This window comes from Chitinophaga sp. SVR4-12A (genome assembly GCF_056754765.1).
Genome location: NZ_JBPGWP010000001.1, coordinates 519045 through 980417 on the forward strand (window position 1 = coordinate 519045; position 461373 = coordinate 980417).

General features: G+C 48.9%; 344 protein-coding genes, 1 other RNA gene and 1 pseudogene (2 of these 346 running past the window's edge). 103 read left to right on the forward strand and 243 right to left on the reverse strand.

Annotated features, from left to right (window positions below; all coding sequences use genetic code 11):
• Positions 1-989: the 5' portion of a pyruvate dehydrogenase (acetyl-transferring) E1 component subunit alpha gene (pdhA, locus tag ACR9Y8_RS02075; RefSeq protein ID WP_481211563.1), read on the reverse strand. It extends 22 nt beyond the left edge of the window; only the first 989 of its 1011 coding nucleotides appear in the window; it begins with the start codon at positions 987-989; the stop codon falls past the left edge of the window.
• A gap of 122 nt (positions 990-1111) precedes the next feature.
• Between pdhA and recF the strand changes: the two genes are divergently transcribed.
• Positions 1112-2200: a DNA replication/repair protein RecF gene (gene recF / locus ACR9Y8_RS02080; protein WP_481211564.1), complete on the forward strand. Its 1089-nt coding sequence runs from the start codon at positions 1112-1114 to the stop codon at positions 2198-2200.
• Positions 2201-2218: 18 nt separating this feature from the next.
• Positions 2219-2506, forward strand: coding sequence for a DciA family protein (locus ACR9Y8_RS02085; RefSeq protein ID WP_481211565.1), 288 nt, complete (start codon positions 2219-2221; stop codon positions 2504-2506).
• Here ACR9Y8_RS02085 and ACR9Y8_RS02090 read toward each other — a convergent pair whose 3' ends face one another.
• The 8 genes from ACR9Y8_RS02090 to ACR9Y8_RS02125 form a co-directional block, all read right to left on the reverse strand.
• On the reverse strand, positions 2507-3034 hold the full coding sequence (locus ACR9Y8_RS02090) for a DUF4252 domain-containing protein (RefSeq protein ID WP_481211566.1): 528 nt from the start codon (positions 3032-3034) through the stop codon (positions 2507-2509).
• Entirely contained in the window at positions 3031-3555 is a 525-nt protein-coding gene (locus ACR9Y8_RS02095; RefSeq protein WP_481211567.1) for a DUF4252 domain-containing protein, read from the reverse strand. Before ACR9Y8_RS02095 ends, ACR9Y8_RS02090 begins: the two co-directional genes overlap by 4 nt.
• A 107-nt stretch (positions 3556-3662) precedes the next feature.
• Positions 3663-4151 carry a hypothetical protein gene (locus ACR9Y8_RS02100; RefSeq protein ID WP_481211568.1) on the reverse strand — a complete coding sequence of 163 codons (489 nt, stop codon included), beginning with the start codon at positions 4149-4151 and terminating at the stop codon, positions 3663-3665.
• Positions 4138-4656, reverse strand: coding sequence for an RNA polymerase sigma factor (locus ACR9Y8_RS02105; protein ID WP_481211569.1), 519 nt, complete (start codon positions 4654-4656; stop codon positions 4138-4140). The genes ACR9Y8_RS02100 and ACR9Y8_RS02105 overlap by 14 nt, the downstream gene beginning before the upstream one ends.
• Before the next feature lie 148 nt (positions 4657-4804).
• On the reverse strand, positions 4805-5056 hold the full coding sequence (locus tag ACR9Y8_RS02110) for a hypothetical protein (protein WP_481211570.1): 252 nt from the start codon (positions 5054-5056) through the stop codon (positions 4805-4807).
• A gap of 280 nt (positions 5057-5336) precedes the next feature.
• The gene (locus tag ACR9Y8_RS02115) at positions 5337-6386 is read right to left on the reverse strand and encodes an ABC transporter permease (RefSeq protein ID WP_481211571.1); all 1050 of its coding nucleotides are present in this window, start codon (positions 6384-6386) and stop codon (positions 5337-5339) included.
• A 1-nt stretch (position 6387) separates the two neighbouring features.
• Positions 6388-7476, reverse strand: a complete 1089-nt coding sequence (locus tag ACR9Y8_RS02120; RefSeq protein WP_481211572.1) for a BT_3928 family protein — start codon at positions 7474-7476, stop codon at positions 6388-6390.
• Between the two features lie 127 nt (positions 7477-7603).
• Positions 7604-8152, reverse strand: a complete 549-nt coding sequence (locus ACR9Y8_RS02125; protein ID WP_481211573.1) for a DUF1599 domain-containing protein — start codon at positions 8150-8152, stop codon at positions 7604-7606.
• Positions 8153-8210: 58 nt separating this feature from the next.
• Here ACR9Y8_RS02125 and folP point away from each other — a divergent pair, with 58 nt between their 5' ends.
• Positions 8211-9053 carry a dihydropteroate synthase gene (folP, locus tag ACR9Y8_RS02130; RefSeq protein ID WP_481211574.1) on the forward strand — a complete coding sequence of 281 codons (843 nt, stop codon included), beginning with the start codon at positions 8211-8213 and terminating at the stop codon, positions 9051-9053.
• A gap of 52 nt (positions 9054-9105) precedes the next feature.
• Positions 9106-9915 (forward strand): diadenylate cyclase, encoded by an 810-nt coding sequence (locus ACR9Y8_RS02135; protein ID WP_481211575.1) that lies wholly within the window; start codon positions 9106-9108, stop codon positions 9913-9915.
• A 99-nt stretch (positions 9916-10014) separates the two neighbouring features.
• Here ACR9Y8_RS02135 and ACR9Y8_RS02140 read toward each other — a convergent pair whose 3' ends face one another.
• Together ACR9Y8_RS02140 and ACR9Y8_RS02145 are read right to left on the reverse strand one after the other, a co-directional pair.
• Positions 10015-10884, reverse strand: a complete 870-nt coding sequence (locus ACR9Y8_RS02140; protein ID WP_481211576.1) for an FKBP-type peptidyl-prolyl cis-trans isomerase — start codon at positions 10882-10884, stop codon at positions 10015-10017.
• A 33-nt stretch (positions 10885-10917) separates the two neighbouring features.
• Positions 10918-11922, reverse strand: coding sequence for a DHH family phosphoesterase (locus ACR9Y8_RS02145; RefSeq protein ID WP_481211577.1), 1005 nt, complete (start codon positions 11920-11922; stop codon positions 10918-10920).
• A 249-nt stretch (positions 11923-12171) separates the two neighbouring features.
• On the opposite strand from ACR9Y8_RS02145, the gene ACR9Y8_RS02150 reads away from it, so the two are divergent.
• On the forward strand, positions 12172-12588 hold the full coding sequence (locus tag ACR9Y8_RS02150; protein ID WP_481211578.1) for a nucleoside-diphosphate kinase: 417 nt from the start codon (positions 12172-12174) through the stop codon (positions 12586-12588).
• Between the two features lie 92 nt (positions 12589-12680).
• Here the strand turns inward: ACR9Y8_RS02150 and ACR9Y8_RS02155 are convergent, their stop codons facing one another.
• Complete coding sequence (locus tag ACR9Y8_RS02155; protein ID WP_481211579.1) at positions 12681-16136, reverse strand: pyruvate carboxylase; 3456 nt, start codon at positions 16134-16136, stop codon at positions 12681-12683.
• 239 nt (positions 16137-16375) lie between these two features.
• Between ACR9Y8_RS02155 and xerD the strand changes: the two genes are divergently transcribed.
• Positions 16376-17302 (forward strand): site-specific tyrosine recombinase XerD, encoded by a 927-nt coding sequence (gene xerD / locus ACR9Y8_RS02160; protein ID WP_481211580.1) that lies wholly within the window; start codon positions 16376-16378, stop codon positions 17300-17302.
• A 107-nt stretch (positions 17303-17409) separates the two neighbouring features.
• On the opposite strand, the gene ACR9Y8_RS02165 is transcribed toward xerD, so the two are convergent.
• From ACR9Y8_RS02165 to ACR9Y8_RS02215, 11 genes are all read right to left on the reverse strand, one after another.
• On the reverse strand, positions 17410-17955 hold the full coding sequence (locus ACR9Y8_RS02165) for a hypothetical protein (protein WP_481211581.1): 546 nt from the start codon (positions 17953-17955) through the stop codon (positions 17410-17412).
• Positions 17956-17966: 11 nt separating this feature from the next.
• Positions 17967-26462, reverse strand: a complete 8496-nt coding sequence (locus ACR9Y8_RS02170; RefSeq protein WP_481211582.1) for an RHS repeat-associated core domain-containing protein — start codon at positions 26460-26462, stop codon at positions 17967-17969.
• A gap of 28 nt (positions 26463-26490) precedes the next feature.
• Complete coding sequence (locus ACR9Y8_RS02175) at positions 26491-27141, reverse strand: hypothetical protein (RefSeq protein WP_481211583.1); 651 nt, start codon at positions 27139-27141, stop codon at positions 26491-26493.
• Positions 27125-27277 carry a hypothetical protein gene (locus ACR9Y8_RS02180; protein ID WP_481211584.1) on the reverse strand — a complete coding sequence of 51 codons (153 nt, stop codon included), beginning with the start codon at positions 27275-27277 and terminating at the stop codon, positions 27125-27127. Before ACR9Y8_RS02180 ends, ACR9Y8_RS02175 begins: the two co-directional genes overlap by 17 nt.
• Positions 27278-27295: 18 nt before the next feature.
• Entirely contained in the window at positions 27296-34678 is a 7383-nt protein-coding gene (locus tag ACR9Y8_RS02185; protein WP_481211585.1) for a carbohydrate-binding protein, read from the reverse strand.
• Positions 34675-35178: a hypothetical protein gene (locus tag ACR9Y8_RS02190; RefSeq protein WP_481211586.1), complete on the reverse strand. Its 504-nt coding sequence runs from the start codon at positions 35176-35178 to the stop codon at positions 34675-34677. The genes ACR9Y8_RS02185 and ACR9Y8_RS02190 overlap by 4 nt, the downstream gene beginning before the upstream one ends.
• Complete coding sequence (locus ACR9Y8_RS02195) at positions 35178-36275, reverse strand: hypothetical protein (protein WP_481211587.1); 1098 nt, start codon at positions 36273-36275, stop codon at positions 35178-35180. Before ACR9Y8_RS02195 ends, ACR9Y8_RS02190 begins: the two co-directional genes overlap by 1 nt.
• A 7-nt stretch (positions 36276-36282) precedes the next feature.
• A complete protein-coding gene (locus tag ACR9Y8_RS02200) occupies positions 36283-38685 on the reverse strand; it encodes a hypothetical protein (RefSeq protein WP_481211588.1) in 2403 nt (800 codons plus the stop codon).
• 42 nt (positions 38686-38727) lie between these two features.
• On the reverse strand, positions 38728-38940 hold the full coding sequence (locus tag ACR9Y8_RS02205) for a hypothetical protein (RefSeq protein WP_481211589.1): 213 nt from the start codon (positions 38938-38940) through the stop codon (positions 38728-38730).
• Between the two features lie 13 nt (positions 38941-38953).
• Positions 38954-39394, reverse strand: a complete 441-nt coding sequence (locus ACR9Y8_RS02210; protein ID WP_481211590.1) for a hypothetical protein — start codon at positions 39392-39394, stop codon at positions 38954-38956.
• Positions 39395-39456: 62 nt separating this feature from the next.
• Positions 39457-40173: a hypothetical protein gene (locus tag ACR9Y8_RS02215; RefSeq protein WP_481211591.1), complete on the reverse strand. Its 717-nt coding sequence runs from the start codon at positions 40171-40173 to the stop codon at positions 39457-39459.
• 342 nt (positions 40174-40515) lie between these two features.
• On the opposite strand from ACR9Y8_RS02215, the gene ACR9Y8_RS02220 reads away from it, so the two are divergent.
• Positions 40516-40644: a hypothetical protein gene (locus tag ACR9Y8_RS02220; RefSeq protein WP_481211592.1), complete on the forward strand. Its 129-nt coding sequence runs from the start codon at positions 40516-40518 to the stop codon at positions 40642-40644.
• A gap of 93 nt (positions 40645-40737) precedes the next feature.
• Here ACR9Y8_RS02220 and ACR9Y8_RS02225 read toward each other — a convergent pair whose 3' ends face one another.
• Complete coding sequence (locus tag ACR9Y8_RS02225) at positions 40738-41628, reverse strand: hypothetical protein (protein WP_481211593.1); 891 nt, start codon at positions 41626-41628, stop codon at positions 40738-40740.
• An 899-nt stretch (positions 41629-42527) separates the two neighbouring features.
• Here ACR9Y8_RS02225 and ACR9Y8_RS02230 point away from each other — a divergent pair.
• The 8 genes from ACR9Y8_RS02230 to ACR9Y8_RS02265 all read left to right on the forward strand — a co-directional run bounded on the left by ACR9Y8_RS02230 (position 42528) and on the right by ACR9Y8_RS02265 (position 49057).
• Positions 42528-42941, forward strand: a complete 414-nt coding sequence (locus ACR9Y8_RS02230; protein WP_481211594.1) for a hypothetical protein — start codon at positions 42528-42530, stop codon at positions 42939-42941.
• A 57-nt stretch (positions 42942-42998) separates the two neighbouring features.
• Positions 42999-43625, forward strand: a complete 627-nt coding sequence (locus ACR9Y8_RS02235) for a hypothetical protein (RefSeq protein WP_481211595.1) — start codon at positions 42999-43001, stop codon at positions 43623-43625.
• Positions 43622-44425 (forward strand): sensor histidine kinase, encoded by an 804-nt coding sequence (locus tag ACR9Y8_RS02240; RefSeq protein WP_481211596.1) that lies wholly within the window; start codon positions 43622-43624, stop codon positions 44423-44425. The genes ACR9Y8_RS02235 and ACR9Y8_RS02240 overlap by 4 nt, the downstream gene beginning before the upstream one ends.
• 101 nt (positions 44426-44526) lie before the next feature.
• A complete protein-coding gene (locus tag ACR9Y8_RS02245; RefSeq protein ID WP_481211597.1) occupies positions 44527-45204 on the forward strand; it encodes a response regulator in 678 nt (225 codons plus the stop codon).
• A 105-nt stretch (positions 45205-45309) separates the two neighbouring features.
• Positions 45310-46155: a DUF2911 domain-containing protein gene (locus tag ACR9Y8_RS02250; protein ID WP_481211598.1), complete on the forward strand. Its 846-nt coding sequence runs from the start codon at positions 45310-45312 to the stop codon at positions 46153-46155.
• Positions 46156-46383: 228 nt separating this feature from the next.
• Entirely contained in the window at positions 46384-48507 is a 2124-nt protein-coding gene (locus ACR9Y8_RS02255; protein WP_481211599.1) for a hypothetical protein, read from the forward strand.
• Positions 48508-48515: 8 nt separating this feature from the next.
• Positions 48516-48806 (forward strand): DUF1360 domain-containing protein, encoded by a 291-nt coding sequence (locus tag ACR9Y8_RS02260; RefSeq protein WP_481211600.1) that lies wholly within the window; start codon positions 48516-48518, stop codon positions 48804-48806.
• 59 nt (positions 48807-48865) lie between these two features.
• Positions 48866-49057 (forward strand): hypothetical protein, encoded by a 192-nt coding sequence (locus ACR9Y8_RS02265; protein WP_481211601.1) that lies wholly within the window; start codon positions 48866-48868, stop codon positions 49055-49057.
• Here ACR9Y8_RS02265 and ACR9Y8_RS02270 read toward each other — a convergent pair whose 3' ends face one another.
• From ACR9Y8_RS02270 to ACR9Y8_RS02280, 3 genes are all read right to left on the reverse strand, one after another.
• Positions 49058-50767 carry a sodium:solute symporter family transporter gene (locus ACR9Y8_RS02270; protein WP_481211602.1) on the reverse strand — a complete coding sequence of 570 codons (1710 nt, stop codon included), beginning with the start codon at positions 50765-50767 and terminating at the stop codon, positions 49058-49060. It abuts the gene before it with no gap.
• A gap of 243 nt (positions 50768-51010) precedes the next feature.
• The gene (locus ACR9Y8_RS02275; protein WP_481211603.1) at positions 51011-51172 is read right to left on the reverse strand and encodes a hypothetical protein; all 162 of its coding nucleotides are present in this window, start codon (positions 51170-51172) and stop codon (positions 51011-51013) included.
• Positions 51173-51187: 15 nt separating this feature from the next.
• A complete protein-coding gene (locus ACR9Y8_RS02280; RefSeq protein WP_481211604.1) occupies positions 51188-53671 on the reverse strand; it encodes a PIG-L family deacetylase in 2484 nt (827 codons plus the stop codon).
• Positions 53672-53822: 151 nt separating this feature from the next.
• On the opposite strand from ACR9Y8_RS02280, the gene ACR9Y8_RS02285 reads away from it, so the two are divergent.
• Positions 53823-55229 carry an outer membrane protein assembly factor BamB family protein gene (locus ACR9Y8_RS02285; protein ID WP_481211605.1) on the forward strand — a complete coding sequence of 469 codons (1407 nt, stop codon included), beginning with the start codon at positions 53823-53825 and terminating at the stop codon, positions 55227-55229.
• Between the two features lie 9 nt (positions 55230-55238).
• On the opposite strand, the gene ACR9Y8_RS02290 is transcribed toward ACR9Y8_RS02285, so the two are convergent.
• The 3 genes from ACR9Y8_RS02290 to pyrR form a co-directional block, all read right to left on the reverse strand.
• On the reverse strand, positions 55239-55568 hold the full coding sequence (locus tag ACR9Y8_RS02290; RefSeq protein ID WP_481211606.1) for a DMT family protein: 330 nt from the start codon (positions 55566-55568) through the stop codon (positions 55239-55241).
• Between the two features lie 104 nt (positions 55569-55672).
• Positions 55673-56605 (reverse strand): aspartate carbamoyltransferase catalytic subunit, encoded by a 933-nt coding sequence (locus ACR9Y8_RS02295; protein ID WP_481211607.1) that lies wholly within the window; start codon positions 56603-56605, stop codon positions 55673-55675.
• A gap of 50 nt (positions 56606-56655) precedes the next feature.
• On the reverse strand, positions 56656-57186 hold the full coding sequence (pyrR, locus tag ACR9Y8_RS02300; protein ID WP_481211608.1) for a bifunctional pyr operon transcriptional regulator/uracil phosphoribosyltransferase PyrR: 531 nt from the start codon (positions 57184-57186) through the stop codon (positions 56656-56658).
• Positions 57187-57343: 157 nt separating this feature from the next.
• On the opposite strand from pyrR, the gene ACR9Y8_RS02305 reads away from it, so the two are divergent.
• Positions 57344-57805, forward strand: a complete 462-nt coding sequence (locus tag ACR9Y8_RS02305; RefSeq protein ID WP_481211609.1) for a hypothetical protein — start codon at positions 57344-57346, stop codon at positions 57803-57805.
• Positions 57806-58003: 198 nt separating this feature from the next.
• Positions 58004-58522: a peroxiredoxin gene (locus ACR9Y8_RS02310; protein ID WP_481211610.1), complete on the forward strand. Its 519-nt coding sequence runs from the start codon at positions 58004-58006 to the stop codon at positions 58520-58522.
• A gap of 160 nt (positions 58523-58682) precedes the next feature.
• Here the strand turns inward: ACR9Y8_RS02310 and metK are convergent, their stop codons facing one another.
• From metK to ACR9Y8_RS02325, 3 genes are all read right to left on the reverse strand, one after another.
• On the reverse strand, positions 58683-59936 hold the full coding sequence (metK, locus tag ACR9Y8_RS02315) for a methionine adenosyltransferase (RefSeq protein WP_481211611.1): 1254 nt from the start codon (positions 59934-59936) through the stop codon (positions 58683-58685).
• A 15-nt stretch (positions 59937-59951) separates the two neighbouring features.
• The gene (locus ACR9Y8_RS02320; RefSeq protein ID WP_481211612.1) at positions 59952-61313 is read right to left on the reverse strand and encodes a DUF4270 family protein; all 1362 of its coding nucleotides are present in this window, start codon (positions 61311-61313) and stop codon (positions 59952-59954) included.
• Between the two features lie 125 nt (positions 61314-61438).
• Positions 61439-62257 carry a glycogen/starch synthase gene (locus ACR9Y8_RS02325; protein ID WP_481211613.1) on the reverse strand — a complete coding sequence of 273 codons (819 nt, stop codon included), beginning with the start codon at positions 62255-62257 and terminating at the stop codon, positions 61439-61441.
• A 278-nt stretch (positions 62258-62535) separates the two neighbouring features.
• Between ACR9Y8_RS02325 and panC the strand changes: the two genes are divergently transcribed.
• The 9 genes from panC to ACR9Y8_RS02370 all read left to right on the forward strand — a co-directional run bounded on the left by panC (position 62536) and on the right by ACR9Y8_RS02370 (position 74917).
• The gene (gene panC / locus ACR9Y8_RS02330; protein WP_481211614.1) at positions 62536-63402 is read left to right on the forward strand and encodes a pantoate--beta-alanine ligase; all 867 of its coding nucleotides are present in this window, start codon (positions 62536-62538) and stop codon (positions 63400-63402) included.
• A 37-nt stretch (positions 63403-63439) separates the two neighbouring features.
• A complete protein-coding gene (panD, locus tag ACR9Y8_RS02335) occupies positions 63440-63784 on the forward strand; it encodes an aspartate 1-decarboxylase (RefSeq protein WP_481211615.1) in 345 nt (114 codons plus the stop codon).
• A 23-nt stretch (positions 63785-63807) separates the two neighbouring features.
• On the forward strand, positions 63808-64809 hold the full coding sequence (locus tag ACR9Y8_RS02340) for a lysylphosphatidylglycerol synthase transmembrane domain-containing protein (RefSeq protein WP_481211616.1): 1002 nt from the start codon (positions 63808-63810) through the stop codon (positions 64807-64809).
• 95 nt (positions 64810-64904) lie between these two features.
• Positions 64905-67070, forward strand: coding sequence for a polyphosphate kinase 1 (gene ppk1, locus ACR9Y8_RS02345; RefSeq protein ID WP_481211617.1), 2166 nt, complete (start codon positions 64905-64907; stop codon positions 67068-67070).
• A gap of 103 nt (positions 67071-67173) precedes the next feature.
• Entirely contained in the window at positions 67174-68064 is an 891-nt protein-coding gene (locus tag ACR9Y8_RS02350; protein WP_481211618.1) for a Ppx/GppA phosphatase family protein, read from the forward strand.
• A gap of 90 nt (positions 68065-68154) precedes the next feature.
• Positions 68155-68970: a 3-methyl-2-oxobutanoate hydroxymethyltransferase gene (panB, locus tag ACR9Y8_RS02355; protein WP_481211619.1), complete on the forward strand. Its 816-nt coding sequence runs from the start codon at positions 68155-68157 to the stop codon at positions 68968-68970.
• Positions 68971-69127: 157 nt separating this feature from the next.
• Entirely contained in the window at positions 69128-70012 is an 885-nt protein-coding gene (locus tag ACR9Y8_RS02360) for a 2-oxoadipate dioxygenase/decarboxylase family protein (protein WP_481211620.1), read from the forward strand.
• 198 nt (positions 70013-70210) lie between these two features.
• Positions 70211-71668 carry an L-piperidine-6-carboxylate dehydrogenase gene (amaB, locus tag ACR9Y8_RS02365; protein WP_481211621.1) on the forward strand — a complete coding sequence of 486 codons (1458 nt, stop codon included), beginning with the start codon at positions 70211-70213 and terminating at the stop codon, positions 71666-71668.
• 1575 nt (positions 71669-73243) lie between these two features.
• Positions 73244-74917, forward strand: a complete 1674-nt coding sequence (locus ACR9Y8_RS02370; RefSeq protein ID WP_481211622.1) for a S8 family peptidase — start codon at positions 73244-73246, stop codon at positions 74915-74917.
• A 116-nt stretch (positions 74918-75033) separates the two neighbouring features.
• Here ACR9Y8_RS02370 and ACR9Y8_RS02375 read toward each other — a convergent pair whose 3' ends face one another.
• The 12 genes from ACR9Y8_RS02375 to ACR9Y8_RS02430 all read right to left on the reverse strand — a co-directional run bounded on the left by ACR9Y8_RS02375 (position 75034) and on the right by ACR9Y8_RS02430 (position 85757).
• Positions 75034-75444, reverse strand: a complete 411-nt coding sequence (locus tag ACR9Y8_RS02375; RefSeq protein WP_481211623.1) for a DUF4870 domain-containing protein — start codon at positions 75442-75444, stop codon at positions 75034-75036.
• 43 nt (positions 75445-75487) lie between these two features.
• Positions 75488-75864, reverse strand: an RNA gene (rnpB, locus tag ACR9Y8_RS02380) — RNase P RNA component class A.
• 21 nt (positions 75865-75885) lie between these two features.
• A complete protein-coding gene (locus ACR9Y8_RS02385; protein WP_481211624.1) occupies positions 75886-76911 on the reverse strand; it encodes a Smr/MutS family protein in 1026 nt (341 codons plus the stop codon).
• A gap of 118 nt (positions 76912-77029) precedes the next feature.
• Positions 77030-77467: a DoxX family membrane protein gene (locus ACR9Y8_RS02390; protein ID WP_481211625.1), complete on the reverse strand. Its 438-nt coding sequence runs from the start codon at positions 77465-77467 to the stop codon at positions 77030-77032.
• Between the two features lie 256 nt (positions 77468-77723).
• A complete protein-coding gene (locus ACR9Y8_RS02395) occupies positions 77724-79379 on the reverse strand; it encodes an amino acid permease (protein WP_481211626.1) in 1656 nt (551 codons plus the stop codon).
• Positions 79380-79424: 45 nt separating this feature from the next.
• Positions 79425-80396: a polyprenyl synthetase family protein gene (locus tag ACR9Y8_RS02400; protein WP_481211627.1), complete on the reverse strand. Its 972-nt coding sequence runs from the start codon at positions 80394-80396 to the stop codon at positions 79425-79427.
• A 214-nt stretch (positions 80397-80610) separates the two neighbouring features.
• Entirely contained in the window at positions 80611-82245 is a 1635-nt protein-coding gene (rnr, locus tag ACR9Y8_RS02405) for a ribonuclease R (RefSeq protein ID WP_481211628.1), read from the reverse strand.
• Positions 82191-82667 carry a hypothetical protein gene (locus ACR9Y8_RS02410; protein WP_481211629.1) on the reverse strand — a complete coding sequence of 159 codons (477 nt, stop codon included), beginning with the start codon at positions 82665-82667 and terminating at the stop codon, positions 82191-82193. The genes rnr and ACR9Y8_RS02410 overlap by 55 nt, the downstream gene beginning before the upstream one ends.
• 24 nt (positions 82668-82691) lie before the next feature.
• Positions 82692-83756 (reverse strand): tetraacyldisaccharide 4'-kinase, encoded by a 1065-nt coding sequence (gene lpxK / locus ACR9Y8_RS02415; RefSeq protein ID WP_481211630.1) that lies wholly within the window; start codon positions 83754-83756, stop codon positions 82692-82694.
• Positions 83753-84337: a 5-formyltetrahydrofolate cyclo-ligase gene (locus tag ACR9Y8_RS02420; RefSeq protein WP_481211631.1), complete on the reverse strand. Its 585-nt coding sequence runs from the start codon at positions 84335-84337 to the stop codon at positions 83753-83755. Before ACR9Y8_RS02420 ends, lpxK begins: the two co-directional genes overlap by 4 nt.
• A 149-nt stretch (positions 84338-84486) precedes the next feature.
• A complete protein-coding gene (gene bioD / locus ACR9Y8_RS02425) occupies positions 84487-85116 on the reverse strand; it encodes a dethiobiotin synthase (protein WP_481211632.1) in 630 nt (209 codons plus the stop codon).
• 89 nt (positions 85117-85205) lie between these two features.
• Positions 85206-85757, reverse strand: coding sequence for a Uma2 family endonuclease (locus tag ACR9Y8_RS02430; RefSeq protein ID WP_481211633.1), 552 nt, complete (start codon positions 85755-85757; stop codon positions 85206-85208).
• 132 nt (positions 85758-85889) lie between these two features.
• On the opposite strand from ACR9Y8_RS02430, the gene ACR9Y8_RS02435 reads away from it, so the two are divergent.
• The 18 genes from ACR9Y8_RS02435 to ACR9Y8_RS02520 all read left to right on the forward strand — a co-directional run bounded on the left by ACR9Y8_RS02435 (position 85890) and on the right by ACR9Y8_RS02520 (position 118976).
• Entirely contained in the window at positions 85890-87248 is a 1359-nt protein-coding gene (locus ACR9Y8_RS02435; protein WP_481211634.1) for a pyridoxal-phosphate dependent enzyme, read from the forward strand.
• Positions 87249-87256: 8 nt separating this feature from the next.
• On the forward strand, positions 87257-88069 hold the full coding sequence (locus ACR9Y8_RS02440; protein ID WP_481211635.1) for an ABC transporter substrate-binding protein: 813 nt from the start codon (positions 87257-87259) through the stop codon (positions 88067-88069).
• Between the two features lie 538 nt (positions 88070-88607).
• A complete protein-coding gene (locus ACR9Y8_RS02445; protein WP_481211636.1) occupies positions 88608-89036 on the forward strand; it encodes a QcrA and Rieske domain-containing protein in 429 nt (142 codons plus the stop codon).
• A gap of 142 nt (positions 89037-89178) precedes the next feature.
• Complete coding sequence (gene fbaA, locus ACR9Y8_RS02450; protein WP_481211637.1) at positions 89179-90246, forward strand: class II fructose-bisphosphate aldolase; 1068 nt, start codon at positions 89179-89181, stop codon at positions 90244-90246.
• A 317-nt stretch (positions 90247-90563) separates the two neighbouring features.
• Entirely contained in the window at positions 90564-91412 is an 849-nt protein-coding gene (gene accD / locus ACR9Y8_RS02455; protein WP_481211638.1) for an acetyl-CoA carboxylase, carboxyltransferase subunit beta, read from the forward strand.
• 166 nt (positions 91413-91578) lie between these two features.
• Positions 91579-92016 (forward strand): SsrA-binding protein SmpB, encoded by a 438-nt coding sequence (gene smpB / locus ACR9Y8_RS02460; RefSeq protein WP_481211639.1) that lies wholly within the window; start codon positions 91579-91581, stop codon positions 92014-92016.
• A gap of 35 nt (positions 92017-92051) precedes the next feature.
• Positions 92052-93191: a tetratricopeptide repeat protein gene (locus ACR9Y8_RS02465; RefSeq protein WP_481211640.1), complete on the forward strand. Its 1140-nt coding sequence runs from the start codon at positions 92052-92054 to the stop codon at positions 93189-93191.
• Between the two features lie 316 nt (positions 93192-93507).
• Positions 93508-98190 carry a hypothetical protein gene (locus ACR9Y8_RS02470; RefSeq protein WP_481211641.1) on the forward strand — a complete coding sequence of 1561 codons (4683 nt, stop codon included), beginning with the start codon at positions 93508-93510 and terminating at the stop codon, positions 98188-98190.
• An 8-nt stretch (positions 98191-98198) separates the two neighbouring features.
• The gene (locus ACR9Y8_RS02475) at positions 98199-100280 is read left to right on the forward strand and encodes a hypothetical protein (RefSeq protein ID WP_481211642.1); all 2082 of its coding nucleotides are present in this window, start codon (positions 98199-98201) and stop codon (positions 100278-100280) included.
• 21 nt (positions 100281-100301) lie between these two features.
• Positions 100302-104702: a hypothetical protein gene (locus ACR9Y8_RS02480; protein ID WP_481211643.1), complete on the forward strand. Its 4401-nt coding sequence runs from the start codon at positions 100302-100304 to the stop codon at positions 104700-104702.
• Positions 104703-104719: 17 nt separating this feature from the next.
• Positions 104720-107017, forward strand: coding sequence for a fibronectin type III domain-containing protein (locus ACR9Y8_RS02485; protein ID WP_481211644.1), 2298 nt, complete (start codon positions 104720-104722; stop codon positions 107015-107017).
• Between the two features lie 19 nt (positions 107018-107036).
• The gene (locus ACR9Y8_RS02490; protein ID WP_481211645.1) at positions 107037-109934 is read left to right on the forward strand and encodes a hypothetical protein; all 2898 of its coding nucleotides are present in this window, start codon (positions 107037-107039) and stop codon (positions 109932-109934) included.
• A 28-nt stretch (positions 109935-109962) separates the two neighbouring features.
• Positions 109963-110457 carry a hypothetical protein gene (locus ACR9Y8_RS02495; protein ID WP_481211646.1) on the forward strand — a complete coding sequence of 165 codons (495 nt, stop codon included), beginning with the start codon at positions 109963-109965 and terminating at the stop codon, positions 110455-110457.
• A 27-nt stretch (positions 110458-110484) separates the two neighbouring features.
• Complete coding sequence (locus tag ACR9Y8_RS02500) at positions 110485-111834, forward strand: PKD domain-containing protein (RefSeq protein WP_481211647.1); 1350 nt, start codon at positions 110485-110487, stop codon at positions 111832-111834.
• Entirely contained in the window at positions 111827-113551 is a 1725-nt protein-coding gene (locus ACR9Y8_RS02505; RefSeq protein WP_481211648.1) for a TonB-dependent receptor, read from the forward strand. Before ACR9Y8_RS02500 ends, ACR9Y8_RS02505 begins: the two co-directional genes overlap by 8 nt.
• 3 nt (positions 113552-113554) lie before the next feature.
• A complete protein-coding gene (locus ACR9Y8_RS02510; RefSeq protein WP_481211649.1) occupies positions 113555-115843 on the forward strand; it encodes a fibronectin type III domain-containing protein in 2289 nt (762 codons plus the stop codon).
• 12 nt (positions 115844-115855) lie between these two features.
• Positions 115856-118528 carry a hypothetical protein gene (locus tag ACR9Y8_RS02515; RefSeq protein WP_481211650.1) on the forward strand — a complete coding sequence of 891 codons (2673 nt, stop codon included), beginning with the start codon at positions 115856-115858 and terminating at the stop codon, positions 118526-118528.
• A 10-nt stretch (positions 118529-118538) separates the two neighbouring features.
• Positions 118539-118976, forward strand: coding sequence for an SMI1/KNR4 family protein (locus tag ACR9Y8_RS02520; RefSeq protein ID WP_481211651.1), 438 nt, complete (start codon positions 118539-118541; stop codon positions 118974-118976).
• A 37-nt stretch (positions 118977-119013) separates the two neighbouring features.
• On the opposite strand, the gene rnhA is transcribed toward ACR9Y8_RS02520, so the two are convergent.
• Positions 119014-119472, reverse strand: a complete 459-nt coding sequence (gene rnhA, locus ACR9Y8_RS02525; RefSeq protein ID WP_481211652.1) for a ribonuclease HI — start codon at positions 119470-119472, stop codon at positions 119014-119016.
• A 133-nt stretch (positions 119473-119605) separates the two neighbouring features.
• Entirely contained in the window at positions 119606-121243 is a 1638-nt protein-coding gene (locus tag ACR9Y8_RS02530; protein ID WP_481211653.1) for an acyl-CoA carboxylase subunit beta, read from the reverse strand.
• A gap of 103 nt (positions 121244-121346) precedes the next feature.
• On the opposite strand from ACR9Y8_RS02530, the gene ACR9Y8_RS02535 reads away from it, so the two are divergent.
• Complete coding sequence (locus ACR9Y8_RS02535; RefSeq protein WP_481211654.1) at positions 121347-121808, forward strand: DinB family protein; 462 nt, start codon at positions 121347-121349, stop codon at positions 121806-121808.
• 75 nt (positions 121809-121883) lie between these two features.
• Here the strand turns inward: ACR9Y8_RS02535 and ACR9Y8_RS02540 are convergent, their stop codons facing one another.
• The 6 genes from ACR9Y8_RS02540 to ACR9Y8_RS02565 all read right to left on the reverse strand — a co-directional run bounded on the left by ACR9Y8_RS02540 (position 121884) and on the right by ACR9Y8_RS02565 (position 131873).
• On the reverse strand, positions 121884-122795 hold the full coding sequence (locus tag ACR9Y8_RS02540; protein ID WP_481211655.1) for a bifunctional helix-turn-helix transcriptional regulator/GNAT family N-acetyltransferase: 912 nt from the start codon (positions 122793-122795) through the stop codon (positions 121884-121886).
• Positions 122796-122967: 172 nt separating this feature from the next.
• Entirely contained in the window at positions 122968-124284 is a 1317-nt protein-coding gene (locus tag ACR9Y8_RS02545; protein WP_481211656.1) for a PQQ-dependent sugar dehydrogenase, read from the reverse strand.
• A 193-nt stretch (positions 124285-124477) separates the two neighbouring features.
• Entirely contained in the window at positions 124478-126319 is a 1842-nt protein-coding gene (locus ACR9Y8_RS02550; RefSeq protein WP_481211657.1) for a RagB/SusD family nutrient uptake outer membrane protein, read from the reverse strand.
• 11 nt (positions 126320-126330) lie between these two features.
• A complete protein-coding gene (locus tag ACR9Y8_RS02555; protein WP_481211658.1) occupies positions 126331-129753 on the reverse strand; it encodes a TonB-dependent receptor in 3423 nt (1140 codons plus the stop codon).
• Between the two features lie 236 nt (positions 129754-129989).
• Complete coding sequence (locus tag ACR9Y8_RS02560) at positions 129990-131072, reverse strand: FecR family protein (protein WP_481211659.1); 1083 nt, start codon at positions 131070-131072, stop codon at positions 129990-129992.
• A gap of 237 nt (positions 131073-131309) precedes the next feature.
• Entirely contained in the window at positions 131310-131873 is a 564-nt protein-coding gene (locus ACR9Y8_RS02565; RefSeq protein WP_481211660.1) for an RNA polymerase sigma-70 factor, read from the reverse strand.
• A gap of 270 nt (positions 131874-132143) precedes the next feature.
• Here ACR9Y8_RS02565 and ACR9Y8_RS02570 point away from each other — a divergent pair, with 270 nt between their 5' ends.
• Complete coding sequence (locus ACR9Y8_RS02570; protein WP_481211661.1) at positions 132144-134000, forward strand: outer membrane protein assembly factor BamB family protein; 1857 nt, start codon at positions 132144-132146, stop codon at positions 133998-134000.
• 126 nt (positions 134001-134126) lie between these two features.
• Here the strand turns inward: ACR9Y8_RS02570 and ACR9Y8_RS02575 are convergent, their stop codons facing one another.
• From ACR9Y8_RS02575 to ACR9Y8_RS02605, 7 genes are all read right to left on the reverse strand, one after another.
• Positions 134127-135068, reverse strand: coding sequence for an ion channel (locus ACR9Y8_RS02575; protein WP_481211662.1), 942 nt, complete (start codon positions 135066-135068; stop codon positions 134127-134129).
• Positions 135069-135101: 33 nt separating this feature from the next.
• Positions 135102-135542, reverse strand: a complete 441-nt coding sequence (locus ACR9Y8_RS02580; RefSeq protein ID WP_481211663.1) for an HvfX family Cu-binding RiPP maturation protein — start codon at positions 135540-135542, stop codon at positions 135102-135104.
• On the reverse strand, positions 135539-136309 hold the full coding sequence (locus ACR9Y8_RS02585; protein ID WP_481211664.1) for an HvfC/BufC N-terminal domain-containing protein: 771 nt from the start codon (positions 136307-136309) through the stop codon (positions 135539-135541). The genes ACR9Y8_RS02580 and ACR9Y8_RS02585 overlap by 4 nt, the downstream gene beginning before the upstream one ends.
• Positions 136296-137126: an HvfB family MNIO-type RiPP peptide maturase gene (locus ACR9Y8_RS02590; protein WP_481211665.1), complete on the reverse strand. Its 831-nt coding sequence runs from the start codon at positions 137124-137126 to the stop codon at positions 136296-136298. Before ACR9Y8_RS02590 ends, ACR9Y8_RS02585 begins: the two co-directional genes overlap by 14 nt.
• Before the next feature lie 108 nt (positions 137127-137234).
• Positions 137235-137558, reverse strand: coding sequence for an HvfA family oxazolone/thioamide-modified RiPP metallophore (locus tag ACR9Y8_RS02595; RefSeq protein WP_481211666.1), 324 nt, complete (start codon positions 137556-137558; stop codon positions 137235-137237).
• A 225-nt stretch (positions 137559-137783) separates the two neighbouring features.
• Positions 137784-139739 carry an ATP-binding protein gene (locus tag ACR9Y8_RS02600; protein ID WP_481211667.1) on the reverse strand — a complete coding sequence of 652 codons (1956 nt, stop codon included), beginning with the start codon at positions 139737-139739 and terminating at the stop codon, positions 137784-137786.
• Positions 139740-139741: 2 nt separating this feature from the next.
• The gene (locus ACR9Y8_RS02605; protein ID WP_481211668.1) at positions 139742-140920 is read right to left on the reverse strand and encodes an ATP-binding protein; all 1179 of its coding nucleotides are present in this window, start codon (positions 140918-140920) and stop codon (positions 139742-139744) included.
• A gap of 117 nt (positions 140921-141037) precedes the next feature.
• Between ACR9Y8_RS02605 and ACR9Y8_RS02610 the strand changes: the two genes are divergently transcribed.
• Complete coding sequence (locus tag ACR9Y8_RS02610) at positions 141038-142744, forward strand: HAD hydrolase family protein (RefSeq protein ID WP_481211669.1); 1707 nt, start codon at positions 141038-141040, stop codon at positions 142742-142744.
• Here ACR9Y8_RS02610 and ACR9Y8_RS02615 read toward each other — a convergent pair whose 3' ends face one another.
• The 5 genes from ACR9Y8_RS02615 to ACR9Y8_RS02635 form a co-directional block, all read right to left on the reverse strand.
• Complete coding sequence (locus ACR9Y8_RS02615) at positions 142745-144247, reverse strand: PepSY domain-containing protein (protein WP_481211670.1); 1503 nt, start codon at positions 144245-144247, stop codon at positions 142745-142747.
• 10 nt (positions 144248-144257) lie between these two features.
• Positions 144258-146342, reverse strand: coding sequence for a TonB-dependent receptor (locus tag ACR9Y8_RS02620; protein ID WP_481211671.1), 2085 nt, complete (start codon positions 146340-146342; stop codon positions 144258-144260).
• Positions 146343-146493: 151 nt separating this feature from the next.
• Positions 146494-146862: a hypothetical protein gene (locus ACR9Y8_RS02625; RefSeq protein WP_481211672.1), complete on the reverse strand. Its 369-nt coding sequence runs from the start codon at positions 146860-146862 to the stop codon at positions 146494-146496.
• Positions 146863-146914: 52 nt separating this feature from the next.
• Positions 146915-147664 carry an ABC transporter permease gene (locus ACR9Y8_RS02630; RefSeq protein ID WP_481211673.1) on the reverse strand — a complete coding sequence of 250 codons (750 nt, stop codon included), beginning with the start codon at positions 147662-147664 and terminating at the stop codon, positions 146915-146917.
• Between the two features lie 24 nt (positions 147665-147688).
• A complete protein-coding gene (locus tag ACR9Y8_RS02635; protein WP_481211674.1) occupies positions 147689-148471 on the reverse strand; it encodes an ABC transporter ATP-binding protein in 783 nt (260 codons plus the stop codon).
• A 341-nt stretch (positions 148472-148812) separates the two neighbouring features.
• Between ACR9Y8_RS02635 and ACR9Y8_RS02640 the strand changes: the two genes are divergently transcribed.
• The gene (locus ACR9Y8_RS02640; protein WP_481211675.1) at positions 148813-150690 is read left to right on the forward strand and encodes a M1 family metallopeptidase; all 1878 of its coding nucleotides are present in this window, start codon (positions 148813-148815) and stop codon (positions 150688-150690) included.
• A 115-nt stretch (positions 150691-150805) separates the two neighbouring features.
• Here ACR9Y8_RS02640 and ACR9Y8_RS02645 read toward each other — a convergent pair whose 3' ends face one another.
• The 13 genes from ACR9Y8_RS02645 to ACR9Y8_RS02705 form a co-directional block, all read right to left on the reverse strand.
• Positions 150806-152326, reverse strand: coding sequence for an MBL fold metallo-hydrolase (locus tag ACR9Y8_RS02645; protein WP_481211676.1), 1521 nt, complete (start codon positions 152324-152326; stop codon positions 150806-150808).
• Positions 152327-152335: 9 nt separating this feature from the next.
• Entirely contained in the window at positions 152336-154450 is a 2115-nt protein-coding gene (locus tag ACR9Y8_RS02650; protein ID WP_481211677.1) for a hypothetical protein, read from the reverse strand.
• A gap of 190 nt (positions 154451-154640) precedes the next feature.
• Positions 154641-155741 carry an L-dopachrome tautomerase-related protein gene (locus ACR9Y8_RS02655; RefSeq protein WP_481211678.1) on the reverse strand — a complete coding sequence of 367 codons (1101 nt, stop codon included), beginning with the start codon at positions 155739-155741 and terminating at the stop codon, positions 154641-154643.
• A 155-nt stretch (positions 155742-155896) separates the two neighbouring features.
• Positions 155897-156343, reverse strand: a complete 447-nt coding sequence (locus tag ACR9Y8_RS02660; protein WP_481211679.1) for a carbohydrate-binding protein — start codon at positions 156341-156343, stop codon at positions 155897-155899.
• A gap of 323 nt (positions 156344-156666) precedes the next feature.
• Positions 156667-158625, reverse strand: a complete 1959-nt coding sequence (locus ACR9Y8_RS02665; protein ID WP_481211680.1) for an Ig-like domain-containing protein — start codon at positions 158623-158625, stop codon at positions 156667-156669.
• A 34-nt stretch (positions 158626-158659) separates the two neighbouring features.
• On the reverse strand, positions 158660-161119 hold the full coding sequence (locus tag ACR9Y8_RS02670) for a PKD domain-containing protein (RefSeq protein WP_481211681.1): 2460 nt from the start codon (positions 161117-161119) through the stop codon (positions 158660-158662).
• A 159-nt stretch (positions 161120-161278) separates the two neighbouring features.
• Positions 161279-162547, reverse strand: a complete 1269-nt coding sequence (locus tag ACR9Y8_RS02675) for a sensor histidine kinase (RefSeq protein WP_481211682.1) — start codon at positions 162545-162547, stop codon at positions 161279-161281.
• Positions 162531-163904 (reverse strand): sigma-54-dependent transcriptional regulator, encoded by a 1374-nt coding sequence (locus tag ACR9Y8_RS02680; RefSeq protein ID WP_481211683.1) that lies wholly within the window; start codon positions 163902-163904, stop codon positions 162531-162533. Before ACR9Y8_RS02680 ends, ACR9Y8_RS02675 begins: the two co-directional genes overlap by 17 nt.
• Positions 163905-163942: 38 nt before the next feature.
• Positions 163943-165118 (reverse strand): ABC transporter permease, encoded by a 1176-nt coding sequence (locus tag ACR9Y8_RS02685; RefSeq protein ID WP_481211684.1) that lies wholly within the window; start codon positions 165116-165118, stop codon positions 163943-163945.
• Positions 165119-165144: 26 nt separating this feature from the next.
• Positions 165145-166374, reverse strand: a complete 1230-nt coding sequence (locus ACR9Y8_RS02690; RefSeq protein WP_481211685.1) for an ABC transporter permease — start codon at positions 166372-166374, stop codon at positions 165145-165147.
• A 30-nt stretch (positions 166375-166404) separates the two neighbouring features.
• The gene (locus ACR9Y8_RS02695) at positions 166405-167070 is read right to left on the reverse strand and encodes an ABC transporter ATP-binding protein (protein WP_481211686.1); all 666 of its coding nucleotides are present in this window, start codon (positions 167068-167070) and stop codon (positions 166405-166407) included.
• Positions 167071-167080: 10 nt separating this feature from the next.
• Positions 167081-168568 (reverse strand): TolC family protein, encoded by a 1488-nt coding sequence (locus ACR9Y8_RS02700; RefSeq protein ID WP_481211687.1) that lies wholly within the window; start codon positions 168566-168568, stop codon positions 167081-167083.
• A gap of 5 nt (positions 168569-168573) precedes the next feature.
• On the reverse strand, positions 168574-169821 hold the full coding sequence (locus ACR9Y8_RS02705) for an efflux RND transporter periplasmic adaptor subunit (protein ID WP_481211688.1): 1248 nt from the start codon (positions 169819-169821) through the stop codon (positions 168574-168576).
• A gap of 226 nt (positions 169822-170047) precedes the next feature.
• Between ACR9Y8_RS02705 and ACR9Y8_RS02710 the strand changes: the two genes are divergently transcribed.
• Positions 170048-171709, forward strand: a complete 1662-nt coding sequence (locus ACR9Y8_RS02710; protein WP_481211689.1) for an ArnT family glycosyltransferase — start codon at positions 170048-170050, stop codon at positions 171707-171709.
• Positions 171710-171944: 235 nt separating this feature from the next.
• Here ACR9Y8_RS02710 and ACR9Y8_RS02715 read toward each other — a convergent pair whose 3' ends face one another.
• Positions 171945-172802: a 2OG-Fe(II) oxygenase gene (locus ACR9Y8_RS02715; RefSeq protein WP_481211690.1), complete on the reverse strand. Its 858-nt coding sequence runs from the start codon at positions 172800-172802 to the stop codon at positions 171945-171947.
• 295 nt (positions 172803-173097) lie between these two features.
• On the opposite strand from ACR9Y8_RS02715, the gene ACR9Y8_RS02720 reads away from it, so the two are divergent.
• Complete coding sequence (locus ACR9Y8_RS02720; RefSeq protein WP_481211691.1) at positions 173098-174075, forward strand: lipase family protein; 978 nt, start codon at positions 173098-173100, stop codon at positions 174073-174075.
• Positions 174076-174156: 81 nt separating this feature from the next.
• Here ACR9Y8_RS02720 and ACR9Y8_RS02725 read toward each other — a convergent pair whose 3' ends face one another.
• Together ACR9Y8_RS02725 and ACR9Y8_RS02730 are read right to left on the reverse strand one after the other, a co-directional pair.
• Complete coding sequence (locus ACR9Y8_RS02725) at positions 174157-174552, reverse strand: (R)-mandelonitrile lyase (protein WP_481211692.1); 396 nt, start codon at positions 174550-174552, stop codon at positions 174157-174159.
• Positions 174553-174588: 36 nt separating this feature from the next.
• Positions 174589-175332 (reverse strand): SDR family oxidoreductase, encoded by a 744-nt coding sequence (locus tag ACR9Y8_RS02730; protein WP_481211693.1) that lies wholly within the window; start codon positions 175330-175332, stop codon positions 174589-174591.
• A 141-nt stretch (positions 175333-175473) separates the two neighbouring features.
• On the opposite strand from ACR9Y8_RS02730, the gene ACR9Y8_RS02735 reads away from it, so the two are divergent.
• A complete protein-coding gene (locus ACR9Y8_RS02735; protein ID WP_481211694.1) occupies positions 175474-175620 on the forward strand; it encodes a hypothetical protein in 147 nt (48 codons plus the stop codon).
• A 73-nt stretch (positions 175621-175693) separates the two neighbouring features.
• Here the strand turns inward: ACR9Y8_RS02735 and ACR9Y8_RS02740 are convergent, their stop codons facing one another.
• The 4 genes from ACR9Y8_RS02740 to ACR9Y8_RS02755 all read right to left on the reverse strand — a co-directional run bounded on the left by ACR9Y8_RS02740 (position 175694) and on the right by ACR9Y8_RS02755 (position 181034).
• Positions 175694-179524, reverse strand: a complete 3831-nt coding sequence (locus ACR9Y8_RS02740) for a hypothetical protein (protein ID WP_481211695.1) — start codon at positions 179522-179524, stop codon at positions 175694-175696.
• A gap of 143 nt (positions 179525-179667) precedes the next feature.
• The gene (locus ACR9Y8_RS02745; RefSeq protein WP_481211696.1) at positions 179668-180093 is read right to left on the reverse strand and encodes a GNAT family N-acetyltransferase; all 426 of its coding nucleotides are present in this window, start codon (positions 180091-180093) and stop codon (positions 179668-179670) included.
• Positions 180094-180104: 11 nt separating this feature from the next.
• Positions 180105-180545 carry a carboxymuconolactone decarboxylase family protein gene (locus ACR9Y8_RS02750; RefSeq protein ID WP_481211697.1) on the reverse strand — a complete coding sequence of 147 codons (441 nt, stop codon included), beginning with the start codon at positions 180543-180545 and terminating at the stop codon, positions 180105-180107.
• Between the two features lie 18 nt (positions 180546-180563).
• Positions 180564-181034, reverse strand: a complete 471-nt coding sequence (locus tag ACR9Y8_RS02755) for a DoxX family protein (RefSeq protein WP_481211698.1) — start codon at positions 181032-181034, stop codon at positions 180564-180566.
• Positions 181035-181113: 79 nt separating this feature from the next.
• Between ACR9Y8_RS02755 and ACR9Y8_RS02760 the strand changes: the two genes are divergently transcribed.
• Entirely contained in the window at positions 181114-182580 is a 1467-nt protein-coding gene (locus ACR9Y8_RS02760) for an aminotransferase-like domain-containing protein (protein WP_481211699.1), read from the forward strand.
• A gap of 3 nt (positions 182581-182583) precedes the next feature.
• Here ACR9Y8_RS02760 and ACR9Y8_RS02765 read toward each other — a convergent pair whose 3' ends face one another.
• The 4 genes from ACR9Y8_RS02765 to ACR9Y8_RS02780 all read right to left on the reverse strand — a co-directional run bounded on the left by ACR9Y8_RS02765 (position 182584) and on the right by ACR9Y8_RS02780 (position 187277).
• A complete protein-coding gene (locus ACR9Y8_RS02765) occupies positions 182584-183696 on the reverse strand; it encodes a glycosyltransferase family 2 protein (protein ID WP_481211700.1) in 1113 nt (370 codons plus the stop codon).
• A 43-nt stretch (positions 183697-183739) separates the two neighbouring features.
• Positions 183740-184477, reverse strand: coding sequence for a glycosyltransferase family 2 protein (locus ACR9Y8_RS02770; RefSeq protein WP_481211701.1), 738 nt, complete (start codon positions 184475-184477; stop codon positions 183740-183742).
• 91 nt (positions 184478-184568) lie between these two features.
• A complete protein-coding gene (locus tag ACR9Y8_RS02775; protein WP_481216209.1) occupies positions 184569-185366 on the reverse strand; it encodes a glycosyltransferase family 2 protein in 798 nt (265 codons plus the stop codon).
• Positions 185367-185453: 87 nt separating this feature from the next.
• The gene (locus ACR9Y8_RS02780; RefSeq protein ID WP_481211702.1) at positions 185454-187277 is read right to left on the reverse strand and encodes an ABC transporter ATP-binding protein; all 1824 of its coding nucleotides are present in this window, start codon (positions 187275-187277) and stop codon (positions 185454-185456) included.
• 422 nt (positions 187278-187699) lie between these two features.
• Between ACR9Y8_RS02780 and ACR9Y8_RS02785 the strand changes: the two genes are divergently transcribed.
• Both ACR9Y8_RS02785 and ACR9Y8_RS02790 read left to right on the forward strand, forming a co-directional pair.
• Positions 187700-188755, forward strand: coding sequence for a DUF6340 family protein (locus tag ACR9Y8_RS02785; protein WP_481211703.1), 1056 nt, complete (start codon positions 187700-187702; stop codon positions 188753-188755).
• Positions 188756-188932: 177 nt separating this feature from the next.
• Complete coding sequence (locus tag ACR9Y8_RS02790; protein ID WP_481211704.1) at positions 188933-189391, forward strand: biliverdin-producing heme oxygenase; 459 nt, start codon at positions 188933-188935, stop codon at positions 189389-189391.
• On the opposite strand, the gene ACR9Y8_RS02795 is transcribed toward ACR9Y8_RS02790, so the two are convergent.
• From ACR9Y8_RS02795 to ACR9Y8_RS02820, 6 genes are all read right to left on the reverse strand, one after another.
• Positions 189352-189783, reverse strand: a complete 432-nt coding sequence (locus ACR9Y8_RS02795) for a response regulator (protein WP_481211705.1) — start codon at positions 189781-189783, stop codon at positions 189352-189354. The two genes, ACR9Y8_RS02790 and ACR9Y8_RS02795, sit on opposite strands and share 40 nt — an antisense overlap.
• A gap of 22 nt (positions 189784-189805) precedes the next feature.
• The gene (locus ACR9Y8_RS02800) at positions 189806-194374 is read right to left on the reverse strand and encodes a chemotaxis protein CheB (protein WP_481211706.1); all 4569 of its coding nucleotides are present in this window, start codon (positions 194372-194374) and stop codon (positions 189806-189808) included.
• 6 nt (positions 194375-194380) lie between these two features.
• The gene (locus ACR9Y8_RS02805; RefSeq protein ID WP_481211707.1) at positions 194381-195910 is read right to left on the reverse strand and encodes a GAF domain-containing protein; all 1530 of its coding nucleotides are present in this window, start codon (positions 195908-195910) and stop codon (positions 194381-194383) included.
• 204 nt (positions 195911-196114) lie between these two features.
• Positions 196115-196447, reverse strand: coding sequence for a hypothetical protein (locus ACR9Y8_RS02810; protein WP_481211708.1), 333 nt, complete (start codon positions 196445-196447; stop codon positions 196115-196117).
• A 2-nt stretch (positions 196448-196449) separates the two neighbouring features.
• The gene (locus tag ACR9Y8_RS02815; protein ID WP_481211709.1) at positions 196450-197349 is read right to left on the reverse strand and encodes a helix-turn-helix domain-containing protein; all 900 of its coding nucleotides are present in this window, start codon (positions 197347-197349) and stop codon (positions 196450-196452) included.
• Positions 197350-197435: 86 nt separating this feature from the next.
• Positions 197436-199715: a GAF domain-containing protein gene (locus ACR9Y8_RS02820; protein WP_481211710.1), complete on the reverse strand. Its 2280-nt coding sequence runs from the start codon at positions 199713-199715 to the stop codon at positions 197436-197438.
• Between the two features lie 87 nt (positions 199716-199802).
• Here ACR9Y8_RS02820 and ACR9Y8_RS02825 point away from each other — a divergent pair, with 87 nt between their 5' ends.
• Positions 199803-200240 (forward strand): RidA family protein, encoded by a 438-nt coding sequence (locus ACR9Y8_RS02825; RefSeq protein WP_481211711.1) that lies wholly within the window; start codon positions 199803-199805, stop codon positions 200238-200240.
• Here ACR9Y8_RS02825 and ACR9Y8_RS02830 read toward each other — a convergent pair.
• The 26 genes from ACR9Y8_RS02830 to ACR9Y8_RS02955 all read right to left on the reverse strand — a co-directional run bounded on the left by ACR9Y8_RS02830 (position 200224) and on the right by ACR9Y8_RS02955 (position 235600).
• Positions 200224-201645, reverse strand: coding sequence for a polysaccharide lyase 6 family protein (locus ACR9Y8_RS02830; RefSeq protein WP_481211712.1), 1422 nt, complete (start codon positions 201643-201645; stop codon positions 200224-200226). The two genes, ACR9Y8_RS02825 and ACR9Y8_RS02830, sit on opposite strands and share 17 nt — an antisense overlap.
• Before the next feature lie 262 nt (positions 201646-201907).
• Positions 201908-202669 (reverse strand): class I SAM-dependent methyltransferase, encoded by a 762-nt coding sequence (locus tag ACR9Y8_RS02835; protein ID WP_481211713.1) that lies wholly within the window; start codon positions 202667-202669, stop codon positions 201908-201910.
• A 26-nt stretch (positions 202670-202695) separates the two neighbouring features.
• Positions 202696-204732: an eCIS core domain-containing protein gene (locus tag ACR9Y8_RS02840; protein ID WP_481211714.1), complete on the reverse strand. Its 2037-nt coding sequence runs from the start codon at positions 204730-204732 to the stop codon at positions 202696-202698.
• 18 nt (positions 204733-204750) lie between these two features.
• Positions 204751-206349 (reverse strand): eCIS core domain-containing protein, encoded by a 1599-nt coding sequence (locus tag ACR9Y8_RS02845; RefSeq protein WP_481211715.1) that lies wholly within the window; start codon positions 206347-206349, stop codon positions 204751-204753.
• Between the two features lie 10 nt (positions 206350-206359).
• Positions 206360-207715, reverse strand: a complete 1356-nt coding sequence (locus ACR9Y8_RS02850; protein WP_481211716.1) for a hypothetical protein — start codon at positions 207713-207715, stop codon at positions 206360-206362.
• A gap of 10 nt (positions 207716-207725) precedes the next feature.
• Positions 207726-210080, reverse strand: a complete 2355-nt coding sequence (locus ACR9Y8_RS02855; RefSeq protein ID WP_481211717.1) for an eCIS core domain-containing protein — start codon at positions 210078-210080, stop codon at positions 207726-207728.
• Between the two features lie 20 nt (positions 210081-210100).
• Positions 210101-210865 (reverse strand): glycosyltransferase family 2 protein, encoded by a 765-nt coding sequence (locus tag ACR9Y8_RS02860; protein ID WP_481211718.1) that lies wholly within the window; start codon positions 210863-210865, stop codon positions 210101-210103.
• Between the two features lie 151 nt (positions 210866-211016).
• Entirely contained in the window at positions 211017-213233 is a 2217-nt protein-coding gene (locus tag ACR9Y8_RS02865) for a glycosyltransferase (RefSeq protein WP_481211719.1), read from the reverse strand.
• 227 nt (positions 213234-213460) lie between these two features.
• On the reverse strand, positions 213461-216373 hold the full coding sequence (locus ACR9Y8_RS02870) for a DUF6519 domain-containing protein (protein WP_481211720.1): 2913 nt from the start codon (positions 216371-216373) through the stop codon (positions 213461-213463).
• Positions 216374-216403: 30 nt separating this feature from the next.
• Positions 216404-218491 (reverse strand): hypothetical protein, encoded by a 2088-nt coding sequence (locus ACR9Y8_RS02875; RefSeq protein WP_481211721.1) that lies wholly within the window; start codon positions 218489-218491, stop codon positions 216404-216406.
• The gene (locus ACR9Y8_RS02880) at positions 218488-221268 is read right to left on the reverse strand and encodes a putative baseplate assembly protein (RefSeq protein WP_481211722.1); all 2781 of its coding nucleotides are present in this window, start codon (positions 221266-221268) and stop codon (positions 218488-218490) included. Before ACR9Y8_RS02880 ends, ACR9Y8_RS02875 begins: the two co-directional genes overlap by 4 nt.
• A 76-nt stretch (positions 221269-221344) precedes the next feature.
• The gene (locus ACR9Y8_RS02885) at positions 221345-223852 is read right to left on the reverse strand and encodes a putative baseplate assembly protein (protein WP_481211723.1); all 2508 of its coding nucleotides are present in this window, start codon (positions 223850-223852) and stop codon (positions 221345-221347) included.
• 62 nt (positions 223853-223914) lie between these two features.
• Complete coding sequence (locus ACR9Y8_RS02890; RefSeq protein ID WP_481211724.1) at positions 223915-224265, reverse strand: GPW/gp25 family protein; 351 nt, start codon at positions 224263-224265, stop codon at positions 223915-223917.
• 172 nt (positions 224266-224437) lie between these two features.
• Entirely contained in the window at positions 224438-224758 is a 321-nt protein-coding gene (locus ACR9Y8_RS02895; RefSeq protein ID WP_481211725.1) for a hypothetical protein, read from the reverse strand.
• Between the two features lie 6 nt (positions 224759-224764).
• Positions 224765-225286, reverse strand: coding sequence for a phage baseplate assembly protein V (locus ACR9Y8_RS02900; RefSeq protein ID WP_481211726.1), 522 nt, complete (start codon positions 225284-225286; stop codon positions 224765-224767).
• Positions 225287-225301: 15 nt separating this feature from the next.
• Positions 225302-226429 carry a hypothetical protein gene (locus ACR9Y8_RS02905; protein WP_481211727.1) on the reverse strand — a complete coding sequence of 376 codons (1128 nt, stop codon included), beginning with the start codon at positions 226427-226429 and terminating at the stop codon, positions 225302-225304.
• Between the two features lies 1 nt (position 226430).
• The gene (locus ACR9Y8_RS02910; protein ID WP_481211728.1) at positions 226431-226787 is read right to left on the reverse strand and encodes a hypothetical protein; all 357 of its coding nucleotides are present in this window, start codon (positions 226785-226787) and stop codon (positions 226431-226433) included.
• On the reverse strand, positions 226784-227437 hold the full coding sequence (locus tag ACR9Y8_RS02915) for a hypothetical protein (protein ID WP_481211729.1): 654 nt from the start codon (positions 227435-227437) through the stop codon (positions 226784-226786). The genes ACR9Y8_RS02910 and ACR9Y8_RS02915 overlap by 4 nt, the downstream gene beginning before the upstream one ends.
• Before the next feature lie 92 nt (positions 227438-227529).
• Complete coding sequence (locus ACR9Y8_RS02920; protein ID WP_481211730.1) at positions 227530-227820, reverse strand: hypothetical protein; 291 nt, start codon at positions 227818-227820, stop codon at positions 227530-227532.
• Positions 227814-229814: an ATP-binding protein gene (locus tag ACR9Y8_RS02925; RefSeq protein WP_481211731.1), complete on the reverse strand. Its 2001-nt coding sequence runs from the start codon at positions 229812-229814 to the stop codon at positions 227814-227816. Before ACR9Y8_RS02925 ends, ACR9Y8_RS02920 begins: the two co-directional genes overlap by 7 nt.
• Entirely contained in the window at positions 229811-231145 is a 1335-nt protein-coding gene (locus ACR9Y8_RS02930) for a Pvc16 family protein (RefSeq protein WP_481211732.1), read from the reverse strand. Before ACR9Y8_RS02930 ends, ACR9Y8_RS02925 begins: the two co-directional genes overlap by 4 nt.
• Positions 231142-231900: a hypothetical protein gene (locus tag ACR9Y8_RS02935; RefSeq protein WP_481211733.1), complete on the reverse strand. Its 759-nt coding sequence runs from the start codon at positions 231898-231900 to the stop codon at positions 231142-231144. Before ACR9Y8_RS02935 ends, ACR9Y8_RS02930 begins: the two co-directional genes overlap by 4 nt.
• 2 nt (positions 231901-231902) lie before the next feature.
• Positions 231903-232604: a T4 family baseplate hub assembly chaperone gene (locus ACR9Y8_RS02940; protein ID WP_481211734.1), complete on the reverse strand. Its 702-nt coding sequence runs from the start codon at positions 232602-232604 to the stop codon at positions 231903-231905.
• 211 nt (positions 232605-232815) lie between these two features.
• Entirely contained in the window at positions 232816-233337 is a 522-nt protein-coding gene (locus tag ACR9Y8_RS02945) for a phage tail protein (protein ID WP_481211735.1), read from the reverse strand.
• Positions 233338-233342: 5 nt separating this feature from the next.
• The gene (locus tag ACR9Y8_RS02950) at positions 233343-234923 is read right to left on the reverse strand and encodes a phage tail sheath family protein (protein ID WP_481211736.1); all 1581 of its coding nucleotides are present in this window, start codon (positions 234921-234923) and stop codon (positions 233343-233345) included.
• Positions 234924-235084: 161 nt separating this feature from the next.
• Positions 235085-235600, reverse strand: coding sequence for a UpxY family transcription antiterminator (locus ACR9Y8_RS02955; protein ID WP_481211737.1), 516 nt, complete (start codon positions 235598-235600; stop codon positions 235085-235087).
• A 480-nt stretch (positions 235601-236080) separates the two neighbouring features.
• Between ACR9Y8_RS02955 and ACR9Y8_RS02960 the strand changes: the two genes are divergently transcribed.
• Positions 236081-238105 (forward strand): LTA synthase family protein, encoded by a 2025-nt coding sequence (locus ACR9Y8_RS02960; protein ID WP_481211738.1) that lies wholly within the window; start codon positions 236081-236083, stop codon positions 238103-238105.
• 8 nt (positions 238106-238113) lie between these two features.
• Here ACR9Y8_RS02960 and ACR9Y8_RS02965 read toward each other — a convergent pair whose 3' ends face one another.
• Together ACR9Y8_RS02965 and ACR9Y8_RS02970 are read right to left on the reverse strand one after the other, a co-directional pair.
• On the reverse strand, positions 238114-238650 hold the full coding sequence (locus tag ACR9Y8_RS02965) for a hypothetical protein (RefSeq protein ID WP_481211739.1): 537 nt from the start codon (positions 238648-238650) through the stop codon (positions 238114-238116).
• A gap of 70 nt (positions 238651-238720) precedes the next feature.
• Positions 238721-239758 carry a zinc-dependent alcohol dehydrogenase family protein gene (locus ACR9Y8_RS02970; RefSeq protein WP_481211740.1) on the reverse strand — a complete coding sequence of 346 codons (1038 nt, stop codon included), beginning with the start codon at positions 239756-239758 and terminating at the stop codon, positions 238721-238723.
• A 114-nt stretch (positions 239759-239872) separates the two neighbouring features.
• Between ACR9Y8_RS02970 and ACR9Y8_RS02975 the strand changes: the two genes are divergently transcribed.
• The 6 genes from ACR9Y8_RS02975 to ACR9Y8_RS03000 all read left to right on the forward strand — a co-directional run bounded on the left by ACR9Y8_RS02975 (position 239873) and on the right by ACR9Y8_RS03000 (position 246864).
• Positions 239873-241360 (forward strand): sensor histidine kinase, encoded by a 1488-nt coding sequence (locus ACR9Y8_RS02975; protein WP_481211741.1) that lies wholly within the window; start codon positions 239873-239875, stop codon positions 241358-241360.
• Positions 241361-241479: 119 nt separating this feature from the next.
• A complete protein-coding gene (locus ACR9Y8_RS02980; protein ID WP_481211742.1) occupies positions 241480-241623 on the forward strand; it encodes a hypothetical protein in 144 nt (47 codons plus the stop codon).
• Between the two features lie 92 nt (positions 241624-241715).
• Positions 241716-242753 carry a proline iminopeptidase-family hydrolase gene (locus ACR9Y8_RS02985; RefSeq protein ID WP_481211743.1) on the forward strand — a complete coding sequence of 346 codons (1038 nt, stop codon included), beginning with the start codon at positions 241716-241718 and terminating at the stop codon, positions 242751-242753.
• Between the two features lie 140 nt (positions 242754-242893).
• Positions 242894-244219 (forward strand): TolC family protein, encoded by a 1326-nt coding sequence (locus tag ACR9Y8_RS02990; RefSeq protein WP_481211744.1) that lies wholly within the window; start codon positions 242894-242896, stop codon positions 244217-244219.
• Between the two features lie 28 nt (positions 244220-244247).
• Complete coding sequence (locus ACR9Y8_RS02995) at positions 244248-245288, forward strand: HlyD family secretion protein (protein WP_481211745.1); 1041 nt, start codon at positions 244248-244250, stop codon at positions 245286-245288.
• Between the two features lie 4 nt (positions 245289-245292).
• Positions 245293-246864 (forward strand): efflux MFS transporter permease, encoded by a 1572-nt coding sequence (locus ACR9Y8_RS03000; protein WP_481211746.1) that lies wholly within the window; start codon positions 245293-245295, stop codon positions 246862-246864.
• Here the strand turns inward: ACR9Y8_RS03000 and ACR9Y8_RS03005 are convergent.
• Positions 246859-248322, reverse strand: a complete 1464-nt coding sequence (locus tag ACR9Y8_RS03005; RefSeq protein ID WP_481211747.1) for a glycoside hydrolase family 30 protein — start codon at positions 248320-248322, stop codon at positions 246859-246861. The two genes, ACR9Y8_RS03000 and ACR9Y8_RS03005, sit on opposite strands and share 6 nt — an antisense overlap.
• A gap of 216 nt (positions 248323-248538) precedes the next feature.
• On the opposite strand from ACR9Y8_RS03005, the gene ACR9Y8_RS03010 reads away from it, so the two are divergent.
• Positions 248539-249318 (forward strand): hypothetical protein, encoded by a 780-nt coding sequence (locus ACR9Y8_RS03010; protein ID WP_481211748.1) that lies wholly within the window; start codon positions 248539-248541, stop codon positions 249316-249318.
• Between the two features lie 170 nt (positions 249319-249488).
• On the opposite strand, the gene ACR9Y8_RS03015 is transcribed toward ACR9Y8_RS03010, so the two are convergent.
• The 4 genes from ACR9Y8_RS03015 to ACR9Y8_RS03030 form a co-directional block, all read right to left on the reverse strand.
• The gene (locus ACR9Y8_RS03015) at positions 249489-250376 is read right to left on the reverse strand and encodes an N-acetylmuramoyl-L-alanine amidase (protein ID WP_481211749.1); all 888 of its coding nucleotides are present in this window, start codon (positions 250374-250376) and stop codon (positions 249489-249491) included.
• Positions 250377-250426: 50 nt separating this feature from the next.
• On the reverse strand, positions 250427-251821 hold the full coding sequence (locus tag ACR9Y8_RS03020) for a vWA domain-containing protein (protein ID WP_481211750.1): 1395 nt from the start codon (positions 251819-251821) through the stop codon (positions 250427-250429).
• Between the two features lie 263 nt (positions 251822-252084).
• The gene (locus ACR9Y8_RS03025) at positions 252085-252483 is read right to left on the reverse strand and encodes a response regulator (RefSeq protein ID WP_481211751.1); all 399 of its coding nucleotides are present in this window, start codon (positions 252481-252483) and stop codon (positions 252085-252087) included.
• Positions 252484-252640: 157 nt separating this feature from the next.
• On the reverse strand, positions 252641-252928 hold the full coding sequence (locus ACR9Y8_RS03030; protein WP_481211752.1) for a DUF5694 domain-containing protein: 288 nt from the start codon (positions 252926-252928) through the stop codon (positions 252641-252643).
• Positions 252929-253158: 230 nt separating this feature from the next.
• Here ACR9Y8_RS03030 and ACR9Y8_RS03035 point away from each other — a divergent pair, with 230 nt between their 5' ends.
• Together ACR9Y8_RS03035 and ACR9Y8_RS03040 are read left to right on the forward strand one after the other, a co-directional pair.
• On the forward strand, positions 253159-254184 hold the full coding sequence (locus ACR9Y8_RS03035; protein ID WP_481211753.1) for a sensor histidine kinase: 1026 nt from the start codon (positions 253159-253161) through the stop codon (positions 254182-254184).
• 157 nt (positions 254185-254341) lie between these two features.
• Positions 254342-255997, forward strand: a complete 1656-nt coding sequence (locus ACR9Y8_RS03040; RefSeq protein ID WP_481211754.1) for an FAD-binding dehydrogenase — start codon at positions 254342-254344, stop codon at positions 255995-255997.
• A 51-nt stretch (positions 255998-256048) separates the two neighbouring features.
• Here the strand turns inward: ACR9Y8_RS03040 and ACR9Y8_RS03045 are convergent, their stop codons facing one another.
• From ACR9Y8_RS03045 to ACR9Y8_RS03055, 3 genes are read right to left on the reverse strand one after another with little or no spacing between them, the layout of a single operon-like run.
• Positions 256049-260545 (reverse strand): toxin TcdB middle/N-terminal domain-containing protein, encoded by a 4497-nt coding sequence (locus ACR9Y8_RS03045; protein WP_481211755.1) that lies wholly within the window; start codon positions 260543-260545, stop codon positions 256049-256051.
• Positions 260485-261891: a SpvB/TcaC N-terminal domain-containing protein gene (locus ACR9Y8_RS03050; RefSeq protein ID WP_481211756.1), complete on the reverse strand. Its 1407-nt coding sequence runs from the start codon at positions 261889-261891 to the stop codon at positions 260485-260487. Before ACR9Y8_RS03050 ends, ACR9Y8_RS03045 begins: the two co-directional genes overlap by 61 nt.
• A gap of 1 nt (position 261892) precedes the next feature.
• Positions 261893-265567: a Tc toxin subunit A-related protein gene (locus ACR9Y8_RS03055; protein ID WP_481211757.1), complete on the reverse strand. Its 3675-nt coding sequence runs from the start codon at positions 265565-265567 to the stop codon at positions 261893-261895.
• Between the two features lie 545 nt (positions 265568-266112).
• Here ACR9Y8_RS03055 and ACR9Y8_RS03060 point away from each other — a divergent pair.
• Positions 266113-267255 carry a papain-like cysteine protease family protein gene (locus ACR9Y8_RS03060; protein WP_481211758.1) on the forward strand — a complete coding sequence of 381 codons (1143 nt, stop codon included), beginning with the start codon at positions 266113-266115 and terminating at the stop codon, positions 267253-267255.
• Between the two features lie 346 nt (positions 267256-267601).
• Positions 267602-268450, forward strand: coding sequence for a dienelactone hydrolase family protein (locus tag ACR9Y8_RS03065; protein ID WP_481211759.1), 849 nt, complete (start codon positions 267602-267604; stop codon positions 268448-268450).
• 69 nt (positions 268451-268519) lie between these two features.
• On the opposite strand, the gene ACR9Y8_RS03070 is transcribed toward ACR9Y8_RS03065, so the two are convergent.
• The 14 genes from ACR9Y8_RS03070 to ACR9Y8_RS03135 all read right to left on the reverse strand — a co-directional run bounded on the left by ACR9Y8_RS03070 (position 268520) and on the right by ACR9Y8_RS03135 (position 290208).
• Positions 268520-269818, reverse strand: a complete 1299-nt coding sequence (locus ACR9Y8_RS03070; RefSeq protein WP_481211760.1) for a sigma-70 family RNA polymerase sigma factor — start codon at positions 269816-269818, stop codon at positions 268520-268522.
• Positions 269819-270004: 186 nt separating this feature from the next.
• Positions 270005-271792 (reverse strand): RagB/SusD family nutrient uptake outer membrane protein, encoded by a 1788-nt coding sequence (locus ACR9Y8_RS03075; protein WP_481211761.1) that lies wholly within the window; start codon positions 271790-271792, stop codon positions 270005-270007.
• Between the two features lie 20 nt (positions 271793-271812).
• Positions 271813-275184 (reverse strand): SusC/RagA family TonB-linked outer membrane protein, encoded by a 3372-nt coding sequence (locus ACR9Y8_RS03080; protein ID WP_481211762.1) that lies wholly within the window; start codon positions 275182-275184, stop codon positions 271813-271815.
• Between the two features lie 39 nt (positions 275185-275223).
• The gene (locus ACR9Y8_RS03085) at positions 275224-276183 is read right to left on the reverse strand and encodes a FecR family protein (RefSeq protein ID WP_481211763.1); all 960 of its coding nucleotides are present in this window, start codon (positions 276181-276183) and stop codon (positions 275224-275226) included.
• Between the two features lie 210 nt (positions 276184-276393).
• Positions 276394-276972 (reverse strand): RNA polymerase sigma-70 factor, encoded by a 579-nt coding sequence (locus tag ACR9Y8_RS03090; RefSeq protein ID WP_481211764.1) that lies wholly within the window; start codon positions 276970-276972, stop codon positions 276394-276396.
• A 122-nt stretch (positions 276973-277094) separates the two neighbouring features.
• The gene (locus tag ACR9Y8_RS03095) at positions 277095-277955 is read right to left on the reverse strand and encodes a hypothetical protein (RefSeq protein ID WP_481211765.1); all 861 of its coding nucleotides are present in this window, start codon (positions 277953-277955) and stop codon (positions 277095-277097) included.
• A 14-nt stretch (positions 277956-277969) separates the two neighbouring features.
• Entirely contained in the window at positions 277970-278986 is a 1017-nt protein-coding gene (locus ACR9Y8_RS03100) for a polyprenyl synthetase family protein (RefSeq protein ID WP_481211766.1), read from the reverse strand.
• A 29-nt stretch (positions 278987-279015) separates the two neighbouring features.
• Positions 279016-283140 carry a hypothetical protein gene (locus ACR9Y8_RS03105; RefSeq protein WP_481211767.1) on the reverse strand — a complete coding sequence of 1375 codons (4125 nt, stop codon included), beginning with the start codon at positions 283138-283140 and terminating at the stop codon, positions 279016-279018.
• 26 nt (positions 283141-283166) lie between these two features.
• On the reverse strand, positions 283167-284198 hold the full coding sequence (locus ACR9Y8_RS03110) for a ComEC/Rec2 family competence protein (RefSeq protein ID WP_481211768.1): 1032 nt from the start codon (positions 284196-284198) through the stop codon (positions 283167-283169).
• A gap of 38 nt (positions 284199-284236) precedes the next feature.
• Complete coding sequence (locus ACR9Y8_RS03115) at positions 284237-285505, reverse strand: hypothetical protein (protein ID WP_481211769.1); 1269 nt, start codon at positions 285503-285505, stop codon at positions 284237-284239.
• Between the two features lie 42 nt (positions 285506-285547).
• Entirely contained in the window at positions 285548-286948 is a 1401-nt protein-coding gene (locus ACR9Y8_RS03120; protein ID WP_481211770.1) for a hypothetical protein, read from the reverse strand.
• 290 nt (positions 286949-287238) lie between these two features.
• Positions 287239-288156, reverse strand: a complete 918-nt coding sequence (locus tag ACR9Y8_RS03125; protein WP_481211771.1) for a helix-turn-helix domain-containing protein — start codon at positions 288154-288156, stop codon at positions 287239-287241.
• Between the two features lie 3 nt (positions 288157-288159).
• Positions 288160-289161, reverse strand: a complete 1002-nt coding sequence (locus ACR9Y8_RS03130) for an MBL fold metallo-hydrolase (RefSeq protein ID WP_481211772.1) — start codon at positions 289159-289161, stop codon at positions 288160-288162.
• Between the two features lie 48 nt (positions 289162-289209).
• Positions 289210-290208 carry a nitrilase-related carbon-nitrogen hydrolase gene (locus tag ACR9Y8_RS03135; protein ID WP_481211773.1) on the reverse strand — a complete coding sequence of 333 codons (999 nt, stop codon included), beginning with the start codon at positions 290206-290208 and terminating at the stop codon, positions 289210-289212.
• Positions 290209-290311: 103 nt separating this feature from the next.
• On the opposite strand from ACR9Y8_RS03135, the gene ACR9Y8_RS03140 reads away from it, so the two are divergent.
• On the forward strand, positions 290312-291718 hold the full coding sequence (locus ACR9Y8_RS03140) for an MmgE/PrpD family protein (RefSeq protein WP_481211774.1): 1407 nt from the start codon (positions 290312-290314) through the stop codon (positions 291716-291718).
• Between the two features lie 8 nt (positions 291719-291726).
• On the opposite strand, the gene ACR9Y8_RS03145 is transcribed toward ACR9Y8_RS03140, so the two are convergent.
• Positions 291727-293022, reverse strand: a complete 1296-nt coding sequence (locus tag ACR9Y8_RS03145; RefSeq protein ID WP_481211775.1) for an MFS transporter — start codon at positions 293020-293022, stop codon at positions 291727-291729.
• A 160-nt stretch (positions 293023-293182) separates the two neighbouring features.
• Here ACR9Y8_RS03145 and ACR9Y8_RS03150 point away from each other — a divergent pair, with 160 nt between their 5' ends.
• On the forward strand, positions 293183-294052 hold the full coding sequence (locus tag ACR9Y8_RS03150) for an MBL fold metallo-hydrolase (protein WP_481211776.1): 870 nt from the start codon (positions 293183-293185) through the stop codon (positions 294050-294052).
• Here the strand turns inward: ACR9Y8_RS03150 and ACR9Y8_RS03155 are convergent.
• Positions 294042-294881, reverse strand: coding sequence for an amidohydrolase family protein (locus ACR9Y8_RS03155; protein ID WP_481211777.1), 840 nt, complete (start codon positions 294879-294881; stop codon positions 294042-294044). The genes ACR9Y8_RS03150 and ACR9Y8_RS03155 overlap by 11 nt on opposite strands.
• A gap of 70 nt (positions 294882-294951) precedes the next feature.
• A complete protein-coding gene (locus tag ACR9Y8_RS03160; RefSeq protein ID WP_481211778.1) occupies positions 294952-296256 on the reverse strand; it encodes a hypothetical protein in 1305 nt (434 codons plus the stop codon).
• A gap of 286 nt (positions 296257-296542) precedes the next feature.
• Between ACR9Y8_RS03160 and mnmH the strand changes: the two genes are divergently transcribed.
• The 5 genes from mnmH to ACR9Y8_RS03185 all read left to right on the forward strand — a co-directional run bounded on the left by mnmH (position 296543) and on the right by ACR9Y8_RS03185 (position 300798).
• Positions 296543-297580, forward strand: a complete 1038-nt coding sequence (mnmH, locus tag ACR9Y8_RS03165) for a tRNA 2-selenouridine(34) synthase MnmH (RefSeq protein WP_481211779.1) — start codon at positions 296543-296545, stop codon at positions 297578-297580.
• Positions 297564-298601, forward strand: a complete 1038-nt coding sequence (gene selD, locus ACR9Y8_RS03170) for a selenide, water dikinase SelD (protein ID WP_481211780.1) — start codon at positions 297564-297566, stop codon at positions 298599-298601. The genes mnmH and selD overlap by 17 nt, the downstream gene beginning before the upstream one ends.
• A gap of 219 nt (positions 298602-298820) precedes the next feature.
• Complete coding sequence (locus tag ACR9Y8_RS03175; protein ID WP_481211781.1) at positions 298821-299618, forward strand: alpha/beta hydrolase; 798 nt, start codon at positions 298821-298823, stop codon at positions 299616-299618.
• A 108-nt stretch (positions 299619-299726) separates the two neighbouring features.
• Complete coding sequence (locus tag ACR9Y8_RS03180) at positions 299727-300173, forward strand: SRPBCC family protein (RefSeq protein WP_481211782.1); 447 nt, start codon at positions 299727-299729, stop codon at positions 300171-300173.
• Positions 300174-300180: 7 nt separating this feature from the next.
• Positions 300181-300798: a DUF998 domain-containing protein gene (locus tag ACR9Y8_RS03185; RefSeq protein WP_481211783.1), complete on the forward strand. Its 618-nt coding sequence runs from the start codon at positions 300181-300183 to the stop codon at positions 300796-300798.
• Positions 300799-300818: 20 nt separating this feature from the next.
• Here the strand turns inward: ACR9Y8_RS03185 and ACR9Y8_RS03190 are convergent, their stop codons facing one another.
• On the reverse strand, positions 300819-301400 hold the full coding sequence (locus ACR9Y8_RS03190) for an RNA polymerase sigma factor (RefSeq protein WP_481211784.1): 582 nt from the start codon (positions 301398-301400) through the stop codon (positions 300819-300821).
• A gap of 129 nt (positions 301401-301529) precedes the next feature.
• Here ACR9Y8_RS03190 and ACR9Y8_RS03195 point away from each other — a divergent pair, with 129 nt between their 5' ends.
• The 4 genes from ACR9Y8_RS03195 (at position 301530) to ACR9Y8_RS03210 (ending at position 309522) form a co-directional block, all read left to right on the forward strand.
• Positions 301530-302684: a FecR family protein gene (locus ACR9Y8_RS03195; protein WP_481211785.1), complete on the forward strand. Its 1155-nt coding sequence runs from the start codon at positions 301530-301532 to the stop codon at positions 302682-302684.
• A gap of 200 nt (positions 302685-302884) precedes the next feature.
• Positions 302885-306178, forward strand: a complete 3294-nt coding sequence (locus tag ACR9Y8_RS03200) for a TonB-dependent receptor (protein WP_481211786.1) — start codon at positions 302885-302887, stop codon at positions 306176-306178.
• 17 nt (positions 306179-306195) lie between these two features.
• The gene (locus tag ACR9Y8_RS03205; protein WP_481211787.1) at positions 306196-307680 is read left to right on the forward strand and encodes a RagB/SusD family nutrient uptake outer membrane protein; all 1485 of its coding nucleotides are present in this window, start codon (positions 306196-306198) and stop codon (positions 307678-307680) included.
• Between the two features lie 45 nt (positions 307681-307725).
• Complete coding sequence (locus ACR9Y8_RS03210; RefSeq protein WP_481211788.1) at positions 307726-309522, forward strand: right-handed parallel beta-helix repeat-containing protein; 1797 nt, start codon at positions 307726-307728, stop codon at positions 309520-309522.
• A gap of 322 nt (positions 309523-309844) precedes the next feature.
• Here ACR9Y8_RS03210 and ACR9Y8_RS03215 read toward each other — a convergent pair whose 3' ends face one another.
• From ACR9Y8_RS03215 to ACR9Y8_RS03225, 3 genes are all read right to left on the reverse strand, one after another.
• Positions 309845-311062, reverse strand: a complete 1218-nt coding sequence (locus ACR9Y8_RS03215; RefSeq protein WP_481211789.1) for an MFS transporter — start codon at positions 311060-311062, stop codon at positions 309845-309847.
• Positions 311063-311156: 94 nt separating this feature from the next.
• Complete coding sequence (locus tag ACR9Y8_RS03220; RefSeq protein ID WP_481211790.1) at positions 311157-311987, reverse strand: helix-turn-helix domain-containing protein; 831 nt, start codon at positions 311985-311987, stop codon at positions 311157-311159.
• An 85-nt stretch (positions 311988-312072) separates the two neighbouring features.
• A complete protein-coding gene (locus ACR9Y8_RS03225; RefSeq protein ID WP_481211791.1) occupies positions 312073-312906 on the reverse strand; it encodes a universal stress protein in 834 nt (277 codons plus the stop codon).
• A 155-nt stretch (positions 312907-313061) separates the two neighbouring features.
• Between ACR9Y8_RS03225 and ACR9Y8_RS03230 the strand changes: the two genes are divergently transcribed.
• The 4 genes from ACR9Y8_RS03230 to ACR9Y8_RS03245 all read left to right on the forward strand — a co-directional run bounded on the left by ACR9Y8_RS03230 (position 313062) and on the right by ACR9Y8_RS03245 (position 316377).
• Complete coding sequence (locus ACR9Y8_RS03230; protein ID WP_481211792.1) at positions 313062-313715, forward strand: BON domain-containing protein; 654 nt, start codon at positions 313062-313064, stop codon at positions 313713-313715.
• A gap of 38 nt (positions 313716-313753) precedes the next feature.
• Positions 313754-313909, forward strand: a complete 156-nt coding sequence (locus ACR9Y8_RS03235) for a hypothetical protein (RefSeq protein WP_481211793.1) — start codon at positions 313754-313756, stop codon at positions 313907-313909.
• A gap of 150 nt (positions 313910-314059) precedes the next feature.
• Entirely contained in the window at positions 314060-315322 is a 1263-nt protein-coding gene (locus tag ACR9Y8_RS03240; protein ID WP_481211794.1) for a PAS domain-containing sensor histidine kinase, read from the forward strand.
• Entirely contained in the window at positions 315319-316377 is a 1059-nt protein-coding gene (locus ACR9Y8_RS03245; RefSeq protein WP_481211795.1) for a response regulator, read from the forward strand. Before ACR9Y8_RS03240 ends, ACR9Y8_RS03245 begins: the two co-directional genes overlap by 4 nt.
• A 6-nt stretch (positions 316378-316383) precedes the next feature.
• Here ACR9Y8_RS03245 and ACR9Y8_RS03250 read toward each other — a convergent pair whose 3' ends face one another.
• From ACR9Y8_RS03250 to ACR9Y8_RS03280, 7 genes are all read right to left on the reverse strand, one after another.
• Complete coding sequence (locus tag ACR9Y8_RS03250) at positions 316384-317220, reverse strand: universal stress protein (RefSeq protein WP_481211796.1); 837 nt, start codon at positions 317218-317220, stop codon at positions 316384-316386.
• A 99-nt stretch (positions 317221-317319) separates the two neighbouring features.
• Positions 317320-318420 (reverse strand): AI-2E family transporter, encoded by a 1101-nt coding sequence (locus ACR9Y8_RS03255; protein WP_481211797.1) that lies wholly within the window; start codon positions 318418-318420, stop codon positions 317320-317322.
• A 40-nt stretch (positions 318421-318460) separates the two neighbouring features.
• On the reverse strand, positions 318461-320122 hold the full coding sequence (locus ACR9Y8_RS03260) for a pectate lyase family protein (RefSeq protein ID WP_481211798.1): 1662 nt from the start codon (positions 320120-320122) through the stop codon (positions 318461-318463).
• Between the two features lie 150 nt (positions 320123-320272).
• Entirely contained in the window at positions 320273-321040 is a 768-nt protein-coding gene (locus ACR9Y8_RS03265; protein ID WP_481211799.1) for a LytR/AlgR family response regulator transcription factor, read from the reverse strand.
• An 11-nt stretch (positions 321041-321051) separates the two neighbouring features.
• Complete coding sequence (locus ACR9Y8_RS03270) at positions 321052-321987, reverse strand: sensor histidine kinase (protein ID WP_481211800.1); 936 nt, start codon at positions 321985-321987, stop codon at positions 321052-321054.
• Positions 321988-321990: 3 nt separating this feature from the next.
• Positions 321991-323187, reverse strand: a complete 1197-nt coding sequence (locus tag ACR9Y8_RS03275; RefSeq protein WP_481211801.1) for a hypothetical protein — start codon at positions 323185-323187, stop codon at positions 321991-321993.
• A gap of 126 nt (positions 323188-323313) precedes the next feature.
• Entirely contained in the window at positions 323314-324066 is a 753-nt protein-coding gene (locus tag ACR9Y8_RS03280) for an ankyrin repeat domain-containing protein (protein WP_481211802.1), read from the reverse strand.
• A gap of 221 nt (positions 324067-324287) precedes the next feature.
• Here ACR9Y8_RS03280 and ACR9Y8_RS03285 point away from each other — a divergent pair, with 221 nt between their 5' ends.
• Positions 324288-325070 carry a phytanoyl-CoA dioxygenase family protein gene (locus tag ACR9Y8_RS03285; RefSeq protein WP_481211803.1) on the forward strand — a complete coding sequence of 261 codons (783 nt, stop codon included), beginning with the start codon at positions 324288-324290 and terminating at the stop codon, positions 325068-325070.
• A gap of 57 nt (positions 325071-325127) precedes the next feature.
• Here the strand turns inward: ACR9Y8_RS03285 and ACR9Y8_RS03290 are convergent, their stop codons facing one another.
• The 7 genes from ACR9Y8_RS03290 to xth form a co-directional block, all read right to left on the reverse strand.
• On the reverse strand, positions 325128-328760 hold the full coding sequence (locus tag ACR9Y8_RS03290) for an ABC transporter permease/M1 family aminopeptidase (protein ID WP_481211804.1): 3633 nt from the start codon (positions 328758-328760) through the stop codon (positions 325128-325130).
• A 10-nt stretch (positions 328761-328770) separates the two neighbouring features.
• Entirely contained in the window at positions 328771-329658 is an 888-nt protein-coding gene (locus tag ACR9Y8_RS03295; protein ID WP_481211805.1) for an ABC transporter ATP-binding protein, read from the reverse strand.
• 14 nt (positions 329659-329672) lie between these two features.
• Complete coding sequence (locus ACR9Y8_RS03300; protein WP_481211806.1) at positions 329673-330485, reverse strand: hypothetical protein; 813 nt, start codon at positions 330483-330485, stop codon at positions 329673-329675.
• 6 nt (positions 330486-330491) lie between these two features.
• Complete coding sequence (locus ACR9Y8_RS03305; protein WP_481211807.1) at positions 330492-330875, reverse strand: GntR family transcriptional regulator; 384 nt, start codon at positions 330873-330875, stop codon at positions 330492-330494.
• 4 nt (positions 330876-330879) lie between these two features.
• Positions 330880-331734, reverse strand: a complete 855-nt coding sequence (locus tag ACR9Y8_RS03310) for a hypothetical protein (protein WP_481211808.1) — start codon at positions 331732-331734, stop codon at positions 330880-330882.
• Positions 331731-332561, reverse strand: a complete 831-nt coding sequence (locus ACR9Y8_RS03315; protein ID WP_481211809.1) for an ABC transporter ATP-binding protein — start codon at positions 332559-332561, stop codon at positions 331731-331733. Before ACR9Y8_RS03315 ends, ACR9Y8_RS03310 begins: the two co-directional genes overlap by 4 nt.
• 81 nt (positions 332562-332642) lie before the next feature.
• Positions 332643-333416: an exodeoxyribonuclease III gene (gene xth, locus ACR9Y8_RS03320; protein ID WP_481211810.1), complete on the reverse strand. Its 774-nt coding sequence runs from the start codon at positions 333414-333416 to the stop codon at positions 332643-332645.
• Positions 333417-333507: 91 nt separating this feature from the next.
• Here xth and ACR9Y8_RS03325 point away from each other — a divergent pair, with 91 nt between their 5' ends.
• A complete protein-coding gene (locus ACR9Y8_RS03325; RefSeq protein ID WP_481211811.1) occupies positions 333508-333762 on the forward strand; it encodes a SemiSWEET family sugar transporter in 255 nt (84 codons plus the stop codon).
• Positions 333763-333795: 33 nt separating this feature from the next.
• Here the strand turns inward: ACR9Y8_RS03325 and ACR9Y8_RS03330 are convergent, their stop codons facing one another.
• Positions 333796-334158 (reverse strand): DUF2200 domain-containing protein, encoded by a 363-nt coding sequence (locus ACR9Y8_RS03330; RefSeq protein ID WP_481211812.1) that lies wholly within the window; start codon positions 334156-334158, stop codon positions 333796-333798.
• A gap of 95 nt (positions 334159-334253) precedes the next feature.
• Here ACR9Y8_RS03330 and ACR9Y8_RS03335 point away from each other — a divergent pair, with 95 nt between their 5' ends.
• Positions 334254-334730 carry a hypothetical protein gene (locus ACR9Y8_RS03335; RefSeq protein WP_481211813.1) on the forward strand — a complete coding sequence of 159 codons (477 nt, stop codon included), beginning with the start codon at positions 334254-334256 and terminating at the stop codon, positions 334728-334730.
• A gap of 106 nt (positions 334731-334836) precedes the next feature.
• Here the strand turns inward: ACR9Y8_RS03335 and ACR9Y8_RS03340 are convergent, their stop codons facing one another.
• The 22 genes from ACR9Y8_RS03340 to ACR9Y8_RS03445 form a co-directional block, all read right to left on the reverse strand.
• The gene (locus ACR9Y8_RS03340; RefSeq protein ID WP_481211814.1) at positions 334837-335589 is read right to left on the reverse strand and encodes an SDR family oxidoreductase; all 753 of its coding nucleotides are present in this window, start codon (positions 335587-335589) and stop codon (positions 334837-334839) included.
• An 84-nt stretch (positions 335590-335673) separates the two neighbouring features.
• On the reverse strand, positions 335674-336261 hold the full coding sequence (locus ACR9Y8_RS03345) for a Crp/Fnr family transcriptional regulator (RefSeq protein WP_481211815.1): 588 nt from the start codon (positions 336259-336261) through the stop codon (positions 335674-335676).
• 132 nt (positions 336262-336393) lie between these two features.
• The gene (locus ACR9Y8_RS03350) at positions 336394-339594 is read right to left on the reverse strand and encodes a reprolysin-like metallopeptidase (RefSeq protein WP_481211816.1); all 3201 of its coding nucleotides are present in this window, start codon (positions 339592-339594) and stop codon (positions 336394-336396) included.
• 139 nt (positions 339595-339733) lie between these two features.
• On the reverse strand, positions 339734-340978 hold the full coding sequence (locus tag ACR9Y8_RS03355; RefSeq protein ID WP_481211817.1) for a family 8 glycosyl hydrolase: 1245 nt from the start codon (positions 340976-340978) through the stop codon (positions 339734-339736).
• A gap of 122 nt (positions 340979-341100) precedes the next feature.
• Positions 341101-342885 carry a RagB/SusD family nutrient uptake outer membrane protein gene (locus tag ACR9Y8_RS03360; RefSeq protein ID WP_481211818.1) on the reverse strand — a complete coding sequence of 595 codons (1785 nt, stop codon included), beginning with the start codon at positions 342883-342885 and terminating at the stop codon, positions 341101-341103.
• Between the two features lie 18 nt (positions 342886-342903).
• Positions 342904-346005: a SusC/RagA family TonB-linked outer membrane protein gene (locus ACR9Y8_RS03365; RefSeq protein WP_481211819.1), complete on the reverse strand. Its 3102-nt coding sequence runs from the start codon at positions 346003-346005 to the stop codon at positions 342904-342906.
• Between the two features lie 205 nt (positions 346006-346210).
• Positions 346211-350278 carry a hybrid sensor histidine kinase/response regulator transcription factor gene (locus tag ACR9Y8_RS03370; RefSeq protein ID WP_481211820.1) on the reverse strand — a complete coding sequence of 1356 codons (4068 nt, stop codon included), beginning with the start codon at positions 350276-350278 and terminating at the stop codon, positions 346211-346213.
• Between the two features lie 117 nt (positions 350279-350395).
• Positions 350396-352333, reverse strand: coding sequence for a sialate O-acetylesterase (locus ACR9Y8_RS03375; RefSeq protein WP_481211821.1), 1938 nt, complete (start codon positions 352331-352333; stop codon positions 350396-350398).
• A gap of 45 nt (positions 352334-352378) precedes the next feature.
• Positions 352379-355216 carry a T9SS type A sorting domain-containing protein gene (locus ACR9Y8_RS03380; RefSeq protein WP_481211822.1) on the reverse strand — a complete coding sequence of 946 codons (2838 nt, stop codon included), beginning with the start codon at positions 355214-355216 and terminating at the stop codon, positions 352379-352381.
• A gap of 57 nt (positions 355217-355273) precedes the next feature.
• Positions 355274-357352, reverse strand: coding sequence for a discoidin domain-containing protein (locus ACR9Y8_RS03385; protein WP_481211823.1), 2079 nt, complete (start codon positions 357350-357352; stop codon positions 355274-355276).
• A 98-nt stretch (positions 357353-357450) separates the two neighbouring features.
• Positions 357451-359880, reverse strand: coding sequence for a GH39 family glycosyl hydrolase (locus ACR9Y8_RS03390; protein WP_481211824.1), 2430 nt, complete (start codon positions 359878-359880; stop codon positions 357451-357453).
• A gap of 23 nt (positions 359881-359903) precedes the next feature.
• Complete coding sequence (locus ACR9Y8_RS03395; RefSeq protein ID WP_481211825.1) at positions 359904-362006, reverse strand: beta-galactosidase; 2103 nt, start codon at positions 362004-362006, stop codon at positions 359904-359906.
• A 20-nt stretch (positions 362007-362026) separates the two neighbouring features.
• Complete coding sequence (locus tag ACR9Y8_RS03400; protein ID WP_481211826.1) at positions 362027-363970, reverse strand: glycoside hydrolase family 97 protein; 1944 nt, start codon at positions 363968-363970, stop codon at positions 362027-362029.
• 24 nt (positions 363971-363994) lie between these two features.
• A complete protein-coding gene (locus ACR9Y8_RS03405) occupies positions 363995-365449 on the reverse strand; it encodes a cellulase family glycosylhydrolase (RefSeq protein ID WP_481211827.1) in 1455 nt (484 codons plus the stop codon).
• Positions 365450-365477: 28 nt separating this feature from the next.
• On the reverse strand, positions 365478-366695 hold the full coding sequence (locus tag ACR9Y8_RS03410; RefSeq protein WP_481211828.1) for a glycan-binding surface protein: 1218 nt from the start codon (positions 366693-366695) through the stop codon (positions 365478-365480).
• Between the two features lie 21 nt (positions 366696-366716).
• On the reverse strand, positions 366717-368294 hold the full coding sequence (locus ACR9Y8_RS03415) for a RagB/SusD family nutrient uptake outer membrane protein (RefSeq protein WP_481211829.1): 1578 nt from the start codon (positions 368292-368294) through the stop codon (positions 366717-366719).
• A 28-nt stretch (positions 368295-368322) separates the two neighbouring features.
• A complete protein-coding gene (locus ACR9Y8_RS03420; RefSeq protein WP_481211830.1) occupies positions 368323-371463 on the reverse strand; it encodes a SusC/RagA family TonB-linked outer membrane protein in 3141 nt (1046 codons plus the stop codon).
• Positions 371464-371504: 41 nt separating this feature from the next.
• The gene (locus ACR9Y8_RS03425) at positions 371505-373097 is read right to left on the reverse strand and encodes a RagB/SusD family nutrient uptake outer membrane protein (protein ID WP_481211831.1); all 1593 of its coding nucleotides are present in this window, start codon (positions 373095-373097) and stop codon (positions 371505-371507) included.
• Positions 373098-373115: 18 nt separating this feature from the next.
• A complete protein-coding gene (locus ACR9Y8_RS03430; protein ID WP_481211832.1) occupies positions 373116-376184 on the reverse strand; it encodes a SusC/RagA family TonB-linked outer membrane protein in 3069 nt (1022 codons plus the stop codon).
• Positions 376185-376248: 64 nt separating this feature from the next.
• Complete coding sequence (locus ACR9Y8_RS03435; RefSeq protein WP_481211833.1) at positions 376249-379113, reverse strand: TIM-barrel domain-containing protein; 2865 nt, start codon at positions 379111-379113, stop codon at positions 376249-376251.
• Between the two features lie 129 nt (positions 379114-379242).
• A complete protein-coding gene (locus ACR9Y8_RS03440; RefSeq protein WP_481211834.1) occupies positions 379243-383340 on the reverse strand; it encodes a hybrid sensor histidine kinase/response regulator transcription factor in 4098 nt (1365 codons plus the stop codon).
• 57 nt (positions 383341-383397) lie between these two features.
• Positions 383398-385047, reverse strand: coding sequence for an alpha-L-fucosidase (locus tag ACR9Y8_RS03445; protein WP_481211835.1), 1650 nt, complete (start codon positions 385045-385047; stop codon positions 383398-383400).
• A gap of 104 nt (positions 385048-385151) precedes the next feature.
• Between ACR9Y8_RS03445 and ACR9Y8_RS03450 the strand changes: the two genes are divergently transcribed.
• Positions 385152-386021, forward strand: coding sequence for a helix-turn-helix domain-containing protein (locus tag ACR9Y8_RS03450; RefSeq protein ID WP_481211836.1), 870 nt, complete (start codon positions 385152-385154; stop codon positions 386019-386021).
• Positions 386022-386034: 13 nt separating this feature from the next.
• Here ACR9Y8_RS03450 and ACR9Y8_RS03455 read toward each other — a convergent pair whose 3' ends face one another.
• The gene (locus tag ACR9Y8_RS03455; RefSeq protein WP_481211837.1) at positions 386035-386748 is read right to left on the reverse strand and encodes an SGNH/GDSL hydrolase family protein; all 714 of its coding nucleotides are present in this window, start codon (positions 386746-386748) and stop codon (positions 386035-386037) included.
• An 11-nt stretch (positions 386749-386759) separates the two neighbouring features.
• Positions 386760-387668, reverse strand: a complete 909-nt coding sequence (locus tag ACR9Y8_RS03460) for an aldo/keto reductase (RefSeq protein ID WP_481211838.1) — start codon at positions 387666-387668, stop codon at positions 386760-386762.
• 244 nt (positions 387669-387912) lie between these two features.
• Between ACR9Y8_RS03460 and ACR9Y8_RS03465 the strand changes: the two genes are divergently transcribed.
• Complete coding sequence (locus ACR9Y8_RS03465) at positions 387913-388368, forward strand: ferritin-like domain-containing protein (RefSeq protein WP_481211839.1); 456 nt, start codon at positions 387913-387915, stop codon at positions 388366-388368.
• A 63-nt stretch (positions 388369-388431) separates the two neighbouring features.
• Here ACR9Y8_RS03465 and ACR9Y8_RS03470 read toward each other — a convergent pair whose 3' ends face one another.
• Entirely contained in the window at positions 388432-394788 is a 6357-nt protein-coding gene (locus ACR9Y8_RS03470) for a fibronectin type III domain-containing protein (protein WP_481211840.1), read from the reverse strand.
• 296 nt (positions 394789-395084) lie between these two features.
• Between ACR9Y8_RS03470 and ACR9Y8_RS03475 the strand changes: the two genes are divergently transcribed.
• Both ACR9Y8_RS03475 and ACR9Y8_RS03480 read left to right on the forward strand, forming a co-directional pair.
• Positions 395085-396269, forward strand: a complete 1185-nt coding sequence (locus ACR9Y8_RS03475; RefSeq protein WP_481211841.1) for a PQQ-dependent sugar dehydrogenase — start codon at positions 395085-395087, stop codon at positions 396267-396269.
• Between the two features lie 9 nt (positions 396270-396278).
• Positions 396279-397352: a serine hydrolase domain-containing protein gene (locus ACR9Y8_RS03480; protein WP_481211842.1), complete on the forward strand. Its 1074-nt coding sequence runs from the start codon at positions 396279-396281 to the stop codon at positions 397350-397352.
• A gap of 100 nt (positions 397353-397452) precedes the next feature.
• On the opposite strand, the gene ACR9Y8_RS03485 is transcribed toward ACR9Y8_RS03480, so the two are convergent.
• The 5 genes from ACR9Y8_RS03485 to ACR9Y8_RS03505 all read right to left on the reverse strand — a co-directional run bounded on the left by ACR9Y8_RS03485 (position 397453) and on the right by ACR9Y8_RS03505 (position 402201).
• A complete protein-coding gene (locus ACR9Y8_RS03485) occupies positions 397453-397809 on the reverse strand; it encodes a nuclear transport factor 2 family protein (protein WP_481211843.1) in 357 nt (118 codons plus the stop codon).
• A gap of 55 nt (positions 397810-397864) precedes the next feature.
• Positions 397865-398461: a helix-turn-helix domain-containing protein gene (locus tag ACR9Y8_RS03490; RefSeq protein ID WP_481211844.1), complete on the reverse strand. Its 597-nt coding sequence runs from the start codon at positions 398459-398461 to the stop codon at positions 397865-397867.
• A 61-nt stretch (positions 398462-398522) separates the two neighbouring features.
• On the reverse strand, positions 398523-400442 hold the full coding sequence (locus tag ACR9Y8_RS03495; RefSeq protein WP_481211845.1) for an alpha/beta hydrolase-fold protein: 1920 nt from the start codon (positions 400440-400442) through the stop codon (positions 398523-398525).
• 223 nt (positions 400443-400665) lie between these two features.
• Positions 400666-401958, reverse strand: a complete 1293-nt coding sequence (locus tag ACR9Y8_RS03500) for an acetyl-CoA hydrolase/transferase family protein (protein ID WP_481211846.1) — start codon at positions 401956-401958, stop codon at positions 400666-400668.
• 15 nt (positions 401959-401973) lie between these two features.
• Positions 401974-402201: a YgaP family membrane protein gene (locus tag ACR9Y8_RS03505; protein WP_481211847.1), complete on the reverse strand. Its 228-nt coding sequence runs from the start codon at positions 402199-402201 to the stop codon at positions 401974-401976.
• 334 nt (positions 402202-402535) lie between these two features.
• Between ACR9Y8_RS03505 and ACR9Y8_RS03510 the strand changes: the two genes are divergently transcribed.
• Entirely contained in the window at positions 402536-402733 is a 198-nt protein-coding gene (locus ACR9Y8_RS03510) for a hypothetical protein (RefSeq protein WP_481211848.1), read from the forward strand.
• A gap of 26 nt (positions 402734-402759) precedes the next feature.
• A complete protein-coding gene (locus ACR9Y8_RS03515; RefSeq protein WP_481211849.1) occupies positions 402760-403251 on the forward strand; it encodes an OsmC family protein in 492 nt (163 codons plus the stop codon).
• Positions 403252-403353: 102 nt separating this feature from the next.
• Here ACR9Y8_RS03515 and ACR9Y8_RS03520 read toward each other — a convergent pair whose 3' ends face one another.
• Complete coding sequence (locus tag ACR9Y8_RS03520) at positions 403354-403863, reverse strand: flavodoxin domain-containing protein (RefSeq protein WP_481211850.1); 510 nt, start codon at positions 403861-403863, stop codon at positions 403354-403356.
• Positions 403864-404049: 186 nt separating this feature from the next.
• Entirely contained in the window at positions 404050-404445 is a 396-nt protein-coding gene (locus ACR9Y8_RS03525; protein ID WP_481211851.1) for a hypothetical protein, read from the reverse strand.
• 139 nt (positions 404446-404584) lie between these two features.
• Here ACR9Y8_RS03525 and ACR9Y8_RS03530 point away from each other — a divergent pair, with 139 nt between their 5' ends.
• Positions 404585-405370, forward strand: coding sequence for an LOG family protein (locus tag ACR9Y8_RS03530; protein WP_481211852.1), 786 nt, complete (start codon positions 404585-404587; stop codon positions 405368-405370).
• Positions 405371-405884: 514 nt separating this feature from the next.
• Here the strand turns inward: ACR9Y8_RS03530 and ACR9Y8_RS03535 are convergent.
• Positions 405885-407066 carry a hypothetical protein gene (locus tag ACR9Y8_RS03535; RefSeq protein ID WP_481211853.1) on the reverse strand — a complete coding sequence of 394 codons (1182 nt, stop codon included), beginning with the start codon at positions 407064-407066 and terminating at the stop codon, positions 405885-405887.
• A gap of 389 nt (positions 407067-407455) precedes the next feature.
• The gene (locus ACR9Y8_RS03540; protein ID WP_481211854.1) at positions 407456-408283 is read right to left on the reverse strand and encodes an HNH endonuclease signature motif containing protein; all 828 of its coding nucleotides are present in this window, start codon (positions 408281-408283) and stop codon (positions 407456-407458) included.
• 405 nt (positions 408284-408688) lie between these two features.
• On the opposite strand from ACR9Y8_RS03540, the gene ACR9Y8_RS03545 reads away from it, so the two are divergent.
• Positions 408689-409138, forward strand: coding sequence for an ABC transporter permease (locus ACR9Y8_RS03545; RefSeq protein WP_481211855.1), 450 nt, complete (start codon positions 408689-408691; stop codon positions 409136-409138).
• A 96-nt stretch (positions 409139-409234) separates the two neighbouring features.
• Here the strand turns inward: ACR9Y8_RS03545 and ACR9Y8_RS03550 are convergent, their stop codons facing one another.
• From ACR9Y8_RS03550 to ACR9Y8_RS03570, 5 genes are all read right to left on the reverse strand, one after another.
• Complete coding sequence (locus ACR9Y8_RS03550) at positions 409235-409498, reverse strand: hypothetical protein (protein ID WP_481211856.1); 264 nt, start codon at positions 409496-409498, stop codon at positions 409235-409237.
• A gap of 19 nt (positions 409499-409517) precedes the next feature.
• Positions 409518-413009 (reverse strand): nSTAND3 domain-containing NTPase, encoded by a 3492-nt coding sequence (locus ACR9Y8_RS03555; RefSeq protein ID WP_481211857.1) that lies wholly within the window; start codon positions 413007-413009, stop codon positions 409518-409520.
• A 274-nt stretch (positions 413010-413283) separates the two neighbouring features.
• Positions 413284-415797 carry an AAA domain-containing protein gene (locus ACR9Y8_RS03560; protein ID WP_481216210.1) on the reverse strand — a complete coding sequence of 838 codons (2514 nt, stop codon included), beginning with the start codon at positions 415795-415797 and terminating at the stop codon, positions 413284-413286.
• The gene (locus tag ACR9Y8_RS03565) at positions 415733-417769 is read right to left on the reverse strand and encodes an AAA domain-containing protein (RefSeq protein WP_481211858.1); all 2037 of its coding nucleotides are present in this window, start codon (positions 417767-417769) and stop codon (positions 415733-415735) included. Before ACR9Y8_RS03565 ends, ACR9Y8_RS03560 begins: the two co-directional genes overlap by 65 nt.
• A gap of 343 nt (positions 417770-418112) precedes the next feature.
• Positions 418113-418826, reverse strand: a complete 714-nt coding sequence (locus ACR9Y8_RS03570; RefSeq protein ID WP_481211859.1) for a phage integrase SAM-like domain-containing protein — start codon at positions 418824-418826, stop codon at positions 418113-418115.
• 689 nt (positions 418827-419515) lie between these two features.
• On the opposite strand from ACR9Y8_RS03570, the gene ACR9Y8_RS03575 reads away from it, so the two are divergent.
• The gene (locus ACR9Y8_RS03575) at positions 419516-420874 is read left to right on the forward strand and encodes a tyrosine-type recombinase/integrase (RefSeq protein ID WP_481211860.1); all 1359 of its coding nucleotides are present in this window, start codon (positions 419516-419518) and stop codon (positions 420872-420874) included.
• 119 nt (positions 420875-420993) lie between these two features.
• Here the strand turns inward: ACR9Y8_RS03575 and ACR9Y8_RS03580 are convergent, their stop codons facing one another.
• The 28 genes from ACR9Y8_RS03580 to ACR9Y8_RS03715 form a co-directional block, all read right to left on the reverse strand.
• Positions 420994-421401 carry a hypothetical protein gene (locus ACR9Y8_RS03580; protein ID WP_481211861.1) on the reverse strand — a complete coding sequence of 136 codons (408 nt, stop codon included), beginning with the start codon at positions 421399-421401 and terminating at the stop codon, positions 420994-420996.
• A 77-nt stretch (positions 421402-421478) separates the two neighbouring features.
• On the reverse strand, positions 421479-422249 hold the full coding sequence (locus ACR9Y8_RS03585) for a class II glutamine amidotransferase (protein WP_481211862.1): 771 nt from the start codon (positions 422247-422249) through the stop codon (positions 421479-421481).
• Positions 422231-423469 (reverse strand): hypothetical protein, encoded by a 1239-nt coding sequence (locus ACR9Y8_RS03590; protein ID WP_481211863.1) that lies wholly within the window; start codon positions 423467-423469, stop codon positions 422231-422233. The genes ACR9Y8_RS03585 and ACR9Y8_RS03590 overlap by 19 nt, the downstream gene beginning before the upstream one ends.
• Positions 423470-424339: 870 nt before the next feature.
• Entirely contained in the window at positions 424340-424765 is a 426-nt protein-coding gene (locus tag ACR9Y8_RS03595) for a hypothetical protein (RefSeq protein WP_481211864.1), read from the reverse strand.
• A 35-nt stretch (positions 424766-424800) separates the two neighbouring features.
• On the reverse strand, positions 424801-425364 hold the full coding sequence (locus ACR9Y8_RS03600) for a hypothetical protein (RefSeq protein WP_481211865.1): 564 nt from the start codon (positions 425362-425364) through the stop codon (positions 424801-424803).
• Positions 425365-425601: 237 nt separating this feature from the next.
• Positions 425602-427443 (reverse strand): ParB/RepB/Spo0J family partition protein, encoded by a 1842-nt coding sequence (locus ACR9Y8_RS03605; RefSeq protein ID WP_481211866.1) that lies wholly within the window; start codon positions 427441-427443, stop codon positions 425602-425604.
• Positions 427444-427504: 61 nt separating this feature from the next.
• Positions 427505-427882, reverse strand: a complete 378-nt coding sequence (locus ACR9Y8_RS03610) for a hypothetical protein (protein WP_481211867.1) — start codon at positions 427880-427882, stop codon at positions 427505-427507.
• A 57-nt stretch (positions 427883-427939) separates the two neighbouring features.
• Entirely contained in the window at positions 427940-428476 is a 537-nt protein-coding gene (locus ACR9Y8_RS03615) for a hypothetical protein (protein WP_481211868.1), read from the reverse strand.
• A gap of 532 nt (positions 428477-429008) precedes the next feature.
• The gene (locus ACR9Y8_RS03620; RefSeq protein ID WP_481211869.1) at positions 429009-429674 is read right to left on the reverse strand and encodes a hypothetical protein; all 666 of its coding nucleotides are present in this window, start codon (positions 429672-429674) and stop codon (positions 429009-429011) included.
• 55 nt (positions 429675-429729) lie between these two features.
• Positions 429730-430641, reverse strand: a complete 912-nt coding sequence (locus ACR9Y8_RS03625) for a hypothetical protein (RefSeq protein WP_481211870.1) — start codon at positions 430639-430641, stop codon at positions 429730-429732.
• Positions 430642-430674: 33 nt separating this feature from the next.
• Positions 430675-431778: a hypothetical protein gene (locus ACR9Y8_RS03630; protein WP_481211871.1), complete on the reverse strand. Its 1104-nt coding sequence runs from the start codon at positions 431776-431778 to the stop codon at positions 430675-430677.
• 30 nt (positions 431779-431808) lie between these two features.
• Positions 431809-432672, reverse strand: coding sequence for a conjugative transposon protein TraN (gene traN / locus ACR9Y8_RS03635; protein WP_481211872.1), 864 nt, complete (start codon positions 432670-432672; stop codon positions 431809-431811).
• A gap of 27 nt (positions 432673-432699) precedes the next feature.
• Positions 432700-433989, reverse strand: coding sequence for a conjugative transposon protein TraM (gene traM / locus ACR9Y8_RS03640; RefSeq protein WP_481211873.1), 1290 nt, complete (start codon positions 433987-433989; stop codon positions 432700-432702).
• 125 nt (positions 433990-434114) lie between these two features.
• Entirely contained in the window at positions 434115-434591 is a 477-nt protein-coding gene (locus ACR9Y8_RS03645; RefSeq protein ID WP_481211874.1) for a hypothetical protein, read from the reverse strand.
• Between the two features lie 37 nt (positions 434592-434628).
• Positions 434629-435252: a conjugative transposon protein TraK gene (gene traK / locus ACR9Y8_RS03650; protein WP_481211875.1), complete on the reverse strand. Its 624-nt coding sequence runs from the start codon at positions 435250-435252 to the stop codon at positions 434629-434631.
• A gap of 19 nt (positions 435253-435271) precedes the next feature.
• On the reverse strand, positions 435272-436501 hold the full coding sequence (gene traJ, locus ACR9Y8_RS03655; protein ID WP_481211876.1) for a conjugative transposon protein TraJ: 1230 nt from the start codon (positions 436499-436501) through the stop codon (positions 435272-435274).
• Positions 436502-436512: 11 nt separating this feature from the next.
• Positions 436513-437154, reverse strand: a complete 642-nt coding sequence (locus ACR9Y8_RS03660) for a TerB family tellurite resistance protein (protein WP_481211877.1) — start codon at positions 437152-437154, stop codon at positions 436513-436515.
• A gap of 10 nt (positions 437155-437164) precedes the next feature.
• Positions 437165-437815 carry a hypothetical protein gene (locus tag ACR9Y8_RS03665; RefSeq protein ID WP_481211878.1) on the reverse strand — a complete coding sequence of 217 codons (651 nt, stop codon included), beginning with the start codon at positions 437813-437815 and terminating at the stop codon, positions 437165-437167.
• A gap of 10 nt (positions 437816-437825) precedes the next feature.
• Entirely contained in the window at positions 437826-438503 is a 678-nt protein-coding gene (locus tag ACR9Y8_RS03670) for a conjugal transfer protein TraI (protein WP_481211879.1), read from the reverse strand.
• Between the two features lie 22 nt (positions 438504-438525).
• Positions 438526-441048, reverse strand: coding sequence for a TraG family conjugative transposon ATPase (locus ACR9Y8_RS03675; protein WP_481211880.1), 2523 nt, complete (start codon positions 441046-441048; stop codon positions 438526-438528).
• The gene (locus ACR9Y8_RS03680) at positions 441045-441428 is read right to left on the reverse strand and encodes a DUF4133 domain-containing protein (protein WP_481211881.1); all 384 of its coding nucleotides are present in this window, start codon (positions 441426-441428) and stop codon (positions 441045-441047) included. The genes ACR9Y8_RS03675 and ACR9Y8_RS03680 overlap by 4 nt, the downstream gene beginning before the upstream one ends.
• Before the next feature lie 61 nt (positions 441429-441489).
• Positions 441490-441825 carry a DUF4134 domain-containing protein gene (locus ACR9Y8_RS03685; RefSeq protein ID WP_481211882.1) on the reverse strand — a complete coding sequence of 112 codons (336 nt, stop codon included), beginning with the start codon at positions 441823-441825 and terminating at the stop codon, positions 441490-441492.
• A 12-nt stretch (positions 441826-441837) separates the two neighbouring features.
• Entirely contained in the window at positions 441838-442419 is a 582-nt protein-coding gene (locus tag ACR9Y8_RS03690) for a hypothetical protein (RefSeq protein WP_481211883.1), read from the reverse strand.
• 186 nt (positions 442420-442605) lie between these two features.
• The gene (locus ACR9Y8_RS03695) at positions 442606-443214 is read right to left on the reverse strand and encodes an RteC domain-containing protein (RefSeq protein ID WP_481211884.1); all 609 of its coding nucleotides are present in this window, start codon (positions 443212-443214) and stop codon (positions 442606-442608) included.
• The gene (locus tag ACR9Y8_RS03700; RefSeq protein ID WP_481211885.1) at positions 443202-443408 is read right to left on the reverse strand and encodes a hypothetical protein; all 207 of its coding nucleotides are present in this window, start codon (positions 443406-443408) and stop codon (positions 443202-443204) included. The genes ACR9Y8_RS03695 and ACR9Y8_RS03700 overlap by 13 nt, the downstream gene beginning before the upstream one ends.
• A gap of 334 nt (positions 443409-443742) precedes the next feature.
• Positions 443743-444564, reverse strand: a complete 822-nt coding sequence (locus tag ACR9Y8_RS03705) for a polysaccharide deacetylase family protein (protein WP_481211886.1) — start codon at positions 444562-444564, stop codon at positions 443743-443745.
• Positions 444565-444573: 9 nt separating this feature from the next.
• Positions 444574-444792 (reverse strand): YgaP family membrane protein, encoded by a 219-nt coding sequence (locus tag ACR9Y8_RS03710; RefSeq protein WP_481211887.1) that lies wholly within the window; start codon positions 444790-444792, stop codon positions 444574-444576.
• Positions 444793-444829: 37 nt separating this feature from the next.
• Entirely contained in the window at positions 444830-445102 is a 273-nt protein-coding gene (locus ACR9Y8_RS03715) for a zinc ribbon domain-containing protein (RefSeq protein ID WP_481211888.1), read from the reverse strand.
• 477 nt (positions 445103-445579) lie between these two features.
• On the opposite strand from ACR9Y8_RS03715, the gene ACR9Y8_RS03720 reads away from it, so the two are divergent.
• Together ACR9Y8_RS03720 and mgtA are read left to right on the forward strand one after the other, a co-directional pair.
• A complete protein-coding gene (locus ACR9Y8_RS03720; RefSeq protein ID WP_481211889.1) occupies positions 445580-445753 on the forward strand; it encodes a hypothetical protein in 174 nt (57 codons plus the stop codon).
• Positions 445746-448280 carry a magnesium-translocating P-type ATPase gene (gene mgtA / locus ACR9Y8_RS03725; protein ID WP_481211890.1) on the forward strand — a complete coding sequence of 845 codons (2535 nt, stop codon included), beginning with the start codon at positions 445746-445748 and terminating at the stop codon, positions 448278-448280. The genes ACR9Y8_RS03720 and mgtA overlap by 8 nt, the downstream gene beginning before the upstream one ends.
• Here the strand turns inward: mgtA and ACR9Y8_RS03730 are convergent.
• Entirely contained in the window at positions 448245-449297 is a 1053-nt protein-coding gene (locus ACR9Y8_RS03730; protein WP_481211891.1) for a hypothetical protein, read from the reverse strand. The two genes, mgtA and ACR9Y8_RS03730, sit on opposite strands and share 36 nt — an antisense overlap.
• A 231-nt stretch (positions 449298-449528) precedes the next feature.
• Here ACR9Y8_RS03730 and ACR9Y8_RS03735 point away from each other — a divergent pair, with 231 nt between their 5' ends.
• The 3 genes and pseudogenes from ACR9Y8_RS03735 to ACR9Y8_RS03745 all read left to right on the forward strand — a co-directional run.
• The gene (locus ACR9Y8_RS03735; protein ID WP_481211892.1) at positions 449529-450398 is read left to right on the forward strand and encodes an ATP cone domain-containing protein; all 870 of its coding nucleotides are present in this window, start codon (positions 449529-449531) and stop codon (positions 450396-450398) included.
• A gap of 58 nt (positions 450399-450456) precedes the next feature.
• The gene (locus tag ACR9Y8_RS03740) at positions 450457-451515 is read left to right on the forward strand and encodes an SRPBCC family protein (RefSeq protein ID WP_481211893.1); all 1059 of its coding nucleotides are present in this window, start codon (positions 450457-450459) and stop codon (positions 451513-451515) included.
• A 117-nt stretch (positions 451516-451632) separates the two neighbouring features.
• Positions 451633-451908, forward strand: a pseudogene (locus ACR9Y8_RS03745) (hypothetical protein); the annotation flags it as partial.
• Positions 451909-452073: 165 nt separating this feature from the next.
• On the opposite strand, the gene ACR9Y8_RS03750 reads toward ACR9Y8_RS03745, so the two are convergent.
• Both ACR9Y8_RS03750 and ACR9Y8_RS03755 read right to left on the reverse strand, forming a co-directional pair.
• The gene (locus ACR9Y8_RS03750; protein ID WP_481211894.1) at positions 452074-452892 is read right to left on the reverse strand and encodes an adenine nucleotide alpha hydrolase family protein; all 819 of its coding nucleotides are present in this window, start codon (positions 452890-452892) and stop codon (positions 452074-452076) included.
• 28 nt (positions 452893-452920) lie between these two features.
• Positions 452921-453628 (reverse strand): hypothetical protein, encoded by a 708-nt coding sequence (locus ACR9Y8_RS03755; protein WP_481211895.1) that lies wholly within the window; start codon positions 453626-453628, stop codon positions 452921-452923.
• Positions 453629-453785: 157 nt separating this feature from the next.
• On the opposite strand from ACR9Y8_RS03755, the gene ACR9Y8_RS03760 reads away from it, so the two are divergent.
• Both ACR9Y8_RS03760 and ACR9Y8_RS03765 read left to right on the forward strand, forming a co-directional pair.
• Positions 453786-454598: a hypothetical protein gene (locus tag ACR9Y8_RS03760; protein WP_481211896.1), complete on the forward strand. Its 813-nt coding sequence runs from the start codon at positions 453786-453788 to the stop codon at positions 454596-454598.
• A 144-nt stretch (positions 454599-454742) separates the two neighbouring features.
• Complete coding sequence (locus tag ACR9Y8_RS03765; protein ID WP_481216211.1) at positions 454743-455102, forward strand: OsmC family protein; 360 nt, start codon at positions 454743-454745, stop codon at positions 455100-455102.
• A gap of 5 nt (positions 455103-455107) precedes the next feature.
• On the opposite strand, the gene ACR9Y8_RS03770 is transcribed toward ACR9Y8_RS03765, so the two are convergent.
• Genes ACR9Y8_RS03770 through ACR9Y8_RS03785 form a run of 4 tightly spaced genes read right to left on the reverse strand, consistent with a single transcriptional unit; the run spans position 455108 to position 458853 of the window.
• On the reverse strand, positions 455108-456568 hold the full coding sequence (locus tag ACR9Y8_RS03770; protein ID WP_481211897.1) for a L,D-transpeptidase family protein: 1461 nt from the start codon (positions 456566-456568) through the stop codon (positions 455108-455110).
• 5 nt (positions 456569-456573) lie between these two features.
• Positions 456574-457500, reverse strand: coding sequence for a 1-phosphofructokinase family hexose kinase (locus ACR9Y8_RS03775; protein ID WP_481211898.1), 927 nt, complete (start codon positions 457498-457500; stop codon positions 456574-456576).
• 3 nt (positions 457501-457503) lie between these two features.
• Positions 457504-458016 carry a flavodoxin domain-containing protein gene (locus tag ACR9Y8_RS03780; protein ID WP_481211899.1) on the reverse strand — a complete coding sequence of 171 codons (513 nt, stop codon included), beginning with the start codon at positions 458014-458016 and terminating at the stop codon, positions 457504-457506.
• Positions 458017-458028: 12 nt separating this feature from the next.
• Positions 458029-458853, reverse strand: a complete 825-nt coding sequence (locus ACR9Y8_RS03785) for a hypothetical protein (RefSeq protein WP_481211900.1) — start codon at positions 458851-458853, stop codon at positions 458029-458031.
• Positions 458854-459017: 164 nt separating this feature from the next.
• Between ACR9Y8_RS03785 and ACR9Y8_RS03790 the strand changes: the two genes are divergently transcribed.
• Positions 459018-459518, forward strand: a complete 501-nt coding sequence (locus tag ACR9Y8_RS03790; protein ID WP_481211901.1) for a hypothetical protein — start codon at positions 459018-459020, stop codon at positions 459516-459518.
• Here the strand turns inward: ACR9Y8_RS03790 and ACR9Y8_RS03795 are convergent.
• Both ACR9Y8_RS03795 and ACR9Y8_RS03800 read right to left on the reverse strand, forming a co-directional pair.
• On the reverse strand, positions 459510-460634 hold the full coding sequence (locus ACR9Y8_RS03795; protein WP_481211902.1) for a site-2 protease family protein: 1125 nt from the start codon (positions 460632-460634) through the stop codon (positions 459510-459512). The genes ACR9Y8_RS03790 and ACR9Y8_RS03795 overlap by 9 nt on opposite strands.
• A gap of 17 nt (positions 460635-460651) precedes the next feature.
• Positions 460652-461373, reverse strand: the 3' portion of a protein-coding gene (locus ACR9Y8_RS03800) for a hypothetical protein (RefSeq protein WP_481211903.1). It continues 463 nt past the right edge of the window; 722 of the gene's 1185 nt are visible here — the last part of the coding sequence; its start codon lies off the right edge, out of view; the stop codon is at positions 460652-460654.

The following is a 461373-nucleotide window of genomic DNA, read 5'->3' on the forward strand; positions in this document are numbered from 1 at the left end:
TCCTGCTGTACGTAAACGTCCTTCAACAGTTCATCATCGGCCGGCCAGGGAGATTCTTCTGCGAACTTCACACATTCTTCTACTTCATTCTTTACCTTCTCGTTGATCGCTTCGATTTCTGCGTCAGTAGCCCATTTATTCTTCTGGATGGTCTTCAGCACCTGGGTGATGGGATCCTTCTCCTTATAATCTTCTACTTCTTCTTTGGTGCGGTACTTGGCGGGATCGCTCATGGAGTGGCCGCGGTAACGGTAAGTCTTGATCTCTACCAGGGTAGGGCCATTGCCTTCACGGGCGCGTTTCACCGCCCTTTCAAGGCCTTCCGCCACTACTTCGCAGCTCATACCGTCGATAGAATCGCTCGGCATATCGTAAGCGTCTGCCAGTTTATATATATCCAATACGTTGGAAGTACGTTCTACGGAAGTACCCATGGCGTACATGTTGTTCTCGCAGATGAAGATCACCGGCAGTTTCCACAGCATCGCCATGTTGAAGGTTTCGTGCAGGATACCCTGACGGGCAGCGCCATCGCCGAAGAAACACAGTACTACGTTATCAGTGCCCTGGTATTGCTCGGCAAAAGCCAGGCCTGCACCGGTACCGATCTGGGCGCCCACAATGCCGTGACCACCGAAAAAGCCTTTCTCCTTGGAGAAGAAGTGCATACTGCCACCCTTACCTTTAGAACAACCGGTAGCCTTGCCATACAGTTCTGCCATACATTCATTGGCAGTCAGACCCTTTGCGATCGCCAGTGCGTGGTCGCGGTAAGCTGTGATGAATTTATCTTCAGGCTTGGTAGCAGTCATAGCGCCTGCTGCGATTGCTTCCTGCCCGATATACAGGTGGCAAAAACCGCGGATCTTCTGCATACCATAAAGCTGTCCGGCCTTTTCTTCAAAGCGGCGCAGCAAGAGCATCAATTCATACCAGTACAAGTACGTTTCCTTAGTGAATTTCGTCTTCGCTTCTGTTTTAGTAGCCACTATTTCTAAATTTGTCCGCAAATATAACAGGAAAATCCTAAAAACTAAATAACTGTAACAAATCCCTGTAAATTTGTGGTTTACAATTATAAATTACAATTTATCAATAATTAATTCCCTTTTTGTTATCTGTTACTGACATAGCGCTTACCCAGTTCAAGAACTACACGCACCGGGCCTACCGTTTCGGCAAGCGCATTATCGGCATTACCGGCCGCAACGGCAGCGGCAAGACCAACCTCCTGGACGCCATTTACTATCTGTGCTTCACCAAAAGCTATTTCAGTAGTAATGAGGGACAGAACACCCAGTACCATACCAATGGCTTCCGCCTGGAAGGGCAGCTGCAAAGGGATGGTCAGCTTAACCGGGTGGTCTGTACCCTGAAAGATGGGAAAAAGGAGATCTCCCTGAACGGGGAAGCCTACGAGCGCTTCTCCCAGCACATTGGCCGCTTCCCGGCCGTGATCATTGCCCCTGACGATGCCGAGATCATCCTCGGCGGCAGCGAAGAGCGCCGCAAATGGCTGGATGGCCTTCTCTCCCAGCTCTACCCCGGCTACCTGGAGCACCTTATCACCTATAATAAGGTATTGCAGCAACGGAACAGCCTGCTGAAGACCATTGCCGTTCAGGGCGCCGGCCAGGATGCCCTGCTCGATATTTTTGACCAGCAGCTGGTACAGCACGGCGTGCCCGTATTCGAGAAACGCCGGGAATTTTTACCTGCTTTCATACAACATGTACAGCAGCTGTACGATTACCTGGCCGGGAAACACGAGGTGGTGAACATCCAGTACCAGTGCGGACTGCTGGAACAACCGCTGGCACAGCTCCTTAGGGCTAACCGCCATAAGGATATGCTGCTGCAGCGTACCAGCGGAGGTATCCACCGCGATGATCTGCTTTTTCTGCTGGATGGTCATCCTATGAAGTCCAGCGCTTCCCAGGGGCAACGAAAGAGCTTTCTCTTTGCCCTTAAACTGGCGCAATATGAAGTGATCAGGCAACAGAAACAGTTCCCTCCCCTGCTCCTGCTCGACGACGTATTTGAGAAGCTGGACCAGGAAAGGGTATCGCGGTTGATCCAGCTGGTCAGCAGCCCTGATTACGGACAGGTATTTATTACGGATACGCATGCCTCCCGCTTACAGGAAGCGTTCAAAAATAACGCAGCAAATTTTCAATTGATCGAGATGGAGTTGCAGTAAATCTCCTACCTTTGGCCCATGCGCCATGGAATCAGTTCAATAGGAGATGCACTCCGGGAATATATGAATAAGAGCCGCCTGAAGCCGCGGATGATGGAAGTACGTATCCAGGAAAATTGGGAGCAGCTGATGGGAAAGACCATCGCCAGGTATACGGAAAGCATCCAGTTGATAGATGCAAAACTGATCATCACTACCAATGTGGCGCCACTGAAACAGGAGCTGAACTACGCTAAAGACAAGATCATAAAGCTGGTGAATGAAATGCTGGGAGAACCGGCAGTACGGGAAGTGATCATTAAGTAATTACTGCGCAGCTTTTTCATTCTTCGCGACGGAACGGTCTATAAGGTCCTGTATATCGCTCATCAGCATACTGGTATGGAAATGCAGCATCACCAGTTCCTTTTCTTCTTTGATCAACATCACTACATTGCCCAGTTCATCTCCCTTTCCTTTATTCAGCATATAAACAGAGCTGGTCTTATCACGCACTTCCAGCAAGGGCTCCAGGCCTGATTTGCGGATCAGTGTTTGCTGTAGCCGGCGCACATCCTTACTATCGATCGTCTCGCTATCTTCTGCGCTGATCACATATAATTTCATGCTGCTTACCTTGCGGAGCATACGTTTTATAATAGCGCCATCTTCATTGTCAAAAGCGCTGGCAGGGATAAAATTGCCGCCGATCTTTATCAGGAAACCCAGTCCCATCCTGAAAGTGGTGGCCTTATCATAGTATTCGCGCTGGAAGGACTTCAGGTATTTTTGCTGGCATAGTGCGGGTATGGCGCCTAAGAGCAGGAAGGAAGAGAGGAGGATACAACGTTTCATTGTTTGTCGTTTTTCTTGAGTTTTTTGAGATTATCCATTCCCTGGATGTTCATGTTGCTGGCGATCTGTGAGATCTCATTCAGATCGATATCGCCAACCAGGCTCATAGCTACAAATTCTTTGTTGCCACCAACCAGCATGATCAGCTCAGAGATATTACCTTTGGCATTTTCCTTTACCAGGAATTTGAGGTCATTCTCTTTATCTCTCACGGTCATCAGCTCCTCAAAATCTTTGGTCAGAAATGCAGCGGCTTCTTTATACAGTTTGCTGCCGTCTGTTGCATCTTCCTTGGCCAGGATACGCAGGCCTTTGAGCTTCTTTACAACAGACATGAACTGCTGCCCTTCACCGGTATTGATATCCAGCTTACTGAACATACTGAACATCTTGGGTGTAACGCTTACAAGGGTGAAAGAACGGTCGTCCTCATACTTTTCAAAGAAACGGTCTATTACGCTTTGTGCAGATAATTGCTGAGTGGCCATCGCCAGCATCAGCATGAATGTTAGCTTTTTCATCTTTCTGATTTTGAGCTGCTGGCTACAAGCCGTTGCAGCGTATGTTTATTTAGGTTTTAAAATGAGCCTTGTACAAAAAGAGCCAGCATACCACTTGAAGCTTGCAGCTAGTAGCTTACCGCTTTTACCTTATCGGTTGCCTCATTGAAGTAGCTGAGCTTTTCCATCTGTTCAGTGCCTTTGTTCAGGTTCCTGGCCAGCAGCTGCAATGCTTTCTGTGTTTCTTTGTAGGCCTGTTCAGGATCCTTATAGGTATCCTCTCCAAAATCCGCTACAATGAGCTGATCATGCTTGACCCGCTGCTGCTGTATGCTGTAGCCGATGCCTGCCATGATCAGCAGCACGGCGGCATATTTCATCCAATGCTGCCAGGGCCGGGCCTTACTGATGGGCACTACCCGTGCTTCCGGTGCTGCTGGCAGCTCACGGTCAATTTCCACCTGATAGTAGCGGAACAGCGGCGCCGCTTCACGCAGGTCTTCCGGCAGTGCATGCTGATGCGTTACAAAAAACTCACGCAGCTGCGCCTCTTCTTCCAGGGATGTTGCTGCTTCCCAATATTTCTCCAGCAGCGCTCTTATTTTATTGTAATCCATATACATGCAGATTTTGTAATTGCTCCCGCACTGATTTCCTGGCGCGGTGCAGGTTAATTTTTACTTCGCTCAGCGTCAGTTCCAGGATGTCGCAAATCTCCTGGTAGGAAAAGCCGTCCATATCCCGCAATTGGATAATGGTGCGGTACTTTTCGGGGAGGGCGTTGATAATGCCGTGCACCCGGCCCATGACATCCTGCTGCTCAGCCGCCAGGTGCGGACTTTGCTGGTGAACGGCGTGTACCTCCCCTGCCCTGTCAAGTCCCTCGGTATTCCGGTATTTCTTCGATTTCAGCCGGTCCAGCGCCAGGTTGCGCACAATGCGCATACACCAGGCCTCCATATTTTGCAGCTCCGGCATGCGCTCCTGCTGATTCCATACCTTCAGCAGCGCATCCTGGATGATGTCTTTGGCATCCTCTTCATTGTTCAACAGGCGGAAAGCAAAGCGAAAAAGCTTTGGCCTGATGGGAAGTACCTGGGAATGAAACAGTTCTAAAGACATAACAATGATGAGTGCCGTTTTATATAAGGAAGACGACCAGTGAAAACCTTTGTTACAAGAAAATTAAAAAAAATCCTGTCCCGGGACTAAACCGGAACAGGAACTCAACCATAGTTAATCAGGGGGAGACTAAAACAGTGTTTAGCAATTATCTCAGCCACAGTATTTTACCGCCCTTATACTCCTGATAAGTACCGGTAGATGCGTTATAGGTGTATGTGCAGGTGCTGAAATGCGCCCACTCGCATACGAAGTCATAATTTTCCACGCCCGCGGGATAGAAATTGCCATCGCTGGCCTTGTAGTACAACGTAGGGGTTGCCTGGGAGTTCGCAGCTACCGCGCCGCCAATACCTGCAGTAATGGCTACCGCCATCAGAAGGGTTCTCATTTTTTTCATGGGTGTTACTGTTTACGGGTTTTTATGAATAAAGGGTTTCAGATGCTGCTTGCTTTGTGTCGGCTTTAAATATGGTTCTTCGGATCGTTCTTTACGAATATAAGGGAAAGCGGCCAATAAAAAAAGCGGGCCCGCTTACACCCTATCAGCAGAGGGAAAGAATCAGCGGAGCCCGCACCGGTTCATAACATGTTATAAACGGTTCAAATTTAAAGGAACGGGAAGCGCTGTTTTGCTACTTTTTTATCTGATGTTGGTACTCATCGGATGATTCAGGGACTTACAACCTGATCCGGGGGTCTACAATGCTGTATAATATATCTGCCAGGAGGTTAATGATCACGAAGATGCCGGCCGTGAACAATACGGCGCCCATCAATACGGGGAAATCAAACTTTTCCAGTGCGTCTACCGTCACCTTGCCAATCCCCTTCCAGCCAAAGATATACTCCGTAAAAAATGCTCCTGCCAGCAGCTCTGCAAACCAACCGGTAATGGCGGTGATCACCGGGTTCAGCGCATTGCGCAGCGCATGTTTCCAGATCACTGCCCGCTGGCCCAGGCCTTTGGCGTAAGCGGTGCGGATATAGTCCTGGTTCAGTACATCCAGCATGGCGCTGCGGGTCAGCTGCACAATGATGGCCAGGGGGCGGATGCCCAGGGTGATAGCCGGCAGCACCAGGTTACGCAGGTTCAGTATACGGCCGGCAAAGGGATCTACATCAAACAGGCTGCCGGTCATATGCAGGCCCGTATAGCTGCTCAGCACAAAACCAAAGAGGTAGGCCAGCACAATGCCGGTAAAGAAAGAAGGCGCCGATATGCCCAGCACACTCGCAAATACCGCGCTGGTATCCATCCAGGTGTGCTGTTTTACGGCGGAGAGAACGCCCAGGGCGATGCCTGCGACCGTGGCGAACAGCATGGCCGCTACCGCCAGCAGTAAAGTGCCCGGCAGGGCCTCGGTGAGTATTTCCCACACGTCTTTTTTGCCCTGGTAGGAACGCCGCAGGTAAGGTGTTTTCAACACCAGTATTTTGGCATCTGACAGATGCATGACCTTCACATAGCGCAGCTTTTCGCGGGCTTCCTGTTCGGTATGCACCGCTATGGGAGAAAGATCATTCAGGTACAGCAGGAACTGCATGGGCAAAGGCTGATCCAGGTGCAGTTCCCGCCGCACATTTTCGAGGGAGGCTACGTCTGCCCGCTGTCCCAGTGTAAGGCGGGCAGGATCGCCGGGCAATACGTTGAACAACAGGAACACCAGCACTACTACGCCGAGCAGTACTAAGAATCCGTAGCCTGTTTTCCTCAGTAAAAAATGCATGTCAGGGTATATCGTTATAATGCCATTTTCCCTTGATGGTTCCCTGCTCCACCAGTATCAGGCAGGGATTGCTGCGGCCGGCCGTTTTAATAGCAGTGCCGTCCATCTGCACAAAAGGGAACTGCAGGCCGTGTTGCGCCTTGAAAGCATCCACCGCTTCTTTGCCGGAGGCGGTAACGCCATAGATGTATATCTCACCTTTCTGCTCCCGCTGCTGCAGCGCCTTCATCTTATCATCCCACCCCTTGCCTGCTTTGGTGGTGTTCAGCACCAGGAAGAGGTATACGGGCTTGGTTTCCGTCAGGATGGACTGCGTGAGATTGGCCCCGTCAAAATCAGTCAGGATGAAATCCTTAATAGCTGGCTCCGCGTTGCCTTTCTTCACCAGTTTATCCTTACGGTCTACAAACACCCAGGTGCTGTCAGACCAGGGATAGTTCTCCATGGTAAACTCTTTGCGCTCGCCGTTCTTCTCATATACCAGCATGGTCTCATACACATCCGGCTGTGCGCCGGGCGGCAGCTTCATTTTCTCCGGGATATTGTTGCCTACCTTGTAAGCCAGGCAATCCACAAAAGGCAGGTGATTTAACGTATACCACTGTACGCCGGCTGCAAACACCAGGGCAATCACCATGATGATGTTGTTAGCCATATTACGGAACAGCGGCTGTATACGGTTACGGTAAAAGAAGATCACCAGGATCATCACCAGCAGCACTACGTCTTTATAGAAAGTGCCTTCCGCGCTTAGCTTGATACAGTCGCCAAAGCAACCGCATTCCTTGATGGTGCCGCTGAACAGCGCATACGCAGTCAGGAAGGTGAAGAAACAGATCAGCAGCAGCAGCAGGAATGAGAAGACCCGCATTCGGTAGCCGATCAGCACTGCCACACCGGCTACGATCTCGAATATATTCATGATCACGGAGAACGCGAGTGAATAGGGCGAAAGGAAAGTAAGGTGAAGCACCTCAAAGAACTCATCCATCTTGTAACTGAGCCCTAAAGGATCATTGGCCTTGATAAGGCCGGAAAAGATGAAGAGAACGCCTACCAGTATTCTAAATAGGTTCAGGATAATTTTCATGGTCCAATAATGATAATAGGGTTGAAATTAATTAATAATGAATAATTAATAGTGAATAATCGTAGGAATGGTATCAGGCTTGATAACTGTATTGCCGTATTATTAATTATTCACTATTAATTATTAATTAACAGCCTTCCTCAATTTTGATGAGCGCAAACAAGGCATAATTAATGATATCTACATAGTTGGCGTCAATGCCTTCAGAGATCAGGGTCTTACCGTCGTTGCGCAGGATCTGCTTGATGCGCAGCAGCTTGGTGAGGATAAGATCAACGAATGATTCCTGGCTCATATCCCGCCAGGCTTCTCCGTAGTCATGATTTTTATCTTCCATGACCTGCTGTACAAATTTGATCTGCTCATCATAACGGCGGGATACTTCTTCTACGGGCAGGTCCTGGTAAGGGTTGCTGTTATCTTTCTGGCCCAGCTGTATCAGGCCGATCACGCCATAGTTCACAATACCGCGGAACTCTCCGTCTATATGATCGTCCACTTTTTGCGTGCCCAGCTCCTGGATGGTGCGGATCCGCTGCGCCTTAATAAAGATCTGGTCTGTAACCGACATCGGCCTTAGCACACGCCAGGAAGTGCCATAATCCCTGGTCTTTTTGATAAAGATATCCTTACATGCTGCTATGGCCCGCTGGTACTGCTCGTTGGTTTTATTCATGATCGTTATTAAGGCAATAAATTTTAATTTGCAGGGCAAAATAAAGAAAAATGTGGGAATGAAATTAACGCCATATACCATTAACTGCCGCGGCAAACTGCTGGACCTTTCCACACCCGTGATCATGGGCATCATCAATATCACGGATGATTCTTTCTACGCGGCCAGCCGCAGCAAGCACCTGCATCATGTACTGGAGCAGGCGGAACGCCACCTGGCCGAAGGAGCCGGCATCCTGGACCTGGGCGCGCAAAGTACCAGGCCCGGCGCTGCCACGGTAGGTGAACAGGAAGAGACCGACCGTTTGCTGCCCGCCATACATGCAATTATTAACCAGTTTCCCGGAGCGGTGATCTCTGTTGATACCTGGTATGCCGGCGTGGCAGAAAGGGCCGTACAGGCAGGCGCAGCCATCATTAACGACATCAGTGCCGGCGAAATGGATCCCGGCATGCTGGCTACCGCCGGCCGCCTGCAGGTACCCTACATTGCCATGCACATGAAAGGCACGCCCCTTACCATGCAAAAAGACCCGCAATATGATAACGTCGTGCAGGAAGTGCTTGATTATTTCATTAAAAAGCTTGGACAATGCCGGGCCGCCGGTATTGATGACGTGATCATAGACCCCGGTTTCGGTTTTGGCAAAACCATGGCCCACAACTATACCCTGCTGCGGCACCTGCAACTGTTCGAGGTGCTGGAATGTCCCCTGCTGACAGGCGTATCCCGTAAATCCATGATCTACCGCCTCCTGGGCACCACACCGGAAGAAGCGCTTAACGGTACCACGGTGATCCATACACTGGCCTTACAGCAAGGCGTTCACCTGCTCCGCGTACATGACGTGAAACCCGCCGCAGAGGCGGTCAGGATATGGCAGTATATCAGCAACAGCTGAGGAATAAACGGATTTTCGGTTCATATAGCAATCATTTCCTATTTTTACGGCTATGGATATGTTTCAATTTTACGGTAATAGGTTTAACTGGCTGAATATACTGGACCTGCTCATTGTTGTTTTCCTGGTCATACAATTATACAGGCTCCTGAAGGGCAGCCTGGCCTTCAACATCTTTGTGGGACTGCTCATGGTATGGCTGGCCTACTTTATTGTACAGGCCCTGGGTATGCCCATACTGACCAATATTCTGCAGAACTTCATTAATGTAGGCATCATTGCCATCATCATCATATTCCAGCCGGAGATACGCAAATTCCTGCTGGTGCTGGGTAAAAAAACACCGCTTAGCAAAGACAGCTTTTTCACCAAGCTGTTTATGCCGGATAAGTTTAAAAGCTATCGCGAAGAGGAAAATATCATCAACGAAGTAGTTACCGCCGTGGCACACCTTTCTGCCAGGCACACCGGGGCCCTCATTGTGCTGGCTACTACGCACAGGGTGAAATTTGATACCGCCAGCAGCATCTCGCTGGACTGTAACATCAGCGCTAAATTAATTGAGAGCATTTTTGCGAAAGGCAGTCCGCTGCACGACGGAGCCCTCATCATTGTAGGTAACCGGATCCTGGCCGCCAAAGTGATCCTGCCGGTTTCCGATAATCCTAACCTGCCTACCCGCATTGGCCTGCGCCACCGCTCTGCTGTGGGTATTACAGAGCATAGCGATAACCTGGCCATCGTAGTATCTGAAGAAAGGGCCGCTATTTCTTACGCGCAGGATGGTAAGCTGGTGCAGGATGTTTCGCTGGAAGAGCTGAAGATCAAGATGTACGAAGTGCTGGTGGATGGTGAAGTGTAGGAAGAAATTCCAAAAAGAAAATCCCAAATTCCAGAAGATCTTCGCGGATGTCTCCGCTCTTTGGAATTTGGGATTTGTTATTTGAAACTGCGTCAGCTATTACTTAGCGGGAGCAGGTGCAGGTGCAGCAGGAGCTTTACCTGGTTTAACATCTACCAGTTGTACGTCGAATACCAGTACAGAGTTGCCGGGGATAGCCGGGGGACTGCCCTGTAAGCCGTAAGCCAGTGCAGAAGGAATTACCAGTGTAGCTTTGGAACCTTTGTTCAGCGCGCTGATACCGGCGTCCCATCCTTTGATCACAAAACCCTGGCCGATAGGGAACTTAATGGGTTCCAGCGGCATGCCGGGCCTCATGGTAGAATCCAGGCTGGAATCGAAGGTTTTGCCGTTCAGCAGTTTGCCGGTGTAGTGTACAAATACAGTATCACCTGCATGCGGCTTGTCGCCTGAACCGCTCTGGCTTACTGCAACATATACGCCTTCCGCTGTTTTATTTGCATTCAGCTTGTTCTTATCCAGGTATTCTTTGATTTCTTTTTCGTCTTTGGCAGTCTGCTGGCTCGCAGAATATTTGCTTTCAACGGCAAAGGTTACCTTGATCTTGTCGCCTTTTTTACCAAACGGCGGACGAGGCTCAGGCAATGAATCCCAGGGAATAACGAAAGTAGCGCTGTCACCCTCTTTCAGCAGGGCCAGGCCTTCCATCAGATCGTACTTGTTCACTGATTTCTGGATCAGCACCGGTACGGGAGCGCCCACCAGTTTGCGGGACTCTGCCAGAACGGAATCGTTCAAACGCTGAGTAATGTTCATCAGCACCGTATCGCCCAGCTTAAGCTGCGCACCGCTGCCCGATTTGTGTACGGTGTATTCCACACCATTGGGTGTTTTCTTGACACCGCCGGTACCGCAGCTGGCCATGAACACGCCTAAAGCTGCTACAAGTAACTGATTGTTTCTTTTCATCTCTGAGTATTATACGTATTAATAGGTAAAAAGCTATTGTAACAAATCCTCGTTCTCTTCTACTGCTTTTATAAAACGCTGTACGGTCTTTTCAAGCGTGTCCGAGCTTCTGCCGCCGGCGGCGTTGAAATGGCCTCCGCCTTCAAAATATTTACGGGCAAAGGTATTCACGTCAAAATCGCCTTTGGAGCGGAAAGATAGTTTTATTTCTTCTCTTCTGTCTATGATCAGGGCAGCCATCTTGATACCCTGTATTGACAGCAGAAAGTTCACGAGGCCCTCTGTATCTCCGGTCTGCAGGTCAAAGCGCTTAAGGTCGGCATAGGGTATCGCCATCATGGCGGTATTGTATTCATAGAATACTTCCATGCGGTGCAACAGGCTGTGGCCAATAAAACGGAGGCGGTTTTCCAGGAAATTATCGTAAATGGCCTGGTGGATCAGCTCATGTTTCAAACCACGGTCGAGCAGGTCTGCTACCATACGGTGTACCCTGGCCGAAGTAGAAGCGAACCGGAAAGATCCGGTGTCTGTCATGGTACCCGCATAAATACATTGTGCTATCTCGGTAGTAATATACTGCTCTTCTCCCAATTTATAAAGCGTTTCGTAAACCAGCTGGGCGGTAGAGGATGCCGCCGTATCGCTGACGCCGTAATCGAATGCCGGCTGAGGCTCTAAATGATGGTCTATCAGTATTTTAGTGCATTTCAGCTGCTCGAGGTAAGGCGCCATGGTCTTGGTGCGGTACAATGCATTGAAATCCAGGCAAAACAGCAAGTCAATGCCTTCCAGGGCGCTCATGGCTTTGTCTTGCATGGACTCAAAGTCCAGGACCCCCTCGGCCCCGGGCATCCATTTCAGGAAATCCGGGAAATTAGTAGGAGATATAACGGTTACTTCGTGTCCCTTCTGGCGCAGGTAATGGTACATCGCCAATGAAGAGCCCATAGCATCTGCATCTGGTTTCTGATGCATTGTGACCACCACCTTCTTAGGGCTTTCCAGCAAAGGCTTGATTTCTTCGATCGGCTTCATACCAAGATTAAGCGGATGTTAAAATATTGTTATGTGTCAACTAAAAACGAAGTGCGAAGTTCTTTATAAAATTCCAAATTCCAAATTCCAAGTTCCAAAAAACCGGCTTGGAGGCTGCCGACAGGAAATTAGAACCCAGGATTTGGAATTTAGGATTTGGAATTTGAACTTTGGGCCCCAATAAGGATTCAGGATATTCATCCTTGCCGTTTGGAATTTGGAATTTAAACTTTGGAACTTAAAAAATATATGGGCAACAGAACTTTTACGATGATCAAGCCTGATGCAGTAGCAAACGGGCATATTGGCGCAATACTGGAAAAAATAAACGCCGCCGGCTTCCGTATTGTAGCACTCAAAATGACCAGGTTATCTGCTGAGAAAGCAGGCGAATTTTATGCGGTGCATAAAGAAAGGCCTTTCTACGGCGAACTGGTTGAATTCATGAGCAGCGGTCATATTGTTGCTGCCATCCTGGAAAAAGCCAATGCAGTGGAAGATTTCCGCAAGCTCATCGGTGCTACCAACCCGGCTAACGCCGAAGCAGGCACTATCCGTAAGCTCTATGCAGAATCAGTAGGCCGTAACGCCGTTCACGGTTCCGATTCTGACGAGAATGCTGAGATCGAAGGCAGCTTCTTCTTCAGCGGCCTGGAGAAATTCTAAGGAACGAATAGACTGTTATTTATAAGCGAACGAGGCCGTCTCAACAGTGAGACGGCCTCGTTCTTTTTGATGGACTTATATTATTATCAAGCTTAGTCGCCGAATTCCACCACCACGTCGTCTTGCTGTACCATGGTGCCTTCTGGCAGATGTATCGCTTTGATCCTTGTGTTGCGTGTGGCTGTTACCGTGGTTTCCATTTTCATGGCCTCGATAATGAACAAGGGTGTATTGCTGGCCACTGCATCTCCTGCCCTTACCAGCAGTTTGGACAGCTTGCCCTGCAGGGGCGCTCCGATCTCCAGTTCAGGATTATTCACCTTCCTGTTCACCGGCACCAGGCTGGCCACAGAATGATCTCTTACCTGTACGCGGCGGGTGTAACCGTTCAGCTCAAATACCACGGTGCGCATGCCGTTTTCGTCTGCCGGCTGCACATACAGCAGCTTCACGATAATGGTCTTGCCTTTACCCAGGGTTACCAGGATCTCCTCTCCCAGCCTCAGTCCGTAAAAGAATGCAGGTGTGGGAATGGCTTCTACGTTGCCGTATACCATCGCATGATGATAATACTCATCAAACACCTTCGGGAACATATGATAGCTGAGATAATCCAGGAATTCTGCCATCGGGTATTTCAGCTGGAAGGTGGCAAAATCGCTGTCAAAATCTACCGGCGGCAAATGCTCATTAGGCTTGCCGTTCAGCGGTTTTTCTCCTTTAAGCACAATGCGCTGCAGCTTTTCCGGGAAACCGCCGTAAGGGATCCCCAGATCACCGCGGAAGAAACCGGCTACTGAAGCAGGGAAAGCCAGGTTACGGCTTTCATCCAGCACATCTTCAGCTGTAAGGCTATTAGCGGTCATAAACAGCGCCATATCACCCACCACCTTGGAGCTGGGCGTTACTTTCACAATATCGCCAAACAACTGGTTCACTACTGCATAGTTCTTCTTGATGGTCTCCAGCTGTGTGCCAAGTCCCAGTGATTCTGCCTGCTGGCGCAGGTTAGAATACTGGCCGCCGGGGATCTCGTTCTCATAGATCTGGGCGGTACCGGCTTTCATATCAGATTCAAAGGGATAATAAAACTCCCTTACATCCTCCCAGTAATTGCTGTATTCATTGAGTGACGCCAGGTTCATGGCCTGTCCTCTTTCATGGCCCTGCATAATAGCCACCATGGCATTCAGGTTGGGCTGGGAGGTTAGCCCACTCAGGGAAGCAATGGCGCAATCCACCACGTTCACACCGGCTTCTATGGCTTTCAGGTAAGTGGCCGCCTGTACAGACGAAGTATCATGCGTATGCAGCACTACCGGTAGCTGTACTGCCTCGCGCAGGGCGCTGATCAATACGGAAGCAGCCTGCGGTTTCAGCAAGCCCGCCATATCTTTTAACGCCAGCATATGGGCGCCCGCATCTTCCAGGCGTTTGGCCAGGTCAATATAATATTGCAGCGTGTACTTTCTGTTATCCTTGTTCAGTATATCGCCGGTATAGCTGATGGCCGCCTGCGCCAGGGCTGGCGTATATTCCCGCACAAAGCGGATACTGGGTGACATAGCATCTACCCAGTTGAGGGAATCGAAAATGCGGAACACATCTATACCGTTCTCCCAGCTCTTTTCGATAAACTTGGCAATGAGGTTCTCCGGGTACGCCGAGTAGCCAACCGCGTTAGAGCCGCGGAACAACATCTGCAGCAGCAGGTTGGGCATCGCTGCGCGGATCTGCTGCAGGCGTTTCCAGGGACATTCATGCAGGAAGCGCATAGATACGTCGAAGGTAGCGCCGCCCCATACTTCCATAGAGAACAGCTGCGGATTATTACGCGCATATCCTTCCGCCACGGCCATAATATCCTTGGTGCGCACACGGGTGGCCAGCAGGCTTTGATGTGCGTCGCGATACGTGGTATCTGTAAAATACACCGGCTTTTCGTTCCTGAGCCAGCGGGCAAATTCATCACGGCCCATTTTCCCGAGGCGGTCCTTACTGCCTTCAGGGAATGGCTGCAGACGATTAGCACCCGGCACCTGTGGAATGCGGAAGCGTTTGTTCGGATCTTTCACTTTCACGTCGGGATGCCCGTTCACCGTTACATCTGCCAGGTATAGCAGGGTTTTGGTGCCACGATCCCGAATCTGCGAGAGCTTGAACAGCTCCGGGTGTTTATCAATGAAGCTTACCGTACAGTTGCCTTTACGGAAGGTATCGTGCGTGATCACATTCTCCAGGAAGCGGATATTGGTCTTCACCCCACGGATCCTGAACTCGCGCAGGGTCCTGTGCAGGCGGCTGGCGGCCCCGGATAGCGTACGGCCCCAGGCGGTCACCTTTACCAGCATGGAATCGAAGAAGGGCGAGATCTTCACGCCGGAGTAGGTGCTGCCTTCATCCAGGCGGATCCCGAAACCGCCGGCATTGCGGTAGGCGATCACAGTGCCGTAATCAGGCGTAAAATTATTCTCCGGGTCTTCTGTGGTGATGCGACACTGTACGGCAAAACCATTCAGCTTTACGTCCTCCTGCCCTTTCAGGAAGATCTCCGGATCGCTCAGCTGGTGGCCCTGGGCGATCAGTATCTGCGAACGAACAATATCGATGCCCGTTACCTCCTCCGTAACGGTATGCTCAACCTGGATACGGGGGTTCACTTCTATAAAGTAGATATTATTGTTGCGGTCTACCAGGAACTCAACGGTGCCTACGTTGTTATAGTTCACCTTGCGGGCCAGGCGCAGCGCATATTCGTATATAGCTTCCCGTGTTTCCTCCGGCAGGTTGGGACTGGGCGCTATTTCCACCACTTTCTGGAAACGGCGCTGCACGGAGCAGTCGCGTTCATAGAGATGGACAATATTGCCGTGGTTATCCCCCATCAGCTGCACTTCTATATGTTTGGGCTCTTCAATGAACTTCTCAATGAAGATGGTATCATCACCAAAAGCTTTGGCAGCCTCGCTGCGCGCTTCTGTAAATGATTTCTCCAGCGAGCTGGCATCATGCACTACGCGCATACCGCGGCCTCCGCCGCCGGCGGCCGCTTTCAGCATAACGGGAAACCCTATACGGATAGCTTCCTGCAGGGCAATGGCTACGCTGTCCAGCTTTACCTGGCTGTCTTCTATCAGGGGAACCTCGGCGGCACGGGCAAGGGTCTTGGCGGCCACTTTATCGCCCAGTTGCGCCATCACTTCAGGAGTGGGCCCTACGAAGATGATGCCTTCCTCCCGGCAGCGCCTGGCAAACTGTACGTTCTCGCTCAGGAAGCCGTAACCCGGGTGAATAGCGTCTACCTGGTTCTCTTTGGCCAGGTGAATAATGCCTTCAATATCGAGGTAAGGTTTAAGGGGCTCGTCATCCTTGCCTATCTGGTAGGCCTCATCCGCCTTATAGCGGTGCAGGGAATAACGGTCTTCGTAAGTAAAGATGGCGACTGTCCGTATACGCAGTTCTGCTGCTGCCCGCAGTACCCTGACTGCAATCTCGCCCCGGTTGGCTACCAATAATTTCTGTATCTTCTGAAGTGGAATGTCCGGCATGGTATGTTAAATAAGTATGCGTTTGAGTTAAAATTGTATGCGAAAATAAGGGAAAACCCCTTTTCTGGGCGGCGATAAAAATAGTAAAAGAATGGTTGATTTTCTTCGACTTTTTCTAATTAATAGCCATAAAGCATAAATGGAATTCAAAATTATGGGGCCATACGATTAATACATCTAATTAATTAAAGTAAAAATTATATATAATTGCTCACTGGTCTGGAAATTTACGTTATAATTTGCTTATAAACATCATCTTTGCTGTCGCCATGTGGAACGTATACCTGAAAGGCTTTACTGCTTACCTGCAATTGGAGCGCTCGCTGTCCGCCAATTCTGTACTGGCTTATATACGGGATGTAGAGAAACTGGAGCAGTATCTTTTGGCCCACGACCGTAAAATACCACCTGAACAGGTAACGCTGGATGAGCTCCAGGGCTGTGCGCAATGGATTGCACAACTGGGCATGACGGCTACTTCCCAGGCCCGCATCATTTCCGGCATCAAAGCGTTTTACCGCTACCTCATGATGGAAGACCTGCTGAAACATGATCCCACGCAACTGCTGGAAGCACCTAAGATCCGCCGCAAACTGCCCGATGTACTGAGCTTTGAGGAAATAGAAAGTATTATCGGCCAGATCAAAGCCGGCACGCCGGAGGGTCAGCGCAACCGGGCTATATTAGAAACCATGTACAGCTGTGGGCTTCGTGTAAGCGAGGTGGTGAACCTGAATATTTCCAGGCTTCATTTTGATGCAGGGTTTATACGGGTAATCGGCAAAGGAGATAAGGAAAGGCTGGTGCCTATTGGAAGGGATGCTATTAAGTATATTAATATTTATATGGAAGAGATCCGGGTACATGTGCCGGTGAAGAAAGGGTTTGAGGATACACTTTTCCTGAACCGCAGAGGCAGTGCCCTTAGCCGGGTGATGATCTTTTTGGTGATCAAGGAGCTAACGGCAGCCGCGGGGATTACTAAACAGGTGTCGCCGCATACCTTCCGGCATTCTTTTGCTACCCATTTGGTGGAGGGTGGGGCGGATTTAAGGGCGGTACAGGAAATGCTGGGGCATGAGAGTATTACTACCACGGAGATTTATACTCATCTGGATAGGGAGTTTTTAAGGGATACGCTGCAAAGGTTCCATCCGAGGTTCTGACTAGTTATTTAATCATCTTACTGAGGGAAGATAACGATATTAACGTCCTCATATTGATAAAATATAAATAAACAGCACCGATCAATCAAAACCAGTGCTGTTTATTATTAGCCTAATTCTATGCTTTGCATTAATGTATTTATCCACTTCTTTGAGAATCCACCTGTCACAATTTGCTTTATTCTCTCTTTAAAATCCTCCCTTAAACCAATCTTATAACTCCAGTCCCACTCATATTCTTGATAAAGAATCAGAAATTCAAGAAATTGATCTAAAGACGAAGCAACTACTTCTACCTTTATCGAATCAGTATAACTTTCTTTAGCTACTATTTGCAATGTCACTGTATCAATGTACAAATGATAGTGATCGTAGTATGCCCCGAAATTCTTATATCTATTATTCTCTATCACAGTTTCCGTATAAAAATTAATGCTGCCAATACTAAGAATAGCAATATTTGTGTTATAAATTAATTCATCTACTTTATCTGCATATTGACCATTATCCGAGTACTCCAAGGATAGTCTTTGCTTTATTTCTAAAGCATCTTTTTCCGATAAACTTCTTCCTTTCTCTAAATTCCTCCTTATAATCAAATCTGTGGAAGGTAATAATCTATTAACCTCAAATACAAATGTTTTAATATCCATAATTTTTATACTTATAAGGTATAGTTCTCTTTTTTAGCTCCTCTTATATCAGCAGATTTCATTTTTCCATTATTATCGTAAATGTAAGTTTCCGAATAACCTCCTGATTGTTGATAACTCGTTCCATAACCTATCTTATTTGCACCTACATACTTTCCTAGCTTGTCATCATAGCGGTATGATGAATAAATATCAAATGATGAACTGGCTTCATTTTCTGTACGTGTCAACGAAGTCAGCGTGAAATAATTATCGGATGATCTGCTTTTATAAACAACGCCAACCTCTATCTGATTTCCGAACTGGTTGACTAATGCATCAGGATTACCGGTCCTTAACGCTGCTATTTCAGCTATGAAACTTAAAAATGTTGAACCGATTCCCAATTTACTCTTAAGTATTGACTTAGCAGTTTGCCTGGGTATTTTAGCATGTTCAGATCGTGTCAGCGGTACGGCTGTTCGTTGTTGGTTGACATGATGATGTTCCAATACTTCATTGGGCTTTAGGCCTTCAACATCCTCACCCATGGCTTCCCAATGAGCTATTTGGTCTTTAGTAGCAATTGGCGAATATCCATACTCCGACACCCGCTGCGTGTTCCACGCATTAAGATATTCGGGAGTATTTTTAATCAATTTATCCCAAAAATATAAATAATTTCTTGGCCACCCGTGCAGAGTATATGTTGTTTTAACAACTTTTCCACTTACTGATGTATATGTCGCGGGAGCTCCTGCCATATCTTGTGCATACTTTAAAGTGCGGTTTACAACATCTTTTTCTTGTAAACCATCTAAATCAATTGCTCGTATTGGAGTATTTCCAGCAAATTGATACGGTGTGAACCAAGGATATCCCCTCGTCACCGGATCTACACTCAAAAACTTCCCCAACCTCGGATCATACACTCTCATTCCATAATCCTGCTGGTTCCCCTCTCCCTTCACCTCATTATCATTTTCCTTCCCATTGAACCCATAACGATACGTTCCCAAACTCCACTGCCTATCCGGCTGCAACATTCCAAAAGGATAATAATCCTGGGCACTCAACACCTCCGCCTCGTAGTGATCTACCTTATCTCCTGCCACCTCATCCACGACCTTATCTGAAATAGTCGCCAGCACATTACCCAAATGGTTAGTCAGCTCATAACGTTTAAGCCCCTTTTTTAACCAGGTAGCATCATTAGCAGCCGTAGCCATATCTATATCAGCTGTCCAGATACCTAAGCGACTACTACCATACAAATGTTGTTCTTTCCAGTATAGCTTGTTGTCACCATCTTTAGTCCCATATACAGCCAGTACATTATCTTGCGCATCACGTACATACCAGGTCTTCTCTACAATACCTCCCTTCGTATACTCCTTATATACACGATTACCGGCCGCGTCATATCTATATATCAAAGACCTGTTATCGGACTTGACAATCTTGTTGATCTTCCCATACAGAGTCCAATTAACCGAGTTTATAGCACCTTGCCTATCATATATTAAGTTACCAATCCTATCGTAAGTATAGTTATTTGCAGCCTGAGTCTTCAAATCCTCTGTATACAAACCGTCATTAGCATTGTCAACTACCTGCGTCAACCTGTTATTCACCAAATTACCATTTGCATCACGGGAATAGGTATAAGTCAGCTGATCCATATCCAGCCCCTTGCTACTACCATTACGCAAATAGCTCAGGATATTACCATTCCCATCATAGGTAACTGCTTCCTTGTACGGATCACCCGCTGTTGCAGCCGCCCACTCAGTTGCCCCGACTGTTAACGGATGCTGACGCATCCCTTTCAGGCGGTTTAACTGGTCATACCGGTAAGTGTATCCCACTGGCGCCTGTTCAGCTACTTTTTTCAATGCCAGCGTACTACGCCCTATGTTACCGTTGAACAGGTCCCGGCCTACCTCTGTAGGCTGGTCGGCAGTCCAGCTCAGCGGGAAGGCCTTTGCAGCACCTCCAATCTGTTTATAGTCATCTTTAAAGTACTCCAGTGAATACGCATAAGCATCGCGGGCAATATTGCTACGCGCGGTATTCTGTACCCCATCTCCCCCAATCTCATTCTCCGGTGTTAAGTAGTTGCCATTTACCCCCTTCAGCCAACCCTGTAAAGTATAGGCATAGTCAAGCCCCTGTACAAGCTGCTCGTTACCGAGCTCCATTCTTGCCAATGGCCCATGCAGGTAGTAACGATAGCTGGCATCAGTGCGAGGCGTCTCAATCTCCCATCCATTTGAAGAAACTGTGTTAACACCCGTAACTGCCTTGATCAGACGGTTTTCCGCGTCATATTCATAACCATAAAGGAACTGGTCCGTTTTGCCTGCCTGGTATCTTACCTTATTCACCTTTCCGCTCACAAGATCATACTGGTAGTCAATTTGCTTTGTATCCAGGTCTGCTATCTGTTGCCACAAGGTCTTCACATTTCCCAACTGGTCATAACTGTAATACGTCGCCTGCTGAGCATTTCCATCACTATCTTCTCCATAGGTAACGGCTGTCACCCTTTTCCTCAGATTTGTCTGCGCATTGGCAATCGCGGCAACTGTTCCTGGCTTAGGAGCATCGTAATAAGTCCTGGTAATCTGGCCCCTTGGCTTCGTTCCAATATCAGTCACCGCTCCTGCAGACAGGAATGGTATTGCGTCCAAAGAGAATCCCATGGTCTCCCCGACTTCCTTAATGCGTCCCTGTACATCATAGTTTGTATAGCTGAAACGGAGATTCGAACCTCCTCCAAGTGGGCTAAGTTGTTCTGCATTCTGGGAAACCACCATTCTGCCTAACATATCATACCAGAAACGGCTGGTTCCTCCGTCAGGCGTATTTTGAGTTTCGACGCCATTTAACGACTGATATGCATATGAAGTCGCTAATGTATGCTGCGGGTAAATAGCCGTGTACTGTGTTTGGGTGCTGGCGTCAAAACGTACCCATTCAATTTTGGCGCTCTCCAGTGAAGCGGCATAAGCAGGACTAAAGTTCATACAGGCATCTCCTGCATTGGCAGCTATTTCAGCGGCGCTCAGCTTCCGGCTGAAAAAGCGCACCTGCTTCAGCAGCGACAGGTTCTCAGGGTAAACAATGCCGGTGCCACTTGCTCTTACTTCCCATAAACAGGCGCCGGTAGGTTCTATTCCTACCCGTGGGCAGGCTTTACCATTTACATATATTTCCAGGTTATTTTTGTTAAGCTTATCTCCCTGGATCACTACATGCGTCCATGGCGTTAGTGGTAAAATACCTGACAGATCTGCGGTTGTATGTGCCGATAATACAATATCTGTTTCCTTATCCGGAAGTGGCGTAATGGTGTATACATCGAAATTCAGATATTTACCATTGATACACAGGTTGAATAAATATTTACTTCCACTGGTCGTTGCCAGGACCTGACCACCAGCTGCATTCTGATTGTAGGTCCACATTTCAATTGCTCCGGCGGCGGAACGGTCAAAAGCATTTGTAAACTGTAATAATGCAGTTGCCTTGGATGTGCTTACCTGCGGATTTGTACAAGCATAATCCGTACTTCTTTGCCTGCGAACCGCATCAATCTGTGCAAACTGGGATTCATCCAGCAGATGTACTCCTTCCGGGGGCACCGTTCTAACTAAATTCCCTGCCTGATCGTAGTAATAAAGTGTATAATGATAGATCTGTTGCTGGGCTTTCAGCGACACCTTAGGCTTATTAGCACCGCAGTAAGCGATATAATCAGCCCGGAAAAGCCGTTTTACTTCCTCAATATATTCTTCATACGCTACATGCCCTGCTACTGCCGCATCGTCAATAGTCTGCATCAGGCATTCGTAATTGTCCTGCTTAACGTTGGTATATGCAGGGTGATTACATAACAAGGCTGTAAGGGATGGATTCGCTGATATCGCATCTGCATACTCCTTATATTCCGCATAAGACAGCGTAAAACCGAAACGGCCGTTCAGGTAATTCGCAAACATTACCTCGTAATTCGGGTGATCCGTATTCAGGCTGCTGCCCATAATGACATCAAAAGCCGTTTTTGCCTGCTTATATTCTGTTGCTGAGATGCAACCTTTCGCGCCCTTTTCCATGAAAACCGGTAGCTGCACCGGCTTTTCAAGCAGGTAACGACAGTTGCTACAACCCTTTACCAGCAACTGCAGCTCAGCTTCGGTGATCTTCATGGCCTGGCCATATTGCTGCACCAGGTAGGCATAAAAGGTTCCTCCTGTTTGCGCTGCATTATATGCTGCGGTCAATTCAGCAAGACGGTCACATACAGCAGCATTGGTAGCTTCAAGGACCTTCTCCACCGGTTGAGGCTTGACATCATACGGATAAGGAGCGTCGATTAAATATGGATTATAATCCATATTGTAGGGGATTTTCAGGATTCCCTTCAGTGCATCTCCAAAAGACGTATACCCCTCTGCAGTAGCTTTACCGGCAGGCAACGTGCTGGCGCCGTTAATGTGGTCTGCGTCACCACCCAGCTTGCAGATCTCTATCAGTTTTTTTCTCACTGTACTCTTCAGGCCCAGGTATTCCAGCTTATCCAGCTGCCCTGACAATGCTCCCATCCATACATCAGCCTGCGCCTCGCAATTCTGGTTGATCAATGCCGCAAGCGCGTCATTCACCATTCCGTTCAGTACTGTTGTATCTGTAGTAATAGCTGGGGTAGCGTAGTTGACATTAGTTATACGTGAAGTCTTGTATGCGTATGCCTGGTTACATCCAGATCCAGATCCGGATCCCGGTCCCGAACCGGCAGACGCCTCGTAACAGGTATCAATTTCAAGTATCCAATTGTCAATCCTTCCATGTTGTTCAAATTCCCAGTAATCGTGTTTATCATGTGTTACAGAGAAGCGAGTAGCTATATCGGGATCATCGAGCTGCCATCTTACAATACATGATATAGACGCGCCTACGGGAGGGGTATGTCCTGTATATGTATATTGCACTTTAGATGTCTGCCTCACATCATCATAACCGTAAGTAACCCTGGAAAATTTATCTTCCCTGGCATCAACAGCACAACTAAAAACAGTATCTGCCGTAGCTGTACCACAGTTCGCAGCGGCAATACGCAGTACGCTAAGCGGTATCTCGTTCCTTACGCAAAAACCAACCAGGGTTTGTCCTGCCGGTATTGTTATCCGGGAGCTTCCGATGATCAGGTTTTTGTATTCATCCGGGTAATAAATATCGACAGTTATTGATTTTGTTAATGCTGCGCCCAGATAGGTAACCCTGGCTATATAGCCATTGGAACAGGGATTCGCATCCTTGTCCAGTATGAATTGCGAGATATCCGGACAGCCAGTTACAGGGTATGCAGCCGGCGCTCCTATTGAGCACTTTCCACCACAATACGCCGGCGTATTTCTCAGTAACTGATAATATTTATCCTTCAGCTCCAGGTATTTATCCCTATACATATTCCATTCCCTGTCTGGGATACGGCAATTATCATCAGGTGCACAATTTGACCAATTGTCGGCCTCTTTAATCGGAATATTGTTAACATTTGTTGAGCCCGTGTAATCCGCACAATAAAGCATGTAATCAACAAACGCCACAAGGTCTCTTACCGGCGCACCGGCTGTTTTGACACCGGCTACATTTCTGGAATAATTTGTGAGATCATCAATAAAAGCTGATTTGAAACCAGATCCTTTTCCTAAGAAGAACGGGTCATGATCTACCAGCCAACTTATATTACTTTTACTATAAACAGCCCCACTTGCATTGGCCGGTATATCAGCGATCGTTTTTGCTGATGTACGTAGCTGTTCATCCCACTGTAGCAAACCGGTATTGTCACGGCAGAATTGCAACGCACAGTACTCAGGATGATATTGAACAAAATAGGCGGCCCAATCGCTCTTCCAATACCTGATCAATAACTGTACTGTAAATGCGCTGTCATGTGGAGAGGTAATACTTCCATCTTCTAATTCAAACTGTTCCTGGATGTAGCGTGCCGAATCCTTGGGTAGTGGTTTAAAAACCTGTCTCCAGTAAAGATTTAATACATTGATGGTGGGTTCTGCTGCATTTCCCGCATTATCAAAGATTGCGTATTGTCCACCCGGGCTTACATCTCTCTTCATCACATTTTCAAGGTCTGTACAGGGACTGGCAGAAGTGCCACAGGATGCCCTCAGTGTTGCGCACTGAGCAGCCAGGGATGCGTACAGGCTGTTGATCCATTCTGTGATATTAGCATCATTCCCCGCAACATCTACATGATCTGCCAGCAAGCGTTCCTTGATACGTTGACTAAATACGCTTAATTCACCTAATGACTCCTTACAGGTAGCGCAATCATTGAAACAGGAAAAGAAATCCTTGCCCAACAATGCATCATTGACAAATGACCACTCTTTCTTCAGATTGGTATTCTTACGCACAAAATCCCTCGTATAGGACCTTACTGCCTCCTCGGGGATGCTTAATTCATACGTGATGAAGTATTCCCCGATCTCCATGTTGGTCTCGATCGTTGTTGAGGTAAATAATTCCTCTCCGCAGCTTCCGGTTAGGCTTCCGCTTGGCAACCCGGTAGTCCTGAGTATTTCTTTTCCACAATTATCAGTGATAAGGATACTCCCTTCATAGAAACAATTGCTGCAAATATTTACGCCATTTTCAGTATACTTCTCTATCAGCTGCTGTATATCAAAAGACAGCTTTACCGTACCGGACACCGTATTCACATAGGTGGAAGTAGCCGAAATTTTCATTCTCGACGGGTCAAAAGAAAATTCACGGTTCATTACCACGATCGTTTTCTCCACCGCAGCAGGCTTAGATGGCAGCGAATCAACGTTATCAGGTGTTTTACCTGTTAAGGCCGTTGCAATTGTTTTGCCGGAAGCATCCTGGTAGCTGATACTGATTTGGCCGTTCCCGTCAATAGTCATATTCTTCAGGTAATGACTGGCAAAGCCAACATCATTCCCAAACAACCTGTCCAGCTCCCATTGCTCCGGTTTACCGTAAAAAAGCCGCGTGGCCTTGCTCACTGTCGTAGGCCCGGGCTGGAATAATTTACCTACTCCTCCCTGTACGCTTACACGCCCGGTATTATCGGCGGTATATCTCGTTACTGCAAAAGGATATCCCTCTGCGTCGGGTATGTATTTATTTTCTGGCCTGCTTGCATCATCCTTGAAATCGTTCAGTGGGGAATAGTACCTGGCCGCACCCGACAGGTTATTTAAAGGAGCGGGCGTATTAATACAATCACTACCACTACCATAAACATCATTGAAATTATATTTTCCGGTCTCCGAAGGATGCATTCCGGCATAGAACCTCAGCGTTGATGCGGCAACAGGAGCCGGAAGAATATTCACCAACGGACGCCCAAACTCGTCATATATGGTCTCCTGCACCACCGCTGTTTTGTCACTGTTATTGACAGTAACCGTTTGCCTGCTTCGTAAGGTCCCATCGAAATAGCTGACTACTTCCTTCTTTTTACCGTCTTCCGCATACACCGCATTATATTGCCAATTGAGGTTATTTTGATGCCAGGGATTATCGGCCAGATCTACAACACCCGGTTTGGTCACTTCCCCTTCCTGGATCTGGTATTTCCAGGGGCCTTCCTGGCGGGAACCATCTTCCTGGTATTGCACCAGGCGAATGCGGACCAATAAAAACCGGGAATTATGCACCAGGGAAATATCAAATTGTTCCTTCTGCACAGTAGCGCGACTGGCATTGTTTCTGAACATTTTCTTCAGGTCATCTTCCGTGATGCCTGTTGACTGGTTCCCCAGCTTCCGTCCGTTATCTGATTCATCATCAATAAACGTCCATTCCACATCGTACTCCTCCGCCCCGGTGATCTTGTTCCAGGAAAGCGATACGGTAGATGGCACTGCAGGTCCACCCGGGTCTGTTGGCTGCTGCAGCATTACACGGGGAACTAACGCAGCATCCTGATCCAATTCATAGGAACGTTCCACTACCACCTGGCTCGTAAGCCTGAAAGCGGCAGGAAGCGGAGACCCTAACTCGGCGCTTGTGATATCATTTACCGTGATCCTTACCCTGTGCCCGCTCGTAAAACGGTACGAAGCCGCATCCTGGTAAGCAACACCGGCTGCCGGATCAAAGTTGATGGTCAGCTTTGCGTGTTCATCTGCGACAAGCGGGTCTACCTGGTCTGGTTGAGCCCAGTATTCTACTTTCAGATCTATTTCACACTTAAAAGCTTTAGACAAAACCACCGCCTGATCACGATACAATCCGAAGGTGATAATATTGCTTACTGTCTTGTTATGGATCTTCTGCCAGTCAAACGCACTGTTAAGGAACTTTTCATCCTTCAGCATCAGTACATCTCCTTTCTTTATCGTGCCCTGCAACTGATTTTGGTAAGCCTCAATAGCATTGAAAGCCTTTGCCTGCAGCACTCCGCAAATCAGCCAGGCAAACATCATCACCTTTATCATTGATATTTTAGCGTAAACAGAACGCATATACATGTTCAACATTAAGCGGTTAACACTAGTCTTTAATTATTTCATAACCCTTCAATCGCCCGGAAGGCGTCAGCTGTCCGTCATTCAGTATCACATACCGGTCCATCCGCAAAAGGTCCTGCCGTACAACACCCGGCTCGAAACTGCGCACCGTCGCTTTTATTATTTTGTCTTTCGACATATCCTCCAACTCCATGGGATTGGGCATCCGCATCACTGCACGGCGGATCACACCCGCACTATCAAAAGAGACGCGGTATTCGCGGCAGCTGGCATGTTTATCATTAACCAGCGAGATCTGTGTAAGAGGGCCATCCGGCATGCGTGTCACCTTGTATGTTTCCCTGGAGAGGAAGGTGGCTTCCATTGCTGCAGACATTCTCACCGGGTTCACCACCTCTTTCGGTTCAGACACGAATATTTTCTTCACATCATGTGCGACTACAATGTAGGCATCCTTCAATGAGATCATTTCATTACCGCCAAACTGGTAATATCCCTGGTTCCCCTCCCTGGTATAACAGAAATCGCCCTGAATGTTATTGCTCATCTCCCCCAGGTCCTGCGCATCCATCGTTCCTGCAATGGTGATGTAAGTAACCGTATCCATCGCATGCAACAGCTTTGTCAGCTCATCTATGATAGCTTTCTCCTGCTTATCATTTTCCCTGATCACAATTCTTTTCTCCTTTTTCGGGCGGTTTGGCGCCCAGCCATTCCCGAAAACCAGGGATCATTGCAAAGGCGCCTGAGGTGATCAGTAACACACCGGCAGGTATAAGGATCTTTATATATTTAGCACTTAATTTCATGGTATAGCAATATTTTCACTAGTTAGCTTTACGATAAGCAGAACGGTTCTCTTTAATTGTCATGATCCCCCTTTCGGTTTCTTTCTTCACACGGATCAATGTGCCTTCGTCATCATACTCATAGAAGGTGGCATAGTTATTCTCGTCCATCTCTGCCATCACCCGCTGGGTCTTGTCATCATAGGTGAAGGTCTTCAGCTGTCCGTCATAAGGGAATATCCTGATATCATCTATCTTCACGTTATTACCAGCCAATGTAACCGATACTTCTTCCAATTGACTGCCCGAGGTCCACGCCGGGAGATCCAATACACCTTCTACCAGTTTCCAGCCCTCTACAGTAGCTTTCTTTTCCAGCGTAACCTCATGCGCAACCTCATGGCCTTTCACCGTCAATGTAATACCGGGCCCACCGCCTGCTGCACCATTGTCTTTCACCCAGGCAGAGAAGATGTACTTATTGCCTGTTACCGGGTTGAACCCTCGCAGTCCCAGCCAGCCATCCGGTCTCACGTAATATTCACCTTTTGCGTTATTCGCAATGTAAATGCCGGGGGAATGTTCATATCTGAAAACGTAGGTCTTCAATTCGATCTGTCCATCCAGCTTTAAGCTGTAGTTGCCGCTATGCGCATCCTGGTCGTCCAGTTTATCCGCATAGCCATCTCCCAGCACTTTCCTGATGTTAAACTGGTCTGGTTCGCATGGTCTTATGCCTACACATTGATCGTTGAACTTATAATCATCAAAACCGTCGTAAAATATTTCCCGCTGACGCATGTTTGCACCCACAGCAACCGGCAGGCCGGATTTGTATCCATAACGCGCCGCACTGTAACGATTCAAAGCATCTTTGTTCTCAAGCTCCTGGGAATACTTGTCATACATCGTCATGGTGTTGGTTGTTACCCACTCAACGTTCGTTGCCATACGCCAGCCATTATTCCGTACCCAGAATGCATAGAATTTCTCATAGTAACCATTCCTGCGGAGATTTGCGCCACCGGTGGGCTTGGTAACCAGGTCCTGGCCTGAACGACTGGTAAGCCATGCCATTTGCTTATATGGCAGCCAGTTCCCCAGGTATCCATAGAGATATGGGTTAATAGCAATACTGTCAGGAATACCCGGACACCCTAAATTGCCGGAACAGATATCTATCGCACCGGAAGGACAGGAGAAACGGCGTTTAACGATCACTCCGGAGGCATTCCTCACATAGGTATCTCTTGGCTTGCCATCAAGCAAATCGCCGGTGGAGAATATTTTTGTAACATCAGATTCCGCATCAGCATTAACAAGCTGGCTAAGTGTGTTATTATACACTTCCACCCCCACCGCACGGTCGCTTCCCGCCAGATCATTCATTGCTTCAATTGTCAGGATATGTTGTCCCGCTGTTAGATAAACCGGGTATACTTTCCAGTCATAAAAAGGTTCGCCGTCCGAATTCCATCTCATCAAAACCTGTTTGAAAAGCACCCCGTCAATGAACACCTTCACCTGGTTGTCTGCTCCCATACCGAGATAGTAAGTTTTGCTTTCAGGCACCTTCAGACAGTTATTGATCCCTATCCATTGCCCCTCATAAGATGACTTCAGCCATATACCGGTTCTGTTCAGGCGGCCGCAATATCCTGAGCCCACAGTAACAGTAGGTTCGCTCGTACTGTCATTTTCACCGGTTCTTCCGCAAGCTCCTATAAGGCCCCAGAAGGAATTCGCCACCCTGCTGCCCTCATTTCCGTTTGCATCATAAAACAGAGCGCCCTGCGCCGAATAAACCATCAGCTCACTACCTTTTGCCAGGGTCAGTCCCTCATCTGTATCCTCTGTTGTAGTACTCGGTATACAGGATTGTCCGTCCGGGCTTCTTGTATATCCTTCCGGGCATGCCCCCTTCACCTTTGAACCACAATCGGGGTAATCATTCATGATGCTGATGTCTTCACCATCCGGGCATATAAAGTTACCGTTTACCCGTTTGCCGTTATCGTCCAGTTCATATAGGTATACTTTCGGATCATCCTTCAACCTGGTGGTTGAAAATATAATTGTAGGATCAATAGCCTCGGCAGTACCCTGCTGCAAGGTGTTCATATCAGCTGTATATATTTCAGCGCCAACTGTTTTACCGGTATAATCTGCCCAGGCCTCCACACGAATACTGTGTTTACCGGCTGGTAAATAGTACTTTACCATAGCCCATATTTCAAAGGTCTCCGGGCGAACTACATCAGATCCGGCCACATTCACCCCATCAATAACAACTCTTATTTTCCTGGTACCCGAGACACCAACAAATACATTCATTCCGGTTTGCAGGGTCAGCAGCTTCTCTGCGCCCCACCAACGGTAATCCGGCAATCCCTCGAGCCAGATACCGACATTATCCAGCTTCGCGTGCCAGTAATCAACAGAGCTTGTACCTATGTTGATCGGATCATTAAAATTGTAGAAATGCGCGCCCTGTTTACCATAGTCTCTCGACCATCCTCCCGGCCGGATAGTGTACGTAAAGTTTTTATTGACCAGGCCAGGCTTATAACATATGCCGTCTGCACGCTCTTCGTAGCCATCCGGACAGCTTTTGTAATTACAATCTGTTGGCTGCCCCCAGGCCTCATCATATAAAACGGCCGTCGCATTCAAGACCTTATATCCTGACAGATCTTCATTGCTTAAAAGCATCAGCTTATTATTGACTATCGGGTTCTCAAGGCTTGTAATGGCAGTAGCAGGCGCTGATAGGATATTGCGATATCCTGAGCGGCAGATTTTTACCAGCCCGTTTTGAGCCCGGGCCAGTCTACCTGTTCTCTCAATCAGGCGAAGCGATTTCACGCCACCTCCTGCGGGAGAATTAACCACCCAGGTATGATATCCCGTGCTGGTATTGATCAACTCATCCCCGGCGGTAAGGTATGGCCTGAATGCGGCCTTGGGTATACCATCGTCGTCAGTACCGAAATTTGTGAATACAGTCCCAAGGGTTTTATACGCCATCCCCATCTGGCTGTACATCCAGTAAGCCGGGATATTCAGGGTATAGACAGGATCTTCAAACTCATTCTCCGACTGCGTTAAAACAGGTTCCCCGGAATATTTATCAAAAAGCAGGTAGGAAGCCGTACTGGTAGACCCGTTTATCCTTTTCACTACCTTGCTGACCATACCATAATACTGCACTGTTTTCATTACAGCCGATGAGCGGAATAAACGGTAATCATCATTCTGAGACCAGGGGAAATGCGGTAAGGGCAAGGGGAATCCATAAAAAGGGATCACATCCACACCCAGGTTAATACTCTTTCCTTTATTCTTCATTTCCGACTGGCGCATATCAGTGATCATCTCAATGTCCCTTCCAATGATCTGATCCCTTGTGATAAGGCCCGTGCTGTCCACTACATCTACCACGTTTTTTAGCCGCTGTGAGCCTCCGGATTCGGCCGCATTGTAATAATATTCAGAGGACGATATTTCCTGTCCTGTTTGATTAAATACTCTTTCGGCTTTCGTCTTTCCATGCATATCGTTCAGGAACACCACATATCCCTGGGACATGCTCTGCTCGTAAACAGCATTACCACCAAAGAATGAAGACCAGGCGCTGGGTTTATGCAAATTCTTTTGCAGCCCCGTTTGCTGAACAAAGACCGGGAACTCCTTTGCCGTATAAAATTCATAGCTTAGCCATCCCGTTTTGTTTTGTGGATCACTTGCTCCTCCCGCTCCTAAATTGCGAACCTTTACCTCGCGGTAGCCAACCACCGGGGCAGGATATAAAGATTCTGCCAAAGGTTCTTCCAGGTAGAAAAAATTGTCCAGGGCCCATTTCACTTTCTGGGTATACTTAACTGGCTGGCGCATCGGGTTTTCATCCCCTCCCACTGCCGGTTCATAAGAAGCTACCCCACTGCTGATCTCATCATCGCCTCTCTTTATCGTATAATCATACTCCTGGCCGTAGGATGAGCCATTTTCACCGCTTACCATGCTGTCCCAGGCATCTGACATTGTTATTTTCCTGACACGCAGACCGCCACCCAATTTCTTTCCATCCATTTTCACCACACGCGCAAAGCTTCTGTTCAGCTTAACGTGGCTTGCAAATTTCTTCCGCAGCGCTTTCTTATTAAAGTTCTCACGCAGCTCCGACAGGTTAGAAGTTGCATTTGCAATGGCAGTAACGATAGCTGTAACCGGCTTGTCCTCAGTTATGCGGCTTTTGTACCCCGGATAGGCATATCGCGGATATTCCAGCCTCATTCTTTGCCACGCTGCGCTGGCAAACGGATTAACCTGCACGCCGCCTTCTGTATCATCTTCAAATGTTACTTTAGCTATTCCATTGCTTACATCAACTTTTTTGATCTTTCCATAACAGGGTATAAAGTCGTACTTCGAATCCGCTGTTGAGGAAACCTCATCTGTGACATTTATAAACAGCTTACAATACAGGTAATCTTCCCCATTGAGGTACTTATCCTGGAACTCCTGCTTATCGGTTGTATTAAATGCTCCATCCCGGATCTTTATGCCAAAGGTCTTTGCTTCCAGCAGGTTATCAGTGGCATTGCCTTCATCATCATATATTTCAGTGATCGTGCTCATATCCATGGCCTTCTTGTCCTGCACATAAGCATAGTCATCCGATTCATACTCAACGTTAATAACGCCTCCCGTAGGAAGTGTGATCTCCTTCAGTTGCCACATACCTGCGTTCACTGCAGCATCCGCCTTATCATGAACCGAATAAGGAAATTCATCGTTCTTCAATGCGGCGTCAAAACCATCTTTGCCATTGGCAGTGAATGGTTTAAAAGTGCCCCAGCGATCAGTTGACAGGTAGCCATAGCCCTCACCCTCATTGTACTTAAATACGTATTGATGATGAGCGCCTTTATTCGAACTGGCATATTTGAAATACACGCGCTCCAGGGTCAGCTTTCCGCCCTTTCCTGAATTAGGTACACCCGGGCACAGGTTATAATTATACTCAAACACCACTGTCTTAACCGGGGTGCTCAGGTCAGTCTTTGAGTATAGCCTGATCTCTTTCAGTAACTGTTGTTTAACATCCGTCTCCTTTACTCCCAACCAGTTACAGCCAAGTGCATCCTCACGATCTTCCGTGATGAAATAGGCGATCATCGTTTTAGATTCAATGGAATGCAGATACCACAATTCCTTTTCACCATATATGAATGATGCCTTGTCATCGTCCGGGTCGGCATTTAAGCTACGGTTAAATTGTGCCTGGTTAGGCTCCTTTCCATATGGGGTACGCCAATGGAAATCCTTTTCCAGTTTAGAGTAGTTAAATTTAAACGCTGTTCCCCGGTCATCCTCCGTGATACCATCATCTGTCATATCTACATAATCTGGCGAAAGTATACCGGTAAGCAGGTAGGAGCTTGCATAAGCGGGTTGAGATTCCTTATGATAATATTGATCCGTGGCGTTTGATGAACGGTAATCAATCTCATTGTTTGCAGTCAGGCCAAACCGCACCAGGTTAGAGGAAGGATCAACGGCAGCTCCCGGCGCTGATGCAAATGTGTACTCATCCTGCCGTTTATTATAAACCGGTATGCCATATACCATCCTCTTTCCATCATCGCCCGTAACAGACATTTCTGAAATATGATGTGCTTTACGGACCCTATCTACCCGCTCTATGGGTTTGTATGACATAGCATTACAAGGCTTCGGAGTAAATACCTCACCCTCTTTTCTATTCAGGTCATAATTCCTGATCTCCTTATCAAGCGCTGCAACAGTTGCCTCTCTGGCTGTCAGATATGTAACGGCGGCGCGGCGCAGCTGCCTGCCATCTTTTTTATACATAGAATCTGAGCTTACCGTTCCCCGTATGGTTGAAGTGAGCAGGCCTTCCGCCTTCTTTCCCGATAAAGGCACGCTCACGGGGTCTTCGCCAAGTATCCTGGCTACAAAAGCAGGATCGTCCACGTGTTTCTCACCTACCTGCTGGAAATATGCCGGCTCTTCTTCCAGCGTGCGTTTTGGGGCAAAATCACCCTTTTCAAGAAAGCCGTTATCCTCTCTCCACTTACCGTTTGTATTGGTTATATCCTGCTGGTACACGGTCGTTCCGCCGTGAAAATAAGCTCCTGCGCCATATTCCAGGCTGAAGGACTTATTGTCGGAGACATCTTTTGTTTCGCTATCAAAAACAACCCCGCTGCTATGCCTGTACAAACGCAGCTGCCCTCCCCCAAACTGGTTGCTGTAAGAAAAAAGATCGGGCGTTGTAATGGGTAATGCCAGGTTATTCATGTCAGGGATCACCGGGTTATCCTTCTCCCGCATAAAGTCCATCATGGCATCAGGAATGTTTGAACCTTTCTCTGCATAAAGAAGGCCATAGGCCCTGTTTTGCTTCGTCCGGTCCAGCACCTCACGTTTTGTTTTATATCCCGTTACACCGGCGCCGGTAAAAATGCCGACGGCTGTACCACCAATATCTCCGCTATATGTTGAGTTGGTAGATTTAAAAGTAATATTGCTTTTGGGATAAAAAGCCGGCGTATTAAAGCTGACGGACGAACTGAAAAGCTCGCCTGATGCGGCGCCATGCTCCTGATGTACCGATATATGGCGGTTGTGCGTCTCCAGCCAATACCTGCTTCCGGTAACGGAAAAAGACGAGCTCATTGTTAAGCCTTTCAGTCCTTCCCTCGTATTATAACCAAGGCTCAATGATCTTGAAGCAGAGACAGTATTGCCTGCAACCATGTTATATCTGAGCGAGGCAGAAATATTCGGGGTAACTGAAACCCCATCTGCTGTGCTGGATGTTAGTCCCACACCGGCGCCAATACCGGGCGTTAACGGGCCACAGTTGGCTAATGATAGCGATACACCCGCATTGGCCCCTATTTCAGCGCCATACCCGGTATAGTTGTCGCAAAATACGCCCAACGATAATGAGCCCTGGATGCCTGCACCAAAGATCTCTCCCCGCACAGTCAGCCGTCCGCCCCCTGTGATCTTCGGTTTCATAAAGCTCTCTGTTGTCACCGTATCTCCATTGGCGTCATCAGCAATGCCTCTTATACTACGGTTCATTGCCCCTGCATTCAGGTTCCAGCCAAGTCCCACCCAGCTGGCCTCGTCATCCATTCCTGCACCTGACTGATAGTTCAGGTTCACAGGATATCCTCCCACGTCCAGCAGGGGGATATTATACTTAAAATCACCGGTGAAAAGATCTACCATATCACTGGTTCCCGCAGCCTGAAACTGTTTAGTTTCCGGTTGCGCCGGGCCAGAGGTCAATGCCCAGGCAACAGCAGGCATCAGCCCCTGCACTAATAATAAAGCAAGAAAAAAACAAGCGATCCGTACACGGGCACGCGCATTTCTGATCATCATATCTTCAGACTTAAAGAATCAATGTGGGCAATAGCACTTCCCTTAACCGGGAAGGAAATGAATTGGTGTGTAAACAGCCAATCCCTGAATAATAATTTACAATCCTCCCGGGCATACACTTTTGCACGGTCAAACACCAGCATATATTCCACTCCGTTAATGGCCCCATTTGCAACACGGATAATATCGACAGGGGGAATCGTATCTGCAGCATCCACAAAAGCGAACAGGGTATCCAGCCCGTAGCTGTATCCCACATCATTGGTACTCTTCATAGGAGTACCGGCAGCGTTTAACACATTCAACCGGAAGTATACAAGGGAGGTATCTCCCCCCGCGCCTGGTTCAGCAGGCATATACTGCAATCTGAACACATAATCACTGACCGTTTTTTCCTGCAACAGCTGAAGGTCCTTTACAGACTGCATCAACTCCTTTTTTCCGGCGCCACATGCACAAACTAACAGCATGAAGCACCCCGCTATAAAATATCTTGTCATCACTCCTCAGGTTGTTTATAAATGAATCTCAACTGTTTCAGTTCTCCTGACGGCAGTTTTACATCCATGATGTAGAAATAGCCATCTACAAAACCGCTTTTACCAGACAAGTCGATCACCACCTGGTTCTGTCCTCTGCTGATCTTCACTACCGGTAATTTCTTGATCTGCAGATCCGGCTTTGTCACGCATTGAATACTATATTGCAGTTTCGTTTCAGCGTAAGTATTGTTGAAGGCAAATAACAGTTGCCCCCGGGCCAGGTAGAAATTACCTTTCGTCAGGTCTTCCAGGTTCCTGAAGGCTTCCGGAAGCGGGTCGGCAGGAGATTGCTCACACTCCACCGTGAAGTCCCATATCTCTGATTCTGCCAGCAGCAGCTCATTTTTATAGGCAGCTACCTGCCAGGCATATTTCTTACCTTCCACCAACTGGTTAGCTAAGGAAGGATATAACAATACCGGTAAAGGGATCTGGCGTTGGTTAATGATTGCCAGGTTCATTCTCAAAGCTTCTGCACGTTGCTGACCTTCTTTTACCTCCACAAGCAACAAGCGGTACATTACCCCATTGACAGCAGGGATTAATGGCTGCCAGGAAAAAGAAGGGCGTTTGTCACACAACTTATCTCCATCATAGGGCTGTATCAGCTGCATCGCGCTGAAAGGCTGGAGGTTGTAACTGAAACATTGTTCATCAAGCAATGCACTATTGTGACCATTCCCTTCATATAGCTGGAAACAATAGTCATAATCCCCCTCAGGAAAAAAGCCGCTTTGCCTTACTACCGTGGCGATCCTGCTTCCCCCAAACGACACGGCGGCGTTATATACCGCTCCCGGTGGAACCGTATTCATACCGGGTAGCAGATCAAAGGTGCTGGTCCGTATTGTCACCACCGCCCCCGATCTCGCTTCGGTAACATTGATCACAAGACTGGCAGCCTGGCGGCCACCGGGGTTATTCATTCTCACTTTATAAATGTTCTCCAGTGTGCGTCCCTGTATTTCAGGCATAAAGGAAAATGTGACCTGCGCTTTCAGTGGCGATAACACACACCATAACAGCCCTGTCAATAATATGCTATATCCTTTCATATTGCTGTTAGTTTATCTGGTAATGCAAAGAGATGGCGGTATTGAATTTGCCATAGTAATAATTGGCGGCTGTATTCTTCAGGTTCTGCCGGCCGTCTGCAGAAATACTCAGGCTCCAGCGCTTAAAAAGCTGCGCTGCTGCCTGCTGACGGAGGCCCACCTGTGTTACAACATCTTTATTATCGAGGTAGATGAGTGAACTGCTACAGGATAATTTCCACAGGAAATACTGGTAACCGGCTTCTGTATTCAGCAGGTTATTATAGACAGCCGCATTATTGATATCACGGCTGTACAAAGCGCTGATCATCACCATACCAGGCCCTGCCATCCAGGTCTGCATGGATGTTGCATTGATAAAAAGGCTTTTCACAGGGGCATCGGGCTGCATATAATTCAGCTGTTGTACGCCCAGGCTACTGTTATTGCTAAAAGATTTACCGGCCAGCGTTCCATTCGCCTGGCTGGTAAAAGACATCTTCCGGTTGAGGAAGGCAGTATATTTCCCGGCGTCCGTGGTTTCATTTAAGGTATTCTGCAACACATTCATGCTAAGCGTAAACCGCCGGGTAAAACGGTAACGGGCATCGAATGCATATTGCAGGCTTTTGCGTTTATTGTCTGTCAGCGGCGAAACGGCCAGATCACGGATGTCCGTACGTAAGCTGACAACAGCCCTGTTACGCAGCCAGCTGCGTTTTACAAGAAAACCGTACTGCAACGTTCCCCTGCCGGCGAATGGAGCGCCTGGATTCACGTAACCCAACCCGGCATAGTTGAAGTACACTTTGTGGGTGAGCCCTATCTTCTTCACATCACCGTTATAAGCCATGCCAATGGAGGCAGTAGCCCATATATCGTCCAGGAAATGACCTGCGGCAGATTTAGACACTGCAGCAGCATCCTGGCTGCTGTTACCAAACTGGCCGGAGGATTTGGAAAGTTCAAAATCGATGGTTCCTGATTCTCCCAGCCTTACTTGTTGGGAAACAGCCCCTACAAAGACATTCCTGCTGATCGCTGCCGTGTTGAACCCATACTGTTGTTGTGGTTTGGCATTTGCATTTAACACGGAAACATGGCTTTGTTTACGCCCGATATCTCCACGGCCGATACGCAAAAACTGCATACTGTAATTGCCCCGTCCTGTGGCAGATTGTAAACCGGCATCCTGGACGCCCAGTTCATTACTTTTACCGGCTGCCAGCATCATAAATTTATTTCCCTTCAAAAAGGAACCACTGGCCCCGGTCATAAACAGGTCTGACAAAGATCCTTTGCTGGCATTTGCGCCAATACTACCCAGCTTCAATTCCTTCATATTCATCATCAGCCGCTGCAAAGGGCTCATGTGCAATAAATTTCCGGCTATCCGGGATGTATTCTCCGGTTTTTGCAGCCATCCTTCAATATCCCCCCTCACCTGTTGCCCGCTGCCAAGCATTTTGTTCATTTCCTTTACGCTCCCCATCTGCTTTTTCAACGCCATCACTTTATCATAGTATGCGGCTGAAGTATCCCTGTTCCGGATCAGCACATTGCTTAACTGTGCACTGTCCAGGTACATGAGCTGATCCGCAGACAGGCCGGCTCCCAAACTGTCTTTTCCTCCTTTAATGGCCATCAGTTGATCAGCAGCATACTTTTTCATACTACCTTTCACGTCCAGGTCTTCCAGGAAATATTTCTTAAGATCATATTTTCGCTGCAGTTGCTGGTTGATCTTATCCAGGTAAGCCTCACGATCAAAAGAGATCTTCATAAAATGAGCATCCTGTAAGCTTGTATTCGTATAGTCGTACCCAGATAAAGTGGAGTAATTGAGCTGAAAGGGAATACTGCCAACAGAAAACACATCCTGTACGGTTCCCTCGTTCCACCAGCCAGACATCATGGCTGTAGAATCGCTATAGGTAGACGTCCAGGACACTCCTTTCAGCTGGTTCTCCGGCTTGCCCGGCAAGGTAAAACCTCCCGGAAGCTGTTGATTCCTCAAAGCATAGAATCCCCGCAGCTTATTATCTATATAAAGCGTTTGCCTGGCGCTATCTTTCATACCATCAAAAGCGCGCTGCATCCTGGCAATACCAGCTGTGGTATTACCTGCGCTCATGTACTGTACAAACTGCATCCTGGCGCCCGGATGAAGCCCGCTTAACCCCAGCTTGTCAAAAGGAAGTGTAGGTGATAAAGTATCCTCCGGGCGAAGAGCGGCCACCCTGTTATTAATAGCAGTCACTACGGCCGATTTCAACACAGGTTGATGGGTCAGGCTTCGCTCAGCCAGGTTGTTGGGTAAACTATCCTGTAAAATAGGGGGCCATATGAATGAGCTGGCAAAAGCAGCTGGCATCATCCATACCATCAGGCACACCATTACCGGGAGTACCTTGCTGTATATTTTATACATAATAATAGATATAGGGTCTTCCTAAATAACGTTATCACGCTTTTATTCGTTCTCGACTGCTGCCTCCAGTGCTGCCAGGCGTCTCTCGCGGTCATCCAGCAACAGCTGCCGTTTGTTTATCTGCTGCTCACGTGCAGACAGCTTTTTTTCCTGTGTTATCAGGTATAGGGCCGTTTCCTCGATTTGCTGCAAAAGCTTTGCCTGTTGCTGGCCCAGATCGAGGTCATTTTCACTTACTTCTTTTGCCGAAGGCATACCAGGAAGATGCTTATACGCTGCTATGAAGCTTTCTACTTCCGTCAGGGGGGAGATCGTACGAAGGATCAAAGACAAAATCCGCCCAGTTATTGGGTGTTACTCTTACCTTTTTGGCCAGTATTTCCCCGTTAACAGCCAGCTTAACTTTAGGATTAATGGTGCCTATTCCTATAAAGCCCGGATTTTGCCTGATATACATCAGCGACTTGCTTTTATCTGAATCGTAAAATTCCCAGCCCGAAGCCACGGTATTAGATGTACAGTCAAAACGCAATACACCGGGATCAGCCGGAGACGGCCTCAGGTAATGTGTCCATATATTTCCATTGACAGGATCTGCGCTAAAACCCAATCCATCTTTATTTTTAATAGAGATGCTGTTGGTGCTTGTATTACCCGCCGTAGTAACCGCCTGAAGATTGGGAGTTTGAGAACTGGCTATCAAAGCCATTCCCAAAAAAGTAAGTATTAAAAAGAATAATTTATTATTCATAGGTATTATCGCAGCTGGTCTTATTTATTATTACTCCTTTTCTCCAATTTTCTCAGGCGCATGTCTTGTTCCGTAAATATGCTGTCCTGCGCTTTCATCCGCTGCTCCTGCTCCATCAATTGCTTATGCTGCGCTATCAGGTGTAAGGTCATCTCCTCGATCTTTTGCAACAACTTCGCCTGGTTTTGACCAAGGTCAAGTCCTTGCTGGCTAACCTCTTTTGCTGAAGGGATTTCGGGAAGATGTTTATGTTCCGCAATGAAGCTTTCCAGCTCCTGTAAAGAAGGCAATTTATAAGAAGGCTCAAATACGAAGTCTGGCCAGTCGTCCGGTGTTACCCTTACTTTTTTAGCATAGATATCTCCGTTAACTGCCAGCATTGCCTTGGGATCTGTAGTGCCTATTCCTACAAAGCCCGAAGACTGCTTAATGAACATGACGGTTCTGCTAAGATTTGAGTTATAAAACTCCCAGCCCCCGGTTGCGCTTGAAGAATTGCAGTCGAAACGTAATGTTCTCGGCTCTGCCGGCGAGGGTTTCAGGTAATGAGAAGACGTGCTGTAATTGGTGCTTGCATCCACTCCTACATTCAGGCCATCTTTGTTCCAGATAACGATGCTCTTGTTGGTGAAACTACCCTGATCAGTGACCGCCTGGAGATTGGGTGTCTGGGCGCGGGCCGTCACAGTTAATATACCCAATATAAAAAAAGCAAAACCCGGTTTACTGTTCATCATTTATTGAAATAGTTATTAAGTTCAGATGATGATCTTTTTTTGAACAAGCACCAGGGATACGCATAGGTATACCGGAAGAGCATTATCTCCCGGGTATCGATATAGGGTCCTCCTGTTAAATGAACATAGATCAGCTTAGACAAAGGCACAGGTGCCGTTATACAACACCGTTTCCGTTTTTTTCGGAACAGCTGCTGTCTCCAGGCACATGCTGGCTGCTAAATTAGAGCAGCGCTTCGGGGGAAGCTAAAAAGGTTCAGGAACGGTAGTGTATTGTTTACGAACGGCAGAGAATGATCGGGGCAGGCGGCGCTGGCACTGGTGAACGGTTATGAAAAAGGAATGCCGGGTTATACTTCCAATGCGGGCGATAACATCTTCAGCGACGATACTGCAGGAGTACAGCTGACTACCGTTAGTGGTAATCTCACGGATGGATTTGCGCTGGCTATTAAACAGAATGTGCCATAAAATAAAAAAAACAGCTACCTGGGAACTGGCTGAAAGGTAGCTGTTTGTATGAACATTGGGGCTCTCAAACAAGATGACTCCTAACTAAAACTCCTAGAATGGCGCTAATGACAAAAATTCGTCCTGATACTTTTTCCTTTGCTTTGACATCACCGACCAGTTGCCGAGCCATTGTGCCAGGTGGCTGGTCGCCCTCTTCATGGCGGAAGGTTGAATGATGATATTAAGTAAGGTACAGGGAGCGATCGCTCTTCGCTCAGGACTTTGTGCCGATTGTATGTCCTCTTCCCAAAGCAGCTGGTTCTTACGGTATACTTTGAAGTATACATCCGGTCCTTTGTGGTATTGACCCTGGCGGACCGGCAGTAAAACGCCGGCTGACATATCCTGGATGCCGAACTGCACTTTATAACGGCCTAAGCCATTGGTTTGGGCAACGCCCAGTAAGCGCTTGTTCAGGGCATTATATACTTCTACTTTTAATTGCGCCTGGCCGCTCATGGCGCCATGATGTTTAACCGTACCACTGATCACCCAGGTGCCGTAACTGCCCCTGATCTGGTTCCAGTGTTCTGATGGTATTACATACGCAAAGGCCGCCAGGTACTTGTCTCTTGTCCGTTTCCAGTGAGGTACCAGCCTGCTCAGATGATACTGGGTCACGCTTCGCTTGCCTGAAGCGCGCCCGGGCATCTGTTCCAGGCACAGGTCCAGTTCCAGGGGTTCAGTAAACAAATGTATCTCTTCCCAACTGAGGCGGAAGTCGCCTCTTTCATCCAGCACCGTTTCAGCTAACAAACGATCTGCTTTCCGGACCACCTCAGTGGGAGAAAGCTGTTTAAGAGGATTGAAATTACCTTTACCGGTCATATCTGACGGGTAACGGCCTTCCGGCAGGTAGATGCGTAAGCGCCCTTTAGCCATCGGCTCAATACATTCATCACAGATTAGCGCAGAGATGTTTCCAATTAACAGGTAACTCATAGTCTGAAAGGTTTAAAAAAAAGGGGTTAACGAGTAAACCCTGGACCAGCTATCCTCTCTCCTGGATAACCGACTTTTTTCTTCTTCTCTTTTTCTCTGCATACCGGAAGAAACAAACATGGGTAGAAAGGCCCAATTCAAATATTAACCCAAGTATTGCCCCTCTCCAAAATATAACGTGATTCTTTCGTACTCAGGTTGATGATACAAAGGTTGGGAATAATGCAAGAGCAGTCAAGCGTTAATCACGCAGAAAATGAAAAATGCGTACTTCTACGCATTTTCTGCGGGAAATACGGTAGCGCCTGATGAAAATGAAAATAAAGAAGGGATTGCCGGCTGACAAGTCCTTTAAAATGAATGATTTAACATTTAGCCTTAGCGACGGTCCTTAACATATAGATCCTCAGGTCTCTGCTGTCCGGGCTACCAGCCAGGTGAGGCAGCCCCTCATCCACCCGGCGGAGCTTTTATTATCATACTCCGTTAGCCCGACTTACCTTAATAAAAAAGACTGGATACTAATTGAACATAATAAGGGCACGCGGGTTATTAATTGCTAGAATGTTGATATGACTAAATAGTAATTATAAATTAAGAATATAATAAAAAACGGAGATAATTCTTTACAAATAAGCACTTTTAATTGCCTGCAAACCCCTGCATATAAGGGTCATGCGTAGAACTACGCATTTTTACGGGAATGTACTGAAACTTAGCTGTTCACCTGACACTAAAAATCCCGCCAAACATAATACTGTAGCAGGTTTGCAGCGGCGTCAACTTATACTTAACACAAAAGTGTCATATATATGTAAACTGCGAAAAGTGGGATTTTGTAATAACTTTACCGCCACTGGCTATTATCTAACATCCTAATTAACTAAAACTGATGTCACATGAGTACAACTGAAAAAAAACACTACCCCCGTGATGCCGGAGAATTTATCTCCCTGAAAGACGCTGACAAAATGATCGGCAAGTTTAAAGATCATGAAAAGAAAAGGGTCGGCAGGGAAGACTATACACAAGCATACTTCTTCGGTAAAGACAAGATCCAGGAACTGCTGAATTGCCATGAGGACATTGTAGGTATCCGTATTTATTATGGTATGGACGTGGACGGCGACGGTATAGACGACAAGAAAATGGTGATCTATGCAGTAAACAAGGAAGGTAAAAATGTTCCTTACAAACGACCCAGACCTAAAATTGCCGGATTAAGCTTCACTGCGCCCACAGACGACCCACCGAGTGATGATGATGGAGGTGCACTTGATGGCGGCTTAAAATGCCCTACATATTGTCCCTGAGTTGATTAGTTAAAAAAGCCATTTTAAGTGCGAATAGACAATATCATTTTTTACATCATGATGGGGATCGAATGTTTACTTTTGATCCCCTTCACTTTAAACTATAGATCACTGGATAAATCTGGCAAATGGGCTTATTACTATCTTCTATCCAGTGTTGTTTACGCCGTTGGTGCGGCTACGTTAGCGAGAGTGTTCGGCAATAACCTATGGTTTTCTTCTTCGATGGACCTTGCACAGTTTGTTATACTCTCTGTGTTCTATTACCTGGTAATCAAAAAACCTATTATAAAAACCCTGATCAAATTCCTCCCAATACCTGCAATCGCACTTTTTTTCATTGACCTTTTCAAACTGGAAGGCCTTTCCGCCTATAACTCTATTTTTGCTACTGTAAGAACATTCCTGCTGCTTTGTTATGGCATCGTCTTTTTCTGGCAGCTGCTGTTTGACGAAGAGCTGGTAAAAGAAGCCGTATTTATTAATACCCTGGCTAATTTCTGGTTCAACGCAGGCTTGTTTATCTATCTGTCCTGCTCATTCATGGATAGTCTTACCTATAGCGTCTTTCTCAAGTTCTCTATTGCTGAGGCAACAATTCCTGCGCTTGTTTTCATTAGTGGTATTTTGGAATCGATTCTTTTTTATATTGGTCTTCTGAAAGCAAAAAAACAGCGTATATGAATATTGTTGAAATAGTTATTATGGGAACGGCAGCTATGCTCTTGCTGGGCATACTGGTCGTAGTGCTCGTAATATTTCAGCAAAAACAAGTCATCCAGCATAAACTCGCCCTTCGGGATAAAGACCTGGAGCTCCAGCGGGAACGCCTCGTAGCCGTTCTCCAGGGCCAGGAACAGGAGCGCAAACGCATCTCCGAAGACCTGCACGATGAAGTAGGCGCCCAGCTGTCTGTCCTGAAACTGAACCTCGGCCAGCTCTCACAACACCTCAAAACCGGTAACGGCGAAGCCGAACGCCTCAAAGAGACCAAAGAGTTCACCGACACCATCATCCAACACCTGCGCTTCATCTCCCAAAGCCTGCATCCCCAGGCCCTGGATAACCTCGGCCTTTCTCATGCACTGGACTCCTTTTGCAGCCTGATGAACAAGAACAAACAGGTGGAGATCTCCTTTAAGACCTCCGGCAACGGCCACCCGGTAGACCGCGAAAAGGCCCTTAACGTATACCGGGTAGTACAGGAGCTGATGAACAACATCCTGAAACACGCCCAGGCCACCGAAGTACTGATCACCTACCATAGCACCCCCTCCCTGCTGAGCATCGACGTGGAGGATAACGGCAACGGCCGCCTCCTGGACTCGCTGGACCAGTCCCGCAAGAAAACCGGTAGCCTCGGCCTCAAAAATATCGAGAGCCGCTTGAATATTATCGGCGGAAGTATCAACTTTGCAAAAAGAACGCCAACAGGAACGGTCGCGCAGATCCGGGTAGAGAACTACCAGCCCGCGATCGGATAGCCGGAAACTTGCTAGATATTAAATTGTTGACAGTTAAACGTTAAGAAAAAAAATCACTTAACTTTACGGGCTATTATACTGTTATCACAATTCATCTCCCTATGGCTGACAAGATAAAAGTGGCGATTGCTGACGATCACAAGATCTTTCGAAGCGGCGTTATTAATACGCTTACCCCATATGATAATATCAATGTGGTGTTTGAAGCAGAAGATGGGGAGCATCTGTTAAAGATCATGGAGGAAGAGCAAGTGCCGGACGTCATACTGATGGACCTTAAAATGCCTAACATGGACGGCATCCAGGCCACCGTGCAGGTAAAGGAAAGGTTTCCCGAAATAAAGATCATCATTCTTACCATGTACGAAGACGACAACTTCATCGTGCACCTGGTAGAGAATGGCGCCAACGCCTACCTGCTCAAGAACGCAGAGCCAGAAGAGATCTACGAAGCCATCTGTACCACCTATGAAAAAGGATTCTACTTCAGCGAGAATGTCAACCTCGCCCTGCTTAAGAAAGTGCTGCACAAGAACCGGCAGCAGTTCAAACCAACCTTCAGGAACAACAACGCCAACACAGAACTGCAGCTGAATGAACGGGAAAAGGAAGTACTGCAGCTTATCTGTAATGAGTTCACTACCCAGGAGATCTCCGAAAAGATCTTCCTCAGTCCCCGCACCGTAGAAGGCATCCGCCAAAAGCTGCTGGAGAAAACCAGCGCCAAAAATACCGTGGGCCTGGTAGTGTACGCCTTCCGCAACGGACTGATAGAATAAACAGCTGCAAGCTACTAGCCGCTGGCTGCTAGCTAAAAACTAAAACGGCAAACAGCTAAAAGCTAAAAGCCAACAGCTAACCGCTAAATTTAAACCACCAATTATATGAGAACACTACGTTATCACATGGCCGCAGCCGCCTGCGCGCTCTTGTGTTTTGCCCAGGGCGCTTTTGCCCAGAACTTTAAAATGCCGGCTCCCAGCCCCACTCAAACGGTAAAGCAGGATTTTGCACTCTCCTACGTGGAAGTGAACTACTCCCGCCCCGCTATGAAAGGCAGGACCATCATGGGCGACCTGGTGCCTTACGGTAAAGTATGGAGAACCGGCGCCAACAGCGCTACCACCATCACTTTTGGCGACGACGTAAACTTCGGCGGCAAACCCGTTAAAGCTGGTAAATACGGCCTGCTCACCATCCCCGGCCAGTCTGAATGGACCGTGATCCTCACCAAAGACCTGAACGTAACCAGCCCCTCCGCCTACAAACAGGAGAACGACGTGGTACGCATCCAGGCACAACCCATGGAACTGCCTTTCTCCGTTGAAAGCTTCCTGATCTCTTTCGACGAGGTATTGCCAACTTCCATGAACATGCTGCTGCTGTGGGATAAAACCGCCGTACCGGTAAACATCACCGCTGATATCGATACCAAGGTAACCGCCCAGCTGGATGAAGCCATGAAAGGCGAAAAGAAACCCTATTTCCAGGCAGCCTCCTACTACTTTGAAAACGGAAAGGATCTGAAGAAAGCCCTGGAATGGGCCGACGCCGCCGCCAAAGAAAATCCGAAAGCATTCTGGATTTATCACCTGAAAGCCAAAATACAGGCTAAAGCAGGTGATAAAGCCGGCGCAAAGGCAAGCGCCCTTCAGTCTATAGAACTGGCTAAAGAAGCCAAGAATGATGATTATGTGGCATTGAATAATAAGCTGATCGCAAGCCTGTAATCATTAGCCCTTAGCTATTATTAGCTCTTAGCTTTTAGTGCAACCTTGGGTTAAACACTAAAAGCTAAGAGCTAACTGCTAATAGCTCCCAATTCAGGTATTTCTACGCTTTTCTCCCATTCCCCCTTCCCCTACATTTGCATCGTAATACACCGCAAACCCCAATCAGATCTGCAGATTTTTAAAGCGGAGCGTTTGTTTTTCTAAAACCCCAAAAATGTAATTATCATGCCATCCCGCACCAAAGAGCTCAGCGCCAACGAAAATGTTGAGCTGAGAAGCAAGCAACATTTCCTGCTCCTTAAAAACCCGAACTATTTCGGTATACAGGATAAGGAGAGCCCCCTGAACGAACAGTTCAAACCAGCACTTGAACTGTTGTATAACACATTTTATGAAGAACTTACCTGCGTAAGCTACAAGCCCGACACCCAGCGCCTGAGCGCCATCGTGAAGGTAAAACAGGGCGCCGGCTACAGCGGCGGCCCCTGTACACCGGGCAGCAAAGAGTATGTGCGCTTTTATGTAAGCTATGACAACGGCGCCTCCTGGGAAGATGAAGGCGTTGTGAATTTTGACATCCACGATTTCGGCAGCACAGAAGACCTCTGCTACGAAGTATACAAAACCTTCGTACCCAAAAAGAGAGCCTGTTGCGATAAACAACCGGTGCTGCCCCTGGTACGCGCTATCCTTTCCTGGAACCAGCTGCCGCCGCCCGCTTCGCCCTTCTGGCCACCCATCTGGGGCAATGTGCTGGATGCACGCATCCAGGCGGCCCCGCGTACCGGCATTATCTGCCTGCTGGATGATATCTTCGTGAGCGCAGGCGTAAAGCTCGACCCTAAGCAGTTTGAGTTCATAGAACAGGCGCTGCCCCCGTTGGATTATACGCCTGAAGTGAAAGAGAATTACACCCTGGAAGAAATCACCAGGATCTATGGTAAGGATATTGAGCCCTCCCGGAAAGGTTTTGGCTTTGTAAGCACCACCCTTTTTACCAAAGCAGCCGTAAGCGCAGAGCAATACAGCCTCCTAAAGAAATATGACCTGGATATCAGCGCTATCATCGATGCCCTGCAGCAACAGCAATTCAATACCACCTACGAAGAAGTCACCTGCGTAGGCCTGAACCGCGACTTTGATACACTGAATGCAGCGATCCATATCAAACGCTCCGCTGGTTACTCCGGTAACCTTTGTTCCAAAGGCTCCCGGGAATACCTGGCCTATTACATGGATTTCGGCGCCGGCTGGGTATACATGGGCACTTCCTCCGTAACCGTGCATGACATTGCACTGCCCGATGGTGGCCTCTGGTACAATGCCCCGCTCAAAATCGCACTGGATCCCTACCAGAAAGAATGGTGCCAGACGGGCAGGGCTAAAGTAAAAGTGATCCTTTCCTGGAACTGGGTACCGCCCGTTAATCCCAACTGGGTAGCGCCATGGGGCGATTGGGAAGAATGCAACGTAGAGATAAAACCCCTGCCCAACGGCGTGAACCCCGGCCAGCTGAAACCCTTCATCGAATTGCTGGGCGGCATGCCGGTTGACCTGATCAGCAGCGTTACCGGCGAAGCCAATGGCCTGCATACTCTCGGCTTTACGGCCGTTGAAAGCCCCTTTGGCGGTAATACCACCTTACGCGGCCGCTTCTTTAACCAGAACAACCACAACTTCCGCTACAGGATTAGGGTAATAGAGCCCAGCACCGCCATCCATTCCGTAATGACGCCGGTGAAGATCAAGACAGATACCTTCGGTACCATCTCGCCGCAGATCACCCTCACCCCGGATGTAAACGGCTGGATGCCTTACATGGCTGATCCCGGCACCAACACCTTCATTGTAGACGACCTGTTTGGCAGCTTCGTACCGGTGGAAAATGGTGTCCACTATATCAAGGTGGAATTCGAAGACACCACCCTGGGCGGCGTATTCTACAACAGCCAGTGGGTAGCATTCCGGGCAGACGTGCATGCACCGGATGTTGACGTGACCATTACCAGCGGAGGCGGCGACTGTGGCGACTTCCCGCCGGGTAGCACTATCTCGGGTACTTACCATATATTTGACAACGATAGTGCGGGCATGAGTTTGTATATTACCCCTGCAGCCGCAGGCACTACCATACAAATAGACGGCCTGGCCACTGCATCCCTGTCTTATGGCAGCGTAATGTTCCCCTTGCCTAACGCAGGCAAATCCGGTACCTGGACATTGCAGACCACCGGCGCTACGCCGCCCTGCGGTTACAATATCTGGATACAGGGTCACGACCGTACCATTGTGGGCAGCAGCCAGTACGGGTACTATGCATATATGCCCAAAGGCTTCTGTCTCGGATAAATAAAACGATGCATACTTATTATCTCATACTAGCTATTCTGGCAGCCTGGAGGATCACACATCTCTTCCAGGCGGAAGATGGGCCTTTCGACATCATCTTCCTGCTCAGGAAAAAAGCAGGAGCAGGTTTCTTCGGAAACCTGCTCGACTGCTTTTACTGCCTGAGCATATGGGTGGCCCTCCCCTTTGCGATCTGGCTCGGCATATCCTGGCAGGAAAAGCTCCTGCTCTGGCCCGCCATCTCAGGGGCAGCCATCCTGCTCGAAAAACTGACATCCAAACAAACAATAGACCACTAAAAAACATTACTATGTGTTGCGGAAAGAAAAGGGCCGCATTAGCGACCCAGTCAAGAGGAATGGCACAGCCCCCAAGAGGGCCCGAGCCGGAGATGCTCGCCTTTCAATACGTAGGCGATACCTCGCTTACAGCCACCGGCAGCATTACCGGTAAAACATACCGCTTTGCGGCTAAAGGCGCCATACAGCTGGTGCACCGCCAGGATGCCTCCCGGCTGAGAGATGTGCCCAACCTGGTGCAGTTAGACTGATCACGGCGCCGTGACGGCGCTGCTGCCTTTCTTTTTAGTGAAAAGATGAATGATGAAGGCCAGCAGCACCACCAGCACACAGCCGATCACATTCAGCCAGAGGAAGGAAACGATCTCCATCTTGTAGATGGTGATCACCAGCACTTCAGAAACAATGGCCGACCAGAAAGTGGCGTTACCATCCAGTTTTTTGATGTAAAAAGCTACCATGAAAATGCCCAGTATCACGCCGTAAAAAAGTGATCCCAGCACGTTCACCGCTTCTATCAGGCTTCCCAGCTCGCTGGCGAACTGCGCTACCATGATACAGAAAATGCCCCATATCAAGGTCCACCATCGCGAGACCTTCAGGTAATGGGCCTCCGAATCGTCTTTGTTGATCATCCGCTTATAAACATCCACGATCGTCGTAGAGGCGAGAGAGTTAAGCGCCGCGGCTATACTGCCCCAGGACGCCAGGAAGATAATAGCGATCAGCAGCCCTACCAGGCCTTTCGGAAGATTATTCACCACAAAGTGCAGGAAGATATAATTAGTGTCATTATCGTCGGCAGCCGGGTCGGCCTGTTTGATCAGCTTCTTCGCCTGCGTGCGGAGGTCTTCTGCAGCGGTTTCTGTCTGGTGAAGCGCATCCTGCGCCTGGCGGATGCTTCCTGCATCTTTTCCTTCCAGCGCGCCGGCCAGGATCTTTACCTGCTGCTGTTTGGCGCTGGAAAGCTGGTCATAGCGCTGTTCCAGGTCCTTCAGCGCCGTGCCGTATTCAGTACGATATACCTTATTCAGCTGTCCCTGGTTAAAGAAGATAGGAGAACGGAAGTACATATAGAACACAAATACCAGCGCGCCGATCAGCAGGATCAGGAACTGCATAGGTACTTTTACCAGGCCGTTCATCAGCAGCCCCAGCCTGCTTTCTGTCACTGATTTGGCAGTGAGATAACGCCCTACCTGCGACTGGTCCGTACCAAAATACGAAAGCGCCAGGAAGAAGCCGCCTATCAGCCCGCTCCAGATATTGTATTTATCCTGCCAGTCAAAGCTTGTAACGATCACATTCAGCCGGTCCATCTTACCGGATACATGCAGCGCTTCATTAAAGCTGATATTATCGGGCAGTAAATGCACCACCATCCACCCCGCCAGGAACATCCCCGTAAAGATCACGGCCAGCTGCAGCGTTTGCGTATAGCTCACGGCCTTGGTGCCGCCAGACATAGTATAGATGATGAGCAGACCGCCCATCACCACATTGGTCCAGTAAATATTCCAGCCCAGTAAGCTGCTCAGGATAATAGAAGGCGCATAAATGCTGATACCCGTTGATAATGCCCGCTGTACCAGGAAAAGCACCGCCGTTAGCGTACGTGTTTTAAGGTCAAAGCGCTGTTCCAGGAACTCATACGCCGTATAAACCTTCAGCCGGTGAAAAATAGGCACAAAGGTGATGCAGAGCACCACCATTGCCAGCGGCAATCCAAAGTAATATTGAACAAAACGCATCCCGTCAGTATAGGCCTGACCGGGAGCCGAAAGAAAAGTGACCGCGCTGGCCTGCGTGCCGATAATAGACAGCAGGACAATATACCAGGGCATGGATTGGTTGCCCAGGAAATACCCGTCAATATTCTTATGCCCGCGGCTTTTCCAGACACCGTATAGAATGATCCCAGCCAGTGTGACGATCAGTATGATCCAATCCAGTATGCTCATGAGAATGTTTTGGTGAACAGATAGAACAATATGATCAACACGACCAGGAAGCCGGTCACTAACAGGTACCACATCCACCAGGCGGGGAATAGCGGTGGCTTCTCATTTTGCATGAGTTCTTGGAATTACAGGATTTTAAATCAATTAATAATTAAAAATGAATAATTAATCATCTGAGGACATGTAACAGCGCTTGATACATGTATCACGGTATTATTAATTCTTAATTATTCATTATTAATTTCATCTTCTGTTGATCAGGGAGCCGCCTAAGAGCCCTAATCCAATGCCGATTAGCAGCCCTATATGCACCCGTTTGATCATAATACCGATGATCAGCCCGAGTGCGATACACAAACCGGCTGCAACATTCAACCGGGAGCGGTCTGGCGCTTGTTTTCCCATTGGCTCGCTGTATTGTTATTTTTTATCTGAAATAAGGTTCACGAATAAACGATAAGCGCCCGGTACACCTGCGGGCAGCTGTCTGAAAAATGCCAGCGACGTATACACGTAACGTCCTTTTCCATAACGTGCGATCAGCGTGCCGCCATCCAGCGGCTGCTCTCCTTTATCGTTCATTACAAACAGCTTTTCGTATGCTTTGTCCGCATTAGCCGTAAAGTACAGGCCACGCTCCTGCACCCATCCGTCAAAGTCCTGCTGCGTCAGCTCATTGGGATAATGCATCACGGCATGGTCAGGCAGCAGCCAGGTCACCTTGGCGGTTTCGTCTGTCACCCGGTCGCCACGGGAAAGCGTAAACGGAAACGGTCCCAGCTGGCTGGTCACCAGCGGCGCATTGGTATTATACTGTACCAGCAGCGTGCCGCCGTTCTTCACATAGTCCATCAGCCCGGGCTGCCAGTACTTCATACGCTCGTTGATGTTATAGGCCCTTACACCGGTAATGATCGCGTCGTATTGCGAGAGGTTGCCGCCCATGATATCCTTTTCATCCAGGGCCGTTACCTGGTATCCTACCTGGCGCAATGCGGCGGCCACCATATCGCCTGCCCCAGCAATGTATCCCAGCCGGTTGCCGTTATGCTCCAGGTGCACCCTTACCAGCCGCGCTGCTGCGGGCGGGAACAGGGTGATCGGCGGTATATGATCGTAATTGATGGTTTGCAGGCTTTGCGTATATACCTGTCCGTTGGTGCTGACCGCTACATTAAAAGTATCAACGCGGTTGGTGCCGTTCACCGCTGCAGGGGCAATGCTGAACCGCATTTCTGTTTCATCGCCTTTGCGTTCCAGCTGGAATGGCTGCTGCTGCGGACTGGCCTTAAACCCTGCAGGGAGCTGCAGCTGAACGTTGCCATCCGTATGATCCGCCATGGCTTTCAGCTTCACGGTCACCGGTTGTGGTTTGGGCTCGGTGAAGATAAACACCTGATTACTCAGGTTGGCCACTACGCGGGGCGCGATGACCAGCGGCTCATATAATTCTCCTTTAACAGGATCGGTATGCTTGTATTGAAGCGGTCTTACCACTTCAAATGGCTGTCCCTCGATTTCCAGCTGAATAGTAGCCTGTAAGGCCGGGATGTTCTCCGGGCGGCCTACCAGCTGCTGGTCTTTGATGGTATAAGTACCCAGCGGATGCCTGTAATCTTCCAGCCAGTAGGGTTGTGATACAGGTGTATTGGCCGGTACGGTAATTTGCTGCGGGATGGTCAGCAGCTGATCAAATACCAGCGGCTGTTTGCTGAAGGAAGTATCCTTTCCTGCCACACTGATGGTTTGCAGCTGCACCGGTACCTGGCTGTTATTGATCAGCTGTACGCTGGTTTGCAGCGGCTCACCAGGCACGATCACCGGCGTAGTGCTGTAGGCTTCTACCCAGAGCCCCGCGCAGGCCAGGATCAGCTGTTCGGTTTCCTTCAGTTTCTGGGTTTTCCAGTAACCGTCGGGCAGTGCGCTAATGGCTTTTCGTATAGCCAGCAACGCGGGCACAGATGCGGAAGGGTTGTCGATATTATAAGCTGCCAGCGCCTTGTCTATCTGCGCGCCGATCGCTTTACCGCCGGGCACGCGGTCCCAGCTGGTGTTCACGCCATCCAGCAGGTTGTGTACCGGGGCTTCGCCCTTAATAGTGGTAAAGTATTCCAGCGCGCTGCCGCGGGTGGCTGCTACGCCGAAGCCCTGGCTTTTATGCTGCGAACGGCTTTCAGCAGCGATCTCTCCGTAGCCCCTGCCTAAGAGCACATTAAAGGCGCCCACATCGATCTTATACTGATCCGGTGCAGTGGTATTGATGTTGCCGAAGCTGAAGGTATTCCACAGCAGGCGTTTGGCCTGCCAGGGTTTTACGTATTTAAGTTGTTCGGGATAGCGTGCAGGATCAGCGGCTGCTTCAAAGGCCTCTGCCGCCAGCATGGCGGATGCAGTGTGATGGCCGTGGCCTGCGCGGCTGTCTGCCGGGAAGCGGCAGATGATCACATCCGGTTGAAAGTTCCGGATCACCCATACGGCGTCTCCCAATATCTTGTCCTTATCCCAGATCGTGAAGGTTTCCTGCGGGTTCTTGGAAAAGCCGAAGTCCTGCGCGCGGGAAAAAAATTGCTCTGCACCGTCTATACGGCGGGCGGCCAGCAGCTCCTGGGTGCGGATCAGCCCCAGTAACTCCCCCTGTTCGTTGCCTACCAGGTTTTGTCCGCCGTCGCCACGGGTAAGCGACAGGTAACCGGTACGGTATAATTTCTCCTTGGCAAGGTAGCTCAGCAAACGGGTATTCTCATCATCCGGGTGAGCGGCCATGTAAAGCACGCTGCCCAGCGTGTCCAGTTTCTTCATTTGCAGTTTAATGGCGGCGGCATTCAATTGCGGTGAAGGCTGCGCCCACAAAGGCAGGGAGACGATGCTGGCTGTGATTCCTGTTAATATGGTCCTTAAAAACATTTCGCTGCTGCTGTTTACAGATCATCAAAAATAAGCATTTAATATCCGTATGTTCATTACTATGAGATGAAAATTAGGGAGTGGACACATAGGCTGATGAATGGACGAATAGTAATAATTCATATATTTGGAGCCATAAAATAATATCTCTATGCCTGTAAAATTTGTTAAACCCATTTGTTGGCTCCTTATTGTCATGATGGGCCTTTCATCCTGTACAACGGGAGATGAACCCAAACCTCCAACCGACAAAGACATTACTGCTTTCATTTTAAAAAAAGCAGATCAGCTTCCCTTCGATCCTGCCGACGTTAGCATTAGCCTCGGTAAAGACAGTATTGAAGTAGTGCTGCCAGCAGGTACTGACCTGACCCACCTGATCCCCGACATCGTGATCTCCGGTGTGTCTGTCAGTCCGGCCAGCGGCGTGCCGCAGGATTTTTCAAACGGAATAAAGTATACCGTCACTGCCGGGGATAGCAGCACGCATGTATATACTGTGCTGGTGAAGAAAAGAAAAACGGTGTTTATCGGTACCAGCGGCGCCTTTTATGCGCTGGATGAAGCCAATGGCCGCCAGGTCTGGAAGTTTACCGATGGCCGCAGTTTTTCCTATTCCGATGCGGTGTTATACAAAGGCCTGGTATATGTTGGCGGCATCAGCGGGTACATGTATGCGTTCAACGCTAACACAGGGGCTGTAGTATGGAAAAAGAAACTTGGCGAAACCGGTATAGAATGCGGCCCGGCTATTACAGGCAACACCGTCTACATCGGCGATAATGACGATTATTTCTATGCGCTGGATGCAACCACGGGACAGCAAAAATGGCGGTTCTCTACTTATGCCAACAACAGCTCCAACCCGGTGCTTTTCGGCAATAAGGTGATCTTTGGCAGCTCAGACAGCAGGTTAATCGCCCTGGACACTTCTACCGGCAGCCTGGCCTGGCAATATACCACAGGCGATATGATCAATGCATCTGCCCCTGCTCTTTCCAATGGCGTTGTATTTGTTGGCAGCAGGGATGGATATCTGTATGCCATTAACGCTGCAACAGGCCAGTTAAAATGGAAATATTCCACTATGGGGATCTCTCTGGAAATGTCAAGTCCTGCGGTCTATAACGGGATCGTTTACATAGGCGGCTGGGCCAATGTCCCGGATTTTTCCCTTCATGGCAGCCTATACGCCGTAAATGAACAGACCGGACAGCTGGTATGGCATGCGTTGGACAGCATGGGCGTTTCAACCAGTCCTTGTGTAGATAATGGAAAAGTGTACATTAGTCCAAATGGCGGAACGCTGTATGCGCTTAATGCAGCTACCGGAACAATACTGTGGGATAAGACAATACTTCCAAACGGGGCCAGTCCTGCCATTTCAGGTAACACGCTCTATGTTGGCGGCAGCGGCACAAGGTATATTTACGCGTTGGACAAAAACACAGGCGCCGAGAAATGGAAATTCAACATTCAGAGCGAGTTTGGTGGTTCCACTCCTGTAATTGGCAGAACTGCAAAGCCAATACGGGGTTTCTCTATTGGCAGACAGTAACCAGTGGTATTACTTCTTAAACATAAAATATACCGCACCCAGTATAAAAGCAAAAGAGATCAGGTAGTTCCAGCGAAAAGGCTCCTTCAGGTAAAAAACGGCAAAGAGCGCAAATACGGTCAATGTCACTATTTCCTGGATCGTCTTTAGCTGGAACCCGCTAAAACCTTCCTGTGCGCCATAGCGGTTGGCAGGCACCATAAAGCAGTATTCAAAGAAGGCAATGCCCCAGCTGATCAGGATCACCTTCCAGAGCGCAGTGCCCTGGTGCTTTAAATGCCCGTACCAGGCAAAGGTCATGAAGGTGTTGGAGATTAAAAGAAGGATAACGGTGCGCATTTCCGCAAATAAATTAATAATTAAGAATTAACAATTAATAATCATAGAACTTGTAACAGGCGTGCAACTTGTATCGCACATTATTAATTATTCATTGTTAATTATTAATTGTTAGCGGTTTTACCCGCCAGCAGATACAGCACCGCCATACGCACAGCTACGCCATTCTCTACCTGGTTCAGGATAATGGACTGGCCGGAATCAGCCACATCTGAGCTTAATTCTACTCCCCTGTTGATGGGACCAGGATGCATGATCACAATATCTTTCTGCAGGCTGTCCAGCAGGCGGCGGTTTACGCCGTACGCCAGCGAATATTCCCGCAGGGAGGAGAACAGCGGTGTATTCTGTCTTTCCAGCTGTATGCGCAGCACATTGGCCACATCGCACCAGGCCAGCGCTTCACGGATGCTGTAGGTTACGTTTACGCCCAGCGCAGCCGCCATGTGCTTCGGGATCAGTGTGGGAGGGCCCACTACCGTTACTTCGGCGCCCAGCTTTTTAAGACAGTAAATATTGGACAGCGCCACCCTGGAGTGCATAATATCACCGCAGATGGCCACTTTTTTACCCTCAACGCTGCCGAGCTTTTCGCGGATGGAAAAGGCGTCCAGCAATGCCTGGGTAGGATGCTCATTGATACCGTCACCGGCATTTACAATAGGCACATTGATGTGTTGCGACAGGAAGTGGGGGGCGCCGCTGGCAGAGTGCCGCATTACCACCATATCCACTTTCATGGAGAGGATATTGTTCACCGTATCGATCAGCGTTTCCCCCTTAGAAACAGAGGAGCCGGATGCGGAGAAATTCACCACATCTGCGCTCAGCCGCTTTTCCGCCAGCTCAAACGAGATCCGTGTACGGGTTGAGTTCTCAAAAAATAAATTAACGATGGTAGTGTCCCGCAAGGTTGGAACTTTCTTGATTGGCCTTTGCAAAACCTCCTTAAACTGGTCAGCTGTTTGAAAAACAAGCTCTATATCCTGACGTTCCAGATCGCGAATTCCGAGAAGATGTTTTACTGAGAGTGACATTCTAAGGTGCAAATATACAGGTGAAAATTTGATTCCCTACGCCGAATTTTCTATTCCAGTATGATAACTTCATCTTTACCATCCCGCTCATTCCATAAAACCCGCACCTTTTCACTGATGATAGCATCGATGGTACGGCCGGTATAATCAGCCTGGATAGGCAGCTGGCGCGTAAAACGGCGGTCTATCAATACCAGCAGCTCTACCGAGGCCGGACGGCCAAAATCCAGCATGGCGTCCAGGGCAGAACGTGTGGTACGCCCGGTATACAGTACATCATCGATCAGCACTACGCGTTTATTCTCAATGGAAAAATTGATATCCGTTTCATTGGGCACATGCAGGGCATTGCCCTTATTAAAATCATCCCTGTAAAAAGTAATATCCAGCTTGCCATAAGAGATAGGCGTACCAGGCAACAACTTCTGCAGGGTATGATAGATCCTGTCAGACAGGTAGATACCACGCGGTTGAAGGCCGATCAGCACAGAATGCTCAAAGTCGAGATGATTCTCTATCAGCTGGTGACAAAGCCTGTCTATTGTAATGGCCAACTGTGTCCCATTCAGTATGGTTTTCAAAGCACATTAAATTTTTGATGTCCAAAAATAGTAATTAAAAGCCATAGAACTATTTAACATTCCCTTAGAAAACAAATAACACTGTTTAACAATATATCTCCATTTTACTGTTTAGATTGCTATCGTTAACAATCTATATCACTAAACCCAGTTGTCTATGCAGAGAATTTTATTGTCCCTTTGCACGGGAACCCTTTTGTTGTTTGTTCAGCCCAAAGTACAGGCCCAGGAACAACCTCCTCCATTTAAAAAGAACCTTATCGGCGGCAATTTTGGATTTTCGTATTCGAAAAGTACAAACGCAGTGACCGGGCTCGAAGAAAAAAACACCAATATAAGCTTCGCCCCCGTGTATGCCCATTACATTAAACCCACAGTTGCAATTGGAGCCAGCCTCGCCTATTCTCGCTATACAAACGAAAATATCAACGGTATAGATAAGGTGAAGACAAATTACTACTCGTTCAGGCCTTTCATCCGGTTTGAGATCCCCTTATGGCAAAGCAGGTTTGCTATTTACAATGACCTGGGCATTTATGGCATGTACGCAAAAAATGACCGGGAAGGCAGTTACAAATACAGCTGGGATGCCTGGGGAAGCAGGGGATTACTCCCATAATTTTGGTATCAGGTCTACCCGCAACGGTACTAACGACTTCAAGATTGGAATTAATTTCCTATTCTGACTGAAGACCCTCAAAATGAGTTGTCCTGCCAGGAGGCAGGACAACTGCCTCGCTCCTTCCGCCCCAAATAATTTTACCCCATCTTAGGCCCCGATCCCCGAACTTTGTAGTAGCATAAATCAACACTTTTTATGAAACAGTTCATGCATACCGCCCTGCTGGCGGGCGCACTGTTCTTATGGACCTACAGCGCCCATGCACAGCTGAAGAACGGCGATAAAGTACCCGGCTTCCGCTTAAAAGACCAGAACGGCCAGCTCTTTGATCTTTCTTCCGTATTAGGCAAGCAGCCACTAGTGATCTACTTCTACCCGAAGGATGAAACCAGCGTCTGCACCAGGGAAGCCTGCTCCTTCCGCGACTCCTACGAAAAGTTTCGCGAGCAGGGCGCTAAAGTGATCGGCATCAGCAGCGACGGCGTAGCATCGCACAAGGAATTTGCTGAACATCACAAACTGCCCTTCACCCTGCTGGCCGATACCGCCAACCAGGTAAGGAAACTGTTCGGAGTGCCTAAAAACTTTGTATTACCGGGGAGAGTCACTTATGTAGTGGATAAGAATGGGGTGGTCATCCATCAGTTCAATTCCATGCGCAATGCAGAACAGCATGTAACGGAATCATTGGCAGCGCTGCAGAAGATAAAATAAAAAAGTTTGAGGTTTGAAGTTTGAGGTTTGAAGTTTAAGGTTTGAAGTTCGTTAAACGTTAAAGGTTCAGGACAACTGTCTTTCTTAAGACTATTTATCTGAACATCTAACTTCCAACGAACCTCAAACTTCAAACCTCAAACCTCAAACCACTAATAACTTATAAGCTAAACGCCTTCTTCACAGCATCCACATAATCCAGCTTCTCCCACGTAAACAGTTCCACTTCCACTTTCTTCTCATTCTTCTTGCCTTTGTTGAACACTTTCGTGATCACCTCGTGGTCGCGGCCCATATGTCCGTAAGCAGCGGTTTCGCTGTAGATAGGATTGCGTAGTTTCAGCCTTTGTTCGATGGAATAAGGGCGCATATCGAAGATCTCTTCTACTTTGCGGGCAATTTCACCATCGTTCATATTTACCTTGGCAGTACCGTAGGTATTGATGTACAAGCCACAGGGCTTGGCTACACCAATAGCGTAAGATACCTGTACCAGCACTTCATCACACAAACCTGCAGCTACCAGGTTCTTGGCGATATGACGGGTAGCGTAAGCAGCAGAACGGTCTACCTTGGAAGGATCTTTACCGGAGAATGCACCACCACCGTGAGCGCCTTTACCACCGTAAGTGTCTACGATGATCTTACGGCCGGTCAGGCCGGTATCGCCGTGAGGGCCACCGATCACAAACTTACCGGTAGGGTTGATATGATAAGTGATCTTGTCGTCGAACAGCTCGCGCAGCTCAGGCTTCAGTTGCGCCTTTACGCGGGGCACCACGATGTTGATCATATCAGACTTGATCTTGTCCAGCATCTGCTGATCCTTGTCAAAATCATCGTGCTGGGTAGATATAACGATGGTATCAATGCGAACAGGCTTGTTATCATCAGAGTACTCGATCGTTACCTGTGATTTGGCATCCGGGCGCAGGTAAGTAATGTCCTTATTCTCGCGGCGGATCGCAGCCAGCTCTATCAGCAGCTTGTGAGCCAGGTCAAGGGCCAGGGGCATGTAGTTCTCTGTTTCTTTGGTAGCGTAACCAAACATCATACCCTGGTCGCCGGCGCCCTGCTCTTCAGGGTTCTTACGGTCAACACCCTGGTTGATATCAGGTGATTGTTCATGGATAGCCGACAGGATACCACAGCTGTTGGCCTCGAACATATATTCACTTTTGGTATACCCTATCTTACGGATCACCTCGCGGGCAATATCCTGTACATCCAGGTATGCATCTGATTTTACTTCACCTGCCAGCACCACCTGACCGGTAGTTACCAATGTTTCGCAGGCTACTTTAGACTTTGCATCATACGCAAGGAAATGGTCAATCAATGCATCGGAGATCTGATCCGCTACTTTATCGGGATGCCCTTCTGATACCGACTCTGACGTAAATAAATAAGGCATAACTCTCTTTCGCTTTTAAAGTTTAGTGTAAATAATTCGCAGTTTTAAATTGTACTGGGAATGAATCCCTCCGCCTGCTTTCACACGATGTACGTCAATATTCCGCGGAGATAAAGCCTCCAGCTTGAAACCGGTATTGGTTTCCTGTTTACGCAGCAGGAACTGCATAAACCGTGCAATATTGAACTTGTACTGTGATACTTTCACTCCTCCAACGTTCACCTCTGTTTTATCGCCACCAAAATATGGTTGGTTGGGATTCTGAGGGTTACCGTAGTCTATCACGGGTCTGGTGGTGTCCCCGTTGGTATATTGCATCAAAAATAGGAAATCTGGTTCAGAATATATATTATCCAGGTCGCCCGCACCGGTAGTTATTTCTGTTACTACCAGTTCTGCCTTGTTGATCACTGAGTTCGGGAAGTTCTCCAGGTTAGGGATCGTGATCTTCGTAAAGAAGCCCGGAGCGTCTGTCAGATAGAGCAAACTATCGCCGGTAGCGCTGTTGGTATTCAGGTACTGAGCCGACTGTGAGCCCATCGGGTTACGCACAAAGTAGTTGGCATGCGCTGCGCTGCTGCCAAAAGCGAAATGCGTTTGCAGGGAGTCCTTCTCTGAGTTCTGGTAATATACGGTCAGGTAATTTTCCGCCTCTGTCATGTCCAGGTACAGCATGGTACGGTTGGTAGACAGGGTGGTATCCGGTATAATAGCGAATCCTTTGAGGAAAGCGCGGAAAGTAGAGTCATTCGTAAAGCCGGTGGTAGATGTCTGCTGCAGCAGCTGGTTACCAAAGGCGGTGCTCAGCTTGATACGCAGCTGAGGCCCTTCTTTTACGCCGTATACAGATACGGAATCTTTCAGGTTCCGGGGTATCACGGTGGCAGTACCCAGCAGTTCGCCTGCGTTGTACTTCAATGCCTGGTAATAACGATAATTGGAATCTACCTTGAAATCAGGCTCGTTCATGCGGTATACCCGGAAGGTTTGCGGCGCCAGTGAATCGCCATAATAGCCTCTTACGGCAAGGCTCAGCACCACAGAGTCCAGTTTCTGGTTAGTGCCCTGCCAGCTGTAGGCATTGCTGGGAAGGCTCATCTGCGTATATACAAAGCCGTGGCTTCTGCCAAACAGCGGGTCATCCACGATGGAGCCCAGCACTTTGTTATAGTTGCCCCGCCCGGTGAACACGGCGGAATCCACTTTCCAGATATTGTGGGTAATGATGTTAATGATGGTGGTATCCTCTCCGTTTACAAAGTCTTTTCCGGGTATCAGCTCCTTCCCTAGGATGGTAGCTTCATTACAACCGGACGAAATATAGAGCACAGTAAAGAAAGCGGCGACTAGTCCCAGGTTCCTGAAAATAATTCTCACGCGTATTGATTTTGTTTTTAAGTCGATGGTCCATAGTCCATGGTCCATGGTTGTTATGTTGCTAAAAAGTCTGCTTAAGTACCGGATATGCCATGGACCATGGACTATGGTCTATGGGCTTCCCGCTATTTTCCAAGCAACTGGTTATACAGCTGCAGGTAGTCGGCCAGGTCCTCATTCTCTTTTTTATATGGAAGAACGATCTTGCCCTTTTCCCCCTTTATTTCCTCTACCAGCTTTTTATCAACTTTATCCCCCGCCACTATCACTGCATCGGCATACTTGGCCGCGCCTTTGTTCAGCGCTGCATTGCTGCCTTCTTTGTACAGCTCTATATCTTTTTCCTTGATCTGGTTACTGATAGTAGCCTTCTTGACGAAAGTAGCCCCCAGCTTCTCCTTAAAAGAATTGGGTTCCAGCGAATATACGATCTTTGAATGTGCAAAAACAGGCTCCTTCTTGTAAGCCGTTTTCAGGTACATAGGTATCAGTGATGTCATCCAGCCGCTGCAATGGATAATATCCGGCGGCCAGCCAAATTTCTTCACCGTTTCAAGCGCTCCTTTACAGAAAAACACGGCACGGGCCGCGTTATCATCGTAGAACTGCTCGTTCTCGTCTGCAAATACCGCTTTACGCTTAAAATAATCCTCATTGTCCAGGAAATATACCTGCAGGCGGGCGCTCGGCAAAGAAGCCACCTTAATGATCAGCGGGTAATCGTCGTTGTCTATGACAATATTGATCCCCGACAGCCGCACAACTTCATGCAAACGATGTCTTCTCTCATTAATAATGCCAAACCTGGGCATGATCACCCGAACCTCCAATCCCGCCTCGTTGGACTTAATTGCCATTTTATTGACCATGGCCGCATATTCAGTCAAATCCAAATATGGCGACATTTCCTGGGCAATAAAAAGAATTCTTTTCTTTGTGGACATTTAATGCTGATTATTAATGCAGTAATTTTTAATTTGGCTTGCAAAATTACGGATTTTTTAAAGAAAAAAGGACAAATTGGCACTTTTAACATCGCTTTAAGCGTTTTTCACGTGTCAAAGTGGAAAAATGTCTGCATATTTGAGGGTTTGATGTCTGAGGTTTGAAGTTTGAAGTTCGTTAAATGTTAGAAGTCCCGGTTAGTAGCCGGCCTGTCTGTTATGAACTTGTAACCTGCAACCAACTTCAAACCTCAAACATCAAACATCAAACCTGAAACATGTTCATTTTCAAACAAAAGAAAGATCTTCAGGACTTTCTTGAAACAGCCCGGCAGAAAGGATCAAAGATCGGATTTGTACCAACCATGGGCGCCCTCCACCAGGGACACCTGTCATTAATACACGAGGCCCGGCAACACACCAGCCTGGTAGTGTGCAGTATCTTTGTAAATCCTACACAATTCAATGATCCTTCGGACTTTGAGAAGTATCCCATCACAATAGAAAAAGATATCGAGCTGCTCACCGGGGCAGGTACGGATGTCCTTTTCCTACCCTCAGTACCTGAAATGTATCCGGAAGGCCTGGATGCCCCCGCGCCGCATTACGACTTCGGCGAACTGGAATCCGTGCTCGAAGGAGCTCACCGCCCAGGCCATTTCCAGGGCGTAGGCCGCATCGTACATAAGCTGCTGGATATCGTACAGCCACACCAGCTGTTCATGGGACAGAAAGACCTGCAGCAATGCCTGGTTGTGAAACATTTGTTAAAATTGATCAAGTCCCCGGCGGAAATGATCATCTGCCCCACCCTCCGCGAACCCGACGGCCTGGCCATGAGCAGCCGTAACGTACGCCTGAGCCCTGCAGAAAGGACAAACGCCGTGGCCCTCTATAAGGCCCTTTCCTATATCCGCGATCATATCCGTGAGGGTGAGCCGCTCCCTGATGTGCTGACTGCCGCCCGCTTGCAGTTACAGTCCAGTAAATTTGAAGCGGATTACCTGGACGTGATCGCCGTAAAAGACGGTAATGCCATTACATACCCGGGTTCCCCCGCAGAAGCTTCCGGCCCTATGTACGCCGTGGTGGCTGCTAAAATGCAGGGCAGCCCCGTGAGGCTCATCGATAATATGCAGATTTAGGATTTATCCGTAGCTTTGCGGATTCTGAACCAGAACTATGCAGATCGAAGTACTTAAAGGTAAGATACACCGCGCTGTCATTACAGAAGCCAACCTGAACTATGTCGGCAGCATCACCATTGACGAAGACCTGATGGATGCCGCCAACCTCATTGAATATGAAAAAGTACAGGTGGTGAACGTAAACAACGGCGAACGCCTGGAGACCTATGTGCTGAAAGGCAAACGCGGCTCCGGAGTGGTCTGTATGAACGGCCCTGCGGCCCGTTTATGCGCCGTGGGCGATGTGGTGATCATTATCTCCTATGCCATCATGGACTTTGAAGAAGCTAAAAAGCACACTCCGGTGGCCATCTTCCCAAAAGAAGGCAATAAGTTATAAATTCAGCCCACAATCCCGGTGATATGCCCAAAAAACTCAAGAACGTATTACAGATAGCTATTTTCCTGGGCATAGGTCTGGTATTGATATGGCTCATCACAAAAGACCTTACTGCAGAACAGAAAGAGCAGATCAAAACTGCCCTTCGCAATGCCCATTACTGGCTGGTAGTCCCCGCCATCATCATCGGCATTGCCAGTCACTGGGCAAGGGCGGTACGCTGGAAACTGCTGATAAAGCCCCTGGGCTACGAACCAGGCACCCTTAATACATTCTTTGCCGTAATGGTTGGCTACCTGGCCAACCTGGCCGTTCCCCGCCTGGGAGAAGTAAGCCGCTGCGGTATCCTCGCCCGTTACGAAAAAATCCCGGCCGATAAGCTCATCGGCACCATGATCGCAGAACGCGCCATAGACCTCATCTGCCTGATGCTCCTGTTGATAGCCACCGTATTGGTACAGATGGACCTCATCGGGCAGTTCTTTCAAACCGAAGTATGGCATCCGCTGCAGCAGAAGATCGCTAACGCGGGCAGCGCACAAATGCTGCTCTATATCGGTATACTGATCGTCTTCATCATCATCCTGTTTATTTTCTTCCGGCTTTTTGCCCGTTCCAAAGCAGCCATCACCTTACGCACCCTGGCAAGAGGCGTGCTCGAAGGCATCCTGTCTGTAGGTAAAATGGAACGCAAAGGCTGGTTCATCTTTTATACCCTGCTCATTTGGGCCCTGTACTTTTCCATGCTGTACTGTGGCTTCTATACGCTGGATGAGACCAAACACCTTGGCTTTAACGCCGCCCTGGCCATTCTCGGCGTTGGCAGTATAGGCATGATCGTTACCCAGGGCGGTATCGGCGCTTACCATGCGCTGGTAACCAAAACCCTCGTGCTATACAATATCCATGAATCCACCGGCTACGCCTTCAGCTGGATCCTCTGGCTGGCTCAAACCCTCCTGGTAATGGTGGTAGGCTTACTCTCCCTTGTGCTGCTCCCCGTCTTCAATAATAATAAGCGATAGATCGGTACAAATAGTGTAAATTTAACATACAGGTTCGCGGAAAATATGTATGTTGGGATCAGTGTGAACAACCTCCAGATTGCAAATTTCAATTTATGCGTTTGACGAAAAGTGAACCAGCTGATATGGTAACCGCAACAGAATTAATACCGGATAAAAAGGGGAGTAAAAAAAAGAGTGAAGTGCCGCAAAAGAAGAAGATGATTGCCAGGGATGTGAGCTGGCTCTCCTTCAATGCAAGGGTATTACAGGAAGCTGCAGACCCCAGCGTACCCCTGCGGGAAAGGATCCGTTTCCTCGGCATCTTCTCCAATAACCTCGATGAGTTCTACCGTGTAAGGGTGGCTACCCTGAAACGCATGATGTCCTTCGGCCGTTCCGCCAAAGTGCACCTCGAAGAAAACCCCGATCAGATCCTCGACGATATTCAGCAGATCGGTATACAACAGCAACGTGAATTTGACCGTATATGGAAAGATATTGAGGAAGAGCTGCGTGCAGAAAAGATCTTCATCCGCACAGAAAAACAGCTCAGCAAAGAGCAGCAGAAATTTGTACTGAACTATTTTGATGAGGAGGTGCGCACCAATATCATCCCCCTGATGATAGAAAGTATCCAGCACCTGCCCTACCTGCGCGATAAATCCATCTACCTGGCCGTAGGGCTGGCCCGCCAGGATAACTCCGTGAGAACAAAGTTTGCGCTCATAGAGATCCCTACCGCCATCCTGCCCCGCTTTATCATCCTGCCTTCCAAAGAAGGTGAACGCGATATTATACTCCTGGAAGATGTGGTGCGCTTTTGCCTGCCCCATATCTTCTCCTACTTTGGCTACGATAAGTTCAACGCCCATATCATCAAAGTGACCCGCGATGCAGAGCTGGATATCGATAACGATATCTCCACCAGCCTGATCCACCAGCTGGAAAAAGGACTGAAAGAACGCCGCAAAGGCAAGCCGGTACGCTTTGTATACGACAAGGATATTGATCCGCTGCTGCTGGAATACCTGATGCGCCGCATGGGCCTTTCCGGGAAAGATAACCTCGTTCCCGGCGCCAGGATCCATAACTTCAAGGACTTTATGGATTTCCCGGATTCGGTGTTCTCCAACAAGCAGCAGCAACACCGTAAAACGTTTATACATCCGCTGTTCCAGAACGCGCCCAGCGTAATGCACGTGATCCAGCAGCAGGATGTCATGCTCCACCTGCCTTACCATTCTTTTGATACAGTGATCGACCTGCTGCGCGAAGCAGCCATCGATCCGAACGTGATCTCCATTAAGATCACCGCCTACCGCCTGGCCCGTAATTCCAAGATCATGAATGCACTGGTGAACGCGGTACGCAACGGCAAACAGGTGACCGTAGCCCTGGAGCTGCGTGCCCGCTTCAATGAGGCCGATAACCTGGAATGGAAAACCCGCCTGGAAGATGAAGGCGTAAAAGTACTGATCGGCATCCCCGGTATGAAGGTGCACGCCAAACTCTGCGTGATCAAAAAGAAGATAGGCACCAAAGTAGTACAATGCGGCTTTGTCAGCACCGGTAATCTCAACGAGAAAACCGCCCGCGTATACGGTGATCATTGCCTGCTTACCGCCAACCGCTCCATCATGGCTGATGTCAACCGCATCTTCGCTTACCTCGAAAGCCCGCGGCATGATGTCAAAACCACATTGGAAGCCTGTACTACCCTGCCGGTAAGCCCCTATAACATGCGCAACTTCTTCATCAGGATGATAGACAAGGAGATCAAGAACGCAAAGCATAAGAAGAAGGCCGGTATGATCCTGAAAATGAACTCCCTCTCCGATCCGATACTGATCGCTAAACTGTATGAAGCCGCCAAAGAAGGCGTAGACATCCAGATGGTGATCAGGGGTATCTGTTGCGCCTATACTGAGAACAAGAAATGGGAGAAGCCCATTCATGCTGTCAGCATCGTAGACGAATACCTGGAGCATGCCCGCGTGTTTATCTTCCATAACGGCGGACAGGAACGCATGTTCATCGCCTCCTGCGACTGGATGCTGCGTAACCTTGATCACCGCGTAGAAGCCGCCGTACCCATCCTTGACCCCGCCATTGCACAGGAACTGAAAGATATTATGCAGATCCAGCTCAGCGGTAATGTCAAGGCCCGCATCCTCGATAATGAGCAGAAGAACGAATACAAACGCGATCATTCGGGTAAAAAGATCCGCTCGCAGGTAGAGATCTACCGCTACCTGCATGAGAAGCAATACCCGATGTAAAGGTGTAAATGCCAAATCCCAAATTCCAAATTCCAAAACGCGGAGATTTTCCCTGGTTTACTTTAGATTTGGAATTTGGGATTTGTATTTTGAACTTTGAATTATGAAATTAGCTGCAATTGATATCGGTTCCAACGCTGCCAGGCTGCTCATATCAGAGGCATCCCCCAAAACCAATGGGGAAATGGATTTTACCAAGGTGAACCTGATCCGTGTGCCGCTGCGTTTAGGCTTTGACGTATTCACCACCGGGGTCATCTCTGATAACAAGGCCGAAGATCTGCTGAACACGATCAAGGCGTTTCAATTGCTGCTGGACGTATATCATGTAAAATACCTGAAAGCCTGCGCCACCTCCGCCATGCGCGACGCCAGCAACGCTGCCGGGATCCTGAAGACCGTAAAGCAAACAACCGGCATCGACATCCGCGTGATCACCGGCGAAGAAGAAGCTTCTTTCATATTTGAGAACCACGTGGCCGAGCACATGGCCGCCACCAGCTCTTATCTCTACATAGATGTGGGCGGCGGCAGCACCGAGCTGACCTTCTTCAGCCGCAACCGGCTCATCTTCAAAACCTCTTTTAATATCGGCACCATACGCCTGCTACAGCAACAGGTAACAGATACGCACTGGCAGCTGATGAAGGATACCCTCAAACAGATGCTCAGGGGCTACGGACCTGTAACCGCCATTGGTTCCGGCGGTAATATCAACAAGATCTTCTCCCTCTCCAAACGCAAGGAAGGCAAACCGCTCTCCCTTGAAACACTGAAAGACTACTATAAGGAATTCGCCAGCTTTACCGTAGAAGAAAGGATCCACCTGTACAACCTCCGGGAAGATCGTGCAGACGTGATCGTACCTGCCCTCCAGATCTATGTGAACGTAATGCGCTGGGCAGATGCCAACGAGATCTATGTGCCCAAGATCGGCCTGGCCGATGGCCTTATACAAGCCCTCTACGCGGAGATCAGCAACCAACCCGTCTAAAATAATTTGACGCTTTAGGAATATATTCCCCAAATTTGTGATCCGCCGGCTGGCGGATAATCCGTTATTATTCATTTTATTAATTAGCAAATGTCTGTACACAAGGAAGTTAAGCGTGTTACCACCCATGTACTACAGAAAATGAAAGTCGATGGGGAAAAGATATCCATGATCACCGCCTATGATTACTCCATGGCCCGCATTTTTGATGATGCAGGCATGGATGTGATACTGGTGGGCGACTCCGCCTCCAACGTAATGGCGGGGCATGAAACAACGCTCCCCATCACACTGGACCAGATGATCTATCATGCCTCCTCTGTGGTAAGGGCCATTAAGCGTTGCTTCGTGGTGGTAGACCTGCCCTTCGGCTCCTACCAGGGCAACTCCAAGGAAGCGCTCAGCTCTGCCATCCGTATCATGAAAGAGACCGGCGCACATGGTATCAAGATCGAGGGCGGCGAAGAGATCATTGAATCCGTAAAACGGATCATCTCTTCCGGCGTACCGGTAATGGGCCACCTGGGCCTTACACCCCAGTCCATCTACAAGTTCGGCACCTATGCCGTACGCGCTACCGAAGATGCGGAGGCCAACAAGCTCCTGCAGGATGCCGTACTTTTACAGGAAGCCGGCTGCTTCGCCATCGTCCTCGAAAAGATCCCCGCCCAGCTGGCCAAAAAAGTGGCTGAAACAGTACAGATCCCCTGCATCGGCATCGGCGCCGGCAGGTATGTAGACGGACAGGTGCTCGTGATGCACGACATGCTGGGTATTAACAAAGAGTTCAAGCCCCGCTTCCTGCGCCGCTACCTCAACCTCTACGAAGAGATCTACAATGCTTCACAGCAATATATCCATGATGTGAAAGCAAAGGATTTCCCGAACGAGAACGAGCAATATTAAATAGTTTGAGGTTTGAAGTTTGAAGTTTGAGGTTCGTTAAAAGTTAGAGGTTTAGATTGGCAGTCCGGCTACCATTTATGAACTTGTAACCTTCAACTAACCTCAAACTTCAAAGCCTCAAACCTCAAACCTTAAACACCAAAACCATCTTGTTTTTATGCTTGAAAACATCCTTAACGGCCTGATGCAACGCTACATGGAGCGTGTACCAGATGTAAAGGCCATTATTGAGACCATGATCAGGGAAGGGATCATTCAACGTCCGGAGGATGTTGAAAATGACCATATCGCGTTCCGTACAATGGGCGTTCCCCCTTTAGGGATCCAGTCGCTGGAAAAGATCTTTTTACATTACGGCTACACGAAAAGGGATGCCTATTTCTTTAAAGAGAAAAAGCTGGATGCATTTTGGTATGCCCCGCCCTCCCCGCAGTTTCCCCGTATCTTCATCAGCGAGCTGCGGGTGCAGGACCTCAGCCCCCGCGCCCAGGAGCTGATCACCAGCTACACCAGCGAAGTGAAAACAGACCCGGTAGATGCCCTCAACCTCGACGACGCAGCAGCCGTAGACGCGTTCCTGCACAGCGGCTTGTGGCGCCTTCCCACCCTGGAAGATTACAAAGCGCTCGCCGAAGAAAGCGAATACGCCGCCTGGGTGATCTACAACCGTTATTACCTCAACCACTTTACCATCAGCGTGCATAATCTTCCCCCGGGATATAACACCGTAGCAGATTTCAACGCTTTCCTGGAACGCAATGGCTTTGTGCTCAACAACGCCGGCGGAAAAATAAAGGTAAGTCCCGACGGAGGCCTCCTCCAAAGCGCCACCGTCGCCAACATGATCACAGCCAGTTTCGCCAACAACGAAACCTACCGCATCGCCGGCTCTTACGTAGAATTTGCGGAACGAAAGGTCTTACCGCAATTCGCTCAGCTGCCTGCCGACCAGGTCAAACGGGAACACCGCCGCGATGGCTTCGAAGCCGGCAATGCAGATAAGATCTTTGAAAGCACCTACAGTTCACAGACAGGGAAATAGTTAACAGTCGTTAGTCGTCAGTGGTCAGTCGTCAGTGGTCAGTGGTCAGTTAACAGTTGTCAGTTAACAGTTGTCAGTTGTTAGTGGACAGTTGACTGATACCGACGACTTATGACTAATGACTAACGACTAACGACTGACGACTTACGACTGACAACTGACAACTATCAACTGCCAACTTATTAATAACTTGCAATCATGATAGCAGATACTTTAAAGCAATTCACCATACAGTCCAGGAACAGCGGTGTAAGCACCGGTGCAAACTGGCTCCCCGGGAAAGGAGCATTATTGGCTTCCTACTCACCTGTAGACGGCGAGCTGATCGCCGAAGTACAGGGCGCTTCCAGGGAAGAATACGATACCGTAGTAGCCGCCGCCCATGAAGCGTTCAAAGAATGGCGCCTCTGGCCTGCTCCCAAACGCGGCGAAGTGGTAAGGCAGATCGGCGATGCCCTGCGTACCCACAAAACAGCCCTGGGCAAGCTGGTGTCCTGGGAAATGGGTAAAAGCCTGCAGGAAGGCTATGGAGAAGTACAGGAGATGATCGACATCTGCGATTTCGCCGTAGGCCTCTCCCGCCAGCTGTACGGCCTCACCATGCACTCTGAAAGGCCCGGCCACCGTATGTACGAACAGTGGCACCCCCTGGGCATTACCGGTATTATCTCCGCTTTTAACTTCCCCGTAGCTGTTTGGAGCTGGAACTCTATGCTGGCCTGGGTTTGTGGCGATGTATGCATCTGGAAGCCCTCTGAGAAAACACCCGTTACCGCCCTGGTGTGCCAGCGTATTGTGCAGCAGGTGTTTGCGGCGAATAAAGTGCCCGAAGGAGTATGCTGCCTGGTAGCAGGCGGCCGTGAAGTCGGCGAATGGATCGCCAACGATACGCGCATTCCGCTGGTATCCGCCACCGGATCCACCCGTATGGGCAAGGCCGTAGGAGCCGCTGTAGGAGCCCGGCTGGGCAGGGCTTTGCTGGAGCTGGGAGGCAATAACGCAATCATCATCTCCGCTTCTGCCGACCTGGATATGGCATTGATCGGCTGCGTATTCGGCGCCGTAGGCACCGCCGGACAACGCTGTACCTCTACCCGCCGCCTCATCATCGAAGAGAGCGTATATGATGCATTCACAGAGAAGCTGGCTAATGCTTACAAGCAGCTCCGTATAGGCAATCCACTGGACGAAGGCAACCACGTAGGCCCGCTCATCGATAAAGACGCGGTAAAGTCCTACCAGCAGGCCCTGGAACAGGTGAAGCAACAAGGCGGCCGCTTCCTGGTAGAAGGCGGCATCCTGGAAGGAAAAGGCTTCGAATCCGGCTGCTATGTACGTCCCTGCATTGCCGAAGTAGAGAACTTTTACGACATCGTACAGCATGAGACCTTTGCGCCCATCCTGTACGTGATGAAATACAAAACCATCCAGGAGGCTATAGACATGCAGAACGGTGTACCACAGGGCCTTTCCTCCGCCATTATGACACTCAACCTGCGCGAGGCCGAGCAGTTCCTCAGCAGCGCCGGCTCTGATTGTGGCATCGCCAACGTCAACATCGGCACCTCCGGCGCCGAGATAGGCGGCGCATTTGGCGGGAAAAAGAAACCGGTGGCGGCCGCGAAAGCGGCTCCGACGCCTGGAAGAATTATATGAGGCGGCAGACGAATACAATGAATTATTCTAATACGCTACCCCTGGCGCAAGGGATTAAGTTTACGGTGTAGGTGCTCTTCCGGGGAATGCGTCTCCCAAGGAAAGAATGCCTGAATGACCCGTCATTGCGGAATGCTCTCCCAAGGAAAGAACGCCTGAATGACCCGTCATTGCGGAATGCTCTCCAAAAGAAAGAACGCCTGAATGACCCGTCATTGCGGAATGCTCTCCCAAGGAAAGAACGCCTGAATGACCCGTCATTGCGGAATGCTCTCCCAAAGAAAGAACGCCTGAATGACCCGTCATTGCGGAATGCTCTCCAAAGGAAAGAACGCCTGAATGACCCGTCATTGCGGAATGCTCTCCAAAGGAAAGAACGCCTGAATGACTCGTCATTGCGGAATGCTCTCCAAAGGAAAGAACGCCTGAATGACCCGTCATTGCGAGACGCAGCAAAGCCTTTGTGCGCGGGGCGCGACGAAGCAATCTTTTCTCACAACCACCATCATCTTCACTTAAATTGCGTCAAAAGATTGCTTCGTCGCCCTTCCCACTAACCCTCGCATCTCCTCGCAATGACGGCACTATCAAGTTTCCTACCTTGTGGCTCCTTCCCAACCCTCGCATCTCCTCGCAATGACGGCACTATCAAGTTTCCCGCCGTGTGGCTCCTCCCACTAACCCTCGCATCTCCGCAATAACGGCACTATCAAGTTCCTGGCTTGTAGCTCCTTTCAACAACGGTTCACGCCAACTATCCTCCGATACTCCCCCGCCAAACCTGTAGACTTCCTCCACACTCCTGCCTGCTCCCTTCACCCCTTCCTACTGCAACCACCCTGCAATTGCACTGAAACCTCGGCTCATATTCATTTCGTCCATATTCGTATTCATCTAAAAATCGTCCCCTTCTTCCCTCCGTCTCAACAATAATCAGCGTATCCATTACGTTTTATCTAATCGCAATCGGTTCCAATAACCACCAATAAAAAAATAAGCGAGGTTAGAGAACCTCGCTTTTTCGTTAAACGGAAACCATGCTTATGAGAAAAACATCTGATAGGCCGAAGATGGCCTCCAAATATTCTTCCAGTGATAAATATTATACTTTTTTTCGAGAATTCATATTCTACTTTTGTGCTATAATGTGCTTTTCTGAACCCTTTTTTTGCAAAACCATACTTCACATTTAATCTTAAACCTACCCCATTCATTACACTCTACTGGTACACACTGATTATCAATTGCTTCATCCCCTCTGCTTCACAGCCCTATTTAAACCACCTGCCTCCGCCCACCCAAAAATTGCTGCAATCCAACTGTCCTGTTGCAATCTCCGCTCCTTGTAATTTCGTATTTGGAATTTAGAATTTTTCACCAATCATGTTTTTTGAACGCTCGTCAGATTCTTGTCTTGTCATAATATCATTTTACATATCTTTAACCAATTCTGGTACCTAACTTGCTCTACATGGCAATGTTATTACCAATATTTATTTTTAATATTTTAGACCTGGTACCGGGCGTTTAGTAAAAAATGCAAGGTCCATCTGACTAAAAAAGAACCACTTACAAATGAACTTACGCAGAGCAGTTGCTGTCCTGTCAGGTAGTGCTATGTTATTGACGGCCTCCCTCGGCTCATTCGCACAGGGAACATCCGTACCGAGGAACTGGCACTTATTAAGCTATGAGAAGGACAGCGTGTATGGAATCGGTGCAGACAAGGCTTACAAAGAGCTTCTTAAAGGCAAGAAAAGCACGCCCGTAGTGGTAGCCGTGATAGACTCCGGCATCGATACCACCCACGAAGATCTCCGTTCAGTACTCTGGACAAATCCTAAAGAAATACCCGGCAACGGCATAGACGATGACGGGAACGGCTATGTGGACGATATCCATGGCTGGAACTTCCTCGGCGGTAAAGACGGCCGCAGCATCAAAGAGGATTCTGACGAAGCCACCCGCGAGTATTTCCGTTACAAAAAGATCTACGGCAATCCTGACTCCACCATGGACCCAGATTCGAAAGAATATGCCTACTGGAAAAGACTGGTGGAAAAAGTTGTAAAACCCTCCAGCCAGTACAAGGTGTCTTATAAGACCATGTCAAAGCTGCAGGATAACCTGAAGAAATGTGCGTACATCCTGACCAATTTCCTGAAACAGGATGACTTCACCATCAATAAGCTGGACAGCATCGAAACAACCGACCAGGACGTGATGCTGGCCAAGAATTTCATGATCCGCCTGCTGCAGAGCACCGGCGAAGAGAACATCGCCTACCTCGACTTCAAATCCGAATTCGAGGAATACCTGGCCGACCTGAAAAAGAAAGCCGAAAGAGTAGATGAAGGCCTGGTAGATAAACGCGCCGAGATCGTGGGCGACAAGGTGGACGATATCAATGATAAATACTACGGCAACAACGACGTAATGGGCCAGTTCTCCTTCCATGGCACCCACGTTTCCGGTATCATTGCCGCTGCCCGTAATAACGACATCGGCATCGACGGTATAGCCGACAACGTTCGTATCATGGCCGTAAAAGTAGTACCGGATGGCGACGAACGCGATAAAGACGTTGCCCTGGGCATCCGCTACGCGGTAGACAACGGCGCCCGTATCATCAATATGAGCTTTGGTAAAGGCTTCAGCCCGAACAAAGTATGGGTAGACGACGCCATCCAATATGCCCAGTCAAAAGGCGTATTGCTTGTACACGCCGCCGGTAACGACGCCAGCGATAATGATGTAGTGGATAATTTCCCTACTCCTCACATGAACGACCATACGCGCGCTACCAACTTTATCACAGTAGGCGCCAGCGGTTCCGGCCGTCAGTCTTCCAAAGTGGCTAATTTCTCCAACTACGGCAGAACGGAAGTAGACCTCTTCGCCCCCGGCGTACAGATCTATTCTACCGTGCCTGGCGGTAACAAATACGGCAGCGCCAGCGGTACCAGTATGGCCGCTCCCGTAGTAACCGGTGTAGCAGCATTGGTGCTCTCCTACTACCCTGACCTCACTGCACAGCAGCTGAAAATGGTACTGGAAAAAACAGCAGTTCCGATGCAGGACAGCATGGTGAACAAACCCGGCACAGACGATAAAGTGCCTTTCTCTGAACTGTCTGTTACAGGCGGTATTGTAAATGCCTACAAAGCATTGAAGATGGCCGACAGCATCAGCGCCTACGGAGACAAAAAGAAGCCTAAGTCGAAAATGCAGCCCGTGAAGAAAGGTTAAGGCTTCCGGGTTCCAAATAGAAAATCCCAAATTCCAAAGCGCGGAGATGTCCGCAACCACTCTTGGAATTTGGGATTTTTATTTGAATTAAACTGTGAACTTTGGAATTTGGAATTTTACTTAACGATTCTCCAACTGATCGGATACCTGTACGGCACTCCCTTACTGGCCCTCACCGCCCCTATGATCGAAAAAACGATATTGAGCACCCATATGATACCATAAAGGCTCACAAATGACATACTGAAAAGGTCAAAATCCCAATCATCCCGCCAGAGCCTCCGGAATGCCCAAACCCCATGACGGATACTGACCAGCAGGCCAATGGCCACGTTGATAAGACTAAGGGTAATCTGGAAATTAAGGGCTTCTTTTCCCTGGTTGTCGATAAAAGACGATTCATTACGTTTGATCAGCCACATTACCAGCGCCCCGATGATATTGCCTACATACGAGAGTACGGCCATACCTATCAGTCCGCCCAGGTGTACCAGGGCCCCCCAGGTTTTTTCTTCTTTTTGTTCCATAAAGTATAAGCGTTTAGTGTGGTTGCGGGGCATAGGAATAACATAAAACTACAAACCTGTAAGCCGGATTCTGTATCCGCTGCCTTGCAGCAGCGGCTGCTATCATTTATCTGCGATGACGCTCACGCGCCAACTGTATCTGCCTACCCTCGGTCATCGGACGGGCAGCCCTCAAACGACCGTATACATGGCATTTCAGCACACAAGGTTTACCCTCCCGGCATGTTACCACACCGCGACGTGGGCTCTTACCCCACATTTTCACCCTTACCCCAACCGTGGTCGGGACGGTTATTTTCTGTGGCACTATCTGTCTCGCAGCCTTGCACCGCGATCCCACCCGTTAGGTGGTGTGTTGCCCTATGCTGTCCGGACTTTCCTTCCCTTCATTACTGAAAAGACGATAGCTCGGTTTGTAGTTTACGTTATTACTTTACAAAGTTACACATATTTGAAAAATATCTCCGTAGCCCCATACCCGTACCGGGGATGATATTCATTCACGAAGTTATCTACCTCAGGGGTTTGCCGCAGTATATGATGCAGCTCGTCCCGCAGCTTCCCTTTGCCAAGGCCATGGATCACGATCATGCTGGGTTGCCGGTGGGAAATGGCCAGATCCAGGTAACGCTGAAACTCATTGAGTTGTATAGCCAGGATGGCAATATTGGTTAAACCCTTCCAGTTGTCGTCCAGCTTTTCAATGTGCAGGTCCAGCTCATATTTAGGCTCCAGCGGCGTATCTGCCGACACCTGGATCGTACCGGGCGACATCTTAGCAATGTCTGCCATGTCAAAACCGGCTGCCGTAGCCGCCTGTTTATCCGGGTATTTCTCAAACAGCGGAAAGCTCAGCATCGCATCCCGCCGAACCCGGAGGTCATGCAGCTGGTGGAACACCTGTTTAGGCTTGATCTTCCAGCTTTTCTTAAAAGAAGGGGCCAGCTTGGGGTCCGGATCTTTCAGGGAGAAGCTGAACTCAAAACGCGGACTGTCATTCAGTGATTCAAACAGCAGGTCTGCCAGGTAAAAATTGTTAAAGGGCAGCAGCTCGTTCTTGATCTCTAAATCCAGCTGGTTCTTCAGCCAGATCTGGAAATGAAAGCGATAGGTGCGCTGCGTTTCATTCAGCAGGTGGAACTTCAGCAGCTGGATCTGCTCTTCCATACCATCCTGCTGGTAAACAGGCAGCATAGACAGGAACACGCCCTTGTCTGTGCGGAAAGTCTCATGTTTCTTTTTCTCAACGGGGATCTCGTCTCCGGGTATCATCTTACGCGGAGCCGCAGCAGGGGTCTTTTTTTCCGTAAAGCGGTAAAAATAAGGGAAGTCTATCTGGTCAAGATACACGGGGAAAGTGATGTTACTTACTTCCACCATTACCATTTCGTGGTTGACAATGTCAACTACAGTGCCCTCCTCTTTGGAATGCAGCAGTATTATCTTATCTCCTATTTCATATTTCATGATGGCATTCTCTCCCCTGACAATTTAAATTTACGATCCAGCTGTTAACCGGTTAAACATCCCAAAGCTAAAGTCTAAAATCGTAAATCTAAAATCAGATTGTCCTTCCCGCCATACCTTAATTAGGATGCCTGCGCATATATGCGTCGATGGAAACGGGGCCGCTGCCTTCTATGAGGAAGAAGATCAGCAGGAACAGGACAATGATAGAAAGGCTGAGCTGCGTGTACACCGTGAACAGTCCCGTGGGGGAATGCACGAATAACACCGCGCCCAGTAAAACCGGTATGTTTGCAATTACAGCCACTCTCGTTAGCAATCCCAGTGTGATCAACAATCCGCCTGCCAGGTGGGCAAATACAATGTAATGCGCCAGCCAGAAGGACATTACCGTTAGAACGGGGCTTTCATCGATCAGGGCGGTCAAAGCATCCCTGTTCTGAACGAAGATCACGCCCAGGTAGAACAGGAACATGCCCAATCCTATCCGAACAAAATCTATCCATTTAGGATGATGCCGGTCGCCCCAGCTTTCAATTCGCTGTAGCAGATTCATAACATTAGGTTTTAAGATCAATCAAAGAGCTTATCCTAATATACGAAAAATGTCTGAGGTTTGAGGTTTGGGGTTTGGGGTTTGAGGTTTGAGGTTTGAAGTTTGAGGTTCGTTAAAGGTTACAGGTTCAGTACCTGTATGCTGTCCTGCGGGAGACAAGCCGGTCAGGCAGAAGGCTCGTCCTTAACTTCTAACTTCTAACGAACTTCAAACTTCAAACCTCAAACCTCAAACCTCAGACCTTAACCCTCAAACCTCAAACTTTCACAGCTTGCGTTGCCTGCACTTTTTCTTTTGAAAGCTTACTATTCCTGTAGCTATACCCAAAATAAATAACTAAGCCGATAAGCAGCCAGACAGCAAACACGATCCAGTTCTTTAGTCCCATTTCCGTCATCAGGTAAAAACAGCTGAGCAGTCCCAGAACCGGGATGAGTGAGAGTTTACGCGTAAAAGAGAGTACGGTGATCACCACCGCTACGACCGTAAACAAATCGAAGGGAATATTATGTTTCCACACCTCCCATCCACCGGCAAAAGACCATTTCTCTGCCAGGGGAGCGCGGAAGATCAATATAAAAAGAACGATCAGCCCGGGCACAATCCACTGCCCGTTAATATACGGCAGCTTGAAACGGCCGCCGCTGCTTTCCTCCCTGGGCAGCATCAGCACGCCGCCGCATACCAGGATAAAGGCAAACAGGGTACCGATACTGGTAAGGTCCGTTACAATGGTCAGGTTCAGGAACAGTGCTGGTACACCTACGATAATGCCTGTAACGATCGTGGCAAAGGAAGGCGTTCTGAAGCGCGGGTGGATCTTGCTGAAGCGCTTCGGCAGCAGCCCGTCGCGGCTCATGCTCATCCAGATACGGGGCTGCCCGATCTGGAATACCAGCAGCACGCTGGTAGTGGCGATCACCGCGCTCACGGAAATAATATAACCGATCCATTTCAGGTTCACCGCATCAAAGACATAGGCCAGGGGATCCGCCACCTTCAGCTGGGTAAAGGGCACCATCCCCGTTAATACCAGCGCGATCAGCACATACAGGACGGTACAGATGATCAGAGAATAGAACATGCCCCTGGGCAGGTCCCGCTGGGGATGCGTACATTCTTCCGCCGTGGTGCTCACCGCATCAAAGCCGATATAAGCAAAGAATACGGCCGATACGCCCCTTAACACCCCCGAAAAGCCGTTAGGCATGAAAGGGTTCCAGTTGTCCGTATTTACATAGAAGGCGCCGAGCACGATCACGAAAACGATCACCAGGATCTTGAACGCCACCATCATATTGGCGCTGCGTTTACTTTCCTGGATCCCTACATAGGCCAGCCAGGTGATAAACACCACGATCAAAAAGGCAGGCAGGTTCAGGATGACAGGCACTCCCGCAATACGGGGCGCCGCCGCCAGCGTTTCCGCCGTGGCATTGTCATAGTTGCTGGTGAGCCAGGCAGGAAAGCCAAGGCCCAGGCCCCGCAGCAGATTATTAAAATAGCCGCTCCAGGAGATGGATACGGCTATATTACCAATGGCATATTCCAGGATGAGCGACCAGCCTATGACCCAGGCGGCCAGCTCGCCGAATGTTACATATGAATAAGTGTAGGCGCTGCCCGATACCGGTACCCGGGAAGCAAATTCCGCATAGCACAAGGCCGAAAACCCGCAGGTAACAGCCGTGATGATAAAGAGGATGGATACACCCGGACCACCGTGAAAGGAGGCTTCCCCTATGGTGGAGAAGATCCCGGCCCCTATCACAGCCGCAATCCCCATGGCGGTCAGGTCTTTTACCTTTAATACCTTACGGAGTTCACCAGTTCCGTGACCATCAGCCAGCCCCTCTTGGGCGTCTTTAAGTATAGTGGATAACGACTTCCTGCGGAATAACGACTTAGACAAAGCAAGTTTTATTTTGGTGAATGTGCGAATATAAGGATTTCCCTATCATTGCTGACGGCTCAGTAAAAAATCGGCCAGCTCCCTCAGCGGCTTCTTACGGGTAGAGATCACCGCAATATCTTCCAGGTTGTTAAAAGCCTGCTGCTGGAAACGCTCCTTCTCTTTTTCTGCCCAGCTATCCACCTTACAATCATGGAACAGCTGCAGCATCTGGTCTACCTTATCATCCGGCGATGTGCCCAGCAGCTCCTTCAAACGGGTTCGCTGCGCCGGGTTGCACAGCTCCAGGGCTTTCAGCAACAAAAAGGTCTTCTTATTGGCCAGGATATCGCCGCCCTGCTTTTTCCCGAACTTCTCCGGGTCGCCGAAAGCGTCCAGGTAATCGTCCTGTATCTGGAAAGCGATCCCGATGTTCCTGCCAAAATTGTAAAGGTGCGCCTGGTTCCCCTCGCTGCCGCCCCCGATAATGGCGCCCATTTGCAGGGAAGCCGCCAGCAGTACGGAGGTTTTCAGCGCGATCATGTTTACGTAGTCGTCATATTTTACCTGGCCCAGTTCCATCCCCTCCAGGTCCATATCCAGTTGCTGTCCTTCGCAAACCTGGATGGCCGCCCGGTTAAAAACGCTGAGGAGCTTATGCTTGTAACGGGCCTGTACCTTGTTCAAATGCTCATATACATATACCAGCATAACATCCCCCGCCAGGATGGCGGCCGGGTCTCCGTAAATGGTGTGCACGGTAGGATTGTTCCTGCGCAAAGGCGCCTTGTCCATAATATCATCATGTATCAGCGTGAAGTTATGGAACAGCTCTACCGCATTGCCCGCATGCCAGGCATCTGCATGAATGTCATCGAACAGCTCATTGCCCATCAGCGCCAATACCGGCCGTATACGCTTCCCTCCTATCCTCAGGATATGGGTGGCGGCATCATACAGGGATGCGGGCTGCTGTGGAAATTGCTGTTCATCAAACTGTTTTACGAATTGTGCAATGAGTTCTTGAAAGGAATGCATGGTGTAATATGAAATGTCGTCTTATGTTGAAGTTATATATTAGTCGTAAGTCGTTAGTCGTCAGTCGTTAGTCGTTAGTCGTGAGTTGTCAGTCGTCAGTTGTTAGTTGTCAGTTGTCAGTCACTACCCTCATTAATCCGCTTCAATCACTTACGACTAATGACTTACGACTAACGACTAACAACTGACAACTGACAACTAACAACTGACAACTCTACTTACTTTTCGTCTTCTGCGCCCTGCCCTTACCCGGCTGCTTCGCCTTACCGGCTTTCTCTTTTTTCCCTTTCACCGGCTTGCCGGGCCTACCCGCCGGCGCCAGTTCTTCGGCAAGATCGTAATCCAGCTGCCGTTTAGCCATGTTGGCCGCCAGCACGCGGATCATCACTTTATCGCCTATACGGAACTTGCGGCCTGTGTGCAGGCCGATCAGCGCATACTCGCTTTCATCATGTTTGAATTCGTCTTTGGTCATCAGGTTGTGGATGCTCACCAGGCCTTCGCATTTGGTGGCCACAGTCTCTACCCAGAACCCGAAATGCGCAACACCGCTCACTACACCCTCAAAGGTCTCCCCGATGTATTGCTGCATGTATTCTACCTGCTTGTATTTGTTGGCAGCTCTTTCTGCATCCATGGCCTTGCGTTCCATCTCAGAGCTGTGCTTGCACTTCTTTTCCATGTGCTTGTCCGGCTTGATATCATTGGCCAGGCATTGGGCCAGCACACGGTGTACCAGCACATCCGGGTAACGGCGTATAGGCGAGGTGAAATGGCAGTAATGCTCAAAGCCCAGACCGTAGTGCCCGATGTTATCCGTGGTATAGATGGCCTTGGCCATGGTACGGATCCCGATCGTTTCCAGTACATGCTGTTCCGGCCTGCCTTTTACCAGCTGCAGCATTTTGTTGAAAGAGCGCGCAATAGTATCCGGGTTATCCAAATCAAACTTGTGCCCGAACTTATGGGCAAATATGGAGAACACCTTCAGCTTTTCCTCGTCCGGCGTATCGTGCACGCGGTAAGGAAAAGGCACCGGCTGTTTATTGAACTTTATTTTGGATACGTATTCTGCCACCGTACGATTCGCCAGCAGCATAAACTCTTCTATCAGCTGATGCGCTTCCTTGCTTTCTTTGATCACGATGCCAACCGGCCGCCCGATTTCATCCAGCTGAAAGCGCACTTCCTGTGAAGAGAAATTGATCGCCCCTTTATCAAACCGCTCCTTGCGAAGCAGCTGGGCTATTTTGTTCAGCAGCAGCACTTCTTCCTGGTAAGGTCCTTCCCCGCTTTCGATGATGTCCTGCACCTCTTCATACGTGAAACGATGTTTGGAATGGATCACGGTACGGCCCAGCCAGTGCTCCTTGATCTCGCCTTTTTCATTCATCTTGAATACGGCAGAGAAGGTGAGCTTATCTTCATGCGGGCGCAGGGAGCACAGCTCGTTGGAGATCTTTTCCGGCAGCATCGGCAGCACACGGTCCGGCAGGTATACTGAAGTAGCCCGTTTATCAGACTCTTTATCCAGCGCAGTATCGGGCAGCACATAATGGCTCACATCTGCGATATGGACGCCTATTTCGTAATAGCCGCCTCTTAGCTTTTTGATGGAGATGGCGTCGTCAAAATCTTTCGCATCAACGGGGTCGATGGTAAAGGTCAGCTGTTTGCGGAAGTCTTTTCTTTTTCGTACCTCCGTGGAAGTGATCTTCTTTTCGATCGCCGCCAGCTCGGTCATTACCTCTTCGGGGAAATTGAGCGGAAAACCGCTTTCCACCAGGATCTCCTTCATGGCCAGGTCATTGGTATCGCTGGCGTCCAGGATCTCCACGATCTCTCCCACCGGCTTGCGGGTCTTCTCCCCCAGGCCACAATGCGTACCACGGCTTTATCGCCCGTCTTGGCCTCGCCAACAGCATTGGCCGGGATGTATATATCAGGCACGAAGGCGCCTTTTTCAGGCACCAGGAATGCGAATCCCTTGTTCACTTCCAGGGTGCCCGTAAATTCTGTCTTTTTTCGTTTAAGGATGTCGGTTACCACGCCTTCCATGCGGCCCATGGTTTTGCCCTGCTGCTTGACCACGTTCACGAGGACTTCATCCCCGTCCAGCGCGGTATTCAGGTTTTTCTGTTTCACCATGATGTCTTTGGTGAGGCCCTCCACGATCACGAAGGCCATTCCCGAACGGGTTACCTCCACAAGGCCCCGGAAACTTTGCTGCGGGCTTCCACCGCCTTTCTTAGGTCTTTTCTTTTTTGTCATCTCATGTCCCATTAAATGAACGCCTTACGTAGCTGCCCCTTCTATATAGTCAAAAATATAATTATTAAACGAATTCCCTTCCCCGAAAAGAAAAGATATTTCCACCGGTATCACGGCGATCTGTAAGCCAAGCTGCTCCAGGCGGGCCTGCAGCAAATGCAGCCGAACCGCATCTTTTTCTGTGGTAACCACCAGTTTTTCCTTACCCGGCAGGCCCTTCAGTTCCCGTTCTATCTTTTCCAGGTCGCTGTTACTGTAGTAGTAATGGTCCGGAAAAGGCAGCAGGAACACTTCCGGGTACTGCTCCTTCAAATGCTGTACCAGGGGAGCCGGCCTTGCAATACCGCATACCAGCAGGATAGATGCATCCGGTCCGGGCTTTACGGGCTGACCGCTCAGCATATCATACAGCATACCGTACTGCAGGCAGGTGAAGAACAATCCCTGGTGCGGCAACGGCGCTATTTCGCGTTCCAGGGCCTGTTTTTCGGATTCCGGCATATTAACCGGGCATTTGGATACGATAATGATATCAGCCCGTTCATAACCTTTACGGCCCTCCCGCAGGCGGCCAAAGGGCACTACATGATCGCGGGTAAAAGGCCGGTTATATTCGGTAACGAGGATGTTTTTGCCCGGTTTGATGGAACGGTGCTGAAAGGCATCATCCAGCAATATCACCTGGGTTTCCTGCCTTTCCCGCAGCAATTCCGGTACCGCCAGCATACGCTCCTCTCCCACGCAAACGCTGATATCGGGGAACTTCTGGTGAAACTGCATCGGTTCATCGCCCAGCTGAGCGGCGGTGCTCTCTTCATTGGCCAGGAAAAAGCCCCTGGTCTTGCGGTTATAGCCACGGCTCAGGGTGGCTACGGAAAATCTTTCTTTCAGCAGGCGTATGAGGTATTCCACATGCGGCGTTTTACCGGTGCCGCCAACAGACAGGTTGCCTACGGCGATCATGGGAATGTCAAAGCTCACGGCGGTGAGCGTACCGCTATCGTATAGCCGGTTCCGTATCCACATCACCAGTCCGTACAACAGGGAAAAAGGATATAGTAAAATTTTCAGGTATTGCAGTGCTTTCATGGTATGTTCGAAAAGTGATAGATGTTTTCAGGTGTAACAACGGTATGCAGCGGCACATCCCGTGGGTCAGTATCCGTGATCAGGTCAACCGGTTCAAATAAAGACAGGCCGATGGTTCTTACGCCGGGACGGCATTGTTTCAGGAAACGGTCATACATGCCTTTGCCATACCCTACGCGCTGCCCCGTTTTGTCAAAGGCCAGCAGCGGCACAAATACCAGGTCCAGTGTTTCCGGCGCTATCAGCGTGCCGCCCACCGGCTCCGGGATGCCGTATTTGCTTTTCACCAGGATGGTATGCTGGTCCCACAAATAATGCTCCATCTCGCCGGTAGCTAAAAAGGCCCTGCCCAACACCCACCGTAAAGCAGGATAGGCTGTCCGCAGCCATTCTATGATGGGCCAGGTGTTCACTTCTTTCTTCTCGGTAATGGGCAGAAAGACATGCACCCAATGCACATGGTCGAAGCACAGCTGGCGGCAGTGGTGCAGCAAGCCTTCGTTCAGCGCGGCTGCTTCTTTTTCATGAAGATTTAAGCGGCGCTCAAGGAATTGTTTTCGTATGTGCGTTTTAGTATACAACCAACAAATAGTATTGTTTGAAGTTTGAGGTTTGAGGTTTGAAGTTCGTTAGAAGTTAGATGTTTTGATTAGTGGTCCGTCTATCAGTTATGAACCTTTAACCTTCAACGAACCTCAAACCTCAAACCTCAAACCTCAAACTTTAAACCTCAAACCTCAAACCTCAAACCTTTTGCTTGTACTTTCACAAAGTCTTTATCTATCTTCTCCCCCTTCTCAATCCTTCCCAGCTTCCTATACCCACTCCACTTCACCACCTCATCCTCATTTGTATGATACTCCCCGCTGAAGATCCACCCCAGCACCGGCACTTCACTTTGCTGCAATACCTTTGCCGTCAGCAATGCATGATTAATGCTCCCCAGGTAGTTCTGCGCCACGATGATCACCGCTGCTTCCAGGTCCCTGATCAGATCCAGCGTGAACACCTCTTCATTCAGCGGCACCATCAAACCGCCCGCACCTTCTATGACCAGCGGCCTGTCGGCCGGCTGTATGATCTTCGCCTGCTGCAGGATAGGCGCGGTTTCAATACGCACCTGTTCCAGCCGGGCCGCCAGGTGAGGCGAAGCGGGCTCGTACAGGCAATATACTTCTTTATGGCATACCGACACCGCATTGGAAAGCAGCGCTTTCACGGTTTCCGTATCCGTACCATCCTCCAGCCCTGTTTGCACGGGCTTCCAGTAATCCGCCTGCAATGCCTCCGTCACACAGGCAGCTGTGAGGGTTTTTCCCACGCCGGTGCCTATACCGGTAATGAATATCCTTTTACTCATAACCCGGCAAAGATAGCGGATGATAAATTGTTAAGAGAGAAAGTTTGCTTAAGATGCGAACAGATCGCTGATGGCAGGAAGGAGCAGGCTCAGAACCGGAATGACGTGTGCAGAAGGGCTGATGGGATAGCACCGTAGGCTAAAGCAAGCTCGCGATAGGCATTATCAGCCAGCTCATAACCCCGTACGGCTTTATCTTTGGGGTTCACGATCCAGTATTCCTTCACGCCGCAACGCTCGTACACCCGCTTCTTTTCGTGCTCATCATACTTGCCGGTGGCCGGCGACAGCACCTCAATGATCAAATCCGGCACGCCATGGATGCCATCCTGTTTGATAATGTGCATCCGCTCAGTGCTTACGAATACAATGTCCGGCTGAAATACATTGTGCTCATCCAGGTAAACGTCGTACGGCGCAATACGGACTTTCCCAAGCCGGTGCCGTTTTACATAGGTCGCCATCGACAGGAAGATCTCGCCGATCGCCACCTGGTGCACATCCAGTAGTGAAGGTGACATAACCAAATGATTGTCGATTAATTGAACTAAAGTGCCCTCCGGAAGTCGTTTGAAAATATCCATCATGTCTTTTTGGGGCGACGTAGAACGGGAGGGCTTAGGCACTCTCAAAGCTCGCATGGTTAGTTTTTTTAAATGTTACTTATTGCTAAAATACAAATTTTTATTTAGCAAAAAAACGGCCACTGCAGCATTTGCTTATCTGCCCGCTCCGATTTTTTCCCTTAAATTCGCCGGAGTTAACACTGATATATGAAGTTTTGTAACAACATTCTGGAAACGATAGGAAACACCCCGTTAGTAAAACTGAACCGAGTAACCGCAGCTTTGCCCTGCCCTGTTTTTGCCAAGGTGGAATTCTTTAACCCCGGCAACTCCATTAAAGACCGCATGGCGGTAAAAATGGTAGAGGTGGCCGAACAACAGGGATTGCTGAAACCCGGCGGCACCATCATTGAAGGCACCTCCGGCAATACCGGTATGGGCCTTGCACTGGCCGCCGTGATCAAGGGCTATAAATGTATCTTCACTACCACGGATAAACAGTCCAAAGAGAAAGTGGACATCCTGAAAGCAGTAGGCGCAGAAGTGATCGTTTGTCCCACCAACGTGGAGCCCGATGATCCCCGTTCCTACTACTCCGTAGCACGGCGCCTGTCCAAAGAGATCCCGAACTCTTTTTACATCAACCAATATGATAACCTCGCCAACCGCGAAGCGCATTATGAGCAAACCGGCCCTGAAATATGGGAACAGACAGACGGCAAGGTAACCCATCTTGTAGTGGCCACGGGCACCGGCGGCACCATCACCGGCGCTGCACAGTTCCTGAAAGAAAAGAACCCGGCCATCCAGGCATGGGCGATCGACAGCTACGGCTCGCTGCTGAAAAAATACCACGAAACCGGCGAACTGGATATGAGCGAAGTATATCCTTACATCACCGAAGGCATCGGGGAAGATTTTGTGCCGCAGAACTATGACATGCGCTTAATAGACCGCTTCGAAAAAGTGACAGATAAAGACGGCGCCATCATGGCCCGCCGTATCGCCAAAGAAGAAGGGATCTTTGTAGGATATTCCGCCGGCTCTGCCATTTCCGGCCTGCTGCAGCTGAAACAGCACCTGAAGCCAACAGACCTGGTAGTAGTGGTCTTCCACGACCATGGCAGCCGTTACGTTGGAAAGGTATATAATGATCAGTGGATGATGGAGCGTGGCTTCCTGGATGTGAAGACCGTAAAAGACGTAGTGAACGCCCGCCGCAACCTGCCGCTGGTAACCATCGGCGCAGAAGAAAAAGTAAGCGACGCCATTGCCAAAATGAAGAAATTCGAGATCGAGCACATCCCCGTGCTGGCTAATAACGAGATCATTGGCGCCGTATCAGAGGGCGGGCTCTTTAACAAGCTGATAGATGACGCCCACCTGAAAGACGCCCAGGTTAAACAGGTGATGCAACCCGCCTTCCCGCAGGTAGGCATGGAAACGCCCATTGAAAAGCTGGCTGCTTACATCAACAAGGAGAACGGCGCTGTGCTCACCAAAGATGAAAGCGGCAGCTATCATATCGTTACCAAATACGACATTATCCAGGCGCTGGGAAGCTAAAGCATGTGATGGAAGTGCGCACTTACATAGACCAGCTGCAGAATACCGTTCATATTCCCCATCCGCCGCGGCGGATCGTGTCCCTGGTGCCTTCGCAGACAGAACTGCTGTACCACCTGGGCCTCGACGCCGAGGTGGTGGGCATTACGAAATTCTGCATCCACCCGGAGCATTGGTTCAGGCAGAAAACCCGTATCGGCGGCACCAAAAGCCTGCACCTGGACCAGATCAAAGCCCTGCAGCCGGACCTGGTCATCGCTAATAAAGAGGAGAACGAACGGAAACAGGTAAATGCCCTCATGGCAGACTTCCCGGTCTGGACCAGCGACATTCACTCCCTGCCCGATGCCCTCAGCATGATCCAGGAGCTGGGCGAGATCACCGGCCGTCCCGAACAGGCCCTGCAGATAAGCGCCCAGATCAGCCAGCAGTTTAGCCTGCTTAACGAAAGCCTGGCATTGAGCACCCGCCCGCGGCAGGCCGCCTACTTCATCTGGCGCGATCCCTGGATGGTAGCCGGCGGCGATACCTTCATTAATACCATGCTGGAGGCAACCGGGCTGCAAAATATCTTCTCCGGTATGCGCCGTTACCCGGAAATTGCCCTCTCCCAGCTACCCGAAGCCTTTAGTACTACACCGCCCGCCCATCAGTTTGTGCTCTTGTCTTCAGAACCCTACCCCTTTAAGGAACGCCATATCGATGAGATCCGGGCTGTTCTTCCTGAAGCGCAAATACTGCTGGTAGACGGTGAAATGTTTTCCTGGTACGGCAGCCGCCTCCTGCAAGCCCCGGGCTATTTCAGGCAATTGTTCCTTTAGTGTTTTCCGCATCTTTCCTTAGTTATTCCCTGGTCTTTTCCGCGACTTAGCTTAGTGTTCCTTTAGTCCTTCCTTAGTGTTTCTAAAGACTTAGCTTCGTGTTACTTTAGTGATACCCGTACTAAAAGCGCATACAAGCTTGGGTAAAAGCGCATGCCTTCCTGGGTAAAAGCGTATGAGCATTGCCTGGAACCTGGATAAATACACCCGGATTACGTATCTGTATCATAAAAAAACAGTAACGATATAGTATCTCTTATAAGAGTTACTATATCGTTACTATATCGTTACTTTATCGTTACTATATCCGGGGAGGCAAGTGCTATTGTCTGGTCCTGAAATCACTATACTGGTGAAGAAATAATCCTGCTACCGGCTATACCGCCGGGCAGTTCTAAAGGCGAAACTAACAATTAACAACGCTCAGATCAAAACTGTTTAAACGGGCAACCCTTCCGCTGTTGTGCCCGTAAACATAATGGAGTACAAAATACTATTTATTCCGCTAACGCATATTTCACACTAAACCTACAACAACATGGAAAGAAGGGAGTTCGTCAACAATCTGGGAATGGTACTGGCCTTAGCGTGCGCCGGTGGATTAGCAGCCTGCAGTAAGAACAGCGCAGATGCGCCGAACCCGGGCGGCGGTGGCGGAGGCTTCTCCGCCAACCTGGGTTCGGAACTAACGAACGTAGGCGACTACAAGATCGGCAGCGGTGTGATCGTGATCCGGGTAGCAGCGGGCAACACGCCTGCTTCTTTCGCTGCGCTCTCCAGCACCTGTACCCACGAAGGTTGCACAGTAGCCAAATTTAACAGCTCCACCAACCTCATAGAGTGCAATGCTCCCTGCGGGCACGGCAGCCGTTACACCACCAGCGGATCTGTAAATACAGGTCCGGCAACCAGGGCACTGGCCCAAAAAACAGTGACAATCGATGGCACTACGCTGACCGTCAGCTAAAGTAAAAGCTAAACAAAACAAAACGTAACAAAGCAAAACCTGCCTGCGCCCGGCCGGGTTTTGCTTTTTATTTTTACGCTTTGCTTTTTTACTTTTACTTTTATCTTTGCCCTCCGTAAACTAGTAAACAACCAAAAAGAATATGGGAAAATACAGAGCCGGCGTGTTATTCGGCGAAGAGCTGGAAGCGCTGTATAATGATGCTAAAGCGAATGCATTTGCTATGCCTGCCGTGAACGTGGTGGGAACTAACTCAGTGAACGCAGTATTAGAGACCGCTGCAAAAGTGAACTCCCCGGTTATTATACAGTTCTCCAACGGTGGAGCACAGTTCTTTGCCGGGAAGGGAATGCCGAATGATAAGCTGCAGGCAAACATCGCCGGCGGTATCTCCGGCGCCAAACACGTGCACGAAGTGGCCAAATATTACGGTGTACCCGTAGTATTGCATACAGACCACGCTGCCAAAAAATGGCTTCCCTGGATCGACGGCTTACTGGACGCGGGCGAAGCGTTCATGAAACAGACCGGCCAGCCCCTTTACAGCTCCCATATGCTCGACCTGTCTGAAGAACCGCTGCACGAAAATATTGAGATCTCTCATAAATATTTCCAACGCATGAACAAGCTGGGTATGTCCATCGAGATCGAACTGGGCGTAACCGGTGGTGAAGAAGATGGTGTAGACAACTCCGGCGTAGAGAACTCCGCTTTGTATACCCAGCCGGAAGATGTGGACTATGCTTACGAAACACTGAGCCAGGTAGGTTCCCGCTTTACAGTGGCAGCCGCCTTCGGTAACGTGCACGGCGTTTACTCTCCCGGTAACGTGGAGCTGCGCCCTGAGATCCTGAAGAACAGCCAGGATTTTATCCAGCAGAAGCATAAAACAGCCGCTAAACCCGTATACTACGTGTTCCATGGCGGTTCAGGCTCTCCCAAGCACCAGATCAGCGAAGCGCTGGGCTACGGCGTGATCAAAATGAACCTTGATACCGACATGCAGTGGGCTTTCTGGGAAGGCGTTCACGACTACTACGAAGCTAAAAAAGGTTATCTGCAGGCACAGCTGGGCAACCCGGAAGGCGCAGATAAACCCAACAAAAAATACTATGATCCCCGCGTATGGCTGCGCAAAGGCGAAGAAACCTTTGTAAAGCGTCTCGAGGAAGCGTTCAACGACCTGAACTGTATCAATAGGAATGCTTAAAATTAGTTGACAGTTGTCAGTTATCAGTCGTTAGTCGTTAGTCGTTAGTCGTTAGTCGTAAGTACCAACCGGGCTGACAACTGTCAACTGACAACTGACAACTAGCGACTAATGACTAACGACTAACGACTAACAACTGACGACTTAAAGCCCCGGTGTTTAAACCGGGGCTTTATTATTCAGCAAACAACATATATAAAAATACCATCCTATCTATTGGTTGTCAATTTCTTTTCCCGTAATATTGCGAAACAGGAAAAGTGCGTGTGAATTTAATTCGTATCTTGCACCACTATTTTTTAACCTAACGAAAAAATATGTCTAGCTGGTTTAAGCGCATTAAACAGGGCATTTCAACGTCTACTAGTGAAAAGAAGGAAGCACCGGACGGATTATGGCACAAATGTCCTAATTGTAAGAAAACCACCACTGTAAAAGACCTGCGGGAGCATTTCTACGTTTGCGATAAATGTAATTACCACAACCGTATCAACTCCGCAGAATATTTTGAGATCATATTTGATGAAAACCAGTACGAGGAGCTTTTCCCGAACATCTACCCGAAAGATCAGCTGGGATTCCAGGACCTGAAGCCCTATGCCGACCGTTTAAAGGATGCCCAGAAACGCTCAGGCCTGAAAGACGCCATGCGGGTAGGCGCAGGTAAAGTACTGGGGAACGACCTGGTGGTAGCCTGCATGGATTTCGCCTTCATCGGCGGCTCCATGGGCTCAGTAGTAGGAGAAAAGATCGCAAGGGCCATCGACCATTGCATAGCACATAAAATGCCCTTAATGATCATCTCCAAATCAGGAGGCGCCCGTATGATGGAAAGCGCCTTTTCCCTGATGCAGATGGCCAAAACATCCGCCAAGCTCACGCAGCTGGCGCATGCAAGGTTGCCTTACATTTCCCTGATGACAGATCCCACCACAGGCGGCGTTACGGCTTCCTACGCCATGCTGGGTGACCTTAACATCGCGGAACCCGGGGCACTCATCGGTTTTGCCGGTCCGCGTGTGATCAAGGAAACGATCAAAAAAGACCTCCCCGAAGGGTTCCAGAGCGCGGAATTCCTCCTGGAACACGGCTTCCTCGATTTCATCATTGACCGTAAAGAACTGAAACAAAGGCTGGCAAATGTATTGCAGCTTTTTAAACACTAATAAATATGTTTGAGGTCTGAAGTTTGAGGTTTGAAGTTCGTTAGACGTTAGAGGTTTAAATTAGCAGTCCGGCTACAATTTATGAACCTGTAACCTTCAACGAACTTCAAACCTCAAACTTCAAACCTCAAACCTTAAACTTGTTTTCTCCCATCACAATTTTTAAATGGCAGAATTAAAGAACAGATCGGCTTATTTCGAATACGCAATAGAAGATAAATATATTGCTGGGATGGTATTGACCGGAACCGAGATCAAATCCATCCGGGCCGGGAAAGTGAGTTTTAATGATGCCTTCTGCTATTTTTCAAAAGGTGAGCTGTGGCTGAAAAGCCTGCATATCGCCATCTATTCTCATGGTACCTATGCCAACCATGACCCGCTGCGCGAACGCAAGCTCCTCCTCACAAAAAGGGAGCTGCGCAAAATGGAGAATAAACTGAAGGAACGGGGCTATACCATCGTGCCCCTGCGCATCTTTATCACAGAAAAGGGACTTGCCAAAATGGAAATTGGCCTGGGTAAAGGTAAGAAGCTGCATGACAAACGCGAAAGCATCAAGCAAAGGGAAACCGAAAGGGAGATCCGGCGATTTGTGAAATAAGCGCCGGGAATGCAAACTATAAACCACAACCGTTCATGCGTAACTATGCATGGCTGGCAACAGCCGCTATCCTATTCCTCTTTACCTCCTGCAAGTCAGGTGAAAAACTCTTCAACCAGGGCCGTTATGACGAGGCCGTAGCCGCCTTCGTTAAAAAACTGCAACGCAAACCACAGGACGCCGTCGCCCTGCAATTACTGCCCAAAGCTTACGAACAGTCCATGCGGCTGCATGAAGACAAAGTAAACGGCTACCTCCGTTCAGACAACCCGCTCAAATGGGAATCTGTCAGACGCGAATACCGCTCCCTGCAGCACCTGTATGATATCATATACGCCTCCCCCGCTGCGCAGAAAGTAGTACAGCCGAAGGATTATCGCGACGCCATTACCGGCGCACAGGAAAGCGCCGCCCAGGTACGGTACGAACGCGGGATGGAACTGCTGGACCGGGGCGATAAACCCAGCGCCCGCGACGCCTACGAAGAATTTGCGGCCGCCCTTAAAATGGTGAACAACTACCGCGACTCCCGCCAGCGGATGGACGAAGCCTTCGCCCTGGGCACCGTGAACGTGCTGATAAGCCGCATCGACGTACGCAGCCCTTACTACCAGTTCAGTGCAGACCAGTTCCGCGATGCCCTGGTACGTAACCTCCAGCAGCGCAGCATTAACCGCTTTGTGAAATTCACAGACGAACGCTTTGCCCGGAACCAGGACATCCGCCCGGACGAATCCCTGGAAATGCAGTTCTATGATTTCGAAGTAGGCCAGACCTATGTAGACCGCCTCCAGCGTGAAGTATCGAAAGAGATTGAAACCGGCTCCGTAAAAGATACCAGCGGTAAATTCATCAAAAAGTATGAAACCGTAAAAGCCACCATCTATATCGTTAAAAAGACGGTCGTTTCCCGCGGCCTGCTGGACTACCGCATCGTTGACGTGACCAACAACCGCGTGCTGCGGCAAGACCGGATCCCCGGCAGCTATACCTGGCTGAACCAGGTAGGCACTTTCCGTGGCGATGAACGCGCCCTCAGCGATGAAGATAAACGCCAGATGGGCGGCGTAGACGCCCCTCCGCCCCCGCCACAAGAGCTGTTTATGCTGTTTACCAGGCCTATTTATGACCAGCTGGCGAGGGATTTACAAGGATTTTACAGTCAAGTCAACTAACGTAGGTTTGAGGTCTGAGGTTTGAGGTCTGACGTTCGTTAAAGGTTCCAGGTTCATAAATAGTAGCCCAGCTGCTAATCAGGACTTCTAACCTCTAACGAACTTCAGACCTCAAACCTCAGACCTCAAACGTTAAACTTGCTTTCTTGTCCCCTTAACAATTAAATATTTTCTTTAAATTGTTAAAAACTGTAATATTGCACCCAAAATAACCGGAAAGAGCGAGGGAGATATTACGACCTTTACGAGCAGTGCACACCGATCATGTAGTATAGCCCCCACCTGCTAACCGCCTATACCCATACCCTATTTGCCTATGGTCAACTGTTACCCGAGCAAGTACCATTACTGCTATGCCTATGTCCTTGCCACAATACTGGCTTGCTGGTCATTGATCGCCCATGCAAATGAGCGCGATTCCCTGCAACGCCCGCAGCCGGTGATACCAGCCATCACTGCCTACACCGCTACGGAAACACGCAGCTTCCCGGAAATAGACCGGCAGCTGGCCACACAGCTCATACCCGCTCCTGCAAACGGCCTCTTTACCGCCGAATCCCTGCAAAGCATGTATGCACCTGATTCCGTTACCAATGGTTACCGGGAACAGGCCAAGGCAGAATTCCTGAAAATAAACAAGGAAAACCGCTACGTAGATGCGCTCACACCAGACGACCTGAATGAGCTGCCCATTGGTCTCTCTAAAAGGATCAACAATACGAAGGTGGAGATCGCGATCAGCAACGCCATCTTCCATCCTACCTATGCAGAGCTTACGGTGTATGCAAAAGTGGAGATCCCCCAGAACCCAAAGGAGATCTTCTTTGGCCTCAAAGGGCTCAAGCTTTCCTATAGCGGCGGTATTGTAGGCGATGCCAAACTGGTATTGCTGGGCAATGTGCCCATCCCTATCAACGGAGGCACTGCCGCCGTAACGCTGAAAGGCGCTATGGACATGCAAACCGGGCAAGGCACTGATCTTACCTACGTTACCATGGATTGTAACGGCTTCAAAGAGCTGGGCATCACGGCGGAAATAAAGTTCCCCCGCACCATGCTGGTGCCATTGAAGTCGGACGGTGAAAGGAACATGGATAGCACTGCCTATGTAAAAGCAGATTTCCACACCATTGCAAGTGACTGGAACGATATACTGGTGGAGCTTAACCTTCCCGCCTTTGAGATCGCCCCGCTGAAAGGCGTCGGCTTTCATATTAAAAATGCCGTATTTGATTTCAGCGATATTCGCAACTCACCAAACGTCGTATATCCGAAGGGGTATGAAGACAAATACATGCCTGCAGAAGATCCTAATCTCTGGCGCGGCGTATATGCAGACGAGATAGAGGTCACACTGCCCAAACAGTTTATGCGGCGGCAGGAATCCGGTAAGCGGGTCTCCTTTGGCGCTCATAATATGATCATTGACAGCCACGGATTTACCGGCTCCTTCTTCGGCAATAATATCCTCCCGGATGGTACTGCTGCCGGATGGCGTTTCTCAGTAGATCGCTTCAATATAGACCTGGAAGCCAATCACCTGGTAGGCGCAGGTTTCCAGGGCATGGTAGGCCTTCCGATCGCAGAAGCTCCGCTGGGCTATACGGCTATTGTTACCGCGGATAATGAATACATCCTGAAGCTCAATACCATTGATACGATGCGTTTCAATGTGTGGAAAGCCCGCGCAGAACTGGAACCCAATTCCTGGGTACAGCTGAAGCTGGCCAGCGGCCGCTTCGAGCCGGAAGCCATGCTGCATGGCCGCCTGATCATCTCCGCCTCCACCAAGCAGGACGACAAAGGCAAGCCGGTGGCTGTCTTTAAAGGCATCATCTTCAAAGACCTGCATCTGCTCACCAAAGCGCCCTATCTCACTACCAGCTATTTTGGATATAAAGAGGAGAACACCGTGTCCAATTTCCCGGTGTCCATCACCGAGATCTCACTAAAGGCGATGAACGGGGAAGCCTCGCTCACCTTTGGTGTTCGCGTGAACCTCATGGAACAGAACTTCGCCGGTGATACGAAGATCGCCATCATCGGAAAGTTCGATGAAAAAGAAGGCATCCAAACCTGGAAATACGATAAGCTGAAGCTGGAAGAGATCCACATCAATGCAAAAGTTTCCAAGGCCCTCACTATTGCGGGTACACTGAAAATATATGAGGATGACGAAGTGTATGGCGATGCCATCAGCGGCGAAGTGAAAGCCAACTTCATGGAAGATAAAGTGAAGGTGGAAGCCCGCGCTATGTTTGGCAGCAAAGACTTCCGCTATTGGTATGTAGATGCGAAGGCCAGCTTTAAACCGGGCATTCCCATCGTACCGCCGGTTAACCTCACGGGCTTTGGCGGCGGTGCTTATTACCGCATGAAGAAACTTGCACCGGATGTGCTGGCGTCTCCTTCTCCCACCGGTATCAATTATGTGCCGGATGAGAAGACTGGCCTCGGTATCAAGGCAGCAGTGCTGTTCAATATCTCTGAGGACAAGGTAGTTAACGGAGAAGCCTCCTTCGAAGTGGCCTTTAACAGGAGTGGCGGCATCAACTTCATAGGCTATTATGGCTATGCCTCCATTCTTAATGTGCTGCCCAACCTGGAAGGAGATATCAACGGTTACCTGGGCAAACAATTCGGCAAACTGGCAGCGCAGGAACAAAAGCTGGCGACCGAAATGGGCGATGCCGGTGAAAAGCTGATGGCCATGAAAGTGTCCAATCCATCTCAGGCAGCAGAAAAAGTTGCCGGAGATGATTATAAAGCAGGTGAAAGCGGGCTCTCTGCCTATGTAGGCATGCAGTACGATTTCACCACCTCTACCTTCCATGCCAATTTTGATCTGTATGTAAATATAGCCGGCGGTATCATGACCGGCAACGCCAGCGGTAACCGCGCAGGCTGGGCCGTAATACACGTTGCTCCTGATGAGTGGTACTTCCACATGGGTACACCCACCAACCGCCTGGGCATCAAGTTGGCAGTAGCTGGTATTTCCGTTAAAACAACGTCCTACCTGATGGTAGGCGATAAAATACCCGGCTCTCCCCCACCTCCGCAGGAAGTGGCAGACATCCTGGGCATGGATCTGAGTGAGCTGGATTACATGCGTGATCTCAATGCGCTGGGCGATGGCCGCGGCTTTGCATTCGGCTCCAGCCTCAGCGTAGAAACAGGCGATATCACCTTCCTGATACTTTATGCCAATCTGAAAGCCGGCTTAGGTTTCGACATCATGCTGAAAGACTATGGCGATGCACATTGTGCAGGCAAATCAGAAAAGATCGGTATGGATGGATGGTATGCTAACGGTCAGGCCTATGCGTATTTACAGGGTGAGGTGGGCGTAAAGGTGAACCTGAGGTTCATCAAGGCGCGCATCCCGATCATATCCGGTTCAGCAGCCATGCTGATGCAGGCTAAACTGCCTAATCCCACCTGGATGAAAGGTTATATGGCCGTTAAATTCAGTGTGCTGGGCGGCCTCGTAAGCGGCAATATGCGCATGAAGGTTAGCATAGGAGATGAATGTGAGATCGTTACCGGCGCCTTAAGCCCGGTGGATGTAAAGATCATCTCCAGCGTTACGCCTGCCAAGAATGCAACGGATGTAGATGTATTCAGCGCTCCGCAGGCAGCATTTAATATGAAGATAGGTCAGCCTTTCGATGTAGACGATGACAATGGTACAAAAACCTACCGTGCCAAGCTGCTGACCTTTGTTGTAAGGGATAACGGGGCCATCATACCTGGTAAGCTGGTATGGAACAGCAATAACGATGCGGTGTCTTTCTACTCACAGGAGGTGCTGCCTCCCAAGAAGACGCTCGAAGCGACGGTGAAGGTAACGTTTGAAGAGCTGGTGATGGGTAGCTGGCAGACCGTGTATATGGACGGGCAGCAGAGTGAAGAAGTGGAAACTGTGAGCTTCACTACCAGCACGGCTCCGGATTATATTCCGCTGACCAATATCGCTTATTCATACCCGGTAGTGGACCAACGGAATCTCTACAAAGAGGAATACGGCAAAGGGATGATCAACCTGAACAGGGGCCAGGCTTACCTGTTCGATAAGCGCTGGCGGTACGAGATCCGCCTTACTGATGCGGGCGGCGGCATTATCAAAACGGGCATGCAATACGACAGTGTTGCGCAACTGCTGAGCTATGAGCTTCCTGCACTGAATACCAGCAGCCAGTACAAGTTTGATGTAGTGGCCATTCCGCCGGGAGCAAGCAGCACTGATACGGTAGTGGCTTACCAGAAGACTGATGCCGGTGAGGATGGCAGCTATACCGTTGCCAATAACCAGGCACAAAGCGTAACCCGCGGCGATGTGATGAAATCCCTGATGAACTATGGATTCCGTACCAGCAAATTCCGCACCTTCTCTGAAAAGATCAACGCATTGCACCGCGTAGATGCTTTGGCAGAAGACGTCATTACAGATGCGGTACGCCTGATAGCGGATGTTGGGCAGTATGAAGGTTTTGAAGTGGCAGAGCTCACGGGCACCGGCTACAGCGGCTACAACCCGCTGGTGAATGTGGAAGCAGTGATGGAAGACGCCTATTACAACGCTGATATCAATCCCTTGCTGTATAGCCGCTATCCTATTGATCAGGATATACATATTGTGAACCGTAACCCGGATGAGCTGGGACTGGTACCTTCCAAAGCATTCATCGTAATGCCGAGCTACCTGGCCGAAGCCAGCACCGGGGACGTGAAGAGCTGGGTGAAGACCAGGTTGCCCTATCAATACAACCTGCCACTGATCTACAAACAGGACTTCATCGATCTGCAATACCAGGTGGTGAACAAATACCTGTATTCACCAAACAGGCAGCAGTTCGACTACCTGATCAGCGGGCATTTCCCCTTCATCCGTTACGGAACGTACAAGGTAAAATACCAGTACGTGCTGCCAGATGGCACCCGCACCAGCAATGCGGTATTTGATTACCAAAATCCGCTTAAAACAAGAGCTTACTGATAGACACTATGCGCACGCGACTCTTCATCATACTGTTACCGCTGTATTTTGCCGTGATCACTACGGCAGGCGCCCAGCGTAAAGACTCTTCAAAGATTTTCGTCAGGGCCAGCGCACAGGAACATGGCATCAAGCTACGCTGGGCGGTGAACACCTCCCGCGCCTGGAAGCTCAGCAACCAGTACGGTTTTGAGATCACCCGCTTCACAGTGCTCCGCAACGGCAAAATGCTGGCTACTCCTGAAGCAAAGGTGCTGAATAGCATTCCCCTGAAACCCAGGCCGCTGAATGATTGGGAGGCTATTGCACAGCATGACCAGTATGCCGCGGTAATAGCACAGGCCTTATATGGAAAAGACTTTGAAGTGAGCGGCGGAGGCAATAACGGGATCGCACGTATCATGGCACAGTCGGCAGAGCAGGAACAACGTTTCGCCTTATCCTTATACGCAGCAGATAATAGTTTTGACGCAGCTGTTATGGCTGGCTGGGGCTGGGAAGACCGCAGCGCCAGGCCCGGTGAGAAATACCTGTACCGTATCCGGTCCCTGGTGCCGCCAGCCCGTTTGATGATCGACTCTTCCGGCGCATTTATCGGCATGGATGATCATGAGACCCTGCCAGTGCCTGGTGACGTGGGCGTTGTCTTTGGTGATAAGCATGTCATCCTCAGTTGGGACTACAGCATACTGCAGCGTTATTATAACTCCTGGATAGTGGAACGCTCAAAAGATGGTGGACAGCATTTTGAGCGCGCTACCGCTATGCCCGTTACCAATTTAAATAAGAAGGAGAAGAAAGCCTCCCCACGCATGTATTACATCGATTCTCTGTCAGACAACAATACCGTTTATCAATACAGGATCAGGGGCGTTTCCTCTTTCGGCGAAACAGGCCCTCCCTCCCCGGTTTCAACAGGTAAGGGCAAAAATATGCTGCTCTATACGCCCAACATCCGCAGCAATGAGATCAGTGAGCATGGAAAGATGGTGCTTAACTGGGAGTTTGAAGAGGCTGGCAATGCATACATTACAGGCTTTGCCCTTAACCAGGCCAGCCGCGAGAATGGTCCTTATAAAACAGTGCTTACCAATATTGCGCCTAACCAGCGCAGCCTGGAATATAGCCAGCTGATGCCGACCAATTACTTTACCATTACGGCCATCGCCAAAGAAGGGGAATCAAGTACTTCCTTCCCGGTGCTGGTACAACCGGTGGATTCTATTCCGCCTGCACCGCCGGCAGGCCTTGCAGCGACGATCGACAGCAGTGGTGTAGTATCCTTGTCCTGGAAAGCCAATACTGAAATGGACATACTGGGCTATAAGATCTTCCGTGCTTCCAGCATTGGAGAAGAGCTTTCTCCGCTGGTGGATACCGTTTTCTTTAAAAACAGCTTCCGGGATTCAGTTACTGTGAAATCACTCAACAGCAGAGTATACTATGCAGTAACGGCGCTGGATAAACGATATAACCAGTCCGGCTATTCTGCTGTGATCGAAGTAAAGAAGCCTGACCTGATCCCGCCTTCCTCACCCATATTCAGCGGGTATAAAGTGGAAAAGGGCAAGGTAATGCTTAGCTGGGTGAACAGCCATGATGAAGATGTAGCAGCGCATCTGCTGTATCGGGAGAACCATACAGACAGCACTGGCAAATGGGTGCTGATACAAAGCTTCCGCAATGGCGCGCAAATGTACACAGACCCTACCGCTGCCGATGGCCTCACCTACAGTTATCTCATACTGGCTAAAGACAGCAGCGGCCTTGAATCGGTTCCTGCACAACCGCTTACGGTAACCATCCCGGCAGACCCGCGCAGTATTGCAGTAAAGACGCTCAACGCCAGCGCCAACAGAATGGACCGCTACATCGAGCTGTCCTGGAAGGACGATAGCGACGGCGTTACAGAGTACCAGCTCTACAAAGGGATGGAAGGCCAGCCGCTCACCCTTTGGAAGATCGTTCCAGCGGGCGCCAGGAGAGTAACGGATGAATCACTGAAAGTAAATACCACTTACGAATACGGTATACGGGCTGTTAATAACGGGCTGAATGGCCCCTTGAAAAAAGTAAAAATAACTTACTAAATGTATAGCACCCCTCCCACTATGCACACGATGATAAAAAAAATGCTGTTGCTGTGCGTTATAAGCATACTGGCTATTGCAGGCCGGTTGCAGGCACAGATCACCTATCAAATGACCGTTAATTACAGTATACACGGTACTTTGAACAAATCGGAATGTAGCAGCCGCTATGAGATATGGGCAGAGATGGAGAGTGGCGACGAATGGAAAGTTACCTCTGAGATGATAGATTATCTTGAGCCCTGGGATCAATGGGGATTTGAGCCCAAAACCCTCACTTTCCAATCTAATAACAAGATCAAAAGACTTAGGATCTACTCTCTGCGGAGGAGGGACGAAACCTTTGGTTGCGATACGAAAGATCAGGGCAACTCTTATACGGACTATTTTACCTATCCTTGTTTTCATGCGATTTACACTGGTGGAACCAGTAAGTTCATAGGGTATGGTTCCGAGTCAACCCTTGAGGTGACCGTTAAACCTGTTTCCAATGCATATGATCTGAGAATACAAGCCGGATGGGTAAACAAGTCGTCCTTCATTTCCGGTTTTACTTACACGATAACGGCTATTTATACCGATGGCTCATTTGATGAAATTTCGCAGCTTTATTTCCCGGGGAATTTGCCGACAAACAGCAACGATTACGACATCATGGACGCCATACATATTCGCAGCCGCAAACCAATACAAACACTGCGGGTATATAGTAGCGGCTTAGTCCTATCAGGTGGTTTTAGCTTCAAATTCCAGGAACGCACCTATGACATTCCTATCAATGACAATCCTGCCAACTATAATGGCAGGATGTATCCCAATCCGTTTATACCCGCTACGGACCCCGCCAGCTTCGTACGCATCAGCTATGACCAGGTCATGAACCCTATCTACTACGATCGCACGCCTCCCTCCAACATATTACCTGTATCAGATTATGTTTCACTGAGAGGCCCTTTCGAACTACCAGCCTCCGAATACATCTGGCAATACCAAGTGGACGGGGTGGACGGTCCTGATGACTGGCACAATTTCCCCGGGCAATTCCAGTACCAGAACCCGGTTTCCTTTACAGGACAGCTCCTTTTTGGTGGTAACTATATAAATTTCCTCAACCGCAATATCCGTGTTAAAATGCTTCCTGCTTGTGCACAGGACCGGGAGTCTGGCATACTCACGCTGGATTATCGCTTGTCTGCGCCACATATCCAATATGTCACCCCTAAAGATGTTTCCTGTAATGGTGCGGCAGATGGAGGCATGATGATAATGTTCGACCGCCTGCCATTAGCTGGTGAATCTGTCAATATAAATATCATAGACCGGAACACCGGGGCTTTACGATACCAGGACATAGACGCCACCATTAACCCGGACCAAACGTATAACTGGCCCACCACTAAGCCGCCCTTAACGCCTGGCAATTACACGGCCAAGATAACAAGCGGCTACTCCGGAAGCGATACCTATAGCCAGGATGCCGCGCATTCTTTTGACTTCCAGATAAATGAGCCAACACTCGTCACCTTTACCAGTCCTGTACCTGCTAACGTAAAATGCTTTGGCGGTAGCGACGGTAGCATCAACCTGAGCGCCGGTGGCGGCGTAGGCGGTTACAACCTGCTGTACAAAGGCCCTTCCGACGCAGGCTATAATACCCTGCCCTTTGCAGGTAATACTGCTACCCTCTCAGGCTTAGGCATAGGCGACTATCTGATCCAGGTGAAAGACCAGCACAACTGTCCGGGCGTAGCGCCTTCAGGTGCAACAGAGGTCAGCGTTCCTATCCGTCAGCCAGATGCTCCGCTGGCCATAGACGGCATCTCCACAATAGATCCTAAAGCATTCGCATCTTCCGACGGCAGCATTACCGTGATCCTGAAAGGTGGTACGCCCAATGCTGACGGCTCTTATAACATTGAATGGAGAAGTGCGGATGGCACCCTGCTCAGCGCCAATGGCACAGCAGGCAGCGGCAGCTATACTACCAATGTCAGCAACCTGCCTGATGGCATCTATACCATCAGCGTTACAGACGCTAACTCCGGTGCAGCCACAGGTAACAAGGGCGGATGTATGCTCACCGATACCTTTACGCTTACACAACCGCCGCTATTAACAGCCGTCATACAGATCACAGACAGCATCAGCTGTAATGGCGACAGCAACGGTAAGTTGACTGCTATAGCAGGCGGTGGTAAGCCCTTTGGCGGCTCGCCCGCATATACCTATGCATGGTACCAGGTGATCAGCGGCGTGGCCACGCCTATTGGCCAGACCACTGCCGTAGCAGATAACCTGGGTACAGGCAGATACGTAGTAAAGGTTACAGACGCGAATGGCATAGAAAGATGGTCTGATACAACAGATCTTACAGAACCTGCTCCGCTGCAGATCCTGCTGACTGCCACACCGGCCACTTGTCATGCAGGCGCTAATGGTGTGATCAGCGCAGCAGTAAGCGGCGGTACATTAGCGTACCAGTATAGCTGGAGCAACGGTAGCCAGTCGGCCACCAATACCGGGCTTGCTGCAGGCACTTATACTGTAAACGTAACAGATTATCACGGTTGCCAGATCTCAGACCTGGCTATTGTGGGGGAACCTGCAGCAGCGCTGCAGATCGATCAACCCGTGCTTACACTGCCGCTCGCCAACGGGTATACCGATGGTAAGATCAAAGTACGCTTAAGCGGCGGCACGCCCTTAACAGGCGGCGCCTATAATATCACCTGGCAGCGTGCAGACGGCACCGTGCTAAGCACCCATACGGAGCAGGCTGTAAGCGGCGGCTATCAAAGCGAGCTGACAGATATCGGCGCAGGCAATTACACCATTACTGTTACAGACGCCAATTATACCGGTCCGGATCCCAATATGAAGGGTTGTACCGTGACGGCTCTCTTCCCATTAAGTGAGCCGCCTGCATTGGAGGTAACGATCGCCCGCACCCGCTATATCTCCTGCAAAGGCGATGCGGACGGCACACTGACAGCTACGGCCAGCGGTGGTGTACCCATCGTAACAGGCCCGCTCCCCTATCGTTTTCAATGGTTCAGGAAGGTTGCAGGCGGGTATACCGCTATCGGGCAAACGACCAATGTAGCCAGTGGTTTGATAGCCGGCACCTATAAAGTAGTGATCACCGACTGGAATAATATCGATAAAGAGTCTGATACCTTTAACTTAGCCGAACCGGGACAATTGCAGGTGCAACTGGCCACTGAACCGGTAAGCTGCGCCAGCGGTGCAGACGGTGCAGTGAGCGCCACCGTTAGCGGCGGCACTACCCCCTTCGAATACCAATGGACCACCGGCGCTATTACCAGCGCGATCCGCAACCTTACAGAAGGCAGCTATATGGTGTTCGTAAAAGATGCGCATGGTTGCGAAACACAGGAGCAGGCAGATGTATTTATTCCCAATGGCATTGTAATAGATGCAGACATCACATCGCCCACCTGTACCGGTGACTGCGACGGCGCTATTAATACGCTGATCAGCGGCGGTACGCCCCCTTACAGCTATGCATGGAGCACAGGCGCAGGCAATGCCTCCATCAATCAACTCTGCGCAGGAAAATATACGCTCACGATACAGGATGCCAACAACTGTAAACGCATACAAAGCTTTAACCTCCCGGATCCTCCGCGGTTGACCATCAACCTGGGCGCTGATAAAACACTTTGTAACGCACAGGTATGGCAGCTGAATGCAGCTATTGCAGACCCGGCGGCAAGCTACGCCTGGGGCGGCAACCCGGCCTTCCAGGCAGCTACTGCGCAGGTAACGCTCAACCGCAGCGGCCAGTACTGGGTAAAAGTGACTGACAGCAAAGGCTGTACGGCGGCTGACACCATCAGCATTACGCAAAAGAACGCTGCTATCTCCGCAGAATTTGTGGTGTCTACACAGGTGTTCCGGAACGAGGATGTTACGTTCATTAACATCAGCAATCCCAGCCCGGAAAAAGTGGAATGGGTCATCCCGGAGAACAGCGGCATTACAGTGGTACAAAAAACAGCGGCACTGGCTACACTCCGTTTTGCTAATACCGGAGCTTACCAATTGGGATTACGGGCCTTTGTGGGCGATTGCCAGCAGCTGTTCACCAAGAGCGTCACCGTACTGGAACAACAGAATTTCCCGCAACCCGGAGGCGCACAGGATCCGTTCATCAAACAGTTTGATGTGTTGCCCAACCCGAACGGCGGCCAGTTCAATGTACGTGTAGGCCTTGACAAACAATCAGCAATCCGCCTGCGGATGATCAATATCATCAGCAACGAGCTGGTAAGCGACCGCCAGGAAAGCCCGGCCACCCAATTCAACATCGGGTACCAGCTGAACGTACCGGCGGGCACTTATGTGCTGCTGCTGGAAACGCCGCTGGGCAATGCGATCAGGAAAATTGTGATCAATTAAAGGAGATCCCTGTATCTATGAAATTAAAGCACTGCTTCCCTATACACCTGCTGCGCATATGCATGCTGCTGATCGTACTGGCTGGCGCCCTGTATTCACCTGCCAGCGCCCAGCAGTTCCCTGTGCGCCTACAGGTGCAGTGCATTCCGCCCTTCTCTCCACAGCTGGCGGGTTTCTATTCCGGTACACAGGCAAAACTGATCGTCACACTGATCAATACTGACCTGCAAAAGCCAACCCTGAATGTAAGGTTACGGTTTACCATCAAAGGATCTACCGTCTCCCTGCGTAACAGGGATTATGGCTATTATCCGCCTATCTCCCTGGATGCGGGCCTTCCGGTGCAATTGTCGCTGAATGATCTTGCACCTTATTTCAACCCTGACAACCTCGAAGTATCAGGTATGTCAAAAGGAGCGCTGCAGCAGAACGGACAATTGCCTGACGGATACTATACCATTTGCGCAGAAGCAGTGGAGATCAACAGCGGGCAGCTTGTGAGCAATGAAAAGCAGGGTTGTTCTCCGCCCGCATGGTTGTCTGTCAGCGAACCGCCTTTGTTAAACCTTCCCCGTAAAGGAGAAGCTGTCGCCTTCCGCGAGCCCCTCAACATTATCTTTAACTGGACGCCCAGGCATATGAGCAGTCCCAATGCCGCCTTCCAGACCGAATATGAATTCACCCTCGTAGAAGTGTGGGACAATGCCATTCTGCCCGAAGCTGCTTTCGGCACTATGCCGCCATTGTATCAGGCCACTACCAGCAACACTACTTTACTGTATGGTCCCACGGAACCGCCCCTGCTGCCAGGAAAACAATACGCCTGGCGCATCCAGGCAAAGGCTAAACAGGGACTGGATGAATACGCTGTATTCCGTAACAACGGCTATAGCGAGATCTTTTATTTCCGCCTGCAGGAAGATTGTCAGCCGCCTGAACAGGTGGCCGCTACGCAGGAGAACGGACGGATTAATATCACCTGGGCGCCGCAACCTAAGATGTTTGAATACATCGTGGAATACCGTGAACAGGGTAAGGACAATGCCGAATGGTTCAATGTAAAAAGCACTTCCAGCAGCGCTACTATCAATGACGCTATACCGGGTCATAAATATGAATACCGGGTAGGTGGCTATTGCAGCCAGGGTAATAAAACGCTGGGTGATACACATGCCTTTGAAGTGCCGAAGAAAGACACAGCTAATAAGAATTGCGGAATTCTGCCGGATATCAGCATTAGCAATCAAACACCTATACAGCAATTGCAGGTGGATGACCAGATCATGGCAGGAGATTTTCCTGTGAGATTACTAAGGGTACAGGGCAGCGGTTCGTTTTCGGGTAACGGTTATATCACGATTCCTTTCATCGGTTATAACCGCGTGAAGGTGAAGTTTGAGAACATCAAGGTAAACACAGACAGGCAGCTGATCAGCGGAGAGATCGTAACAACGTTTGACTCGTTGAAGACACAGGTGGCAGACGTGGACAGTGTGATCAATGTGATCACAGACCTCGCCAGTGTGATCAATGATCTCGCACATCTGGCCATAGATGCTGATTACCTGACCATAAAAGAAATGGCTGAAGCCATCAAGAAGATCGCGGAGCAGGAACTGCCTGAAGAGCTCAAAGGCCGTATGATAGAGGCCGCCAACAATCTGGAACAAGCCAAGCAGGAATACGACGAAGCCAAAAAGGAATATGACGCAGCCAAGACTCCTGAGGAGAAGGAAGCGGCGAAGAAAAAAATGGATGCTGCAGAACAGCAATTCAACGATGCCAAGAAAGAAGTGGAAGCTGTGACGAAGGAAAAAGAAGCGCTGGTTGAAAAAGTATCGGAGATCATTCTGCAGGCAATTAAAAACCTGGGCAAGGAAGCGGAAGAGAAGATCGACGCATCTAAACAGCAATATGAACAGCAGGGTAAGGAGCTGGATGACAAAGCCCTCGTGCTGAGCTCCGGGCAGGATACCAGCGCACTGGCAAATGTGCTGATCATTGCCGACGATGAAGAGGAGCTCGAGATGGAGCAGGAAACCAATGCATCCGTAAAAACCTTTGCAGCGCAGCACAAGGCGCTGGTAGCGTCCAGGTTGGCATATGGCAAACTGCAGTTCTCCCTTGCCCTATACAAGCAGTTCACCTCGCGCCAACGCCTTGAGCTGGTCGGAAAGGTCCTGCAGGCCAACGGCAAAACCTTGATCGTGAATATCAATAGCAAGCTGGCTGAAGGACAAACAACAGACCAGGTGGTGGCATATACGCAGGCACAGCTGCTCGAATTCATAACACAGTTAATTGTATCAGAGTGATTGGAATAAAATAAACCCTATGCTGAAAAAAAACTGGATCGCAACTATACCTATGCTGCTGCTTTACTTGCTGGCAACGGCGGCAGGCAGGCTTCCTGCAGATACTTTGTCACATGCATTAGAGGCATCCCTTTCCACCTCAGCAAACAGGTTAATGCAGGAGGTATTCAACCCTCATGGAAAAGGCCTGGTTGAATACAATGGCTTCGATGCGGCAGATGATCTTCAGCAACAATACGTTAATGGCGCAGTTCCCTTATACGATAATGCAGTTAAGGAGCAACTGATTGCCAGCATCAAAAGCTTCAACACTACCAATAGCAGCAAGAAAACAAAGCTGTACGCCTTCACAGGCCGCTACTTCCTGGGCTACACAGATTTCATGAGGAATGCAGCCCTCCCCGCCTATGAGCAGAAAATAATGGACGCTCTTTCCGCGGGGATACAAAAAGAGAATGCGGGTAAAGGCAGCACAGCGGTCTTTCGTAAAGCTTTTCTCAACGTACTGGACGATAAATACCAGGAGTTCGTAAAGAAATCTGAGCGCCTGCAAATGGAGAAGACGATTGTCTTCTTCTATGTGGAAGCAGTACTGGGAATGGACAATTTCCATGACACCGATCTGAAAACAACTTATAAGAAAAGGCGTTATTGCTTTGTCTGGACAAAAGGGCTGGATGTATTTGAAACCCAGAAACTGAATAAAGCCTTTCCTGAATTCCGGCAGCTGTTAACCTTCACTAAAGAAGGTATTGCTAATCCCAGCGGACTGGTAGCCTGTACAGACAAGATAAACAGCATTTACAAAAGCGTAACCGACTACGATTCGCCCAAGGAAGCCATAAACCTGGTATGGACGCTTAGCGCAGAGGAAGTGTCGGCCCTCACCGTTCCGGAGCGGATGCGGCTGCTCAAGGCCATGGACAAAGCTTCGAGCCTCACGGATGTGAACAATGTGTTTTCTCTTGGCACAGACAACTTCGGCGGCGAACAGGCGGCTATAAAAGTGATCACCACGGTAGGCGACAACATCAGCAAAGAATGGATGGATAGTTTGCAGGCCAACAACAAGCTGGTGGTGAGCCTCCTGGATAAGCTGAACGACGCGGGCATGGGTGGAAGCAATTATACGAAAGCTGTCTTCAGCGTGCTGGGACATTTTTATAAAAATGTCGCCATCGAAGCTAACAAAGATAAGTTCAAAGACAATTTCAGAACATTTGCCTTCAATGGTTTTGGCTTGTGGGATGGCTCCAACTACACCGTGTCTGAATACCCGGCCAGCGGCACGATCGGTGGTGTGATTCATACCAATAGTGGCCTGGGGTATAAAGACTATGCGTATGGCCCCTTTGACCAGGTAGCGATCATATCATCAACAGAATTACCCGGACTTAAATACAGCCAGAAAGTTAACGGTAAGCATTACCTGCTGGTTGTTCCCTCCTTTTACCTAAGCTGGGTGCATCATATAAAACAGAATGCTAACAGCTGGCAAATGGGCGGCCTTGCAGTGCTCATACCTTTTAACGCCGTTATGTTCGGCACCGGCATGGTGCTGGTTGAATCCGCCAGCTGGATCGTACAAACGCTTGGCTACATGGATATTGTGGCATCAACAGGAAGTACGGTATTAAGCACCACCCCAATAAAAGACAGGATAAAGGAAAGGTACGGGGAGAACAGCACCCAGTACAAAATGATCAACGGGGTAGATAAGGCTTTCCTCATATACGGCGGCAGCCGTCTGATCATTGATCTTGCAGGCATTCCACAGTACCTCGATGAGGCGGCGGTGATATGGAAACAGGAACGTGCCGCCATGCAGCAGCAGGGCGCTGTAACCCAGAAAGAAGCTGAAGCGCTCGATAACCTCTTAGCCGCCCGGCTCACCGCAGCAGATATTGTTCAGAATGGCATGAAGGAGGGCTGGACAATAGAACGGGTGCTTAGCTATCCAAAAGGCAAAAGGCCCCCTCCTACTGAATATCTTAAGCCTGAGTACATTGCAGCACACCTCAAGGAATTTGAGGATGGTGTATCGTTCATCTGCCCCCAGGCCATTATAGATGATTACGGAAGTATGCTTGGCCGCAGAGACGGCGTTTATGTGATCAGCACAAAAAGAATGGAGGAGCTGATGGCGGCGACGCAAGGAGACATGGCGCTGATCGAAAAAGAACTGGCCATTCCTGCAGGCGACTGGCAAAGCCGGGTCATGTGCCGGGTGGATGTAAAAGTTCCTAAAGACTTCGACTTACGGATGCCGAGCGGTAATGAGGAGGGAGCAAATGAATTCTTTAAACCGGGCGGCTTTACTGCCAACGGCGTACCTGAAGCTGTCATAAACCCTATCCCCGAAGCTAAATACGTCTTTAAAGCGATCAACCCGCAAGCCGCAGTCAAGGAAGCCACAGGTATTGTACAGAAAGGCATGAAAGACGGCTGGACCATTGAGCGGGTGCTTGCGAAGCCACATGGAGAACGGGAGCTCGCAACGGTGTATATGACAGAGGTGTATAATGCCGCGCACCTGAAGAAGTTTGAAGAGGGAGCCGCCTTTATTTGTCCGCGCAAGATCATAAAAGAGTATGGCGACAAGCTGGGCTACTCCGACGGCGTATATGTTACTACTATCAAAAAGATGGATGAAATGCTGGCCAGAACACAGGGAGATATGACCAAGATCGAAATGGAACTGGCAGTACCCGAGGGCAGATGGTCAACACAGGACATGTGTGTTGTGTACGTGCCAAAACCCAAAGAATTAGGCCTGCGGATGCCCAGCGGCAATGAATATGGAGCAAATGAATTTTTCAAACCTGGCGGTTATACGGCGAACGGTACCATTGAGGCCGTAATAGATCCTATTCCAAAAGGACAGTATTCATTTAAACCGATAAATTACAAGGAATAAATAAATTTAAGGTAGTAAAACATCGGTTATGGATAATCAAAGAGATAACAAAGCTTATACGAAACTGCTTACGGCCTTAGAGAAAAATGAGCTGCATAAGTATATGATAGGCGAAGGCGACTATCAGTTCGTCAACCCCTTTGTGGAAGAGCCGACCGATATTGCATCTGTATTCATTTCGGGCTTTAATCAATATGTATTGAACCATGGTGCAGCTACGCTAAACGCGCAGATAAAGGCAGCTATGCTCACCCTTATGAACAGCCCTGAAGGATGCTGGTGGACCATCAGGCTGATTAAAGCATACCTTTTTCAGTTTCATGTGGGCGCATTGAAGTTTGAAATACCTGTACCGGAATTGCTGCCTGCCATCCAGGCATGCCTGAACAATAATAAAGCCGCACTGCAAAATAACAAAGCATTCACGGGCTGGAGATTCGGGGGCGGTTTATGGGAACAGATCGGGATGGATATAAATGAGATCAATGCAACATTAACAGACGAAAATAAGATTGTACTATAACACAGGGAATACAATCCCTAAACACCTATGACGAAACTTATACCCTATACCCTATTGGCAGCCCTGCTGCTGTTACTTGCTGCCTGCTACAAGGAAGTGGATCGCCCGGTGGCCGCAGACTTTACCTATGCCCTGGAAGACACCTCACTGACCGTACCAGCAAAGGTGAACTTCACCAACCGCAGTACCGGTGGCACCACTTTCAAATGGACCTTTGAAGGAGGAGAACCCGCTACATCGGACTATGAGAACCCCGGTACCGTGATCTTTAAAGACGCCGGCGCACATAAGATCACCCTGGAAGCCTGGAATGAGGATACCCGCAATATAAAAACACTCACCATACAACTGGACAGCGCTGTACAGGTGGCCTTTGATGCCATCGTGCAGGTCAATGATTTTTCACCAGTACAGGTACAGTTCATCAATCATACCAAAGGCGCCAGCAAATACAGCTGGACATTTGAAGGAGGAACACCCGCTACCTTTGCCGAAGCAACACCGCCGAATGTTACCTTTACCACTCCCGGTGATCACCAGGTAAGGCTGGAAGTAAGCAACGGCGGAGAGAATTTCTCGCTGAGCAAGACCATTACCGTAAAACCGGCGCTCAGCAGCGACTTTACATTGGCGCCTTCTGCTTTTGACGACGATTACGAAGCGCCACTCACCGCTATACTGGAAGGCAAAAGCAGCAGCTACCTCACACAATCCTGGACCGCACCGGGAGGAACCGTGGCAGATGATACTGCTTCCAAAACAAGTGTTTACTTTAAAGACCCGGGCACCTATACCATCACGCTTACCAATGGTAATGGAAAAGATAGTCGTACGGTGAGCAAAAGCATTACAGTAAAACCTAACTCGGGCCTGCGTACCATCCGCGATGTAAAACTGGGCATCAGCAGCGCTCATGCCACCATTGGCTGCTTCTATTCTACCCGCTTGCGGAAAGTATACCACAAGAACGATGACCTCAGTGCCGAAGGCAAAGAAATAGACCTGGTATTCTTCGGACTGAACCGAAACTTCACTTATAACAAGTTCATATCACCTGATTCTGCTGCATCCTATACGTTTGCGGCTATCCCGGGCGCAACGGTAACAAGCTATATCAACAAACAGGAACAGTGCAACTGCGCTGTTTCTTTTACAGCCGCTGCCTTTGACAATATGGTGAACGATGCGCCCTTGCGTAGCCTGCAATGGCCTGCGGCCGCAACCGGCGGAATACAGTTCGATTATAACCTGCTACCACGTATTGTGCTGTTCCGCACCCAGGATGGCAGAAAAGGAGCCATCAAAATAAAGGATTATGTACTGGAAGGAAGTTCCGGCTACATATTAGTTGACATTAAAGTGCAGAAGTATGAATAGACGCCATGGCCTATACCTGTTTGCTTTTCTATTACTCCCGGTGTTGGCAAACGCCCAGCAGATAGACCTTGACAATATGGGCGGCATGTTTAAAAGCAAACCGTTCAGATTGAATGGCGGCCTGAATGCCAGTTCTGTATTCAGCAGCGGAAGCAATGGCGGCCGTCAGCCCTTTACCTGGTTCATTAATGGTAACCTGAACGCTACCATTCTCGGACAGGTAAGCCTGCCTTTTTCATTCAACCTGACCAATGCAGGCGCAGGATACTCCTATCCTACCATGCCTAACCGACTGAGCCTGCACCCTACGTATAAAGGTGTCACCGCGCATATCGGCGATGTGTCCATGTCATTTTCTCCCTATACGCTCAATGGTCACCAGTTCACCGGTGTAGGCCTTGACGTGGCCACTTCAAAAGACTGGACCGTGAGTGTGATGTATGGCCGCCTGCTGCGCGCCGTAGATTATGACAGCACCAACCACAGCATACTGCCCACTTACCGCCGTATGGGATATGGCGCTAAACTGGGATTGAACAAACAGTATTATTCTGTCGGGATCAACTTCTTCAGGGCAAAAGATTACAGGGATCCGCTGCTATTCATCCCCGACTCGCTCGGCATCTACCCTAAAGAAAACTTTACCGTCAGCTTAACAGCCAGCGCCCGCCCTAAAGAAGGACTGGAGCTGACCGCTGAATATGCTAACAGTGCACTTAAACTCGACAAACGGGATTATAATAATACCGCTGTGAAATCTTCCGGGGGCAACCTGCTGGAAAGCGTATTCATGTACGAAGCAAGGAACACACATTATTTTAAGGCCTTTAAAGCGGGCATGAACTATACGTTCTATAAAAGCACGATCGGCCTGGGATATGAGCGCATAGACCCTGGTTACCAAACACTGGGCGCCTATTACATGAACAACGACCTGGAGAACATCACCGTTAACTTCTCGCAGCCTTTCCTGCATGATAAAGCAAATGTATCTGCGAATGTGGGCTACCAGCGTGATGATCTCAATCATACCAAAGCAGGTGCTACCTCCCGCATGGTAAGCTCACTGAACCTGAACTATATGCCCAGTGAGAAATGGAATGCGAACTTCTCCTATTCCAATTTCCAGACCTATACGCATATCAAGCCGCAGTTTGATTATATCAATGCAACGAATCCCTATGAGAATATGGACACGCTCAACTTTAAACAGATCTCACAGAGCGCTTCACTGAACCTGAACCATATTATCAAGGCAAACAAACAACGCAGCCAGAATATCAATCTCAACCTCAGCGTACAGGATGCCGCAGATATACAGAACGGAACATTGTGGAAAGGGAACGGATCCCGCTTCTACAATAGCAACATGGCCTACACGCTGTTACTCATACCGCGGCAGATCAGCTTTTCCGGTGCATTTAACCTAAGCTATAATACAATAGGACGTAACGATTTCCTGACCCTGGGGCCCACCCTCGGACTGAATGCCAAACTGTTCGACAAGAAAGCCACCGCAGGATTTACGACCTCCTATAATACCAGCGCCAGCGATGGACAACAACAGGGACAGGTATTGAACCTGCGTGCGAACGCTGGTTACCTGTTCCTGAAAAAGCACAACCTGAACCTGAACGCCATACACCAGACGCGCTGGACGCCCAGGGGCAATACCAGCAACCTGACCGCCACCCTGGGGTATAACTACAGCTTTTAGACAATGACAGTAAAACGCAATATCCTGAGATACCTGTTCCGCCTGCTGGTTATCCTATTGGGCGGCGCCTTGTATTCACCTGCCAGCGCGCAGCAGTTCCCCGTGCGCGTGCAGGTGCAGTGCATTCCGCCCTTCTCTCCGCAGCTGGCTGGTTTCTATTCCGGTACACAGGCCAAACTGATCGTCACACTGATCAATACTGACCTGCAAAAGCCAACCCTGAATGTGAGGTTACGGTTTACCATCAAAGGATCTACCGTCTCCCTGCGTAACAGGGATTATGGCTATTATCCGCCTATCTCCCTGGATGCGGGTCTGCCGGTGCAATTGTCGCTGAGTGATCTTGCACCTTATTTCAACCCTGACAACCTCGAAGTATCAGGTATGTCAAAAGGAGCGCTGCAGCAGAACGGACAATTGCCCGACGGATACTATACCATTTGCGCAGAAGCAGTGGAGATCAACAGCGGGCAGCTTGTGAGCAATGAAAAGCAGGGCTGTTCTCCGCCTGCATGGTTGTCTGTCAGCGAACCACCTTTGCTGAATCTTCCCCGTAAAGGAGAAGCTGTCGCCTTCCGCGAGCCCCTCAACATTATCTTTAACTGGACGCCCAGGCATATGAGCAGTCCCAATGCCGCCTTCCAGACCGAATATGAATTTACCCTCGTAGAAGTGTGGGACAATGGCATTCTGCCCGAAGCTGCTTTCGGCACCATGCCGCCATTGTACCAGGCCACTACCAGCAACACTACTTTATTGTACGGTCCTACGGAACCGCCCCTGCTGCCAGGAAAACAATATGCCTGGCGCATCCAGGCAAAGGCTAAACAGGGACTGGATGAATACGCTGTATTCCGTAACAACGGCTATAGCGAGATCTTTTATTTCCGCCTGCAGGAAGATTGTCAGCCGCCCGAACAGGTGGCCGCTACGCAGGAGAACGGACGGATTAATATCACCTGGGCGCCGCAACCTAAGATGTTTGAATACATCGTGGAATACCATGAACAGGGTAAGAACAATGCCGAATGGTTCAATGTAAAAAGCACTTCCAGCAGCGCTACTATCAATGATGCTATACCGGGTCATAAATATGAATACCGGGTGGGTGGTTATTGCAGCCAGGGTAATAAAACGCTGGGTGATACACATGCCTTTGAAGTACCGAAGAAAGACACGGCTAATAAGAACTGCGGTATTCTGCCGGATATCAGCATTAGCAATCAAACGCCTATACAGCAATTGCAGATGGATGACCAGATCATGGCGGGAGATTTCCCTGTGAGATTATTAAGGGTACAGGGCAGCGGTTCGTTTTCGGGCAGTGGTTATATCACGATTCCTTTTATCGGTTACAACCGTGTAAAGGTGAAGTTTGACAATATCAAGGTGAATACGGACAGGCAGCTGATCAGCGGAGAGATCGTGACGACGTTTGACTCGTTGAAGACACAGGTGGTAGACGTGGATAGTGTGATCAATGTGATCACAGACCTTGCGGGTGTGATCAATGATCTCATCCACATCTCAATTGATGCAGATTACCTCGCCATCAAGGAACTGGCGGAGCAACTCAAGGAGCTGGCAGAAGAGGAGTTACCGGAAGAACTGAAGGACCGGATCATAAAAGCAGCAGATGACCTCGTGCAGGCAAAGCAGGAATATGATGATGCGAAAAAAGCCGTTGACGACGCCAAAACACCGGAAGAAAAAGCTACAGCCGAAAAGAAAGCAGATGCCGCTAAAGACAAGTTTGAAAAGGCGCAGGCTGAAGTAGAAGCTGTACAGAAAGAGAAGGAAAAGCTGGTAACAGAAGTAGCGGATGTCATTGTTTCAGCCATTAAAGAACTGAAAAAGGATAGTGAAGCATGGGCCAAAGACGATGACCTGCAAAACTATGCTGCAGCGCTGCATAAAAAGATATATGAGGACCAGGGATTAACTGAAAGTGATGAAGAGGCTTCTTTGATATCCATTGACACCGTGTTCTCAACAACATTCGCCGAAGACGAAATGACAGATGAGATCAAACAATACAACCAGGTATCACAAAGCTATTGGCTGGCGCGTGGCAACGTAAGAGCGGCGAAGACCGTTAGCGCTATACAGGAATTTTACACTGATCCTGCATCCATTGGCAGCTTCTTCTCAAAAGATGCAGCATTGAACGGAAGTTCGCTGCTCAAAGAGGTGATGGATGAATACCTGAAAGGTACGGAGAAGGAAAAATTGATCAAGCAGGCAAAATCGTCGTTGCTGGAGCGTATCACCATCATTATTAATGCAGAGTAAAAAAGCCGGAATATGAACAACGGTTATATCAGGTTTATTATTCAACTGCTGGCGGTGCTCACCTTTACGGTGTCAGTAAAAGCCAGTGGCCCTATTGACAGTATCATTGACCGGAGGGCGCAAGCCATCAGCGAACAACTTGCCCGGCAAATCAGGGAAAACGAGCGGTTGATTAAAGAAGGCAAGGGCGAAGCGGCTAATTATATAGTATATGACAACTATCCATCCGGCAATTATCTATTCACTGCGTTCACCAGCGACAATGCGAGGAGGATGTGGTTACAGCGGCCCTTGCTCAAGAGGATCTCTCCCCTGGACAACATCCAGACACAGACTTTCCAACTGAACTCCTGGATCAGTGACCTACATAAAACATACCTCGAAAATACGCCTTACAAGGATTATAAGATCTACTTTGTCTTGTCAGGCATATACAATTATGACTACATTGAGGATAAAGAACCGGATGTTAAATGGCAGGACCAGCGGCTTATCTCTTTTCACAATGAAATAAAGACGAATCCTACCACCTCTACATATACGGATAAGGAATCTAAAATACTTTTCAGTGTATTCAATAAGGTAGCCGAAACATCTCAAAACTCCGGGCTGGGCGAGTTAATAAAGAAAGATAAAAACATCGTATGCTTTGTATACTGCTTCTATCAGTATCGCAAGGGGCCCCAGACAACATTTACATGGCGGGATGATCTGGGCAAATGGGATATCAATAAAACCCAGGTAATCGCCCCCAATGCCTTTGTGGTAACGGGGACTTACCGCAGTCCACAGGTGCCTGCTGATCTGATACGAGGCTTCACCAGCTACCATAATAATCACCTCGACGACATGGTCGGTGATGCGCCACAGGACCTTGCTACCCGCGGCGATTATCTGACCCAGCGGATACGAAACGCCTTTACCTTCTTCTCTACACTTGGCAACGGTATGCAAACGGGCGCTGATTGTGCAAACGATCAGGCTCTCCGCGAACGGATGGAGGCGCTGTATAAAAACCCGCTGCCAAATTCAACAACTTCGGCGGCCTTATCACTGAAGGACCTTACGCTGGATACACGTAAATGCCTCCTGCAACTGCTTTCCGGATCCGGTATATGTGGCGACAAGACCAACTGGGTAGTAGAGATGAACGCCTGCGAGAACATGATCGTGGATATCATTGCATCAACTCCACAAGAGCAACGCAGGCCGCTGCTTGATTACCTCAATGAGCCAAACAACAACGTGCTTTGGGGAATCATCAGCAAAGTGCACGATGAAGGGCCTGGGAAGTACAACTACTCTGCAGTGGTCAACCTGCTTTGCCAGTATGCCTATGATGTATACAGCAAAGATATTTCCGTGATACAGGCCAGTGATGAGTATTGTTCATGGTCCTCTTACAATCCTGAAACCAAATTCAACGATTACTCCTTTAACCTACTTGCTGAATACACGGAAGCCAACAAAATGACTTTCACGTTCAGGAATTATGACGGAAACTGCTATACGAAAGTGATCGATGGAAACGGGCAGGAGCATTACACAACAAGAGTACTGACTGGCAGGCCCTTTGACTTTGTAGGCATTATTCCGGAGGTAGATTTATCTGTCAAATTCACACTCCAGAACAGGCAACAGAACACTTTACACCAGCGGATCCTTGTACCCGCCCTGATGCTGCACTGGAATGTCAAGCGATCGAATACAATCACTATAAAAAGGAACCTGGAGATCGCCGTGCAGGGAGCAACGTTTTTCTGGGGTGGCGGAACTGTGCTCATGACTGGTACTAAACTGGCCAGAGCGCTGATGGCGGCTGAGGGCGTTGCCACCTTTGCCAATGTTGTTGCAAATACTGCCAGCGTTAAGGACTATATAATACGACAGGAAGGAGGACAGGAGTTCCTCACTACCATCAATGAGGTTAATGGATGGGCCAGTCTTTCCAATGTAAGCTATCTAGCTTTAGCCAGGCTTGGAAGAGCTATAAAGACCTGGAAAGCCATTAGGGCAAGCAGGGAGGTATCGTCTGCAGCTGATTTTGCCCAAATGGACGACCGGATGACGCAGCTGGAAAATGCGATGGCGGAGGACGGGCTGATCACTAAAAAGATTACGCATGCCAACAGCTCCCCGTTTGAGGTATTATTTGCTTCAGTTTGGAACGACCCCTGGATAGACGAGCTGAAGAAGCTAGCTAAAAATCCCAAGGTGACCATTTCGATGTGGGACGAACTGTGGGTTTCACAACTAAACGGCTGGAGAGGCGAGTTCAGTATTAGCAAGAAAAGGAACGTTGCAAGAATGATGTGGAAAGACAAAGGAACGGATGCTGAATACGATCTTTTACTGGCAAGCGGATCGGGATATAATGGTCAAATGGGAAAAAGCGGCCTGTTTGTACCTGAATCTTTCGTTCAGGAATTGGATGCTGCCAAAAAGGATATTTTTACACCACTCTGGGCCACTAAACATATCGACAGCGAATCATTGGGTCTGAATTGGTTTGCACGGCTCAAAAAGGCTAAGCCAGGAAATATATACCCGGATGTTATTGATGAAATAACCATCTACTCTGACTTGTGTCCTTGTCCATCGTGTCAAAAAATGTTTAGTGACTTCCTTACGATGTTCCCTAACGTTAAAATTCATATTATTACAAGTACAAAATTCACCTATTAACATGCAATACATGGACTTCCTGATTCCCTACCTCCCAGCCCTGGGCGATGTAGAAGGTTGTACGGAAGAAGAAATAAAAGAGCTGGAACGATCACGTCAGGTACAGCTGCCAGCAGCATATAAAGAGTATTTGCTGCTCTTTGGCAGAAAATCCGGGTACCTGCTGCGGGGTTATGATACTACTGTTGACCAGATCGATTCTAATATAGAATGTATTGAATTTGACCTGAAAACTACAAATCACAATCAAAGTTTTACGCTACGGCCAGAGATATTTGTATTTGCCCAATGGCAGGGAACTTATTTTTATTTTAACTGTGACGGCAAAGCTGATCCTGAAGTATTTATAATTACTCATTTTGACCGGATCAAAGTGCATTCAGATCGATTTTCCGATTTTGTAAGATCAGAAGGACTTGACCAGACACTACTTTATTTAAAGCTGTAAAACAAAAAGTCCTGCATCGTAAAATGCAGGACTTTTTTTATACTCCCTGTTCAAACCCTTCATCCACCAGCCACGGGCCCATATCCGCAGCCTGCGTAGCCAATTCATCACAGCGGTTATTATACGGATTACTGGCATGGCCTTTTACCCATACCATCTTTACCTTTTGTCTTTTATACGAAGGAATAAAACGCATCCAGAGGTCTTTATTCTTCTTATCCTTGAACCCGATCTTTACCCAGTTCCACAGCCATCCTTTCTCAATGCTGTTCACCAGGTATTCACTATCGGTAAAGATCGTCACATCCAGCCCGTCCTTTTTCAGGGCTTCCAGGCCAGTGATCACTCCCATCAGCTCCATACGGTTATTGGTGGTACGGCGGTATCCCTGTGAAAGCTCCTTGCGAAGCTTGCCCCACATTAATATAACTCCGTAACCTCCCGGACCGGGATTTCCCCTCGATGCGCCGTCTGTATAAATGGTGATCTCTGACATGAGCTGTTAGCTGAATGAAAAGGCGCAATAATAATTAATAATTAAGAATTAATAATGAATAATTTCAAGACCTATTGTCTGTCCTGATACTTGTTCTCCGATTATTAATTCTTCATTTTTAATTATTAATTAACTAGACCTGGATGACGCCCGTCATGAAAGTGTCCGTCACCGGGGCATGATTAGCCGCAGCAATCCCTTCTGAGATCACCCTGCGGGTATCTATGGGGTCTATGATATCATCCACCCATAAACGGGCCGCGGCATAATAAGGAGTGGTCTGGCTGTTATATCGTTCGGTAATGGTAGCCAGGAGTTTACTTTCCTCTTCCGGGCTGATCTCCTGCCCTTTTGCTTTCAGGGAGGCCACCTGTATCTGTAATAAGGTTTTCGCAGCCTGTTCTCCGCCCATTACGGCTATTTTGGCGCTGGGCCATGCATAGATGAAGCGCGGCCCATAGGCTTTACCGCACATGGCATAATTGCCGGCGCCATATGAATTCCCTACGATGATGGTGATCTTCGGCACAACGGAATTGGCTACTGCATTCACCAGCTTGGCTCCGTCCTTGATAATGCCGGCGTGCTCACTGCGGCTGCCTACCATGAAGCCGGTCACATCCTGGAGGAAGACGAGGGGGATCTTTTTCTGGTTGCAGTTCATGATAAAACGGGCCGCTTTGTCGGCGCTGTCGTTATAGATCACGCCGCCCATCTGCATCTCTCCCTTCCTGCTTTTAACGATCTTGCGCTGGTTGGCTACAATGCCCACGGCCCAGCCGTCTATACGGGCATAGCCGCATAAAATGCTTTTGCCGTAATCCTCTTTGTATTGATCAAATTCCGAATTGTCTACCAGGTGAGAGATCAGCTCCACCATATCATAAGGCCGGGTGCTGTCTGCAGGCAGTATGCTGTACAGGCCTGCCGGATCTTTGGCAGGCGCAACAGGCGTGATGCGATCAAATCCTGCCTTGTCGGGGCTTCCCAACTTGTCCATGATCTTGCGGACCTGGTCCAGGCATTCCTGGTCTGTCTGGAACTTGTAATCGGCAATGCCGGATATTTCGGTATGGGTTACAGCGCCGCCTAACGTTTCTGCGTCTACGCTTTCGCCGATAGCCGCTTTTACCAGGTAAGGCCCCGCCAGGAAGATAGAGCCATTGCCTTCCACCATCAGCACTTCGTCGCTCATAATAGGAAGATAGGCCCCTCCTGCCACGCAGCTGCCCATCACCGCAGCGATCTGGGTAATGCCCATAGCGCTCATCCGGGCATTGTTATAGAAGATCCTGCCAAAATGCTCTTTGTCGGGAAAGATCTCATCCTGCATGGGCAGATAAACGCCTGCACTATCTACGAGGTAAATGACCGGCAAGCGGTTTTCCATGGCTATTTCCTGCAGGCGCAGGTTCTTTTTCCCTGTGAGCGGGAACCAGGCTCCTGCCTTCACGGTCATATCATTGGCCACGATCACGCATTGCCGCCCGCTTACATAGCCAACGCCGGCTACTGTACCGGCGGCCGGACAGCCACCATGTTCTGCGTACATATCATAAGCGGCAAAAGCGCCTATTTCAGTAAAAGGAGTGTCTTTGTCTACCAGGTAAGCGATCCGCTCCCTGGGGGTTAACTTACCTTTCTGCCTGACCTTTTCCATGTTCTTTTTACCGCCTCCCTGCTCTATCACCGCCAGGCGTTGTTTCAGCGTACTTACCGCCATCCGCATGGCATCTTCATTCCGGTTGATCTCCAGTTGTTGTTGATCCATAGCTGTAGTATTTATTTCTAAAAATAACGAAGAATGAAGACATGGTAAAAAAGGGTTTTTCGTAAATTTAGAGGAACAGTAACCATATAAACCTGCAATCACCATGTCTCATCTGCAATACATTGCGCAATCATTGCAAGACCTGTATGACGGCAATCCCTGGATAGAGGTCACCTTCACGGAGCATCTGAAGCGGGTAAATGCACAGCAGGCGGCAAAGCGGATCAATGGCTCCAACTGCATCTGGCAGATCGTGAACCATATTATCTACTGGCATCAACGTGCATTGCGGTATATGAACAATGAACAACCCGAACAGGATGGCGACCTGCCCGATTTTTACCTGCCGGAAAATCATGGAGAGGAGAACTGGCAGGCTACCCAGCACCGATTGGAACATTCAATACAGCATCTGACGGATGGGATCCGGTCTTTCCCGGAAGACAAGCTGTATGAGGTATTCCCGGGAACAGAACACCAGGCGGTGTATTATTTTCATGGCCTGGTTGAGCACGCCGCCTATCACCTGGGGCAGATCGTGCTGCTCGCCAAGTACAGCACTTAATTAATAATGAATCATCCAGGGACAAGTACCAGGGCCAGACACCTGCATTCGCCATTATTAATTATTAATTATTAATTATTCATTATTAATTAACTCCAGGTCGTACCGTTCCTCATTCAACTGATGGCCCCACATCTGCTGAGCATGCGCATCCGTTTTTCTGAATCCTGCTTTTATATAAATATCAGCCGCAGTGATCTGCTGGTTGGTAGTTAAGAGGTACACCTGTTTATACTCCTTCTCCCGGCAAAAGGCGAGTGCGTCTGCGACCAGCTTCTTGCCCAGCCCTATCCCGCGCATATCCGGATGCACCAGGAGCCAGCGCAGCTGTGCCAGGTAGCTGGAATGCCCCAGGATAGCCACTGCCCCTACAATACGTTGCTGGTAGCTGGCTATAAATACCCGGTCTTTGGCAGGGTCATAGTTCTGCAGAAAGTCGTAAAAGGTCTTGCACACATAGGTCTCAAACTCGAGATTATAGCCGGTTTCCTTTGCATAAATATCGCCGTGCAGGTAAATAAGATAGCCCACATCACCGGGTTGAAGTTCACTCCGGAAGGTAATATCCTCCAGGCTGATATCTTTCTTCCCGGATAGGAGCTGTTCTATGGTACGCATGGAACTGGTCACCTCTTCCTGCTGATGCACCGGCAGCGGGTCCAGTACCTGCCGGATCTGTTCATTGGAACGCTGATCCAGGGTTTGCATCAGGCGTTTCCCTTTGGCGGTGAGCTGCAGGAACCAGGTACGCCCGTCTGCAGGCGATTGTTTGCGGCTGACGATATTATTCTGCTCAAACGTCTTTAACATGCGGCTCAGGTAACCGCCGTCCAGCTGCAGGCTTTCTATCAGCTTGCCCGCTGTACACTGCTCCGTGTGCCAGATCTCATATAATACGCGTACTTCAGACAGGGAGAAATTACTGTCCAGTATATGCTGGTCCAGCAATCCTATTACGCCTGTATAAAAGCGGTTAAATTTTCTCATGGAGTTGATTGTTGCTGCCGTAGTTGACATGTTTCCTGCTGGTATTTATGACACTAAGGTATTGCATATAGTTGACAAAGTCAAGTATATTATTTGACTATGGCAAGTATTATAAACAAAAAAGGCCGCACAGATGTGCAGCCCTTTTCTTGTGCTTGTTATAATTAAACTGTTAAGCCTTTTTATACACGATCCGGTAGATAGTGCCTTTTGCGTCGTCAGACACATACAGGGAGCCGTCGGGGCCCTGTGCCAGTCCGCAGGGACGGTGTTTGGCATCGCCGGGAGATACGATGTTATCAGTACCGGCAAAACCGTCTGCAAACACTTCCCATTTGCCGGAAGGTTTGCCATCCTGGAACGGTACAAACACTACAAAATAGCCTTCCTGTTTTTCAGGCGCCCTGTTCCAGGAACCATGGAAGGCGATGAATGCGCCATTCTTATATCTTTCAGGGAACATATTGCCGGTGTAGAACAACAGCCCGTTAGGCGCCATGTGCGCAGGGAAAGCAGCAACAGGATCTTCTGCATTTTCGCCGCCGGTCTTCTTGCCATCGCCGCCAAACTCAGGGGACAGCATTTTCTTCTGCTGCTCATGGTCATAGTAGATGTAAGGCCAGCCGCAATCGGAACCTTTTTTCAGGCGGTACATGCATTCAGCAGGCAGGTTCACCGACTGTTCCTGTGTGAACAGCTTGGGGAACATGTCATGCAGCTGATCGCGTCCGTGCTGCATTACATACAGCGCGTTCACCTGCTGGTTCCAATCCAGTCCTACCACATTGCGCAGACCGGTAGCGTAACGAACGCCGGTGCCGTAGGTCTGGTTCTGCTGATCGGCTTTGAATTGCCAGATGCCCCCTGCAGAGTCCAGTATCGGGCAGGGTTTCATACCCTTAGAGCCTGCAGTACGGTCTTTCTCCTGGCAGGCATTGGAATAGGCGCCTATGTTCACATAGATATTGCCATCATTATCCAGCACCAGTGATTTGCTTTCGTGCTGGTTACGGTCAATCAGGCCGGTCACTATTTTCTCCGGCTGTGCAGGATTGGTTACCTGGTCTTTGTCATCCAGCTTGTAACGGAACACTTCCGTATTGGAGGAAGCATACAGGTAGCCGTTTTTGATTGTGATACCGGTGCCGCCGTAGTCCCCAAAGCCGGTGTTCTCATCCGCTTTGCCGTCGCCATTGGCGTCGTGGAGCCTGATGATGCCTTTTCCATCTTTCGGGCTGGCCAGCTTAATATAGATATCGCCTTCTTTTGTTACCACCAGGTGGCGGGCTTTACCTACGCTGTCGGCCACTTTGATGGCGCCGAAGCCGGCGGGCAGTTTCAGACCGGCAGTGTCGGCGTCGGGAGCAGGCGCCGGGGCCAACTGAGCGGTGGAGTCGGTACCGGCTTCCTTCTTACCCCCTTGCCCACACGAAGCAAAGATAGCGGCGCCACTCATCACCAGCAGCAGCCTAAAGCATGTTCTCTTCATAACTTATAAATTATGGGAATAATTGAGGTGTTAAATTAAGTTGATTTTTTGATTAATCTAGGGGCTATTTTACGGGTGGTATTACTCATAAATAAGATAGCGGCCGCTGCCCTTCTACACAAAAAATGCCGGCGCGAGGCCGGCATTTAATGAGTATAACAACTGATGGATGGACGATAAGATAATTGTCCACTCAATAGCCTGGGTTCTGTACCAGTTTGTTGTTACGGTTTATTTCATCGCGTTGCAAAGGCATAAAATACATCTTGTCCAGCCACAGCCGTTTTTCAGCTTCCAGTGTAACAGGCGTATAAGTATAATTGTAATTGACAGGATCGTACTTGTAGATGGTCACCTTGCTGCCCGGCTTTAAGGTTGCCGTGATGTTGATACCGCGCAATGGTCTGCCCACCGTATTCTGCGGGATCATCCAGCGCCTTACGTCATAGAAGCGTTGCTCTTCCAGTGCCATTTCAATTTCACGCTCATGACGGTAGCGGTCTCTCAGCTCAGTGCCGGCAGCAGTAATGGCGGGCATGAATGCGCGTTTGCGGATCATGTTCAGGTAAGTACGTGCTTCTGCATCTTCACCCAGGCCAATACAGGCTTCTATATAGTTCAGCACCACCTCTGTATAACGGAGGAAGGGATAAGGCACCTGCTGGTTGTAGAACTGTGCATCTATCGTAGTGTCAATGAACTTCTTGAAGTAGTAGCCGGTAAAGGAACCGTTCCAGTTCTCGATCGGGCTTGAACGGGTATCCAGTCCAACAACAGGCACATTCTTCGTACCATCGAACACTTCATACCTGCCGGTCTGCACCTGGTTAGCGGGATCCTTCAACTGTACGTCGGCTGGGCGCTTACGCCATCCTGCGCCATCATAAAGGATGGTCGCATAGAAACGCGGATCACGGTTCTGGTAAGGATTAGCCTTATGCGCCGGGTTGTTCCAGTCAAAGGGAGTACCGTCAATCATTTCATAATCATCCACGAACTGCTGCGTAGGCGTGTTGCCTGCCCAGTTGTGATAACCATTTAAACCGTTATAGAGGCCGATGTTGCCACCCGGTTCGTCCTTATCATTCAGAAAATAACGGGAAAAGATGCTTTCACTGTTATCTACCAGGAACATGCCCTGGATATTGTTGGTAGCCTCCTTGGCGCTTGCCGGGCTAGGGCTCTGCAGGTCAAAGGCGCCCATATCTATCACTGCTTTAGCGGCTGCCTTGGCTTTCTGCCAGCGTTCGGTACGGTTACCGCTTGTATATCCCAGCAGCTCAGGATTACTGAAGCCTGCAATGATGGCTGATTTGCTTTTAGCAGTTGGTATATCATGCAGATCGCTGGCTGCATAGATCAATATACGGGATTTCAGTGCCAGTGCAGCTGCTTCTGTGGCCCGGCCCTTAACGGTAATGCCTCCCTTGCCTTTCAGGTAATAAGCTGCAGAGTCGCAGTCCTTAACGATAAAGTTTACGCACTCTTCAAAAGTGCCGCGGGCAATAGTATAATCAGATTCGCCAAGGGCGTAGATCTTGTCAACCAGTGGTACGCCACCATAGCCACGCACCAGCTGGTGGTAGAAAAAGGCGCGTAAAAAGAATGTTTCCCCCTTCAGTCTGTCCCGTACATTACTATCGTCAAAAGGTACCCCTCCTATTTTGGAAAAGAGCTTATTACAGGCCCTGATCCTGGTATACAGCTCATTCCAGCGCATGGTGCTGCGGTTGGTCACATATTCTGCATCCGTTGGGTTGATGGTGGCTTCCACCATGTTCTTCATACCATAACCATGGGTGAACATGGTCTCGTCTGTAGCAGAAGAAAGCATGGTTTCCAGGAAACCGCCGCTGCTAAGGCCATTGTAGATATCGTTCACAAAAGCTTCTGTGAGGCCCGGATCGGAGAACACCTGGTCTTCCGCTGCCTCGTCCCTGGGCACCGTGTTCAGGAAATCCTTGTTACACGCTGTTGTCAATACGCCTGCCAACAGGGCCACCCCAATGTATATACGTTTTATTTTGTTCTGCATACTGTTAATCTTTAAAATGTTAATGAAAAGCCTGCATTGATCACTCTTGCCTGCGGATAGTACTGCCCGTTGCCGCTAACAGACTCGGGGTCCAGTATTCCCAGTTTATCAAAAGTGACCAGGTTAAGGCCGTTCACATACACCCTCAGTGAATTGATGCCAACCCTCTTCTTCAGCAGATCAGAAAGGTTATAGCCGATCTCCACGTTCTTCAACCGTATATAGTTGGTGCTGCGGAACCAGTAGGTATTACCGGTAGCCCAGTAGGTATCATTACGGTCGCTGGTGCGGGGATCTACACTGCTGGGATTATCGGGGCTCCAGCGGTGGTCATAGTAATCTTTCGTGAAGTTGCCGATCTCACCGGATTCAGTATTGATATGCAGTGCACCGCCGGTAGCGCCCTGTACCAGGATGGAAGCATCAAAGCCTTTGTATTGCAGGTTGATGTTCAAACCGCCGGTAAAGGTGGGCTGGTTGTTCTTTGTCATACGGATCTTGTCGTCTCCATTGATCTTGCCATCACCGTTGATATCCTTGAACTTCATATCGCCGGGACGCAGGTCATTGGTCAGCGCGCTATAGTCAATGGTGTTGTTCTTGATGTCATCAAAGTCGCGGAACACGCCATCGTACTCATAGTAGATCTGGGTATTCATCGTCTTGCCGGTTGATTTCTGCCATGCGGGCGCGCCAGGCGGCTCATCCCAGAATTTGATGCTGTTCTTGGCATAGCCACCGTTTACGCTTACATCATAATGCAGCTCTCCTATCTTGTTGGTATAACCTATATGGAACTCCCATCCTTTGTTATCTACTTTACCCAGGTTCTCTGCGGGCAGTATCATACCGGTGGTTTGGGGGATAGATGCGTTCCTGCGTACCAGGATGCCGGAGCGTTTGTTCATGAACGCGTCCAGTTCGAAGTAGATCCTGCCATCCAGCAACTGACCGTCCAAACCTACGTTATAGTTATTGGCCACTTCCCAGGTAATGTTGGGATTAGCCAGGCGGGCTTCATTGATGGATTTCTGCAGTACGCCGCCCAGTACGTAGTTATTAAACCCGTAGGTGCCGTAGTATTGGTATTCCTGCAGGTCCATGGTGCCGTCGCCGTCATCATCGAAATAGATCTGGTCGTTACCCAGGCGGCCCCAGGATCCACGCAGCTTCAGGTAATTGATGAAGCGCACATTGTCTTTCCAGAAGTTCTCTTCAGAGATACGCCATCCGGCCAGTATACCGGGGAAGAAACCAAAGCGTTTGTTGGAAGGGAACATATAAGAACCGTCTACACGCCATACAAATTCTGCCAGGTATTTCTCCTTGTAGTTGTAGGCGGCACGGCCAAAGTAGTTTAGACGGGCACGGTCCCATGCGCCGCCGTCGTTGTTCTTCTCCCTGTCGCCGCCGGCTATCAGCTGGTCGATGGAGCTGGAGATAAAGTATTTACGGGAAGCGGAGAAGTGGTCCTGGTTCACCGTTTCCCTTTCCACACCAAATACGAGGTTCACGGTATGGCCGCCTTTGAAGGAACGGTCATAGCTCATCAAACCGCGCAGCAGCTGGTTGGTCTGATCTTCATCGCCCTGGTCCAGGGTGGATTGATCGGTACCGCGTTTACTGCGTGTAAGCTTGGGCGTTTTACCATCTGCTTCGTAGCTGCTGCCGTCCCAGGTATACAGGTACCAGGGCGTTTGCCATTTCTTGGTGCGTTTCAGGTATTTATCAAAGGCGATGTTACCGCTCAGCTTCAGGCCTTCTACCCATGGAATGGTGATATCCAGGCGGGCGTTGGTCTGTACGTAGTAGCGTTTATCGCGGTCATAACCGGTTTGGCTGGTGGTGATCACCACCGGGTTGTTACCATACTCGATATCAGGACCGGGCAGTCCGTTGGGCCAGAAAGCCGGCTCATTGGGCTTGCCGCGCATAAGCATACGGAAGATATCGCCGGCGCTGCGGGTAGGAAAGTTCCTGTCTTCCTGGCGGCCCAACATGTCCACGCTTACGCTCATATATTTATTGATCTTACCATCCAGGTTGATACGGAGGCTGTACTGATCAAATTTGGTAGCTGATTTCTTATAGTATCCTGCCTGGCTCTGGTAGCCGAAGGAGGTCATATAACGCAGGTTCTCTGATCCGCCGGAGAGCTGCAGGGTATGATTGGATGTAGGCGCCCAGGTTCTGAGGGTAGCTTTGTACCAGTCTGTATTCGGGTGACCCCAGGGATCTGATCCATCGCTGAATTTCTGCAGGTCGTCTGCGCTGAAAGGCGGCGTCCAGGTATTACCGGTTACCGGGGAAGTATAGCTGCCATTCTGTTTATAAGCGCTCCAGGCGTTGTTCCACTCAGTGGCTGCTACATTTTTGTACAGGCTCAGCTCATTCCTGATCTGTGCGTACTCGGTGGCATTGGCCATTTCCGGCGTACGGGTGGGTTGAGACCATCCCTGGTTGAAGTTATAGGTGAGCACCGGTTTGCCGGATTTACCGCGTTTGGTGGTCACCAGTATTACACCGTTAGCCGCCCTGGCGCCGTAGATGGCGGCAGAAGCGTCTTTCAGTACAGACATATTTTCTATATCTGCAGGGTTCAGGCGTTCCAGGCCGCCAGCTCTTGCGGCAACCCCATCTATCACCACCAGCGGGTCGTTGTTACCCAATGTATTGGAACCGCGTATACGGATGGTGGAACCATCATATCCGGGTTCACCGGTGTTCTGCATGGCTACCACGCCGGGCATGCGGCCTGCAATGGAGTTACTCAGGTTAGTGGCGGGTGATTTTATCAGGTCGGCTCCTTTGATGGTGGCAACAGAACCTGTTACAGATTCACGTTTCTGTGAGCCGTAACCCACCACCACTACTTCGCTCAGGCCTTTGGTATCTTCCTGCAGCGTAATGTTCAGGGGGCCGCTGCCGTTTACCGTAATGGTCTGCGGCATGAAGCCGATAGCGCTGATAGTGATCCTTGCTGCTTCGGGGACTGATAAGGAGAATGTGCCATCGGCATCGGTAGTGGTGCCTTTGCTGGTGCCTTCTATTTTGATAGTAGCGCCGGGCACGGGCTGTTTATTCTTGTCAATGATCCTGCCTTTCAGCACAATATCCTGTGTAGCGCTGCCTTTGGGCGAGATCACGATCAGGTCTTCATTCATCATCCGGAAACTAAAGCCGGTGTTATTGAGCGCCATTTCCAGCACTTCAGATACAGGCTTTTGCTGTACGTCAAGAGTGACCAGCTTATCCAGCGAAGCGGCATCCTCCTGGTAAATGAACCGGTAGTTGGTTTGCTGGGTGATCTTCTTAAAAAGCTGTTTGATGCTTTTGTTCTCCTGTTTGAGCGTTACCCTCGCCTCCTGCGAGTAGCCGATGTTTGCAGAGGCCTGTAGTACAGTAACGAGTAGTAAGGTGACAGTTAATTTCATACACAACATTGACTTACAGACATAGCGATGCCTGTCCTCCAACAAGTCAAAAATTTTCATACTTTTGGTTTGAAAGGTTAATAAAATGGCATGTCTGGTAACTCCCAATTACCAGCATGAGATTTTGGCTTTTACGGGAAATGCGGTCACATTTCCCGTTTTTTATACGCTATTAGTTCGGTTGATAATCATAACGTGGTTTTAATCAGTTAGAGAATATTTGTTTGTCAGCTATATCAGTTCGCGTCATACAGTACTGCAGTATGGTCTTTTATACGGTATCTGCAGCCGGTGATAATGCTGATGGCTTTCAGCGCCTCTTCCGGCGAGTCGTCTTTAAATGCGCCTGTCATACGGAAAGATTGCAGGCGTGCCCCTGTTACCGTTATCCGCATGCCGAACCATCTTTCCATCCTGATGACCAGTTCAGATAAGAGTTCCCCGTTAAATACCAGTTCATTGTCCAGCCAGGCCGTTTCCGCGATAATGCTGTCTTTACCCGCAGGCGCTACGCTCGAAATACTCAGTTCTTTATGCGGATGAATATCCGGGTTGGATGCGATGCTTAGCTTTTCATAGGAACTAAGCAGGTAACGTTCCTGCGGACGGCGTTTTACCTGCACTTCTATTTTCCCCCTGATCAGCACTGCTTCTGCTTTCTTTTCGCCCGGGTAGGACTTTACATTGAGCGAGGTGCCGAGCACCCTTACGTCCATTACGGCGGTATTGATAATAAAGGGTTTCCCTTCATTCTTCACTACTTCGAAAAATGCTTCGCCATCCAGCTGTACCCGGCGTTCTTTCTGCAGGAAATCGTCGCCGTATGTCAGCTTGCTGCTGGCGTTGAGCCAAACGGTGGTGCCATCCGGCAGGATCAGCTTTGTCCTGGAGCCGGGCCGGGTGATGACCATGTTTGGAAACCTTTTCTCCACGGTTTCCTTCACCTGTGGCTGTTGCAGGAACACCAGCGCAATACAGGCAATGGCCAGCGACAGGATGCCTGCCCCTAAAAGATAATAGCGTCGTGCATTGTTTTTCCTGGCGGGAGCGTTGGCGATAGGTTCCACCTGTTCTGATAAGTGCCCTTGCTGTTCCAGCTGCAGCAGATTGCGTTCCAGGAGGCGCTTGGATCTTTCGGGAGACCTTGGCTGTGAGCTCACCGCTGATTCGTTCCAAAGCCATTGCACTGTTTCATATGCTTCGGAGAATTCCGGATATGCTTTCAGCAGATCTGCCAACAGCAGCTTTTCTTCTTCTGTTAGCGCTCCGCTGATCTTTTTCAACAACAATTTGTAAAAGATAGATTCCGGTCCGTTCATTTATCATCAATTACCTATATAGACGATAATATGGCGGGCTTACCATTAAAGGGAAGTAAAAAAAAGTTTGAGGTTTGAAGTTTGAGGTTTGAAGTTTGAAGTTTGAGGTTTGAGGTTTGAAGTTCGTTGAAGGTTAAATGTTTAGGACAAGTATCCCAGGTAGGCACACTGGTCCTGAACCCCAAACATCTAACGAACCTCAAACCTCAAACCTCAAACTTCAAATCTCAAACATGCTTATGCAAGTGTCCTGTACTTAACTGACGCCGCCACTTTCTTGAGGGCGATGGCCATCTGTACTTCCACGGTATTCACGGAAATGCCCAGCAGCTCGGCTACCTCCCGGTACTTGAAGCCGTCTTCCTTGACCATTTTAAAGATCAGGCGGCAGCGGGCTGGCAGCACATTGATGGCCCCTTCTATCTTGCGGACCATCTCCTTGGAGATCACCTGCTCTTCCGGGGTGGGCGCCAGGTCCTGCACCTGCAGGGGATCGATCTCATTGAATTCAATGCTGTGTAAATGACGTTCTTTTTTCAGGAAGTCCAGGGCCAGGTTGCGGGCCATAGTATATATATAGTTCCTCGGATGGGCAGTATCCGGCAGGGAATGCCGCCGCGCCCATATCTTTAAGAAAAGATCGGAGTATAATTCTTCTGCTACCTCCTCCACTCCTACCAGGGCTTTGATAAAAGTGATCAAAGGGTTTTCCAGGGCCAGGAACAACTGCTGATAGGCAGTCATATCATCTTGGCGGCACACCCGGTCATACAATTCCTTTATACCTTGCAGGTTATACATAGATAGCACCTGATTAAAGCAGTTTCCAATATTGATACAGTATAACGCATAAAGGGATCATCTCACACGTGGTCATTTATAAAATGTTTCCATAACGTTCTCCCTGTCAATGCTACAATTACGGTTTCTCAATTCCAAAGTAAAAGGAAAAATCCTAAAATCCAAATGGTAAAACTCCAAATCCCAAATTCCAAATCCCAAATGATCTCCGCGAATGGTTTGAAATTTGGGATTTGGAGTTTGGCTTTTTTATTATTTATCTTGGCAGCCATGAAACACCTTATATTACTGTACTGGCTCACAGGGCTGGTGATGCCTGTATTTGCCCAGGACACCCTCTTTCGCTTTGCCATGATCTCGGACACGCACATTGGCAGCTCAACGGCGCAGGAAGACCTGGAAAGGACCGTTCAGGATATTAATGCGCAACAAGACATCGCGTTTGTGATGATCTCAGGGGACATTACAGAATTTGGCTCAGACGAAGAGCTACACCTGGCCAAACAGGTGCTGGATCGCCTGCAAAAGCCCTGGCATGTTATACCGGGCAACCACGACACCAAATGGTCTGAAAGCGGCTGTAATACCTTCCGCACCGTTTTTGGCGGAGAAACCTTCAGCTTTCAATATAAAGGATACTGGTTCCTGGGCACCAACTGCGGCCCTAATATGCGCATGGGCCCCGGACAGGTTCCCCGGGAGAACATTGTATGGCTGGAGCAGCAGCTGCAACAGCAGCCGGACAAAGACCTTCCCATTATTTACGTGAATCATTATCCGCAGGATGATGGCCTTAATAACTGGTACGAGGTGCTGGACCGCTTCAAGGGCCGCAATCTGAAGGCCATTCTCTGCGGACATGGACATAATAACCACCAACTTAACTTTGAAGGCATACCCGGTATTATGTGCCGGTCCAACCTGCGCGCAAAAAAGCCGATAGGCGGATATAATATTGTGTCATTAGTGCATGATTCACTGGTGTTCAATGAACGTCGCCCCGGGGAGGAAACCTTACCCGCCTGGCATGCGGTAGCGCTGCATACAAAAGAAGCGCCCCGGTGGGTGGCCAACCCACCCCGCCCAAGCTATACTGATAACCTGTCGTTCCCGCAGGTGCGCATCAAATGGACCAAGCAGGAACAGGGAGATATTGGCAGCGGCGTAGCTATCAGCGGTAAGCGGGTGATCTATACCAATACCAACGGCGATATAAAAGCAGTAGACCTGAGATCAGGCAAGCTACTATGGCAATTTACCGCCAAAGGGAAAATATATGCTACGCCGTTACTGTCCGGCAACCGGGTGATCGTGCCCTGCACGGATGCTAACGTATATTGCCTGGATGCCCGTAACGGCCATGTACTATGGCAACAGGCTACCGGCAAAGCCATCGTAAGTTCTGCGGCACTGTACCGGGATATAGCGATCATAGCAGGTTCAGATGGACATTGCCGGGCATGGGACATCGCCACTGGTAAACAGCAGTGGGATTTTGACAGCGTACGCAATTTCGTAGAAACCAGGCCGCTTGTATATAAAGACAAGGTGTATTTCGGGTCCTGGGGCAATGATTTCTATGCGCTGGATGCCGCCAGCGGCAAACGCATCTGGACCTGGAACAACGGCGCTTCCAACCGCATGTTCTCTCCTGCTGCCTGCTGGCCCGTAGCCAGCGGTAATAAAATATACATCGTAGCGCCGGATCAATATATGACGGCCCTGGATGCCGCTAACGGACAGGTGCTTTGGAGGCACCGTGATACTGCCAACCGGGTACGGGAATCCATGGGACTTTCGCTGGATAGCGGACGGGTATACGCCAAAACCATGCAGGGATATGTGCTGGCATTCAATGCAAGGTCAGCTGAACAGGAACTGCTTTGGAAATCGCCGGTAGCGCTGGGCTACGAGATTTGTCCCTCTCCTATCGTGGAATATCAGCAAACCGTATATGTGCCTACTCAATCGGGCGCGATATACGCCTTATCTGCAGCAGACGGCGCCCTGCAATGGCGGCACAAGTTCTCCAATTGCCTGATCAACACCATTCAACCGGTAAACGAACATACGGTGATCGCATCTGCAGCAGATGGAAGGCTGATCTGTCTGGAGGTAAGTCGTTAGTCGTTAGTCGTAAGTTGTAAGTTGTAAGTCGTTAGTCGTTAGTCGTTAGTTGTTAGCCGTAAGTGATTAGAGCGGCTATTCGCTTCGATCACTGACAACTAACAACTGACGACTGACGACTTCTTATCACACCTCCGCCGACTCATTCAGCTTATCCAGCTCCAGGATGGTGGTGGTGCCGGTTTCCCGGTACATCGGTACAAACTTGCGGTTGAACCTGATTTCATGATAGGTATAGGAGGTGCGTTTGAGCACTACGTTGGAAAATACGTCGTCAAACCCTTTGACCAGCACGTACAGCTCAACGTCGGCATCCTTCATATCTGATTCGTTCAGTCCGAGCAAGGGGCTGTCCTCATTGATGGGATGCACCACGGTCCAGTTCATGGGCAGGTTCTGGACTTTACTGCGCTCCAGCGGCAGATCGAAGAATTTGTACGCTGTTTTGCCATCTTCCTGTACCAGCAGGGCGCAGGTCAGTTTTACCTCTACATCTGTCAGCGTGTGATTTTGTTTGTAAGAAGCGAAGCGGAACATTAGTCCCGTCTTATCCTGGTAAGGGGCAATGGTAGCGTAATCGCTGAAGGCCAGGTATGCTTTTGGCTTGGAAAAGCGGCCGTAGATCAGACCTGTAAAAACGGCCAGGTACAGGAAACCGTTCAGTGCTTCCAGTGAAGCTACGAGGTTGGCCCCGTCCCCTACCGGGTTCACACGGCCATACCCTACGGTGGTGAATGTTTCTGTGCTGAAGTAAAAGATCTCTTTAAAGATCTGCCACTCTGTAGTGCCTATCACGCCTACAAATTGGTGTACTCCTAACAATAAATAAACACTGGTATAAACGAGATTGATACCAAAGAAGAAGATAATAATGGCCAGGAAGAATTTCCACCCCGGAAGGTTTAACATGGTATGGTAAAGGCTCAGGCGCTGCCATACCGGCCAACCTTCCTTGCGCAGGTTGAATGATCCGTCGCGGTTAACAAAACGCCCCACAGAGCCACTGGAACTGGCGCCAAAACCGGTGTCGTTGTTGATCTTGGAGAAAGGGTTGATACGTAATGCCATATAAATACTTCCGTTTATATGGCAAAGCTACTATTACTTTCTGCTTTTTTTACCAAGCATGGAGTGATCAACGCTGATAATGCCGGGCCCCATGATAAACAAGGTAAACAACATGATCAGGTAATACAAGGGTATTTCGAAACCGTTATTACCGGCTTCGAACCCGTTAGGCCAGTGCACTGCAAAAATTGCCACCAGCATAATAACCATCAGCGGGATTGTAATAAGACGGGTAAACAGGCCCAGGATCAGCAACAGTGTGCCCAGGGCCTCAAAGCTGGCTACCAGGTAGGCGCTCACAGGCGGCACGGGAAATTTCGCCTGCTGGAACCAGGCTATAATAGCGTTGATGTCTGTCCACTTCATTTTGGCCGCGTGATAGAATCCATAGGCCAGCACCAGCCTCATGATCAGTAAGGGAAGCGACCATCCTTTTTCCATGGAAGCGCCCCACCTGCTTAACGATTGTATCATAGCTTCTGCGATTTGATGTCGTAGCCAAGAATCAGCCGGTTCTCCAGCGCCTGGGCAAAGAATGCGCGGGCGGCATCCCTGATCTCTTCATTCAACGGCAGCCGCCAGGCAGCGCAGGCCTGTTCTACCAGGGGGCCTATACTTTGCGGGCCTTCCTGTAATAATTCGAGTAGGGTTACCAGCACGGGCGACAGGTGCATGAAGGCCACTTCGCCATTGTCTGGCTTGCGGAACAGCGCCAGGAAATAATCCCCCTTGTCTTCAGCCCTGATCTGCTTAGCCGGCTTTAAATGTACCGGGTAATGGAAATGCTGCAGCTGGTGTTCAGGGTTCAGCACAAAAGCGGCGGTGTTGATATCGCCGGAGCTTGTGTAAGCCGCGGGCCTGTCTTCCATCATGAACAGCTCCACTTCCAGCCATTCAAACCACAGCAGTTCAGAAAGGAAAGGATATTTTTCCAGCAAGGGATGCTGCACCTGTAAGAGGTATTCGTAGAGTTCCCGCGGCATGTACCAGACCTGGGGCGACTGGCAGGGATGATTGGAGAAGAAGTCCTGCACCATGCCCTTCCACTGTTTAGCCGTTAACAGATGATGGGTAAGCGGGTAGGCGGATTGCAGCATATCATCCACCACATTGTACACCAGCCGCCTGTAATGCGTAACATGCCCGTTATGCACCCCGGGGATCTCCGTATACCGCCCTGTACGGCAGTATACTGCCAGTGCCGACTGATGTTGGCGGGAAGTGACTTCAGGCTGTTGCATACTGCTGTTTTTTCAGGTTCACGGTTTTGATGGCCTGCAGGCGGTCTATTTCCACCTGCAGCTCTTCTAGTTCGGGAATATTGAAGTCCCTTTCCAGCAGCACGGGCACATCCCTGCCCAGGCGCTGCATGGTGTAAGCAAAAAGGTCGTATACCGGGTCGATGATCGCTTCACCGTGTGTGTCAATGATAAGGTCTTCAGCTACTTTTTCATGACCGGCCATATGAATGTAACGGACTCTATCCATTGGCAGCTGGTCAATAAATGCCTTTGCGTTATACTGGTGGTTAAACCCGTTCACATATACGTTGTTTACATCCAGCAGGAGGTCGCAATCCGCCTCCTGCAGGACGGCATTGATAAACGCTATTTCAGTCATCTCGGGCGCAACAGGCGTGTAGTAACTGACTATTTCAATGGCGATCCGTCTTTCCAGGAAATCCTGCACCTGCCTGATACGGCTGCTTACGTGCTTCACTGCGTCCTGGGTAAAAGGGATGGGCAGCAGGTCGTACAGGTGGGCATTATCACATTTGGAGTAGCTGAGGTGCTCAGAGTAGATCTGTGCATTTGTTTCCTGCAGGAAATCTTTTACTTTCCGGAGAAAGTCAAGGTCCAGTTCATCAGGACTGCCCACGGAAAGCGAGAGCCCATGGGTGAATAAAGGATATTTCTCCAGCGCCTGGCGGAATAACTTTTTCCAGTATCCCCCCACTCCTATCCAGTTCTCCGGCGCTACTTCAATGAATGCCGGATGAAAGGACGGGCTTTGCAGCAAGGTGGCTGCGAAGTCTTTTCGGAAGCCTATTCCTACCATGATAGTTAAGTTTTAAGTTGACAGTTATCAGTTGCCAGTTGACAGTACATAACGCGGATAAATCCACGTCAATAACTGACGACTGACGACTGACAACTAAGAACTGTTTTAAGCTTTAGGTTTAGCATTCGCGCTATCCTTCTTTGCTTTGTTTTTCTTTTTATCTCCGCATTTGCCTTCTCCGCATTTCCCTTCGCCACATTTGCCGTCTTTACCTTTTTTAACGCCGGCAGAATCTTTCTTGGCGCCGCAGTTCAGCTCCAGGCTGCGGGCATCGGAGTTGCCGTCCATTAAGCGGGCCCTTACAGATTCGCCGGTACCCAGATCTTTAAAACGGAAAAGGTCTGCTGCATTTGCATTGAGGTTAGCAGTGGCTAATAAGGCGCCGGCCAGCAGTGAGCCGGTAAGCAGTACTTTTTTCTTGTTCTCCATTGTCGTCAGATTTTTATGTGTGAAAAATTATCTTGTACGTATATCCGGTAGGTATACCCACCCGACACGAATTAACGGTGCTATATTTGATTTCGACCAGCCGTCAGCTCATCATTCTGTTTATTGTAGTTTCATCCTCTGCTGACCAGGTATTGGGAAGATTACACGGCGATTATTTGTTACAACATCATTATCCGGGCTCATAAGCGTGTTATGTAAATATATTTATTTTTTTGGTTTAATCGAGTTTAAGTAATTAACTAATCTGGTTATTGGTTCTCTGAATTCTGATCCGAGTTTCTTTAAAACCTCTTCATTGTCCTCGTTACCGGAAGCCATTAACAATGCGGTATGATAGCAAAAGCTGATCTTTTCAGAAAATGGTTTTCCATGTACTTTAGCAACCTTGTCAATTACGGACAAGGCAAGTTGTGGATACCCATATAGCAATAAACTGTTTATAAACGTGGAGAACAACGTTACTGTATTTTCGTCTATAACTGCCGGGGCCAATCTATTGAAGCATTGAGCAAAAAACTTCGCACTGCTATTGGTGTCTTGAATGTTGTTATCCTCCATCGCCAATAACACTCCAAGCCGACAGTGGGCCAATGTGATTAAATTATAGGCTTCTGTCTGCATATTTTCTGCAAGCTCGTCCCTGTGAGTAGATAAGTAGTCGATAAACGAGCGGATTAAAGACGCAACCGCTGACGGATCGTCTATAATCTCATAAACTGCTTTCCGCTGAGCGGCATTTAATACTGGCGTATTGAACGCTACCTTAAAGAAGTTGCTCCAATCCTTCTTTTTCAGATGCAAGTCAAACAGCTCATCAAACTTAACGTCATTAAAATATGCTTCCCCATATGCTTCAGCACTTTCCTTTACCATGTTTGCTGATGTTACATCTTCGAAAAACGAATACACCTGCCCGTAAAACTCAATCGACTTAGTGTCTAATTTCCCTTCCTTCACCTTTTCAACATAACCTACAATACGCCTTTCAATCTCCTTCTTATCACACCATAACTCCAGGAACTTCACCAGCCATATCACTCGCTGACGGTCTTCCTTACGCCCATACCGCATCAGGTACCATATATTAAAAAACCTTTCACGCAGTAGATAAAGATGGTTTTTGGTCTTTGTTGTTCGTTTCTCGATAATATCAATTCTCTCCAGCTGTCTTAGCTGGGCAGAGATCACCTTACTTTCCAGCCTGAGCTTTTGTGTCAGCTCTTTCACGCTTATCGCCTCCCAGTTGCGGGCCACGGCATCTACAATCTTCTGCTGCTGGGCAGGCAGGTCATCCATCCTGTGCTTATACAAAGGAGTAACAGCATCCAGGATCTTTTCAAGATCATTTACCGCACTCCCATGTTCATCATCCACAAACACCTGGAACAATAATGCCATCGTACGGGGCAACCCGCCGGATAAAGTTCTTAAGGTTTCTATGCGGGAGGGAGTTTCCTTAATGATCTTCTCTATCTTCTCTGTTTCCCCGCGCATCTCTGCCAGTTTCTTCAACAGCGCAGTACTCTCGTCATAACTGAGCCCCATTAATGGAACCATCTTAAAAAATTCGAAGAACGGCTGCTGGTAATCGAGTATGCCATCCAGTACAGCAGACGAAGCTGCAATAAGGCGCAGATGAGGCCTGGTTTGTAATATTTCCCTCAGCCTGAATATTTCCAAGCGGTCTAACTTATCCAGCAGATCCCCCACATTATCAATAAGCAGTACTACTTTCTTCTTATACCGGTCTAAATATTTGATCAGTATATCTAATGCGATCTCCTCAAAATCCTCTTTATCCGCATAACGCTGCATCTCGGCCGATAGACCTGAAAAATTGTGTGTATCCTCCAAATATTCAGCGATATACTCCCAGATATTTACCACCTGGCTGATAAAGTACTGCTCTTCACTGAACATGATCGGTATAACCCACTTATTGAGGTATTCATTATCTTCAATGGCATACTTCAAACGCCACAGCAGTGTTGTTTTACCAGAACCTCTTTGTCCCAGCAGCATGTAATGCTGCCCGGGATACTTCATATCATCTGTGCTGACATCATTAAACACTTCGTCAAACTGCCAGTGGCGCACCACAAACTCATCCAGGAATTCCTGTTTATTCTTTCTGTCTGGATTATATAATAATATCGCCATAATTAACAGATAAATTTGATCCACCAACGTTTTACCACCGGAGACGCAAACTGGTATTGTTCTAAACTACCGATATAATGGATATAGCCATCATACATCAATGATTCAATGATACTTCTGTAACTGTCTTGCAAACTATATTTAACAGCCATATCAAATACACCTACCCTGGTCATCACATCCTTTTTTGCAATTTCTTTCAGCAACTCGTCTACATATTTAAACACCTGTTCTTTAAACTGCTCTTTCAACCTTGAAAAATAATGATCAAAATGATTCTGGTTTCTTAGTACGATCATATTATCCATACCCTGCTCCATGGCAGCCGCTGTTATTTCACCACCTTCCGGGATTAAACGTACCACCTCCTGTACCAGCAATTGAATGTGAAATGGAATATGATATTGTATCATCTCCAGGAGCTTTTCTTTGCCCGCTTCTTTTACTATCCGTTTGTAGGGCGTTAGCAACTTCTCAAAAAGATCAAGCGCTTCTTCATCTGTAAGCGAACCTATCTCTATTGAATTAAGATCATTGATAGTAGCAGTAGCACCCAGGCGGGAAACCGTATGATTTAAGCCTATAGAACCGGTGTAAATGAACTTTACCTTTTGGTTGATCTCAGGGTCTAAGCGCAGGGCTCTTTTTCTTTGCAGAAAGGCAATAGCGCCCTCCTCTCCCTTCTTGCTCATGTTCTCGATAACCTGCGGAAACTCATCGATTAAAAGAACCAATTCAATATCTTCTACCTGCGTATAGCCCATTAAAAAATCAAAAAACTCGTCGTAATAATCCCGTGCGGCTGTAGGCTGGTTAAACTCAACGCTTGCCCCCAGTACCGTTACACTGTTTATTCTTCTGAAAAAGCGGTTTACGCCGTTTGCGAAGCCGCCTAACAATTTAGAGGACGTGGAAACACTTTCATTTTTTAATACGGCTCCCAACAGCCGCTTATAAAACGACTGCTCGTCTGAAATGCTTTCCGTGTCTACATAGATATAATGCCGGTTGGGAAAATCATTATCCAGTAAATACCATAGAATGGAGGTTTTTCCTACTCTTCGGGGCGCGGTGATCTGGAGATTGTTTCCGTTGGATAAACTGCTGATGATCTTTTCGACTTCCCTTTTGCGCTGGTAAAAGTCTTTTCCTCTTGCGGGTGAACCGATAATGTTCTTCATTTAACAATGGATTTATAGCCAAATCTATTCACAATTTTTTTATTGTCAAAACTTTTAACAACTTTTCTATTGTCAACGTTCTATTTTCTATGGTATAATTCCTGTACTACCCTCCACATGAGATATCGCGTACTGGCCACCGACTACGATGGCACTATTGCTCACCACGGCGGTGTACCCGCCGAAGTAGTGGAATCATTAAAAGCCTTGAAAGCCAGCGGCCGCGCCATCCTGCTGGTAACCGGGCGTGAGCTGGACGAGCTGAAGGCCATCTTCCCCGACCATACCATATTTGACCTGATCGTAGCAGAGAACGGGGCGCTGCTCTATAACCCTGCTACCCTGGAAGAAACCAAGCTGGGAGATCCGCCTCCACCCGCCTTCGTTCAAACACTACAGGCAAGGGGCGTGCAACCGCTTTCCGCCGGGCGGGTGATAGTCGCCACCTGGGAACCGCACCAGGGCACCGTGCTGGAAGTGATCAAAGAATTTGGCCTGGAACGGCAGATCATCTTTAACAAAGGAGCCGTAATGATCCTGCCTCCTGGCATCAATAAAGCAAAGGGACTGGAAACAGCGCTGGATCATATGGGTTATTCGCTGCATAATGTGGTAGGCGTTGGCGATGCAGAAAATGATACCGCCATGCTGCAGGCGGCTGAATGCGCAGTGAGTGTAGCCAATGCCATACCGGCATTGCAAAATATCAGCGACTGGATCACCCCGGCCGATCATGGCGCCGGTGTGATGCAACTGGCAGACCGCATGCGTGAAAACGACCTGCAATCCTTTGACCCGCTGCTGCAAAGGCATTACCTGCCGCTGGGAGAACGCTATGACAACTCGCCTTTTGAACTGAGCCCCTACGGCAGCAGCATTATCATAGCCGGCAGCAGTGGTGGCGGAAAGACCACATTGACCGCTGCATTTATGGAAATATTGCTACAACGTGGTTACCAGTTCTGCATGGTAGACCCGGAGGGAGATTACCTGGAACTACAGGGCCCCGTTGTCATCGGCGATGTGAACCAGCCGCCGGCTATAGACGCTATCATGCAATTACTACAACAGCCCCGCCAGAGCGTTATCGCATGCACACTGGCCCTTTCCATGGAAGAAAAGCCCATATTCCTGCAGCAATTATTGGTGGCCATCCAGGAGCTGCAACAACATAAAAGCCATCCGCACTGGCTGTTACTGGATGAAGCGCATCACCTGGCGCCCGAAGTGGCAGATCCGAGCTCTTTCAGTACTTTAACAGCTATTCGTAATTTCATGGCCATTACCACCAAGCCGGAGCTGGTGCACAAACCATTGATAGAACGCGCTACCACTATTATTGCGGTGGGCGACGAACCACATAAGACCCTTCAAAGCTTTGCCAATATAACGGGAGAGGATATACCGGAAGTGCCGGATACGCCACTGCAGAAAGGAGAAGCATTGGTATGGCACCGGCCCTCAGGCGAGGCGCCCTTCCTGGTAAGAACACAGGTGCCGCAACAGGTATTGCAGCGGCATAAAAGAAAATACTCCACCGGCGATATGGGGCCCGACAGCTTTATCTTTACCGGGCCTGAAAACAAACTAAAACTCCGTGCCAATAACCTGCACACCTTTATTGAGCTTGCGCAAGGCATAGATGACGAAACCTGGATGTATCACCTGCAACAGCATGACTATTCCCAATGGATCAGGCATGCTGTAAATGATGATATGCTGGGTGAACAAGTGGAAAGAGTGGAAACCGCAGAAAAGGATCCTGCCAGTTCCCGCTCTTCCATTGCAAAGCTGATACAATTACATTACACCGGGCCTGCCTGATCAGCGGCTACGCCACCTGAAATAAAGTACCAGGCCTACAGTTACCATCAACACCTGCACCAGGGCCCATAGCATGGTGCTGAAATCGCGCAGCCCTTTGCCTCCCCAGTCCATAAAATGATGCTTATGGAACAAGGCAAATGAATAGCCCTCCCTTAGGTCGGCATCATCTACGCGTACAGACAGTCTGCCTGTTTTTGTTTCTACATAATATCGTTCATGCTGCCTGCCGTCATAAGCCACTCTCCAGACAGGCAAACGCTTGTCTGTAAAATTGTATTCGTCCGTGAACTTTGTTACAGGCGCAACAGCGCGAACAGATAGTTCAGGGTTGGCGCTAAAGCACCCTGCCAGGAATACAGCGTACTTTGCATCACCTTCGGGTAATAGCGTATGATCCTGCGTGCTTACATATTGGATTCCTTCCTTCGTATATACCTGCCAGTAAATGGCTGTGTCCATCTTCACAATACTGATATTGGTGACTGGCGCTTTTACGATCTGCATCAGGCTGTCAAGCGGCAAATGCAATGCGGCAGCCGCAAAGCGATTGCTTACAAAGTAGCGGTCCCTGGTATCATCCTGGAACTTTGACAGGGCATGATAAGCGCCGCTAAAGGTCCACATTAATGTGAACAGGGCTGCAAGAATAGCCGTGTAACGATGCCAGCGCCGCGTCTTTACCAGCCCATTGCCGTTTACCTTCTTGCTTTTGGTGGCAAAGAACAGGTAGATGCCCATCACACTGGTTACAAAAGCCGTTGCTGCCAGCAGGAATAAAATAGCCTGCTTCCCTTTTCCAAAAACATCCAGCCAGTCCCAGGTATGGAGCAGCCGGAATACCGTATCGAACGCTGCACGTTTGTTATCCATCGCAAAGGCAAAGCGGTCCTGGGTGGTTTCTACATAGATGCGGATACCATCGGGCCTTTCAAAGCCTACTTTATAGACTGGCAACAGGCGGTTGATACTTTTGTATTCCTTATCAAATGCAGTAAGCATGGAAGCATCTGTTACCTTGCTGCCTTTACTGCCATTGAGCACACAGCTGGTGGCCGCATCACAGCAATCGTGCAATGTACCGGGATCAGCTGCAGCAGTAGGCGCCGCATTACTGTCGGGTGACAGCGGCCCTTCCAGGAACTGCCTGGCCAGGTATTGGGCATACAGCCAGTTACCGGCGGTGAGCTCTTTTCCGTTTACAGCGCTCAGGTAAACAGGCTCCGGCTTTTGCGGCAGCTGCACCTGGTAAAACCAGGTGGTATCTATATGCACCAGGCGGAAGCTATTGATGCTGTCAATACGGTTCTTTTGCAAAGCAGTGGCCAGGTCTGTTTTGATATGCGTGCTGTCGATCACCATGGGTGATAATGACTGCGTAGCCACTTGCGGACGGATATTCGTCATCAGCGGGTGCATAAAGCCGCTCAATGCCCATAGCAGTACCGGTATAGCAATGATGACCGATAAGGTGCGATGCACCTTGTATATTTTCTTTCGCATGGTTCCTTTCTTAATGTCCAAAACGGCAGGCAAGGCCTACATTCCATTCTCTCGGATCACCGAGGTTATAACTGTACCCGTAGGCAGAACGGCTGGCAAAGGTGGCGTAATACTTATTCAGCACGTTCAGGGCATTCACCCACACTTCAAAGCGGCCCCAGTGATAGCCGCTGCGAACGTTCAGCACATCAAAGCCCTTATACCGCTGTGTATTGGCGTTATCCAGCCAGTATTTCCCCAGGTGCTGCCATTCCAGCCCTATGCGGAAACCTCTGAGGAAAACGGGCTTGTACATTACTTCTGCATTGGCAATAAAACGGGGAGCGCCGCTCATTTCATTCTTGCTTACATCGGCGCCTTTCTCCACATACTCAGTGAATGTATGTTTGGCATTCGTGCCGCTTACACGGATCATCCATTGCTGGTCGGGCCGGTAAGTGATCCCATATTCAACACCTCGGTGCCTGGTCTTGCCTGCATTCTGGTTCATGGAAGTACCATCATCCTGCCGTACGGAAATTATTTCATTACTGCCATTCATGAGGTACACACTCCAATCTGCATATATTTTTTGCTGCAGCAATGAAAACCATCCGCCTGCTTCATAGTTGAAGAAAGTTTGCGGTTGCAGATACGGCACTTTTACGCTGTTAAACAGCTCTGATACCTGCGGCGGCACATAACCCTGGCTGTAATTGGCGTATACGCCAATGCCCTTGTAATTGTAAGTAAACCCGGCTTTAGGAGTTACCCGGTTGAAATCAGTGTTAGTGGATGGCGCTCCTGTACTCGCGGAAGCGCTGAGGTGATTATTGAAATCGAAATGGTAAAAATCATAGCGCAGCGCAGCTACTACTTTCAGGCCTTTTAAAGGGCTCATTTCATAATGCACATAAGATGCCAGGTTACTGATCGCCGTGGCATAATCACTCAACGTAGAGTCAGTAGGTGTATAGCTTACATAATTACCCTTTGCATCGCGGCTGATGCGGATATAGCGGGCGTTATAAGTACTTGGGCTAATATCTGCGCTGATGCCGCCGATCACTTTACTATTCAGCCAGTTGAACTGTTGCTGATGCTGGGCCACCAGGAGATAGCTGTTAAAAGAACTGTTATTCAACTGACCATTGGCCAGCAGCGGATTGCTCCTGTTGTTGGTGATATAGTAAGAAGGATTCTGCTTTACGGAATTGTCGCGGAAGAGCACAGACAATTGCGACTGACTCCGGTCATTCCATTGCTGAATGAGTTGTGAGCGGATCCGCAGTGCATTGGTTTTACGATAGGTGAAAGAATACGGCGTAGTATAATCTTTCTTTGCAAACTGTGCGCTGTCCAGCGATCCGGTCATATCGCTGTAGTAGTCAATATAGCTGATGCTGTTGCTCCAGGTGGTACGCTCGCCGGCTTTATAGTCTGCACGGAACGTCAGCGCGGTTTTATGAAAATCGCTGTAATCTATAGGACCATCGTGGCGGTTAGCATAATAGCCGCTTACAATAAAGCCCCATTTACCGCTGGTGGTTCCAGCCTGGAAGTCTGCGCGCTTATAGCCATTATTATTGGCCTGCAGGCTGATCATACCGCTGCTGCCAGGGGGTGGCGCCAGCGTGATGATGTTAACGGCGCCGCCAATGGCCTCTGCGCCATATAAGGACGATGCAGGCCCGCGGATGATCTCTATCTGCCGGGCGGCAGCCATATTCATTTCCAGCAGGGCATTATGGTTATACAAACCGGTGGTGCGGATGGGAATACCGTCTTCCAGGTAAAGGAAAAGGCTCTTGGTAGTCATCGGCTGGCGGATGCTCATCTCATGCTGCTCATTGGCAAGACTTACCATGAACACGCCGCTTACTTTATTTAATACCTGGTCTAAACGGTTGGGTTTTGCATCCTGTAGTGTTTGTGTAGTGATCGTGCTGATGGCGATAGGCGCCTCGCTGCGTTTTTGTGCAGAACGGCTGGCGCTGACGATCACCTGCTGCAATTCAGTGATGGTATCACGTGTCTGCGCTTTATCCTTATGCTGGGCATGCGCGCCAAGCAGCAGGACCGAACAGATCACTGACAGTACAATATGTAGCTTCATATATGGCAAATAAAAGGTGCTTCACCTCAATACCGATGGTATAGAGGCAACAGGAAAGTTCAATAGTTAACGCATATACTGATGTTGAGCCGAAGCTAGCATAGCTCATCATCAATAGTTCAATAGCAATTAAAACAGTGAGTGGATTCGATTACGCCTGCGGCGGATGGAAGAAGGAAGGGGTATAATCTGTGCAGGTGTTTTCCTGGAAAACAGGATATTGAACGACGGAAAAAGAGCGAAGGGGTACGATGGCTTCAGTATGAAAAGCGGCGCAGATGATCTCAAACTTGTTCTCGGCGCGGCGTTCAGGGTTGTCCTGGTCCTGCTTTTCTTCCTGCTTCATCTTTTTCATCATGTGACAGCGGCCATTACAATGCATCTTAGGACGGCTCTTGTTCACGCAAAGGTTTTTGGCAATATATTCCCTGTTCAGCTGGTATTCAGCTACGATCAAGGCTTTGCTGAAAGTTTGCATCAGCACGCCCAGGAGTAATAATATTGCGGCAACCTGTTTCAAGTTGCCGCAAAGATAGGAGTGAATGTTGACTTTTCAAGGCGAGTGAGCAATATTATTTGGTATTCCACTTAAACCATTTAATGCCCAGTACAGAGAACACTATTGCATAGCCTACCGTCGCCATTAAAGCCATCCCGCTGTCGCCCGTCCAGTGCGCAGGCTGCAGGCTATCAGAGACGATCTTCTTCACGGTACCAAAAGGCGACCATATTACCGCCTGCTGTACCTCTTTTCCCAGTGCACCCAGCTCTCCAAGCATGCCCACCATGATGAAGAGGAAATATACCAGGCGGGTGATCGCGCTCACTGTTTCAGGATGTTTGATCAGGCCGACGAGCATCTGTCCCAAACCCAGGTATACCGTGCCGCCAGCCAGCGCCATCACAAAGCCGAATAAATAACCTGTGGGCGAAAGCGAGATCTTATCTACATAAAAGCCTACCACGAAAACAAGGATGGTCAGCAGCACGATCATAAATAACTGTACCGTTAAACGGCTGGCCATGATGGTCCAGGAAGGAATAGGCCCTACGCGCAGGCGTTGAAAGATGCCCTTATCCCGGTCTCTTGCAACGGCATTGGTATAGCCCATCAGCCCGATAGCAGTTAAGCCGATGGTAATGCAGATAGAAATGACGAAGGCGCCGCCCATCTTATCCACCAATCCTTTCCAGGAGATGAGGATGATAACGGGCACCAGCAGTACCAGCACTACAGAACGGCGGTTACGCCATTGCGTCGTAAAATCTGCCCGTAATAAAGCGCTTAACGCGGAAGAAGTGCGGGGAATATCTCTTTGCATGATGATCTGTTGTGGTGGTTTAGATTATGAACGGACTTCGCGGCCGGTGAGGCCAATGAATACATCCTCCAAAGTGATCCTGCCTTTACGTGAAACGCTGATCACTTCAGGGTCGTGGCGGTGACGTTCTATCAGCTCGCCGGGTGTGTCGATGGCTACTACACTGCCATGATCGATGATGGCGATACGATCACATACCGCTTCGGCTTCTTCCATGGAATGGGTGGTGAGCAATACGCCATGCCCTTTTTCCCGGATGGCTTCTATACGTTCCCACAGCTGGCGGCGTGATTGCGGATCAAGGCCGGTAGTAGGCTCATCCAGCAGCACCAGCCTGGGATCGTGGATGGTAGAGATCAGCAGCGAAACACGCTGTTGTTGTCCGCCGGAAAGCTGGCCAAAGCGTTTGGCACCTGACTCCTGCAGGTTAATATCCTGCAGCAGGGCTGCGATCCTGTCGTTGCTCATCTCCACGCCATAGATCCCGGCGTATAAACGGATAATCTCGGTAATGGTCAGCTCCGGCTGGAAGCTGGTGGCCTGTAACTGGATTCCCATGTTGGCGCGGGCATAGAGGGGCTGTTGCCGTACATCATAACCGGCTACGGTAATGGTGCCGGATTTAGGTTTCAGTAAGCCTTCAACGGCGCTTAAAGTGCTGGTTTTCCCGGCGCCGTTGGGCCCCAGGAAGCCGAAGATCTCCCCGGGCTTTACCTCGAAGGAAACGTCCCGCACGGCATGGAAATTTCCATAGTAAACGTGCAGTCCTTCCACCCGTAATACCGGGGCAGTTTGCAGGTCATTCATGTAAAAAAGATTTTATGTGCTCGTAACTTCGTAAACATACGCTTTCAGTGCGCCAGCTCAATAGGTAAAAAGGCGAAAACAGTGCATTAACCGGTAAAGGGCTCAATATTGGCGGTGAAGTTTCCAAGCCTGTTTTATTATCCCAAGCTAAAATAAAATATTTCTATCTTCAATAATAATAGCAAAATGATACTATTTTAACAAAATCGGCCGGAGCAAGGATAAAGCATGGAGAGAGCAAGGAGAAAGCAAGGAGAAAGCAAGGAGAAGACAGGTAAAATAGTACAAGCGTAACAAAACAGGCAAATCACAGACCAATACATATAATAAAGACTACCATTATGTTCCGCTATGCCCTTTTACTGGCCATCCTGATGGCCGGCGTTCTCAATGCTGCCGCCCAATCCTTATACATGCCCCGCGACGTGTCGCAGGCCTTTAAGAAGGGTACCCGTTCACTTGATGGGAACCCCGGAAAAAATTACTGGCAGAATCGCGGCCGTTACGATATTACGGTCACCGCCGCGCCGCCCGACAGAACCATCAAAGGTACCGAGGAGATCACCTACTTGAACAACAGCCCCGATACCCTGGGGAACCTGGTGATCAAACTGTTCCTGAACATTCATAAACCGGGCGCGCCCCGCCTGGTGCCCGTGCTGCAGGATTACCTGACAGATGGCGTACAGGTCACTTCCTTCAAGGTGAACGGACAAGCCCAACGCTGGCGTAAGATCAATTTCACCAACCAGCCGGTAGAACTGCCCATGCCGCTGTTGCCGCATGACTCCGTAAAGCTCTCCTTTGAATGGCAATATGAGATCTCCCTGCAAAGCAACCGCGAAGGAATGATAGACTCAACCACCTACTTCCTCGCCTACTTCTATCCGCGTGTGGCCGTGTATGACGACTACAACGGCTGGGATATGATGACCTTTACCGATGTACATGAGTTTTACAGCGACTTCAATGACTATACCGTTACGGTAAATGTGCCCGCCAACTATATCGTAGTAGGCACCGGTACCCTGCAGCAGCCGGAGAAACTGCTGCAACCAACATTTGCGGAGCGCTTAAAAGCTTCCGCTACTACGGACCAGGTGATCCGTATCGTTACTGCAGAAGACCTGGCCGCTAAAAATGTAACCACGCAAAATGCCGTGAACAGCTGGCAGTTTAAAGCCAGCAATATACCAGACATGGCCTTCGGCCTCAGCGATCATTTTGTATGGGACGCCTCCAGTGTGATCGTAGACAATGCGACACAACGCCGCGCCGGTGTACAGGCGTTCTATAACGATACCGCCAGAGACTTTCACAGCATGGCGAACTTTGGCCGTCACTCACTGGATTGGCTCTCGCACCACTGGCCGGGCATCCCCTACCCTTACGAAAAAACCACCATCTTCCAGGGCTATGCAGATATGGAATACCCGATGATGGCCAATGATGGCTCTACGCCAGATACCGCCTTTTCCCGCTTTGTAGCAGAACACGAAATTGCCCATACCTACATGCCTTTTTACATGGGCATTAACGAAACCCGCTACGGCTTTATGGATGAAGGCTGGGCCACTACCTTCGAACTGCTCATCGGCCGGGAAGATCTCGGCACAGAAAAGGCGGAAGCACTGTTCAAACAATTCAGGGTAGATGGCTGGATCACGGATGGCAGCCCCGATGAAGACATTCCCATCATCACCCCGGGAGATGCCCAGGGCACCAGAGGCCTGGGCAATAATCAATACGGCAAACCAGCACTGGGATACCTGGCCGTAAAAGACCTGCTGGGCGATGCACTGTTTAAGAAATGCCTGCATGCCTATATGCAACGCTGGAATGGTAAGCACCCAATTCCCTGGGACTTCTTTCATTCATTCAACACCGCAGCAGGCAAGAACCTGAACTGGTTCTGGAACAACTGGTTCTTCTCCAATTACTATATAGATCTCTCGGTGAAACAGCTCGCCCCCGGCGCACAGGGTTATACGCTGCAGATTGAAAATCCCGGCGGAATGGCGGCGCCATTTGATGTGCAGATCACTTATACGGATGACAGCAGCGAAACGCTGCACCAGACACCACAGGTATGGCAGGCTAATCAAAAACAGGCTACTGTGAAGATCAGCACTAAGAAGAAGATCAAATCATTACTGCTGGATGGCGGCATCTACATGGACGCCGATCCATCCAACAATAAGTGGGAATTTAGTCGTTAGTCATTAGTGGTCAGTCGTTAGTGATTGGCGCGGATGGATGACCGCTTACAAACTAACGACTAACGACTAACGACTAACGACTAACGACTAATGACTAATGACTAATGACTAATGACTAAAGCGTCGGAATAACATATTGCTTATAGAGCAGGATCTTACCATCTCTTGTCCGCCCTTCCTCATAGATCTTTTCTCCCAGTGAGAGCGGGTCCAGCTGGAGGGAAGGACGGTTGGCGATCTGGAACTCATTCATCACAAATACTCTTCCCTGGCAACGTTTGATCAGTTCTTTCAGCAGGAGCTTGTTGGGCATGGTGCTCTTCCACTTCTCTGCAATGTTCTTACGGTCAAGCGTTGCCATGGCTGCCAGTTCATCGCTTTCCATCATCAGGATCCCTTTCTCCAGCGCGGTGCCATTATAGCTAAGGTGATGGCCCACTTTGTAAAAGATGGTGCGGTTCAGCAGGTCTTCCGTAAGGTGCTTTCCGTTCTTTCCTTTCTTCTCCCATTTCTTGATCTGGTGCCAGCTTTCCCAGCTGCCGTATTCAGCATCTCCCGGGAACAAGAGCACTTTACCCGTAGCCACTGATTCAATGGCCAGGGCCAGGCTGGTGTTGTTGATATGACTGTTAAGGCGAAGGGCTAAGGAGCCGGCGGCAGAAAGCCAGTCGTCATTGATCTTGCGCCACTGGTTCTTCGGATGGTAGTATACGCTTTCCATATCATCCCCATCAACAATAAAATCTGAAGCAAAGGGCACATCATTGCGCACTTCCTCCTTTAATGAAAGGAAAGCATTCATGGCAAGGGAGCATTGGTTCAGCGCGATGTTCTTTTCATACACATCACGGCCTTCCTTACCGTCTTTGAACATCAGATCTTTTCGCTGCGGTGGCCCCAGCACATAGAATTTAATACCTGCAGCCTGGTTGATGGTCACGATATCGCCGGGGCTGAGATAACGTATCTTCACTTTCTTCTTTTCCAGGATCTCTTTGATGATGCGCATACCGGGCAGCGGCTTGCCTTCTGTTTCATCCTCACCCGCCAGGTTGATGCTGGCCAGGGTGTTGAGGCCATTTAAGAAAGCGCTGCTGTTGTCCAGCATGATGCGGTCGTAAGCTGTCTTTCCTTCTTTTCCGTCTGCATCAATGCGCATGTTCTCATGACGATCTTTATAGGCATGGATAGCGTTCTGTAATGCCATGCGCATATTGGTCCTTTTCTTCAGCAGCTCCTGTGCAGTGCCATCAGGATCATCAGGGTTTTCTGTCCATGCAAACCAGGCCTCCCTGATCTCCATGGCTTTGAAGATCTCGGGATGTTTGGCGAAACCGTTCACATGGTCATTGTGCTCATGGGTGATCACCAGCAGGTCAACGGAGTTGTTCACGTATTGCACCAGGTCCTGCATAAAAGGCTTGAATTCGGCCGGGCCGCCTTTGCAGCAGCCACAGTCTATCATCATGGTATACCGCCGTGTTTTACCGCTGAAGAACTTCACTACAAAGCAATCACCTGTTCCCAGGCAATACATGCGGATGGCCACGCGGTCTATTTTTGCGCCAACGCGCACGGTATGATTAATGGGGCGGGCCACTACTTTCTTAGGCGCTTTTTTTATTTGTGTAGGCATATCTGTCAATTAATGCTGGTGAAGAAAAGCAAAGGGCTCTGTCATATGATGAAAACCGTTGCCGAAATACTGGAAGTACTCATTAAGACCGCATTCACTCTCTCCGTACTGGTAGTTGTACTGCGCTTTGATCCGTTTCAGGTTGAGGGCAGGCGTACGGGCTTTGTCCAGGCTGTCTATATCCAGGATCGGTTTGGAGATCACATATTTCAGCAGCTGTGAGTCGAGGTCAAAGATGAGCGTGCAGGCGCCCCTGAATTCGAATCCTCCTTCGGGGATGGGGTTTTCCTCTTCCGTTTGCCGCGACAGTGAACTTTTATTCGGGATGTAATAGCCCTCGATCTTCCCGTCCCTGAATACAACACCGGCGCGCTGGGTGATGGAGAACACCACATTGTTGACCTGCGTGCCGTTAGGGCCCACGCGGGACACGTGCCGCAGCTTCAGGATCTGGAAGGAGGCGCCGTTATAGCGGCTGGACTTACGCATGCCCAGCGCTTTGAAGTTTTCTACAAAAGCCAGCCCGGTGAGCTTTGCAAATTCTGCAGACTGTGCGATCTTGGAGTTAAGACGGGTATGCAGGCCAGGTATACGTGGCTGGCCCTTTTCATACAGGCCGGTAATGTATTCCCTTGTTTTGTAGTAGATCTTTCGGCGATCGTTCACATACTTGATCTCATCACCATAATCCCTTAAAAAGCCGTTGACAATGGCCAGCAGTTCCTGGGTAGGATCGGCGTGAGTCTCTTCCTTTTCTTCCTTCTTATCGTCTTTACCGTTGTCTTTGCATTCGTTCTCTACCTGCATGTAACCAATGTTGCGCAGGGGAAAGCGCAGGCTTTCCACGCTCAGTGTTTTTACGCCATCAGGGTAAATACCTCTTCTTCTGAAAGCGTCAATGAATGCCAGGCGGTAATCACGGTTATCATCCGCCACTATGTCTGCATCAGCCGTGATAACTGCGCGGAGATAATCGCCAAAGGTGAGGTCTATAGGCGGACAATAATCCAGGGCGCGGATGCACATGTTCAGCACATGTCCGGCGGCTTTCGCGGCTTCATTGGCCAGGCGGTCAATCAAGTCGCGCTGGATCTCTCCCTGGTTCAGGATGCCGGAACCATTGGAGGCAATACGCAGCAGGTCTGCCACCCGGCTTTTATAGATATTCAGGAAGGCCTCGAACACGGCAGCCACCAGTATACTGCCCCTTGCATGCGGTTCCATTTCTGTACGGTAGTCTTCGGGGTCCGGATCATGCGGCCTCCATTGATGTGTTTCCGGGTCGATCTCGCCGATGGCATCGCGCAGGCTGCCGTAATCGCCAACGGCGCTGCCAAACTCCTGCGCCAGTTGTCCCAGCAGGTTCTGTGCGCCCAGGTCGCCCCGGGTCTTGCTGATCTGGTGCTTCAGCACTTCGGGGAAGGTAAAGTGCTGGAACAGGGCCACGATATCGGCAAAGGCCTCATGAAAGGCCAGTACATCGGGGTTGGTAGGCTCGTTGTAATAATTGTGCACGCCATCCAGTATAGCATGGGTGATCTCGTGGGCGATAATATCATGGCTCAGACAGGTGAACACAATGGAGTTGGGCATGTGCAAGGTTTCATCTGCCGGAGTGGAAGCGAAATACCCGAACAGCAGGGCCTTCTTTATGGGGCTGTAATAGGCATTGGGCTCGCGCATGGCGTGGGGATAGATGCGCAGGCGCTGGATGTATTCATCCTTTACATCCACATCGTCGCCCCTGCGCGACTCCCATAAGATCTTACGGCCCAGGGCGCGTTCGAAGTTCTTGATGGTGGTCATGGCCACGGCATATACAAACTGCTGGTGGAACTGGGGATCGCTTTCGCTGGGGTCCATACCGTCCTGGGCAAGGATATAATCATCGTCCAGGTTCACGGCTTTGTAGAATTTGCCCACGGTGGGATCAAAGTCTACTACTTCTATGTACTCGCCAACAGGGCCGGGTGTAAGGTTTTCCCAGGCCACTTTGTATACGATGTCGTTAATAGCGGCGGTGTCTATTTTCAGCGACAGGCTGGGATCAAAAGCATAACCACGTAGTTTCCGGAATGGGGGCTTTTTCCCGTAGAAGTTGGGAGGATTGTTAATGATAGCCATTATCACTTTTTTAGTGAAACAGGATTTGGGGCTGTAGGATATATCCTTGCTGGTGCGTTGGGGTCGTTTATTTAGCTCCTGGCCATTAGCAATTAGCATTTAGCGCTAATAGCTTAATTCCGTTATCCAGTTGCAAGGTGACACTTTTTCCTGAATAAATGACCCGTATAAATACCTTTTTTTGAAATAGTTAGGGCAGCTTATAGCGGTAAATAGTATACGGAGAGGTCCTTTTGTTGATGCCGTTATTGTACTCCGGCTGCTTCTGGATCTGCGAGCAGCTGATATACAGGTAACCGTCTTTTGAGATCTGGTAGCTGTCAGGCCATATTAAGAGGCTGTCTTCCACCAGCGTTGTCATCTCCATCGTAGGATCGATCCGTACGATACGATAATGCTGCATGTCGCCCAGGTAAAGATTGCCCTGCTTATCAAAGATCATCCCGTCAGTAGCTGTAAAATGCCCGAGGTCTTCCACCTTCATGCCCAATGCGGCGGGGCTCAGTGTATCGCTGCGAAGGTACTCGGTTCGTATACGATAGAGTTTATCATCCGTAAGCGGCTTGTAATAAAGCCATTCACCGTCTGGTGTAAGTGCAATGCCATCAGAGTTGATCTTAACAGGCTGGCCGTTTTTCTGAAGCTCCTTCCCATCTATTACAAACGTATAGTTCGGGTCTGACTTAACAGAATAATGGTCCTGCAACACCTGCTTTATTTTACCGCTGCGCAGGTTTACCACGAAGATGCCGCCTTCATTGGAATTGGTGAGATAGGCAAACTGGCGGGCGGTATCAACCCGCACATCATTCACATAACTTTTGCTGCTGGCCACACCGTCAAAGGGATAATTACGAACCACTTCGCCGGTGTGGATATTTATTTTCACCAGCTTATAGCTGTTCTGGTAAACGCTTTGCATCTTGGGTGCTGCAGGGTCTACTACCCACATCCAGTCTCCTTCGTCAATATATACCGCCTGTACGCATACCCAATTATTATCTCCGTTCTGACCGGGTTGCCAGCTGTTCATTTCCATGTTTGGGTAAGGCATCACCTGGTTGCCCGGCTTTGTCTCTACCAGTGCATAGCGGTAAATGTCTGACCATCGTGGATAGTTGGTAAACAGGCGGCCACTGGACGACACAGCAACGCCTGTCAGCTGGTAAACGCTGTCAGAGAAAACAAGTTCAAGCTTCTGATGGGGATGGGGCGGGTTACCATGATCCCAGTTACAGGAAAGGGCAGTGCTGGTCAGCACGGCAAGCAGCAGGGGGAATAACTTTTTCATACGCCGTTTTAAAAGGGCGCAACAAAATATATACCCATGCCAGGGCCGTTGAGGCTTTCTCCTCCGCAAAAGGAAAAGAACCCGCCGCACAGCCGGCTTGCCGGGTGCACACAGATTGTCCCCTGTTATCTACAGTTATGAACACAGGTATCCCGCTAATACACGGGAACAAAGGTAAACGATGAAATAATGAACTGGCCGCTTCCTTTGGCTACCAGGTAAAGGTCATGGGTACCGTGGTTCTTCCCCATCCTGGCCGGGACCTTTAACGCATAGGTAGTATCACCCGTGTAGGGTATTTTGAGGGTGCCTATTACTTTGCCTTTGGGCTTATCTATCCTGAATTCTAGTACTGGCTCGCTTTTTTGGGAATTGGTCACTTCTACCTGGAAGCCGATCTCCCCCATGCCCAAATATACCTGCCCGAAACCGAGGTAAGAACCTGATTTCATCTGGAATTCTGTCTCATGTTTGACTTTAGGTGCAGCCGGCGTAGCAGGGTTGGTGGCGGGAGGGGTTGACGGCGCAGCTTCCTGACCCTGTACCAACAATGGTATCAAGAAGATCAGTAAACATTGCAACAACATCAGCGTCAACCTCATAGGCATCATAGGATAGGCTTCACGTCCGTTCCAATTTGGGTGTCAGGGGCCAGTACCCGACATTTATCCAGCTGGAAAAATAATAATAATTTTTCTAATATTTGGAGTTAATATAAAAATAATAAAGTTGTTAGTCATTCGTTGTCAGTTGTTAGTTGTCAGTTGTCAGTTGTCAGTTGACAGTAGTTGAAGCGAGGTAATCGCAACCACATTGCAACTCAGAACTAACCACCAACAGCTAATAACTAACAACTGACAACTAACAACTGACAACTGACGACTGACAACTGACGACTGATGACTGATGACTGACGACTAACTGCCTACCTGATCAGGTTTACAGCTCCTTTTCTGATCACCTCAGTACCGTCGGCCAGTTTTAGCCTGATGGCATAAATGTACACGCCCACGGGTTGCGCCTTGCCCTTATGGGTGCCGTCCCAGCCGACGCCTGTGGCGCTGGTCTCGAAGATCAACTCTCCCCACTGGTTGAAGATTTTCATGTTTTGCCCGCTGATGATATTGCCTTCTGCCTTGAACTGGTCGTTCAGGCCGTCGTTATTGGGTGTGAACGCATTGGGAATGAACAGGTCCTGGCTGAGCAGCTTGGCACTGGCATCGCCCGGGGCGCTGTTCTGGCAGGCCTGACCGCCAAGGGCCACTACTTGTATTCGGACTCCCTGGGACAGTGGCAGGCCTGATACCAGGTGGCTGGTGCCCATTAATCCCGAGCTGGGGGCGACAAAAGGCCCTCCGTTCACAGATACCCGGTAGCCTGTGGCGTCGGGAACCGCTTGCCATACAAATGTGACGCTGTTGGGCATCACCTGAGAAGCGCTTACTACGGGTTTAGCCACCTCGCTCAGGCGGTTGACTATAACGGGCACACGGCTGCTGTTGCAGCTGCCATTGGCAGCTTCCACGTAATAGGTAACCCCGGTGGCAGACGGTGGTACCGTATAGGTGACCCCGTTAGCCAGGGGATCTCCGCCGGAAGCGGCGGCGTACCAGCGATAGGTCTCGAGGATGGAAGGCCGTTGCACTTTCAGGGTGGCGGTGCTGTCTGCACAAGCCGTTACTGCATCTGCCGTTGGAGCGGAGGGTACAGCCGTTACCGTTACCTTCACAGTATCCGTTACCTGGCAACCCAGCGTATCGGTAGCGCTGACGATATAACTGGTAGTGGCAGCAGGGCTTACGCTAAAGCTGCTACCGCTGCCATTGCCCGGTTGCCAGCTGTAATTGGTAACAGGGCCGCTGGCGCTTACACTTAGCGTAGCAGCACTACCCGTACAGATAGGGTCTTTATCTGCTGTGGCAGTGAGCACTGCCGCTGTTTTCTTCGGCACCATACCATTGTACGTAGTGGCGCAACCGTTAGCATCCAGGATGGTGCAGGCATAATTTCCCGCCTTGAGGTTGGCGGCGGAATCCTGTAGTTGTACCGGTGAGCTGGTCCAGGTATAATTTAAAGGCGGGGTACCGCCGCTGGCTGTTAATGCTATGCTGCCGTCGGCATTGTCGCAAGTGGCGGCCCTGATACTGGCTGTTACAGTCACCGGCGTATATACGATCCCCGACAGGGCCAGGATGACGGCCCTGGAACTGCTGCCGCTGCCAGACATATAACGGATAGAAATGGAATCCAGCAGCTTGGGCTGATCGCGGCAGGCCATGGAAATATCATAGCGATAAAAGCGGGGATTGTTGCCGGAAAGGCCATCTACCAGGTAAGGAGGAGCCGCCTGGCGGGCAATACGGCCAACACCGCTGTACACAGCATTGGCGCCGTTAAACCAATCCAGCACGGTTACCGAACCACCCGGGGCGCTCGTACCGTCTGCAAAATGCAGGGTAAAGCCGATGGTGCTGTTACCTTCCGTAGAGAATAACAGCAGGCTTAATTTGCTGTAAGCCGCAGGTGTGCTTAACGCCAGTGTACCTGATGCCGCCGTATGGACGATAGTTCCGTTAGCAGAAAGATACAGGCCATTGTTACCATTATAAGGCGCCAGCTGGTAGGTACGATTGCCGTTCACCACCGTGCCGTTATCTACCATACCACCGGACAATCCGTTGGTAATGGCAAATGCCTCGGTATACAACAGGTAGAAGCTCAGGTCCAGCTCTGTGGTGGTCACTGCGGTGGCGCTGGTGCCGCTTTCCGCCACTACATCATTATTGAATCCTGTTATGGGAACAGGCGAATAAGTTTGTGCAGATAATTGCCCCTGGCCCGCACAAAGGGCCAGCAAAAGAACGATCGTAAAAACGTGTTTCATCCGTTAGTTTATTATGGTTGATGATAAATGGTGATCAGCGGAGTATTGCTACCCAGCCTGTGTATGGTTTATCTTTAGGCTTTGCCCTGATAACGTAATAGTAAGTGCCGCTGGGCGACTGTTTGCCATGCCAGGTACCATCCCAGGGCCGTTCATAGCCAATGCTCTCATACACCGGCTGTCCCCAACGGTTAAAGATCTCTACCTGGCAACCCGGTATGCCGCGCAGGCCATCTATCTCCCAGCGGTCGTTAATACCATCTCCATTAGGACTAAAGGCATTGGGTATACGTAATACTTTATCAGGCACCACGATGAGCCAGGCCAGGCTGGTACTATCCACACAACCAATCTCGTTCATGATGGTAAGCGTAACGCGATAGCTGCCCGGTAAGGCATAGCGATGCTGTGGATCACGCGAAACATCCGTATTGCCATCGCCAAAATCCCAGGCGTAACTAAGGGCGTTCTGCGACTGGTTACTGAAACTGAAATGGGCCTCGCTGTATTCCAGCGGTATATTGGCGCCTGGTTGTGTGGTAAAGGCAGCAACCGGTGAGGCTTGTACCTTGATGAGCGCCGTTTGTTCCAGCGTGTCAAAACATTGTTGCTGTGCGCCGGCAATTAATGTAACGGTATACGTACCTGCCGTGGTGTATGTATGTGTTGGGGTGTCTGCCGATGAAAGACCGCCATCCCCGAAGCGCCAGCGCCAGGCATCTGCCTGCTGCGATTGGTTCAAGAATGTGACTGGGAAATCAGGACAGCCGTTAGTGGTATCTACGCTGAATGCCGCTACAGGTAATGGAATGACCCTCACCGGCTGCTGAGGCACATTTACGGTGCATACACCATCTGTCACCGTCAGTGAAACTGCACCGTTCCGAAGATATTGTACCGTAAAGGGACCAAAACCGCTGCCGCTTTGCACTACTCCCCCACCCCAGTTCCAGGCGGCGGTAGCATTATTGCTCACATTGCCGGTGCTGCTTACACTAATAAAGTCTCCGGCGCAGGGCGTTGGATCACTGAGGGTAAAGCCAACAACAGGCGGCGCGCTAACAGTAACAGGCTGCGTAACAACAGCAGAAACACAGCCGCTGTCTGTTACCTGTAATTGCAAATTGTAAGCGCCTGCCGTATTGAACAGAATATTATAAGGCCCTGCCCCACTGCCGCTTTGCACAGCAGCGCCAGAGAAGTTATTCCAATTATACGTGGCTGTATTGGCGGCGCTGCCCGTAAACGTCACAGTTTGCGGGCTGCCCAGGCAAACAGCAGTTGGCGTAACGGTAAAAGTGCCTACAGGTAATGGTTTTACAGCAATATCCACGCTGTCTTTCAATACACAGCCAAATTCGTCCTGCGCACTCACTACATAGCGGGTACTAAGGACGGGGGCTACTACCACGCTCGAACCCGTGGCATTATTGGGTTGCCAGTTATACCCGGCGACAGCGCCTCCACTGACGCTGGCAGTGAGCGTAGCAGACTGTCCTTCACATATCATCGTATCACTGGTGCTCACCGATAGCGTAACGGGCGATTGCTGTAGTACCGTTCCAGTGTAAGTAGTGTTACAGCCATTCGCATCTGTAATGATGCAGGTATAATCGCCTCCTGGCAGGTTGGTAGCCGTTGGCTGCGTTTGTATTGGCAGGGTGTTCCAGCTGTAAAATAAAGGCGGTGTACCGCCGCTTACGGTTAAAGCAATGCTGCCGCTGCCACCACCGCACATTGCATTCGTAATAACAGGCGTGATGGAGAGCGGCGTATAGGCGACACCGGAAAGCGCCAATACACAAGCCCTTGTGGGGAATTGCGTACCGCTGCCAGACAGATAAGTGATCGTAACCGACTGCAACAACTTAGACTGATGGGCGCAGGCAACCGGTATATCAAAACGGTAAAAGCGGGGATTGTTGCTGCTGGCCCCGTCTACTATATAAGGTGGGACCGCCTTTCGGGTAATGCGTCCAAAGCCGGAGATCACGGCATTGCCGCCGTTAAACCAGTCCTGCACTGTCATATTGCCTCCGGCTGCGCTGGTGCCATCTGTAAAGTTCAGTGTTGCGCTCACCGTAGCAGCGCCTTCTGTAGAGAACAGCAGCACGCTGACACGGCTATAATTAGCCGGAGTAGCCAGTGTCAATGTACCTGCGGCTGCAGTATTCGCTACAGCGCCGTTGGCAGAAAGGAACAGGCCATTATTGGCGTTATAGGCTGCCAGCTGATAAGTGCGTGCACCGTTAGCAATGATACCGTTGTCCGGCAATCCGCCGGTAATACCATTGGCAGTAGCAAAAGCCGCTGTGTAAAGGATATTGAAGCTGAGATCCAGGTCGGTGGAGGTCACTGCAATTGTGCTGGTGCCTGACTCCGCAACAACATCATTGTTAAACCCTGTAACGGCCACAGGGGTGTACGTTTGTGCGCATAGCTCATGCAGGCCAGTGGATAACACCAGCAATAGGGCAATAAAAAAGGTTTTCATCGGTTTACATCATCGTTTTCTGTCTGTGGGCGCCATGAAACACAAAGGAACGGGCATAGGGCACCGCATACTTTAATGGAACTATTTTGAATGCAGGGTCCAGTTTTTTTAAATACACCGGCAGCGTTTATTCGGGGGGGTATGGAAAAACTTTTTTTATTACAGTACGAATTGTATCAGAAATTCCGTTCTTCCCGGGGCAAGGGTGGTAAGCGATAGTTCATACCCGTGGTGATGCAGTACTTCTTTTATGAGCGTAAGGCCAATTCCCTGGCCGTTCTTTTTGGTACTGAAAAAAGGGCTGAACAACTGCGCGGCGGCTTCACTGCTGATGCCTTTTCCTGAATCTGCGATGATCAGCTGCTTTTCGCGGATACGGGTGATAAATTCAATGCGGCCTTTGTACTCAATTGCTTCCATGGCATTCTTCACGATGTTGATCAGCACTTGCTCCATTTGCTCCAGGTCTGCGTAGATGTGGAAAGGACCTTCTTCCAGGCGGTATTCAAAGCTGATCTCCTTTTCTCCTGCTTTCATTTCCATGAGGCGGGCAACATTACTGATCAGCTGATGCAGGTCAATTTCTTTCCTGGCAGGCTCGGGCAGGCGCACCACATCGGCAAAGTTCCGCATGAAATGATTGAGGTTGTGATTACGGTCGACGGCTACACGCAGCGCGTGTTGTAGCATGCCACCGCTTTGCCCGTTCTGCAGGCTTTCAGCACCAAGCGCAGATTGCAAAATGGAATTCACCGGCCCGATGGTATTGTTCACCTCGTGGGCCATCATCCGGATCACTTTACCGTAGGCTTTTTTCTCGGCAGCCAGTATTTCGGCGGTGAGCTCTTCTATCAATATAAACTCGCGGGGAAAACCACGGTCGATAAAATGTGATTTCTGCAGGCGATAAGTGAGCGCATTGTTATAAGTAACCGTTACAGAGCCGCCTTGCGGTAAGGCCCTTGCATGGGCCAGCATATCGGCGCCTTTCATCTCCATCAGCTGCCTGGCTTTGGGGTTTACCTGCGCAATGTTCCCATCGTGGTTGAGAATGATGATACCCGTAGGCGATGTATTTACCAGCTTTTCCAGGAACAGGTGCTGTTCCTGCTGCAGGGTCCTTTCATGCCGCAGCTCGTCAATCATACGGTTATATACGTTGATCAGCGCATCCATCTCGTATTTACCAGTAGGCACCAGCTTCACGTTAAAATCCCGGTCTTTGATGGCCTCAGTTCCGAGCACCAGTAGTTTTAAGGGGCCTATCAGCTGCTGATACAGGCGCCAGGATATGGCTACCGACAGCAGGATGATCAGCTCTGCCACAATGAACAGTATTTTATTCTCCTTAAACACAAACCAGGAAAGCACCAGCGCAAGCAGGTGCAAAACTGATAAGAAGAGGATATACTTAGTCCGAAGTTTCATCGTAGGGAATATTATATTTCTCCAGGCGGCGGTATAATGAGCTGCGGGTGAGGCCAAGGGCGCTGGCTGCTTTCGAGATCCTGTTCTTATGAAAATCCATGGCCTTACGGATCATCATGGCTTCTATCTCATCCAGCGTAATGGCCCCTACATCAGGAAGCTGTATGCTGCCTTTCCTTGCGGTGGAGAGCTCCAGCTGTGAACGGAAATCATCTACATCCAGGTTATCTTTCCGGGTGATCAGTACGGCACGCTCTACCAGGTTCTTTAACTGGCGAATGTTACCGGGCCAGCGCAATTCCTGCAGCCAGCGAAGGGCTTTGGGAGATACGGAGAGCGCAGCCCTGTTATAGATCTCTTTCAGGTTGCCGATGAAAAAGTTCACCAGCAATGGAATATCACCGGGCCTTTCTCTTAATGCAGGGAGATGTATAGTGATCAGGTTGATCCTGTAAAACAGGTCTTCCCGGAAAGTGCCCTCTCCTACCATCCGGCCCAGGTCTTTATTGGTGCCGCAGATCACGCGTGTATCCACTACCCGGGTGCGGCTGCTGCCCAGTACTTCGTAGGTGCGGTCCTGTAATACGCGCAGCAGCTTCACCTGGCTGCTGAGATCCAGGTCGCCGATCTCGTCCAGGAAAATGGTGCCTTTATGGGCCATCTCAAAACGGCCTACCCGGTCAGTACGCGCATCTGTGAAGGCGCCACGCACATGGCCGAACATCTCGCTTTCGAACAATGAAGTGGAAATACCGCCCAGGTTCACTTTGATAAAGGCCTTGGTGCGTCGCAGGCTGTTCTGGTGAATGGCTTCCGCCACCAGCTCTTTACCGGTACCGCTTTCGCCGGTGATCAGCACTGGCGCGTCGGTGGCTGCTACACGACCGATCGTTTCCAGCAGCTGCAGCATGCGCTGGTCTGCGGTAATAATGGAACGGAAATCATACAGGCTGTCCAGCTCTTTGCGGGTCTGGTGCTTTTCCGTTTTCTCGCGCAGCTGCAATAAGGTTTGCACGGACTGTAAGAGGTAGCTGTTATCCCAGGGCTTGTTGATAAAATCGTTAGCGCCCAGCTTCATACCTTGTACGGCCAGGGCAATGGTGCCCCAGCCGGTAATGAGGATAACGGGCACTTCGTTATTAATGGCCCTGATCTGCTTCAGCAACGCGATCCCTTCTTCACCGCTTGTTTCAATGGAGAAGTTGAGGTCCAGCATGATCAGGGATACCTTTTGCGCGTTGATAATATCCAGGGCCTCCTGTTGGGTAGCGGCTGCCAGGGTCTTATAGCCCGCATTCTCAAACAGCAGCATCAGCGAGGCCCTAACGGCAATATCATCATCAATTACCAATATCATAAGTAAAAGCAAGTTACATTTTTTCCGCTACAGCGTATTTAGTCTTCATGCAGCGCCACTGCGGGGTATACTGCCGCGGCCTGCCGCCCGGGATAGAAAGCGCAGATCAACACCAGCAGGTATACAAATAACACCGACAATACGATAGCCGCAACATAAACAGCCACAGGCAGGTCAAACACATTCAGCAAGGGAAACTGTACGGCGAAGAAAACACCCACAATAATAGAGAAGGTAGACAGGATAAGCGCCTCCGCTACCAGCTGCATGGATACCGAACTGCCTGTTGCGCCTACGGCCCTGCGCAGGCCAATCTCTCCACGGCGTTTATTGATATTGTACCATAGCACGCCAAACAAGCCCAGGGCCACGTTGATGATGAGGAAACCGGCAACAATGGATAAGATGATCATAGGCATCAGGGACATGCTATTCATGTTCTTCCGTTTGTCTGTAAGATGTTCTATCTCCACATTAGCCGTTTTCATAGCGGTGGATATGGTTTTATATAGGCGGCCTTCAAAGTTGATATCTGCATCCGGTGTTACACGCACCAGCATTTTCTCCATACCTCCCAGGCTGCCTGTATCAATACGATTAAAGACTGCTTTACCGGCTACCGTGTAATCTCCTTTCATTTTGGTATCCTGTACCACGCCGATGACCCGTGACTGCTTATCGTCTCCATACTGTTTGCCCACTGCAGGCTCGTTGCCGAACAGCTCTTCCCGCAGGGTGGCATTGATCACTACCGGCTTTACCCTGGCCACTGCGTCCTGTTTGTTAAACCAGCGTCCTTCCAGCAGCTTTAGCTTCAATAAGTTTTGATAGTTGTCGTCAACATTATACCAATTGATGCTGCTGATATTTTTGCCTTTATTATCAACCCCGTTCATAATAGTGGAGGAAGAAAAGGGCACATTGTTAGAGGTAAAACTGATCTCCCTTACCTGAGGCAAAGCCTTTACTGTCTTCTGCAGCGCATCGTAGAACAGCCAGATGGAATCTTTATTATCAGTCTTGAGCGGGTTACTATAGTTAACGATCCATACATTCTCATAGTCTAAGCCGATAGGTTTCCTGTAGTTGCCATAATAATAAACACAGATCGTCAGCACAGCAAACACCACCAGGAAGGAAACGAACATCTCGGTCATTAGCAGGAAGTTCTGCTTCTTTTTATTCCACATCAGTATAAATAAATGCCTGAACATAGTTTTTTGAATTAGTTGATGAATGATCATGATGCCTTCAATGCATCTACCACATGCATACGCGACATGCGCCAGGCGGGGTATACGCCGGACAAAAGGCCGAATACCAGGCAGGCCAGCAGGGCAACCAGCAATACATTGAAGTTCAGGGAGAGATGCAGATTATTGAACAGATGTGCATTATTGATCAGTTGAATGACTATAAGGGACAACACTACACTGATCGCACCGCTCAGCAGGGTAAGGATCAGGTTCTCAATAATGAACTGTCCGGCCAGTACCTTAGAGGATGCACCAAACGCTTTACGAACGCCAATTTCAGAAGAGCGCTCCATAATGCGGGTCACGTTGATGTTCACCAGGTTCATAGCAGGGAGCAGCATTACGAGCAGCACAAAGATGCTGATGATCATCAACACGATCTGCATGCCCGACTTCTTTTCATTACCGGTTCGCAGGTAGGCATTCAGGTAATTATCCGCATGCGTATAGATATTGGTATACATTTTATTGGACATCGGCAAGCGCACGGCCATCTGTTCATACTCTGCTTTCATCGCAGGCACATCAGCACTTGATGCGGCTTCCAATATGCCTATGAAATTGCCCCGATAATCTTTATTGGCCCGGAGGTCCATTTTTGAAAGTGTATAAGGCAGAAAGAGATCACCGGAGAACAGGTAATTGGTGGACGGCACTGTCTTCATAACGCCAGCCACCCGGTAGCGTACATCATCGGCCTCAATATATTGTCCCACCACAGACGGCATATTGCCAAAGTATTCCTTTTTCAGATCCTCTGATATGACGGCTACGCGCTCGCCGTTAGCCAGCTGTTGTGCTGTAAAGGGCTTCCCTTCCAGGAAATCGTGGTCCAGCACTTCCCAGTAGATAGCGTCAGTATAACGATAGCTCACCGTGATCTTTTTATTATTGACATAGGTATTGGTACTCTCCGGCCGTGAGGAAATAGCAATTTTAGCGGGCCTTTTCAGGCGCTTTACATAGCGGTCCAGGTAGTAGAAAGACAAAGCGCCGCTGTTCATGGAGCCGGGGCCGCTCTCTTCAAATGTGGTGATATACAGCATGCGGCTCCTGTTCCTGTCGGGATAGGTTTCACTCACCACTTTATCTACAAAAGCAGCAAGCACCATCAGGATGGTAATGGTAAAGCTGATGACGAAGATGCTGATAAAGGTGAAGAACTTCCTTCTTTTCAGCACCGCAATGGCGATCTTAAAATAATTGACGAGCATAGTCGGTATATGTTATAATGGATGAAAGGATCACTGCACCTGGCTGCCGTCGAACAGTCGAACAAGGCGGTGCGTTTTCTTAGCCATCTGCTCGTCATGCGTTACCATGACGATGGTAGTACCTTCTGTTTTATTCAGGTGCAGGAGGATCTCCATCACTTCATTGCCCATGGCGCTATCCAGGTTACCTGTCGGTTCATCGGCCAGGATGATCTCCGGACGGCCGGCGATGGCACGTGCGATGGCTACTCTTTGTTTTTGTCCGCCGGAGAGCTGTTTAGGAAAATGTTTCAGGCGGTTGCTCAGCCCTACTTTTTGCAGCGCCTCGGTTGCCAGCTGCTTTCTTTCCTTAGCAGCGCCTTTCCGGTAGATCAGCGGCAGCTCTACATTGTCTACTACCCGCAGGTCGTTGATAAGATGATAGCTCTGGAAGATGAAGCCGATCTTTCTGTTCCTGAACTCCGCCAGTTTCGCGTCCGGCAGGTTTTCCAGCTTCTTGCCGTCTATCTTCACTTCTCCTTTGGTAGGTGCGTCCAGCAGTCCCATGAGGTTCAGCATGGTGCTTTTACCGCAGCCGGAGGGACCCATTATGGAAAGGAACTCCCCTTTTTCTACCTGCAGGGAGATGTTGTGCAGCGCGAGTGTTTCAACCGTATCTGTACGGTATACTTTCTCTATGTTCTGTAGATGGATCATTATGATGGGTTTAGTTGTTAAACGATGTATAGGCTTGCTGATAGCTGATCTTTTCATCCTTTTCGAAATCGTACAGCGACAGGTAGCGCAGCTGGTAATAAGCGCTCCAGGAATCGCGCAGCGCGGCGATATAATCCCGCTTGGCCTGGTCTTTTTCCTGGAAGGCGATGCTCAGGTCTGTGATGCCGAAATTACCCAAGATATATCTTTCCTCAGCGATGCGGTACTTTTCGCTGGCTATGCTGTCTGCATTCGCAGTCAGTTGCAGCTGGTCTTCCATCATATCAAACAAGGTGACCTGGGTAACGATCTGCTGGGCAAAGATCTGTTTGTCCTGCTCCACCGCATATGCTGTAAATTCCAGGTTGGCCTGCGCGGTTTTGGTGCGCGACCTTGATCGCCCCCAATCCAGGATGGGGATGGCGAAGGTGATCTGTACTTCCTGCTGATCCTGTGGCGACTGGTAAGATTTACCGATGGTAGTAGCGCTTTTGGAAAAGCCCAGCTGCGCCGTTAAGGTGGCATTGAGGCCGTTATCGCCTTTGGCTTTGGCAACATCCCTGTTGGCTTCTGCCATACGCCGTGCAAAGGCAATCGCATCGCTACGGTTCTGATAAGCCTCTGCCAGCACCTTGTCTGCCGGAACATGCACATTTGATTTTGAACCGGGTGGAATGAGCGCTATTTCTTCCTTATGCTGCAGCCCGATATAAGACCGCAGGTTGAGGCCTGCTATTTCCATATCGCGGCGTGCAATACCGGCAGCCTTTTCAGACTTCAGCTGTTCCAGCTGCAGCTGCAGGATCTCGTTGCGTGAGATCTTGCCCAGCGCATATTTCTCATTGGCAATGCGCAGAATGTTTTTAGTGTTGCGGAGGTTGGTCTCTGCTATCTGCAAATTTACCTGTGCCAGCAGCAGGTCAAAGAAATAGCCGCAGGCAGTGATGGCCACGTTTTCCATGGCTTCAATGTAGGCCTGTGTGCTTTCCTTATATTTCAGGGGCTCAATCCGCCTGTCCCATTTCAGCTGGTTGAACTGGAACAAGGGCTGGCTGAAACCTATGCCGAAGGGCACGTTGTTATACAAAGTGTTCTTGCGGTCAAAATCATCAAAGCGTTGCAGCTGGGTAGTACCAAACACCGTTCCGCCCGTGGCGGCGATGCTCTGGCTGAAAGACAGGTTGAGCGAGGAATTGTTATTATGAATAGATTGAAAGAGGATCGTTCCATCCGGCTGCTGTACCTCGGTAAATGTTTTATTATAGCCTGGCAAGATCCCGTTCAGTGCCAGCTGCGGTTGATAATTGGAGCGATAGGTACGGAACTCCCAATATTTGGTTTTACGGGTGGTCAAAGCCTGTTTAGCAGCAATAGAGGAGGCCTTGGCCATGTCTACCACCTGTTCGAGGCCGAGCCTCAGCGTATCAGGAACCGTTTGTGCCTGTACCGCGCAACAGGATGACAAGCAAAAAATAATATAGCGCAATATGCGGTTCATACGGTTTAGTTGTTGATGGTGAGCCCGCGGGCATTTTTGTAGGCACTCATGTCAGAAATGATCACACGCTCTCCGGGCTGCACGTTATCCATGATCTCTACGTAGTCGAAATTGCTGAGGCCAATGTGCACTTTCCTTCTCTCGGCCTTACCCGCGTGCACCACGAAGATGTCTTGCTGGGCGGCTCCTTTAAAAGCAGCGCCGTTTGTTATGCGCAGTGCGTTCTTCTTAAAGGCGGTTACCAGGTAAACATCTACTTTCATATTAGGACGCAAGAGTTTATTATCGCCGGCATCCAGCTGAACAGCGAAGGTGATGATACCATTCTGAACGGCGGGCTGTATGTTCACGACCGTTCCTCTTATTGTGGCCTCATTGATACGGATGATGGCCGGCATCCCGTTGCGCAGCTGGTCCAGGTACTGGTCTGCAATACTGCCCTGCACCTTGAAGCTGCGCAGGTCTGCTATCCTGGCCAACGGGTCGCCTTCGTGTATGCTTTCCCCGATGTTCCTGTTCACCCAGGTGATCACGCCGCCCCGGCTGGCGGAGATATTGGCCAGTTGCAGCTTACGGCCCAGCTCATGCAGGTTACTTTCTTCTATGGCGGCAGCAATCTCCGCTTCTTTCATCTCGATCTGCATGGTCTGCTGTTTGCTTTTGATCTCGTTCTCCAGCTGCTGCTTTTCCAGGCGGGCCACTTTCAGCTCCAGCTCTGCCTGTTCAATATCTTCGCGGGTACCACCCCCGGCGCGGAATAAACGTTTTGCATTCTCCACTTCCGCTTCCATGCTGTTAATGCGTAGTTGTTTTACATCATTGTTGGATTTGATATCATAAAAACTCTTTTCCAGTTCCAGCCGCAGCTTTTTGATGGAATTACGTTTTGATTCCAGCTGGAACTGCAGCTTTTCGAATTCATTCTGTGATGCGGTTTTATCCAGCAGCAGAATAGATTGGCCCGCCTTGATGCTGCTGCCACTCTCCATCATCACCTGTTGAATAGAGGCATTGATAGGGCTGGTGATCACTTCCTCGAATTCAGGCAGCACTTCGCCGGAGGCATTGATGGTATTTTCGATATCGCCCCTTTCTACCACGGCGGTGATGATCTCAGATCTGCTGAGCGAAGGGGAAAGCACGGAGCGAAGGAAGATTACCACGGCAATGATGGCTAACAGGGAAAGGGATAAGGTCCATACCAGTTTTTTCTTTCTTTGCAACCGAACTTCTGTTTCAATTACTTTGTCCATGAAGAGATTTTAGCACCCAATACTTTCCAAGCCGGATGCCAAACAGAATATGTTCAAAATGAGATGCTTAGACGATTTCCATTTCACAAAAATGTCCGGTTCCGGACAATTTGTTTGAAAATGGGCAGACTAACAATATGATGATATCTTTATCTTTTTACTGGCTCATTTGTAAAAGCAGGTGTACGCCCCTATCTTTGCCAACCATCTATAATTACATAGAGATATGCATGGTAATAAAACAACAACTATAGTGCTGCTGGCCGCAATCGGCGCTTTTTTGTTCATTCCGTTCCTGGGGCGTGTGCACCTGTTCGACTGGGATGAGATCAATTTTGCCGAATGCTCCAGGGAGATGATCAAGCTGGACGATTATTCCCGTGTATATGTAAATTTCAAGCCTTTCTGGGAGAAGCCCCCGATGTTCTTCTGGATGCAGACGGTGGCGATGAAGCTATTTGGCTATACGGAATTTGCTGCGCGTTTTCCCAATGCCATCTGCGGCATTTTTACCTTGCTGGCGCTTTACCTCTGCGGCAGGCGCGTGTACGATCATAAATTTGGTTTGCTGTGGGCGTTGGCTTATGCGGGCTCATTGTTTCCTAATATGTATTTTAAGTCAGGGTTGATCGATCCCTGGTTCAATCTTTTCATCTTCCTCTCCCTGTATTTTTTCATCCTGTATCACTGGAAGCGCAACGGCTATGATAAAGAGGGGCTGACGAAAACACCGGTGTATTATGCGATCTGGGCCGGAATTTTTATGGGCCTCGCGGTATTGACCAAAGGCCAGGTGGCGCTGATGATCTTTTTACTGGTGCTGGGAGTATACCTCATCTATAACCGCTTTAAAATATACTTTGGCTGGGGACATGCGCTGCTGTTCCTCGTGATGGCTTCCCTCCTTACTTTCTCCTGGTATGGTTATGAAACCCTGAAGAATGGTCCCTGGTTCATTACGGAATTCCTGAAGTACCAGTATCGCCTGTTCACCACACATGATGCGGGACAGAAAGGTTTCCCGGGTTATCATTTCGTTGTGATCCTGATCGGATGTTTTCCGGCTTCCCTGTTTGCGATCCCGGCCTTCTTCAGAATGCGCTCCGGCAGCCGGTATGATAGAGATTTTAAACGTTGGATGGTGATCCTGTTCTGGGTGGTGACTATCCTGTTCACTATCGTGCAGTCAAGGATCATTCACTATTCTTCCATGGCCTGGTTCCCGGTTACTTTCCTGGCTGCTTACACTTTTTATAAGTGGGAGCGCAAGGAATTGCCTTATAAGAAATATGTGGCTGTTTTCGCCGGTATCCTGGGCATTATCATTGGTGTGGTGCTGTTGTCTGTTACCATTATTGCCATGAACATCAAAAAGCTGGTGCCTTATGTATCAGACACCTTTGCGCAGGGCAATATGATGGCGGATGTGCATTGGAGCGGTATAGAAGGCGCGCCCGGTATACTGATGCTGGCAGCGGTAATAACCGGACTGGTTTTATTAAAGCGTGGCGCTTATGGCAAGGCGGCATGGACCTTCTTTGGCAGCACTGCCATTGTTATATTCCTGGCAGCTATGCTGATCGTGCCTAAAGTGGAGCGCTACTCACAGGGCGCGGCTATTGATTTCCTGATTGAAAGACGCGGGGAGGATTGTTATGTAAACTCACTGGGATACTGGAGCTATGCACCTTTCTTTTATGCGCAGAAAGAGAAGCCTGCCAATCCGAATTCTTATAACGAAGAATGGTTGTTAAGGGGCGATATAGATAAACCTGCTTACTTTATTACGAAGGTGGATCGTGTGGAGGATTATACGAAGAATAACTCTGAGCTAAAAGAGCTGTACCGGAAGAACGGGTTTGTGTTTTTGGTTAGAAAGCCTCGCTAAGTTTGCATTGCCAGGACCAGTAATGCTTTGTGCGGGGGGCGACGAAGCAATCTTTTAAAAGCCTCTTCGTGTTGATCCGGGCGAAGAGTTACATTAAAAGATTGCTTCGTTGCTCCAACGCTCCAGCCCTCGTGGCTCCTCGCAATGACGGTGGCTGAAGCCCCATTGTTCATGGCAGCAATGACGGGGATGAAGCCCATTGTTTACGGCGGCAATGACGGCTATAAAACCAATATTATTTCTTACGGGAGAAGAGTTTCAGCATGTTGCTGATCACTTTATCATTCGATCCTAACCATCCCTTTACTTCCGTATAAGCAGCTACCATGGCATTGTCCAGCTTCACCCTCCATTTCTGGTTCTTGCTGCCTTCTCCGGGCCTTGCCATGTAGTGAGTAGCCCTGCGGAAAGGATTTTTCTCAATGGAATAGTAATATAAAGCAATAGAGCGCCTGAACTGGTCTTCCGGACAGGTCATGGGTTCCGGATGGCCGTGATAGGAATCAGCGTCTGTATTGAAGATCACACAACGGTTAAAGATGGGGGATACTTTCCTTTCACAGGCAGCCATTTGCCGGTCCCACAGTTCCAGCTGTCCGCCCCATTCGTCCTGCCAGTCTTTATTCAGGTAAACCAGCACGTTCACACGGCGTTGCCAGTTCCTGTGGTGCGGGTGCACGGTAAAATCAGCGTGAATATTCAGGTAACCGCCCCTGCCCGACTGGTGTATACCACCGCCTTCCAGGTAATCGTCCTTCTGCAGGTTCTTAATGCCTGTTAATTCGCTGAGGAACTGCAGGAATTGGGGCGAGTTCAGTTCATTGATCGTATGCCGGATGTTGGGAGGCAACTGTTCCAGCTTGTTCAGACCGCGTTTCTTTTCGTTGAAATGTACATAGTTGATCCATCCGTCAGCTGTGCTGAGCGCATCAAACTCCTCATTACATTTGTCGAGTATTTCCGGGTTCAGGAAATCCTCCAGTACAATGTGCGGATATGGTCCTGCGTCCTGGTACCGGCGGCTGATCACCGGGAGCTGGCTGGCCCAGCTTTGAATGTCTATAACAGTTGTAGGTGTGGATACTGTTTGCAAGGTCGAACTTTTTATACTGAACAAAGATAGTTGCTATGTTATTTGGCCCCAAAAAAGGTTTCTCCTGGGTTTACACTACGAATATATCAAAACATTTTATTACATATAAGTTATATTTTAGTTAAATCCTGCTTATTCAGCAACCAGAACAATAGGAGCGCCAGCTCGTTACCCAATGAAGAATACTCCTCCGGATCATCAAAAATCACGGAAACTCGTTATATTAGCCGGCAGAAAATAAATATTTGTATCCCTTATTAATTCCCTCATTTAATCATTTTAAAACTATTACACCATGACGTCAATTTCGAATCCCCTCACCAATGCACAGAGTGCGGTATTTCTCTCTTATGTTGCCTACTCCACTGATGCTTCCAACGACATTTCCACCTACCTGCCCGGCTGGAAAGTTGTATGGAACGGCATCCAGACAAACGACGGCAACTATGCGTACATTGCCGTAGACCCAACCGGGGAAATCTATGCACTCGCTATACGGGGCTCTCTGAATCCTGATGAGATCTTCAAAAACTGGGACGCATTTGCCAACTGGATCCTGGAAGACCTGGACGTGATCACACAGGTAAGCTGGCCTTATGCAAGCACACCGAACCCGTTGATCGCTTCAGGTACCAACACTGCGTTCACCAATGTGCAGACCATGCAGGATGCAATGGGCAGTGGTCTTTCTATTGCAGATTACCTGATCCCGAATATCAAAGCCGGCAAACAACTGATCATTACCGGGCATAGCCTGGGGGCTAATCTCGCCAATGTGTACACGTCTTATTTTGTAACAACGGTTACACAACAAAACCTGTCTACCAGCAATATTTCCCTTTACACCTTCGCAGCACCTGCTGCCGGTAATGCGGATTTTGCAAAAGACCTGGATGCGAAGCTGCCTACGGCGTGGCATTACCAGAACTCAAATGATATTGTGCCCAACTTCCCGGTTTCACAGACGATCATTAAAACAGCTTTCCTGTATCAGCCTAAACCGGATGCTTCTGCTATTACCATCAGCTATAATGGCTATACGGTAAGCCTGCGGGAAGGCTTTATCCTGCTGGCGGGCGTGTTCCTGTATTATGGATATCAGCAGCAGTCAAATAACTATACAACGTTTTATACAGAGCTGGATCCCAGCTATGAGGATAATACGGCGACGGATTGGTTTGGCCAGGCAGGGTCACAGCATCATTTGAGTAATTATGGTGCGTTTCTGGGTGTGAATGTGCCGAAGGGAGCAAGTGCGGCAGAGACGGTGTGAATACACGGGAAGTGATGAATTTAAAAATGTGATGAATTTAAAAAGGCTGCACGATGTGCAGCCTTTTTTGTATTGACTTCCTTACCTCCCATACTCCTCATCCCCCACCTTTTCCAACCACTCCACCGCCTTCCCATCCAAACTCTCCTGGATGGCAATATGTGTCATTGCCGTAGTAGCCGTTGCACCATGCCAATGCCGCTCACCGGGAGCAAACCAAACTACATCACCGGGACGGATCTCCTCTACCGGCCCACCCTCGCGCTGCGCCCATCCACAGCCGGCGGTAATGATCAATGTCTGACCAAGCGGATGGGTATGCCAGTTAGTACGGGCGCCCGGTTCAAATGTAACACTGGCGCCGGCCACTCTGGCCGGGGCATCAGCCTGGAACAAAGGATCTATCCGGACCGTACCGGTGAACCAGTCTGCCGGTCCTTTGCCGGATGGCTGTGAGCCGCTTCTTTTGATGTCCATATCTAAGCTGTTTGGTATTCCGGTACAATACTACTACTAAAATTCCTGAGTAACAGGCCTGAACAGTATTTCATTAATATCTACTTCTTCCGGCTGGCCAATCGCGTAGGCAACCGCCCTTGCGAAGGAATCCGCAGGGATCGCTTTCTCATATACTTTACTATAAGCTGCAGCGATATCAGGCTCGGAAATGGTGTTGGTTAGCTCAGTGGCTACGGCGCCCGGAGAGATCACCGTAGTGCGGATATTATGCGGTTTCACTTCCACACGTAGGCCTTCTGATAGGGCACGGACCGCAAACTTGGTAGCAGAATAAACCGCATTGCCATTAGGCACCTTATGTCCGGCTACAGAAGACACATTGATGATATGCCCGGAGCGCCGTTCCTTCATATAAGGCAATACTGCTGCAATGCCGTATAACACACCTTTCAGGTTTACATCGATCATCGCATCCCATTCTTCGATCTTCAGGCGGCCGATTGGAGCAGCCGGCATCAGGCCGGCATTGTTGATGATGACATCTACTTTTCCGAAAGTTTGTACGGTACTATCTACGAGTTGCTTTACCCGTTCATATTGCGTTACATCTGTAGTGAGCGCCAGTGCCTCAGCGCCCTTCTGTTTCAGTTCTTCGGCCAGCTGCTGTATACGGTCTGCCCTGCGGGCGGCTAATACAAGCGTAGCGCCCTCTGCTGCCAGCAGACGAGCAGCTGCTTCTCCCAGGCCGCTGCTGGCGCCTGTAACGACAATTACTTTCCCTGCAATGTTATTGCTCATGGTGTTTCATTTTATTGCAGCCAAAGTTATTGCGCAAGGGCAGTTGCCAGCTAACGATTATCAAACAAAACATTGAAAAATTCAAACATTTACTGTGGAGGGCCCCTGAGCCCGGTATTGTAACATTTATTCCGCCAGCCTTTGTCCGAAAGGAAGCAGATCAGTGCCTGTACAGGCGACCAGCTTGTTCCTTTTAACGATGCTGTTAAAGCAGATTTGGATACCGCCATTGCTAAAGCGAGGGAGCTGCTCACACAGTCAAGGCCTGCCCAACCAGACGCCCTGTAGGTAAAACATGACCCGGTTAACTATGGTAAAAGCTATATTGTATACAGGGTGGTGATACAATAAAAAAACGGGGCTATACCACCACATCCGGTGATGAAGCATCGCTGAACGGCGCCGGAGCACTGCCGGTGAGCTCATAGGTGTATATATACGCGTTGTCAAGATCATGTTTGAAAGAGCCCTCACCGGTGCCTTGCATATCAGATGGACCAACGCTGGCATCATTGGCTTTGAGCCAGCTATCATCCTGGTCTCTTTTATGCGCCCAGTAGTGGCCGCCTCTGAGCGTCTCACCCTGGTGGTAAACAAATCCCTGTAATTTGTATTGCTTCCGCATCACCTGCACCGGTCCCTGTTCGGATAAACTGAAATACTCTGGCATTTTAAAAGGTTTGCTCAATTTATTCCGGTTATTATCAAAGCGCTTCAGGGCGATGGTCAATACCGCTGGAAGCCGCGTAAATATCGTTTCTTCCTGTTTTTTTACTACGCTTACCCATTGCTGATCCATTAATGCCCAATCAATCGTTTTCCGGTTGTTATGATCAGGCTTATGTACAGGGAATCGTGGGTTGTTGAGCCAATCGATAAGGCCCTTGGCATCAGTCACAGATATGTTAAGTATATTCTCAGGAGGTTGCGGCGTTGTCTTTTCCCCGTTAACCCAGGGCACAGCCGAGGGATCATTGGGCGAAGGTTGTATTGCGGATACATCATACGCTTCAAGGATCTTACGCTTGTCTACTGCTACGTGTCTGAACAGCGCATCATGTTGTTGCAGCAGCTGGTGTGGATTAGGAATCTGCGTTGGATCCAGTTCATCCATTAACTGACCCATCAGCTCTGCAGCATCTTCATGGCGGCCCATGCTGTTGATCAATCCTAATGTATATAAGTACAATCGCAGATCGCGTACGTCTGCTTTAGTGATGCTTTGCTGGTTCCCTACCTTGTTTACCAGCTGACGCACCTTGCCGTCCAATGCCAGGTGCTGATAAACGGGTAAAGATAACAGCTGGCACAGCGCGTTCATGAAACAATCCGTTCCGGTGTTAGGAATGCCACCCTTTTCTGCCTTGTCTTCCAATGAAGCATTCCGTTTATAGGGCTTTTCATTTGCTTCGTCAATATCAACTTTCTGCTGGTCGTCATGCAAGCTGCTTTTGACCACTTTTTTACCGATAATGTCTCCCAGCAGCTCATAGTTCTGCGCTACATTGTCATATTCCTTCCGGTCCATAAAGAGAGGGTCCATCCTCACTTCCTTTATATAGGTCCCTATCCTTCCCATGAGATCATTGAGGAGATTCCGCTGCAAACGCTTTTTCAGGTCTATGAAGCGGTCTGCTTCTGTTTTTTTACGTTCCTTTTTTATGCTGGCGTGCAAAGTATCTATGTCAGCCAGGCTATCCGGCCCGAGCCGTTTTTGGAGCAGCTCCCTGGTTGCAATAGTTACTCCGCTCCAGCTTTTTTCATCTTCGGCTGTAAGACCAACGCTAAAAGCAGTATTGATCTTATCATCCTTGATGATCATTCGTACCTCCTGGATATAGCCCAGGAGATCTTCTTCTTCATTTTCCAGCTGCATCTCCAGTATGTCAAACCATACCTGCTGTAATATAGTAGTAATGTATGCATTGCTGGCCTGGGATGTTTCAAACATCCCTGTTGTAACAGCTTGTTCCGGTTCCTCATTTTCGAGCAGCTTCTCCAGTCCGTTTTTGAAATTGCTCATCAGCTTCATATCCTTTTCAGTATAGTCAGCTGTATCGCGCAGTTCCTGTATGTGATGATATGTCCGTTCGATCTCGTCGATCGTTTCAGGCGGATATTTTTTACGGACGCTGAGCAGGCGGGTTACCATATTGGCGATCTGCAGGAACCGGAGATCAAAGGGGTTCATATTATGCTCATCGCTGTAAAAATAGCTTTTGCTGGAGGGGAAGGCATCCGGCACTCTTTCATCAAGCTCCTTATCTGACACCACTGCCATTACCGGAACGTGATCACTGAAGCTGAACCACGACGCTGAAAGCTCATTATCCTCGCTTTCCATATAGTGAGGCAAACCGGTAGCAGGATCAATCACTCCGGCCTGGTACGTTCCTGCGGTCTTACGGTCTACAATAAAATAGTCGGCGCTCTGAAGGCCGGCGTTATTCTCATTGGTCCCGGTCAAAGATCTTGCATCCCTCAGACCTTTTCTCTCAATGCTCTTTTTATAATTATAAGGTTTGCCCGATGCCGGATCCGAGAGGTTCCTGACCTCATTCATGGTGCCGGTGGAAAGCTTGTTGCCCCTTTTAGATCTGCCAACGGAACTGTTCGAGTTCAGTTGCTGCGCTTTGATCACTTTTCTGGCCAGCCTGTAAGCATTCGGAACCTCCGTTTTATACGTCTTGTTCTGGAACCTCAGAACAGCCGGAGTTTTTACAACTGCTTCCTCAGCGATATAATAATCTCCGCCAACAATCAGTTGCGCACCAGCCTTTCTCGACTTGTCTCTTAGCTTTGGTAGGGATTTGCGCAATTGTTCCTCATAAATAACCCTCCTGTCAAATTCATCGCCTTCCGGGCTGGTATGCACCATACCGTACCAGATCTCATTTCCGGCCCGCTTACCGTTTGCGTTCTTTCTTTGGAATTTGTGAACGACAATCGGGCGGAACTTTGTATAACCAAGATGAGGATTCTTGGTCCAGCTTATGTTTGCACGGCTTATCTCCTCTCCGGCACTGCTGATCGCAGTATAGCCGAGGTATTCATACTTTTCTTCGTTGAAAACAGCCGGGTAATATTCTATCTGTGATTGGCGCAACAGCTCTTCCGGCGAATTCAGCAGGGCATAAGCGGCAGTCTGTGCCAGGAAATCTGCGGCGGTATAATCCTTCTTTACGGGAAGGGTTTTTATGTGATCGCTAGAATCATCATGTTCGTCATTGTGCGCCTCAATGGCTGCATTAAGGGCTTTTACATCTATTGAAATAGCCTGCAATTTAGGCCCCTTTACCAGCTTGCTGCCTTTATCTTTCTTAAATTCAGATTCCTCGTCCTCCTCCATTTCATTCTTTTCTTCGAGCTTTTTCTTCATAAAATCCACCCCTTTCCCTACTTCGTTGAAGCCCATAATGAGATTGGGGTGCACCTCCATTAAATGGCGGGCATGCGCTATCATATAATGCTTTTTCAAGGAGCCGAGAATGGATAATATGATCCTGTATTTCCCGGCAAAATAGGCGTCACCTTCATCTCCCAGCCTTTTGCATATATAGTTAAGTCCTTTCACCGCGTCCATCAGCTGATCTACAGCATGGATCTCGGAAAAATCCGGCAGCCCGCCGGCATTAGCTGCTATTACCCCCACATATTCTGATATTTCCCCGGCAGTAAATCCCTCCTTTGGTTGTTTCCATGGCTTTACCGTGGCAAGGATATCCTTTGTATCGAAATCTTCCATCTTCTTAAGGATCCCATCCTCGTCCAGGTCATTTCCTTCTCCGAAGTGATTGGCATTCCAGGCTACAAATTTTAAAGGGACATCCTGTTCCGGGTCCAGCTGCGCATCCTCTTCACCAAGGGTAATTGCCGGAACCGTATCTTCCTCATCCTCCTCTTCGTCCATTTTAGCCGGCGCATTATGCTTTGATTTGTGCTTCTTTTTGGGAGGGGCTGTTTTCTTCTTCGCAGGCTGCTGCTTTCTTTTGGTAGCCAGCTGCACTACCGTATCATCCGGTTTTAGCTGAAACGGTTTTATTTCAGGTTGCGGATCGTGCTCCTGAGACGTCTCCGGCTCCTCCAAAGCGTGTCTCACCGCGGGGTACGAGATCCCGGAGGATTGAGGGTGATGTGCTGCCGCACGGGAAGGTATATTCGCTGACTGCTCTTTACTGCGTTCGTTTGCCATGGATCTGAGGGAACGGGATTTACTTTCTCCACTAATTTACAAACTATCTTTTATGTTTCCCTTAATAAAAAAAGGCTGCCCAACCTTGCGTTGAGACAGCCTCTTACAGTTCAGAATGGCGGCAAACGGTAAGTATTTCTATGCTATGATAAAGATTTCCGGAAGTGATGTGCCGACAGCACATACCCTTTATTCAGGTACAGGCGGTGTGCAGGATGCAGCTGAAAGCCGCTGTCCAGCACCACGGAGCTCTTCCCTGTTTCCTTTGCCAGCTGGTGAATGTAATCCAGCAGGGCGCCTGCATATCCTTTACAACGAAACTCCGGTAAGGTGCAGAGATCATCCACATAGATAAATTTACCTGCATAAAGGCTATAGATGTTGCGGTAACCTGCAAAGGCAGCCACTTTATTATTCTCCGAGAGGTACAGCATATGATAGCCTTCCAGCTGCATCTCCTTCACCTGCTGCAGGTAATCGTTCTTTACCAGGTGGGGCCGCAAAGTGTTCACTACCTCCCAGCAATCGGTTATCTCCTTTTCACTTTGCGCATATCTGATGTGAAACATAATCGGCTGTTTTATAATTCAGGTTCCATGTGTAAAGAAACGCCTATACGGGTCCAGGCATTGATGGTAATGGCAATCATAATGATCTGCGCGGTCTGCTCTTCACCGAAGAGGGACAGTGACCTTTGATAAAGCTCTTCGCTCAGGCCGTGCTGGTGGATCAGTGTGATCTCTTCTGCAATGGCCAGTACCGTGCGCTCCGCTTCATTGAACGCATTAGGCGCCTCTCTCCATACACCTACCAGGTACATCTTCTTAGGATCAGCGCCCAGTTTCAGCGCATCGTGGGTATGCTCGTTCACGCAATAGGCGCAGCCATTGATCTGGGCAACGCGGACCTTTATCAGCTCGCGATGTAAGCGGTCAACACTGGTGGTCTCAATGTATTTGTCTAATGCGTCCATTGCTCTGTAGGCAGCGGGTTGTACTTTGCCCATTTTAAGTCTTGACATGGTGCTATTGTTTTTATGTTAATACAGATCACTTGTTTGATAAGCGTGTTTCCTCTTCGATAAAATGCCATCCAGGCTCCATTTATAAGCTGGCAGGGTAGAGAGCAAAAAGCTGGCTGCACTGGCCGTGAATACAGAATAATTCAGCGGCGCCTGGATACCGAATGCCACTGTCATGCTCAATGCAAACAGGAGCAGCAGGATACCGCTGCCAATGGCAGCCCAGCGGGTGAGCAGGCCCAGGATCAGCAGCACACCGAAAATGATCTCAGCGGCAGAGGCGATCCCGGCTACAAAGTTTGCCAGGCCATAAGGCAGGAAGAATAACAGCTTATAGGCATAGTCCATAAAATGCTGCCAGTCGCCCCAGCTGATGCGTGCGCCACCGGGAGGTCCCCATACGCCTAAGCGGTCAAGACCTGCACACAGGTAACTAGCGCCGAGCCCTATACGTAAATAAAGTTGGATCAGGGATTGATTCTTTTGCATCTGTTTTGATTTACGATGTAAAATTATCACCGGCTTGGGCTACCTTTATAGTCCAGTTGAAACAAAACGTGTAGTCCAGATGCTTCCTTTCCAGACCTTGCTTACTATCAACAAGAATGGCAGCGCTCCGGTGTATCAACAGATCTCCAACGGGCTGATAGGCCTCATTCGCGAAGGTGTTATCAAGCCCGGCGCTCCGCTGCCCGGCAGCCGGGAAATGGCCCTGTTGCTGCAGGTGCACCGTAAGACCATCGTGGCGGCTTACCAGGAGCTGTTTACACAAGACTGGATAGAAACGATCCCCCGTAAAGGCGTGATCGTATCACAGCGCCTGCCCGAAATAAAACCGCGCAGTTTTAAAGCGGCCGCCAAAATACCTGCCTATGCAGGTAATACCGGGTTTACCTTCAATAAAGCGCCGGTGGTGCTTAGTTCAGCCGCCCGTGCAGGCGATCACCGGCTGATCATCAATGATGGATTCCCTGACCACCGCGTAGCCCCGATAGACCTGCTGATACGCGAATACCGCAGCCTGTACAACAGCGCGGCCATTAAACGTTATGCCGCCTACGGCAGCCCCCAGGGACCTTTAAACCTGCGTACGGCCATGGTGCAATTCCTGTCTGACAGCCGGGGATTAAACATCACACCAGGCAATGTGATGCTGACACATGGCGCGCAAATGGCCATTTATATTGCTGCCCGGATGATCTTAAAACCAGGCGATACCGTACTGGTAGGCGAGCCGAATTATTTCCTGGCGGATATGATCTTCCAGCAGTTTGGCGCTAAACTGGTACGCATACCGCTGGATGAGAACGGGATCGACGTGGATGCCATCGCGAAGATCTGCAAACGGCAAACACCCCGCCTGCTCTACATCATCCCGCACCATCACCACCCTACCACCGTTACGCTGAGTGCTGACCGTCGCATGAAGCTGCTGGAGCTGATCCGGGAATATAAGCTGCCTGTGATAGAAGATGATTATGACTATGATTTCCATTACAGCAGCAGCCCTATTTTGCCGCTGGCCAGCGCAGATCATGGAGGGAATGTGATCTACATCGGCTCCTTTACCAAATCGCTGGCTACGTTTATAAGAGTAGGCTATATGGTAGCACCGGAGAACTTCATCACCGAAGCGGCGCTGCAACGAAGGATGATAGACATCCGGGGCGATAATGTGCTGGAAGAAGCGCTGGCGGTCCTGTTTAAGAACGGCGATATGCAGCGGCACCTGAAGAAATCAGTGAAGCTATACCATGAAAGAAGGGACCTGCTCTGCGAACTGCTGGAACAGGAACTGAAAGGCGTTGTCAGCTTCCGCAAACCGGCGGGGGGCATGGCGGTATGGGCCCGGTTCAACGAGCAATATCCCCTGCCCTCTATTGCAGCAAGGGTATCTGCACAGGGACTGTTCATGACAGACGGCGCCAATTACAGCTATGGCACCAGCAACCATAACGCGCTGCGCTTTGGCTTTGCCTCATTAAACGAAAAGGAAATGCGGGAAGCGGTGGCTATTATCAAACAGGTAATATAAGCGCTAGCATGCGCGCAGGATCAGGAACACCAGCAATGGATAGAGGATCCATTTAACGATCTTGTAGGTGTTGGTACGGTAGAAGTATACTTTATTGATGATCCCATTATCATGAAAACGTTCCCCAATACCTTTAAAACGGAAGCGTGAAAGCTTGCCCCACAATACGCCGGCTTCCTGCGCCAGTCTGAGCGCAATAACATAGGAGAACACGGTGATGTTTCCCGTACGGGCGCGTTTAACAGTCTGGATGCTGCTGGCGATCAGCTCAATGATCACCGCACCTGCCATAAACAATAATACAGAAACTACCCAGGCCGGTTCTACAAACAGCACTACGACTGCCACCAGCAATGAAAGCAACAAGGTTTCCGGTGTATTGGGAAAATCGTAATAAGCATATTTAGGATTCAGCTGTGGCAGCCAGCTGTTGCCCGTACCATAACGGAAAGGGCGTTTCAGATCCGGCTGTTCATTCTTCCACCAGGGATGCACCACTGCTGCATGCGGCAGGGTTTTGAAATCCTTATACCCGTTGTGCTCACGGATCTTTAGGAAGAAGTCCACGTCTTCACCACCGCCTGATTTAGGGTATACGGTGGAGAAACGCACATCGCCAATGGCGCTGCGTTTTACCATGATATTGGCTGTAGCGCCCCAGGCAAAGGAGGGCTTATGTTCAGCGATGGAAAAGATATCCAGGGAGCCGCTTGCCTTCAGTGCAGCGGTAAAATTGGTACCCGGTTCGGGCAGGCGCACCATGCCGATAAAACCTATTTCCCCGGGATGTTCGATAGCGGCATTCGCGTAAGTGATCAGCAGGTCTTCGCTCACGGCGATGTCATCATCCAGCAGCAGCACCCATTCTCCCCTTCCCATATTGATGCCTGCATTGCGTGTAATACTGGCGCCCATATTCTGCGGGTTGACCGCCAGGAATACCTGTTCATTATCCACCATCGACTGGATGGAAGATGCCGGGATGATCGCCGGGTTATCGGCTACCAGGTAGAATCTGATGAGGGCATTGTCAGGTTTTCGCAGGCGAAGGATAGGCAGAATGTACTTCTCGTCCAGTCGAAAAGAAGGAATAACTACATCAATACTTACTTTCATGCATTCGTTTGGAGCGATAAAGATAGATACATTTTACTAACCGTTAATATTCCCAGAAATCTTTTTCGCCCTGCAGCTTTTTCTTGTAACGCTTGTATAGCATGCGCAGGTACATCATCCAGCCCATGCTTTGGCGGATCAGCTGCAGCTTATCCTGTTTAAAGGGAATATCATTGGTGACGGAGGAGAAGCCCGTCATATCATAGCGCACGATGGTGATTGGAAAGAACAGTTTTTTAAAGCTGTTATCGCCCCATACACGGATATTCAGGGCGTAGTCTGCATATACTTTGTAACGGAGATCATACTGGTATTTGCGGAGCGCCTTCGCCGGGTAGATGATCACCTGGTGGTTCATGCAATGTTTGGCCAGCCGGTAGCTGGTGAATTTGCCGATCAGCAGTTCAGGTGTTGCGCCGCTGGCGCCGTAATAAGGCTCGCTGTTGCCGTAGTACACCGCATTTTCATCCTGCAGCTTTGCCGCCAGCTCACTGAAGCCGGGCAGCAAGCGGTCGTCTGCGCCCATGAAGTAGCACCATTTGCCTTTGGCTCGCTGTATGCCTTTGTTCATGGCATCATAAATGCCTGCATCGGGCCCGCTGGTCCAGGAAAGACGGGGATCATCCGTTGCCTTCAGGATCCCGATGGTATTGTCGGTGCTGCCGCCATCCATCACCAGTATTTCAAGATCTTTAAAAGACTGTTCCAGGATGGATGCCAGGCATTCCTTTAAATGCAGGCCGGCGTTATAGGTGGCAATAATAATACTGAGCGTGTTCAACGGGAAAATACATTACGCATGTAATACAGGGAGACCGGTGTGTTCATAGGTACGGTCAACAGGATCATATGGCTATGGTATGTTACTATACTTACACTTCGGCGTAACCGTCAGGACAGAAAACAAGCTTGTTGATCTTTGTTTCGCTATAACGCAGGTCGTTCACCACATACTGTGATTTTGAATTGGCGTTATGATGCAGATGGAAGCAAACAGCGGCCAGTTTCAGGCGTTTCTTCAATACGCCTGCGTTGATCAACCTGGCAGCGAACTCGCAGTCTTCAGAGCCCCAGCCAAAGAACTGGTTGTTATACCCGTTAATGGCGATGAAGTCTTCTCTCCAGAAGGCGAGGTTGCAGGCCTTGATATTATCAGAGCTGTAGGGATTTGTTTTGATCAGGAATGATAATGCCGGGAAGCGCAGCGCATTGAAGCGGCTCTTGATACCTCTTGAGAAGAAGTTCAGGCTGGTATTGCCACTCCGCAGGATCCCCATGGTAGTGCTTTCACCGATCATGGTGCGGGCGCCCTGCACGAAATGACCTCTCTGGGCGTTGCGAACATGATCTTCGATAAAGCGGGGATGCGGAATGATATCGCCGTCTATTTCGATGATATAGTCCGATGTGGACAGTTTTACTGCTTTATTGAGGACGATCCCTTTTCTGAAACCCTGATCTTCATGCCAGGCATGTTTTATGGGCATGTTGAAGATCTTGCGGTAACGGTTGATCAGGTGCTCGGTCTCATAGCCTGAGCCATCGTCGGCGATCAAAATCTCGTCGGGCAATTGCGTTTGCTGCAATATGCTCTCGAAGATGATCTCAAGGGCCCGCGGCCAGTTGTAAGTTGAGATCAGTATACCTACTGAAAAATCCCTGTTCGCCATCAAATTTGTACTTTTTTGCTTTAAAATGTGAAGGCCGTTGCTACGCGCCTCATAAGTATAACGTACTATACGCTAATTTGTTACTCATCAATTTGCGCTAAAGGTTTGCATTTCTATCAGCTTGCGGTATAATCCATTCTTTTCTAAGAGTCCGGTATGTGTTCCCTGCTCAACAATTCTGCCACTTTCCAGCACAATGATGAGATCAGCATTTTGTATGGTGCTGAGACGGTGTGCGATCACCAGCGAAGTACGGTTCTTCATCAGGTTGTTCAGGGCATCCTGCACCATACGTTCTGATTCCGTATCCAGCGCAGAGGTGGCTTCGTCCAGCAGCATAATGGGCGGATTACGCAGTACGGCGCGTGCGATACAGATGCGCTGACGCTGCCCTCCTGATAATTTAACGCCTTTATCGCCTATATTCGTCTGGTAACCGTGCTCGGTTGCCATAATAAAATCATGCGCATTGGCGATCCTCGCTGCTTCCTGCACCTCTTCCAAAGTGGCGCCCGGTTTCCCGAAGGCGATATTATTAAAAACAGTATCATTGAACAGGATCGATTCCTGGTTTACAATGCCCATCAGCTGGCGCACAGAATCCATCTGGAAAGACTGGATGCTTTCGCCGTCTACCAGGATATGGCCTGATTGCGGCTGGATGAAGCGGGGGATCAGGTCCATCAGGGTGGACTTACCACCACCGGAAGGCCCTACCAGCGCCACTGTCTTTCCTTTGGGGATGGTCAGGTTGATGCCATCCAGTACCACCCGCTCATTATAGGCAAAGCGAACGTTGTCGAAACGGATCTCCTTATTAAAATTAGTAATAGGTTTTGCGCCGGGTGCATCCTTGATCAGCGGTTTCTCATCTATCAGGGCCAGTACACGCTCTCCTGCGGCAATACCGGAGTGAATACCGGTGAACGCCTGGGAAAGGGCCTTTGCCGGGCGCATGATCTGTGAGAACAGTGCGATATAAGCAATGAAAGCAGCTGCATCCAGTCCGCCATCCTTCGCCAGCACCAGGGAGCCGCCATACAATACGATACAGGCCACCATCACTACGCCCAGGGTCTCCGATACCGGGGAAGCCAGCTGCTGCCGTTTAGACATACTCCGGATGATATTGGAATACCTGACGTTCTCCCTGTTGAAACGGCTCTTGATGAATTCGGTGGCGTTGAAAGCCTTGATGATCTTCACACCGGCCAGGGCCTCATCCAGGTAACTGATCATATTTCCGTATGATTCATGCGAGGCGACAGCCTGCTCTTTCAAACGGGATACGATCCTGGAGATGATAAAGCCGGAAATAGGGATGATCAGCATAGAGGCCAGGGTAAGCTTATAAGAGATCACGAACAGCATTACCAGGTAAGTGATCAGCGTTAAAGGCTCTTTAAAGATCACCTGCAGAGTGCCTGTTACCGTGTACTGCACCACCTGTACATCCGACGCGATCTTCGACATGATATCGCCTTTCCTTTCATTATTAAAATAGCCCAGGTGCAGGTCCATTACATTATTAAACACCGCCTTTCTCAGGTTCAGCAAGGTATGGATCCTCAGGGCCTCCATGGTACGTTCCGAGAAATAACGGAAGATGTTGCCCAGGAACACAGATACCACAATGATCGAGCACGCAAAGAGCAATGTTTTGTAAACGCCATACTTCACATATATGATAGATGAGTAATAATACATCATCTTAAAAATGTCGTAATAATGGGCCGGCTTTGCTACTACCTGCTTCGTTGCGTTCTGATCAAAGAGCGTGGTCACCAGCGGCGCCAGTAATGCCAGGTTCAACGCACCAAACAACACGGATAAAAGTGTAAAGATGATATAGGGAATCGCATACTTTTCGATCGGTTTAGCAAAGGACAAGAGCCGGAAATATGTCTTCATTAATTACTATAATTATATATATAAAACGGCAAAATTAGCACTTATTTATGAAACGCCCCTCACAATCATGGAATTAGGCCTTTTCCCTCCGGCTGAAAACGGGATCAAGGCTATTTCCATACGCGGTTCGCGACGCGGCAAAGGATCAAGTACTAAAGAGCATGCGGTTTTAGTCCTAAAAAATAGATAGAACAAGGTATACCAGGGTTATACGGATTTGGTTGATAATCTACATACACTGGTTATATATGACTCAAAATTATAATTTTTATTCTTATTTCCTAATATCTCAGGCGCTTATACTTAAATTATTTTCACATGACCAGACAAAGCAGCGATAATTGTATATAAATTATATTATATTTATCCTTCGAAAAGGAGCATTCAATTAACACGAGGGACAATATTTCAACCACTATCCTATGCCTGGAACAAACTGCGTGAAAAACCTGGTTTTCATTGCCTTAACAGCCATTACCTGCATTTCCTGCAAATCTACTGAACTGGTGTATATCAATGTACTGAAACCCGCGCCAGTGACCTTACCGGCTTACGTTAAAACGCCCGGTGTGGTAAACAGGACCACCGTTGCCGCACAGCACAAGGCCGTAGATGCCGTGGATAAGATCTTCAGCCTGGAAGGCGCACAACTGGACAAGGAAGGCGCGCAAAGCAGCGTTAGCGGCCTGACCGATGAGCTGCTGAAGAACAACCGTTTTGAGAATGTAAAAGCACTGGGCGAGCTGGATCTGAGCACCAATGCCCCCGGACTTTTCTCTGCACCGCTCACCTGGGAAACCGTGGATAAAATATGCCGCGATAACCACGTAGACGCCCTGTTCTCGCTGGAGCTCTTTGACACCGACTCAAAGATCAGCTATGCGGCTAAACCCGTTTCACTGAAAACGCCCCTGGGTAATGTGCCCGGCATTGAGCACCAGGCCAGCATGCTGACCACGGTAAAAACGGGATGGCGGATCTATGATCCTGCCAGCAGGAATATCCTGGATGAATTCCCGGTGGCAAGAGACCTTACTTTCTCCGGCAGGGGCATCAACCCCGCTGCTGCAGCAGCTGCACTGCTCAATCGCAAGGAAGCGGTAAAGCAGGTTAGCAGCGAAGCAGGGCAAAACTATGCGATGCGCTTAATTCCGTATCGCATCAGGGTTACAAGGGATTATTATGTGAAGGGCACAGATAATTTCAGGACTGCGCGCCGCAAAGCACAAACAGGCAACTGGGATGGCGCCGCAGCTATCTGGAAGAAGGAGACCACGAACCCCAGCAGCACAGTGGCAGGCAGGGCCTGTTATAACATGGCCATCATCTGTGAGATCAACGGAGAGCTGGAACTGGCCATTAAATGGTCGCAAAAAGCTTATGAAGAATATAACAACCGTCTTGCGCTGAACTATATCCGTATACTGAAGAACCGGCAGGCAAACGACGAGCTCCTGAAACAACAGCAGGCAGAATAATGCGTTTTGTGATGAATGATGCTTATTTTTAAGCAATGACACACAAAACGGCCACCACTGCGGAACTGATCAAACAAGCAACAGCACCTGCTCATGCCAGCGCAGAGAAGGCGTTAATCCGTCACATAAAAAGCATTCGTACAGCAGCAGATTATGCATCTCTGTTGTACTGTTTCTATGGCTATTTTGCACCGATGGAAGCGCATTGAAGCGCTCAGCGGCACATCGATACCCGACGCAGCGCTAAGGCGAAAGGCTGCCCGTATATTGACAGACCTGCAGGCGCTTGGATTCCCGGCGCCACAGCATATTGCGCTTCAGCTGCCTGCTTTGCATCACACTGCTGAAGCACTGGCCTGTCAATATGTGCTGGAAGGTTCCACACTGGGAGGCGCCGTGATCAAAAAGATGATCAACGGGCAGTGCCCTACCCTTCCCGAAACGACCTTCTCTTTCTTTTCGGGCTACGGTGAACAGAACAGAGACATGTGGCTGTTGTTCCTGGACAGCCTTAACGCCGCGCTTACAACGCCCACAGATACCCGTTTGGCGATGGATGCCGCCAATGCCTGTTTTACCGGGCTGGAAGAATGGATCTATACGTTTTTCACTGTGCCCAATGGAGGGCTGCAATAGCTTAAAAGCTGCCTGATCACCTTTCCGAGGCTTTCATAGTTCATGGGTTTAGTGATACAGACCGTGCCGTTGCTCCTGGAGAACTCAATGTCAGAGATACTGGTGGATGTAGTGAAGATCACTACGGGAATGCCAGTCCATTCTTTCCGGCTGCGTATAGCCTTTAATGTTTGTCGCCCGTCCATCCTGGGCATGTTCATATCCAGGATAATGAGATTGGGAAAAGGCTTGCCGCTCTGTTCCAGGAAGTGCAGCATAGCAATTCCCTCCTCGCCTCCAGGCGCTTTTAACACGGTAATGTCCGGGTACAGGCTTTCGATAGATTCTCCAAAGATTAACAGGTCATCCTCATCATCATCTATATAGAGGATGCCTGGTGTTTCATCTGCCATAAAATAAAGGTGTCGTACTGCGTTATATTTGATTTGCCCTTGTTACTTCTTCATCTACATGTGGCCGGCCTGGTTGTTCTGCCGGCAGTACGATCGTAAACGATGCCCCATCGTTCTCCCTGCTTTTTGCTATAATAACTCCGTGGTGCCTTTCCACGATCTTTTTCGCGATGGCCAGCCCGATGCCGGTGCCTTCATATTTTTCCTTGCTGTTCAGCCGCTGGAAAAGAGAGAAGATCTTACTGGCGTATTGTTCATCAAAACCTATTCCTTCATCTTTGATCGTTATCTCATACAGCCTGCCGACGGTATCTTTCATGTTGGGATAGCTGGCTGCGCCGACAGTTCTTGCCCTTACTGCGATCACAGGCGCTTCTCCCGGTTTATGGAATTTCAGGGAGTTGCCGATAATGTTCTGGAACAGCTGCCGCATCTGGCCGGGCACCGCCTGGATGAGAGGCAATTTGCCTGCCTGTATCCTGGCGCCTTTTTCATGGATCACCAGTTCCAGGTCCTGCAGGATGTCCCGCAGGATATTGTTAAGGTCTACTTCTTCAAACAGGTTCTCGCTTGAGAGGCGCGAGTAGGATAACACATCATTTATCAGGTTGGTAGCCCTGGAAGAAGCGCTGATAATACGGTCGATATAGGCAGAGAGATTGTGCTCATTATTCTTTCCTTCGCCAAAATGGTCCCTGATCAAGCCGCTGAACAGGTGGATCTTGCGCAATGGCTCCTTCAGATCATGAGAAGCCACGGAAGCGAACTGCATGAGATCCGTATTGCTGTCTTCCAGCTTCTTGTTCAGTAAACGTAACGCGCGGGTGCGTTCCTGGATCTTATCTTCCAGCAGCTTTTCTGCTGCTTTCTGATCCTGTATGTCTGTACAGGTGCCGAACCATTTGATAATATCTCCGTCATCGTCACGCATGGGGGTGGCGCGCCCCAGGAACCAGCGGTACATATCATCAAACCGTTTGAGCCGGTATTCTATTTCATAAGGATTACCGGTTTGCAGTGACTTTTTCCAAAGGTCCTCAGTGCGCCCTTTATCGTCGGGATGCAATGCAGCTACCCAGCCATCGCCTTTGGATTGCTCATAAGTGAGGCCCGTATACTCATACCACTGCTGGTTGAAGAAATCTACATAACCATCTGTGCGGGTGGCCCACACCATCTGCGGCATGAAGTTAGTCACAAACTGGAACTGGTCTATCAGCGATTGCATTTCCATATTCTTCTGGCGCAGCTGCTGGGTACTGTGCTCCAGCGGCGTTACGTCTACCATTGCGCCGATCATACGGTAAGGCATACCCTGATCATCCAGCAGCAGCGTGCCCCTGTCCAGCACATGGGCATATTCCCCATCCGACTTCATGAAACGATACGCTATATTAAATTCTTTAGCAGTACCCTGCAGTAAGGAGCTGAAGGCGTCTTTTACCAGCTGCTGATCGTCAGGATGGATGTGCTGCAACCTGAAAGCGTGGCTCCGTGTTTCAGGCTCAGCTGCATCAAATGAGAAAAGCTCGTAATAGCTGTCGCTCCACCACAGCTCGTTACGGGCAAAGTTCCAGTCCCATATCACATCATTGGTGAGGGAAGCCACCATTCTGAAGCGTTCTTCGCTGATCTCCAGGTCGCGGGTGCGTTCCTTTATTTTCTGTTCCAGCTGTTCATTCAGCTCGCGCAGCGTTTCCTTAGTAACCAGCAATTCATTATAGTTCCTGCGCAGCTTTTCTTCTGCCTCTTTACGTTGGGTAATATCTGTGAGCACCAGCACAAAGCCATCCTGTTTCTTGCTGATGGCGGCCTGGAACCAATGTTTGGCGCCGTTCTTTGCAAAGTTGATCTCCATGAAGCCGGGCCTGCCGGTGTTCACCACATCCGTATAGCGTTTAAAAAGGCCCGGAGTGGCCAGTTCCGGAAAATTGTCTTTCAGGAGCAGGCGTTCTTCCTTGCGCCCCTTTCCCAGCAGCTGGTAGGCAGCAGTGTTGGCGATAGTACAAACGAAGTTGATCACCTGCCCTTCCCTGCGTTCTGTTTCAAACACCAGGATGGGATGCGCACTGGCATCAAACACGCTTTTGATAATACTGTTCAGGTTTTTGGTAGCAGATACATCTACCAGGGTGATCACAAGCCCATCCCGTATCTTGTCCTGCCGTATGTAAGGCAGTATGCGGATCAGGTATACAGCGCCGCTGTCCAGCTCTATTTCCCGTTCTATCACGGAGCCTGTCTTGTTGGCCTGGCGGATATCTTCGAGGAAGGTGCTGGACCTGATATGATGCGTGATATGATCGATCGGCCGTCCTATATCGCTGTCAATAATATTGATCACCGTGCAGGCGGCTTTATTGAAACGGCGGATGCGCAGGTCACGATCCAGGAAGATCTGGCCTATGAGGGAGCTTTGCAGGTAGTTGCTGATATCATCATTCAGCTCTACCAGTTCCTTGATCCTGAGCTGATGCTCGGTATTAAGGGTATGCAGCTCTTCATTGAGCGACTGGAGCTCCTCGTTGGAGCTTTGCAGCTCTTCATTGGCGGACTGCAATTCTTCGTTAGAGCTCTGCAGCTCTTCATTGGCTGTTTCCAGCCCTTCCACGGCCATCTGGAGATTAGTGCGGGTTTCTCTCAGCTCATCTTCCAGCTGCCGTACGTAATGGTCTTTCTGCAGGAGGCTCATGTCCTGAATGGCAACAGGCGCCTTCTCTACATCCATGATACTGTCTGCCAGGACCACCAGTGTATAGCTGCCATGCGTGGTTTCTGATGGCGGATAAACGAAAATATCCATCAGCCTTGGCTCGTTATCGATCCTGGCCTTTACATGCCTGAACTCCTGGGGCTTGTTTTCTTTCTGGCACTTGCGAAGGGCAGTGCTCAGCAGGGCAGACAGCTCTGAGGGCGCCATTTTCAAAAGATGCAGGGCGCTCAGCTTATCGGGCAGCGACAGGAATCTCCTGAAATTGCCTACAGCCTCTTTTATCTCGTAGTTCTCATTTACATAAATTGCGGTATATCCCAGCTTATCCGCCAGGACTTTCCTGAAATCTTCTGCCAGCTGCACATCTGTTTTCACCTTCAGGGTCGGAGGCACCAATAGAGGCCCGGAGCGGCTTTTACCCGCGCTTACCCGGCGGCTGAATGCATTCTGGTCAGCCGTGCGTTTATAGATCTTCCATTTGTCATCGACCTCCGTGAAGCCCCTTCTTAATGGGGAGGGATTCTCGCTGGTGCCCAGGAACAGGTAACCACCAGGGTTCAGCGCAAAGTTCAGGGTAGCCAGGACGTTTTCCTGCAGCGGATGATTCAGGTAGATCAACAGGTTGCGGCAGGTAACGAGATCATTCCTGATAAAGGGAGGATCTTTCAGTATATCATGTGTAGCAAAGACCACCTGCTTACGGATGCGGGGTATTACGCACATCCCCTCTTCCGTTTCCATAAAGTACTCTTTCAGCACCTTTTTTTCAAGGCCCAGCAGCTGGTTATACTGATACCTTGCTTTGGAGGCTATCTCGATGGAAGATCTATCTATATCGGTGGCAAAGATCTTTACATCCAGCACTTTATTCAGCTGCTGCATGGCCATATCTATCAGGATAGACACCGTATAGGCTTCCTGGCCGGTACTGCAGGCGGTGATCCATACTTTCAGCTGGTCATAATCTTCTTTACTTTCCACCAGTTTCAGGATCACCTCGCGGTACAGGGAGGTAAAGGCATCCTTATCCCGGAAGAAGCTCGTCACCCCTATGAAGAATTCTTTTGCCAGCAATGCCGGTTCATCTTCCGCTTTCTTTACATACTGCTCATAATCATTTACCGCATCAATCTTCAGCATCTGCATACGGCGGGCGATGCGGCGCAATATCGTGGGTTGCTTATACTGAATGAAATCGTAACCGGTGCGTTTATAAACGGTGGTAAGAATGCTCTGGATACATTCATTATGCTGTTTGGACTGCGGTGTTTCCTGCGGCAGAACGCCATCGATATAGTTACAAACCTGGTTAAAAATATCTGAAGGCGGTACTACCAGGTCAGCATACCCGGATCCGATGGCGCTTTTAGGCATACCATCGAATTTAGCTGTTTTAGGGTCCTGTACCAGCACAAAGCCGCCATAGCTTTTAATGGCTTCTATTCCGCGTGTTCCATCTGTACCGGTCCCGCTTAGCAATACGCCGACCGCATAATTCCGCTGATCCCGGGCCAGCGACTGGAAGAAAGTATCGATAGCGGTATTGGGCCCTTTATCAAACTCTTTCTGGGCCAGCATCAGCAAGCCGTTCTGGATGGTCAGCTCTTTATTGTTGGGTATTACATATACCTTGCCTGCCTCTACCGCCTGTTCATGACGGGCTTCTTCCACCGGCATATAGGTATGCTTGGCCAGCAGTTCTACCAGCAGGCTTTTATAATCGGATGAAAGGTGCTGTACTACAATAAAAGCCACATTATCGCTGTCTGACACGTTATCAAACAGTTCATTAATGGCCTCCAGGCCTCCCGCGGAAGCCCCGATGCCTACCACGTAATTGTCATCTTTCTGCAGGGCGCTATTCTTTACCAAAAACATAAATCCTTAATTTAACCTGTTAAGCGTATGCTGTACCAGGAAGCCGCGGAACTGTTCCGCAGCGGCTATCTCTTCCTCATGCCAGCTCTTTGCTGTGTGATGTACGGTCTGCTGCCAAACCCGGAAAGAATGCCTGGGATGGTAGACCGTAGAATTCTGTTCAAACTGTACGGCTTCATTGGGGTTGCCGCCCCAGGAAATGGTGCGCACCATCTCGGGGCGGAAAGCTATGAGGTAATTGCCCCTGTCGGGCTGGATAGGCAATGCCATGATACCGCTGGCGCTGTCTGAAAAAGCCTTGCTTTCTTCGAACACCAGGGGCAGCTGCGCCTGGTGAAATACCTGCTGCCGGGCTTTCTGCCGCAGCCAGAACACCAGCGTTTCAATATCGCCCGCTTCGGGTGTGCTACCTTCGGTTTCTATATGCCCCTCCCAGCACAAGGCAATTCCCTCCGCATTCAGAAATTCTTTCAGCAGAACCGCGTTGCCGGCAAATGCATCCAGCATGTTGCCATTGTCTACCATATTTTCAACGATGGCGGCAAAACGGCCGGTCAGTTGCTGCCGCAGGAACACCGCCTCCGCATTCTGCAGGGAAGCGATCTTCTGGCTCAGTATATTGGAGATCATTTCCACAACGGAGCATTCCTCGAAAGAGAGGTATTTAGGTGAACGGTGATGGCAGGCGATCAAGCCCCAGAGCCGCTCCTGGTCCAGGATCCGCGCCGACATAGCCGCCACCACGTCCATATTCTTCAAATATTCTATATGCACAGACGCCACGCTGCGCAGGTCTGCATTCAGCAGATTAGTAAAACCGTTGCTGATGGGATTCAGCAATGGATATAATTTAACGGGTGCATAATCACGGTTGGGAATCAGGCGGTAGGGATTTTTTTCGTACATATCCCTTGCTGGTTTGGGAATGTCTGAAGCAGGAAAAGTAAGTCCCAGGTAAGCTTCCATGCCCGGCTCCGCTTCTTCGGCCAGTACCGTTCCGTTCCAGTTGTCATCAAAACGGTATACCATCACTTTATCAAAACCTGCAAGCTTTTTTAGTTCTCTTGCCGTGACTATACATACTTCATCTATTGCGCTACATTGATTGATATGCTGCATGACCTGTTTGATACGCTGGTAGATCTCGATAAAGGTGCGTGGCGGTGCAGCGTAAAATTCTTTCAGCTCCGCTTCTACGATAAAGCCTTCTTCTACTCCATGCAGCAGGCAGAATACCGATGCTTCCTCCTCATTTACCTTAAAGGTGAGCGTAAGCGGCAGCTTTCCTTCAAAGCCTTCCTGTATAGCTGCCAGCAGGCCTGCCCGGCTTTCGGCGCTAATGTAAGCGGATGCCTCCGCTCCTGCTACTTCCTGTACCGGCCGCTTCAGCAGCTGCCGGATGTTCTCACTGACCTGTACAATCGTCTGGATATTTTTATCCAGTAAGAGCAATACCCCATGTGGCTGAATGGAATTAGTCTGATGGATCGGCAGCCTCCCGCAAAAGGTGGCGTCATAATTTTTGTGTTCTGTCACATGGCTTGATTTAAATAAAAAATTACTGTTGCGGCTACACGGAAAGCAGGCCTATCTGTATGAATAAAGCTCGGCAACTGATAACTGCTGTAATCGCTGCTCAAAAAACATGCAGGTCCGGTGATTGTTGATTTTACGTACCAGATTCAGCGGCGGCAATAATCAATTGAGGATTTTATGAAACAAAATGTGGAGTAACAATAATCAGTTTGCGGAGGGTGAAACGTGGTAATGCAGTTTGGTAATATAATGGATCAATTCTATGATGTAGGTACGCTGCAGCTCATCGGAGAAAATATAGCCGGAGCCTTTCTCCTCGTTGATCTTCTGCAGGATGTTGGCTACTTCAATATCCTGGCGGTCATCCAGGTAGAAAACAGAGCGGCCGTTATCAGTCAGCGCGGGCAGCATATGATGATAGGAGCCGCTATTGTCAGCAAGGAAGTCTTTGCGGAAAGAACAAACGTAACGGGCCATGCGGCGGCGGGGAAAATGTGCGATCACATACAGGTCCCTTGTATTAATAACAACGATCATGGCTATTGTCTGAAAGCGGAGGGCGTCACGCTGGTCTGTTTCTTAAAGAAATGATTAAAGTGCGCCGGCTCTTCGAAGCCCAGGCAATAGCTGATCTCTGAAATATTCCAGTCAGTATGTTTCAGCAGCGCTTTCGCTTCTGCGGTCAAGCGCTCGAAGATATGTTCTGTGGTAGTTTTACCGGTGGTGATGCGGATCGCGCGGTTCAGGTGGTTCACATGAACGGCCAGCTGATCGGCGAAGGCCCTGGCAGAGCGCAGGGTGAAGCGCTGATTGGGCGATTCTATCGGGAACTGCCTTTCCAGCAGCTCGGTAAAGACGGTCGTGATCCTCGCATTGGCGTCAGCATGCTGGTAGAGCTTTTCCGTAGGCTGGATCTTCAGCGCATAGTGGATGATCTCCATAATGTAGTTACGGATCAGGTCATATTTATACATATAATCTGAGCGGATCTCTTCCAGCATCTTTTCGAATACCTGGCGGATGTATTGTTCCTGTGTTTCGTTCAGCACATAACTGGGTTTGGCGCCCAGGGCAAACATTGGCAGGTCTCTGAGACTGCCTTTTAAGCGCTCTGTGAAGAAAGCTTCCTTGAATATACAGAAGTAGCCGCTGGGGTTCTCCGACTGCATCTCGTAGGTGTATGGCACATTCGGGTTAAAAAAGATGAGGGTGGGGCCGTCTGTTTCCAGGCTTTTGTCCGCATAGTGGTACACATTCTTCCCGTTCCCTATGGCTATTTTGTAAAAGTCGCGGCGGGTGTATTGCACCGGAGTTTTACCCTGGCCTACGCAGTCTTCCAGCCTGAACACATTGAAATGCCCGATATCCTGTTTAAGGTTTTCCGGCAGCCAGTTCATTTTCTGCCGGTAAAAGTCTTCCAGTGTCTCTGTTTTTGCCATAAAATGAATTTCTCTTCAAAATTACGGTTCAAAAGCTTCGCCTTATTATGAGAATCAAAGAAAAACTTGTAAAATTCAAACAATTGCTACACGGCCGTGATCTTCATACGTAATGCTTTCATTCCGGATACCCCTTGCAAATCTTCCACATCCAGGCGCTCCACCCGGCTGCCCAGCTTGCCCCTGGCTTGCAGGATCCGGACATACTGCAGGTACTCCTCCTCTTCCGCCTGACTGGAATAAACAATGGTCAGGCATCCGGCCTGCACGATCCGTTCGATACTGTCCTTCACATGCGCTTTATCGATGCGCTTCTTGACGATCTCAAAGCGGGCGTTATAGCTGCCATCCACATCGAAACGCTTCTCATCCATCCGGAAGCGGATGGCGATCGTGGCATGGTATACCAGGATCAGGGCGGTAACGTCCAGCGGAATAGGCAGCACCGTCTTGATGCAGCGGTGCGCTGCATCCATTTCACAGAGCACTTCCAGCTGCCACAGGCGGATGGCCTGTAATTTCTCCATATCAAAGCCTTCCCGGGGAGCGATGGAAGGCCCTATGTATAGGTTATGCTCTACTCCATCGGTTTTAAAGCGCTCATAGTAATGCGGAAAAATGCCCTGGGCGGATGTCTGGCGGCGGTCTATCACGCTGGCCAGGTTGCTGTTGATGTCTGAGATGGTTTGCTCATACTTCCGGCGGTGTGCATGAAAGGCACCCTGCTCCTTGTCTGCTTCCCTGAAATATTGATCCACCTGCGCATGGCCGCTGAAAGGCCGGAGCAGCACGTGGATGTGCTGTTCCAGGTAATTTGTCAGCAATTGTTCGGTATCTGCCCGCAGCGGTTGGCCGAGTTGCCGGCTATGCTCCTCCAACAGCGGCTTTTCAGCTGCGAGGGCGTCCTCCGGTAATGTTTTCAGCAGGGCCGTTAAGGCATGCAGCTGCTTTTTCAGATCCTGACGGATACTGTCGTTACGCGCGTCTGACGAGCCTTTGATATCGATCTGGCCGTACAGGGGGTATACATCCGGGAATACGATCTCGTTGAGCGTGGCCTGCCGGCCTTCCTGCAGGTCGGTGATGAGCGTTTTGGCCTCTTCCCTGAACTTCCAGTATACGCTTCTGTGAATAGCGGTGTAGCGGTCCTGGATGACGGCCTGGATCTGGTTTTGCCATTCGGCCACCAGGCGTTCTATATTATCGGTCAGGTAAGGCATTACCACGTCCAGCTTATTGGCATTGATGCTGTTCAGGGCCTTGGGCATTTCAGACGCTACTTCCAGCACGCCGAACAGCTGCTGGTTTTTGACCACCGGCGCCAGGATGAAGCTGTTCACATTTTGCGATAAAAGGCGGGTGGCCATGAGGCTGCCCGGGTTGGCGGCCAGGTATTCTGCCGTATCGGCAACGGCAAAATAGCCCCTCTTCTTCAACAGGCAACGGTAAGCATTGTTGCACAGCACATCTGCCGGGGAGATATTATTGTCCTCCTGCAGGATAAAGCTGCGCGACCGGTGGCCTAAAGCGTTTGTGCTCAGGGTACCTTCTTCCTGGTCAAATATCGTCAGGCCCAGCTGAATGTGCGGCATGCGGAAGATGGAGCGGAAAATGGTCTCTATGCTTTCTTCCAGCCCATCTGCCTGGATGGACAACAGTTTCTCTTTTAGTATAGATACCGCGTTCTCTACCGTGGCATCGAACAGCGACATGATCGTGAAACCTTTGAGCAGCCAGGACTGCGGGGGGAATTTTTCCCTCCACAGGGCAATGTTGTCATAGCTGTTCAGCAGCAGATCAATATCTTCCTGGCTGAGGGGAATGGATCTTTCGGTGGGAAAGATATCCATGAAATCCGCATTGTACAGGATGCGGTAATGCTTGATGATCCCTTCTGCCGTAGGAATGTCGTAGAACAGGGGCTGGCTGAAATCCAGGCGCGTACCGTAGAATTCATTCAGGATAATGCAGCAGCTGGCAATATAGGCCTGGTCTGTATCAAAATCGCGGATATTGAAAGAAAAATCCGGACCTGCATCACGCAGTATATTTTTAAACCTTTCTGTATGATTGAAGATGATGGTCTCATAAGGAAGGGCAATGGCCTTGATCTCATTGAAAGTGAGCGCCTGCGGAAAGCAGTCGGCCAGCAGGCGGCGGATCAGCACTGCATGTTGTTCCAGCTGCGCAGGGTCTGTGAGCCCGTTCCTCAATTCAGGATAGGGAGCAATGTCGCGCAGCAGCGCCTGTGCGTGCGCAGCGCACTCATTCGATGGATCGGCAGCTTGCTTCTCCAGGTTTTCGATCAGCTGATAAAAACAAAGTGCTATTTGAAAAGGGCTGTCCGCAAATCTGTTCAGGTTCATGCTGTTTCCTATCATTTTACCGGCGGTAAAAATAATAATTTAATTGCGCTGACAGCTTTGGTTTATCTTTAAAGTTAAAACTCTGCTATGTCTTCATTCTATAAACGGCTGGCGTTCCTGGTCGCCTGTTTTATCACTACTACTGCTATGGCCCAATCCGACAAGGAAACATCGCTTCCTTTCAGTCCTTACAGGGCCGTAAACGGGTTCGTTTTTGTTTCAGGACAAATAGGCGTTAACCCGCAGACCGGCAAGCTGGTGAGCAGCAGCTTTGCGGATGAGGTGAAGCAGACCATGGCCAATATCCAAGGTGTACTGAAGCAGGCCAGCGTGGATTTTTCCAATGTGGTGACGGTAACCGTATACCTGAAAGACATTAAACAATTTGCCGACTTCAACGAGGTGTATGTAAAATATTTCCAACCACCGTTACCTGCCCGTACATGCGTAGCCGTTAAAGAGCTCGTATTAGGCGCTAATGTAGAGGTGACGGTAACGGCGGCGGTATCTAGTAAGGATCCCTGAAAGCGATAGCTGCGCTGCCCGGCTTAGCAACAGCATTCGGCCCTACCATGGCAGGCGTTAAAATACGGGCGGTAACAGCCGCTGCAGACACTTCATCCGCTCCTTTATCCAAGGGAGCGATACGTGCCTGGCCATCCATATCGCTTGTAACAACCGGGTAAGTGCCGGTGGCGGTACCGATAGCGGGACTTCCCGCCTGCAGGTGGAAGGCGCCGGTAGCATCCCGTGCCAGCAAAGGGTTGGCAGTACTGTATCCGCCGGATGGTATGCTGCCTGCGCCGTTCGTATTATACAGGATATTACCTGACCATACGGCCCCGGTATAAGGCCCTGCGATGGAAGCCCCTGCTCCCCCACCCTGTATGATGTTGTTTGCCACGGTAACGGCAGTAGCGCCTAAGCCGTTGGTGCGTCCGCTCTGTATCACATTAGCAGGGTTGTTCACCAGCGTATTGAAAGCGATCAGCACCCGGTCAGGGCGATCATGCACGGTCAGTGCAGCGCCATCTGCTACTTCTCCGTCTCCATTGCCAATATTGATAGCCGGGTTACAATTTTCAAAGTGATTGCTGTAGATGGAATGATCATCCCCGAAGATGCGGACGCCGGGGGTGTTGATAAAATAGTTGCCGTACACCAGGTTGCGGTTGCCGTGGCGTAAGGTCAAATGCGCCGGGCAGTTACGGATGGTATTGTAGCGGAAGGTGACAGCAGAGGCTTTGATGGATACCATCTCATTTTCACCCTCACATTCTTCAAAGAGGTTATATTCAATGATACTATTGCTGGAAGAAAGGCTGTAACCGCTCAGGCCTATCTGCACAGATTCTGCGCCGTTCCCCGTTTGCTGCCGGTGATCAAAGAAATAATTATGATGGATATGAATACGCTGACCTATCTGGCTGCCGGTTCCGCGCAGGGTGATAAAACGGCCCATGGCGTTCTTGTGCTGAAAGGTGTTATAGTCTACTTCATGATCATTGCCATTCAGCGCCAGGTTCTCACCATCGCCCGGTGTTTCGAACACATTCTGCGTCCAGCGGCAAAAGCTGGTGCCGCTGGCCATGGTAGCCTGCGATGCATTGTGCGTAAATTTAAAACCGCGGATGATGATGTACCGCGCCGGGCTCACGATATTAAAACCGGCAGTACCCTTAATCTCTGCACCCCCGATGGATTGCGCGGCAATGGTGATCGGCTGTGCAGCCGTACCCTGTTTATTGATGGTAATATCAGTACCGGCGGTATATACGCCATTGACCAGAACGATGACATCTCCCGGTACGGCATTATTGACGGCCGTTTGCAAGGCGGAAAGTGAACTTACCTGGATGGTGGCGGCAGATAGCGGTCCTGCCAGGCAGCAGCATAGCAACAGCAGGTAGGAACAGGCATGTGTTTTCATAAAAACGTGGTTTAAAAAGTGAGCATTATAGGGTTTTGTTTTCTGCGCAGCATATTGAAGGTAGGAAATATTTAAAGAATTGCAAACGATTGCATAGATATGCGAAAGAAGGATCAGTAAGTGGTAAAAAAGAGTAAGTGGAGGGGGGATTCATCGTATTATTACGACTAGTATAGGGGGGTGGTGTTTCACCGGGCTTTCACCGGGGTTTCATAGGGCAAAAAGGGCGTTTTTCGGGGGAAACACCGGGATAACAGTAGGCTTAATCCGGGCGGATGCAGATCCAGTGGAATTTTCTTGGTCTCCGTAATACTTTTTGTAAGAAGGGATTATTTTTCTGCAGCACCGTATAGTTAAATCCATCCAGGTCTTCCAGGCTGAAATGAAAATAATTGCCCGCCATTTCAGGGAAACCCATGCTGCTGTAATAATCAAAGGTTCGCTGCCGGGCAGCAGGCACTTCGTTCTTTTTATAGAAAAAGGTGTCTATAATATGGATCTCCCCGCCTGGCAGCAGGTGTTGCAGGGCTATGCTGATGATCTCCGGCAGGGAAGGAAAATAAGCAACAGATGCAGCGAACACGATTACATCAAAGCGTTCTGCGCCCAACACAAAATCCCTTAATTCTCCATAAATAAAACGCAGGTTAGGGGCTGTAAAAACCGCTGCGCCCTGTTCCAGCTCCGGCAGGTTGACATCCAGGCCGGTAACCTGTACATGCGGTACCTTTGCCAGCTGGTTGGACAGCCAGCCATTGCCGCAGCCCACTTCCAAGACCTGTAAGGGCTTTTGCCTGGCTTTTAGCAGAGATTGCAGCTTTTGGCAGGAGGCCTTGCGGATCAGCCACTCATGGTAATGCGGGTGGCCTGCCTCTATATCAGGGAGCTTTGCCAGCTCCTCGTTGCTGTACACCCGCCTTTCCTTTTCTCTCAGGGCCAGGTAGCGCTCTGCAAAGGTGGCATCCGGTTCAGCATCCCGGGGGATATAGACATTGTTACGTTTCTCAAGATTCGGACCGTTCATAAGTATTAAAAAAGCTGCACCGCAAGTTAGGCATTATTATATGCCGTTGTGCAATTCGCGTCGCTGATGGCCGGAATCTGCGTGTTTGCTCCTGTTGGAGTAGGATCCATCAGGGCCGGCGCCGCGATATGGTCCGTATTAATAAGGATATGACCCAGTTCGTGCGCTAAAGTCGCCGTATCAGCCGTATTTGCCACCACGATGGTATTACGGAAAAGCGGGTGCGGACTTAAACCGGGCCTGCAGGAATACGCCGCCGCGGCGATGTTGCTGACGGTATCTACATAGAAAGCACGGAACCTTGCATTAAAACCCGCATTAGCGCTGCCGTCCCTGAACAATCTTGTCTCTTCCGGGGAAGGCGCCGCGCAATTGTTGCCTGAACGCAGATCGGTATCTCCGCCCAGCATTTGTTGTGTAGTAGGCGCTGGCGGCTGCGGCACAGGAGCGTTCACCCCTTGCACCACCCGAATATTGCATTGGGAGAAAATAGCATTGGCTACAGCAAAATCAGTAGCGATATTCTTGGTAGATCCCTGCAGCTGCAGGGTATCTATTGTGACGGTCTTTTCTGCACGGGTGCGCACGGTTGTTGGCGGCGCCAATGCAGGTGCAGGCGCTGCTGCTGCCAGCATAGCATTGGCCCGGGTAAGGCTTTGCTGCTGGGCAGCCGAAGGGGTTGCCGGGGCGGCCGCCAGCGCATTACGTATTTCCGTGAGTATGGCGTTGCCGTTTCTTTGTGCAGCTAATACGGCCACCTCGTTATTGACCATGTTATCCATAAAAGCAAGGGCCATGTCGAATGCAGCCGGGCCGGCAGTCTGCCTAAAAGCCTCCTGTATGAAAGGCAGCTCTGCCTCGGCATTGGTCAGGGCTCTGGCCATCAACGCAATACCACGGGCCAGGGCGGTGGTTTCTGTTGCCAGGAAGATTCCTACATCCAGCTGCACAGGCGTAGCCCCTGGTCCGGGAGCGGCACTGGCAGCGGGCCTGTCCAGCAGGGGCGCGTGCAGCGGATCAAAGCTGCCGGCCAATCCTTTTATTTGCAAGGGATGCAGCGTACCTACGGTGCCGTTCAGCTCTATGGGCAAAGGAAAACGCAGCCCTTCCCGCCAGTTGGTCATGAAAGGAATCCGCAGGTAAGTAGCGTTGTACATCAGCAGCCCCTGCGCCAGTTCTTCTTCTGTAATGATATCCAGCGGCAAAGGCGCAGCTGCACCGCTTGGGGTGAACGGTGTGGCAGTGGTCCACAAGGGCAGTAGTATACGCGCCAGGCGGCGCATGGTCATGCCGCGCCCGATGATCACATGCAGGCGGTTAGCGCCGCCGCTCAGCAGTCCGCCCTGCGCTGTCACCGGACCTACTACGGTATCTGTTACGTTAGTTGGAAAGAACTGCACACCGGAACGGGCCACCTGCCCTTCCCGTATAGTGAAGCCAACAGCATCAGGATCTGCCCGGGATACCATTGGCGAAGCAACGCTTTGAGATCCGGGCTTAGCTTCCCTATTGTTTGACAATACCGCCGCTGAAGCCTGCTCTGCTTCTCTTTCATGCGAGCTGCCGGGCGAATCGATCTCCAGTCCAGCAGGCGCTCCTGCAAAACCCTGCTGTTGAATGGTATGTGTCAGCTCATGAGCGATCAGTTGTTGCCCTTCTTTAGTAGCAGCCGTATACTGGCCTTCGCCGAAAACAATATCACGGCCAACGGTATACGCTAATGCATTGACCGCCCTGGCAGACTCGCCTGCCCTGGCATCCGTATGCACACGCACGCGGCTGAAGTCATGATCAAAGCGCGGCTCCATAAAACGGCGGATGCCGGTGTCCAGCGGATGACCGGGCGATTGCAGCACATCATATACCAGCTCAGGCACTTCATCTGTATGCTGTGCGTTGGCAGGCGCCCGCTGTAATTTGGTTTCCCGCTTTTTCTTACACTCCTCACATTCCCCTTCCGCAGCAGTTTTGTGATTGCAACCGCATTTACGGTGCAGCTTTATGCCTTCGTCTTTCGTGACGGGCGGCGCTTTGGGCGCTTGTTTGATAGCTTGTTGTTGCATAGGCAGCAGGCTTAAGGGTCAGAATGGAATGGTGAGGGTTCCGCCAATAAAGGAGGACGGGCGCTTCGTTGGGTCAGGATCATTCAGGGCCGAGTCGCTGGGTGACAGCGGGCCCTGTACGCCAAAGTTGAAAGTAGCGCGTGGCACTTCCTTACAGCTGCCCTTGGCTTTGTCTACCGCATCGTACATCTCTCCTATGGCGCCGGCAATGTCTGCCAGCTTGGACAGGCGGTCGTCTGGCGCCGCTGTCTCCAGCTCTTTCATGGCTTTCTTCAGCTTTTCCCCGGCAGCAGTGATCTTGCTCTTCAGCGATTCGGGGCTGGGCGCAGTACAGGTGGTTTTGGTGGTGCTGATCTCGAGGCCTGCAGAGCCACTGGTACCTTTGTCCTTGTCCACTTTCAGGCCTACCTTGGCAGCTACTTTTATATGCGGTAAACCGTTCAGGGCAATCGCAAAAGAGAAGTCGCCGGAAGTTTCTGCTTTCAGTTCAAATGCCAGCGATTTGGCTCCGCCCAGTGACAACGGCAGCTTCGCCGACACCGACTTAGGTATCTCTGCTGCAAACTCCAGCGGGCCTGCCTTGAACTTAAAGGAAAGCAGATCGCTTAATGATTTCCCGCCGCCCGCCGGGGCAGGACCAGGTCCCGGTTGCCCAAGGCCTCCGGCAGGTGAGGGCGGTACTAATAAGCCCGGCGGTAATGCCCGTGGTGCTTTATACAGATCTGCAGTGATCACGCCTGCGCCCTTTGCGTTGTAAGCAGTGGCAGGCTCTATTTGTATACTGCCGGCCGGTACTCCTAACAGGACCAATGCCTGCTGGAAGGCGCTCATCCGCTGCTGCAGCTGTCCCTGCTCTTCTTTGGATTTGGCGCTGTTCATTTTGGCTGCTTCACTCAGGTAGGAAGATAATTTAATATAGGCGCTGGGGTTAGCTGCGATCATTCCTTTGAATGCCGTTGCCAGCTGCACCAGTTTAGGGTTGGTCACAACAGGCGCATCGCTGCTTTCCAATGAGATGGAATCACTGGGCAGGTTCAGTGCGGGAAAAGGTGAAGGTGGATCGGGGCTCTTCTGCAACACACCAGCGCCGGCATGCCGGCTGCTCAGCGCCCCTTCGCGGGCGCCGATGCTTTGTGCATTGCTTTCCGCCTCCTGTTCAAAGGCATCTCCTGCTGCACCGATCTGTAGATCTCCGGAAGGTTTTTCAGCGCCGGATTGCTGTACAACGTGGGTGAGCTCATGCGCCAGGAGTTCCTGTCCGCCGGACTGCCCCGGTGCATAGCTGCCGTTACCGAACACAATATCGCGGCCTACGGTATAGGCTTGTGCATTGACAGCCCGCGCGGATGCGGCCGCCTTATCGTCGGTGTGGATCCGTACATTGCTGAAATCATGACCGAAATGCGGCTCCATCATGGCACGGGTACCGGTGTCGAGCGACTGTCCGGGTGCGTTCAATACCTCATGCACCAGCGGCGGCGCGGTGCCGGTTGCCGCTTCATGCAGTGGGGAGCGCTGCAGGCTGCCTTCGCGTTTCTTACGGCATTCCGGGCATTCGCCTCCGCCGGAGTGCTCTTGTCCGCAACCGCATTTCCGTTGTAACATCCCTTTTGCCATAACAAATCATTTAGAGGATCTTGATACGCCCTTTGTTGATCTCAAATCCGCTCTTTGTATCCAGGCGCTGTTTAACAGGTCTCAGGTCCAGGTGAATGTGCAGCTTCTTTCCATCGGGGCCGTGGTTTTCTTTTTGCACTACCCTGCCGGCGCCATATTTCTTGTTGATCTCGCCGGCCAGTGGCACATCATTGTAAATGGCTCTCCATGCAAATTTACCGGTTGTTGGGTCTTCTTTTTCACATTCAGCATTGAGGTCGTCAAAAAACTTCCTGACTACTTTGCGGTTCCAGTATTTACCGGAGTAATCGCCGATATCTTTTACTTCTTCGAGGCCGGTGGACAGGAAAATATCTGCCGAGAACTCGCCCCAGGAGTGCCCGGGATAGGTGCCGGCTTTCCAGTCGGTATTGGTGGCCCGTAAGCGCGTCAGCAGGTTGCTCACATCTGCAGCAAAGGTGTGGAATCCCTGTGCGTTGGCATATGCTTTTTCTGCCTTTGCTATCTTTACTTCCAGCGCTTTTCGTTTCTCCTGTGCTTTCTCATCTGTTGCGCCGCTCTTGTCCAGGTCCTCCAGCTCCTTCTTTAATTTTGCCAGGTTGGTTTCTGCTGTTTTCTCCGCTTTAAATTCATCTCCCGCCCCGGCGGCCATGGTGGCAGGCAGCACGCTGGTTTCCACTACCGGGTCGAGGGAGCTGGGACGTTCCTGGCGTTTCTCAAATTTATCTTTAAAGTCTTTCACGCTTTTTTTATCCTTGTCGAAAGCAGTCAGGTCAGGTTGCTGTGTTTTGGGGTCCCTTTTCAGTGTAAAGGAAGCGGGCGTTCCTGGCGTAGCCGGTGTACCGGGGCTGGCAGGTGTTCCGGGTGTAGCCGCAGCCGCGCGTTCCAGGAACCCATAGCTCACCAGCAGGTCTAACATCGCCGTCAGGTCTTCCGCCTTAGCGGGCTTTGGCTTGATCTTCTTCAGCAGTGCCTTGTCTTTCAGTAATTCCTCTGTGGTGAACGTGAAAACAGGAGGAGCAGCCACAGGAGCGCCCGTTGTTCCGGTAGCCGGTGCAGGCGCTTTACTTTTCACCCATTCTGCAATGGCGCTTGCATTACTAAAGAGCGTGGTTTCATCTGTTAACTGCTTCAGCATTTCTGTACGCGGCGATACGCTGGCGATGGGCGCGGTAGTTTTGGCCGTGCCCAGCTGGCGACGCAACTGTACGCTGCTGTCTGCATGTACCTTCACTTTACTGAAATCATGATCAAAGCGCGGCGTTGCCGCCAGGGCGGCAGTATCCTGCGCGGTACGCGAACGTGGCAGTGCTCCTCTCGTCACCGGCGATGCATAATTGGTTTGATGTACTCTCCCGTTTCCCATGACGCATGGTTCAAAGTCCCGGACCGATATCGTTCACCAGCGCTTTTACATCTATTGCGCCCAGCGCAGTTTCGAAATCTGCCGGTAAAGTCTCTCCTATTGCTTTAGCCCGCTTTTCAAATTCTGCTTTTATCTTTTTGCGCACATCTTCATCCAGTTTTACTTCCCGGTTATACCGTTCTCTTAAGCCCGCGGCAATAGGCGCATAAGAGTAATGCCAGGGCTCTTCGTTGTATCCGCCTTTACGGCCTGCCGTATAACTTTGTATCAGCCCAACTTTGGGCGCGTTCGCCTGCAGCCAGGTGTTGAGCGTAGCCAGCGAATCTTTCTTGCCGGGTTTCCAGTCATCTACGTTCACTGAATTCAGATCTACTTCCGTGCCCCAGTGATGACGGGAGGTACCTGGCAATGCAGAAAATTTAAGAATGGTGTCCAGGCGCTCTTTGGAGGGCGTGCCTAGCCATTTGGATTTATTCACGCCCTTGGACCGGTCGCCTTTGTTAAAGAATTCGTTCGGCAGCGTATCCCAGCCACCGGCCCGGCTACCAGACAAAAAGAACTTCTCAAAGACGATCTGCGACTGTGAGGTACTTCCGCTAAATGTATCGGAGAACAGGCGTATATCAGATACCGCTTTGATCGCCACCGGCGGCTTCATCGCGTTGAGGCTTGCAATAGCCGTATCTACCCTGAACTTGATGCGGTTGAGAATATCATTCTTCCTGGCAGGTTTTATACCGGTAAGAAAGGCTACCCTGTCTGCTGCATCAAATGCATCGATGTCCTTCAGTATGTCACGATCTGCAGCCGTAGTCAATTTATCGGGATCATCCAGGAAGGCTTTTAAAGGCCTTACAAAGCCTTCAACGGTACGTGCTTCATCCCCCTTGCCTTTACCGAGATCTTTGAACGAAGGGGCTTCTATGGTGATCACCGGCGTTTCTTCTCCCGGCCTCGCTGCTTTGGGCGCCCATGAGCCAAGGCTGGTACCCGCACTGGGTGTTTTCTTACCCCTGTCAAGCGGGTACACCGCATTAAAATCATCCGGGCCCGTGCCCAATTGATTCGCCGGCCGGTCTGATGGGTTTACGAGCGTGCTGGCCATGCCACGCGCCAGTTTGATCGCTTCTTTACTCGCGGCCGGATCTGCAAAGATGCCTGCGCTGGCGGGCGTTGAGATGGCATGTACGGATACGATCCGGTCTGGTTTAAATTTTTCAATAAGGTTAATGAGGGCCACTGTTTCCGGTTGCCTAGGCGCTTTACCGGTATTAGGGCAATCTGTGTCTTTCGGTGTTTCACCTGTGGGGAAATCCCTGTTAAGATCTACCCGCTGACGGTTACAGCGGTTACGCCAGAACTTCACACCATCCATCTCGTCTTTTATAGCAGCCGCGTTGAAGCGGGGGATCACGATCGTATTGAAAGCCAGGCCGGCGCCCAGGTTGTTCCTCATTTCTTCCACCAGCGCATCGGTAGCCTCGAAGCCCGGCCGCTCATCGCCATGGAAACCACCTACTACCAAGGCCTTTCCTTTAGCCAGCATCACACTGGGAAAGAAATGTGCTTCCACCGGGATATTGGATAACGGCACCGGTGAATCCGGCTTGGTCTTCGGCTCGGGGCTTATTGGTTTGGACTTATCCGCCGGCATTTTAAAAGTGCTGGGATAATCTGCCGCCATGGTGATCGCTCCCCTGGGAGGATTCAGACCATAGTCAGAGAAAAGCCTTGCCACGGGCATTGCAGGCCACGCAGGATACAAAGGGCCTTTAGGATCTATTTCTTTAGCCTTTTCACTGTTCACCGCTGCAGAGATCCCTTCCACATCAAAGGGCGCACGGGCAAGGCTCAACGCAGACTGCGCCGTAACCGGCGGCAATACATCCTGTTGCCCGATCGCAGCTGCGATCTGTGAAGCTTCCTGTTCCGCCGCACCTGCCGGGGCGCCGAGCTGCAATGCCGCTGCCTGCGGCGCCGCTGTTGCATGCCGTTGCTGTACAACATGGGTTAATTCATGCGCCAGTAAACGCTTCCCGGCAACAGTACGCGGCTGATATTGGCCAGCGGCAAAAGTGATATCTGTACCTACGGTATAAGCCGCTGCATGTACCGCATGGGCAGATGCATGTGCGCGGCTATCATTGTGCACTTTTACACGGCTGAAATCATGGCCGAAGCGCGGCTCGAAATAGGTACGGATAGCAGCATCCAGCGGATAGCCTGCGGCATGCAGGTTCTCATGCACAATAGAAGGGATCTCCTGCGCTGCGAGTTTGGCCTGCTCCGTTTTCGGAGCGGTTTTCGCAGCTTCATTAACAGTAGCCTGCTGCGTTTTAACAACAGCCTGTTGTTCGCTTCCCATACATTATCTTGAAGGAAATATCATACAACATCTCTCCATTTGTCGGGTATGCGTTCTACGGAGATCGGCGTACCTGAACAACTGTCATTGTAGAACCAGTGCCTGAACTGCTCCGCTTCCGTGATCCTGTTCTGGTAGCCCCAGCGTTCATCTATATCCCGCTGATTCCAGGCCTGGGAAGAACGCTGGCAATGCCGGTGATGGCAAATATCATAATCTGCCCGGTGCAGGTGGATCAGGTAAAGAGAGGCATCTTCTGCTGTTCTTCCATCTACGCGGGTATGCAAGCCGCCGTGCCATTGCATGGGCACCGTGGCCAGCAGAGGCTTTGAATACACCGGGTTAAAATACCAGTGCGCCCGCTGCTGCAGGATAGGGCGCGAGAAATCAAGCGGGCTTTCCGTTTCATTCATGTGCAGCACTTCGTAACCACGGCAGTTAACAAACTCACCTTCAAAGCGGTCCATATAATCGCCCAGGTCACCGGTAGCAGGATCCGGCGCCACGATCTCGTCCACATCGGTGCAGAGCACCATGTCATATTGTGCGATCAGGCGGTTTTGCTGCAGCTGCAGCATATCGCGGTGCCATGCCCAGTCTGTGACCGGATGCGAGACCGGCACCCGTACAAAACCAGGACCGGATGTAGAACCATCTACGGTATCGTGATCCAAAATATAGATGTCTTCCGGTGCAAAGAAGCGGGAATAGTATTTCCACCAGACAGGCAGGAATACGGCTTCATTCTGCGCCATGGTAACAACAGCGCGGGAACGTTTATTCATACGAGAACAGATTACATGTTCAGGTTTGAGGTTTGAGGTTTGAGGTTTGAGGTTCGTTCAAAGTTGCAAGTTCATAAATAATTGCCGGACTGCTAATCTGTACCTCTAACCTTCAACGAACCTCAAACCTCAAACCTCAAACCTCAAACCTTTATATTTTCTGTACTACCATCAAACTGTTAGCCAGCTGTATTTTCTTATAAGCAGGCGTTGCCAGTATCTCATTCACGAAAGCCTGTACACCGGGATAATAATCCGCATAGTCGTGAAAAGCAATGTAGCCACCCTGTTTCACCCAACCGGCAAAGTGCCAGAAATCCCTGGCTACATTGGGGTAATCGTGCAGGCCGTCAATGAATAAAAGAGAAATAGGCTTCTCCCATTTCACATTGAAAGAGAATTCCTGGATGGTCTCTACTACGGAAGATAAACCAGCGTTTTCTATATTCTGTCTGAAGCGGACCAAGGTAGGCGGCGTTGCCTGCAGGCCCTGGTCCGCTGCGCCTACTACGCCTTCGTGCGGATCAATGGCATACACTTTTCCCTGCGGGAAATAAGTTTTCATGACGCTTCCCAGCAGCACGGTAGACTTGCCCTGGTAGCTGCCTATTTCCACGACAACCTGCGGTGCAGGCAGGTCTATACCAGCTTTAATGGCGCTGGACATCAGCAGGTCTGCTTCCTGGTCGTCCAGCCATCCTTCGATCTGCTTTACCTTGTTTAAAAGACTAGATGCGAGTAACATAGCGGGGATTGCGTTATTAGTTAAATGGGGGGTGTTATCTACATAATGCCCAAACCTTTTCCTGGCATGCGTTCGCACGGGATCATTGTATTGCCTTAGCACCGGGTGCATCCAGAAGGCATCTGTTCTGCGGAAGGCATGTTCCAGGTCGGATATGCTGTGGGCGACCTTATATTTCACATAGTCGTAACTGCTCGGGTTCTGCGCAATGTTATAGCCCAGCAACCGGGTAATAGTGGGGAGAATGATCTCTTCGGTGGCCCATATCCCCGATGCCTGCATAATGTTCTGCAGCTGCTGGTCTTCTTTAAAGATCTTCACGAGGTCTCTCGCAGCATCGGCAGTAAACACAGTAGATGGCCAGAAGGTCCAGTACAGGAATTGGTTCTCTCCATCGGGGAACTTTTTCAGGAAAGGTTGCCAGAGATCATATTCACGGAACGCATGTATGGCAGGTGCGATGTTCGTATCCCTGTTCACCTTTTCCTGCCTGCTCGATAGCATGCCAACATCCTGCACACCGGAGAAGAAGCGGCTGATATAGTCTGTAAACCCGCCGCGGATGGCCAGTTGATCGGAATCCACAATGGTAATGGTATCAAAGGGAAAATGCTCCAGCGCATATTCCATACAGTTCAGCGCAAAGCTATGCAGGTAGCCCCACCTTACCGGCACGGGCGCCGGATGTATGTAAGCATTGAATTTATGAAAGGGGAAATGCTGCTTCATCAGGCCTGTTTGCTGGCCACCGTTGTACAAGAGGATCACCGCATCCGGGTCCAGATGATGCAGGTTACGCACCAGGTCTATAATACAGTCTTCGCTCTCATGCACTAAGCAAGCATATACGTTTTGCAACTGCTTATAAGTCTGTAAACCGGATCTTTCCTGTAATACAGGTGTTTGCACGACAGCTTGCGGTACTACTACCCCGTTAGCTTTATACAATGGCCAATCCGGTCCCATTACTTTTTCAATTTCTTCAACGGGGAAATGATGCCACCAGATACCATCTGTTTTCTTAGGGCTTACATTGCTGTTGTGGATCATGTGCACAGAGAAGGTAGGATCCGGTAGTACCGTTACCCGATCCGCCGGCATGCTCCATACAAAGAGGCCGTCCATACCTACATCGATCTCTGCAAACCGATGCCTGTTCCATGTTTCGCGGGTATAGCAAAGCGAGCTGCCTAATAACCACACCCGCTGGTTGGCAGGATAAATGTATTGATAGGCGTTTTGTTTCTGCAGGTCATAATAGAGCAGGTGATTAATGCCGCAGACATCTGTCTGCGCCTGCTGCAATGCGGTGACCTGGTATTTCAGGCGGCGTATGGCATACCAGTCATCATCATCCCAGTTGGCGATGATATCGCCCTTTGCGTAAGCGGCAGCCAGGTTGAGTTTGGCGCCCAGCGTGATCTTCTGATCCAGCCTGTAATAGCGGATCATGGGAGCATCCGGCACCAGGTCTGCTATATTATCTGTGCCGTCATCAATAATGATCAGTTCCTTGTTATCATAGTCCTGCCGCAGGAAATAACGGATGGCATTAGGAATGAACTCCCTGCGGTTATACGTGGGCATGATACAGGAAACCATGGGGGCTGTATCGTGAAGCATGGCAGTAGATTTTTGCGGGAATATGTATGGGGCTAAAAAGAAAAACGAGGGAGACGGATGCCACCCTCGCTAATTATGTACAACGCCGGGAGTCGAACCCTAGAGACGCATTACTACAACTCTACCTTACCGAACGGAATCGCGCTGCAGTAATAAAGTTAAACATTAATAACCGCAACACCAATTTTCTGATCGACTTTTTAGCGGCAACATCCAACTTTTTTTTGTCAGCCTGCATTGGTTCCTTCCAGCGCTATGGCTCCGTTGATGGCAACAACGGTGGCATTGATCGAGGGCGCCACATTCCACATCACGATCCATTGCGAAGTGGCGGGCCTTTGCAATACCGGGTTGATATGAATACCGGTATTGAAGCTGTTCTTCTGGTTATTATCTGCACTGAGCACATGGTTCTGCGTCACCATCATCCTGCCGCCCAGCTGTCCCCATACGCGGATTCCATCAATGGCCAGTATGTTAGTGGCTGCGCTCAGGCGCCGCAGCTGCACGTGATTGTTCTCAATGATCAGGCTTTGGGCATTACCTGCAAAGATGCCGTGCCGTTCCCAGCGGCCGCCGTACAGCGGCAACACCACGGTAATGTTGTTATCCGCGATGGTAATAGCTTCTGCCAGGTCACGCACATTGTCTGTTGCCCGGTGGCTCACACCAACATGCACGCCCTGCAGGAAACCCGCTGTTGTATTTTTCCGGATCTTTACTTCCTTTGCTACCTGTCCGCCAACGGTGATGCCTGCCCATCCGAATGTTTCATCTGTGCGTGCTACCAGGTTAAACAGGGAGGCAAATGCGTTGCCCCTGCCAATGTTAGTCCTGAAGGCTTCATCCAGCAATATGCGGTCTACCAGTTTTCTTACGTACATCAACAGTCCTGTTGAAGTACTGATCACCTGGTCGGTAGGCGGGTTTGCCTGTAACAAGGCAGCCCAGACGGCCTGCGTTAACAGGCTGCTGTATGACCGGAACATGATGCGGACATTGGCGAAAGTAAGGTTCACCATGCCGGGAGCCGTATCGCCGGGAGTAAGCTGTACATCGTACATGAAAATACTTCTGGCGGCCGCCCGGTAGTCTGCCGCTTTCAGCAGCTCAGGAAAGGTCAGCACATTTGCCGGCCTGTCGTATACCGTGATCACGTTATTTTCTATCATCGAGCGCAAGGCGTTCACCACCAGGATGCCCTGCTGCAGGTAACCTACGCTCATGTTGCAGTTTTGTACGCGCACCTGTCCCGGACTGGCTGCATCATTCCGGGTAGTGATACAGGTAGCATTTTTTGTGAAGCCGCTGCCGCATTTCAGGTTCACATACTCCACATCTACATTCGGACAGTTAATGAAGGTAAGCGCGCCGTTCAAACGTGCAGGACCGGCACTACCCGTTTCTGCATAGATATCGCGCACGAGTACCGACTTACAATTATTAAACACCAGCGCTGCTTCTGCAGCGGCAGCCACGATCCGTGTGCCGTTGCCGCAGCCGCTGATCTTGATATGTCCTTTGTTGGTGATCTGTACCGGTTGCGTCACTGGGTACAATCCTGCCTGGAAGCATACCTGCGCATCCGTTCCCGCGGGGATCTGGTTAAACACACTTTCCCATCCCAAGCCCGGCATGGCGGTGAACGTACAGGCCCCACTGCGGCTGGCGCAAAGCAGGTCCAGCGCTTCCTGCACAGTAGTGGCCTGCGACAAGCAGGAATTACTGGTATAGCAGATATCATCTGCACAGATCTCGGTCAATGAAGGGAACAGTTCGCGGCAATCATCCACTTCCGCGTTGCCATTCGTTACGGTGATCAGTGCCAGGCGGCTGTAATAGTGCGGTGTTCCGGCGGGCAGCTGTGCCAGCGGACTGGTATTGGGAATGGCATAAGGCGGCCATTCCACTTCGCCGGTAGCAGTACGGGCAGGGATCAGCCAATAGTCGCCGGCTTTATAGTTACCATCGGAGAAAAATACCTGTATACCATCTTCCAGGTCTACCCAGTCTGCCGGCATCGGGATACCATCTGCCGTAGCAGCTGCATCCGACTGATCCCATTTGCGCAGCTTCAGGTTGGGTACGCCCACATAGGCGGCGGCAGAGCTTTCCAGCGTGATCTCGCGGGTAGCGGGATTAATGCCGTGGATTTTTACCAGCGGATGCGGTGTATTGTTCAGCGTAGCTGTTTCATCTATGATCTCCACCCATTGGCCAATGCCGAAACCCAGTATATCATCCTTGCCTACATCTGCAACAGTAAGGATACTGCCGTTCACTTTCTCGATGCGGGTTTCAACAGAGCCATTGTCCCTTGACCATTTGAACCTGGCGTTCGCGCGTGTGCCATTGCGCTGCACTTCTACGCGGTACAGCTGATTCTCCAGACGGCGAAACCCGGCGCTTGGTGGCAGCGAACAGGGATTCGGCGTATCAGCCGCTTTATTCGTGCGCACATTCATTTTGCCACTGGGCGCAAGAATAGTGTTATCCCATTCGGGGAACACGCTATTACAGTCTGGCGTAGCATTGCCTGGGTTCACCTTCAGCAGCTTTACCTGCCATACCGTTTGCAAACGGGTGGTGGTATCTGCTTCTCCCAGGGCCACTTCCTGGATCAGCGGATCATCGTGATAATTGATCTCACGCTGCCAGGCTTCCAGGTACACAATATAGGCGCCGTTCTGCAGGTTCAGTGAAACAACCGGCGAGGGCGGGCTTCCCGGAGGGCTGGATGGCGGACTGGATGGCGGGCTCGAAGGCGGGCTTCCCGGGGGGCTGGACAAAGGGCTGCTGATAAAGTACTGGATATCCGGGTTGGGATACCAGGGCTGTTGCTTGTAAGTAACAGGCGGAACTGCAGGATCCAGCTCACACAGCAGGCCTGACACATACAAGCGGCCCGGGGCGATCACCAGGTCGGTACCGCCCGGCAGCACGCTGATCTTAAAACCGCTCCCTTTTTTGGGCACGCCGGAAGGGCCTATCACATCGATGGTCTCTGTATGCGTTCTGTATTGCTGAATGTCCAGTTGTTCATTCCAGTCGGCATCCAGTTGTACCCGGCCCTGTTGCATCAGCACTCCGCTGTAGTGCTTCAGGCGGTTGAATATTTTTCGAGAATAATCTCCTGGCATTGTTTTATCCTCCTATAAGTTTAGATTATTTTAAGAAGCGTAAAATATTCCTGCTTCCAACCCAAAGCGGAGATATTCGTTTAACCTTACACGTAAGTTAGCTTCCCGTTGTGGTTGATACAGGTTATGAAAGACGCCCATTTCCGCTTCATCATCTGCTCCCTGCCGGATCTCTGTTGCGCTGTGCGCGCTCAGCTGGCAGTACCCCGCGTCTCCATACCGCAGGGACGTGAACACCGGTCTTACCCTGGCTGCATCTTCCGGTGTTGCAGGCTGGCAGCGGTATGGGCGGGGCAGATTGTGTCCGGGCGGCAGGTAAGAAAAACGTACGCAGCCCTGTTGCAGGCGCTCTGCCGCAACGGGGTAGATCCATGCATCACCGGCCTGCAGGCTGGCATAGAAGATAGTGTTGGAAGCCATCTCCATGATGCGGGTGTTGACCTTCCCGATGATAGTGGTGTTCTGCACATTGAGCACCGCGCCCGGATCTGTGCCGTTCAGCCCTGCATAGGCTACTTCGTATTCGCTGGTAGCGTCAATGATGCTGTCGCTGATATGGATGCTGGCGCCTTCTGTTGCGCGTATGGCGCCGCAGATAGATTGGCTGATGTGCACTGTTGACCCGGGCGCCTCCACTACCAGTCTTGGCTGGGAAGCCTGTGCCGCTACTGAGCCGATGGCTTGTGTAGCGCCGGGCGCCAGCGTACAATGTTGTATATGCAGTAAAGCAAGCTGGTTATCATTGCCGGCAGCATTCTGCAAAGGGATATGCAGGTTGCCGCCGATCACCAGCAAACCATTCAGCGATACTTCCGTGTTGGCCTCGCCGGATATATCCATATCACCGGCCAGTACCAATACGGGCCTCGCCTCTTCCCTGCCACGGATCTCTATTTTCGTACCGGCGGTTAAACTGATCGCCGGTGTTTCTATGTAGTAGTTGCTGTTTTCTATTTCAATGACACCGCCAGTGGGCGCCAGTTCCAGCAGGGCTTCCTGGATGGTGGCTTTATCCGTGGGCACTCTCACCAGGCCTTCCTGTTCAAGCCCGGTCGCGAAAGTGTTGGTTCTGCCGTAGGTGCCCCCGCCCATTTCTGCGCTGAAACCATAGTAGTAATCCACTTTCACATTTGCCGGCGGCGCTTGTAAGGCAGGGAAGGCAATGCGGCCCAGCACAGGATCAATGGCTATTTTAGACGCCGGCATATTGGCCCAGCCGATCACGTTGCCCCCCGGATCCAAAAGATCACTGAGATTACAGATGGAAATGTTATCAGACAACAACAGCGGTGAGCCGTCTACATAAATCAGCACACTGCCGTTCACACCATAGAACGTGGCAGGAGCAGCGGCCATCCGCCGGCGGCTGAGCGGTACCGGCACATTCTCCGGGCCTGCCAGGTGCGTGATCTCGTCTTCTGATTCGCTGCGGTTGTACAATGGCGTATCCATGCCCAGCGCGTTGAATTTATATCTTCTGTCGTCTAGCCGGAAGGCCGGTGACTGCAGTAAGGGATGACTGGCCAGCCGCCACAGCCAGATGCCGATATCGGGAATATTATAGCGGCCTCTTTTGCGTTCAATGTTGCGCACATCAGCTGTGCGGGCGGTCTTATCGAAAGGCGTGTTGATGAACTCCAGCAGGTCTCCCTGTTGTAAGCCGGTGACAGACAGGTTCTCCGGGCGCAGGTGATTGAGATACTGGGTAGTGGCCAGCAGGGTAAAATATTCCACTACATTGGAGTCCCAGCCGGTCACATCATGCACCAGCTGTTCCAGCACAGCGGCAGTTCCTTTGCGGCGCCTGTACTGGATGGTATTGGCCACCTGTGCGCGCTGGGTAAAGGGTGCATTGGGGAAAACGATCAGGCCACGCGCGCCTACCAGGTCGCCGATATAGGGCACTACCCATTCTGCGCAGGTTTCTATGAACTGATCATCATACAGCTGTTCAAAGTTCTCTTCCAGCACGGCGATCTGTTCTGCTATCAGCGAGAGCAGCTCTTTCAGTGGCCCCGGGCGCTCTGCTCCCGGGAACAGGGCATTGGCTGTTTCCTGGTCGCGAATGCGGTACAGCGAGGGCAGCAGCTTGTACAGTCTTTCTTTATCGAAGCTCATATGATCACTTTAAGATCGAGGTGGCGGTGGTCCAGCAACAGCAGTTCTGCCGCTGTAACATTACCGTCGGTAGTTACGGGCATGGATGCAGGGATGGTATAATTAAGATCGGGGGAGGGATCATCTGCGCGGTACAGGGTATCGATGTCTACCGCGATCACTCCTTCTACGGCCTGTATCACCGCTACTACTTCGCTATAATGCACTGCCTGGCCAAAGCCGCGTGCTGCGAAAGAGAAAGCGTTCTGCAGGCTGGCGCTTACTGCGCTTAACACTTTATCTGTGATATAATCCGGGTCGATCTTGAGATTGGCGGAGAGCCGGAAGAACTGCGGCACATAGGTAGCCAGCGTAACGGTAACGCGTGGATCACCGGCTTTACGGATGGCATCCAGCAGGTTCTTATACAGTTCGCTGTCTGTTTTAATGGCGGCGCCGCCTGCACCGGCAACGGTAATGAAGATAGTACGCTTCTGTCCCTGCCAGGTCCAGGTGGCCAGTGCTTTTTCTACACCGGTGTAGGCGCGGGCAAAATCTTCATAGTCCAGCAACGATACGATGCGATCCAGTGTAAGGATGGTCAGGGGCGCATTACGGCGTGCATCCGCCAGTTGTTCAGGATCAGCTGCATCAATGGCAGGCACGGGATTGACCGCTGATTTAACACCCAGTGGACGTGATACCAGCTGTGACAACTGGTTGGCCTTTACCGCGCCGCTGATGCCGATGCCTTTCCGGTATTTTGCTTTTACATTTTCTTGTCCGGTAGGAAGGCGGGCGCCGGTGATGCCATCACCGAAGGTAACGGTGGTTTTACCGTCGTCATCACGGCGGGTAATATAGATCCGTTCATCAGGCCCTCTGTCCAAAAAGTTGGGCACTTCTTTCCAGAGCAGGTCATTCACGCGGATCTCCAGCGTGGATTGTACCCCGCTGGCAGAAGCGCCCCTGGTATAGGTAAGCGGTGGCTGGCGCAATGTAAATTGCTGGAAGGCTTTGGCGGCATCTCCGCTGCCTAACACTTCCTGCACTGTTTCTCCATGGGTGGCAGGGGCCACATTCGCATTCACGTTCACGGTGCTGCGTGTATACGTATATGTGAGCGAGGCCGTGAATACAAGCACGGTATAACCGCCTTCCACCAATACTTCCCTGATGGTCATCATCTCGCTGGTAGTAGCGCCTTTGAGATCGGCACGGTCGCCGGTAACGATCACCAGCTGGCCTGTTTTCAGGCCGGGGTAGTAATTATTCAGGGTAATGTTATCGCCTGATACCACATCTTCTACCGGCAGCTCTGCAAGGGCGAGGCGCACGCTCTGTGCATAGGCGGTGACATCACGGAAGATAGACAGCTGGCTGACAGCGGGCTGGTTGATGAATATCGCAGCTGCCAAAACCATCGTACTATCAATGGTGATCACTTGTGGCGGATAATGTACGTTACTGCCTACAACATCTTTCCATTGCATGGGGATGCTGATCTGCGTGGTCTTGCCGCTCATGCCATAGGCTGTGCGCGGGCGGATCACCGTTTGCTGAATTTTGAAAACGGGAACCTCCTCTATATTTTTCCCGCCTTTCTGCAGGCCGATAAAACTTCCTGCCAGGATCTCTTCATATGCATTATCCAGGAATACCCTGCCGTCTGCCTCTTCCTGGTCAAGGTACCATTCTGTCCACTGAGACGGCGGCGTAGGGGTCGTACCGTTAGTAAAAGGCTCCTTAGGGGCGTTGTAGCCAAAGATGGCTGCCTGTTTGCGGAACACGAAGATGTCCTGCGTGCTGATGGATGCCTGCCGGGCCGCTTGTGTTTTAACAATGCCGGCTACCAGGTCATGTGCAGACCATTTCTTTGTTTGCAGCAGCACGGCCAGGTCTTCTTCTTTCCAGTTATTAAAGATGATCTGCGAGATCACGGATTCATCCAGTTGTTCCTTATTATTGAAGATATTGATATCGCCTGATGCCTGTACCGGGCGAACAAAAGCGGGCAGCTGCACACTGCCGCTGGATAGTTCAACGCGGGTGGTTTTCGCATCGGTGTCTATGGTAGCGGACAATACTTTTTTCATTTTCAGGATCTGCAGGCCTGAAACGGTTTGGGATAATAGCAGTATATCGCCCTTTTTAAGGTCATTAGCGGCGCCGTCTAATATCACCAGGCCTTTGTCCAGCGTAAGCTGCTGCAGCTGTTTTAAACGCGGCCTGATGGCATTCCACTGCGGCCTCGCTTCTATGGGCGCTATCGTTTCAAAGGTTTGGGGTTGTTCTCCCGGGCCCGGGATGCTCTGGATCTTCACACCGGCGTCGATGGTAATGGGAGGCAGCCCTTCAAGGGGGTTCTGCGAGGTGCTGGTACTTAACAGGGGGCCCAGTGCACCGGGCGCGTCTTCCAGCGTAAAGGCAAGAAACGTACCTGCTGCCGCTCCCGGGCGCAGCTCATAACCGATCAGGCGGGCCTGCTCCAGTACAGAAAAGCGCTCTGTAGCAGTTCGCAGGTAAGATTCGTTGGCGATGCGCTCCTGGTAAAAGGTGAGCACCTCTCCCATGGCCGACCAGGCATCCAGCAAAGCAATGGTGAAGTCATCATTGTTCCTGGCGGTAAGGTGCAGCAGCGCATGCTGATCTGCGCCCGATAAGCGGGCCAGCAGGCTGTCTCTAAAAGTGGCGTAGGTACCGGCGCGGTAGGCGATGGCCTGTAAACCTGGCCGGTTATAGATCTGTAAAGGGGTACCGGTTAGGAGACCGGTGCAGCAGTTACAAGTGTCAGTCATAACAAATAATTTGTTTGAGCTTGGGCCCATGCACAAAAAACTTTACTGCTCATCGCAATGACGGGATAGAAGACCCTTACTTTCCTCCATTCATTATCAACCTGAACACCCCGTGCTCAGGGAAATTAGGATCGTTATCCAGGCGGGCAATTTCAAGACGTGATAACGTCAGCTCGCCTTTATCCAATGCTACATTATCCGTTCTGCCCTGGCGGTTGAATTTCGTAATCTCTACCGCGTCCACGCCGGGCGTTTGTTGTGCGGCAGCATATAAGGGGCTCAGGTATACGGTTTGACCAAAGCTGAAATTATCAGGATGGAAAAGGCCTCTGCCGCCCTGCGGCAGATCACGGTTGCTGAAGATCTGTAAGAGGGCCGCCTGCACATCGCTCCGGAAATAATGTTCATTCACGCATACCTTCATTTCAATCTCCAGTGAGATATACACAGGGCTGTTCACCTCCAGGTCGTGCCCTGCCATGCGGTAACGTTCCAGTTTCTGCCGCATCTGTGTTTCGAAATCAGCGGCTATCGCTTCGCCTCCCAGGCGGTCTACTGTCAGGAAAACTGTTCTCCAGCTACCGGTCCAGCGGAAGGTGGCCGCGCTGCGCTGCACGGTTTGATCCACGCTTTTGGTAAGGTTCTCATAATCTTCGAGGGTGACGGCGCGTTCCTGTTTGCGGAAAGCGTTAGGCGCTTTTTGCCGCACCATCTGCATGCTCTCCTGGTCCATAGCGCCGATGGCGGGCAGCGGCATGGATACTGCCTTTATCTTTTCATTTACGCCGGTAATGTCCGGGTCGTCAGATACCAGGTATACTTTGGGCTGTATGCCGATGTTGCCGTTAATGCCGTTACCGATCCTGCAGCGCACCGTAAAATCTGTTCCGGGCGCCGGGCGTTTGCCCAGCAGGTCGTCGCCGAAGCGTACGTAAGCGGTGCCGTCGTTCTCCACTTCCACTACGAAGTGCAGGTCGGCAGGCTTGCTGTTCAGCAGGTCGCGCTGTGGCGACCAGGCATGTGGGGATCCGGCTTCCAGCAGCTGTATAGCCGGCAGCACATCGCGCATGGACCATTGCCGTGCGGTGAGCGCAGCATCCTGCTGATAAGGCGCCACCTGGGTCACGGGGCCAAATTTAAGTTTGGGATAATACCGTAAAGGTATAGTGGATGTTTCGGGGATCTCGCAGGGATCGCCTTCGGGCACGCTCAGGCTTAAACGCGGTGAAGGCACAGGATCCAGTGAAAATTCCGTGGTCATGCCATGATCGGCCAGCACGTTATTGCCTAATGCGAGGCTGACGTTGGGGAATTCTCCTCTTTCATTCTTGGTGGAGATGCACAGCGGAAAAGGCAGCGCATCGGCCGCTTGCCATTGTATGATGGTGACCGGCTGATTGTCCAGCGGGTCTTCTACCACCCTGGCATTGCTGAGGCGTACCGGGTGCCGGTGAGTAGGATCTGCATCTCCTGGCTCTCCTGTCTGTGGCCCCAGCACTTCTGCGAGGATCAGTATCATGCCTGGCTGCAGGGCCGCCAGGTTGCCTTTTAAGGTAGCGCTGGTAGCTCCCCGCGGCAGGCAGCACTGGCTGTCTTTCCAGGTGTAGAACTCCATGCGGTTATGCCGGTAGTCCAGCATAATATCATGCATCAGCTCAAACACCAGCGCGCCTTCATTCATAGCGCCCTGGAATTCTTTGCTGTCAGAACGGAAGGCCGCCGGTATGGCGCTGGTACGTGTCAGGACCTTCGTGATGCCGTAAATGTTTTCTTGCTGGAGCAGCAAACCGGTGATACCGTCTGCTATTTCTATGTGTGCCCAGGTACGGGCATTGCAGCCGTCGTGCACAAAATAATCTATGAGGCGGGCGTGACGGCGTACAGACACACGCCTGCGGGCCGTGCCCAGGTAGGCTTCTGTGGCGATGGCATCCTGCTGATAGCTGAGATAATCGCCTGCATAGGCCAGGAGCTCTACCAATGCAATTCCTTCGTCTGCGATGTTACGCTCCTTCCACTGCGGTATCAGCAGGTTGAGGCGGTCCAGCATCAACTGGCGGAAAGTAGCATAGTCCTTGGCCAGGTAGTTCAGCTCCGGCGCCGGCGGTGGCACCGGTGCACAGGAGAACTGCGGTTTGCAGTCAAAATCATTGCCACAAAGCACCTTAAAGGAGAAGTCGACCGAAGACAGTACAGGGTCATATCCCGTAGGGGCGTCACTGTTAGCGGCATCAGCTACCAGGTGGAGGGTATAGGTGGAGAAATCCCCCGCTGCCTCTACCCGTACCACCAGGATCTTGCCCGCATCCGGGTTGGGCGGTGAAGCGGGCGGCGACAGCACGAGGCCGATGCTCACGGAAGTCACCTTAATATCCTTGATACGTTCGCCACCGGCGATAACCACATTCTTTTCGCTCAGGCTGCCCGGCACAATATCTTTCAGGAAATGCACGTACAGCGTAGTTTGCCGTACCGGCAGCGGATCTGCAGGATTGTCCAGCACTTCCAGGAAGTCAATGCCGTTGATGGTGGGATGTTCCATCACCTGGTTGCGCCTGGCATCATTACAGCAGAAGTATTCCATTCAATTAATAATGAATAATTAAGAATTAATAATCACAACGCAGTGTGCTTACCAAATACACGTTAACGTGAAAACTGCGCTACGTTCTGTTCCCGGGTACGTCTTACGGTATATACCACGGTGACCCGAAGGGTGGAATCAAGGTTTTGCACCTGTACATCATTTACTTCTATCAGGTCGCCCAGCCACTGCTGCAATGCGCCCTGTACAAGGAACTGGGTGGTAATGGCCAGCTCGTCGCCGTTAGGCTCAAATACCAGCTGCAGCAGGCCACTGCCAAAATCGGGATGGTTCACGCGCTCGCCGGGAGCCGTGAAAAGCACTTGTTCGATCAGGTCGCGGATGTGACGGTCGTTGTCTGTTTCCGCGGTGTTGCCTTTGTTATCGAACTGGTAGGGAAATGCGATGTTCATCCTTTTAATTAATAATTAAGAATGAATAATTAATAATCCCAGAACAAGTATCTGGTGAAGCCAGCAATATCCTGTAATGAATAATTATGATAATTGAATGGCCACAATGCAAGTGTTTGCAGAGAACTCCTGCCTTGTGATTATTAATTCTTAATTATTCATTATTAATTTATTATGTCCCGATAACCCGTGTTTGTGCAGATAGTATCATTAACGGGGTACCGTTGGGTGCACAGATCGCCTGGCTATCCATCAGCAATACGGGCATACCGTTGGAGGTTACACGAACGGCGCCAGTGATCCACTGCGCCGTTACACACGGACTGGGTGCGCCGGATACATTGAAAGGACAGCCGGCTACGGTATAATGCGCGGGCTGTGTTACGATGGGCATACCGCTCACCAGCACCCTCGGGTTGGGAGAAGTAGGCATTGCGGGCCCCGCATGTGCGCATTGCACGGTAGCGCCAACGTGTAATAAAGGTCCGGGCATATGCAATTATGTAATGGCGAGCGCGCCGTTATTGATCGTTACTGCGGGACCTACCATCACTATGCTGGCCCCTTTTCCATTCTGGATATAGATACCCGTATCGTTCACGATGATAGACGCGCCGGTAGTGCTTTTCAGCATGATGCCACCGGTAGGTCCGGGCAGGTCGCTCACCACCAGCGTGTTCTGCGCCTGCGTCTGGAACACGATATTCGGCGAGGCAGGGATCCCTGCCAGCGCGAGGGCCGGTATTTCTCCGGCAGAGCCCCAGAAGCATCCCGACCAGATGGGATAATCGGGATTACCGCCTTCAAATTCCACCCATACCAGTGAGCCGATGATGGGCACTACAAATGATCCCATCTGGATACCGGCCAGCGGCACACAAGGCATGGCCCAGCTGGAAATACCGAGGCCCAGCACATCAGGTACCTGCACCAGCAACCTGGCTTTCTGCATAGGGTCAATATTGTTGAGCACTGTACCGCGATGCTTGCCGTAGAATTTTCTTTCTGTTGACTCGTTCATAAAATATATCGTTGATCATGCCGGAACCAAAGGCACTGTAGGCAGTAAACCGTTCCGGGTGATGGTAAAGTCCTGGGTGTATTTTCCCCGCTCTATCTTGTGCTTTACCTGCTTTACAAAGTAAAGACCATCAAAGGCGAGGCCTGCTCCCCGCACACCTACCAGCGCTCTTGCCTTTAGTACGTGACCGTAACGCAGCACATTGAGCGAACCGGTACCCGTCACCGCATCTGCAGAACGGGCTGCTTCTGCCAGTCCTAAGGCCACTGCCTGGATGGGATTCAGACTGGCTGTATCCGGCAGCATAGGAAAATTAACAGGGATGGGCGGCAGCGCTGCCAGCGGCGGGTTCAGGGGGCCAATATCCGGTATGGGAATAGGAATAGCGGTATGCGCTTCCTCGATCTGTATAAAGACAATGGGCATTGTTTTGGAAGAGCCGTTGAAGCTGAAATTGAGCGATTCCACATTCGTATGTGCGTCCATGTTAACGTTCAGCGCGGGTTGCGGAATGCCTACTTTTATTTCAGGGCCCCAATAGGCAATGTTCATGCCCGGTGCAGGGCCCGGCTCTATGTAGAACACATAACCTACTGCCCTGGCCAGCTCATTGATATATTCGAGATCTTTTCCACGGTGCGTGGGAATACGTTGCGTGGGCACCGGCACATCTGTAAAAAGGCTGGGGATCACCAGGGGCACCATACCGAAGATGGCATACTTTGCGATGATCAGCGCCACCCTTGCCTCCGGCGGCATACAGGGGTAAGGGAAGCCGGTGAAGTCAACATAGTTCATCACGCTGGTCAGATCAGCACCGGTCACCGTAAAAGTAGACTGCCCTGTCTGTACATTCGGCGTGAGCTGGTGATTCACCACCATGCCATCCATTAGTACATGCGGTGTGCCGTTCACCGTGATGATGATGATGACCCGGATAAAAGGACCTACCTGCCCCAGTAGGAGCAGCAGCGTATTCAAAGGCGATTTGCTGCTGAAGTTGAAGATCAGCTGAAAACCGCTTTCACCGCCGGCCGTTGTAGTTGCTTCCACGCTCACAAGCGCATCCACCACTTCTTTGGGAACCGGAACCGGTACTACGGGGCCTATCAGCAGGTTCAGGGTTACTTTTCCTTTCAGCATATCAGAAGCCAGTCAGGTTTTCCGCTTGTGTGATGCGCAGCCGGACGCCGATTTCATCTGTCAGCTCTTCTGGTTTGATAGCGTTGTTGGCGTCTGCGATCTGCCAGAACTGTTCAGGATTGCCGATCTGTGTAGCGGCGATATTATCCAGCCGGTCTCCTTCCCTCACCACATACTCCTGTAACAATACAAACCTGTCGGGAGAAGGCACCATACGGCGGCGCAGGTAAATGATCTTCCTGCCATTGGGTTCATCCATAGTGGCCGTACCGGTACGGTAATAGCGGCTGTTAACGGCGAAATTATTCACCGGCAGATTACCTGCCTGCAGCAGGTTCTGTAATAACTGCGTGTTCATGGTATTACGTTTATGCCCAGTTCAGTGAGGTTACCGGAAGCGAACATGCCTGCCAGGCGTTCTTTGTTCTGATGATAGCTCATAAACAGGCTGCCTCCTTTATGATCAAAGCCCAGGTCGTCTATGCTGAGCACCCGCATGCCCAGGCTCACTTTGGCCCGGATGGGGTTCAGGTTCACATCAAAGGCTTCTTCCGTGATGCTGAAATCTGTAATGCGCACAGGCAGGATGCGGTTTTTGTTCCAGATGAACAGCGTAAGCGGCGATTCCATGGAAGCGATCTCCAATGCGCCCATGCTGGCCATGCTGTTATTCGAAAGCAGCTGCGAGCTTTTGGGATAGATGATAGTTTCCAGCGCTGCCAGCTGCGGCTGTATGCCTACTTTCACGGTAACGGCATCGGCTACCTGCAATTGATCAGTTGCATCTATCTCCGCATCCAGCTTCAGTGTTTCTACCGGCGGACCGGTAAGGCGCAGGGCCTGTGAACGATTGTTGGAATCAGTGCTGATGCTCTGTACCTGCAAAGTGCGGGTAAGGGTATCAGGATTGTATTGCAGGGTGATGATCCGTTCTACGGCAGATGTGTCTGGATTGATAAGCACAATGCCGCCTTTTATGAGATGAGGAGATCCGGGAAATGTAGACATGAATTCGCAAGTTTGAAGTTTGAGTAAGGGCGTTGCTAAGCAACAAGGCACCCCGGTCTTTCTTCCCCGTCATTGCGAGGAGGGGGGTATGCTTATGGCTTCGTGCTGCCTCGCAATGACGGAGGATGAAGACCACTATATACACTATTTGCGATCTGCTGCCCTACGCCAGCCGGTTTGGCATTGAGAGCATGCTGAAAACTTCCTGCATCCAGTGACGGTATCGCCCCGCCGGAATACAGTCCCTGCGGCAGGCCCTGTTCCGTGAACAGGCGCGTAAGCTCCTGCTGTACGGCCAGGCCTATACGCTGGCGATCGCCCGGCTGGAAGCCGTGCAGCACCAGCTCTTCTATATGCAGCTCTATGTTGGGAGGTGTTACCATGTTCCTAATTCTGCGTTGATCAATGGTTTTTCCAGTTTATTATATTCACTGCGGGCAGCGCGGGAGATATGCGACATATCTACCGGCCTGCCTTCATCCGCTGCAATAAAAGCGGCGTTCATCGCAATGTTGCGGATATTGCCGCCTGCGATATTGAGACGGGCCAGCTTGTCCAGCTGCAGCTCTGCCACTGGCGTGCTGGCAGGAAAAGCGCGGCGCCAGATCTCGGCCCGTTGTGCCGCATCCGGGAAAGGAAATTGTACGATAAAACGAATACGGCGCATCCAGGCTTTATCCATCGTACTTTTCATGTTGGTGGTGAGAATAGCCAGTCCGCGGTAGGCTTCCATGCGCTGCAGCAGGTAGCTCACTTCTATATTGGCGTAGCGGTCGTGGCTGTCGCGCACCTCGCTCCTTTTGCCGAACAGTGCGTCGGCTTCGTCGAACAGGAGGATAGCGCCGCCGTCTTCTGCTGCATCGAAGATCTGTTTGAGGTTCTTTTCTGTTTCGCCCACATACTTGTTGATCACCTGGCTGAGGTCTACCCGGTAGAGATCCAGCTCCAGTTCTCCGGCCAGCACTTCTGAGGCCATGGTCTTACCGGTGCCGCTTTCTCCTGAGAACAGCGCCGTGATACCCAGTCCACGGGAACTACGGGAGGCGAATCCCCAATCCTGGTATACTTTATTTCGCTGCTTCACCTGCATGGCGATCTCTTTCAGGAGATCTTTCTGCGCAGCAGGCAGCACAATATCTTCCCAGCCTGCCGCCGGCTCAATGCGTTGGGCCAGTTCATCGATATGCGGACGCGTATGTTTGCAACAGGTTTTCCAGAGCAGCGGTAAGAGCTGTGTTTTATCATCCCCTTCGGATAACTGTGCCAGTGCAGCTGCTCCGGCAATACTGATGGTGCGGGCGCTCAGGTTGAACTGCGCCACTATCCTGTCCATCTGCCCGTTCAATAAGCGGCCGGTATCACCCAGCTGGGCCATCCACAAATCCGCCTGCTCCTGTGATGTAGGCTTTGCTATTTCGTAAGCGATCGTTTCCCTTCTTGTTTTAGGGCTTGCCTGCCCGGTACTGACGATGATAATGCCCTGCACATGCTCCATAAAACTATTCACTGCCTGCACACGCATCTTATCCGTTGGGTCCAGTGTGGTATAGTCCAGGAAGATGGCGCAGGCTTTCAACGCTGCTTCACGGCTCCATAAACGCGTCAGCTCATTAATATCGCGGGCAGCGGTCGGAATAGCGTATACCGGGATCGTATACAGGTACATGCCCAAACGGGAGGCGATGTAGCCCGCAATGGCCTCTTTATCCATATGATTATCGCCCCCCAGCTGGATCAGCGGCAAGCCGCCGGGCGCAAAATGCTGCGAGTAGCTATGCAGAATGCGGTTGGCCAGCTCAATGTGGGAAGACGCCAGGCTTTCGCCTGCGGGCGCAGGTTCTACCAGGCCTGATAAGCGCTCGTCCAGATGTTGCACGCCGGTAAGAAAGTGCAGGATCTGTTCATCTATCTTCAGCGGACTTTTAGATACCAGCTGTTCATTCATCAGTTCTATCAGGCGCCAGTAGCGTAAGGGCGCGTTAGGCGATAGTGCGCTCCAGTGCGCTTCCGGAAGAACGGCCAGCGCCAGGCCGAAGGAAGGCAGGATGAGGGAAGCGTTGCCGTGAAGGCGTGCGATCAATGTAGCCAGGCTGCTATCCAGCTCCACGCCTGCGCAAAGCAACAGTATATTCTTTTCAAAGGCGGAAAGCCCTAATACTTTTACCAGTGTATCCAGCGCGGCGGTGTCAGGCATTTGCTGCGCCGCTGCTTCCACTTCGTTCAGTGCCTGCTCCAGCTGGATGTGGCGGTTTGTGTCTTCCGGCGCGCCTGCCTCCGGCGCAGGATGGTACAGTTCCAGCGTCAGCTTAGCCAGTCGAACGGATGCCATCAGGTAACGCTGATTGGCATCATGCCATGTGATGGAAGCGGCGCTCATGGTATCGTGATCAGGGGTGAGTTATAATTGCCATTGGGAGCGGCGCCCAGCGGGCTTTCTGCTCCGTCTACCTGTACACGTACCAGGTAGGTGCCTGCCCTTACGCCTGTAATCGGGATATTGATGATATCAAGCGAACCAGGCGGACTTAACACGGTAGACATCAGCAGCTGAAAACTATAGGCCCGCGGCGGTACGCCGGGAACAGGCGGGTTTAGTTCATTTAACAGCAGCATGATGCGTTGGGTGTCTGTTACGTCCGGGCTTAACTGCAGGCGTACCGTGGCCGACCTGGGCGCATTACCGGAACCCGTTACATTCAGCACCTGGCTGGATACGATACGCGGACTTAATACAAAAGCTTCCGAACGGGAGGAAACACCCGTATGCGGCTGCAAGGGAGAGCCCATTAATGTGGGATGTATTACCTGTATGCCATGAACGCCGGCCGGTAAAGACGGCGGCAGTGTAAACGTGATGGAAGTATCGCTGATATCTGCTATAGCCGGCGTTACTTCAATACCGCCTACATTCACGAGCACAATGTCATTTTTGAACTGGTAACCCTGTAATACGATGCGGTAACCAGCCAGTATCTTCTGATCAAACAACACTGGCGCAGCAGGACCGGATTGTGCGCCTACCTTGTTGATCACCGGTTGCTTGAAAGGGATCACATAAATATTGCGGGCCTGTACAGGCAAAGCAGCTTTGGTAGAGCGCTGGCTTTCTATCAGCACCACAGAGATATGGTATGCTGCGGTGGGCCTGTATTTTGCGCCGAAGGCGGTCCAGAGCTTGGAGATCTCTTCGAGGTTCATCTCTTCAGGACTGATCTTGATCTGCTCTACCTGGTCTGCCAGGTTGGAAGTAGAAAGGGCTCTGAGCGAGAGTGGCAGGTCGCCGGTGTTCACCCCTCCTACCGGTGGCGTTAAGGATCGGCGAATTGCGTCGCGGGCCAGCACCGGTGTTTCATGCAGGAGCTGCATACCGTGGCCCAGCAATATTTCCATGTGCAGCTCACTGCTGCCATAGGCTGATAACACATAGTGCAGGTCCAGCGCCAGGGGCGGATTACCGGTACGTGTACCGGCGGAATCAAATGCGGGAAAGCCGTTGTTACGCCAGCCCGGATTAGTAGTGGCCTGGTACATGAACAGGTTCAGCTGGCTCTGTTCATTGGTGGTGCTGGTATCAATACGATCCGGCGGCAGGGCGGTTACCAGTACGGTAGAGCCGATGACGCCCGTTACATCATGATTGATCAAACCGTCATTCAGCAGGTCTTTCAATACCTGTGTTACTGATGCAATAGCAAGCGCCGTGCTCATGATGTACCTCCACTTCTTTTTTTAAGAAAGTCGTCCAGCGACATTGCCGGTTTACCGGCCGTGCCGGATTTTGCAGCTGCAGGCTGCGTCAGGGCCCTTACATCGATGCGGCCGATAGATACTTTGATCACCGGCTGTGGTGCTGATGCCGCAAGGGAATACTGACCTGAACGTTGCATATTCCGGTCAGGAGAAAAATGGTTGAACCACTGAGGAGATCCGGTAGGTCCGTTCCCGTTATGAGGAGCCGGCGCAATGCCTTGTTGTCCGGGTGGCTGGATACTGAAATAAAGCGGGCGGACAGCGGCAGCCTGCGTTTGAGCAGGAGAGGTGGACGGTGTATCGGGCGCACTGCTTTCAGTGGGTGGATGCTTCGCAAAAAGATTGTTCACTGCTCCTCCTATGGGCATGGGATCAGGATGATCTGCCGGAAGGGCTGCTGCCGGAGGTGTAACCAGTGACAGCAACGTTTCAGGCGGGGCCACAGTACGGTTCGCAGGCGGAGCTACCACCGGTTCTTCATTTTCCGGTGTGGGCGGTTCCGGCGACGTACTTATCCGCGTGGGGCCTTCCCGAAGCGCATTTGATGCAGCCTGTGTATGATCGGCCGGAGGCGTAACGTTCCCCGGCAACCAGGCAGGCATGACCTCCTCAGCGGGACCGGGCTGTGATTCAAACCGTCCCCTGAGCCGGGGCATTACATAGCTGGCAGCGGTAGTATGACGGGCTATCAGGTTGCTGATGAAGTTAGCCATGATCAGATCATTTCCAGGTAGAGCTGACGGCGTTGCGCGCTCATGTTCAGTATATCTTTTTCAGACCAGCCGAAGGCCCTTGCCAGCAGGCTTACTTCCTGCAGCAGGCGCAGGGCCCATTGATGCAGCTCTGCCCACAGATAGCTGGCAATATCGAATAATGCTTCCCATTGATGTTCGCATGCCGGACAGCTTAACAGCATCCGTATATCGGCCTGCGGATCTTCTACGCTCATACGTTGCATGAGCGCATCGGTGACATGATCCGGCAGGCTTTGTATACCGGCGGGCTGTATCTCCAGGATACAACGTTGGAGAAGCGCTGCTTCGTTCGTATAGGCGGCACAGATATCGAGCGTATTGGGCAGGCGGTAATGGATGGTATACCCGGATGTTTCCAGGGAGCGGCTGGTCAAAGCGTCTGATTGCAGGCAAGGCTGCAGGCGCAGCTGCTGTACAGATGCTTCCCATTCTACCTGTTCGGCGCAATGCGGGCACCAGGCCGTGTTCAACAAGCGGGGGCCAAAGATCCATTCGCGCAGTTGCAGCAGGCGCGCGTCCCGTTCGCCAATGCTCAGGGCAGCTATCTGTTCCGGGTCAGTGGCACATGCCGTTGCCAGCAGGCGGAGCGATCTGTCCAGGAGTGATTGCTGTAGACCGGTTTCCCAGTGATCCATCAGTTCAGCGGCAGTAAGCGGCCTCATATTTCAGTTGTTAGTTGACAGTTGTCAGTTGACAGTTGTAAGTCATAAGTCGTAAGTCGTGAGTCGTTAGTCGTTAGTCGTCAGTTGTTAGTCGTTAGTCGTTAGTCGTAAGTCGTAAGTAAATGCAGCAATGGTAGCCGCGTCAATCACTGACAACTGACAACTGACAACTGACAACTAACGACTAACGACTAACGACTTACGACTATAATTAAGGCTCCGTGAAAGAAGGTTCGCTCGGCTCTGTTACTTCATAATCGCGTTCCCATCCTTCGTTCTCCAGCTTGATATGCTGTATGGCCACTGCATTGGCGTTGGCGTCGAGGTCAGGTAAAGCCTGGTATTCAGATACCCAGCAGCGGAACACCTTGTAAGCGATGGCCAGTTGCCCGGCTTCGTTGTACAATTCTATGATAATATCTTTTCTGAAATCTTTCAGGGATACTTCTGCGCCCAGGCCTGAACCAAAGTTCCATATTTTGTTGGCCCATTTTTCAAACTCCTGGTCGTGCGTCACTCCGCGTTCCAGTGATATTGCTTCAAACTCCGTACGGCCCGGTGATTTGCGGCTGCTGCTGGGATCTCCGCCTTCGCGGTGCTTCACCACTTCGGTGGTTTTCTTAAGGCCACCTACTTTACTGATGCCGGCAACGTAGCGGCCTTCCCATTTTACCCGGAACTTAAAATTCTTGTACGGGTCAAAGCGTTGCGTGTTTACGGTAAACTGTGCCATAATAGTTAGATTTCAATTTTACCTGCCAGCTGTTGAATCTTAATGATCACAAATTCGGCAGGCTTTAATGGTGCAAAACCTACCAGTATATTCACGATGCCCTGGTTGATATCGTTTTGCGTGGTAGTTTCCTTATCGCATTTCACCAGGTAAGCATCTCTTGGCGTGGTGCCCTGGAAGGCGCCCTGGCGGAAGAGGTTATGCATGAACGCGCCGATGTTCAGTCTTATCTGCGCCCATAGGGGCTCATCGTTCGGTTCAAACACCACCCACTGCGTACCGCGGTAAAGGCTTTCTTCAATGTAGAGAGCTGTGCGGCGAACGGCGATATACTTATATTCATCTGCCAGCTGGTCGGCGCCGCGAAGGGTACGGGCGCCCCATACTACCCTGCCGGTGATAGGGAAAGCACGGAGACAGTTGATGCCCAGGGGATTCAGCTGACCGTTCTCCTGGTCGTTCAGGTTCACCTGCAAACCCTGTATACCATTAATGCCCGCGTCGATCCCGGCAGGTGACTTCCACACGCCGCGGTTGGTATCTGTCTGCGCCATGATACCGGCAATGCTGCCGCTGGGTACAAAAGTATCTATCTGGTTTTGCCGTGCCGGGTCGGGCTTGCGCACTCTCGGAAAATACAGCGCTGCATTGCGCGCAGCAGTACCGGAGAGGCCTAATGTAGACAATCCTGCAATGGCATTGGACACCGCGCTGGTGGGAATAGCTGCCCAGGCCAGCGGCGGATCTACCAGCAGCATGGCCCGTTTCTGCACGCAAAGCTCCAGGGCCTTCTGGTAGGTAGAAGCACTGGTATCTGAGAGCCGGGTGGGCGGCGGTATACACAGCAGGTTAAAGAGGTCGGTATTCAGCAGCGCATAGATCCCTGTCTTCAGGCTTTGGCTGCCTTCATATTCAAGGGCGGTGAGATCACTGCCATCATCTCCGCCGGTGGCGGTGATGGGCGTAGTGGTCACTGCCGGGCGCACGGTAGGCACGATCCAGTTGCCGCTGCCGTCTTTTTCCACGCCAACACGGGTAGAGCCCTGTTCCAGCACGCGGGGCAGGAAACGCACATCGGCAGGCTGTAAGGATACGTTGAGGAACTCTTCCACTTTCACCTTGTTTTCATAAATGATCAGGTTAAAGTGTGTAGTATCAGCTGTTACGGGAGATGAGGGCGGCGCAGTAGGATCCTTTGTGTTGTAGTTAACAGCTGCGCTGAGGTTATTGCCCAGAAGCCCCGGACTGGCGGCCTTCAGGTTGAGAAAGTCGCCCATCGGGCTTAATGTGCCCGGCAAAGGGATGGTAGCGATACCCGCGCCGTTCACAATGCGGACGATGATGGCCTGACTGCCGCCGTTGAGGTAGAAGTCCTGCACGGCATAGCTCATCGTACTATCCACCCATAGCCCGCCGAAGATGCGTTCATAATCACCGAAGCTGTTGATGATGACTGGCTCATTCACAGGCCCGCTCAATGCGCGGCCAACAAAGGCGGTTATTGAGGTAGCCACTCCGGTGATCGTTCGCACGCCACTGGGCAGTTCTTCAATATACACGCCAGGATAAGTTGGTTGAACTGGCATAAATAAAGGTTGTTAGTTTTGAGTTATTAGTTGACAGTGGAGAGTGGAGAGTTGTCAGTTGACAGTTGTCAGTCGTTAGCGATTAGTCGTTAGTAAATGCTGCGAAGATGGTGTTCGCTGCATTCACTGACAACTGACAACTGACAACTGTCAACTAACAACTAACAACTAACCGCTTCCATGAGATATTCCTGTGGAAGATTGAGCAAAATGCTGCGCTGCAGGAGATCAATGCGGACCAATATCTTCTCCTTTCCTTTGTATTGCACTACTTCACATGCAAAACCGGTAAAAGGGCCTTCACGGATGAGCAGGCATTTACCAGACTGGAAATATTCTGAGGTCACTTCTACCTCCTGGCCTTTTGTAACAATAAGGCGGATATGATCGATCACGGCGGTGCTGACCCTGGCTATTTCATTGCCGGTTTTCACATAATATAATACGCCGTCAATGTCGAGGCTGTTGACGTAGTGGTGATCATTCTTAAGATGTACGAAAACATAAGAGGGGAACAGCGGAGCATCGATGTACTTTTTACGGTCGGACCATTTGCGGAGCGATTTGACAGTTGGCAAAAAGGCATCTACGGCTAGTCTGGAAAGTTGTTCTGTTACTTTTTTCTCATGGCGCGGCTTGGTATAAATAACACGCCATCCGGCTTGGAAGTCAGTCATGGGGTTTCATTCTAGCTGGTAAAAAGATAAAGCTTGCGCTATCGTAAGTCACAGTCTTACGGATCGGCAAAAGCATAAAAGGTAAAAAATAGAAACAAACTGAAGCTGTGGTACGGTTCTTCTTTAATCTGGTGCCAGTCTTTAAAAGAAAAAAATCCTTGCCATTCGATTGGGGTCGAAAAGAATTGTTTATTGGAAGTGATTGAGATTAACGATTCAATAGCAAGTTAGTAAAAAAAATTAAATTTTCAATATTCAAATAAAAAATACTTCATTATTAATTCTCGGATGTCCACGATGATGGCTCATTTAAAAGGAAATTGATTTTTGCCCGCTTAACAAAAAATTAATAATTTCATAACCTGAAACTAAAGATGCAGACCTGGCGCCTCATCTTTCCAACCATTCCTCTGAAGCACTCCAGAAACAATTTTTACTATTCCACGATCTTTTGCCCCTATGTTGACTATAAGCAGATATATGTCGCTATCCGTAGCACATGTTAAAAGAACCGTAAGCGGATTTACAAGCTGGTACCTGATATTCTGTGCTTTATTTTTATTCCTGCGGTGTGCGGCCATGGTGTACGACAGGATGCTGCACGGCCGCCTGAGAGCCTGGTGGGATGTATGGCTGACAGGCATTGCAAAAGACATGATCTTCCTGATGACCCTGGGCGCCTGGGCATTCCTGGGGCATTTGCTGATCTCCCTTTTCAGTGAAAAGCTGGCGCAACGCGTGGGCATTGTCAGCGCCATCCTCATCTGCCTGCTGCATATTGCGCTCACACAGTACTTCCTTACTACGCTCACCATGCTGGGCGCCGACCTCTGGTATTATTCCATCCATGACATCTGGCAAACCATCGCTGCCGCAAACATCCGGTCCCTGGCCGTGATCGGACTGCTGGCCGTGATCGGACTGATTGTCTGGAGCCTGGTGAAACTGCCCGGCAGGATCCATCCCGCACCCACAATAGGCATCAGTATTATTGTATTGTCGGGCTTCTCTGAAGTGTTTAACCTGGCCAACCGCTCGCAAACCTGGCGCAGCGAAAGCTCTGAATATGGCAATAGCCTCAGCAATAATACCTCTTACTTTTTTTACCGGCAGAGCCTGGATTACTTTTTTGCTTCACCGGCAGAACTGAATATGTATGCAGACAGCAATATCCTGACAGAACGGGAGGAAGACAACAACAGCATCGATTATTTTCATTATACGGATGAAAAACATTATCCCTTCCTGCACCCGGATGAAACAAGGGATGTGCTGTCCCCTTTCCTGCGCAGGAACGGCCATCCGCCTAATATTGTGATCCTGCTGCTGGAAGGGGTAGGCAGGGCCTATGCCAATGAAGGGGCTTATTTAGGAAGCTTTACGCCCTTTATGGATTCACTGTCAAAACATTCCCTGTACTGGGAGAATTTCCTGAGCGCAGCGGGAAGAACCTTCGCCGTATTGCCTTCCATCCTGGCTTCAGCGCCTTTCGGCAAAACGGGCTTTACAGAAATGGGCAAGCGCATGCCTCCGCACCTAAGCTTAATAAGCCTGCTTAAGCACAACGGATATGAAACCGCTTTTTATTATGGCGGCGATGCGCAGTTTGATAACATGGCAGATTTTCTGCATCGCAATGCCATTGATCACATTTATGACATACAATCTTTTCCCGAAGGCTACAACAAGCTGCCGGCCAACCAGCTCGGGCTTTGCTGGGGATATGGCGATAAAGAGCTCTACCGCTTTTATTTCTCTACGCTTAAAAATAATGACACCCCTTATTGCAGGGTATTGCTCACCGTTACTTCTCATGAGCCTTTCCTGGTTCCGCAGCAGCAAAAGTACCTGGCCCGCTTTGAACAGCGGATGAACGAGCTGCATTTTGACAAAGCGAGCAGGGAGATTGCACGCGACTTTAAATTGAAGTATGCCAGCATCCTGTTTGTTGATGATGCCCTGCGGGAGTTCTTACGGTACTATGCACAAAGGCCGGATTACGGTAATACCATCTTTATCATCACAGGCGATCACCGCATGCCGGAGATCCCGATGAAGGATAAGCTGGACCGCTACCGGGTGCCCTTCCTGATCTACTCCCCGCTGCTGCAAAGGAGCGCCACATTCTCAGCGGTGTCGTCTCATTTTGATGTTGCTCCCAGTATACTGCGCCTGCTGCGTACGCAGTACCAGCTGCGCGTGCCTTCACTTGCTTCCTGGGTAGGCAGCGGACTGGATACCGGGCATACTTTCGGCAACCGCAAAGCGTATCCTTTTATGGAGAACAAACATTTCATGATCGACTTTATGCAGGGAGAACATATGATCATAGGGAACGACCTTTTCCGCATCGATCCGCAAATGCGCCTCTCCCCTGTTGTTGACAGGTATAAAATGGTACAGCTGCAAAGACGGTTTGAAAGATTTAAGCACAAGAACCGCCAGATGGTGGAAGGCGCCAGGCTGTTGCCGGATTCGATCTATGAGGAGTATTTTCCGCGTTAGTTATTATGCTAGAGGGACCGTATGTAAGAACGCAGGTAATGCAGCTCAATGGAATCCATCTTTTGGAAAGAAGTCGGATGAGATGACCTGTTAATCAAATTATATAATTGCGTTGAATCATCTTTTATTTTCTTTAATGAAGCGTCTTGCGAAGCTCTTGCATGACAGCTAATGCAATAATACTGGAACATCTTTTTACCTTTCTCCTGATCTGAAACGTCGTTTTTCTGAAGAGAAAAGAAATAATTATTAAACGCTTTGGAATTGAAAACAATTTGCCTGTCTATATCATTATGCTCAAAGACCTGTGCGTACATAGGCTTTTCGTTATCTTTTGAATAAAAAACTGAAAGGCAGATGGTATCATCCAGATAATAATCCCTTTGCACAATTTTCCCGTCTTCATACCGGATGTACTCGCCGTTCTTTTTACCGTCTGCATCGTAACCATTGAATTTGCTGCTTTCATTATCGGCACATGCGTACATTAAAATCAGGAAAAAAATAAAGAAATGGCCTTTTACCAGACGGAATAACTGTCTCATAGGTATCGGATCTCTACGGGTTAATTTATTCTGATTTAATTAATTATGCGACACTAAAATAATAAATAAATTATAATTCCTCCAACGGCATTACCAGCACCGCCGCCCCCTGTATCTCTCCTGCACGCAACAGCTGTAAAGCCTCATTGGCCTGATGCAGCTCAAATACCTGGGTAGTTGTTTTCACCGGTACCAAAGGCGCCTGTTGTAAAAGCAGCCTTCCGTCTTCCCGGGTAAGATTGGCTACGGAGCGTATTCCGCGTTCTTCCCATAACAAGCTGTAAGGAAAAGAAGGGATCGCGCTCATATGAATACCGCCGCAAATTACCATGCCGCCTCTGTCTACATCTGCCAGCGCTTTAGGGATCAATTTCCCGTCAGGTGCAAAAAGGATCGCCGCATCCAGCGGTACCGGGGGCTTTTGCCCAGAGTCTCCAGCCCATACCGCTCCCAGTTTCCGGGCAAAGTTTTGGCCCCGCTGGTCGCCGGGACGTGTAAAGGCATACACGTTCTTACCCTGATAAACAGCGATCTGCGTAAGGATGTGCGCTGCCGCACCAAAGCCGTACATACCGATATTCCGCGCATCCGGGGAAGCCATGCGATAAGAGCGGTAGCCGATCAGGCCCGCGCAAAGCAGCGGCGCGCCGGAAGCATTGGCATAGAGGCTGGGCAAAGGCAGGCAGTATTGCTCCCAGGCTACGGTAAATGTGGCATAACCGCCATTCACGGTATACCCGGTGAACAGCGCATTTTCACAAAGGTTTTCGCGTCCGCTCAGGCAGTATTTGCAGGTACCGCAGGTATACGCCAACCAGGGAACACCTACCAGGTCGCCTACGTCCAGCTGCAATACCCCCGGGCCTTTAGCCACCACAATGCCGATGATCTCGTGGCCCGGTATCAGGGGCAAACGGGGATGTTGCAGCTCTCCGTCCACAATATGAAGATCGGTACGGCATACGCCGCAGGCAATCACTTTCACGAGCACCTGCGCTGCAGCCGGAACAGGCATCGGGAGGTTCTTTAGCACCAATGGTTTCCCGGGAGCTTCCAATATCATGGCAAGCATGGTTTCAGGTATCTGGGGGTGTTGATGGAGTGTCATATCCTGGGGTGAGATGGCATGCCTGTAAATCTAGCAAAATAGCTGCCAACCCCACGCGATGTTAAAAGATATATCTACCTTTAGTTAACCCCCACCGCTTAAAAGCAAGCCCTTATGCACCAGGAAAAATATAGCTTGTTTGATCATCTGATAGAAGGCGTCCAGGTCATCAGCAGGGATTGGAAGTACCTGTATGTGAATGAGGCCATATCTGTGCACTCCATGCTCTCAAAAGAAAAACTGCTGGGCCATACCCTCATGGAAATCTACCCCGGTATTGAAGACACGGAACTGTTCAGGCGCATCAAAGGCTGTATGGAGGACTGCCACACTCATAAGATGGAGGTGGAATTCAATTTCCCTCACCGTGCCGTAGGCTATTTTGAGCTGAGGATGCAGCCCGTTCCGGAGGGCGTACTGATCCTCTCCATTGACGTTACCGAGCAAAAGAAGACGGAGCAGGCCCTCAAACAGAGCGAGGAGCGGTACCGCATGATCTTTAACGGTATCCAGGAAAGCCTGATCGTTTATGATGTTATTACAGACGATGCAGGAACAGTGACCGACCTTTGTTTCGTAGAAGTGAACCCCGCCGCCGAAAAAACACTCGGAAAAACAAATAAAGAACTGAAAGGTCAGACGCTCAGCGATGTCTTATGGGTGCTGGACCAGAACGCGGCCGAAATTGTGAAACGGGTGCTGCTAACACAGGAACAGGTAAGAACAGAACGCTTCATCCCTGTGCTCAACAGGTGGTTTGAGATCTTCACCTTTTCACCGCGACCCGGGCAGATCGCCAATCTTAACCTCGACATCACTAACCGCAAGCACGCAGAAGAACAGGCGCACCAGCTGCACCTGGACCTGGAAGAGCGTATCAGGGACCGCACAGCAGAGCTGATCGCCTCCCTCGAAAGAGAAAAGGAGCTGAATGAAATGAAATCTGATTTTGTGTCGATGGCATCCCATGAGTTCAGAACTCCCTTAAGTACACTGCTCACCAGCGTTTCACTGATAGAAAAATACGTGGAAACCGGTGAAAAGGAAAAATCACACAAGCATCTTGCAAAGATCCAGGCCGCCGTTAAAACCCTGACGAACATCCTGGAAGATTTTCTCTCGCTCGATAAACTGCAGGAAGGGAGGATAGACGTAATGGAACAAAGCTTCGAATTATCTCCCTTCATAGAAAAAGTAATTGATGATATAAAGGCCATCTGCAAACGCAAACAACATATCCGCTACCAGCATACCGGTCTCACCAGCATATGCTTCGACTCCAAGATCTTACAGAACATCCTGCTCAACCTGCTTTCAAATGCCATTAAGTATTCCGAGCAGGATATAGCCGTGTCTACCCTGGTAGACGATGACACCATGACCCTGACCGTAACAGATAAGGGCATCGGTATCCCGGAACACGGACAGGAAAAAATGTTCAGGCAGTTCTTCCGTGCAACAAATGTCAATAATATCCAGGGCACCGGCCTGGGACTATATATCGTCAAGCGCTATCTCGACCTTGTAAACGGCAGCATCGATTTTACCAGCAAAGAAAATGAAGGCACTACCTTCCGCGTACGCTTCCCACTGCATCACTAAAAATTGCAGAAAAGCTCCCGTTAACAGACTGGCAGGCCCCTTCCCTAAATATTCCCATGATGAATGAAACACACCACATTTTCTAACCCGATAATTACGACCACTCAAAAAACCATTGTATGAAGCACCTTAATGGTATGCTGAACATCAGCAAGAGCCAGACCGGTCTGGCTTACTTCCCCGATCATGCTGTCTATTATGTAGCGATGTTTGATTTTCATCAGCAGTCTATATTAAGAAGACCGTATTATACGTGGAAATAATAGTTTCCCTGAATTGTGTCGGAGGGGCTCACCGGGTTTGGTGAGCCCTGCTTATTCTTACGATTTACTACATTTGAAGATAAAACCACTATATGCCCAATATCAAACCTTTCACCTGCTTACTGATCATATACTTAGCAGCATTATCCTGCAATACCGCCCAGGTAAATACGAAAACTACCACTGACAGCAGCTACTTCACCCCGGCCGACAGCGGCGTTCAAACAGGCGGCGTACAAGTAGTGCCAATCACAACGCCCAAAGGCACATTCAATGTATGGACCAAACATATCGGCAACAACCCCAAGACAAAGGTACTATTGCTGACCGGCGGCCCCGGCGCCAGCCATGAATACGTAGAATGCTTTGAAAGCTTTTTCCCCAAAGAAGGTATTGAGTTTATTTACTACGATCAGCTGGGTACCGGCTATTCAGATAATCCAAAGGATACCTCCCTGTTTGACCTTGCCCGTTGTGTGGATGAAGTGGAGCAGGTACGCAAGGCATTGCACCTCGACAAAGATAATTTCTATCTCCTGGGGCATTCCTGGGGCGGTATCCTGGCCATGGAATACGCCATCAAATACCAGCAGCATCTCAAAGGCCTGATCATTTCCAATATGATGGCCAGCGCCGCTGATTATAACCGCTATGCCGATGAAGTGCTGGCCAAACAGCTGGACCCGAAGGTGCTGGACACCATCCGCCAGATCGAGAAAAAAGGTGATTTTGACAGTCCCAAATATATGGAGCTGCTGATGACGCATTTCTATTCAAAATTCATCTGCCGCCTGCCCACATGGCCTGAACCGATGGCGCGCTCGATGAGCCGCCTGAACCAGCCTTTTTATGTAACCATGCAGGGGCCCAGTGAATTTGGTCTTTCCGGTAAGCTGGAGGGATGGGATGTGAAGGCCCAACTGCCCACTATTGAGGTGCCTACCTTAAGCATTGGCGGCAAGTATGATACTATGGATCCGGAACATATGAAGTGGATCGCCGGACAGGTAAAGAAAGGCACTTTCCTCTTTTGCCCCAATGGCAGCCATATGAGCATGTATGATGATCAACAGACGTATATGAGGGGGCTGATCTCGTTTATAAAAACAACAGAAGCAGGCAGTAAATGAAAGCTTAGTCGTCAGCCTTTAGCCGCATAGCATTGGACGGCCCGCCTACGAAATACCGTAATCCGTACAACAGAAGCTATTATTGGGACATTTACAACCAGCGCTAAGTTGAGGAACTTTGCTCAATAGCGCATATGGTTATGAAAACTTTGTTCCTACTGCTGACACTTTTCTTTTTTGCCACTCAGCTGCTTGCACAGGATACCGCTACGGGGGAAGAATATTACCTTTCCCTGCCTGCGGCCATTAAAATGGCGCAGCAACAGAACAAGCTGGTGCAGGCCTTGAAGCAGGACGAAAAAGCCAGTACCCTCGATCTCCGGGATGCACAGAACGCCACACTACCGCAGCTGGGTATGGAGGTCAACTACCAGCGGTTCTCGCAGCTTACATTGTACGACAACGGATGGTCAAAGTCCGAGTCTTTCACCCGCAGGCCGGATCCCAATACCATTAACATGGGCGCCAGCGCCGCTTTCACCCTCTTTGCCGGCGGCAGGTTAAGAAACGCTATCGAAGAAGAAAGCATCCGCAGGGAGCTGGCAACATTGGGCGTTACGGATCAGGCCGGACAAAGTGCACAAGTGGCCGCCCTCCTCTACCTGGACATTATCCGCCTGTATAAGCTGGATTCCCTCTTTAGCGAACAGGTGAAACGGGCGGAGCTCCGCTTAAAGAATATCACTTCCCTTTACAACAATCAGCGTGTTACACGCAGCGACCTGCTGAGAGCAGAGCTGAACCTTTCCTCTATTCAGCTGAATAAAGAAACAACAGACAATGATATTGTCATCGCCAAACAAAAGCTCGCCGTCCAACTGGACATACCGGATACCGCGCAGCTGGTGATCACCGACACGGCGCTGGCCCAGCCGCTTTCTCTCAGCGGACTGCAAAGCAGCATGAACGCCGAACCGGCAGCGCCCTATGTATTACAGCGCACTGCCAAAGCGATCCGTTTACAGGAAAGCAGGATCCGTTCGATACGCAGCGCTTACTATCCCGTGGTACAGCTGTACTCCGCTTATGGATTGAACTATCCCAACTTTTTCTTCTTTCCACCGGTGGCACAGTGGTACTCTGTTGGGTTTATCGGGATACGGGCGCAATATGCTATTTCATCGCTCTATCATAATAAGAACAAAGTAGCTGCTGCCAAAGAAAGGCTCAACAGCCTGCAGCTGCAGCGGGCTTATATCAACGACAATGTGAACGAAAATATCCGGTCCTTATATATTAAATACAGCGAATCACTCACGCGGATCAGGGTGGCGGAGAAATCCATTGAGCAGGCGGCCGCCAACCTGAAGATCGTCAGCACGAAATACTACAACCAACTGGCATTGCTGACCGACCTGCTGGATGCTGACAACCTTTACCTGGAATCCAATTTCAACCTGGTAAAGGCGCAAACAGATGCGATGGGCTATTACTACCGCCTGCTATATGTTACGGGTAAACTATAATCTACAATCACTATAAATACGCCAGATCATGACCGAGGCCAGGCCTACAAAAAGACATCCGGGCAATATCGTCACCACCATTATTGCCATTCTTATAGCCCTTGCAGCTGCCATTTACTTTATCATCTTCTTTATTCACAATGCGCAATATGAAAAGACCAATGATGCGCAGGTGGAAGCCTACCTGAACCCGGTATCTGCCAGGGCAGCCGGGTATATACAATCCATCCGCTTCGAGGAAAACCAGCTGGTAAAAAAGGGCGACACCCTGGTGCTGCTGGACGACCGGGAGTACAAAGCCAGGTTGCAGGAGGCCGAAGCAGCGGTAGAAGATGCACAGGCCCAACTGGTAGTGCTGGCCAGCTCCATACGTTCGCTGGAAACTGCCACAACCGTCAACCAGGACCAGATCGCTGCTGCAAAAGCGCGGCTCTGGCAACAGGAACAGGATATGAAACGCTACGAGAACCTGATACGCGAAGAAGCCGTTACCGGGCAGGAATTTGAACAGGTGAAGGCCCGTTATACCGTGGCCACCAGCGAATACAGCGCCAGCCAGAACACGCTGCGCAGCAGCGTTACAAGGGTAGATGAACTTAGATCAAGGCATGCCCTGCTGATGGCTGATCTGAAAAGAAAGAACGCATTACTGGACTTTGCACGTATCAACCTCTCATATACCGTGATCACCGCCCCTTATACGGGACGGCTTGGCAGGAAAACAATACAGGAAGGACAGCAGATCCAGCTGGGACAACCGCTGGTGACCATTATCAACGAGCCCTTCAAATGGGTGATCGCCAACTTCAAGGAAACGCAGGTGCATAATATGCACCCGGGACAGGCCGCACTGATCACGATAGACGGGATACCGGGTAAAACATTTCACGGCAGGATCGAGTCGCTTTCAGGGGCCACCGGCGCTAAGTTCTCCCTGCTGCCACCCGATAATTCTACCGGCAATTTTGTAAAGATCACCCAGCGTGTTCCTGTAAAAATAATGTTTACCGACACTGCGTTGTCGGCCATTAAGGTAGGCATGAACGTAAATGTTTCCGTAGTAAAATAAGTATATGCTTGCACCTGTTTATTTTAAGCCCTGGATAAAAGAACAGCAATGGCTCATCAAGCTGCTGTTGTTCTTTTTACTGATGACAGGCCTGGTACAATTCGCCTTGTACGGGTTGTTACAAAGCTATGTGCTGGGCGCCCTGGGCGCTCAGCCGGAAGACATCAGCTTCTCCACCCAGATCAGCTATGCCGTACTGATTGCCTCCATTCCGCTGCAGGCAAGAATGATACGTTACTTCCACGTCAAGCAATACCTGCTCGCCATGCTGATGTTGAGTATTATTATCAGCATTGCTTTTCTGTACATCCATGACATTTATGTGTTCATGCTGATGCGTTTGCCGCTCGGTTTCATCGTAAGTGGTATTGCCATCCCCTGTCTTACCCTGATCCTTTCCAGGCTGCAGCCTTTCGAAATAGTGATCGGGTTTTCCGTGTTCTATGGTTCTATACTCGGCGCCGGTTTATTATCGGGCACACTGGTGTACCGGGTAACGGATGCTACGAACTGGGAAGACGTATACCTGTACCTCATCCTTGTACAAGCCCTGGCTATCATTGCCGTGCTGCTGTCCTTACATACTGAGGTGGGGCAACGCAGGTATCCCCTGTACCAGCTGGAATGGCAAAGTTTCATACTGGCAATGGCCCTGTATATTGCCATTGCCTTTACTTTCATCTACGGACCGCGTTACTACTGGACAGACGACCCGCGGGTCAGGGCATCCATTTTGATCGCGCTGTGCACATTGGCATTACTGATCTACCGGCAGGGTATCCTTAAAAGGCCATACCTCCATCCGGATGTACTCAAACACAAGCCTTTTATTATTGGGATATTCCTGGTGGTTGTTTATTATGGCGTGAAGGACAGCATCAATCTCGTATACGCTTATACGTTAAATGTGCTCAGGTGGGATACAGGCAAGCTGATATGGCTTTCGGGCTGTAACGTGCTGGGACTGGTCATCTTTATGATCATTTCTACACGTTTGCTGTTATCGAAAAAGATTAAGATCCCTTATTTCTTCCTGATCGGGTTTAGCTTGTTGCTGATCTATCATGTATGGATGTACCGCATCTTCAGCACGGATCTCTCGTTTGCCGACCTGGCCGGACCGGTCATTTTGCAGGGTGCAGCATCCGGCATGCTGTTCGTGCCTATTGTGGTCATGATGGTGTCGCAGCTGCCTCCCTATACGGGCTTTACCGGCGCTGCTCTGGGCGCTTTCACCCGTTTCCTGGCTACCATTAACGGTATATCCGGTTTCTATACCTTGCAGCTCTATTATAACCAGCAATATAAGGAGGGGTTTCTGCGGCATCTGACTACTTTGGATGATCCCTTTGTTCAGCGGCTGGAGCAATATACTGCCGCATTCAGGGCAGGCGGATATACGGCGGAGCAATCTGGTATGCTGGCCACCGCATCTGTAAGCAGGGCTCTGACGGTGCAAAGCCAGCTGCTTACAAATATGGCGGTGTTTAAAATAATGTCTGTAATAATTGTTTGTACGCTGTTAGTGATCGGAACAGTGCTATTGCTGTCGCCCTTAATACGGCGGCGCTCATAATACCAGCGTCATGATAGAATGCGGTAAGCTGGCTGTTTCAGCCGCCTTGCCTTTGATCCAGAGGTGGAAGGGCAAGCGCTGGGCAGTAGGGTTCATCACCACTACGGCAATGCTGCCGTCTGCATTCTGAAAAGCGGTAGCTTCCAGGAAGGAACGGCTGCTGGAAGCGGCGATACGCTTAGCGCCGGGGCGGATGAATTTCGAGAAATGGCCGATGTACCAATAGGCATTGGTGTAGATCAGCTTACCGGTCTTTGTATTGCCGTGCAGCGGCGCAAAGCAATAATTACCTACGTGGTTAGGGCCGCCCTGTTCATCCAGCAGGATGTTCCAGTCGATCCAGGCAACGGTGCCGTTGTTAAAATCGTTAATGATAGAGTGCCCATATCTTTCGCCGAGGCTCCAGTTATTCACGCTGTCCATACTGAACTTTTCTTTACAACCTTCTGTAAACACCAGGTGTTTATCAGGGAACGCCTGTGACACCAGGCGCAGGTTATCGAACTGCATGGTAGAGCCGGTCCATGTTTCATACCAGTGGAAGCCGATGCCCCAAACATATTTAGCGGCATCTTTGTCTTCCAGGATGGTGCTGGCGCGCTGGAAGAGCAGGTTGCGGTTATGATCCCAGGCGATGAGCTTTTTGCTTCGCAGGTTGTACTCCAGTAAAGTAGGGCCGAGATACTCCTTAATGTAATCCCTTTCTTCTTCGGCGGTGAAGATGCAGGATTCCCAGCGTTGTTTGGCCATGGGCTCGTTCTGAACGGTGAGGCCCCATATGGGTATGCCTTTTTCTTCATAGGCTTTGATGAACTTCACTACATAGTTGGCCCACGTCTGGCGGTGATTGGGCAACAGTTTGCCGCCCTGCACCATGCTGTTGTTGTCTTTCATCCAGGCGGGCGGGCTCCAGGGACTTACCAGCAGGGAGAGCTTCTCACCTGATGCGGTGATCGCCTTTTTGATCAGGGGGATCTTGAACTGTTCGTCGTGCGCCAGGCTGAAAGAAGACAATGCGCTGTCGTTATCTTTCACATAGGTGTAGGAGCCGCTGGAGAAGTCGCAGCTGTTGATGTTTGTTCTGCCCAGTGTATAGCCGATACCTTTAGCCGGGTCGAAATACGCGGTGAGCAGTTCCTGCTGCGCCCCTTCCGACAGTTTGGCGAATGTTTCGGCGGCGGCGTCTGTCATAGCTCCACCGAAGCCTTCAAACCGCTGGAAGGCGGCGTCGGGATCCACGAAAACGCAGGGCTGTGTTTCAAAGGGCTGCGCCATGTCGGTAAAGTGCAGTGTGTCTGTTACCGAGATGCGAAAATTGGTGCTGTCTGCCGTAGTGTATACGGTCACTTTGCGATTGATGACGTTTGTTGCCGTTTGCGTGGGTTCCTGTTTGGAGCCATTGGTTTGCTGGCATGCACACAGGGAGGCAGCGGCAATGATGACGATGTACCTTTTCATAATTGGATTGTAAGAAATAAAAAGTGATGTAAGGTAAGGCGGATTTGAAATAGCAGTATATGGGTGGTAGAATATTAACGGGTTGGTTAGGACAAAACGACTGGAAGGGGAATATTCCCCCAAATTGATGATCCAGATCAACTTTTCTTACTAAGATCTTACGTAGATTGCCGTCTTTAATCAAAACCATTGTTATGTTCATTAAAACCATATCCCATGGCAAAGCTTAAAAAAGACGATCTATTCGCAGGCAAGAGTATTTACCGCATGCAGGGTTCCGACAAGCTTATTATCCGGAAAAAAGGAGGCCCCAAAGCAGAACAGGTATTGAAGTCGTGGCGCTTTGAGCGAACGCGGGAAAATGCAACGGAGTTTAGCGGCGCCGGGAAGGCGGCCAGCGCTATCAGGGAGTCGCTGTTCACTATCAGACATCTTGCAGACCATAATTTCAGGCCTACGCTGATCAAAATCTGCAAAAAAGTCCAGGCACTGGATACAACAGGAGACCGCGGCCAGCGCTGTGTTTTCCTGTCGCAGGGGCGTTATATGCTCAGGAACTTCTGGCTGCACAAAAAGCATCCTTTCCCTACAATTGTAGCCGATACCGTAGGCTATAGCCTTAACCGGGAAACAAAAAGCGCCGTGATACAGCTGCCCATGCTGCTACCGGACATCAGCCTGCACCTGCCCTGGAAACAGCCGCTTTATCGCTTTAGCGTCTCTTTAGCGCTGGCGCCGGACATTATTTATGAGAACGGGGAATATAACGATTATGCTGAAGATAGGGAGTTTAGCCACCTGGATACTCCATGGCATGAGGCCACGGAGACATTTCAGCCACAAACCCTGGAGCTGAAACTGCAGAAACCGGAGGCCATCAAAGATTCCCAGACCCTGGTATTGGCGGTTGGTATAGAAATGGGCACACCCGGCGCTAATGGGCAGATAACTGGGGTAAAACGCTGCGGTTCGGCCTGTATCCTGGCTTTAGGCTAGCCATTATTCCGATCATTTTATATCAACCTGGTAACGATATAGTAACTCTTAAAAGAGTTACTTCATCGTTACTATATCGTTACTTTATCGTTACTATATCTGGGGGGTGGGCATAAGAAAGGCCGTCCTTTTACAGCACGGCCCTTCGTTTATGATACTCTCTGCATTGGTCATTTCTTGGGGTTCAGCAGCGAAGCATGGATCCAGCCGATGGTCTTAATGCATCGTGTTCCATCTACGACTTCTGAAGCTTTTTGCGCCAGGTATACTTTCTTCCAGCTGCCGTTCGTCTCAATAACGCCTACTTCGTAATCTTCCGGAAGCGTTTTGATCGCAGCACTGGCGGTACTGGGACCAGACCTGAATTTTACGCCTGCAGTATTGGTAACAAATATCTTGCCGGTGTCTGAGGTAGCGCCTTGTACTTTGGTCCGGAATTCATCCCAGGGAAAAGCTGGTCCGGGATCGGGCTTGCGGCCGGCAGAAATATCGTCATGTCCCAGGGCCGTAACCAGGTGATAGGTATCTATCAACACTTTACTCAATTTATAAAGCGCTTCCAGCTGGGCGGGCGGATAGATGAACCAGTGCTGGTTCTCCTTGCCGGTCCAGAAACGGTGTTTATGCGCAGCAGGAATAATGCGGGCCGCTTCCGAGGCCGGGTAAGTCTTGGAAGTTTTAGCGGTAACGGGCCGTTTAAAGGTGCCGTCTGCCAGTTTCTCCACGAAACCGGGATTTACGATCTCGATGCCGATGGCATGGTAATTAAACTGGCTAACGCTGTCCCATAAACTGGAACCGGCATGGTTGGCCCTGCAGTTGAAGGGCACCAGCTGGGTGATGGTACCGTCGTAATCCAGTACGATGTGGGCAGCTATCTTATCTGGATTATTTGTGGTGTCCATGAACCAGTCTATCGCGTTTTTCGCGGTGTCGGTAGCGGTGTAATGAATAACCAGGTAATCCGGGTCAATGGGCGGCCTTGCATTAGGGGATGGTGATTTAATGATCTTTTCACCAGCACCGTCCGCCTCCAGCCAATGATTAACAATTTTCATGGTATAGGTCGGGGTTTAGATTCCGACAAAGATAGCAAATGTTTAATATTTTATTTGCTCTTCTTGAATTTCTTCACCTCATAATTCATTGCCTTGTTCGACTTCTGGAACATCCTGCGCTCCGACTCCGTTGCTATTTTCACGCTATCCAGGCTTTTCACATAAACAGACATTTTGGTGATCTGTTCTTGTAATTTCGGAGAGTTATACACTTTCTGCTTTTCCTTCAGTTCCAAAATCGCCTGGTTCCCCTTATCCTTCGCTTTTTCGTACTCGCGGCTGTCTACCGACATCATCACCTCATCAAAATGTTCGGTCGCTTCAAACAGGGCCAGTACTTCCTGTACATTTGGATCCTCTCCCTTTTTGTAGGTAGTGGGATCGCTCGCGAGCGCAACATGGACCCGGCACTCTTCTTTTACCGGTGTAAATGCCTGGGCATCCGTATAAGCCAGCACACAGCCCAGATCAAAACCGGATTGCAAAGGCGCATCGGGGCGTAATCTGATCAGGATGGCCTTTTCATCACTGGCATTGATGTCGTTGAAACGAACCTGCAACTGGCCATTATTTACATCATACGGGTACCCATATACTTTTTCGCATTGGATGCCGGGAGGTAAAGTGATCTGCACCATGGCGTTCTGCGCCACCACGTTTAAGAGGCCTTTCAGCTCTTTGGCAAAGAGCTGAGGGATCTTGTCTGCGCTTTCAATGAAATAATAATTGCCGCGGCCTGTTTCAGACAGCATTGTCAGCAGGTCTTCATTGTAGTCTGCTCCCAGGCCGAAAGTGGATAAGGCAATCCCCTCCTCTTTATACTTTCCTTCCACAAGACGCTTCAGGGTCGCCGGATCCACAATACCCTGGTTGGCCAGGCCGTCTGTGAGCAGCAGCACACGGTTCACGTAGCCGTCCTTACGGGTGGTCTTTACCTGGGAGAAACCTTCCAGCATACCGCCGCTCAGGTTAGTGGCGCCGCGATCATAAATCCTGTCCAGTGCCTGTTTCAGGGCTTCCTTATTCTTTACCGGTTGTGAAGGGCTGGTTACCTCTACCTGGTCGTCATAGTTAACGATAGACAGGTAATCGTCTTTGCTCAGCTGCTCTACCAGGAATTTGGAGGCACGTTTAGCATAGGCGATCTTCTCACCCTGCATGGACCCGCTGCGGTCCAGCACCAGGGAAACGTTTAAGGGTATACGCCGTTGGTTGGGATCCGGCTGACCGCTTTGAATATTCACATACAGGTAGATCTCCCCACGGCTATTACGGATGGCATAGGCGTTGCCCGCTTTTGCGTACCAGTTAATGAGCGTTGCTGTTTTGGCGTGGGAAGCGGCACTTTCGTAATAGATAAAGCCGGAGACCATGGCACAAAGGGAAATACCGCCCAGGATGAGCAGGAATGTCACTCCCTTGAGCTTTGCGTGGTAGCGTTGCATAGAGGATGATTTGGTTTACGACAGGATGCAGGCCCGTCAGTAATCCATAAAGATAGGTAAGGCTTTAACAAATTTTTAGGGAAGCTGATAAATCATTCGGTATTTTCAATACGCGGTAGCCATATTCAGCAAACCTGTTCATGACAATAGTGATAATTTGAGGGGCTTTGAAATAGCCGATGCTGATGGGTACATATTATTTTTCGGACGACCCAATGATCAAAGTTAAAAGCATAGGGGTTAACATCACCAACAAGATGTATTTATGCCTCTCTGTGCCAGCCAGTTACCAGGTGGATTGCCCGGCATAACTGTGAGCGGGTGAAAGGCTTTTCCAGGAAGAGATCCGCTCCGTTCTCCAATGCAACATCTTTCGCAGCGGCATCCATACCTGAAATCATTACCACCTTAGTGTCGGGGTATTTGTGTTTGATATAGCTGATAAAATCAATACCATAGCCGTCGGGCAGCCGGTTATCCATCAGGACAAGCGATGGGGTTTGTTGTTGAAAATATTCCACAGCTGCGGACAATGATTTTACATGTTCGATCTCCAGGTCCTCGTCATTCAGCAAAAGGTTGATCAGCAGGCACATTTCGCCTTCGTCTTCAATAATCAGCAGTTTCTGTCTCAGCGCGGTAGAAGTAGTTGTGTCTAGCATACTAATATGGTTTAAATGGTTTCTGGAGATGTCCCTAAAAAAATCGTACCAAAACTTACATTTGAAACGGGCCCATCCATAAGGATCCGCTAGTGCGGGCGGACCAGCGCTTTTAATTCTACCACTTCAAACTCTGGCGAAGCGTCAAAACAATGTTTCAGAATGGGTATGTGCCCATTACCGAAAGCACAATGATACGATCGTTTACCGCCGGTTTGGTTTTCAGGATGTTATTGAAGATCCGTAGGTTACGGTCATACCACCACATGGCCAACAGATCGGGCCCGCTGTTATCAACGGTATTAAATCCTGTGCAGAGATAAGCCCCGTGCATCCTGCGGAGCGTTGAGGCTCCGCCATCAGCAGGAAACTTTCCAGGATAATGTTTGTTTTCTCCACGGAAATCGCCTGCGGTATAAAAACGGGTGTAGCGTTGTTCCAACATTTTGTCCCGCAGTGTATCGGCAGGTACCTGGTGATTCCACAAATTTTCAGGCAAAATAAGTGTCGCCACAGGGTTCCTGGTCGCTGATCTGCTAAAGCACCGGTTCCGTCTGCAAACTTGCGTGCAGGCTGCCCTACCGGTTCGAAGATAAAAAGCGGGGATTTGAAGATAAATACAAAGGGTAAGGCCTTTCCCGGCGGATATTATCGTCAACTGCCATAGATTTGGGTATGGGAAAACATTTAACACGCATCCTCCTTGTCTATGCAGGGCTGTGGGTCCTGCGCGAATTAAGTGTCAGTGTACCGTTGCTGATCCGCGGCCTTCCCGCTTTCCCCGACTGGCAGGACACTGTTGGTAAGATGTTGATGCTGTCTGCTTTCCTCATTTTCCTGCTATATCCCCTCAGTGCTTATTTCATATTCAGCAGCTACTTCCGGCAAAAAAGAAAAACGGCAGTGCTGTACCTGTTCCTATCCTTCTCCGTCATCATCTTTATCCGCTATGGTGTGGAAGAGCTGCTCTTCCCGGCCGTGCTGCATTTCCGGAATTATGGGGAAACCACGAGCCTGATCTATTACTATGTAGACAACCTGTTTTATGCCTGCCTGTATTCGGCTTTAGGCGCCGTTTATTTCTTTGTGCAGAGCGAGCGGGAGCACCAGCTCAAAGAAGCTCAATTGCAGCTGGCGGGCAAACAAACGGAGCTGTCTTTCCTTCGCTCGCAGATCAACCCGCATTTCCTCTTCAATAACCTTAATAATATCTACTCCCTGGTATATCATCAGTCAGACCTGTCGCTGAACGCGATCGCGAAATTATCCGACCTGCTGCGTTATATGCTGTATGACAGTAATGAAAAAGTGCCCCTGCAAAAAGAGCTGGATTATATTCATAAATACCTGGAGCTGCAGCAGATGCGTTTTGGCCTGCATGCTCCCGCCCATGTTGAAATCACCGGCGACGCAGGGAAAGCCGGCATCCCTCCCCTCCTGCTGATCCCCTTTGTGGAAAACGCTTTTAAGCACGGCGATATAAAGAACGGCAACACTATCCTGATCCGACTGAAAACAGATCATACCATGATCCGATTTACTATCATCAATACGATCAGTCAGCAGCAGAAGGACAGTGGCGGCGGTATCGGCCTGGAAAATGTACGCAGAAGACTGGAATTGTTATATCCCAACAATCATACTTTGCAGGTACAGAAAACAAGGGATATATTTGAAGTACAACTGGAAATCCCAAGATGACAACAACCCGAGCGATAAGTCATAAGTTGTCAGTTATCAGTGATCAGTGGTCAGTGGTTAACTACACATCAACTGTCAACTGACAACTGTCAACTGACAACTGTCAACTGACAACTGTCAACTGACAACTGTCAACTTAGATTGAAATCATTCCACTATGAAAACAGGCACAGACACCATCATTATCGGCGCAGGACTTTCAGGGCTGGTGGCCGCCACTGAGCTGGCAGAGAAAGGCATCAAATCTATACTGGTAGACCAGGAAGGGGAACAGAACCTGGGCGGACAGGCATTCTGGTCGTTCGGAGGATTGTTCATGGTAGATACCCCGGAGCAAAGAAGGCTGGGTATCAAAGATAGCCTCGAACTGGCGATGCTGGATTGGATGGGCTCCGCGGCTTTTGACCGCCCCGAAGATCATTGGCCACGGCGATGGGCAGCAGCGTATGTGCACTTTGCCGCTACGGAGAAATACAGCTGGCTGCGCGGATTGGGCCTGCGCTTTTTCCCGGTAGTAGGCTGGGCCGAAAGAGGCGGTTATGGCGCTATCGGGCATGGTAATTCCGTGCCACGCTTTCACGTGACCTGGGGCACGGGCCCCGGGGTGCTGGAGCCATTCATTGCACGCGCGAAAGAAGCAGCTAATAATGGGTTAATACAATTCAAATTCCGGCATCGTGTAAATGAACTGGTGATGGAGAACGGCGCCGTAAAAGGTGTTCGTGGTGTGATACTGGCGCCAAGTAATGTACAACGGGGAGAAAAAAGCCCGGAGACCGTTACAGGTGATTTTGATTTTGACGCATCAACAGTCATCATCACTTCCGGCGGCATTGGCGCCAATCATGAGCTGGTGAGAAAGAACTGGCCCGCCAGTTTGGGCACGGCGCCTGCACATATGCTGTCTGGTGTGCCACAGCACGTAGATGGGCGCATGCTGGGCATTGCGCAACAGGCAGGCGCGCGGCTTATTAATCCGGACAGGATGTGGCATTATACAGAAGGGATTAAAAACTGGGCGCCTGTATGGGAACAACATGGGATCCGTATACTGCCCGGGCCTTCTTCTCTATGGTTAGATGCTACAGGCAAACGGCTGCCTCCTCCCCTGTATCCCGGTTTTGATACACTGGGAACGCTTCAATATTTGATGCATACCGGTTATGACTACTCGTGGTTTATTCTCAATCAGAAGATCATTAAAAAGGAATTTGCATTATCGGGGTCGGAACAGAATCCTGACCTGACAGATAAAAAATGGAGCCAGGTCATAAAGCGCGCAGTGGGGAAGAAAGCAACAGGGCCGGTGGAAGCTTTCAAAGAAAACGGAGAAGATTTTGTAGTGGCGGATAATTTGCATGATCTTGTAGCTGGAATGAACCGATTAACACCAAAGCCTTTGCTGAGCTTTGAGGCAATTGAAAGAGAGGTTAAAGCGAGGGATAGCCAGCTGGATAATAAATTTGGTAAAGATCTGCAAATAGCTGCGATCCGTAATGCGCGCAATTATGTAGGTGATAAACTGATCAGGACCGCGCCCTTGCATAAATTACTGGACCCAGGTGCAGGACCGCTGATAGCGGTTAAACTGCATATTCTTACCCGGAAAACATTGGGCGGGTTGGAAACGAACCTGGATGCACAGGTGTTGAATGAGCAGGGGCAGCCTATAGCGGGGCTGTATGCTGCCGGCGAAGCAGCGGGATTTGGTGGAGGGGGGATGCATGGGTACCGGGCATTGGAAGGGACGTTTTTGGGTGGATGTATTTTTTCCGGGAGGACGGCGGCGAGGGCGATTATAGGCGGCAAATAATAAGGGCCGCAAGACTGCGGCCCTCTGAGAATGTTCACACTATCTCCATAATTATGAGCATCCTCCGCCTCTTTCTATAGAATGAGCGCCGGCTTCCAGTGGATTACCATATCCTTTATTAGGATTGGCAGAATAGAAGCAGCTGCCCCAATCATTGCTACCACCAATCGCACCGCTGATCATACCATACAGGCCGCCTACTACCCATCCCGGTATGAACCAATCGCCCAGGATCGTATACTGACGGGAGTGATAGAGCTCGTGCTCAAAAGAAGGACTGCTGGTATTGCCTTCCCAGATATTCACCGTTGCGCCTAAAGTAACGGCAGAAAAACCGCTGGAAGATTTGTCGTACTCAAAAGCGATCACGCCGCCTTTGAACCATTCCACATCATTCCAGGCGCCAAAGCCGGTACCAAAGCCGCCGATGATCAGGCCTACAGAAGACGTAATAGGTGAACGCGCAAATTTGATCGCAAAGCTGATGAAGCCCAGCAAACGCTCTCCGAATGAATCTCCCATAGATGCCTTATCCAATCCGCCGCAGATGGCTGGTCCGGCGATCATCGCAATGCCGCTAAAAACAGCAAAGCCGAGACCGAAGGTATTGTAGCCAAACCATAAGGATACAGCGCCTACCACACCGGACCAGAGCATTTCAGAAACGGAAAAATCTCCGCCGCTTACTGCCCAGTTGACAATGTATCCTACTACCCCTGCCACAAAGCCAACAGCTGCGGCAATGGCATCGTCAATACCGAACCACAGACCAAATGGATCGATCATATTGACGGGGTTATTCAGCACGTACACATATAACTGTAAGCTGCGCGGTGCTTTAAAGAATTTCTCCGGCTGCTGTTCCAGGAAATACGGATCGGGCGTCAGGAAATTGCCGAGTGAAGGCATGTAATAACGCCCGCCGAAGAATACGAGATCCGGTAACGTATCGTATTTCTTGCCGGAGAAGTTTTGCTGCGCGGACAGAGTTGCGCCAAAAGCCATCTTGCCAAAAGCATAGTAATGCTGCTCGCTTATCAGCGCGCCGGTTTGCAGATGGCTCTCCGCCACATGGCTGCCTAAGTGGTCCCGGTGGAACACCACACCGCCATTGTTGACACGGATCATGGCTACCGCGCCTGTTTCATCAAAGATATACCGGTTCTTTTCATTGCCTTTGACTGTATAGATATCGTCAAAGTTGTACATCCTTTCTGTACTACCGCCCACCGTCGTGGTGGTGAGCACGCGGGAACCCAGGTGATCATAGAAATAACTGATAACTGTTCCGTTCTTGTGGGTCACTTTTACCAGCTGGTTCCTTGCATCGTATTCCATTACTGTATCGGGTGTCTGGGTGATATTACCGGCTGCATCATACTTGTACACCTGTGTGGGCTGGCCGCTAACGCCTGTGACCCGGAAGGGATGCTGTGCATCGCCATGCTGTACCTGTTCTGTGCCGAATGTTTCAGGATAATGTGTGAGGTTGCCCGGATCGTCGTAGGTGTAATTGTGATCGTAATTGCCGTTGGAAGTGAGACCGGTAGCACGGAGCAACTGGTCCAATTCGTCGTACAGGTAAGACCGGGTATGCTGTATATGACCGGGTGCATTGGCAGCATCCGTGATCTTTGTGATCAGTCCTGTTTCGTTGTAGTCATACGTGAGGTGCTGGTATTTCACGTTGCCACCGGGCGAAGTTGTCTTTATGCTGGTTAAGCGGAAACTGCCCGGGTCATAACTGTACTCGGTAAGCACACCACTGGCATAGACGATCTTGGTACGTTTACCCGTAGGCCCGTATTCCATCCTGTTGATAATACCCGGAATGGAATCGATCAGCCCTCCCCGGCTATATAGGATTGAGGCTTCAAAACCATCCGGGTATTTTATTTTAGTATACCTTTTCAGGTTATCTGTTTCGTATTCTACTTTCATAGGCTGGGCCAGGCCCGGGTAGCTGCGGGTTTTGGCTTTCAGGCAGCCGCATTTGGAATAGCTGTACTTCACCTCCCCGAAGCCGCCGCTCACTTTCGTGAGCTTGCCCAGAGTATTCTGTTCTCCCGGATCACCGCTGTCGTATGTATAGGTTTCCATGAGCGTGCCGCCGCTGCCGCCGAAATGCACCGTGCGCAAACGGCCCATCACATCATAGGTGTTATACACCGATGCATTCCTGCCATCCTTTCTTTCCACCAGGTTGTCTACCGCATCGTAGAAATAGGTGTAGTTACCGGCGTCGCGGTAACCGGAGCGGATCCGCCTGTTCAGGCAGTCGAAAGTATTCTCTACGAAGGTGCTGTTATTGATGGTCACCTTTGTGCGATTGCCCAAGGCATCGTATGCATAGCGGGTAGTGTACTGGCCGCTCTTCTTTCTTTCCACGATAGCGGTCAGCCGGTCTTCTGCATCCATCCATTCTGTTTTCGGCGTATTGAAATTATTATTACCCGGGGCATCTTTCAGATCCAGCGGATCGTAGAAGCTGCGGGAAGATGGACTGAATACCGTCACATAGGTCTGCTTGTTCCAGTCGGTACGGCGGGTGCTCCTGCCGAGGGCGTCGTATTCATAGAGGGTGAAGACATCCCCGTTATTCTGGTCTGCCACAGAGAAGCCCATATTATTGGAGAAGTAGGGTTGGTATTCTTTCTTCGTTAGCCCTTTGGGGTTATACTCTTTTTTACCGGTTACACTCACCTTGTTGTCTTCTGCTTCAGCGCGTACCTGGAGCTTTTCTCCCAGTCCGTCAAAGTATTCTATGCGCCGGGTTTGTGCGCCGCCTTTTTCTGTACGGGTAAGCGTGGTCTGAGAACGCTGGGCAGGGGTATGATTGTATTGATATTGCACATAGGGCTGTCCCGGCAGATCATCATGACGGTAAACGCCGGTGAGCTGTCCGGCTTTATCAAATTCATATTTCTGCTCTACATTGTTGGGGTCTTTGTAGGAGGTGATGCCGCCATATTTGTATTCATAGGCCATCTTTATCACCAGGCCGTTGGATTGTTCCACCTGTATGGGATAAAGATGGAAATTATCAAAGAGCATCTTCGTTACCAGGCCTACCGGATTTTTCCGCTCGATGGTATTACCTGCCGCATCTGTTTTCTGACGCAGCCTGTCCATGAACCAGGCGTCTCCCAGCTCAGGATCTGCTGCCTGTATGTATCCCAATGCGGCCATGTCAGGCGGTACGACTCCGAACACCTGGTTAAAGGCAGCGGTGCTCATGACCAACTGGCGTTCGCGGCTAAGATTGCCCTTGGTGGCCTGTTGTTCAGGCAAGCCTTCAAACTCAGGACCGTCGTAATACCAGATGGTGGCCTTCAGCACCTTGTTGTCGGCATCTCTGACAGTTTCACGGCTTTTGAAAGCGGTGAGCCGGCCGGCTGCCTGCGCATACGTAGTCGTTGTTTTGAGCACTTGTTGTTCCTGCTGGCCCTGGTCATTCTTCCATTTGGCGGTCTTTATCTCTTCCGTCACATTGCCGGCTGCATCATAGCTGCAGGTTTTCTTCACCTCGCTCCACTCTGCTGTGCGTTCATGGTTCCTGCTGATGCTGCTTTGTTTGGCAACGAATTGGATCTCCCTGCCATCGGGCGCTGTTCCTACTTTCTTTACGCTGTATACATTTTCTTCGGCTTTATATGGCAGCTTGCTTTGAGGGCTGCCGTCTTCGCCAAAGATCTGCGTTAATATGGGCAATCCTTTCAGGAAGGGATCAGTGTTGTTGAAATAAGACACGGAGCGGTTGGGCGCGATCGTTTCATCGCCGCTTTCAATCCTTTCTGCTTTGGCAAAGCCGCAGAACTGCCTGGAACGGCTATCGAAATGGCCATTGTAATAATTGAAAGTACTGACGCTGACCACGCCGGTGGAAGGATCGGAATTGGTGATCTGTTTTACCACCGGCACAGGGAAAGGAAGGAAGCAGGTCTTGCTCAACAGCGGATCTGTTCTATCCTGCTGAAAGGAGGTTGAGCTGCCGTGCTCAATCTTTGTGGCGATGCCGGTATTACCTACGATAGTATTGAGCAGGTAAGGCTTTTTGCCACCGCAGATGTCCATATAACGGTAGGCGGCTTTATTACGCAGGGCTTCATCATAGCTCCAGAGTATGCCGTTGGTGCCCATGCCTTTCATGTCGGCTATTACGATGCCTGCGTTGGCAAGCGGCGGTGTACCGGCAATGGTGATGGTATCGCTGAACTTACGGCCGCCCTGGTTGATCCAGCAACAGATGCGGTCGTGGTCTACATATACAATGTCCATGGCGCCGCTGCCATCTATATCCGCAAAGAACAAACGGGCAGGATCATAATTGCGGGGCAGCTGCGGGGCGTTGGCCATCCGTTTTACTTTTCCCCATTTACCATATCCCAGGTTGGGCCAGTACAATACCCGGCCGCTATGGATCTGCACCAGGTGAGTGCGGCCATCGCCTACGATGTCGGCCATGCGGATGTGGGGGTCGTCCAGGTTCACTTCGGGCTGCTCTTCAGCGCCGAAGCTCCTTTCACTATCATCGGCTGATCGGCCCATCCTTTTTCTGCTTTATTGAAATAATAGTAGAAGGCGTTCCCATCGCTATACATCATGTCTACCCGGTTGTCCCCATCCAGGTCTACCAGCTTTGTTTTAGGACTGCCAACAGGAACGTTGGGGCTTTGCCGGTAGTTAACCTTTAATCCCCAGCCGCCGCCGGGCAGGTTGGGAAAATAACCGCCTGACTGTTGGCTGCCTACCATCAGATCTGCCGTGCCGTTGCCTTCCATATCGCCGAAGAGCAGGTTATCATCACTCAGATCAGTATGCAGGGGAATGTCTTTTAGGGTGTAAGGCGCTCCCCATTGCAGTGCGCCTTTGTTGGGCCAGAACCTGGCCACACCATTGGCGATCTCCATTACGCCCTGTAAGCCTGTTCCCTCAAAATCCAGCAGGCTTACATCCGGGCGTAAGAGAGAAGGCGGTGCGCTGCCATTGCGGCTGGTAAAAAGCTCCAGCTTTTTCTGCGCAGGATCAAAATGGTTGTAATCAAAGGTAATGGGTGGAAAAGGAATCTCCTCTGTTGTGGCGTTTTCCTTATGCAGGGCTAGCAGTTCCGCTTTCTGCAGCAAGGAGATCCCGCTGTAGGGCGCCTGCATATAGGAAAAGCGATATTGCTTGACAGGCGTTAAGGCAGGCTGCAGCAGGTCTACCTCAATAGAGGCGCAGCGCAGGGCTGTTTTCACCTCAAAGCCATTGCGATAGCTGCAATACTCATCCTGCCTGAACTCGTAATTAAACACCACCTGGTAGATGGCGTAGCTGATCTTTTTGATGTAGGTATTGTTGCCGTTAGACATGTACTCATAACGAATGGTATTACCATTGCTATCCGTCATCTGGTTCAGGAACCAGGCATGGGTCTTTTTAACGCCGTTGTCAATAAACACCATCCTGGAATCAGCCGTGGCACCTAATTGCAGCAGGCTGCCGGATTTGGTCTGTACTTCCCAGCCGGCGGGTGTTCTTTTAATGAGCGAAAATTCATTCTCTACCAAAGGCTGGTAAATGTTATTGCCCATGGGCACCAGTTCCCTGCCTTCAAACAGGAAGATATCCGTGTTATCGTTAAAAGTGGGCAGCCGTTTGTCTGTGCTGCGGGTGATGGCAACCATGTCTACGCTCCAGCCCATGCCGAAGGGGCCGTTACCTCTACCGGTACTGTATTTCAAGGCAAGACCGGGCGTGAAATTATTGACGCCTTTGGGCAGCTTGATAGGTACCTGGTAGGAACCGGTACCGGTGCCAAGGTCTGTTTTAAAGGCTTCGTCAATGGGTTGCATGCTACCGCCACCGGATGGTAGCGGCAGCACATCCGTTCCTATTCCTGATGTCTTTGCCATATTATAATCCTTTATAGGTGAAGGAATATTCAAGGAACAGGAACAGGTCCCTGATCTTTGATCTGTCTAATCCCGGATTATCGGCGTCTAAGAGCTGGATGGTCCATTCCTTGTTCAATTCCTTGTCGATAAATGCATTTAGCGGGTTGGCTGCATCCGCCTTATTTGATTTGATCACACCATCGGCGTTTGTAGCAGCCTTTGCGCTGACGGCTTCCTGCTGTACCGTAAATTTCAGGTTGTTGGCAGGCATGCCTTCGGTTACCACTTTCAGGGAGATGTTCTTCACCATCTGCTTCATCTCGTTGTAGGCAAAGTCTGTAGCCTGCAGCAGGCATTTCAGCTCACCGGTATCAATGAAGCGGTAGTACTCATCCGGGAAAACAATACGGAAAGGCAGGGCCATATTCTTTGCCCCTGTTTTAGGTAAGGTGGCCCTGATATTGTTCTCCAGCAGCTGGTCGTACTGGGCGGTATAGTAAACGATCATCTTTACGTCAGAGATGGTCTGGTAGTTGAGATCATTGGCAGCCATGGGGATGTCGAGTGTCCAGCTGGTGGCTACGCCGCAGTTCTCGAACACGTCCAGTACGCGCTGGTCGGGCTGGAACACCACGATATCCGCACGCGGGCTGTAGTTGGACAGGTAGAGTGTTTCATGGGGCTGGATCCGGAAGAACAGATCGCCATTCTTCTTCCTGTCGCGTGAGATACCGGAGTTCTTCAGGGTGCCATGAACGCCGCCCGGCGGAATGAGGCCTTCTACTACCATTTCTACTTTTTTGATCTTCCTGAGATAAGCGCCCGGGTAACACAGGTCGAAATCAGACAGGGAAGTTTCAAACTGCAGTCTGCCGGTGTTCTTGAAGGTGGTCTGGAAACCAGTGGGGTTCAGCTCTGCCAGGGAGAACATTTGTTTGATGGGGATGTCTTTTGACTTGGAATTATTGATGCGGTCAACCGTGAAGTAGTTGATATCATTCAGGAGATAATCTGCGCTCAGCAATCCGGAGATGATATTGGTATTATAATCACTCTTGATGGCGTTCAGTGCGCGGCCTGTTTCCAGCTCATAGGCCTTCTGCATTTTCTTCGCAATACCGATAGCGCGCTGCAGGTAGGTTTTGGAGATAAACAGCATGCGGGTACCTAGCTGGAACCATACTTCAGGCGTGAAGGTCTGTGATTCAAAGCTATCCAGCAGCTCGCGTGAATGTTTTTCATTCATTTCCGCGATCTTTTGCTGCTGTACGGCCACATCTACATTTACCTGGGCGGCCTGTACCTGTGCTTTTGCCAGCTGCATACCGGCGTCCAGCTCAGCGATGTTGCGATCCATATTGGAAAGCTCCATTTCTCTTGACAGCATGCCTTTTCTCCAGGCAGCATCTTCCATTACCTTGTAGGCGTCGCTGCCGGAGAGGGTGACGTCCTTTCCCTGGGATGGGCTGTAGTAGGTATAGGAAACGCTGTAGCCTTCCGGTCCGGAAGCGAATACGGTAGCCGCTTCCAGGGCCGTTATCTCATAGCTCACGTCTGCATACTGCTGTTTCTGATCTTTGGCGTTCTGCAGGCGGGTAGCTGCCAGCTGTGCGTTTTCATTGTTGATGTCCAGCTCTGCCTGTGCGTATTCCACCTGTTTCTGTGCCAGGTCTACCTGGGCTTTGCTGAGCTCAACGGATTGCTGCAGCTGTTCACGGGTCATTTCTTCATCTTCGCCACGGGCGGTGAAATTGATATATTCCCTTTCTGCCTGTATGGCCTGTTCAGCGAAGTAAGTGGCTACGCTTTGCAGGAAATCGAATTTGAAGATGGGGAAATAATTAGCCGGGAAGCCGAAGTAATCCAGTCCGGCGTTGATCATTCTCAGCCTGTTCCTGGCGTCCAATACAATGTTGATCGTATCTGGGTTCAGGGTGGAAGCATCCGGATCGGCAATGGCGGCGATCAATGCGCTTACCTGGTCGCCATATACTTTAAGCTTGTCTTTATACAAGGGAGATGCCGGTGTTTTATCATCCACGGTAATGATATTGACGTAGGTATCAAATGCCTGCTGTACTTCTTCGTTCTTGTAGAAGGAGTTACCCCATTCCAGGTAGTTGCGGGCTACCCTGATCCAGAGGGCCGGCAATTCGATGGAAGTATTGATGTATTGATAATTGGATGCGGTTTGGTATTGGGCCAGTGCTTTAGGATATTCACCGAGGTGATGATGACAATCCCCTATACAGATGGGCAGCTGGTACAGGTACATGTGCGGCAGGTTCACGGCCAGGTCTGTGATGGCGTTGTAAGCGATGTTCACTGCGGCCAGGTCTTTCAGGTCTACCCGCTGGGCGTAGTAGGTGTTCTTTACACTTTGCAGGTCCAGTCCCGTATCTGCTGTCCACTTGAACTTCATCGTTTGCGCGCCTCTTATCACGCCCAATTCCTTGGCAGCGATCTTTTGTTCTTTCTCGATATTGCCTTCCAGTTCCTGGGTGATCCAGCCATCTCCTTTGTTGGGCATGCGGAATACTACTCCTCCCCCATTCTTGCCGGCGAGGTCGTAAATGGTATCTGGCTTTGTGGTGGTACCCAGCTTGATGGCATGCAGGGAAGCGCTTTTCACTTCTTTGGACCCCATGGCGCCTACAGCAGTTTCTTTATTCCCGTTTCCATTGGTCGTTAATACGCCAGGGGCAGCGGTAGCGGCAGCCGCAGCTGCAGGTTGAGCAACTGTTCCCGTTGCACCTGCTGCCGGTGCGGTGGCTGCGGTAACGGAAGAAATAGCTTCTGCCGCCCTTACTGCCGGGGAACTTCCAAGCATTGCCGAGAGATCCGCATTATGCAGTACGGTGCTGGCCTCTTTACTCATGGTGGCAGCTTCGTTTGCTTTGCCTTCCTTATTGAGGATAGCGGCCATATTGAGTTTTGCCTGTCCTTCACCTACTGCATCGTTAGCGCCTTTGAAGCCTTCTGCGGCAGCGCTTAACATTTGCTGCGCAGCGCCCAGGTCGCCTTTCTGGATCTGAACAGCGCCAAGGTTCATTTGAAGAGATGCCTTTGCGATCTTCGCATCGGGCGTATCAGCATTACCCAGGGTATCCAAGCCTTCTTTAAAGAATGCTTCCGCCTGTTTCCAGTCGCCGCTCTTGGCGAATTCCAGGCCGATCATGGTTGCATCCCGCGCATCCCTCAACATTTTATCGCCAGCATAATTGACCCCTGCACCATCGTATAGCTGCGCATATTTCTGTGCATCGGCAGGCAATGATTTCATACTTACATAGCTCACCGCGGTTTGTATATTTTCCGGCGGCAGTGAGATCGCCATTTCACCACCGATCTTCAGAATAGGATCAAACAGGTTGTCGTTCACCGGTATTGCCTGTAGTGTTTCATAAATGTACCAGGGCTTGTAGGAGGGATATAACAGCTGGAACACCAAACCCTGTACGTACTGGTAGGTTTTCAATGCTTCCTGGAATTTCTTTTTGTAGAACAGGTTATTGGCTTTGGCAAAATTCAGTTTGATCTCACTCAGCTTCACCTGGTTCTTCGTGTCGGTTTTCTGATAGGCGCCTTCCTTTGCCGCCAGCTCCAGCCACTCGTTGTGTTCCGCCAGGATGTTGTCATAGCTGGCGCCCACATAGTGTAGGGTGTTTACATTTTCAAGGTATTTGGTTGCCATAAGGGAGAGATTTTTTGGAGTTAAGAAATAAGTGTACGATTGAAAAGGGATACTGCTACAGATCAACCGTAATTACAACACAGCGGTTGCTGACAGCTGTTCACGACAGTTCGTTCCTGATAAATTGTATTTGTTGGCTGCGATTAAAAAACAAATTTCCCTTGCATGGTGAGGGAAATAGCTATGGGGTTATGCTTAACCGATTATGTGAAAACACCTTTCGCACAACTAAGCTAAAGAATTATTTCAATCCCTGCAAAATAAAAGCAGTCGCATTAACAAATTTCCTGCGATGGATAACGCATGAAAGCTGTGCCTGCAATGGATTGACGAAGATGGGAGCAGGCACGGCTTTGATGCCAAGGCGTATTAACAGTAATGTTTTATGAATTAACGGAAATGATGAATGCTCTTTTTTCCTGTTATAATAAAATTGCGTATTTATACGTGCCGCATAAATGACGGAAGCGCTTACCTTTGTTGCACGAGCCGGATCTGCAAGCCGGTGCGCTTTTTATTTCTCAACCCCAAAAATTAAAGAGATCATGAACTTTTCCAATCTTAAGGAACAGGTGATCCAGAAACCTGTTGTGCAGGAGCTGAGCATTTTCAACAAATTTTACCAGAGCGTTGTGCTTAATTTCAACATGGAAGCGCAAACCCAGTCTAACTGGTGCTGGGCGGCCACTTCTAAAAGCGTTTCGTTCTTCTATGCCAGTTTCCTGAATCCCTGGTCGCAATGTAAGATCGCTTCATCCGAACTGGGACAAACCTGTTGCACCTCGCCTGTACCGGGCCCCTGTAATGTACCCTGGTATTTAGACAAAGCGCTTACCCGCACCAACAACTTTGTTTCTTTCCAGGGACCGATGACCTGGGAAAGCGTAAAAGACCAGATAGACCAGGGCCTGGTAGTAGGTACCCGTATCGGTTGGTTTGGCGGTGGCGGCCACTTCATGGTGATCTATGGTGTATCCAGGATCCTTACCACCAAATATTTTCACATCGATGATCCTATCTACGGCAAGAGCATACTGACAGTAGACCAGTTCAGTAATAACTACCAGAGCGCCGGCTCATGGACGCATAGCTACATCACGAAAAAACATTTCTACTTTATGTGGTTAAAAGATATCGCCTTCAAAGCAGAACTGCTGAAGCCCATCCCGGAAGTACGGCCGCTGATCCGTATGCAGCGCCCTAACCTGAACCTGGATAAAAGCGCTGCCGAGCTGCAGCTGTCCTTACCGCATCACGCCTATGTGATCGGCCTGCAGGATATTAACCAGGAGATCAGGATACCGGCGGAGCCCAGCTCCTTGCGTGTGATAGAGATGGATGAGAAAAGCCCGGTGGCATTGTATGACCTGTCTACCGCAGAGGATAACCCGCAGTTGTTGCAGGTAAGTACAGATGATGATTACCTGGGCCGTATTGAGAGCGGTATGGAGAAGCTGAAGGGCAGCCTGCGGGATAAGAGCGTGGAGGGAGAATTGCGGTTGTTGAAATTTCCGGCGCTGAACCTGGAGGCGTTGTGGTTGCATACGGAGGCGAAGGAGAATGACCGTTATTATTTGCTCAGGCATTTTGGGCAGGAGGATGGCGTGTTGGATGAGCAGCGGTTCAATGAGGTGGTGATGAGGCAAAAGGCGGTAGTGGAGAAGCAGGATGATATGATGGGTGCGTAATTTTATAGTTTGGTTGATAAAAAGGGAAGCCGCCGGTTTTGTACTGGTGGCTTTTTTGTTTTTATGTTTTTAGCAGGTTTTCAAAACGGGCTGCGCTGGCTGGGTGGATGGGGATGGTGCGTGGGAGGGCATGGAGGCGGTAGGAATGCTGTGAGGCGGTAACGAGCCGGTGGCGCCAGCGAAAGGCCCGTTTGAAAACTGCTAAAAACGGTGAGAGCAGGAAAGGAATTAGTAAACTGCTTGTTTATGTGGTGAACGAATGAGAATGAGTAGGTCTTTTTATTATCATGAAAAAGAACGACATTTATGGCGCGAATTTGAGAGCGCTTTAAACCCTTATTTACATATGAAAGGACAAACCTTGCTTTTAACATGTTTAGTGGCGGCAGTGACGGGATTTACTGCATGCAACAATCAATCGGCATCTAAGGAAGCGGCGGCTGATTCAACGGCGGCTGTACCGGCTGAAGTGAAACTGAAGGAGGAAGCGGTTACTTACAAAGATGATACGAGTACCCTGATCGGTTTTGTGGTGTACAATGAGGCTTCGGATGCGAAACGTCCGGGTGTATTGGTGGTGCCGGAATGGTGGGGATTGAATGACTATACGAAAAGCAGGGCAAGGCAATTGGCTGAACTGGGTTATGTAGCCTTGGCGGTGGATATGTATGGCAACGGCAAAGAGGCGGCTACACCTGATGAAGCGGGTAAGGCAGCTGGTGCGTTCTATAAGAATCCGGCTTTGATCAAGTCGAGGATGGCGGCGGCGCTGGCGGAGCTGAAAACTTTTAGCCAGACAGATAGCAGCCGTGTGGCGGCTATTGGTTACTGCTTTGGCGGGGCGATGGTGCTGAATGCTGCTAAAATGGGATTGCCCTTTAATGGCGTGGTGAGCTTTCATGGCAGCCTGGCTGGTGTGAACCCGGATAAAAACCTGCTGAAGGCTAAGATACTGGTGTGCCATGGCGGTGACGACAAGTTTATCTCTCCGCAGGAAGAGGCGCAGTTCAAGAAAGGGCTGGATTCTATCGGGGCAGACTATACGTTTAAAACATATCCCGGGGCAACACATGCGTTCACTAACCCTGCCGCTACAGAGCTCGGGAAGAAATTCAATATGCCGATCACTTATAATGCTGCGGCAGATAGCGCTTCCTGGCAGGATATGAGAACATTCTTTGCACGCATTTTTTAATACAACTAACCCAATAAACGATGAAAGGCAGTACGGTAAAACGTACTGCTTTTCTTTTTCAGGGGATGATCACCAGGCGCTATGCACCTGCCGCCCGGTATCCTTAACGTTGAACAGGCCGTTCTTCCAGGCCATGATCTGATCGATATCGGCGTTGCTGATGATCTTTATACCGGCCTGCGGCCGGCTGTTGGTGATCTCCGCCTGCTGGCCCGGTTTAAGCAATGCCTGGTCGCCGGTATTCGGAATCGCTACCCGCGCAACGCCTTTGAGCAGGGTGGTATGGATGCCTGCTTCATCCCGATAAGCATTCACATTAAAGCTGGCGCCCAGCGCTTCCACGGCGGCCGTTTCCCCGATCTTCACCATAAAGGGCCTGCCTTTGGTGGCAGCTACTTCAAAGTAAGCTTCCCCGCTTACTTCCACTGTTCTTTCCTTTCCTGCAAAAGCGGTGGGATAACGCAGGGAAGAAGCCGCGTTCAGCCATACCAACGTACCGTCTGGCAGTTGCACGCGGAACTGTCCGCCCCTGGGTGTTGTAAGTGTATTGTAGGTGACCACCCCTTGCTGTAGGTGCTGTTTCCTGTTAGCATTGATGGCCAGGATGACCACTGCCCCTTCCGCCAATAGCAGAAGCACGGAAGCAGCAAGCCACCCCCATCTGCGAAAAGACAGGCGGAGGAGGTGGGAGGTTGTCTTATAGGCAGCGATGGTCTTGTCAATTTCCAGGATGGCGGATAGCCTTCTTTCACGATCTTCCATGGGAAGTACTTCATCTGCTGTTGTTTGTTCTATCAGCTGTACCAGCAGCTCAGGCACGGTTCCATCCTCCGCATGTTCTTCGGGGCTGGTGGCCGGCTCGCGCGCTTCCAGCAACTGTTCCCTTATCTGCCGGATGGCCGCGGTGATGGTGTTCCTCACGGTATTGGCGGTAACCCCTATCTCCTCGGCGATTTCGGCGGATGACAATCCTCCGTCGCGATGCAGCTGGTAGATCTTACGCCGCTGCTCCGGCATACCGGCAATGATGCGGCCTACCAGGGCTTCCATATCCTTCCAGGCCAGCTTGCCTCCCGGGTTACGGACGATATCTGGCGGCTGTCCCAGTTCCTGCAGCCAGCGATAAGAAAGATGAGCCGCGATGCGATAGATATAGGTACGGGGATGCACCACTTCCGCGTGGCTGTCGCGGTACAGCCATAAGCGCAAAAAGGTTTCCTGTAGCAGTTCTTCGGCGGTGGATTCGGACCTCGTCAGCTTCAGTAAAAACGTGTACAACATCGTGTCGTACCGAAAATAGAGTGTATTAAACGCATTTTCGTCCCCTTCTGCTATCTGTGATAGCAGTTCATTGTCACTGTATACCATGTTAACCTATTGGTTGCTCTCTCGATCTAATAAAGATAATAGGCGGGAATGTTGTATGCAAGCCAAGGCGGTTATTTTTTTAGCAGATATGTGTCGGTCGTACACTTGTTGCCACAGTAGTATGCGTATTAAAAATCCCGGCCGCCTGTATGCAACCGGGATATGTTCCTTAGTTGAGCGATCTGGCTACCAGCCGGGGTTCTGCACCAGCTTCTTATTCCTGTCTATATCAAACTGGGGAATCGGAAAGAAATAATGCTTCTGCGCAAATACCCTTGTTTCGAAAACGGTCCTTTTATAGAAGCTCAGGTCTTGTACATTATTGCCTGCATCGACATTCATCCCGTAAAAGGGGCCTCCGTCTGTTTGCAAGGCTATGTTCCATCGACGTGTATCAAAATAGCGATGATATTCAAATGCGAGCTCTATCCTGCGTTCCTGGCGGATACGCGTCCTCATCTCCGTTTGTGTTAAACCGGCGGGCAAGCCCGGGATGCCTGCTCTTTCGCGGATTGCGTTGACGTATATAAGAATGTCCGGATGGCCGGGTTGTGCCTCATTCAGTGCTTCCGCATAGTTCAGGTAAATCTCTCCCAGGCGGAACAGCACCAGCGGACGAGCTACTGATCGCCCCTGCCGCGGATAGGTATTGGGGTGATAATTCTTACGTACCAGGTAGCCGGTACGGGAATAATCATAGGAACCCTGTTTCCCGGTATTGCCTGTATTATACAGCTCCACTGTCTTTTCGCCTTCGCTGGTATTGAACCAGGTCATGCCGTTAAAGGTGATGCAAACGTAAAACCGCGGCTCCCGGTTCACGTACATATTGTAAGTACCTGCTTTGGTGTATTTGGTATCTGTAGCAGAGAAACCTTCTTCCACATAGCCTGAGCCCTGTTCACTGATCATCTTGCCATTGGCCATATGAAACGCATCCACGATCTGCTGGGTAGCGCCTACACCGCTCCAGCCGCCGGCAAAGCGGGGAGAGCAATGCACTTCCCATTGATACACATCGTTGCCGCCGCGGGCAAAGATCGTTTCCTTATTCCAGGGATCCAGCAGCACATCGCGGCAGGAAAGAAAGGGGTCAAAATTGCCGGAGGCGTCATTCTTTTTCAGCAGGTTGAAAATGCCCAGGTCAATCACTGCCTTCGCTGCATCTGCGGCTTTCTGCCATTTGGCGGGATCGTTCTGCTGACTGATCAGGGGCTTACCGTCGAGGTTCTTAAAGCCGGCATAGCCTGTGTTCCCGTTCACCAGCGGACTGGCAGCATACAAAAGCAGGCGTGATTTGATCGCCATGGCGAATGCCCTTGTGGCACGCCCGTATTCTACCAGGTCTGTTTGCTGCAGCGGCAGATCGGCGCCTGCTTTGTCCAGTTCCGTGCTGATGAAGTTTACACACTCATCATAGGAGTTGCGCGGGATCTGTGTTTCTTCAAAAGGCACGTCCGGCGGCAATGTTTTTTCACCCAGCAAAGGTACCGGGCCGTATTGGCGCAGCAGGCAGAAATAAAAGTATGCACGCAGCAGGCGGGCTTCTGCTTTGTATTTTGTGAGCAGTGCATTGCCTTCGGGCAAAGCCAGGATCTCCTGGCATTTGTCTGCATTCTCGAGGAAATAGCTGGCAGAGCGGATGCCCTGGTAATAATGCGTCCAGAAATCATAGAAGCCGGAAGTAGGGTCCCAGCTGCCGATGTTTATGAAATAACTATCGTAGCCGCCACGTGCCCAGGTCATGTCTGTTTCATCAGAACAGCCCAGCCAGGGATTGGAATTCCACTGGTTGCTTTCATCCCGGATACGGTCATAGATATTGGCCAGGTATTGCTCCAGCGACTTTCTTTTCGAGAATACCTCGTCGATCGTAATACGGTCATCCGGCACCTGGTCAAGGAAGCCCTTCTTACAGCCGGCTACCAGCAGCACGGCTGTTAACAGTAATGTACATACGTGGAAATGTTTCATACAATGATTTTTGTGCGGTATCAGAATTGCAGGGAAACGCCCAGGTTATAGGAAGTGAGCTGCGGATACTGCGTGCCCCTGCCCTGGTCCAGCTCAACGTCCCACAGTTTAAATGAGCTGATGGTAAGTACATTATAGCCCAGCAGGTAAATGCGTGCGCGTTGCACACCTGCACGCTTTAACCACCGCGGGGGCAGCGTATAACTGATCTCCAGGTTCTTAAGGCGCAGGTAACTGGAATTCTTCACCCACCAGGTGCTTTCCTTATAGTTATCATTTACAACGCCGAAAGAGAGACGGGGATAAAAGGCATGAGGATTGGGATTCTCCGGCGTCCAGCGGTCGGTGATCACGCTCATCAGGTTACCGCGGTTACCACCCTGCTCAAAGGGAACGAAGCCTTCTCCATATGCATAGGTATCTACATTGGCAACTCCCTGGAAGAACAGGCCTACTGCCACATTTTTGTAGGCCAGGTTTAAACCGAAACCGTATACGATCTCCGGTACAGCGCCATAGCCAACGGGGTACTGGTCATAGGAGTTAATTACACCGTCCCCATTAATATCCTTGAACTTGATATCACCGGGCCGTACATCTCCTGTTTGTTTGGGGCTTCTGAGTATCTCCAGTGAGTCCTGGAAAAGGCCTTCCGCGATATAGGCAAAGCGCTGGCTGATCTTTCTGCCTTTTCTTTCCAGGTAAGGATAAGCCCATGGCGGCAGATCATCCTCGATCACTTTGTTCTTGTTGAAGGTGAAATTGCCTTTCAAACCCAGCATCAGCTCTCCTATCTTCATGTTGAAATCAAGGCTGGCGTCAATACCTTTATTCTCGGTCTTCCCCAGGTTGCCATAGGGGTTGCTGCGCAATCCCAGCATGGCGGGGATGGAAGAACGCCTGAGGAAAATGTTGTCCCGTTTCTCTTTAAAGAAATCCACCTGGATATTCAGGCGGTCTTTCAGGGTGGTGAATTCCACTCCCAGGTTAGTTTTCTTTGCCGTTTCCCAGGTTACGTCTGAAGCATACTCTCCTATATCATAACCGTTGCTATAGTTGTTCTGTCTTTCATTACCATATGCGTAGCCGTTAGTGCTGGCCACGGTGGCGATGTAGGCAAAGCGTCGTCCTTCTATCTCACCGTTGCCCACCAATCCGTAAGAGAAGCGGAATTTTAAAAACTGGATCACATTCGCTGCCGGCTTCATAAACTTCTCACTGGAGGCGATCCAGCCGAGGCCTACAGAGGGAAAGAAACCGTAGCGGCGGTTGGGCGAGAATGTTTCGGAGCCGTTATAGCCAAAATTAGCTTCAAAGAGATAGCGGTCATCAAAAGAATAGGTGCCTCTTCCCGCCAGGCCTCTTTGTCTTCTGGGAATGGAAGCGATGAAGTCATCCTGGAAGGCATCTACCTTATCACTCTGGTTATATAACAGCAAACCGCCTACGCGGTGTTTACCGAAAGCATTATCATAACTCAACGCCGTTTCGGTATAGAACTGCCGGTTACCGCCATTGCTCCTGCTAAAGCCCAGGTAATTAGCGCCAATGCGGGTTTGACGGTATTCCAGCTGTCCGGCGCTGTCACGGCCGGTGGCCAGCCAGGTATCTACTGATTTGGTGCGGCGCAGGTTGTGCTGGTTATAGGTATCGAAAGAGAACATCGTGGTAAAGGAAAGCCCTTTTAGCAGGAAGTCGAGATCCTGCCTTACCCGGATGTTGGAAAAGATCTGGTTACGGAATTCTGTAGCAAAGCCCGACTGTGTGAGCTGATCATAAGGATTGTTCACAGAAGAGCCATCCTGCAGGGCGGGGATCTTTCCATCCGGATAGCGCACCGGAAATACGGTAGGCGGTGTAGATAAGGCCGAGCCGAAAATAGTGCCGGTAGCGGTACCCGGGTAATTGCCATTGCCAATGTATCCCTGTACGCCAAATTCCAGCTTTGTAGAAGCAGTAACTTTCAGGTTCAGGTTAGTGGTGAAATTATACCGCGTGAACTTAATGGCAGAATTGTATTTGGCCAGCTGGTCGCGTTTGAACAAACCTACTTCATCAAAATAGGAGGCGGAGACATAGTAGTTGGCCGCTTCGGAACCGCCCTGTATATTCATATTGGCGCGCCTGTTGGTGCCAAATTTGTTGAAGATCTCTTTGATCCAGTTCACGTTTGGATATAAATAAGGATCCTCTCCGCTGGCGGTTTTCTGAACAGTCTCTTCTGAATACTGCGGTGTGCCGCCACGGGTGGTAATGGCTTCATTGGCCATTTGCATATAGGTGACGCCATCTGCATACTCGGGCAGACGGGTAAATTCAGTAACACCGGTATTTAAGTCGAAATTGATCTGCGTTTTCTGCGACTTACCCCGCTTAGTGGTGATCAGGATTACGCCGTTGGCCCCTCTTACGCCGTAAACAGCAGTGGCAGAGGCATCTTTCAGGATATTAAAGCTTTCAATATCCTGTGGGTCAACATTGGCGAAAGGCCTTTCTACGCCATCCACCAATACCAGCGGACGGCTGTTGGTAAAGGTAGAGATCCCGCGTATCCAGATCTGCGCATCATCATAACCCGGCTCCCCGCTTCTCTGCACGCCTACAATACCTGCCAGGCGGCCGGCCAGCAAGGTGCTGAGGTTGCGTACCGGCTGTTTCAGCTCTTCTACTTTTACGCCTGATTGCGCGCCGATAAGGCTCACCTTTCTCTGCTTGCCGAAACCTACCACTACTACTTCGTTCAGGCCGCCTTCCTCTGCTTCCAGGATCACTTCCATATCCACGCGGTTGCGCACGCTCACTTCCTGCCGCTTATACCCTATGAAGGAGAATTCCAGCGAGCCCACCGGATCTACGTCTATAGTGAAGTAGCCACGTTCATCCGTGATAGTGCCCTTTTCTGCCTTGATCACTCTTACGGTTACACCGGGCAGCGGATTACCGATACCGTCTTTTACGATGCCGTTCACTTTTATCTCAGCGCGGTCTGTTTTATCTATGACGTTGGCATGGCCCGAACCGGAGGCAGGGATGATAAGGTATTGCAAGTCTCCCATTTTGTTCAGCCTGAGATGATGTGCAGCCAGGGTTTGCTCCAGGCTGTTGATCAGGCGGCCGCTTTCCAGTTGCAGCAGCTGTGAGGAGACCTTAATGTCTTTCACCTGGATCTCATTATAAATGAATTTCAAACGATGCTTTTGATAGATCTGTTCCAGTACGGTTTTCAGATCCAGCTTTGCAGTTTTACTCCGCTGTGCAGACAGCGTTTCATCGCGGCCGGGCGTATCGTTTTGCACAAAGGCTGTTTGGGCATAGGTGGCAGGTAAGACCATGCTCAGGCTACAGCAAACGATCCCCAGGCCCCCTAGTAAATAACGTAGAGCTTGTTTCATAACGGAAAAGTTTTGTTCACTTAAGGAAGTGCAGCGATCTTATTTTGGTTGAATAGTTACGTGTCTTTCTTTTTTAATAATTGTTACGTTGTACATAATGGACAGTGTATTCCACAGCTCGGGCTTGTCTTTTAAAGCAATGCGCCCACTGAAGGTCTGTCCTTTCAGCTGTTCCGGTTTTTCAATGGTGATCGTATATCCATAAATAACACTGATCATTTCAGCTATGGCCGCCAGGCTGGTATTTTCCAGGTAGGGATCCTCTTCCTTCCAGGCGGTATACAGGGCAGCATTCACAGGCTCCTTACGGGAACGGCCGTCTTCGAGCAGCCATCTTTCATTGGGGTGAAGCGTCAGCGCCTGTTGCGGGGCGTTCACCTTTACAGCGCCGGTGCTTACCACTACGGAGGAACGGCGCTCATCTTCCCTGACCACGAAGGAAGTACCCAGTACAGTCACTTCCATCCGCTGTGTGTGCACGATAAAGGCATTGTTTGCCTGCTGTGCTTTTACATCGAAATAGCCGGTGCCGTTGATCCAGACGGCACGTCCGTCTTGTTCCATTTGCTGGTTGTATTGCAGCTCAGTGCCAGGCCCCAGCCATACCAGGCTGCTGTCCGGCAATAGGATCATCCGGGCGCTGTCTGTTGGCGATAGTTTTACCAGCATCCGTTTGGGAGGCTCGTTGTTACGGGAAAAGAAATAAAGGGCAACACTGATGGCCAGTAGCAGGACGGCAGCGTATTTCATCCATCCCAGGCTAAAAGATCGCCGGGGTGGCGCTAAGGCCTGCTGTACCTGCAGCCATTGCGCGCTGAGATCTTCCCGGGAGATACCGGTTGCCCGCTGCCGGTCTAATATATCTTTTACCCGGAAGTAAAGTTCTTTATTGGCGTCAGCGCTATTGATCCAGGCAAGCACGCGTTCCTGCTCTGTTTCATTTGCGGCGCCGTCAATGAACTTTATAAGGAGCTGATAGTCGAATTCATTATCGTGCATAGAGATGTTGCTATTATGTAGACGATCAAGCTGTTCGTTTCTACGTATAGGGTTGAAAAAAATATTTTCTTCATCTCCGTCCTTGCGAGGAGCAGCGTGGGCAAGAGCGTGGGGCACAAAAGCTTTGCTGCTCCTCGCAATGACGGGGATGACGACCCGATTGCTCCTGGCAATGGGATGAAGGCTCTTTCCCGCGATGCCAAAAAGTGATTATAATAATGACCAGAAGAGGTAGCTGAGCTTTCTTACTTTCCCTTTGAGGAGCTTCAGGGCTTTGTACAGTTGTGTTTCTACCGTGCGGGAGGATATGCCCATGGCATCGGAGATCTCCCTGGTTTTGAGGCCTTCCTGGTAGCGGAGCTTTACAATTTCACGGCATTTGGGAGGCAATTGCTCAATGGCCTGCCAGATACTGCCGTCTTCCGCATTCATCAGCAGGCTTTCCCGGCCGGATGAGGGATCATAATAGGCCAGTTCCTGCAGGTGCAATTCTGCCAGGGCGCGGCTTACATAGCGTTTATGGACCATATCGTGCCTGAGCTGGTCCAGGCACCTGTTATGCACGGCACGGAACAGGTAATTGCGGATGGTATGCTTTATTTCCAGGCCGGCGGCCTGGCGGTGCAGCTGAATGAAGACCTCCTGTATAATATCTTCGGCAGTTTCCCGGCTTACGAATTTACAGGCATAGCCCAGCAGGCCGGCGGCGTACTGTTCAAACAGCGCGGCTACTGCGGCGGAGGTATCCTGCCGGAGCGCTGTTTTCATTATGTCTTCGCTATCGTACATGCAGGGGGCATCGGTTTTTCATTACGTGTATACCAATATAGTTACAATAAATGAAAAAGTGAAGGGACTTTTGCCCTTCACTTTTTCTCTTGTAAAAAAATAAGCACTGATATTCAGCCCTGTTACTCGATACCGGCCTTATACAGTTCAAAGGCATCCGCAAAGGAAGCGGATGAAAAGACATTATTCACCGCGTTGGTGAGCACGTTCCCGAGGTCTGTGAGCACGCTGGGATTGGTCAGCTTATCGTTAATGTTGGTAACGATCATCTCGCTCACCTTTTTATAGTTGGCAGCCTGGTTGGCCAGGAAATTATAATCCGGGCCGCTGTCCATCTTAATGGAGATACAGATATTGCTGCTGGATGAAGCGCCGGGCGCGGTGCACAATTTGCCCGCATAGGTAGACGGAATGCCAAGCGTCATGGAGTTCACCACTACTTTCAGTTTTGAGCTATCATTAGGGTCCGGAATGATGTCCAGGTCGCCGGTACCTTGTCCGCTGAAGATAGTGGCAGTGAAACTACCGGTGCCTTCTACCGGGAACTTACTTTTCCCATCGGAGCTCAGACACTCCTGGTCATACTGGTAACGGCCCGTTACCACTACATACTGGCTGGTAACATGTGGTGCGCTGAGTGGCAGGGTACAGAAGTCCATGCTGGCCTTTACATTGGTATTATTAACAACAGGCCTGGTAGCATTGGGCTGCAGGTTGTACAACCCTTTGATCACCACTCCGCTCAATTTAAGGGTTGGATTTCCTATACAGGTGCCTGGATCATTGCCGCTGAGGCAAACTGCATCATTATTATCCGGCAGGGTGCCCAGGTTCCAGTCGCCGGCGGAATAAGGATCATAAGAATTTGCCTGCTTTGCCAGGATCGCGGGCAAAAAGAACTGGGAGGTTTGAATAGACATTTGTCCCCACAGGTAGTTCACAAGGAACTTCAGGATCGGTTCATCTGTTAATTTTGTTGTCATAGTCAAAGAAGCTTTTAATTGTTTACAATAGTTTCCACGAGGCTGCGCAGGCAATTGGCGTATACGTTATCACCATATTCTTCCAATTGCTCTACTGCTTTGATCATGTACACCCTTGCCTCTGAATAGCACTTGTCCATACCGGGCGATTGCAATACCAGGCGTTTGGCCTGGTTAAACTCCGCTTCCGTATAGGCCTTGCCGGACAGAATCTTCTTTACCGGGTTGTTTTTGGGCAAAGTTTCCAGCACATAGATATAGGGCAGTGAGATGCGCGCGTTGCGCAGGTCGATAAAGCGTTGTTTACCGGCCTCTTTGTCTGTCTGGAAAATATCCTTCAGGTCGTCCATCACCTGGAAGGCGCGGCCGCAATACATGCCGTATTTCTCCATAGATACTACCCTGCCTGCCCTGGCATTTACCAGGCGGGCGCCCGCTTCGCAGGCGAGTGCGATCAGCTGCCCTGTTTTACGGTCAATGGTGCGCAGGTAAGTGCGCCGCAGATCGCTTGTTTTCCAGGATGGCTTTTTATGCAGCTCGTCAATTTCACCGCGGCAGAGATCAAAGGCGGTATCCAGGTAATGCCGCACCAGCTTCAGGTCGCGCTGTGTTTTCACGGAGCTGACGAAGTTGCGCATGGATGCTATCATCTGCATATCGCCTACCAGTATGGCTTCTTCATGGCCCCGTTCTGTATGCAGGCTCGGTAATCCGCGGCGCAGGGGCGCCTTGTCTACGATGTCGTCATGGATCAGGGAGCCTACGTGCAGCATTTCCAGGGATACGGCAGCGCGTATCACTTTATCCGGCAGCGGCGTATCCGCCGGTTCTTTCGAATTGAGCCGGGCGCTCAGCAGGAGCAGGATGGGGCGAAAGCGCTTGCCGCGTTTATAGATCTCGACGGTATTCTTCGACAGGTATTTCTTCTGCGTTTTTAAGGTTTGCATCAATGCCTTTTCGAAGGCTTCCAGTTCTTCGCCCAATAAAGCTTTGGCCTGTGCTATTACATCGGAAGCGGTTGTTTGTTGCATATCAGTGTTACTATTCCGTTGATTTAATTTTACGCTACCACAGGTGGCGGACATTTATAATCTTCCTTTACCGGTGGCTGTTCTTCCATTGCTGCCATGAATGCGGCGTAATGATAGCTCCTGTAAGGCCGCAGCAGCGTTAGTAAAGGTTGCAGGCCATCAGCCAGTTCCGGACTGCCTTTCTTCCTGAATACCTGCAGGAGCGTGATGAGATCTTCTACTACCGGTATGCTTTGCTCCTTTTGCGCCGTATGATCATTCAGCATGCGCTTTAAGCGGCTGCGTACTTCCTGGTTGTCTGTGCAGATGGAAGCAATTTCGGGTTGGTGCAGGTAATAGTGATACAGCATGTCCTGTGCACCGGGCGCCGTTACCAGCGCTTGCAGCATTTCTGCGTCAGGGCGCATGGTAAAGACGCTGGGCCTGCTGAATAATCCATAGGCCTGGTCGATAGCACAATACTTCAGGATCTCAGACACGATCTTCTCGGCCTCTTTCCGGGTTTTATCCCAGAAGGACACCAGCGCATCTTCGATCTGCTTCACCGTCCAGCCAAGCGCGCCCAGGAATTTAGCGGCTACGTCGGCGGCTACGTTAAATGCATTGCGCAGCAATTTGGCCACATCTTCTGCGGCAGTGAACAAGCCCTGCTTCAAGGCATCTACCCACCTGGCTACATCGTTTACGAGGTCGCGGAACAGTTGGTCTGCATATTTGCCCAGGTAATCAATTAAAAGCTTTTTCAGATCGTTCCATGATTTAATCTCCGGCAGCATAAAGTCAACGGTCAGGGTCAGCGATCCCCATCCAAAAGAACCTTTTACACGGAAGCCAAAACCTGGATTGATGGAGATGGTGATGCTCATATCCAGCTCGATATCCAGATCCACCGGCGGAATGATCTCCAGGCCTTTGACCTTTACGGCGGAGGTATGTAAATGCAGGCCGATAGACCCGCCTACTGACCCGATGAAACTGAATGAGCCACCTGCATAACTGAGGCTGCAGAGCACCTTCTCAGTGAAGATGAACTGGTGCAGGGTCATTTCTATGTAGAAGGCGTTATTTTTGATATAGGCGCAGATGGTGTCTGAATACGCCAGCAGGGTCATAGAAGCGTTCAGGTACAGGTAGGGCTTATCTGTAGGCGCAATAATAGAAGTGGTATCTATCAGGCCGTAGGGGCCTTTTGTTCCACTTGCATCAGAGAGCTTGAATAAACCGCCGGCCAGCGAGAGCGGTTTATCGATATAGCCCCATGCCTTGATCCCTGAATTGAAATAGATAGCGATATCGAATACTGCTTCAAAGCCGTAGAAAGTAACATCCCCTGCAGCGTAGAAGCCCATCTGGTATTGGGTTTGCGTAGCCGGGTTGCGCCAGCCTGCAGGATCCAGTACGATGTAGAGCTGGAATTGTTTAAATGAAATGCCGTTCAATACGGGTACCCAGGAAAGATCCAGGCTGGTGAACTGCTTTATGAGGCTGGTCAGCTGGATGCTCTTTGTCTGGTCTTCTTCGATGAGCTTAAATACAAATACATACAGTACCGGTACTTCTACTTCTATTCCCGCCACTACGTCCATTTCCAGCTCCACGGGGTTCACGTCTCCAATGGCAACATTACCACCGAAGCCAAATTTCAGTGCGCCTTCTACGGATACGCCTACTTCTCCCCAAAAGTTCCCGATAGTGATGCCCTCCAATCCCAATGGGTCTTTCCATCCGGGACCGGTGGGAGGAGGAGCGCCGATCTGCAGCATACTGTTCCCCTGCAGCAGCTTATTATAGGTATATCGTTGCAGCCGTTTTACCTGTATGGCCTGCTGCCCTTCTTCCAATGCCTTTAGCACGAAGTACAGGTCAAATTCTCCTTCGAGGTTCAGGGTACCGCCGCCAATGAAATCCAGCTTCACCGGCTGCCCTTTCCTGGGGCCGGCTATTTCGGTGAACTCGAAAGTAACGCCGGTTTGTAATGAGAAGGATTTGGTGGCAGGCGATATGATGAACTGTAAGCCGTCAAATGAATACTTGTCCGTGCTGGAGGACTCTCCTATTTTCCCGATAAACTGGGAATTAGATAAAGGATCGGCCAGGTAGGCATAAAAGCTGATACCGGAAGCATCCGGAAAGAAGGTCTTCAACACTTGCAGTGCAGAGCCGCCAAAGTCAATGCTGGTAAAGAAGGTTAGCCCTTTGCCGATGGTTGTCGGTATCTTCGATGGCGGATTTTGCATCTGCACGGATGGATTGTCCAGTGAGGACACAATAAGGCCCGTCTTTGAAAAGCTGATGTCTTTCAGGATCGTGCCAAATATATCCGGCCATTGCTGTGCAGGCGACCACTCCCAGTTCTTTGTCCATATGCCTGCCACACATCCCCAGCCCTGGCCATTCTTCTGGATCTCAAATACCAGTCCCAGGTCTGTATGATTGATCTGCACGGTGGAAGTCAGCGAGAAATCATACACCGTACCGGTCGGATTATTGCCACCGGAAGGGTTTAGCACTGTAAAGGTGACCGTTGAATTCTGCAGGTTCAGTTGCGGAAAGCCGGATGGCAGAGAGAGGCTGACTACATTTACAATTTTCTCCGCCAGTTCCGTGAGATTGATGTCCGGGAATTTTCCCTGCAGCTGGAAGCTCTTGCGGATATCCCAGTTCACGGAAAATTCCGCAATGGGCTTGTCTCCGTTCCCTATAAAATCTACAACGGCAACGATGTTACCGGTAGTAGCAGGGTTCCCGTTCTTATCATAGTTCAGCGACAGCACCGCTTCATTCAGCCTGATCTGCCGTACACCGGAATTGATCTGCCAGTCGCCGGTAAAACCTGCAGACAGTCCATAGTTGCTTTCACCGGGCGTACCATTCACATCCAGCTGGTTGCAGATCAGCACCGGGAAACCCGAAGCGGGGGGATAGAATTTGGCGAACAGCTGCGTAAGGTTGATGGTACTATCTTCCTGCAGCTGCACATCAAAGGAAACATCCGGGAAACTTGCACTCAGCAGCAGGTCAATATGATCGATCAACTTTACGGTACCAGTTACAATGGTAGTGATCTGCGGGTTATCGATAATATCGTTGACCATGAAGGTCGCGTCAAAGCTCTTCAGGTCGAAGTAGCCGGGCAGCACATTCCATTCGCTGGTGCTGCCTACGTCTACGGCAATAGCGCTGAACGCTTTTGCCAGGCTTTTGTTGATCTCTTTGGTATTGATATAGATACGTATGCCCTTGAGCGTGATAAAATTGCTGAGTTCTGTAATGTATTTCTTCAGCTCATCTCCCACCGGCGCATTGTTGAGGAAACCCGCCAGCTCCTGCAGGGAGTGCTGTACGAATACAGCGGTATCAGCTTCAAACACCAGCAATTTCCCGGGGTCGGTAATATCTACGCTGACGCCTATGGGAGGCTTGGCGCCGATGGTGACCTGGCTGCTTAACAGCACCGCTACTGTCAATTCATTACGAGGCATCTGCAGGAACGTGCTGCATTGTAAGGACACGGGCAGGGTCAGAAAACTGGCCGGAGAAATATTATGCGCGGCAGTAGACAAGGTGATGCCGGGTTGTAACTGGCTAAGGTTTTGAATGCTGCCGGATAATATACTCAGCGGTCCGCTGATCGCAATGGTTTGTCCGCCGCCTAACAAGGCTGTTACCACTTCCAGCAACCCGGTGTTGGTCAGCAGTGAAGGCGCATAAAAGTTCAGGCCTGCGCTCAAAGCCGGATAGTTGCCGCCAGCCGCCTGCACATATGAGCTGAGTAAGAAATGCGACTGCTGAAAACTAAGCTGTGAAATCCCTGTGCCTGCCAATACGGGGAAGGATGTGGCAAAGGACCAGGAGGACGGCAGCGGAAAATCAATGAATAATGCCGGTTTCTCATCAATAATGGAGAATACGATCGTCTGTACGTTGACGTTATTCGCATTCAGCAGGCTCATAGTGCCGCTGAGCGTGACGGTATTTCCATTCTTTTTGGGAGGTTCGGAAATGCCGGATATATTTAAAGTGCTGCCTGCCCAGGTGTTCAGCAAAGTATATACCGGGCCATCCGTATCTACCGCGCCGGCTGGTAACTGCAGCGCACTGCCGCTGTACCATTCCGGGTTGGTGATGATGTTATACAAAGCGTCGATAGTCATCGCGAATAAGATTGGTCGTTAAAAAATCATTGCAACCTGTCGACTAGCACCGTATAGTCGGTACCGTCGGAGCTGAAACGGATATTCCCCTGGGTGGCGGTCAAAAAAACACCCAGGTCATTATTCTCGGTCACATACTGCCCCTTGTCTGCATCCCAGCAGTCAAGGCGGTGCATGGGAATGGTAATATTATTTTTACCACTTACATCCACCATTTTTTCTACATAGTCCAATAATATGCAGCGTGGATGTCCATATCCCATGTGTGCGGCGCTGGCAGAAAAAATACCGACATTCGGCTTTACCTTGGCCAGGAAGGCCTTATTGGAAGAATGGTTGGAACCGTGATGTCCAAAGGAAAGCAGGGTAGATTCCAGTGCGCCGCTGGTCCACTGGCCAAGGATCCAGCGTTCTGTTACCGCGGTAGCATCGCCGGTAAGCAGCACATTATTATTCTGATAATCCACTGAGATCACCAGGCTTTGTGTATTGGGATCGCCGGCTACATTAGCGGCCAGGATATAAATATCTACCTTGGGATCTCCTTCTACATCCTTACTTGGCTTTGTGTTCTTGTAATAGGTGCCGTAAGTAACCCGCTTGGTAGTACCGGGTAATGCGGCCATCCAGGTGCCCAGGATGCCCATATAACTGGAGGTGTCGCCGCTGAAATGCACATATTTGGGGCGCCGGGCCTCCGCAATGAAAGGGATCAGGTTGATATGATCTGCGTCGGGATGTGAAAGGAAGATGGTACTGATATCAGTCCCTCCTGTAATAGCGTTCACTTTAGCCGCTATTACATTCGGATCTACCGAGGAGGAAGTAGAGCCCGCATCATATAACATGAACTTACCGTTGGGTAGTTTGATCAATATGCAATTGCCTTGTGCTACGTCCAGGAAATACACATCCATGATGCTGCCCGTCAGGGCGTCGCCGCTCAGGGCCGTTACTGTTTGTCCGGTAAGCCCATTGGCGATGCCGGTTAAAACGAAAAACAGCAATACCAATGGGCGTATTATTACGGCAGGGATGAGCCGGTATAATCGTGTCATAATTTAATGGTTAATCTGTGAGCGTATTTTAATAATCGTCAGGCAATAACAGCCAGCGAGCCGGTAATCCCCATCATCCCCTGCCAGTTGCCTACATTGTTTACCTGCGGAACGAACTGCATCTGCGTGTTATTGATGTTCACCCTATAGGCAGGCAATGTATAGGAAGTAAAATTGATGTTGTGGAGGGAAGTAGTGACAATAGGCGTTACCACTGCTGTAATAGCCTGTGTAATGGGCCAGGTTATCGCTGAGATGATCTTCTCTATAACGCTGCCCGAGGGCTTCAGCAGGAAAGTAAATGCATTCAGGCTCCTGGCAATGATGTTCATATGATTGCCACCTGCGGGTTGCAGGGCTGCAGTTGCCTGTGGCGCAGGGCCGCCTTCTACATCATAATTGACGCCGATGGGCACCCATAACACCGTTACCTTCGCTCCTACGTTACCATTCACACCAAAGTCCATCACAATATCATTCCCACTGATCCTTACCGAGGGGTGGGTGATATTGATGGAATAGTGATAATCCGCTCCGCCCACACTGGAGCCTACCTCGCCTTTGCCGGAATAATTACTGCTGCTGCTGATAGCTACATTGGTAACCGCCTGCAACGCCGGCTGGCTTAACAAAGCGAAAAAGGGAGTATTGGGCCAGTTATATCCTGCCGGTACGGAGGCTGGGCCATTGCTGACTAGGTTAGTTACGGCGATGATAGCGCCGTTCCGGATAGTAGCTGCAATGGGCGACAGCTGGATGCCCGGCAGATCGGGCGGGGGAATGCTGAGACCTGCCAGCGCCTTACTGGCCGATGCCAGTAGCTGCGGCATCACCAGGTTACGCGCAAAAAAGTCCTCGATAGGATCTTTCAGCGGCTGATAAGTGGCCGAGCTGGCCGCGAGCTGCAGGTTGCCACCTGATACGGAGAGCAGGCAGCCCAGCGTAACATCCAGGTTCAATATCGTCTGCTCGTTGTTTGGTTGTTTGAGTGTGATCTGCAGGTTAGGGAAATTCAGGTCAAAAGCAGGCGCATTGTCAAGGGCTTCCCGGAAGGCCGGTGCATTCAGCAGTTCGGCATGTTCTTCTGTGGCTTCGTTCAGTGCTTTTTCTTTTAGTGCGGCCACTGCAGCTGCAGTAGGCGAAAGATTAAATACAGGCGCCTGGGTGGCCTGCCATGTCATGGTGATACCCGGGTATTTGGGATCACTGCCGGATCCCTGGAACAGGTTGGGAACAGCGCCATATAATTGTTGACTGCAGGCGTTCAGCTGCTGCTGGTTAACGCCTACGGCTACATCAAAGCTCATAGTATATGTTATTTTGAGGGTGGTAATAATTAAATAATACTATTAACCGAAGATCTTCCGGATCGCCTGGTTCACGCGGTCTGAGAGGTATGATTTTACGTTATCATCTCCCAGCGCTTTTTCAATCTTTGTTTTCAGCAGGTTCTGCATAAAGCCTGCATTGGCAATAGCGTTCTGTACTTTATTATTCAGCTCTGAAGCATGGCTGGGAGTGAGCGTTACATGCAATGAAGGAATATTTGCCTCTAGCTCTGTTACCGTCACATTCAGCGTATTGTTCTTCGTGGCAACAGTAGCGCTGACGGATACGGTAGGTGCGCTGAATGTATCAGTGAAAGAACCGGTCAGCTGAGACACATCGCCCAGGGATGCGAAAGCGGTTGCACCGTTGGCGTATTCCTCGTGACGGTTGTTCGCGATCCAGTCTGCGTGGTCTGCTTCCGCTTTTGCTTTGGCCTTTGCATATATCGCGGCTTTATGGTTTTGTACAACGGCTGTATCGGTTTGTGCATTGGCCTGAGATCCGCCGGATCTCACATAGCCCATAAAATCATTGATATTATTGCCGCCATAGGAACGTGCTTCCTGGTCAAGCGAGCTGCCGTTGGTTGCATTGCCCAGAATAGACTGGTACAGGGCATCTCCGCGGGGATCGCCCAGGGCTTTCAGGGCATTGGCCTCAATGGTCATGGCTACCTCCATATAAAAGCCATGCTCATTATAATCATCATTATTGAAGCCGGTGTTTTGATTATCGGGCTGGTTGGAAGCGGTGCTGGTAACATTCATATAGTAGGCGGTATCCTGGCCATTGGTAGTATGCTTCAACCATGCATTATGGAACAGGCCATTGGTTTTGTTGGTTTGCCCGTTCACTACGCCGTTCCGGGCGAGCACCACGCTATTCATCGTATCGTTCTGTCCATAGAAGGTATCTACCAACGCATTACCATTCGGGTTATCCGGTGCCGACAGCTTATCGCGATACTGGTAGGCCAGGTCTATATTATGATCATTATCTGATCCACCTGCTGCCGCCATTTTGAAAATGTTCAGCAAACCATTGGCTGTTGCGATGGCGCAGCCGGTAATGCCACCTGAGTCTACCTCATAATTGCCGGCGAAGTTGAGCTGACCGAAACCGATCGTAAAAGTAACCGTATGCGTGTTGTCGTCATACGAAAGACCGCCGTTGGAGATGGATGGCAAACCGGTGATGTTGTTGTCGTTCATGGTGAGGGAGATATATCCCAGCACGCTGTCCTTAAAAAGGGTGATCGGCCCGATCTTACCTACAGCAGCTCCCTCCAGCGGATCGATATTGATCCCATTCCATTTGAGGCCGTTCTTCATTACATTGGGAAGATAATAGGGTGTGTTGGGCGTCCATAGCAGCTTCCATGCCGCTTCCAGGATAACGCCATCTGTGCTTTGTTGTGGCATAATGGTCATTTTTTATGATGAGGAAAAAGAAATTATTTCAGCCGCGATGCAATACCTGCCAGGCAACACAAAGCTGCACAGCGGAATGCCGTTGCGAAAAGGTAGGTTCAATAAAAATACTGTCCAGGTTAAAACAACAGAATAAATACTCAGAATAAATGGGGTGCAGTTTTCACAGGTAACCCATTGGTTATTTCGGCCAAGCTAATTAATATCTCCTGAAAAGAGGTAAATAATTCCGTGTACGTATAAAAAAAGCCGGCGAGAGCACTAAAACTTCCGGGGACCGATTAAGCCGACTTCCGATATTCTACGGGGCTCAGACCCGCATGTTTCTTAAAATAATTGCTGAAATGCGAGGTTTCCAGGAAACCGAGCCTCAATGCGATCTCTTTAATGCTAAGGTCGGGGTTGTGCAGCATCACCTTCGCTTCTGCTACCATTTTATCGGCTATCCAGGCAACGATGGTCTTGCCGGTTTTACTGCTGATCACACTGGAAAGATAACTGGCATGGAGGGATTGTTTATCGGCGTAGTCCTGCACCCTTAACTGGGTATCAACTTTACCGCTGACCAATTCCCGTACATGCTGCTCCAGGTTCCTTCTGAAAGTTTTCACGATCTGCGAGCTGCGGTTGCCTTCATAAATAGGATTGTATTCCTGGAAAAAATATTCCTTGATCTTCAGCAGGAGCGTCACTAAAGCGCTGCCGATGATCTTGAATTTATAGGGAGAGTCGCCGCGATGTTCTTTGAAGAGAAAGCGGTACAGCTCCTCCATGACGGCGAACTGCTCCGGCCGCAGGATCCGCGGTTCAACGATCTCGGTCAGCAGGAAAGAGAACTCACGGTAAATATCAGCGTGTACCTGTTCTTTGAGGAAAGACTCGTTGAAAACGATCAGGCAGGCGTCGGTGATCTGATGCCATTCAAAATCGCGGTAGTTGCCCGGGTTGGTAAAATAAACGGTCCAGGGTTCTATGGTGAACTTCTGGTCGTCTATGGTATACCTGCCAAATGCATGCTTTACAAAAAGGAAGCTGAAAAAATTAGGCCGGTAGGGAACAGATGAAACGGGGAACTCTTTGAATATATCCTGGAGGTTATGAATGGTGAACCCGGAAGTGGTGTCTATCACTTCATGGGGAAGCCCCATGAGGTCGTATAGCTCTGCCAGATCCTTAACGATAATATTCCTTGATGACATGGGTTAAATATACAGCGGTTTTCCGGGAGACAGGGCCATTATTTTATCGTTAAGACCTTCCTTTGCCGCTATCCTGGACAGCTCTCTTAAGGGCGCACCCAGTGGCTCGTCTGAAAGATCGAACGTCCCATAATGCATGGGGACCAGGTATTGTGCATGCAGGTCCTTCCAGGCTTTTAAAGCCTGTTCCGGGGATTGATGGATCAGGTGCATGAACCAGACCGGCTCATAAGCGCCAATGCCCAGTATAGCATAATCAAAACTGCCGTACAGCTGCTGCAATTGTTTGTAATGCGCAGCATAACCGCCATCCCCGCCGAAATAGATGCGTTTACCGTTGGCCTCTATCACGAAGCCTCCCCATAAACGTTTGTTGGTATCAAAGACGCCGCGCTTAGCCCAGTGCTGGGAGGGAACGAATGTAATGCTGATCGCCTGGTGATCTGTGTTGAATTGCTGATACCAGCCCGCTGTTTCAATGTTGCCCGAATGCGTGATGCCACGTACCAGCTGGTCCATCTCCAGCCCGCAGAGATATTTCATAGCGGGATTGTTACGGGCCAGCAGCTGCAGGCTGGCTTTGTCGCAATGGTCACGATGATCATGTGACAGGAGCAGGTAATCCAGCTTACGGATCCGCTCGGGATTTAACGGCAATGCAGACTTGCGGTGATAAAACGGGATATCACCGAATACCGGGTCTATCATCAGGCGGATACCGGCTATACGAATATAGAAGCTGGCGTGCCCGAACCAAACGACCAGGTCTTCCTCCCCATCCAGCCAGGTATCATCTTTATATACCTGCAGCTGCCATTGATCGGCTTTCTTCTCCTGTTCAAAGGGGTTGGTCTTCATCTTCCAGCGGAGCACTTCAACGAAGTTGGCTGCGTAAGGATGACTGAGGTTCATAAACCTCCCCTGCCGGTCTACCGGTGTGCCTTTCCAATCAGCGTCCTTAATAATTGTTTTTAACAGCGGATTGCTGCGATAGGTGATCGCCATTATCGTTTATGATCTAAGACGCTAAAGGTAAGAAAACAAAGCGGGCACTTAAAGTATGGGGCCGTAATCCTCCAGCGCTTCTCCATCGGCATACATGCTTTCTATCTCCGGAACTACGGAGCGATCATGTACATGTGATGCGGGCCTGCGGTCAATCAGGAGGCTAAGCAGCTCAGGACGGCTGTAATGGCCACGGGAGTCCATCAGCCGTTTACGGACATCGATCAGTGAAAAGTCCAGGTCGGCGATCACTTCACCTTCACCCTCCCTGAGGGGCCCGGCAATGATCTGGCCAAGGGGGCTCACGATAGCAGTAAAATGTCCCCCTGAGATCGGGCCTATGGGGCCACCCGTATCTTCCGAGATCTGTGCCTGCTGATCAGCATCCAGCCAGGCGGTAGCCACTACAACAAAGGCGCCTGATTCCAATGCGTGCTGACGGGCATTGGCTTCTGTTTGCTCTGAGAACAGCGGCCCGAAGATAGACCCGGGGTACATGGCAGAGTGGATCTGTTCGCCCTCGGCCATCAGGGCATAACGGGCCAGGGGCATATAATGTTCCCAGCAGGCCAGCTGCCCGATGCGCCCAACGGCGCTGTCAATGGCACGCAGGCCGGAGGCATCTCCCTGTCCCCAGACCATCTTTTCACAATAAGTAGGCATCAGCTTACGGCGGCGCTGGATCAGCATGCCATCTGCATTGAAGAGCAGCTGTGTATTATAAATGGTGCCACCATCGCGTTCATTAACGCCGATGGATACCACCATATTGGCTTCTCTTGCGGCCTCGCCGATGGCCTGGGTTTCGGCGGAGGGTACGGTCACTGATTCTTCCAGCAGGCGAAGGTGTTCTTTTGCCTGCTGGAAGGGCGCCTGTATAAAGGAGAAATAAGGATAGTAAGGAATAACCGTTTCGGGGAAAGTGGCGAACTGTACACCCTGTGTACCCAGCTCACGGATCTTTTTAATGACTTTGTCTACAGTACCCTGCCGACTGTAGAGTACGGGGCTGATCTGTACGGCAGCAGCTTTGATAATTTTTTTCATGTGCTTTGTTTTTATAGTTGACATTTCATCTACTTACAACCGGGATAGCGGAACTTTGTTGAGATCATGTTATTAATGGCATGGTTTTAATGTCCAAATCATTATGGACCAGACCTTACAGACCGTTAAAATTGCACAGTTTGCCCATCGTGTGCAGTATGAACATATTGGCATGGAAAACATTGACCAGCTGAAGCGTCATTTGTTGGATTCCCTTGGTTCTCTTTTCCATGCTGCGCGCAAACCCGCCATCGGGAAACTTGTAAAACAGATGCAGCAACTGGCGGAAGGCGGCGCCTGCGAAGTGCCTTTGCTTAAACAGCTGCCCCTGGACCGTGCTGCACAACTGTATACAGCGCTCATCCGGTATCCCGATTTCATGGACAACTTTCTTGGGAAGGAATCTACCTGCCATCCATGTGATAACATTGGCGCGCTGTTCGCAGCCTCCCAGTATCAAGCAACAAGTGGGAAAGACTTTTTACGTGCGATGGCCACCAGCTATCAATTACAATGCAGGCTGGTAGAAGAAATACCCGTTATGACAGAAGGTATTGACCATACGCTCGTGCTGTCTTACTCTATCGTAGCAGGACTTGCACAATTACTGCACCTGACTGTGGAGCAAACGGCCCATGCCCTGGCGATAGCAGGTTGCTCCATTTCTCCCCTGGCCAGCAGCCGCGCATCCTATACCTTCGAATGGAAAGGCTTTGCATCCTGTTTTGATGCGCTTAACTGCACCAACATTGCCCTGCTGGCGAAGGAAGGACTAACAGGACCACTCGCACTGTTTGAAGGGCCCAAAGGCTTTAAAGAAATATTCGGGATGAAACTGGAGTACGAATGGGAACAGGAGGACTTTAGCCTTATTCCTAAATGCGTGCTCAAAACCTATAACGCAGAAGTGCACAGTCAGTCAACACTTGAAGCAGTGAAAGAACTGCAGCGGAAGCATCAGTTCCGGGTTGAAGATATAGAGAAAATAGACGTGGCCACTTTTCTTACCAGTTATAACATTATTGGCTCAGGCTCTTACGGCAACCGTAAGACGGTAGATACCAAAGAGCAGGCAGATCATAGTCTCTTTTACCTGGTAGCGGTGCTGCTGCTGGATGGGGAGATCTACCCGGCACAATTTGAACCCGACCGCATCAGGCAACGGGATGTGCAGGAGCTGCTGCAGAAGGTGCATGTACACACCGGGTTGCCGATCCATAAACCATTGAAACTGGCCGAAAAGATCGATCCCTATACAGCGCCCTACCCGGAAAAGGTGAGAAGCAAGGTAGAGATCGTTTTTAATGATGGCAACAAAATTTCCTGCGAAATGGATGATTATCCCGGGTTTCATACACGGCCCTTCAGCTGGGAACAGGTAATCGCTAAATTCAGGAAACTGACGGGAGATAGTATCCCTGAAGATCAGAAAGACCGGGTAATTGCGACTGTCAGAGACCTGGAGAATAAGAACATGCAGGAACTGCTGCAACTGGTTAACAATATCTGATCGTCACCTTACAGCTCAATCGGTTCCTTTAATTTATCCAGTGCCGCCTGGCTATCGACTACCGGTTCTTTCCAGGCCTTATCTTTCTTAATAGACCTCGCCACCCAAATGGCAGCGGATTGTATGAGCGCTATCACCAGCAAAGCATATCGTAAGGCCACATCTTCACCGATGTAGCGGGCCAGCAATATGAAAAGGCTGCAGCCGAAGAGACGGCCGATATAAATTCCCAGCTCATGGCTGAAGATATACGCAAACTGGTTACGCTTTTCTTTGGCCGACACCCACTCAATTACGCTCAGCTGCAGCGGGAAATAAGCCAGATCCAGCAAAGGCCGGGCAAAAACCAGGCAGGCGATAAATATGATCGCGCCTGTTGCGGAATATAAAGCTGCATTTGCGGCAGCGCCCATTACGAATAAAGACAAGCCGGCTGCATAGATCCCGATCCTGTGCTGCGCGCCGGTGGTTCTGCCCAATGTATATAACAGCACTGCAGAAAGTAAGGCCCCGGTGGATTGTATCATACCAAGCGCCCCTTCCTCCCCTACCAGTTTCATCACCAGCATAACCGGCGCTGTAATAATGTAGCCCTGCGCAATACCTTTCAGCGTGGCCATCCGCAGCATCTTCATCCATAAGGGGTGAAAGGTTTTGAACAGGAAGCGCTCTGGAGGAGGATTATGAAAACCTCCCCGCTGGGCGAGCCAGGACGCCGCAATGGTCAGCAAAAAAACAACACCGGTCAGCACATAGTAGGCGGTATTGATATGGCCATTGAACCAGGAGTTATGACGGGAAGCTGCAATGAAAGAACCGGCGAGAGAAGGCATTATTATAAACGACAAGGTGTTAAAGAAAGTTTCCAGTCCGTAATAGTAATTCCGATCCTCATCTTTGGTGGTAGTAAGGGTAAGAAAGACACGATTGGCCCAGAAAAAGCCATAGGATATTCCCATGATAAAGCCGGCAACGGATACACCGATAACCTGCAGCTGCTGCTGGAACATCATGGTGGCCATAGAGATGGCGCTTAAGAACATACCCGCGGCATACAGGCGGGATACCGGGAAACGCTTCAGCAGGAAGCCATTGATCATGAAGGTAAGGGGAATACCGGTACTCTGCGCCAGCTGAAATACCATTACAAGGCTGAAATCCGAGGAATTGCGTATGATATAAGCGCCTATAAAAAGCTCGATGACAGGCAGCACTAAAGCATATATCATATTCGTGAGCAACAATATGCGCATGGAATAGCTGTGCAGCCGGAAAAACGCGATCTCTTTCAGTACGGTGCGCATGGGCAATATAAGTTGCTGAATGCAGTAACAAAATTGTGCCAGATCAGAAAATAGTACATCCAGCTCAACCATATCACACCCAAAGGAGTAATACGTCCGATATTTCTTTTTATTTTTGGAGATAACATAGTCATTTATATTAATCAGGGACAACTACTTTATGACAATATCGGGCTATTCAACGGCATTATTTTCCAGCTGGTATTTTGTTGAAGAACTGGGCTTATTGTTTGACTGCGGCGATGGTCTGACCGCTGCTTTATTACAAAAGAGCAGAAAGATCGACCATGTATTTATTTCACATGCTGACAGAGACCACCTGACAGGGCTTTTGCAGTTCAACCAGTTGAATGCAAGAGAAGGAGCGCCTGTCATTCATTATCCAAGAGACAGTGGTTCCTTCCCGGCGCTCCGGGATTTCTCTATAAAATTTGATCCGCATGTAAGTGCCGCCCTTTGGAAGCCTTTAATTGACGGTGACAAAGTGTGGGTAAAAAAGGATACCTATGTGCAGGCATTGAAGAACAATCATGTGCCCACTGACGAAAATGTTTTCAAAAGCCTGGGATATAAAGTGGTCAGTGTAAAAAACAAACTAAAACCTGCATACCTTTCGCTGCCGCCCGCTGAAATTAAAAACGCGATTGAAACGCTGGGGAAGGAAGCTACTTATACCAATGTAGAAACAATACAGTTGTCTTACAGTGGCGATACGCCTTCTGAAAACTTTGAATACTGGAACAATTCCAAGATCTTAATTCATGAAGCAACTTTCCTGGGAGGTGATGAAGACAAGCATATTCACGCACACGGCAACAAGCATAGCACGCTTAAAGATGTATTAAGATCGGTTTCAGAAATTAATCTTGACTGCCTGATCCTCGGGCATTTTTCTTCAAGGTATTCGAGTGAGCAGATCGATGATAGTATAAAAACCCTATGCAAGAAATATAACATTAATATCCCGGTTTTCAGATTGCTACCGGGGCAAACAAGCATCAATATATTATCAGGAACGCCTATTGTTTAACAAAGAACTTGTTGGCATTCTCGTAACGGATCTTGTTCTTTTCGCTTTCTGTTAAATTTAAGCGCTCCAGCGCGTCTACCGCCTGCTTTAGCGTGATCTGCGGGAAGTCTGAACCCAGGAACACCCTGTCGATACCAACATTTTTGATCGTCCAGATAAATTCTTCTTCCAGGGGGGAATCCGCCACAATGGTTACCATAGCAGAGATATCAAAATAGATGTTGTCCTCAAAGAAGCCCTTTGCCGTGCGTGCCACCGGAATGATGTTCCAGAAGCGGAAGTTCAGTCCACCCAGGTGGGCAAAAATAAATTTTGTTTTAGGGCATTTCACGGCCAGATCAAAGAGGTTCTCGCAGTCTCCAGGTTTAATAGCGGCATTATCCATCAGAATAGCTATTCCTAAGTCTCCGGCCTGGCGGCAGAGGTTAAGCACCCGCTGGTCTGTTACATCGAATTGTTGTGTATGCGGGTGTAATTTAATGACAGTCACACCCTGAGTGGCCAGCCTTTTCAATTCCTGTACGGCGGTATCGCCATCCAAAGGATGTACGGAACATATGGGCACGAGCTTTTGATATTTATGGGATAGGGCGATCAGCTCATCATTTTTTTGTTTTGTTCGTTCCGGCTCACCTTTCCGCGCGATCAGGATCGCGGCGAATTTAGTTACCTGCTGGTGGGTGGAGTCAAGCCCGGAGATGTATTTATTATAGGATTGCTCGCCTTCCCAGAGGTGGACGTGGGTATCAAAGATGTTTTGCTGTGCAAAGGCGATATGAGCAATAAAGATACATATCAGGGCCGACAGGGGCAAGCGTAAAGGTTTCATGGCAGTTTCAGGCTATTGTATCCTGAATTTACAACTATTTTCAATAGCCGGTTGCTACCTGGTGCAAACCTTACTGAAAAGGCAGCGGCCTTACAAATCCCCTGTAATAATCAACATCAATCTCTTCCACATCGTTAGCTGCCTTATATTCCGGGTACTCTTTATTAGTGGCATATTTAACCGCCTGCATAAACTGTTCTACATAAGCAGTATTCTTTTTCGCGGGCGACTTGGCCTGGTCAATGATATCGGAGTTGGATAGCATGGTTGTTTCCAGGTAAACGATCTTATCTCTTTTTTTACTGGTATAAAATCCGAGGAAGCAGTGGTTGTGTGTCAGTACCATCACCGTTGATATATTGATCGCCCTCAAGAGGGAGGCAAATACCACGGTTCCATCCACGCAATTGGCCTGGTTTGTTTTCATGGAATTGTCAAAGGTGCGGACGGCCTGGCTGACCAATGCATTGGTGCTGTTGGTGGAAGTAGTAGTGATACTGCTATACTGGAAACCTCTATCGTGCAATACTTTCCAGATGGCAGCGACCTGCAGAATGGTGTTGACCTCATCTCCCTGGTAGCCGCTTACAGAGGATATCAGCTTTGTATTCAGGGCTTCTTTCAGGATCTTATCAATTTCAGGATGTTGTTCCTGGATGAAGGCAGTAAACAGGAAGTCGAATTTCTGCTCGTGATAGCGGTAAATACAGTCATTAATGCTGCGCATAAACAGCGGAACAGATCTTTCCACTTTATTGCCGTCCTGGTCGTAGATCCGGAATATGATATTGATCGGAGAGCTCGACACCTGTTTGGCCAATGTTGAAATATTCCATGGAATGTCCGGCATAAAATAGACTTCCTGGCCTGCCTGCTGAGACATAAAGTCGCCGCTTACCTTGTCGAAATAACTTTTATCAACACTTTCTATTTCCCATTTTAAAGGAATGTAGGAGCTGTTGCTAATGAACCTGAACCCTAATGCGCTGCTCTTGACGGAATTCATAAATGCGTTGTCGATGCTCCCTTTATAATCGGCCATACTTATCACCATTGACGGGAATATTTGTCCGTCGAAGTAGGCCACCGGCTCCCATTTGAAATTAGTAAAATCTCCTTTTTTGTACTTCGGTTTTGTCACCTGGTCGCCAGACACATTGGGTTGTGGCGTTCTGCTGTTCACCACTTTTACGTTTTTGTTGAACTGGTCTGTTGTTCTTTTGGTGGCGTCTATAAACCCTCCGATGTTCCGCATGGTTTCTGTGCCGGTTCTCAGCGCATCATTGGCATCTTTAAGCACTTTGGAAAATTGCGCGTGGAGCCTTGGGGAGAGCATTAATACAATAGCAAGCAGGTAAAAATGTTTGGTTTGCATTGCAGTAATTTTTGAGGTGATACTACATGCTGTAGTGGCATAGGAGATACAGTATCTGTTTTTTGGGGACCCTGGCTGTGACTGCAAATTTTTCAGATGACAATCCCTGTATCTTCTGTGAACAAAGGTATTTGATAGTTGCGGCGCTGTTCGTTAATAAACTGTTAATCAATCAGTAACAATTCCCTATAATTTATAGATATCCCTGCTATATTATAAAATAGCTGTCAGCTCAATGTTGCCATCGAATATAAAAACCTTACCAATTACGTATCTTCGCCACTTCATGATACGACAAACGACCATAGCCGATTTCATAAAGCTGCCTGTACCGGTTCCCTTAATTGATGTGCGTACACCTGCTGAGTTTGAACAGGGGCATGTTCCCGGGGCTTTTAATGTACCCTTATTCAGCAATGAAGAACGGGTGAAGGTTGGCACTACGTATAAGCAGACGGGAAGAGAGGAGGCGATCCTGCTGGGTTTTGATTTGACCGGACCGAAATGGTCGGGGTTTATTAAAAGGTCTCTGGAGATTGCACCGGATAAAAAGATCGGTGTTCATTGCTGGCGGGGCGGCATGCGCAGTGGTGCAATGGCCTGGGCCCTCGGACTGTATGGATTTGAGGTCTATGTTATCCAGGGCGGTTATAAAAGCTACCGCAAATGGGTGCGTCAGCAATTTGAGCTGCATTATCAGCTGCGGATACTAGGGGGTATGACCGGCTCGGGGAAAACAAGGCTGCTGCAGCAGATGATGACAGCAGGACGGCAGGTGATCGACCTGGAAGATCTGGCCCAACACCAGGGCTCTTCTTACGGCAGCATGAATAAGCTGGTGCAACCCAGCCAGGAACAATTTGAGAACAATCTTGCCGAGCGTTTAAAAGACCTGGACCCTACGCATGAAATATGGGTGGAAGATGAAAGCCTGAACATTGGCAGATGCTCCATTCCCAATCCTTTCTGGCGCCAGATGCGGGAGGCTACGCTCTTTGACCTTAAGGTTCCGCTGGAACAGCGGGTAGCTACTTTAGTGCAGGAGTATGGCGCGCTGGATAAGGACTTTTTAGTAGCATGTACAGAACGCATCCGCAAGCGCCTTGGCCCTGAACAAACTAAAAATGCGGTGGCAGCTATCCGTGAAAACCGTATGGAAGATTTTATCAGGATCGTACTGGTGTATTATGATAAAACCTACCGGACAGGCCTCAGCAACCGGCCACCTGAGCGGATCTTCCCTATAGAAGTGAGGGGTAGCGACATCACCGCCAACATGCAACAATTGATCACTTTTATATCTCCTGATGGAATCAACATTTAAACTGACGCAATACTCTCATGGCGCCGGCTGCGGCTGCAAGATCAGCCCGGCCATACTCGACAGGATTCTCCATAGCCCTGTTATGCATCCAACTGATGCCCGGCTGCTCGTAGGTAACGATAAACGCGATGATGCCGCGGTGCTGGACCTGGGAAACGGGCAGGCCCTGATCTCTACTACCGATTTCTTTATGCCGATCGTAGATGACGCTTATGATTTCGGGCGGATCGCATCGGCGAATGCCATTAGCGACGTATATGCCATGGGTGGGAAACCGGTACTGGCCATCGCCATACTGGGCTGGCCCATTGATAAGCTACCGCCGGAAGTGGCGCAAAAAGTACTGGAAGGATCACGGGCCATTTGCGCAGAAGCGGGCATTACCTTAGCCGGAGGCCACAGCATTGATTGCCCCGAGCCCGTGTTCGGACTGGCAGTGAATGGTATGGTAAGTATCTCAGACCTGAAACAGAATTCAACTGCTACTGCCGGTTGCAGGCTTTATTTAACCAAGGCATTAGGCGTGGGTATTTTGTCTACTGCCCAGAAAAGGGGTTTGTTATTGGAAGAAGATGCGGCGATCGCTTTAAAAAGTATGACCACCTTAAATAAACTGGGTGAATTGTTTGGATCGATGCCTGGTGTGAAAGCGATGACCGATGTTACCGGTTTCGGCCTGCTGGGACATCTTTCGGAAATGTGTGACGGCAGCGATCTTGCTGCGGTAATTGAGTTTGAAAAAGTGCCTGTTATCCCTTCCCTGCCCTACTATCTTGAAAAGGGCTGTTTCCCCGGCGGCACTACCCGTAACTGGAACAGCTATGGCAGTAAGATCGGCGCGGTAACAGACGAACAAAAATACATACTGGCTGATCCGCAAACCAGCGGGGGCTTACTGGTGGCTGTTGCTGAAGAGGCAACACCTGCTTTTGAGGAGCAGATGAAGGAACAAGGCTATCCCCTGCAAGCAATCGGAAAACTTACAGCAAGAGATGGCGGACCATTGATCACTGTTGTATAAGGCATAAGCCTGAAGGGAAAAAGGGTTGTAAATCTTTACAACCCTTTTTTCGTTTAGCAGCACCCGGTACCGCAGTGTAAACTTTAAGGAAAGAAATGCCGGATTCGGAACTGGTTTTGTCCAATTCCCGGCATAGCACTTCCATCTGCATCACCCTGGGTCTAATTTTGACGTGAGCATTCAGCTTAGAACATTTCAAAAATTTAAAATCAGGTCAAAATGAAGACACTATTATCACACAAAGGAATCGGCTTTTATTTTTCAGTGGCTATGTTTCTCTTCATGCTTTCGATAGGCGGCTATGCGAAAGCGTCTGGCAAGCCGGAAGAAAAAGTAAAGGCAAAGAACATTGTTTTGGTTCACGGAGCATTTGCAGATGGCTCCGGTTACGAGAAAATATACAGGATACTTAGCAAAAAGGGATACAACGTTACGATCGTTCAAAACCCGCTTACTTCGCTTCAGGACGATGTGGAGGCCACAAAACATATATTGGATAAACAGGATGGCCCGACCATTTTAGTAGGTCATTCCTGGGGTGGTACCGTTATCACCGAAGCTGGTGTGCATCCTAATGTAGTGGGCCTGGTTTATATCGCGGCATTTGCACCGGATAGCGGAGAGAATACGGTACAATGGGCTACCTCACTGCCGGCGGCGCCTGAGAATGGCATTCTGCAGCCGGATCAGAATGGGCTTGTATTCTTTGATAAGGCCAAGTTCCATGCAGGTTTCGCTGCAGATCTGTCTAAAGAAACAGGTGATTTCATGTATGCATCCCAGGGCCCTATCGCGGTGAGCTGCTTTACTGCGCCCGTGACAACGGCCGCCTGGAAAACCAAGCCCAGCTATGGCATTGTTGCTACGAATGATAAAGCGATCAACCCGGATATAGAACGGAACATGTATAAACGTGCAGGTGCAAAGATCACCGAAATAAAAGGCAGTCATGTCGTGTTTATTTCACAGCCTGCTGCAGTAGCTGATGTAATCGCTGCAGCAGCGGAGGGTAAGTAGTGTGCAGCGTGGATATAGGAAGAATGAGGGCGCCTCCTGGAAAGCAGGGGGCGCTCTTTTACTTAACGAGGGAAAATTTTGTATATTGAATATAAATCAAACAGGGACATGACCAACAAACTACCAGTACACGCTGTTGTTACCGCTTTGTTCTCCGTATCGCCTGAACGCGTTTTCGATGCATTCCTGAACACGGATATGATCGGGCAGTTTATGTTTGGTCCGCAGCTGCGGGAGGAAGAGATCGTCAGCCTCACCAATAGTCCATGGGAAGGCGGCAGCTTTTCCTACATCGTGCGCAGAGATGGACAGGAAATTAATCATGCAGGAAAGTACCTGGAAGTGAGGCGGCCGGACCGCCTGGTATTTAGCTGGCAGGTGATGGAAGACTCATCCGGCGAAGCATCTGTTGTGGTGATAGAAATCGTTCCTATCATTGCCGGCTGCGAGCTCACCCTTACTCATGAAATGCCCAGTAAGTGGAGTGATTTTATAGAACAGTCCAAAGCGGCCTGGGGAAAAATGCTGGACAAGCTTACAGAGATATTGCAATAAGGAGCTGATGAGACGGCTCTTATTTTTATGTGGCATACTGTCTTCCCTTGTTTATATAAGCGCTGACATAGTATCGGGAACAAGCTGGAGCGGTTATAGCTATCGTTCACAGGCCATCAGTGAATTAATGGCGATACACGCAGTCTCAAGACCGGTAGCAGTCCCGCTTTTTGTGCTCGCTGATATATTGATGGTGATGTTTGGAAGCGGATTACCCGTATTTATTATTGAAAGACGCCTGCGCTTTACCGGTGGGCTAATTATTGCAGCCGGTGCTACCGGTCTAATCACCACGCTGTTCTTCCCTATGCATCTGCGTATCGAAACGCCAACGATCAGTGATACCATGCATATCATCCTCACCGGAGTAACTACTATGCTGATGCTGCTGGCGATCGTTTCTGCTGCCGCCGTACTTGGAAAGCGTTTCCTATACTACTCCATCTTCACGATCATCCTACTGCTGGTATTTGGCGCCCTTGCAGGCCTGGATGTTCCCAGGATAGCCGCCGGTCAGCCAACACCCTGGCTGGGGCTCACGGAACGGCTTACTATCGGCGCCTACATGCTGTGGATGGCGGTACTATCTGTACTGCTATTGCAGAATGGAAAAAAAGCTATTTAAGATCATGTATTTAACTGCAATCATACAATAAAAAGACTGATCAACACTGCCAGCAAAAACTGCGGGTCAAATGTCCGCAATGCTTTCAGCGCACGGGTGAGCTGATTTTCAACGGTGCGTTTGGAGATGTTAAGCTTCTCAGCTATTTCCTGGTTGCTCAAACTATTGATGCGGCTTAACCAGAAGATCTCCTGGCACTTGGGAGGCAAGCCACGCAGGAACTGTGCCAGGCGGGATTCCATATTCTCATATTCCAGTTTATTGACACCGGAATTATATACAGGTGGAACAATTGTTTCTGTAAACTGGCCGAGGTAGGCGGTACAATTAATTTTCGCCGTCTTCAGGTATTTATATACCTGGTACCGGGCAGTTGCCTGCAGGTAAGGCAGAAAATTTTCGATCTTATTCGACTTACGTTTCTCCCAGAGAGATACAAAAACATCATGGGTAATTTCTTCGGCAGCGGCGGGATCCTTCAGATAATAGTGGGCAGTGTTATAGATCTTTTTCCAATACCGGTTGTATAGCAGCACAAAGGCCCTGTTGTTATCTGCAACAACAGCGTCCCACAATTCATTGTCGGAGAACACATTTTTCATAACGATCGGCGGGTAAAAATAGAAATATTCCTGGTATATAGAAATATTTTAGAAAAATTCCGGAGTGGCATGTGTGTGGGGCAGGCAATTCTTACACTATATAACAAAGGGGTTATCAGCCACCGCCTTTTGACTACTATCATGACACCCGGGGAATATCTGCGTTTATTCGAAAAATACCAGCAGGGGCAATGCACTCCTGAGGAGGAAAAGCTGTTGATGGCATACCAGGACAATTTCCACCTGCAGGATGCGCCTCCTGAAATGTCTACAGCCGACAAGGAACTGAGGGGCCGTATATATGGCCGTATTGTTGCAACAACAGCGAAAAAAAAGAAGGTTTTCCCGCTGGCCTGGCGGTGGGCTGCCGCAGCCATATTCATCCTTACGGCGGGGCTCAGTGGCCTGTTGCTCAAAAAGCAGCCTGACAAACCGGTTAAAATCGCAAAGCACCACGTCATCAATGGCACATCTATAAAACCGGGTAGCAATATGGCTACCCTCACCCTCGCTGATGGCTCCACCATCGCCCTGGAAGAGGCAGCAGACGGTGTAGTGGCCCAAACAGGCGGTACGGCCGTAACAAAGACCGGTAAGGGCGCAATCGCTTATTCAGATCAGGGAGCTCATGCATCTGCAGATCAACATGCGTTGAACACCATTAACATCCCAAGAGGCGGGCAATACACCGTTACATTATCGGATGGCACGAAAGTATGGCTCAATAGCGAATCCTCATTGACCTATCCCGTAGTATTTGGCGGGACCGAACGAAAGGTGATACTAAAAGGCGAAGCCTATTTTGAAGTAAGCAAAAATGAACAACAGCCATTCATCGCCCAAACGGACCATGTGGATGTACATGTGCTGGGCACCCATTTCAACATCGATGCCTATAAAGATGAAAAGAACGTGAAAGTCACGCTGCTGGAAGGATCCGTACGGCTATCCGCCGGAGCTGATAAGGCATTGCTGACACCTGGTGAACAGGGCATCGTAGATATGCTGCACGCAGGCATCGAAAGAAAGAAGGTGAATGTGAGCCAGGTAATGGCCTGGAAGGCAGGCTACTTTATCTTCAGAAATAATACTATCCAGGACATTATGCGTCAGATAGGACGCTGGTACGATGTGGAAGTCGTATATGAAGGGGACATACCGAAAGGGACATTTGGCGGCACCTACTCCAGGAACAAAGAAATCCACGAACTACTTAAAGGCCTTGAACTAACCGGCTTAGTACACTTTAAAATCGAAGGAAGGAGGATAATCGTTATGACTTAACAGCATACCTACATGGTTATCAAAAAAGACCAGGAGCGTTGCGACCGCCCCTGATCTTCAGCGTTAGCTGAGCCAGGTAACCAACAATTGCTTGTGAATGCCAATTATTGTTAATTAAACCTAACACTCAAATGTACAAAATTTTTACTGAGCCATTGCTCAGGCGAGGTTCCCGTGCCTGGCTCCAACTCATCTGCGTTATGAATATAACCGGCGTTCTCATTCTTGCCGCTGTATTACAGGTCAGTGCAAATGCTTCTGCCCAGCGGGTCAACATAGCCGTGCAAAAAGCGCCGCTGGAGGATGTATTATTCAGCATCCAACAGCAAACCGGCTATGATTTCCTTTACAGTACGGAATTGATCAGATCAGCATCGCCTGTCTCGGTGTCGTTAAAAGACGCCCCTTTAATGACCGCGCTGAAAATTATTTTTGAGCATCAGCCGCTCGATTATGTCATCAATAACAAGACCGTCACCATTAAGTATAAACCGCTGGAAGAAGCGACGGTTTTTACCGTCAGGGGAAAAGTAACGGACAACAAAGGATCGCCTATTGAAGGCGTAACGGTTCAGCTGAAAGGTACTTCCACGGGCACCGCTACGCAATCCGGCGGCGCCTACAGCCTGGATTTGCCGGATGCCAAGGGCACGCTCCTGTTCAGCTTTATTGGCTATGTAAAACAGGAAGTTCCTGTTAATGGAAAAGCGGTGATAGATATTACCCTTATTGAAGAAGAGAAAAACCTGGGTGAAGTGCTGGTAACAGGCTATACCACTCAGAGCAAACATACCCTCACCAGCGCTATCGTAGCGGTGAAGGGAGAAGAGTTGACCAAAAGGGTGGCAACTGATCCGGCATCGTTGTTACAAGGGCAGCTGCCTGGTTTGTCCGTCGTGCAAAACTCCGGTGAACCTGGTAACGATAATGTTCAGTTACGGATCCGCGGCGTAGGTACCTTCAGCGCAGCAGGCAATAAGCCATTGACCATTGTAAACGGCCTGCCGGGAGACCTGTCTGTCATCAATCCAAATGATATTGAATCCGTCACGGTATTGAAAGACGCCTCCGCGGCTGCGATCTATGGCTCCCAGGGCGCCAACGGTGTGATCGTTGTAAAAACCAAGAAGGGAAAAGCTGGTGCATTCACCTTGTCTTACAATTACAATATCGGCTTTGCTACTCCCACCAGGCTGCCTGAAGTGGTGACCAATTCTGCCCAGTATATGGAATTGCTGAATGAAGCGGAGGTAAACTCCGGCAATGCGCCCGTGTACACGCAGGAGCAGATCGATCTGTATAAAAATGCGACCGACCGGGTAAAGTATCCGAATCACGACTGGCTGGATGAAATGTTCAATACTGCCATCGTACAAAATCATTACCTGAATTTAAGCGGCGGTAGCGACAGGACCACTTACAGCCTTGGCTTGGGTTATACCAACCAGCAGGGCACCATGCGTGGTTTTGAATATAAAAAATACACGCTGGACCTGGGCCTGAGCTCCAGGGTGCACAAACGTGTAACCTTGGGCACCAATATACAATTGCGGTATGGGAACAGGCTGAGCCCCTTTGTAGGATCCACTGATCTCTATATCTCTACGCTGGCGCAATCGCCGCTGTACCCCGCCCAAACAGCCGACGGCCTGTGGATCAATAAAGCGTATGACAGGGAGCTTGGTAATAAGAACCCGGTGCTCACGTCTACCATCAGGACCCAGAACCCTAATTACTATGCGCAGGGTAACATCTCTGTTGACATTGACCTGATGGAGGGCCTGAAATGGGAAAACAGGGCGGGCCTTAACTTCGTGCTGGATAAAACAAAAACCTTCCGGCCGATCATCCCCATGTACCTGTACAGTAACCTGTCTTTTATGACGAATGCGGATGTAGGTACACCTGGTCTTAGTGTAACTGAAGATGACGGTATCATGTACAACATCTACAGTCAGCTGAATTTTCATAAAACGCTGGGTAAGCATGACCTTACCGCATTAGCCGGTGCACAGCAGGAAGTGAATAATATCAGCAATATCGATGCATGGCGTATAGGCTATCCCACCAATGAGCTCAAGGAGCTGGATGCAGGATCAGTAAGCGGCCAGACGAACGCAGGCACTTCAGCTGAATATGTGATCCACTCTTTTTATGGCAACCTCAATTATAATTTTGACGATAAGTACCTGCTGGGCATAAGCCTTCGCTATGATGGTACTTCACGGCTGCCCAGCCATAGCAGGTGGGGGCTCTATCAATCCTTCTCCGCTGGCTGGCGTATCTCCAGGGAGCGCTTCCTGTCAAACGTAACATGGCTGAATGATCTGAAGATCCGTGGGTCATGGGGACGCCTGGGTAACCAGAACATTGGCTACTATCCTTATCAGCCCACGCTTGCGCAGAATAATTACGCGTTCAGCTCAGGCATTGTATCCGGTTTTGTTCCCAACCAGCTGGTGGATCCTAACCTGACCTGGGAAACCACACGCATGACGGATGTTGGTGTAGACATGGTTGCTTTCAACAACAAGCTGGAGTTCACCTTTGATTGGTTCAGCAAGTATACCTATGATATCTTAAGGCAGTCGCAGGTGCCGCAGGCATTAGGGGTTACAGCACCTATTGTTAATAACGGCGCTGTGAGCAACAAGGGAATTGAACTGAGCCTGCGCTGGCAGGACCGTTTGACCCGCAAGTTCAGCTATTATGCCCAGGCTAATTTCCAACTGTACCGTAATAAGCTCGTATCCTTCGGCGCCGATGAGATAGGCGGCCCGGATGGTCAGACCATTATGCGGAACGGCTCCCCTATCAACTCTTTCTACCTGTATACTATGGATGGCATATTCCAGAGCCAGGAAGAAATCAACCAGGCGCCCGACCAGACAGCCCTGGGCGGCACACCCACGCCCGGCGACATCCGCTATAAGGACATCAATGGAGACAAAAAAGTAGATGCTAATGACCGGAGCATATTTGCGGGCCAGTATCCCAAGTTCGAATATTCGTATACGATGGGCTTCAACTTTGGCAATTTCGACGCCAGTGTGATGTTGTATGGTTCTTACGGGAATAAAATATACATGGGAAAATGGGGCATCGATCCTTTTGCCCAGGGCGCAATGCCCACTACCGACTGGCTGAACAGGTGGACGCCTGAACATCCGTCTGCCACCATGCCTAAGATATATATGGGCTTTTACGGCTATCCCAGGATCACCAACCAGCAATCTACTTACTATCTCTACAGCGCCAGCTTTATGCGGATCAAGAACCTGCAGATAGGCTACACTTTCCCACAGGGTTTAGTAAAAGGGATCAGGTCTCTCCGGATCTATAGTGCGGTGGATAACCTGGCGCTTTTTACGCCGCTGAAGAAGGGCACGGATCCTGAAAGGCTGGACATCAACACCAAACCCGACGCCTGGTATGGTTTCGCCAATTACCCGCAAAACCGCACAATCACCCTTGGCGCTTCCGTTCAATTTTAACTTCAATGATCCAAGACATGAAAAAATATTTCATCGCTATCATAGTAACAGCACTTTGTAATACCGGCTGTAAAAAACTGGATGTTACGCCGCCGGACAAACTTTCCACGAATATTTTCTGGAAATCTCCCGGTGATGCGGATCTTGCATTGACAGGCCTGTATGGCACCCTGTATGCAACAAACGGGCAGATCTCTGCATATGCGCCTATGTGGTGGGAAAATTTCAGTGATAATTCCTATACGCAAAACAACCAGGCGGCTGCGCAGCAATCGTTGATATCCGGTCTTTCAGCCAATATTGGCGGATTTCCCACATCCAGCAACGAGAGTTTGTACATCACGTCCTATAAGGGGATCGCTGCGGCCAATAGCCTGCTGGCCAATGTAGATAAAGTACTGAGCGGTGATAAGCTGAACCAGTATAAAGGAGAGGCTTATTTTCTGCGTGCATTCCACTACTTTATGCTGGCACAGACCTATGGCAATGTGCCGCTGGTCACGGAAGATCCCCTGACAATTGATTTCAGCAAAAGAGTGAGCAAGTCGCCCAGGCAGGAGGTCTTACAGCTCATAGAACGCGATCTCGACCAGGCCATTGCCGCATTACCCGCAGCTAAATATACCAGCGGCCATGCCGTGAAAGCATCGGCACAAGGCATTAAAGTGAGAGTATTATTGTTTGAGAAAAAGTACCCGGAGGCCGCTGCGCTGGCCAGGCAGATCATCAGTGATAATTTGTTCTCGCTGAACAATAATTATGCGGCTAATTTTTACAAGCCGGATCAACGTTCCAGTCCGGAGATCATGTTCTCTGTTCAGTTCCAGGCGCCTGCTGCTGCACATAATTTTGCCATTACAACAGTGATCATCCGGTCTGGCTATAAAGATCTGCAGGGCACACAGGATATGATCAATGAATATGAAGCGAACGACCCTCGTAAGACGATGACCTTCTTCTTTCCAGGGGATGGGCCGGACCAGGGCTGGCCTTTCCCTGGTACAGTGGGAACGCCGGGTGTCAATAACTGGACGAAGGGATTCTATCCCGGTAAAAAATGGCTGGATCCTAAAATCATCGACCCTCAGCCTGGATTACTGGATGACCAGGATTATGTATGGTTAAGGTATGCGGATGTAAAGCTCATGTATGCCGAAGCGCAGAACGAAGCGGTGGGCCCGGATGCCAGTGTATACCAACAGGTAAATGAGGTGCGGGCGCGCCCTGGTGTGGAAATGCCAGCGCTGCCGCCGGGACTTAGCAGGGAAGAAATGCGTGAGAAGATCAGGCATGAGCGCCGGGTTGAATTCGCATTAGAGGGTTTGCGGTATTTTGACCTGCGCAGGTGGGGCATTGCGGTGCAGCGACTGAATGGCTTTGTACAGAATCCATTAACGCCGTCCATAAAAACGGTGTACAGGAGCAATTTTGATTACTGGCCTTTGCCGCAGTCGGAAATTGACAGGAATAAGCCGGAGCTGATCCAGAATGATGGGTATTAGTAAGTTGAATGGCTTGTTGTATATTGTTAGGATATTAAGATAAAGATGCAGCGCCTGTTCCTGTTTTTATTCATTTGCTGTTTTGCAATTGTGCAGCCGGGGAAATATGCCTTCAGTGCTTCCTATTATATTGATCCCACTGCGGGGAGCGATGACAATAGTGGCGCCAGCCGTGAAATGCCGTGGAAGACGTTCCGGCGGGTCAATCAAACGGTCCTTTCGCCGGGCGATGTAGTGGAAATACTGCATGCGGGCGCCTTTCATGAATCATTGGCGCTACGGGCACATGGTACTGAAGAGCAGCCTGTAATAGTAAGGTTTGCACCAGGCAGGTATGACTTTTACCCGGATGGCGCCGTCAGAAAGCGGCTGCATATTTCCAATACCAATGACAGACCGGATGAGCTGAAAGCAATTGCCATTATGCTGGATAGCTGCAGTTTTGTGCAGGTGGAAGCGACGGATGCGGAGCTGATCTTCAGGGGTAAAATGATCGAGACCTATCTTAATCGTTGTGATCATATTGTTCTGAACGGGTTCAGCTTTGATTACCAGCGGCCTACTGTTTCTGAGCTAACGGTGACGGATGTGGCAGATCACCATGCAGATGTCAATATTCATCCCGATTCAAAATTCAGCATACAGGACAGTTTGCTTACATGGATAGGTGAAGGATGGAGTTACCAGCCTGGCTCCTACTGGCAGGCACTTGATCCGGCAACAAATGAGCTGTCGCGTATTGATATCAGTATGGAGAATGTTCGGTTTAGTCAACCTGAGGGGCGTAAAGTGCGGATTTATTTTCGAAAGAACCCGGGGTTCCGAAAAGGATGGAACTACCAGAACCGGGATGTAACGAGGGATTGTGCGGGTATTTTTATGGAGCAGAGCAGTCATCTTACCTTACAGCACATACAGATCTACTTTATGCACGGGATGGGTGTGGTGAGCCAGTATTGCAGGGATATAAAAATGGATGGTATAGCGGTAAAGCCTCGTGAGCATTCAGGCAGGACCTGTGCCGCCTGGGCGGATATCTTACATTTTTCAGGGTGTAGTGGTAAAATAGAGATTGCCAATTCATACTTGTCCGCAGCCAATGACGACGCCGTGAATGTACATGGCACCTATTTGAAGATAGTAAAGATGCCGGCTGCTAATAAAGTGCAGGTTCGGTTCATGCATGAGCAGACTTATGGGTTTGATGCGTTTGCCGTGGAAGACAGTATTGCATTTGTGGAGACAGCAAGTTTGTTAACAGTGAATAAAGGTCAGATAGCCGGCGTTGAGAAAATAAATGAGAAAGAATTTGTCCTAACCTTAAAGGGTGTAGTGCCGGGTGTTGTAAAAACGGGAGATGTTGTAGAGAATATAAGCGCCACACCTGCTGTGTGGATACATCATACTACCATAGCGAGGATACCTACAAGAGGTATCCTTGCTACAACACGGCGCCCGGTGTTGATCGAATATAATAATTTTGAGCGGATGCATATGAGTGCGGTGTTTATTAATGGAGATGCTTCAGGGTGGTATGAATCAGGGATGGTGAGGGATGTGAGGATCAGCCATAATGATTTTAAGGAGTGTGGTGAACCGGTGATCAATGTGCATCCGGAAAATACTGTTTTTAAGAATATACCCGTGCATGAGCATATTGCAGTGACGGATAATACCTTTACGCTTCGGGGTAAAGGTTTGTTCTCGGGGAAGAGCACGGGAAATATAACTTTGTCAGGGAATGTGGTTCATGGCGGAAATGGGGCAAAGGGGATGGAGGAATTGATCAAACTGGATCACTGTACGGGGGTAAAGATAACAAACAACAGATTGGAGCAATAATTCAGAGTAAGCGAAATACCCGCTTCCTGTATTCCTCAAAATCATGTTCATTAGAAAAAGTCTGAAATTTCTCCTGTTTGCCATTACGATCTTCTCTTACGAGAATGACGTCCATACCTCCAACTATGGTTCGCTTCGCTTTATCAAATATGCGTTCTAACTCCTGGCGGTCCTGGATTGACTGCAATTCCTCGATGCGATTCACTACAATTACAAAATCTTCCATTTCTTCTATTTGGGGCAAAAATAAAATAAATATGATAACCGCGGCTATACGGATTAAAAACATTCCTATATCCGCGGTTATCAGCATTTACGCTTGCTATTTGTTATTTCGTTTCATTACCAGGAGCAGGAAGGCCAGCAAACAACTTGTTGCTGCCAATAAGTAAATAGCATGATAGTTAAAATATTGAGCTATTATACCCGCTATTGGTCCGGCCAGTCCAAGCGAGAGATCAAAAAATGCCGCATAGGCTCCCAGGGCTGTTCCCCGCATCTGCGGCGGGACCTTTTTGACCACCAGCACACCCAGGGAAGGGAATACGAGCGAAAAACCAATCCCGGTAAGGGCACATCCCAGGATGGCCATCTGTCCTGAACTAGAGAAGGCAATGCATAATTGCCCGATGATCTCTATTATAAAAGAGGCCATGGCCACTTTGTAGCCGCCGTACTTATCCGGGAACGATGCAAAGAACACGCGGGTAAGGATATAGCAGCCTCCAAAACAGAAGAAGCCTAAAGATGCATTGTGCCAATTCTCTGCGGCGAAGAGTAAGGCGATAAAAGATGCGATACACGCAAACCCTATGGAGGAAAAGGCTAAAGCCAGGCCCTGACCGTACACCTGTCCGATCACCTTGTAGAATGGAGGCCTGACATGAGCCGGATCTACTGCGAGTACGGGCAATTGAGCGGTGGCCAACCAGCTGACCAGGGACAATACCACCACTGATGCAAACGCAAGGGTAATACCGAAAGTCTTGACCATCCAGATGCTGAACGGCGCGCCGATCGCTATTCCTGCATACATGGCGATGCCGTTCCAGGTCATTACCTTACCTGTATTTTGCTGCCCCACAAGACCAATGCCCCAGGTCAATGCACCGGTCACCAGCATACTTTCCGATATGCCGTGCACGATCCTGGAAACGATCAGCAAGCCCAGGGCCCAAAACCGGAAACCGCTCAGCCCTCCTACCAGCACGTATAGTATACCTGCTGCCAGTACCATCCATATACCCTGGCGATTACTGGTGTTGGCTCCGCGGGTATCGGTGATCTTTCCTGCGTAGGCACGGGTCAGTAAAGTTGCCAGTGATTGTACGCCAATTACAAGGCCTACGAAAAGACTATCGAATCCTAAATTGCTTTTGACAAATACCGGTAAAATGCCCAGCGTTATACCAATCGTGAGATAAGCCGCAAATACGGAAATAACTATTGGTGTCAACACCTTTACCAAGGACTTACTTCCTTCCTGTTGCATGGTAGCGCTATTGCCGAAAGCAATAACTGCTTCATCTTTTCCTGCCATATTGTATCGTTTTAACTGAATTGTTTTACGGATACAAAAGTAGATTGGCAGGAGCGAGCCAGCGATGGCTATTTAACGGCTATGATTGGACAAATCATTGTTTGGTGTTCCGGAATTCGCCGGCGGTGATCCCGGCATTCTTTTTAAAGAAGCGGGAAAAGTAAGCGTGGTCTTCATATCCCAATTCAAAAGCGATCTGCTTTACATCCAGGTCTGTATAGTACAAAAGACGCTTGGCTTCCAGCATGATTTCCTGGTGGATCCAGTAACTGGCAGAAAAACCGGTGATCTCCTTTACGATCTCGTTCAGGTAAAGTGCCGTGATATGCAGTTGTGAAGCGTATGCCTGCACTTGTTTCTGTTCTTTATAATGCGCCTGCACCAATTGTTTGAAGCGGATAAGGGTTTGGTATTTTTGTCCGCCGATAAGGCTTTCCGAACCCTTTGACTGCACCAGCGCCCGGGCAACCATGCCTGTCAGGCCATCTGCGAAGGATTGTACTATCGATCTTTGAAAGGGGGATGATTGATCCGCAAGCATGGATTCGAATACAGGAATAAAGGAAAAAATATCATGATCCTTCTTTAAAGGAACAACCTGGTGCGTAGCCAGATATGTATTGAAGATCTCCAGGTAAGTATTGGAGATAAAAGTTGTCTCCATAAATACAAACCAGCCTTTGCCGTTGCTTTGCTGTATATAGCGGTGCACCTGGCCGGGCGCAATGTAGCAAAGCGAAGACCCGGATAAGCGTGCTACGGAGAAATCCAGCTCTAAGAGAAAGCTGCCTTTTTGTTGAATAATAAACATGAAATGGTCGTCCCGGTGCAGTACGTCTGCCAGATCGCCGAGGTCTTGCATGGGACTGATCTCAATACCGGATTTTAATTCGTCTTTATGTAATGCGATTGCGGATCGTTTCATGCTACGCTAAATTGGAGGATCAGAAGGCGTAAAAATAAACATCGGGCATGAAATGATATAATTTTCTGAACCGCTGGGCGTAAAATCAATTATGCGCAATAAATACCGGCTGACTAACCAGTCGCAGCACAGGTGTAGCATGGCTGGGCGAAATAAAATTAAACAGCGGTCCTCTTCCAAAGGCGCCCATCACTATGAAGGCATTCTTTTGCGCCAGCAGGTATTCGAGTAAACCGGCCCTCAGGTTCTTATCTTCCAGCACCACGAGATCTATGCTGTCATAGTGGGCTCCTAGCCATTCCCTCAACTTATATTTATCTTCCATAGCGCTATTCCCCGGCGCTGTCATGCTTAATATCACCGCCTTACGGTCGCGCATTTCGGGAAAAAGGTGAGTAAATTCTTTAATGGCAAATACTGAAGCGCGGCTGTGATCGAAAGTAAAAATGATGCGATCTATACTATCAAAGGAATCGGGAGCAATTATTACGGGGCATTCTGCATTTCTCAGCACTTCCTGTACAAAACTGCCAGGAATATTCTCCCGTTGATCCCGGAAAGAAATAGCAGGATCAATTACGATCAGGTCTGCATACCTGCTTTCACTTACCACTTCTGCGGCCGGTATTCCGCGGTCACGGTGAATATGGCAGTTCACTCCCCTCCTCTCACAGCTATCTTTAAAGGTTTTGATTTGCCCCTCACAATAGCCTTCCTTTATCTCACGAATAGAAGCATCCGGCAGGGCCGTGGCAATCGCCAGCTGCTGCAGGGTTTCTTTTGAGCGGGCTTCGTATTCCAGGTTCTCCAGGAAAACACCAATAAGCCTGGAACGGGTAAGACTGGCAAGGAAACATGCAAAATCAAGGTACTGCATGTTAATTTTTACTGCATCTGTTACAAATAATATCTTTTCCATAAAATTCGATTTTACCAATCGTGAAATTATGAACCTTACAAGGGGGAGCGAATGATCAATGTCAGTTGGCGGAGTAACAGCTGTCATTCCGCTGACATGGGGGCGAGGAATACCTTTGTTCACAACATACCTTTCAATTCTAAATCAATTATTATATGAAATCAGATAATGAAATACAAAAAAACGTAATGGATGAGATGCGATGGGACCCGGTACTGTATTCTGCTGAAATCGGTGTGATTGTAAAAGATGGGATTGTTACCCTGATAGGCTATGTAGACAACTATAGTCAGCGGCTGGCAGCTGAAAATGCCGCCAAAAGGGTTAAAGATGTCAGAGCGGTAGCTATAGACCTGGCAATCAGTCTCCCTGATGAGCAGCGGCGTTCAGATACAGATCTTGCAGCGGCCGCCCTGAATGCGCTGAAATGGAGCAGCTTTGTGCCAGAGGACAGGATCAGATTGAAGGTGGATGAGGGATGGATCACCATAGAAGGAGAAGTGGAATGGCAGTTCCAGAAGGAGTCTGCTTACCGTGCTATGAGTGATCTTATAGGCGTTCATGGAATTATTAACCGCATCAATGTTCGTCCAAATATCACCCCTGTTATCGTAAAAGATGTGATCAAAAAAGCGCTGGAGCGCAGCGCGGATATTGAGGCCGAAAGCATCAATATTTTAACAGACGGCGGGAGGATCGTGCTGAAAGGTAAAGTACGCTCCTGGGCTGAGCGAAAGGAAGTAGAACGCGCTGTCTGGGCCACTCCGGGCGTAATAGAAGTAAAGGATGAACTGATCATTGCCCCGTAAATGCTAAAAAGGTAAGTGAAACCGCCGGCCTGGATGAAATGCGTAAGACAGTGGAAGATGCGCATGACCTGGATCATCATCCCAGGCCGGTTGTATACCGGATCAGGTTAAACGAAAAGACCGGCCGTTACGAAAGGAAACGAGACCGGCGGTGCTTTTCCGCCACAGATCCCAGGCCGCCTGGCAGGACATGAGGAAAATCAGTTAATTACCTGACTGCCGTCATGCTAAATAGCCCCTGATTATCAGAAATTAGCAGCGCAATTAAGAGATATCATCAAATTTGGCATAGAAAAGTACCATGCCAACTGTGTACAAAAGAATTGATTACCAAAAAATATTGAATGGATCCCTCTATCAATGACCGCTCGGCTGACAGCTACTATCGAAAAGAAATAGAAAAGGAACTGCAGCGCTTTGGGGCATTGTTTGACTACGCCAGTATCGGCATATTAGTGACAAATAAACAGGGAAAGATCATTATGATCAATGATTTCGCCCTGGAGCAGTTTGGTTACCAGCGCGAGGAGCTGCTGGAACATACCATAGAACGGCTGCTGCCTCCACAATTGCGGGATAAGCATGTGGGGCATCGCGAACGATATGCGGCCCACCCTCAAAGCCGGCCTATGGGCATCGGCCTTGACCTGTTTGCCATCCACAAAGACGGTACAGAGTTCCCGGTGGAAATCAGCCTTAGTCATTACGAAAATGAAGAAGGCAGCTTTGTCATCGCCTATATTAACAACATCACAGCCAGAAAGCAGGCCGAAGCCAAGATAGAACGGCTCAACAACGAGCTGGAACAAATGGTGGAACAAAGAACGCAGCAGCTTAGGGAAGCCATGGAAATGCTGGAAAGATCCAAGGAAGATCTTACGGTGGCGCTTGGTAAAGAAAAAGAGCTCAGCGAGTTAAAATCCCGTTTTGTTTCACTGGCGTCTCACGAGTTCCGCACACCGCTCAGCACTATTTTATCCTCTGCTTACCTGGTTAAACAATATGGGAAAGAAGCGGACCAGGACAAACGGAACAAGCATCTGCAGCGGATCGTCATTTGCGCGAAACTACTAACCGACATTCTTGATGAATTCCTTTCAGTAGGTAAAATAGAGGAAGGAAAGATACAGGTTCGCTTCGTCAATATAAAGGTGAACGATTTCTTCCAGAATATCATACAGGAAATGCAAGGGATCACCAAAGAAGGACAGCAGGTGGATTATCTGCACGAAGGGGCGCCCGATGTAACACTGGATCCGTCCTTGCTGAAGCACATCGGAATGAACCTGTTGAGCAATGCTATCAAGTTTTCAGATAATAACACCACTATCCTGGTGCGTACTTACCTGTATGAGGGCGAATTCAAGCTACAGGTAGCGGACCATGGTATAGGCATGTCGCGGGAAGACCAGCAGCACCTGTTTGAGCGTTTCTACAGGGGAGCAAATACCACCAATATCCAGGGAACCGGCCTGGGCTTGCATATTGTCAGTAAATACTGCGAACTGATGAACGGCAGCATCTCCTGCGAGAGTGAGCTGAATAAGGGCACTACTTTTACGATCATTTTCCGGTTGAACGATCAACTTACAAACCACAACGCATGAAAACAATCCTGCTAATAGAAGACAACGCTTTTATTCGCGAAAACACGTCGGAAATCCTGGATTTAGCCGGATATAAAGTCTTATCCGCAGAAAATGGTAAAGCAGGTGTCGAGCTGGCTTTGGAGCATGCTCCGGACCTCGTGATCTGCGATATCATGATGCCGGTGCTGGACGGGTACGGGGTGCTGCACATGCTGCAACGCAATAAGGAAATGAAAGATATCCCCTTCATATTTCTCACTGCCAAAACAGAGCGGAGCGATTACCGGAGAGGAATGGAGATGGGTGCGGACGATTACATCATGAAACCGTTTGAAGCAACGGAACTGTTGCATGCTATAGAGATCCGTCTTAAAAAAGCAGCCCTCAGAAAAGAGGAATTCACGCCCAACCTCCAGGGCCTGAGTAAATTAATGGAAGCGGCTACCGGCAAAGCATCTGTCAAAGCCCTGGCAGAGGGACGGGACATTGAGCGGTATAAAAAAAGGCAAACGATATACACAGAAGGAAATCATCCCATCAACCTTTTTTATATACAAAAAGGGAAAGTCAGGATCTTCAAACGAAATGATGACGGTAAAGAATTTGCCGTTGATCTTTATAATACCGGGGATTTCTTTGGCTATGTACCCATGCTGGAAGGAACGGTATATAAAGAAACCGCGGAAGCCATGGAGGATAGCGAGATCGCATTGATCCCCCGTGAGGACTTCGAAGAACTGATGGGCAGCCAGATAGATGCAGCGGCCCAATTTATCCGTATGCTGGCCCGCAACGTAACCAGCAAAGAACAGCAGTTGTTGGGCCTCGCCTATAATTCCCTGCGCAAGAAGGTCGCAGAAGCATTGCTATCTCTCTGCCGGAAGTATAATGAACAGAAACAGGAACCTTTTGCTATAGATATCAGCCGTGACAACCTGGCTACTATCGCTGGTACCGCCACTGAATCGCTGATCCGGACCCTCGGCGATTTCAGGGAGGAAAAGCTGATCGAGATCAGGGAAGGATCCATTGTTATTTTAAATGAAAAGAAATTAGCGAATATGCTGTATTAAGCAGTATTATTTATTATGTGCGATGAACAAGGGCATTGTCAGCTTCTCCATCAGCTCATCCGCCATGCTGGGACGGAACCAGCGGGAAACCATTCCTCTCCTGTAGGCTCCCAGCACGGCCAGCGTGCCCGCAGGCTGTTGCTGCAGATAAGTAGTAATCGTCGCTTCAGGCCTTCCTTCTATGACTTTATATATGGCTTTGGGAAAATGCCGTTTCATGAATTCTTTCATCAGGCGGTTGTCCGGTAAATGCATTCCATCCCCGGGATCATTAACGGAGAGTACTTCCGTCTCAAGCGGCTGCAGGCAAGGCATCAGATAGCTAAACATTTTTATAGCATATACCGATGAAGGCTCACCATCGTACAACAACACCAATCTTTTGATCTCCTCGTATTTTGGCGGCACTAACATTACCGGGCATTGCACATCGATCAGCAGGTCGCGGATGAACCTTGTAGGAGGCTTATCCTCTTCTGTAACCAGCGTTTCGTCCATGTCAATGATCAGCAGATCCGCATAAATGCTTTCATGCAATATTTCCTGGATAGCAATGTTACGGTCGTGATGTACGCTGTAATTGAGCCCCGCTTCCTGGCAGGCCTGCTCAAAATGCCTGGCGGAGATCTCCCTGATCCTTTCATCCTTTGCTTCCAGTTCCCTGATCTCTGCATTCGTGGCGCCGGCTTTTAACAGTTTGTAGATGCTAAAGCTGTTATAGGTAAAGTCGTCCAGGAAGAGCCCAACCAGGTGAGATGGCTGTTGGCGTGCCACCGCTATGGCGTACCGTAAGGTACTGTCAGAGAACCTCAAACCATCAAAAACGACTACTATTTTTTTCATAGCGCTTATTTTTAGTCAAAGGTATCTGCATGAAATGGTACAGAACAGAATAATGGTTAGGAAAAAAACTGATTAAGGTCAGCAGTTAATTGCGCAATACTATCTTTTTTGAAACAGTGCTTTTACTTTTTCACCGGCCTTTTTAAGCTTCGTTTTCCAGGCCGGATCTTTGCTTTTGTCCTGTCCCATCAAATAGGCATAGGGCTGCAGGGCGGGTACATGATCACAGATGATCCTGGCGATGCCCATTAGTGGTATGGCGAGGATCATCCCGGGAATGCCCCATAACAGCTCGCCTGCAGCCAGCCCTACAATTGTTGCCAGTGGATTTATCCTGACCCCAGCCCCCACCACCAGCGGCTCCAGCAGGTAGGTCTGGATAAACTGCACCAGGCCGTATGTGACCACAACACCTATTATCTGGTTTGTACTCCCTCCCTGGATCAGTGTCATGGCCACCGTCAGCGCCGTGCCGGTAAGATTACCAGCGAATGGAACGATTTCCAGCAGCCCGCAGATAATGGCAAAGAGGATAGGGTTCTTCACACCTGCTATTGAAAAACCAATGCTGTACATTACCCATAAGGAGGCGATCATCACGGATAAGCCGCTAAGATATTGCTGTGCCACTTTCTGTGCCTGGCGGATGGTTGCTAATGCGTTGTTCCTTTGTTCCAGGGGTACCAATCGTACAATGAAGCCTTTTATGCGGCCCCGGAAGTACATAAACAGGAAAATGTATACGAAAACAAGTAACATATTGGCCAGGAAGGGGCCGATCGCGTTGAATACCGCAAGTGCGGCGCTGAAAGAAGAAGACTGTTGCTCTTTGATGATTTCCTGCTGCCGTTCCCGGGAAACACCGAACTCCCGGGCAATGAACTGACGGGCCTGGTGATATCGCTGCGTGAGCTGCTGTTCCAGCTTAGAAGCATCATCCACTATGCCGGACAATTCCCAGCCCACAAAAGAGACCAGCAGCGCCAGAAAGGCCACCAGCGTAAGCATGGAAAGCAGGATAGCCGGCGCCCGGTGAATACCCTTTGACTGTAGCCACTTTGCCAACGGTAGCAGTAACATAGACAACAGACCAGCAAAGGTAAGTGGTACAAAGAACGGCTCGCCAAACACCACAATTACAGTAAGCAACACGAGGATGGACAGGATAGCTGCAGCCTTTATCACTTTTGTGGAATTCATGTCAAAAGCTCAACAATAAGTATACCACTTAACCGTTTCATTATTTCCTGGCGGCAACTTCATTCAGAAATTGCTCGATATTGGTATAACCGTCTTTATCCTTATCCAGGCTGGCATCGGCAGCGTCATTGGCATTCAGGCCATGCTGCTTTTCCCAGCTATCCGGCAGACCATCGTTGTCAGCGTCTTTATAAGCTGTTCCTTTGTATTCGGGATAGCCACCAACCTGGCTGATGTCTGTAATGATGCCCATTTTATAGGAATCAATCGGTAAACGGCGGTGCTCAAACTGTGTTGCCGGTAGCTTTACATCTTTCGGGTAAGTGATCTTGCCTGTTCTTACCTGCTCTATCACGCGGGTGTCTACCGGGTCTCTTTGCGGCAATGTAGCTCCGGCGTTCTTCAATACATAATCGAAGGCCTCTTTTGCGGAAACGATCGTTACCGGCGCCATGGGGAATGGTTTGGTGAAACGCATGTAGTCGGTATACTTTCCGGCGTCGGGCTGGTCCTGGTCATGCTCGTCTTCTACCTGTACACCTCCTGCCCAGTTGTTTTTCGTTATCTCAGGGTATCCGTCCATGATGTTGCCATCTACATAAGCCCGGCCGAATACTTTGTATTTCAGCTTACTGCGGCCCGATTCCGGGTTCAATATGCGGTGGCCTACCAGCGCTGTTTTAGAAGTGGCCGGACCAGGTTTAAAATAGTTGTTGATGATGTTAAACGTAGCGGTATAATCGCCGCCATCCATAGAACGATGGACCCAGTTGAACACTACGTTGTTCACAAAATTGAATGTACCGTTCCAGCCGATGGAGGGATTACGGCCGGTGTTATCTGCCCAGAGGTTGCGTGTGAAGGTGGCGTTCTCGCCACCCAGCGTACTACCGAAAGCGTGGTTCCAGGTATCCAGTCCTTCGGCGAAGATCGAGTGCTGGATCGTCAGGTTCACGGTGGGCATCTTTTGCTCCTGTGTACCGGTGCTGTCATTATACATGTGACGGTACATACTCATGTTCTCGTCCAGGCCCCAGCTGGCCGAAACGTGGTCGATGATAATATTGCCTACGGGGTTACCGCCGATAGCATCGTCACGACGGCCTACATTGGTTTCACCGCGACGGAAGCGCATGTAACGGATGATCACATCATGGGTATTGATCCATACGGATTCCCCGGCTATGCACACGCCATTGCCCGGCGCTGATTGCCCCGCAATGGTAATGTAGGGAGCGCGGATGATCAGCGGGCTTTTCAGACGAATGATACCGGCTACATTGAAGACCACCGTGCGGGCGCCGCCCTGTTCGCAGGCCCAGCGGAAACTGCCCGGGCCATCATCGTTCAGGTTAGTTACCACCAATACTTTTCCGCCGCGGCCACCGAAGCTGAACCTGCCGCCGCCTTCTGCACCCGGGAAGGCCAGGATACTGGCCTGTGGCAGGTCAGAAGGACGGTGCGCCCAGGGGATGAAAGGCTTGCCTTTCCTGGCCTCGGCCTGGATAATGGGCCATGCCTGCTGCCAGGCGGAATCAGAATGACGTTCTGCTGCTTCCATTAGTGCGCCACTGGCGTGGGCTATATCCTGCGGTATTTTTGGATATTGGGCAGATGCGGGCTGCAGGCCGCATACTGTTACCAGCGCCAGTACCAGACTGTATCGCTGGCATATGGCTGTTTTTAAATACGTGAAATTCATCAGCTACTTCTTCTTTTATGATTAGTTTTTAGAATAAACTACTTAGCTGCTTTAAAAAAAGGAGAATTCTGCTGAGAAAAAAACGGGTTTCGGATGTAAGCGGATATTATAAGGATGAGGCGGGATTATTGCATCCTGAACAAACGCGGGTCACTGGTCCAGCCAGTCCTTAAAAAGCGGCGTTTTCTGGCTGCTGATGACGGTTTCCTCGTCGTATTCGGGCACGAGCACCAGTTTAAGGCGGCCTTTGAAATAAGGGTGCACTTCCTTCACGGCATCTATGTGGATGATGAGATTACGGTTAACATGAAAGAACTGGACGGGGTCCAGCATGGTCATTAGTTCATCCAGCGTATAGTCGAGGGGGAAGCGCTGTCCTTCCTTCGTCACCAGCAGGGTAATTTTATTACGGGAATTGAAATACGCAATCTCGCTGCTTTTAATGGCTTTGATCCGGTTGCCTGATTTTACCATGAACCGTGATTTGTAGCTCTGCTGGCTGGTTCTGATGATCTGGATGATCTCATTAAAATGAACGTCGTTGCCGGCAGGTTTCATCTGGGAACGGATGGCCTCCATCTTTTGCAGGCTTTTCTCCAGTTTGGGATATTGTACCGGCTTTAAGAGATAATCGATGCTATGCACCTGGAAAGCGTCCAGTACGTATTGATCGTAGGCGGTACAGAAAATGATGGGACAGCGGACCTCAACCTGTTTAAAGATGTCGAAGCAAAGACCGTCTGACAGGTGAATATCCAGCAGTACCAGGTCGGGCTGCCGGTGATCGGCAAACCAATTGACTGCCTCTTTCACGGAGGACAGGATCGCTAAAGGACGGATACCGGCGTCATACTGCTGTAGCAGGCCTACCAATCGCTCTGCAGCAGGTTCTTCATCTTCAATGATCAATACTTCCATTGGCAGTTATTTTATTCATCTATCTCCAGGAGCGGTAAATCTACTTTAAAAAAATGGTGATCGCAACTGACCTTGATCTCCAGGGCAGACAAATGCTGGTAACGTTTGCGGATATTTTCCAGGCCGGTTTCTGATCTGGTGGCTTGTTCTTTTTGCAAGGGTTGATAGGTATTCTCCACGCTGATCCATTGTGTTCCCTGCAGGTACACCCGGATGTGCAGGGGTTGATCCCTGGAAATAATGTTATGCTTTACGGCGTTCTCCATCAGCATCTGCAGGGATAGCGGCGGGATGCACAGAGCCGCTGTTGTACCAGGAACGTAGGGCATCTCTATCTTTAACGCTTCTCCAAAGCGCTTCTTTAACAAATGACAATAGGCTTTAATAAAGCCCAGTTCTGTATACAGGGGTACCAGCTCTTCTTTTTTGTACTGCAGCACATAGCGGTATACATCTGCAAATTTGTCCAGAAAGTCCTGTGCCTCGTTGCGGTCTTTATCGATCAGGCTGGCCAGCACATTGAGGTTGTTGAACAAAAAGTGCGGGTCCAGCTGCATGCGTAATGAATTGAGCTGTGCCTGCAGGTTGTCTTCCCTGAGCTGGTTGGCCTGTACCTGCGCTTTTTTCCATTGCATCATAAAATAGATGCCGAAGTTAATGGAGAGCACGGGAATGGTAAAGAGCAGGCCATATACGTTCAGCACCATTATTTGTGTAAGATCCGGTGGGGTGCTGTTGGTGGTGATCTTAAAGAGATAATACGTGAGGTTAATGCAGCAAAGGGAATAGAGTGTGCTGACCACCAGCTGGATAAAAAAACGCCTGGTGGTATGCGCCATCCAGGAGATGTTCCTGTCCAGCAGGAGATAAATATATTTATTGCCAAACCATAACAAGAGGAGCACTGTGATGATCCATGCCATGGCTACTAAATAGAAGCTGTTCATGATCTACCTGAAGGAAATTTCTTTTACCTGGCCCCATGGAATATACTGGTACTTCTTATTGGGCAGCCATATGATCAGCCCCCAGTTCTTCTCGCTTACATCGTTGGCCGAGCCTAACAGCAAGGTGCTGTTGTCCTTTAACCTGACCTTGGAATAGTGTTGCCTGTAGGGCGTGATCGTGCTAATATAGTAAAAGGGAATCTGATAATATAGCCCATCCTTATTGCCGTCCAGCAATTCCACGTTCCAATCCTCATCCAGGTCGAACACGCAGGCGCCTTCGTAGTGCCTGTTATCAGTGGTTTGTACGCTGGCATACAGGCGATCCGGTTTAGGGTAATCATCATAAGACAAGCCGATAGCAGGCGTTGCCTGAGGTGTGAAGGAGCGAAATGCTTTCCATTCTATCAGTACCCTTCCATAGATGGGATGCGTTACTACAATACCCTTATTGGCGCTGCTGAGGTCATCCGATTCGCCCAGCTGAATGTTTTCCCCGGATCGTAGTTGCAGCAGCACCTGCTTGTCCTGCTTTTCAATGCGGGCAATGTATGCAAAGGCGTAGCTGACAGGTTCGTTATGAAGCGTCTTTCCGTTCAGCTTGTGCGCACCCAGGTATTTATAGCGGTTCCACTGCACAAAGCCGGTAACCGGTCCGTTGGCGGTGTTTACGGTGCCATAAAGTGGCGCCCATCGCCGGATCTCAGGATCGGCGGGGGTAGTTTTGAAATTCACCCGGCTGATCTCGTCCCATTTAATGGTTTTTGAATCGCCGTCTACGTAAACGACGATATTTTTGCCCAGCTGGGCAGCTTCGTCTTTGTAGGGTATTGCCCTTACTTTGCTACCGTTCCTGAAATAGATCTGCGCCTGGTCTGAGCCGGTGACGTGAATAAAATCGATATCACCAAAGCGGCAGAGGATCTCGTTCTTGCGCTGGGGGAACTTGTCTTCAAATAAGCTCATGAATTTCCAGTCGACCTCCTTCCCTCCTTCTTCGTTGGGCAGGCGCCTGATCTGGGACTCGTCCAGGTATTTAAATATGTTTTGATTGGTGCTTTTCGTAACAGAGAGCACATCGCTCCAGAGGCGTTGTCCACCGCTCCATTTAACAGGGCCGGTGTAGGTTTGCTTATTTTTCAATACTACTTCTGCGTAGATATATCCCTGGTATTGGGCGCTGGCCGGTTTGCATACCATGAAAGTAAAGCAAGTAAGGAGAAATAGCAGCTGAGAAGAAAGCCCCGTCATAAATGTTAAACCATGGATCAGAATGTTTTAAAGATAGCATAATCCAATGCAAGGAGCAAGGTAAAAGGGGATGAGTCAGGATTTAAGGTAACTGAAATCGGATATTGCATTACTAAGTGGGTACAAGGTGTCTAAAACCCTTAACAGTCTTTTATTATTCTTTGCTATTGCCAGCTTCCTGGGCGACATCCCGTCCTTATTTTCGATGTCGGGATCTGCACCATATTGTAACAACAGCCCGGTATGTTCCAGGCCTAGCTGTCTTCTTACTGCATGAAAAAGGGCGGTTTCCCCGTTACAATCAACGGCGTTTACATCGACGCCATTTACCAGCAACCATTTTGCCATATTATACCTTGGCCAGGTATAGGCTGTTATCAGCAGTGTATTAATTCCCGCTTTAGCGGCATTTTCGACGGTATGGCCGTATTGCTGGAATATTTCCGCGCCTGCCACGTCGTCGTTCGCAACAAGGGCCCACATGCAGTTAGGCCCGGTAGCGCCGTTTTGCAACAGCCAGGTATAGAGCATTTCATTTTTACCATGATAACAGGCACACCAGAGTGGCGTAGTGGGGAATGGGGGATGGCCGGCGGGGCCAACGTAATGCACGGCATTCATATCCATACCATTTTGCAGCAGTAGCTGCAGTATTTGCAAAATCGTTGCTGCTTTTAAGGGATCCCCATATGGGCCTGTTTCACAGAGATAATGCAATGCATTTTTACCGCGATCTTCAGACCAGCTTAACCATTGCGGCTCCTCCCGGATCAGGGAGCTGATAAGGTCCAGGTCTAGTTTTTTAATGGCTTGTATAAATTTGTTCATTGCCGTGATACCCGGTTAGGATACGCCTGCCAATAATAGTTATTTTTTATAATATTTTAAGCCCTCCTCCTGTTATGTATTTTTTCTATCTTTACCCCATGAGGATGTCTCCAACACTTTAATACTTCTTTTCATCATCTGGGCAAACGGCCTTTGCATGGGCCGTGAAAACGCTTGCCTATACCCTGGCATATTCATTCCTCATTATCAATTTCACTATCATGAAAGAAGTATTAAATAAAGCGCAGATCGATCATTTCATTCATAAAGGCTTTATCCGGATAGACCATGCATTTGATGCACAAGTGGCAGCAGCGGCACGTCAAATTTTATGGAAAGATATGGGTTGTGAGCCGGATGCTCCTGCTACCTGGACCAAACCGGTTGTCTGGCTGGGTATGTACAGTCAGCCCCCATTTATAGCAGCTGCGAATACACCGGTACTGCATGCTGCGTTCGATCAGCTGGCCGGAGAAGGCAATTGGCAGCGCTGTGGCAGCATGGGCGCTTTCCCGGTGCGTTTTCCTGCAACAGCAGATACAGGTGATACCGGCTGGCATGTAGATGCCAGCTTTCCGGGAGATGATCCGGGAAGCGAATGGCGTGTTAACTGGCGGTCGAAAGGTCGTGCATTACTGATGCTGTTCTTGTTTTCGGACGTGGGTGAGCTCGATGCACCTACTATCATCAGCGCGGGATCTCATATAGAGGTGGCCCGCTTATTAAAGGAGAAAGGTGAACAGGGACTTTCTTTTATGGAGCTGGCTATGCAACTTTCTTCCTTACCTGTAAGAGAGGAGGCGTTGGCAACAGGTAAGGCAGGTACTGTTTATTTGTGTCATCCTTTCCTGGTGCATAGAGCGCAGCTTAACAGGGGTACCGAACCACGGTTCCTGGCGCAGCCACCCTTGCTGCTGAAGCATGATCTGCAACCGGATGGAGATATAGACAGATTGAATCCTGTGGAAGCGGCTATCAGGATGGGATTAGATGGTGTGATTTGACATTAGATAGAAAGGGCTGCAAGTTTTAGGCTTGCAGCCCTTTTAGAACTTCAATATCTACTTTAAATCTTTCCGATCATCACTACCCCGTACATCCAACAACTTCCGCTCCGGATCTATCTGCACAAAAGCCGGCTGTTGATCCGTCTCCAGATCAATAGTATGCTCCCCTGCTGAAAACCGTGCGCTATAAAGCCGGAGTAGCTGCGGCGCTCCTTTGCCGGATGACTTGCCGTACACACCGATATCTACAATATCGTTCATATCGGTTACTTCCCGCTCCTGCCGCTTGTCATCATACTGCAGCTTCCTGATCTTAACCTGCAGGCGGACACGATAGCTGCCACCTTTACGCTCAGCTGTCGCCTCCATCACCTTGTTGTCATAAAAAATGATCTTCTCCCAGGTATCAGTAAGATAATAACGCAAAGAGTCCGGCGTGTGTGCCTTTAGTACAGCATACAAATCATTGGCGCCCGGATAAGGGCCTCCATTCCGGAAAGACCATTTTCCAAGGAATTCCGCGAGCGCTGCATTGAGGGTATCCTCCCCCAGTGTTTCGGCTAAGCCGTATAATACCAGGGCACCTTTCTGATTGGAAATATAAGCCTGGTTACCATACAACAAGGGCGTTTCTACATTAAAGTCTATTCGTCTTCTCCATCCATAATCACTATGCATCCGGTCATATATAGCCCGGGTACCGGCTTTCCCATATTGCTTCTCCATCAAACGTAAAGCAGCATAACTGGCAATTGCCTCGCCAATGATCCTTGCGCCTTCCGTATTATTACCCGCGATCTCGTAATTCCACCACTGCCGGGCAAGCTGTGATGCTGCGTTAAAATAAGGATAGTCTGGCGCCGCGTTTCCACGTAGATCTGCCACCCAGCCCATGTCAGGTTCAGCCAGACCGATCACCCCGGGGACGGAGATCCCGGGTGGACCATAGGCAGGTGTTTCTGCCAGCGCCAGGGAAGCAAATGGATAAGGGCCAAAGGCCTTTGAGAAATAATGCAGGCCATCCTTCAGGGCTGTGTTGAAATGCGAAAGGTTTTTGTCATGCATAGGGCTATAACAAAGCCGGATGGGAACAATCCGTCCGTTCTGCAGTTGTACGGTGTCGGTGCGCATCGCGTACCTGGCCGACATCATTGCATATGGCATATACACCAGCGGACTATCCTGCACGTAATGAAAGTAATGCCGGCCGGCCTTGATCCATTCCTGCTTCAATGCACCCGGCGCCAGGGCCCATTGCCCCTCCGGAACACTCATCAAAATATCTGTGCTCACCAGGTCTGCATTGAAACCATTATAGGTTTCCATTCTTCCTGCCGGATCATCCTGCGGAATACGGATGTATTTTTTCTGCGGCAGGCCATACTCTTTGCGTTCGTCCACCCTCACCAGTTCATCACCCTGATCATAGCCCAGATCCGGCAGATTGCCGTTTGTCAGGATACCGTTATCCAGCAGCTGTGCTGCGTACAAGCCGTTCTGGAAGCCCTTGTAGGCCACCGTACAGCGAAGCTCCAGCGTCATGGTGTCGCCCGGATTCAGGCGGCGGGGCAGCTGGTACACCCGATAGTCTGAAGGCGCCTTTGATGAGCGGAAGCTATTGAATTTTCCCGGCGGGAAATAAAGCGGGCAGGTATAAGACAGTTCCCTATCATTGGCCAGTATCTGATACTCCGCGTTACCACCATCCAGCAGTAAACTATCGATAGGCACTTTCCCTTTGTTGGCAATAGTACAGAAGGCCCTGGTCTCCTGCTTCTTTTGATCGGGCCAGGCGGCTACCTCCATGCGGATCCGGGTAACTTTGGGAAGCGGCAACGCTGCATATTTCTTCATTTTCATTTCTGCGATAGCGGCTCTCTCCTTCCTCTCGCCGGGCGTAAGGTATTCATTCAGGCAGCTTACGTTATAATAGATGTAAGCCCCGGTAGCTAAAAAGGCTACACTCAATGCGATGACCCCGAAACGGGCCATACCGGCAAAGCGTTGTGCCGCCAGCTTCCACTTTTCACGGAAGGCAGAGCGCGTGCCCCGGCTATACCATAAAGAGCCAAGTACCACCAATACCGCGCCGGCCAAAGTCCAATACACGTTATACCACAACAAAGGTTTCACCATATGACCAACGCCATCCATGTCTGATGCCCAGACCCTGGGGACATAGGAATATAGCAACAGGTAATAGTCTGCATAACCAAAGTTGGTAATACCAAAGAGCAAGGCAAAAATGGCAATCGCGATACCATGACCAAGATACTTATTATCAACAGCGATATGAATAGCATAACAAAACAGCACATACTCCAATACACGCGGGATGATCATCACCAATTCGGAAGAGGCATACAACGGCAGGTTATAGGAAGTGTAACCATTTACTACCTGGGTGATCAATCCTATCCATACAGGGGTCAGGGCCAACCCAAGCCCCAGCAAAATAACACTGATCAGCTTTGCACAATTGAAGACCCAGGTGGGAGGCGGCAGGGTGTCATTGATAAAGCTATAGCGGGTCAGCTTTTCCCGGTGAACCGTCTCCCCGGTATAAAATACGATGATCAGGAAAATAAAAAATAAGAATGCTTCTATAAATGCACTCACGAAGTAGACGGTTCGCGGATAGTCCGGTACAGTATAACTACGCGGGCCATGAAAAAAGATAAAGCCCAGAAATATATAGCCGCCTGTGAGTATGATCCAGAAATAGGTATCTCTTACAATGTTGAGCACTTCTATCCTGGCAAGGTTCAGGATCATCTTGCCGTTATAGGCGCCGCCAAATTGCACTTGCAGGCTGCGTGGCTTCCAGCGTTTATCCTTGTCAATGAAGCGCTCTGCGGAAATTTTCTTTGCGCCTGCTCCCCTGAAAAAACGCCCGAAGCTAAAGCGCCAATAGGTAAGCAGGACAATGGCCAGGCCCAGTGACATCCAAAGGATCCTGTTCTGCAGCAGCAGGCCATCAAACATCAGCACGGAGGAATTCAGCTGGGATGGCGGCCAGTCACGCAGCGAAAGCCGCAGTCCGTTCAGCAAAAAAGGATCGCTCAGATAGATCACGTTAAGGTTATGGATATTATTTAAAAAGAAATTTCCGATGAGATAGCCGAGAAAGAGGAACATGGCTCCGCTGTAAATTACTTTCACGGTACGAAAGGCCGATACCAGGCCGAAGAAGAGCGCAGCAGTAAAGAAGAGGTTGGGGAGGACGATCGTCCAATAGGGCTGCCAGTAATAAAGAAAACGGTTAGGCCCGAAGCGCTCAGCCGGCTGTAAATGCAGCAGCGGTCCCAGTAAGCTCCCCAACCAGGCGCCGGCCATAATGGCGGCGCCAGTAAGAGCCACGAATACAAAAGATCCCAGGAACCTTCCCCAGAAATAACCCGGCCTGGTGATGGGATAGGAAAGATAATATTCACTGACGCCATGCTCAATATCCCTGTAAAGCGCAACGCCCATAAAGAAGGCGCTCATCAACATCAGGAAGAAGGACATGAGCGATGCATACTGTATCAGCACCGAAGGCGCATTGATATGCACACCATCTCCCGCTGGCACATCTCCCTTGCAAAAGGTGATAACAGAGAAAACAAGCACAAGGAAGAGATAGCAATAAAAGGCGGGACGGCTAAGCCGGTATTTTATTTCGAATAAAAACAATTCGATGAACATAGGATCATATTTAAAGGGTATTCACGTCCATTTTTGTGGCGATATAGGTGAAATACACATCCTCCAGGCTGGGTTCAGCGGGCATAAAGCCGTTGCCGGGATTGTCATCGCTCCTGATCCTGATATGCAAATGCCCGGCTTTTAGTTGTGTGCTGATGATCGGGTATTGCTGCCGGTACGATGCAATCTCATCCTGACGGATCTTCCGGGAATAAATCTTCCCTTCCAGTGCAGCAACGGCGGCTTCCGGCTCGCCGCTATAGAGCACTTCCCCGTGGCAAATAATAGCGAAACGCGAGCACAGCGTACTCACATCTTCTACGATGTGTGTGGAAAGAATGACAATCGTCTGCTCTCCCAACTGGCTCAGGAGGTTGTAAAAGCGGTTGCGCTCCGCGGGATCAAGTCCCGCTGTGGGCTCATCCACAATGATCAGTTGCGGATTGCCCACCAGTGCCTGTGCAATGCCCCAACGCTGCTTCATTCCTCCTGAATAAGTACCCAGCCTGCGGTGACGTTCTTTATAGAGATTCACTTTATCCAGCAAACCCAGTACAAGATCTTTACGCTCCGCAGCTGCCCCTACCCCTTTGAGCCGGGCCACATGATCCAACATCTGCAAAGCGGATATACGCGGATAAATACCGAATTCCTGGGGCAGATAACCCAGCCGTTTTCTCAGTCCGGATTTATCGGTGAGCACATTGATATCGTCCAGGCTTATGCTTCCGGAGTCTGGCTCCTGTAGGGTGGCGATGGTGCGCATCAGCGAGGATTTACCTGCGCCATTGGGCCCGAGCAGGCCAAACATACCGTTCTCCAACGTAAGGGAAACGTTGTGAATAGCGCGCACGCCATTAGAATAGGTTTTGGATAACCTATCAATAGTAAGCTTCATGAAATAAGATTTGATTAGTGGATTTCTATTGTTGTTTTTATGAGGTTCTTTCCTGTCAAAGATACACGGCTGTCAGCACTGGCATTAACGTGTGGCTGACCGACCCGTGCTTTCCTGTCAATCAATTCTGATGCACTATCCAGGCGGGCAGACAGACAGTGCATCACTGCAGTGCTGTTCAGCAACATCACGGTGTTAACGCAGCGGATATTTACCGAATCGAAAAACTCATCAGGCAGTTCATATCGTTTGACATTCCCGACGTCCTGCGCATCCTGTTCTGCAAACCACACGGTTGCATTCACGGCATCCAGTGAAAAAGATTTTGGGGGAACAGGCGCCGGTCCGCCTCTTATAAGCATTTGTCCGTTGACTATTTTGATACTGCGCAGCGATGAAGAATAAAGATTGATCTGCCCGATGCTTTGCCGGTAAAACCAATCTGCATAAGGACGGTGCAATGGCTGCCGGAATGATCCCTGCACATACAAGGTGTCACCCTCCTGCCGGAGCACCGGCGTTATTCCACCCCGTACCTCTAAAGCATTGGTCAATACGCTCCCTTCGTTCATCCGCGCCCCGAATTCTTCCTTTGGTATTTCTATAAAATCTGCATCGGCCGGGATGATATTCACCCAAACAGTTCCGTTCAGCACTACATTTTTAATGCCTGATAAATTGAAGCGCTGCAGCCGGGTGGCCTGCACCTGTTTGAGCGTAACTACATTCCCAAGCAGCAGCTGGCGGTACAGGAACAAATTGACGGCCACCGTGATCAGCACAACAGTGAATACGGAGATCCATATCAGCCTGGTACTCTTTTTCATATCCGCCTATTTCTGTAGTTCCTTTTTGAACTGTTTTTTGAACTGCTCATACCGGGGTTTTAGCTCCGCCAGGTCGATCTGCAATAAATAAAGGCTACGGAAAAGCTGGGGCAGGTCCATTTCGATAAACCGCGTTTTGCGGTAACGGGTAGCCTGTTCTATTGCATCATCCGCTGCAAAGATGCCTACGCCCCTTTTGTTGACGATCACTCCCTCCTGTTGCAGCACATCATAGGTACGCAATACTGTATTGGGGTTAACACCCAGCTGCACTGCCAGCTCCCTGATCGCAGGCACACGCTCTCCGGCCGGCCAGGCTCCCAGCAGGATCTTCTCGCACACAAATTCTGCGATCTGCAAATAAATAGGTTGAGATTCTTTAAACTGCATGCTATTAAATTTCTTTTTCCGTGAGACGATAATAAGCGATAGTCCAAACCAGGCCGGGCATCCCATATTGCGCGAGGGCTACCAAAGCATTTGTCAGCCATCGGGATAAATAGACAAAATGCGCCGGATGACCTACGTCGTCATACTGCACCCAGGAAAAATGCAGTAGACGCCAGCCATGTGGAAGAAACAGGTTTACTATCCGCTCATGAAAGACCACCATGACAAACATACCGCACAGCACAACCAGAATCGACTTAATGACAACAAAACGGGAAAAATACAGGGGGCCTAGGAAAAACACTCCCTGAACGGAGAAAAAGCCCAGCAAAAATAGATGATTGTTTCTTTCAAAATAGGGCCCCTGTTCCCCGGTAAAGACGTTATAAACAATGGTGGGCGCCACCCTGACCATAGCATTTGGCATATTACGGGGATGCTGTTCAAGGATCCGGTTGCTCAGCTGCACCATAGGAATGTCGATCAGGTAAAACACCACTGTGTACGTAACAAAGAAAACCAACACGCCATAAAAGAGCACACAAAGCAACTTTTCCAGCTGAGAGGCGGGCAGGGCGAGGAATGAAATACCTTCCCGCTTTAAGCACAGGTCTGAGAAGAGTGATCCTGCATACAGGCAACCGGCCACATACAATCCAAAAAAGTAGGTGGAGAATTGCGTTGTGATGTCTATCAGCGACCAGCTGTCCACCGTCAGCAGGAATGAAAACCAAGCCAGTAAGATGCCCGCGAGGGCCAGGACAAACAATATATAACGTTTGCCATTCTCCGCCCAGTGCCTTCCCAGCAGCATCTGCCATCGTTCAAAATGAAAAACTTCTGATGAATAGGCGTTCATTTGAAATAAGCATTTATAACTTTCTCGTCTGTATTAACTGCTTTATAGAGCATTTCCAGGTTGGTTCGGCTTTCTTCCTGTAAATAGTTGGGAAGAATTAAAGCATTCCCGCTTAAAGCATATTCACGATAAATGGCCATCGCTTCCTCGTTCTCATCCCGTGATAGTTTGAACAGCAGCTTTTCGGCAATGGTATCGATGCCCTGGTCAAAGATGATCCGGCATTTATCCATGACCATCACACGGTCTATCAGCTGTTCAAGATCATTTACCTGGTGAGTGGAGATCAGCATACATTTCCGCTCGTTGATGGCGCCGGCTATCACTTTCCTGAATTGATTCTTGCTGACAATGTCCAGTCCATTGGTAGGCTCGTCCATTAACAGCAGCTCCGCGTTCGTTGCGAGCGCAAAGCTGATGAGGACCTTCTTCTGTTGTCCGTAGCTCATATCTGTCAGGCGGGAAACGATCGGCACTTCCAGCTCACGGCAATAATGTTCGAATGCGTTGCGGTCGAAACCGCCATAGAATGGCGCTGTATATTTCAGCCACTGGTCCAGTCCGATGGCAGGTAACTGTATATCTTCCGGTACAAGAAATACTTTTTGAAGAAAGGAAGGTTGCCGTTTACGCGGTTCATAGCCCAGTACATCGATCTCTCCACTATGCGGGAAAAGAAATCCGGCAATATTACGGAGCAAGGTGGATTTCCCGGTTCCATTCCGACCCAGCAAGCCATATATACACCCGGCCGACAATGTCATATCGAGACCGGATAAGACCTGTTGCCGGCGATAGGAGAAGTGTAGGTTTTGGATGGTGACCATGTGGTGTACTAGTGAAATAGGACACTAAGGTTGTGAATAATTCTGAAATGGACAAATATTTTTTTGGGGATCATCATCCTGTCATGCGATTTCGATCCAAACCGGCGCGTGGTCACTTGTTTTCTCCCAGGCTCTGACATGCTTATCTATTCCGCCTGCGAGCAGGTGTTTTCCCAGATCAGGGCTTAATAAAAAGTGATCCATACGAATTCCGGCGTCCCGTTTGAACGCATTACCGAAATAATCCCAGTAGGTGAATATTTTCTGATCGGGGTAAAGCTGCCGTATGGCATCTATCCAGCCTTGCTTTAACAGTTTTTGAAATGTTGCCCGGGGCTCAGGAAAAAAGACGGCGTCGTTCACCCAGCGTTCCGGTTTATGTGCATCCATTTCTGTGGGCACTACATTATAGTCGCCTACCAATACCACAGGTGAACCGGACTTCACCAGGCGCCCTGCCTTCTTAAGCAACCGCTTAAACCAGGTCATTTTGTAATCGAATTTTGGCCCGGGAGCGGGGTTACCATTTGGAAGATAGAGGCAGGCAATAATGATCCCGTTGACCTTTGCTTCAATATACCGGCTTTGCAGATCTTCCGGATCTCCGGGGAGCCCTTTTCCAATCTCCTCCAAATGATGACCATCTTTTGCAAGTATGGCTACGCCGTTCCAGCTTTTCTGTCCATGCCAGATTGAGCTGTAGCCAATTTCTTTAAGGCTTTTCCCGGGAAACTTTTCGTCTGAGGTTTTCAGCTCCTGCAAACAGGCAATGTCCGGTTTTGATTCTTCTAACCAACGGAGCAATACCGGCAGGCGGCCATTTACGCCATTCACGTTATAGGTTGCTATTTTCATGCAGGCGGTTTTCATTCAGCGTTCAAACGCTGTGCCAGCGCCAGCCCCATCTTTGCTATCCGGGGGTATGATAATTGGTATTGATATCACTATGCAATTGATCGAAATACTGGGTTTGGCAGCAGGTATCTGTACTTCGTCCTCACTGATCCCCCAATTGATTAAAACCATTAAGCTCCGGAAGGCGGATGATGTTTCCGTATTTATGTTCATTGTGATGATGACAGGGAACAGTTTGTGGATCTATTACGGCATTGATAAGTCCGATTTCCCGATCATAGCCACCAATATTTTTGCGCTCGTGCTTAATATAGCGATGCTTGTACTAAAAGCGAAATTCGGATAGTTCGTATAGGAGGTCGGCCCTGCAATTCGGGGCTTATTTGCGCAGGATCTTCTCCATTTTCCTGCCCTTCGCCAGCTCATCTACCAGTTTATCCAGGTACCTGGCTTGCTGTGTCAAGGGATTTTCGATCTCCTCTACGCGATATCCGCAGATCATGCCGGTGATGAGATGCACATTGGGGTTAAGCGAAGCGCGTTGAAAGAATGTTTCAAAAGTTACTTTTTCATCTATTAATTCCTGCAGTTTCTTATCATCGAAACCTGTTAACCATGCTATCACCTGGTGCAATTCTTCCTTTGTTCTGCCCTTCTTCTCCACTTTTGCAACATACATGGGATAGACCGAGGCAAAGGTCATTTTTGCGATGCGCTGATCATGTGTGCTGGAAGTTTGCATACCCGTGTATCCTGAGTTAAACTGGTTATCAATCAAATATAACAATAAAATTGCATTTAGAATAATATTAACAAAAGGTTGGTTATCTTCATAGTATGAAACGTGCAATCATTTTTGCAGCCATTTTTTTGTCGGCTTTGGCAACAAAAGCGCAGGTCCATCCTGAACAGCGGGCTGATACCAACTATCTTCAAAAGAAGTGGTTTGTGACAAAATATGCCGGGATTTCGACTGGTTTTCTTGCATTTAAAGGGGGAAGCGCTAATTACCTTTCGGCTCCTTTAGAACTAATGATTAATCGCCAGCTAAGCAATAACCTCGTTGCTTTTGGCGGCGTTTCTGCAACTCCTTATCTTTTACAATACAATGGTGCATTCTATCAACCCGGGATTAACAAAAACTATAGCTCCATGCGGGTCAATAATTCCGGTATTTATCCTGCTGCCAAAGTAGGCCTGATGTATATCAGCAACGATAGAACATTTTCTATTTCCGGTAGTATTAGTGTAAGCAGGAGCAGCTACTATGGCTTCTCCCCTATTTATGCTCCTCCTAATGCCCATGTGCAGTAAAACAACGCATTTATCACCGCTATAAACGACAAACCCGCTTCCAGGAGCGGGTTTGTCGTTTCCCGGCGTTTGCGCCAGCTCATTCTTTTCAGTGTGTGAAGCTGAATTACAGCTCTCTCAGACCGCCATCAAGAAGGATCTCCGCGCCCAGCATGAAGGCAGAATCTTCTGTTGCGAGATATAATGCCGCAGCTGCGATCTCTTCTGAGGTCCCTACCCGCTTAACCGGTGTAAAATCAGCCATAGCTTCCATCATTGCCTTTGCTTCGCCAGCATCGCCGGTAACTGTATGAAACACGGGCGTATCGATGGGGCCCGGAGAAAGCGTATTTACCCGGATCTTCCTGTCAAGCAGCTCAGCAGAGAAGCTCCTGGCCAGCGAGCGAACGGCCGCTTTTGTAGCTGAATAAGCTGCATGATTGGGAATGCCCTTTTCATTCACAGTGGAAGATATCAGTACCACGGCAGCGCCGTCTTTCAGTACAGGTAATGCCTTCTGCACAGAAAAGAAAGCGCCTTTGAAGTTAATGTCACTTACTTTATCGAACTGTTCTTCAGTAAAATCTGCCAGCGGTCCAAGCACATAAACGCCTGCATTCACGATCAGCACGTCTATCTTGCCCAGCTTTTCTTCCACGGTGCTGTAAATCCGGCTAAGGTCATCCAGCCTGGACACATCGCCCTGGATGCCCAATCCATCAGGGCCAATTTCTTTGATTGCTTTATCGATAGTTGCCTGATTACGGCCGGTAATGGCTACTTTAGCCCCCTCTTCCGCGAAACGTTTGGCGATTCCCAAACCGATACCGCTGCTACCGCCGGTAACAACGGCTACTTTGTTTTTTAATTTACCTGACATTTTTGATGCGTTTTTACATCACAAAACTACCAGGACTTAAGGCCACTAAAAATGAACTACATTAAAAAAAACGGTTGAACCAGTTCACTTTTTCTTCACCTTATCGTTGCGGATCTTGGAAAGGAACTCTTTGGTCATATTCAGGTAGGACGCAAGGGCATATTGAGGTAAGCGTTGCGCCACGTCCGGATATGTCTCCACGAATTCATTATAACGCTGCTCTGCATCCTGCGTCAGGTTGGAAACAATACGCCGTGCATAAAAGGCTGCTGATTTTTCAGCCATCATCCGGAAAAGCGTCTCCAACTGGTGATCAGCCGCTTTCAATTCCTGCTCTGCCTCATAGCCAATTTGGAGCACGACACTGTCTTCCAGCGCAACCACGAACTGTGTTGCCGGGGTTTGATAGATATAACTATTATAATCGGAGATCCACCAGTCTTCTATAGCAAATTGTATAGTACAATCGTTACCCTTTTCATCGATCACATAAGACCGGAAAGCGCCTTTGAGCACATAGAACCGGTATTTGGCGACAAAACCGGGTTGTATGACAAACTGTTTTTTACGCACTTTAACCATCTTAAACGCGGCGATAAGTTTGTCAAGATTTGCCCCGGAAAGCGCGATCTTTTTGGTAACATTATTAATGAAAGGTGTTATCGATTCCATCAGACTTTCGTGCTTATACACAAAAATACGTGTTTATCGCGCGACTATTACCGGGAAGTAAACGCTATCTAAAAAAAGCCAGTGCCCCTTCACGAGACACTGGCTTTTCTGTAACCAGGTGCAATATTTCCTTTATTGTTTAACGATCTTCGTAGTGCTCACTTCATTCTCTCCGTTCCTGATCTTGATTATATAAACACCTGCAGGCAATGTAGAAATATCCAGCTGCGAGTTATCCATACTTACCTGGCGATGCAATACCACCCGGCCATTTACATCAAACATCCGCACATCTGATTTTCCTGTGTACCCGGCGAGGTTGATGTTCACTATATTGGTAGCAGGGTTCGGAAATACGCCTACTTTCTGCACTTTGTTAGTGATCGCATCAGCGGGATCAGTTCCGCGGGTAGCGGTACCTAACTGTACCCGTAATGTGTAACAGGTAGTAGCGCTATTAGCCCCGTTGTAACCATACACCTGTGCGTAGTAGGTACCCGGACTAACCGTTCTGCTGATGGTTTCGTTGCTGGTGCCGCCTAATTGTGAAATAGCGATCTGTCCGCCTGTGCTGTTCAGCAGTTTCAGGTCATAGTCGCCAGGCAGGGTGCGCAATGTAATTGTGATAGTACCGCTGGTAGTGATCACAAATTTATAATGATCCACATCACCGCTTGGGCTGATGAGACCAGTTACATCGGTATTAAACGGAATGGTGGCAGCACCGCTGATCGTTCCGTTGCTTGCATTATCCAATGTATTCTGACAACCGGATACCGTCAATGTAGTGAATTGTGCGGTAGCATATGTACTGTTGCCACCGGAACAATTTGTTCTTACTCTCCAGTCATATAAAGTGGCGGAGCTTAACCCGCTCAAATTAACAGACGTGGAAGCAGTTCCGGTTACGGCATTGATCCAGGTTGAGGACGCATTTGTTTTATAGTCTACATCGTAGCTCAGGGCGCCGCTTACGGCTGACCAGCTAACAGTAGCCCCGGTGGTTGTTACCCCTGCACTGGTTAAACCAGTGGGCGCAGTACAGGTAATGCCTCCTGTTGTAGTAAACTGTGCCGCTGAATAAGTGCTGCTGCCGGTGCTGCAATTGGTTCTTACCCGGTAATCATAGGTAGTTCCTGCTGTAAGACCGGTTAAGCCAACAGAAGTGGCGGTTGTTGCAGTTGCAGCATTGATCCACGTGGAAGACGAAGCTGCTTTATAATCTACATCATATGATACAGCGCCGCTTACCGCTGTCCATCCTACTGTAGCAGCAGTATTGGTAACAGCAGAAGCAATTAAGCCGGCCGGAGCAGTACAGCCTGAACCAGATGTGATCGTGAAGTTGGTGTTCGAAATATCGAAGAAGATGTTCCCTACCGCTTCTATCTTCACTCTGGCTGTGGTAGTGGGTGTATTAGGAACAGTTATCACCTCGCTGCCGTCATTAGGCGTGCTTGCCACTAATGTGCTGAAGGTAGTGCCACCGTCTGTAGAGATAGAGATCTTTACGTTGGCGCAGCTAACCGGGGATGCAGTGGTATTCGCCACATTCCAGGTGACGGTTTGTGATGAATTGCCTGCCCAGGATACATTTGTATTGGGAGCAGTCACCGAAAAAGGCCCGGATGAATTAGACACGGTTACCGTCATATCCGCAAAATTGGTTTGCCCGATAGATACAGGTGCAGTAGAACTATATGGAGCGTTATCCCTTACCGTCAGGCGAAAATGCAAAGTTCTTGAAACGGAGCTCAACGCTTCCGTATTTGCTCCTGCATCACCGCCCGACAATGGGCCTGACACTAAACCGCCGGCAAGAATAGTTGACATTTTGGGGAAATATCTTGTTGGTGAGGTGCTTGGCGAAAATGAGATCCAGTTGGGGCCGGATGCTTTGCTGGCGCTGGCCACACTGGCGGATCCTGTTTGTGAGGAGGATGCATTATCATTTTGCTCCCAGCAGTAGGTCAGCACATCGCCGGCATTGGCATCGGTGGCAGAACCGGTCAATGCAAAGGGAGTACTGATAGGAATCGTGAAATTACCGCCGGCATTCACAACGGGCGTTGCGTTATTGGCAGAGATACTGGTAGTGACCGGGCAGGTTTTGCTGGAGAGATTGGCCTGGATCTGCGCAATGGAAGCCGCATGATAAATATCAATAGAATGCGGGGCCAGATCCTGGCTGGTAATACCGGCATAACCCATAATAGTGATCCCGGAACCAGGTTCCACATTCACGCCGGTGCCTTCATTGCTCATGGAGAAAGTGTGGTTGGCGCCTAACTGATGCCCTACTTCATGCACTACATAATCGATATCGAAATTATCTCCCTGCGGAATATTATCAGCAGGAGAAGTAAAGCCGCTACCTTTTGATGTATTGACACAAATGCAACCGATACAACCGGCGTTACCACCGCCGCCGGATGCGCCGAACAGGTGACCGATATCATAATTTGCCGCACCAATCACGGAGGTCAATGTATTCTGCAACTCGCTGTTCCAGGCTCCCCCTGCGCCGGAGCTGGCCGGGGAATAGGGGTCTGTTGAAGGATTGTAATAGAACACATTGGTGGTTGCCGCGATCAGGTTGAGGTGGATCGCCAGGTCCTTTTCATACACACCGTTACAACGGGTGAGTGTAGCGTTGACAGCTGCCAGCACTAATCCAACCTGCGAAGCGCTGGTAGCCCCGAAATAGTTGGAGTATTCAGCGGTAACTGACTGCGCCAGGCGCATTGTTTTCATATCGCCGGTTGACCTGGCATTAACGTCCGGTAACTGCCTGCTGATATTAGTTGCCAATTGCTGCTCCGGGGTAGAGCATTTCCATGGCAGGGTCTTCGGCTGTTTCTTAAATACCGTGTAAACAGTGTGGTCAGCAGAGTAAGGCTCAATGAACTCGCTTGGCTTTTCTGTACGAAAGACCATTGCCTGGATGCCCTGCGGGGAAATACTCAACTTCAACGTGGCCTGTTTATCGCTAATGCCTTTCCCGGAGAATGCCCTTATTCCCGGGAATTGGGCCTGCAATGCGGGCTCGAAATTGGAAGCTTCTACGATCTGGAATTGTTCAATTTCTCCGTCTGCATTAGGCAAGGAGATAACAGTTGCATGTGATGACGCATTGCCAACGGTTCTGAATATTTCGTTCCGCAAGGGAGTAAAATTCAGATCAAACAGTTGAAACTCAGTAGGGAATGCCAGCCGGGATACGGCTTTGTCGGGTGTGATCCTGGCGTTGTCGGTGTGGGGTCTCCAATAATTCTGTGCAAACGATAGGGTACTGCATAGCAGCGCTGCTGCAAAAAGTAAAACTTTTTTCATGTGTGGTTTGGGTTTTCATGGTGAAGAAATGCTCTCTGTATAAATGTAATTTAACCCACTGCGGCGGTAATTGCAGTGGGATGTATTACAACAGTGCTCTCCCAACACAACAGTTAAAAAGCATAAATTGTTCAGCAAATCAGTTGGCCGGCTGTATGATATGGTATTTACCGCTTAAATGCATGAGACTGAACAGGTACAACAATCCATCATAGTAGGGATCGAAATAACCATCTTCATAGGGCTCCAGCTTAGCATTCCAAAGCGCACGTACAAAATCCAGGCTGTTATCCTTTTTATTCACAAGTGAAGCAGCGGCGGCTGTCGCTACCAGGCCAAGCGAATGCCTCAGTTTTTTTACTTTCCCTGCCTGCAATATAAAATCAGGCTCGGATCCGTCCAGGTTAAACTGGTCTCCGAAGCTGTCGATACCTTTTGACCGCAGAAAACGTTGAAAGCGGCGGGCATAGTCCTCCTGCCATTTTTTATCCTTTCCAAACCATACATAATCCATAGCAATATTCATGGGTACCCTCCAGGAGTCATAACGGAAACCCGGCTGCATCCAGGGCGTTGGATGAGGAACACCACTAAACTCCGTATAGTCGGAATTCAGGCCGGTAACCGGGTGGCAGGCCCTGTGCAGGAAAACACGGGACGTGTCTGCACAGTCCCTGTAAAATTGCTCGTGCCCGTCTTTCGCGTACAATGCCCACACTTCGTAAAAGGCCGGGAGATGATAGGAAGGATCTGTCCAGTTATAGTTGCCACCTTCGGGCACGAAGGTGATCTGTTTGTGTTCCGTATTGATCAGGTTATAGATATTGCCGCTGCCGTCTTTTTCCCACATGGCATCCAATATTGCCCTTGCTTCTTTATAGTAATCAATACCGGTATTATTTCCCCAACGGTTTGCCGCAAACAGCAAGCTGGTGATATAATACAATTCGCCGTCAGAGGCTGAGCCTTCCGAATTGCGCTTCATGGTTTGCGGGTTTATGCTCCAGGCAAAATAACCCTTACGGGGCCCATCCTGGTGTTGGAGGTACTTTTTCGACCATCTCCAGATGCGGTCGAATACGTCTTTTTTATCCAGCTGAACGGCTATCATCATACCATATGAGAGCCCCTCCGTACGGGCATCGTGATTTTTCAAATCGGAAACATACGCCATCGAATCACCTACTTCAAAATAGATACGGTTGGGCCCTTCAAAGATATCATGATAAGCCTTATTGACCTTATCCTCGATGTCTGCCGTGCTGTAACCCGCTTCACGGAACAGGTTTCGCCCCGCTTGGGGGCTTTTCACCGTAAGGGATTGCCCTATGGCCCATCCCTGAACATAACAGACGATAAAAGATAATATCATTAGCTTTTTCATAGTCATTATAGCTTTGTTATTCCGCTGTTGATTTTTATAAGTTAAAGAAAATCCGGGATATAAATAGCTGTCAGTTTGACACCAGTGTTCAAGTTTTATTTACAAAATGCTGAGAATCCAGATCAGTTCCCATACCAGGGGTTCTGTGGAAACGCCGGTCCTTCTGTTACCAGGTCTATCTGCTGCTGCGGTATGGGCCTCAACATATGTTCAGGCAATACATTTGCCGCCGCTTCCTCATTGTATTGTTTAACCCTGGCAACCAGCGTTTTTGTCCGGGCAAGATCATACCACCTGTTACATTCGCCATATAGTTCCCTGGTACGTTCTTCAAGAGTAAAATCCAGCGTTACCTGGCCGGCGGTAATAGTCTGCGCGGCTACCGCAGCCGCATACTGATCTGGTGTTTGCCCTGGTTTTAGCGCGGCTCTTATTCGTAGCACGTTCAACATATCTGCAGCCTGCTGCAGTGATCCGCCTCCTTTCAGCGCCGCTTCAGCAGCGATCAGGTAGAGTTCCGAAAAACGGAACAGTATATAGGGCCTGTCAGAATAATCGTTCATATCGGCTCTTGTTGAATCGTCCCATTTACGCAGAGAAGGGTACAGCAGGCTGGTATAAGGCACCGTTACTCCCGGCAGATAATCAGGCTCAAAAATAATTCCCCGGAAGGCGGCTCTTTCGGGCGTCGTTATCACCCTGTCTGCCATCCAGATGGCGGTATCAACACCGTTGACAAGCGTACCTCTTGGTGTAGCCGCACCGGCTGTGCCTTTCACAGCCGCCGGCACACTGTTGGATAACCAGATGGTCTGAAAGGTGCCGTCATACCGGGAGTCTGTAGCCCTGTTCGCAAAAGCTACCTGCAGCACATAACGCATGTTGGGCCGTATTCTTTGCCAGGGACGGCCATTCTGCACATCTCTTACACACACGTAAGCTCCGCCCGCAGCGGGATAGTTGGCATTTACGGTGGGATAGTTCGGACGGAAAAAGAAGTTGGACTTATTCTCCTTCAGGTTGGTGGCGCCGGTACCTGTCTGGGAATTCTCTCCAAATTTCAGGTCTTTGTTATGATCAATGACCATGATGGTCTCCCGCCCGTATTCATTGCCTTCCAGGAAGCCCTGGGCAAACGAGGGCCAAAGGTCAAGACCATAAACACCTTTATTATCGATAATGCTTTTAGCGGTGTTAAAAGCGTCCGTAAAGTCGCTTCCTTTGGCTGCAGCTGACCATCCCCTCCACAGGTAAGTCTTTGCAAGCAGGTAAAGGGCCGTAGCTTTATAGGCAGGTTTACCCAAACCGGCAGCCGGCTGGTTGGGCAGCACTGCAGCGGCATCCTGCAGGTCCTTTATAATGGCATCATATACTTCGGCAACAGGCGCCCTGGTATCAGCGGCTTCCACCTGGGTATTGAAAGTGAGATGCAAGGGGACCTCGCCAAAAGTTGTAACCAGGTAGAAATAACAAAATGCACGCAGGAATTTAGCCTGCGCAAGCAGCTGCGCTTTTTTACCCTCATCCATCCTGGCCTCCTGTCCAAACTGGAGTATGCCATTAGCCGTGTTGATATCTATGTACATGGCATTCCAAAAGCCGCTATAGTCATTCGTGTTGCTCTTCATCAGAGACGAGTAGGTAAAGTTGTGCTGCACATCCGCGGCGCCACCTCTGATCATCTCATCCGTTCCGCCGTTAAAGAGCTGGGTAAAGATCTGCGTGCCCCAATGACTACGGAAGGAGGAATAGATACCCGCAACGCCTCCTTCCAATCCTTCGGGCGTTTTGAAATAATCGGGATCGATGGTTGCCCGGGGCTGCTCATTCAGCACCTTCTTACAAGCTGCTGCGATGATCAGTAACGCTGCCATCAGCAGCCATGAGAATTTTATATTCAGTTTCATTTTGAGCTCGGTTTCAGATTAGAATTTAACATTAACACCAAACATATACTGACGGGTAGGCGGTACTCCCATTCCTACTGTGATAGCCCTGCCCACCACAGGCGTTCCACCTGCAGTAGAACCAACGGCGTTGCCATTGCCGTTACCTTCAGGGTCGATGCCAAGCCCGTCACGTACCAGGGGCGCCCAGATAATAAAGGGGTTCTGGGCGGCCAGGTATACCCGAAGTGAACTAAGACCGATCTTACTGGTGATCTTTGAAGGAAAGGTATATCCCAGGTTGGCAGACCTTATCTTAATAAAAGAGCCGTCACGGTAAGACAAGGTGGATGTATACTGTAAAGCATCCCTGCTTGCATCCGGCTGCGGAAAATCGTTGGTGGGATTATCGGGTGTCCAATAATTTACTTTGTACTGGTTAACACGGCTATTCATAAAGAAAGGATAACCGGCTGCGCCACCATCAGCGGTCAGGTAGGTAACCACCACTGTTTGCCCGATACGGCCGAATGTCACAATATTCAGGTCAAAATTCTTATAAGCGAAGCGGTTGCTGAAACCAAATACAAAATCCGGTTGAAAATTGCCGATCACTTGGCGGTCTTCCGCTCCGATTGATCCATTGTTGTTGACATCCTGGATCCTGATATCGCCCGGTGCGGCCCCGTATTTAGCGGCATCCTCTTTTTCACCCAACTGCCAGATGCCGGTCTTTTTCACGTCATAAATTACCGTCAGCGGTTGCCCCACATACCAGCCATTGCCAATGTCCTGGGTCAAGCCCGGCTGCAGGGCGACGATCTTTTCCCTGGCCATGGAAAAATTCAGGTCTGTATTCCAGGTGAACCCGCCGCGGCTTTTTACGTTCAGGCTACTGAGCGTTATTTCCAGGCCATGGCCGGCTGTCTTGCCCTGGTTAACAAGTACGGAGTTGGCTCCCCTGCTTCGTGGTAATTCTTTACTGAGAAGTATATCCCGGGTATTGACATTATAATATTCAACGGCGCCACTCAAACGGTTGTTGAAGAAGCTGAAATCCAGCCCTATATTGTATCCCCTGGTAGATTCCCAGGTGAGATCGGGATTGGGAAGTGTATTGATCAGGTACCCGGATACAAAATTCACATTGGGAGAGGTGCCCGGACCATAATTGTAGAAATTGGAAGAAAGGCTTCCTATAGTGGTGTAAGGCGCAATGGTCTGGTTGGAGCTTATGCCCCATCCTACCCTCAGTTTAAGATGATCTATCCAGTTAATGTTGCGCATAAAATGTTCGTTGCTGAGGTTCCAGCCTGCAGACAGTGCCGGATAGGTGAACCATTGATTGCCTGGCGCCAGTACGGAAGCGCCGTCAGTCCTCACCGTAGCCGTCAGCATGTAACGATCATCATAAGCATAAAACACCCGGGCCATATAGGACAACAGGCCGCGGTCGGTGTAGCCGGAAGGATTAGCTGTCAGCGAATTCGCCAGCTGGAAATTATAGTCCTGGATATAGTCAGCCGGTACTCCTTGTCCGTTGAATTGCTGGCTCTGATTGAAATTTTTCACCACTTCGTGTAAGGCGGTAGCCTGGATCTTATGCTTTTCTGCGAAAGTTTTTTCGTAGGTAAGGGTGTTGTCTACGGTATAGCTCCAGGTTTCATCGTTCGACTGGCTTAGCGTAGCGCCCGCGGTAGTGAGGTTGGTGTTAAATACAGTTCCCGGGCCATTATAGTTATTGTTCATGGTCTGGATCCAGTCGAGCGCCAGGCTACTTCTGAATTTCAACCCTTTAATGATCTCCAGCTCTCCGTACACATTGGTCAATGTCCTGAAGCGCCGGGTACGCGCTTTGATCTTATCATTGTTGCCAATGGACGTGAGCGGACTTAGCTGGTTGGCGTCATTCGATTGTTGAATAGCCGGCTGAAAGTTAATACTGCCGTCAGCGTTATAAGGGAGGTACAGCGGGCTTAACCTGGTAGCTGATCCGAAAGCGCTGGTATTAACACGGTTGGCCCAGCTCATGGTATTGGTAGTGGTCAGGCCTACTTTTATACGATCACTCATCTTGTGATCAATCGCGATATGAAATGAACCGCGGTCAAAACGCTGATCCGGTATGATGCCCGTTTCACGGAATACACCGAAGCCGAAGCTATACAAGGTTGTTTCATTACCGCCGGCAACGCTGATATTATGATCTGTACGGATACCGCTTGTCAGCAAAAGCCGCTGCCAATCTGTATTAACGCCTTTGGCCAGGTTTTCCTGTTCAATGGGGGTAAGTGCATTGGGATGGGGATTATTAGGATTGGGCTGTCCCTGCTTTGCAGCTTCCTTGAACGCTGCATACTCCTGCCCGTTAAAGAGATCATAGGTGCCCATTGCCTGGGAAATACCCACATAACCGTCATAACTGGTGACGGGCTTACCAGGCCGTCCTCTTTTTGTGGTAATGATGATCACCCCGCCGGATCCGCGGGAGCCATATATGGCAGTTGCAGATGCATCTTTTAGCACGTCAATGGTTGCAATATCATTGGGATTGATATCGTTGATACTGCCACCTGAAAGCGGTATGCCGTCTACTACCAGCAGCGGGCCATTCTGGGAATTATTGGCGCCTGAGCTGGATGCGAGCGAGCGGTTGCCCCTGATCCTGATCTCTCCGCCGGTGCCTATACTGGAACCATTGTTCACAATGTCAATACCGGCTGCTCTGCCCTGGAGCTGGTTATAAACGTTAGGCGCCCCTACTTCTCTCAAGGTTTCTCCCTTAACGGAGACCGTGGCTCCTGTCACGTCCTTCTTTTTTGCAGTGCCATATCCTATTACCACTACCTGTTCCAGGTCACTGACCGCTGATTTTAGTGTCACGTTGACAGTTGTTTGACGGTTCACGGCAATTTCCCGGGGCACGAAACCCACCGAAGAGACCACCAATGTGCCGGTGGCCGGGGCGGTGACCTTAAAGAAGCCGTCGCTATCACTCAGCACGCCCGTCCTGGTGCCTTTTAGCTGTACGCTGGCGCCGGGGATTCCTGATCCGTCGTCGCCGGTAATGCGGCCGTTAATAATAATGTTCTGCGCTCCTGCAAAAGATGTTGTCCCAAAAACAAGTAGAAAAGTCAGCATCGTTTTTCCTAATAGGAATTTGAAGGAGGTTGACGCTTTTTGTAAGCTGTGCGTAACCAAAAATTTCATAATCGTGGATTTGTACAGTAATTCAAATACGAGGAATATGTCGTCGCAGCGAATGTAACGTGACTTGTACAGGGGCTATGGTTGGTTTGTAAAAATGAATAGCACAAATGTTTAAAATGCCAGATTCAGCCTGGCTTTAGCTGGCAGACGGCCTGTTCCGGGCCTGGTATTCAGAGGGCAGCAGGTTAAATTTTGCCTTAAAGGCCCTGGTAAAATAATTAGGGGTAGAAAACCCGACGGCATACCCGATCTGGGCGATCTTCATGTCGCTGTTTTTCAACAGGTCTGCAGCTTTGTTCAGCTTTATAGAGCGGATGAATTCTACAGGGGTTTCGCCCGTCAACTGGACGATCTTATTATACAGGGAGGCACGGCTCATAAAAAGGTGCTTACTTAGCTCCTCCACTGTCAATTGGTCATTGTTAATATTGTCCTCGATATATTGTATGACCTTCAGCAATAGCTGCTCGTCCTCGGATTCCACTTCAGTTACTGGCATCACCACCTTCAGCTGACGGGTATAGGTGTCTTTCAGGGTTTGGTTCAGCTGTACCAGGTTCCTGATCTTAATATTTAATATATCAAAATTGAAGGGTTTAGTTAGATAATCACTGGCGCCGGTCTCCAGGCCTTTCAACTGCGAAGCGTCGCCTGTCAGCGCAGTTAACAGGATAATAGGGATATGGCTGGTCCGATTGTCTGATCTGATCTTCCGGCTCAGCTGAATACCATCCATACAAGGCATACTGACATCACTCACAATTACATGAGGATGAGTGGAAAGGGCCTTTTGCCATCCTTCTTTTCCGTCTGAGGCTTCTATTATTTTATAAAAGGGCTTTAAATTATCTTTCAGATAATACCGGAAATCATCGTTGTCCTCTACCAGCAGTACGGTCAACCTTTCCGTGACAGGCACAATGGTTTGTGGCGCCGGTGTTGGGTCTGCATCCGGCAGGCCGGCCCCGGGGGGGTCATCTGCGATTGCATACGGCGGCGCCATATTTTCTTCCGGCTCCTGCAGCGGTGCTAAGGGCAGCCGGATAGTGAAGATGCTTCCCTTGCCGGGAATGCTTTCAACATCAACAGCGCCGCCATGCATTTTCACGAACTCCAGGGTAATGGAAAGGCCGATACCAGTTCCCTGGTTGAGCACTGCGGAATTGGCATCTCCCTGGAAAAAGCGAGTAAAGATCTTTTCCTGCACTTCTTTTGTCATTCCAAGCCCCGTATCTGTAACGGCTATTCTCAGGCCCTGCAGGGTATCCTGGTCAATACTGAGGGAGATCCTGCCGCCTTTAGGCGTAAATTTGAATGCATTCGACAAAAGATTGAACAATATCCGTTCAATCTTATCCCTGTCAAAACAGGTATGAAAGCGATCCAGGGTGCTGGTGAAGGAAAAGCTGACCTGTCTGCGCTCGGAAATATCCTTGAATGATTCTACCACTTCTTTTATAAAGGAAACAATGTCTCCGTCGGTAAGATGCAGTTTTAGCTCCCGCTCTTCGAGCTTACGGAAGTCGAGCAGCTGATTAACCAGGTTTAATAGTCTGCGGGCATTTCGCTTCAGGAGGTTCAGCTGTCCCAGCTTTTCAGCGGATGTTTCCTGCCGGATCAGATTTTCTATAGGGCCTACGATGAGCGACACCGGTGTCCGGAACTCATGGCTTAAATTGGTGAGATACTTGATTTTTACCTGTTCAAATTCACGCTGCCGCTCCACCTCTCTCCTTTCCAGCTCCATGGTCTGCCTTATCTGGAAACGTTCCTGCTCCAGCGCAAACCTGTTCTTCAATTTCCGGACGGCGCGATACCGCAGTCCCCATAAAATAAGACCTGCCGCCAGGACGTAGAAAATATATGCGTAAACCGTGAGCCAGAAAGGAGGCCTTACATATATAGTAATGGTGGCTTCTTTTGTATTCCATGAACCGTCATCACTACTTGCTTTTACCCGGAATATGTATTTGCCGGGCTGCAAATTGGAAAACACGGCGGTACGGGAAGTCCCTGCGTTGTTCCAGCTTTTATCGAAGCCTTCCAGTATATAAGTATACCTGCTCTCTTCCGGCGCGGTGAAATTGAGAGTGGCATAGCTGATAGAGAAATTTTGCCGGTAAGCGAGGCGGATCTCGTCCGCCACTGAGATATGCTTCCTGATCGCCGCCTTTTCGCCGGGCACCACGGAGCTATTGGCGATCTTCAGATCTGTAAGCACTATCTTAGGTACATTCCTGTTGTAGTTCAAGGCCTTGGGATCGAAATAGTTAAACCCATCCAGGCCGCCGAAGAACAGCTCACCGTTGCTGGTTCTCAATCCCGCGCCCAGGCTGAATGTACTATGCTGCAAACCGTTATACGGGAAATAGTTCTTGAATTTCCGGGTCTGCGGATCAAAACTGCTGAGGCCCTTATTAGTGCTGACCCACACTTTACCGGCATCGTCTTCAAGGATCTTGTAGATCACTGCATTGGACACTCCCTGCTGCTCGGCATAACAGACGAATTTCTCCGTTGTGCTGTCGAACAGGCATATCCCGCCTCCCGGGGCGCCGGCCCAGATCCGGCCGCTCCTGCCAATACAAAGCGCCTGTACGTCATTGGATGGCAAGCTGCTATTCTCATGGTTAAGCACGCGGACGCTGCCTTGGGTTGGATCATACACCGCAATCCCGGCGCCTATCGTACCGATCCAGATGTTGCCCGACCAGTCCTCTTCTATCGCCCTGACAAAGCCATTTGTAAGCACTCTATTATTAGCGGCATGGTCATGGTTACTATTGAACCGATGCATGAGCGCCTTAAGGGGATCGTACACCGTTATGCCATTCCCGTTAGTGCCTATCCAGATATTTCCCCTGCTGTCCTTTTTAAGACAAAAAATTTCATTACCGGAAAGGCTTTCCGGCCCTTCGCCTTTCGTATAGTGCTTAACCTTGCCTGATTGCATATGCAGTACATAGGCGCCCTGCATGAAAGTGCCGATCCATAGTTCCCCGCCCGTACGCTCCAATGCCAGCACGGCCGGCGGCTTTCCCTTACCGTGAAATACGAGATGGTCGAACAAGCCGGTCTTCCTGTGGTACAGGTTGACGCCGCCTCCGTCGGTCCCTACATAGATGTCTCCATCTTCGCTTTCCGAAAAAGAAGTGACGACTGGCGCTGTCAGGCCTTTTGGATCAAAAGGATCGCTCTTCCGGAGATTAAAGAAAGCGAGGTTCTTATCGAATTTACTCACGCCGCCCTGGTAGGTCCCAACCCAGTAAATGCCGTTCTTATCAATAAAAATGCTGCGGACAGACTTGCCCCGTAAACTATAGCTGTTCCTGGGATCATACTCCACCCTGCGTGCTGTTTTCCTGCGGAGATCGAAGATATTCAGCCCTTCCTCGGTGCCTACCCATAAGCTGCCCGGATTCTCGGCGGTGATTGCCAATACCCGGTCGCTGCTTAATGTCTGCCTGGCGGTTTCACTATGCCGGTAGCTGCAAAAGCCCTTCCCTTCCGGCAGCAGCATCGTTAAACCGCCGTCATCGCTGCCGACCCATATATTACCGTCATGATCTTCTGCCAATGCTTTTACTGAATTGTCAGGGAGCGACAGCGGGTCTGCCGGATCGTGTGCAAAATGCCTAAAATTGTCTGTATTGCGTTGGTAAAGGTACAAACCGGAGTTTCCTCCTATCCATAAGCGGCGCCTGCTGTCTTCCAGTATGCAGGTAATAATGTTAGTTGCCAATTGCCCCGGTTTTCCGGGATCAGCGCGGTAGCGGGTTGTTTTACCCGTTTGCGGGCTGAACCTGAACAGGCCGGTATAGCTCCCGATCCAAAGATCACCGTTATGATCACGAAAGAGCGCCCGCGCCGTATTATTTGAAGTAAGCTCGTAATTGATGAAACAGTCCTTATCGCGGTTGTACAGCGACAGTGTAGCGTTTGTTCCTACCCAAAGATTGCCGGAACGGTCTTCGTGCAGGGCAAGGATCGAATTGGCGCCAATGCTGGCCGTATCGCCTTCCTTATGCCTGTAGACTGTGAAATTAACCCCATCGAATTTATTAAGGCCATCGTCTGTACCAAACCACATATAGCCGTATTTGTCCTTCAGGATAGCGGTAACGGTATTGGAAGACAGGCCATCTTTACTGCTGAAATTAACGAAGTTCAGATCGTTCTGCTGTGAGACAGCAAGGTGGAACAACAGGATCAGGGTGCATAAAAAAAGATGTACTTCACGCCGGCATGTAAATTAACGGATCAATGGCAAACAAAGCAACTCCACCAATATACATGATATTATTATGAAAAAAGAAGGTATTTAGGGTGCATCTGTTCTGAAAGGAACGGCCGGCAGATTTTCTGAATTTACCAGGTTGCATTCCGGGTTATCCGCCCAGGCATATCGCACGGCTACAGGTTCGGCAACTTTATCAGCATAAATAACAACTTCATTTCCTTCAATGATCGCTTTGGCCCAATAAAATTGTTTGTCTTTACCGGCAACAGCAAAACCTCTTACTTCCTTTCCATCTTTTGTAGAAAGACCCGCCCCCATGTCTGTAAAACTGATGCGAATGCGATTTCCTTCCTTCTTATAATTTTTATACCTCGGGCCAGATGCAATGCATGCTTGTTTGTACACCATTTTATTGGCAACCAGAGCCAGGCGGCGGCCCACTTCCTGTTTATTTTTCGGGTGGATGTCATTGGCTTCTCCAATATCAATAGTGCAGGCCATTCCTGTATTGGGCTGCGATAGCGTCAGCGTTTGCGCTTCTCTTAGTTCTGCCCAACCGCTTTCTGACGGAAGCGGTTGTGTTTTCATGTAATTGGCCAACTGAACAAATAAAAACGGAAGATTGCCTTGCTGCCAGCGCTTCCTCCAGTCTGCAATCAGCATAGGAAACAATTTCCGATAATCATAAGCAGCTCCTGTATTGGCTTCACCCTGGTACCAGATAAATCCTTTAATACCGAAAGGAATAAGCGGGTTTATCATGGTATTAAAGAGTACTGTGGGATAATACTGGTAATTAAGCATTTTAGGGAGAGCGCCTTCAAGATCCTTTTTATATAACCATTTTCCGGCTAAAGAAATTTTAGACGAACCATCGGTCATATAAATATCATCTAAGGGGCTCAAACCGCCCCCACCCCATAACATGGCTATTCTGACAGCAATAGTATTTTCTCCCCTCTTTACCATGTTGGCCGGAATGGTATAAGCATGCGTTGCATTGGAATACCACACATTCTTACATATTTCCTGGCCATTAAAGTAAAGCGAATAATTCATCTCAGGATGCCCCAGGTGGATGGTTACATCTCTTTGATTAAATGATGGGGGCAATGTGATTTTTTTTCTTAGCCAGACCACTCCTTCATAATAACCAATTCCAAAATCCTTTATCACATTCGGCATTTCAACGGTTGTCCAATCTGCATCATCATATTCTACAGCGGGAACTATCTTATCCGCATTATTCTGCGGATTATATACCATACTCCACAGGCGTACCTGGTTCAGACTGTCCTGTACAAAATCCTCACGATCCGGAGCCAGCGTATCATTACTAAGCGTTCTTTCCCTGGTGATTGGCGATGTAAGCAGCATCTCCCTGCTGGTCCACGCCTCTATGGGTGTGCCACCCCAGGTACTTTGAATAATACCAACAGGAATTTTTTGATCCTGGTGAATTTTACGGGCAAAATAGTAAGCAACTGCAGAAAACCCTTTCACATTTCCAGTATCACAAACTTTCCATCTTCCACCTGAAATATCAGTTTGAGGTTTTACCTGTTTACTATGTTCAACCACCAAAAACCGCATTTGCGGAAAATTGGCGTTTGCAATTTCCTTACCTGCATCCTTAGCCTGCTGCACCTGCCATTCCATGTTTGACTGACCGGAAGCCAACCACACATCGCCAATAAGAATTCCCTTCAGTTTGATTGCAGCGCCGGGTTTTCCGGATTCTGCAACTTTGAGCACATAAGGTCCTCCTGCTTTAAACACAGGAAATTTGAGCTGCCATTTTCCCTGCTGATCAGCTTTCGCCGTTGCCTGCGCGTTTCCAAGTTTTGCAACGACAAGGGCGCCTGGACTTGAACTTCCCCAAACCGGAATTTTGACGCCCCTCTGTAAAACCATGCTATCGCCAAATACATGCGGCAAACTGATCTGAGCATAAATAGATGTTTGAGCAAGAAAAAGTGCTGCAAAGAATAGCAGCGAAGTTCGAATCCGGAATCTCATTATATTATTCATTTGTTTTAAGCGCGTCTGTTTCTTTAAGATTTGTCAATGAACGATGAGCTTCTTAGTGAAACTGGATCCATTCGAATCTATTGTGACAATGTAGAATCCTGCATTCAGCCGCGAATCAAGCTCTATTTTGTTACTGCCCTGCGTTTTCCTTTCATAAAGCATTCTGCCCTGGTTATCATAAATCCTTACCACCGCCTGTTCTGAAATCTCCTTAAGCAGGATCGTACATCTTCCCTCGCTGGCAGGATTCGGATAGATGCTCACCTCATCTTCATTAAAGCTGGTCTTCTGTGAAATCGCGACAGCTGAAGTGTCGCTCATCCCTGCCTGGGAAGCTCTCATTAATGAGCCGGTCAGGCTGATATTAAAGGTCTGCCTGCTTTTGCATCCTGCGCTGTTGGTGTAGGTGGCCACGTAATTTCCCGCCTGGCTGGACTGAACATTAGATATATACACTTCCCGCGTAGTGGCACTGAAATTATTCGGCCCGCTCCAGCTCCAGGATCCGCCCTGCGTAGGCTGAGGGCCAAACTGTACGCTGCCACCTGCAGCTAAAGAAGCATTGGCTGTCTGCTGCCAGGTTCCGTTATTAACATTTAAATAGGGTGTGATGGCAGTAGGTGTACAGGCGGCGGGCTCCCAGTAAATTAAGCCTCTTCCGCCGCCGGCGCTCATGTATACCCTTCCGGCAACGTTCATATCGCCGATCAGCAATGGCGCGCCTGCAAACTCGTGGGCGTCGTCATTCAGCCTGGTCCAGGTAGCACCCTGGTCCGTTGATCTGAAAAGCCCTGTCACGCCAGCAACTGTTCCCCAGATGAAAACAGTAGGATAGCTGGCGCCTGACACCGCCTTTCCTATGCCAATCGTTTTACAATAAGTTACATTCGCTACATTCGTATAAGCCGCGCCGTAGTTGGTTGAATACTTTAATCCATTGCGGCCAAGCGGTACCCACACATGCCCTTCACGACCCGGTACGGTCCGGATCAAAGCCGCTTCCCACGGATAATTCGCAGTTGACGCACCCGGCGTACCCGCTAATGAAAAACTGACTCCTTTGTTGGAGCTCCTCAGGAGCTGCCCGTTGTTTGGAATGTAGATATAAAAATAGTTGGAGTTTACCTGGTCAGCAACCGGAACGGCGTCTCCAAAGGATACACCTGAACAGGCAGACCAGCTGCCGCCGTTGTTGGTAGTATAGTAGGTGGTTGCAGAACCGCCGGGGCAATGCAGTATAGTACCTCCGTCAGCGCTGACAGCTACCTTTCCTCCTGCACCTTTATTGCTGGCGCATCCCGTCCATGAAGCACCCTTATCGTTGGAATAGTAAACAACGTTTCCGCCGTTTGAAGCTCTTACAACTTTGTTTGTGTTGCCGGCAGCATAAGCAATGCTCTGGTTGTTCTGATCTGAAGGCGCCAGTCTTTTTGCCGGGTAAGCAGTCAGCGGCTCATGCACAAAGCCTGTTACATCTCCAAAGGAAGAAATGAACGGCCCTCCGGGGATGCTTATCCCGTCAAGCAGCGCGGTCTCTTCAAGCCCAATAACGTCATATTTCCATGAAGGATTTGTGGCTGTAATATCGGAGCAGGTATATACGCCACCGCCACCGATCACCCGCACCTTTGAAAGGTTGGACTGATCAAACTCTATACAGTCCATCCAGTTAACTGCGCCTCCCACAGTCCATCCCATGCCATTACTATCATAGGTGGCATTTGTGCCGTTTTTAAGCGTCCAGCTGGACCCTCCATCGGTAGAGAGGAAAACAAAATCGCCCCAGCCGGTACCAAACTGGTTGTTCCAATACATACCACAGGAAGAAACTATTACCCGGTTAACGTTAGTCGGATCAATACTTACGCCTCCGTATGCATAATCTTTTGAAGAAACGGGGGTAACGTTTGTCCACACACCGGTAGCTGTGTTGAGCTTATACAGCTTTCCATCTCCGTTACTGGACTGCGGACCTGCATCATCAGAATAGGTAACATACATGGTAGTTCCCTGCAGCGCTGCGCGGTGCGGCATAAAGCTGGCGGTTGCGGAAATGGCGGTAAAGGTGGCGCCTCCGTCTGTGCTCTTATATATATTCGCGCTCCCGGTACGGGAAACGCCAATGTACATGGTTTGCGTGGCCCCGCCTACTACGGCGCTGGAAGGATCAAAAACTACAAAACATATTCCGTTCTCATTAGGCGTAGTAGTTACGCCATTCCAGGCAAGGTTCCAGGTAACGCCGGCATCCGTGCTTTTCCATAATCCGTTAGCCCGGGTGCCACAGAATAAAATGTTACTGTTTTTGGGATCTACTGCAAGCCGCTCTCCGTTCCCGCGCCCGTTCCCATTTCCATGCGCTTTGAATTTAGCCGTAACATCTGTATAAGTGAAAGTATTTCCTTTGTCCGTGGATTTCAATATAGCTGTTCTTCCGTTGTTGATGTAGGAGGTGCCGCAGAGCATATAAACATTATTGGCATTCTGCGGATCCAGCGCCAAAGCTTCTACTCCAATAAACCCATTTTCTGACTCGTTAAGCCAGTCGAGCAGCTGGATCCATTTATTGTTTGCGGCATCCCAGCGGTAAGCTCCGCCTACATCTGTGCGGCAATACCTGTCACCGGATGTTTTATGGGTAACAATACCCGTTACAAATCCACCACCGCCAACAGGCGCATTCTTCCAGACGTAACCGTTGGTCTGCGCCGCCACTTTATAGCCCGGCAACGCAACACTGAAGAGCAGTAAACAGATATAGGCAAGTTTTTTTTGCCTGAACTGCGGGAATACCCGCGGAGATCTGACAGATCTGAATACAAAAGGCAGCATACCCTTTTGTTTAAATGGTTTCAACAAGGTTGTTCTCATAGAATTTAATTTCGTTTAAGTAAAATTGTGTGGAGAAAACTGATAAAACGAAATAAGTTAATAGGTAATCACATCCAGCTCAGCATAACCTGCCGCATCATTATGCTGGGTATTGCGCAATGCACGCAGTCTGATATAACGGGCTTTTACCGGCTTAAATTCCTTCACTTGCCACAATGGGTTATTCTTAATATTAGAAAACTCCCCCTCATCCGCTATTTTCCAGTCTTTATTATCCTCTGACACATAGAACTGGTAGTGCGTAATGATTCCCTCTGTGCGGCCCTGGCCTGGCAGATATTTGAAACCGGATACGTTCTCCGTCTTACCCATATCAATATCAATATCTGCCGGCAGCTTTTTGTCATGTTCCTGGTACCATGCTGTTGCAGGGTCTCCGTCTATAACACGGTTAACTTTATCGTCATCAATACCGGCTATTTTCCAGGCTTTCCTGGATATGTCAAATTTCTCCCCTGCTACGGCACTGCTTTTTTTCGATATTGGATCATAAACGATCGCTTTTACGGTCACTTTTCCATCCGTTTGTACAGGTCTTTCGTACCGCTTTGCATCCTTTGTAGGCATGCTGCCATCCAGTGTATAATAAATAACGGATCCCTTATCGGCAGGCCTGATATACACCGAGCCGGACTGATCCCTGATAATTTCAGGAGCCATCAAAATAGGAGGTGCATTATAAACTCCAATATTGGATATAAGGGGGCAGCCCTTTGCGCCTGTAATGGTAAAACGTAACTGCGTAGCAGTTACAGCCGGGAAAAGCAGGATACGTTTGTAACCGATGGTAGTTCCGTTCGCCAGCTCCTTCCAGCTGCCGTTTACCAGGCCCTCAACCTTAAACGCTTTTACCCGCTGGCCTAATCTTATATATTCCTGGGCAAGAAACCGGTTAAAAGTAGTGAGCTTACCAAAGTCAATAGTCAGTGTTGCGGCTGTTACTGCATCATCAGTTGCCCAGTAGGTGTCCTTATTTCCGTCCACTGCCATGCTTGCAGCGAATATTCTTGCGTTGCCACGCACATTTGAAGCGCTCACTTTCTTCTTTTCAGCAAGGTTCACTGCAAATGCTTCTTTTACGGCTTTCGCCAGCGCCAGCGCCGCTTTCTCATCGGTTTCGTGGATCAGGCCTCTCCTGTCTACAGGAAAATTCAGCAACAGGGTACCGTTACGTCCAAAAGAGCTGTAGTAGGTGTTCAGCAGATCGGGCAGGGATTTTACGCGGCTGTCTTCATAGGCATGATAGAACCATCCGGGACGGATGGAGGTATTAACCTCAGCCGGCACCCAGGAATCACCGTTCTCTACTCCATGATGCAACATATCATACGGTACTTCTCCGGTAGCATTCAGCAGGCTCCAGTTCGTTTGCCCCACATAACCACCCTCTGTACCTACCCAGCGCAGATCGCCGCGATCCCCACCATCGTTCCATATAACGATGTTTGGCTGCAGCTGACGTATGAGCTTGTAAGTGTTCTTCCAGTCATAATAGGTAGTACGGTCTATTTTACGGGTTTCCCTGGCGCCGCCATAGTAGCCCGAACCACCATTAGCTCCGTCAAACCATATCTCAAAAATATCCCCATAGTTTGTAAGCAGCTCTTTCAGCTGATTTCTGAAGTAAGTAATGTATTGCTGTGTTCCATACACTGCGCTATTCCGATCCCAGGGAGATAAATAAATACCCAGCTTCAGGCCGTATTCTTTACAGGCATTTGCCAGGTCACGAACAATATCTCCTTTGCCACCGCGCCACGAAGAATTTTTAACAGAATATTCAGTATACTTTGATGGCCATAAACAAAATCCTGAATGATGTTTGGCGGTAAGAATGATCCCCTTCATACCCGCTTCTTTACAAACACGGGCCCATTGACGGCAATCCAGGTTCACCGGGTTAAAAATTTTAGGGTCGTCTTCGCCAAACCCCCATTCCTGGTCGGTAAAAGTATTGGTAGATAAATGGATGAATGCGTAATATTCCATCTCCTGCCATTTCATTTGGTTTTCAGAAGGAACCGGTCCGCAGGGAGCGGGCGCCTTGGTTTGAGCGTAACCATTCAATGCCAAACATGCTGCAATTATTATTACAGTATAAATTTTTCGAATCATAACATTATGGTTTTTATCGCTTACTATTATTGACCAGGTCAATGTACTTTCTGATTGTTTTTGACATTGAAACAGCGCTTTTTTATTACCCGGTATAGTCACAGTTTGATAATATTCAAAAAGAAAACATCGTTCTCACGGATCTCCAGCTCTTTTGCAAAAGGCACTCCGGCTTTTACTGTAACAATTTCCCTTGTGACGGGCGAACCATCGTTTTGCTTCTTTATTTGTTCCACTTCCTGCCTGTTAAGCTGTGCAGGTATCCCCATCGAGAGATAGGTGGAATAGGCATCGTTGCAACGGTAACCTACTTTATATACTTCAAGCGAATACATTCCGGCAGGCACGTTTGCAATGTTGATCTTCAGTTTTCCTTTCGGTCTTGAAGGAAGATCGCGGATATAATATTGCTGATTGTGCACAGAATCTCCCGGATGCGTATTGGTAAAATCCCAGGCCAGCACCTGTATATTCCCCGTTGAGTCTCTGCAAACCCATGAAGTGGAATCAGTATTTACCAATTCAATATTTCCCAGCCGGTTCATAAACTGGTAGGCATAAAATACCGGCTTATTAATGCCCTGCGTGTTCAGCATTCCAAAACCTCCGTGAAAAGGCGTAAAACGAGGCCCCGGCTCTTCGAAAATATCGGTAAAAACCCAGTACGACATTGAGTTGGCAGCCTTTCCAACCTGCTTCAGCTTTTGCAGTACATAGGCTGCTTCGTGATAGCTGTCATGAATGGGATCAGCCGGCGTATAGGATGCGCTCCATTCGGTGTAATGAAGCTCCAGGCCAGGCATGGCTGAAGCGGCAATTTCTTTTCGTGACTGAAGCACATCACCGCTCACGCTCATGGGATTTTTATCGAGCACGGTACCTGAATTGCCAAATTCGTCGAGATATCCCTGCTTTACACCATAGGCATGCGTGCTTATAAAATCTATGGGTACATTATTCTTTTGGCAGTATGCAATCATTTCCGGTTCCCAGGCAGCACCGGCAGTGCCTGGCCCTCCAACGCGATAAGAGGAATTGACACTTTTAATAGCTTTAACACTATAGGAGTATAACTTGAAATAATCTTCCTGCGTTCCTGCCCAGAAACCATCCAGGTTAGGTTCATTCCAAACCTCAAAATACCAGGTCTTTACTTCGTTGGCTCCGTAACGCTCTGTAAAATGCCGGGTAAGGTTCTGCACCAATGCGGCCCATTTTTCGTAATCCTTAGGAGGAGTTACGTTACCCCGCCACCAGAAGATCGTCTTGGATCCACTGGCCAGTGCTGAAGGCATAAAGCCCAGCTCAACAAAGGGTTTCATGCCAATGCTTTGTAAAAAATCAACTAAAGCATCAATGTACATGTAGTTGTAAACCGGGTTACCTTTACTATCCTCGGTATATACAGCCATGTCATCTGTTAACAGCCCGTGCATACGGATATACCTGAAACCACATTCTTTTCTTACATATGCAAGCTGCTGCTGCCAATCTGCCCGGAGCCCTTCATTGGCCCGGCCTGCGCCCACACACTCGTTAAACATGGTATTGAGCTTGCCCGCTGTTTTGTTGACATCAATATTGATCGTTCGTTCCTGCACGGCTGGCTTTTGCTGTTTTGTCGTTTGAGCAGGCAGTGTGCTGATATACCTATTCAAAAACAAATACAGGTTACGATCCCACTCAATGTTATCATGCCCATTGGTGTCTACATTCCAAACGTGAGGAATGCCCACCTCTTTAAGGTACTGATGGGCCTTTTCGCTGATGCTGAAAAGGCCATCTCTGTTACCACATCCCAGCCATAGCAGCTTCAGCTTTTCCCGGGCGGCTTTAATATCCGGGATAAATGGGACGTCTGTATACATACCGCCAAACTTATTCGTATTAGGTGCGGAAGAAAACCCGCCTATATTGGTAAATATGTCCAGATGGTGCAGCCCGATATTCAATGACTGTCCGCCCCCCATAGATAAACCTGCTAATGCACGATGTTCTCCATCATTTATAGTCGAATAATGTGAATCGATGTAAGGAATTATATCCTGCAATAAATCCTCTTCAAATGGCTTTCCGTAACCTTCAAAGTTATCTGCCCTTCCTGAGCGACTGGCCGCTGACGTATCTGCCACTGTCAGCCTGGTATCGCAGTTAGGAAAAACCATTATTACAGGTTGTATTTTTCCATCTGCAATCAGGTTATCCACAATATTATCCGCCTGACACCATTCCGTCCATTGACGGTAGTCTTGGCCCAAGCCATGCAACAGATATAGTACAGGATATTTCCTGTCAGGAGAATATCCCGGAGGCGTATACACATTCATTTCCCGGCGTTTCCCGAGTGTCTTTGAGCTGTACCGGACAACTGTTAATTTTCCGTGAGGTACATGATCACGCTGCACATTAAATCCCACCGGAGGATCAGGAAAAGTGGGCACCCTATCCATCATCGTATCTGTTTGTGCCAGGCAAGTATGAGCCACCATTACCAATACGACCGAAATAAACCAATACCTGTTATTCATTGTATTTTCTTATAACGTTAATTTCATTCGCTCCAAACCAATACCCCCGCTGGTTCCAGTACCTTCTTTCCGATGAGGATACTGGACCGGTCGGGTATTTGCATTTCATAATCAGCAGAGGAATAATTCACGGCTACATAAAAACCGTCCCGCCAATAAACATATACCCCCGGCGGATAGTGTTCTGTGGAAGCACCTGCGTCATGATAGATCTCCTGTAGTACATCCGATTCCAGTTTCGAATCATCGGTATCTACTCCGATATATGTAACACTACCTTTCCCTGCTTTATGCTTTACTACTGCAGCTTTTCCACTATAGAACTGGTTGTCATATATAGCAGGAGCCGTTGTATTTTTATCCGGCACCAGTAAGTCGGCCCAGTTATTCCAGCTGTAATGAGTAGATTTCATCAGGATATCTCCCCGGGCACTGCCTGAAAGCATATCGGTTGCTTTCACCTGTGCCCCTATAAGGCCGGATAAGGGTGCGGCCCATTCCGCTTCCCAAAAATGTCCCATACGATCTTTGGTTGCGGTACGGCAGGTAATGATCAAATGCCCTCCCTTAGCAGCATATTCACTCCATTTTTTCACCAAAGCACTATCGGCCATTTCGTATGCCGGGACTATTACAAACCTGTATTTCGACAGATCAGCCGTTTCCGGGATCACATCTACCGGTGCGCCGAATGATTTTGCAATCTCAAGAAATTTAATCGGGTAATTCCAGGTGTCCCATTGCAAGGTTTGTTTTTGCCGGTCAATAGTCCAGTAATTTTCCAGGTTCCAGAGAATGGCTGTTGACCGGGCCGCTAGCTTTGCCGGCATGGTAACATTCGGCTTATATTGTCTGCGCAGCGATTTTATTTCTTTCATGAATTGCATATACTCCTCACCGCCCTGTGAAGGCGTTACACCATCCGGCAGTATGACGCCGGCATGGTATTGCTCTGCACTGTAATTAATCTGGCGGAAGCGGTAAGAGCTGGCTAGTTTACCCCCTGCTGCAAAGGTGTGGTACAGCCACATACGTACGGTACCCGGTAAAAGCAGCGGGTTATAGCTGCCCCAGTTCACCGGCCCGGGCTGAATTTCCATTACACCGGATACGCCACCTACTGTTTTATAGTATTCAGCAGCAAAGAGAATGACCTTACTATTTCCCAAACGAAAGCCCTGCTCGCCGATATTGTTGGTACCGCCATTTGGATAGGCGGTATAAGTGGCAAAATCAAGTTGATTCGTCCGCCGCGGATCAGCACCTGTGGAAACCGCTGTATAATTGGTTGTTATAAACTGCTCCTTCAAAATATGGCTCCGTAATGTTGCCGCCTCAAAATCGAGAAATTCTGCCTGGGCATCTGCCGAGTACCTTTTAAAATCAAGCAGTGCATGGGGGTTATTGCCCCACCAGCCTACCAGGTTGGTATTGGGAATAATGACCTGGTCAAAATTATTGTACCACTGGCTCCAGAAAGCAGCTCCCCAGGCAGCATTTAATGCCTCAATGGTTTTGTATTTGTTCCTGAGCCATTGCCGGAACGCTTCCTGCGAAGAAGGGCTATAGTCAGGTTTGGCATCCGGCTCATTATCCAGCTGCCAGCCAATCACATTTTTATTCTGACCATAGCGCCTGGCCATCTCTGTTACAATGGTTGCTACAAACCGGCGATAGGCAGGGTTAACGATTGATCCTAACCCCCGTGTGCCATGCTCGCTACGGATGTAATGACCATCCATGACGAAAGTTTCAGGATAATTCGTCCTCATCCAGGCCGGCGTGGCCGCAGAAGGTGTGCACATCAGCACTTTCAGGTTATATTGGGCGCAGAGGCTTATCACCTTGTCGAGCCATTCAAATTCAAATTTCCCCTCTTGCGGTTCCAATTTAAACCAGGCAAATTCGGCCAGGTGCACAAATTCATAGCCCATACCGGCAATCTTCCTGATATCGCGTTCCCATTGCTCTTCGTTCCAATGCTCAGGATAATAATAGATGCCGGTTGTAATGAGATCCTTCTCCGGAAAAAAGTGGCTGCCTTCCTGCGCTGGCGCGTTCGCACTTGCCATCATTACGCCGGCTAAAGCGAGTACAAATTGCCTTATTATTTTTCTCGATTTCATCAAATTGCTATTCAATACATTCATTTATTAAGCTCAACCGGATCGGAAAGTATTGCCACAAACCCACCTCTGCGAAGCATTTCAACTTCCACCGTGCTGGATCTGTCCACCACCAGATACCGGGTTGTAAGCGCTTTATCATGTGTGCCATCACTAATTAATGTCAGCTTGCATTGAACGCCTTCCGGTAAAAAGCTGAAGCTGATCTTCTCTGTTCTTTCATGCATGGCCGCACTGATCCCTCCGATAAACCATGTGTTGTTTCTGCGGCGGGCCACTACAACATCTTTACCGGGATACCCAGCCAGCAGGCGGGTATCATCCCAGGCGGCCGGCACTTCCTTAAGGAATGCCTTCGCTGCATCCGGCAATTGATGATAACCCTCCGGGCGGTCTGCCAGGTGCTGGATACCAGATTCAAAAACGATACTCAGCGCCAGCTCATGCCCATAAGAAGTAGTATGTGGATTTTGAGAATTGGTAAAGGTAACCGGCGTGTAATCCATCGAACCCACCACATTGCGGGTAAACGGAAGAATGGTGTTATGCACTGGTGCGGCAGTTGTAAACACCGGGTCATAGCAGTACCACTCCGCCCCGCGTACAGCTTCGCTGGTCATCAGGTTGGGGTAGGTTCTTGACCAGCCCCGTGGTACCAGGCAACCATGGAAATAAACCATCATTTCAAATTTAGCCGCATCCTCAAGAATATCGAGATAGTACCTGATCATGTCTTGCTTCTCACTCTCAAAAAAGTCAACTTTTACCCCTGCTACGCCCAGCTTCTTCAGCCGGGTAAATTCTTCCACTCTCTTTTCATGGGTGAGCAGCCTGTCGCGGGGAGTTGAACTAACACTTGTATGAGGGCCGCCTGAATTGTACCACATCAATGGCTTCACTCCTTTTGAATGAATGTATTGAAGGGCATCTTCAAGATGGCCGCCGTTGCTCATTGAATCCCATTCCCAGTCGAGCAGCGTATAAGGCCAGCCCATTTCCGCAGCCAGGTCGGCAAACTCACAAACAATTTTATAATCCTTTGTGCCGTGATTGCTCGACCAGTAATTCCAGGAGGCAATCCCCGGTTTAATCCAGTCGGTGTTCTTTACAACGGAGGGGGCAGCAACATCATCCACTAATGTAGATGCTACAATATCCGCCAGCGTACCTATCATTATCACGCGCCAGGGTGATTGCCAGGGAAGCGTTATGGAAGGTTGCGATGTCCCCTGCCCTCTTCCATCGCGCGGGTCCGGAAATGTAAGCTTGTAGGTGGATCCATCAGCTGTGTTACTGAGCTTGGTAGCACAATAAGTCCTGTTTACATCTGCTTCATGCAGCAGAAACCAACAGGAACTGTCTTTCGATCTGAAAAGCGCCGGGTAACACCATTCCCTTTCCTGTACGTTGCTATTGCTCATTGAATCGTAGCACTCTTCGTTGGCAGTATTCCACTTTTCCATCCAACGCATTGTTTCTTTGGGAATGGAATAAGCAGTCAGTTCATCTTTTACGACAAACTTCCCCTCCTTTTCCGGGAATTCGTAGCGGAAAGCAATGCCATCGTTGTACGCCCTGATGATAACATTCAGCCGGGCTTTGGAAGGATTCTCAAAAGAAAAGATTACCTCATTAGCCGAATTGGCGCAAACAGCTCTTTTTCCATGCAGTGCGGTGTATTGTTCATGGATGAACCTGGGTTTACCCGCGCTGAGGAATTTCAGCTCTTTTGAAAAATCCTGGTCGCTGCGCAAGAGCCCCAGCGCAATATGTGGAATAGCGTCTGATACCTTTCCATTGCTATTGTAAGAGGCTTTGATATACCACCCTCCGACATCATTATTTTGTGCTGAGAACAGGGCCACACTAATCCGCTGATCCGGCGATTGAACTACCGCCTTCTGCGCAAATGACGGTAACGCGTGCAAAGAAAAAAAGAGAATGGAGACAATCGCAAACTTCATATTCACCATGTTTGTATTTACCAGTTATTTACTACCCGCCACGATGGCATTAATCGTCCGTTGATCCAGCACGGTATTACTCCGTCTGTCCAAAGCGCCGCCCGTATCCCAGTAAAAGGGCTTAAGACCATTGGCGATGGCCTGTTTGGTCACATAGGTCAACCAATAATCCACCGCATCATTATGGGTGGCCAGGTCTTTGGGCACATACTTACTGTTGTCGCGCCTGTAGGTTCCATATTCGCCCATGATGACAGGGATCTGTTTATCGGTGTATTTCGTTTTCATCCTGGCGAGAGAGGCGTTTACATCACTTTCCTCGCCCCAGGTAGCATTCCGCTCAGGCTCAATGGTAGAATGATGCCCTGTACCCCAGTAATAAAACATTTTACCCCAGGATGCATCGCCATCCATCAGCAAACAGAACTGGGATGGGGAATAATAATGCACTTCCACCATCATCCGGTCTTTCACAGGATCTGTGGGAAGGACATTCATCAGCTCAGTGGTTTTCTCAATATTCGTTGAAGGACCTTGTACCACCAGCACCCGGTAGCTGTTACGTCCGCCGGTAGACCGTACTGCATTAACGAAAGTTTGATGATAGCTGGCAAGTATTGCCATTTGCTCAGCATTGTCGGCCGGGGGCTCATTGGCGCTTGCAAACATCAGGTGCTCATCAAAATCACGCATAGTGGTTGCAATTTGTTCCCAGAAAGCCTGCTGCTTTGCATTCACCGAATCCTTTTTCTGGCTGTTAATATTGTTGTCCAGCCAGCCACCATCCCAGTGGATATTAAGCAGCACATACATATCGTTTTTGACGCAGTATTGAACCACCTGCTTTACCCTGCTGAGCCATTCATCCTGGATCTTAGCGGTAGCTTTATCGGCATGCTGGTCCCATGAACAAGGCAGGCGGATAGCATTAAATCCCTGCTGTTTTACGAATTGAATGTAGCTCTCGGTAATTAAAGGATTCCCCCAGGCGGTTTCCCCGCCAATTGCTTCGAGCGTATTTCCAATATTCCAGCCCAGCTTAAATTTGGCAGCCAATTGCACGGCAGAGCTTCCCATGCCGCTTGCATCAGCTGGCGCAGGCGACAGGTTATAGCCCGGGTAGATCCCGCTGGCTTGTGTTACATTGATCCTGCGCACCTGGCTGTTTCCTGCGCTCACCTCCAGCACTGCTGAACGTGCAGCGCCGGTGGTATTGGTCACCGCAGTTAGCCGGATGGGCGCCTTGCTGCCATTGCCGCTTGCCGGGCTTACCTGCAGCCATGATGAAGCGGGGTTACTGATAGTCCATTGTACGTTACTGGTGATAGTAACATCAGATGTGCCCCCGTTTGGCTGAAAAGCAATTTCAGATAAAGAAACCGACAGCTCAGGCGTAATAGTATTCTTCTTACTACAGTATGCCGACATTACCGCCACCATTAAAAGGCCGATAAGCGCATACCAACTCCTGGTTTTCATATTTGTGTATTTGGTTAAAAATTTTTCGTTACCTGATCTTCACCACCCTGATATTATCAATAGCTGCCTTTAAGCCGGAAGCCGATGGTGCTGCGGAAAAGTTCTTGGTCTGGATATTTACCGCTCCATTACCACTGGCGCCCAGCAAAGCGGTCAGGCTCGCAGCTGCAGAGCCTTTACCATCATTGCTTCTGAACATTGATAATGGAATGGTCACTGTACGCCACCCCTTTGTAGAGAAGGGAGATACCACACCATTCGTGCCCTGCCAGGGCTCATAGCGGGCCATATAGTCAAACGCATAGCCTTTTATTACATAAATAGAAGTACCGGTCCATGCGCCGGGAACGCTGATCTCAAACTTAAGCCCGTATTCATCAAGCGGAAGGCCTAAGCTATCGGCAGGAACCCACTGTACGTCGTTGGTATTTATACTGCGTTGCCAGTCCCACCAGGTGCCATCACCGGCGGGCAGAATCCCATTGCTAAGCACCGCATAATTGCCTTTGTTGCCGGGAAAATTGACGCTGCTGTTATCAATACCCGTACCCCAGTTGAAAGTATTGATCTTATCAAAATCACAGAGCATCCCTGTTGTAGCATCATTTACATTAAAGGGAGTGGAAGCTGTGCCGGATTTTGTAACTACCACTACTGGTCCGCTTTGTGTAAGCGCCGGCAACACAAAGCCCACGGAAGTCCCATCGCCGGCGGTGGTGTATTTCGTAACCGGCGTACCGGCAAAAGTGACCTCTTCTATAAAAAATAAATTCAACCCGTTGATATAAACGGAATCGCCCTCATTGGCATTTTCGTTGGAAATGCTTGTGATGCTGGGCGGCGGGGCCACAATACCAAATGTAAAAGTGGTAGTCCCCTGGCGGGTAACGTAGCGGATGGTGTTCAGATCTTCTGCAGACACCGACGGAAACGGTATCACGGCAGGTACCAGCACAGTCGCGCTGGTGTCGGAGAACATTACGCTGTTGATGCTGGCAGGTATGCCATTAAAGGAGATCTGTACAGCGTTTTTTAAGTTATGCCCGATCAATACCACCCATTGACCGGTGGTGATGTTGTTCACAAGGGTATCGGCAGGCGCCGCTGCATAATTCCTGACACTTGTTATAACAGGAGCGCCTTCTGTTGCCTCCTTTTTACAGCCGGACTGCATACATGCAAAGGCCGTTGCAAGCGCCAGTAACAGTAAGCTTCTATAGTGCTGGTTGAATATTTCTTTGTTCACGGTATACTGTTTTAGTATTGCTTAATAATATGATACCGGAGGTTCCAACAATTTCGGGTTGGCAGTAACCTCAGAAGAAGGTATTGGGAAAGTGAAGCTTTGAATAGTTGCAGGTGTAATAACACCATATGGATCTGCAGGCGTTAAAACACCATTTGGCAGGGTAAATGTCACCCGTTTTTCCCCGTTCAATTTACTGATTGCCTTTGCCGGGTTGTAGTAAGACAACCTGACCAGGTCTGTCCAGTATTGTCCCTCCCCTGCAAGCTCAATTCTTCTCTCATTGATCAGGGTGTCTATATCTATTTTAGTAGTTGGATTAATCCCGGCCCTTTCACGAACTTTGTTAAAGTAAAGCAGCGCCTCAGCATCGCTGGTAGCGCCGCTGTTACCAAGTATGGCTTCCGCATAAATGAGGTAAACATCTGCCAGTCTTAATAATGCATTGTGCTCGGTAGAAGAGGTCAGGTTCATCGTTGGCGCATTATTATCCTTGTTCGTACCGATAATATGCTTCTTCAATCCGCAATCACCTGTAAATTTATATCCTCCGCCCGCTGCGTTCAGCTCCGGGTAATAATCACCATTGATCATAAAGGTAGCCTTACGCCTTACAGAATCCTTCGTGGTGTACAGCTGGTACATATCTATGGTTGGGCGGATATTAAACCAGCCGGCAGAGCCATTGGCAGATATTTCCGTACCGCCGGGAGAATAGATCTGCAGCATATTTCCTTCCAGCCAACCGCCACCGGGTGCCCACTGCAATGCAAACAATGACTCCGGGTTGTCGTTAAACTGGCTTTTAAAGAGGTTAGCATAATTAGCTACCAGTGCCAGGCCACTATTCTTACATACGTTACCTGCGTATTTTCTTGCGCTATCCAGGTATGCCTGATCCCTGGCGCCTCCATGCTGGTTTAACCCGGCTACCGTCAGATAAACCTTACTTAACATGCCTTGTGCAGACCAGGTCGTTACCCTTCCGGCAACATCCGCCGGCGGGAGATTTCCTGCTGCAAAGGTCAGGTCGTTAATGGCGAATTTATATACGTCTTCGGTTTTTATGCGGTTAATCAAAGGAGATATGATCAGTTTACTGTTATCTTCAATAACAGGCACAGCACCCCATAACACCGCCAGGTTGTAATAGGCAAATCCACGTATAAAGCGGGCCTCAGCAATAGCAGCATTCTTGTCCTTCTCCGGGATGGCATTGGACGCCTTCTGCGTGATGGCATTAATGGTTACATTACAGTGTGCGATAACATTATACATCCCTTTCCAGTTAGAGATCATAATGCCGTTTAAGCCCGTAACCGTAAAAGTGTTCAGCTGCACGGCATCTCCCCAGTAACCAACTGCCATGTTTCCACTCAGCACATCGCCTACGGGTAAATAACAGTTATAATTCCAGTCTCCCCAGGGTGTACCGGCATACAATGCAGCTGTTGCCAATCTAAGATCATTGGAGGTTTGATAAAAGTTATCAGCACTTATCTGCGACAGGGGTGGCCGGTCTAAAAAGCTTTTGGAGCATCCCGTTATAACGATCGTAGCTAACAGGAAAGCTATTATTTTACCCAATATTGATCTCATAACTATTTATATTAAACAGATGAATATTTTACTTACTCAATTTTACGTTAGCACCAATGGTAAAGACCCGGGGCTGCGGATAGTAGCCTCCGTCAACACCTGCGCTTAGCGGGTCCCATGATCCGATCTCAGGATCCATTCCCTTGTAATTGGTAAGAATAAAAGCATTTGAAACATTGAAATAGACTCTCACATACTTAATATTGGCTTTCGAAATCAGCTTTTCCGGGAGGGTATATCCTAAAGAAATATTCTTACACCGTAAAAAAGAGCCGTTCTCAACAAACTTGTCAGAGTTCCTGTTGTTGTCATTGGTATTGTCATTCCTGATCCCCGGGATCCTGGTATCGGGGTTTGTCACCTGTATATTGTTAATATCGGTAGCAGATCCGTTCGGATCGATCAGGGTCAGTTTCGCATAGTTCATTAGTTCCCGGAGATATCCAAAACTTGTACCCGGGTATTCTCCGTTCACGCGCAGCTGGTTATATACTTTATTGCCAATGTTTGCCGTGAAGAATATATTCAGATCAAAATTCTTATAGGAGAAGGTATTGTTTAAACCAAGCTGGTACTTAGGTATGGGAGAACCGAGGAACGTTTGATCATGTTCATTAATAATGCCATCACCATTAAAGTCTTTGAACTTCAGATCACCATACCAGATACTGCCACCGGCGGCGCCTACGGGTAGGGGCACGCCATTTTTAGTGGGTAGTGCGTGGGTCTTAAAATCTTCTTTTGTAGCAAACACGCCCCCGTCGATAACATACCCGTAAAACTCGCCAATAGACCTGCCCACAACAGTTTTGTTGTACTGCCTGTCCAGCGACGCGCCATCCGTATTGAGCTTCAGCACCTCATTAATATTGCGTGAAACAGTTACATCTGTTTTCCAGGTAAAACTTTTGCTTTTAACGTTGGTTGAACTGATTCTGAAGTCAAAACCCTTGTTATTAACGGTACCCACGTTTACATACGGGGCATCCAGTGAGCCTGGTGCATAGCCGATCGCTGTACCGGAATACAATGGCAAGGGGATCTGTAATACAAGGCCGTCGGTTCTGCGATTGTAAACATCCACGGAGAAGCTTAATCTCCAGTTAAAAAGCGTACCGTCCAGCCCTATGTTTGCATATTTTGTTTTTTCCCATTGTACATACGGATTGCCCACATTCTGGGTAAGCTGTGCAATGCCTGTAAGCCCCGTAGCCACAGTAGCAAGCGTGGAAGTATAGGCATAGTCCCGGATATTCTGATTATTCGTTAAGCCATAACCCAGGCGCAGCTTTAATTCATTAATATTTTTTACTGACTTCAGCAATCTTTCATTATTCATCTTCCAGGCAAATGCTCCTGAGTAGGTATTCACCCAGCGGTTTTCAGGAGCGAACTTTGAAGAGCCGTCTGCCCGGAGATTGGCGGTAAACAGGTACTTATCATTGATCGCCAGGTTGATACGGCCAAAGTAGGATTCCTGCGCGCTTTGCCCCTTGGTACCGGAATTGGTGGCGGTAGTGGGATCCCCGCTACTGATCACCTGCACATTGTTGGAGGGAAAATTAGATCTTGCGGCAGAAGACCCTTCACTGGTGTTTAGCTGCGCTTCATGGCCCAGCAACACATTTACATTATACCTGTCTTTAAACAGGTGCGAATAGGTAAAATAGCTTCTGATGGTTGTAAACAGGCTTTGCGAAAAATTATAAGATGCGCTGTTAGTATTATTTTTTACCAGACCGAAGGTATAGGAAGGGTTAAACCGGTCTTCCGTTGCCATCGAAAAGCTTGCTGTTGCTTCATTCCGGAGGCTCAGATCTTTGGTAAACGCGATGTCGGCATATATATTACCAAAAAGCTGTTTCCTGTTTGCCTGGTCTTTATTGATAAGGGCTATTGCATACGGGTTCACGGTACTATTCACCCATCCATTCGGGTTATAGGCGCCGCCCCAGCTGCCATCCTCATTTTTCACCGCTATATCCGGTGTCTGGCTTAATGCGGTATTAATTACATTTGAACTGGTTGAATTCACATTCTCTTTGATACTCACAAGTTGCAGGCTGGTGCCGATCTTTAGCCAATCGGTCGTTCTATTATCAAGGTTCAGTCTTAATGAGATCCTGCGGAAATCAGACCCCAGGGCAATACCTTCCTGCTTGAAATAAGAGCCGGACAGCAGGTATTGTGTTCTTGCATCTCCCCCGCTAACGGTCAACGTGTGGTTGTACATCGGTGCATTTCTAAAAAGCTCTTTCTGCCAGTTAGTACCCTCCCCCAGGTAATTGGGATTTACAAACTCCGGCCGGGTATCAAATCCCCAGCCTAGACCCGTATTTCTTTCATTTATAAAAGCTGCATATTCCCTTAAGTTCATCACCGGCAGCTTCTTAGGTATTTGCTGGTAGCCTGCATACATATCATAGGTAATGCTCGGCGGAGCGACCTGCCCTCTCCTGGTAGTTATTACTATTACGCCATTTGTTGCCTGCGAGCCATAAATTGCCGTTGCAGATGCGTCTTTCAACACATCAATGGATTCAATTTCAGAAGGATTGATACCCGCCAGCGGGTTGACGCCTGCCCCGAGTGCGGCCGTACCGCCAATAATGACCCCATCAATTACGTACATAGGAGAACTTCCGCCAAAAGAAGACAAGCCCCGGATCTGTACAGATACAGCTCCGCCTGGCTGACCTGATATTTGTTGCGCTACTAAGCCCGGCACCTTTCCCTGCAAGGCCTGATCAAAGGTTACAGGTTGTGTTTTACGGATCTCATCACCGGAAACAGAAGATATGGCGCCGGTAACGTCTTTCCGTCTTGTCTTGCCATAACCGATTACCACCACATCCTCCAGTTGTGAAACATTCTCAGCCAGTTTTACCTGGATGGAAGTGCTTTTATCAACCACTACCTCTTTTTTGAGGTAACCAATCATGGTGATCACTAATACGTCGCCTGTTGACGCATCGATCGTAAACCGCCCCGCTTCATCGGTGATTGCGTAGCGCTGGGAGTTCTTTACGGTAACCGATGCTCCCGGAACCGGGATGGAATTACCCTGGTTGACGATCGTACCACTGATTTTTATTGTTTGTGCAGAGAGATGTATGCTGAAAATGGATGCCAGCAGGATAGCTATCAGCGGCAGCAGTTGTAGTTTCATATACGTGGATTAATTATTGTAAAGTTGAATCAATAAGCTCGTTACCATCCCGCATTTTGTTTCAACACGTTGTTTGACAAAGTGATCTGTGTATAAGGAATTTGCACCAGGCCCTTTGTTTCTATGACCTTTGATCCCAGTATAGTTTTGGTTGTATTCACCCCGCCATTTTGAACGGTCACTGACTCGGCAATGGCAGCTGCAGCAACATTTACGCCCTGGCGAAGCAGATCCCAATAGCGGATCCCTTCTCCTGCAAACTCGAGCCTTCTTTCATTCATAATATTTGCCTGGTTCACCGGGATCTGGACAAAGCTGTCGCCCAATGCTCTTTTGCGTACATCATCGAAGTAATTTTGTGCGCCCGCAGCACCTAATTCAGCAGCCATTAACAATACATCTGCATAGCGGATAGACACATAATCCTGGAACTGGCTGATCATGAAGCTGGCGCCGCCCATCTTTTCCGCCAGGCTTTTTCCTGCCGCATCCACCATCGGCGTATATTTTTTAATGCAATAGCCGGTATACTCCCTCTGATCTTTTATATTCTGAAAATCAAGCCCTTCGTCCTTTATTGAAATAATGGAGGCATTTCTCCGGCTGTCGCCCGGAGCGTAGGCATTCCAAAGCTTAGGGTTCACGGTTGCGCCTCCCCAGCCCATTCCATACGGGTAAATATTCTGGATACGGATGCCGTACATTACCATCCAGTTATTGCCATCCACATTGCCATTCCAATCACTGGTGTAGGTATACTTGATGGCAAACACGGTTTCCTTATTATCTTCTCCTACGTAATTATTGAGAGAGGCAGCCGGCCATAAATTAGCGAATTTGTCAACCAGCCCGAATCCGCCGTTATTAATAACATCCTCCAGGTAACCAAGCGCCTGCGCTTTTGACACCTCTCCCACCAGGTCTGCTTTGCCATAAGAACCGGTGTAGTAAAGAAACACACGGCCTATCAAAGATTCGGCGGCCCATTTGGTTACCCGTCCGCGGGTGGCCGGATCCTGAGCGCCATAACTGGTGGCAGGAAGATTGGCTGCTGCAAATTTCAGATCATCTGTAATGAGCTTATAAACGCTGTCTACGCCCGTCTGCGGCACATTGTCGGTAGTAGGTTTTGTGATCAATGGGATATTGCCCCACAACCTCACCATATCAAAATAGCAGAATGCGCGTATAAACCTTGTTTCAGCTTCATAGGTCTTGCGTAAATTGTCATTCCCTTTCCAATCTACCCCGTCCAGGTGCAGCAAAAGCATGTTGGCACGGTAAATAGCTTTGTAATAAAGGCTCCAGCTATCGCCAAACATATTCTGATCAGAAGGCGAACGGAGCTTGTCAAATTCGTCCATCATCTGGTAACCGAATCCGTCTGCATTGCCGGTGCCTCCGAATGCTTCATCAGACATCACCACAGAGGCCACAGGAAAAGCAACGCCACCTGACCAGACACGCTGTAATCCGTCATATACGCCCACCAGCGCTTTCCAGGCATCATCCGGTGTTTTGTAAAAATTCTGTTCTGTAGCAGAGGTTACATCTTCCGTATCCAGGAAGTTTTTGCTGCATGCGATCAATGATAGCAATGCAGTAGACAGTATATAAAGCTTTAAGTTTTTCATTGCTGATTCTTTTTTGGTTTAAAAGCGGACGTTTGCCCCGATCATGTACGTTCTTGGCCTGGGATAATATCCAAGGTCCACCCCGGATGAAAAGCCTTCATTATATCCAACTTCCGGGTCCATTCCTTTGTAACCGGTAATTGTGAAAGCATTCAGCACAGAAGCATATACTCTTAGCTTGCCCAGGTAGCTTTTTTTAACCAGGTTTGCAAAATCATAGCCGAGCGTGATGGTGCTGATACGAAGAAATTTACCATCATAGATGTACAGGTCGGAGAACTGCGCCCAGTTCACCCCATCTTCTGTTACCCTGGGAATCCTGTTGGATGTTCCTGGGCCATGCCAGCGCTCCAGGATGTCCGTCGTATAATTACCGAAGCCACCGGGACCTCTCCACGACTGCACCAGTTGATTACCTGAAACACCGGATGCCTGTACAAAGAAATCAAAGCCCTTGTAATCCAGCGCTACGTTAAAGCCAAATGTGAGATTAGGATTGGGATCACCGATCTTTGTTTTGTCATTGGCATCAATAGCCCCATCGCCGTTCAGATCAACGTAACGAACATCCCCTGGCTGGGCGGTGGGCTGTATGGGCGCGCCGGTTTTGCCTTTATAGGCCAGCACATCTTCCGCTGTCTGAAAAATGCCGTCAGTTTTAAAGCCCCAGAAATAACCTACCGGCTCACCGTTTGCTGCACGGTAAAACTCACCCGCATTAGCATACAGCACATTGGTATTACCATGAAGCACATGATCATTTGTAGGAATATTCCCTATCTTATTTTTGTTATACGCGCCATTTACACCAATTGAATAATTGAAATCCTTGCCAATGCTATTACGGTAATTAAGCGCAAGCTCAACGCCCGTATTCTTTACATCGCCCCCATTGATCAGCGGTGCATCGGCTCCGGCGGTGGCCAGAATGGGCACCGTTATTAACCAGTCTTTTGTGGTTTTGTTATAATAATCAAACGTAACGTTCAACCTTTTCAACACGGTAGCATCAAAGCCGATATTGGTCTGCTCTGAGGTTTCCCATTTTACATTGGGGTTAGCGATGCGGCTCGGAAAAGCACCTTGTGTATTCGCCCCTTCAACAGGCCCGAATATATAAGCCGTGTTACTGAAACTGATGGGAGATAAATATTGATAAGCCGCTACATTCTGATTACCTACCCGGCCCCAGCTACCACGGATCTTCAGGAAATCCAGCCAATGAGCGCCCTGCATAAAGTTCTCCATAGAAGTAACCCATCCTCCAGATACCGAGGGAAAATATCCCCAGCGATGCCCGGGTGCAAATCTTGATGACCCATCAGACCTGAAGGTGATATTCAGCAGATATTTCTCGCGGAAATCGTATTGCAGCCGCCCGAAGTAAGACAACAAGGCATTTTCAGTAGGACCTCCGCCAACACTCATATAGGGCGCGCCCCTGTTCACATTCTGGGCCACGGAAAGGTAAGCATGCTGCAGGTCGGCCACACGCAGGTACCAGTTGTTGCCATTCATAGCCACTGTTTTCGCTTTCAGTGAAGAACTGCCGGCCATTACGCTGAAATGATGATCAGCAGCCACATTAAAATCATAGCTCAATAAATTATCGAACTGGATAGTTAGCCCGTTACCCATTGACTGGGTTACCTTGGAAGTATCATTAAACGCATAAATAGAGAGGTGATAAACCGGCGTATAACCATGGCTTTGATTAGCCGTATAATTTAAACCCAGGCTGGAGCGGAACTTTAATCCTTTAATGGGCTCAGCCTGTATATATACATCGCCAAACAAACCCTGGCTGCTGTTCCGGTTGCGCGTGGTATAGTCCATTACTGCATAGGGGTTCGCTTCTGTATTGTTCCATGCTTGGTCAGGTTTTCCCGGGTACCAGCCTTTCTGGTCGCTGCTGAAGTAATTGCCATTCCCATCATACATGGGCAGTAAGGGGCTTGTACTGAAAGCACTACGCAAAGTGTTATTGTACTGACCGTCTACTAAAATTCCATGCGTGTTCTGATAATTGAATGTAAGATGCTCCCCTATCTTAATAATATTCTGGTACAGGTTGTGATCGGAGTTTATCCTGAACGTATAGCGCTCGAAGTTAGAAATGTTAGAGCCGCCTACAATACCGCCCTGGCCTGTATATCCCAATGACAGGGAATAGGTGGAGCCCGCACCCCCACCCTGTACACCCAGCACATAGTTTTGAGTCGGTACATTATTCTTAAACATCTGGTCAAGCCAGTTGGTATTTACAGGCAAATTGTCAATCACCTCATTGCTGAAATAAGGCGCTTTACCCGAGTTCGTTGCAGCTTCATTTATAATCGTGGCATACTCTTTTGCATTCAAAAGCTTTGCTTTACGTGCAACACGCTGAGCGCCGTAAAAAACATCCAGGGTCACCTGCGCTTTCTGATTGTTTTTCCCTGTTCTGGTGGTAACCAGAATAACACCGTTAGCGGCCTGGGAACCGTAAATGGCAGCGGAAGCGGCATCTTTCAGGACGTCAATGGATTCAATGTCGGCGGGATTCAGATATGAAATATCACCGGTTTGAACGCCATCAACAATATACAGCGGAGAAAAATTACCCACCGTACCCTTACCACGGATAATAACATTCATGCCGGAACCAGGCTGACCTGAATAAGAAGTGATCTGTACACCAGGCGCCTGGCCCTGCAAAGCCTGTAATGCATTGGTAGTATTTTGCTTTTGAATATCGGCCCCTCTTACCTGTATGTTGGCGCCTGTAACCAGCTTTTTCCGTTGCGTGCCGTAACCGATTACTACTACATTCTCCAGCTGATTCTCCGAGTCCTGCAGCTGGATCCTCAATTCCTGCGATTCCACCTTCACCTCTTTTGCAATGAACCCTACCGAAGAGATCATCAGCACATCGCCGGTGGATGCGTTAATAGAAAACCTTCCTGCTTCATCGGCAACGGCGGCTATCTTGGTATTTTTCACGGTGACCGACGCGCCCGGAACCGGGGCGGATGTGCTTTGGCTGGTGATTGTTCCGCTCACTTTCGCAGTCTGTGCGAAGGTGTTTTCGCTTAGGGTAAAAATCATAGTTATCCCCCATAGCAGCAATATTCGCAAGCGAATAATTTTGGCTGACTTCATACGTGTGAATTTAAATTGGCTGTTTTTTTATATTTAGATGTGTCCCTTCATAAATCACTTCTTTATCGCATGGTGTATCAAAATCCAGGCTTCTGACTTTATTGGGGCTTATCATATTGATCCGGAACGTTCTTTTCTGCAGCATCCCCTTGAATGATCCCTTCCGGTCCCCGATGGTAAGGGTTCCTGTTGCTTCCTTATATCTTACCGGGATAACAGAAAAAGCACCTTTTTCATAATTGTAATTAGTTCCTTCATCTTCGTAGAGGTTGAAGGATGCATCCGCGCCTGTGTAAATGTTTAACGTGATGGTATCTGCCTGTCTTTCTGTGGTGTACTGTAATGCAGGCCCGAAAGGCAGGATGGACCCTGCTTTTACAAATAAAGGCATCCGCTCATAAGGAGCATCGGCCACAATTTGCTGACCGCCGGCATACCATTTGCCCGAATAGAGATCATACCATCCTTCACAGCTGGGCAGGTACAGTGCGCGTTTGGTTTGCCTGTGCTCATAAACAGGATTTACCAGCAGGGCAGGCCCAAACATGTACTGATCTCCGATATTTAATACAGCCGTATCTCGTGCAAAGTCCATTGCAAGTCCGCGCATGATGGTATAATCGTCATGATATGCCGCCCCGGCCAGCGAATAGATATAGGGAAGTAAACGGTAACGTAGCTTGTCGTAATAAAGAAAACTTTTATACGCAGGATGGTCTTCAGGAGCTGTATTATATACCTCCCGATATGGAAATTGCCCATGGGAACGGAACAAAGGAACGAATGTGCCAAACTGCGACCAGCGGGTCATCAGCTCCCTCCACTCTTCCTGGTTTTCAGCATCCGGGCTTTCAAATTTCCGGGGCACCACAAAACCACCTATATCCATGGTCCAGTAGGGAAGCCCGGACATAGAAAAATTTACGCCTGCGGCTATTTGTGCCTTCAGATCAACCCAGGTGGATCCGATATCACCGCTCCATATAGCTGCAGCATAGCGCTGTGAACCGGCAAAGCCTGAGCGTGTGAGCAGGAAAACCCTTTTATCGGGGTCCGTGGAACGCTGCCCTTCATAAATCCCTTTTGCATTTTGCAGCGGATAAGCATTCAGGAATTCTGCAGCGCTGCCCAAAGCAGTGGGCGTCATTTGCAGCTTCCTTTTACCGGCATCTACATTAGAAAGGATATCCGGCTCACTGGCGTCCATCCACCATGCGTCAATGCCTTTACTATAGATCTTATCATTGATCAGGTTCCAGAATCCTTTCCGCGCATCTTTATTGAAGGCATCGTAAAAAGTAGAAACATATCCCTTGCCTATCCAGTCTCTCTGCCGGTCGGCTATATTCCTTTTATAAAGCCATCCGTTCTTATCAAACTCCTTGTACGCTGAGATGCCGTCATAAAATTTCGGACACACCGATATCATGATCCGGGCATTGTATTTTTTATGCAGCACATCGATCATACTGTCGGGAGAAGGAAAGCGTTTTTCATCAAACTCCTGGCTGCCCCATTCTGCTTCCTTCCAATAGCTCCAGTCCAGCACAATGTTGTCAATAGGGATCTTTCTCCTGCGGAATTCATCAACCGTGGTAAGGATCTCTTCCTGTGTTTTATATCGTTCCCTGCTTTGCCAGAAACCCAATGCCCATTTCGGCACTATAGGCGCTTTACCGGTAAGATCCCGGTAACCGGCGATCACCTCATCCATATTATTACCGTAAACAAAGTAGTAATCAACCTGTTTGCCGGCTTCAGAACAAAAGCCAAAATTGTTCTGCTCTGCTGCGCTCAATGGTTCCTGCCATTTCAGAGAAAGATAGGATTCGCCTCCTTCAGGTGTCCATTCAATTTTAACAGGTACTTTCTCTCCTTTTTTGAAATCCCATGGAACTAATGCAGACGCGGGGTTCCAGGCTTTGCGCCAGCGGTCTAAAACAAGCTTTCCGTCCAGCCACACCTTCAGGGAACCGCCGTAGGTGAACCGGAACTGGTGCAGGCCCGACAAATGACTGGCAAGGCTCCCTTCCCAGCTTACCATTCCGGTAGCAGGTGTAAATTCCCCGGGTAGCTGGATCTTTGAGTCTCCCAGGAACTCCATATTAATGTTTGCCTCTGCTCTTTCTATACTTATCTCTTTGGGGTTATGCGTATTGTTGATGTACGAGGCTGTAAGCCAGCCCGGTTCTCCAAGCTTTGAGAAAAGCTGCATGGAAGAAAGCGGGTGGAGCGGCCTTACATCACCAGCCCTGGTCAGCGAATAATTATCCCACAGAATGCCATAATTTTTACTGGAAATCAAAAATGGAATGGCTACCTCCGTATTGTTCTGGAAGAAAGTAACCTGCTGCCCCCGGTAATTCATTATACCATCCTGGTGCTGGCCCAATCCATACCAGGCATCACCGCCTGTTGACTGAAAGGTTTGCGTGAGCGTGTAATACCGGTTACCATCAAATACAACAGGTTGAAAACTCCTTCCAACCGGCTGTTTTTCAGCCAGTATTTTTTTACCGGTGAGATCCGTGAAAGTAACCGCCCCTGTTTTGCGGTCGATAGTAGCGATTAATCTGGAGGTTCTGAGTGTGAGGTTTTCTTTAGAAGGAATAACATTCCACGTAAGCCCGGGCTTTTTTTTGTAAACAGTGATCAGGCTATTACCGGGTACTATTTCTTTTCCGGGAGCTGCGATCACTCTTATAATATTATCCGCAATCACTTCCAGCTTAACGGCATGCGGTGAGCCTGTTAGCAAAGGGTCTGTAAAAAGTATTACACCATCAGGAAGTGTGATATAGGCGGGCGGCACTGCCAATAAGTCATTCAAAAAAGCGGAAGCCAACAGGCTAAACAGCATCAATCTCAATTTCATACACGTGGATTAGAATGCCGTAAAGCTATTACCTGAGCGGCTGAAAGCAGGTGGTTGAATGTTTCAAATTGGGGGATAATTGTTACAAAGAGCTGATTTTCATTCAGCTTTTTTCGATTGAGCAGCGGGTTAATTATCTTTATTCCTAATATTTGCCATGTACTGCGAGGGCAGCATATTAAACTCTTCCTTGAAAAATTTGGTGAAGATCTTGGGATCATTAAATCCTACCTGGTATGCAATTTCGGCAATTGACATTCCGCTTTTGTCCAATAGTTGAGCGGCTCTTTTCAAACGGATCGAACGGATAAATTCCAAGGGCGACCTGCCGGTAAGGGAAACGATCTTTCTATAAAACGTAACACGGCTCATGCACATCTCACGGCTAAGATCTTCCACCGAAAAATCCGGGTTATCTATTTGCTTTTCAACAGCTTCCAAAGCCTGTTTCAGGAATTTTTCGTCCACAGGGGTGATAGTAACCTCCCCGGGATTGACCTCCACCTGCTTCTGGAACCTTTTCTGCAATAATTTTTGCTGTGCCAGCAGGTTATTGATGCGGGAAGCCAGGATCTCAAAGGTGAACGGTTTTGTAATGTAATCGTTCACACCTGCCTTCAAACCCTCCAGCTGCTTCTCTTCACTTCCCATGGCAGTAAGTAAAACAACAGGAATATGAGCGGTGAGCGTTTCGGTCTTAATTTTTTTGGCCAGCGCAACCCCGTCCATTAAAGGCATCATAATATCGCTCACCACCAGGTCTGGGTTTAGCTGCTTTATTTTTTCCCAGCCTTCTTTCCCGTTCGTAGCCTCTTCTATGTAATATTGCCCTTTCAGGTTATCCTTTAGATAAAATCGCAGGTCCTCATTGTCTTCCACTATGAGTATGGTTTTCTTCTTATCGCCCTTTTTACTTTCCTCCAATAATGGTTCTCCGTTTTCTGTTGGTAAAGGGCTTGTTGCAACCCGGGCCGAACATTCATAAATTTTCTTTGCAGGAAGCAGCACAGTAAAACAGGTACCCCGGTCCGGCTCACTCTTTACGGTGATGATCCCCTTATGTAATTTTACAAACTCTTTTGTAATAGCCAGGCCGATCCCGGTCCCCTGGTTTACCATGCTTTCCGGCACCTCCGTTTGAAAGAACCGTTCAAAGATCTTTTCGTGCTGGCTGGCCGGGATCCCGATACCGGTATCTTTTACCTCAATCGCAAGGGTTCCATCCCCTTCATTATTTACCGCCGGCTGATAGGTAAGGTGAATGCCCACGGCGCCGTTATCATGCGTATATTTAAAGGCATTCGAAAGCAGGTTGAATAGGATCTTTTCAATTTTATCCTTATCGAAATAAATTTCCAGGCTGTCGATATTAGCGGAGAAGGAAAATTGGATCTTTTTCTTTTCCGCAATATCGGTAAAAGCGTAGCTGGTGTCCTTACAAAACCTGACAATGTCGCCTATGGAAGGATGTAATCTTACTTCCTCCACTTCCATCTTCCTGAAATCCAGTAGCTGGTTTACCAGGTTCAATAAACGCTTTGCATTACGCTGTACCAGGTTTAATTGTTTTGCCTGCTCTTCATCCGTAGTATGTTGAATGATCTTGTCCAACGGAGCGATGATAAGGCTTAAGGGGGTGCGGAATTCATGGCTTACGTTGGTGAAGAATTTTGTCTTTAACTGTTCCAGTGCCTGCGCCCTTTCTGCTTCCCTGCGTTGTTGCCGCACTTCAAAACGCATCTGTATCCTGTCAAGCGTGATACGCCGGGCGAACAGGAATATCCCGGCTGCCATTAACGCATAGATACAATAGGCAAGCGGCGTTCGCCAAATCGGTGGTTCGATATGCACCTGTAAGGTCTTGACCTCACTCCATAGGCCGTAACCATTTAAAACCTTTACTTTAAAAACATAGTGCCCGGGATCAAGATTTGTATAGGTAACCCGCCGTTGATCACCGTTCACATACAACCAGTCAGTATTGAACCCTTCGAGCATATATGCATATTTATCCTGGGTACTATGATCGAAATCAAGTGAGGAGAATTCAATAGAAAAAACATTCTCTTTATGCTTCAGTTCAATTTCGGGCCCACGGGTCAGCGATTGCCGCAGCACAACACGGCCATTGACCACCATACCCGGATCTATGTTATTGTTAAAGATCTGCAGGCCTGTGAATACGATCTTCGGGCGGTATGAAGGCTTCCCGATTTTGCCAGGATCAATGATATTGAAACCGGAAGGCCCACCAAACAGCAATTCACCCGCATGCGTCTTCAAGGCTGCATTTTCGTTGAACTCGCGGTTCTGGATGTTGTTCTTCTCATCGTAACAGATAATAGTAAAACCGGCGCCATGCTGCTGTTGTTTTGGAACAGCGTTACATAATCCATTCGGTGTGGAAAGCCAGATACTGTGATAATTGTCCTCCAGCATATCCAATATCACATTATCAGCCAGGCCATTTGCAGTAGTAAATGTGAAAAATTCCTTTGTCTGTTCATTAAACAGGTTCAGGCCTTCGCCGCTCCCGATCCAGATCCTTCCCTTACTGTCTTCCAGGAGGCTGCTGATGGCATTGCTGCTTAAACTATGCTTAGCGCTTGTGTGCTGGTAGAGCTGTGGCGTGCGCTTATTTTTTTCGAAGACGGCAAGCCCCGCCCCGGTGCCCACCCATAAATTGCCCTTGGCATCCTGCAGGATAGCGGTTATAGTATTGGAAGCTGAGCCACCCGGTCCGGCTTTATGGTGTTCAAACTGTTTTGTTTTCCTGTTGAAAAGATCCAGACCACCATTCAAAGTACCTATCCATAACTGTTGATCCCTGTCTTCAAATACTTCCCATACATTGTCATCTGCCAGGCTGGAACGATCCTTATCATTGTGCCTGTAATGCGTAAACTGTTTCCCGTCAAAACTACTGAGGCCGCCCAGGTAACTACCGATCCAAAGGATCCCTTCGTGATCGATCCATAAGCTTACGATCACATTATTACTCAGGCTGTTCTTATTGTTTGGATCATGCAGGTATTGGGTGAAAGTATTTCTTCTCCTGTCAAAGTACATGAGCCCCCCACCGTTGGTCCCCAGCCAGATATTGCCCTGCCTGTCTTCCGCAAAACGGTTGATATCATCATATTGAAGGCTCCCGGCAATCAGTTCCTGGTGATGGTAATATGGAAATTGTACTATATCGCTGTTCAGGTAACTGATCCCCTGCTTGTAGGTGCCCAGCCAGATAATTCCGTGATCATCCTTATAAATAGCAGTGATACTGTTCTGACTAAGGCTCTTCGGGTCATCGGGGTTATTCAGAAGATAAGTGGTGCTGAAATGCTCATCTTTGCGGACCAGGGTTACTCCTCCATGGTCTGTTCCTATCCATATTAACCCGCTATTATCCTCCACCACCTGGCTTACCATGTCTGAATTCAACCTCGACGGTGAGGAGTTTTTATTAAACTGTTTGATGGTGCTATCCGGGGGATGAAAAAGAAAAACTCCGCTGTTGTAACACCAGGCCCAGATGTCTCCGTCTCTATCTATAAAGAAGTTATCAAAATCGCTTCCCTTATATTTTTGTTGGATAACAGCACTGGCGTAGACAACCTTACCCGGTTGCAGGTCATATTCCAGCAAAAATCCGTTGTGATACATCACCCATAAATTGCCGTTCCTGGATTCCTGGACGCAGGTGATCTTTTCCGAAGGGGATGATGACCGCGGCGGCCTTACCAGCCTTGCACTTTTAGCACTAACTGAATACAGGTACAAGCCAGCGTCATAGTAAAGAAACCAGTATCTGCCATTGTTGCCTTTGACAATACTTTTAATTCTGCCGGAAGGTAAACCGAAGGATTGTAAATAGCTGCCAGGATCAGCACTGAATTTCTCCGTGTCCGGATCATAGATACAGGCGCCTCCCATTGTAGATACCCACATCTTTCCATGCGGCAGCTCATATAGTGCCGTGATATTATTATCAGGAAGCGAAGTGCTGTCATTGTGATTTTTCCGGAATACCCTGCAGGAATATCCATCATAACGATTCAGGCCCGACATAGTGCCAAACCATAAAAACCCGTCGCGATCTTTCAATATGGCCTTTACCTGGTTATGTGAAAGACCGGTATAGGTGTTTAGCTTGGAAAAATTATAATGGCTGCTTTGCCCAAAAGCAGGGAGCGATTGCAAGGCCAAGACAATCCAGATAAAAAAACGCATCACAACGTGTTTAAGCCCATCCTTCACAATATAACAAAATACCCTCAATAAGCCGCCTCACACGATTTTCAGGCATAAGGCCTCCTGGTTGGGCAGCCTATCCGGCAACTGCACTGTCAGCGCATCCTTTGTCCGTTCTACCGGTACTTCGCCATGGCCCAATAATTCAACACGCGTGATGGCGGAAGGATAATGCTTACTATCCGCAGCCAGCGATTTGATCCGGGCTTTCCCATCCGCCGGCAAGCCAAGCACTATTGCATAGAGCGTATCTGCCTTGCTTGTAAAGCGGATATCTTCCGGTCCGAAAGGCTTTCCTTTACCTTCATTGAATCCCTGCGCGCTCAGGGGCGCTGCCGCTTCGATAGCAGGCCCTTCCCCGTATATCTTCCAGGGACGCGTGCCGTAGATGGACTCGCTGTTCTGTTGCATCCAGGAAGCAATGCCTTCCACAATAGCCAGTTCTGCGGAGTCAATATTGCCATCTCCACGTACCGGAACACTGAGCAGGAGATTGCCATTCTTGCTCACCACATCCGCCAGTGTATGGATCACTGTTTTGGCTGACTTATACCCTTGATTTTCATAGACCCTGCGATCATAATGCCAGCTGCCAATACAGGTATCAGTTTGCCATACATATGGCTCGATCTGCTGGCTTTGCCCACGCTCAATATCCCAAACCATACACTTTCGCTGCTCTTCATTAAGTATCTTACCGTTAAGCACTGCCTGCAGCTTGCCGTGCTTTTTAATGCTGCTGTTGTAGAGATGCGCAGCTATTCGCAGGCCGGCGTCGCTTACCGGCCACAAAGGCAGCACCGTATCGTCAAAATATACCAGGTCTGGCTCGTAGCGGTTGATCAGGTCTACTGTGCGGTTGAAGAACTTCTCGCAATAACTTTTACTGGGTTTGCTCGCCCCCGCCCCCCAGGCCCATTGCTGGTTGAAAGCATCCCAGCCTTGTACTTTGGCGCTACGCGGATGATTTTGTGCATAGAGCTCCTGTGGATCATATCCGTTCCACCAGGCATCTTTGCCGTCAGCTTTGGTGATCTTCCCATCATAGGGCACACCTGCCAATGCCCCGTTCTTATCCGCGCCCTGGGCTGGCTCGTACCAGGTCCAGGCATGCGCTGCATGCACGCTCACACCCAAAAACAGGCCCTGTTCCCGGGCTGCCTTTGCCCAGCCTTCGATGAGGTCTTTTTTGGGCCCCATGTTCACGGAGTTCCAGGACTGGTATTTACTATTATAATTGTCAAAATTGTCGTGGTGATTGGCCAGGGCCACAAAATATTTTGCGCCCGCCTTTTTATACAGTGAAAGCAGCTGGCCGGGATCCCAGTGCTCCGCTTTCCATTCATTTATCACGTCTTTGAAGCCAAACTTCGACGGATGTCCATATTTCTCAAGGTGGTATTTATAGTGGTCGCTTCCCTCCTCGTACATACCGCGTGCGTACCAGTCGCCATGTTCTGGCTGACACTGGGGCCCCCAGTGCGCCCAGATGCCGAATTTGGCATCCCTGAACCAGTCGGGTACCTGGTATTGCTTTAAAGACTCCCAGGAAGGTTTGAAAGGACCTTGTGCGATCTGCTCTCCGGGCAGGGAATTTTCAAGAAGTGCAGCAGCATTTGCATAACGTGCGGCCCATAAGGCAGGAACAGCTCCGGCCAGGCCTCTGATCATTGTTCGGCGTTTCATGTGCTAAAAATACCGATCTTCTTTTTTTCCCTTTTACCCAATATCGACAAAATAATTGCACTTTATCGACATCCAAACCCTACATTTGTTGCAAAACCTTGACTATGAGCGGAGAACGCAAGTTCCCGGATTTCATTTTACTGAATATTGGCCTCGCTGTCCATAATGCTGACTGGAACTGGAAGAACGTATGCAGCCCTTTTATCAGGATCCACCTGGTTAAAAGCGGGACAGCCAGGATCATCCGGGAAGACGGCACGTATGAACTGAAAAAGGGGCATTTATACCTCACCCCCTCCTATGTCCGCCACGGATATGAATGCGATGGCCGTTTGTCATTATACTATATCCATATCTACGAGGAAATGAATGGTCAGCCCAGCATTTTTGACCTCCTTGACTTTCCCGTGGAACTTGAAGCAGACGCGTTGATCATTCAGCTGATACAGCGGCTCGCGCTCATCAACCCTGACCGGGGACTACAATTCTATGACCCCAGCTCATACGATAATTCGCCTACCCTTATTAAAAATATTGCCCTTCACAGAACCATGCCTCCCGCTTTCGAAATGGAAGCCAGAGCTATCATCCAACAAATTTTTTCCCGTTTCCTGGCGGGAGCATCCGATAAGCATCTGGAGCTGGATCAGCGGATACTGAAATCGCTGCATTATATTCATACGAACATCGACAGGCCTATTAATATAGAAGATCTGGCAGCGCTGAGCTTTTTGACAAAAGACCATTTTATCCGGCTGTTTAATAAAAATATGGGGTGCACGCCGGGAAAATACATTAATCAGAAAAAGATCGAGAAGGCCCAGCAGATCATGTTGATCAGGGATCTGTCAATTAAGGATATTGCCTTCAGCCTGGGATTTGAGAACATTCCCTACTTCAATCGTCTCTTCAGGAAGATGACCGGGGTAAATCCGGGTAGCTATAAAAAGAAGCTCTGCCAGCAAAGCAAATAATCCGGCGCCGCAATTATCGGTTGATCTTTCCCTGCCTGTACGCCAGCACCGTATCCATAATATGCTTTTGCGCCACGCGCTCAAAGAGAATGCGATGCCCCGGTATATTCAGGTGAATACCATCCTGGTCATATGCTTTGTTGATAGTATTATCGGGGTTTGCAAAAGGTTCCCAGAAATTAATCACCTTGTCGCCGTAGGTTGCCAGCAGCCAGTCGCGCATCTGTGGCAATGTACTACGCGGATGCCCGAAAGTATTGGTGCGTGGCTGGGTAGTGGTCACCCACACCGGGATATGCTGATCCCTGACAGATTGTATGATCGTACGAAAATTAGCCTGCTGCTCTTCCAGGCTGTAGCCTGCGGCCGCATCATTGGTAGGCAGGTTGATGATGATGGCATCGGGATGGAAGCTGAGCGCTTTGGTAATATTCCTTTGCTCATCCGGGGCCGGCCGCCCTTCTTTCCTGGTACCCGTGGGCATTACTTCGTAGGTAGAATAGCCCGTCTTCGAAAGGTTCTGTACCGCTACTTCCGGCCCCAGCGATTGGGCAAAGCGGTTGACCCAGCAACTATCCTTTGGCCTGATGCCGTATCCTGCCGCTGTGGAAGAGCCCACTACAACAATTGTATACCGGTGATGATCCGGGGTAGTTTTGCAGCTGGCGGCCAGCAACAAGCACATGATAGCCACTGCAAATGCAGCGGCGGCGCTATTTCTACGCATGAGCAAACAGGTTATAAGGTAGCGGGATGCAGCGCCGCAGTGGATGTAGCATACAGATCGTACCAGTCCTGGTAATCAAGATCTATGGAAAATGTATTGACAATGTTTCGTATCCGCCTTTCATTTGTAGTGCCCACCAAAGGCAGGGCGCCTAATTTTACCAGCCAGGCTACTGCAATAGACTCAATATCTGCATTATACTTACGCCCGATCTCCTCCAGCCTGGCCCGTACTTTTACGGCCTGTTCATCAGTACCGTGGGCAATCCTTCCGGCCGCAAGCGGAGCGGTTACAAGGGGACGCATATACCGCTGCTTGATGTAATCTATCTGGCCATTATCAAATGCAGATGTATTCAGCAGGTTTAGCTCAATATGATTTGTTACAATAGGGATCCCTAAATAGGAAGCGAGCAGCTGATGCTGGAATACAGAGAAGTTCACCACTCCCACATGCTTTATCTTCCCCCGCTCCTTCAATTTCCTTAATGTATACGCTGTCGCCTCCAAATCTGCCAGGGGATCAAAATGATTAAGGAGAAATATGTCTATGTAATCCGTCCTTAATCGCTGCAGGGAATTATCTACGCTCTTTACTATATGATCCGGCGATGTGTTGCAGTGTTTCACGCGAACGTCCGGCACGGACGGGTGTGGCACCAGCAAACCACACTTTGTAAAAAGCACCACATCTTCCCGTTTAAAAGAACGCTTGCTCAATGCTCTGCCGAAAAGCTCTTCACATTGATACCCGCCATATATATCGGCATGATCAAATGTGTTAATACCCAATTCCAAACACAAATTGATCGTAGACTCCATTATCTTTTCTCCATTGGCTGTGTCATCGTTCCACCTGTAAAATCCGTATATGGCTGGCGATACTTTGGGGCCGCCGTCACCGATGTAAATCTTCTCCATATTTGATGTTAATTAAACGCTACGTTAAGATCGTGTCCAATTGGTCACATGACCAATTTATTCAAAGTAAAAACATTTTTATTAGTCTACAAAATGAGCAGACTTAATAGCAGACAAAATACCCCATATTGTGGCTTAAGATCAACCGATTCCCCTTATGGCGGGCACAGGGTTATCCGGCTGACTGCTTTGGCGCGGGCTTTGTACTACCTATAACATTATTCACCCAAAAAAAAGATGCATTATGGTAACTACGGATAATACCATCGAGGTACTGAACGACCTGATTGAGATCAACAATGACAGGATCGCAGGGTATGAGAAATCGCTGGCAGAACTAAAGGAAAACGATGCACATTTGAAAAGCTACTTCTTGAAGTATATAGATCAGAGCCGGCAGTTGAAGCTTGCACTGGGAACAGAGGTGCAGGTACTTCATGGCACGATGGAGTCAGGCACCACTACAAGTGGTAAGCTTTATCGCGCCTGGATGGATATCAAATCAGCATTTACCGGCCGTAGCGAAGAAACGGTATTAAGCAGCGCTGAGTATGGCGAGGATGCTGCGCAGAAAGCTTACACAGCTGCGCTGGAAGAAGATCTGCCTCACCATATCAGGGCCCTTGTAGCATCGCAGCAACAGGAACTTAAACAGGCACATGATGAAGTAAAGGCATTAAGGGACCAGCAAACTGCATAAAGTTACCTGAGTAAGTTATTTGAATATAAAGAGGCCACCTTCCGGTGGCCTCTTTATTATTTATTATTGCTTTATCAGCTTAATTGTCTTTACTGGTTTGTTATCAAATAGTACCTGTAGCAGGTACAGTCCATTCATAACCGGTTTGCCGCCCAGTTCCAGTCGCTCCTGGTAAGCACCGCTGCCCCTGTTACCCAGGTCTTTCACCAGCACCAGTCTTCCGTTGCCATCGAGCATTCTTACCATTACCCGCGTAGCCTGTTGCTGATGAATATGCAGGTTCAGGTTGATAAAATTGTCAAACGGATTCGGATATACGTTCACTACTGCGATGTCGTTACCATCCGTATTAGTGATCCCTGGCTGGGTACTGCTCATAGCACCCGCCAGCCCTACCGTGCGATTGCTGCTGCGTGCAGACATGCCTGCATTATAGACGGGCAGGGTTTGAATGGAGCTGCTGTCATCCGGCGGCGCAACCTTCATTACCAGGGTGTTCAGGTAGCCGTAGTTGAGCGCCGTATAAACGGAGATATAGATCTCGCCATTTTTATCAGGCATTACCTTATCGATAGTCACCGTGTTCTGGATATTGTCATTGGCATCCAGTGTTACTACCTTATTGCCGATAGCATAAGCGGTGACCCTGGTACCGCCACTGCCACGGCTGCCGAGGAAGGTGAAAGAATATTGCTTGGCCTGATCCAGTCCGCTGAATTTCAGTACGGCCGTATCTCCCGGCTCTGTATAATAAGATTCTGCCAGTGCCTTGTCAGGATATACGCCGCTGTCATTACCGGTTTGCGCGCCTGCCGGGTTGGTGCCCGTAAAGTTATCCACGAGGGTCAGCGATATGCCGGTGCCGCTGCCCGTGTCGTCCCACAGGTTTTTCCATACCAGGCCTTGTGTTGGCAGCGCAGCGGTGTTATTCCAGGGGGCGCCGGCTATATTGGTAACGGTAAAGTTCACATATACACCGTATGCCAGGGTAGCGCCGGAGGCGATATTGCTGTAGGCAGAGGTCAATGTTCCTGCTACTGCTCTTACCTGGTAGTAATAGATGCTGTTTGCACTCAGGCTGCTGTCTTTGTAAGTGGTGACGTTGGCGCCGGTGGTAGCTATCAGGCTGTAGGTACCATTGCGGGAAGCCGAACGCCATACTTCGAAGCCGGTTTCATTGCTGGATTTATCAGACCAGGTCAGCTGCAGGCTGGTCCTGGATTGTCCGCTGGCTGCCAGGTTAGCAGGTGTTAATGGTGTACCGTCATCTACATAAGACTGTATCACCATGGCATTGAGGTAAGCAGCCACGGAACCGGAAGGCTGCCTAACCGTAAACAGGATACCACCGGTGCTGTCGGGAACCAGGCCATTGATCTGCACCGTGTTGCTGGTATTGCTGGCAGCATTGAGCGTAACGGTTTGTCCGCCTGCGCTGTAAATGGTATTCCGGTTATCTGCTACACCCGCACGGGCGCCGAAGAACACCAAGTTGTATTTGCGGTCAGCACGCAGGCCGCTGATACGTATACGCCTGTCGCTGCTGCTCTGGTCATAGAAGAAAGTATGCATCACTGCATCCGGGAACACGCCGGAATTATCACCGGTGCTGGTGCCAACGTTATTGGCGCCGGTGAAGGGATCCAGTATCGTGATGCTGATACCGCTGGCAGCGCCGGTTTCATCCTGCAGGTTACTGATACCTGTATTGGCGTTGGGCAACGCATTAAAGTTGTTCCAGGGTGCGCCAACCGGTTCTACCTGGTTGCAGTTCACGTAAATGGAAGTGCTTTTCTTATCCGTTACCTGCACGGTAAAGCGCAGGCTGCTGGTATCGCCTTTGCTATCTGCAGCTTTTATTACAAGCGTGTACTTGCCGATATCGGTAGCAGTGGGCGACAAGGTGATAGTACCACTACCGTTGCTATTGTCCTGGAAGCTGGCGAAGCCGGGCAGGCTGACAGCAGACAGGGTGATCACATCTCCCGCCGCATCTGTGGCAGTAACAGCTATCTGTTTAATCGTATCTGTTTTGATGATCACATCAGCGATCGTAGCCAGTACCGGCGGTTTGTTCGGGATGGTAAAGGCGATGGTATCTGTATAGGCAGATACGCCATAGCCATTTACTGCCCTGGCTGTATAATACCAGGTTTGACCGCTGGTAGCCGTTGCATCCGTATAGGCGGTATCATTCGCCTTGGGACCGGGGCTCAGCAGGGTAAAGGCGCTGTTGCGGTCTGCTGAACGGTACAGCTCATAACCTGTTTCATTATAAGCCTGGTCTGTCCAGCTAAGCCTTACGCCTTCCGCGATGTTGCGTGCAGCAAAATGTCCCGGCCTGGCAGGTGCGGTGCTGTCGTCAAAAACAGCATTCACCACCATTGCATTGATATAAGCATACTGAGAGCCCGCAGCAGCTGTGAGGTCTACAGAAATACCGCCGGCAGAATCCGGGCGCATATTATTGATAGTAGCAGTTTGCGTAGCATTATTGGTAGCATTCAGGGTTACGCTGGTACCATTGATGGAATAGCTCGCAACACGGCTGTCGCTCACACCGGCCCGGCTGCCAAAGAATGTAAAGCAGTATTTGTATTTCGGATCTAAACCGGTCAGCCTGATCGTTTGCAGGGTGGTATTGGTCCACCAGCTGCTGGTCATCACATTGTCCGGGTACACGCCACTGTTTGAACCGGTGTTCGCACCCTGGTTATTCGTATTGGCGCCACCGTTAATGGTCTGCCAGGGGGTCAGTACATTCAGTGTAATACCGGTGCTGCGGCCCTGGCTATCCTTCAGGTCCGGATATACTTCGTACTGGGCCGGTTTCTGATTGGTATTGTTCCATGTGGAAGGTCCCTGGTAGGCGCCATCTGTGAAGTCTACGTTGATGGAGTAATTGGGATTTACATCCGTAACATTAATGGTAAAGCTTTTGGCATCTGTACCGCCTTTGCCGTCATCAACCTTCACTGTCACGGGATAAGCGCCTGCATCAGCATAACCGGGCGCCAGTTGGATCTGCGCTGTATTACCAGTGGCGGTGAAGGTGGCAAATGAAGGTAAACCTGTAAGGGTCCAGATAGTGGTATCTGTAGTATTGTTATCCGCGGATGAGAGGTTGACCTGTGCAGTGCCCTTTTCTGCAAGGCTCACATCGGCAATAGTGCTTAAAGCAGGCACGTAGTTATCATTTACCGTCAGGGTAAAAGATTGGGTAGCTGTTCCGTTATGCTGGTCGGTAGCCTTCACCTGTATATTACTCCACACGCCCTGGTCGGTACTCTGCGGAGAGAAGGTAAGCACAGCGGTACCGTCGCCCTCGTCGGTCAATGTAGCAAAGGCCGGAAGATTGGATGCGGTAAACGTCAGGGTTTCTCCATCCGGATCACTAACGCTGATATTACAGGTAAGCTGTGTACCATAACGCATGCTCTTATCAGGCAAAGCTGTCATCACCGGCCGGTTGTTAAGGGTGGTAGCGCTTACCTGGTTGGAAGTGTTGCCTCCCCCGTCGTTCCTCGCCGTTACCTTATAATAATACCTGGCATTGGCAAACAGTGCTGAATCTGCAAAGGTAGCCTGCGTGGTATTGTTGGCGGGCAGGGAAGCTATCAATACATAATTCGCGTTCGTGCTGGCGGAGCGGTATACATCAAACGCCACTTCATTGGTGGAATTATCTTTCCACTGCAGGTTGATCCGGTTGCCCGATACTGCTGTGGCAGTAAGCACACTGGGCGCGGTAGGTTTGGAAGGTAACCCTAATGTAGTACCGCTTGCATAGGCTGTAGGACCGGAGCTGCCATAGTTGTTGATCGCCTTCACCAGGTAGAAATAACTTTTATTGGCCGCCACGGTGCTGTCCGTATAGCTGGTAACGTTAGCGCCTGTGGTGGCAATGATCCCGTAAGTCCCGGTAGCAGTGGTGCTCCTGTATATTTCGAAGCCTGTTTCATTGTTCAGGCTGTCTGTCCACGAAACGTTCAGCTTGTTGTACGATATCGGCGTGACAGTAACTGTGCCGGGTGTATCAGGAACAGCGCCCAGGGGAATCGAATCTTTGAAATAGGCAGCAGGTATCTGCTGTCTGTCAATGTTCGGGCCTTTCCAGTACAGCTGCATAATTTCCCCGGAGCCGGTGCGTTCGAAATAAGAGAGCGCGATCTGGTGAGAACCGGCATTCAGGAAAACGGAAGCGCTTTTAGAAGTGGCGGTATGTGTACCATCGTTGTTCACCAGCGCAGTAGCGTTTGGACCATACGGCTGGTCAATATATAGTTTGCTGCCATCGTCTGAATAAGTCTCAAACGTATAGGTGCCAGACACCGGGATGTTGATATATCCTTCCCAGAGAAAAGCGTAGTTGTCAGACTGTGTTCTGGGACTTATATCTACATTGGCGCTTACGCCGGACTTGGTAGGTGTCAGGCTGCTGAAGTTAGGCAGCGAGGTCCAGGAACCGTTATAATATTTGTAGGCAAGCCCGTCGGATGCTGCCACCCTGGATACCTGGTTACTGGCCGGAGACTCGTTACCGCTGCCATCTCTCGCTTTCACTACAATCGTATACAGCTGACGGTTAGTGAGCCCGTACGCCATGAAGGAATAAGTAGTGGTACCGGAGACGAAAGGTACAGAGTATGTTTTTTTGCCGTTCAGGTAAATATCATATCTGTCTACCCCTACATCATCCGTCGAGTTGGTCCAGGAAAGATAAATCGCATTGGCTGTGCTGGCCGTCACTTTAAGGTTGCCAGGTGCGCTCGGTGGCGTGATGTCTGCCTGTGTGGACGCATTGGCTTCATTGCTGACGGCAGCTGCGCCGTTATTGTTCACTGCCCTTACAATATAATAATAGCGTGTGTTGACACCTAGCCCCGCGTCGGTAAAGGTGAGCACATCGGCATTCACCTTGCCTGCCAGTGTATAAGGTCCGCCGGCTGCAGGAGCGCGGTAGATCTCGAACTGCGTTTCATTGAATGCAGGGCTGGGGTTGTTGGTCCAGTTCAGTTTGATCTGCGTTTTGGAAACAGCCGAGGCAACTAATCCCGCCGCAGCGTCAGGCACATTGGCGCCCGCTGCATTGATCACCGGGAAAGGATTGGAGGGTATGCTGGAGCAGGTATATTGTTCAGCTACTTTCGCGATATAATTACCAGGCGTGCGCGCAGTGAAAGTATTGGACCGTCCTAATGTATCAGTGCCACCGGAAAGCATCCATACGTAGCTGGTATAGCCGGTGGGCAGCTGCAGCACCACACTGTCCCTGCCTTCGGGCGTGGGCAGCACGTTGCTCATCATACCGGAGATCTGGATATCCGGCGTTACGGTAGGCGCTTTGATCTTGATCACCACGGGTATGGGCGACCATGCCGACCAGCGGTTGCCGCTCTTTACGCGCGCATCATAAGTACCCAGGCTATTCACCACCAGCGTGTTGCTGTTGGCGCCCGGTATCACTACCCCGTCTTTCCGCCATTCATAGCCATCAAAGCCGGCGCTTAATCCTAATGTATCAATGATCGGGTCACCCGGACAAAATTCTGTTCTGCCATACAAAGGCCAGGGATTGGCTTTATGTCCACGGCTCATGAAAGGGAAATAATCTTTTTCTTTCCAGGCGTTATCCCACACACCATGGCCCGCACCCGCATAAATATTGAGCTTGTAGTTGCCACCCACAGCAGCGGCTGCATCCGCAATAGCCTGTGCATTGGCAGGTGGAGGATTAGGATCCACACCACCCTGGAACTGCCAGAGCGGCGTAAACTTATTGCTTTGTACATAGCCGATATAAGTGGAGGTGGCTGCACTGATAGGTGTAGCCGCAGCAGTTAGTTTAGGATAGCGGGCAATAAAGTCCCATACTGCCTGTCCGCCGCCGGAAAGGCCTGCTATCAGCACTCTGAAAGGGTCCACATTTAGCTGCGGTACAAAAAAGTTATTGATCAGCTCTGACGTGTAATCATAAAAGCTGGGGCCCCAGTAGCCACTCTGGTTCTGCCCGTAGAGGATGAAGCCGTCAAATGTACCATTGTCCACGGCAGTCATATATTCTTTTCCCCCGTGGTATAGCTGGTACTCATTATCGTAAACGGTTCCCTTCTCGCCTACCCCATGGAAGAAAACAATAATAGGATACTTTTTGGAAGTATCTGCTGCATTAAAGTTTTTGGGATACTTAAGGCGGAACTGCATCCCCTTATAGATATAACACTTATAAGAGTTAATCCCTGTAAAGGACAGCCGCGGTGTTCTTACCCACTTACCAATAGATCCCCATGCAGGTTGGGCAGGAGGATTGGCTGCATTGTAATCTACAACTGGATCGTTAGGATTTAGTACATTTTGTGCCCATACTGGCTGCGTGCCTATAAGCAACAGCAACAGCAATCGGAGGTACAATTTTATCATATTTTATGATTGAGTATCCGGTAATGACAATTCTACCAGGCTCTTTCATGGGATATGATGGTTAAAATATTACTAAGTATAGTAGTGGTTTCTCTGCGGAAGTGGTTAGATAGGATGTAATGGATTTCACCAAATACTGCGCAAGATAGTTATTAAATATTTCCTTGTACAGGAAAATCGGTAAATGAGATAAATTTTCGGGTGAATTTCTAAAAATATGCCGTAAACGTGTTTACGCAACCGTGAGCACTATACGGAATATTCCCCATTATTACTAACTTACCGGGAATTATTTTATGTCCACAGGAAAACTACCGTTGTTCTTATTGCTTGCCATGCAGGTATTGCTCCAGGCCCCAGGGAGCCCTGACAAGGGCGCGGTGGCTGCAGATGAGCCGGGCGGTTTTCGGACGGAAGAGGCATTTCCCTTCCTTCATTTTGATTTTCCTGTAGATATTACCCATGCAAATGACGGTACCGGCCGTCTTTTTGTTGTGGAACAAGCCGGCGTCATCAAGGTTTTTGAAAACAAACGTACAAGCGCCAACGCCTCCCCTTTTCTTGATATCAGGAACAAAGTGAGTTATGGCGGAGAGGCTGGATTGCTGGGTCTTGCCTTCCATCCCGATTACAGGCGCAATGGCTATTTTTATGTCAACTATACCACCCGGGCGGCGGGAAAGCTCGAGACGGTCATCGTTCGCTACCGGGTCAATCCTTCGAGCCCCAACCAGGCAGATTCCGCCAGCGAAAAGGTATTGCTCCGTTTTGACCAGCCCTGGGATAACCATAATGGCGGCGCCATCAGGTTCGGCCCCGACGGGTATCTTTACATAGCCACCGGCGACGGAGGCAGCTGGGGAGACCCGCACAACAATGCCCAGAACAAAAAAGTGCTGTTGGGGAAAATACTCAGGATTGATGTGAATAGCTCCGCGAAAGGAAATTATTCCATTCCGCCAGACAATCCCTTCAGCGGTAACAAGGAAGGTTTGCGGGAGGAGATCTATGCCTACGGACTGCGCAATCCCTGGCGCATCAGTTTTGATCCCCCTACCAATACACTTTGGGCAGGAGATGTTGGACAAAATAAGCACGAGGAAATTGATCTGATAGTAAAAGGCGGTAACTACGGCTGGTCACGGAAAGAAGGGGTGGAATGTTACAGAACCAGGAACTGTGACGATCCCTCGTTCATAGATCCGGTGCTGGATATGCCGCAGGCTAAGGGTGAGCGCTCCATCACAGGCGGTTTTGTTTACCGTGGAAAAAAACTGCCTTCTCTTGGCGGAAAGTATATCTTCGGGGACTATATCAGCGGTCGCATTTTTGCGCTTGAAACCAGGGATGGTAAAGCTGTTAAAAATAGCCTGCTGGTGGATAAGGTCGGGCAGATCTCTTCTTTCGGTATTGACGCAGATAACGAACTGCTTATTTGTATTCACCTGACCGGTAAAATACTCCGGTTAATCAGGCAATAAATGATAAACATGATGCACAAATGGCTATTACTGATCTTTCTTTTACCACATGTAGCGTTGGGCCAGGCATCCAATACGGTTACAAATGGTGATGCTGTTTATCCTGACAGTGCCTGGCAATTTACAGATGATGCATCCAAAGACGGCTGGAGCAAAGACGGCCTTAACAGCCTGAAACATTTTATTATAGACAGCACTCATGCAACAGGCATGTTGGTGATCCAATCCGGGAAAATCTTATTTGATTACGGCGATATAAAAGAAACCAGCTACCTGGCATCATGCAGGAAAAGCTTGCTTTCCATGCTGTATGGGCCTTTTGTGGCAAATAAGAAAATAGATCTTTCCGCCACCATGGAACAATTACATATAGATGATGTGGGTGGCTTGTTACCGATAGAAAGAAAAGCTACTGTCAGGGATCTGTTAACAGCGCGTTCAGGTGTTTATCATCCGGCCAGTAATGAAGGCGATGCTTCTGCAATGGCGCCCAAAAGAGGCAGCATTCAACCGGGCAGCTTCTGGCTGTATAACAACTGGGACTTCAATGCTGCGGGGTACATCCTGGAACAACGAACAGGACGCACTATTTATCAGCTGATCGACTCCATACTTGCCAGGCCATTGCACATGCAGGACTGGAATATTAAAGAGCAACGTAAAACCGGCGACACAAGCAGATCAAAATACCTGGCCTATCATATGTGGTTTTCAACCAGGGATATGGCAAGGATAGGCTATTTAATGCTCAGGAACGGAAAGTGGAAAGACCAGCAGGTAATTCCCGCTGACTGGGTTAAATTAACAACTGCCGTCGTCACACCTTACAAGGAGGCGGTTAAAGAAAAGACGGCATATTTTCATTTTGGGTATGGTTATTTATGGTGGATCTGGGACGCGCCTTATAATACAGGTTTTTATGAAGGCGCTTATTCTGCGACAGGCGCATTCGGACAATTTATAACTGTTCTACCTAAGCTTGACCTGGTGGTAGCGTTCAAAACAAAATATGAATACGGCAGGCAAACTCCCACTGATTTATATTTAAGGATTTTGGACAAGTTGGTGGCTGCAAGGAACTAAATTTTTACGCTTCGCCGCGTAAAATGTCATTATCTTTCACTACAGCTGCGTTCCAAACCTGCCTGCCGTATTCAGGTACTAAGCGCTGATAAGGACCCTTTTAATTGTAGTGTCCCATCGCCTGGAATACCTTTCCATCCTCATTGAACGCAAAAAATTCTGCTGCTTTCTTTCCCTTAACACTTGTATAATAAATGATCACAGTATTCATGCAGGATAAAACTTCGTGCAGATCGAAATGAAGATCAGGATAGTTCACCATCGCCTTTTCCCAGTAACTCCGCACGTTTGCCTTTCCTTTCAGCCTGCCATCGGGGTTGATGCCCATCTGCTGTATAAAAGGGCTGCTCATTTCAAAATCTTCCGTATAATGTGCGAGTACCGCATCCAGGTTGTGCGCGTTCCATGCAGCCACCCATTCGTTCGCAAATTGCAAAGCTTGTTCACGTGAGATCATATTCTTTTTTTAACAAAGGTAAGATGCAGGAAAACGAAGGAATAGGACAAAAAGGTCAAATTACTGCCTGGCCCGGTGTATGGCCGAAGACCTGTTTGTACCTGCGGATAAAGTAGGACACATCCTCAAACCCGCTCCTGTAGCAGGCTTCCTTCACGGATAAACGCTTGTGCTGCAGCAGGTATTTTGCTTGTTGTAAACGTTTTTCGATCATCCATTGGCCGGGACTACAGCCCACTTTCTTTTTGAACCACCGTTTAAAAGTGCTCAGGCTCATGTTGTGCATACCAGCGTAATATTGCAGCTGCATACGGTCTGCAATGTGGCAGGCCATAGGACTAAGCAGCGTATCCGCATTGCCAAGCACCAGGTTCAGGCTCACGAAAGGCTCCCGCTTCACGCGGATATCAGAATATAAAATGGAATTTTTCGGAACAAAAAGCGTATCACCGGCTTTCATATCATAACACTCGCCGTTAAGGAAAACCACTTTCCGGCCTTCCCGTACGTAGCTAAGTGTACTGTAAGGCATGAAGAACGCATCTTCGGAAGAGCGGCGGTACTGGCAAAAAGCCATGCTCATAGCGCCATCCGCATACAACAGCTCTACCTTTGCCTTGCACTGGTTGAAGTTTTCATACAGCCGGATCATAGGGCGCAAATTACAAAGTCTTCGCAGTTTTGTAGCAAAAAGCTATACTCCGGCTAATATTTTACTTAAAAAGGAGCTGCGCAAAATTGAACAGGTTATTCCGCCATACCGGCCAGGTGTGACCGCCCGGGTATTCGCTGTAGCTGTGCTTAATATTCAGCTCGTCCAGCTTTGTAAGCATCAGCTGGCAGTTCCGGTAGGCAATATCTTCTTTGCCCCCCATGGAGATCCACAGGGCTTTCAGATTGCTGTTGATCATAGCGCTGTTGCTTTTCATAAAATTGTACTGGGCCTCTGCAATGCTGGCCTGCCGGGACTGTATCCAGCCCGAGCTGAATACGCCCAGGTAGGAAAACAGATCTGTGTTCTTAATACCGGTATAAAGCGTGTGAATCCCGCCCATGGATAAACCGGCTAATGCCCGGTGGCTTGCACCGGTTTCAGCCCGGTAGTTTTTTTCTACCAGGGGAATAATAATCTCCTTCAGCTCAGATTCAAATGTCTTCAATACAGATTCGTCAAAAGCAGCACCGCCCACGTTTGCATCCGGCATAACAACCAGCATAGGCTTCGCTTTCTGAGAAGCGATCAGGTTATCCAGGATCAGATCCGTTTTACCTTGTGTGGCCCAGCCGGTCTCGTCCTCACCACCCCCGTGTAAAATATACAGCACCGGATACTTTTGGCCCGTATTTTCATCATAACCAGGCGGGGTATAGATATACAGCTGGCGCCATGAACCGGTAACCTTTGAGAAATATTTCCTGATCCTGATATCCCCATGCGGCACATCCCTTAATGCATAATAGCTGCCGCCCGCAAAGGGTATTTCAATACCGCTGGCCATTCTTCCCATACCGTAAAAAGTTTCGCTGGCGGGGTCCGCAACGGCCACGCCATCTATCAGCAGGGAGTAATAGTGAAATCCTTCACCAATAGAATCTGTTGTTACGGTCCATACACCACCCGTGTCTTTCACCATATTATACTTGCGGCCCAGGTCAACCTGCACCTTCTGTGCCTCCGGCGCCTTAACGCGGAAAATAACGCGGCGGTCAGCCAGTATCTGCGGATACTGTGCATTGCGCACATTGGTTGCCGCAGGCGCGCCCACTACCGGATATTTTGAGAAGGTGGTCGTGTCCACCGGTTTAAAGATCAGCTGTGAGAACATATACAGTCCGTTCTTCCACACCTTGAAATCGTGCACGCCCGGCTCGATGTAATAGATGTGCGGCACATTGTGTTGCTGCAGGTAATCATGTGTGCGTTTGCTAAAAGAAATCAATCCGTCGCTGGCGCCGCAGGAGATCCAGAGCAATTTTATTTTTTGCCTTGCTTCAGCCGGATCGGGCACCAGCTGTTCCGGTACTTTAGTGTTAGGCGCAGATGAAAAACCGCCGATCCACGCAAACTTGTCAAGGTTACCCAGGCCAAAGTTCAACGACTGCCCTCCTCCCATTGACAGGCCCGCAATGGCCCGGTTCTCCCGGTCCGTGTAAACAGGGTATTTCTTTTCTATATAGGGAATGAGATCGTTCAACAGATCCTTTTCAAAAGTGGCAAACGCCTGTACTTTGTCGGGAGCCATAATATTGCCGGTGGCCCGGTCATCTTTCATGGCCCTGCCGTTAGGCATAACAACGATCATAGGCTTGATCTTTCCTTCGGCATACAGGTTGTCCAGCACTACCTGGGGAGTGCCGCCTTTCAGCCATTCCTTTTCATCGCCGCCTATGCCGTGCAGCAGGTATAACACCGGATATTTACTCTTTTTGGAAAATCCCGGTGGTGTATATACCAGCGCTTTGCGGGGATTTCCCACTGTTACCGAATTATAGCTGACCGTATCGATCCGGCCATGTGGTATACCGGCACGCAGGGAATCAAAACCCGGGGCTGCGTGTTCAATGACGCCTTGCGCAAATGTGGCTGTGGCAAACAACAGCAGAATGGTAACATTAAAAACTATTTTTTTCATGCCGCATGATTTTTATGTTGCAGATACCGCTACAGGATCAGTATCATATGGGATAACACATCTATTCCTTCAGGGCTTCTTTAATGTCAATACGACAAGTATTCCTTGGGTCATAAACGTGGTATTGTCATAAATACTGCAACCGGCAGATCTGGCATTGTAAAGAAATGGAATTTAACGGTTCAAAAGGTTCAAAAATCACCGGCGTTAATTTTTAGACATCCTACACCAAACGATACACTTTTCCAAATCGTTGGTAATATGCATTTTCCAGATCCTCTCTGTGTGCGGGGTCTGCAATACTGATCAGTAGCCTTGCCCGTTGTTCAAGATTCCTCCCATACAAATTCACCACCCCGTGTTCTGTTACAACATAATGCACATGGCCACGTGTTGTCACCACACCGGCGCCCTGCCTCAGAGACGGCACAATGCGGGAGATTCCGTCTTTTGTGACAGAAGGCAACGCGATCACCGGCTTTCCTCCTTCAGATAGCGCAGCGCCCCTCATAAAATCCATCTGTCCGCCGATTCCTGAGAACTGGTAAGTGCCGATAGAGTCCGCACACACCTGACCCGTGATATCGATTTCAATAGCACTGTTAATAGCTACCACTTTGGGGTTACGGCGAATAACATCGCTATCATTCACAAACGCAACATCCATACAGCTCACGTAAGGGTTGTTATCCACGAAATCATATACCTTACGCGTTCCCAGGATAAAACTGCTAACGATCTTACCCCTTCGCACTTTCTTGTGCTCATTGGTAATAACACCCTTTTCTACCAGGGGTACTACCCCATCTGAGAACATCTCGGTATGTAAGCCCAATCCTTTGTGATGAATTAGCTGCTTCAACACTGCATCCGGAATGCCACCGATACCTACCTGAAGGGTAGCACCGTCTTCAATGAGACCTGCGACGTATCGTCCGATCTGTTCTGACACGGGGTGTGACTTTTTTGAATAACTGACTTCAGGCAGCGTTGTTTCATGCAATACCATCGCCGTAAAACGTGAATGATGTATTACGCCATCTCCCATAACGCGGGGCATCAGGGGGTTTACCTGCGCGATCACCTGCCTGGCGCATCTAACCGCAGAAAGTGCTGCATCGACGGAAGTACCGAGGGTACAGTATCCATGCTTGTCAGGAGGCGATACCTGTACAATTGCGACGTCCAGGGGAAGAACGCCGTTCTCAAACAGCCTGGGTATTTCACTCAAAAATATGGGCACATAGTCGCCACTGGCTGCATTCACCCAATCGCGTACATTGGCCGATACAAAAAGTGAATTCATATAAAAGTTTTCTAACACATCAGGTCGGTTCCAGTTAATGTCTCCATATGTGCTGATCGATACCAGCTCAACATCGTGCAGCGCTCCTGCACGATCCAGTAAAGCATTTACCAATGGAAGCGGCGTAGCAGCGCTTCCATGAATAAAAACCCTGTCGCCGCTTTTTACGAGCGAAACAGCTTCTTCTATTGTGTTGTATTCCGGGTACATAGTTGTTTGTTAAAATTAAAGGGTCTGTTTATTTACTGTGGAGCATATCGTTCGGGTTTTCAGTCCCAATAAGCTATAGAGGGGACATATACCGGCCAAAGCGCTGAGAAAAAGTACAATGCCAAGTATCAAAAATATTACCCCTGCCATGCCAGTTATAATGCCGCCAAAGTACAGAGCAGCGAATAATAAAGCGGAAATAAGCCGGCCGCTTCTATCAGTTTCTCCGATGTTACGTTTCATATGTGATTAATTTACAAATAAAAGAATATAATAACAATTCACTAAACTGGCCAGCAAAATTGGCTGCTTATTACATATTGTATGATGACAATTGTCAGTCGTCAAAATGATCTTCAGCAGTCCTGTTGTTTTCGACCATGACAGCTGTGATCTTGTAGGCCGACGTTTGTACATAGTTATCCGTGAAACAGGCTGTTACTAATCAGCAAAACCAGCAGGCGACAGTAATGACATCTGTCAAAACTTATTCTGACAATGATCATTTCCAGAGATGCTCACTGTCATTCGCTACGGCCAGGATGCATGGTAGTTTTGTTTGTATAATGTATCAACCATGAATAAGATCCTGCTTATATTTGATGGCATAGACGCATCTATAGGCGCATTTGAGTTTGCCCGCCGGCTGAATGAGCTGCAGCCTATTCTTCTTACCGGCTCCTTTCTGCCACAAACAGATTTTTCCGCTTCCTGGAGTTACAATACAGGGGAAGGTCCCCTGCACATATCTTATCCCGGTTTTCATCGCTCATAAATAGTTAATACTTTAAATCTAAGGTTATGAACACTATATCTGCTATTAAGAACGAGAAGAATAGCGAAATTCGTTTCAATATCCGGCTTGACTGGCTGGAAAAGAAAAGAAGTCTGGTAACATCGGATGAGGTAAAAGATACCATCCGTATTGCGACGCCGGTGGTATTCGGCGGTGAGGGGCAAGAGTGGAGCCCTGAACATCTTTTTATCAGCGCTATTGCAGGCTGTTTCATGAACACCTATCTTCATTTTGCAGACAGGCTTGCATTCGAAACATCGCATTTAATCTGCGAAGCAAGGGGAACGATCGAACTGTCAAATGGAAAACATGTGTTTACACAGGTAGAGCTCTATCCAAAGATCTTCATTGCCAATGAAGCTTACCGGGCAAAAGCACAGCAGGCACTGGAAAAAGCGATCGCGAATTCACTAGTAGCCAATTCCAGCAGGGCTCCCGTTAGCTGCCGCGCTGAGATCCTGTATGACATGCATCCCAGGTATAAGACGTTCAGTTGAGTGCCTTATATTCATCAGTATAGAATTGTACATTGCCGTTCTCATCCGGCCTGGCTGCTTTTATCTATCGCCGGGTTAATGGTCATTGGTAAAGATCATGGCTTATCCGACTTTCATGTAATTAACCGCCTGCACCAGGCTTTCTATATATTGGCGGTCCACCATATTATAGTCAGCTAAGGGGATCTCATTTTTAGTACCTTTTGACAACCACGCACCTATCTTCAACAGCCATTTATCCCGCCAGGACAGCTTATTAAACTCCAGCTTACCCGGAAAAAAGAAGTATTTGCACCTTTTCCTGATCTCTTCGGAAACATTATTCTTAATATATCCGGTCAACTTATCCTTTTCCTCCAGGGGAGTGCCGGTGACAAGAAAAAGATATACTCTTTTGGTGGAAAGGAAATCCTCATTCTCCCTGATCCATTTCTTCAACTGTAGCTTACCAATATAGATGCTGGAACCCAGGATCACGAAATCGGCGTCTGACAACTGTTTGGTAGTTTCCGCTCCGGCCGGTACAACGGAAAGATTCAATGCATTGCCAAGCCATACCGCATATTGCCGGGTAGCGCCATACTTACCTTTATAAATTATTATGCCTTTCATAAGAATGCAGTTTTATGGATGAGTAATAACAACAGGGATATCCGTTGTACGAAGAATGCTTTCTGCATCGCTGCGATGGAAGAAGCGGGATAGGCCACTCCGGCCCTAAGCGCCATAGGTAACGAGTCAATCCTCAGAATTGTTTTACAAAGGATTCCATATACAAGCTTATGGCGAGCTTACCGCTTATTCAGCACGTTCCTGCGGGTAAAAAAAAATATTTTTTTCCGCCATTTTACCTTCCTCATTGAGTTGCCTAAGCGCCCAGTTATCGGTCTTGGTGGTTTCCAGCCAAAGATCACCGGATTTGCGCATTACCTGCACATTAAGACCGAACTCACGGCAAAAATCATGTTCCAGGTCTTGGGCGGTTCGGTCTGGGCTGATATCGATCCAGCCGAAGCTGTGCATCATCCGGATGTCCTCAATCGGTGTTGCGGGCGGAATCTTTTCCCAGGCCGGGGATGCCTTGCCCGCTGCATGCGGCTGCCAGTAAAACTCGAGCTTCAGGTAGGGGTATGCCTCCCTAAAATCATTCTGTATGTTATTGATGGTGGCGTCTTCGCTTATGTAGATCTGCATGTTAATAGATTTATGGTACAATTGCAAGATTAAGCCCAGGCCGATTTACCTGAAATGAGGGATATCAGTCTGCCGAATGACTGTTATCATAAGGGATAACCTGTAATTATCAGACACTAGTTGAGTAAATGTCAGATCTATGCCAGAGGAACAGGTCACCACTACACCAGGCAAAGCTGGGAAAAGTAGTTTTCCGGGCGACGAAGAAAGATATTTCCTGGAGGGCCCGCGATCCCGGGCCAGGGAATTGTTCTTTTCACTGCGGGTATTATGGGAATTTATCCGTGGTTTCAGAGTATTACATTTCGTTGGGCCCTGCATCGCGGTGTTTGGCTCAGCCAGGGTAAAACCCGGAACCAGGTATTATGAACAGGCCAGGCAAATGGGCGCCGGCATTGCAGCATTAGGATTTACCGTAATGACGGGCGGCGGCCCGGGTATTATGGAGGCAAGCAACCGTGGAGCAAAGGAAGCTGGCGGGCGGTCTATAGGCTGTAATATTATACTGCCCAAAGAACAGGCGGCGAATAAATACCTGGATAGGTGCTTTAACAGCAGATACTTTTTTATCCGAAAGGTGCTTATGTTCAAATACTCCTACGGCTTTGTCATCATGCCGGGAGGTATTGGGACGATGGATGAGTTCTTTGAGGCGCTTACGCTGATTCAGACCCATAAAATACAGGATTTCCCAGTGGTGCTGATGAACAAAAGCTATTGGGAGCCGGTAATGCCGCTATTCCATAAAATGCTGGATGAGTATATGATAGACCCCGAAGACCTGAAATACATGTTATTTACAGACTCAACTGACGAGGCCTTGAAACATATCAGTAAATTTGCCGTAGAAAAGTACCATGCCAAACGCAGAGCCACTTTCAAAAAGTATTTGTTGTTAGGAGAAAAGTGTCTGAATAAGAGCTGAATAAAGGATCAACTTTCACGATCTTTATTACATTAATGCTCTTGAGGTTTGTCAAAGTAAAAAAATGAAGTAATGATAAGTGTTGTAAGATTCGGTATAAGTATTAAACTTAGCCTTTAAAGTTCTTTAAAACCTTTCCTTAATGATTTTGTGCAAATGCTGTGCAAATCAAAAAGGCCCACTTTTGTGAGCCTTTTATAAGTACTTGAAATCACCGTGCCCAGAACTGGAATCCTATCTATCTGGGTATTAATATCTTACAGTCGAAGAGAGTCAAATTATAGTCACTATTTTTAAGGAACATAAAGGCGTGTCAATTGTTTACGCTTTTAAACTCATTTTCACCTGTCGGAGCAAATATAGGATTATTGCGGGAGGTTCCCAAGTTTAATGTAAGTCCATTTCTGGACAATAAAATTAGCCTTAAGAAATCGGTCCGTACGACAATACATTTGGCTAACGTCATGAGCTGGGGAAGACAGTATTTTAATGTAGGCACCGAACTGAAATTTTTCTATAAATGGCCTTTCAGTGCCATTTTTTGATATTCATTAATAAACATCCTCGGCGTCCATCCTTTAAGCAAACCTTCAAGAAGATAAGAGTCTATCATGCTTAAGCCGATATCCGCCATATTCTCTAATACCTTGCCAACTGCCACACCTAATACCATGCCTGGTACGCCGCCAGCCGCCCCACCGACGGTAGCCCCTATTCCATACATACCCATAAGTTTGGTAAATTTTCCTTTGGGTGTTTCAAAGAACCCTCTTTTATTTGCTATTTCGTCAATGTACTCTTTTGTTATGTATTCACTATCACCTGTATGATTCTCCAACCACTCTCTGTACTTCTTTGAATTTGATTTGCGTCTAAGTTTGATGATGTCCTTTAGGTTTATCCGACCTTCCTTTAATAACGTTCGGATATCAGGTAGCATTTCAACCTTAAATATTTCGTTAGTTGAGCTCAGAACATTTGTTGCGCTGGTGATCGTAGTATAGCTCTGATGTGAGATATCATAGTACTGGTAATTGCCAAAACTTGAATATTGATACTCAGCCAGTATCGCAGTTTCCACAATAACATCTCCCAGATGAAGCAGCTTGAATCGCTCATCATGATTTAAGAATGTGATTTCCTTATCTTTTCCTAATCCAACATTTTCCAACTTATTGCTAGAATACGCTGACATGACAATGTCTGCGGCATCATGAACGAAGGTTTCCCTAGGAATTTTGTATGTTTTGGAGATCTTTCTAGTCAAATCGCGACGCACTTTCCTATCCGGCATGACTCTTAACCTCGCAAGACCCTCCTTAATCGATTCATCCGGAACACAATGGACAGGAGAATTTAAATTGCCGGATTGGATCGGCATTGCTTTACCTATCAAATCGTCATTGGACAGCGCCGTTAACATTGGTGTCCACAATACAAATTCAATAACACCTTCATCAATAAGTTCATTGACCAATTCAATGCCTAAAGTATTGATCAGGATTACCAGGGGCATATTTTCACCATAAACTTTTATTGAAATCTTGTCAAAGAATAGCAATTGTTCTGCCATTTCAATGACACAGCTATCATGGGCTTCCTGCCATTCTGCGAGAAGCCCTTGCTGATCCTCACCGGGATTCTTTATTAAATATTTTCTTGCAAATTCGTTTAGCCCTGTGTTAAATATTACCATGTGGTGAAGGTACTAAATTATCAGATGACCTTTCTTTCTTCAGGCTCTAACTAGCTTGCAAAGCTTAGTTTTGATTAATCGCAATCAAACTAGCCTCTGCAGGAAAGCACACCTTTCCAAATAGTTTCTTTCTACTATTTTTACTAATGATAAGATTTATAGCCAGTATAGTTCTTGTTCTCTCATGCAGTATTTTGTAATGAAGCTCCCAATATAGGAGGTTATCAACATATAAGAGGTATTCAAAGGTTTTGCAAAGATGATTAGAGTCAAAATGCCATCCAACAGACAAAAGCAGTGATTTTTTCAGGTTAATACCATATGATTTTTATAGATCAACTACTAAGAAAGTCGCCATTTCGTTTATTTTTTCCGACGGTTTTTCCTTCTTAGGTTAAGTCGTCAATAGAGTCTCCGCCCATCCATTCTAAGCCTTGGGCAAGTGTAAACTGTTTGTCAGCCCCTATTTTCTTAAAAAAACTTCCAAGATTCTCATGAACAAACAAACCGTCTTCATAAGTCACCTTTGCCAGGGACCAGGGTTTTGTGGCGCTATCCTCGCTTGACTTACAGATAACCCACATTGTATCCTGATCGTTGGAAATTGCATAATCAGATACTATTGAGAGGGAATATTTATTCCTGGAAAATACTGCCCCGATATCGACTTTTCCAAAATAGGAAAAAATTGGTTTTCCGGTACACTCTTGTGGACAACAGATAAATTCAGAAGGCGTTTTCCAGTTCTTTTGAACCGCATTGGGAGTCAGGGCGGTTACCAAACTAGAAGGTTCATCATGCGCGTTGTGGTTACGGCTATCCGTAAATATCCAATTTCCCAATGAGGTGTGCCTATTGGAAGCGTTACCGCTTTCCTTTCGTGCCCAGTTATTCAAACGTTCCCAGGATATTTGTGCTTCTTCTGGGGAGACTGCTCTCATCCATTCAAAATTTGGGTCTTCGTTCAAGTACCTTTTTAATATTGACGGGTCTTTAAGAAAATTTTCTATACTGCCGCAGCGGTAAATTATTCTCTTTATCGTAATGGGGTTTTTCAGTATGTTCTCTAGTCTTGTAAGCCACCGAAGATTTTCCGGCCGGTTATTCTGACGATTGGTGTCAATATGGTCAACAACATGTTGCGGCGTAGGAGCGTCACCATGAAATGCTGTTGCTACTATCCTGTGAACAAACTCTGTTCCGATCTTTAAATACATCTTGGAATCTGGTTTACCCCAAACCCATCGATTATCCTCTTTGCGTAGACGCATTCCTTCTCGAATGTGTCGCAGGATAGCGCCATTGTCCCGGACTGAGTATTGTTCATACTTATATACACAATCGAATTGTCGATCAAAATCACCTAGGTTAATTGTCATTTCTTCGTTCCTTTTAACTTAATGCGCATTGATGATTGATAGCACCTAATCCTACGAGTATTATTGCGCTGCAATTATTATAATTAATATACGATTTTTTCAAGTTCAGATATGTAAAAAAGAGTGAGTTTTTTAGTTTCATTAATTTCAAAAGCAGGCTTCTACACAACGACAGCGTTAAACAGGTGAGTGCAAACGGATCAAGGAAGCGTTTCTGAATAGGGTATTTCCAGAACTACCCTTGTGGAAAGTAAGTTCCATGCTGCTAAGCAAGGACTGCCTTTCAGCTACACCTTCATGGATAAGGACTTTGATAAATTGTATCACGCCGAGCAGCAGACCGGCCAAATCTTCATCACCTTCGCCGTCGCCATCCTCAATGCCTGCCTCGGTCTCTTCGGCTTCGTTACCTATGCTGCCGAACAACGCACCAAGGAGATCGGGATCCGCAAGGTCCTCGGTGCCAGCGTCAGCGGTATCGTCGCCCTCCTCAGCAGGTACTTCACAATGCTTGTCGGTATCGCAGCGCTCATCGCCTTCCCCGTCGTGGGGTGGTCCATGTACAAATGGCTCGAGAGGTTTGCCTATCGCACGGAGATCAGCTGGTGGCTCCTCCTCGTGGGCCAGCTCCGTCGCCCTTGCCATTGCCCTGTTGACGATCAGTATTCAGACCATCCGCGCGGCCATCGTTAACCCCGTTAAATCCCTCCGCAGCGAATGATTTTGATTTGGATTTGTAAGATTAACCCTTGACCTGCATTTCCTATTTGTTAGTTCAAATAGTGGCTATTACAACTGATCTTCGAAAAATTGCCGCTTCCTTTCTCTTTCTGCGTACCGTTTTTCCAGGGAAATCTGGTTTTTGATATACAATTTATGTTGTAGGTATTTATGCTGCATTGGCAGAACAGTAATAGCAGATAAAATCTCTTGCAGTTGGGCAGCCCTCACTTCCCCCCAAATAACATGACCGTTGCCTACAAAAAATGATTTCAAAAGTTTAATCTTTTTAAAATCATCAACGTTATCGTTGAGGGCCAGGTATTCACCCACGGCATTAGGATATTCAGCATTAAATGAATGACGAAATATGTCCAACACCATATTGACCTTCACTACAGATCTGCAATTCTTTTTTAGGTATGATTTTAAGAATGCCATACACCTGTTTTCTATTATCCTCCCGGAGATTTGTAAAAAAAGCATTGACAAATTGTTCATCTATGTAATAAAACTTCATCCTGGCGGCAAAATCCATGGCCTGTTTTAACAGTTTCTCAGCATCCGGTAACTGCCAGATAATGGAAAGGTTTCTATACTCTTTTGAGGAAAGCGAGAATTTATCCTTTGAAATAAATGTAAGATATTCAAGCAAAAATTTCCTGTCAAGTTTAAGAATCGCCAAAAGGTCCTTGCAATCATGATCAAAGTTCCCCTCCGCTTTGTCACAAGCGTAATAAGCTCTTTTTGGCAGAGAAAGGTCACCAGCAAAATGATGAAGATGCTTCTCAAAGAAATGATGGTCAAGCTTGACATTTACTTGCGCTTCAAGCTTCTCACAAAATAACTGCAGCACATCGAAGTAAATACGGGGATTGAAGCAAAGAAATTTATCAAGAAAATCAAAATCAAAATAATAGAACTGATTCAAGGTTCTATAAGTTCCCATTAATAATTCGTAATGGTCCTTGGTTAAAAACTCCCTGCTTATCGCGCAAGCAAACCTGAACATCCAGGAATAAGATTCGCTAGTTCCTTTAGGGTCAGCTATTATCCGGAACAATAAGTTTATTTCATTCACACCCGCCGCATTAACCGCCTCCATTAATTTATGGGGCACATACCCAGCGGTATTCCTCTCCTGCTTAATTTCTTTTAAACACGCCATTCCCAAGCGTTTATTTCGGGAATATGTCTCATGAAGGATGGTGTCAAGGGAATTATGGAGACTCCATACCTGTATATGCGGGGATGTGATAATGGTGACAAAAGCCCGGTAAAAAATCCTGAATTCTGAAATGTCATTGAATTGAAATTTATACCTTAATTCAATTTCCTTAATGCGGTTGAATTTGTCAAAATCCAATGATTCATATTCATGCTGTTCCCTGTCCCTGAGGCGGTCTCCATCCAGTAATTTGTACCACATATATTCCTTCGAATAAAAGCGGTCTTTTAGCTCCGGGAAAGAGGAATGAGAGATACCCAGCTTGTTGTAGCGATTTATAAACTGTTGCACAAAATAGCAATGCAGAAACTTTGTCGCATTGAAATATTTATTAATAATACCTAAAACGTTTGGCAGGTCATGTTGTAAAACCTCAGGCACATTATCCATTGCTGGTTTCAGATAGCCATAAAAACCTTCATCTGCTACAGCGGGGTTAATGGAATACACTTTATCAAAATGTGCCCATATTTTCTTCCGAAGCCTTTTAACAACAGGGTTATTCGCCGGTAAATGATAATAATAGAAGGAAATTTCCATTTTCCTCCTTGAGCCTCCATGAATATCAAAAACGGTTTTCAACAACCCTGGAAGCAAGTCGAAAAACATGTGCAGGTAAACAGGATTATCCTTATTTCCATTCTTAATCAAGAGGGTGATAAATTCCGACTGGCGGTAAAAATTGAGTCGCTCATCTTCATGACTGAATTTAAAAGCTCCCTCAAGCTCCCTGAATAAGTCCTGGTATAAAGAAGCGTTGCGTCGAACATACTCAAAGGCTATTTCCAGTGCGCTAATTGCATTATCGGTAGATTGGTAAAAAAACTTGAACAGTAATTTCAGGTATCTATCGATATCCCAGTTTATTTGATTTTTCTTTTGATCGATTTTGAAAACAGGATCTCTTTCAACAGGGAGGTTCCGGAATTTTTCGTATATGAATGATAACGTTTCATCAGGTTTGTAAAACCAGAAAATGTCGAGAAACTGAAACGCCTTTTGCTCATCTTTATTAATGCTATTAAAATAATCCGTCAATGTATCGATTATTCTGCTTAAGACCTTCTCGTAATGAAAGTCATTATTTGCCGGAATGATAGTGTCACTGAAACGGTTGGGCCTGGATTCGAAATAGTTAAAAGTTAATGTCCGGAAATCAAGGGTCTTATCCTTGATGAATGCCTTGTAAAAGAAGAATGTGGAAAGAACCTGGTCGGATATCCGAATAATGGAATTATCCGCTGAGCTTTCCAACAGTTCCAGTTTTTCCAGGGTGGCGGTCGCTTCTGTAAATTGCTGATGGGTCAACTCAAAATCGGAAAGTATCTTCTGGTAAAAATCCCTATTGGACCTGTCAACCGAGTAGAAAAAAGAGATAATTCCGAGAGTCTTTTGTAACAGGAGGTTATCAAACAGCGCTTCATCCTGGATAAAGGAATGGAAATAACTTTCATAAAAGTCGTCCAGGTCATGAAGCGCCTCAAGGCTTTGGTGCTTAATAGCCAACTTGCCGGCCATTATCGCAACCCGGGGGTTCCCTTTCGCTATTTCAAGGATCCGCTTCAGATACAACCGGCTTGTAATATTAAAATCAGCACTCTTTAAGATGATTTCTATCTGACTATCAGAAAGCCCGCTTATGCGTATAACCGATGGGTTGAAAAATAAACACTTACTTTTAATGTATTCAAGTGCATAGTCCCTGACGGTGATAACCACTTTCAATTTCCCGCTTCTCTTACTCCTTAGCAGACTTAATATTTGCTGCAAATTAGAAGTCTGCCTGTTGGCATCATCTATAAAGAGCATATAGTCCCGGTCATCCCTTATATAACTTTTAAGATCATCAAATATAGGTACTCCATTCTTATTGGAAATACAATACCCCTCATAGCTTTTATTTTTTGCAAGCCAGTCATCAAGGGCGGCTAAAGCCAGTTTCGATTTTCCCACACCTGGAGGACCTGAAAGCGCAACAATATTACTTTCAGCAAGGCTTGCGGCAATATTTATTAATTCCTCTTCCCTAAAATAAAACTGATTGTCTAAAGGGGTTGAAAGTCCCCCGCCTCCCATACTGTACTCTTCGGCAAATAATTTGGGTGGTAAGATTTGCCCGGAATCAATATGGAGATGAAGATGTTTAGCTGCAAGATGCTGATAGCGGCCATAGATATCAAGCGCAAGCGTGTCAATACTTTTAAAAATTAACGCAATTCTGTGCTTATTAATCAACTTCCTAAGCGCCTCTATTTCCTTTGTCTGAATTTCAGAATTAAAGCATAAGATTATTTTATGTATCTCAGCTGGTTCAACCCCTGTTACGGAAGTATCCAGGCATTTGAGCAGATCATCCTTCAGTTTTTTAAAAAAGGCGGTTTTGCTATCGCTCCTGTTTTTTGTCGTATGTTCTGCAAATGTATATTTCCCTGAAGGAAGAAGCCAAAAAGAATCCGGTGTTCCTTTCTTACTCTTCTTTTTGCCTTTCTGTGTCCCGGGACGGTTTATATCCGGATAATTATCTTCTGACCAAAAAAGATAGTCATCACATAGTTCCTGAAAGGCCGTATCATTTATTGATTGTAGGGCGAATTCAATTTCCTGAAGCGTAGCCATAAAGTTTGATATAAACTGGGTAATACCATAGCATGTTAGAGAGTCAGGTCCTTAACAAGTTTTCCAAACAGAAACTCCTTAGTAATTCGTTCGGACTGATTAAGTGCGTTGGATTTCAATGAAGAAGGAAAGAATTTTTATTGGGTACACATCCCTCCGCTTTCTATTGCATTATTACAAAAGATTATTTGAGCGGACCATAAAACACAAAATTTCCAACAATTTATCGGACATTCCAATTATTACAGCGATGATGGATATTCGTTTATTGCCGCTACCTCAAAACCAGGCCCTCCTCCGCATCCTGCCCCCTTATAAAACTCACTAACTTCTCCACTTCCTTATCTGCCGCATCCCACCATTTCGTAGACCAGATTCTGTAAAATACAAACCCGTACCTTTCGAGCTGTTCCTGCCTGAAAATATCCCAGGCATATGCCTCGCTGCTACTATGGTATTTAGCCCCATCGCATTCAATGGCAATAAGTGGCTTACCGGTATATCTGGAATGAACTACCATATCAATTCTAAACCCGCCTACCGCGTATTGCTGCGTGATCCTGTCAGCGCCGATATGCTGAGCCAGACGTTCAAAAACCTCATCTTCAAAAGGAGATTCTGATCCTAAAGCAGGTCCAATTACGTCATAATGCCTTTCCGAGCAGTGTTGGTTCAAGGCTTGTAATATATTCGCCCGCAACTCCTCATTTCCATCGCTGACTGCCTTTGCATAGGTAAGATAAGCATAAAGCACGCCACGCCCTCGATTACCCTTATTTTGCAGAAGTGGCCCATATTGATCCGTAACCTCCATAGGAAATGAAGTGCAAACATATACCTGGTATTTAGCGCGTGTAATGATCACATTCAACATTCTATGGCCCTTACTTTGGATGATGGGGCCAAATGTTTGTGAGAACGAGCCATTTGGTTTACGGCCAAATGTGGTAGATAAAATAATGATATCCCGTTCATCCCCCTGGATGTTCTCCAAGTTCTTCACGAAAAAGGAATCGCCTAATCTGGACATTAAATTATCAAAAGACACATCTTCTTGCCGTTTCTTGAATATCTCATCCAGGATCAGATTCCGTTGGTAAATATTGAAGGTGGCCACTCCAACACTGGGATAGGTACTGTCTGGTAGCGGCTTTATTTGATGCTGCAGTATCTCTATCACTTTTAACACTTCTGTCCTATTGGTCTGGCCCTCATACACGCCATTTACCTGTAAAAAATGAATAGGCGTATAATCTTCCTCTGCCGGCACAGGGATCAATCTTTTTCCATAAAAGGCATGATTGGAAAAATCTATCAGGTAAGGATGTCTTGATCTATAGTGGATATCAAGATAAGACTGTTTAAATCCTTTGTCTTCCGCATAGGCCAGGAGGGATTCACTATCTGCTAAATTCACCTGCGCCGATTTCATATCACGGCGGTTTTCGGCCTCTTCATCTTCCAATGACTCGTCTTCCTCTTCGTCAGCTGGGTCCAGCAGCGCCACGCCACCCTCAAAATAGAAAGAAGGGGCCATCTGATGTTTATCTCCAGACACTACCTTCGCTTTTCCCCTTATCAGGGCCGCATAGGTATCTTCGATCCGCAGCTGGCTGGCCTCGTCAAAAATAACAAGGTCAAAAATGCCCTCTTCTAGAGGAACAATGGAACTACAAACCGATGGATTTAAGAGGAGTACAGGAAAGAAATCAGTAAACAATTCGAACTCCTGCCTTATGATGGAACGCAAAGAGTTCCTTCTCATTCCTTTCGCTCCCTTTTTATTGAAAACGCTATTGATCATCTTCCCACTCATCTGAAGCCGCCAGGCGCTTTTATCTTGTTTTTCCATCCACTGAGCAACAATATTGTTGATCTGTATATTATTGAATTGCGCCTTCAGCTTTTTATACTCCGTTAATTCATGATCGTCCTTGGGCAAATGAGGCGGTTCGTTGAACATGATTACAAAATACAAATACCAGTACTCAAAGCTTTCCGCCCAGGAAGATGACAGATGTTCACTAACCGTATTCACAAGCCCACGTTGTTTGTCCGTAAGTGCCAAAAGCAAACATTTCCAATCATAAAAGCCCCTGAATTCCTGCATTTTACTGCCGATGGACAATGCCAGCTCGTTAATAATAGCACACGACTGCACCGCTCCTTTGAGGCTTTGACAAGTGACCGGTAAATCGTCGACTATCACGCCTGTGCCGTTAAAATTTCCTATTTGAAACAACTCATTGCGGAGTTCCTGGTAGCCATTTATTCTATCTTGATAAACCAGACGAAAGTCATTAAAAATCTGTTTGATACCTTCCAACTTTTCTACCAACACTGGTAACTGTTCCGTTAGAGAATTAATGTCAAGTACTGGTGGAATGGAAACGAGTTTATACTTTGTGTCCAGCGTATCGAGCAAGGTATTAAATTGCTGTATGGTATGCCTTGCCTTTGATCTTAGATCGTCGAAACCAGGATGAAAATGATGTTCATCCATTTTCGCAAGGTATGCCGTGATTTCGTCCGGATAGGATTTTGACCAGTCTTCCACTTTAGCATGCAGCTCCCTGACATTATTCACAAAAAGGCTCAAATCTTCTGTTGCGGCATCTTCGATGTAATAATGCTCAATATAAGTTTGTTGTAAATGCGCTTTTCGGACGTTAGATATGCGGTTTACCAGTTCCAGCCGGTTACTCCGTAACCGCCGGTGCCTGTCAGAGACCAGGCCAAATAGATTTCGTCTTAAAACGTGCGGCCCTGTCGTTCCTGAAAAATGCATTGCCAAACTGCGCCAGATTAACATTTACAAAGGCGAGATACTCAGCTATATTACTTTTTACTGTTCTGCCATAGGTATCATAATGTAGCTCAAGACCTTCATGATATTGTTCCTTTAGCTTCCGGGCATCCAACAATAATCTTTTCAAATCAACAAGCGCATCATCTATCGCCTTTTCCAGGTTAAATGGCGCCAGCAGGGGTTCGTTTCTCAAACTGGCGCCTTCAATTACATTCAGATAAGGCCTTATGGCATCCTGGACAGGTAACGGGAACGTTTGAAATGTTCCGGTTATCCATGCGGCGCCGGCATCTATTTGCCCCTGTATCGACTTCTCTAGTAAGGACGTTTGCTTTCGCGCAAAAGCAATAAACGCCTCAATGCTGCGTTTTACCTCGCCTATTGTTTGCGCCCCGGTAAATAAGTGTTCAGAAATGGGCGCAAAGGTGGCATGTAAATGTTTAGATGTCTGAAACAATACCTCGGCCTTTTTTAAAATAGCAACCAAGGCACTTAACTCCCGCTCATCTTTCTGGAATTGAAAATCTTCAATATTCAAGACATTATTCAGGGACATATTCCCGAGCTTCCTTTGCAGCCGCAGGTACTCTCCTACCAGCTGACCCCATTTCTTACCGCTATAAAGTGGCCCATCTAACGCATGGTGCTGACGATTGATGTAAGTGGCGTACTCCTGTAAAGATTTCTTTATCGCATCGTATCGTATATTCGAATGATGCAAATTAGGCGCATACGACGGTCCACTGTGCCGCTCACGCACGGAATCTACAATAGCTTCCCGGTCGTCATTAACATCATCAATAATGGCTACCAGTTCCGCCAGCTGCCTATTTGTCCGCTCCAGGTTCTTTTTTATCACATCCAACGCCGTTTTTTTCTCACAAACTACCAGACACTTGAGACCATTCGCCAGCGCGTTGGTGATCAAAGCTGTTAAGGACTGGCTCTTTCCGGTACCAGGAGGCCCCTGGATGATCTGGTTGGCGACGATACCCAGCGTGCTGATAATGGCCTGCTGACTGGGATCCGTATTGACCGCAGTAAAGGGGGTAGCCGACAAATTCTCTACGACTAGATTGTCAAACTCAAATTCATCAAACCGGTCCATTAGTTTTGTAATGTCGGTAATAATGCTCTCCTTTTGCACCCTAAAAAGGCCCAAAATACCACCGAAGTAGATATAGGCATTATTATTTGCAATGGCTTCTGCCGCCGTTTTATCAGGCAGGGCATTTACAGGCGACTCAAATTTTTCCGCCAGCACCTTCTTATAGTCTGTTGCCGATCCTGAACTTAGCGCGTGTAATACACTGGCACAAGCATTCAACAGCTCTTCCTTATCAATAACGGCATCCTCCAGCATTTCCTCCGAGAAACCAGCTAGACTGATACCATCCTCCCCCTTTATTAGGGACAGCAATACTTCATTAATACCTACGGAATGAATATCTGCATTGGTTACTTTCCCATTGGGCTGGTAGACCTTATTTCGCAGGATCAACCACTCATTGACCTTGTTTTTAGACTTGACTGCTTCCAGTGGCCAGATAAATAACGGCGCTTTAATAACCTTGGATGGATCTTTGGATGATCGTTTGATAAGTAGGGGGTAACCAAATCCCAGGTTTTTCACCCCATGTTCCTTGAAGTAATCTTCATTTTCAATGATGATCGAATTTAAGCGTTTGGAGATAAGCCCCAATTTCTTCTGTACCTCCTCGGATACTACATTAAGGTCTATCATCTGATCGAAGGAAATGGTAAATTCAAAAGCCGGCTTTGTTAGCAACGTTTTTAAAAAGTCTTGGGCAAGGTTATCCTTTATAATGTTCAACTGTTGCAGATCGAGCCGGGTAGCAAACCTGCCAGGTAATGCATTTAAATGAATGGACCTGGTATTACTACCTTTCAGTTTATTTTGTAAGGATTGAAGGAAAATTCTCGAAGACATATCTGCTCGCATATTTATGCTATACCTACGGTTGTACTCTTGTATAGCTCTATTCACATATTATTTTGTTGGCCATTCTACAGGCGCTATCGGATGCCCGGTCAATTTATCTAACGACATTATATTGAATACAAGTGCCGCAACAAAATCAATAGACTTTGCCCGTGCCAAGTACAAGCTTTTTCTACGAGGAATTGCGGTAAGCATTGAGGAGCAAAATAGCAAACTTCAAATGGACAGTTAATGTGTTTGGTAGTTTCAAGGTTGGGAGTTTTGGTGAATTCGATAATTATAGAAAATGTATATAAATATACAAAACATCCATCTATTTAACAACATGTTTTTATGACAAACGCGGAGCTGCCTGACCCTGAATATCTTTCCATTGCAGCCGCTTAACATCCACCCATCTTAATCCAGTATAACAACTAAAAATAAAGGCAAGCCGGACCTGCTGATTAAAGCACGGTGTTCTGAGTAATGCAATATATTCCTCTGCTTCCAGATGTTCTTTTAGTTTATTACTTGGATTTCTGACAGCTGCTATATCCTCCGTGGGATTTACTCTATAATAGCCGTCTTTGGTCGCAGCTTTGACCACCCATTTAAAACGGGCATAATAATTGGCGGGCGTTTCCCCGATCAAATTATCTAAAAGGTAACGCCGGAATCTTTTGCAAAAATTCTCCGTAATATCTACGGGGCTAATGAAATCTCCTTTTATAAAAGCTCTCAGCTTAGAAAGGCAGCCTGTTAAATGTCGGTTGCCGTCTCTCTTGTTCAGCCTAATGTACTCTTCGTAGTAATCAATAAAGTTTGCCTTAAACTTATGCGCTGGTATAACGGGACTGCCTACCGCCTGCTGCTCGATAGTAAGCTGGCTCTTTTTTGTTTCCAGTATCTTTAAGGCTTCCTTGTTGAAGTTCTTCTGTACCTGGTCTTTAGGCTTTGCGTAAATAAATACCCCGGTGGTAGGCCGCTGCCCCGGTCCACGGCCTAGATCATAAAAGAAGTAAATCTTATCTCCTTTCTTATTGAGCTTTTCCCCAATGTTCATAGGATTCCATTTTTAAAGGTTATAAAAGAGAAGCCCAATGAGTATGCCATGCCAATAGAGAAATCAGTCATGGAGACACCTGTTATCAACAGGTGAAAATTTGTGAACAAAACGGGAAAAACAATCTTGAAAAAATTCTTCCTAGCTGCCAGGTACTTATTGGCAGAACTGCCATACAGGCTTGCTTTTTACTGCCAAAAGAGATCCTCCTTTCTGGTGTCAAACGGGATGTGAAATGAACTGTCTTAACCTGGTGCTCGTACGAAAATCCTGCGATGTGACTCCGGATGTGTTTCGGCGGAATGCCTGCAAAACTGAGTGTCATTGCGAGTGTCATTTGAGTGTCGTAAATAGTGGGAAAAAGGGTTAAAAAGCGTGATTTTTTGACACTCCCGAAAATAAAAAAGCCTTACAAATCAGTGACTTGTAAGGCTATTGTGTGCCCAGAACAGGAATCGAACCTGCACTACCTTGCGATAACCAGATTTTGAGTTTGTATAATCTCCTTATCGTTCTTAAATGCACCTGAACCAATTTTATCCTAACTGTTTATTTTTCAGCCATTTACAGTACTTTCTCTAATTTCGCCGAACGCTCTCAAGTGGTGTTTTAACCCAATGATTGCTGGCAAATTTCGCTGGCAAATTCTCGAAGCGTAATGATTTTATAAAATTCAAAATTGAAATTTTATGCCATCATTATCGATCGCTCTCGACACACGGAGATTGAAGAAGAAAATAGGTAAATATCCAGTAAAGTTATTGGTTGTTCACGACAGCATGCCTGAGCGCTATCAGACAATCTATAACCTGTCACAGGAAGAATATGATAAGTTGAGCGCACCACGAGTAAGTAAAGAGCTGCAGGAAATAAGAGATAATTTAAAAGAAATCTTACGAACTGCAGAGGCTGCTGCCAAAGAAATAGTACCATTTTCGTTTGACAAGTTCGAACAGCATTTTGTAAGACCCCACTCCCACTTCAAAAAGAGGAAAGAGAAAATGAATACAAACGAAACTGATTCAAAAGAATTCGATTTTAGCCCTTACGAACAAAAATTTCCAATCCTAAAAGAATCTCATCCTGGGCAGGATTATATGTCGGTAGTTTTTTTGTCGTATGTAAAAAATCTGATCAAGGAAAAAAGAATTGGAAGCGCTCTAAATTACCAGAACACATACTATTCTCTAAAAACATTTAATGGTAACGTTAGGTTCGTCGATATAACTCCTAGTTATTTACGACAATATGAGCAATGGATGCGCGACAAAGGGTGCTCAAGATCAACTGTAGGTATAAACCTAAGGCCATTAAGAGCGGTTTATAATATTGCGATCGATGAATTCAGTTTAATACCAAGAAAAAATTACCCATTTGGAAGACGGAAGTACTTAATTCCAACATCCAAAAATATAAAGAAAGCGCTGACTCAAGAGGACATTTATAAAATCTATTATTATCAGACCGAAAATGAAGAGCTTCAAAGGGCGCGGGATTTTTGGATGTTTTTCTTCTTTGCCAATGGCATGAATCCAAAAGATTTTGCCTTACTGAAATTTAGAAACATTCACGGGGAATTCATCATTTTCGAACGAGCAAAAACGCAGCTCACTACAAGGACAGATCCAAAGCCAATTACCGTCTACATTAACGAAGATATAATCTCATATATTGAAAAATGGGGTAACGAAGACAAATCACCGGACAACTATATATTTCCGATACTAACCCATGAAATGAATCCACTAGAGGCGCATTTTGCAATAAAAGCGCTCGTTAAATGGGTTAACGACCGAATGGCGATAATTTGCAAAGAACTGAGGATAAGAAAAGCAACAACAATCTTTACGCGCCATTCATTCTCTACAATTCTGAAACGCAAGGGCGCCAGCACTGAATTTATCCAGGAATCTTTAGGTCACGCAGATAAGCAAACCACAGAAAATTATCTCGACAGCTTCGAACAGGAAGTAAAAAAAGAATATGCCGAAAAGCTTGTAGAATTTAAAATCAAAAAATTAACGATGTTCAAGAGCAAGAGCTGGTAAGTGAACTGTAGGTATAGTTGTGATTTACCCTAAACTCATTTTAGGGGGAAGGCGCTGCTGCCGCGCCATTCCCCCTTCCCCTTCCCGGCAGGGGTTTCAAACAATGTGAAGTATCATCGCTAACCTTTCTTGCTTTTCATACGTTCTTTAAGCACCTTACGCCTTCTTTCATAAAGACGCAGTTGCAGATCACTAAGCAAAGAGGATAGCCAGTCATTCAACTCCCTGGGCGCTTTTACTTCGTCCCAATGGTCCTCGCCAAACCAGCTCTCCAAGGTTGTACAACTAACATGCGTGTAAATGTCAACCCAATCACTGTCCATAGGAGCTTCCAGGGTGCGCGTATAAAGATACACAACACATTCAGGGTAAGTGGCAATTTGCTCACCTTTTAGTAGCGCTATCAATCTGGCTTGCTGTATAACGTTTAGAATTCTCCTTGGAATGGTATCTTCCCAATGCGGACTAAAGGTAATAATGGGCGCCTGCAGTGCGTCAATAATATCAAAAGCATAGTCTTTCATCATCTGTTAATTAAAAAGGGAGCCGGTCAGCTCCCCTGGTTAAGAATTCTTGTTTCAGGTCGATGAACAGGTATTGACACCTACCTCATGCCGAGGCCCTCGTCCTGGCGGAGGTAATCATAACAGTCCTGGCAGAACGGGGCTTGCCATTGCTCATCATAAATCATCTCACTAATATTGAAGATGTGCCCGCAGCACTCACAGTTCAACATTTCGTCCAGGTCATCGTCCTCCTCTTGAAAGCTGCTACGATATTGAGGACTATAGCGGTATGTTGAATTATTACGGTACTGTTGACAGCTGTGTGTTGTCTCCAGTGTGTACGAGTTGTTAGAAAACCAGTTGCGATGCTCATCGTCCCACTCACCCATGTGTTCATTGATGATATCGTAGACACCATACCTGTTTAGAAACACCAACCGCGAACGCTCTATAAATTCGCTTATGAGCCGCCTAATACCAATATTGTAGAGGAAATTTTCCGGAAGCTTTGAGAGCACCTGGTCGATAAATATCCTGGTGTCGGAAATTGCAGCCGTTGCTTTGACGTTATCTATAATGCCATTATGAGCCATTACCAGGCCGGGAAACACCTCGAATGGATGACAGTTGTCTTCATCAACAAAACCAGATGTCGCAATCCTGAAATGAATGATCATTGGCAAATCGTTGTATTTTCGAATAGAAGTATACTCGCGATACATGGCTTCAACGGAGTGCATTTCCTTCAAGATGCAAACCTCGCTATTGTCAACGTAGGCAAGACCGCCTCCGTCGGGGTTATTCTTCCAACACGCATGAAAGGTTGCCTGGTCAATAGTTCCGTAAGTATTTACGATTGCAATACACATGGCTTTTGGTTTTTAAGGTGAGTAAGTAGTTTTTCAATGGCCTTCTCCTTCAGTAGGTCGGTGTTGAAGTATTGTTTTGCTACACCGATCACTCTATTAAGTAGTATCAGTTCTTTACCGTAGTATCGTTGGCAGACCAGTTGGGAAAGGTCGCTTTTGCCATCGAAGGCAGCCAGGGTTGCAGATTGGATATTTTTATATTCATGCAGGATCATTAACCTGCAAAAGTTCAGTCTGAATACCAGGGCACTGATATTATACACTTTTGCCGGAAACCTCAGCTCGATGCGGTTATACCAGATCTTTACAGCCTGATGCTTTTCATCGTCTCCTTTTAAGTTAAGCTCCGCCTTTCCCCTGCAGTAATCTGTTTCCAGTCTTTTGGGGTACATGGCCATAAATAGCGGCAGATAAGGCCTGCAATAATCAAAAAGTTGCCATCCTGTTTTAGGCGGCAATGAGAGATGGATATGGCCGCCCGCGTGGGGATGATTGTTTGCATTGATCGCTTCTTGGATTTCAGGGAGCCAATCGTTTTCGATTCTGTTGGAGAATAATGGGTAGATAGGTGTCTTGAGTTCCCAGTCAACGGAGCCGTCTTTTTCCATAACGCAACCGGTTTGGTTATAAAGTTCTTCCTTATTGCCGTAGCCACAGAACTCGGGGTCATCGGCCTTTTCGATTTCAAATCCGATACCAGGGCTATTGCTATTTTCCCGGTAATCAGGAGGGCAAGGGCCGTCATGATAGCCCCAAACTTCACCATCATCATCATCATCATCGTCATCATCCCTCTCGCGTTCATAATGATATGCATCATCGGATTCCCAGTAATAAACATCGTCAATGTGGGCAACACTGTCCTCTACAGTGATAACCAGGTCATGCGCGCGTAAGCCTTCTAATGTATAATAGCGACTGTTATACTCGTAGTATTGGTCGCTGTAACGCTCATGGGTGTTGAAGTCATCGTCTCGGGCCGTATACACCCGGATGGCCTCGTCCTCTAATATGTACTCATTATATTTTTCATCAAACACAAAGCATTCTGAGTCTTCCTCTTCGTGATAATAATCATCATCGACTAGAACGCAGTCGCGACTTAAGCTTAAATACTGTGTAGCTGTCTTTACGACTTCTTCCTTATACTCATGCCAGTTTTCAGGCAGGTAGCCATATTCAATACTTTGCCTTACGAGGGCCAACAATTCCTTTTTCATAAAATAGATTTTGAGATTAGAAGTGAGGTTGAGGTAATGCTGCGTTTCGGCTTGCTATAGCCATCATCAGTACCGGAGCATTACCGGCAGACGCCGTTTTTACTCAGGTAGCGAACAATTGGGACATGTCAACCAATCCGCTGTCTCCGATGCTGAGCACTTACTAAGCTATTTGCTGTTCAGGTAGTCCATTCGCTCCTGGTCTGCCACTGGAATAACTCGACTACTTAGCTATCCGTCATTGTGGGCGTGTAAAGAGGCTCCTGGCCTATCTTTTCAAACCGCAGCGAATGCACACATACTCAGCCTCGCAGAGAAATAGTTTGGGGCAAAAAAATACACCGACGCGCCGGCAGCTTTTTAGCATGTCCGGCATAAGCGGCGGTGGAGATTTTTTTGCCCCAACCGAAGGCAAGCCTGTCGCAGCTTTGCGCGGCGCAGACTATTTTATCGGGAGGTGAGTATGTAAATTCGCGAGAGTGTTTGAAAAAGTATGGCCAGGGGCGGCCCGCGCCCAGAGTGATAGATAGCTATGCGAGGTTAGCCCACTTGTGCAGAGCAGGGGTAAAGGATACCGAACGCGGGCGTAAGTGCCACATCGCAGACAGCAGGATGGTGCTGTCGCATGAAACTGCTAGCCGGAGTTAAAACGGTGTGTCGATAATCGGAGAATTTCTATTATGAAGTAGATTCGGGTAAGGGCAGGTACGTTTATAAAAGACTGGACGTAACATCGTCGCGGTGCGGCAGTAATGTAAAAGCGAGGTATCTGCGATGTATTGGAGAGCCATCGCGGTTTATATTTGAGCGTATTGGGAAAGCAGCTGCTTCCAAGGTTACAGTAGGGACGAGTAGTAAATACACCGTTACTTACTTGTCGTTTATTTTCTTGTATGGATTTTGTTTGCTTTGGCCAAGAAAGAGCATTCCCTCTTTGGTATCAAGATAAATGGGCGGGTATGTACCTGCCTCGCTGCTGAGCGCCTGCAGCGCTGGGTTAAACTTTGTCAGGTACGGCGATCTTTGGCGATCGGTTGAGTGCACTTGCTGCACCCATCCCTTTAAGTCATAATCATTGTTGCGCCACTTCTTTTCCGTTACTCTATAACCCTCCCCATCAGGCGTTATGAAGAAGGTATTGCAAATGGTACTTGTACCTAAAACTTTTCCGGTTTGGATATTGGTTTGCTCAAAGGAGTACCGACGTGTGTATGCGCCTGTAATCATGTCGTTTGGGTTACTGTCATTACAGGACAGCGCAAGTAGTAATGAGTAAACAAGCAATGTTCTTTTCATTTTGGTAGTGCTTAGGTTTTAAAGTAATAGCGGTATCAAAATGATCTTCCTACGGCATAAGCCCATTTGAACAACCAAGGGGCGGAGTCACTGGTCAAACTATACTTAAAGTAGATATAGGTGCCACATAGGATCGCTACTGCCCAGGTCAGGGCGTTACCACTGTGAAGATGAAGCACCCCACCTACAACCCTTTCAATGGCCAGTATCGGCACTACAGTAGTTGCCCCAAAGCAAATGATAAAAGCTGCGAGCCATAGAACACTATTCCTTTCCTTTAGGGAGATTAGTAGGCCTTTAAGCAGGAAGATAACGCTGGCGGTGATAAGTGCACCTGCAGCAAGGGAAATAGCTTGGGCTATATCGCCGTTGACTGTTGGGAGTTTAAAGGTCTTCATCATCCAGTAGCTAATAACAATAGGCCCGCTGCAAAGGATCAACAGATTGATTAGCCGTAGTGCCAACAAGAACACTATGCCGAGCAGTGAGCCGGAAGCGCCAACAACATCATCTGCGGCTTTGCCCATGGCACGGTCAACCTTTGCCTGGCTTCTGCCGGCGTAGTATCCCTCATCATATCCTAATTCATATTGCTGCATTGTAAACACATTTATCGGTTAGAAAATTTGCATCAACAACTGTAATAAATATACTAAATAGTTGCCTTCCGGCCTTTAAGAAAGCGCAAAATTTATAAACATTAAAAAATCACAATTGTAAGGTGCAGTAACCAACTGATAATGGCTGTCGGTTGCAGCATTTCTCACCATTGGATAGACGCAATCCACCTAAATATAATCTAGAAAAAAAGGCCGCTTCGGCGGCCTTTTTTTGAGCTATACCACAAGCTCTTTTAGGGTTGCCTGCTGCAGGCGTTTTATTTTTTTATCTAAGTCTTTTATGCGCAGCTGCTGCTTTGCCTGCCTTTCATCTGCCTTATCCTGTTGATCATTCTCTATGGCTGTAACGGGTACACCGCAGCTTTCGGCAATCTTGTACAGGCAATGCCCTGTAAAATGCGAAGGCTGCTTGCTTTCACCCTTACCTGTTATCGCCATCCGGATAAGGTAGCTAAACTGCCCCTCTGTCATTTGAGAAAGTTGCCTGTAAAAGCTCTCATTGCCCTGCCACTCGTCTACCTGTTCATTTTTGAATAGTACCTCCCTAACTGCACGACGGTTATGGTAGTCCAAGGATTCGTAGACCAATAGGCGCGCAGCAACCATATCAGCATCCGTGAGCACCATCTTGGCAGGCTCTTCACTTACCAAGCTACAAAGGTTACTGTGTATGGCTGCCTGTACCTTGTCTTTATCCAGCTGTTGATAGCGGTCTTCACGCTCCTGAATCCGGCGCTTCTCAGCTTCCAGCAACTCAGGTGTCGCTGTCCCGGCTTTTATGGCTTCCTGAACCGCTTTGGCAGTGACTTTGACCGCCTGCCGCCTTTGCTCTTTTGGATGGGGATCAAAAAGCAGACATTCAATGCTATCACCGCAAAGTTTTAACCCTGTTAAAAGTGAACCATCTTGCAGCTTTTGCTGGTAGGCCTCCAAATCCTTTTCGTATTCCAGTACTGCCTGCTCGTATCCGGCTTCATCCTGCATTTCGTTATCTTCTCCATCATACTCCAGGTAATCCTCTTCGTCCGGTGGCTCGGGTGCGCGTATAATCTGCACTTCCCACTGGTTATAGGTAGGTAGCTGCTGTAACTCAGGAATAACACCTATGATCTGCTGCAAACGTTCAGGGAGTGTTCCCTGATATAATATTGCACCCGGCTGGCTTTCGGCTACGGCTTCCCTTACCAGTGTCAGCAAATAAGCATTGCACTTTCTGTTATAGCAGGTTTTGTTGGTACAGGTGGCTTCCTTGGCATATTCCGCGAAAAGGGATTTTAAGGTCGCCGTATTGAAGGGACAGCTGGTACATGCCCCCGCTTCAGCAACAAGCATTTTGTCTTTGACGTTGAATGGTGCTCTTTTCAGATCATACCTGTAGCGGGAAAGCAGGTAGTTAAAGTTGTAGAGTTCAAAGCCATCCTGCTGCCAGTTCTTACACTCCACCTCAAAAACTTCCTGCTGCGAATCGGTGTCTAGTGCTGCGAGGGCTACAGCTTGGGAAAGAGATATTTTAGCTGCAAGCAAAACCTCCTGTAAAGGCTCTATAAGGCTGGCCAGTTTTAGCCTGCTGTGGATAAATTGTTTTGACTTACCCAGGCGCAGGGCTACATCATCAAGTGATTTATAACTGCCCATAATCCTTGCAATGGCCTTTGCTTCATACAGCGGGTGTGCATCTTCCCTTTGCATATTTTCCACCAGCTGTAACTCAATAACCTGTTCATCGGTAAGCTCACGGATAACGGCTGGAACATGGCTGATCTTTGCCAGCAGTGCTGCACGAAGTCTGCGTTCTCCAAAAACGAGTTCATAGCCGCCTGCTACAGGGCGAACCATTAAGGCAGATAAGATACCATGCAGCTTTACATCTTCTGCCAGTTGTTCCAGTGCCACCTCGTCAAAGTGGCGGCGGTGGTTTAAGGGACTAAATGCTATTTCTGCGACTGCTATAAGAACAGGGCTTATCATCTGTTGCTCAGCTGCAGGGGCAATTCTACGGGTTTTTCTGCTGCCAGTAGCTGTTTTCGGGGCAGGCTTTACTTTTATATTGCGTTTCATCATCTATGGTTTTTGTGGAGTGATAAAAAGGTGAAGGAAGCAGGCTATTGCCTGCTCCGGGTTAGAGGTTAAAGAGTATGGCTACCATTTGGGCAAACCTTTCGTTGGGATGTTTTTTTGTTTTGGTAAATTGCTCTAAGCAATAGGCCATAAAAAACGCACGATAACCCAAGAAAAGTTGTTCAGCAAAAAGGCGGCTACTGGTATGTAACGCATCGCCGTACTTAAGGATGTTTGCTTTAACTGATTCAGCCAGTTGCAGCAACATGGAAAAAGATATGGTGGTATGCTCCCAACGCTTTACGATCATTTCTTTTTCCTCCGGTACGGTTTCACACATACTCAGGGTAAATTCAACGAGTGCCGGTATCTCTGCGGGAAACAGCTGATGCAGTAGCCGCGCCCGTTCCATATTGTTTAAATTATCTAAAGGTTTCATGATCCTAATTGTTTAATTGTGAATGAAAATGAAGGCCGCTGCCGGAAAGATCATTGGTTAATACTCAAGGTTTTTTAGTTGCTGGTCTGTTGCTTTTAAAAGCCGTTCTATATGGGCTTTAAACTCACCCCGTTTGATTAGGACGCTAAAGGTGATGCTTTCAAAAGCAAAGTCGTTTCGTATGGCCAGCCATTCGTCTCCGGAGTTTATCTGGTTGATAAAACAGAGGTTACTGTAGTAAAATCCCTGACCCAAACACCAATTGTCTTGTTTCAGGAAGGATTCTAACTGATCTAACGAATCGCACTTTTTCAGCATTTCTATGTCAAAGGGTGGATCATCGGCCCACCGAATCCACGGGTTTTTACTGCCTATCTTTACCCATATATCCAAAAGCTGCTCTTCGGAGAATTTATGTTGCATCGTGATAGAAATTTGGAAGTTTAGATGATCATAAGTGCTGCTTAATATTGATTGCTGTATTTTACTTTTAGAGCCTGCGGCTGGGGGTGGTAAGGCAGAATGCCGGAAGCCATCCAACCGCCTGTAACTGGTGTTTGTGCCCGCTTGGAGACTGCTCGAGATGATTTTCATAATCATTGGTTTTAGTGAACAATTTTTTTAATCATGTCGGCTTCGCCTCATTCGGCTCGCCGATAGGCAGTCAAAAAGCAGCGTGGGTGCGAATCCAAATTTTGCAGAAAAAAATACACGCAAGCGAAGCGCAGGGTGGAGATTTTTTTCCAGCAAACTCGCCCTTGATTTGGATTCGCCAAGGGGGTTTATCTTTGACGGCCGGCGAGCCGAAAGGATCTTATCGGGAAAAGAAGTGTAAGGGATAAAGTAATCAGTAATGATAGCACTTGCTAGAGGATGTTGCACAGAAGGAAGTCAGTGCCTGCTTAACTGAGGTAATTGGTGAAGATGGCAATCGCTACGATAAAGCGTGAGGGATAGTAGCGGTAAGCCCGCAGCGCGAAGCAAGCGAGGACTTGGAGCGGATAGCCCGCCCCCTTGCTGTGCTTGGGGGCACGCCCTGGAAAATTATTAAAATGGATCACTAATAAAAAAAGAACAGCACAAATGGTACTGTTCTTTTTTTGTTCGGCTTCGCTGTCCCCGCTCACTATGCTGAACTTAACGCTGCTTCGTAGTTCCTGATCTCCTTGATAATATCGCCAAGTATCTCCGACCGGTAAGTAACACCGTTTTTCATTTCCATTTCTACCTGCAGTCGGAATAGCTTTTCTGCAACGGTTTGCAGCTCGCTTTTAATCTCTTCCATCCTTTGCCCGGCAATACCGATATTAATGCCGTCAATGTAAGGTCTTTGTTTGAGCGCAGAAGCTTCCAGGGCATAATGGATGGTAGTGGCTTCTTCCCTGACCAACCTAAAACCAGTGGCACGGGCAATTTGGCTGTGAAATTGAAAACTGCGTCCGGCAAGTTCGGTAGTACTCAACACAAGGCGCTGGATAGCCTTGCGTTGGAAAAGATGCGGCAGGATAGCGTTAAGCAAACTCTCTACAATAAGATCCGTAGAGCGGTAACCCTTCGATGAGTAAAACAGCAAAGATGTTTCCATATCCTGAACGCCTGCTACATAACCATGACCATTATCCTGGATCAGGTATAGGGTATAAGGTGTTGGCGCCACCATATGTCCGGGTGGCAGATGCGGCCAAACTTTGGCCAGGTATACAGAGCCCGTAAGTGGCCGCGTAACGAGTGTTAGGGTCTGACGGGGAAGATTGGCTTCCTGAAGGACTTTTTTAATGAATGATTCTGTCATGGGAGATGGGCTGTTTGATTAAAATGGTGATGACATAATAATATTCAAATACAGCCTACGGCTTGAGTCCTTCGCCGACACTCTTTTCTGGTGCACGTTCCCTTTGCTGGCCTCTTCTACCGTTACCGGTTCGTTGCTGGTCCTGTTTTTTTTTATCATTATCCGCAGCCTGGGTTGCTGTAGTATTATTTTGCTGTTGCTGCCCGTTATCCTGGGACTGCTTTACAGAGTTATCTTCAGCTGGTACAATCTTTTGAAGCTTACCTTCTGATACCTGGTATTTTATAATTTGCCCGCTTTCCATATCAAAGCGCAGAAAGCGTGGTTCGAGTTTGTTATCCACTTTTTCCGGCACCTCATGGTAGTTGCCCCGTTGAAGGGACGCGAGGATATTGCTCTCATGTTCGCTGTCCAGTACGTTTACGTCTTGTTTTCTCAATTCACTACGTAGAACTGGGCTATAGTTTTCATGCTTAATGTGTTCTTTGTAATTACCGTTGTCTTTCTTCTGGTCGAAGTTCAGCTTCTTCCATCCCTTATACTGTTCATTTTTGTAATTGACCCAGGTCTTGAATACGCTTCCGCCATCAAGGGCATTAGCGATTTCTTTTACGGTATAGGCCTTACCATAATCAGTGGACACAAACTGAGTAACCGGCTTTGCCCCAGGCTCCGGTTTTATCAGGGTGGCTTTAAAATTGGGAAAGTCGAAGATATCAGTATCCTTACGGCGCCTGAGGTTGGCTTCTATCTCCAGTCGGTTATAGGTGCTCAGGTCATCCTTTGTGGAGGTAGGGCGCCTGTGATGCGTTATATCTTTATCGAGGGTGATTTCTTTTTCGCCATTGGCGAGCGCCTTCGTTAATGCCCATTCCAGTTTTTCGTCCATCCGCTGGCCGAATCCCAGGTTACTGAATTGTTTTTTTAAGAACTGGAGATTTTGCTCCGGTGTGATGTTGTTACTCATGGTAAGTGTTTTTTAGTTTGTAATAAAAATGGTTTATAGTTTAGGGCCTCCCTTGGTCAGTTGCTGCTCTGGCAATCTTTCCCTTTGGAGCACCCGTCTGTCCAGCCTTTGGGCTTCGTTTTGTTTGTGCTCTATAAGACGCTGCAAGTCACCTTTTATCGGTTGGTGCTTGTTATCATAAAACTGAACGGACTTCGAGCGCGGATCAGCCTCTATATAGTAAGTATGCGTTTTACCGCCTACAGGCAGCTGGAAGGATTCACGGTTACCCTTTTGCAGGCCGGCCATTATGGTTTGCTGCTGCTCTGCCCTCAGGTGTTCGTTAAACTGCAACCAGGTGGGTACCGCTATATACAGATCAAAGCCATAGCCTGGCGGAAAGCGGTCCATTACATAATTTCCGTCCGGGCCCTTTTCTTTGAAGTTGAGTTGTACCCATTCTGAGGCTGTTTTCCCTTCCGCATTGACAAAGGATCGCTTAACGGCACGGCCACCGAGCAGGTTATAGGCTTCCTTGACATCAAATCCCTGTTGCTTATCCACGCGGAAAGTATAGCTACGGTCATTGGCTGGATTACCAAGATCCTTTAGCGTAGCTTCGTAATATGGGAACTGCATATTACCTTCCTTGTCGCGCCGGAACTGCAGCTTAAGGTCCATGCGTTCATTAGGCCCCGTACGGAAGCTTACGGGCGCTTTCAGGTCAACTACGCCACTGGAAAAATCAAGCTGTAGTTGCTCTACCGTTGAAGACAGACCCGTACGGCGCAGCGCCTGCCTCAGCGCACTGGTCTGTCCTTCCAGCCTTTGCTCATGCTCGCGCCTGAGCTTAGGCATCACTATTAACCGACTAACCAGGCGGGCAAGCTGCCTGGCCACCCAGTTAGGATAAAGTTGCTTTTCCAGGTTCTGCTTATCTAGTCTGAGCAGGTCCAGTTGTAGCTTATCTTGTAAGGTCATGGGTGGATCGAACTTTACTTCCAGACCGCTGTAGAAGTAGAGCTTATATTTCAGATAAGCAGGATTCTTTACCGAAGCCTCGCCCTGGCTTTGGATGCGGGCTGCTTCCTGTTGGTCCCATATAGCCCTTTGTTGTTGCAGCGTGCCGCCTTGATTATGGCCTGCCTTTGTTTCCATGTTAGGGTGGTTTAATACAGTAGTGATACACTAAGGAGTACTCAGGTAACGGGCACTGATAATATCCTTACCATCGGCCTTTAGCGTCAGGTGCCGGTCCCCGTTTTTTTCGAACAGCTGCATCACAAAGCTTTTCTTATCGGCTATGGTGAATTTATCGAAGGCCACTACCAAGGTCTCTCGGCCCTTTCCCGAAACTGTTGGCCCATGCTCGTAGTAAGCGCCTAATGGGTTGATCTCTTTTTCCTGCTGCGCGGTACGTTTGGCCCTTTTCTGGTCGCGGATATAAAAGCGCGAAAAGTCAATATCATAATCAATACGGGAACGGTTCTTTAAAGAGAAGCGGTAAAACAGTACATTGCCTGCCGAGTATATACCTTCCAGTTTCATCTTGACACTGCCGGCTTTTGTCTTGCGCTTATGCATAAAGGCCCTGTCACCAATGATCCTTTCTGCAACCCGGGCCAGCTGCTCATCATTAAGGCTCCGGTTTTCAAAACGTGCTACCGCCTCTTCTTTCTCTTCCTGCTTACGGAAATCAATAGGCTCATCAGGCGGGTTCTCGCAGAAGTGCACACGGAAAGGATATACCCTACCATCTGTTGTTACTACTGTTAGGTTGGTATTTTCAAAATGCTCCTTGTTGGCTTTCAGTTTCAAAATATTGGTAACGCCGGTTACCGGCTTTGCGATAATATCGGCCGATCCCCTGTCCACACCATCCCTGCTGATGGGGGCGGGAAAGATCAGGATGGTAGTTTTATAATAACCGGTGGCCAGTTCATAAGGTGCGATCAGCGCCTCAGGGTAGAGTTGCCGCTTAGGTTGTGCCAGTACAGATGATCCGGCACAGATCAAAACGGATAAGATAGCTGCAATCAAAAGTTGTTTCATGTGTTGTTGGGATTTATATATGAATAATTAGGAGTCGCGCCGGTTTTGGTCAGAGAGTAGTACCGGGTAGCCGGCGCGTACCGTTGCGCGAATGGTCTTAGCTTTGCGGGACAGTAAGGTCTTTGCTGTCTGTATGCCGGCGCTGGCCGCCTGGGCGCCAAGCGAAGGATCCATGCTATAGAGCTCCATGGATTGTATGGCCTGGACAAGCCCTTGCTTGGTGGCATCGCGCGTAATGGCACCTGGTATACGGATACCTTCGATGCCATCCATATCAAAGACAGATAAGCTTACAGGATACAGATTATCCAGGTAGCGGAGATATTTAACGCTTACCGTAAGGCGTTCCCCATCCAGGGAGCACACACCATACACGAAATTATCCTTGGGGATTAGCTGACCACCGATATAGATGTCTTCCAAAAGGCGCAGCTTGATCGTTGCCCCCGATTCCAATGTCTGGTTTTCATGCACTACCGCTGGTATAGCTTTATTTTGGTAGCGCTCCCCGACAACTGTATTGCCGCCTTCAAAAAAGTCGTTATGCGCTGATGGCCGGCGAAGGCTATCTGTGCCTCCCTCGGGTTGCAATAGATCAGCGCTGATTGCTGCAGGTTCTGTACTGACCGAAAATACCTGTCCCTTGTTTTGCTCGCTTTGCTGGCGCAGCTTTTCGCGGGCACGGCTGGGATGCTGTATATCCAGTATCTTTTCCAGCATGGAATTGATTTGGTTCATTTCGGGGTCAGTGCCACCGGGGGCGTTGCCACTTTGTAGTGAAGCCATCATTTGCTGTTGCTGGGCTTCCAGGGCTGCACTGTCGTTAGAAGCTGCCTGTCGCTCATGGGAAAGCTCTGGTTCCTGGGTAAGCTGACGCTGAAGGTCTGCCAGCTTAATGCGCGCCTTTTGTTCATTGGCATCCTCAAAGCTTAGCTCAGGAAGGTTTTTGGGATAATCACTGTTATAGCCTGGATAAGGGGATGAAACAGTGCCACTGGGAAAAGCCAGGCTGTTTCCCATCGTAGTATCGGTAGCACTATTATTATGGTATGGGTCAAGGCTGCGCTGTTCCTCCAGCTTCATGGAATCCCTTAGTGCCTGCTGGTATAGGCTGAGCTTATCACCAATACCGCTATTGACACGGGCATCAGGCACCTCGGTATTGAGGCCTTTGGCGCTTACCTGCACGCCTTCTGCAGCTGTACCCTTACCACCACCTAAAGCCCAAAAGAACAGGCATAGAAAGGGGATAGCCATAAGCGGTAGCAGTGTCATCATTTTTCTTTTCTGTAGGAATTTTTGTGTGTATGCTTTCATAACTAAGTTGTTTATAAAAAATATTGGGTTACCCTTGGCGATCATCGTTACGTTAAGGCGCGTATTCCAGGTAACAGGGACTTTGCTGTAGCAGGAAAAAATGCCGATGACAGAATTGAGCTTTCTTATTCATGGTTGCGGTTTGACAGTGGCTGGATAATGGCTTCAATGCTATCGATAAGACCAGGGCGCTCAGCGCGAAGCTTTTTATAAAGAAGCATACCGCTGCTGTCGCTGCGTAGGCTGTCCAGGTAGCTTCTATACTGCATGAGCTGGTAATAGGCTTTCTGGCGGGAACCATTGGAAGCCATGCTGGTATGATCCAGGCGTGGTACTTTCATTTTTCCGTCCATGATCATTTTGCGATTCTTTGCAGTGGGTTGAAATACCTGGTACAATGCGATACCGGAATTTGCACCCAGTAAAAGCAGGAAAAGTACCAGTGCCAGTTTTTTCTGGGTCGCGGTCCAGTTGCTGGTAGCGCGGTGCATAAAGGCAGCCCACCTAGTTTGCAAGCGCAGGATCCAGCCGGCGGCTTTAGCTGCTGCCTGTTCCCGCTCAGGCGTAAGGTGGTTTTGCTTTCTTTTAACCATGGAGATCATAGCGAAGTGTTTAAAGAGATGATACTATCGTCCTGCATCAGTTGCGGCTTTCTACTTTCAGGTCTTTATTTTCAAGTGTTAACCATCTTTCGATAAGGTACCCATGCGGGTTATGATCACTGGGCGAGAGCCCATCACGGATATAGCCTTCCGTAATTAAGCTGCGGGTAACTATGCTGGTAGCCCGGATAATTTTTTGCCTGCCATAGTAGCGGAAGTAATAAGGCTTTTGCTCGAGGTGTACCTGGATGCTGTCTTCTTCAATCCGCTGGCTGATATTGCCGCTGACGATACCCGAGTAATAGCCGTTCTCTTTCAGGTTATCATATTGCTTTTTAGCAGAGCCATCAGCCAGGTAGAGAGCCTTACCGATATTTCTTTGTATAACCTCATCATCGGGGTCAAGGGTAAAGAAGTGAAAATGGAACATGCGTACATGATCCCGTACTTCTACTGCTACGTAGTCCTGCCGGTTGGCAGAAGTGGCGTCCAGCAGCTTACCATTGGAGATCACATGAATGGTGCGCTCCCTTCGGCTCATCTCCTGCAAAAAAGCATAGGTGACATAGCAGGTGATAGCGACCTGAGCGATAATAAGCACAATAGAAAAGGTGCGGATGTACTTAAAGGCCTGGTCGATGTTTTTAAATTGTTTGAGCATGGCACAAATGGTTTAGGGGTTAGGCTTTCTTTGCATTTTTATCGTCCTTGGTATCTCCGGAAAGCTTATCGGCCATAAAGGCCCCGGTCTTACCAATTGTCTTACCCAGGTCTCCCATAAAGCCACCACTACCGGGCATGTAATTACCACTCATGCCATCTTTAATATGGGAATAAGCATCCACGATGTTTCCGGCGCCGGCAGACATGCGGCTGGCCGTTGAGCTGACAATGGTAGTAACGCGTTGGAGCATAGCGTTGGCCCCATGGGCATGGACAATGTAGTTGGCCACCGAAGGGACCGTAAAATACCCGACAATGCCAATGATCATAAATACCAGGTAAGCGGTATCAGCGTTGCTAAAGGAGGTCTGCCCATCTTGCGCGACTTGGACAAGATCGATCTTGATCATATTCTCCTGGATCTTACCGATAATGGCGCCAAAGATGTTGGCTACCGGCAGCCACATGAAAATATTGATGTAGCGGCCCAGCCACTGGACAAGGCTTTGCTGAAAACCATCAAAGACAGCCAGGCCAAGCACCAGGGGGCCAAGCATGACCAGTACTACTCGCTGAAAGGTGCATAGCGCGTCAATGGCAAGAGATGCCGCCTGGAAAACAACCTGCAGTACTTCACTCATCCACTGTTTTACCGAGTTCTTGAAGTTGTAATACATCTTAGACATGGCAAACACCACACTATTACCCAGTCCATCCATAAAGCCTTCATCTGTTGGCTCCTGGCCGGGATGGCTATAGCGGTACCACGCGTCACGATCCCCATCTCCAGTTTCGCCAACATACATTTGCCATTCTTTGGTTCCTTTAATAGCTTCCTGTTTTTTCTTTAACAGCTCCTCTATGGCTGCATCGGAGTCCTCCACAATTGCAGCGGTAATGGATACCGTGGGCCTGAGCACCAGGTTCATCATATTAACCAGCGGTAAATAAAGGGTGATAGCAAGGCCGATGGCAAAAGGTCTGAATAAAGGAAAGAAATCGATCGGTTCAGCATTGGCTATTTGCTTCCATACCCGATAGCCGATATACCACATCGCCCCAAAGCCTGCCAGGGCGCGGCCTACATCAATCATCTTGCTGCAAAGCGGGATCATCTCGTTAAACAGCTGTTCCAGCACGCCATGTAGCCCCTTCATTTCATCTGCCATTCCCTGGGCATGAAGAAAACAAGGCAAAAGGAGGGCTATAACAGCCAGGGTAGCCGTTTTAAAAAAGTATTGTTTCATATATGAAGAGTTTACTGTGGCTTCAGGTTATAGAGCTGGCGAAACATTTGTACTTCCTTATGCTGTTTGCTGCGTTGGAAAACCAGCACGGAAGCCTTGTTATTAAAACTGCGCAGGAAACTGAGCTTGTCCTGCATCTGGTCATAGACCCGGTCAATACCCTGGAGCCGCTCATCATCGGTCATCTTGAAGTTGCCGCTGGTAAGGATCATCGTCAGCTCATCAAGGTGTTGCAAGCTTTGCTCCACCAGGTTACTATATACCTTCATCAGGTACTCGAGTTCCTCAGCTCGCATCATACCAGAGGCGGAGAAACGACTATAGGCTGCTTTGTATTCTTTGAGGATATAACGCTGCGCTTCTATTATGTCTGCGACACGACGGTAATTTTTGATCTTTGGATTTACGGCCATTAGCCCATCCATAAAAGCTTCATGGATCTTATAGTTACCGAAGGTGATATTGCGAACCTTATTGTAGCCACCGGAAATAATAGTATAAGCGCTATACATGTTTTGCAGGATCTGTCGCAGCTGATTCAGTTTCTCGATATTGAGTGCCAGCTGAATGGCTTCCTGCACCTGTGCCTGGCTGGCAAGGGTTGTGCCCGAAAGCAGTAGCGTAAGCAGCCCTATTTTCAAAAGTGTTTTCATGATAAAGAAATTATTGGCCTTCTAAAGATTGTTGCATATGGATCTGAAGCAGCTCGTGGTTACGCTGGAAACCCAGGCCCCTTACCTTGTCGTTGAAGTGCTGGATAAAGCTGTGCTTACCGCTCATATCTTCGTAAAGCTTGTCCAGACGTTTTATACGCTCATCATCTGTAAGCCGCAGGTTACCGCTGGCGGTCAGCAGTATCAGCTCATCGAGTGATTTAGCCGTTTCATCCAAAAGTTTACTGTAGACGCTGGAGAAATACTTCAGCTCCCGCTCTCCAAAAAGCTTACTGGACTTTATCTTTGAAAAGGTCTTATGGTACTGGTCCAGGATGGAAAGCTGCAGGCTGATAATTTCTACAACCTTGCTGTAGTTTTTAACTTTAGGGTTGACGTTCTTTAAGCTGGAGAAATAATCTTTGTGCAGGGAGAACTCTCCATCTTTGATATCACGCACCAGACTTACGCCCTTGTCTACGATATCATACCCTTTTTTTAAATAACCCAGGTAAGTTTGGAACAGACCGATCTGGATGACCAAGTTGCGGGTCATTTGCTGGTTCTGGTTAAAGATGCCGCCCTGGGCTTTAGTATTACCCAGCAATAATAGCAGGCAAAAGAGCATCGTAGCAGCTTTATAGTAGGAAAAGTGTTTCATCAGAAAGTAATTAATGAAGTCCGTAAAGTTGTTTGATGTAGGCCGCCTCCCCTGCGTCCTTGGCGCGTTGCAGGGAGATCATGGCGTTCTGGTTATTGAACTTGTGCAGATCAGAGCAGTTACCTTCAATGCGGTGGGCAGCGTCGTTAATGAATTCCAGGCGACTGCCATCACTCATCTGCGTGGCAAAGGAGTTGACAACAAGCAGCACCTGGTCAATATTTTTTAAGGATTCAGAAAGGATGCCGGAGTACACCTGGTACATATAGTCTAATTCGCGCTGGGAAAAATGCTTATCCTGCTTGAAAAGGCCATAGGCGCGTTTGTATTCCTCCACTAGTTGCACCTGCCGCTCCATGATCTGCTTTACCCGTTTGTAGGTGGCTATAGCGTTCTTTACCTTCCAAAGCTCTTCATAGTACTTCTGGTAGAGACTGCGTTGCTTTTCTGCCCAATTGGATATTTCTTTAAGCTTGAGTTTGGACATAGCGTTCTCCAGCGTCTTTTGTGCATTCTGTAAGCCAATGGTCTTGTTTTGCAGGCGCTGTATCTGCAGGTCCATCGCCTTGATGGCCTTCTTTACCGCTTCTGTCACCACCTTCCAGATAATAGCATGGCTTTGCTGTGTAGGCGCCACCGTAAAAATGGTAGTCAGTGCCAGCAGGTATATGATAAAATACTTTTTCATCACGATATATTTATAATGTTGGTTAACTAGCATTCTGTTCCGCCACCAGCGCTTCAATGCCTTTTTCCATACTGCCATAGCGTTCGGCATATTCGAGCACTTTAACCCTTTCTTTTCCCTCAGTGGTGAATGCGTAATATTCATGAGGGCACAGCTCGTTTCTGACAACGATATCTTTTTGGCCGCCGATGTTGATGTAGATTTCCCGTTCATCCTTGTTGACAGAAAGAACGGCGGTTTTAGCCTTCTCAGACATGCCCAGTACATCCTGTAGCTTATCGAACTTGTTGATGAACTTTCTCATGTCCATTAAGATCTTTACATCGGCGTTATTAATGATGGCATCTTTAATTACAGGGGAGCTTACCAGGTCATCCAGCTCTTGTGTGATCACTATAGGTATACCATTAAATTTCCTGATGGTCTTAAAGGCATATTTTAAAAACTCGGCCATACCGCTTTTAGCAATAGCTTTCCAGGCCTCATCAATAACCAGTACTTTACGGGTGCCTTTTAGCTTTCGCATCTTGGAAATGAACAATTCTGTGAGTAGTAGGCAGACTACTGGAAAGAGGACCGGGTTGTCTTTACAGTTGTCCAACTCAAAGACAATAAAAGGTTGGCCCAGTACCTGCAGGTTCTCTGTAGCATTGAGCAGGTAATCGAATTCACCGCCACGGTAGTAGGGCCTCAGCACATAAAGAAAGTTGTTGACATCAAAATCCTTGTCTTTTACATGGTGCTCTTTGAGCGTTTCCCGGTAGCCGTTTTGCAGGTACTCATAAAAGGTATTAAAGCTGGGAAAGATACTCGGGTCCTTTTCCAGTAACTGATAATACCCTTGTAGTGCATTGGAGAGCGCTACATACTCAGATCGGTTGAAGTTTTCGTGCTCCTGTTTCCATAAGGCCACCAACATGGATTTCAGGCTTTCCTTTTTTTCAATATCTAGGACTTCACCTTTGGATAAAAAGAAGGGATTGAACTTTATGGGATTAGTTTCTTCATAGGTGAAGTAGTAGCCACCCACCAGTTCGCAAAGGCTTTTATAACTGCCACCGATATCGACAATGACACAGTGAGCGCCCTGGTCGTACAACGACCGAAGCATGTGATTCACCGTCATGGACTTTCCGCCGCCACTACTTCCGCAGACCAGCGTACCCATATTTGAGCTGATTCCTTCCACCAGGCGTGGGGAATCGTATAGGTCGAGAAATAGTGGCCTTTTGGTAAGCCGGTCGCAAAACCGGATGCCTTTATCTGGTGTGGCGCTGCGTGTCATACCTTCGATGTTAAAAAAGCAGCTGGCTTGTTCTGCAAACGTGTCAAAGGTGTCGTTGGCAGGGAAGTCGGCCTCATTGCCAGGCACCCCTGCCCACCAGATGGGCGCTGCTGCTTTGGTTTCTTCTTTGGGTAAGGCGTCCATTTGAGCAAGCGCTGACGAGGTAATGTTGCGCAGGTCCTTTAGTTCTTCCCGATTATCTGTCCATACTAGTACGTTATAGCTGGCCTTTACCGGAAGGCGCTGCTGGCTGATAGCTTCATTAAGGAAAGCACTGGTGGCGTCACGGCTGATCGCGTTTTCCCTGCTGTAGGCCGATAAGGATTGTAGGCGCAGCCGTTTGCTTTCCAGCTTCTTTATTGTCTGCTGGGCGTCGTCAATAAAAACAAACTGGTTGTATACATGATTGCAGGGAAGCAACTGGCCAATGAAGCTGGCAAAGCCTACCGAAAACTTTGTTTTATCCGTACTGTATTTATCATAGGTAATGCGTGATCCACAGAGCGCGGGAAGGTTCTCGGCATCGGCCAGGCTAAAGAGCTGCATGTACTGCTCACCTATTTTCCACTCCGGCTTAAATTCAATATCCTTAATTATAGGTTGCTCCTTGGGGAATAGCAGGTAGAGGTACTGTTCGATAATACCGGGCTGCTTTTCCGTGCCGATGATCTCATCCTCTTTTAAGCGCCGCATCTTCATATATTGGCTATCGGATAAGATGCACTGGAACTGGCCGACACTATCCAAAAAAGACTGGAAAAGATTTTCGTTAATGGTTTCTTCTGGTACAATGCTGGACCGCATCAGGTTATTGAAAACAGAGGATGAGAGCTTCCTTCCTTCTGGCTTTTTCGTCAGCATCAGGTAACAACGATGATTTAGGAAAGGCCTGCCTTTGAAGTAAGCATCGGCCTTTTCAGAAAGAAAAGTTTTCTTTAAACTGCTGGCCTCCGGCTGGTAGGTATCCTTGGTAAACCAGTCCTGCTTATGCAAAACGCAGTGTTTGGGAAGTACCCGTATTGCCTTTACCCAGTTCTGGTGAATGGTCTCGTACTCATCACTGGATAAAGAAAAGATCTCTGGGAGGATGAGCTCGAAGGCTACGGTAATATCACCGTTTTTAGAAAGGATGCAGTCCTGCTCCACCTTGTAAACCGGAAGCATTTGGTGCAGGGATTTGCCGTCCTCCCTTTGATCTCTCAAGGTGAGCATGAGTGCTGAAAGTATAAGAAAGGCTATAATGATAATGAGCGCGGTCATGGCTTAGGGTTTACATTACGATTGGAAAATGGGCGGTGGCCGCGGGTACGCAGGCAAGTTGGTAGCTTGCGCCATGCAGCTTCTTTCATCAGTCCATGGGCGCCGTATTTATTACTGTAGCGATAGGTCCAGGTAAAGAGCACTGATCCGCAAATGATAATGATGGGAAGCGCAATAAAAGTGGAAACCCCTGCAATGAACATCACTGCAAAAAGGATAAGCAGGATCAGCAGGCCAACGGCCAGGTAGGCTATGTACTGCGCCTTCAGGCCTTTGAACTCTATGGATTTATTGATCCCTTTGTTAACCTCATATACACTGTTCATGGGATGATCGTATGTATGCGTGAAGGATGGTTTATACGTGTTGGATACAGTCATATGTTGGATGAAAGTGCCGACCTCGTGGCTAAAGCCGGCACCTGGTGTGGGCTACAGGGGCTTATACGCCGAAGAAGGATTTGAGCACCGTTGCCACGACAACAAGGAAAATGCAACTACCAAACCAGGCGGCTGCAACTTTGGAGGTATCGCCATCGCCGCTGTTCCACTTGTTGTACACCTTTACAGCACCAACGAGGCCGACAACTGCGCCTATGGCATACATAAGGGAAGTGCCGACACCGAAGTATCCTTTCACCTTGCTGGTAGCCTCAGTAATACCCGCTTCACCATTACCTTGCTGGGCGTGAAGCGCAATAGAGGTAAGCAATAGCAGCACAAGAGGTCCGTACCGGCGGATGGCAACCGTAAGCGTTTTCTGGTTGATGCATTTCATAATAGCAAAAGTTTATGGGTGAAGGTTATTCCAGATAGCGTCCAGGTCAGTATCATCGAGTTCTACATCGCAGAGCTCAGAGCTTTGCAATTGCAGGAACTCACCTAGATTTTCTGTAAAGGCAGTGATGTCGATCACGGAAGAGAAAGTGCGCAGCTCTTTAATAATTTTATCCATCAGCTCTCCGCGGCTGGTATGAATCCCCGTGCGTTCCATCATGGCTTTGAGGCGGTCGGCGATGTCTTCCATTTCTTCATAAAAGGCCGCTTCATCGGCTTGGCTGCTTTGCTGCCCGTGGCTTGGGTCTGATGGCGTTGCGGGGTCGAGGGGCTGAGCTTCCGCTTCTCTGGAAGGAAGGGCGTCAAAGCGGCGGAGGCTGTCACTGCTTTGCAACGGGTCTCTGCTGGTGGTAAGTACTGATGCTGTTAACGCAGATGCGGCCAGTGGTTTGGGCCCTGCCAAAGGTATTGATCGGCCTTTAAGAATACTTTGGATCTCGTTACCAAAGTAGACAACGGCGATAAACAGGTAATAGAAAACAAGGGCGATGGCAATATAGGTCCAGAATTGCCCCCAGCTAATAAAGGATAACATAGTGCGTGTTTTTGCGGTTAAAAATGTACGGCACGAGCCGTGATTTCTACCGCAAAACTGGCCACAGCAGAGGCCTGGAAACCATCAGTTGACCATCTAGACAGTTTTTGGTAAAGGGTGGGGCCCCAAGCAAAATAAAAGGCCATTGCGACCAGCAATGACCTGGCAAGGCATACCCCACTCAGCTTATTTTTTCTTACGCCGGTCTTCGGTTTCCTGCATACCATCGATAAAGCGTTTACGGAGTTGATCAATATATTGGCTCATATTGCTGCGGTAGTACATCTCCTGGTTTGCCCGCCAGATGTTATCCAGCTTCACGCCATAGATGGCGCTGAATGCAGCGGCCAGTTGCTTGATCTCTGCTTTGCCTTTATTAAAGCTGCCATCATAGAAATGCGCATAGACCATTTCTTTTAAGGCCATGGGTGACTGAGTCCATTGGAGCCCGAAATCCTGGAAGGTTGTCTGTTTAGCCCTACCGCTTAACAGATTTAGCCGGTCGATCAAATACTGCTGTAGCATGCCGTGCGCATGGATACGCGACAGCGTAAAGGAAGCGGTGGTACAAAACCGTCGGCCGAGGGCAAAGGAAAATGCTTCACGTATGTTAAAGGGATCATCACGTTCCCTGAGAAAATAATTTTCGTCTAAAAAAGTTGCCCCCTTGCGTACGTACTCATAGAAATCTTTATGTGTGACGAAAAAGCGTGAGATCCTGGCAAGCCAGTTTTGGTAGTATTGCTTTTGGGTAACAGTGGTGCCTTCCGGCTTTTGTCGCTCTATTTTCTCCAACAATATAGCATAGACCAGCTCTGCCTGGAAAGCAGGTAGCTGGAGCTGTAAAAGAACTGAAAGATCTTCGGATGCACATTAATGTCTGTTTGTGTCAGCGTAGCGGTTTTACCTACAATATTATAGCTGTATTCACGCACATAGCGTATCTGAAGCCCTGCCGGCTCATATGCGATTATTTTTTTAACTTGCATAAGGGGAAGCGGCAAGGGTGTTTTTCTACACGTGCATAGCAAAAAGATGCTGAGAAACAATTGCATGCCATAACGCAATTTTTTTCATAAGCAAATGTTTTAAGCTTAAAGAATGAATGCATGGTCAAAAAACAGTTTGCTACACCAGATGATACAATTTGCCTAATCGCTGGTAAAACACTTTCTCGTACAGTATAAATTATCCTATGCAGCCTTTGTTGATCTGCTCTTCTATTGAAAGAGGAGTATAGGGTAAATTGGATAAAATTTCATCCTGTATTTCAACAGCATTATCTAACGTCTTCATATAATATCTTTTTAAGTGATGAAGAATTCAATTACATGCTGTTGCTAAGGTAAAAGAGACTGTATGCAGCACGAATGACCAGTTTCCACTACGGAAATGATTATAGTCAATAAACATCCTGATTATTTCCTCCTGCAAGCGGGCGCCAGACCATCTGCCATCGACCATCATCCGCTGTATAGTATACTCCGGGTATTTCCGGCTTAATCTTCCTGCAAGCTGAAATGCTGCCTTAAAACCGCACATCCGGAGCATGTCGATGGTATTTTCATTCCACTCTCCAAAGGGATAAGCAAAAAACGATACAGGCTTTCCTGTTATCTTTTCAAGCAGCAGCTTTGGCTGAACAAACTGTACTGTGTAATTCCAGGGGCTGGACCGGTTCAGATAAGGGTGATCCCATGTATGAGCACCAATTACATGGCCCCTGTCTGAAAGCGCCTTTATAGCTTCTGCCGTCATGTAGCCGGGCTTGCCAATGGGCACCGTCATTATAAAGAATACTCCTCTGAAACCATATTGCTCCATTAAGGGTGCCGCAATGGCAATGTGCTCTGCCCTGGTATCGTCGAAAGTAATGAGGATGGGTTTTAGTGGAAGTGGCCCGTCTTTGGTCAGATAGCTATAAAGCTGGTCTGGCGATACGGTGTGATAGCCGCTATCATAGAGGAATTTAAGCTGCTTATTCAGCTGATCCCGGTTGATTGCCAGTGCAGAAGCCTTTTTATCCTGATCCGTGTAAATTGCATGATAGCATAATACCGGAATGCGCGGCGTTACAGGAGGCCTGTAATCCGGTGTACCCGATAAAAAGAGAATGATCGATAAAATTGTCAGCAAATACCTCATACTATCCAACTAAGGCTTTACCTTCCTGTCCAAAGAACAGGTTGAAATTCCAAATAAGCTATAGAGTGGGCAGGTACCCGCCAAAGCGCTAAGAAAAAATATAATGCCAAGTACCAAAAATATTACTCCTACCGCGCCGGTCATAATGCCGCCAAAGTATAGGCCAGCGAATAATAATGCTGCTATGAGGCGGACGCTTCGGTCTATGTCTCCGATATTACGTTTCATATGTCATTAATTTACAGGTTAAAAAAAATAAAAGCTATCATTGTGCCGAATGCATTTGACTCCTCCAACGTTTCAGATAAGGGAGCGCGCCTACCGCCCGCTGAATGATATCATTGGATATGCTGCGCTTCTGCATTTCCCGTTTTACCAGGATCTTCATTTCATCCAATGTCATCGACGGGGAGGTAAATTCGCCGTTCTGGTAACAATATTTGCAATACTCATTGCTCAGAGTCCCGTCTTTCTCTGTCCCTGCCATCTCCGTGTCCAGTGGCATGCTGCAACTCTGACAAAATTGATTGTGTTTCATTGTTTGCATTTTTGGTTGCGAATACGATAAATTGATAAACGAAGTTCGCTGCTTGTTCAATATCGAATGATGACAAATGTCAGTCACCGGAATGATCATTAGCAGCCCTGATCTTTTCAACCTGACGGCTGAGATCTTGAAATGATAACGTTTACTCCCGGTGTTCAATATGAAAGAGTACTCCCGGAGAAGCATACCCAGTGGATGCTTTGTATGAAATGCCTTCCAGATGTACTTTCCCATTCACAGCGAAATGTTGGGTATGTAATATAGCTCGGGTACGGCATGCCGTCTGTAAACAGCTGTTGCCCCTCACCTCCTCCAGGCAAAAGCGGCAGGAGGAAGCCGCACGCCACACTGTTGCAATTCAGGTCTTTTACCTGCCCGAAGCATGATAAGGGGTAGTTTGCGGAATGACGGATGTCATTTGCTCCGGGGAACATTCCCTGGAAATTTGGCATAATAAACACCAGTATTATGCAAAAAGTACAAGGCAGACCTGCACCTAAAAAAAAAAGTCTGATGTGGATATACTGGCTTGCGCTGATAGGCCTTATCATACCGTACCTGCTTTCCCGCACCGCACCGCTGCCTGATATTCAACATGCGAAGCATATTACCCTACCCGAAAACAACACTATGTATGTATAGAGGAGAGGAGCATAGCATGCAATTGCTTTCCGCTATGGGAAAGGACGAGGTAGCAGCTATTATGCGGAGCAGCCCTGACAAAGGGCTGACAGCAAAGGAAGCAGCACAGCGCCTGCAGCATTATGGCCCAAATGAGCTGCAGTTTAAAAAAAAGAGGAGTGAATTACTGCAGCTCGCTGAACATATAAAGAACCCGCTTGTCATTATTCTGATAGTGGCCGCCGTGATGGCATTCTTCATGGGGGAAACGGTCAACGCAGTTATTATCTGTGTGATCATATTTTTGAGCACTGCCATAGACTACTGGCAGGAGAAAAGCGCCAGAACCGCAGCAGAAGCGCTAAGAAAGACCGTGGGCAACAAAGCTACGGCCATCAGGGATGGCATAACCACCGAGCTGTCTCCCCGCGAGCTCTGCCCCGGTGATATTATAGTATTAACTGCAGGTAGGATTGTACCAGCCGACGCACGGGTAATTGTATCCAGGGACTGTTATGTAAACCAGTCGTCGCTAACAGGCGAATCCTTTCCGGCAGTGAAGACAGCTGATCCTGTTGATATTGCTGCACAGCTTACTTTTCCAGCTAACATCTTGTTTATGGGCTCAAGCGTGCTAAGCGGTACAGCTGGAGCTATTGTCATTAATACCGGTACGCGCACAGCATTCGGAAAAATCGCTGAAAAGCTCCGTGAGAAAAGGGATATGTCCGATTTTGGCAAAGGTGTACAGCAGTTCGGACAGTTGGTCATGAAAATAACTATCATACTGGTATTGTTCATTTTTCTTGTGAACGCAATCAGCCAGCGCGACCTGCTCGATTCCTTCATGTTCTCGCTGGCAGTAGCTGTAGGTTTAACACCTGAACTGCTTCCGCTTATCATGAGCATTACCATGTCCAGGGGCGCAGTCCATATCGCCAAAAAAGGTGTGATCGTAAAGAATATAACGGCAATTCCGAATTTTGGCAGCATGGAAATACTATGCACTGACAAAACCGGAACTATCACAGAGGACAAGATAGAAATGATAAGATGTGTAGACGTCAATGGCAGGAAAAATGAAGAGGTATTCCTGCTTGCATATCTTAACAGCTATCTACAGACAGGGGTTAGAAACCAGTTGGACGAAGCTATTGTAAACTATAAGACGCTCGACATTTCCTCTTTTAACAAAACCGACGAGATACCGTTTGACTTCTATCGCAAACGGATGAGCGTTGTCGTCAAAAACGAAGACCAATATCTGCTAATCTGTAAGGGTGCTCCGGAAGAGATACTGAAAGTATGCCTGAAGCACAACAGTGTTGCGGTAAAAGCGCTGGACTTATACAAGTCTCTAAGTATGGACGGCTTTCGTGTGCTGGCAACCGCTACAAAATATATCAGCCTCAAGGAGCAATATACGAAGGAGGATGAGCAGCAGCTGGAATTGCAGGGCTTCACGGCATTCCTTGATCCACCCAAGGCTGATGCGCGGCAGGTTATCCAGGCCCTCACCGAAATGGGTGTGGAAATGAAGATTATTACCGGTGACAATCATCTCGTAACACAAACGATCTGCAAGGAGATCGGTCTGCCTGTGAAAGGGATCATGCAGGGCGGCGAGCTTGCACAGATCTCCGATGATGCCCTGCAAAGAAAAGTTGCGGCTATTACTATCTTTGCGCGATTCTCGCCTGATGAGAAGAACCGGGTGATACAAGCCATGAAGGCCTATCACCGCTCTGTTGGCTATATGGGGGACGGTATTAATGATGCCCCTTCACTCCGCTCCGCCGATATCGGTATTACCGTGAATACTGCCACCGATGTTGCCAGAGATGCTGCCGATATTATTCTTACCAGGAAAGAGTTACTGGTGCTGAAGGAAGGCATACTTGAGGGGCGAAAAACGTTTGGCAACACCATGAAGTACATCCTGATGGATCTTAGTTCCAATTTTGGGAATATGTTCTCTGTTGCAACAGCAACGCTGCTGTTACCTTTCCTGCCTATGCTGCCGGTACAGATACTAATCAATAATTTCTTGTATGACACCTCCCAGGTCGCCATTCCTGCGGACAACGTTGACGAAAGTTATCTGCTGAAGCCACATCGCTGGGATATACGTATGGTGCGCAATTTTATGCTGATATTCGGTTTGCTTAGCTCTCTGTTTGATCTGTTGGCTTTCTACCTGCTGTACCGCTTATCCGGAGTGAGCGAGGCACTCTTCCGCACGGGCTGGTTTATGGAATCGCTGGCAACGCAGATACTGGTGGTGTTCATCATCCGTACCAACAAGGTGCCTTTTATTCAGAGCCGGCCCAGCCCAAAGCTATTGTTCAGTGCTTTGTTATGCCTGGCAGCCGGCTGGCTCCTGCCCTATTTACCTTTTTCACATGTTGCGGGCTTTGTTCCTGTGCCACTACCTATTGCGGGGTACCTGGCAGGCTTGGTAGCTGTTTACCTGTGCTGCGCAGAACTACTGAAACGACTGATCCTTAAACGCTTACTGGTATTGAATATAAATGGGGACAGGGTATAGCTTTAACACTTCCTGGGGTTGCATTAAATGTTTACCCGTCACAACATCATTCCTATAAAACAATTTGAACCCTGTAAACTGGACGGGTTGGTTAGATATCCACCCTTTATAGGAATCCAGCTTTTTAGCCGGAGAACCAAAGCCATCCATATTCATCACGATCTGTACTTCCGGGTGCAGCTTTATGGCCCTATAATTTGTGACCATTGCCTGAGTGAAACGGTGAACTACCAATATTTTCGGGGGCAGATGATGTTGTTGGACAATAGATGTCAGCCAGGAAGACGCGAAATTGACGTCCGCGGCATCGAATGTGCCGATGGCAGTACAAGGCGCCTGCCCATACTTCATGGAATATTCCGGATCAATACCCAGGTGTACATCAGGCATAAGCAGGTACTTCTCCAGGGCAGGGATTTCCTCCTGCAGGGTGCTATGGCCTACCTGTATATCCAGGAACACAATTGCATTTATCTGCCTGGCGAGGGCCAGTACCTTTTCGATCTCTGATCCCGGCATGCGCAGGCGGTATTTTGCTCCGGAGCCAGGATTGCGCTGTGCGGTAACTGCTATGTAGTGCAACGCGGCCTGAACGGGGATGATACTGTCTGCCTGCTGCCATTTTGTTACCTCAACAGACAGCCGCTGTAACATTAGCTGAGGCGGCAATTCACCCAGAATTCCCATTCCTGTTGAATACAGGTTGCCATAATAGGCTACAATACGCTTAAAAGGCAGTATGGAACCGGGCAAAGGATAAGATGCCTTGACGGGCCAGCGGGGACCAGGCATATTGTGGACCAGGTGAAGCGTAAGTTGATCGTACAAGAGACTGTCCCTTTTCAATGAATCGGTGGCAGGCGCAGCGGCCGTATCAGGTATGACCTCATTCACCGTTCTGCCTATACTGCCGGGGCCCGATACCTCAGGTGATATAAAATCAAAGCAGGAAACCAAGCCTCCAAGCAGCACGTAATAGGGAAAATGCCGCAGAAAAGAATAAACCGGTAAGCTCATAAACCAGGACTATTATATCGTCCGTCAACAAATTAGCATAGCAGGCCGGGATGATAAATGATCTTCATACAGGTGCGCAGATGATTATTATCACCAGGCGGGATATGATTGTCAAGACAAATCATGATGCCGGTCATTCTTCACAGCAGCAAAAGGCGTTTATTTTGAAAAGAGAAAGATACAGTGCGCGGATGAGGACGTATTGTAATAGCTATAAAAATAACATATTATATGAAACTTACAGCGCCATATTTAAATGTTACAAAATCAGACGGGCTGACAGCGCCGTTTTCAGCAGAAAAGGTCCGGCAATCGCTCAGCCGAGCGGGTGCAACACCTGATGTAATTGCAACAATTATGGAGGAGCTTTACAAAAAGATATACCCCAATATGCCAACCCGCGTTATCTACAAAACAGCGTTTGGGCTGCTTAAAAAATTCTCACGGCCGGCCGCTGCCCGTTACCGGCTAAAACAAAGCATATTTGAGCTGGGGCCTTCCGGCTTTCCGTTTGAGCAATACATTGCAGCGCTGTTCCTCCATGCCGGATTTTCGGCCAGCACCAACCAAATCATGTCAGGACATTGCGTAAAGCACGAAGTAGATGTGCTGGCAGTAAAGAACAAAATATATCACATTATTGAATGCAAATATCACCAGCAACCCGGATCAAGATGCGACGTAAAAATACCGCTCTATGTTCAGTCGCGCTTTAAAGATATTGAATGGCAGTTGATAGAGAACCAGGGCAAGGAGGCGCCGGGCTGCCAAGGCTGGGTGGCTACGAATACCCGGTTTACAAGGGATGCTTTGCAATACGGGCTGTGCGCCGGGTTAAAACTGCTTGGCTGGGATTACCCGGCCGGTAAGGGGTTAAAAGACATTATAGACAACGCGGGCTTTTATCCGGTGACCTGCCTGACAAGCCTCAGCCGGGACGAAAAATACAGGCTACTGGAGCAAGGCGTCGTGCTATGCAAAACGCTGGCGGAACATCCGGCCCATCTTCAGGCAGCGGATATCCCGCTGCAGAAAAGAGCTTTGGTGGAAGCAGAAGCAGGTAAAATGTATAACAGGATCGCTAAATTGGAATGGACCTGATCATCTTAAACATACATGCATGAAGAGCTTAAAGAAAATAATGCCATTTCCAAGGCATATGGAGACGATAAGGACCTTTGTTAATGCCGACCCTGAAGCGACCTGGGAAACTGTCAGGCATTTTGATATGGCCACTGTTCCATGGATACGGGCCTTGTTCAGGCTCCGGACGATCACAGATATGCTTCATTCGCCGGAAGCCCGTACAACAAAACATGAAAGCATTGGAGTAGACCAGATTGCCAGCACCAATAAGGGATTCAGGATCTTAAGCGAAACACCGGGAAAGGAAGTGGTAGTTGGCGCAATCGGAAAGTTCTGGCAGCTAAACATACCATTTTTCGAAATCGAGCCCGAAGCGTTTGCCGCCTACCAGGAACCAGGCTGGGGAAAAGTAGCCTGGGCACTCACTGTTGACCCCTATTCACGGGGAAGTACGGTAAGTATAGAATTAAGGATAACAGCAACAGACAACAAAAGCTGGAAACAGTTATGGAGGTATTATCAGCTGATCGGCCGATTTTCTTACCAGATCCGCTGCAGCATGATGAGGCACCTGCAACATGAATTAGGCAAACCTGAGCTGCCTGATGAGCGTCAGATGATGTTGCCCGGAGATGACATCATTCCTGGCGCATTGTACTCAGATACAGATCATATCAATATTGAAGCGCCGGCAGAAATCGTTTGGCATTACCTGATGCAACTTGGCTGCGACAGGGCCGGGTGGTACAGCATTGACCTGCTGGACCATGGCGGCAGGCCCAGTACAGACCACCTGGTGTCCGGATGGGGCCAGAGAAAGCCAGGCGACAGGTTGGCTGCTACTCCGAAGCTGGATAGTTTTTTTGAAGTATACCGGGCAGCGCCAAATGATCATTTTGTTATCGGAGGCGAGGGAGAAAAGTTTGGCGGCCCTTTCAAAATGACATGGGCTTTTGTGCTGAAACCCATTACCCCATACGCTACCCGTCTCATAGTCAGAACCAGAATGAGCGCTTCACCCAAATGGGCTGAATGGTTCATGGGCAACATCCTTTATCCCCCGGTACATGGACTTATGGAAGCGGTGCAGCTGAAAACGATCAAACGCTACGCTGAAAGAACAGCTGGCTGACCACGATCAGTGCTGCATTTGACGCCTCTCATTTTATTCCAAACACTAATGCCGGTTCTTTGTTGAAAAACATCAACCATGCAAACAGCCATATACTAAGAGAAAAACCGGAATACGGAGCTACACCGGATATTTCACCGGATGGCAGATTGCTACCGTTACCTGGGCGGCAAACAACGCTTCCAGGCTATTGCTTACGAAACTGCTTCCAGGACGATGGCTAGCCTCCACCAGGACATCAGCGCCTATGCCGGCGATATCCATAAACTGGATGAGCTGAAGGGGATCGGTGAAAGTATTGCTGAAAAGATCATGGAGTATATGAAAACAGGTAAGATAAGCACTTACGAGCGATTGAGGATATATAGCAGAAAGCAAGTCCACCGCATCTAACACAATGTTGTACATGAGATCTTGAGAATAGTGCCAGAAAAGAAGGCCGAAGTTGCTTTTACTGAAAACGGGGCGCTACATCGAAATCAGCAGATAACATTAATTACGGACTATTAAAAAGGGGCCGGTTTCAAAACCGGCCCCTTTTGCTGTATCCTTACCGCACTAACGATGAGCGATAAAGACGGGTATTCTGTGATCACTAACCACCTCTGAAATAAAGCTGTGCCTGAATAGCTGGGAAATACCGGAGCGGCCAAAAGATCCGCATACCAGGACGGGGTCCGTAACGTCGCTCAGCCAGGTATCAAAATATTTTTTGGGGTCCGCTTCCAGTATATGCAACCTCAAATCGGTAAAATGCCGGGCGGATAGTTCTTTGACATAGTCCAAATCTGGCATTTGCGGCTTGTCACTGCCTGAAGCGTATACTAATATCGTGGTATTAGCACACAGCTCCGGGAACAGGCTGCAAAAGCTCTTAATAGCGAAAGCCGCATCATCGCTGCCATCATAGGCTAAGACATTACTTTGCGGAAACCTGAAGTTTTCAGGTGCGAGGATCACCGGGCACTCAGCCTCATGCAGGGCCATGAGCAGGTACTCATTTGGAGTTTCCGTGCCAATGTTGGCATAGAATTTTTCACTGCCCAGCAGAAGTAGATCAGCAAAACGTGTCTCCTTCTTCAGCTCGGGCAGGGCAAAATCTTCCCTGTCTTTATGGATCCTGTATTCTATATGATGATGTACACAAGCTTCTTCAAATTCTTTAGCCTGCTGATCTACCAATTCCGTATCATATTCCTCGATGAAGGGTACCACCGGCATAGTTCCTCCATATGCGTAGGTTAATGCATTATAATTTACATTCGGCAAAAAAACAGCGGTAAGCAGGATCGGCTGCAGTTCATTCAGCCTGCGGGCGAATTCAAATGCACCCTTAGAGAAATGCCCGTCATCAAAAGCGATAATTACTTTTTTCATACCCATATTTTTTAGTAAATGATTATTGTCAATTCATAGTTTTTATCTGACTATATCTGATATACTCCTGTTTCCATTGTTCCAGGACATAAATGGACTTTTCCTGCAGGCCTCTGAATTCATCTATCATACCCATGATGTCACGCAGTTCTTCCAGGTCGTTTTGCGAAAGTACCATCTGCCGGAAAGGCGGCGCCTTAAGTGTACTGTCAAGCAGGCAGTCATACATGGCATCGGTGGTTCCCAGGAACTCTTCTATCATTGTTCTCGCATGCCTAATGCTCTCCAGAATGCCGGTCTCACAAAACATATTTGCCTCCTTACTACAAAGCGCAGACAGTTGCCGTGCCATCTCTTCCTGCACCTGGCGCTGGTAAACTGTCAGCAGGCGGTGGTAGGCATTCATTGTGCCCAGCAATTGCCGTGAGACAGCCAGCACTTTACCCTCCCGACGAAAAGATGCTTCCAGGCTTGCGGCTTCAGCTTTCAACTTTAACAACAGCTGATCTGCTACCGGGATATCCTTTTGTATGAGCTTAAGCAGCAGTATGCGGGCGTGGAGGCTTTCAAAATCGCAGTCACCACCATATAGCCCCGGAAGAACAGGCTTGCTATTCTCCTTTGTATAGCACTTGAATATATTGCTGCCGGACTGTTCGAGGCCACTGAAGGGAAAAAAGGTGAAGCCTTCGCAAAACCTTTTCTGCAAATCGGAGTATGTGAATGCAGGTTCCATAACTTTTCAGTATTTAATACAAAAGTCGGCGAAATCAACAGGCAAATACAATGACAACTATCAAAACATATTTTGACAATGATCATTTACAGGAGTGCCCGCCGTCATTCTCAGGGCCCGGTCCGGGCTGTAGCTTTGTTTGTATAACGTATTAACCATGAATAAGATCCTGCTTGCCTTTGATGGCATAAACGCATCCGGAGGCGCATTTAAATTTGCGCAGCGCCTGAATGAGCTGCAACCTATCCTCCTTATCGGTTCCTTCCTGCCGCAAACTGATTTTTCGGCTTCCTGGAGCTACGCAACAGGAGAAGGACCCCAGCACATACCAACGGTAGAGCCATCTGTTTCAGAGAAGGTGGCAGAAAACATACAGCAATTTGAAACCGCCTGTAAAAAGGCAGACATAGATTACAGGATCCACCGTCACTTTCATCAGCTGGCGGTCTATGAATTGCTGAAAGAGACCCGCTTTACGGACCTGATGATACTGGGAAGCGAAAAATTCTTTGGAGGTAACGGCACTTTTCTTGCAGATGTGCTGCATGACACAGAATGCCCGGTAATTGTTGTACCGGAGGCATTCAGCTTTCCGGAACAGCTTGTCCTCGCCTACGACGGTAGCAGAAGCTCCGTATTTGCCATCAGGCAGTTCACCTGCCTGTTCCCTCGGCTATGCAATCTTCCTACCACGCTGGTTTACGTAAGCGGTAGCCGCGACAGGGAAGAAGCATTACCGGAAGAAGACTATATAGAGGAATTGGTGGCAAGACATTTCAGCAACCTGGAGATCCGGCATCTGGAACTGCATTCAAGGGACGAATTTGCAGGCTGGCTGAGCGGTTTGCCTGCCCCCATGCTGATCAGCGGCTCTTTCGGGCGCTCATTTTTCTCACAGGAACTTAAAGAAAGTTTCGCCGGTAAGGTACTCAACTACCATCTTATCCCGGTTTTTATTGCGCATAAATAATTATCATTAAAAACCAAATGTCATGAATACCACATCTTCCGTTAAGAACCAGAAAAATAACCAGATTTGCTTCAACATCCGGCTTGACTGGCTGGAGAAAAAAGGAGCCTGGTTACATCGGATGAAGTAAAAGATACCATCCGTATTGCAACCCCTCCTGTCTTTGGTGGCGAGGGCAAAGAGTGGAGCCCCGAGCATCTCTATATCAGCGCCATTGCTGGTTGTTTTATGAACACCTATCTTTATTTCGCGGGCCGGCTGGGGTTTGAAACGTCGCATTTTATCTGTGAAGTAAGAGGCAAGATTGAACTATCTAATGGGAAATATGTGTTTACCGAGGTCGATATCTATCCAAAGATATTCATTGCCAAAGAAGCATACAGGGCAAAGGCACAGCAGGCACTCAAAAAAACAATCAGTAATTCACTGGTAGCCAATTCCAGTAAGGCTGTTATCAACTGCCGGGCTGAGATCCTCCTTGACCTGCATCCCAAATATATATGAGCGGCTTAGTTCAATATATTATATTCATTCGTGTAAAAACGCAAGTTGCCATTCTCATCCGGCCAGGCTGTATTGTATAGAACAAATACATATACCGTATCATTAAGTGGCATATTTACCGGTTTTTGTCCGGGCTTCCATCCCTTTGCGATCAGGGAATCCATCTCTGCCGCCTTATCCTTCTGCAGTAAACGGGCCAAAGTAAGGGCGTCCTCCACCCTTATGCAGCCATGGCTGAAAAACCGCTGATTCAACATAAAGAGGCTTTTCCATGGTGTATCATGCAGATATACCGAATAAGGACTGTAAAAATCAAGTTTCACAATCCCCAGTGAATTATCACAGCCGGTACCTTGTCTCAGCACGTAAGGAAAATTACCGGGCTGCAGTGACTGCCAGTTAACCATCGCAGGATCTACTATCCTTCCTCTACGGTCAAGTACTTCGAACCCGTTAGCATCTAAGTACCCAATATCCTGTTTAATATGAGGCAGCAGCTCACGGGTAGCGATCTTATGGGGCACTGTCCAGTAAGGGTACACTACCACTTCGCTGATACGGCTGCAAAGGGTTGGAGTAGGAGTTGATCTTTTGCCTACCACTACACGTGAGTATAATGTTGGTTTGCCTTGCTGATAGAGCACCAGGCTACCGGATGGTATGTTCACCACCACGATTGCAAAACGTTGCCGGGCACAATTCAGCCAGCGCAGCTGGTTCAAAGCCTGTTCCAATTCATGTATCCTGACTAAAAAAGGTACATTCAGCGCTTTCAGCACATTACCGCGCAGTGTACCATCGGGCAGCAGATTGAACATGCGCTGGACAAGGGCAAGCTTTTGCGGCAGATCCGCGCTCCTGATAGTGTCGGGTGAACTTCCATCCAGGACGCCATACTGGAGTAGTCTATTTAACAGTGGTTTATTCGAAGTGTCAACTTTAACGCTGGCGACCACAACATCCCGGAAGCTGCTGTCTGCAGTTCGGCGCAGGAAGAAGGCGATCTTATCTTTCATGGCCTGGTACCCGGGAAAAGCTGGCTCTACTGCCTGGAGAAATGAGGAAAATCTGCCGGCAGACAGATATATAACCATGCTATCCGCTAAATGGCTATCGCATACGGGATTATAGGGGGGACCATTATACTTTACGGGTGGGTGTATCATTCTGCCGTAGGCTACGTCGCTGAAGAACCGCAAAGCCAGGTTATTGATCAATACTTCTGTTTCTATGGTATCTGCAGCCGTGGCAAGCGGGGATGTACTATTAAGTACGGAACGGATGAAAGCCTCCTGGTAATCATTTTCCCGCAAGCCCAGATAAGGCGCCTGCTTTAAATAAGCAGCCAGTACCTCCAGGTCCCGGCGGTTAGCGGAGGAGAGCCAGGCAACACGCTTACCTGATTGTGCTTTGACCGCCAATGCGAAGCCGATAGCTATAAGTGCCAGGGATAATAACTTCATCATAACCTTTATACAGTTTTCAACCAATCGTATAATCTCAGCGCATCTTGCTTCTTAAAGAGCGCGGTTCCACGGCTCATTGTAGCGGCAGTACCGCATGCCACTCCAAAACGGATCACTTCAGCGAGGGGCCGCTGCTGCTCCAGCATATAGGCTATACCGGCTACCATGCTGTCGCCAGCCCCTACAGTGGTCTGCTTCTTTACGATAGGGGCGGGCACCCGTATTTCCTGGTCTTTTGAGATCAGTAAGGCCCCTGCTGGTCCCATGGATGCCACCAATATCTCGCAATAGCCAAGGCTGATCACGCGCCTTGCAGCATCCGCCACTTCCTCCAATTGCAAATAATCTCTGTCGACCAGGCTACATAGCTCCGACAGATTGGGCTTTAACAGGTAAACACCTTCTCTGGCGGCTTTTTGCAGTGGCTCGCCAGAAGTATCCACAATCAATCTGGCCCTTTTATCCCTGGCTATCCTTGCCAGTCGTGCAAAAAAATTTTCCGGTGCGCCGGGCGGCAGGCTTCCGCTGGCTACTATCACCTGTGATGCCGTCTGAAACATGCTTATTTCCGCCAGGCAAGCGTCCGTCTCGGCGGTGTTTAATGCGCCGCCTGGCATTATAAAACGGTACTGGGCGTTTACAGACAGATCAGTGACGGTTATATTCTCTCTTGTTTCGGCAGCTACCGGAACTGCCTTATGAGGTATATTAGCAGCAGACAGTAAATGTTGCAGTGATTCGCCATTCGCGCCTCCCGCCGGGAAAATGGCGAGGGTCTCTCCTTCCAGCTCACAGATGGCCTTACTAACGTTAATACCACCGCCGCCAGCCTCCATCAAAGGCTCTGCACAGCGCAACTTCTTTTCGGGCATCATCTTCTCTACGGTGGTACTTTTGTCGAGAGCGGGGTTAATGGTTATTGTAAGGATCATAGCTTATTGTCCTACTTTCAGGTAATTGACGGCCTTAACCAGGCTTTCTATATGTTGACGATCCACCCTGTTATAGTCAACAAGCGGGATCTCGTTTTTAGAGCCTTTAGACAGCCATGCACCCATTTTCAGCAGCAGCTTGTCTCCCCAGGACAATTTATTAAACTCAAGTTTACCGGGGAAGAAGAAGTATTTACACTTTTTCCAGACGTCTTCAGGAACATTGGCTTTTATATACCCTATCAACTTTTCCTTTTCTTCCAGGGGAGTGCCCGTCACAACGAACAGATATACTTTCCTGGTGGATAGAAAATCCTGGTTCTCGCGGATCCATTTTTTTAACTGCAGCTTACCGATATAAATGCTAGATCCGAGGACCACAAAATCTGCGTCTGCCAGCTGTGCAGTACTTTCGGCTCCCGCAGGTACCACGGGAACTTCCAATGCGTTGCCAAGCCATACGGCATATTGCCGTGTAGCGCCATATTTGCCTTTATAGACGATTATCCCTTTCATATAGCGTTTATTTTATGGATGCGTGATAAAAACAGGTATATCGATTGTACGAAGGATACTTTCGGCGTCGCTCCGATGGAAAAAACGGGATAGCCTGCTGCGGCCATAAGCTCCGTAAGTAACGATACAATCGTTGCGGTGGATCAGCATCGCCATGAATTCAGGCACCGGTTCACCGTTCAATACAGTATATTTTACTTCATCGTAGTGATGTTCCATATAGTCTTTCAGCATATTCTCATGGGGCATGGATGTCTTGCCGCCTTCAGCCACGTACACCACATTCGCGGGCATATCGGAGTATCCCGGGAATAGCTGGGTGAACTGCCGGATGGCATACATGGAGGAAAACGTTCCATTATAAGAGAATATAAGCTCCCTGAGGCGGGGCGTGTTGTCCGGTAAAACCATTACCGGGCACTCGGCCTGCGCCAGCACATCTTTCACAAAATGGGGAGGATTGCTTTCATAGAGGAAAGCAAAGGAGGTATTGTTATTGATCAACAAAAGATCTGCAAACCTGCTGGCAGCAAGTACTTCCTGCAAGGGCGCGCTTACCGTTTCCTGGATGTGGATATCATCACTATAGCTATTACAGGCGCGGTAGATCCTTTCAACGTTCTCTTTCCTGAGATGATCCTGCTCTTCCAGTGTCTCCCTCACCATTTGTTCATACTGGAAGGTGGACACACTGGCGATGGGCATGTTCTGGGCTACCAGGTTTTCCAATATTACAACAGTGAGCTTGCCCTGGGCTTCCCTGGCTATATACACAAAGCTTTCGATCTGTTCTTCGGAAAAGTGAATGGCGTCAATAGCGGCAATTATTTTTTTCATAATGCTGGGTTTTATACTGCTAATTTACCGACGCGTAAACGGGGCCCGAATGACAAAACTCAGAACCGCACATGATTATGGTCAAAGAAATGTCCAATGACCGTCATTCCTCAGCCAGTGGCGCCGGGCTATATTTGTTGTTATTAATACTAAATTCAAATCATATGCGAGGGAACATATTTTCACCGGAATCCGTTCTTTCAAATGCAATAAGCCTCTTACTGCTTCTTCTTGCGCTTAAACGGCCGGTTACCGCCAGGACGCTGATCAGCATCCTGTTCATCGGCGCTGCGTGCTTCAATGGTTACACAGCGATCGCACATCCGGAAAGATATATGGTTTATGCCGATCTTGCGGCATTACCAGCCTATGAGACATTTATCAGGGGAGCTTTCAGCCGGCATACCAGCAACTTTATCCTGACGATTGCGATAGCGCAGCTGGCAATAGGCATCTGTATTGCTGGCAGAGGAACACTTTTAAGAGCAGCGCTGGCCGGGGCTGCCATCTTTTTGCTTGCCATTGCCCCGCTGGGAGCAGGATCTGCATTTCCCTGCACGGTTGTTCTTGCAGCAGCATGCATCGTATTGATTATGAAAGGGCAGCAGGAAAGCCTGGCGGCGATCTACAACAGGAAATTTTGGAAACGCCACCCCTTAGTGTAAGAGCCTGGCAATAGTTACTGCGCCGGGAAATCGTTTAATATTAATATTGCGGATCAGCAGGTGCTCCACTATACTATCGAGATTCACGATACCGGTCAGCTGATGTCCATCGGTTACAGGATATACGGCCGGGCCCTTCTGCAAAAGCTTGTCGATCGCATCAACTGCAAGACTATCTTCGGTCAGACAAAGAGACGCAGGGGCGATCAGGCGGCTGATCCGCTCATCAAGGCGGTCTGCTGCGACTGCATTGAGGATCACATTACGGTCTACTACTCCATACGGCGCCTCTCCTGACGTTAATACAAAATATTTATTGTGACATTCCAGCAACCGTACGGCCGCTTCCCTAACGGAAAGATTGGCATCCAGCTGTGCAAAATCGCGGTTAACCAGTTCTTCTAACCGTAGTCCACCCGCTGCTGCTCTCAGGTACACGAACTGCTCCTCAGCCGAGCCGGCGACCATGATGAATACGCCAATCACCGCCAGGACCAGGTTAAATGAGACCAGGCCTGCCAGGATAAAAAAACCTGCTATTATACGGCCAGTGAGGACAGCCATTCCTGTAGATCTGTCATAGCTGGAGAACAGGCCGAGGATCCCCCGCAATACCCTGCCACCATCCATCGGAAAGGCCGGGATCAGGTTAAAGAGCGCAAGTACAATATTGACGGTGTGCAGGTAATAAAGGAAGTTTGAAGGCTGCACATTACTGATCACAGACGAGGCTTTCCAGAACGGAGCATAGGTATCCAGGAAAGGCACGATCAATAATGCAATCACCAAGTTGACCACAGGACCCGCCACACTGATGGCAATTTCCTGCTGTGGTTTCTCTGGTATTTTTTCCATGCTGGCCAGTCCTCCTATTGGCCAAAGGGTGATATCTTTCGTACGGATGCCATAGCGGGCGGCTACGAGCGCATGCCCAAGCTCGTGCAATATCACACAGGCGAATATAGCTACAACGGAAAAGAAGGACCATAAAGCCTGCAATAGGGAATCCCTGTTAATGGCCTGTAAGATGAGCATCCACGCTATGAGGAAAATAAAGGTCCAGTGAAGATAAACGCCTGTGCCCTTTACAGTAAATATTTTCAATGCTTTTTTCATATGCAGCTATTTAGGGGTCATGCTGCAAATGGCTTATGTTGCATTGTATACGGCCGCCATTTTATATTGTGAATCACTGACCCGAACACCATACCTACTGTCAGCCACACCACTATCCAGCCCATCAAAGGCACCAGGGATACCAGTTTCAGGATAATAAATACGACCAGGCTGGCCCAGACCTGATTACGGAAGCTCCATCTTCTCCCGTACCGGATATTGTACCAGTTGGTGATCACTATGGATGATATAATAAGAGACAGCATGACAATGATAAAGTACAGGACCATTGCCAGTAAGCCCAATGGCAGTCCGATGATAGTCGCACAAACCACCGCAATTGCAATAGGTGCGAGCACGAGGAACAGCAATCCATATCCAATGTGCCGGGGAATATTACCAGCGAGGGTCTCTCCGGACCTCTGCAGCAGGTTACCGAACAGATACCGGATCACCAGTATAAAGATCAATACTGCTGACAGATACCATAATAATGCAAGAAATGAAGCAAAACCAAGGTATTGCCATCGGGGGCCTGCTATTCTCAGAGACTGATCATAAACAGCCCTCCCGTTCTTAACGGATTGACCGAAATTCGCTTTGCCATCCCGGTCCCAGTATCTTACCTCCTGCATGAAGGCGGCGTCGGGGCCAATCAGGATCTTTTGTGCAGCGAGGGTGGTATGTCCATTTACAGCACCGTTGATGGCCAGGTCTCCTCCTTTTACATCAAGGTCCT

Excerpts from the sequence above, each read along its gene's own strand:
- traK (WP_481211875.1), bottom strand. The coding sequence starts at position 435,252 with ATGCTCAAACAATTTAAAAACATCGACCAGGCCTTTAAGTACATCCGC.
- ACR9Y8_RS02480 (WP_481211643.1), top strand. The coding sequence starts at position 100,302 with ATGCACACGATGATAAAAAAAATGCTGTTGCTGTGCGTTATAAGCATA.
- ACR9Y8_RS03600 (WP_481211865.1), bottom strand. The coding sequence starts at position 425,364 with ATGCAGCAATATGAATTAGGATATGATGAGGGATACTACGCCGGCAGA.
- ACR9Y8_RS03415 (WP_481211829.1), bottom strand. The coding sequence starts at position 368,294 with ATGAGATCAATATTGGGTAAAATAATAGCTTTCCTGTTAGCTACGATC.
- ACR9Y8_RS02765 (WP_481211700.1), bottom strand. The coding sequence starts at position 183,696 with ATGAAAGTAAGTATTGATGTAGTTATTCCTTCTTTTCGACTGGACGAG.
- ACR9Y8_RS03050 (WP_481211756.1), bottom strand. The coding sequence starts at position 261,891 with ATGGCAAAGACATCAGGAATAGGAACGGATGTGCTGCCGCTACCATCC.
- ACR9Y8_RS03215 (WP_481211789.1), bottom strand. The coding sequence starts at position 311,062 with ATGGCAGGAAAAGATGAAGCAGTTATTGCTTTCGGCAATAGCGCTACC.
- ACR9Y8_RS03570 (WP_481211859.1), bottom strand. The coding sequence starts at position 418,826 with ATGAACATTGGGGAAAAGCTCAATAAGAAAGGAGATAAGATTTACTTC.
- ACR9Y8_RS02630 (WP_481211673.1), bottom strand. The coding sequence starts at position 147,664 with ATGCAAAGAGATATTCCCCGCACTTCTTCCGCGTTAAGCGCTTTATTA.
- ACR9Y8_RS02850 (WP_481211716.1), bottom strand. The coding sequence starts at position 207,715 with ATGGGAAACGGGAGAGTACATCAAACCAATTATGCATCGCCGGTGACG.
- ACR9Y8_RS02385 (WP_481211624.1), bottom strand. The coding sequence starts at position 76,911 with ATGAAATATGAAATAGGAGATAAGATAATACTGCTGCATTCCAAAGAG.
- ACR9Y8_RS03645 (WP_481211874.1), bottom strand. The coding sequence starts at position 434,591 with ATGATCTCCATGGTTAAAAGAAAGCAAAACCACCTTACGCCTGAGCGG.
- ACR9Y8_RS02645 (WP_481211676.1), bottom strand. The coding sequence starts at position 152,326 with ATGCCTACACAAATAAAAAAAGCGCCTAAGAAAGTAGTGGCCCGCCCC.
- ACR9Y8_RS02860 (WP_481211718.1), bottom strand. The coding sequence starts at position 210,865 with ATGAATAAACGTTCCCGCGCTGTTGTTACCATGGCGCAGAATGAAGCC.
- ACR9Y8_RS02195 (WP_481211587.1), bottom strand. The coding sequence starts at position 36,275 with ATGAAAGGATATAGCATATTATTGACAGGGCTGTTATGGTGTGTGTTA.
- ACR9Y8_RS02535 (WP_481211654.1), top strand. The coding sequence starts at position 121,347 with ATGTCTCATCTGCAATACATTGCGCAATCATTGCAAGACCTGTATGAC.
- ACR9Y8_RS03200 (WP_481211786.1), top strand. The coding sequence starts at position 302,885 with ATGAATATAACCGGCGTTCTCATTCTTGCCGCTGTATTACAGGTCAGT.
- ACR9Y8_RS03350 (WP_481211816.1), bottom strand. The coding sequence starts at position 339,594 with ATGAAAAAAGTTTTACTTTTTGCAGCAGCGCTGCTATGCAGTACCCTA.
- ACR9Y8_RS02875 (WP_481211721.1), bottom strand. The coding sequence starts at position 218,491 with ATGAGCTTCGATAAAGAAAGACTGTACAAGCTGCTGCCCTCGCTGTAC.
- ACR9Y8_RS03355 (WP_481211817.1), bottom strand. The coding sequence starts at position 340,978 with ATGAAAAAGCTAATGATATTATCTTTTATCGTCTGTTATGTTCAGGGA.
- ACR9Y8_RS02390 (WP_481211625.1), bottom strand. The coding sequence starts at position 77,467 with ATGAATCTGCTACAGCGAATTGAAAGCTGGGGCGACCGGCATCATCCT.
- ACR9Y8_RS02540 (WP_481211655.1), bottom strand. The coding sequence starts at position 122,795 with ATGAGAAAATTTAACCGCTTTTATACAGGCGTAATAGGATTGCTGGAC.
- ppk1 (WP_481211617.1), top strand. The coding sequence starts at position 64,905 with ATGCGTTTGACGAAAAGTGAACCAGCTGATATGGTAACCGCAACAGAA.
- ACR9Y8_RS03310 (WP_481211808.1), bottom strand. The coding sequence starts at position 331,734 with ATGAACGCCTATTCATCAGAAGTTTTTCATTTTGAACGATGGCAGATG.
- ACR9Y8_RS03590 (WP_481211863.1), bottom strand. The coding sequence starts at position 423,469 with ATGAAAAAGGAATTGTTGGCCCTCGTAAGGCAAAGTATTGAATATGGC.
- ACR9Y8_RS03030 (WP_481211752.1), bottom strand. The coding sequence starts at position 252,928 with ATGTTGGAACAACGCTACACCCGTTTTTATACCGCAGGCGATTTCCGT.
- ACR9Y8_RS02740 (WP_481211695.1), bottom strand. The coding sequence starts at position 179,524 with ATGGCAAACGAACGCAGTAAAGAGCAGTCAGCGAATATACCTTCCCGT.
- ACR9Y8_RS03455 (WP_481211837.1), bottom strand. The coding sequence starts at position 386,748 with ATGCGTAGAAATAGCGCCGCCGCTGCATTTGCAGTGGCTATCATGTGC.
- ACR9Y8_RS02305 (WP_481211609.1), top strand. The coding sequence starts at position 57,344 with ATGCAGAGAATTTTATTGTCCCTTTGCACGGGAACCCTTTTGTTGTTT.
- ACR9Y8_RS03235 (WP_481211793.1), top strand. The coding sequence starts at position 313,754 with ATGCGTAAGACAGTGGAAGATGCGCATGACCTGGATCATCATCCCAGG.
- ACR9Y8_RS02660 (WP_481211679.1), bottom strand. The coding sequence starts at position 156,343 with ATGAGGTTGACGCTGATGTTGTTGCAATGTTTACTGATCTTCTTGATA.
- ACR9Y8_RS03325 (WP_481211811.1), top strand. The coding sequence starts at position 333,508 with ATGCAATTGATCGAAATACTGGGTTTGGCAGCAGGTATCTGTACTTCG.
- ACR9Y8_RS02215 (WP_481211591.1), bottom strand. The coding sequence starts at position 40,173 with ATGATGAACAGTAAACCGGGTTTTGCTTTTTTTATATTGGGTATATTA.
- ACR9Y8_RS02110 (WP_481211570.1), bottom strand. The coding sequence starts at position 5,056 with ATGAAAAAAATGAGAACCCTTCTGATGGCGGTAGCCATTACTGCAGGT.
- ACR9Y8_RS02640 (WP_481211675.1), top strand. The coding sequence starts at position 148,813 with ATGTTCCGCTATGCCCTTTTACTGGCCATCCTGATGGCCGGCGTTCTC.
- ACR9Y8_RS03630 (WP_481211871.1), bottom strand. The coding sequence starts at position 431,778 with ATGGAAACAAAGGCAGGCCATAATCAAGGCGGCACGCTGCAACAACAA.
- ACR9Y8_RS02325 (WP_481211613.1), bottom strand. The coding sequence starts at position 62,257 with ATGTCCACAAAGAAAAGAATTCTTTTTATTGCCCAGGAAATGTCGCCA.
- ACR9Y8_RS02180 (WP_481211584.1), bottom strand. The coding sequence starts at position 27,277 with ATGAAATTAAGTGCTAAATATATAAAGATCCTTATACCTGCCGGTGTG.
- ACR9Y8_RS02515 (WP_481211650.1), top strand. The coding sequence starts at position 115,856 with ATGAACAACGGTTATATCAGGTTTATTATTCAACTGCTGGCGGTGCTC.
- ACR9Y8_RS02400 (WP_481211627.1), bottom strand. The coding sequence starts at position 80,396 with ATGCATTCCTTTCAAGAACTCATTGCACAATTCGTAAAACAGTTTGAT.
- ACR9Y8_RS03225 (WP_481211791.1), bottom strand. The coding sequence starts at position 312,906 with ATGGAAAAGATATTATTTGTAACAGATGCAGTAAAAATTAACATGCAG.
- ACR9Y8_RS03075 (WP_481211761.1), bottom strand. The coding sequence starts at position 271,792 with ATGAAACATTTCCACGTATGTACATTACTGTTAACAGCCGTGCTGCTG.
- ACR9Y8_RS02220 (WP_481211592.1), top strand. The coding sequence starts at position 40,516 with ATGCCGGGTTATACTTCCAATGCGGGCGATAACATCTTCAGCGACGAT.
- ACR9Y8_RS02835 (WP_481211713.1), bottom strand. The coding sequence starts at position 202,669 with ATGAACGGTCCGAATCTTGAGAAACGTAACAATGTCTATATCCCCCGG.
- ACR9Y8_RS02590 (WP_481211665.1), bottom strand. The coding sequence starts at position 137,126 with ATGGTAGGAATAGGCTTCCGAAAAGACTTCGCAGCCACCTTGCTGCAA.
- ACR9Y8_RS02945 (WP_481211735.1), bottom strand. The coding sequence starts at position 233,337 with ATGGCACAGTTTACCGTAAACACGCAACGCTTTGACCCGTACAAGAAT.
- ACR9Y8_RS03780 (WP_481211899.1), bottom strand. The coding sequence starts at position 458,016 with ATGAAAGGGATAATCGTCTATAAAGGCAAATATGGCGCTACACGGCAA.
- ACR9Y8_RS02995 (WP_481211745.1), top strand. The coding sequence starts at position 244,248 with ATGACCGAGGCCAGGCCTACAAAAAGACATCCGGGCAATATCGTCACC.
- ACR9Y8_RS03105 (WP_481211767.1), bottom strand. The coding sequence starts at position 283,140 with ATGACTATCGACGCTTTGTATAACATCATCACCAACCCGGAATGGTAC.
- lpxK (WP_481211630.1), bottom strand. The coding sequence starts at position 83,756 with ATGAAAGCACTGCAATACCTGAAAATTTTACTATATCCTTTTTCCCTG.
- ACR9Y8_RS03330 (WP_481211812.1), bottom strand. The coding sequence starts at position 334,158 with ATGCAAACTTCCAGCACACATGATCAGCGCATCGCAAAAATGACCTTT.
- ACR9Y8_RS03500 (WP_481211846.1), bottom strand. The coding sequence starts at position 401,958 with ATGTACCCGGAATACAACACAATAGAAGAAGCTGTTTCGCTCGTAAAA.
- ACR9Y8_RS02775 (WP_481216209.1), bottom strand. The coding sequence starts at position 185,366 with ATGGCGAACAGGGATTTTTCAGTAGGTATACTGATCTCAACTTACAAC.
- ACR9Y8_RS03505 (WP_481211847.1), bottom strand. The coding sequence starts at position 402,201 with ATGAAACGTAACATCGGAGAAACTGATAGAAGCGGCCGGCTTATTTCC.
- ACR9Y8_RS02820 (WP_481211710.1), bottom strand. The coding sequence starts at position 199,715 with ATGAACCTGAACAGATTTGCGGACAGCCCTTTTCAAATAGCACTTTGT.
- ACR9Y8_RS02270 (WP_481211602.1), bottom strand. The coding sequence starts at position 50,767 with ATGAGCATACTGGATTGGATCATACTGATCGTCACACTGGCTGGGATC.
- ACR9Y8_RS02465 (WP_481211640.1), top strand. The coding sequence starts at position 92,052 with ATGCGTAACTATGCATGGCTGGCAACAGCCGCTATCCTATTCCTCTTT.
- ACR9Y8_RS02965 (WP_481211739.1), bottom strand. The coding sequence starts at position 238,650 with ATGAGACAGTTATTCCGTCTGGTAAAAGGCCATTTCTTTATTTTTTTC.
- ACR9Y8_RS03085 (WP_481211763.1), bottom strand. The coding sequence starts at position 276,183 with ATGCACGATAATGAATTCGACTATCAGCTCCTTATAAAGTTCATTGAC.
- ACR9Y8_RS02605 (WP_481211668.1), bottom strand. The coding sequence starts at position 140,920 with ATGAAGAACATTATCGGTTCACCCGCAAGAGGAAAAGACTTTTACCAG.
- ACR9Y8_RS02985 (WP_481211743.1), top strand. The coding sequence starts at position 241,716 with ATGCCCAATATCAAACCTTTCACCTGCTTACTGATCATATACTTAGCA.
- traJ (WP_481211876.1), bottom strand. The coding sequence starts at position 436,501 with ATGAAACAATACTTTTTTAAAACGGCTACCCTGGCTGTTATAGCCCTC.
- ACR9Y8_RS02565 (WP_481211660.1), bottom strand. The coding sequence starts at position 131,873 with ATGTATAACCTGCAAGGTATAAAGGAATTGTATGACCGGGTGTGCCGC.
- ACR9Y8_RS03210 (WP_481211788.1), top strand. The coding sequence starts at position 307,726 with ATGCAGCGCCTGTTCCTGTTTTTATTCATTTGCTGTTTTGCAATTGTG.
- ACR9Y8_RS02340 (WP_481211616.1), top strand. The coding sequence starts at position 63,808 with ATGCCCAAAAAACTCAAGAACGTATTACAGATAGCTATTTTCCTGGGC.
- ACR9Y8_RS03110 (WP_481211768.1), bottom strand. The coding sequence starts at position 284,198 with ATGACACGATTATACCGGCTCATCCCTGCCGTAATAATACGCCCATTG.
- ACR9Y8_RS02950 (WP_481211736.1), bottom strand. The coding sequence starts at position 234,923 with ATGCCAGTTCAACCAACTTATCCTGGCGTGTATATTGAAGAACTGCCC.
- ACR9Y8_RS03515 (WP_481211849.1), top strand. The coding sequence starts at position 402,760 with ATGAACACTATATCTGCTATTAAGAACGAGAAGAATAGCGAAATTCGT.
- ACR9Y8_RS03425 (WP_481211831.1), bottom strand. The coding sequence starts at position 373,097 with ATGAAAAACTTAAAGCTTTATATACTGTCTACTGCATTGCTATCATTG.
- ACR9Y8_RS02570 (WP_481211661.1), top strand. The coding sequence starts at position 132,144 with ATGAAACACCTTATATTACTGTACTGGCTCACAGGGCTGGTGATGCCT.
- ACR9Y8_RS02470 (WP_481211641.1), top strand. The coding sequence starts at position 93,508 with ATGGTCAACTGTTACCCGAGCAAGTACCATTACTGCTATGCCTATGTC.
- ACR9Y8_RS03220 (WP_481211790.1), bottom strand. The coding sequence starts at position 311,987 with ATGAAACGATCCGCAATCGCATTACATAAAGACGAATTAAAATCCGGT.
- ACR9Y8_RS02370 (WP_481211622.1), top strand. The coding sequence starts at position 73,244 with ATGAACTTACGCAGAGCAGTTGCTGTCCTGTCAGGTAGTGCTATGTTA.
- ACR9Y8_RS02150 (WP_481211578.1), top strand. The coding sequence starts at position 12,172 with ATGGGCAACAGAACTTTTACGATGATCAAGCCTGATGCAGTAGCAAAC.
- ACR9Y8_RS03585 (WP_481211862.1), bottom strand. The coding sequence starts at position 422,249 with ATGTGTATTGCAATCGTAAATACTTACGGAACTATTGACCAGGCAACC.
- ACR9Y8_RS02930 (WP_481211732.1), bottom strand. The coding sequence starts at position 231,145 with ATGAGCACGGCGCTTGCTATTGCATCAGTAACACAGGTATTGAAAGAC.
- ACR9Y8_RS03205 (WP_481211787.1), top strand. The coding sequence starts at position 306,196 with ATGAAAAAATATTTCATCGCTATCATAGTAACAGCACTTTGTAATACC.
- ACR9Y8_RS02795 (WP_481211705.1), bottom strand. The coding sequence starts at position 189,783 with ATGGCAGATGAAACACCAGGCATCCTCTATATAGATGATGATGAGGAT.
- ACR9Y8_RS02500 (WP_481211647.1), top strand. The coding sequence starts at position 110,485 with ATGACGAAACTTATACCCTATACCCTATTGGCAGCCCTGCTGCTGTTA.
- ACR9Y8_RS02210 (WP_481211590.1), bottom strand. The coding sequence starts at position 39,394 with ATGGCTTTGATAGCCAGTTCTCAAACTCCCAATCTTCAGGCGGTTACT.
- ACR9Y8_RS02800 (WP_481211706.1), bottom strand. The coding sequence starts at position 194,374 with ATGTTTTTGGTAAAGAATAGCGCCCTGCAGAAAGATGACAATTACGTG.
- bioD (WP_481211632.1), bottom strand. The coding sequence starts at position 85,116 with ATGAGTAAAAGGATATTCATTACCGGTATAGGCACCGGCGTGGGAAAA.
- ACR9Y8_RS03135 (WP_481211773.1), bottom strand. The coding sequence starts at position 290,208 with ATGAAAAAAATTATCAAAGCTGCTGCCGTACAGATCAGCCCCGTACTC.
- rnhA (WP_481211652.1), bottom strand. The coding sequence starts at position 119,472 with ATGTCAGAGATCACCATTTATACAGACGGCGCATCGAGGGGAAATCCC.
- ACR9Y8_RS02205 (WP_481211589.1), bottom strand. The coding sequence starts at position 38,940 with ATGCCTTCGGCAAAAGAAGTAAGTGAAAATGACCTCGATCTGGGCCAG.
- ACR9Y8_RS03335 (WP_481211813.1), top strand. The coding sequence starts at position 334,254 with ATGAAACGTGCAATCATTTTTGCAGCCATTTTTTTGTCGGCTTTGGCA.
- ACR9Y8_RS03250 (WP_481211796.1), bottom strand. The coding sequence starts at position 317,220 with ATGAAAAAAATAGTAGTCGTTTTTGATGGTTTGAGGTTCTCTGACAGT.
- ACR9Y8_RS03740 (WP_481211893.1), top strand. The coding sequence starts at position 450,457 with ATGGAGACGATAAGGACCTTTGTTAATGCCGACCCTGAAGCGACCTGG.
- ACR9Y8_RS03535 (WP_481211853.1), bottom strand. The coding sequence starts at position 407,066 with ATGGTAATATTTAACACAGGGCTAAACGAATTTGCAAGAAAATATTTA.
- ACR9Y8_RS03555 (WP_481211857.1), bottom strand. The coding sequence starts at position 413,009 with ATGGCTACGCTTCAGGAAATTGAATTCGCCCTACAATCAATAAATGAT.
- panB (WP_481211619.1), top strand. The coding sequence starts at position 68,155 with ATGTCTGTACACAAGGAAGTTAAGCGTGTTACCACCCATGTACTACAG.
- ACR9Y8_RS02225 (WP_481211593.1), bottom strand. The coding sequence starts at position 41,628 with ATGAGTTACCTGTTAATTGGAAACATCTCTGCGCTAATCTGTGATGAA.
- ACR9Y8_RS02935 (WP_481211733.1), bottom strand. The coding sequence starts at position 231,900 with ATGGCTAACTTCATCAGCAACCTGATAGCCCGTCATACTACCGCTGCC.
- mgtA (WP_481211890.1), top strand. The coding sequence starts at position 445,746 with ATGTATAGAGGAGAGGAGCATAGCATGCAATTGCTTTCCGCTATGGGA.
- ACR9Y8_RS03070 (WP_481211760.1), bottom strand. The coding sequence starts at position 269,818 with ATGGTATACAGTGACAATGAACTGCTATCACAGATAGCAGAAGGGGAC.
- ACR9Y8_RS02830 (WP_481211712.1), bottom strand. The coding sequence starts at position 201,645 with ATGAAAACACATGCCTGTTCCTACCTGCTGTTGCTATGCTGCTGCCTG.
- smpB (WP_481211639.1), top strand. The coding sequence starts at position 91,579 with ATGGCAGAATTAAAGAACAGATCGGCTTATTTCGAATACGCAATAGAA.
- ACR9Y8_RS03010 (WP_481211748.1), top strand. The coding sequence starts at position 248,539 with ATGGCAAAGCTTAAAAAAGACGATCTATTCGCAGGCAAGAGTATTTAC.
- ACR9Y8_RS02510 (WP_481211649.1), top strand. The coding sequence starts at position 113,555 with ATGACAGTAAAACGCAATATCCTGAGATACCTGTTCCGCCTGCTGGTT.
- ACR9Y8_RS02650 (WP_481211677.1), bottom strand. The coding sequence starts at position 154,450 with ATGGCTATCATTAACAATCCTCCCAACTTCTACGGGAAAAAGCCCCCA.
- ACR9Y8_RS03750 (WP_481211894.1), bottom strand. The coding sequence starts at position 452,892 with ATGAAAAAAGTAATTATCGCTTTTGATGACGGGCATTTCTCTAAGGGT.
- ACR9Y8_RS02955 (WP_481211737.1), bottom strand. The coding sequence starts at position 235,600 with ATGACTGACTTCCAAGCCGGATGGCGTGTTATTTATACCAAGCCGCGC.
- ACR9Y8_RS03580 (WP_481211861.1), bottom strand. The coding sequence starts at position 421,401 with ATGATGAAAGACTATGCTTTTGATATTATTGACGCACTGCAGGCGCCC.
- ACR9Y8_RS03560 (WP_481216210.1), bottom strand. The coding sequence starts at position 415,797 with ATGCATTTTTCAGGAACGACAGGGCCGCACGTTTTAAGACGAAATCTA.
- ACR9Y8_RS03435 (WP_481211833.1), bottom strand. The coding sequence starts at position 379,113 with ATGAAATTGAGATTGATGCTGTTTAGCCTGTTGGCTTCCGCTTTTTTG.
- ACR9Y8_RS03060 (WP_481211758.1), top strand. The coding sequence starts at position 266,113 with ATGAACTTTTCCAATCTTAAGGAACAGGTGATCCAGAAACCTGTTGTG.
- ACR9Y8_RS02530 (WP_481211653.1), bottom strand. The coding sequence starts at position 121,243 with ATGGATCAACAACAACTGGAGATCAACCGGAATGAAGATGCCATGCGG.
- ACR9Y8_RS02445 (WP_481211636.1), top strand. The coding sequence starts at position 88,608 with ATGGAAAGAAGGGAGTTCGTCAACAATCTGGGAATGGTACTGGCCTTA.
- ACR9Y8_RS03620 (WP_481211869.1), bottom strand. The coding sequence starts at position 429,674 with ATGACAGAATCATTCATTAAAAAAGTCCTTCAGGAAGCCAATCTTCCC.
- ACR9Y8_RS02600 (WP_481211667.1), bottom strand. The coding sequence starts at position 139,739 with ATGGCGATATTATTATATAATCCAGACAGAAAGAATAAACAGGAATTC.
- ACR9Y8_RS03340 (WP_481211814.1), bottom strand. The coding sequence starts at position 335,589 with ATGTCAGGTAAATTAAAAAACAAAGTAGCCGTTGTTACCGGCGGTAGC.
- ACR9Y8_RS02255 (WP_481211599.1), top strand. The coding sequence starts at position 46,384 with ATGCCATCCCGCACCAAAGAGCTCAGCGCCAACGAAAATGTTGAGCTG.
- ACR9Y8_RS03140 (WP_481211774.1), top strand. The coding sequence starts at position 290,312 with ATGGACCAGACCTTACAGACCGTTAAAATTGCACAGTTTGCCCATCGT.
- ACR9Y8_RS03125 (WP_481211771.1), bottom strand. The coding sequence starts at position 288,156 with ATGTCATCAAGGAATATTATCGTTAAGGATCTGGCAGAGCTATACGAC.
- ACR9Y8_RS02120 (WP_481211572.1), bottom strand. The coding sequence starts at position 7,476 with ATGAAAATTATCCTGAACCTATTTAGAATACTGGTAGGCGTTCTCTTC.
- metK (WP_481211611.1), bottom strand. The coding sequence starts at position 59,936 with ATGCCTTATTTATTTACGTCAGAGTCGGTATCAGAAGGGCATCCCGAT.
- ACR9Y8_RS02245 (WP_481211597.1), top strand. The coding sequence starts at position 44,527 with ATGGCTGACAAGATAAAAGTGGCGATTGCTGACGATCACAAGATCTTT.
- ACR9Y8_RS02970 (WP_481211740.1), bottom strand. The coding sequence starts at position 239,758 with ATGACACTCCATCAACACCCCCAGATACCTGAAACCATGCTTGCCATG.
- mnmH (WP_481211779.1), top strand. The coding sequence starts at position 296,543 with ATGATACGACAAACGACCATAGCCGATTTCATAAAGCTGCCTGTACCG.
- ACR9Y8_RS03385 (WP_481211823.1), bottom strand. The coding sequence starts at position 357,352 with ATGATTCGAAAAATTTATACTGTAATAATAATTGCAGCATGTTTGGCA.
- ACR9Y8_RS02695 (WP_481211686.1), bottom strand. The coding sequence starts at position 167,070 with ATGATCCATCTACAGAACATAGAGAAAGTATACCGTACAGATACGGTT.
- ACR9Y8_RS02375 (WP_481211623.1), bottom strand. The coding sequence starts at position 75,444 with ATGGAACAAAAAGAAGAAAAAACCTGGGGGGCCCTGGTACACCTGGGC.
- accD (WP_481211638.1), top strand. The coding sequence starts at position 90,564 with ATGTCTAGCTGGTTTAAGCGCATTAAACAGGGCATTTCAACGTCTACT.
- ACR9Y8_RS02925 (WP_481211731.1), bottom strand. The coding sequence starts at position 229,814 with ATGAGCGCCGCTTCCATCACATGGCATGATGCCAATCAGCGTTACCTG.
- ACR9Y8_RS02435 (WP_481211634.1), top strand. The coding sequence starts at position 85,890 with ATGAAGTTTTGTAACAACATTCTGGAAACGATAGGAAACACCCCGTTA.
- panC (WP_481211614.1), top strand. The coding sequence starts at position 62,536 with ATGTTCATTTTCAAACAAAAGAAAGATCTTCAGGACTTTCTTGAAACA.
- ACR9Y8_RS03150 (WP_481211776.1), top strand. The coding sequence starts at position 293,183 with ATGACAATATCGGGCTATTCAACGGCATTATTTTCCAGCTGGTATTTT.
- traM (WP_481211873.1), bottom strand. The coding sequence starts at position 433,989 with ATGAAAGCATACACACAAAAATTCCTACAGAAAAGAAAAATGATGACA.
- ACR9Y8_RS03470 (WP_481211840.1), bottom strand. The coding sequence starts at position 394,788 with ATGATAAAATTGTACCTCCGATTGCTGTTGCTGTTGCTTATAGGCACG.
- ACR9Y8_RS03530 (WP_481211852.1), top strand. The coding sequence starts at position 404,585 with ATGCCAGAGGAACAGGTCACCACTACACCAGGCAAAGCTGGGAAAAGT.
- ACR9Y8_RS02615 (WP_481211670.1), bottom strand. The coding sequence starts at position 144,247 with ATGCGAAAGAAAATATACAAGGTGCATCGCACCTTATCGGTCATCATT.
- ACR9Y8_RS02350 (WP_481211618.1), top strand. The coding sequence starts at position 67,174 with ATGAAATTAGCTGCAATTGATATCGGTTCCAACGCTGCCAGGCTGCTC.
- ACR9Y8_RS03175 (WP_481211781.1), top strand. The coding sequence starts at position 298,821 with ATGAAGACACTATTATCACACAAAGGAATCGGCTTTTATTTTTCAGTG.
- ACR9Y8_RS02585 (WP_481211664.1), bottom strand. The coding sequence starts at position 136,309 with ATGCAACAGCCTGAAGTCACTTCCCGCCAACATCAGTCGGCACTGGCA.
- ACR9Y8_RS02810 (WP_481211708.1), bottom strand. The coding sequence starts at position 196,447 with ATGATCGTTGTTATTAATACAAGGGACCTGTATGTGATCGCACATTTT.
- amaB (WP_481211621.1), top strand. The coding sequence starts at position 70,211 with ATGATAGCAGATACTTTAAAGCAATTCACCATACAGTCCAGGAACAGC.
- ACR9Y8_RS02815 (WP_481211709.1), bottom strand. The coding sequence starts at position 197,349 with ATGGCAAAAACAGAGACACTGGAAGACTTTTACCGGCAGAAAATGAAC.
- ACR9Y8_RS02725 (WP_481211692.1), bottom strand. The coding sequence starts at position 174,552 with ATGGACATCAAAAGAAGCGGCTCACAGCCATCCGGCAAAGGACCGGCA.
- ACR9Y8_RS03475 (WP_481211841.1), top strand. The coding sequence starts at position 395,085 with ATGTCCACAGGAAAACTACCGTTGTTCTTATTGCTTGCCATGCAGGTA.
- ACR9Y8_RS03005 (WP_481211747.1), bottom strand. The coding sequence starts at position 248,322 with ATGAAAAGGTACATCGTCATCATTGCCGCTGCCTCCCTGTGTGCATGC.
- ACR9Y8_RS02825 (WP_481211711.1), top strand. The coding sequence starts at position 199,803 with ATGTCTTCATTCTATAAACGGCTGGCGTTCCTGGTCGCCTGTTTTATC.
- ACR9Y8_RS03390 (WP_481211824.1), bottom strand. The coding sequence starts at position 359,880 with ATGAATAACAGGTATTGGTTTATTTCGGTCGTATTGGTAATGGTGGCT.
- ACR9Y8_RS03230 (WP_481211792.1), top strand. The coding sequence starts at position 313,062 with ATGAAATCAGATAATGAAATACAAAAAAACGTAATGGATGAGATGCGA.
- ACR9Y8_RS02680 (WP_481211683.1), bottom strand. The coding sequence starts at position 163,904 with ATGATATTGGTAATTGATGATGATATTGCCGTTAGGGCCTCGCTGATG.
- ACR9Y8_RS02865 (WP_481211719.1), bottom strand. The coding sequence starts at position 213,233 with ATGCTTCACGATACAGCCCCCATGGTTTCCTGTATCATGCCCACGTAT.
- xth (WP_481211810.1), bottom strand. The coding sequence starts at position 333,416 with ATGAAAATAGCAACCTATAACGTGAATGGCGTAAATGGCCGCCTGCCG.
- ACR9Y8_RS02240 (WP_481211596.1), top strand. The coding sequence starts at position 43,622 with ATGAATATTGTTGAAATAGTTATTATGGGAACGGCAGCTATGCTCTTG.
- ACR9Y8_RS03245 (WP_481211795.1), top strand. The coding sequence starts at position 315,319 with ATGAAAACAATCCTGCTAATAGAAGACAACGCTTTTATTCGCGAAAAC.
- ACR9Y8_RS03055 (WP_481211757.1), bottom strand. The coding sequence starts at position 265,567 with ATGGCAACCAAATACCTTGAAAATGTAAACACCCTACACTATGTGGGC.
- ACR9Y8_RS03485 (WP_481211843.1), bottom strand. The coding sequence starts at position 397,809 with ATGATCTCACGTGAACAAGCTTTGCAATTTGCGAACGAATGGGTGGCT.
- ACR9Y8_RS03715 (WP_481211888.1), bottom strand. The coding sequence starts at position 445,102 with ATGAAACACAATCAATTTTGTCAGAGTTGCAGCATGCCACTGGACACG.
- ACR9Y8_RS03255 (WP_481211797.1), bottom strand. The coding sequence starts at position 318,420 with ATGAATTCCACAAAAGTGATAAAGGCTGCAGCTATCCTGTCCATCCTC.
- ACR9Y8_RS02975 (WP_481211741.1), top strand. The coding sequence starts at position 239,873 with ATGCACCAGGAAAAATATAGCTTGTTTGATCATCTGATAGAAGGCGTC.
- ACR9Y8_RS02275 (WP_481211603.1), bottom strand. The coding sequence starts at position 51,172 with ATGGGAAAACAAGCGCCAGACCGCTCCCGGTTGAATGTTGCAGCCGGT.
- ACR9Y8_RS02200 (WP_481211588.1), bottom strand. The coding sequence starts at position 38,685 with ATGTATAAAATATACAGCAAGGTACTCCCGGTAATGGTGTGCCTGATG.
- ACR9Y8_RS03595 (WP_481211864.1), bottom strand. The coding sequence starts at position 424,765 with ATGAAAAGAACATTGCTTGTTTACTCATTACTACTTGCGCTGTCCTGT.
- ACR9Y8_RS03480 (WP_481211842.1), top strand. The coding sequence starts at position 396,279 with ATGATGCACAAATGGCTATTACTGATCTTTCTTTTACCACATGTAGCG.
- ACR9Y8_RS02785 (WP_481211703.1), top strand. The coding sequence starts at position 187,700 with ATGCCTGGAACAAACTGCGTGAAAAACCTGGTTTTCATTGCCTTAACA.
- ACR9Y8_RS02560 (WP_481211659.1), bottom strand. The coding sequence starts at position 131,072 with ATGAACGGACCGGAATCTATCTTTTACAAATTGTTGTTGAAAAAGATC.
- ACR9Y8_RS03770 (WP_481211897.1), bottom strand. The coding sequence starts at position 456,568 with ATGATGAAGTTATTATCCCTGGCACTTATAGCTATCGGCTTCGCATTG.
- ACR9Y8_RS02670 (WP_481211681.1), bottom strand. The coding sequence starts at position 161,119 with ATGAAAACCTTTTTTATTGCCCTATTGCTGGTGTTATCCACTGGCCTG.
- folP (WP_481211574.1), top strand. The coding sequence starts at position 8,211 with ATGAAATTAACGCCATATACCATTAACTGCCGCGGCAAACTGCTGGAC.
- ACR9Y8_RS03015 (WP_481211749.1), bottom strand. The coding sequence starts at position 250,376 with ATGAAAATTGTTAATCATTGGCTGGAGGCGGACGGTGCTGGTGAAAAG.
- ACR9Y8_RS03490 (WP_481211844.1), bottom strand. The coding sequence starts at position 398,461 with ATGATCCGGCTGTATGAAAACTTCAACCAGTGCAAGGCAAAGGTAGAG.
- ACR9Y8_RS03660 (WP_481211877.1), bottom strand. The coding sequence starts at position 437,154 with ATGAAAACACTTTTGAAAATAGGGCTGCTTACGCTACTGCTTTCGGGC.
- ACR9Y8_RS03540 (WP_481211854.1), bottom strand. The coding sequence starts at position 408,283 with ATGTATTTAAAGATCGGAACAGAGTTTGTTCACAGGATAGTAGCAACA.
- ACR9Y8_RS02485 (WP_481211644.1), top strand. The coding sequence starts at position 104,720 with ATGAAATTAAAGCACTGCTTCCCTATACACCTGCTGCGCATATGCATG.
- ACR9Y8_RS03795 (WP_481211902.1), bottom strand. The coding sequence starts at position 460,634 with ATGAAAAAAGCATTGAAAATATTTACTGTAAAGGGCACAGGCGTTTAT.
- ACR9Y8_RS03420 (WP_481211830.1), bottom strand. The coding sequence starts at position 371,463 with ATGAAACTACAACTGCTGCCGCTGATAGCTATCCTGCTGGCATCCATT.
- ACR9Y8_RS02095 (WP_481211567.1), bottom strand. The coding sequence starts at position 3,555 with ATGAAAAAGCTAACATTCATGCTGATGCTGGCGATGGCCACTCAGCAA.
- ACR9Y8_RS03615 (WP_481211868.1), bottom strand. The coding sequence starts at position 428,476 with ATGAAAATCATCTCGAGCAGTCTCCAAGCGGGCACAAACACCAGTTAC.
- ACR9Y8_RS03280 (WP_481211802.1), bottom strand. The coding sequence starts at position 324,066 with ATGAACAAATTTATACAAGCCATTAAAAAACTAGACCTGGACCTTATC.
- ACR9Y8_RS03720 (WP_481211889.1), top strand. The coding sequence starts at position 445,580 with ATGCAAAAAGTACAAGGCAGACCTGCACCTAAAAAAAAAAGTCTGATG.
- ACR9Y8_RS03040 (WP_481211754.1), top strand. The coding sequence starts at position 254,342 with ATGAAAACAGGCACAGACACCATCATTATCGGCGCAGGACTTTCAGGG.
- ACR9Y8_RS02980 (WP_481211742.1), top strand. The coding sequence starts at position 241,480 with ATGAAGCACCTTAATGGTATGCTGAACATCAGCAAGAGCCAGACCGGT.
- ACR9Y8_RS02910 (WP_481211728.1), bottom strand. The coding sequence starts at position 226,787 with ATGAACACGCAGTTATTACAGAACCTGCTGCAGGCAGGTAATCTGCCG.
- ACR9Y8_RS03395 (WP_481211825.1), bottom strand. The coding sequence starts at position 362,006 with ATGAAATCGAGAAAAATAATAAGGCAATTTGTACTCGCTTTAGCCGGC.
- ACR9Y8_RS02750 (WP_481211697.1), bottom strand. The coding sequence starts at position 180,545 with ATGTCAAGACTTAAAATGGGCAAAGTACAACCCGCTGCCTACAGAGCA.
- selD (WP_481211780.1), top strand. The coding sequence starts at position 297,564 with ATGGAATCAACATTTAAACTGACGCAATACTCTCATGGCGCCGGCTGC.
- ACR9Y8_RS03520 (WP_481211850.1), bottom strand. The coding sequence starts at position 403,863 with ATGAAAGGCATAATAATTTATAAAGGTAAGTATGGCGCTACCCGGCAA.
- ACR9Y8_RS02960 (WP_481211738.1), top strand. The coding sequence starts at position 236,081 with ATGTCGCTATCCGTAGCACATGTTAAAAGAACCGTAAGCGGATTTACA.
- ACR9Y8_RS03285 (WP_481211803.1), top strand. The coding sequence starts at position 324,288 with ATGAAAGAAGTATTAAATAAAGCGCAGATCGATCATTTCATTCATAAA.
- ACR9Y8_RS02115 (WP_481211571.1), bottom strand. The coding sequence starts at position 6,386 with ATGCATTTTTTACTGAGGAAAACAGGCTACGGATTCTTAGTACTGCTC.
- ACR9Y8_RS02755 (WP_481211698.1), bottom strand. The coding sequence starts at position 181,034 with ATGCAAAAGAATCAATCCCTGATCCAACTTTATTTACGTATAGGGCTC.
- ACR9Y8_RS02090 (WP_481211566.1), bottom strand. The coding sequence starts at position 3,034 with ATGAAACGTTGTATCCTCCTCTCTTCCTTCCTGCTCTTAGGCGCCATA.
- ACR9Y8_RS03790 (WP_481211901.1), top strand. The coding sequence starts at position 459,018 with ATGCGAGGGAACATATTTTCACCGGAATCCGTTCTTTCAAATGCAATA.
- ACR9Y8_RS03430 (WP_481211832.1), bottom strand. The coding sequence starts at position 376,184 with ATGATTTTTACCCTAAGCGAAAACACCTTCGCACAGACTGCGAAAGTG.
- ACR9Y8_RS03495 (WP_481211845.1), bottom strand. The coding sequence starts at position 400,442 with ATGAAAAAAATAGTTTTTAATGTTACCATTCTGCTGTTGTTTGCCACA.
- ACR9Y8_RS02190 (WP_481211586.1), bottom strand. The coding sequence starts at position 35,178 with ATGACAAGATATTTTATAGCGGGGTGCTTCATGCTGTTAGTTTGTGCA.
- ACR9Y8_RS02440 (WP_481211635.1), top strand. The coding sequence starts at position 87,257 with ATGGAAGTGCGCACTTACATAGACCAGCTGCAGAATACCGTTCATATT.
- ACR9Y8_RS02920 (WP_481211730.1), bottom strand. The coding sequence starts at position 227,820 with ATGGTAACACCTCCCAACATAGAGCTGCATATAGAAGAGCTGGTGCTG.
- ACR9Y8_RS03260 (WP_481211798.1), bottom strand. The coding sequence starts at position 320,122 with ATGAATTTCACGTATTTAAAAACAGCCATATGCCAGCGATACAGTCTG.
- ACR9Y8_RS02620 (WP_481211671.1), bottom strand. The coding sequence starts at position 146,342 with ATGAAGCTACATATTGTACTGTCAGTGATCTGTTCGGTCCTGCTGCTT.
- ACR9Y8_RS02580 (WP_481211663.1), bottom strand. The coding sequence starts at position 135,542 with ATGATACAATCGTTAAGCAGGTGGGGCGCTTCCATGGAAAAAGGATGG.
- ACR9Y8_RS02505 (WP_481211648.1), top strand. The coding sequence starts at position 111,827 with ATGAATAGACGCCATGGCCTATACCTGTTTGCTTTTCTATTACTCCCG.
- ACR9Y8_RS03735 (WP_481211892.1), top strand. The coding sequence starts at position 449,529 with ATGAAACTTACAGCGCCATATTTAAATGTTACAAAATCAGACGGGCTG.
- ACR9Y8_RS02140 (WP_481211576.1), bottom strand. The coding sequence starts at position 10,884 with ATGAAAAGAAACAATCAGTTACTTGTAGCAGCTTTAGGCGTGTTCATG.
- ACR9Y8_RS02545 (WP_481211656.1), bottom strand. The coding sequence starts at position 124,284 with ATGAAGAGAACATGCTTTAGGCTGCTGCTGGTGATGAGTGGCGCCGCT.
- ACR9Y8_RS03000 (WP_481211746.1), top strand. The coding sequence starts at position 245,293 with ATGCTTGCACCTGTTTATTTTAAGCCCTGGATAAAAGAACAGCAATGG.
- ACR9Y8_RS03185 (WP_481211783.1), top strand. The coding sequence starts at position 300,181 with ATGAGACGGCTCTTATTTTTATGTGGCATACTGTCTTCCCTTGTTTAT.
- ACR9Y8_RS02675 (WP_481211682.1), bottom strand. The coding sequence starts at position 162,547 with ATGAAACTTCGGACTAAGTATATCCTCTTCTTATCAGTTTTGCACCTG.
- ACR9Y8_RS02685 (WP_481211684.1), bottom strand. The coding sequence starts at position 165,118 with ATGTTCAGGCATTTATTTATACTGATGTGGAATAAAAAGAAGCAGAAC.
- ACR9Y8_RS03680 (WP_481211881.1), bottom strand. The coding sequence starts at position 441,428 with ATGACTGTATCCAACACGTATAAACCATCCTTCACGCATACATACGAT.
- ACR9Y8_RS03510 (WP_481211848.1), top strand. The coding sequence starts at position 402,536 with ATGAATAAGATCCTGCTTATATTTGATGGCATAGACGCATCTATAGGC.
- ACR9Y8_RS03160 (WP_481211778.1), bottom strand. The coding sequence starts at position 296,256 with ATGCAAACCAAACATTTTTACCTGCTTGCTATTGTATTAATGCTCTCC.
- ACR9Y8_RS03240 (WP_481211794.1), top strand. The coding sequence starts at position 314,060 with ATGGATCCCTCTATCAATGACCGCTCGGCTGACAGCTACTATCGAAAA.
- ACR9Y8_RS02880 (WP_481211722.1), bottom strand. The coding sequence starts at position 221,268 with ATGACTGACACTTGTAACTGCTGCACCGGTCTCCTAACCGGTACCCCT.
- ACR9Y8_RS03090 (WP_481211764.1), bottom strand. The coding sequence starts at position 276,972 with ATGTACGATAGCGAAGACATAATGAAAACAGCGCTCCGGCAGGATACC.
- ACR9Y8_RS02940 (WP_481211734.1), bottom strand. The coding sequence starts at position 232,604 with ATGAGGCCGCTTACTGCCGCTGAACTGATGGATCACTGGGAAACCGGT.
- ACR9Y8_RS02430 (WP_481211633.1), bottom strand. The coding sequence starts at position 85,757 with ATGCGAGCTTTGAGAGTGCCTAAGCCCTCCCGTTCTACGTCGCCCCAA.
- ACR9Y8_RS03265 (WP_481211799.1), bottom strand. The coding sequence starts at position 321,040 with ATGGAAGTATTGATCATTGAAGATGAAGAACCTGCTGCAGAGCGATTG.
- ACR9Y8_RS02710 (WP_481211689.1), top strand. The coding sequence starts at position 170,048 with ATGCATGGTAATAAAACAACAACTATAGTGCTGCTGGCCGCAATCGGC.
- ACR9Y8_RS02705 (WP_481211688.1), bottom strand. The coding sequence starts at position 169,821 with ATGGACAAAGTAATTGAAACAGAAGTTCGGTTGCAAAGAAAGAAAAAA.
- ACR9Y8_RS03460 (WP_481211838.1), bottom strand. The coding sequence starts at position 387,668 with ATGGAGAAGATTTACATCGGTGACGGCGGCCCCAAAGTATCGCCAGCC.
- ACR9Y8_RS03525 (WP_481211851.1), bottom strand. The coding sequence starts at position 404,445 with ATGCAGATCTACATAAGCGAAGACGCCACCATCAATAACATACAGAAT.
- ACR9Y8_RS02290 (WP_481211606.1), bottom strand. The coding sequence starts at position 55,568 with ATGCGCACCGTTATCCTTCTTTTAATCTCCAACACCTTCATGACCTTT.
- ACR9Y8_RS03670 (WP_481211879.1), bottom strand. The coding sequence starts at position 438,503 with ATGAAAAAGTATTTTATCATATACCTGCTGGCACTGACTACCATTTTT.
- ACR9Y8_RS03440 (WP_481211834.1), bottom strand. The coding sequence starts at position 383,340 with ATGCGTTTTTTTATCTGGATTGTCTTGGCCTTGCAATCGCTCCCTGCT.
- ACR9Y8_RS02990 (WP_481211744.1), top strand. The coding sequence starts at position 242,894 with ATGAAAACTTTGTTCCTACTGCTGACACTTTTCTTTTTTGCCACTCAG.
- ACR9Y8_RS02780 (WP_481211702.1), bottom strand. The coding sequence starts at position 187,277 with ATGAAGACATATTTCCGGCTCTTGTCCTTTGCTAAACCGATCGAAAAG.
- ACR9Y8_RS02105 (WP_481211569.1), bottom strand. The coding sequence starts at position 4,656 with ATGTCTTTAGAACTGTTTCATTCCCAGGTACTTCCCATCAGGCCAAAG.
- ACR9Y8_RS03115 (WP_481211769.1), bottom strand. The coding sequence starts at position 285,505 with ATGAGCTTTGATGTAGCCGTAGGCGTTAACCAGCAGCAGCTGAACGCC.
- ACR9Y8_RS03365 (WP_481211819.1), bottom strand. The coding sequence starts at position 346,005 with ATGCTGACTTTTCTACTTGTTTTTGGGACAACATCTTTTGCAGGAGCG.
- ACR9Y8_RS03760 (WP_481211896.1), top strand. The coding sequence starts at position 453,786 with ATGAATAAGATCCTGCTTGCCTTTGATGGCATAAACGCATCCGGAGGC.
- ACR9Y8_RS02760 (WP_481211699.1), top strand. The coding sequence starts at position 181,114 with ATGCTTCCTTTCCAGACCTTGCTTACTATCAACAAGAATGGCAGCGCT.
- ACR9Y8_RS03710 (WP_481211887.1), bottom strand. The coding sequence starts at position 444,792 with ATGAAACGTAATATCGGAGACATAGACCGAAGCGTCCGCCTCATAGCA.
- ACR9Y8_RS02845 (WP_481211715.1), bottom strand. The coding sequence starts at position 206,349 with ATGGCAAAAGGGATGTTACAACGGAAATGCGGTTGCGGACAAGAGCAC.
- ACR9Y8_RS02745 (WP_481211696.1), bottom strand. The coding sequence starts at position 180,093 with ATGTTTCACATCAGATATGCGCAAAGTGAAAAGGAGATAACCGATTGC.
- ACR9Y8_RS03145 (WP_481211775.1), bottom strand. The coding sequence starts at position 293,022 with ATGCGCACCGTACTGAAAGAGATCGCGTTTTTCCGGCTGCACAGCTAT.
- ACR9Y8_RS02285 (WP_481211605.1), top strand. The coding sequence starts at position 53,823 with ATGCCTGTAAAATTTGTTAAACCCATTTGTTGGCTCCTTATTGTCATG.
- ACR9Y8_RS02700 (WP_481211687.1), bottom strand. The coding sequence starts at position 168,568 with ATGAACCGCATATTGCGCTATATTATTTTTTGCTTGTCATCCTGTTGC.
- ACR9Y8_RS03295 (WP_481211805.1), bottom strand. The coding sequence starts at position 329,658 with ATGAAGCTTACTATTGATAGGTTATCCAAAACCTATTCTAATGGCGTG.
- ACR9Y8_RS02915 (WP_481211729.1), bottom strand. The coding sequence starts at position 227,437 with ATGTCTACATTTCCCGGATCTCCTCATCTCATAAAAGGCGGCATTGTG.
- ACR9Y8_RS02250 (WP_481211598.1), top strand. The coding sequence starts at position 45,310 with ATGAGAACACTACGTTATCACATGGCCGCAGCCGCCTGCGCGCTCTTG.
- ACR9Y8_RS03785 (WP_481211900.1), bottom strand. The coding sequence starts at position 458,853 with ATGAAAAAAATAATTGCCGCTATTGACGCCATTCACTTTTCCGAAGAA.
- ACR9Y8_RS03360 (WP_481211818.1), bottom strand. The coding sequence starts at position 342,885 with ATGAAACTGAATATAAAATTCTCATGGCTGCTGATGGCAGCGTTACTG.
- ACR9Y8_RS02100 (WP_481211568.1), bottom strand. The coding sequence starts at position 4,151 with ATGGATTACAATAAAATAAGAGCGCTGCTGGAGAAATATTGGGAAGCA.
- ACR9Y8_RS02260 (WP_481211600.1), top strand. The coding sequence starts at position 48,516 with ATGCATACTTATTATCTCATACTAGCTATTCTGGCAGCCTGGAGGATC.
- ACR9Y8_RS02730 (WP_481211693.1), bottom strand. The coding sequence starts at position 175,332 with ATGAGCAATAACATTGCAGGGAAAGTAATTGTCGTTACAGGCGCCAGC.
- traN (WP_481211872.1), bottom strand. The coding sequence starts at position 432,672 with ATGAAACAACTTTTGATTGCAGCTATCTTATCCGTTTTGATCTGTGCC.
- ACR9Y8_RS02840 (WP_481211714.1), bottom strand. The coding sequence starts at position 204,732 with ATGCAACAACAAGCTATCAAACAAGCGCCCAAAGCGCCGCCCGTCACG.
- ACR9Y8_RS02665 (WP_481211680.1), bottom strand. The coding sequence starts at position 158,625 with ATGAAACACGTTTTTACGATCGTTCTTTTGCTGGCCCTTTGTGCGGGC.
- ACR9Y8_RS03035 (WP_481211753.1), top strand. The coding sequence starts at position 253,159 with ATGGGAAAACATTTAACACGCATCCTCCTTGTCTATGCAGGGCTGTGG.
- ACR9Y8_RS03400 (WP_481211826.1), bottom strand. The coding sequence starts at position 363,970 with ATGAAGTTTGCGATTGTCTCCATTCTCTTTTTTTCTTTGCACGCGTTA.
- ACR9Y8_RS02890 (WP_481211724.1), bottom strand. The coding sequence starts at position 224,265 with ATGAACATCGCATTTCCCTACCAGTTCGATAACAAAGGCAACACCGCG.
- ACR9Y8_RS03180 (WP_481211782.1), top strand. The coding sequence starts at position 299,727 with ATGACCAACAAACTACCAGTACACGCTGTTGTTACCGCTTTGTTCTCC.
- ACR9Y8_RS03405 (WP_481211827.1), bottom strand. The coding sequence starts at position 365,449 with ATGAAAACCAGGAGTTGGTATGCGCTTATCGGCCTTTTAATGGTGGCG.
- ACR9Y8_RS02490 (WP_481211645.1), top strand. The coding sequence starts at position 107,037 with ATGCTGAAAAAAAACTGGATCGCAACTATACCTATGCTGCTGCTTTAC.
- ACR9Y8_RS02360 (WP_481211620.1), top strand. The coding sequence starts at position 69,128 with ATGCTTGAAAACATCCTTAACGGCCTGATGCAACGCTACATGGAGCGT.
- ACR9Y8_RS03065 (WP_481211759.1), top strand. The coding sequence starts at position 267,602 with ATGAAAGGACAAACCTTGCTTTTAACATGTTTAGTGGCGGCAGTGACG.
- ACR9Y8_RS03120 (WP_481211770.1), bottom strand. The coding sequence starts at position 286,948 with ATGCCACAACAAAGCACAGATGGCGTTATCCTGGAAGCGGCATGGAAG.
- ACR9Y8_RS02720 (WP_481211691.1), top strand. The coding sequence starts at position 173,098 with ATGACGTCAATTTCGAATCCCCTCACCAATGCACAGAGTGCGGTATTT.
- ACR9Y8_RS03155 (WP_481211777.1), bottom strand. The coding sequence starts at position 294,881 with ATGAAACCTTTACGCTTGCCCCTGTCGGCCCTGATATGTATCTTTATT.
- ACR9Y8_RS03565 (WP_481211858.1), bottom strand. The coding sequence starts at position 417,769 with ATGTCTTCGAGAATTTTCCTTCAATCCTTACAAAATAAACTGAAAGGT.
- ACR9Y8_RS02855 (WP_481211717.1), bottom strand. The coding sequence starts at position 210,080 with ATGGGAAGCGAACAACAGGCTGTTGTTAAAACGCAGCAGGCTACTGTT.
- ACR9Y8_RS03095 (WP_481211765.1), bottom strand. The coding sequence starts at position 277,955 with ATGACAACAAAATTAACAGATGAACCGATCCTGAAGTTCCTTGTGAAC.
- ACR9Y8_RS02575 (WP_481211662.1), bottom strand. The coding sequence starts at position 135,068 with ATGGCATTACGTATCAACCCTTTCTCCAAGATCAACAACGACACCGGT.
- ACR9Y8_RS02635 (WP_481211674.1), bottom strand. The coding sequence starts at position 148,471 with ATGAATGACCTGCAAACTGCCCCGGTATTACGGGTGGAAGGACTGCAC.
- ACR9Y8_RS02185 (WP_481211585.1), bottom strand. The coding sequence starts at position 34,678 with ATGATGATCAGAAATGCGCGTGCCCGTGTACGGATCGCTTGTTTTTTT.
- ACR9Y8_RS02295 (WP_481211607.1), bottom strand. The coding sequence starts at position 56,605 with ATGTCACTCTCAGTAAAACATCTTCTCGGAATTCGCGATCTGGAACGT.
- ACR9Y8_RS03045 (WP_481211755.1), bottom strand. The coding sequence starts at position 260,545 with ATGGGCCGATCAGCCGATGATAGTGAAAGGAGCTTCGGCGCTGAAGAG.
- ACR9Y8_RS02135 (WP_481211575.1), top strand. The coding sequence starts at position 9,106 with ATGGATATGTTTCAATTTTACGGTAATAGGTTTAACTGGCTGAATATA.
- ACR9Y8_RS02410 (WP_481211629.1), bottom strand. The coding sequence starts at position 82,667 with ATGACAAAAAAGAAAAGACCTAAGAAAGGCGGTGGAAGCCCGCAGCAA.
- ACR9Y8_RS03755 (WP_481211895.1), bottom strand. The coding sequence starts at position 453,628 with ATGGAACCTGCATTCACATACTCCGATTTGCAGAAAAGGTTTTGCGAA.
- ACR9Y8_RS03130 (WP_481211772.1), bottom strand. The coding sequence starts at position 289,161 with ATGGCGATCACCTATCGCAGCAATCCGCTGTTAAAAACAATTATTAAG.
- panD (WP_481211615.1), top strand. The coding sequence starts at position 63,440 with ATGCAGATCGAAGTACTTAAAGGTAAGATACACCGCGCTGTCATTACA.
- ACR9Y8_RS03300 (WP_481211806.1), bottom strand. The coding sequence starts at position 330,485 with ATGAAAAAGAGTACCAGGCTGATATGGATCTCCGTATTCACTGTTGTG.
- ACR9Y8_RS03305 (WP_481211807.1), bottom strand. The coding sequence starts at position 330,875 with ATGCAGTTTAAAGAATCTCAACCTATTTATTTGCAGATCGCAGAATTT.
- ACR9Y8_RS02310 (WP_481211610.1), top strand. The coding sequence starts at position 58,004 with ATGAAACAGTTCATGCATACCGCCCTGCTGGCGGGCGCACTGTTCTTA.
- ACR9Y8_RS02125 (WP_481211573.1), bottom strand. The coding sequence starts at position 8,152 with ATGAATAAAACCAACGAGCAGTACCAGCGGGCCATAGCAGCATGTAAG.
- ACR9Y8_RS03610 (WP_481211867.1), bottom strand. The coding sequence starts at position 427,882 with ATGAAACCTTTAGATAATTTAAACAATATGGAACGGGCGCGGCTACTG.
- ACR9Y8_RS03100 (WP_481211766.1), bottom strand. The coding sequence starts at position 278,986 with ATGCAACAAACAACCGCTTCCGATGTAATAGCACAGGCCAAAGCTTTA.
- ACR9Y8_RS03275 (WP_481211801.1), bottom strand. The coding sequence starts at position 323,187 with ATGGTATGCAAACCGGCCAGCGCCCAATACCAGGGATATATCTACGCA.
- ACR9Y8_RS03025 (WP_481211751.1), bottom strand. The coding sequence starts at position 252,483 with ATGCTAGACACAACTACTTCTACCGCGCTGAGACAGAAACTGCTGATT.
- ACR9Y8_RS02155 (WP_481211579.1), bottom strand. The coding sequence starts at position 16,136 with ATGCCGGACATTCCACTTCAGAAGATACAGAAATTATTGGTAGCCAAC.
- ACR9Y8_RS02280 (WP_481211604.1), bottom strand. The coding sequence starts at position 53,671 with ATGTTTTTAAGGACCATATTAACAGGAATCACAGCCAGCATCGTCTCC.
- ACR9Y8_RS02610 (WP_481211669.1), top strand. The coding sequence starts at position 141,038 with ATGAGATATCGCGTACTGGCCACCGACTACGATGGCACTATTGCTCAC.
- ACR9Y8_RS03625 (WP_481211870.1), bottom strand. The coding sequence starts at position 430,641 with ATGAGTAACAACATCACACCGGAGCAAAATCTCCAGTTCTTAAAAAAA.
- ACR9Y8_RS03705 (WP_481211886.1), bottom strand. The coding sequence starts at position 444,564 with ATGAGGTATTTGCTGACAATTTTATCGATCATTCTCTTTTTATCGGGT.
- ACR9Y8_RS02520 (WP_481211651.1), top strand. The coding sequence starts at position 118,539 with ATGGACTTCCTGATTCCCTACCTCCCAGCCCTGGGCGATGTAGAAGGT.
- ACR9Y8_RS03575 (WP_481211860.1), top strand. The coding sequence starts at position 419,516 with ATGCCATCATTATCGATCGCTCTCGACACACGGAGATTGAAGAAGAAA.
- ACR9Y8_RS02265 (WP_481211601.1), top strand. The coding sequence starts at position 48,866 with ATGGCACAGCCCCCAAGAGGGCCCGAGCCGGAGATGCTCGCCTTTCAA.
- ACR9Y8_RS02475 (WP_481211642.1), top strand. The coding sequence starts at position 98,199 with ATGCGCACGCGACTCTTCATCATACTGTTACCGCTGTATTTTGCCGTG.
- ACR9Y8_RS02690 (WP_481211685.1), bottom strand. The coding sequence starts at position 166,374 with ATGCTCGTCAATTATTTTAAGATCGCCATTGCGGTGCTGAAAAGAAGG.
- ACR9Y8_RS02235 (WP_481211595.1), top strand. The coding sequence starts at position 42,999 with ATGATGGGGATCGAATGTTTACTTTTGATCCCCTTCACTTTAAACTAT.
- ACR9Y8_RS02230 (WP_481211594.1), top strand. The coding sequence starts at position 42,528 with ATGAGTACAACTGAAAAAAAACACTACCCCCGTGATGCCGGAGAATTT.
- ACR9Y8_RS03685 (WP_481211882.1), bottom strand. The coding sequence starts at position 441,825 with ATGAAATGCATCAACCAGAAAACGCTTACGGTTGCCATCCGCCGGTAC.
- ACR9Y8_RS03270 (WP_481211800.1), bottom strand. The coding sequence starts at position 321,987 with ATGAACAGCTTCTATTTAGTAGCCATGGCATGGATCATCACAGTGCTC.
- ACR9Y8_RS02170 (WP_481211582.1), bottom strand. The coding sequence starts at position 26,462 with ATGCGTTCTGTTTACGCTAAAATATCAATGATAAAGGTGATGATGTTT.
- ACR9Y8_RS03690 (WP_481211883.1), bottom strand. The coding sequence starts at position 442,419 with ATGTTATCCTTTATTAGCTGGGGGCAATTCTGGACCTATATTGCCATC.
- ACR9Y8_RS03775 (WP_481211898.1), bottom strand. The coding sequence starts at position 457,500 with ATGATCCTTACAATAACCATTAACCCCGCTCTCGACAAAAGTACCACC.
- ACR9Y8_RS02895 (WP_481211725.1), bottom strand. The coding sequence starts at position 224,758 with ATGCCCGGACCTTTATTACACGTTGGCGCTACCGTGCAATGCGCACAT.
- ACR9Y8_RS02165 (WP_481211581.1), bottom strand. The coding sequence starts at position 17,955 with ATGGATATTAAAACATTTGTATTTGAGGTTAATAGATTATTACCTTCC.
- ACR9Y8_RS02655 (WP_481211678.1), bottom strand. The coding sequence starts at position 155,741 with ATGAAAAAGTTATTCCCCCTGCTGCTTGCCGTGCTGACCAGCACTGCC.
- ACR9Y8_RS02885 (WP_481211723.1), bottom strand. The coding sequence starts at position 223,852 with ATGGAATACTTCTGCTGTAATGATGCCAGGCGCAACCAGGTGATGGAA.
- ACR9Y8_RS02495 (WP_481211646.1), top strand. The coding sequence starts at position 109,963 with ATGGATAATCAAAGAGATAACAAAGCTTATACGAAACTGCTTACGGCC.
- ACR9Y8_RS02790 (WP_481211704.1), top strand. The coding sequence starts at position 188,933 with ATGGCTATTTTGCACCGATGGAAGCGCATTGAAGCGCTCAGCGGCACA.
- ACR9Y8_RS03675 (WP_481211880.1), bottom strand. The coding sequence starts at position 441,048 with ATGACCGCGCTCATTATCATTATAGCCTTTCTTATACTTTCAGCACTC.
- ACR9Y8_RS03450 (WP_481211836.1), top strand. The coding sequence starts at position 385,152 with ATGAGCGGAGAACGCAAGTTCCCGGATTTCATTTTACTGAATATTGGC.
- ACR9Y8_RS03445 (WP_481211835.1), bottom strand. The coding sequence starts at position 385,047 with ATGAAACGCCGAACAATGATCAGAGGCCTGGCCGGAGCTGTTCCTGCC.
- ACR9Y8_RS03380 (WP_481211822.1), bottom strand. The coding sequence starts at position 355,216 with ATGAGAACAACCTTGTTGAAACCATTTAAACAAAAGGGTATGCTGCCT.
- ACR9Y8_RS03290 (WP_481211804.1), bottom strand. The coding sequence starts at position 328,760 with ATGTTCATCGAATTGTTTTTATTCGAAATAAAATACCGGCTTAGCCGT.
- ACR9Y8_RS02900 (WP_481211726.1), bottom strand. The coding sequence starts at position 225,286 with ATGAACGAGTCAACAGAAAGAAAATTCTACGGCAAGCATCGCGGTACA.
- ACR9Y8_RS02905 (WP_481211727.1), bottom strand. The coding sequence starts at position 226,429 with ATGCTGAAAGGAAAAGTAACCCTGAACCTGCTGATAGGCCCCGTAGTA.
- ACR9Y8_RS02555 (WP_481211658.1), bottom strand. The coding sequence starts at position 129,753 with ATGAAATTAACTGTCACCTTACTACTCGTTACTGTACTACAGGCCTCT.
- ACR9Y8_RS02085 (WP_481211565.1), top strand. The coding sequence starts at position 2,219 with ATGCGCCATGGAATCAGTTCAATAGGAGATGCACTCCGGGAATATATG.
- ACR9Y8_RS02595 (WP_481211666.1), bottom strand. The coding sequence starts at position 137,558 with ATGGAGAACAAGAAAAAAGTACTGCTTACCGGCTCACTGCTGGCCGGC.
- ACR9Y8_RS03665 (WP_481211878.1), bottom strand. The coding sequence starts at position 437,815 with ATGAAACACTTTTCCTACTATAAAGCTGCTACGATGCTCTTTTGCCTG.
- ACR9Y8_RS03465 (WP_481211839.1), top strand. The coding sequence starts at position 387,913 with ATGGTAACTACGGATAATACCATCGAGGTACTGAACGACCTGATTGAG.
- ACR9Y8_RS03315 (WP_481211809.1), bottom strand. The coding sequence starts at position 332,561 with ATGGTCACCATCCAAAACCTACACTTCTCCTATCGCCGGCAACAGGTC.
- ACR9Y8_RS02870 (WP_481211720.1), bottom strand. The coding sequence starts at position 216,373 with ATGCCAGGAGATTATTCTCGAAAAATATTCAACCGCCTGAAGCACTAC.
- ACR9Y8_RS03730 (WP_481211891.1), bottom strand. The coding sequence starts at position 449,297 with ATGAGCTTACCGGTTTATTCTTTTCTGCGGCATTTTCCCTATTACGTG.
- ACR9Y8_RS03190 (WP_481211784.1), bottom strand. The coding sequence starts at position 301,400 with ATGAAAAATGTGTTCTCCGACAATGAATTGTGGGACGCTGTTGTTGCA.
- ACR9Y8_RS03345 (WP_481211815.1), bottom strand. The coding sequence starts at position 336,261 with ATGGAATCGATAACACCTTTCATTAATAATGTTACCAAAAAGATCGCG.
- ACR9Y8_RS03700 (WP_481211885.1), bottom strand. The coding sequence starts at position 443,408 with ATGCAAGTTAAAAAAATAATCGCATATGAGCCGGCAGGGCTTCAGATA.
- fbaA (WP_481211637.1), top strand. The coding sequence starts at position 89,179 with ATGGGAAAATACAGAGCCGGCGTGTTATTCGGCGAAGAGCTGGAAGCG.
- ACR9Y8_RS03605 (WP_481211866.1), bottom strand. The coding sequence starts at position 427,443 with ATGAAACGCAATATAAAAGTAAAGCCTGCCCCGAAAACAGCTACTGGC.
- ACR9Y8_RS03020 (WP_481211750.1), bottom strand. The coding sequence starts at position 251,821 with ATGCAACGCTACCACGCAAAGCTCAAGGGAGTGACATTCCTGCTCATC.
- ACR9Y8_RS03080 (WP_481211762.1), bottom strand. The coding sequence starts at position 275,184 with ATGAAACAAGCTCTACGTTATTTACTAGGGGGCCTGGGGATCGTTTGC.
- ACR9Y8_RS02550 (WP_481211657.1), bottom strand. The coding sequence starts at position 126,319 with ATGCAGAACAAAATAAAACGTATATACATTGGGGTGGCCCTGTTGGCA.
- ACR9Y8_RS03375 (WP_481211821.1), bottom strand. The coding sequence starts at position 352,333 with ATGAGATTCCGGATTCGAACTTCGCTGCTATTCTTTGCAGCACTTTTT.
- ACR9Y8_RS02145 (WP_481211577.1), bottom strand. The coding sequence starts at position 11,922 with ATGAAGCCGATCGAAGAAATCAAGCCTTTGCTGGAAAGCCCTAAGAAG.